Here is a 461373-nt window from a genome sequence, read left to right on the forward strand (position 1 = left end):
CCATGAGTGAAGTCGTACTCTCTGTTGAAAGACTGATGATGCATTTCGGTGGCATCAAGGCTTTGAGCGATGTCAGCCTGAAGGTCAAACGCAATTCGATTTTCGCCCTGATCGGTCCCAATGGCGCCGGCAAGACCACGGTGTTCAACTGCCTGACCGGTTTCTACAAGGCCACGGGCGGCAAGATCGAACTCAATGTGCGCGGCCAGCAGACCAATGTCATCCAGTTGCTGGGCGAGTCGTTCAAACCGACCGATTTCGTTTCGCCGAAATCTTTCCTCAGCCGCATGTACTACAAGATGTTCGGCGGTACTCACCTGGTCAACCGTGCAGGTCTCGCCCGTACGTTCCAGAACATTCGCCTGTTCAAGGAAATGTCGGTGCTGGAAAACCTGCTGGTGGCGCAGCACATGTGGGTCAACCGCAACATGCTCGCCGGTATTCTCAACACCAAGGGCTATCGCAAGGCCGAGAGCGATGCGCTGGATGTCGCGTTCTACTGGCTCGAAGTGGTCGATCTGGTCGACTGCGCCAACCGTCTCGCCGGTGAACTCTCGTACGGCCAACAACGCCGTCTGGAGATCGCTCGGGCCATGTGCACGCGGCCGCAGATCATCTGTCTCGACGAACCGGCCGCCGGCCTCAATCCTCAGGAAACCGAAGCGCTCAGCGCGATGATCCGGCTGCTGCGCGACGAGCACGATCTGACCGTGGTGCTGATCGAACACGACATGGGCATGGTCATGAGCATTTCCGATCACATCGTGGTTCTCGACCACGGCATCGTCATCGCCGAAGGCGGGCCGGAAGCGATCCGCAACGATCCGAAAGTGATCGCGGCCTATCTGGGCGCCGACGAAGAGGAGCTGGTATGAGTCAACCGATCCTCGAACTGCGTAATCTGGACGTGTTCTACGGCCCGATCCAGGCGCTCAAAGGCGTATCCCTGCAGATCAACGAAGGCGAGACCGTCAGCCTGATCGGCTCCAACGGTGCCGGCAAGTCGACCTTGCTGATGTCGATCTTCGGCCAGCCGAGAGCGGCGGGCGGGCAGATTCTCTATCAGGGCGTCGACATCACGCAGAAGTCCTCGCACTACATCGCCTCCAACGGCATCGCGCAGTCACCGGAAGGGCGGCGGGTTTTCCCCGACATGACCGTCGAGGAAAACCTGCTGATGGGCACAATCCCGATTGGCGACAAGTACGCCAAAGAGGACATGCAGCGCATGTTCGAGCTGTTTCCACGGCTTGAAGAGCGACGCAATCAGCGGGCGATGACCATGTCTGGCGGTGAACAGCAGATGCTCGCCATCGCCCGTGCGCTGATGAGCCGGCCGAAGCTGTTGCTGCTCGATGAACCGAGCCTGGGCCTGGCACCGATCGTGGTGAAGCAGATCTTCGCCACGCTGCGCGAGCTGGCGAAAACCGGCATGACCATCTTTCTCGTCGAGCAGAACGCCAACCATGCGCTGAAGCTGTCGGATCGGGCGTATGTGATGGTCAACGGCGAGATTCGCCTGAGCGGCACCGGTAAAGAGTTGTTGGTGAATGAGGAGGTGCGTAACGCCTATCTGGGCGGGCACTGATTTTCTCGACGGTTGTATACAGCCCCGGCGACGAGAGTCCCGGGGCTTTTTTATCCTTCAAACTCACTGTGTAGGAGCTGCCGAAGGCTGCGATCTTTTGATCTTAAAAAAATCGGAAAATCGCAGCCTTCGGCAGCTCCTACATGGAATCAAGGCAAGACATCAAGCGTAATTCGGAATTGTGGAAAACAAATTCCCCAAGCTGCCAAAGCGCGACATATAGACGCTGCAAATGGCTGTTTTTGCACAGTTTTGACTTGTCCCCGGTTACTGTGGAACTGGCTGTGAATAACGTGGGTGTATATGGTTGCAGGCCTTGTAAAGCGTGGCCTCCAGGCTTGTGATTGTTTTTTGATCAGTCAATTTCAGGCAGGCGTGAGGCGCCATTGTCAACCTTTTTATAGCGCATCCAGGTCGGTTAGTTTCGTGTGTAAAAGCCTGTGGATAAGTCTGTGACTAAACTCTGGAAAGACCTCGCGGAGCGCCGTAATTGCTGGCCTCGCGCAATCACCCGGTTGCACCGTCCGTCGTGCAAAATGCCCTGTGCCGCACATCCCCTGCCTCACGGTCAAGCAAAAAACTTTCCATTTCGCCCGCAAAGCCTTGTGTGGCGCGGCTTTGCGCGTTTGCACTTGCCCCCGGAAACTGTGGAGCAGACTGTGGATAACATGCGTGCACATGGCTACAGGCCACGCTGGCTATGGCCTAGGCAGGTCTGGTTGATTTTTGTACAGCTGGCAAGTGTTGCCCGTATCCGCGAGGGCGGGCATGCTGCCTGCTGATTTTCTATTCCAAGGGCTGCCGTGGCGGCCGAAGCAAGGAGAACACGATGTCCGACACCCTGTTTATCACCGGCGCGACGTCCGGTTTTGGTGAAGCCTGTGCCCGGCGTTTTGCCGAGGCTGGCTGGAAGCTGGTCCTGACCGGCCGTCGTGAAGAACGCCTCAATGCCCTGTGCGCCGAGCTGTCGAAGCAAACCGAAGTGCACGGTCTGGTTCTCGATGTGCGTGATCGCAAAGCGATGGAAGAGGCAATCGCCAACCTGCCGCCGTCGTTCGCCAAACTCCGTGGCCTGATCAACAACGCCGGCCTGGCGCTCGGCGTCGACCCGGCGCCGAAGTGCGATCTGGATGACTGGGACACCATGGTCGACACCAACGTCAAAGGCCTGATGTACGCCACCCGCCTGCTGCTGCCTCGGCTGATCGCCCACGGCCGTGGTGCCGGTATCGTCAACCTCGGTTCCATCGCCGGCAACTACCCGTACCCGGGCAGCCACGTGTACGGCGCGAGCAAAGCCTTCGTCAAACAGTTCTCGCTGAACCTGCGTTGCGACCTGCAGGGCACTGGTGTGCGGGTCAGCAACATCGAACCCGGCCTGTGCGAAAGCGAGTTCTCGCTGGTGCGTTTTGCCGGTGACCAGGAACGCTACAACGCCACTTACGCTGGCGCCGAGCCGATCCAGCCACAGGACATCGCCGAGACGATTTTCTGGGTGATGAACACCCCGGCGCACATCAACATCAACAGCCTGGAGCTGATGCCGGTGAGCCAGACCTGGGCCGGGTTTGCCATCGAGCGTAACAAGGCTTGATACCGCGCTGAGGCCATTCGCGAGCAGGCTCGCTCCCACAGGAGAATGCATTTCAAACTGTGGGAGCGAGCCTGCTCGCGAAAAGGCCGGCACAGGCAAAACAGGACGATAAGCTAAACTCCGCACTCAACCAGCCCACTGCATTCGGCGGTGTGCAAGGTTTCATGAGGAGTTCAAGTGAGTAACCGAGGTGAGCAGGCACTGCTCAAACAGTCGACGCTGCTGATGCTGGCGGTGTCGATTGCCGGGATCGTCACCGGTTTTGTTTCAGGTTCGCAATCCATCCTGTTCGATGGCTTTTTTTCGCTGATCGCGACGTTCATCAAAATCCTGATGCTGATCACCGCCCGGCTGATTGCCAAGCAAAGCAATCAGCGTTTCCAGTTCGGCTTCTGGCATCTGGAACCGATGGTGCTGCTGATCGAGGGCAGCTTCCTGCTGTTGATCGCCATCTACGCCTTTCTCAACGGCGTGTTCGGCATCATCAATGGTGGCCGCGATATCGAGCTGGGTCTGGTGATCGTCTACGCGGCGGTATTCACCGTCGTCGAGTTCGCGTACTTCTTCTACGTGCGTCAGCGCAATCGCACGCTCAAATCCAGCCTGATCCAGTTCGACAACATCAGTTGGCTGGTCGACGCGATGCTGTCTGTGGGCCTGTTGATCAGTTTCCTCGCCGCGCTGCTGCTCAAGTCCCAGGGCTATGGCGAGTGGGCGGTGTATGTCGACCCGCTGATCCTCATCGTCCTGGCGCTGACCATGCTGCCCCCGGCGTTCAAAATCCTCGGCCCGGCGTTGCGTGATGTACTGGGTATTGCCCCGGACACTCTGGATGAGCAGGTCAGGCAGGTCATGGAGGTGGCGAAGGTCGAGCATGGTTTCGACGATTACGTGTCCTACGTGCAAAAGCACGGCCGGGCGAGGTTCATCGAAATTCATGTGGTGTTGCCGGCGGATTATCCGCTGCGCAATGTCGCGCAGCTGGACGCGCTACGTGAGCAGATATCGGCGCAGTTGGGTGAACCGGATGCGGCGAGGTGGCTGACGATCAGCTTCACCGGGGACAAGAAGTGGATTGCCTGATGACCGCGTAACGGCATTCGCGAGCAGGCTCGCTCCCACAGGGGAATGCATTTCAAACTGTGGGAGCGAGCCTGCTCGCGAAAGCAATTGTTCAGTCAGCGAAGATATTCAGCCAGCCCGTGATAGCAAGTCGCCAAATGATAAGGCGTAGTCGAAGGCATGTCCTTGCGGCTGACCTCCCCATTTTCATCCCGACACTCATGCCAGCCGCCGGCATGCAGAAACCGCTGCTGCAACGCCTGCAACTGGCGCAGTACTACCGCTTCGCTGTCCGCCCGCAAGGTCAGCGCGCGCAGATATTCGGCCTGAGCCCAGATCCGCTGGGTCGAATCCCTTGGCCGTCCATTGCCATCCAGATCGAGCATCGCCCGCACCGCGCCGCAGGACTCCAGCACGCCGTACTGCTCGGTAAAGGCAAATGCCCGATCCAGCGCCCGGTGCAGTTTCGAATCGCGCAACAGCGCCGACGATTCGAGCAGGAAATACCATTCGAACTGGTGCCCCGGTTCGTACCAGTTATCCACAGCCCCCAGTGGCTTCTCCATCAATACGCCATATTGCGGATCGACGAATTGCTTGTGCATGGCTGTGCATAACTCAAGCAGGGCCTTCTGCGTCTGCGGGTCTTCGCGCACCGCCAGAGTGGCGAGGAAGGCTTCGGCCAAGTGCATCAGTGGATTTTGCAGTGGGCCGGTTTGCAGGGTGAGCCAATCACGCTCAAGGCAGGCTTCGTACAAACCGTCGCCGGTGGCGAATCGGCGGCCAATGATTTCCAGCGCGGCGTTCAATGTCGACTCGGCCAGCGAATCCCGGGACTTGTCCCAGTAATGCGCGCAGGCGAACAGGATGAAGGCGTGGGTGTAGAGATCCTTGCGCTGGTCCAGCGGCTTGCCCTGTGCGTCGATGCTGTAAAACCAGCCGCCATGCTCGGCATCATGGAAGTGCCGTTGCAGGGAACGGAACAGCGCGGCGGCGCGGACTTCGGCGTTATCCACAACCCCGATCAGGCTGGAGAACAGATACAGCTGCCGTGCGCAGGCCATCGCCCGATAGCGTTGCGCTGGCAGCGGTCGATGCGCGGCGTCCAGCGCCTCGTACGGCAACGCCATGTCGGCATTCCAGCCCGGGCCTTGCCACAGCGGCACGATCACGTCGAGGAAGTGCTGCTGCACTTGGCCAAACAGGGCGGTCAATTCGGGCAGGGCGGTGGAGCGGGAAGCGTGGGGCATGGGCGGGCGTCACGGGCTGGGGCGATTGCGCGACATGGTAGCAGAGAGCACCGCTTGAGAGAGGCGGTGTCTGTCAGGCCGTCTTCGCGAGCAGGCTCACTCCCACAGTGGATTTGCAGCGTACACAAAACCTGTGGGAGCGAGCCTGCTCGCGAAGAGGCCGGTTCAGGCAATAAAAAATCAGCCTGCGAGCAACCACACGCCGGTCGCCGCCGAAGCCGCACCCGCCAACCGCACCAGCGGCGCCGCTGCCTGCGGAAGAACTCGCACCACGCCATAACCGAGCGCATGCAAAACCGCTGTCGCCGCGACGAACCCGGCCGCATACGCCCACGGACTGCTCATGTCCGGTAACTCCAGCCCATGCGCCACGCCATGGAACAGCGCAAACAGCGCCGTCGCTGCCACTGCCATCACCAGTGGCGGACGTACCGCCAGTGCCACGGCCAGGCCCAGCGCCAATACCGAGGCGGCAATTCCGCTTTCCAGCGCCGGCAACTCCAGCCCTTCAAAACCGAGCAGGCCGCCCAGCAGCATGGTGCCGACGAAGGTGCACGGCAGCGCCCAGCGCGCCGCGCCTTGTTGCTGCGCCGCCCACAAACCGACGGCGAGCATTGCCAGCAAGTGGTCGAGCCCGCCGATCGGGTGGCTGATGCCGGCGACCAGACCGCTGTCGCCATGCCCCGGGTGAGCGAAAGCCAGTGCCGGTGTCAGCAGCAACGCCAGAGCGCCAAGAATGCGTTTGAGTGTCATGGATAAGCTTCCTTGTGGATAAGTGGATCAGGCGGCGGTCAGCAGGCCCTGACGTTCGATGAAGGCGATGATTTCTTCGAGGCCCTGACCGGTTTTCTGGTTGCTGAACACGAACGGCTTGCCGTTGCGCATGCGTTTGGTGTCGCTGTCCATCATTTCCAGCGAGGCGCCCACCAGTGGCGCCAGGTCGATCTTGTTGATCACCAGCAGGTCGGACTTGCAGATCCCCGGGCCGCCCTTGCGCGGCAGCTTGTCGCCGGCGGAGACGTCGATCACGTAGATGGTCAGGTCGGACAGCTCCGGGCTGAAGGTCGCCGAGAGGTTATCGCCGCCGGACTCCACCAGAATCAGATCCAGCCCGGGAAAACGCCGGTTCAGTTGATCGACCGCTTCGAGGTTGATCGAGGCGTCTTCGCGGATCGCCGTGTGCGGGCAGCCGCCGGTTTCCACGCCGATGATCCGCTCCGGCGCGAGGGCTTCGTTGCGCACGAGGAAATCGGCGTCTTCGCGGGTGTAGATGTCATTGGTGACCACGGCGAGGTTGTAGCGCTCGCGCAGGGCCAGGCACAGGGCCAGGGTCAACGCGGTCTTGCCGGAACCGACCGGGCCGCCGATGCCGACGCGCAGAGGTTGTGTATCCATTTCATTCTCCAAAATAAACAGCCCTAAGAGCGGAAGAGACGGCTGTACTGGCGCTCGTGGGCCATGCACGCCAGAGACAGGCCAAAGGCGGCGCTGCCGATGTGTTCGGGGTTGAGGTGGGTCGCGTCGTGCTGCGCCTGTTGCAGCAGCGGCAGCAGTTCGCTGGTCAGGCGCTGGGCGGCTTGCTGGCCCAGCGGCAGGGTTTTCATCAACACGGCGAGCTGGTTTTCCAGCCAGCTCCACAGCCACGCGGCGAGGGCGTCCTGCGGGCTGATGCCCCAGGCCCGTGCTGCCAGTGCCCAGCACAAGGCCAGGTGCGGTTCTGGGGTCTGGTCAAGAAAGTCGCGGGCAGGCGCGTCGAGTTCCGGCAAACCGTTCAACAACTGCTGCAAGGAGTAACCCATCTGCCGGCTCTCCAGATGCAACTCACGGGTTTCGCGACTGGCGCGGTGGCTCTCGCAGAGTTGTCGTAGCTCGGCCCAGTTTTCATCTGCTGCGGCTTGGCAATGCGCCAACAGCAGCGGCGCTTCGAAGCGGGCGAGATTGAGCAGCAGTTGATCGCTGATCCAGCGGCGGGCGGCGTCCGGGTTGTGGACCCGGCCGTTATCCACCGCCATTTCCAGACCCTGGGAATAGCTGTAGCCGCCAATCGGCAATTGCGGACTGGCCAGACGCAGCAGCGCCCAGGCCGGATTCACAGGCGCACGCCGAACTGGTGAAGTTTTGGCGCGTAGTTGAAGTCTTCGTCACCGTGGCGGGAATGATGATGGCCGCCGCCGTAAGCGCCGTGTTCCGGCTGGAACGGCGCTTCGATAGCCTCGACCCGGGCGCCGAGCTGTTCGAGCATCGCCTTGAGCACGTAATCGTCGAGCAGGCGTAGCCAGCCATCGCCGACTTGCAGGGCGACGTGGCGGTTGCCGAGGTGATAGGCCGCGCGCGTCAGTTCGAACGCATTGGCGCACGTGACGTGGAGCAGTTGTTCGGGACGGGCGCAGACGCGCACGACACGGCCGTCTTCGGCCTGCAGACATTCGCCGTCATACAGCGGTGGCTGGCCGCGCTCCAAAAACAACCCGACGTCTTCGCCTTCGGCACTGAAACAGCGCAAACGGCTTTTGCTGCGCGCTTCGAAGGTCAGGTGCAGCTCGGCGGCCCAGGCGGGTTGAGGGTCGATTCTGCGATGAATCACCAGCATCGGAAAGCTTCCAGCAATGAACGTTGATTGGGCTAGAGCAAGCGCCGCGCCAATCGGGCGATCTGTAGGAAATAGCTGTCGGCGCGTGCCTGATCTTTCAACAGGCGCGGTGATTCTGGAAGGTTTTGGTGCATGAAGGATTTGTCATGCACCAAAGCGAGGCCATGACGGATGTTCAATGTGGGAGCGAGCCTGCTCGCGAATGCGCCGTGTCAGACAGATGTATTCAGCTGACTCAGCGCTTTCGCGAGCAGGCTCGCTCCCACGGGGGCTTTGCGCTGTGTCAGATAGAGAAGGGATTACTCGGTACTGCCCAGCCCTTGCCAGTGCTTGAGGCCGATGAAGATGAAGCGCAGTTGCTGGGTGATCTTCGCCTGCGGGGTCAGGTGCTCCGGCAAGGCCTCGGCGGGTGGGTCGATGATGTCGGGGAGGGTGGCGAACACCGATTTGACGATCAGGTCGGCCATCACGCTGAGGCCGGCCAGATCCAGATGTTGCAGCTTGGGCATCAGCGCCAGGTCCGCCGCGAGGTCGGCGCTGATGTTCTCCCGCAGGCGTCCGATCGCCTGGCGCACCGGCAGCGAGCCGCCGTATTGTTCGCGGGCGAGAAACAGGAATTGCGAGCGGTTGGCGTTGACCACATCAAGGAAGATGCGCACCGAAGCGTCGATGATGCCGCCCATGACGAATTCATTGTGCCGCACCAGGCGGATGGTCTCGCGGAAGGTCTGGCCGACTTCGCTGACCAGTACCAGACCCAACTCGTCCATATCGGCAAAGTGCCGGTAGAAACCGGTGGGCACGATGCCGGCGGTCTTGCTCACTTCGCGCAGGCTCAGGCTGCCGAATCCTCGGCCGCTTTCCATCAGGTGGCGGGCAGCGTCCATCAGGGCGTTGCGGGTCTGTTGTTTCTGTTCGGCGCGGGGCAGCATCGCAGGGTGTGTTCTTCGGCAGGACAAGCGCCGCACTCTAGCAAATCGGCTTTGTCGGCGTCGAACGGGGAGTCATGCAGCGAGGGATTCACAGAAGCTGAAAAGTCAAAAGCCCAATCCGCTGATTGGGCTTTTTCGCTGGGCCGTCATAGGCTCAGCTCACGGCGCTGTTGCGTTCGATCACACGGTCACCACCACCTTCGGCGAGGGCTTGACCTTGTGGAGTCTTGTCGTAGCCGTCTTCCACCAGGCCTTTTTCTTCGAGACGATTGCGGCCGTTTTCGGCTACAGCCTGGCCTTGTGGCGTCTTGTCATAGCCATCTTCAACCAGACCTTTTTCCTGGAGGCGGTTGCGACCGTTTTCAGCCAGAGTCTGACCTTGTGGGGTTTTGTCATAGCCGTCTTCAGCAAGGGTCTGGCCTTGTGGAGTTTTGTCGTAGCCGTCTTCAGCGAGAGTCTGGCTGAACACCGAGTGGCTGTCTTTGACTTGCGGAGTAGCCTGATCGGCAGCGGGCAGGGCGAAAGCAGTGCTGGCTAGCATCGACAGGGTAAGGCTGAGCAGTAATTGGCGTTTCATGATAGTGGCTCCTTGGGAGGGCGATAAAGTGGGTACGAGGGCAATGCTACTCTCGATAAGTCGATATAAAAGTTCATAAACGCAATGGTAATAATCAACAGAATTGATTGTTCGGCGCGAAGGCTCTAGATCGGGCCTTTGCGGGCGACGGTTTTGCACCGTCGTGGGTATTTTCGACTCACTCGCGCCTCGTAAAAGTGCGGATCGCGGTAACACTGCTCGACCGATCGGTCAGTTTTGCCGGGCTTTTTATGGCTTAAACTGCCTTTCAATTAAACCTGCGGGCCTTTCGCCAGTCACAGACTGCATAGGGGCCGCTTCGGTCTGCCGTTTCAGCTGTGCGTCGGGATGTTCGGCGTGCGGTCGTGATCAGGAGCTTTGTGCATGACGCGCACTGGAAAAATCTTCAGCTGGACCTTCGCCATCCTCGCGCTGCTGCTGGCAGCCTTGATTCTGATCATCGTGTTTTTCGACTGGAACCGGATCAAACCCACGATCAACGCCAAAGTTTCGGAAGAACTGCACCGGGCGTTTGCCATCAATGGCAACCTCGCGGTGATCTGGCAGCGCGAGCCGGAAGAAGGCGGCTGGCGCTCTTGGGTGCCGTGGCCGCATGTGGTCGCCGAGGACTTGAGCCTGGGCAACCCGGACTGGTCGAAACAGCCGCAGATGGTCACGCTCAAACGCGTCGAGCTGCGCATTTCGCCGCTGGCCCTGCTGGCCCAGCGCGTGGTGATTCCGCGCATCGACCTGACCGAGCCGAATGCCGAACTGCAACGTCTGGCCGATGGCCGCGCCAACTGGACCTTCAAATTCGATCCCAAGGACCCGAACGCCGAGCCGTCGAGCTGGGTGGTCGATATCGGCGCGATCGGTTTCGACAAGGGCCACGTGACCCTCGACGACCAGACCCTGAAGACCAACCTCGATGTGCTGATCGACCCGCTCGGCAAGCCGATTCCCTTCAGCGAGATTGTTGGCGACAAAGCGGCGAAAACCGCTCAGGACAAGGGCGGCGCACCGCAGGACTATGCCTTTGCACTCAAGGTCAAAGGCCAATACCACGCGCAGAACCTCACCGGGCAGGGCAAGATCGGCGGGTTGCTGGCCTTGCAGGACGCGAGCAAGCCGTTCCCGTTGCAGGCCCAGGCGAAGATCGGCGATACCCGTATCGAACTGGCCGGCACCCTGACTGACCCGCTGAATCTCGGCGCCCTCGACCTGCGCTTGAAACTCGCTGGCGACAGTCTCGGCAATCTCTACCCACTGACCGGCGTGACGCTGCCGGACACCCCACCGTATTCCACCGACGGCCACCTGATCGCCAAGCTGCATGACGAGGCCGGGGCAAAATTCACTTATGAGAAATTCAACGGCAAGATCGGCGACAGCGACATCCACGGCGACCTGACCTACGTGGCCAGCCAGCCACGGCCGAAACTCACGGGTGCGTTGCTCTCCAATCAACTGCTGTTCGCCGACCTTGCACCGTTGATCGGTGCCGATTCCAACACCGAGCAAAAGGCCCGTGGCGGCGCGAGCAAGCAGCCGGCAGACAAAGTCCTGCCGGTCGAAGAGTTTAAGACTGATCGCTGGCGCGCCATGGACGCGGATGTCGAGTTCACCGGCAAGCGCATCGTTCACAGCGAGAAGCTGCCGTTCAACGACCTCTATACCCATCTGAAACTCAACGACGGCGAACTCAGCCTGGAACCGCTGCGCTTTGGCGTCGCCGGCGGCACCCTGGATGCGCTGATCCGCCTCAATGGCCGCACCGAGCCGTTGGAAGGCCGGGCGCGGTTGACCGCACGCAAATTCAAACTCAAAGAGCTGTTCCCCACTTTCGAGCCGATGAAAACCAGTTTCGGTGAGCTCAATGGCGATGCCGACATCAGTGGCCGGGGCAACTCCGTGGCCAAGCTCCTCGGTGGCGCCAACGGCAATCTGAAGATGCTGATCAACGACGGTGCGATCAGCCGCGAGCTGATGGAACTGGCCGGGCTCAACGTCGGCAACTACGTGGTCGGCAAGATCTTTGGCGACAAGGAAGTGAAGATCAATTGCGCGGCCGCGGACTTCGACATCAAGACCGGCCTGGCCACGACACGGCTGTTTGTCTTCGATACCGAGAACGCAATCATCTACATCGATGGCACGGCGAACATGGCCACCGAGCAACTCGATCTGACCGTGACCCCTGAGTCGAAAGGCTGGCGACTGATCTCCCTGCGCTCGCCGCTGTATGTGCGCGGCAAATTCATCAAACCGGATGCCGGCGTCAAAGCCGTACCGTTGATGCTGCGCGGGGCGGGGATGGTTGCGCTGGGCGTGATAGCCGCACCGGCGGCGGGATTGCTGGCGCTGGTGGCGCCGAGCGGTGGCGAGCCGAATCAGTGCGCGCCGTTGCTCGAGCAGATGAAGCAGGGCAAGGCGCCGGTGACCGTTAAACCCAGCAAGTAATGCGGCGTCTCTGAGGGCGCCTTCGCGAGCAGGCTCGCTCCCACATTCGAACGCATTCCTTCAATTGGAATACGTTCCAGTGTGGGAGCGAGCCTGCTCGCGAAAGCGGTGTGACGGGATTACAGATCGTTGAGGATATCCGCCATGTCGTCGGCGTGTTCTTCTTCCTGGGCAAGGATGTCTTCGAAGATGCGGCGGGTGGTCGGGTCCTTGTCACCGATGTACTGAATGATTTCGCGGTAGCTGTCGATGGCGATGCGCTCGGCCACCAGATCTTCGTAAACCATTTCCTTGAGTGTGTTGCCGGCCACGTATTGCGCGTGGGACATCTTGCTCAGCAGGTCAGGGTTGAACTCCGGTTCGCCGCCCAGTTGCACGATGCGTTCGGCGAGGCGATCGGCGTGCTCGGCTTCCTGGTTGGCGTGCTCGAGAAATTCGTCGGCGGCGACGTTGGCTTTCAAGCCGTTGGCCATGAAGTAGTGGCGCTTGTAGCGCAAGGTGCACACCAGCTCGGTGGCCAGCGACTCATTGAGCAAACGCAGTATTTCTTCACGGTTGGCGTTGTAGCCCTCGGTGACCGCGCCGTTTTCCACGTGTTGCCGCGCGCGTTCACGCAGGGTTTGAACATCAGACAAATGCACGTCACTCATTTCATTCTCCTGGAGGCTAATCCGATAGGCGCCACGTTCTGAAGACGCGGTCGCTACTCAGGGTGTGAGTCTTGAGCGAAGCGAAAAGTTTTATGCGATTTACGCCGGACTCCGTGCAGCAACTGCTGAAGACTGCGATGTCGGGAGGCTCAGAACTGGAATAGGCTTATCGTTGAGTTGTCATCGTCGAGGTGGATGCTTGGCGAGCGTCTTGCACGTCTGGCCTCCACCCACCGCGCACAAGGATGTACCCCATGTCGACACGTTATCCACTGGTGCTGGTGCCGGGCATGCTCGGCTTTGTCCGGCTGCTGCTTTACCCGTATTGGTTCGGCATCATCAAGGCCTTGCGCCGTGGTGGTGCGACGGTGGTCGCGGTGCAGGTTTCGCCACTCAATTCCACGGAAGTGCGCGGCGAGCAGTTGCTGACGCGGATCGAGGAAATTCTCCGCGAGACAGGGGCGCCGAAGGTCAATCTGTTCGGTCACAGTCAGGGCGCGTTGACCGCGCGGTATGCGGCGGCGAAGCGTCCGGATCTGGTGGCCTCGGTGACTTCGGTCGCCGGGCCTAATCACGGCTCCGAACTGGCCGATTATCTGGAAAAGCACTATCCCGCCAACAGCGCCAAGGGGCGCGTGCTCGAAGCGTTGCTGCGCCTGATCGGCTGGATCATGGCACTGCTCGACACGGGTTATCACGGGCCGAAACTGCCGGTGGATATCCACGCTTCCCACCAATCGCTGACCACGGCGGGCGTTGCATTATTCAATCAACGTTATCCACAAGGACTGCCGCAAACGTGGGGCGGGCAGGGGCCGGAAGAGGTCAATGGTGTGCGTTACTACTCCTGGTCAGGGACGCTGCAACCGGGCAAGACCGATCGTGGCGGCAATCTTTTCGACGGCACCAACCGCAGTTGTCGCTTGTTCGCCCGGACCTTCGTTCGCGAGCCGGGGCAGTGCGACGGCATGGTCGGCCGTTACAGCTCGCATCTGGGCACGGTGATCGGTGATGACTATCCGCTGGATCATTTCGACATCGTCAATCAGTCGCTGGGGCTGGTGGGCAAGGGCGCAGATCCGGTAAGGCTGTTTGTCGAGCATGCGGCGCGGCTGGAGGCTGCAGGGTTATAGCCAACAGACCGCGTCATCGTTCTTCGCGAGCAGGCTCGCTCCCACAGGTGTCTGCATTTCAACGTGGGAGCGAGCCTGCTCGCGAAGGGGCCTTATCAGGCAACGCCGACCCGCCGGCCCAGAACCGTGGTCCAGCGCTCCGACAAAACCACCCCGCCCAAGGTCAGCAACCCTCCCACCAGGTGATACATCGCCAACTGTTCCTTCAGCACCACTGCTGCAATCAGCGCGGTAATCAATGGCAGCAGATTGAAGAACAACGTCGTCCGGCTCGGTCCCAGTCGCTGCACCGCCTGCATCCACGCCAGCGGCGCGACCATCGAGGCCAGCAGACACGCATACAGCACCAGTGGCACGTTCTGCAGGTTCAGCCCGGTCTTCGGCGACATCGCGAACAGCGGAAACAACACCACAATCGCCACCAGCACCTGCAAGTACAGCAGCACCAATGGCGGCAGGCGCAGTTGCCACTTTTTCAGCAGCGTGCTGTAAACCGCATAGGCCAGCGTGGCGATCAGCATCATCGCATCGCCCAGATTGACCCCGTGTTGCAGCAGCGCTCCGAGGCTGCCGGATGACACCACTACCAGCACGCCAGCGAACGACAGCACCGCACCGACCAGCGCACCAGCCGTCAGGCGCTGGCCGAGGCTGATGATCGCCATGGCCAGCGACATCAATGGCATCAACGACAGGATGATGCCCATGTTGGTCGCGGTGGTCAGTGTTGCGGCGAAATAGGCGAGGCTCTGATACACCGCCATGCCGAGCACGCCGAGGACGAAAATCCGCCTCAGGTTCGGCCGAATCTGCGGCCAGTGGGCGATGACTTTCTTCAGCATGAATGGCGTGAACAGCACGCCGGCCAGCAGCCAGCGATAGAAACCGATCTCGGCGGGGAAGATCGCGCCGACCGCCAGTTTGTTGATCACGGTGTTGCCGGCCCAGATGAAAATCGCCAGCAGGGGAAACGCGTATTGCATGGGACAAAACCAGAACGTTGATGAAGGGCGATTATCGCCTGTCTGGATGCAGGCCTATACTGCGAACCGGACAACCTGCCTTTGCATCCGGACAGCATGAACAGCAAACACATCGATCTGCTCGATTTCAACGAATTGCCATCAGCGGTGTACTTCCGCTACGCCGATTTCAATGCCCACGAATATGCTGCGCCGCACCGGCACCCTTGGGGCACGCTGGAATATGCGGCCCATGGCGTGTTGCACATGGATGTCGACGGCAGCCGCTTCATGTCGCCGCCGCAGTACGCGGTGTGGGTGCCGCCCGAGGTCGAGCACAGTTTCTACAGCCATCAGCCGGTCAACTATCGCGCGGTGTGTCTTGATCCAAGTGTTTGCACACGGTTGCCGGCGCGGGCCTGCACCTTGGCGATCAGTGACATCCTCAAGGCGATTCTCAAAGACTTCGCTGCCCGCGACGTGAAGATTCCGGAGCATGAGGCCGATCAGCGTCTGGCCCAGGTATTGGTCGATCAACTGCAACAGGCACCGGTGCAGGAATGTTACCTGCCGTATGCGAGCAGTCCTGGCTTGCTGGCGATTCTCGACAACCTGCAGGCCGCCCCGGGCGACAACCAACCGTTGGCGCATTGGGCCGCGCAGGTGCATGTCAGCGAGCGCACCCTGGCCCGGCAGTTTGTCCGCGAGCTGGGCATGAGCTTTGGCGAATGGCGTCAGCGCTTGCGTTATCTGGCGGCGATCGAGGCGCTGGAAACCTCGCGTTCGGTGCAGGAAATCGCTTTCGACCTCGGCTACAGCAGCGGCTCGGCCTTCATCGCCATGTTCGCTCGCCAGGCCGGTTGCACGCCGGAGCAGTATCGGCGCAGCCACCTCGAGGGCAGGAAGGTGTAACGAGCTTTGACTACACTGCGACAGAGGCCGCATCCATCGGTGCGGCAACAAGGAGAAAACTCCATGAAGATGTTGCGTGTGCCGTTGTTGATGATCGGGCTGCTTGTGTGTTCCCAGGGTTTCGCCGCCACGGCGCAACAGAACAAGATGACCACCTGCAATGCCGATGCGACCGCCAAAAGCCTGAAGGGCGATGAGCGCAAGGCGTTCATGAGTACCTGCCTGAAAGCGGCGCCAGCGGCCAACGATGGCAAGGAGCTGACCCCGCAGCAGCAGAAGATGACCACCTGCAATGCCGATGCGAAAACCAAGGCGCTGGCCGGCGATGCGCGCAAGGCGTTCATGAGTGAGTGTCTGAAAAAAAAGTGAAACGGTAAATAATGTGGTGAGCTTGCCGGCCTCTTCGCGAGCAGGCTCGCTCCCACATTTGAAATGCATTCCCCTGTGGGAGCGAGCCTGCTCGCGAAAGCGTCGGTGAATGCACCGCCATTCCCACGCCCCGCATATCCCTAGTGCTAACCCCGGATCGCTGGCAGACTGCCCATCCTTTCACGCCGTTCGTTTTGAGGCTGTATGCCAACGTTTTCTCAGCGTCATGTTGTGTTCTGGGTCAGTTGCATCATCATTTTTGGCGGTTTGCTGTTGGTGCTGCCGCTGCGCCTGTTGCCGAGCCTGCTGGCCGGGTTGCTGGTGTTCGAGCTGGTCAACATGCTCACCCCGCAACTGCAACGGCTGATCGAAGGGCGGCGTGCGCGCTGGCTGGCGGTGGCGCTGCTCGGCACGCTGGTGGTGAGTGCGCTGGCGCTGATCTTCGCCGGCGCCATCAGTTTCCTCCTGCATGAAGCGGAAAACCCCGGCGCCTCGCTCGATAAATTCATGGGCGTGGTCGATCGCGCGCGCGGGCAGTTGCCGCCGTTCATCGATGCTTATCTGCCGGCCAGCGCGGCGGAATTTCGCGTGGCGATCGGCGAGTGGGCGAGCAAGCATCTGGCCGACCTGCAACTGGTCGGCAAGGACGCTGCGCACATGTTCGTCACCCTGCTGATCGGCATGGTCCTCGGCGCGATCATCGCCCTGCAGCGCATCCCCGACGTGACCAAGCGCAAGCCGCTGGCCGCCGCTTTGTTCGACCGTTTGCATCTGCTGGTGCAGGCGTTTCGCAATATCGTCTTCGCGCAGATCAAGATTTCCCTGCTCAACACCGTGTTCACCGGGATCTTCCTCGCGGTCATCCTGCCGATGTTCGGCATCAAGCTGCCGCTGACCAAAACCCTGATCGTGCTGACCTTCCTGCTCGGCCTGCTGCCGGTGATCGGCAACCTGATGTCGAACACGCTGATCACCATCGTCGGTCTGTCGCTGTCGATCTGGGTAGCGATCGCCGCGCTGGGCTACCTGATCGTGATCCACAAGCTCGAATACTTCCTCAACGCACGCATCGTCGGCGGGCAGATCAGTGCCAAGTCGTGGGAGTTGCTTCTGGCGATGCTGGTGTTCGAAGCCGCGTTCGGTTTGCCGGGGGTGGTGGCGGGGCCGATTTATTACGCGTATCTGAAGAGTGAGTTGAAGCTCGGAGGAATGGTCTAGAAAAGCAGCTTCGAGCTTCAAGCTTCAAGCTGCAAGTAAAAAGCAGAAGCAAGAGCCGCAGTGGCTTTTGCTCTAGCTTGCAGCTTGCAGCTTGCAGCTTGCAGCTTGTAGCTTAAAACTTGCAGCTGCCCCTAAACGCCATAGCGTTTGCGGGCTTCAATCGCCAAACCGCTACCAATGCTGCCAAAGATGTTGCCTTCGACATGCCGCGCGTTCGGCAGCATCGCCGAGACGCTGTTGCGCAGGGCCGGGATGCCGCTCGAACCACCAGTGAAGAACACCGTGTCGACCTGATCGACCGCCACGCCGGCATCATTGAGCAATTGCGTAACGCTGCCGCGCACACGCTCCAGCAAGGCCTCGATCGCCGATTCGAACAGCGCGCGGCTCAGCTCGACGCTCAGCCCGGCTTCGATGCGGTCAAGCGGCACGTGGCGGCTGTCGGCGTGGGTCAGCTGAATCTTGGTTTCTTCCACTTCCATCGCCAGCCAGTGGCCGGCGCGCTGTTCGATCAGCTTGAACAGGCGATCGATGCCGCCGGTGTCTTCGATGTCGTAGCGCATGCTGCCCAGCGCCAGCGTGGACTTCTGCGAGTACACCGAGTTGATCGTGTGCCAGGTCGCCAGGTTCATGTGGTGGCTGGTTGGCATGTAGGCGCCGCTCTTCATCCGGCTGCCGTAGCCGAACAGCGGCATCAGGCCTTGCAGGCTGAGCTGTTTGTCGAAGTCGGTCCCGCCGATGTGCACGCCGCCAGTGGCGAGGATGTCGTCATGACGGTTGTCGACACCGCGACGCTCGGGCGAAAGACGTACCAGCGAGAAGTCAGAGGTACCACCGCCGATGTCGACGATCAGCACCAGCTCTTCTTTCTCGATGGTCGACTCGTAGTCGAATGCCGCCGCGATCGGCTCGTACTGGAACGACACCTCTTTGAAGCCGATCTTGCGAGCCACTTCGACCAAAGTGTCTTCGGCTTCCTGGTCGGCGAGCGGATCGTCGTCGACGAAGAACACCGGGCGGCCCAGCACCACTTGCTCGAATTCCCGACCGGCGGCGGTTTCGGCGCGACTCTTGAGCTGGCCGATGAACAGCCCGAGCAGATCCTTGAACGGCATCGCCGTGCCGAGGACGCTGGTGTCGTGCTTGATCAGCTTGGAGCCGAGCAGGCTTTTCAACGAGCGCATCAGCCGGCCTTCGTAGCCTTCCAGATACTCGTGCAAGGCCAGGCGACCGTAGACCGGGCGACGTTCCTCGATGTTGAAGAAGATCACCGACGGCAGGGTGATCTTGTCGTCTTCCAGCGCGATCATGGTGTCCATGCCGGGGCGCAGCCAGCCGACGGTGGAGTTGGACGTGCCGAAGTCGATGCCGCAGGCACGGGCTGGAGAGGCGTCTTTCATGTCTTTCGGATTCCGGTGAAAAAACGGCCGCGCAGTGTATGCCAGTGCGCGGCAGATTCGAAGGCCGGTCATCCGCTATTTCGCCGGCAGACAGCTTGAAAAGCGCCGCTTCGCCCCAAACTTGCTGGCATGGGCCGGCAGACACACCGGCGGTCGCAAGAACCGTCGTCCACTGCCGATAAACTTCTGCGGCGCCACCCGGTCACAAACTTGAGATCGGTCAACCCGGCACGTGCCAATCGGCGCATGCTGGTCTCGGCGCGAAATCGATAACGGATGGTGATCCTTCCATGGACTTCAAAGACTATTACAAGATACTCGGCGTGGAGCCGACAGCCGACGACAAGGCCATCAAGGCGGCCTATCGCAAGCTGGCGCGCAAATACCACCCCGATGTCAGCAAGGAAAAAGACGCCGAGGCCAAGTTCAAGGACGCCTCGGAAGCCTATGAAGCGCTGAAAAGCGCCGACAAACGCGCCGAATATGACGAACTGCGCCGTTATGGCCAGCACGGTCAGCCGTTCCAGGGCCCGCCGGGCTGGCAGAGCCGTGGCGGCTTCGGCGGTGGCGGTGGCGACACGGGCGACTTCTCGGACTTCTTCAGTTCGATCTTCGGCAATCGCGGCCCCGGTTTCGGTGGCGCCGAGAGCCGCCAATCACGCGGACGCCGAGGGCAAGACGTGGAAATGGAACTGCCGGTCTTCCTCGAAGAAACCCTGTCGAACGAATCGAAGAAAGTCACCTTTCAGGTGCCGCAATACAACGCGCACGGCCAGCATGTCAGCAACACCAGCAAGAGCCTGAACGTGAAGATTCCGGCCGGCGTGACCGATGGCGAGCGAATTCGCCTGAAGGGCCAGGGCGCACCGGGAATCGGTGGCGGGGCGAATGGCGATCTGTACCTGACCATTCGGTTCGCGCCGCACCCGAAATTCGATGTCGAAGGCGAAAACCTGATCATCACCTTGCCCCTGGCTCCGTGGGAATTGGCATTGGGCACCGAAGTGGCCGTGCCGACCCTGACCGGCAAGATCAACCTCAAGGTGCCGGCCGGCAGCCAGAATGGCCAGCGCATGCGCGCCAAGGGCCACGGCCTGCTGAACAAGGCCGGCGAACGCGGTTATCTGTTCGTGCAGCTCAAGGCCGTGATGCCCAAAGCCTCCGACGATGAGGTCAAGGCGCTGTGGCAGGAACTGGCGAAGAAAGCCGCCTTCAATCCGCGAGAGAACTTCTGAACCCGACGACGGAGTAGCCCATCATGAGCAGCCCCCTGATCGTTCAACTGGACCTGGCAGAATTCTGTGAGGCGGCCGATTTGTCGGACGTCTACGTGATCGAAATCGTCGAGCACGGCATCCTCGAACCTCAGGGCGCGCAGCCCCGGGAATGGCGCTTCACCGATTACGAATTGGCCTTGGCCAAGCGTGCGGCGAAGCTGCGCCGTGATCTGGAACTGGAGTGGGAAGGCGTCGCGCTGGCGCTGGATCTGCTGGAAGAGGTGCGCGAATTGCGCGCCGAGAACCGCATGCTGCGCCAGCGCTTGGGGCGGTTGGTGGTGGAATAGGTTGCCTGAAGGTTTTTCCGGGGCGGACCTGGCCTCACGGCGGGCCAGCCTGCTCCCACCGGGTTAGTGTTTGCGGGTGTGTCATTCGGTGTTAACCGGCAGCATGGTCTGATAGTTTTCCGGGCACAGGTCGGCAATGGATGCCGACTATCGCAGCGCTGGCCATCCCGGTCAGCACTACGCAAATTTTGCAAGGAAGCCTGTCCATGCCAGTCAAACCCAAGCCGCCCAAGCCGGGCACAGTCGATGTAAACACCCCAGCGCACACACCTGTTGATGCAACCGCACATGGCCTTGAAACGCTGCGGATCACGCCCGATCCGTTCATTCGCCAGACGGCGCACGATACGCCCGGATCCGGTGGCGGCACGCGGCAAGTCGAGACAACAGCCGCAACGCCGACCGTGCAGGTTCATCCCTCATCGTCCAGCGCTACGAGAACCTCGACGGCCGAAAGCATTTCTCTGCAGCACTATCTGGTTCCATCCACGACGGCCTTGCCAGATGCCGATGCACAGGGATTTCGTGTTTTCAAGGGGCGCCAATACGCCGACCTGCACAATGGCGGTACCGTGCTGCTCGGCGTCGATGGCGAAACGGGCCTGTACCGGGCCAGACTCCCCAGCGAGGCGCGAGCGTCCGGGCCCGTTCTGGCGTTCGATCCGCTGAACAATCACTGGTATCCGCTGCAGGATTTCACAGCGTCTGCGCACGGGGCCGCACCCATGCCGCGAAAAAGCCGCGGGGTAAACCGGCAGAGCGATGAGGAGTTCGAGTCGGCACTCGAAGAGCTGCCCCATGATTCCGATGGCGCCAATGAGGTGTTTTATCTGGCCTCTGAATCCATGCCGGTCAAACCCTGGACGGCAGATGAACTGTGGGCGATGCGCAGCGAAACCCGTTATTCATTCCTGGCCAATCAACTGGGCACCTACAACCGCGCCAACAACGGCAAGTACCCGCTCAGAGACACCGCTGGCAGGCCGATTCGCATCAGTAAACTGCAAACCAAAGTGCGTTTCGAAAACGGTGACCTTTACACGTCTGAGCAGATCAAGCCCTACATCAAGTTCGAAGGTTTCGAAGATGTCGCGCGGCTGTATGAAGAAAAGCTGCAATGGCGAGTGTTCACCGAAGCTGACGTCAAAGTCCCTGGCGAGCGGGCTTTGGTCGGTCAGTCCATGGTGGTAGCCAACCGGCGTATTGCCAAAGGCGAGGCGCTGGGGGTCTACGGTGGTGCGATAACGCCGGCACGCTTCGTCCAGCCCCATGAGCAGACTTTCACCATGCTGGCAGGCATGCGCTTGAAGTATGGCGCCGGAGAATTCATCCCCGACCCGCTGGCAATACTGGGGGACAACATCATGTCCCGAATCAACTCCAACTTCGAATATGACGCGACGGGCAAACCTGTCCGCCAGGCGAAGGAGGGGTACAACGTCGAACTCGTGCCGTTCGATGTCGAGGCGCAACAGTGGATAGGCAAACAACTGGTGACCAAGGACTTTATCCTCAATGCCGTGTTCGCCTCCCAGGACATACCGGCAGGAACCGAGCTGCGTCTGGACTACAACTACAGCGAACAACAGATGTCGTGGGCGTTTCCTTGATCAACTGATGACGGCAGCTGAATACGGATATGCACATCCGTATTCAGCCTGCCGCGATCATCAAAACAGAAAATAGCGCTGCGCCATCGGCAACGTTTCCGCCGGCTCGCACCACAGCAACACGCCATCGGCCTTGACCTGATAGGTCTGCGGATCAACATCGATATCCGGCAGATAGTCGTTGTGGATCAGGTCGGTTTTCTGCACGTCGCGACAGCCTTTGACCACGCCGATTTTCTTCTTCAACCCCAACGCTTGCGGCAATCCCGCTTCGTGCGCCGCCTGGCTGATAAAGGTCAGGCTGGTGGCGTGCAGCGAGCCGCCGTAGCTGGCGAACATCGGGCGGTAGTGCACCGGTTGCGGCGTGGGAATCGAGGCGTTGGCGTCGCCCATCAGGCTCGCGGCAATCGCGCCGCCCTTGAGAATCAGCGTCGGCTTCACACCAAAGAACGCCGGGCGCCACAGCACCAGATCGGCCCACTTGCCGACTTCGATCGAGCCGACTTCATGGCTGATGCCGTGGGTAATCGCCGGGTTGATCGTGTACTTGGCGATGTAACGCTTGGCGCGGAAGTTGTCGTTGCCCTCACCGTCCTGGGGCAGTGGGCCGCGCTGTTTTTTCATCTTGTCGGCGGTCTGCCAGGTGCGCGTGATGACTTCACCGACGCGGCCCATGGCCTGACTGTCGGAGCTGATCATCGAGAACGCGCCGAGGTCGTGGAGGATGTCTTCGGCGGCGATCGTTTCGCGGCGGATACGGCTTTCGGCAAACGCGACGTCTTCGGCGATGCTCGGGTCGAGGTGGTGGCAGACCATCAGCATGTCGAGGTGTTCGTCGATGGTGTTACGAGTGAACGGCCGGGTCGGGTTGGTCGAGCTCGGCAGCACGTTGGGGAAGCCGCAGGCCTTGATGATGTCCGGCGCGTGGCCGCCACCGGCGCCTTCCGTGTGATAAGTGTGGATGGTGCGGCCCTTGAATGCGCCGAGGGTGGTTTCGACAAAACCGGATTCGTTGAGGGTGTCGGTGTGGATCGCCACCTGCACGTCGTACTGGTCGGCGACGTTGAGGCAGTTGTCGATGCTCGCCGGGGTGGTGCCCCAGTCCTCGTGCAGTTTGAGGCCGATGGCGCCGGCCTTGACCTGTTCGATCAACGGCTCCGGCAGGCTGGCGTTACCCTTGCCGGTCAGACCGATGTTCATCGGGAAAGCATCGGCGGCCTGGAGCATGCGCGCCAGATGCCACGGGCCGGAGGTGCAGGTGGTGGCGTTGGTGCCGGTGGCCGGCCCGGTGCCGCCGCCGATCATGGTGGTGACGCCGCTCATCAGCGCTTCTTCGATCTGCTGCGGGCAGATGAAGTGGATATGCGTGTCGATGCCGCCAGCGGTGAGGATCATGCCTTCGCCGGCAATCACTTCGGTGCCGGCGCCGATGGCGATGGTCACGTTGGGCTGCACATCGGGGTTGCCGGCCTTGCCGATCGCGGCGATGCGCCCGTCCTTGAGGCCGACGTCGGCCTTGACGATGCCCCAGTGGTCGATGATCAGCGCGTTGGTGATCAGCGTGTCGACGACTTCGGCGGCGAGCAACTGGCTCTGACCCTGGCCATCGCGGATGACTTTGCCGCCACCGAACTTCACTTCCTCGCCGTAGGTGGTGAAGTCCTTCTCGACTTCGATCCACAGCTCGGTATCGGCCAGGCGCACCTTGTCGCCGACGGTGGGGCCGAACATGTCGGCGTAGGCTTGTCTGGAGATTTTCATGGGCATGCCTTGAGATTCAATTGGGTCTGAAATCGCTCGCATTACTCGCTTTCGCGAGCAGGCTCGCTCCCACATTTGATTGCGTTCTCATGTGGGAGCGAGCCTGCTCGCGAAGGGGCCAGAGCGGGCACCGTGTTGTTTAGAGATCACCCATGATGCGTCCGGCAAAGCCGAACACCCGGCGATGTCCGGCGTAATCGACCAGCTCGACTTCACGGCTTTGCCCAGGCTCAAAGCGCACCGCCGTGCCCGCCGGAATATTCAGGCGCATGCCGCGACTGGCGGCACGGTCGAAGGTCAGCGCGTCGTTGGTTTCGAAAAAGTGAAAGTGCGAACCGACCTGGATCGGCCGGTCACCACTGTTGGCGACTTTCAGGCTCACGGTGCGGCGGCCGACGTTGAGTTCGATGTCGCCGGGCTGGATCTGGTATTGGCCAGGAATCATCGCTGGGCTCCTTGCAGGACTTTGTAATAGAGAGCGGTCGGGCGATAGGTGCCGTTGGGATCGCAGGCGTAATCGGGAATTTCGCCGGCGCGCACGTAGCCCAGCGCCTTGTAGAAATCTTCCGCCGGCGAGCCGGCCTCGGTGTCGAGATAGAGCATGCCGCGCTTGTGCTTGGGCGCTTCGAGTTCCAGCGCCTGCATCAGTTGCTGGCCGAGGCCACGGCGCCGCGCGTGTTCGCGCACCAGCAGTTTCTGCACTTCGGCGCGGTTCAGACCATTGGCCTTCTGGCACAGGCCCAGTTGCACGCTGGCCAGCACCTGCTCGTCCTTCACCACCACCCAGAGCAGCGTGCTGCCCTTGTTGATGTTGTCCTGCACCTCATCGAAATACGCGCGCGCCTGCGCGGCATCGAGGTCGGCCATGAAGCCGACGCTGGCGCCGTAACCGACGGCGTCGAGCAGCAGATCGATCAGGCCCTGGCGATAGTGGGCAAAGCTCTCAGCGTTGACGCGGCGCAACTGGGCGGCGTTCATCGACATCACTCCTTGTGAGCACCCGGCGGCTGTGCGCCGGGATTGAGGGTCAACTGCATGAAGGTCAGATCGAGCCAGCGGCCGAACTTGGTGCCCACTTGCGGCATCTGCCCGGTGACGCTGAAACCGGCGCGCTCGTGCAGGCGGATCGAGGCAGCGTTGCCGCTTTCGATGGCGGCGACCATGACGTGTTTGCCGCAGGCTCTGGCGCGTTCGATCAGGGCAGTCATCAGTTGCGGGCCGAGGCCGTTGCCGCGTTGATCGCTGCGCACGTACACCGAGTGCTCGACGGTGTGGCGGAAGCCATCGAACGGGCGCCAGTCGCCGAACGAGGCGTAACCCAGCACTGCGTTTTCACGGTCGACGATCACCAGAATCGGATACGCCTGCAACTGCCGCGCGTCGAACCATGCCTGGCGATTGCCGAGGTCGACCGCTTGTTCATTCCAGATCGCCGTGGTGTTGAGCACGGCGTCGTTGTAGATGTCGCGAATCGCCGGCAGGTCGGCCCGGCTCGCATCGCGAATGCTGTAAGTCATGGCGCGGCCTCAGACGATCGGCTGGTGAACGGTGACCAGTTTGGTGCCGTCGGGGAACGTCGCCTCGACCTGGATTTCCGGGATCATTTCCGCGATGCCTTCCATCACTTGCTCGCGGCTGAGCAGGGTGGTGCCGTAGTGCATCAGCTCGGCCACGGTCTGGCCGTCGCGGGCGCCCTCGAGCAGGGCGGCGGAGATGTAGGCCATGGCTTCCGGGTAATTGAGTTTCACGCCACGGGCCAGCCGCCGCTCGGCGACGAGGCCGGCGGTGAAGATCAGCAGCTTGTCTTTTTCGCGTGGGGTCAGGTCCATGGTTCGGGTTCCATCAGGGCAGATTCGGGTGGCTCTCGAGAAGTGTGGGGTGCCAGTTGGAGCAGCCCCTCACCCTAGCCCTCTCCCGAGGGAGAGGGGACTGATCTTGGTTGTTTTCAATGGCCAATTCAGTCAGCAATATTCGTTCAGGCAGATAAATTCATTTCAGACGACTCGGTCAGGCTCCCTCTCCCTCCGGGAGAGGGCGGGGGGTGAGGGTCGGGGTTTCAGGTGCTCCATATTCTTGGCGCGATAGCTTCGCGGCCCAGCAGCACAGGCCTTAGCAGTCGCCATAAATCAATCAGCCAGGCGCGAGCGAGCAACGCCTCACTGGCCAGACACCGCGCCACCAGCAACCCCGGCAGTTGGGTCAAATCCCCGCGTACCTCATGCCCCAGCGAGCGGCAGCGCTCCAGCAACTCGGCCTCAATCTCACCGGTGACCAGCATCGTTGCGAACACCGGATTGCCATCCAGGCCGATCGGCGAGTCGAGTAAACCGTCCGCACCGACAATGCGCTGCCGTTCGTGCCAGAGCAACTGACCATCGCGGCGGATGTCCAGGTGCGCCTGAAAATGCCCGAGGTCAAAACGCTCGCCGCTGGCCGGACGACCGAGCGCCACCACGTCCCAGTAGAACAGCCGCGCATCGCCTTCGAGCTCGATCGTTGTGCTCAACTCAGCCTGCGCGGCGCTGTAGACGATGGTTTCCTGCGGCAGCCATTCCAGAGTCGCACCGGCAGCGACTTGCAAGTCGAGCTGCTGATACGCCGGCCCACCGGCGCGATACCACTTGGCAGCGCCGGGGCTGGTAATTTGCGCCCAGGCGTTGTGTTCGACGCGCGCGCTGATATCGAGCCGATCACCACCGGCAATTCCGCCCGGTGGGTGGACGATGATGTGCTGGCAGACCTCGGGGCCTTCGGCGTACAGATGCTTTTGCACGCGCAGCGGGCCGAGGTGACGACGCATGACCGGGCGCGTGCAATCGCCGAAGCGCGCGTAGGCCAGTTCCAGCTCGGCGTGCCAGCTCGGGGTAAACAGGGCAGGTGCAACAATCGAATTCATGGTTTTGTGATTATCGTTAGGAAGCTACAGATTAGACCGGCGCGTTAGATCGTGACCAGCCCGCGTACACCCTCGGCCTCCATATTTTCACCGCGACCCTGCTGAACGATCTCGCCCCGTGACATCACCAGGTATTGATCGGCCAGCTCGGCGGCGAAATCGTAGAACTGCTCGACCAGCAGAATCGCCATGTCACCGCGCGCCGCGAGCTGCTTGATCACCGCGCCGATTTCTTTGATCACCGACGGTTGAATGCCTTCGGTCGGCTCATCAAGAATCAGCAGGCGCGGGCGGCTGGCCAATGCGCGGCCGATCGCCAGTTGCTGTTGCTGACCACCGGACAGATCGCCGCCACGGCGCTGCTTCATTTGTAGCAGCACCGGGAATAGTTCGTAGATGAAACCTGGAACTTCTTTGGCTTCTGAGCCTGGAAAGCGCGACAGGCCCATCAGCAGATTTTCTTCTACCGTCAGGCGCCCGAAGATCTCACGGCCCTGCGGCACGTAGGCGATACCGGCATGCACACGCTGATGCGGTTTGAACGTGGTGATCGGTTTGCCTTCCCAGTTCACCGCACCTTCCTTGGCCGGCAGCAGGCCCATCAGGCACTTGAGCAGGGTGGTCTTGCCCACGCCGTTACGGCCGAGCAGGCAGGTGACTTCACCGACCTTCACGTCAAAGCTCAGGCCGCGCAGGATGTGGCTACCGCCGTAGTACTGATGCAGCTTGTCGACTTGCAGCATGTCCAAATTCTCCCCCGGTGATCGTTCCCACGCTCTGCGTGGGAACGCATCCCGTGACGCTCCGCGTCACATAACGGCGGACGCAGAGCGTCCATGGCGGCATTCCCACGCAGAGCGTGGGAACGATCTAGGTCTTCAGCGGCCGAGGTAGACCTCGATCACCCGCTCGTTTTCCTGCACTTGCTCCAGCGAGCCCTCGGCCAGAACGCTGCCCTGATGCAGCACCGTGACGTGGTCGGCAATCGAGCCGACAAAGCCCATGTCGTGCTCGACCACCATCAGCGAATGCTTGCCCGCCAGCGATTTGAACAGCTCGGCGGTGAACTCGGTTTCGGCGTCGGTCATGCCGGCTACCGGTTCGTCGAGCAGGAGCAATTGCGGGTCCTGCATCAGCAACATGCCGATCTCGAGAAACTGCTTCTGGCCGTGGGACAACAGCCCGGCCTGGCGATTGACCGAGGTGGTCAGGCGAATCGTCTCGAGCACTTCGCTGATGCGATCCTTCTGCTCGCCACTCAAGCGCGCACGCAAACTGGCCCACACCGACTTGTCGGTCTTCTGCGCCAGCTCCAGGTTTTCAAACACGCTCAAAGCTTCGAATACCGTCGGTTTCTGAAACTTGCGGCCGATGCCGTACTGGGCAATCTGCACTTCGCTCATCTGCGTCAGATCCAGGGTTTCACCGAACCAGGCCTTGCCGTGGCTGGGCCGGGTCTTGCCGGTGATCACGTCCATCAGCGTGGTTTTACCCGCACCGTTGGGGCCGATGATGCAGCGCAGTTCGCCGACGCCGATGTACAGGTTGAGATTGTTCAGCGCACGGAAGCCGTCGAAGCTGACGCTGATGTCTTCCAGCGTCAGGATGGTGCCGTGGCGCGTATCTAGGCCGGGACCGACGCGCTGGCCGAGGCCGATCGAGTCGCGGCTGGTGCCTTCGTCCTTGTTCGGTTCCACGGGGAAAAACGCCGGCTCCAGCATGAATTCAGCACTCGCTGTGACTCTCATTGTTCACCTCGTTTCTTCAGCAGACCGATCACGCCCTTGGGCAGGTACAACGTCACGACGATGAACAGCGCGCCGAGGAAGAACAGCCAGTATTCCGGGAAGGCCACGGTGAACCAGCTCTTCATGCCGTTGACCACGCCGGCGCCGAGCAGCGGACCGATCAGCGTGCCGCGCCCGCCGAGGGCGACCCACACCGCCGCTTCGATCGAGTTGGTCGGCGACATTTCGCTGGGGTTGATGATGCCGACTTGCGGCACGTACAGCGCTCCGGCGAGGCCGCACAGCACCGCACTCAGCACCCAGACGAACAGCTTGAAACCGCGCGGGTCGTAGCCGCAGAACATCAAACGGTTTTCTGCATCGCGCAGCGCCGTCAGCACGCGGCCGAACTTGCTCTGCGCCAGGCGCCAGCCGATGAACAGGCTCGCCACCAGCAACAACACCGTGGCCAGAAACAGCACCGCGCGGGTGCCCGCTTCGGTGATGCCGAAACCGAGAATCGTGCGGAAATTGGTGAAACCGTTGTTGCCGCCAAACCCGGTCTCGTTGCGGAAAAACAGGAGCATGCCGGCGAAGGTCAGCGCCTGGGTCATGATCGAGAAATACACGCCCTTGATCCGCGAACGGAAGGCGAAAAAGCCGAACACCAGCGCCAGCAGACCCGGCGCCAGCACCACCAGGCACATGGCCCAGATAAAGCTGCTGGTGCCGGTCCAGTACCACGGCAATTCGCTCCACGACAGGAAAGTCATGAACGCTGGCAAGCCATCGCCGGCCGCCTGCCGCATCAGGTACATGCCCATCGCGTACCCGCCGAGGGCGAAGAACAAACCGTGGCCCAGCGACAGCAGGCCGGCATAGCCCCAGACCAGATCCAGCGCCAGGGCGACGATGGCGTAGCAGAGGATTTTGCCGACCAGGGTCAGCGTGTAGGCCGAGACGTGCAGGGCATTGTCTGGCGCGAGCAGTGACAGCAGCGGCAGAACGATCAGCAGCGCGAGGATCACCCCGCCGACCGCGAGCGTGACTTTCGGCCCGGCCTTTTGTGTGGCCGTGACTAACAGAGGCTGGTTCATCAGTCGATCACCCGTCCTTTCAGTGCGAAGAGGCCTTGCGGACGTTTCTGAATGAACAGAATGATCAGCGCGAGGATCAGGATCTTGCCGAGCACCGCACCGATCTGCGGTTCGAGAATCTTGTTGGCGATGCCCAGGCCGAACGCGGCTAGCACGCTACCGGCCAGTTGGCCGACGCCGCCGAGCACCACCACCAGGAACGAGTCGATGATGTAGCTCTGGCCAAGGTCGGGACCGACGTTGCCGATCTGGCTCAGCGCCACGCCGCCCAGCCCGGCGATGCCCGAGCCGAGGCCGAAGGCGAGCATGTCCACGCGCCCGGTCGGCACGCCGCAGCAGGCGGCCATGTTGCGGTTCTGGGTGACGGCGCGAACGTTGAGGCCGAGGCGGGTCTTGTTCAGCAGCAGCCAGGTCAGCACCACCACGAACAATGCGAAAGCGATGATGACGATGCGGTTGTACGGCAGCACCAGATTGGGCAGCACTTGGATGCCGCCGGACAGCCATGCCGGGTTGGCCACTTCAACGTTCTGCGCGCCGAACACCAGCCGCACCAGTTGGATCAGCATCAGGCTGATGCCCCAGGTCGCGAGCAGAGTTTCCAGCGGTCGACCATAGAGATGGCGAATCACCGTGCGCTCCAGCGCCATGCCGATGGCGGCGGTGACGAAAAACGCTACCGGCAGCGCGATCAGCGGATAGAACTCGATGGCTTGCGGTGCGTAGCGCTGGAACATCAACTGCACGACGTAGGTCGAGTAGGCGCCGAGCATGAGCATCTCGCCGTGGGCCATGTTGATCACGCCGAGCAGGCCGAAGGTGATCGCCAGACCGAGGGCGGCGAGCAGCAGAATCGAGCCCAGCGACATGCCGCTGAAGGCCTGGCCGAGCACTTCGCCGATCAGCAGTTTGCGCTTGACCTGAGCGAGGCTGGTTTCAGCGGCGGTGCGCACGCCGGCATCGCTTTCCACGCCCGGTTCGAGCAGACCTTCAAGGCGCGTGCGTGCTAGCGGGTCGCCGGTTTCACCGAGCAGACGTACCGCCGCGAGGCGCACCGCCGGGTCGCTGTCGACCAGTTGCAGATTGGCCAGCGCGAGGCTCAGGGCCGCGTGGACGCTTTGGTCTTTTTCCCCAGCGAGCTGCCGGTCGAGAAATTTCAGCTGCGCGGGTTTCGCGCTTTTCTGCAATTGCTGCGCGGCGCTCAGCCGGATTTTGCTGTCAGCGGCGAGCAATTGATGGCTGGCCATTGCGGTGTCGATCAGACCCCGCAGGCGATTGTTCAGGCGCAGGGTTTTCGCTTGGCCGTCGATCGTCAGCTCGCCTTGCTGCAGGGTGTTGAGCAATTCGATACGGGCCGGATCGGGCTGCGCGGCCCAGGCTTCCAGCAGTTTGGCCTGTTGCATCGGATTGGCCGCGACGAAGTCTTCGGCATCGCCGGCGTGAGCGAGCATCGGCAGCAACAGTGCGATGGCGAGAAGCAAGCGGTGTATGGCAGTGGGCATTGGTGGTGTCCTGTTCAACCGCCCCCTCACCCTAACCCTCTCCCGGAGGGAGAGGGGACTGACCGAGGTGTCTGGACGATGTGCTGCGACCTGCGAATTCGAGTCGAACTCAGGGTTTGAAGAGCATGAAGATCGGCTCCCTTTCCCCCTCTCCCTGAGGGAGAGGGCTGGGGTGAGGGGGAAGTCTTATGCTCGCCTCAAAAACTGAATTCGCCTCAGTTGCTCTTCACCGCATAATCCGGCTTCTTGTCGTTGCCCTGAATGTACGGGCTCCATGGTTGCGCGCGGATCGGGCCTTCGGTCTGCCACACGACGTTGAACTGCCCGTCGCTCTGGATCTCGCCGATCATCACGGGCTTGTGCAGGTGGTGATTGGTCTTGTCCATGGTCAACGTGTAACCGGACGGCGCAGCGAAGGTCTGCCCGGCCAGTGCTTCGCGCACTTTGTCGACGTCAGTGGATTTGGCTTTCTCGACCGCCTGCGCCCACATGTGGATGCCGACGTAGGTGGCTTCCATCGGGTCGTTGGTCACGGCTTTATCGGCGCCCGGCAGATTGTGTTTCTTCGCATAGGCTTTCCAGTCTGCGACGAATTTCTTGTTCGCAGGATTCTCCACCGACTCGAAGTAGTTCCACGCCGCGAGGTTGCCCACCAGCGGATTGGTGTCGATGCCGCGCAGTTCTTCTTCACCGACCGAGAACGCCACCACCGGTACATCGGTAGCCTTCAGGCCCTGGTTGGCCAGCTCTTTGTAGAACGGCACGTTGGAGTCGCCGTTGACGGTGGAAATGACGGCAGTCTTGCCGCCGGCGGAGAATTTTTTGATGTTGGCAACGATGGTCTGGTAATCGCTGTGACCGAACGGCGTGTAGACCTCTTCGATGTCCTTGTCGGCCACGCCTTTGGAGTGCAGGAACGCGCGCAGGATCTTGTTGGTGGTGCGCGGGTAGACGTAGTCGGTGCCGAGCAGGAAGTAGCGCTTGGCGCTGCCGCCTTCTTCGCTCATCAGGTATTCAACGGCGGGGATCGCTTGCTGGTTCGGCGCGGCGCCGGTGTAGAAGACGTTCGGCGACATCTCTTCGCCTTCGTACTGCACCGGGTAGAACAGCAGACCGTTGAGCTCTTCGAACACCGGCAATACCGATTTACGCGATACCGAGGTCCAGCAGCCGAACACCACCGCGACCTTGTCCTGAGTCAGCAACTGCCGGCCCTTTTCGGCGAACAGCGGCCAGTTGGAAGCGGGGTCGACCACCACCGGCTCGAGCATCTTGCCGTTCACGCCGCCCTTGGCATTGATCTCGTCGATGGTCATCAGCGCCATGTCCTTGAGCGACGTTTCGGAGATCGCCATGGTCCCGGACAACGAATGCAGAATCCCGACCTTGATGGTCTCGGCGGCCTGGACAGTCCAGGTCATGCCCATCGCGGCAATGGATGCCGTGAGTGTGAAAGCCTTGATCAAACTGCGACGCTTCATTGTGCGATCTCCATGAACATTCTGATTTTTCTGGTTGGCAGATGCGGACGACTGAAGGTGTGTTTTGCAAAGGCTGTGCCCGGTCGCGTTCAGGCAAGGAAATGTCGTGTTAGAGGGGTTATACGCAGTGATGGCGCACCAGGAAGGAACGCGCAGTGGGGCGTGGTGCGATCAGGTGCTTCATTGTGGTGCTACCGCAACGCGGCAGCGGCTTTAAGCAGGACTCAGTCCACGCCGGGGAAGGAGTCGACATACTTGATAGTGAAATCGGGGAAGGAGTCAACGATCTGGATTTTGTAATCCGGGAAGCTGTCGACGGTTTTCCACTTGCCTGCGGAATCCGGGAATGAGTCGACTTTCTTCACCTTCAGGTCGGGAAACGAATCCACCACTTTCACTTTGTAATCAGGAAAGCTGTCGACGAACTTGATCTTGCCGTAAATCCGCGAGACATCGACCGTCGTATCGGCTTGCACTGAACCACAAGCCAACACCAACAACGACAGGGCAACTGTTTTGCGCATGACACTTATCCCGAGACTTGAAAAGGCACGTAGTCTAGATCAGCACTCGGGACGGGATACATCAACTTCTGCAGGAGCTGCCGCAGGCTGCCCCTGCAGAAGTTGATTCATGATGAAGCCGAGGCGGATTCGGTTTGCTTACGCAGCCGCGACAGCAGCAGTCGATCCAGTAACCACACCATCACCAGCGAAGACCCCACCAGTGGAAACACCACCGCCAGCACCAGCATGATCGCCACGCCGGTTTTCCACTTCGGCAGGTCATGGCGCAACGGCGGCACGCCGACCTTGCCTTCGGGGCGGCGTTTCCACCAGATCACTACACCACTGACGGCGCTGAGCAGAATCATCAGGCAGATCAACAGCACGACGATCTGGTTGACGGTGCCGAACATCTTGCCTTCGTGGAGCATCACGCCGATTTCCGTGGCGCGTGCGACGGCACCGTAGTGCTCGAAACGCACATCGGCGAGGACCTTGCCGGTGTACTGATCGATATGCAGGGTGGCGTCGTTGCGCGGGTCATCGGCGAATACGGCAATGGTGAACACGCCGGTGGCGGTGGTCGGCAGGGTGATGCTGTAGCCGGGCTCGACCTTGCGCTCACTGGCGATGTTCTGCACATCCTGCAGGCTGACTTCGGGTGCAGCGGGGCCGGCATGGGCATTGCCGTGATTCATGTGTTCGGCGTGGTCGCCGGACATCGGCATCGGTGTGTTCTCCATCGCCCATGGCACGGTCTGGCGGGTCGCGCTGTTGAGGCTGCGTGCCTCGATGTCGGAGGTCGGCACGTTGTCCCACATTGCGGCTGGAAACACGTTCCACACTTGCGCGTATTGCTTGCCCCAGAAACCGGTCCAGGTCATGCCGCTGAGCAACATCACCAACAGCAATGTCGCGCCCCAGAAACCGGTGACCGCATGCAGATCGCGCCACAACACTCGACCGCGGCTGTTCAAACGCGGCCACAGGATGCCCGCCGCCTGACCGCGCGGCCACCACAGAAACAGCCCCGAGACCACCAGCACCACGCCCCAGCCAGCGGCCATTTCGATCAGGCGATCGCCGACCGTGCCGATCATCAATTCACCGTGGATCGCGCGGGCGATGGCTTGCAGGTTCTGCTTGGCATCCTGCTCGCCGAGGATGTCGCCGTGATACGGATCGACGAATACGTTGAGTTCGTGACCAGCGTTTTTCACCACGAATTGTGCGCTGCGCTCGGCATTCACCGGCGGCAGGTACTGAGTGACCTGGCCTTGCGGATAGGCAGCTTTCACCCGTTGCAGCAAGTCATCGGCCGGTACCGTGTGGTGCCCGACCGGTACTTCGAGCAGGCTGCTGTACATCAGCGAATCGAGCTGCGGTTTGAACAGATAAATGATCCCGGTCAGGGCCAGCATCACCATGAACGGCGCGACGAACAGCCCGGCATAGAAATGCCAGCGCCAGGCCAGGTTGTAGAAATTGGGTTGAGGCTTTTGCATCACGTGTGCTCCGCTTGGCTTGGTTCTTTTCGTTGTCTGTTTACCCGTGGGAGCGAGCCTGCTCGCGAAGGCGTCATGCCAGACGACATCAATGTTGAATGCGCCGGCCTCTTCGCGAGCAGGCTCGCTCCCACATGGGTAGGTGTTGGTGTCAGAAACTCATATCCACTTTGGTCCAGAGCGTGCGCCCCGGTTCATTAATTGCCTGTGGGTCATTGGCCGGGTAACCGAACCCGGCGTTGCCAGCCAGATTCAAATGCTCGGCGTAGGCTTTGCCGAACAGGTTGTCGACGCCGCTGCTGACCTTCCAGTGCTGGTTGATGCGGTACGCGCCGTTGAGCGAGAACACGCCGAAGCCCGAGCTCTGGGCGTAATCCTTGCCGACCACGTTGCCCTTGTTCGCGTCGATGCGGTGCTGCGCGGCGACCACTCGCCAGAGTGCGCCGGCGCTCCAGTTGTCTTGGCTGTAGGTCAGTCCGAAACGCGCATCCAGCGGCGGCATCTGCGGTAATGCCGAGCCGTCACTGCTGTTCTTGCCCCAGGCATAGGCCAGGGTCGCATCGGCTTTCCAGTTGTCGGTGAGGTTGTAGGCAGCACCGAGTTCGCCCCCCATGATCCGCGCGTCGATGTTTTCGGCGCGCGAAGTGCTCATGCCCATCATTCCCGGCGTGTAGTCGAACAGGATGTAATCGCGTACCACACCGATGTAACCCGAGGCCCAGGCTTCGAGGTCGGCGCTCCTGTAGTTCACGCCAAAGTCGAGCTGCGTGGTCTTTTCCGGTTTGATCGAGTCGAACGCATTGACCGATCCTGCCGGGCCGGACTTGGGTGAAAACAACTCCCAGTAATCCGGGAAGCGTTGCGCGTGACCGAGGCCGGCGTAGAGCGTGGTCGGGCTGTCGGCGAGGTCATGCTCGTAACGGATGAAGCCGCTGGGCAGGGTGTCGGCGCGGGTGTCGTCGGCGGTCGGGTTGGGCCGAGACGTCATCCCCGACCCGATGGTTTGCCGATAATCCTTCGCCGAAGCACGGTCGACACGGGCGCCAGTGATCAGGCGATCACGCTCGGCGGCGTACCAGGTCATTTCGCTGAACACGCCGTAGTTATGGAAATCGGCGTCCTTGCTGTACGGCAGGTCCTTATAGATGTCGATGCCCATTGCACTGCGCTGACGGTGCTCGTTGGTCTGTGCGTCGAGGCCGGTGATCAGCTGAACATCAGCCCAGCGCCAGGTCGCCTTGAGCCGCGCGCCGAGGGTACGGCGGTCGACGTTGGACGCCATGGGCCCTGCCATCATGCCGGTGCCGGACGGGGTGCGCAGGGTGTAGTTATCCATCACATGGTCGGCGTAGTTGTAGTAGACCTGCACCTCGAGTTTTTCCAGCACCTCGCTGATGTTGGATTTTTCCAGGCGCAGGCCAAGGCTTTCACGCAGGAACTGCGAACCGTCCATGCCGCGCCCGGCATACCGCGCCTCGCCGTCGCCCTTGCCGGCGGTGAGTTCGATCAGGGTGTCGGCATCCGGCGTCCAGCCCAGTGCGACATCGCCGTTCCACTTGTCGTAACGCGAGGCGACGATGTCGTTGTTGCCGTCGCGATAGTCATCGGAATGCGCGGTGTTGCCGATCACCCGCACGTAACCCTGAGGGCCGCCGGCAGCGGCATCGATGACCTTGTCGAAACGGCCGTGCGAGCCAGCCAGGATGCTGGCGTTGACGCGAGTGCCGAGTTCGCCGAAGTTCTCCGGCTCACGGTCGAACAGCACCGTACCGGCCGATGCGCCCGGCCCCCAGATGACGGTCTGCGGGCCTTTGATCACCGTGAGTTTGTCGTAGGTTTCCGGCGAGATGTACGAGGTCGGCGCGTCCATCCGGCCAGGGCAGGCGCCGAGCATCATGCTGCCGTTGGTGAGGATATTCAGGCGCGAGCCGAACATGCCGCGCAGCACCGGATCGCCGTTGGTGCCGCCATTGCGCACCAGAGCGAAGCCGGGAATGGTCTTCAGGTAATCGCCACCGTCACTGGCCGGCACCGGTTGGCGCGGATCCTTGGGGTTGGTGACGATCGTCAGTGGTGAGCTCGGGGCGATGGCAGTGATCACCGTCGGGCTCAATTCACTTTCGTGGCTCGCGTGATCATCAGCCAACGCCAGCGGTGTCAGCAGCAGGCCGCAAAGGACGGCAATAGCGTGCCTGCAACGAATCCGCGATTCATTCAGGGCAAAGTGCGCGCGGGCAGATTCCGCGCAGGGGACAGCAGTAAACCTGGACATGACAATTTCCATCGAACAGTCGTAAACACCACGGCCGGCAGCCTGGAGCTGTCTTCTCAACCGTGTGCAATCAGAGGTGCGTGTTTACGTGGCGATGGGCGGGGCGCGGGTGCGGGCGCCGGGGAAGAAGGGGTGGCGGGCATGGCCCAGACGCGGGGAGGGTGGGGTGAAGGTGTTCGGTGGCGGGATGTTGAAAGCGACGAAATCGCCGCCGCCGGCCAGTGCCGGGCAATTGAACAGCAGGCTGCAATAGCCGCATTTTTCCCACAGCACGTGGTGCGAAGATTGCGGCGGGCAATGCTCGGCCGCAGGCTGGGCTGCATGGCCGCTGTGATCCATGCCGGGCATGTCCATCGACATGTCCATGCTCATTGGCATCGACGTCGAGGCGTGTTGATCCATCGGCATCGACTGAGAAATCAGTGGACCGATGAAGATCATCAGCATGGCGAACAGGGCGATCCAACTGCCACGCGTCAGCGCTTGAGTCTGACGGTGATGCGGGACGGGCCTGGCGCGCAACGAGCGCATGGGCGAAGTCAGCCGGGTCGGTTACTGAGCGTGGACGTGGCCCTGAGCGGATTCCGGCGCTTTCTTCTGCACGGCTACTTCAACGCTGACGTCACCGGCCTTTTCGAAATGCAGGGTCATCGGGAAACGCTTGCCGTCGCTGAGCAGGCTGCGATCGCTCGGGTTGAGCAGCATCACGTGGTAAGCCATCGGCGCGAAGGTCACGGTGCCGCCGGCGGGGATTTCCACGCTTGGCACTTGCTGCATCTTCATCAGATCGCCCTGCATCACGTGCTCGTGCAACTGCGCTTGTGCAGCGATGGGCGAGTCGACGCTGAGCAGGCGATCGGCGCCTTTGCCGGTGTTGTGGATGATGAAGTAGGCGGCGACGGTCGGCGCATTCGGCGGCAGTTCCTGCGACCACGGATGGGCGATTTCCAGCGCACCCGCCTTGTATTCATGGGCATGGGCGAAGCACGCCGGCAACAACAGCGCAGCGAGGACGAAGAGTTTCTTCAACATGGCAGTTCTCCAGAACGATTTGAAACGCGGATTTGTGGCGCGAACAAATCAGACCAGAGGGGAAGCACGGGGATTGAGACTCGGCCATTGCTGGCGCGGCGTCGGGGTTTGCAGGGAGACGGGCGCAACGCTGCGGTTGCTTTCAAATTGCGCGAAATACAGCTGCGGCGAATGCCCCGGCAGCGCCAGCAATGGCGCCCCACCTGAGCAACACCAGCAGTGCTGCATGTTTGAATGGCTGTCGTTCTGCGGGGCCTGCTGATCCGTGGCACCGATGTCGATCGCCACCATCTTCATGCCGTTGCCGGTGCAGAAACTGCTCCAGAGTATCTGTTCGCCCGATGAACTGGCCGCCTGCGCCATCGCACCGCTCAGCGGCATGGCGAGCATGTTGAACAGCACTGCAAAGCAGGCGATCCAGGCAAATGCTAACCGGCGTCGGTTCATGGGGCAGGTCCGTTGGGTGGGCGATCAGGCGCGGCCCATTTAGCCTGATCAGGGCCGATAAGTAAAAAAGCGTCGTGCGGTTTGGTGTCGCAGTCCATTCACAGCGTTACGGCATGCAATCTCAAACCCAGAGCCTTCATGACTTTCATGATAGTTGCGAATTCGGGATTGCCAGTGCTACTCAGGGCTTTATAAAGACTTTCGCGGCCCAAACCTGCATCCCGCGCCACTTGTGTCATGCCTTGAGCCCGGGCGATGTCATTGAGCGCTGCACGGATAAGGACGCCGTCGCCTTCGTCATCGTCAAAACAGGCATCTAGATATGCCGCCATGTCCTCGGGAGTTTTGAGGTACTCGGCGGCGTCAAAACGGGCGAATTCTTCGGTCATGATTTACTCCTCATTTCCGATGCTATGAGCCATCTGCACGGCGCGTTTGATATCTCTTTTTTGTGTCGATTTATCGCCCCCGATCAGCAGCAGATAAATCACTTCGCCTTTGCGTGTGAAGTACATCCTGTAACCAGGGCCGTAATGAACACGCATTTCATAAACAGTGTCACCGACGAACCCGCAATCGCCGAAGTTGCCATTTTCGGCTGTTTTAATTCTGGAGATGATTCGGCCTTTCCCTTTGATGTCTTTCAAGGAGTCGAGCCATTCGGAAAATATGCGGGATCGTTCAAAAGCGATCATGTTGGGATCGTATTCCTTGGGATACAAGCTGGCAAGCCGCTTTTCTGGCTGTCTGCTTGTTTTGATTAAAGGAACCGAAGTATTGGATTCAGGAGGTAGGGAGGAACAGTCGGCTGCGTCTGTAAAATATGCAGGCCAATTCGCACATAAATTCAATTTTAGGAAATGTCTGACGTCGTCAGGGCTTCAAGGACTTCAGACGCTGATCCAAACTCCCGATCAACCCCCGGCAAACCAGGTCGCTTCAACACCAGCACCGGCACGCCACGCTCACGCGCCGCTTCGAGCTTCGGCTCAGTCGCGCTGCTGCCGCTGTTCTTACTGATCAGCACATCGATCTGCCTGCGCTCGAACAGCGCTCGCTCGTCTTCCAGCAGAAACGGCCCACGGGCGCCGATCACTTCGCAGCGTGGGTTGCCGGGATAGACGTCGAGGGCGCGCAGGGTCCAGAACTGGTGGGCGGGGATTTTGTCGAGGTGTTGCAGCGGTTCACGGCCGAGGGTGAACAGCGGGCGGTTGAACGGTTCCAGCGCTGTGATCAGTTCGGCCCAGTCAGCCACCTCACGCCAGTCATCGGCCGCTTGCGGTTGCCACGCCGGGCGACGCAAGGCCCAGCAGGGGATGCAAGCGAGCTGTGCTGCGCGGGCGGCGTTGGCGCTGATTTGTGCGGCGTACGGGTGTGTAGCGTCGAGCAGCAGATCGACGCCTTCATCGGCTATGAACTGCGCCAGACCTTCAGCGCCGCCATAGCCGCCGACCCGAACCTGGCAGCGCAAATCGCTCGGCACCCGGCCAACGCCGGCGAGGCTGTAGATATGTTGCGGGCCGAGCGTGCGGGCAATCGCCAGCGCTTCAGTCACACCGCCGAGCAGCAGGATCCGTTTCATGCAAAACCTCCGGCGTGGCCGACAATCCCGCCTTGACGATCAATGGCAAACACCTCGACCTGGACCTGCGCCGGCACTACGCTGCGAGCGAAATTCAGCGCATGGCGACAAACTTCATCTCCCAAAGCAATGCCCGCCGCACTGGCCATGGCCAAGGCTTGTTGGCTGGTATTGGCTTCGCGAATGCCTTGCTGCAACGCCGGCTCCGCGCCAATCGCCGCCGCCCATTCGGCCAGTTGCGGCAAATCGATGCTCGAATGCCGCGAATGCAGATCCATATGCCCGGCGGCGAGTTTGCTGATCTTGCCGAAGCCGCCGCACAGGCTGAGTTTATCCACAGGCACTTTGCGCAGATGCTTGAGCACCGCACCGACGAAATCACCCATCTCGATCAGGGCGATTTCCGGCAGGTCATAGACCCGGCGCATGGTGTCTTCGCTGGCGTTGCCGGTGCACGCGGCGATGTGCAGATAACCGTTGGTTTTCGCTACGTCGATGCCCTGATGGATCGAGGCGATGTAGGCGGCGCAGGAAAACGGTCGGACGATGCCGCTGGTACCGAGGATCGACAGGCCGCCAAGAATGCCCAGCCGTGGATTCATGGTTTTCAGCGCCAATTCTGCGCCGCCCTCGACATTGACCGTGACCTCGAAGCCGCCACCGTAGCCGGTTTCGGCGGCGAGCAAGGTCAGGTGATCGCTGATCATTTTGCGTGGCACCGGATTGATCGCCGGCTCGCCGACGGCCAATACCAGGCCGGGTCGGGTCACCGTGCCGACGCCGACACCGGCGTTGAAGCGAATTCCCGGTTCGGCGCACAGTCGCACCTGTGAATAGAGCAGGGCGCCGTGGGTGACATCAGGGTCATCGCCGGCATCCTTGATCGTCCCGGCTTCGGCGCCGTCCTCGCTCAGGCGGCAGAACTCCAGGCGCATCTGCACCTGCTTGCCCTTGGGCAAAGTGATGTGCACTGCGTCGGCAGCGATGTCGGTGAGCAACAGGCGCGCGGCGGCGAGGCTGGTGGCGGTGGCGCAGCTGCCGGTGGTGAGGCCGCTGCGCAGGGGCGCGGGTTGTTCGGCGGTTTCGTCACGCATCGAGGGCTTTGACCAGTTCCAGCAGGGTGATCGGCAATGCCTGACGCCACGTGTCGAACTCGCCGAGCGGTTGCGCCTGGGCGACATGAATGCGCGTCAGTTCGCCGCCGTATTGTTCGCGCCAATGCATCAGGGTGACTTCGCTTTGCAGGGTCACGGCGTTGGCCACCAGACGGCCGCCGGGCTTGAGCTGATCCCAGGAGGTTTCGAATACACCCTCGCGGGTGACGCCGCCGCCGATGAAAACAGCGTCGGGCCGTTCGAGGTTATCCAGTGCTTGCGGCGCCTTGCCGCGAATCAGTTGCAGGCCGGGCACGCCCAGCGCATCGCGGTTGTGTTCGATCAGTTGCTGACGACCCTCGTCGGCCTCTATCGCGATGGCGCGGCAACTCGGATGGGTGCGCATCCACTCGATGCCGATCGAGCCGCTGCCGGCGCCGACATCCCAGAGCAGTTCACCGGGCTTCGGCGCAAGGCGGGCGAGGGTGATGGCGCGCACGTCGCGCTTGGTCAACTGGCCGTCGTGACGGAACGCCGAATCGGGCAAACCGGCGAGGCGTGACAGGCCGGCAACACCGGGGTCGGCCAGACACTCGACAGCGATTACATTGAGATCGGCAACGGGAGCGTCGTGCCATTCACTGGCGCGGCCGTCGATACGTCGCTCGGCGTCGCCGCCCAAGTGCTCTAGAACACTCATGCGACTGGCGCCGAAACCACGCTCGCGCAGCAATTGCGCAACGGCCGCCGGGCTGGTGCCGTCATTGCTCAGCAGCAACAGACGCACACCGCTGAACACATGCACATTGAGCGCCGCCAGCGGACGCGCCACCAGCGACACAACCGTCACCTCTTGCAACGGCCAGCCCAGGCGCGCCGCCGCCAATGCGCAGGACGAAGGCGCGGGAATGATCGCCATCTCGGCGCTCGGCACATGACGCGCCAAGCTGGCACCGACGCCGTAGAACATCGGATCACCGCTGGCCAGCACGCAGACCGGCTCGCCACGCGACGCCAGCAGCGGCGTCAGGGAAAACGGACTCGGCCACAATTGCCGCTCGCCGCCAATGCACGGCGGCAGCAGATCCAGCTGACGCTGGCCGCCGACGATCCGCGAAGCGCCCAGCAGAGCACGCCGGGCGTTCTTGCCCAGGCCCTTGAAGCCGTCTTCACCGATTCCCACGATCGTCAGCCAGGGTGACATCTATATTCCTCAAAACGTGGCGTTCCGACGGGCAGACTTTTCATGCCGCCGGACAAAGCAGGCATAATACCGCGCCTTCGCCCGCGAAGCGCCTCTGCCACGCAACCGGTCAGCCCCTTGAACGAACGCCCGATGTCCACCGCCTTACGCCCCTCGGCCTGCCCGGGGTTGCTGCGTATCGTCCAGGCACTGGACGGCGGTATCTGCCGGATCAAGCTTGATGGTGGTTCGATCAGCGCGGATCAGGCCGATGCGGTGGCCGCTGCCGCCGAAGCGTTTGCGAGCGGTGCGATCGAAGCGACCAATCGCGGCAACCTGCAGATTCGCGGCATCGGTGCGCAATCGGCGGCGCTGATCGAGCGCTTGCTGGCCGCTGGCCTTGGGCCGAAGAACGCTGCCGGCGACGATGTGCGCAATCTGATGCTCAGCCCGGCCGCCGGTATCGATCGGCAGATGCTGATCGACACGCGCCCGCTCGCAGGGCAAATCCTCGACACCTTGCAAAGCCATCCGCGCTTCCATGAGTTGAGCGCCAAGTTCGCCGTGCAGCTCGACGGCGGCGAAGCGCTGGCGATGCTCGAACATCCGCATGATCTGTGGTTGTCGGCATTCGAGCGTGACGGCGAACTCCTCTGGGCATTCGGTCTGGCCGGTTGCCCGACCGATCGCCCTCTCGGCGCTGTGACTCAGGACAACGCTCACGCGCTGGTGGTCGCCGTGCTGGAACTGTTCCTCGACCTGGCCCAACCTGAGCAAACACGGATGCGCCATCTGCTCGACGAGGTGCCCAGGCTCGCGCTTCTTGAATCGTTGCGCGAGCGCGTATCGCTCAAAGCGATCAGCAACTGGCAGCGCCCGACGTCGGCAGACGCGCTGCACATCGGCGCTCATCAGCAAAACACGCAAGGTCGTTGCTACGTCGGCGCGGTGCCGCCACTGGGCCGACTTGATCCGGCGATGCTGCGTGGCGCGGCGCAACTGGCCCGACAGTCTGGCGATGGCAGTCTGCGCTTCACGCCGTGGCAGAGCCTGCTGTTGCCGAACGTGCAAGCGACGGATACCGACAACGTGCTTGAGCAGTTGCGGGCGTTGGGTCTGTTGACGACCGAGGCCGAACCACTGGCTCGCCTGATTGCCTGCACCGGCGCCGATGGCTGCGGCAAAGGCCTTGCCGACACCAAACAGGATGCCCGGCAACTGGCACCTTTGCTGCCCGCAGGGCTCAGCGTGCACCTGTCGGGTTGCTCGCGCTCCTGCGCCGCCGCCCACTGCGCGCCAGCGACGCTGCTGGCCGTTGCCCCCGGTCATTACGACCTCTATTTTCGCGATGCAGCACAGCCCGGATTCGGCACGCTGCACGCCTGCAACCTTACTATTGAAGCGGCCGCGACCCTGCTCGACGCCCGCTCCCGGAGCCCCCTTGATGCTTGATTACATCCGCGACGGTCAGGAGATCTATCGCAACTCCTTCGCGATCATTCGCCGCGAGGCCAATCTGGCGCGCATTCCCGCCGATCTGGAAAAACTTGCGGTGCGGGTGATCCACGCCTGCGGCATGGTCGAGGCCGTCGACGGTCTGCAATTTTCCAAGGGCGCGGGCAAGGCCGGGCGCGATGCACTGGCGGCCGGTGCGCCGATTCTCTGCGACGCGCGGATGGTTTCCGAAGGCGTGACCCGCGCGCGCCTGCCGGCCAATAACCAAGTGATCTGCACTTTGCGCGACGACAGCGTGCCGGAGCTCGCCCGTGAGCTGGGCAACACCCGCTCGGCCGCCGCGCTGGAGCTGTGGCGCCCGCACCTCGAAGGCAGTGTGGTGGTGATCGGCAACGCACCGACCGCGCTGTTCTACTTGCTGGAAATGCTCGACGCCGGCGCGCCAAAACCGGCACTGATCCTCGGCTTCCCGGTCGGCTTCGTCGGCGCTGCCGAATCGAAAGCGGCGCTGGCGGCCGACAGTCGCGGCGTGCCGTTCGTGATCATGCAAGGCCGCTTGGGCGGCAGCGCCATGGCCGCCGCCGCCGTCAATGCCCTCGCCACGGAGATCGAATGATGCAGGCCAAAGGACGTCTGATCGGCCTCGGTGTCGGCCCCGGTGATCCGGAACTGATCACCGTCAAAGCCTTGCGCCTGCTGCGCGAATCGCCGGTGGTCGCGTATTTCGTGGCCAAGGGCAAGAAGGGCAATGCGTTCGGCATCATCGAGGCGCATCTGGTCGAGGCGCAGAATCTGCTGCCGCTGGTCTATCCGGTGACCACCGAGGCGTTGCCGGCGCCGCTGTCCTATGAACAGGTCATCAGCGATTTCTACGACGAAGCCGCTGTGGCGGTCGCCGAACATCTGGATGCCGGCCGCGATGTGGCGGTGATCTGCGAAGGCGATCCGTTTTTCTATGGCTCCTACATGTACCTGCACGACCGCCTCGCCAGCCGTTATGAGGCCGAAGTCGTGCCGGGCGTGTGCTCGATGCTCGGCGGCGCTTCGGTGCTCGGCGCGCCGCTGGTGTATCGCAATCAGAGCCTGTCGGTGCTTTCCGGCGTGCTGCCCCAGGAAGAATTGAAGCGGCGTCTGGCCGATGCCGATGCGGCGGTGATCATGAAACTGGGGCGCAACTTTCCCAAGGTGCGTCAGGTGCTGGAAGAACTCGGCCTGGCAGAGCGTGCGTTGTATGTCGAGCGCGCGACCATGGCCAATCAGAAGATCGTGCCGATGGATCAGGTCGAGCCGATGTCCTCGCCGTACTTCTCGCTGATCATCGTCCCGGGCGAACGGTGGCAAGGTTGATGAGCCAAGCGACTCCCGCCATCGTCATTCTCGGCCAGGGCAGCCTCGCAACGGCGCGGCGCATTCAGCAGGTCTATCCGGCGGCGCAGATCCACGGCCTCGCCGGACGGGTTGAAGGCGCCGACAGCCGCTATGAGGAATTCGGCGCGACCCTGCGCGCGTTGTATCAACAGGACACGCCGATCATTGCCCTGTGTGCAGCCGGCATTGTCATTCGCACGCTGGCGCCGCTGTTGCTGGAGAAAGGCGCCGAACCCGCCGTGCTGGCGGTGGCCGAAGACGGCAGCGCGGTGGTGCCGTTGCTCGGTGGCCTCGGCGGGGTCAACGTCATGGCCCGGGAGATTGCGGCGGCGCTGCAAGTGGCGCCGGCGATCACCACCAGCGGCGAATTGCGCTTTGGCACCTGCCTGCTCAATCCGCCGAGCGGCTATGCACTGGCGGATCTGGAATCGGGCAAACGCTTCGTTTCCGATCTCCTCGCCGGGCACAGCGTGCGCATCGAAGGCGCGGCGCCATGGCTGGATCAGGCGCAGTTGCCGCAGGATCCGCAGGCGCAGCGTTCGATTCATGTGAGCAGTGCGCAGCGAGAAGTGCGCGCTGATGAGTTGCTGATTTATCCGCGCAGTGTGGCGGTGGCGGTCAGTACCGAAGTGGCCGACCTGCCGGACGCCGTTCGCGCGGCGTTGCAGCAGGCGAATGTTGCCGTGCAAGCGTTGGCTTGTCTGATGGCAGCCGACTCTGAAATGGCCTCTGCGAATCTGCGCGAGGCCGCACTTGAATTAGGCGTGCCGCTGCGCTTCGTCGCAGCGCAAAGCGATCTTCAGGCGCTTGCTCGCGTCGCATTGCCTGAGGCGAACGTGATCAGCGCTGAAAAACTTGCGGTGGCGATTGCCGAGCAACCGCTGGATATTGAAAACATCGGCCGTCCACGCGGTCGTCTCGCGGTCATCGGCCTAGGCCCCGGCGCCGCCGAACTGATGGTACCTGCGGTGAAAGCCGAACTGGCCCGCGCCACCGATGTACTGGGCTACGAAACCTACGTGCGCATGGCCGGCCCGTTCCGCGATGATCAGGTGCAGCACTGCACCGACAATCGCGAAGAAATGCAGCGTGCCCGCCATGCCTTCAGGCTCGCCGCCGAAGGCCGCTCGGTGATCGTGGTTTCCTCGGGCGACCCGGGGGTATTCGCCATGGCCGCTGCGGTGCTCGAAGCCCTGCACGAATCGGACGATCCGGCATGGCACAGCGTCGATCTGGAAATCCTCCCGGGCGTTTCCGCCTCGCTGGCCACTGCGGCTCAGGCCGGTGCGCCGCTGGGCCACGACTTCTGCGTGATGTCGCTGTCGGACAACCTCAAGCCGTGGTCGATCATCGAAAAGCGTCTGGATCTGGCCGCCGAAGCGGATCTGGCCCTGGCGTTCTATAACCCGATTTCCCGTGCGCGCCCGTGGCAGTTGGGCCGGGCGCTGGAGATCGTTGCGCAGCACCGCTCGCCTGAAACACCGGTGGTGCTCGGTCGAGACATTGGCCGGCCGGGGCAGACGCTGCGGACCACGACCCTGAGCGCATTGACACCGGAACAGGTGGACATGCGCACCATGGTGTTGATCGGCTCTTCGGCCACCTGCACCTTCGCCCGTGCCGGGGGCGGTGAATGGGTATACACGCCGCGTTGGTATGGTGAGAAACCGCTTTCCTGACAGGAGCGCCAGGCAAGTTGTAAGCAAGTTAACGTGATGGAATATCCGGTCGAATTTTTGTTTCAACGGTTTAATTAATATCGGTGCCGCGATCCCGTCCGGGACGCGGCTTCTGCGTTTTTCCGGTAAGCCTGCCGGCGCTGATGAGTTGCAGGATCATACATAGAATCAGAGCAGTTGTTTTAACATATTTCCCGTGTAATCAAATGCGGTGTTTACTGTTTGAAGTGTCATCTTAGGCGCAATAACTTCGCCCGGATTAAGTTTTTAATCAAGGGCTAAGTTTATGCGTGTGGATAAAGTGAATATTCAAGCAGACCCGTTTATTTCGAGAAAGGATTACGCGACCCTGAAAGAAACATTCAAGGAGTTTTCCAAGACTCGTGAATACGCGGCGCTGACCGCGCTGTATGAAAGTTCGTTGGCGTCATTAACCGTGTCGGATGAACTCCAGGTGATCAGCCTGTTGCGCGAAAATATCGAGGCACTTGCAACGCGCAAAACGTCGCCGTTGCCGGCAGCAATCGAAACAGTGCGAAGCGAACTGCAGGACACCGCTGCCCGGTTGTCCGCGACGCTGGACATCCTTGGCGGCACGGCGCGGCCGGTGCCGAAAATCATGCATTTTGTTTGGGTCGGCGGCAGTCAGGTGGGGGCAAACCAGCGCGATTACATGAACATCTGGCGCCAAGTGCTTGAACCTCAGGGTTACCGGTTCAACCTCTGGTATGACAGCGATGCATTGTTGGCTTTCGAGATGAACAGGGTTATTCATGACAGCGCGCGCGCTCATGCGATGGAGTCGGGTGGCGATAAGGTCACCAAGGCCTCCCGGCTTTCGCAAATGATCGAAGACCGTGCGCGTGTACTGAAGCAGCAAATGTTCGCTTATCTGGCGCAGCCGCGCTGGCAGGGCAAAGAGGATGCCGCGCGGATTGACTTGATGGTGCGCGCGTATGGCAAAGATCGGGCGACCCTCGATGCCCTCCTCAAGCAATGCATGCTGACCCACGAGGCAATGGTCGGCAGCGACTTGCAGTTGCGCGATGTTCGCCACGAGTTTTCCGGGCACTTTTTGCGGGACGTTTATCAACGCGAAGTAGCCATGCGCGGTAACTTCGCAGCCGCAAGTGATGTCGTGCGATTACAGGCCGAGCACCTGGAGGGCGGTCGTTACAGCGACATGGACTATTTGCCGCCGCTCGCAGAGAAACCGGGCGGTGTTGATATCAGTCAATATGACGACCAACAGCGGCTGGGGTTGTTGCAGCTTTTCCTCAATCATGATGAAGCGTTGATGCCGGGTCGTGATCGTTTGCGCTATGCAGACTCCACCGAAACCTTGCCTGCTGGGGACAAAACTGCGTTGCTTGCGTTTGCAGAGAGTAGGCCAGGCATCGAACGTATATTTACCGCGCCAGTCGACTTCTTTAGTTCTGCACACGGTTTGCGCATGGGCACGCAAATTGGCAGAGAGATGAACGCTCATATGTTGGCGCAGCCACAAAGCGGTATGACGCTCGCAGTCATGCAACTGATTCGGTTCAACTATGACTTTCTCTACTCTGTGGAGAGTCGGGCTATGGCGTCAGGAATTGATTGGTCGCAGCCGAGCAGATTGCTGGATGTCATAGAGAACGCGTGGCGCGAAAAATTTGGCGACGCGCAACTTACGCATACATTTCGGGACTTCCTCGGCAAATTGAGCGAGGCGGTTAACGGATATTACAGCGACGGTATTCGTGTCGCCGCCCGCGGCACTATTAATCTAACGGGACCGGGCGCTGCGATTACCGGCGTAAAAAACTATATAGAAACCCATCTTCTACAGCGCGATCAAAACGCGATTCAAGAGCACTTGAAGCTGGCCGAGGGATATAACTTTCACACTGAAGAGGAGACGATTTCTGGCTGGACCGTCAATGACGACGAAGATCTTTGGCTGGCCCGGGAGCAGGACAAGTGGCGAACCGGCAAGCTCAAGTCGCGCTATGCCGGTGAGTTGAACGACTTGCTGAAACCACAGACCCTGACCTTCAAACAAGGCTGGCCCGTTATCGAGGGAAAACCGGTTCTGCTGACGTCGGTCCTGCAGCAGTTGATGGATGATCTGGGTGAGCCGTTCATTCAGGCCATGCGCGACAAGAGTGATGACATTGCCTTCGACAAGGCGTTTACCATCGACTTCGACAGCCGCCAGCGCATCATCGCGCAACCGGAGACCCAGTTGCCGACATCCCTCGGCGCCGACTCTACCGGGCACCTCAACGAACTGTTCAGCCGCATCGCCCACGGCTCGCTGCTGCTGGAGCAACTGAGCCCTTCGACGCGGGTCATGCTCGGTGGCATTTTCGGCGCGACGAGTCTGGACGATGCCGGGTTCGCCGATACCTGGCAGAACGTGCGCAAACTCGCCATTGAAACGGACAACGACGGCACGTTCGCCCGCTACGATGCGATCGAAAAAGCCGTGCGCCAACGTCTGTCGCTGGTATCCGAGAGCGGGCCTGCGCGCCATCTGCCGTCGTCGACGCAGGCGGCGCGCGAGCTCAAGGTTCGAGCGCTGGCCGAACCATTGACGTTGCGCCAGTGGGGTGAACGTATCGAACAGATCAACCGCACCGCGCAACTGGAATTTCGCACGCAGATTCTCCAGCGCAGCGGGCAGGTGCGTGATGCGTTCTTCAAGGCCGGTGCGGTCTCGGCCCGGCAGTTGCCGCAGGACCTGCTGATGCGCAACGCGGGCGAGCCGGGCCGGCGTTGCTATCCGCTGGCGCTCCTGATGGGCGCGGCGCTGGCTGCTGGCGAAACGGCCGAGCGAGCGTTGGTGGGACATGTCGCTACCGCCAACGCGAGTCCGGAAGACGTCAGCTCGCGGGCATTACTCAGCGCATTGGATGAACTGCGCGCCTTGCCCTCCCGCGATGTCGGCACCGCTCGAGGCGCGCACGATTTTGACGGCGCACTGCGTGTGCTCGACGCTAGCGCGGTGCCCGCGGTCCTGCTGCTCGATACCGGTGATCATGCGTTGCTGTTGGCTAAAGTGCAGGTGGCGGAACAAACCGTCTATCGCTTTTACGATCCAAACTTTGCGCTCTACGGGTTCGCCGATGGTGAGCACATGAAGCAGGGCGTGGAGCATTATCTGAGTGCGGGCGACAATGCGCTGGCCAGGCTTTACGGCTTGGGCGATATGGCCACGGCGCGATTCAATGTAGTCGAACTGGATACCGCGATGATCGCCGCACGCATGCTGTCGTCGGATTTACGCGTGGATGGTTTCTGGCACAAAGCGGCGGGGGCGGATCACCACGTTGCGGCGATCTGGGCGAAGCAAGCGGTGGCTCGCTCGCGTTCGCTGACGGAAAACGCGCGGATGGGCGCCGGCCTGGCTCAATTGGATGCGCGCTTCTGGGCCGGGGAACTCGAGCAGGCGAGCCAGCGGTTACGCAGCGAACACAAGCTCGGGCGCGAGTATTCGCCGGTACTCGATAGCCTCAGCGACAGCGCCGATGACGGCTACCGCATGACCTTGGTCGATTCGCGCCATCCGCAAAGAACCGTGGAGGTCATTACCCAGGACTCTCGTTTCGCCAAGGTTAAAAAATACGTCGATCAACTGGTCCGTGCCGGGGCCGGCAAGCCAGGCCCGGCCGCTGAATCCGATGGCGGCAGTCGTCTGAGTTTCGCCTTTGCGATCCAGACGCTCATCAGCGAAATGCGCCGGCGCGATTACCAGGCCGACGAGCAACTTCCGGGGCTGACCATCGCCCTGCAGGTGCAGGTCTATGTCAGCTATGCACAGTTGGGTTTTGGTGTTGTCAGCGATGTCGTACAGATCGCCCGTCTGGTCAGACAGGTAGCAGCGAGCGAACAGGCAATTCGTCAGGCATCGCTGTCCGGTCGCCTTGCAGGTCAAGCCGCAACCGGGCTCGGCATCGCCTTTTCCGTGGCCAATATCGGCTTTGATATCTACAACCTGTCGCTGGCGGAAAACGCTGAACAGCGTTCGCGGTTTTCCACGTCACTGGCGTTCAACGTCGCAGCGCTGGGTCTGGATCTGGTTGCCCTGACCGTGGGCGGCGGGGTCGGCGTCGTGGCAGCAGCGCTGTCTGTGCCACTGCTGGGGATCGGCATAGGTGTTACCGCAATTGCCAGCAATCTGGGGCAGATCATGGACAAGGCTGCGGCGGTCGGGATGCATCTGTCCGAGCTGCATGATGCCTATCAGAAAACTTACGAGGCCAAAGCTGGAGTACTGCAGTTTCCGCCGATGGCGGTGATTACCGAAGTGAATTTGCAGAGCAGAAGGATCGGGTTCGAGGGGCAGAAATTCTACCCCTGGACGGGCAGTGATCTGGAGTTGCCGCAGTACGATGATGATCCGCGTAATCGACACAAATCGATCAACATCCCGAGAGCATTCGAGCGTCCTGCCGCCGCCAGTGTCTGGGGTTCTCTGCCCGAGACTGTCGTGTTGCCGTGTTCGCCAATCTGCCATTACGGCTACGAATATCAGTTGGGCAGTGCCGGGGCCGTGCCGTTTTCCACCACCCGCTATCCGCAGTTGCATGATCGCCTGGCGCATGGGTTGGAATATGACGCTGACGGCAATCGGACCTTCTATCTGTTCAGCACGCCTTTTCTGCCGCACATCCTGTTCAAACTTCACCCGGTCTATACCGCCACATCGGTCAAGGTGCAATTGACCGTGCAGGTGCGCCAGTTGGTCGTCCCGGATCTACCCCAGGCGTGGAAGAAGAAAATCAGTTACCGGATCACGGCGCCCCAGGGGCAGTATCAGATTCGGCTCGCGCCAGGTCTGTTGGCAGTGAACTTCGAACAAGCGAAGGGCTGGGAAAAGGTCGTCTGGACGGTGCATGCGGCGTGGGCAGATTTTGCCCAAGTGAGCTTTCGCGAAAGCATCGACAGCGCGCCTGAAATGCTCGTCGATGGCATCACCTTGAACAAGTTCGACGGTGTTATCGAACTGGCCGAAGGGCTGTTCCGGATTGACTGGTCGAGCCGCAGTCTGCATTTGGTGGCTATCACCCTCGATTATGAAAAGGATGCCGGCGCGCAGAGCAGTGCGATCCCGTCGCGGGTTCTGAGCTACCTGCGCAAAGAGGTCAAAGACAAGCAATTAACGGCGGCCTTTGTGCCGTTGCGCAAGTTCCGTGTGCCGTTCAGCTCAGGGAGCGAGCCGGTCTTTACCACAGGCTATTACGATACCGCACGCGATCGCGTTCTATATGCGCGCAATGTTCCGCATGAGGTCAACGACGGCCTGATACTCGGTGGCGTCAGTGCTCGCCACGCATGGTTCTACCACCCCGATCATGCAACGCTGTGGCGGGTCGATATCCTCACCGGCAGCGTTATGCATCGCTACCGTTTGAAGAATCCCCGGATCGGTTCAACCATCATCGAATGCCGGCAACAAAGCGATGGCTCTCTGCGCGTATCGCAGAGGCTGGCTGAGGAGCAGTCCTTTGGCGTGACCACCATCGAATACCGGATAACCGATCAGACCGTGGAACTGACCCGCTGCAGAATCACCTTTTCCGCTGAGGATTACCGGTTTCAGCCGGATGAAGCCTTGCGACAAATCGATGTCCCTTTTCAGGACGACACGCCGGACATGGCCGCTGGTATCAGCGAGTTCGCCTTTGCTCCGTTCATCGTCGTCGAAGGTTATGCGGGGCTGCGCTTGCAAGATCGCGCCTGGATCAACAAGAAGACGGGCAAACGCTGCCAGGCAGCGCAGAATCTGTCCTGGCCTGAGGACCTGTTGCTGCTGATGCCGCCCGCTGCTGACAACAATGCGGTGCTGTTCTACAGCCAGCAGGAGCAGACCATCAGTCGCGGCATCGAGCCGAGCATCGGTCATTTTGAAAATATAGTGATCGAGCGCGACGTGGTTGACGTTACCCAGACCGACAAGCAGTGCATTGCGACCAAAAGTGATGGTCGACTGTATGAAGTCGCGATCATCGACGTGCCTCCCCTGACTAACAGAAGCGATGAGCAATGGCGTAATCAGAAGGACAAACCCGGGATTCTCGGTTTTGCCGGCCTCGGTGAGCACTGGCTACGGCAAAACCCTGATTGGCTCAGTGCTTTGCCTGCGCTGGCGAAAGATTCCAAAGGATTGCCGTTCCCGATCATTGGTCTGCGCGGTCTGGCCGGTCATGCATTGCTGGCAGCGTGGTGCGTGGATGAGAAAGTCGTGCTGACCGATATCGGTCCCGGGAAAGAGCTGGCGCTGCTCGGGCTGACCCCTGACAAGCAAGCCGTCTGGTTGCTCGATGTCGCAGCGGGGCAGCTTTATCGTCAGCCGCTCATTGAGCTCGATACGCTGCGCGGGGCCTTTGCATCGGGGCATCGGTTAATCAGCCCTGAGCCGTTGGCCAGTACCGAAAAGGTCTGGTCGCAATGGGCCTTCGCTCAAGTGCATCGGCAAGGCGAAGCGCTGGTGGGGCAAACTCGCGAAGGTGTGAATATGCTGCTGGAGGATCGCCAGCCGGCAAAGATAATGGGTGTGGAAAACCGCTGGTCTTATCTTTATGGTCAGACTGAGGAGCAACTACGGACACGCTTGAAAACGCTGTTGAGCGGGCAGGCCCATGCCCCGGTTCTGCATGTCGAAAGCCTCCCGAATCGCTACAAATATTACCTGCCGGAGCTGGATCGGCTGTTTGATCTGTCAGGGCGCAGCGATGGTCAGTGGGCGGTCTTTCTTGGCACTCGCGAGGCAAGCCAACCGCTGCTGTTCGATCCGGTTGATCAATTGATTTTCAGTGCCGGGCCGATTAACGGCGTCTGGCTGCCCGCAAGCTACGCCAGCCGCGACGAGGAAGTCATGGCGCTGGAGGTGCGCGATGACATGACTGATATCTCGGCATTGTTGCCCGATGGCGTCGCTAGGCTGCTGCTGACCTACGGGCCGCAAACCTCGGGATATCGCGTATCGCAAGAAGCCTGGCAGCGCCTGGATTGCATTGTGGTCGATGTGCGTCGCAGCTTTGATACTGAGGCAGCCGAACCCTGGCTGCTTGATCTGGACGTCGATGAATGTGGACACTGGTTGATGTCGCAGGTCGCTGCAGATGTGGTGCTGAGCGATTCGGACACAGGTCGCAGTCTGGTCGTGCGCAATTTTAACGAGCAATGTTTGCTGGAGCTGACGGTTGGCATTGCAAGTGGGAAATCCACCTTCGCACTTGCTGCCGGACTGCACGCTTTTGCCAGAGTGCGGGATGGCGAATCGATTGTCAGCCTTGCCGCCGTGATTGAAGCGCTGCGCTGAATTCTAACTTTCTGCACAACAAAACGCCGCGGACGTTGCCGTCCGCGGCGTTTTTTGCGCTGGCTTTCACTATCGTTCAGGGCACCAGGTATCCTTTCACGCCGGTAAAGATAATCTGCGCCGCGAGCGCGCAGACAAACAATCCCATCAAGCGGCTGACAATCTGCAAGCCCTGATCGCCAAGAATCCGCTCGATGCGATTCGACAGATACAGCACCACGCCGACAGTGAAACTGGCGAGCGCAATACTCATGATTGCGGTGAGCTTGTCGTCCCAGTGCGGCTGGCTGACGCCCATTACCAGCAAGGCGCCGATGGTGCCGGGGCCGACCGTCAGCGGGATGGTCAGCGGCACGATGGTCACGTCCTGCTGCACGTTATCGGCCTGCACCGCCGGTTTGCCCTGAGCCATGCCCAGCGCGGAAATGAACAACACGCTGCCGGCACCGATACGGAAGGCGTCCACGGTGATGCCGAAGACATCGAAAATCACCCGCCCGAACAAATACAGCAGAACACTGGAAATCAGTGTGGCGAGGGCGACCTTCCACGCCAGACGCCGCTGTTCCTTGCGCGAATAGCCACGGGTCAGGCTGATAAAGCAGGACAACACGAAGAACGGGCTGTAGAGCACCAGCATCTTCAGATAAACGCTGAACAACACATGGAGCATGATGCAAGCTCACTGGCGATGGAGTCGGGGGGAGTCTATCAGGCACCGAACAATCTGTCGGTTTACGACGGCTGGGTCGTGGCCCGGTTCTGCTGATCCCGTTGCGCAACCCAATGCTCGATCAATTCGCGCAGCTGTGAAAGCTCGACTGGTTTGGACATGTGTCCGTCCATGCCGGCCTGGCGGGCGCGTTCTTTATGTTCGGCGAGAATGTGCGCGGTGAGGGCGACGATCGGTGTGCGGATGCGCTGATTGCTGACTTCCCAGGCGCGCAGTTGCTGTGTCGCGGAGAAGCCATCGAGGATCGGCATTTCGCAGTCCATCAGCACCAGGTCGTAACGCTGGGCCTTCATCGCTTGCAGTGCTTCTTCGCCGTTGCTCGCGGTGTCCGGCTGCAGGTTCAGCTTGCCGAGCATGCCGCGAATCACTTTGGTCGAGATGGTGTTGTCTTCGGCGACGAGGATGCGGAAGTCGCTCGGCACTTTCGCAGCAGTGGCCGCCGTAACGACTTGCGGCTGGAACACCACCTGGCCCTTGTTGCGCTGGTTGAGCTCGTCCGCCAGGGTGGTCTTGAGCGTATAACCGGCCACCGGTTTGGCCAGAATCCGTTTGATCCCGGAATTGCGCGCAATGATCTTGCTCGGCGCGTTGCTGATGCCGGTGAGCATGATCAGCAGAATGTCGTGGTTCAAGCTCGGGTCTTCCTTGATCTTCGCGGCCAGTTGCATGCCGGTCATGCCGGGCATGTTCTGGTCGAGCAGGACCACGTCGAAGTAATCGCGCAGGTGCGCCTTGGTGCGCAGCAGTGCCAACGCTTCCTTGCCCGACGGCACGGCGCTGACATTCAGGCCCCAGGCGCTGCATTGCTGTACCAGCACTTTGCGACAGGTGTCGTTGTCATCGACTACCAGCACCCGCGCGCCTTGCAGCGGGCTGTCCAGGTCGGACGTCGGATGTTCGAGGCGATCCGGGTCCAGCGGCAAGGTCAGCCACAAAGTGCTGCCCTGGGTGGCGCCGCTCTTGATGCCGAACTCGCCTTGCATCAGACGAATCAGTTGGCGCGCGATCACCAGGCCGAGATTGCCGCCCAGGCGATTGGCCGAGAGGAAGTGCTTGCTGTGCAATTCGGCGTGCAGAAGCGCCTCGCGCTCTTCCGGCTCCATCGGCACGCCGCTGTCCTGCACGGCAATGCGCAGGCGCGGTTTGCTGCTGCGCTCGTCCAGTGCAACGACGATCAGCACTTCGCCTTCTTCGGTTTTCTTCAGGGCGTTTTCCAGCAGGCTCAGCAAGGTCTGGCGCAGGCGCGTCGGATCGCCGCTGATCACCCGTGGCACTTGCGGCTGGATGAAACTGATCAGCTCGACGTTCTGTTGCTCGGCCTTGGCCCGGTAGATGCTCAGACAATCATCGATCAGGGCGTTGAGGTCGAACTGCACGTCATCGAGTTCGATCTGCCCGGATTCGAGCTTGGAGATGTCGAGGATCTCGTTGATCAGCGTCAGCAGTTCGTTGCCGGCGCTGTGGATGGTCTGCACATAATCGCGTTGCTTGACCGACAGCGGCGTGCCCAGCAGCAGCTCGGTCATGCCCAGTACACCGTTCATCGGTGTGCGGATTTCGTGGCTGATCTTGGCGAGGAATTCGGCTTTGGCGTTGATTTCGGCGTTGCTTGCCGCGAGGTCGCGGCTGATGCTGAAACGGCTTTCGGTGATGCTGCGCTGTCGCTCGCCCAAGGCAATGCTCATCAGCAGGCCACTGATGCAGATGAACACCATCAGCGTCATGATCAGGCCTTGCGGCGTGACCAGTGTCAGCCCCAGCAGCGCCGGCAGGATAACCAGCGTGCCGATGTTGAACACGACCATGGCGGCGACGAACAGACGCGCCGGGCGATAGCCTTTTTGCCAGTGATAGAAGCCCACCAGCAACATGCTCAGACCGGCCAGTGCGACCAGTGCGTAGGTGATGATGTTCAGCGGCAAGGTGTTGACGAACAGCAGCAACAGGCTGCACGTGACGATCAACAGAATGTCGCCCCACAGCAGTTTGTTCAGCGCGTGCTGGCCCAGTGGCGCAAAGAAGCGCAGGGCGAACATCAACCCGGCTGGGGCGGTCAGCAGCAGTGCCAGATAAGCGCCCGGCGTCTGAATGGCTTGCCAGTTCGGCAGCCACGGACCGGCGAGATTGAGCAACAGGAACAGACTCAGCCCCAGCAGGCCTTCACAGATCGCCAGCCACAGACTGCTGCGCGAGCGCGAGTAAGCGTAGCGCACCAGGTTGTGCAGCAGGAGCATGGCGAGGCAGCCGAACAGCAGGCCGAAAATCAGCGTCTGCTTCTGATCGGCGGCGCCTTCGATTGCCGCTTGCAGGGTGATGTGCGGGCGCAGCTGATGGCCGGAAACCATGCGTACGTAGACGTCCAGCGGCTTGTCAGCCTGGGGCAGCGGCAGCATGAAATCGCTGCTCGGCAACGGATGTTCGGCCTGCGGCCGTTCGTTGCCGGTATTGCGTTGCTCGATCAGCCGGTCGCCGTCGAGCACGTAGAGATTGAGTTGGGACAGGTCGGGGGCAAAGATGCGCAGCACTTGTTCGTGCTTGCCCGGCGCCAGTTTGAAGCGCAGCCACAGGGCGCCTTCGGGTTCGGCCGCGGTCAGGCGGTCAAGCTCGATGGGACTGAATTGATTGGTGTAGCGAGCGGAGCGGATGTCGCTCAGTTGCAGGATGCCCTGATCGTCAAGCAATACCGACCAGCCACTGCCTTGCGCGGCCTGGGCCGGGAGCATGCAGAGCAAGGTCATCAGCGTGACGGTGAAGCTTATGGCAATCCTGAGCCAGCGCACGGCGAAATCCCTTCGTAGGTTGATGCCAGAATATAACGATGCGCGACGACCGAACAGCCCGGCGAGGAATGGCATCCCGCGCCGGGCCTGATGGATCGCTTACTCCTGGGTTTCGCCGCATTCACGGGCAATGGCGCGGTAGCCGATGTCCTTGCGGTAGAAGCAGCCTTCCCAGTCGATGGCAGCGGCCAGTTTGTAGGCTTGCTGCTGAGCTTCACCGACGGTGGCGCCCATGGCCGTTGCACACAGTACACGACCACCGGCAGTAACGACCTGTCCGTCTTTCAGCGCGGTGCCGGCGTGGAAGACTTTGCCTTCCAGAGCTGCCGCCGCGTCCAGACCGTTGATCGCTGCGCCTTTGGCGTAGTCGCCCGGGTAGCCGCCAGCGGCCAGCACGATGCCAACGCTCGGACGCGGATCCCATTGCGCTTCAATCTTGTCCAGCGCTTGCGCCAATGCGGCTTCAACCAGCAACACCAGGCTCGATTGCAGACGCAGCATCACCGGTTGGGTTTCCGGATCGCCGAAGCGGCAGTTGAACTCGATGACTTTCGGGTTACCGGCCTTGTCGATCATCAGACCGGCATAGAGGAAACCAGTGTAGACGTTACCTTCGTCGGCCATGCCGCGCACGGTCGGCCAGATCACCTGATCCATCACGCGTTGATGCACCTCGGCGGTGACCACCGGGGCAGGGGAGTAGGCACCCATGCCACCGGTGTTCGGGCCGCTGTCGCCGTCGCCGACGCGTTTGTGGTCCTGGCTGGTGGCCATCGGCAGCACGTTCTTGCCGTCGACCATGACGATGAACGAAGCTTCTTCGCCGTCGAGGAATTCTTCGATCACTACGCGCGAACCGGCGTCGCCAAACGAGTTGCCGGCGAGCATGTCACGCACGGCGTCTTCGGCTTCGGCCAGGGTCATGGCGACGATCACGCCTTTGCCGGCAGCCAGGCCATCGGCCTTGATCACGATCGGCGCGCCTTTTTCACGCAGATAAGCCAGGGCCGGCTCGATCTCGGTGAAGTTCTGGTAATCGGCGGTCGGGATCTTGTGGCGCGCGAGGAAGTCCTTGGTGAAGGCTTTCGAACCTTCCAGTTGCGCAGCACCGGCAGTCGGACCGAAGCAGTCCAGGCCACGGGAGCGGAACAGATCGACGACGCCAGCCACCAGCGGCACTTCCGGGCCGACGATGGTCAGGGAAACATTCTTTTCCGCGAAATCGGCCAGTTGCTCCAGCGCCAGCACGTCGATGGCGACGTTTTCGCACTTGGCTTCAATGGCGGTGCCAGCGTTGCCCGGTGCAACGAAAACCTTCTGCACACGCGGATCCTGAGCCACTTTCCACGCCAGAGCGTGTTCACGGCCACCGCTGCCAATGATCAAAACATTCATTTCAAAAACCTCAAATTCTGTAGACGCCGCAAAAGCGTTTCATGTGGGAGCGAGCCTGCTCGCGAAGACGGTGTCTCAGTCAACATCAATGTCGCTGACAGATCGCATTCGCGAGCAGGCTCGCTCCCACATTCCGATCGGGTTGGATCAGTGACGGAAGTGGCGCATGCCGGTGAATACCATTGCGATGCCGGCTTCATCAGCAGCAGCAATCACTTCGTTGTCACGCATCGAACCGCCGGGCTGGATCACCGCAGTGATACCGACCTTGGCCGCGTTGTCGAGGCCGTCGCGGAACGGGAAGAACGCGTCGGACGCCATGACCGAACCGGCCACCTGCAAACCGGCGTGCTCAGCCTTGATCGCGGCGATGCGGGCCGAGTTGACGCGGCTCATCTGGCCGGCGCCGACACCGATGGTCTGGCGGTTCTTGGCGTAGACGATAGCGTTGGATTTGACGTACTTGGCGACTTTCCAGGCGAAGATCAGGTCGTGGATTTCCTGTTCGGTCGGTGCGCGTTTGGTCACCACTTTCAGGTCGTCGGCGCTGATCATGCCGATATCGCGGCTCTGCACCAGCAGGCCACCGTTGACGCGTTTGTAATCCCAGGCAGCGGCGCGCTCAGCCGACCACTCGCCGCAGGCCAGCAGGCGTACGTTGGCTTTCGCGGCAACAATGGCGCGGGCTTCTTCGCTGACCGATGGGGCAATGATCACTTCAACGAACTGGCGCTCGACGATCGCCTTGGCGGTCTCGGCATCCAGTTCACGGTTGAAGGCGATGATGCCGCCGAACGCCGATTCGGTGTCGGTGGCGTAGGCCAGTTCGTAAGCCTGACGAATGCCGCCCTCAGCGTCCGGGCTGACCGCCACGCCGCACGGGTTGGCGTGCTTGACGATCACGCAGGCTGGCTTGACGAAGCTCTTCACGCATTCCAGCGCAGCGTCGGTGTCGGCGACGTTGTTGTACGACAGTTCTTTGCCTTGCAGCTGGGTCGCGGTGGCGATGCCGACTTCGGCGGGCTTGGCTTCCACGTAGAACGCCGCGCTCTGGTGCGGGTTCTCGCCGTAGCGCATTTCCTGAGCCTTGATGAACTGGCTGTTGAAGGTGCGCGGGAATTCGCTGCGACCTTCAGTGCTCAAAGTTTCAGCGGCCTGGTTCACGGTGCCCATGTAGTTGGCGATCATGCCGTCGTAGGCGGCGGTGTGTTCGAAAGCCTTGAGCATCAGGTCGAAACGCTGGGCGTAAGTCAGGCCGCCGGCCTTGAGGCTTTCCAGGACGTTGGCGTAATCGCTGGCATTTACCACGATCGCTACGTCTTTGTGATTTTTCGCTGCCGAACGGACCATGGTCGGCCCGCCGATGTCGATGTTCTCGATGGCGGTCGGCAGGTCGCAGCCTGGCTTGTTGATGGTCGCTTCGAACGGGTACAGGTTGACCGCTACCAGATCGATCGGCTTGATGCCGTGCTCGGTCATGATCGCATCGTCAGTACCGCGACGACCGAGGATGCCGCCGTGGATTTTCGGGTGCAGGGTTTTCACCCGACCGTCCATCATTTCGGCGAAACCGGTGTAATCCGCGACTTCCACTGCGGCAACGCCGTTGTCACGCAGCAGCTTGAACGTTCCGCCGGTGGAGAGGATCTCGACGCCCAGCGCTTCGAGCTCCTTGGCGAATTCGAGGATCCCGGTCTTGTCGGAAACGCTGATCAAGGCGCGGCGGATCGGCAGGCGGGTAGTCTGGTCGGTCATCTCAATTTCCATCAAAAGCAAAGGAAGTCAGCAAAAAAGGCGACCGTTTTTTACGCGGGCGCCTTTCTGGTTTGATTGAATGCTTACAGCAGATCGTACTGCTTGAGTTTCTTGCGCAGCGTGCCGCGGTTCAGTCCCAGCAGCTCACTGGCCTTGGTCTGGTTGCCCTTGACGTAGTTCATCACGCTTTCGAGCAGGGGCGCCTCGACTTCGGACAGCACCAGGTTGTACACATCCGTGACGGACGCGCCCTCAAGGTGGGCGAAATAATTGTGCAGCGCCTTCTCGACACTCCCGCGAAGGGTCTGGCCTTCTTCGCTCGGCGTGTTGAGGTGCTGTTTCAAATTCACGTTGTCGCTCACGGGTGTTGTTCCACTCACTAAAGTCTCGGTCATCATCGTCATGCGGCCACCCCTTCTTCGTCCCCTGTCAGGCTCTTGTAACGCTCGGCGAAGAACTCCCGAACGTCGGCGCATTGTGTTTCCGTACCATCCAAACGATTGAAACGGGCGCGAAACTCCCTGGCGCCCGGCAAGGTTGCGAGATACCAGCCCACATGCTTGCGGGCAATGCGCACGCCCATCACGTCGCCATAGAAGGCGTGAAGGGCAGCCAGATGCTCCAGCAGGATGCGTTCCACTTCGCTCAGTTCCGGCGCGGGCAATTTCTCGCCGGTACGCAGGAAATGATCGATCTCGCGAAAAATCCATGGCCGCCCTTGAGCGGCACGACCTATCAGCAGGCCATCGGCACCGGTCGCATCAAGCACGTATCGGGCCTTTTCCGGCGAAACGATATCGCCATTGGCAAACACCGGGATCGACACCGCCTGCTTGATCGCGGCAATCGTGTCGTACTCGGCTTCCCCTGTGTACAGATCGGCGCGCGTACGGCCATGCACGGCCAGCGCAGTGATCCCGGCCTGTTCGGCGATCTTCGCCACGTTCAGGCCATTCTTGTTTTCGCGATCCCAGCCGGTGCGGATCTTCAGGGTGACCGGCACATCAACCGCGCCCACAACGGCCTGCAGGATCTCGGTCACCAGTGCTTCGTCTTTCAGCAACGCGGAGCCGGCGGCCTTGTTGCAGACCTTCTTGGCCGGGCAACCCATGTTGATATCGATAATCTGTGCGCCCAGTTCGACGTTGGCCCGTGCCGCATCGGCCAGCATCTGCGCGTCGCCACCGGCGATCTGCACCGAGCGCGGCTCGGGATCGCCTTCGTGGATCATGCGCATGCGCGACTTGCGGGTATTCCACAGGCTCATGTCGCTGGTGACCATTTCCGAGACTACAAGCCCTGCGCCCAGACGCTTGCACAGCTGACGAAAGGGCTGGTCGGTGACGCCCGCCATCGGGGCGAGAATCAAACCGTTCTGCAATGTATATGGGCCGATGCGTACCGCCGACATAGGACTTCCCTGAAGTGGGGCCGGATCATGAGAGTTCGAAAAAGGGTGGGCATGATACCCGCTCTCGATGACTGGTTAAAGGCTGAATTGAACAAAATCTGAACAGTTATTCTGTTATCGCCAACGGTTTGGTCGGCCGCGATCAGTCAGAAAAATGCCGTCAATCGGGAAACGCTGAAGCGGTTCATTCCGGCGAGTGGAAGTTCAGGCTGTAATTCACCGCTTTCGGCCCCGGATCGAGAATATCCAGGGCGATGTGGATCGGCGTCTGCGGCGGCATTTCCGCCAGGCCCTCGAGATCGCCGCTCAGGTACTCGCCGGGTTTGAAGCGACGACTGGCGATCAGATGACCGTTGAGGTCGGCAAAACGCAGCTCGAGCAAGGGGAACGGCTGGGAAAACGTCGCCCGGTTGTAAATGATCGCATCGACCACCAGTGCCCCGCTGAAGTCGGGATGGCTGCGCACCACCAGGTTGCTGCTCTTGATTTTGCCGATATCGACCTTGGACGGCACGGTGCAGCCGATCTGCGGGCAGATCTGCTGGAACCACGGTCGGTATTGATCCTGCCGCGCCAGTTCCTCGAAGTGATAGGCAACGTACTGAGCGGCAAGACCGCCGGCCGCCAACACCACCAGCGCCAGCCACAGCAGGCGCCGGCCCCAGGGCGAGCGGCGTTGCTGCCAGTCCAGTTGCAGCGGGTCGTCGGTCAGATCCTGCAGGACCTCGGCGCGCACGCCGGGCTCGGCCCGTTCGCGTTTTTTGCGTGGCGAAGTGATCAATGGCAGATCGTCGTCATCGCTGTCGTCGCTGGCCGAGAAGCGTTCGCGACGGGTGGCCGGGTCAATCGGATCGTGCAGGCGCAGTTGTGGGATCGGCGGCTCGTCATCCAGATCCACCGGTTCCAGTGATAACGAGGGTTCGGTGCGCTCGGGTTCGAGGGTTTCGACGCCCTCGATATACGGTTCGATATCTGGTTTGACATCCGGCGCTGCGCTGCGCTCATCGGCAGGTTCGCTGAACAGGCTGTCGGGCCATGTGCCTTCGTCCGGTTCCGGGCTGTCGCGCCGGGCGCTCAAGGATTCTTCGCGGGTACGGCCGAATTCGGCGGCCGGCTGGATTTCGCGCTGTTCGAGGCGGGCGAGTTCTTCGTCCAGATCGAGGCTGTCCAGATCCAGTTCCGACGCGCTCCATTGCTTCTGGCTGATGGCGCGCGGTGCGGGGATCTGTTCGACGACCGCAGAATCGCTGACAGGCGCAGGCGCTTCAGGCAGCGTTGGTGCGAGCGGCGTCACCGTGTCCTTGCCAGAATGTTGCTCGAGCAGCTGCCTGGCGGCATTGAACACTTGCAGGCAGGAGCCGCAACGAACCACGCCGCGCGCCACGCTCAACTGAGCATGGTTGACGCGGAAACTGGTCTGGCAATGCGGGCATTGGGTGACGAAACTGTCGGTCATGCGGCGATCCGGTTCAGGCAAGCGGTCATTTTAGCGCCGACGCCCGGTGATGCGCACCCAGCCGTCGCGATTGGCGATCGGGTCGAGCTCGAAGTCCTGCGCATAAGCTGCCGCTACTTCTTCGCCCTGCTCGGCGAGGATGCCCGACAGCGCCAGGCGCCCACCGCTCTTGACCAGGCTGGACAGTTGCGGTGCCAGCGACACCAGCGGGCCGGCGAGAATATTGGCCACCAGTACGTCGGCCGGAACCTGCGGCAGATCCTCGGGCAGGTACAGCGGGAACAGCTCATCGGCAATGTTGTTGCGCCCGGCGTTGTCGCGCGAGGCTTCCAGTGCCTGTACGTCGATGTCGGTGCCCACGGCTTCCTTGGCGCCGAGCAGCAGGGCGGCAATCGCCAGAATCCCCGAGCCACAGCCGAAGTCGAGCACGTGGCAGCCTTTCAGATCCTGACCGTCGAGCCATTCCAGGCACAGCGCGGTGGTCGGGTGGGTGCCGGTGCCGAACGCCAGGCCCGGGTCCAGCAGCAGATTGACTGCCTCAGGCTCGGGTGCGGCGTGCCAGCTCGGCACGATCCACAGGCGCTGGCCGAAACGCATCGGCTCGAAACCGTCCATCCAGCTGCGTTCCCAGTCCTGGTCCTCGATCACTTCGCTGTGATGTTCGGGCAACGGGCTGCCGGTCAGCAGCTCCAGATGAGCCAGCACCGGTTCCGGTTCGGTACCGCCCTCGAACAGGGCCAGCAAATGAGTGTGCGACCACAGCGGCGTGGTGTTGAGTTCCGGTTCGAAGATCGGCTGGTCTTCGGCGTCCATGAAAGTCACCGACACGGCGCCGACTTCGAGGAATGCGTCCTCGTAGGTTTCGGCTTGTTCCGGGGTGATGGCGAGACGGACTTGCAGCCAAGGCATGGCGGGCACCTTTGAAAATCTGTGGGGCAGCCCGAAGCTGCAAAAGCGCGCAGTTTACGCCAGGTCGCCGGCAAAGTGGACACGCCGCTTTGCTGTTACACATTCGAGCCCGCGATATACATATGTATGGCCTGAGCACTTTTGTCGGCAAATAGAGTGAGCGCTCATCTCTACGCAACAAAAGGCTGGACGACATGGCGGATCAACAAGGAACTGTAGAAGAAAAACCACCAATAGCCGCTGCGTCTACGGGGTCGGTGCAGGAGATCCTCCTGCGCATCACGCGCTGGCAGGTGATGATCGACAAGCGCTTGAACAGCCAGATGACGTTGCTCGAGGCGCTGGAGCACTTCGCATTGACTGAACTGCGCAGGCATTACCCGGACGGTCATTTCGCCCCGGGCTTTGTGGTTGCCCTGCTTGACGCCATTCTGCAAAAGCTTCTCGACGGCAGGCCCGTCATGTTCCTGGCGATCCAGGACGCTCCATTTCGCTGGCCTGGGGGGGCCGACCCCGGATTGCCTTCCAGCCGTCATGAGCATGTTATCCGGACGGTGGATACCGTTTCGCTGCACTTCCTTGACCAGTACCAAAAATACCTGCGAGAGCACTGGGCGACAAAAGGACAGGAGGCGTTGTTCGATCGCCTGATCAAACGCAAGCTGCGGCGCTATATCAAGGACATCGAGTTGCTGTTGCGCCGTGACCAACTGGCGGGCCTGACACTGAATCAATTGCGCAGAAAAATCGACAGAGTTCAGGCCCGAAGCACTCGTCGGTACCGGTTGACCGCATTGGCGACCGGTGCAGAGAAAAAGATTCTCGAGGCGCATTCCTTCGCGCAACTGCCGTCATGGATGAAAGCGCTGAAGGAGCCGGATCGCGCCTTGTTGCGTGATTATCAGGAGCAGACGTCACTGGCCCAGACAGCGCTCGATGATCTGCTGCAGGGCTACGGCTCATTGCGCGACTTTGCCCGCCAGCAGGCCATCGAATACATTCAGCTCAAGCTCGACATGACGGTTGAACCGGACAGGATCGACGTGCGGCTCAGATGGCGCTCGGCGGTCGGAGAGCCGACACAAAGTCGACGCCTGAGCGACCTGCTCGCATGCGGGCCGATCGGTCAGGACTTCGCAGCGGTACTGGAGATCACCAGTACGGCGCCATTGCGCAACCAGTCACTCAAGCCGACATTCGTTGCCGATATGTTGGCGGGACAGGATTATCCGGCAGATTACCTGCGAGTCCTCGCCGAGCAATACGAGCGCACAGAAGTGCAAGAGGCGCTCATCGACTGGTTCACCGCGCGGCTCAGGCAGAGTGCATTCGTCGCGCGCTGCGCAGCTCATCTGTCGGATTCCGACCATGCGCGTCTCGAGCAGACGTGGTCTGGGCAAGTCACAAAGAAACCGTTGCAAGTGGCCGCACTGACGCTGCCCAACGGCATGCAATGCGCCGATCTTCTGGTGTTCTACCATGCAGAGACTGAGCAGGCGGTGAATAACCTGGTCCTGTACGCACCGAACAAGCCGGACGGTCAGGAGTGGGTCCGGTTGACTTCGATTGCGGCGTTGACCGGCGAAGTATGGAGCTGGACGCAAAACGAATCCGGTCGCGAGTATCTGTTGCAACAGCTTTCACCCACTGCACATCACGCTGCACGTGACTATCTTTTGGCCGCGGCGGCCAGCCCCGCTCTCTGGGGCATGAAAAGCGACATTCGACGTGCGGCCCTGCCGTTCGCCGAGTGCGTCGAAGCAGCTGTGATGATGGGCCTGGCAAAAAACCTGCAGCGGGTCGAGCTGGATAACTCGCTGCGCTGGTACACGACGCTCGGTCTGGATGCCCGCCGGCGCATCAGCAGTCTGAATCAGGAACTGATGGTTCATCAGCAGGTTTTCAACGAGCAGATGGGCGGTTTCGAGGTTTTTGTCGATTTCGCCCGGCGCACGGTTGCCGCAGCGATCACGCCCTACATGCGCAGCAAGAACGTGCTGGAACCGGTCGATCCGGCCACTGTGTTGATCGATTACAACCCCGGCGTTGCCGACCGCAGGAAGCAGCAGGTAGCCACACTGCTTGACTTGGCGATTCACGGCTACGATGACAACTCCGGCATCGAGCACCCGAAAAAAGGCGTGCGCTCGTCGGTCGGGCAGGATTTGAGCCTTGTGCGCAGCGCGGATCTGGCGCTGTATCTGCGCCGGGCGTGGCTGGGTGAAAAATACGCCAGCGAGATCCGTGGCAAATATCTCGACCCGCGTGATGCTGCCTACGAACCGCGTCGCTTTGCCTACCGCAACGTGCTGCTGTCAAAGATGGACCGTGATTTACGCGTGGCCAGAATTCAGGCGCGATTGAGCGACGCGGTGTATTCAGCGCTGGTCCGTCAGGTTTCTCTGTTGAGCCAGGTGCCAGCGCCGGATACGCATTTTCCCGGCGCGAGCATGGTTGAAAGTGACGGCGTGTTCAGGTTCGCCGTGCGCCATCACGTCGTGCTCGGGGTTTATGTCCTGACCTCGTTCAACCCCGAGCCGTCCTGGTGGCTGTACACGCCTGATGCGCCCGACGGCATTGTGGTGCGTGCTTATCAGTCACTGTTCGGCGACATCGCCGGCGCTTTGCATGACTACTTGATGGCGCGTACGCCGGTCGCCGCGCGCAGCATCGTGTCGCGCACCCTGTATGCGATTGCGGCAAAAAAACAACGCGTCGATACGCTGTACGAAGCGCAGCGCCTGATTGACGCGCGCAGCGAGTTCAATGCGTACATTGAGCGCGCGGTCACGGATGTGCAGGACATCACCACCAGCCGCGCGCAAATGATCGAACGCCAAGTGGTCAAGGGGCTGATGTTTGCAGCTGCACCGTTCTGCATGGTGGTCCCTCCGTTTGCCTTGCTGCTCGATGTCGTGTTCATCGCCGTCAGCGCCGGTCAGGCGGTCGCTGCGCATCTGGAGGGTGACGTCGATGGCGCGCTCGGCCACTGGCTGGAGGCGTCGTGGGGCGCGTTGTTCGCTATGGTCGGCGCCGGCAGTGCGATCAAGTGGCTGGGCGGTGCGGCCAGAAGTCTGAAGCACACCATGCGGCCGGCCTCGTTGTTGTCAGAGCGTCTGAACACCGTGGCTCCGCTGCGCAAGGAAGCGCTGCCGGCGATCCGGGAAGTCCGCTTCCATGTCAGGCAGGCGGTCAGCAAGGCGCCCGATCGTTTGCAAAGGGTGACCGAAGAAGGCGTCTTTTTCGGCACCTGGCGCAGTCCGCCCAGCACCGCACAGCCGCAACCGGCCTATTACATTCGCGAAAAGGGCAAGTATTATCTGGTCAGGGAAAATCCGCATTTCGGTGGGCTGAGCCTGGTCGATGCCCGTCGCCCGACCGCCATCTATCAGCAACCGATACGCCTTGCTCCGAACGGTAAGTGGACACACGACAGGGTCGGGCTCAGAGGTGGCAACGTGCGCAACCTTGGGCGCGTGAACAATCTGAATGACGCTTTTCCCAGAGGTGTCGAACCAGTGTTGAACCGCGGCGCGATGCAGGGCGAAGCGGTGGTGGCGGCTTTCCGTTCCGGATCGCCAGATAATTACCTGTTTTCGTTGAATGCGCAGAGTTGCGTCATCGCCTCGCTGTATAACCCGACGACGAGAATGGGGGCGGTCATTCATTTTGATCACAATATTCGCCCGTTGATCGAACGAAGTGTCACGCAGGTACTGGAGCGTCTGGGGGGCGAACCTGCGAACATTCGCGCCACGCTGGTGGGTGGCGACTGGCTGTCAGCGGGCGCTGACATCGGCGGTCCGCTCAGGCGGGTGCTGCGGGAACAGGGCCTGCAGCCGACCTGGGATTACTGGTCATACTCGTCGTGCCTGGGCAACAGCTACGGAGTCGTGCTGAATCTGAACAACGGCGTCTCGAGAGTGTTCAAGCATTCCTCTCGTCAGCTTGGCGGGTTGTACAACCCACTTTTCGACGGATCGGGCAACGTCTCCGCCGCGCTGTTGACACGTGCCGAAACCTTCAAGAGGCGTTTCCGCAGCCCGCCGCTACATGAAAACGCAGCAGGCGTGGTGGTCAATGCTGATGGTGTGTGGGCATCTGCCGAAAAGATCGCGCAGCAGGCTCTCTCCACCATCCTGGTCTGATGTGTCTGTTGCAGACATAAAAAAACCCGATCCGCAGGGATCGGGTTTTCCATGCCGCTTCAGCCTTACGACTGTTTGGCCAGCTTGTGCTCGAGGTAGTGAATGTTCACACCGCCCTTGCAGAAGCCTTCGTCACGAACCAGGTCACGGTGCAGCGGGATGTTGGTCTTGATCCCGTCGACCACGATTTCGTCCAGGGCATTGCGCATGCGGGCCATGGCTTCGTCGCGGGTTGCGCCGTAAGTGATCAGCTTGCCGATCAGCGAGTCGTAGTTCGGTGGCACGGCATAACCGCTGTACAGGTGCGAATCGACGCGAACGCCGTTGCCGCCTGGAGCGTGGAAATGCTTGACCGTGCCCGGGCTCGGCATGAAGGTCTTCGGATCTTCAGCGTTGATCCGGCATTCCAGCGAGTGACCGCGGATGACCACGTCATCCTGAGTGAACGACAGCTTGTTGCCAGCGGCGATGCTGAGCATCTCCTTGACGATGTCGATACCGGTGACCATCTCCGAAACCGGGTGCTCCACCTGAACACGGGTGTTCATTTCGATGAAGTAGAAACGGCCGTTCTCGTAGAGGAACTCGAAAGTCCCGGCGCCACGGTAGCCGATGTCGATGCATGCCTTGACGCAGCGAGCCAATACTTCCTGGCGCGCCTTCTCGTCGATGCCCGGTGCCGGCGCTTCTTCGAGAACCTTCTGGTGACGACGCTGCAGCGAGCAGTCGCGGTCGCCCAGGTGGATGGCGTGGCCCTGGCCGTCGGACAGAACCTGCACTTCGACGTGGCGCGGGTTGGTGAGGAATTTTTCCAGATAGACCATCGGGTTGCCGAACGCCGCGCCTGCTTCGGAGCGGGTCAGTTTCGCCGAGGCGATCAGGTCTTCTTCCTTGTGCACCACACGCATGCCGCGACCACCACCGCCACCGGCGGCCTTGATGATCACCGGGTAGCCGACTTCACGACCGATGCGCAGCGCCGTTTCTTCGTCTTCCGGCAGCGGGCCGTCAGAACCTGGAACGGTCGGTACGCCTGCTTCGATCATCGCGTGCTTGGCCGATACCTTGTCGCCCATCAGGCGGATGGTGTCGGCTTTCGGGCCGATGAAGGCGAAGCCGGAGTTCTCGACCTGCTCGGCAAAATCGGCGTTTTCCGCGAGGAAACCGTAGCCTGGGTGAATGGCGGTAGCGCCGGTCACTTCAGCGGCAGCGATGATGGCCGGGATGTGCAGGTAAGACTGAGCGGCGGACGCCGGGCCGATGCAGACGGATTCGTCTGCCAGACCCAGGTGCATCAGCTCTTTGTCGGCCTTGGAGTAAACGGCGACGGTCTTGATGCCCATCTCTTTGCAGGCACGCAGAATCCGCAGGGCGATCTCACCGCGGTTAGCGATCAGAACTTTTTCCAACTTCGCAGTCATCAAAGGCTCTCCGCGGTTCAAACGATGGTGAACAGCGGTTGGTCGTACTCAACCGGCTGGCCGTCTTCGACGAGGATGGATTCGATCACACCGCTGGTTTCAGCTTCGATGTGGTTCATCATCTTCATGGCTTCGACGATGCACAGGGTGTCGCCTTTCTTCACGGTCTGGCCGACTTCAACGAAGGCTGGCGAGGTTGGCGAAGATTTGCGGTAGAAGGTGCCGACCATCGGCGAACGGGCCACGGTGCCGTTCAGCGCAGGTGCAGCAGCGGCAGCCGGAGCAGCGGCAGCGACTGGCGCGGCAGCAGGGGCAGCGGCCGGAGCCTGCATCGGGGCTGGCGCGTAGTACTGCTGCGCCGGGGTCTTGCTGTGACGGCTGATGCGTACGGACTCTTCGCCTTCCTTGATCTCGAGCTCGTCGATGCCGGACTCTTCCAGCAATTCGATCAGTTTCTTAACTTTACGGATATCCATGAATCATCAACTCCCAAGGGTCGGTCAGGGGCGTATAGCTTGGTGTTCAAGCTGCTCTAGTGCGGCCTCCAGGGCCAGTCGGTAACCGCTGGCGCCAAGGCCGCAGATCACTCCTACCGCTACATCGGAGAAGTAGGAGTGATGGCGGAAAGGTTCGCGCTTGTGCACGTTGGACAAATGCACTTCGATGAATGGGATGCTCACTCCCAGCAGCGCGTCACGTAATGCGACACTTGTGTGCGTAAAAGCCGCCGGATTGATCAGAATGAAGTCCACGCCTTCACCGCGCGCAGCGTGGATGCGATCGATCAATTCGTACTCGGCGTTGCTTTGCAGATGCAGCAGATGATGGCCGGCTTCGCGGGCTCGCCGCTCCAGATCCTGATTGATCTGCGCCAGGGTCGTCGACCCGTAGGTCCCCGGTTCCCGGGTGCCGAGCAGGTTCAGGTTGGGGCCGTGCAGCACCAATAGCGTTGCCATCTGCGTTGTCCTTGTTATCAATGAGCAGTCGTCAGAACCCGGCGACTATGCCGCAAAGCCTTTGTGACTGTCCAGTTCCATGCAATAGGCGGCACGATGGGCGATGTTTGCGCGAAATTTGTGACCGAGGATCAGGATCCGGTCACTTGTAATGACAGGGCCGCTGCCTTCGCGAGCAGGCTCGCTCCCACAGGGGTATGCATTCCCAAGTGGGAGCGAGCCTGCTGGCGAAGGTGGTATGTCAGACTCGGAAGGCCTGAACGGCCGTATGCAATTGGCCGCCGAGAACCAACAGATTCTCGCCCTGTTCACGCCCTTGACCGATGCGTAGCAGGTTATCCCCACCCAATTGATGAATGCGCTCGCTGTGATCGCGGATCTCGCTGACCGCGCCACTTTGCTGCGCAGTGACATCGGCGATGCGCACGGCGGTGTCGGCGATGGTCTGGATCGCGCCAACGATTTTGTCCAATGCACCGTCGGCCGCTTGCGCCTGACTGGCCGTGGCTTCGGCGTGTTCGACCTGCGCGCGCATGCCTTCGACCGATTGCCGCGCGGCGGTCTGCAGGCCGGCGATCAGCGTCTGGATTTCCGCCGTGGCCCCAGCGGTGCGTTGTGCCAGCGAGCGCACTTCCTCGGCGACTACGGCGAAACCACGGCCCATCTCCCCGGCGCGGGCCGCCTCGATCGCGGCGTTCAGGGCGAGCAGATTGGTCTGATCCGCAATCGAACGAATCACCGTCAGCACGCCGCCAATGGTTGCCGACTCTTCGGCCAGATGTTCGATCATCTGCGCATTGCCTTGAACTTCACCGACCAGCGCATGCAGCCCGGTCAGGCTCTGGCCGATCACCGTCTGGCCATGCTCGACGGCCAGTCCGGCATGACGGCTGGCGTCCGCAGCCTGCCGGGCATCGCCGGCCACTTGCTGAATGGTCGCCTCGAGTTCCCCCAGCGAGTCGCGAATCAGTGCGGTATCGCCCGCCTGATGCTCTGCGCCGCTGTGCAGGTCATTGCTCAGTTCGGCGAGGGTGCGGCTGCTGCCGGCGACTTGCTCGGCGTTGCCGCGAATCGTGCCGACCAGGTCCACCAGATAGGCGCGCAAGCGATTGAGCGACGCTTCTATGTCGCGCAGTTCACGATTGGTCTTGCCCAGTTGGATGTCGCGACTGAAATCGCCCTCGGCCCAGGTCGACAGCGCCGGGGCGAGGTTGGTCAGGGTGCGGGCGAGGCGCCGCTGCAAGGTGTCGATGAGCAGGGCGATCAGCAGAATCAGGCCGATCATCACGCCTTGCATCAGGCGCACTTCGCCCTGGATCTGCCCGTGTTGCGCGCGTACCACCGGTTCGAGACCGGCGATGGCGTGTTGCACGCTGGCGATTTTTTCGTGGGTGGCGGCGCTGAGATCGGCGCGTTTCTGGATCTGTTCGCGGGTGCGCGCCAGTTCCGCCGGATAGCGGCCAAGCAAACTGTTCAGTTCACGTTTAAGGGCGACACCGGCATCTTCGGCGGCAGCTTTGTCGGTGTTTTCGATGCCCATCAACGCGGCGAAATCGTCACTGCTCGATTCGTTGCTGGCGACCACACCAAGCAAGGGCAGGGCATCGATGGCCTCGGCCTGGGCGCGCATGTTGCTCACTTCACGCTCGACATCGGCAGCCAGTTCACTGCGCCCGCTGCTGACCAGTTTGTCCCGCGCCAGCGACAGTCTGCCCAGATGCTGCGATGCGGCGAGCAGTGGTGCGAGATAGGCCGCGTTGCCATTGGCGTAGGTATTGAGCTGGTCGAGGCTGGCGCTGAGTTCGCGCTCGGCCTGCAACAGTAGCGCCTGCGGATCGCCGGCCAGTTTGCCGGCGGCGAGCAGGTCGGTTTTGCTGAATTCATCAAGGCTCGACAGGCTTGGCTGCACGCTGTCGGCCAGCGTCGGGGGCAGTTCATCCAGTTGCTTGTGCACGCTGTCGATGGCTTGAGCGGCGCTGCTCAGACGCAGCGCGTCACCGCTGGCGAGGTAATCCTCGACGTTGCGCGCTACTTCATTCTGAAATTGTTGCGACAGCCCGAGGTAACGCTCCATCAAAAGATAGGGGCGTTCGAGGGCTTTTTGCGACCACCACAGCGTGGCGCCAAGGGCCACGCAGACGGCGACCAGCAGCAGAGTGTTGAGATTGGTGAGCAACTTCAGGCGCATGACGGCTACCAACGGCAGAAATGGTAAGCGCCTGAATTTATTGCGGATCCATTACAAGGTTATGACCGAATCAGTGGATTCCGATGAAAAAGTGGCACTTTGCTTTGACTGCCGCGCGGTCTGCACCCGATTGCGTCCGGCACCTTTGGCGCGGTACAGCGCCTCGTCGGCCTGGCTGGCCATCATCAGGCTGTCGGAGTCATCGCACATTTCCACCACGCCGGCGCTGAACGTGCACCACAGATCCTGCGGCTGCGCCGGGTAATGAATCTCGGCGAAGCGCTGACGAATTTCGTCGAGGACTTTGTGCGCCGCGTCGATATCGGTGTCGGGCATGACGATGGCGAACTCTTCGCCGCCGTATCGGCCAATAAAATCGGTCTTGCGCAACCGCTGCTTGAGAAACAGCGCCAGGCTCTTGATCACCCGGTCACCCATCGGGTGGCCATGGCTGTCGTTGACGCGTTTAAAGTGGTCGATGTCGAGCATGGCAAAGCTCAGCGGTTTGTTCTCGCGGCGGGCGCGGAACGAGCAGTCTTCGAGCAATTGCAGGATGTGCGTGTGGTTGTACAGGCCGGTGAGGCTGTCGCGAACCATCCGCGCTTTCAGATTGCGTGCCCGCGCGGCGCGGTTGCGCACGGTGGTGATCAGGTGTCGCGGTTTGATCGGCTTGGTCAGGAAGTCATCGCCGCCCTCGCTCATGGCGTCGAGCTGCTTGTCCAGATCGTCCTCGGCCGACAGGTAAATGATCGGCACGCTGACGTAGCGGTCGTTGTGACGGATGACTTTGGCCAGCTCGGTGCCGGTGCAGGCCGGCATGTACATGTCGAGGATGATCAGGTCCGGCTGGAAATCCGCCAGCTCGGCCATTGCCTGAATCGGTTCGATCAGGGTGCGGGTGACAATCCCGGCGCTGTTGAGCAGGCGCTCGGTGTGCAAGGCCTGGGCGCGCGAGTCGTCGATGATCAGCACTTTATAAGGCTCGTACTGGGCGACGCAGGTCAGCACTTCGATTTTTTCCAGCAGGCTCGAGGCTTCAAGGGTGCCGGTGAGGAATTCCTGGCCACCGGCGCGCACGGCGGCGAGGCGGGTCGGAGTGTCGGTTTCGTGCAGGCTGAAGAACAGCAGCGGCAGCGGTTCTTCGAGGCCGACCTGAGCTTCGGCGGCGAGTTTCAGGCCGATGCCGGGGCCACTGAAATCCACGTCCATGACAATCGCCGCGGGTAAGCGCTCGACCATCGACGAGCGAAACGCGGCGACACTGTCCAGTGCCTGCGCGCTGAGGCCAAAGAATTCGAGCTGCTTGGCCAGGCGTTCGGCGCGGTCGTGATCCTGCAACATTACGTAGATCGGCTTGCGCAGCGGCGGCAGGAACGTCTGGTCGAGCTGATCACCATGGCGCAGGCCGGTGCGCGACAGGCGCTGCATCAAGCGATTCAGATCAGTGATCAGGCCGCTGCTGAGGCGCCCACGGTTGGCATCCACCGCTTGCAACGATTGGCTGATGTGGTGCGCCAACTGAGTGTGTTCCGGCTGTTCGAAACGCTCGGCAAAACGCAGCAGACGCAGATTCGCCTCGCTCAGTTCGGCGAGATCGACGGTGGACCACTCGCTACGTTGCAGGCGCTGCCATATCTCAAGAATCTGACGTGCCTGATGAATTACCCGCTGGGCAAAGTGGTGCTTGAGACGCTCACGGCTGGGGTCTTCTGGCTCGGTCATATCCTGACTACTAGTTAGGGTGCATGCTGAGATCGACTGGTGGCTCTATGCTAGCACCTCTTTTCCCTTAGACGAGTGTCGTACGTCAATAATCTGCTGGACGACACGATTCAGTTTCTGACCGGGTGGTTTTCTCATGCACTTGCAGGTCAGTCAGATGCCCGAAATCCGGACGCTTGCCTTGAAGGGCAGGGCAGAACAGTCGGGAATTTGTACATCGCTGCTCGGGCCGAACCCGGATCAGAGTTCACTACGTTGCTGGCGTTGCCCTATCAGGGAATCCCTTAGTGTGTCGCGAAGCGTCATCGGGCCGCACCATTTGCGGCTTATCGTTAGCGACGGGTGCCCGGCCTTGGCACGTTGTTGTATGGTTGTGGTCGAACCGTTGAACCCAAGTGATTGAAAGGATATCGCCATGCTGGACTGGAAAAACCGCGCGGGCAGCGCGCCTGAACGTGCCGCCGAGCCCAAGTCGGCCACCCGCAGCTATGTCGGCGGGCTGCTGTTCAGCCGGGCGCTGGCCACAGTGGTCGGTCTGTATTTGCTGGTCACCATCGCGCTGGGCTGGTACTGGAGCCAGGAACCGGAGCTGTTTCCGGTGGCGCAGAACGCCCAGGTCGCTGCCGAGAAAGAAGGCAAGCAAATGGTGGTCGGCTACACCACGGTCGAGACCCTGAAGACCGTTGCCGGCACCTTGCTCAACAAGCCGGGCGGTTACATTTCCAATGACCGTTTCCCGCCGGGTCTGTGGATGGACAACACGCCGAGCTGGGAATATGGCGTGCTGGTGCAGGTGCGTGACCTGACCCGCGCCCTGCGCAAGGATTTTGCCCGTTCGCAATCGCAGTCGGCCGAAGACGCCGATCTGGCCAAGGCCGAACCACGCTTCAACTTCGACAACAAGAGCTGGGTGCTGCCGTCCAGCGAGTCGGAATACCAGGAAGGCATCAACTCCCTGAGCCGTTATCAGTCGCGCTTGTCGGATCCGAATCAGAAAAACGCGCTGTTCTATGCGCGCGCCGACAACCTCAACAACTGGCTGGGCGATGTCGGCACCCGTCTCGGTTCGTTGTCGCAACGCCTGTCGGCCAGTGTCGGCCGGGTCAAGCTCAATACTGCGCTGAAGACCGAAGTTCCGGCGGTCGGCGAAGTGCCGCAGGTTGACGAAGAAGTTGTGGAAACCCCGTGGATGCAGATTGACAACGTGTTCTACGAAGCACGCGGTCAGGCTTGGGCGCTGTCGCATTTGCTGCGCGCCATCGAAGTCGACTTCGCCGATGTGCTGGCAAAGAAGAACGCCACCGTCAGCGTGCGTCAGATCATCCGTGAACTGGAGGCTTCGCAGGAGCCGGTGTGGAGCCCGATGATCCTCAATGGCAGCGGTTTCGGCGTATTGGCCAACCACTCGCTGGTCATGGCCAACTACATTTCCCGGGCCAACGCTGCGGTGATCGATTTGCGTCAACTGCTCAATCAGGGCTGATACGTGAGCCAGAGCACAAGAGAGGCGGCCCATCGCGCCGCCTCGGACGCCGAACAGATCGCCTGGGTCGACGAGCAGGACAACTTGCTCGGCGCGCTGGTGCGCTCCGATTTGCGCGAGCGCGGGCTGATTGGCCGTGGCACCTACATTATGCTGTTCAATTCCGCCGGTGAGCTGTGCGTGCACCGGCGCACGTTGAGCAAGGCGATTTACCCCGGTTACTGGGATGTTGCCGCAGGCGGCATGGTCCAGGCTGACGAAAGCTACGCCGAGTCGGCGGCGCGCGAGCTTGCAGAAGAGCTGGGCGTCAGCGGCGTCGAACTCACCGCTCACGATCACTTCTACTTCGAAGACACCGGCAACCGTCTGTGGTGTTCGGCGTTTTCCGCCGTGTGGGACGGGCCGCTGAAATTGCAGCCGGAAGAAGTCCTCGAAGCGCGATTCATCCCCGTCGAACAGGTCATGCGCGAAATCAGCGAAAAGCCTTATTGCCCGGACTCTCTGGCCGCGCTGAAGCGCTATCTCAAGGCGCAGCAAAGCAACGTCGCAAAGAACACATGAATTGGCGCCGATTGGCACTTAGCAATCGCGATTTTTGCCGTTACACTGCGCGACCTTTTCAAACTGCACCGAACGCTTCCCAAAAAGCGCCGATGCAGTAGCGCTGCCCCTGCCTGAGTGGGGCTTCGCGGTCGCTGACCTTGCCCAAGGTTGCGATCAGTCTTTGTCCTCCCGAGAGGATTGCCGGTGGCCAAGAAAGCCGCATCCTTCGCCGCCCTGGGCGGCCTGGTATTTTCCACCGACGCAGGTCGTCATTGCCCGGAATGCAGCAAGCCGGTGGACGCCTGTATCTGCAAACAAACCGTGATCCCGGCCGGTGACGGCATTGCCCGCGTGCGTCGCGAAAGCAAGGGCCGTGGCGGCAAGACGGTGACCACCATCACCGGCGTGCCTCTGGCCGAAGACGCGCTCAAGGAGCTGGCGACGACGTTGAAGAAACGTTGTGGCACCGGCGGGGCGTTGAAGGACGGCATCATCGAAATCCAGGGCGATCACGTCGAGCTACTCTTGGCAGAGCTGATCAAGCACGGTTTCAAAGCGAAGAAATCCGGCGGCTAGCAGCCTCTGTGAAACCCTCCGGCGGCTTGATCCGGCTTCGAGTGTTCTCGGATCCGGCGTCGTCGCCATGGTTTTCACAGAGCCTGTTCATGACCGGTTTCTAAACTCCACGCAGTCAGTGCGGTCTACCGCCGCACTGACGAACCGTCATTTTCATTCTTTAGACTGCGCCGGCCTGAACGTCAGGCGACGCACTCTGACTTCTTTATAGGGGACTTCGATGTCCGTACGACGCACACGTAAAGACGATGGCAGCCAATGGACAGTTGCGGACAGCCGCAGCGTTTACGGGATTCGCCATTGGGGGGCCGGGTATTTCGCGATCAATGAAGCCGGTCGCGTCGAAGTACGTCCGAACGGCCCGAGCAGCTCGCCTATCGACCTGTTCGAACAAGTCGACCAACTGCGCAAGAGCGGTTTGTCCTTGCCGCTGCTGGTGCGGTTCCCCGACATCCTGCAAGACCGTGTCCGTCAGTTGACCGGCGCTTTCGATTCCAACATCGAGCGCCTGGAATACCAGAGCAAATACACCGCGCTGTACCCGATCAAGGTCAACCAGCAAGAAGCGGTGATCGAGAACATCATCGCCACCCAGAACGTTTCCATCGGTCTGGAAGCCGGCTCCAAGCCTGAGCTGCTGGCGGTGCTGGCGCTGGCGCCGAAGGGCGGCACCATCGTCTGCAACGGTTACAAGGACCGCGAGTTCATCCGTCTGGCGCTGATGGGCCAGAAGCTCGGCCACAACGTGTTCATCGTCATCGAAAAAGAATCCGAAGTCGGCCTGGTGATCGAAGAAGCCGCCTCGCTGAAGGTCAAGCCGCAGGTGGGTCTGCGCGTGCGCCTGTCCTCGCTGGCCTCGTCGAAGTGGGCGGACACCGGTGGCGAGAAATCCAAATTCGGTCTGTCGGCGGCGCAACTGCTGTCGGTGGTCGAGCGCTTCCGTGGCGCCGGCCTCGATCAGGGCATCCGCCTGCTGCACTTCCACATGGGTTCGCAGATCGCCAACCTCGCTGACTACCAGCACGGCTTCAAGGAAGCGATCCGTTACTACGGCGAATTGCGCAACCTCGGTCTGCCGGTGGATCACATCGACGTCGGCGGCGGCCTCGGTGTCGACTACGACGGTACCCACTCGCGCAACGCCAGTTCGATCAACTACGACATGGACGATTACGCCGGTGTCGTGGTCGGCATGCTCAAGGAATTCTGCGACGCGCAGAGCCTGCCTCATCCGCACATCTTCTCCGAGAGTGGCCGTTCGCTGACCGCGCACCACGCAATGCTGGTGGTGCAGGTCACCGACGTCGAGAAACACAACGACGAAATCCCGCTGATCGAGAACAAAGAGAGCCTGCCGGAAACCGTGCAGTGGCTGGTCGATCTGCTCGGCCCGACCGACATCGAAATGGTCACCGAAACCTACTGGCGCGCCACCCACTACATGAGCGACGTGGCCGCGCAGTATGCCGATGGCAAGCTGACCCTGGCGGAAAAAGCCCTCGCCGAGCAGTGCTACTTCGCCGTGTGCCGTCGCCTGCACAACTCGCTGAAGGCGCGTCAGCGTTCGCACCGCCAGGTGCTCGACGAACTCAACGACAAGCTGGCCGACAAGTACATCTGCAACTTCTCGGTGTTCCAGAGCCTGCCGGACACCTGGGCGATCGATCAGGTGTTGCCGATCATCCCGCTGCATCGCCTCGACGAAGAGCCGCTGCGCCGCGCGGTGCTGCAGGATCTGACCTGCGACTCCGACGGCAAGATCAACCAGTACGTCGACGAGCAGAGCATCGAAACCAGCCTGCCGGTGCACGCGTTGAATGAAGGCGAAGATTACCTGCTGGGCGTGTTCCTGGTCGGCGCCTATCAGGAAATCCTCGGTGACATGCACAACCTGTTCGGTGACACCGACTCGGTGAACATCTACCAGAACGCCGATGGCAGCGTGTACCACGCCGGTATCGAGACCCACGACACCATCGAAGACATGCTGCGTTACGTGCACTTGTCGCCGGAAGAACTGATGACTCACTACCGCGACAAGTGCGCCAGTGCCCGCATCAGTGCCAGCGAGCGCACGCAGTTCCTCGATGCCTTGCGTCTGGGCCTGACCCGCTCCTCCTATCTGTCTTCCTGAGACCCGATAGCGCTCCGGCCGGGTTGTCTGATTTTTTTCCGCAAGCTGTGGAAAAGTCGGACAACCCGGTGGGACATCTCCTGATTTTTTCTCGAAAACCTGTGCTATCACGGTCAGCAAACTCATCTGGTCTGCTTTTCGCGTAGGTCATTTCCTAAGTTGTACTTCGCCTCTCTACTCGGCCATGCCTCTCGGCGAGAATCCCCGGCCGCCCCTCCTGTAGAGATCCGCCCATGTTCGATCCAGTCAACGAGCCGTCGTTTCGTCTCGATGTAGCGGGCCTGTCCGACCCCTTCGAAGTTCTCGCCTTTACCGGAAGGGAAGCGCTCAGCGAACCCTTCGCCTTCGAGATCGATGTGGTGATCGACGATCCGCATCTGGATCTCGCCGGCCTGCTGCACCGTTCCGCGTTCCTGTGTTTCGGCGCGCCCGACCAGGGTGTGCACGGGCAATTGCACAGCCTTGTCCAGCACGAGCACGGCCATGGCTTGCGTTTGTGCCGAGTACGTCTCGGGCCGAGGCTCGACTGCCTCGACCTGCGTTTGAGCCAGCGCATCTTCAGCGGCCGCTGCGTGCCGCAGATCATCGAACAGGTGCTGCGCGAACATGGCATCGTCGGCCTGCAACGACGTTACGAGTTGCACAGCGACTACCCGGCCCGCACCTTCTGCACGCAATACCGCGAATCCGATCTGCAACTGCTTCAGCGTCTGTGCGCAGAGGCGCGCATTCACTACTACTTCGAACATCACCGCGACAGGCACTGCCTGGTGTTCGGCGACGATCCGACGCAGATGCCCCATGCAGACGTCGCGCACTATCAGGGCGAGCATGACCAGCATGGCGTCGCTCCAGCCGTCCGCCAATGGCGACTGCGCGAAGACTCGCAGGCCAGCCAGCGAGGCCCCGATGCCGAAGGCCACAGTGATCTGCCGGCCTTGCGCAGTGGTCAGTGGTTGCCGCTGGACGGCCATCCTTTCCTCGAATGCAACCGCCCATGGCTGCTGACCCGCATCGAGCACCGTGCCGATCAATCTCTCGAATCGCCCTATTGCAATCGCCTGTTCGCGGCCGCGCGGGTACCCGTCTGTGTGCCCGCCGCTGCGCAGTCCAAGCAGCGCATGCACAGCTTGCAGCGTGCCTGGGTGGTCAGCGTCGATGAGCCGCAGCCGGATCGCGCGCGGCCGGTGGCGGTGCAATTCGACTGGCTGTATCAGGGCGAAGGCGCAGCGCCGAGCCATTGCTGGCTGCCCCTCGCGCCTGACCTGAACGAGCTGCCCTCGGCGGCACTCGCCGATGGCGTGGAAGTGGTGGTGAGTTTTCTAGAGGGCGATCCCGATCAGCCGGTGGTCAGTGGCGTGCTCCAGCCCTCGGTGTTGCCAGAGGCTGCGGTCGAGGACGATGAACCGGTATCGCTCCCCGAACTGCTGGTGAGCGATGGGTTGCAGCAATCGTTGCAGTCTGGCGAGCCGTTGCTGTTGCTGTGCCTGATGCCGGGCGGTGGCAGCTTCAACCACTGCGCCGAGTCCGTGTGCAGTTGCCGGCTGCTCACCGCGCTCGATCAGAGCAGCGCACGATGAGCGGCGCGGCGCTTGAGCCCATGGCGCAATGGCTGTTGCTCGACACCCCGGACGCGGCACGCGCCCTGCTGACCTTGCGCCAGGGCTTTGCCGATGTGCAGCGGCACCGGTTGTTCGACGGCACCGAATTTCAGCCGGTCAGTGAGCACGGTCCGGTCCTCGTCGATTTGCGCGAGAGCCCGGCATTGACCGCCCTGTGCCTGCGCGACCCGGACACCTGGCGCGGCCTGTTGCTGAGCTGCGAAATACCGGCGCAGCAGCTGCTCAGCCACTTGCAGCGCATGCTTACCGTCTCGTTCGGTTTGAATCATCGGGCCTTGCTCAGCTATTACAACCGCCAGACCGCCAGCTATTTCTTCGACGCCTGTGACGCCACGCAGCTGAGTCGCTGGCTCGGGCCGATTCGCCAGTTGCGCTGGTTTGGTGGTACCTGGGCGGACCGCGCCATCGGCAGTCAGGGCTGGCAACAGCTGCGCAATCCCGGCCTGCTCGTCGAACCTTTGGGCATCGAAGAAAGCCTGACCCGGCGCCAGCGCGAACGCTTGCAAACCTGTCTGCTGGAGCAGCACATCTGGCGCTGGTGCCAGTCTCTGAGGGTTGATTACCAGACGATTGCTGTGCATGTGCAACAAGGTCTGGCGCTGGGTTTCAGTGACCGTGCCGTGCTGGATGGCTGGCTGTGGCTGCGCCTGCTCAATCCGCGCGCCGTGCTGGTCGTGCCGCCGGCCGGACTGACCCAGCCGGAACGGCTCGATTTTTTGCGTCGGCAGTGGGGCGCGGCGGACTGACTTTTCTGATCAGTGAGCCTTGCCGCTGAACCAGCCATCGCTGCGCTTGAGCCACAAGGCTTGCGCGCCAAGGGTCACGCTGCGCAAGACCATGAACAGCAGAAAAGATATCCACAGGCCGTGATTGCCCAAGGCCTGCAAAAACCAGGCGAACGGCAGCAACAGCAGCACCGTCAGCAGCATGCCGTTGCGCATTTCCCGCGCACGGGTGGCGCCGATGAACAGGCCGTCGAGCAGGTAACTCCACACCGCAATCAGCGGCAGCACGGCGAGGTAGGGCAGATAGATGAACGCCGTGTCGCGCACGCTCTGAATATCGGTCTGCATCTCGATGAACAGGTGCCCGGCCAGCAGAAACAGCACGGCAAACCCGAGGCTGGCAATCAGCGACCAGCCGCCGGCCACCACCAGCGATCGACGCAAGGCCAAGCGATCCCGCGCGCCAATGGCATGGCCGCACAAGGCTTCGACTGCGTGGGCCAGTCCGTCCAGTGCATGGGCTGTCAGCAGCAGGCCGTTGAGCAGCAGCGCGTTGGCCGCTACGGTCGCATCGCCGAGCCGCGCGCCTTGCACGGTGATCAGGAAAAACACCGATTGCAGGGCGAGGCTGCGGATGAAAATGTCACGGTTGACTGCCAGCAGCGGGCGCCAACTCTGCCAGACTTTCAGCGCCGACCAGATGATCTGCCCCGGATAGGCGCGCAACGCCGTGCGCGTCAGCCACAGGCCGAGCAGGGCGCCGCTCCATTCGGCGATTACCGAAGCGCGCGCCGAGCCGACCACGCCCCAGTCCAGGCCGATGACAAACCACAGATTGAGGACGATGTTTATCAGATTGGTGCTCAGCAGAATCGCCAGCGGCGCCCGCGCGTTCTGCGTGCCGAGGAACCAGCCGACCAGCGCATACGTCGCCAGCGCTGCGGGCAGGCCAAACAGACGCGTGTGGAAAAACTCCCGGGTCAGTTGATCCAGCTCCGCCGACGGCTGCATGAAGTGCAGGGCAACGCCGCTGAGCGGCACGCCAAGAGTGCCGAGCACGACGGCCAGCCCCATCGCCAGCAGCAGGCCCTGCAAGAGAATCTGCCGCAACGCCGCGCCATCGCTGCGCCCGGCAGCCTGCGCGGCAAAACCGGTGGTGCCCATGCGTAGAAAACCCATCGCCCAGGCGAGAAAGGTGTACAGACTGGCGCCGACCGCCACCGCGCCGAGTTGATGGGCATGCGGCAGGTGACCGATGACAGTGCTGTCGACCAGCGCCACCAGCGGCACGGAAATATTGGAAAGAATCATCGGCGCGGCGAGTGCCCAGACCTTGCGGTGAGTCGGGCGATCGCGCCAGTCGGTAATCAGAGAGGACATGCAGGCTCCTTGGGGGAGCGGGGATTGTAGCGGCAGAAACACCCTCATCGGAACGCCGCCCGCCCAGCCCTCTCCCAGAGGGAGAGGGGGCCGATCTTCGTCGCTCTCAAGCGTGAGTTCGTCTCGATATTCCAGGTCGGTGGAGAATTTCAAAGCAACGCGGTCAGCTCCCTCTCCCTCTGGGAGAGGGATGGGCGGGCGGCGTTCCGATGAGGGGCTTTTGAAGCGCTAGTGAATAATCCAGCTCAACAACCACAACCCCAGCAGCAACCAGATGATCCCGGCAATGATCGACGCGTTCATGAACGCCCGGATCGCCGACCACAGCAGCATCAGGCCAACGATCAGGGCGATGATGCTGATGATCGAAGTATCCATCCCCAGCGTTTGCGCCAGGCCGTCGACAAAGTTGCTGCCGGCATTGCTGAGCATATTGAACAGGCCGCTGAGGCCATCGACGATAAAGCGGATGACCGAACCGAGTGCCTGGCCGAGCCATTCGAAAAAGCTTTCTACGCGCATGTGTGCATCCCGATGAAAGAGCTGAGCCTTGGGCCACGCCGAGGGCGGCCGAGTTCCCTGCATGATAGAAGGTTTGCCCGGATCATGTTTGGGAGCGAGCCTGCTCGCGAAGGGGGCGTGTCAGGCAAATCCGGTCTGGATGATCCACCGCCTTCGCGAGCAGGCTCGCTCCACAATTGATCATCTGCGCTGCTTGCCTTCAGCCCGCATCCCCCCGAAGCTATGCGTCTTCAGGAGAGCCCGATGAACCTTGTAGAACTGACCGAACGCCTGCACGCCATTCGCGACCGCAATGACTGGCGGCAATTTCACAGCCCGAAAAACCTCGCCATGGCCGCCAGCGTGGAAATGGCCGAGCTGGTGGAAATCTTCCAGTGGCTGACAGAAGACCAGTCGCGCCAGTTGTCGGCTGAAAAACTCGCGCATGCCGGGCAGGAAGTCGGCGATATCGTCTTGTACTTGTTGCTGCTGTGCAGCGAGCTGGGTCTGGACATGAATGAAGTGGTGCGCGCCAAGCTCGCCGACAGCGAACGGCGGTTCAGCTGATGAGCGACCGTCATTTCGATCAGTTGGCCACGCGCTTCGCCGAAAAAATCTACGGCGGCGCCAAAGGCGCGATTCGCCTCGCGGTATTACAGGCCGATCTGACCGAGGCCTTGCCGGATCGTCCGCTGCGCGTGCTGGATATCGGCGGGGGCCTGGGGCATATGTCGCTGTGGCTGGCCGAGCGCGGCCATGACGTCACCTTCACCGAGCCGGCCGAACCGATGCTCGAGGGTGCGCGCCAGCGTTTTGCCGAAGCCGGACACACCGCGACATTCATACAGGCGCCGTGGCAGGAACTGCCCGGTCAGCTCACCGAGCCCTACGATCTGGTGATCTGCCACGCCGTGCTGGAATGGCTCGCCGAGCCCCACGCGATCCTGCCGGTGCTGCACCAGTTGACCAAGCCCGGCGGCTGGCTGTCGCTGGCGTTCTACAACCGTGATGCGCTGATTTATCGCAATCTGCTCAAGGGCCATTTCAAGAAAATGCGCAAGAACGTCATGGCCGGCGAGAAGCAGAGCCTGACCCCGCAGCAACCTCTCGACCCACGGGAATTGGCAACGCAACTCGCCGGTATGTGGCAGGTCGAAAGTCAGAGCGGCGTACGGGTATTTCACGATTACATGCCGGTGGAATTCCAGGCCCGCGCCGAACTGGCGGATTTGCTGGAAATGGAACTCGCACACCGTCGTCACCCAGGCTTCGCCGGGCTTGGGCGTTACTTGCACTGGATCTGCCGGCCGATCTGAGCGGAGCGCGACATGAAAGCTCAATGCGGGTTATTGCTGATAAGTCTGGGGTTGGCCGCTTGCCAAGGCAGCAACCCCTACGTGGCCCAGTCACGGCCGTTGCCGCCGGCACCGCCGCAAGCCGCCACCACCTTCGACCGCAGCGCCTACCCGGCGCCGCCGCGGGATTACGGACGCTACCGCAATTGGGCCTGGCGCGACGGGCAGTTGCCGCCGGGCACGGCGTGGGCCGATTCGGCGCAAGTGGCCGAGGCGGTCAGCAACGCCCTCGACCAACGCGGCTTGCGGCCGATGCGCGACAACCGCCCGGCCGACCTGCTGGTCAGCGCCGACCTGCGTCTGGAAACCCGTTTGCGTCAGGTGCGCGACGACTACGGCTACTACGGCGGATACGGCGGCTATGATCGTTATGGTCGCGGTTACGGCATGTACAACAGCGTGCCGGTCATGCGCACTTATCAGGAGCAGGTCGTGGTGGTGCGGGTCGATCTGTTCGATGCCGGCAATGGTCAGCCAGTGTGGAGCGCCAGCGCCGAGACCGGCACCCAGGGCAATCAGATCGAACGCGCCGATGCGATCCGCGAGGCTGTGGAAAAAGCCATGGCGGCGTATCCTCCCAGCTGACGTCGTGTCAGCAGGTTCATGTCTTCACCCGGAGAAAAATCATGTTCCGCCGTCTCGCTCTACTCGCTGTTGCCGCGCTGCTCAGTGCCTGCGCTGCCAACCAGGTCAATCACGATTTCGACGCCAGCCGCGATTTTGCCGCTTATCGCAGCTGGAGCTGGAAAGACCCGGCCCTGCAATATCGCCCCGATGATCCGCGCATCAAAAGCGACCTCACCGAACAGCGCATCCGCCAGGCGGTGGCCGATCAACTCGATCAGCGCGGTTTGCGTCCGGCTGCCGGCGGCGGCAAAGGTGATCTGAGCGTGCAGACCTACCTGATCGTCGAGGACCGTCAGCAGCAGGTGACGACCAATTACGGCGGCGGTTGGGGCGGCCCGTGGAACGGCTACTGGGGCGCACCGATGTACAACGAAACGCGCAACATCACCTACAAGGTCGCGACCATTCAGATCGACCTGCTCGACGGCAAGGACGGCAAACTGGTCTGGCGCGGCAGCGATGAGCAAATGCTCAGCAACCGCCCGAATCCGGCCGATCGAAGCAATGCCATTCGCGAGACCGTCGCGCGGATCCTGGCCAACTATCCACCGCGCTGATTATTTATTCATCCCCCAGCACAAATCCCTGTGGGAGTGAGCTTGCTCACGAAGGCGGCGATACATTCAACATCCTGATCGCTTGACCCGACGCCTTCGCGAGCAAGCTCGCTCCCACAGTAGGCGGTGGCGCCCTAAGTGGCGCAACGCCAGCGCGCTTGCTCCACCGCGTCTACACTCACTCTCACCAACGCAGGTAGCTCGGCACTGCGCCGGCAAAGGAGTGCGCCATGTCGCCAGGATCGCAAGGCAACGGCCCGGCCCGGCAACGCGGGGCGATCGGCTTGATGGCGGCTGCCACCCTGAGTCTGGCGCTGGTGATGATGTTGCTGGTGGTCGATAGCGGTCGCTTGTACATGGAACAGCGCAAATTGCAGCGGGTGGTGGATACCGCCGCCCTCGAAGCGGTCAGTCGCGGTGGCAATTGCCTGCCCGGGCTGACCGCCGCCAGTTATGCCGGGCAAAGTGCGCTGCGCAATGGCTACGTGGTGGATGCCGCCAATACGCTCGCGACCACCTGCGGCACCCTGGCCACCGCTGCCAGCGGTGTGCGCAGTTTCACTGTCGATGCCACGCAATCAAGCGCAGTCAAAGTCGCTGCCAGTCGTACGGTCACCAGCAGTTTTGCTGGTGGTGTGCAGGCGCTGTTCAGCGCCACGCCGGTCAGCCTCAATACCACACTCAATGCGTCGGCAGTTGCCGCGAAACCGCAGCCGACCGTCGCCCAACTGAATATTCGCAGCACCCTCGCCAGCATCGACACGGCGCAGTCGAACATCCTCAATCCGCTGTTTTCCGGGTTGCTCGGCGGCAACGTCAACCTCTCGGCGGTGGGCTGGGACGGTTTGCTGCACACCGATATCAACCTGCTCAAATACCTCGATCAACTGGCCATCGACCTCAACGTCGGCGCCGGCAACTACACGCAATTGCTCAACACCCAGGCGACCGTGACGCAGTTGATTCAGGCCGCCGCGACGGTAGTGCAACTCAACGGTGCGACCGCGCAAGTGGTCACCGCGCTGGGCCAGTTGCAGGCCGCCGCCATCAATGCGGCGCCGGTCAGACTCGGCGAGATCCTGCAGCTGCAAACCGGCACCACGGCGGCGGGGCTGGATGCCAATCTGCAATTGCTGCAACTGGTGCAGGGCGTGGTGCAACTGGCCAACAGCAAGAGCGCGGTGGCGGCGACCTTGCCGGTCAACGTGCTGGGGCTGGCCGGTGTCACGGTGCGGGTGAAGGTGATCGAACCGCCGCAGTTCTCGGCGATTGGCGACCCGGCGCGGGCCAAGGCCGATCCGTTGGGACCGGACCGGATTTATGTGCGCACTGCGCAGGTGCGCACGCTGCTGTCGGTGAATCTGCCGGTGCTCACGGGGGTGACGGGGCTGACCAATGCGGTGCTGGGCCTGGTCGGTACGCTGACGCCGACGCTCAATGCGCTGTTGAGCCTGAATCTGGTGGACACAATCAATTCAGTGTTCTGCCTGTTGGGCGCCGGCTGCCAACAGCTCGATCCGAAGCTGCTGCCCTCACCGCAGATCGACATCGCGCTGGATGCCGGCGGGGCGAAAAGCTATGTCACCGATTACCGCTGCCCGACCGACGACAGCGGCAGCAAAAGCCTGACTGCCGCCACAACAACCTCTCTGGCAGATCTCAAACTCGGCAAGATCGATCCTGTCGCGGCGTTCTCTTCAGTCGCCGAACCAACGGTGGCGCCGCTGCCGCTGGTCGATCTCGGCATCATCACCTGCCACAGGATTCTCGGCATCGGCAGTTGCGATGCCGCCTCCCACGTGCAATACGGCGCCGGCGGCATCGCCATCAAACTCGACACCAGCGTCGCGCAGACCACGCAGAATCTGCTGTTCTCCAGCACCACACCCTTCGCCACCCCGGCCAATCTGAAACTGCCGCCGAGCGTGCTGCCGGCCGCGCCGACCAGCAACATCGTCGGCAGCCTGGCAAACACGCTGTCCGGCATCAACCTGATCGTCTACAAACCCGTGGGTAGCAATCCGCTGGGCGCCATCGTCACCGGTGTGGCTTCGTTGATCAGCGACGTCAGCAACCGCTTGTTGCCGGTGGTCACCGGTTTGATCAGTCCCTTGCTCGACCCGTTGTTGAACAATTTGCTCAAAGGCCTGGGCATCAATCTGATGAACACCGAGGTGGGCGCCAACATGACCTGCGGGCAGACCGGCAAGGCTTATCTAGTGATCTGATCATCCGTGGCAATCGGCAATTCGATGCAGAACCGTGCGCCCTCCGTGGAGTTGCGCACGCTCAATTGCCCGCCCATGTTGGCGATGATGCCGTAGCTCACCGACAGGCCCAGGCCGGTGCCGACGCCGATCGGCTTGGTGGTGAAGAACGGCTCGAAGATCCGCTCCAGCAAACGCGGATCGATACCGCCGCCATTGTCCTCGACCCACAGCCGCACGCTTTCCTCGTCGCGCTCGGCGTAGATCGAAATCCACGGTTTGAACGCTGTGTCGTTATCGCGTTTGCCAAGCAGGGCGTCGCGGGCGTTGACCATCAGGTTGATCAGCACCTGCTCCAACTGATCGACGTAGCCGCGCACCTGCGCCTCGAAACCGGTCTCGCTGATGCGCAGATCGACACCTTTGCCGCGCATGCCTTCGGCCAGTAGCGACAGGGTGCCTTCGATGGCTTGGGCCGGATTGAACAACTGTTGTTCGATTTCCGAGCGCCGGCCGAACACACGCATGTGGTCGACCACCTTAGCCGCGCGTTGAACCTGAGCGTCGATGCGGTTGAGTTTGTCGGTCAGGTAATCGACCTGCACATCACCGTTGCCGAGGCGCTTGAGCACGTTGACGATGGCCATGCGCATGACGTTCAGCGGTTGATTGATCTCGTGGGCAAGGCCGGTGGCCATTTCGCCGAGGGTGGCCATTTTCGCGCTTTGGGTGAGTTGCTGTTGCGAGCGGCGCACCTCGGTGTTGTCGCGGCCCACCGCTTGCACTTCGATCAACTGTCCCTGCTCATCGAACACGCCGCGATCCGACCAGACCCACCAAGCGTGTTCGCGTCCGGGCAGTTGCAGGCTGATTTCGGTGGTGCTCACCGGTTGTTCCGGGGTCAGTTGGCTCAAGCGCTGAACGAACGCTGCGCGCTGTTCATCGGACATCCAGCCACCCAGATCAACCCCGGGCAGTTGTTGCGGGGTGCATTCCAGATAAGTCGCCAAAGGTCGGTTGCCAAAGATCAGCGTCAGGTCCGGGCGATAGCGGCAGATCATCGCCGGCGAATCCTCGACCAGAATCCGATAGCGCTCCTCGCTCTGCCGCACCTGCTCGGCGGCAAGCGTCGCGTCGGTGACATCCAGCCACAAGCCCACCGCCTCGACCGGCAGGCCGAGATCGTTGCGCAGCAGTTTTGCCTCATCGAGCAGCCAGTGATAGTCGCCACCGCTGTCGCGCAGACGATAACGCGCGCGCACCGAGCCTTCGCGCAACAACTGGCGGTTGCGCTGGAAATACAGTTCGCGGTCGTCGGGATGGACGCGCTCGACCAGTGTTGCTGCATCGCAATCTTCCAGCGTCCAGCCCAGCAAGGGTTGCAGGCTGGCGCTGAAAAACGCCGGGATCAGCGCGCCTTCTGCATAGCGCTGCACGTAGATCACCGCCGGTGAACTGGCAATCAGATTATCCAGCCGCGCATGGGCGGCAGCGGCGCGCTGTTGTTGATTCTGGATGTCGCTGATGTCGAGCATGAACCCGACCAGACGCCGATGCTCACCGGTGCCGCTGACCTGGCCCTGAATCCGATACCACGTCGCTGCTGCGCCGACCTCCGCGCGGTGCAGACGCACGCTCAGGGTCAGCGCTTCTCCTTGCAGTTGCAGGGCGCGCAGGCGGCTGCGCAACTCGGCGCGATCGGCGGGATGAAACAGCGACAGCCAGTCTTCTACCGGCAGCAGGCGATCGCTGAGATTCAGTGCCGAGGCCAGCGTCGGCGCCAGCGCAATCTGCTCTTCGGCAGTGATTTCCCACCAGCCGGTGCCGAGCAGGTTTTGCAGCGAGTCCAGGCGCTCCATCGATTGCACATGGCGCTGCTCGCGCAAGCGGCTGAGCAGCGGCCCGGCCAGCGCGCCGGCCAGGGTCAGCCAGTCGCGATCGGTCAGCCATGGCGCCACGTTGTCGACCGTATAAAACCCGCAGAGCAGCCACGCGACCACGCCCTGGTCATTGCTGTAGGGCACGGCGAAACCGTTGGCGTTGCCGAACGTGGCCTGCAATCGCGAGTGCTCATAGCGGCCCTGCGGGCCGACGAGGCGTTGCGGCGCGCTGCCGTTGAGGCTGTCCAGCGGCGTGCCCAGCGGCTGGCCGTCCTCCCACAGTTGCGGGGCATCGTGGCCGCGAAACTGTTGATGAATCTGCCAGCCCTGGGCCTGTTCATCCAGCAACGCCACGGCGAGGCAGGGGATATGCCAGCGCTGGGCGATGGCCTGCAATTGTTCGCCAAGCACCGTCGGCAGACGCGTCAGGCTGCACGTGCGCAGACGATCGCTGACCTGCGCGGCGAGGGTCTGGCAGGCGTCGCGGTCGCGCGCTTGCTGACGTTCGAGCAACAGGTCGGCGATGTCGAGCATCTGCAATCGCCAGCCATCCTCCAGCGGCTGCACCCAGCCGCGCAGGTGCAGCGGCTGATCATTCAGGCCGCTGAAATCCAGATCGAGCAATTGCCCTTGCCAGTCTCGCGGCTGACCTTCGACGCTCAACAGGCTATGCGGCAGCAGATAGGCGCGGAGCGGCAGCGGCTGACCCTGAGGTTTGTGCTGGGCGAGCAAATGCCGCAGCGGGCCGGCGATCTGCAACACGGCGCCGTTGCCATCCAGATAAAAATGCAGGCCGATGGGCGGCGCGCCGAGATGGTCCGGCAGGTCGTGGGCTGCGGTGGGGGCGCGCATGAGCAAGCGCCCGAAAAACTTATCGCCGGCGGTCAAAATTGCAGGCTCGAGCGGGCGGTGAGGTGCGTGGGCAGATTGGGCACCGTGCCGATCCCGGGCAGCACCAGAAACGGCATGATCTGATTGAGCTTGCTGACCGGGTAATTGACGCTGACGGTCAGGGTGCCAGTCCCCGCATCGTACGCCGCACTGGTGTCGGTGCCGACCACCAGATTCAAGGCCGAGGGCAGCCATTGCAGTTGTTGGGTCAGCGCGGCATTGGCGGTGTTGACCACCACCGTCGAATAGTTCGGCGTGGTCGGGTCCACCGCAACGCTGCGGCGCACCGCCTCAGCGGTGGCCTGGTTGAACGATTGCATCATCACGAAGGGCAGGCCGTAGCTGACCAGCCCGTAAAACACTGCGAAAAAGATGATGAACACCAAGGCGAATTCGATCGCCACCGCACCTTTTTGCGACCTGCGAAAGCCGTTTTTCATGCGTGCGTCTACCCTGACAGTCACTGCGTAGTATCAGCATAGAATCAATCAGGCAAAACGGACGGCTTTCAGCGGATGCAGATTTCCCTTGTTCTGATCTGGCTGGCGATCTGCGCCGCGCAAGATGCCCGGCAGCGGCGCATTTCCAACATGTTGACCTTGGGCGCAGGTGCGCTGGCGCTGGTCTGGTTGTTGGCGACTGGCACTACTTGGCTGGGCGCCAACGCGGCGCAAGGCGGCTGGGCCTGCCTGATCGCTCTGCTACTGACGCTGCCGGGGTATTTCTTGGGCCGCATGGGCGCTGGTGATGTGAAATTAATGACAGCCCTGGGTCTTGCGACGAACGGCATATTCGTTCTTGGCGCGTTTATCGGCGCGGGCGTGGCCAGCGTGCTGTGGCTGCTGCTCGCGCCAAAAGTCTGGCCTCATATGGCTCAAGGAGTTAGAGAGCATGTGCGTCATCTGGCCCCGGACAAGTCAAAAAAGCTGCCATTTGCGCCGTTCGTGTGGGTAGGTGTATTGCTTTCGCTGTACTGGATCACCTGATCGCGGGGTGCCACTAGTTCTATGTACATAGTCGGAAAGTGGGTCTACTTTCAATTCAGGCGAATACGCCACCAAAGTGCAGGAATCGTCAGCGTTGGCCGAGCAAATGGAGTGGTTCGTGAACAAGCCTAATTCGGTAAAAATCCTCGTGGTCGATGATCAGCCGCTGATCGTCGAAGAACTCTGTGAGTTTCTCGAGAGCAGTGGCTACCGTTGCGTGCCGTGCGACTCGAGTCTTGAAGCCATCGAGCTGTTCAGGGCGGACCCGGACATCGGTCTGGTGCTGAGTGATTTGCACATGCCGGACATGGACGGCATCGAGTTGATCCAGGCGTTGCAGCGGCTGGCCGGCAAGCAGCGGGTGTTCGAGGCGATCATGCTCACCGGCCGCGCTGACAAGCAGGATGTGATCAAGGCGTTGCGCGCGGGGATTGCCGATTACTATCAGAAGCCGATCGATCTGGCAGAGTTGCTTGAGGGTGTGCAGCGCCAGGAACTGGCTTTGCAGGAGCGGCAGAAGAATCTGCATCTGGGGCATTTGAATCAGAAGTTGCAGTTTTTGTCCGAGTCGATTGATGACCTTTATCAGGATCTGGACAAGGTGCGGCGCTCGCCCGTGCCGGTGGTGAGTGATGGTGAGCCTGAGTCCGTGGAGATGCCGGCGGTGTTCAGTCAGTTGTCGCCCCGGCAGTTGGATGTGGCGCGGTTGGTGGGCAAGGGGCAGACCAATTATCAGATTGCCTGTGAGTTGGGGATTACCGAGAACACGGTGAAGTTGTATGTGTCGCAGGTGTTGCGGTTGACGCATATGCATAATCGGACGCAGTTGGCTTTGGCGCTTTCTCCTGGTAGTTCGGCGGGGCGGCAGCGGGTTACTGCGCATTGACTTGGCGGCCTTTGGGCCGACCATGCTTTGGGTGGTTGGGGTGAATATCCGTTTCTTCGGGTGTTGCGGCTGGCGGTTTCGCCCTTACGGCGAGTCACTTTTTCAAACGCCGGAATGCCGGCCCAGCAAAAAGTAACCAAAAGGCTGTGCCCTGACGTTCGGCCCCTCGCTGGGGCTCGGGGTTCCTTCGCTCCGGGATCGATCCTGGCGCAGCGGCTACGGTTTGCTTCGCTGCACCTCCTTCCGCTGTGTCTGGCTGCGCCAGACGGTCGCTGCGCTCCCACGCCCGGATCAATCCCTCCACTCAGCCTGCCGACGGGCTCCCAGATCAAGATCAAAAGCTACTCGAGCTTGCGCTCATTGTTGAGTGGTGAAAAGCATGCGGTGTCTGGCTTTTGTTATGCGCTGGATTCGCCCCTCACCCCAGCCCTCTCCCGAGGGAGAGGGAGCCGATTTGCGGGTTGTTCAAAATTTGTGTTCGACTCGGTATTTCAGGTCGGTGTACTTCGCCCAAACAACTCGGTCGGTCCCCTCTCCCCTGGGAGAGGGCTAGGGTGAGGGTGCTTTTGATCTGCTTCAAAATCTGTGTTCGACTCGGTATTTCAGGTCGGTGTACTTCGCCCAAACAACTCGGTCGGTCCCCTCTCCTCTGGGAGAGGGCTAGGGTGAGGGTGCTTTTGATCTGCTTCAAAATCTGTATTCGACTCGGTATTTCAGGTCGGTGTACTTCGCCCAAACAACTCGGTCGGTCCCCTCTCCCTCTGGGAGAGGGCTAGGGTGAGGGTGCTTTTGATTTTGATTGTTTAAATCTGTGTCTGATTTGCCAGAACCTTCCCACAAGGTTTTCAGGTTGTCCGTCGGACGTCGGGTCACTAGTCTCTGGCTGTCGCTGACAACTCAGCGGCCAGGTGTGGAAACCTGAAATTCAAGTAGTTGCTGTGCATTGCTACCGTAATCGTTGTCGGCGTGTTCGTTCGTCTGCAAACTGTGTCGCGGCGGCTGTGCGTGGGCAGACTTTGGTCTGGCCGGTTGCCTACTTATCGGTTTTCCACCCTGCGTACAGCTGCCACCTTTTGTCGTGTGGAAACGACAGAAGAGGGCGTCATAGCCAAGTAGGAGTTCTCATGGACAAACTGATCCCAGACCCACCCCCATCCCCTACCACCCCGCTCGAAGACGCCATGCGCGCCGACGATCTTGTGAAAAACCGCGAAGCGATAAAACGCGCGCTCGATTTCTATCTCTGCCCCGAACCCGCAAAACCGCACCCGCCCAGCACGCTGTTCATGGTGGTGCCCAATGTCGATACCGAAAGCCTGTTGGCGCATGCCTGTGAGTCGCTGGCGTCAGCGAGTGCGATGGCGAGTAATTTCGCTGGCGAGTTGAGCGGGTTTCAGCGCAGCACGGCGTTGGCGATTCAGCAGATTGTCATGCTGGCCGAGCTGGCGGTGAATCGGGCGCTGGATCGGGTTGATCCGCAGCGTTGAAACCGCGTTATCGTTCTTCGCGAGCAGGCTCGCTCCCACAGGGGAAATGCATTGCAAACTGTGGGAGCGAGCCTGCTCGCGAAGGGGCCTTCAAGAACACCACCAGACTAGTTCTTGCTCTCGATCTTCCCGCCCGCATCCGGATCGTAAAAATCCGGGATCTCGTACTGGTATTTCTTCAGCCAGCGCTGCATCGCCAGTTCGCGTTCGGTGGCTGTTGCACTCTGAGGTTTCGGCGAGGCGGCTTTGTTGCGGCTTTGCAGGACCAGCCAGCCTTCGGTTTCCTGTTGTTGCGCCGAGGCCGGGCCGGTGTCGATGGCTTGGGCGCCGAGGGGTAGGGTGAGCAGGGTCAGGTAGCACAGGCCTTTGCGGATGGTCATGGCTGTCTCCTATTCGAGCGTCGGCGGTAGCGGGTCGATGAAGGCGGCGACGCGGTCGCCGGGTGTGGCTTTGGCGTGGGTCGGGGCTTTGAGCTTTTCTGCGCGTTGCTGCGCTTCGGTGAATTGTTCCGGGGTCAGTTTCGAGCGGCTGACGATTTCCGCAGCTTGCGGCCAGTCGTTCTGGTAGAGCAGCAGGGTGACCATGTTCAGCGTCGCCAGTTGATTGTTCTGGCTCAGCTCGATGGCGGTGAGGAATTCGAATTTCGCTTCGTTGAGGCGCAGTTGGTTGAGGTAGACCACGCCGAGGTCATTGCGAATTTTTTCGTCGGTGGGCGCCAGGCGCGCGGCGCGTTGCAGGTGGGCCTGGGCCTGGCCGTTGTCGCCACGGGCGGCGTAGACCTGGCCCAGGCCATGTTCGGCCTGGGCGGTGAGGCAGCCGCCAAGCAGGCTGCGGTAGAGCGGCTCGGCTTCGCTGCGACCGAGCAGGCGATAGACCTTGGCTTTGCGCAGGCGCACTTCGCTGAGGTTGTCCGGCAGGCTTTGCAGGTTGGCGAGGCTGGCGTGGAGCTTGCCGTCGCTGGCCAGATCATCGGCGAGGTTCAGCGACAGCTCCTGCTCCGACGTGAGTTTGCTGCAGCTGGACGGCGACAGCAGCGAGGTCCACGGCGCCTGGCCATCCGTGGCGCAGCCGCTGAGCAGCAACAGACTTGCCATGACTATCAGTACTTTCATCAAACGCTCTCCATGAGCCAAGGTCAGTTTGCGAACGCGCGAGCAATGGCGGTGAAGCCCGGGCCGGCCAGTACGATCAGCAGGGCAGGAAACAGAAACAGCATCATCACCACCGACATCTTCGCCGACATTTTCGAGATGTATTCCTGCAGCCGGGTCAGGCGTCGGTCGTCCAGTAATTGCTTGAGCGCCAGCAGTGATTTCATCGCACCGCCGCCCTGGTGGATCAGTTGCTGGAGGATCACGCAGGTGTCGGTGAATTCGTCCACCGCGAGCATCACTGCGGTCTTGTTCAGCTCCTGCCCCAGCTCCAGACCGGAGTCGACGCGGCTGAGGATCAGGCGCAGTTCGCTGGTCAGTTCCGGCAGCAGTTTCTGCGCTTCGACGCTGAGCACGCGCAACGCTTGTTCCACGGCCATGCCGGATTCGAAGAGGATGCGCAGCAGCGGTATGAACGTGGAAATTTCCACGGCGATGGTTTTCTGTCGGCGGGCGGCGGCGTAGGCGAGCAGGCGTTTGGGCAGCAGATAACCGCCGCCCGCAGCGAACATCGGCGCCATCCAGCGGTGACTGGTCTGCGGGAAAAACACTTCCTGCAAAAAGATCGCCAGCCCCAGAGCGAGCAGCGGCGTGCCGATCTGGCAGGCGGCGAAGAGCGCGCGTTCGTTGGCGCGGCGCCAGCCGAGGCGGCCGAGCAGGGTCTGGGTTTCGCTGTCGATGCTCACCGAGCCCCGGCCGAAACGGCTGTTGCCCAGCGCGCGCAGCCAGTGGCCGAAACGGTTCTCCCGGACCAATTGGCCGTGCAAGCGCTGATGCACCTGACGCACGCGGCGGCGCTCGGTGAGCAGGTGATTGCCCAGCAATAACAGCGCACCGAGGAGCAACAGCAACGCCGCGAGCCAGACCATCTCAAACGCTCCGCAACATGCGCCACAGCGCCAGACTGCCGAGCACCTGCAACGCGGCGGCGCTGAGCAGCATGGTCTGGCCGCTTTCGTCGTGCCACATGTCGAGCATGTAGCCGGGGTTGGTCAGCATGAAATAGCTCACCAGAATCAGCGGCAGCAAACCCAAGACCCAAGCGGTCATGCGTGTTTCCCCGGTAAGGGCGCGCAACTGCCGCGCGCCCTGGTCGCGCTCGCGGATAAGTTTGATCAGATTCTCCAGCAGCTCACTGGCGTTGCCGCCGTAGCGGTGATTGACCTTCAGGCCGAGGGCGAACATGCGCAGTTCGTCCTGCTCGTAGAGTTCGGCAAAATCGCTGACCGCATCGGGCAGGTTCACCCCCAATTGCACGTTGCGCTGCACCCGGCCCATGGCCGCTTTCAACGGATCTTCACTGGCTTCGATGCCGCCCAGCACCGCATCGCTGAGCGTGCGCCCGGACTTGAGACTGCGCACGGTGTGGTCGAGCAATTGCGGCAGTTGTTCGATCATGCGGCGGATCCGCCGTCGGTAGCGAATGGCGATGTACAGCCGCAACGCCACGGGCGGGACGAGCAACATGATCAGCAAACCAACCCAGCTCCCGAGCAGAAATCCCAGGCCCATGGCCGCCGCCCACCGGCTCAGCCACAGGCCGAAGCGCTCGCTCGGCTGACCGAGGCCGGCACGCAGAAACATGCGCTCCAATCCCACCCATTTCGTCTGTTCCACGGCCAATTGCGGTTGCCCCGCAGCGAGTCGATTGAGGACTTTTTCCGTCGCGGTCTTGCGCAGCCCTTGCAGGAACAGATAGATCGACAGCCCCAGCAGCATCAGGCAAATGGCGATGAGAATGATCGGTCCCAGCATCTGCGTGCTCCTCGCCGTCAGCCCAGGTGAGCGTCGTGGCGCAGCTTGTCGCCGGCCGGGTTGACCGCTTCGCGCACAAAGCCGAACCCCGTGCGGCGGTCGAGGCGGAACAGGGTGTTGGTGACGTAGACGTCCTCGCGGATGCCGACCACTTCCACCACTTCACTGACGCAGCGCCGGCCATCGGGCATGCGCGTCAGTTGAATGATCACGTCGAGGGCGGCGCAGATCATCTGGCGCAAGGTGCGTTCGGCGATCGAGCGCCCGGTCAGGCCGACCAGCGTCTCCAGACGCAGCAACGCGTCCTGGGCATTGTTGGCATGCACGGTGCTCATCGAACCGTCGTGGCCGGTGTTCATCGCGGTGAGCACGTCGACCACTTCGACGCCACGGATCTCGCCAAGAATGATCCGGTCGGGACGCATGCGCAGGGCGTTGCGAATCAGGTCGCTGGCCTTGACCTCGCCATGACCCTCGGCATTCGGCGGACGGGTTTCCAGACGCACCACATGCGGATGGCCGAGCTGCAGTTCGGCGACGTCTTCGATGGTCACCAGCCGTTCGTGCGGGTTGATCAACTGGCTGAGGATGTTCAGCAGCGTGGTCTTGCCGGTGCCGGTGCCGCCGCTGATCAGGATGTTGCAGCGCTTGCCCACGGCGTTCTGCAGGAATTCGAAAATCGCCAGATCAATGGTCTGCATCGCCATCAGGTCGGTGCTCTTGAGCATGTCCTTGCGGAACTTGCGGATCGACAGGCACGGGCCGTCGAGGGCAATCGGCGGGATGATCGCGTTGACCCGGCTGCCATCGGGCAGGCGCGCATCGACCATCGGCGAGGACTCATCGAGGCGGCGCCCGAGCGGCGCAAGAATGCGCTGCATGACCCGCTCGACGTGATGCGCATCGATAAAACGCAGATCGCTCTGATGCAGTACGCCGTCGCGCTCGATGAACACCCGGTGCGGGCCGTTGACCAGAATCTCCGTCACCGACGGATCGCGCAGCAGGACTTCCAGCGGGCCGAAACCGGTGAGTTCGTCGACGATTTCCTCGCCCAGGCGCTCCATCTCGTAGCGCGAGATCGCCAGGTGCAAACGCGCGATGTATTCGGCAACCTTGTCGGTGACGAACTGCGCCAGTTGCTGGCGCGAACCTTCCAGCAGGTTTTTCCCTGACTCCTCGATGGCGTCGATGATGTAGCGGTGCAGCACCAGTTTCAGGCCTTCGTGATCGCTGTTGCCGATCGCTCCACGTGGCGTCGCGCCAAAGAGTTTTTCTGCGCTCATGAGTGGCCTCGCAGACGATCGAACCAGGTGACTTTCGGTTTGCTCATCAGGCCTTCGGAACGCTTGGCCAGCCGCTCGCCGAGGGCGCGCAGGCTCTGGGTGAGTTTCTCCCGGGGCGCCAGTTCGAACAGACTCACGCCCTGGTTTTTCGCGTTCAGGCGCACGTCGGGACTGAACGCCAGCACGGCGATGACTTCCAGATTGAAAGTCTTGCCCAGGGTCTCGGCATCCGGCGCGACGTTGCTCAGGTAGCGATCGATCAGCAAGCGCCCGTGCTCGAGTTTCATGCCTTTCTCGCGCCACTGGTTGAGCACGGCGAGGTTGCGTCTGCAGTTGAGGACGTTCTGGTCGGTGTACCAGAGCAGTTTGTCGCAATGGCTGACGAAGGTGCGCAACGCCTCACTGTCGGCCTGCCCGGTGAGGTTCACGACAATGTGCTGAAAGTGCTGGCGCAGGGCGCTGAGGAGCATGTACAGCTCGGCGGCGCTGGTGGTTTCCAGCGGCTCGTCAGTGTTGGCGTAGGCAAGAATGCGCAGGCCGTGGTCGGCGCTGGTGAATGCGCTGTCGATCAGCGTCGCGTCGAGCCGGCGCAAATGACGCAGGGCATCGCCGAAGTGAAACGAACTCTCCAGACCCAACAGCGCCAGACTATCGCCACGCGGCAGACCGAGGTCGAGCAGCAGGGTTTGCTGGCCGCTTTTCTGCACGACCATGGCCATGTGATTGGCGATCAAGGCGCCGTCCGACGCGCCTTGCACACCGTACAGAACGGTGAGGCCGCCGAGCTGCGTGCTCGGGGTGACGGTGGGCAGGCGTTTGCTCAGGCGCCGCACCAGCCCAGCAACTTCGCTGGAGCGCGAGCCATAGGCGACAAAATCCCGCGCACCGGCGCGCATCGCATTGAGCACAAGCTGATTGTCCATGCCGTCGCCGAGAGCAACGATCGCCAGCATCGGCTTGGCTTCCAGCGCACCTTCGATCAGCGCGCTCTGCGCGACGACGTGCTCGCGGTCGAGACCGACGAAGACCAGATTGGCGAACGTTACATCGACCAGTGCGAGCAATTCGTCGAGGCTGCCGGCACCGGCGCTGATGACCTGGCCGAGTGGCGCGAGGGCGCTTTGCAGCCATTCCAGATCGGTGCTGTTGCGGGTGATGGCGAGGAAGGTCTGACTGAGATTCTGGTTCATTGCGACAACCCGCTGCGCTTGTCGAAGTTGCCGTTCTCGAGGAAGAACATGCGATAGAAATTCGGGTCGTAATTGCGCAGTTTCTCTCCCGGCAACGACGGCAGTCGCGCGTCCGCCGCCAATGGCTGGACCAGGTGCGGGGTGACGATCATCAGCAGCTCGCGCTCTTCGCGTTTGATCTGCGAACCCTTGAAAAAGGCCCCGAGTATGGGAATGTCGCCCAGGCCGGGAAACTTGTTCACTTGCGAGCTGTTGGTGGTGCTGATCAAACCGCTGATGACAAAACTTTCGCCATCACCCAGCGACACGCTGGTGTCGGTACGGCGGATGGTCAGCGCCGGAACGGTGGTGCCGGCGATGTTCACCGCGTTGGCAAAATCCAGTTCGCTGACCTCCGGGGCGACCTTCAGCGCGATGCGGTCGCGGCCGATGATGGTTGGCGTCAGGGTCAGGCGGATGCCGAATTCCTTGTACTCGATCGACACGCTGTCGCTGCCGGAACTGGGCACCGGAATCGGGATTTCCCCGCCGGCCAGGAAGCTCGCACTTTGCCCGTTCAGTGCCACCAGACTTGGTCGCGCCAGGGTGTAGGCGAAGCCGCTGGTTTCCAGGGCGTTGATGATCGCCATGGTTTTGCCGCCGACCCAGGAGAAGTTGAACAGCGAGTTATCCACCGGCAGGCGCGGCTGCGGTACGCCGTCAATCGGTGGCAGCGTGCCGGGCGAGCCGAACAGAAAATTACCGCGCGTGCCGATCAGCGACGCGGTGGCTTCCTTGAGTTTGGTGCGGCTGACTTCGACGAAGCGGATGTCGGTCTGCACCTGCGACGGCAGGGTCGGATCGTCCGATGGCACGCTGCTGGTCAGCGCCGTGGTCGCCGCACCCTGGACGAAGACCATGGCTTGCTGCGGCTGCGCCGAACACGCAGTCCAGACCATCAGGCTGGTCGCGCCGGGGCCGACGCCCGTGAGCAAAAAGGACGAACCGCCATTGGCATGCACGTCGGCAATTTTTGGGTCGCCCACTGCCAGCCGAGTGATTGCCACCGGTGACTGCATGTCCTGCTGGAAGCCTTCACCGATCTCGATCACCGAGGGCAGGCGCGGCAGTGCCGAGCAATTGCCCACCGCCGCGAGGGCGGTATCCATCGTCAATGCCAACAACAGCAAGGCCCGGAGCGCCGGTTTCAATGTCGGTCTGAGTCGACTCTGCATGCACGTGAATCCTTGCGCAGTCATGGGGTTTGTTGGCTGATCTGGTTGCCGCGAATGATTTCCACCGCAGGCCTGGGCGCCGCGCTGGCACTGGCGGTGGCAGGTGTTTTTTGGGCGCTGCCCAGGGCGAGTTGAGTGAACTGGAAGAGCTGGCTGTTGGCGCGATCCAGATGCGCGGGCGATTGCGCTTCGCCGGCCCAGTATTTGGCCAGCCGCTGTTCTTCGCTGCTGCGCACCGCGAGACGCAACGTGCCGACCTGGGTGGCGAGCATCAGGCGGCTGAGCAGTTGTTCCGGCACCGCCAGCACCGCAGTCCGCGCGGCGATGCGGCGCTGGTCCTGTTTGAGTTTTTCTTCGGCGCTGAGGCTCGGCGATGCCGGTTGGCCGTCGTTGGTCAGGCCGTACTGATCACCGATCCCGAGCACGCGCAGGGCGGGAACGGCGATCTGCGCCGACTGCTGCAGGTTACTGGCGTCCTCGCGCAGATACAGCAGCACATCAACGTAATCGCCCGGCAGCAACTGCCCGGCGGCACCGATCACTTCATCGACGGCCACGGTCAGTGCGCGCTCGTCGCGGCGAATCATCCGCGCCAGCGCACCGCCAGCCTGGAAGCTTTCGTCATTCAGCCAGGTGCCGGCGCTGAGGTGGCGCCAAGGTGTGCGGCCGACTGCTTGTTCAATGCTGGTCAGGCTGCCGGCCGGCGCGCTGCGCAGTTTTTCCACGGTCACATCGGCGGCGGTCAACGGCGTGAACGGCGCTACATCGTGGAGCAGCACCACCACCGGTTGGCGGGTCTGGTCTTCGGCAATCGCGACAGTCTGTTCAATGCTGACCGCTGGGGCGACGGGCGCCTCGGCGACCGGGGCCGGCTGACGACTGAGCACCAGCCCCCAGTAACCGACAAAAACCGCGCCGAGCAACAGCAGCGCGGCAAGGCCCATGGTGACGCGACTGTTCATGACGGCTCTCCCTTTCCTGCTGCACAACCGACTGCATTTGCTTGCGAAAGGCGGACTGAATCGGCAGCTATGAACATGCAACTATTTCGCTATTTCCAAGCTAGCTGATCCAAGCAAAAGCGCCATTAGTGACAGGCAAATAACCCACCAAAAGTATGAGTCCTGGCCAATTTACGGCAGGAAGTGGCCGAGACACATTGGCATTAATGCTTTGTGATTAATGCGTTCTTACAGTTGTTGGGTGGGGGTTTGTTGACAATGCTCAAGTGGCCCGGTGGAACCTTGCCGCGGTGGTGATGTCGGCGCCAGAGGCGCGAAGGAGTGGAGCTATGTTTGGTATGACTTTTGATTATCTGATGGCCAAGGCTCGCGCATTTGCCCGCAGTGAAGAGGGTGCTTCGGCGATCGAGTATGCGATTGTGGTGGCGATGGTGGCGGTGGTGGTTGTGGCGTTCGTCACTCCGCTTGGAGACAGGGTCTTGGCGATCTTCAACAATATTCTGACCTCGCTCGATGGTACGGCTGTGACTCGGCCAACGCCTTGATCTTGTGAACACTGCATCTGGCTGATATCGCACTACACTGGATTTACCTTTCAGTATTCAGGTATTGCCTATGAACGCGTCTTCGTCGTCCCGCCAACAACTGCTTCTGGTTGATGATGAAGAAGACGCGTTGCTGGAGTTGGCGGAGTTGCTGGAGGGAGAGGGGTTTACCTGTCATACCGCGACGTCGGTGAAGCTGGCGTTGCATCTGTTGACCCGGCATCCGGATATTGCTTTGGTGATTACTGATCTGCGTATGCCCGAGGAGTCGGGCATGTCGCTGATCAGGCGATTGCGCGAGCATACGTCGCGGGCGCATTTGCCGGTGATTGTGATGTCGGCACATGCGGATATGGAGGATGTCAGCGATATGTTGCGGTTGCAGGTGCTGGATCTTTTTCGCAAGCCGATTTATCACGTCAGGTTGTTGGAGACTCTCGATAATTTGTTTCCCAAGCCTCGGGTTGAGGCTGGGTGAACTCGGCGGCCTTTGGGCCGACCGTGTTCTTGGGGGGGGGGTGAATATCCGTTGCTGCGGGTGTTGCGGCTGGCGGTTTCGCCCTTACGGCGACTTACTTTTTTACAAGCGCCTAAAAAAGTAAGCAAAAAACGCTTGCTCCTACGTTCGGCCCTCGCAGGCTCGGGTTCCTTCGCTCCGGGATCGATCCGGGCGCAGCGGCTACGGTTTGCTTCGCTGCACCTCCTTCCGCTGTGTCTGGCTGCGCCAGACGGTCGCTGCGCTCCCACGCCCGGATCAATCCCTCCACTCAGCCTTCCGACGTCGCCGGTGGATCAAAAGCACTCGAGCTTGCGCTCATTGTTGAGTGGTGCGGCTTCGCCGCGGGCAGCTGCGCTGCTTTGATGTTGATGTTGCTGTTGCTTTTGTGGGAGCGAGCCTGCTCGCGAAAGCGGCCTGCCAGCCGACCAATTTCTTCCTGATGTACATCAATCCTGTGGAAGCTGGCTTGCCAGCGAAGGCGGCCTGCCAGCCGACCTGTTTCTCGCTGATGTACTCGATTCAAACTGTGGGAGCGAGCCTGCTCGCGAAGGCGGCCTGCCAGCCAACCATTTTCTTCCTGATGTACATCAGTCCTGTGGGAGCTGGCTTGCCAGCGAAGGCGGCCTGCCAGCCGACCAATTTCTTCCTGATGTACATCAATCCTGTGGGAGCTGGCTTGCCAGCGAAGGCGGCCAGTCAGCCAACAACGCTCTGCCTGACTCACCACCTGCGCAATCAACCTCTTGCTCTTGTCACTCCGGCACAAGCCTGTCCAGTACGCGGTTGACTGCCAGTTCGCCCAGCATGATCACCTGTTGTATTCCCAACAGGGAGCTGCGCTGTGGTCCATCGATAAATCCGGCGAGGTCGCTGGCCATGATGCTTGCCGAGGCCAGTGATTCGCAGGCATGGACCAACAGGGTTTCGTTGTCCGCAGCCGGGTCGACGATGAACAGGGTGCTGGGTTTGCGCGGTGCGCCGGGGTCTTTGATGAGGCGGGGGTTGAGGTAGTAATCGATGGCGCGGTCGGCGGCTTCCTTGAGTTTTTGCGCTTCGAGGAGCGGGTCGGCGAAAGTCGGATCGGCAAGGGGTGGATCGGGCGTTATCTTTTTCACGGGCTCAGTCTCCTGATGGAGTAGGGCCGCAACCCGTTCGCGACTAAACGAAAGGGAGGCAGCTGCACGCAGGTTAGTCGACCGATGAGCCACGAAATCGGCGCGCCCGGAGGCGCCCTGCGCACAGCCACCATCAAGTGCAGGTATGCAATACCTGGCTGACAGGAACCTGTGCGTCGTGGACAAGCGGGCGACTAAACCCGACCACTGATGAGCAGTGGCAGGCAAACGATAGAACCCGCGCCCCAGGCGCACAAGCCGGCGGATTCTGGCGTAGCCGTAGGCAACGGCGCAAGGATTTGTGGGCTGTTGCGAGGTAACGGGGCGTGTGTTTAAACGGCTGGTTTAAAGCGCTGCGATAAATCGGTTGAATAGCCGAACGCTTTCGCGAGCAGGCTCGCTCACACAGCGACGGCGGTTGTACTGAGGAACCGTGAACACCGCCGAATCTGTGGGAGCGAGCCTGCTCGCGAAGGCGGTGCGTCAGTCAAAAAATCCTGACTGACACACCGCTCGGCCATCACAACTGATAACTGAAACTGATGCTGTACCGAGGCTTGCGGTTCAACGTATCCAGCGCTTCATCCGACATGGCCTTCGCCACTTCCAGGGCGACGTTGTAGTACTTGGCATCGCCGAACCTCAGTCCGAGCGCGGTGGATGACAGGTTGTTGGCCTGCACCGGCAGTTGGTTGAACCAGCTGCGCGAGCGGTCGACGACGACGTAGGGTTGCAGGATGCGCACCCAGTTGCCGTCGCGGTTGAAGCTGTAGTTGACCTCGTAGGCCACCCCCCAACCCTTGTCGCCCGAGGCCTGGTCGTCGGGGTAGCCACGGCCGAAGTTCTGCCCGCCGAACACCGCGCGTTCGCTGTCGGGCAAGGTGTCGTCGCTCCAGTACAGCGCCGCCGAGAGCACGCCTTGCCAGTTGTCGAGGAACTTGTCGCTCTGCACGCCGGACAGTCTGACGCGGAAGAAATCCAGGTCGATGTCGTCGTAGTTGGTGTGCGCGCCGAGGCTGTCGAAGCCCTGGTAGACGCCGGCACTGAGGATGCGCAGTTGGCGGGCGTCGGCCTTGCGCCAGTCGCCTTCGAAAGCCAGGGCGCGGACGTCGGTGCGCAGTTCGGTGCTGAAGGGAAAGTTGATGCCGTCATAGCGCGTCTTGTCGTCGACCGCATACAGGCGCGAGCCGGCGGTCAGCAGTTCGTTGGCGGAGGCGATCAGGGGCGCGCTGAAGCCGATCGAGTAGCGATCGTTCTCGCGGTGGGTACTCAGGCGTCCGCCACCGCCGACCAGCACTTCGGTGTCCGGGTCGGCGCGGTAACGCGAGGCCGAGACGTTGAGTTGCGTGCCTTCGGTATCGAGGAACTGGCTGTAGTCGAGACGGTAGTAATGCTCTTTGTCGTCGCCCGGTGGGAACAGGCCGCTGAGGCTCAACTGTTCGCCCATCGACGTCTGCGAATTGCTGCTGACACCGAGCAACGCCTGCGGGCCGTTACGGTTGTCTTCGGTGGTGCTCAGGGTGCTGGTGAACGGTTTGCGACTGGCCTGGGCGACCAGAGTGGTCGCGCCATCGGTGGTGCCCGGCGGTGGCACTTGCGCTTGAATGGTTACGCCGGGAATGCGGCTCATAAGCGTGGTGTAACGCTCGAAGGTCTTGCGCGTCAGCGGGCGTTCGGCCTGGATTTTCGCGGCGAGTTTGTCGAGCAGACTTTTGACCCGGCCGATGTCGCCCTGCATCAGGATATCGCGCACGTAGCCCTCGACCAGCACCACCCGCGCCACGCCGTCATCGAAGTTCTGTTGCGGCAGGAACGCGTAGGACAACAGATAGCCGTCCTGCTGATAGCGACGGGTGATGTTGCGCGTGGCTTCGATCAGTTCGGCAAGGCTGGCCTGGCGGCCGATCAGGGGCTTGTAGATTTCCGCGAGTTCGTTGAGCGGGTAGATCGTACCGCCTTCGATCTGCACGGTCTTCAGGTTGACCTTGGTTTCCATCAGCAATGGCTGCGCGGCGGTCGCACCCGGGTCCGGTACCTGCAGCGGTGCCGCGCTCGGGCGATAGGCGTCGGCGGGCAGGTTGGGTACGGGGAGGTTGCGGATGGTTTCGTTACTGTTGAGAAAGCTGGGCAAGGTGTCGGCGAGGGCAGCGGAACTGAGGCTCAGGCACAGCAGGGATGCCAGTACGCGCATAGGACACTCCATGGTCAGAACACAGCACAGGGCAAGTTTTTCCTTAGAAAAAAGGCGGAAGACTCGTGGGAATCTTCCGCCCTCAACCAAGCGTAGGCGCTGTAGGTAAGGCCGTCGAATCGGCCAGGTGCAATTTAGCGTTTGTTGCCGCCCAGCGCGCCGGTCAGGCCGCCGAGTACCCCGCCCAGACCGCCAGTTGTGCCGCCAGTGGCAGTGCCGCTGTTGACCAGACCACCGACCGCTGCCACGGTGCCGCCGACGTTGGTAACCAGACCGCCGACAGCAGTGGTGACCGGGTTGTTGGTGGCGGCAATCGCTCCGCCGAGATTGCCGACGGCGGCGCCCACCTGATTTGTAAGACCAGCGACCGGAGTGCCGAGACCGGTAGCGGCGCCGACTTGTTGAGTGACAGTGGTGACCGCGCTGGTGACCGGATTGAGGCCCGCACCGACTGCGGCGCCGACACTGGCCAGCGGCGACGTGGTTGCAGTGATCGGTGTGCCCGAGCCGCCAAGTACGGTGTTGATCGACGCAATCGTGGTGCCCAGCCCGCCAGCGGTGACGCCGCCCGCACTGACCACGCCGCTGGTGCTGCCGGCATTCAGACCGCTGCCGACGTTGACCACGGCGCCGCCCACGGTTTGCAGCAGACCGGTGCCGCCCAGCCCGCCACCGATGCCGCCAGTACCCGAGCCAGTGCCATTGGACACCAGGCCGCCCGCTTTGCCGACCGCCGTGCCGGTGTTGCTCAGGGCGCCGCCAAGGGTGTTGGTCAGGGCATTGCCGCTGCCTGCGTCGGTAACTTTGCCGCCGAGGCTGTTCACCGTGCCGCCCACTTTCGAGATCACCCCTTTGAGCGGATCACCCAGGCCGGTGGCATCGCCGAGCTTGTCGGTGGTGCTCTCGACCATGGCGATCACCGGCACCAGGCCGCTGCCGACCTTGTTGGTCAACTGGCTGGTCGGGCCGCTGGTCAGTGAGGTGTTGAGGGTGTCGCCAAGCATGGTGACTTTTTCACCGATGCCATCGACCAGCGGCGCCACCCGGGTGACTACACCGCCAACGACGGGAACGCTACGGGTCGCGGTGTTCAGTTTGACGCTGAGGTCCGACACGCCGTCGCCAACATCGGAAACCACGCCGCCAACCGAAGCGACGGTGGTGGTCAGGCCATTGGGGTCAGTGGCCAGTTTGCCGATGCCATCAGTGACGCCATCGCCCAGGGTGCTGACCACGTTGCCGGTGGTGTTGGCCACGCTTTGCACGATGCCGCCAGCGACCGGAACAGTGCTCAGCGAATCGCCGATCTGGCCGACGCCATCGCCGACACCGCTGACGGTTTTGCCGACATCCTGAACAAGTGTTGTGGTCACCAGCGAAGGTGCAGCGGGATTGGTCGGGTTGGTGGGATCGGTCGGGTCTGTCGGATTGCTTGGGTTGGTCGGATCGGTGCCGCCGCCGGTACCGCCAGTGCCACCGGTTCCGCCGCCAGTGCCGCCAGTGCCGGCAGTATCGCCGCCGGTTCCGCCGCCCGCGCCACCGCTGCCATCGGTGCCCGCCGTGCCGTCCGCCGTCGAGCTGCCCGAACTGCTGCGATGGCCGCCACCGCCGCTGCTGCAGCCGACGAGGCCGACCGAAAGAATCAGTGCCAGAGCGATTGCCGATTTGGACCACATCACTTGAGTTTTCATGATTGAGATTCCTGCACCTGTCACAACGTTACGTTGCCTTCGATGGCTCGCCGATCTGTCGTCGGCGATGCCTCGTCCGTGGCTGTAATCTCAGTCGAGGGCAGGTTTTTCACCATTCTCAAGTTGGTATTAACCCCTTTATATAGAGGGCTCGGCGCTACGCCGAAGGACTAATGCCCAGGTAATAAACGGGCAAAAAAAAGCCTTGAAATTCAAGGCTCGGTTTTTTCCAAAGCGGCGGGCAGGGCGCGGAAAAACTTAAGTGATATATACACAATTAACGGGTTTTTCCGCCCCGCCAGATCAGGCGATCGGTTGCCACTGACCGACCATATGTTCCAGGTCGCCGGCACCGACCAGGCCCAGTTCACCGCTGGAGCCCGCTGCACTGGCCAGTAACGTCACCTCGCTGGGCAGACGCACCGGTTTGCGAAAGTGCACGGCGATTTCCAGGTTGGCTTTGGGCAGGTGATCGGAGAGTGCCGCCAGTGTCCGCGCCTTGTTCCACAGTCCATGGGCAATCGCGGTGGGAAAACCGAACATTTTGGCGCTCGCCGCACTGAGGTGAATCGGGTTGTAGTCGCCGGAGACTTTCGCATACTGGCGACCGATATCGGCCGGCGCAGTCCAGCGCGTCACCTCAAGCAAATCCTGCGACGGCTGCCAGTCCTGTGCCAGCGCCTCGCCCTCGAGTTTTACCCCGCGACAGAGCATCTGGCTTTCGGCTTCCCACAGCGGCCCGAGCTGATCGTCGAGGGTGGTCAACAGATCGAACGTCGCGCCCTTGGCATGTGGTTGCAGGTTGTGCACGCGCACGCTGACTTGCGCGCGACTGATCGCGCCCATCGGCCGCAGCACGCGGATGCGGTTTCTCAGGTGAATCAGCCCCAGCAGCGGGAACGGAAAATCCCTGGCCGTGAGCAATTGCATCTGCAAGGCGAAGGCGAGGATGTGTGGATAGGTCGGCGGCAGCAGGCCGTCATCGACGAAACCGCAGACCTTGCGATAGGCTGCCAGCCGTTTGTTGTCGATATCGACCCAGCAACGCAGGCCGCTATCGGGCAGTTGCGTACCGGTGATTTTGCGTCGCGTCGCTGCGCGCGAATAAAGCCCCGGCAGACTCGGTTCGCGATCCAGCGTGTGCCATTCGATGCTCATGCTCAAGCCCCCAGAACACTTTGCCCACAGACCCGCAACGCCTGCCCGGTGAACGCGCCCGTGCCCGGTTGCGCCAGCCACGCCACGGCTTCGGCGACGTCTTGCGGCAAGCCGCCCTGGCCCAGCGAACTCATGCGCCGCCCGGCTTCGCGCAGGCCGAATGGAATGTGCGCAGTCATTTGCGTTTCGATGAAACCCGGGGCGACGGCGTTGATGCTGATGCCGCGTTCCAGCAGCGTCGGCGCCCAGGCCTGGGCCAGACCGATCAGGCCAGCCTTGCTCGCCGCGTAGTTGGTTTGCCCGCGATTGCCGGCGATGCCGCTGATCGAGGCGAGCAGGACCACCCGTGCGTTGTCGCGCAGGGTGCCGCTGTCGAGCAGCGCCTTGGTCAGCACTTGCGGCGCGTTGAGGTTGACGGCCAGCACCGCGTCCCAGAATTCCGGGGTCATATTGGCCAGGGTTTTGTCACGGGTGATGCCGGCGTTGTGCACGAGGATGTCGAGGCCGTCGGGCAGCTGTTCGATCAAGTGCGCGGCGGCGTCATCGGCGCAGATATCGAGTGTGATCGCCCGGCCACCGAGGCGCGCGGCGAGGGCCTCGAGGTCGGTCTTGGCCGGCGGTACATCGAGCAGAATCACCTCTGCGCCATCGCGGGCGAGGGTTTCGGCAATCGACGCGCCAATGCCGCGCGCGGCACCGGTGACCAGCGCCTTGCGCCCGGCCAGCGGTCGGGTCCAGTCGGTCACTGGCGTGGCGCACGCGGTCAGGCGAATCACCTGGCCGGAAACGAATGCGCTTTTCGGCGAGAGGAAGAATCGCAGCGGGCCTTCCAGTTGATCTTCGGCACCTTCGCCGACGTAGATCAACTGCAACGTACCACCGCCGCGCAGCTCCTTGGCCAGCGAGCGCGAAAAGCCTTCAAGTGCTCGCTGCGCGCTGGAGGCGAACGGGTCGCCCAGGCTTTCCGGCGCGCGGCCGAGAATCACCAGATGCGCGCTATGGTCGAGATTCTTCATCAATGGCTGGAAGAATTCGCGCAACTGCTTGAGCTGGTCGGTGTGTTGCAGAGCGCTGGCGTCGAACACCACCGCTTTGATTTTCGGCCCGTGGCCGGGGATCCACGCGGTGGCCAGCGAGGGCTCGGTGCCGTAGCTGTAGATTGCATCGGTCAAGCGGTTGGCAAACACGCCGATCCGTTCGGCCAGCGGCCCGCCACCGAGCAACAGGGCGCCCTCGATCGGCCGCAGACGCCCCGCCTGCCAGCGTTCCAGCCGCACCGGCGACGGCAGGCCCAAGGCCCCGACCAGACGATGGCCGAAGGATGAGTTGGCGAAGTCGATATAGCGGTCAGACATGGAACGCTCTCCAGAAGTTGGGGTTCAAAGTGTGGACTGTCTACGGCAATCAATCGTTCGATCGGCGCAATAAGGCCTACGCTTGAACACTCAGGTTTAGCAGGTCTTGCAGATAAATGCGGTTCATGTGGGAGCGAGCCTGCTCGCGAAGGCGCTGTATCAGGCGCTGAAGAGGCTGAATGTGCCGGCCTCTTCGCGAGCAGGCTCGCTTCCACAGGGATTGGGCAAATTTCGACCATTTGGAACAGGAGCTTTTCATGACCCAGCTGCGCCGCGTCGCGATCATTGGCGGTAACCGCATCCCTTTCGCCCGCTCCAACGGGCCGTACGCCACCGCAAGCAATCAGGCGATGCTCACCGCCGCGCTGGAAGGCCTGATCGAACGCTACAACCTGCATGGCCAGCGCATCGGCGAAGTGGTGGCGGGCGCGGTGCTTAAATTGTCACGGGATATGAACCTGACCCGCGAATGCGTGCTCGGCTCGCGCTTGTCTCCGATGACGCCGGCCTATGACATCCAGCAAGCCTGCGGCACCGGTCTGGAAGCGGCGCTGCTGGTGGCGAATAAAATCGCCCTCGGCCAGATCGACTGCGGCATTGCCGGCGGCGTCGACACCACTTCCGATGCGCCGATCAGCGTCAGCGAAGGCCTGCGCAGGATTCTTCTGCAGGCCAACCGCGCCAAGAGCACCGGCGACAAACTGAAAACCCTTTTGCAGTTGCGGCCCCAGCATCTTATTCCCGAATTCCCGCGCAACGGCGAGCCGCGCACCGGCCTGTCGATGGGCGAGCACTGTGAGCTGATGGCGCAGACTTGGAATATCCCCCGCGAAGAACAGGATCAACTTGCCCTCGAAAGCCATCACAAACTCGCCGCTTCCTACAGCGAAGGCTGGCACAACGATCTGATGACGCCGTTTCTTGGCCTGACCCGCGACAACAATCTGCGCCCGGACCTGACCCTGGAAAAACTCGCCACGCTGAAACCGGCCTTCGAGAAAAGCGCCAAGGGCACGCTGACGGCCGGCAATTCCACGCCGCTCACCGATGGCGCGTCGGTGGTGTTGCTGGGAAGTGAGGAATGGGCCAAAGCGCGCGGCTTGCCGATCCTCGCTTATCTGCGCGACGGCGAAGCGGCGGCGGTGGATTTCGTCAACGGTGCCGAGGGCCTGCTGATGGCGCCGGTGTACGCCGTGCCACGCTTGCTGGCGCGCAACGGCCTGACCTTGCAGGATTTTGATTACTACGAAATCCACGAAGCCTTCGCCGCGCAGGTCTTGTGCACGCTCAAGGCCTGGGAAGATCCGGAATATTGCAAAACCCGCTTGGGGCTCGATGCACCGTTGGGTTCGATTGATCGCAGTCGGCTCAATGTAAAAGGCAGTTCGCTGGCGGCGGGGCATCCGTTCGCCGCGACGGGCGGGCGCATTGTCGCGAACCTGGCCAAACTGCTGGATGCGGCGGGCAAGGGCCGAGGCTTGATTTCGATCTGTGCGGCGGGCGGGCAGGGTGTCACCGCGATCATTGAACGCTGAAAAAGCCCCTCACCCTAACCCTCTCCCAAAGGGAGAGGGGACTGATGGGGGGATGCTCGAAATCGACGCCTGCAGTGGTCAACTAATTCCGGACACCTCGATAGGTGGTTTTGACGCCATCGCCCGCTCATAGACGGTCGGTGGCAGATAGCCCAGTTTCGAGTGCAGCCGTTCGTTGTTGTAAAACCCAACGATGTACTCGGTGATGTCGCGGATCGCTTCAGCATGGTTCGCGTAGTCACGTCGCCATACCCGTTCCATTTTCAAACTCAGGAAGAAGCGCTCCATCACGGCATTGTCCCAGCAATTACCTTTACGGCTCATGCTCTGCTGCATGTCGTTTCTTGCCAATAACTCTCTGTAAGTTGCGCTCGCGTATTGGCTGCCACGATCCGAGTGGGCAATCAGTCCTGGCGGTGGTTGACGTTGCGCGATGGCCAGCTGCATTGCGGTGCACACCAGCTCTGCCGGCATGTTGGGAGCCATCGACCAGCCCACGATCTTGCGTGAAAACAAGTCCAATACCACGGCCAGGTACAGCCAGCCACTGCGGGTGCGGATGTAGGTGATGTCAGCCACCCATGCCTTGTTTGGTGCCGCTGGATCAAATTTTCGGTTCAGCACATTCCCAGCAATCGGCAGGTCATGATTGCTATCGGTCGTGTGTACAAACTTGCGCTTCCATGCCGAGCGTAGGCCGTTGGCACGCATCAGACGGCGGATTTTATACAGCCCAACAGACAAGCCTTTGCCACGCAAAGCGTCGCGCAATGGGCGGCTGCCGTAGCAGCCACCACTCTCGGCAAAAGAAGCCTTGAGCTGCACAACGACAGGGCAACTCTGCCGAACGGGCGCATCAACCCGCTTCTGAGACTCATAGAAGCCCGAACGGCTAATGCTCAGTAGTCGACAGACATGTGCCACTGAGTAAGCCTTCTCTTGCAGCTGCCGAACCAGTCGATACCTTACTTCAGCTCGCGGGCAAAGAAGGCGGTAGCCTTTTTTAGGATGTCGTTATCCACTTTGAGCTGCCGATTTTCCTGCTCCAATTGCCGGATGCGCTGTTGCTCCGCCGTTAATGGTTTACCGATTCCGGCCTGCCCCAATTGCTCTGCCTCGTATTGCTGAAGCCAGCGTCGAACGGCTGTCTCACCAATGTTCAGATCCTGGCAAACCTGCGAAACGGTTAGCCCCTGATCCTTGACCATCTTCACGACTTGCAGCTTGAAGCTGTCGTCGAATGCCCTGCGTTTTTTGGTCATGAATAACTCCTCGATAGATGTATTTTCCACCTATCGGGGTGTCCGGGGAAATTAGACCACTGCAGCCGACCTGAGCGCCCTTCACCGAATCCAAAGCTGCGATTCAAACCAGAAGCGCTGCGGTCTCTCAGGTCGATGCATTACGGGAGACACCGCAGTCGGCCCCCTCTCCCTCTGGGAGAGGGCTGGGGTGAGGGCAACAGAAGTTCACCGACCATGTCAGATTCTGTCGCAAATGCCCTTGCCGGCCGATACCAATCAATGCCACGGTCTCGGCTATGATTCGCCCGGGTCGCTGCGATTGATCCGGCACAGTGTGTGCATCCTCAAGGTTCACAGGTCGGCAACCCCTCCCCGTCGGGCGAGGATTGCCGTATAACGAGTGACATTCGCGTGTTTGGTAATAAAGGACCCACAATAAAAGCTGATGAAGACTCCAAAACGCATTGAACCCCTGATCGAGGACGGTCTGGTCGACGAAGTGCTGCGCCCACTGATGAGTGGCAAAGAGGCAGCTGTTTATGTAGTGCGCTGCGGCAATCAGTTACGTTGCGCCAAGGTCTACAAGGAGGCGAATAAACGCAGTTTCCGCCAGGCAGCCGAGTATCAGGAAGGCCGCAAGGTTCGTAACAGCCGTCAGGCGCGGGCCATGGCGAAGGGGTCCAAGTTCGGTCGCAAAGAGACCGAAGACGCCTGGCAGAACGCCGAAGTGGCGGCGCTGTTCCGTCTCGCCGGCGCCGGTGTGCGAGTGCCCAAACCCTATGACTTCCTCGACGGCGTGCTGTTGATGGAGCTGGTGGCCGACGAATTCGGCGACGCCGCGCCGCGTCTGAATGACGTGGTGCTGGAGCCGGATCAGGCGCGCGAATATCACGCGTTCCTGATTTCGCAGATCGTGCTGATGTTGTGTACTGGTCTGGTGCACGGTGACCTCTCCGAGTTCAACGTGCTGCTGACCCCGACCGGCCCGGTCATCATCGACCTGCCCCAGGCAGTCGACGCTGCGGGCAACAACCACGCGTTCAGCATGCTCGAGCGTGACGTTGGCAACATGGCTTCGTACTTCGGCCGTTTCGCGCCGGAATTGAAGAAGACCAAGTACGCCAAGGAAATGTGGGCGTTGTACGAAGCCGGCACCTTGCACCCGAACAGTGTGCTGACCGGCGAGTTCGACGATCCGGAGGACCTGGCGGATGTCGGCGGGGTGCTGCGCGAAATCGAAGCGGCGCGCCTCGACGAGGAACGCAAGCAGGCCATTCGCGCGGCGGACGACGCGCCGAAAGGCAAACCCGAAGAACCGCCTCCACCGCCGTGGATGCAGTGATCGCGTGATGAAAAAGCCCGGCTTCGGCCGGGTTTTTTGTTTGAGTCAAAAAGCACCCTCACCCCAGCCCTCTCCCGGAGGGAGAGGGGGCCGACCGAGGTGTCTTTAGCCATACATCGACCTGAAAAAACCGAGTCGATTATGGATTCAAAGAAAAACGTTCAGGTCGGTGTATCTCCCAAATATCCCCCAATCGGTCCCCTCTCCCTTTGGGAGTGTATGTACCGGAGACATGGTGGACAGGTGTTCGGAGACATGGTGGACACATTTTAATAGACACATTGCTCATCGCGAAGGAGATGGCCTGTGTCTTGGCAAGAGGTGTCCACCGTGCAGCTTCGTTCGGAATTCGTGCTGTTGGCTCGGCAAGAAGGGGCCAATGTTCGGCAGCTTTGCCGTCGATTCAATATCAGCCCAAGCACTGCCTACAAATGGCTCAGCAGGTATGAAAATCTCGGTGCGCAAGGGTTGATCGATCAGTCTCGACGACCAAAGACGTCACCCAAACGCTGCGCTGAAGAGGTTGAGCAGCAGATTTTGACCATGAGTCAGGAGTACGCCGCTTGGGGCGCTCGCAAGCTCAAGCGCGTGTTGGAAGACGACGGCAAGGTGATGCCCTCTGTCAGCACCGTGCATGCGGTTTTACAGCGTCATTCGCGCGTTGATCCAAAGGCTGCCGAGGTCAAACCGTTTATCCGGTTCGAGCACGAGGCGCCCAACGATCTTTGGCAGATCGACTTCAAGGGCCATATCAGCCTGAGCCACGGACGTTGCCATCCGCTGACGATACTGGACGATCACTCACGGTTCTCACTGTGCATCGCTGCGTGCGCCAATGAGCAGCGCCGAACCGTCCAGGATCATCTAATGCGGGCCTTTCGGCTCTACGGTCTGCCTCTGCGCATGACGATGGACAACGGTTCGCCATGGGGTGACCAGACCGGCGTTTATACCGCGCTGGAGGTCTGGCTGATGAGCCAGGGCATCAAGGTCGGCCACTCCCGACCTTATCACCCGCAAACCCAAGGAAAGCTGGAGCGCTTCCACCGCAGCCTGAAAAATGAAGTCCTGCAAGGCCGGTATTTCACCGATCTCGACGATGCGCAACAGGCGTTTGATATCTGGCGTGAAATCTACAATCAGAAGCGTCCGCATCAAGCGTTGAACATGCAGGTTCCTGCTACTCGCTACAGCAGCAGCCCACGGGAATACCAGGAGCAACCAGCGGCACCGGAGTACGACGATGGGAATGTGGTCAGGAAGGTTCAGGTAAAAGGAGAGATCTACTGGAGGAACCGTGAATACACAGTCGGAAAGGCTTTTCACGGGAGGTCAGTAGCTATCCGGGAAACGACGGAGGACGGCATCTACGATGTCTACTGGAGTAGACATCGTATCGCCCGAATCGACTTGAACTTGCAGACCGTTACGGCAGGTAAGAAGATCTAAAACCGTCCACCATGTCTCCGAACATGTGTCCACCATGTCTCCGGTACATACAGGGAGAGGGCTAGGGTGAGGGGGCTTTCGGATCCTGGCTTATTCGCGTCTACTGTCCAGCGCTCCAACCACACTCAAGGACTGAATGTGACCACCCCACGCAACACCCACCTGATCGTAACCGCCCGGCTGATCTCCGATTTCGGCGCCTTCCTCAACATGGTCGCGCTGGCCACCTACGTCTACCTGCTGAGCAACAGCGCCATGAGCGTCGGCATTTTCCTTGCCAGCCGTGTCGGTGGCGGAATCTTCGCCAGTCTGATCGGCACACGCTTCTACCGACGCTGGCAGGGCCGCGCGCCGCTGATTGCGTTCGATCTGTTGCGCGCCGCACTGCTGGGGCTGCTGTTGATCACACCGGCGAGTCAGCAGGCATGGCTGTTGCCGTTGATTGCCTTCGGCCTCGGCCTGGGCAATTCGATGTTCGCCATCGGCCTCAACAGCCAGTTGCCGCGTTTGATCGCGCCGGCGCAATTGCTCAAGGCCAATGCCTGGATCACTTCAGCTTCTTCTGCGGCGATGGTTGGCGGCAGTCTGGTGTCGGGGTTGCTGGTGGCTGCTTTCGGTTTTGAAACGGTCTTCGCCCTCAACGCGCTGACCTATTTGCTCGCCGCGCTGCTGATCGTGCCGCTGCGTTTCGAAAAAACCGATGTCAGCGAACAGCCGCAACGCGGTGAATGGTTTGCGCTGCGGCAGGGCCTGCGTTCGGCGCCTGTGGTCGCGGCCATGCTCGCGGTGACCATGGCCGACACCTTGGGCAGTGCCGCGCATAACGTCGGCTTCCCGATCATTTCGAAACTGCTCACGCCCGAGGCGGCGAGTACGACCTTGGGCCTGGCGCTTGCGGTATGGGCCAGCGGCAAACTGCTCGGCGCACGCATCGCCAGTCACCTCAAGGGCTCGGAGAACAGCCACCTTGAAAGACGATTTTTCTGCGGTGTGGCGCTGATGTCCTGCGGGTTCATTCTGATGTTCCAGCAGCACAGCCTCTACGGTCTGCTGCTGTTCGCCTTGCCGGCCGGGCTTGGCGACGGGGTTTCCGAAGTCAGCTTGATGTCACGGCTGCAAAGGGAACCTGCGGCGTTGCGCCTGCCGATTTTCAGTGTGCTGACCTTGCTGCAGATGAGCGGTTTCGGCATCGGCATGTTGGTCGCCGCACCGTTCTATGCGTGGTGGACGCCGGGGGCCGTGGTCATGCTGTTCCACGGCATTCCCCTGGGTACGTTGTGCGTGGTGACGCTGTTGCGGATCAGGCGCGGGCGGGTTGCGCGCAGCAGCCCGACGCCAATTCCTTGAGGATCGGGCAGTCCGGGCGATGGTCGCCGCTGCAATGCTCGACCAGATCCTGCAGGGTGTCCCGCAACTCGCCGAGCTCGCGGATCTTCTGGTTCAGCTCGTCGATGTGCTGGCGCGCCAGTGCTTTCACATCAGCGCTGGCACGCTGGCGATCCTGCCAGAGGGTCAGCAGCTTGCCGACCTCCTCCAGAGAAAAGCCCAGATCCCGCGAGCGCTTGATAAACGCCAGCGTGTGCAGGTCATCGCTGCCGTACACGCGGTAACCGCTGTCGGTGCGATTGGCCGCTTTGAGCAGGCCGATCGATTCGTAATAACGGATCATTTTTGCACTCAGGCCACTCTGCCGGGCCGCTTGGCCGATGTTCATCGGTGTTCCTCCAGGTCCTTGGGCTTCCAGGTTTTCAACAGTAGCGCATTGCTCACCACGCTGACGCTCGACAGCGCCATCGCCGCGCCGGCCAGCACCGGATTGAGGAAGCCGAACACCGCCAGCGGAATGCCGATCAGGTTGTAGACAAAGGCCCAGAACAGGTTCTGGCGAATCTTTGCGTAGGTCTTGCGGCTGATCTCCAGCGCTGCCGGCACCAGTCGCGGATCGCCGCGCATCAAGGTGATGCCGGCCGCGTGCATGGCGACGTCGGTGCCGCCGCCCATGGCGATGCCGATGTCTGCGGCGGCGAGGGCCGGGGCGTCGTTGATGCCATCGCCGACCATGGCGACCACGCCGGTTTTCTTCAGCTGGGCCACCGTCGCGGCTTTGTCGGCAGGCAGCACTTCGGCGTGGACATTTTGGATGCCCAGAGCCTCGGCCACCACCCGTGCGCTGCCACGATTGTCGCCGGTCAGCAGGTGGCTCTGGATATCCCGCGCGGCGAGTTGTTGCACCGCTTGCAGAGCGCCTGATTTCAGCGTGTCACCGAAGGCGAACAGGCCCAGCACCTTCGGCTGAGGACTTTGTTCGATCAGCCACGACAATGTGCGGCCTTCGCGTTCCCACGCTTCGGCGGATGTGCTCAATTCACCGGCACTCAAGGCGCTTTCGTCGAGCATCCGCCGATTGCCCAGCGCCAGGCGCCGGCCATCCAGCGTGCCGGCGATGCCGCGTCCGGTCAGCGACTGGCTGTCGCTGACATCGGGCACGTTCAAGCCGCGTTCAGCGGCTGCATCCAGTACCGCTTTGGCCAAAGGATGCTCGCTGCCACGCTGCAACGCACCGGCCAAGGTCAGCAGATTATTTTCGTCACCATCGACCGCGCTGAAGTGCGCGATTCGCGGCGTGCCAGAGGTCAGCGTGCCGGTCTTGTCGAACACCACGCTGCTGACTTCATGGGCGCGCTCCAGCGCTTCGGCGTCCTTGATCAGAATGCCGTGGCGCGCGGCGACGCCGGTGCCGGCCATGATCGCCGTCGGAGTGGCGAGGCCGAGGGCGCACGGGCAGGCGATCACCAGCACGGCGACGGCATTGATCACCGCAATTTCCAGCGGTGCGCCGTACAGCCACCAGCCGATCAGCGTGGCCAGGGCGATCAGCAATACGGTAGGCACGAAGATCTGGCTGACCTTGTCCACCAGTTTCTGGATCGGCGCTTTCGCTGCTTGCGCGTCTTCGACCAGACGAATGATGCGCGCCAGCACGGTTTCCGCGCCGAGCGCCTGGGTGCGCACCAGCAAACGACCTTCACCATTGATCGCGCCGCCGGTGACCTTGTCGCCCGGTTGTTTCGGCACCGGCAGGCTTTCGCCGCTGATCAGCGCTTCGTCGGCGTGGCTCTGGCCTTCGACGACTTCGCCATCCACCGGGAAGCGTTCGCCGGGTTTGACCAGCACCAGATCGTCGAGGCGCAGGGCGCTGATCGCAACGTCCTGCTCACGCCCGTCGATGACTTGAATCGCCCGCTCCGGCCGCAACGCTTCAAGAGCGCGAATGGCGCTGGCGGTCTGACGTTTGGCGCGGCTTTCGAGATATTTGCCGAGCAATACCAAAGCGATGACCACCGCCGAGGCCTCGAAATACAGATGCGGCATGCGTCCGGCGGCGCTGGCCCATTCATAGACACTCAGGCCATAACCGGCGCTGGTGCCGAGGGCGACGAGCAGGTCCATGTTGCCGGCACCGGCGCGCACGGCTTTCCACGCCGCCACATAAAAGCGTGCGCCGAAGATGAATTGCACGGGGGTGGCGAGGGCGAATTGCGCCCAGGCCGGGAGCATCCAGTGAATGCCGAACGGCTGCAGTAACATCGGCAGCACCAGCGGCAGAGCGAGGGCGATCGCACAGATCAATGCCCACCGCTCGCGATGCAGGCGTTTTTGCTGGTCATCGGACTGTGGCCGTTCAGCTTGCCAGACGCTGGCCGAGTAACCGGCCTTGCTCACCGCGTCGAGCAGGGTTTGCGTATCGACCTGGCCGAGCAATTCGATGTGCGCACGTTCATTGGCCAGATTGACGCTGACGCTGCTCACGCCTGGGACTTTGTTCAGGGCGCGTTCGACGCGACCGACGCAGGACGCGCAGGTCATGCCGTCGATGCTCAATTCGACGGTTTGCCGGGGCACGCTGTAACCGGCGCGCTCCACGGCTTGCATCAGCGCCGGCAGGCTGTCGCCGGGCGCCTGTACCCGGGCCTGTTCGGTGGCGAGGTTGACGCTGACGGCACTGGCGCCGCTGACCTTGCGCAGCGCCCGCTCGACACGCCCGGCGCAACTGGCGCAGGTCATGCCGGCAATCGGCAGATCGAAAGTGGTGGATTCGGACATCGGTCGCGCTCCCTGTAGTGGATGTCTACAGGATCAACCTTGCCATGCGGGCAAGGTCAAGCACCATTCCGCAAGATGTTGATCGTTCCCACGCTCAGCGTGGGAATGCCTCCTGTGACGCTCCGCGTCACGCTTCGGGACGCAGAGCGTCCATGGCTGCATTCCCACGCAGAGCGTGGGAACGATCGGCGATTCTTGTGGGAGCGAGCAGGCTCGCTCCCACAGGTTAGGAATTTGCTCAATAACCGAGATCGGCGCGCTTCAGATACATGCCGTCCTGCGTCATCGCTATCCGGTACTTCTGGATCTCACCAGCTTGCAGTTTAATTTCCTGCGAGCCCGGTGCGAGCATGCCGGGATTGCAACCCGGTGCCTGGCCCGGCAGCAGTTTCAAGCGCAGCGATACCTTGCCCGGCGGCAAGTTGAACGAAGTGCTCTGCTCCTGGAACAGGCGCGCCGAGAGCTGGTCCTGGATGTACACGCCGATTTCGCACGAGGTCGCCACTTCGAGGCGCTCGCGGGAAATGATCAGTACCGCGTAATCCTCGCCGGCGGCTTGCACCTGCGGGACGGCGGCGAAAAGGCTGAGCAAGCCAAACAGGCCCAAAGCTGACCAGCGCATGGCTGAATCTCCTGAATTCCAGTCATAGATGCATGCAGCTTGGCCGAGCGCGGCGCCGAATGCCAGCCCGGCAGTTTTTCGCAGAACTTGACCTTGCCATCGTGGCAAGCTCGAGACTGCCGGCAACCTCACTCAAAGGAGTCTTCCCATGCAAGTGTTCAATGTTCAAGGAATGTCCTGCGGTCATTGCGTCAAAGCCATTACCACTGCGGTGCAGGCGCTGGATACGGCAGCCAGCGTGCGGGTCGATCTGGCGGCCAAGGAAGTCGGCGTCGAAAGCGCGCTGAGTGCCGATCAGGTCATCGCAGCGATTCGCGAAGAGGGTTATGAGGTGAAGCTCGTCTGAAATTGATCGTTAGCGAGCTATCGGAATGTTCAAGGCGTCCGGGCGCGGCTAGACTGTCGGGCTGCGACTTGCCCACCTGGATGCCTGATGAATTTCCGCACGATTTTGATACTCGGCGCCTTGAGCGCCTTCGGTCCTTTGGCGATCGACTTCTATTTGCCTGCCTTCCCGGCCATGGCGCTGGCGTTCGGCACCGATGAGCAGCATGTCCAGCTGACGCTGGCGGCGTACTTCCTCGGTCTGTCTCTGGGCCAACTGGCTTACGGGCCGATTTCCGATCGTTTCGGCCGGCGGCTTCCGCTGCTCAGCGGTGTCGCCCTGTTCACCCTGGCGTCATTGGCCTGCGCCTACGCGCCGAGCCTGGAATGGCTGATCGGCGCGCGCTTCGTCCAGGCACTCGGTGGTTGCGCGGGCATGGTGATTTCCCGTGCGGTGGTCGCCGACAAGTGCGACGCGGTTGGCTCGGCGAAGGTGTTTTCCCAGTTGATGCTGGTAATGGGCCTGGCGCCGATTCTGGCGCCGATGCTCGGCGGTCTGCTGGTCAATACCACGGGGTGGCAGTCGATCTTTCTGGTCCTCACCGGGTTCAGTGCGGCGGCGGGTCTGGCGGTGGCGTTGGGTCTGCCGGAAAGCATGCCGGCCCACGTGCCGCGCCAGCCGTTGTCCGGTGCATTGCGCCAGTACGCGCGCCTGGTCAAGGATTCGGTCTACCTCGGCCACGCCCTGACCGGCGGCATCGCCATCGCCGGCATGTTCGCTTACATCGCCGGTTCACCGTTTGTGTTCATCAAGCTCTACGGTGTACCCGCCGAGCATTTTGGCTGGTTGTTCGGCACCAACGCGGCGGGGTTCATTCTGGTGGCGCAGGTCAATGCTCGTTTGCTGGCCAAGCGTGGTCCGGCGTTTTTGCTGGTGCGCGCGGTGTGGGTGTACTTCCTCGCCGGGCTGACGTTGCTGGCGGTGAGCGCGATGCGTCCAGAGGCATTGTGGCCGTTGCTGATTCCGCTGTTCATCTGCATTGCCAGCCTCGGCTGCATCATTCCCAACGCCTCGGCTTGCGCAATGAACGGTCAGGGCGCCCGCGCCGGCAGTGCTTCGGCAATGCTCGGTTGCTTGCAATTCAGCATCGCCGCCGGTGCCGCCGCATTGGTGGGTGTGTTGCACGATGGCAGCGCCGTGCCGATGGCCATGGTCATCAGCCTGTGCGGTTTGCTGGTGGTGAGCGTCGCGCTGCTCACCCGGCGCTTGCAGAATGCCCGGGCGCTGGCGCAAGCCCAGGTCTGAACGCTCGACTTTGGAACTCAGCCGGCGGCGCGCTGCTGGCTGGGTTCGGGAATCCGGTGGGGCGCGCAGAGTCGCGCTTCGAGGGTGCGAGTGAAGGCCAGAGCCTCGGCTTCACTGCGAAAGGTCACGACGTGCTGGTCCAGACGCACCTGCCATTGGGACTTTGCCACTTCTTTTATCAGGATCTTCATTGCTGACCTCCCTTGCGTAAAAGATGTATCGCAGAGGCTTCGATTGTAGACCCCGATACCCGCGCAATTATGACAAGGGTCAAGCAACCGACTGACGGCAAAAAGCCCCGTAACCGCTCTGGCATCACGAGCGGTTGCGGGGCTTTATTTTTTTAGAAACCTTCTAAAACAATTTTCCCCTTGGCCTTGCCGCTTTCCAGCAGCTCATGGGCACGGCGCAAGTTGGCCGCATTGATTACGCCGAAGTGCTCGCCCAAAGTCGTCTTCAAAGTGCCGGCGTCAATCAGCTCGGCAACGCGGTTGAGCAGCTTGTGCTGTTCGATCATGTCCGGCGTTTCGAACAGCGAGCGGGTGTACATGAACTCCCAGTGCAGCGACAGGCTCTTGCGCTTGAGCAGGCTGATGTCGAGGGACTTCGGATCGTCGATCAGCGCCAGTTTGCCTTGCGGCGCGAGGGCTTCGACCAGTTGCGCCAGATGCTGATCGGTCTGGGTCAGGCTCGCGACGTGGGTCACGCTGGCGATGCCGGCGCGCTTCAATTCTTCGCTCAGCGGCTGGCTGTGATCGATGACCAGATCGGCACCGAGTGCGCTGACCCAGTCACGGGTTTGCGCACGGGAGGCAGTGCCGATGACTTTCAGGCCGGTCAATTGCTTGGCCAATTGAGTGAGGATCGAACCCACGCCGCCCGCCGCACCAACGATCAGCAGGCTCTGGCCTTGATCATTGCGGCCTTCGCTGATTTGCAGGCGCTCGAAAAGCAATTCCCACGCAGTGATGGCGGTCAGCGGCAGCGCAGCGGCTTCGGCAAAACCGAGGGACTTGGGCATGTGACCGACGATGCGCTCATCGACCACGTGCAACTCGCTGTTGCCACCGGCCCGGGCAATCGAACCGGCGTAGAACACCTTGTCACCGGCCTTGAACAGGGTGACGTCGCTGCCGACCGACTTGACCACACCGGCAACGTCCCAGCCCAGCACTTTCGCCGCGCCGTTTTCCGGCGCCACGTTCTGCCGCACTTTGGTGTCGACCGGGTTGACCGAGATGGCCTTGACTTCCACCAAGAGGTCGCGCGGGCCGGCGACCGGTTCTGGCAGTTCGATGTCTTGCAGGGACTTGGCGTCGCTGATCGGCAGGGAAGCGTAATAGGCAATGGCTTTCATAAGTGGCTCCGTACAGTTGATAGAAGGAGGAATCAGGCAATTTTGCCGAGGCGTTTGAGCTGGAAGTGTTCGATGGTGTGGCCGGCGCTGGCCTGAAACTTCTGAAAATGCGCGCTGGCGTTGTGCGTCTCAAGAATCTCGTCACTGGCCCACTGTTCGATGACATAAAAAACCTGCGGATCGGCAAGGTCGCGGTGCAGGTCGTACTGGCCACAACCGGGCTCGGCGCGGCTCGGTTCGACAAGGGCACGCAGGGCCTGTTCGAGAACGTCCTGCTGGCCGGATTTAGCGGTCAGGGTGGCGATAGCGGTAAAGGGCTGGGACATGCGCGGACTCCTGAATCGGGGTGAATTCGATGGAGGCCATCATTGGCTATTTCTCTGCGCGATAAAACCGGCTAAAAGAGCAGTCTCTTTCAATATTTTTTTGATAATCGAGGCTGCGCATGCTGCGTTTTGATGACTTGCAGTTGTTTGTTCGCGCGGCGGATCTGGGCAGCCTGTCGGCGGCGGCACGGGTGATGGACATGTCTGCGGCGGTGGCCAGCGCGGCGTTGAAGCGCATTGAGCAACAACTCGGTGCAAGGCTGCTGGCGCGGTCGACCCGCAGCCTGCGCCTGACCGCCGAGGGCGAAGGCTTTCTCGAATATGCCCGCGCCGCCCTGAGCAATCTCGACGAAGGCCGTCGACTGCTCGCCAGCGGTCAGGATCAGGTCAGCGGGATTTTGCAGCTTTCGGCGCCCTCGGACTTCGGCCGCAATCTGCTGCTGCCGTGGCTCGACGCGTTCCAGCGTGAACATCCGAAACTGACGGTGCGCCTGCTGCTTGGCGACCGCATCGCCGACCTGTTCCGGCAACCGGTGGACATCGCCCTGCGCTACGGCGAGCCGGAAGATTCCAGCCTGATCGCCTTGCCCATCGCGCCACACAATCGCCGCGTGTTGTGCGCATCTCCGGACTATCTGGCCCGGCATGGCGAACCGCGCCAGCTTGAGCAACTGGCCCAGCACAACTGCCTTTTGTACATGCTCGGCAGCCGCGTCCACGACCACTGGAGTTTTCACGATGGCAAGCGCGAAGTCGGCCTGACCGTCAGCGGCGACCGCTTCAGCGATGACGCCGACGTCGTGCGGCTATGGGCGTTGGCCGGTGCCGGTATCGCCTACAAATCCTGGCTCGACGTCGGCGCCGATGTGCTCGCCGGACGCCTCAAAGTGCTGATGCCGGAACTGCTGTGTGAGCGCGCACCGCTGAATCTGTTGTGCGCCCATCGCGCACAGTTGAGTAAGCCGGTGAACCTGTTGAGGGAGATGCTCGCCAGCCGATGCGCCGAATTGAGTAGCCAATTTCCCGGTTTCCTCAAAGTTGATCATTAGTCGCAGGCAATTAGAGAAATTTCTGTCAGGAACAATCGCCACCTGCCCAGGCCCAGGCGCAGGACGTCTGGCTTAACCCGCTTATACTAGCGCCCGCCTCATGCCTGCACTGACACCCGGCGCGCAGACCCCGTAACGCGTTGCCGGCTTTTGGTGACGGTTGCTATTTCTGCTTCCAGGTTGTGTGCCGGAGCAGCTGGTGTGGTGGCATCCCTTGCCACCGATCCAGGGCGATTTTCGCGTGTTGGCCGATGCCCCATAACCGGCCAGGATGTCTCCGAGCGGTAGACGATACGATTCAACAGGGAGTGAACATATGGAACATGCACCGTGCATCAGCCAGATCGCGACATTGCTGGCCGACCCCAAGCGCAGCGCGATGATGTGGGCGTTGATGGATGGCTCGGCCCGGCAAGCCGAAGAGCTGGCGCTGCTGGCCGGGCTCTCGCCGTCGTCGGCCAGTGCGCATCTGGGACGCCTGTCCGCAGGGGGGCTGTTGAACATCGAAATGCGTGGGCGCAAACGCTTCTTTCGCCTGGCGGCACCGGAAATCGGCGCGGCGATCGAAGCACTGGCCAGCGCCACCATTGCCAGCGCGCCACGGCAAATCCCTGATGCGCTGAAACGCACGACTCCCATGGTCAGGCCGCAGGCGGCGCCGTCTTCGCTGTTGCGCGCGCGGTTCTGCGACGATCATCTGGGCGGTACCCTGGCGGCCGACCTGTATCAGCGCCTGCTCGATGCCGGCTGGATCGAACAGCTTGAGCAGCGGGTGGTGGTGACGCACAAGGGCTCCACCCGACTGGCCCAGCGCGGTGTGTTCATCCAGGCCCTGGCCCACCGCAACGTGCAGGTCGCCTGCGCCTGCCCGGACTGGAGCGAGCGCCGTCCGCACATGGGCGGCTCACTGGGCGCGGCGCTGTTGCAGTTGTTCATGCAGTCCGGCTGGCTGACCTTGCCCAACGATTCCCGCGCCTTGCAGTTGACCGCCACCGGCCAGCGCGAAATCCATCGCTTTGCCAAGGAAACCGAGCTGGAAACAGCGTTCTAGAGCGTTGCTCGGCGATGAGCTGAAGGCTGACGTCGTCCACGGCTGTGAACAGGTCGCATCCAGTACGACCTCTGAATGACCATCGCGCACACTCGATCCGGGGATTTTCCGGATGGGGAGCACAACATGAATACACAACGCTCTAGTGCGGCTGAGCGCCTGGAACGGCTGCCGCTCAGCGGTTATCACCGCGTCATTTTCATCATCATCGCCTTGGCGTTTTTCTTCGACTCCATGGATCTGGCGATGATGACTTTCCTGCTCGGCTCGATCAAAGCCGAGTTCGGCCTGAGCAGTGCGCAAGCAGGGTTGCTGGCCAGTTCGAGCTTCTTCGGCATGGTGCTCGGGGCGTCGTTGTCAGGGATGCTCGCCGACCGCTTCGGGCGCAAACCGGTGTTTCAGTGGAGCATCGTGTTGTGGGGTGTGGCCAGTTACCTGTGTTCGACGGCGCAGACGGTGGAGACGCTGACGCTGTTTCGCATCCTGCTCGGAATCGGCATGGGCATGGAGTTTCCCATCGCACAGTCGATGCTGTCGGAGCTGATTCCAGCACAACGGCGCGGGCGCTACATCGCCCTGATGGACGGCTTCTGGCCGCTGGGGTTTGTCGCGGCGGGCGTGCTCTCGTACTTCCTGCTGCCGCTGATTGGCTGGCGCGATATCTTCCTGGTACTGGCGGTGCCTGCGGTATTTGTCCTGGCGATCCGCTTTTTCATCCCTGAGTCGCCGCGCTGGCTGGAACAGGCCGGGCGCGAAGCCGACGCGGACAAAGTGTTGAACGGCATTGAAGCGCGGGTGCGTGCTTCGCTGGGCGGTGCGGCGTTACCGGAACCGGTTCGTTTGCCACGCACGGTGACGCCACCGGGCAATTTCTTCTCGGCGCTCAAGCAGATCTGGTCGCCGCAATATCGCCAGCGCACGACGATGATCTGGAGCCTGTGGTTCTTCGCATTGCTGGGTTTCTACGGGCTGACTTCCTGGCTCAGCGCATTGCTGCAGCAGTCGGGTTTCGCCGTGACGCAATCGGTGTATTACACCGTGCTGATCTCGCTCGGCGGGATTCCCGGCTTCCTCATGGCGGCGTGGCTGGTCGAGCGTTGGGGGCGTAAACCGGTGTGCATCGTCACCCTGCTCGGCGGCGGGGTGATGGCGTTTCTGTATGGGCAGAGCGCGGTGTTCGGCGGCAACGTGGCGCTGCTGATCGGTACCGGATTGTTGATGCAGTTTTTCCTGTTCGGCATGTGGGCGGTGCTCTACACCTACACGCCGGAGCTGTACCCGACTTCGGCACGGGCAACCGGCTCGGGATTCGCTTCGGCGATCGGCCGCGTCGGCTCGCTGCTCGGGCCACTGGTGACCGGGCTGGTGTTCCCGATTACCGGGCAGGGCGGGGTGTTCGCGCTGGGCGCGGCGTGCTTTGCGATTGCGGCGGGCGTGGTGTGGCTGTTCGGGATGGAGACGCGGGGCAAGACCCTGGAAGAGCTGACCGAAGCGCAGCTATTCAAATAAACGCAGTACCCTGTGGGAGCGGGCTTGCCCGCGATGGGGCCAGCAAATTCAACATCTATGTTGACTGACAATCCGCTATCGCGGGCAAGCCCGCTCCCACAGGTATTGATGTGATTTTGCAGTTGCTTACGGTTTTACCAACCGCGCATCCAGGCTGTTCTGCGCCAGGCGCTTGGCCTGATCCTGGGTCATGCCCAGATGTTCATGCAGCGCATGGAAGTTCTCGGTCACGTACCCGCCGAAATACGCCGGGTCATCGGAGTTCACCGTGACCTTCACGCCGCGCTCGAGCATGTCGAGGATATTGTGCTGCGACATGTGATCGAACACGCAGAGCTTGGTGTTCGACAGCGGGCACACGGTCAGCGGGATCTGCTCGTCGATGATCCGCTGCATCAGACGCTCGTCTTCGATGGCGCGCACGCCATGGTCGATGCGCTGGATTTTCAGCAGGTCGATGGCTTCCCAGATGTACTCCGGCGGGCCTTCTTCACCGGCGTGGGCGACGGTGAGGAAGCCTTCGTCGCGGGCGCGATCGAAGACGCGTTTGAATTTGCTCGGCGGGTGGCCCATCTCGGAACTGTCGAGCCCGACCGCGACAAACGCATCACGAAACGGCAGCGCCTGATCGAGGGTTTTCTGCGCTTCGTCTTCGCTGAGGTGGCGCAGGAAGCTGAGGATCAAACCGCTGCTGATGCCCAGTTGCGTCTCGCCATCCTTGAGGGCGGCGGCGATGCCGTTGAGCACCACTTCGAACGGGATGCCCCGGTCGGTGTGGGTCTGCGGGTCGAAGAACGGTTCGGTATGAATCACGTTCTGTGCTTTGCAGCGCAGCAGGTAGGCCCAGGTCAGGTCGTAGAAATCCTGCGAGGTGCGCAGCACATCGGCGCCCTGGTAATACAGGTCGAGAAATTCCTGCAGGTTGTTGAAGGCGTAGGCCTTGCGCAGGTTTTCGACGTCGCTCCACGGCAGGGCGATCTTGTTGCGTTCGGCCAGGGCGAACAGCAGTTCAGGCTCCAGCGAACCTTCCAGATGCAGGTGCAGTTCGGCTTTGGGCAGGGCGTTGAGCCAGTCGTACATAGTCTTTTCTCATCAGGTGCAATGCCGGCATTCTACAGAGGCTGGCCGCAACAATTGGCAAAACCTGACCAGGTGATCGATCAAACCGCCTCTTGCTCGCGACGATAGGCATAGGTATCGGCGAAGCGCGACAGCAGGAATTGCGCACAGGTGGTGGTCGGATATTTCGCCGGATGCTGTGCGTCCTGGCAACCGGGCAGGCATTCGATTCGCGTGTCCGGGTGCGGTTCGGCGAAGAACGGCATCGAATAGCGATCCACGCCCAGCGGGCTGATCACCCGGTGCGGCGTCGAGCGATAACGGTCGTTGCTCCAGCGCGCCATCATGTCGCCGAGGTTGACCACGAACGTGCCGTCAATCGGTGGCGCGTCGATCCATTCGCCATTGACGTTCTTCACCTGCAAACCGCCGGCGCTGTCCTGATAGAGCAGGGTGATGCAGCCGTAATCGGTATGGGCGCCGGCACCTTGTTGCTCGGCGGAGCTGGCGGTGTGACGCGGCGGATAATGGATCATGCGCAACACGCTGACCGGGTCGACAAAGCGCGAATCGAAGAAGTCGCGCTCGATGCCCAGCGCAATGGTCATCGCCCGCAACAGGGTTTGCGCCAGCGCCTGCATGTCGAGGTAATGCTGCTCCATCAGCGTTTCCCAGCCGGGTTGCGCCGGATGCCGATTGGGGCCGCGCAAGGGTTTTTCCGCGAGCACCTCGGGATGTTCGTTCGGCAGGTGCAGGCCCATGTCGAAGGTTTCTTTGAGGTCACTGGGTTTGTCCGGGTCCAGTTGCTCTGTGGCAATCGCGCCGTAGCCGCGATGGTGGCGGGTCTGAGTAATGTCGATCTTCAGTTTTTCTGCGGCTGGCAATGCAAAGAAGCGCTGGGCGTGATCGAGCAGGGCGTCGATGCGCTGCGCCGAGATCGGATGGCCCTTGATGTAGAAAAAGCCCCACTCGCGACAGGCTTGGTCGATTTGTTCGGCCACCGCAGGCCAGGCGTTTTCGTCGTCGCTATAGAGTGGGCTGATATCAATGATCGGAAGCTGATCCATACACAATCCTTGAATACGCTGTGTTTCCAATGTGGGAGCGAGCCTGCTCGCGAAGAGGGAGTGTCAGACAGCATTTTTGTTTAATGACACACCGCTTTCGCGAGCAGGCTCGCTCCCACAGGGTTTTGTGTGGTGAATCGGGGGACTACTTCGGCATCTCGGCCTTCATGCCCTCAACGTAATAATTCATCGAAGCCAGTTCCGCATTGGTCGCGCTCACGCCCGCCGGGATTTTTTCCACACCGGCCTGATCCTTGATCGGCCCGGTAAACGGCTGCAATGCGCCGCTCTTGATGTCGGCAATCAACTGCTCGGCTTCGGCTTTCACCGGCGCTGGCACCAGATCGCTGATCGGCAGCTCCACTGTGCCTTCCTTCAACCCGCCCCAGTAATCCTGGGATTTCCAGGTGTGATCGATCACGCTCTGCGTCGCCTGAATGTAGTGTGGCGCCCAGTCGTTGACGATCGAGGTCAGCACCGCTTTCGGGCCGAAGTGGGCCATGTCCGAGGCGTAGCCCACGGCATACACGCCACGCCGTTCGGCAGCCTGGATCGGCGCCGGGCTGTCGGTGTGCTGGAACACCACGTCGACGCCCTGATCGATCAGCGCGTTGGCGGCGTCGGCTTCCTTGCCCGGATCGAACCAGGAGTTGACCCACACCACTTTGATTTCGGTGCCAGGGTTGTACTTGTTCAAAGCCAGCTGGATGGCGTTGATGTCGCGGATCACTTCCGGAATCGGGAACGAGGCGACGTAGCCGATCTTCTTGGTCTTGGTCATCTTCGCCGCGAGGAAACCGCCGACGTAACGGCCCTCGTAAGTGCGCGCCAGGTAGGTGCCGAGGTTTTTGTCCTGCTTGTAACCGGTGGCGTGTTCGAAAGTGACCTTGGGGAATTGCCTGGCGACTTTCACTGTCGGGTTCATGTAGCCGAAAGACGTGGTGAAGATCAGGTCATATTTGTCCTTGGCCATGTTGCGGATCACCCGCTCGGCGTCGGCGCCCTCGGCGACGTTTTCCACGTAGTTGGTGGTGATCTGCGTGCCGAGTTTTTCCGCCAGGGCCTTGCGCCCCTGTTCGTGCTGATACGTCCAGCCGTGGTCACCGATCGGGCCGATGTAGACGAAACCGACCTTCAGCGGATCGGCAGCGCTGGCGCTCAGGCTGATTCCCAGACCGATGGCGGCGTACAGCAGTTTGTGCAGCGGACGTATTGGCATGAACCCGAACTCCATTTTGTTGTGTGTGCTCAGGGCCAATGCAAATTGCTGACCAACAGGACAATAAATAATCCACAACCGCAGTGCGGCCTTCGCGCGCAGGCTCGCTCCCACAGGGGGATCGCAGTTCAATGTGGGAGCGAGCCTGTTCGCGAAGAGGCCGGTATGGCCAATAAATGTGCATGCCTGAAATCAGTCGCCATGGTTTGGTGCGCAAAGATGTAACGAAACGTTAGCGGCGCGCGGCAGTCAGTAGCTTCATCAGCTCTTTTCGGCAAAAGGCCCGTCATGCTCTCGATTCTCAAGCAAGAAAGCTTCCTGCTGCTGGCAGTCCTTGCCGCGTGCGTCGCTTATCCACTGGAACACTGGCTGCTGCACAGCGGCCAGATCGTCGCGCTGGGCGGCGGTCTGCTGCTGATCGCCTTTATCGTCGCCGCTTCGATGCGCGTCGCTCATCACGCCGAACTGCTGGCGGAAAAGGTCGGCGACCCCTACGGCACGATGATCCTCACGCTCTCGGCGGTGCTTGTCGAAGTGGTCATCCTGGCTATCATGATGAGCAACGAAGCCTCGGCAACGCTGGTGCGCGACACGATTTATTCAGCGGTCATGCTCGACATCAACGGCATCCTCGGCCTCGCCGCTTTGATGGGCGGGATCAAACACGGCGAGCAGTCCTACAACGACGACTCGGCGCGCAGCTACAGCGTGATGATCCTCACTGCGATGGGCGTGTCGATGGTGGTCCCGGAGTTTATTCCCGAGGCCAACTGGAAGATGTATTCGGCGTTCACCATTGGCGCGATGATGGTGCTCTACGCGCTGTTCCTGCGCATGCAGGTCGGCCCGCACAGTTACTTTTTCAGCTACAGCTATCCGGACAAACGGCGCAAGAAGGAGCCGGTCGAGCAGGAGCCGAAGCCGGTAAGCCTGGCGCTGTCGATCGGCATTCTGGTGTCGGGGGTAGTGATCATCGGCGCACTGGCCGAGGTGATGTCCAAGACTCTCGATCTGGGCCTGGAAGGCACGGGCGCGCCGCCGGTGATCACGGCGATTCTGGTGGCAGCGATTTCCGCCGCGCCGGAGATTCTCACCGCACTGCGTGCGGCACTGGCCAATCGCATGCAGTCGGTGGTCAACATTGCGATGGGCGCGTCACTGTCGACGGTGATTCTGACCGTACCGGTGATGGAAGCGATGGCGCTGTACACCGGCCAGCCGTTTCAAATGGCGATGACCCCAGTGCAAACGGTGATGATCTTCATCACCCTGATCGTCAGCGCGATCAACCTCAATGACGGCGAGACCAACGCCATTGAGGGCATGACGCACTTTGTGCTGTTTGCCACGTTCATCATGCTGTCGCTACTGGGCCTTTAGGGCTGGCAGATACCCATGTGGGAGCGAGCCTGCTCGCGAAAACGATGTGTCATCCAACAAACATGTTGTCTGACACTCCCTCTTCGCGAGCAGGCTCGCTCCCACAGTTTTCAACGGCGGTTAGTCAGGTACCGGCAATCAACTGCCGGGCCGCCTGGCTGTGATCGGCAATCAGCCCTTTCAGATCCAACCCTTCAACCTGACCACCAACCACACGCCACTTGCCGCCAATCATCACTCGATCCGCCCGATCCGCGCCGCACAACAACAGCGCCGAAATCGGATCATGGCTACCGGAGAAACGCAGTTCATCGAGCTTGAACAACGCGAGATCCGCCTGTTTGCCGACGGCGATTTCGCCGATGTCAGTGCGACCGAGCAGGCTCGCCGAACCTTTGGTCGCCCAGCCCAGCACGCGCTCCGGGGTGATCTTTTCGGCGCCGTAACGCAGGCGCTGGATGTACAGAGCCTGACGCGCTTCGAGGATCATGTTCGAGGCATCGTTGGACGCCGAACCGTCGACGCCAAGGCCGAACAGCGCGCCGGCGTCGGTCAGCTCGATGCTCGGGCAGATGCCGGACGCCAGGCGCATGTTCGAGCTTGGGCAGTGGCAGATGCCGGTACCGGCCTGGCCGAGGCGGGCGATTTCGTCGGGGTTGAAATGGATGCCGTGGGCCAGCCAGGTACGTGGGCCGAGCCAGCCGACGCTGTCCAGATAATCGACGGTGCGCAGACCGAAACGTTGCAGGCAGAAGTCTTCTTCATCAAGGGTTTCAGCGAGATGGGTGTGCAGACGCACATCGAGTTTGTTCGCCAGATCAGCGCTGGCCGACATGATTTCCGGGGTCACCGAAAATGGCGAACATGGCGCCAGGGCGATCTGGATCTGCGCGCCGTCGCCACGCTCGTGATACTCGTGAATCAGCCGCTGGCTGTCGTCGAGAATCACCTGACCTTCCTGCACCGTTTGTTGCGGAGGCAGGCCGCCGTCCTTCTCGCCAAGGCTCATCGAGCCGCGCGTGAGCATGGCGCGCATACCCAGTTCACGCACCGTTTCGACCTGCACGTCGATGGCATTTTCCAGACCATCCGGGAACAGATAGTGATGGTCGGCAGCGGTGGTGCAACCCGAGAGCAGCAATTCGGCCAGCGCCACTTTGGTGGCGAGGGCGAGTTTTTCCGGGGTCAGCCGCGCCCATACCGGGTACAGGGTTTTCAGCCACGGGAACAGCGGCTGATTGACCACCGGCGCCCAGGCGCGGGTCAGGGTTTGATAGAAGTGATGGTGGGTGTTGATCAGGCCCGGCAGGATCACATGCTCGCGGGCATCGAACACTTCATTGCACGGCGCCGACGGCTGCTGACCGGCAGCGAGGACTTCGACGATGACACCGTCTTGCACGACTAAACCGCCACGGGCATCAAGCTCGTTGGAGGTGAAAATGGCGAGGGGATTTTTTAACCAGGTACGGGTCGCAGGCATTGTGGCCGGCTCCTCTGAAAGTTGGGTTCAGGGTTGCCAGCTCAGTGTTGCCCTGTCTGCTGATCCAGGGTCGCCGCGAACGACGAGGCGCGCAGTTTCAAACAAATCGCCGCGCCGGGCAAGCGCCACCCGACCATTCACCATCATCCCCCTGTGGGAGCGAGCCTGCTCGCGAAGGCGTCCTGTCAGTCGATACAGATTTACCTGACAGATCGTATTCGCGAGCAGGCTCGCTCCCACATCGGGATTTTCAGTGCTTACCAGGGAATGGTTTCACCCTTGTAATTGACGAAGTGATGCCCGCCCTTGCCGGTGAATGCATTGACCTGGTCAATCAGCCCGCGAGTGCTGGTCTCTACATCCAAGTCAGCACCTTCGCCGCCCATGTCGGTCTTCACCCAGCCCGGGTGCAACGACAGTACGGTGAGTTTCTGTTCACCCAGTTGCGTGACAAAACTGTTGGTCATCGAATTCAGCGCCGCCTTGCTCGCCTTGTACAACGCCAGCTCCGGCGCGTCGGGCATGGTCACGCTGCCGAGCACCGAACTCATGAACGCCAGCACGCCGCTGCCGTCGCGGATCTGCCCGACGAAACGCTGGGCCAGATTGATCGGCGCCACCGCGTTGGTGAAAAACAGTTGCCCGACCTCGGCCAGGGTCGCGCCGCCCGGCGTCTGCACGTCCGGGCCTTTGACCCCGGCGTTGACGAACAACAGATCGAAGGTTTCGCCCTTGAGTTTCTGGCTCAGAGCGATCACCGCTTGCTGATCATCCATGTCGAGCTTCTCGATGCGCACGTCACCCAGCGCTTGCAGCGCCTCGGCCTTCTGCGGATTGCGCACCGTCGCGGTGACCTGCCAGCCATCGCCCAGCAGGGTCTTCACCAGACCGAGGCCCAAGCCGCGGGAGGCGCCGATGATCAGTGCGTTTTTTGCCTGAGACATGATGGGTTTCCTTGAAAGTCAGCATTCAGGATTCAATGGACACGCCTGACCGCGCCACAGTTGCAGCGCTTGGCGAAAACAGGCTTTGACCCCGGAGCATACTCCAGGCCTTGCCGTGCTTGCTTGCTGAATTGCTCAAGATAGTTTTGCTCGGAAATAGGCATGGGTCACAGTCCTGATGTTGCCTTTTTGGGCCTCATCGCTGGCAAGCCAGCTCCCACAGGGTTAGCGCTGATCACAAATGTTGTAGATGACCCGGACCTTGTGGGAGCTGGCTTGCCAGCGATGGGGACATTGAGGTCAATGCATCAATGTCCCGATTGCCACGGCTGCCCCAACGAAACCGGCGCATACAACCGAGTGCGCACGGCATCGCGGGACAGCAGCACCAGCACCAAAATCGTCGCCACATACGGCAGCATCGCCAGCAGGCTCGAAGGAATCGCCAGTCCCAATCCCTGTGCCACCAAGTGCAGGATGCTGGCGAGGCCGAACAGATACGCCCCAAGCAACAACCGCCACACCCGCCAACTGGCAAACACCACCAGCGCCAGGGCAATCCAGCCGCGCCCGGCGGTCATGTTTTCCGCCCACATCGGCGTGTAGGCCAGCGACAGATACGCCCCGGCCAGTCCGGCCATTGCTCCGCCGAACAACACCGCCAAGGTGCGTACGGTCAGCACCGGCAAGCCCATGGCGCTGGCCGCATCCGGGTTTTCACCGACCGCTTGAATGATCAGGCCGACACGACTTTTGATGATCACCCACGCCACCAGCGCAAACAGGGCGAACGACAGATACACCAGCAGATCCTGGGCAAACAGCATCCGCCCGATCAGCGGGATCTCACTCAGATACGGAGTCGCCAGAGGCTCGAAACCTGCCAGCGGCTTACCCACCCAGGCCGCGCCGACAAATGTCGACAGGCCCACGCCGAAGATCGTCAGGGCCAAACCGGTGGCCACCTGATTGGCGTTGAACACCAGCGCGACCAGGGCGAACAGTGACGACAACAACATCCCGGCCAGCATCGCCAGCAGCACACCCAGCCACAGGTTGCCGCTGTTCAGCGCGACGATAAAACCGATCACCGCACCGAACAGCATCATGCCTTCCTGGCCGAGGTTGAGGACGCCGCTTTTCTCGCAGATCAACTCACCCAATGCCACCAGCAGCAGCGGCGTGCCGCAGCGGACCATCGCGTAGAAAATATTGCTCAACAGATCGATATCCATCACAGCGCTCCGGCGGTTACGACAGGGGGCGAGGCGCGCCGGGTCCAGCGCAGTTTCAGGCGTGGCCGATAGACAATCAGCACGTCACAGGCGAGCAGGAAAAACAGCATCATGCCCTGGAACAATTGGGTGATCGCTTGCGGCAGATTGAGCGACATCTGCGCGCTCTCGCCGCCGATGTACAGCAGCGCCATCAGCAGACTGGAGAACAGAATGCCAAGCGGATTCAGCCGTCCGAGGAACGCCACGGTGATCGCTGCGTAGCCATAGCCCGGCGACACTTGGGGCACCAATTGGCCGATCGGCCCGGTCACTTCGCAGACCCCGGCGAGCCCGGCCAGACCACCGCTGATCAACAGCGCCAGCCAGATCAGGCGCTTCTCGCGAAAGCCGACGAAACCTGCCGCACGCTTGTCCAGCCCGAGCACTTTGATCTGGAAGCCGATGAAGCTTTTCTGCAACAACACCCACACCGCAACCAGCGCGAGCAGGGCGAAATACACGCCGGCATGCACGCGGCCGTCCTCCAGCAGCAGCGGCAAACGACTGGCGTCGCCGAACATGGCCGACTCGGGGAAATTGAAGCCCGCCGGATCCTTCAACGGCCCGTGCACGCAGAACAGCAGCAGGTTCAGCGCGATGTAATTGAGCATGATGCTGGTAAGGATTTCGTTGGCGTTGAAGCGCGTGCGCAGCCATGCGGTGAGTCCGGCCCATGCGGCGCCCGCCAGCGTCCCGGTCAGCAGAATCAGCACCAGCGCCCAGCGACTTTGCATACCAATAATGTTCACCGCCAGAGCACTGCCGGCCAGGGCGCCAAGTAGAAGTTGGCCTTCGGCGCCGATATTCCAGATTCGCGCCTGATAGGCCACGGCCAGGCCGAGTGCGCAGAGCAGAATCGGCAGCGCCTTGACCAGCAATTCAGATACGCCATACAGATCGCTGACCGGTGCGATCAGCAGCGTGTGCAAGGTTTGCAGTGGGTCGTGGCCCAGTGCGATGAACAACAGCGAGCCGCAGCCGAGGGTCAGCGCCGCCGCCAATAACGGCGAGCACCACAGCATCAGGCGCGATTGCTGGCCACGGGGTTCGAGGAAAAGCAGCATGTTGAAACTCCGTTAAACCGAGGCGGTGCGAGGTGAGTGATCGAACTGGCCGGCCATCCACGCGCCGACATCGCTCAGTTGTGTAGCGCCAGTATCTTGCAGCGCCGACAGACGCCCGCCGCACAGCGCGCCGAGGCGATCGCTGATCTGGAACAGCTCATCGAGGTCTTCGGAAATCACCAGAATCGCCGCGCCGGCATCGCGCAGGGCGATCAAGGCGCGATGGATGGTCGCGGCGGCACCGACGTCGACACCCCAGGTCGGGTGCGCGGCGATCAGCAGTTTCGGTTGCTGAAGAATTTCCCGGCCGAGGATGAATTTCTGCAAGTTGCCGCCGGACAGGCTGCGCGCAGCGGTTTGCGTGTCCGGGGTCTTCACGCCGAAACGCTGAATGATCTGTTGCGCGAGGGCTTCGACTTTGCCGCGTTGAATCAACCCGTGGCTGACCAGTCCTTGCTGAAAAGCACTGAGCAGGGCGTTATCGGCCAGACTCAACTCCGGCACCGCGCCGTGGCCGAGGCGTTCGGCCGGCACGAAGGCCAAACCCAGTTTGCGCCGCGCATCCGGGCGCAGGTCAGCGACGTTCCTATCTGCGAAGCGCAGGGTCGCCGCTTGCGCACGAGGCAAGGGCTGCTCGCCGCTGAGCAGGGCGAGCAATTCATCCTGACCATTGCCCGCGACCCCGGCGATGCCGACGATTTCACCACTGCGCACTTGCAGGTCGATGTCTGTCAGCGAGCGGCCGAACGGGTCCGGGTTGTGCCAGCTCAAACCCTGCACTTGCAGAAACGCCGTGCCACCACTGACTTTCGGATACTCGCCAATCAATGCCGCCGCTTCACCGACCATCATTTGCGCCAGTTGCTGGTCCGAACATTCGGCGGGCACGCAATGCCCGGCAACCCGGCCGCCGCGCAGCACCGTGGCGCTATGGCACAAGGCGCGCACTTCACCGAGCTTGTGGCTGATAAACAGAATGCTGCAGCCCTCATCGGCGAGGCGACGCAGGGTGATGAACAATTCGTCCGCCTCTTGCGGCGTCAGTACTGAGGTCGGCTCGTCGAGAATCAGCAGGCGGATGTCCTGCATCAGGCAACGAATGATTTCCACCCGCTGGCGCTCGCCGATCGACAGGCTGTGGACAAGTCGCTCCGGCTCCAGCGCCATGCCGTAACGCCGCGAGACTTCGCGAATCTTCGGCTCCAGTTGCTTTGGCGTGCCGGCCGCCGCGCCCATCGCCAGGGCAATGTTCTGCGCCACGCTGAGGGTTTCGAACAGGGAGAAATGCTGGAACACCATGCCAATGCCCAACTGCCGCGCCTGCGCCGGATTGCGCATCTGCACGCGCTGCCCCTCCCAGAGCATTTCACCGCTGTCGCACTGGGTGACCCCGTAAATGATCTTCATCAACGTACTTTTGCCCGCGCCGTTTTCACCGAGCAGGGCATGGATCTCACCCGGCGCGATGCTCAGGTCGATGGCGTCGTTGGCCAGACAACCGGGGTAGCGTTTGCTGATCTGGCGCAGTTGCAGGCGCGGCGGGGAAGGGGCGATGGACATGACAGGCTCGACTGACTTGGAGTTGTGCCTGTGGATAAAGCAATTTCCTGGCCATTGAGTCAGGAACGCTTGCGGAGCCAGTCCGCAAGTGCCGACAGCAGCGCATCGGCGGGCATTTTGTCTTTCTCTCGAGCACCAATTCAGCGCAAAGCCATTGAACAGGCTCCAGTTTTGCCCGCTTGCAGTTGGTTAAAAAACGAGCAACTGCCTGGGAGCCAGACAGATCCAGCGGCTGCGGCGGTCATGAACGGCTTATCCACAGGTTGCTCCACAGTAATTGTGCGCAAGCGCCGAGGCCGGGCATAAGCACTGCGATGCTTTGTTCTAATGGTGATAAACGAAGGTAACTGTTTGTTTTTTCGCTGGATTTCCCTTTCATCGGGTCATTTGAACGAAAATTGAACAAATCGCGCAAAGCCGCATGACAGAAGGGTTACAGCGGTGTGTGCTCAGGTTATCCACAGTCGGGTGCACAGCAGGTGTGGGCAAGTCGGCGGAAACTGGAATGCACGGAGTGCCCCAAAAAGATCGCAGCGTTCCGCAGCTCCTACAATTGGAATGTGATCCCCCTGTAGGAGCTGCCGAAGGCTGCGATCTTTTGATCTTCCACTCTCAACGCTGCAACAAAATCCGCCCACGGCTCAGATCCGCCAACTGACTCTGCAACACGTCGATCTGCGCTTCCCCCACCGCCAGCTTCAACTCAACGCCATTGGCCGTGAAGTTCTCCTCCACCACCAATCCACCGAGATCGGCCACGCGCAACTTCACCAGCGCCAACTCGGCAAATCCACAGGCGCAACTCAGCGGTACGCGGCTGATCAGCTCGATTTTGTCCGCCGCTTGCAGGCACTTGTTGGCGCCACCGCCATAGGCTCGGGCCAAACCGCCGGTGCCCAGTTGAATGCCGCCGTACCAGCGAATCACCAGCACCGCGACCTGATCGCAGTCCTGCGCCTCGATCGCCGCCAGGATAGGGCGCCCGGCCGTGCCGCCCGGCTCGCCGTCGTCAGTGCTGCGGTATTGCGCGCCGAGTTTCCACGCCCAGCAATTGTGCGTGGCATTCAAATCGCTGTGCTGCTCGAAAAACGCCTGCGCATCGGCAGGGCTGCTGATCGGCGTCGCCAGAGTGATGAAGCGGCTTTTGCGAATCTCTTCGCGGTACTCGCAAAAACCGCTGAGGGTGAAAGGCATAAACGTCTTATAGAGAAGGAGTGAGGCCGCAGCCTTTGAGAATGATGCGGATCAGGTTGTTGCCGGCGTCTTCCATGTCTTGCTTGGTCAACTTGCTGCGCCCGGTGACGCGGCAGATCTGCGTGGCGAAGTCGGCGTAATGCTGGGTGCTGCCCCACAGCAGGAAAATCAGGTGCACCGGATCGACCGGGTCCATTTTGCCCGCATCGATCCACGCCTGAAACACCGCCGCGCGCCCGGTGAACCAGGTGCGGTAATCCTGATTGAAATATTCGCTCAGGCATTCGCCGCCGCTGATCACTTCCATGGCGAAGATCCGCGAAGCCTGTGGCTGGCGTCGGGAGAATTCCATCTTCGCGCGGATGTAGCGGGTCAGCGCTTCGGCCGGGTCATCCTCGGCAGTGAGGGTGTTGAAGGTGCTGTCCCACAACTCGATGATGTTGCTCAGCACCGCCACATACAAACCGAGCTTGTTGGTGAAGTAGTAATGCAGGTTGGCCTTGGGCAGCCCGGCATTCTGCGCGATGGTGTTCATGCTGGTGCCTTTGAACCCGTGACGGGCGAACTCGTCTTCGGCGGCTTTGAGAATGGTCTCTTCGTTCTTCTGACGAATGCGGCTGGCGGGTTTGCCGCCGTGGGCTGGGACTTCAAAGGTCATAGGCACTTCCGGGATTGTCTGTGGGTGCAACCAGTTGCGTTGATAGCGCACCCACAGGCATCCGACAAGTCCTGGCGCGGAAAAACAGTTACGCCTGTTCGATCTTGTTCAATGACGCGGGGCTTTTTGTCTCGGCGGTTTTGCCTTCCGGCAACAACAGACACAGGACGATTGCCGTCAGCCCGCCGCTGGTGATCGCCGAGTCGAACAGGTTCTGCACCAGTTTCGGCAGCAGGTGCAGCAGGTTCGGTTGCGCGGCGATACCGAGGCCGACGCCGAACGAAGTGGCGATGATCAACATGCTGCGCCGGTCCAGCGGCGACTGCGCGAGAATGCGCACGCCCGCCGCCGCCACAGCGCCGAACATCACCAGCGTTGCGCCGCCCAGCACCGGTTTCGGAATCTGTTGCAGCACCGCACCGATCATCGGGAACAGGCCGAGGCAGAACAGGATCGCGCCGATGTACAGGCCGACGTAGCGGCTGGCAACGCCGGTCAATTGGATCACGCCGTTGTTCTGCGCGAACGTTGTGTTGGGGAAGGCGCTGAAGGTCGCCGCGATCATGCAGCTCACGCCATCACCGAGCACGCCACCGCGCAAGCGGCTTATATAAGAAGGGCCGCTGATCGGTTGGCGGGCAAGCATGCAATTGGCGGTGAGGTCGCCGACGGTTTCGATGGTGCTGATCAGGTAAATCAGCGCGACCGGCAGGAAAGCGGTCCAGTCGAAGTTGAATCCGAACTTGAACGGCGTAGGAAAACTCACCAGCGGCAAGTCAGGCAACGGCTGCGGGACCAGTTTCCCGCTGAACCACGCCGCGAGGCTGCCGAGCACCAGTCCGATGATGATCGCCGACAGTCGCACCCACGGCGTATTCGAGCGGTTGAGCAGAATGATTGTCAGCAGCACGAACACGCCCAAGGCCAGATTGCCCGGCGCGCCGAAGTCCGGGGCATTGAAGCCGCCACCCAGATCGGTGATGCCGACCTTGATCAGGCTGATGCCGATCAGCGTGATGACGATGCCGGTCACCAGCGGTGTCACCACGCGGCGCAACTGACCGATGAAACGGCTGAGCACGATCTGCACGATTGCGCCGAAAAAGCACACGCCGAAAATCATCGCCAGAATATCTTCCGGGCTGCCGCCGCGCTGCTTGACCAGAAACCCGGCCGACAGCACCGCACCGAGAAACGCGAAACTGGTGCCTTGCAGACAGATCATCCCCGCGCCAATGCCGAACGGTCGCCGCGCCTGGATAAAAGTACCGACGCCCGAGACCATCAGCGCCATGCTGATCAGGTACGGTAGATGCGCGGTCAGCCCGAGCGCGGAACCGATCACCAGTGGCGGGGTGATGATGCCGACGAAACTGGCGAGCACGTGTTGCAGCGCGGCGAGAATGGCGGCGAGTGGTTTGGGGCGGTCGTTGAGGCCGTAGATCAGTTCACTGGACGAGTCGGAATCTGGCTGCATGGCTTTGGCTTCTTGAAGGAGAGTTATCCCTTCTCTGCAAAAACCTGTCCACTTGCTCAGGTTATTCCTGGGTTCTTTCGATGAGGCCCAGCCGGGCTGGGCTCTGCGCGCTTATCTATCGCGTCGCGGCCAGACTCTCCAGGAAACTTTCCAGCACCAAATGAGGGCGCCGCCCCTTGCGCGTGACCGATGCCAGACTCAAATCGTAAAAACGCGTGCCGGCCTTGAGCGCACGCAAGCGCCCCTGCTGTACCCAAAGGTTGGCGTAGTGATCCGGCAGGTAACCGATGTAGCGCCCGGTCAGAATCAGAAACGCCATGCCTTCACGGTCAGAGGCACTGGCGGTGCAATTGAGCGCCTGATAATGCGCCTGAATCTCCGCCGGCAAACGAAAGGTTGGCGCAATCGCGTCCTGACTGTCGAGGCGTTGATCATCGAGTTGCTTGTCGTCGACATAAAACAGCGGATGACCCACCGCGCAATACAGCAGCGAACGCTCGCTGTACAACGGCTGATATTCCAGTCCCGACAATGCGCTGGCCTGCGGCACCACGCCGACATGCAGACGCCCGTCGAGCACGCCTTGCTCGACTTCATTCGGCGCAATCATGCGGATCTGAATCTGCACATCCGGCCCGCGTTCTTTTAACTGCGCGAGGGCGTGGGTGATGCGCATGTGCGGCAGGGTGACGAGGTTATCGGTCAGGCCGATGATCAGCTCGCCGCGCAGGTGTTGGTGCAGACCGTTGACCTCGGTGCGAAAACTCTCCAATGCACTCAACAGCTGTAGTGCCGACTGATACACCTCACGACCTTCCTCGGTCAGGGAAAAACCGGCCCGGCCACGCTGACACAAGCGCAAGCCGAGGCGCTGCTCCAGATCGCTCATCTGCTGGCTGATCGCCGAGCGCCCGATGCCAAGCACGGTTTCCGCTGCGGAGAAGCCGCCACATTCCACGACACTGCGAAAAATCCGCAGCAGGCGAATATCAAAATCACTGACCTGGGCTAATGGATCGGCGCGGCGGCTGCTCATTTTTTGTTCTCTTTGTTTAGCAATGATCTAACTGAAGGTTAGAAGAGTTGAATTTCACCGACTTTATCGCCGTGGCAATTTAGCTGCAACAACGCTTTTTATCTCCCTGACGCTTATGCCCTGCGAGGTTTTGCCCGATGAACATGCCTGAAAACGCGCCGTCGCCACTGGCCAGCCAACTGAAGCTGGACGCGCACTGGATGCCGTACACCGCCAACCGCAACTTTCAGCGCGACCCGCGTCTGATCGTCGGCGCTGAAGGCAGCTGGCTGTTCGATGACAAGGGCCGCAAGATCTACGACTCGCTGTCCGGTCTGTGGACCTGCGGCGCCGGGCACACCCGCAAGGAAATTCAGGAAGCCGTTGCGAAACAGCTGGGCACCCTCGATTACTCGCCGGGCTTCCAGTACGGCCATCCGTTGTCGTTCCAGTTGGCTGAGAAAATCACCGAATTGACCCCGGGCAATCTGAACCATGTGTTCTTCACCGACTCCGGTTCCGAGTGCGCTGACACCGCGGTGAAAATGGTCCGTGCCTACTGGCGCCTGAAAGGCCAGGCGACCAAGACCAAAATGATCGGCCGTGCCCGTGGCTACCACGGCGTGAACATCGCCGGCACCAGCCTCGGCGGCGTCAACGGCAACCGCAAGCTGTTCGGCCAGGCGATGATGGACGTCGATCACCTGCCGCACACACTGCTGGCGAGCAATGCCTTTTCCCGTGGCATGCCGGAGCAGGGCGGTATTGCTTTGGCCGATGAACTGCTCAAGTTGATCGAACTGCACGACGCTTCCAACATCGCTGCGGTGTTCGTTGAACCGATGGCCGGCTCTGCCGGGGTACTGGTTCCGCCGCAGGGTTACCTCAAGCGTCTGCGCGAGATCTGCGATCAGCACAACATCCTGCTGGTGTTTGACGAAGTGATCACTGGCTTCGGTCGCACCGGTTCGATGTTCGGCGCCGAGAGCTTCGGCGTGACCCCGGACCTGATGTGCATCGCCAAGCAAGTCACCAACGGCGCCATCCCGATGGGCGCGGTGATTGCCAGCTCCGAGATCTACCAGACCTTCATGAACCAGCCGACGCCGGAATATGCCGTGGAATTCCCTCACGGCTACACCTATTCGGCGCACCCGGTAGCCTGTGCCGCCGGCCTCGCAGCACTCGATCTGCTGCAAAAGGAAAACCTGGTGCAGAGCGTCGCCGAAGTCGCGCCGCATTTTGAAAACGCGCTGCACGGCCTGAAAGGCTCGAAGAACGTGATCGACATCCGCAACTACGGCTTGGCCGGCGCGATCCAGATTGCCGGGCGTGACGGTGATGCCATCGTGCGTCCTTTCGAAGCGGGCATGGCCTTGTGGAAAGCCGGGTTCTACGTGCGCTTCGGCGGCGACACCCTGCAGTTCGGCCCAACCTTCAACAGCAAGCCGCAAGACCTCGATCGTCTGTTCGACGCGGTCGGCGAAGTGCTGAACAAGCTCGACTGATTTTTCCTTCTATATAGCTATGTAATTAGCAGGCGTCTGTAGTGGGCGTCTGCGCACAAGAATTCAGGAGTGTTCGATGAGCGTTATCCCGCATTTGATCAATGGCGAACTGGTAACCGAAACCGGTCGCGCGGTAGATGTGTTCAACCCGTCTACCGGCCAGGCAATTCACAAACTGCCATTGGCCAGCCAGGCCACCATTCAGAAAGCCATCGATGCCGCCAAGGCTGCGTTTCCTGCGTGGCGTAATACGCCACCGGCCAAACGCGCCCAGGTGATGTTCCGTTTCAAGCAATTGCTGGAGCAGAACGAAGCGCGCATCTCGCAGCTGATCAGCGAAGAGCACGGCAAGACCCTGGAAGACGCTGCCGGTGAATTGAAGCGCGGTATCGAGAACGTCGAGTTCGCCTGCGCCGCCCCGGAAATCCTCAAGGGCGAGTACAGCCGCAACGTCGGCCCGAACATCGACGCCTGGTCGGACTTCCAGCCGTTGGGGATTGTGGCCGGTATCACCCCGTTCAACTTCCCGGCCATGGTGCCGCTGTGGATGTACCCGCTGGCGATCGTCTGCGGCAATTGCTTCATCCTCAAGCCATCCGAGCGCGATCCAAGCTCGACGCTGCTGATCGCTCAACTGCTGCTGGAAGCCGGGCTGCCGAAAGGCGTGATGAGTGTGGTCCATGGTGACAAGACGGCGGTGGACGCGTTGATCGAAGCGCCGGAAGTCAAAGCGCTGAGCTTCGTCGGTTCGACGCCGATTGCCGAATACATTTACGCCGAAGGCACCAAGCGCGGCAAACGCGTTCAGGCACTGGGCGGCGCGAAGAACCACGCGGTACTGATGCCGGATGCCGATCTGGACAATGCGGTCAGTGCACTGATGGGCGCGGCCTATGGTTCCTGCGGCGAACGCTGCATGGCCATCTCGGTGGCCGTGTGTGTTGGCGACCAGGTCGCGGACGCGCTGGTGGCGAAACTGGTTCCACAGATCAAGGCGCTGAAAATCGGCGCGGGTACCTCGTGCGGTCTGGACATGGGGCCGTTGGTTACCGGTCAGGCGCGTGACAAGGTCAGCGGTTATGTAGACGACGGTGTGGCGGCGGGCGCGACCCTGGTGGTCGATGGTCGTGGTTTGAGCGTTGCCGGGCATGAAGAAGGCTTCTTCCTCGGTGGCTGCCTGTTCGACAACGTCACTCCAGAGATGCGCATCTATAAAGAAGAGATCTTCGGGCCGGTGCTGTGCGTGGTGCGGGTGAACAGCCTGGAAGAGGCGATGCAACTGATCAATGATCACGAATACGGCAACGGCACCTGCATCTTCACCCGTGACGGCGAAGCGGCGCGGCTGTTCTGTGACGAGATCGAAGTCGGCATGGTCGGCGTCAACGTGCCGTTGCCGGTGCCGGTGGCTTATCACAGCTTCGGCGGCTGGAAGCGTTCGCTGTTTGGCGACCTGCATGCGTATGGCCCGGATGGCGTGCGCTTCTATACTCGTCGCAAGGCGATCACCCAGCGCTGGCCGCAGCGTGCAAGCCATGAAGCTTCGCAGTTCGCATTCCCTAGCTTATAAGTAGCTGGATGTGCAGAAGGCCGACCTTCCAGGTCGGCCTTCGCATTTTCGGGGCTTTTTGACCGATATGACAGAAATATGAAAATAGGTGTTGACGGCAGATTCCAGAGGTCTATAATTCGCCCCACTTCCGGCGCAGTCGAAACGGAAAACTCCTTGAGATTCAAAGAGTTGCGCAGTTTTCGACAGCGACTTGCTTCAGATCATCGAAGCCTGGAAGGAGTTGAAAGAGCAGTGATGCGTGGCTCTTTTAACGGTTCGATCTTCTCGGTCGAAAGCGGAGAAAAAGAGGTGTTGACAGCAGCGATTAACGCTGTAGAATTCGCCTCCCGCTAACGAGAGATCGGAAGCGCAAGTGGTTGAAGTTGTTGAAGAATTCTTCGAAAACTTCTGAAAATAATCACTTGACAGCAAATGAGGCTGCTGTAGAATGCGCGCCTCGGTTGAGACGAAAGATCTTAACCAACCGCTCTTTAACAACTGAATCAAGCAATTCGTGTGGGTGCTTGTGCAGTCAGACTGATAGTCAACAAGATTATCAGCATCACAAGTTACTCCGCGAGAAATCAAAGATGTAACCAACGATTGCTGAGCCAAGTTTAGGGTTTCTTAAAAACCCAAAGATGTTTGAACTGAAGAGTTTGATCATGGCTCAGATTGAACGCTGGCGGCAGGCCTAACACATGCAAGTCGAGCGGATGAAAGGAGCTTGCTCCTGGATTCAGCGGCGGACGGGTGAGTAATGCCTAGGAATCTGCCTGGTAGTGGGGGACAACGTTTCGAAAGGAACGCTAATACCGCATACGTCCTACGGGAGAAAGCAGGGGACCTTCGGGCCTTGCGCTATCAGATGAGCCTAGGTCGGATTAGCTAGTTGGTGAGGTAATGGCTCACCAAGGCGACGATCCGTAACTGGTCTGAGAGGATGATCAGTCACACTGGAACTGAGACACGGTCCAGACTCCTACGGGAGGCAGCAGTGGGGAATATTGGACAATGGGCGAAAGCCTGATCCAGCCATGCCGCGTGTGTGAAGAAGGTCTTCGGATTGTAAAGCACTTTAAGTTGGGAGGAAGGGTTGTAGATTAATACTCTGCAATTTTGACGTTACCGACAGAATAAGCACCGGCTAACTCTGTGCCAGCAGCCGCGGTAATACAGAGGGTGCAAGCGTTAATCGGAATTACTGGGCGTAAAGCGCGCGTAGGTGGTTTGTTAAGTTGGATGTGAAATCCCCGGGCTCAACCTGGGAACTGCATCCAAAACTGGCAAGCTAGAGTATGGTAGAGGGTGGTGGAATTTCCTGTGTAGCGGTGAAATGCGTAGATATAGGAAGGAACACCAGTGGCGAAGGCGACCACCTGGACTGATACTGACACTGAGGTGCGAAAGCGTGGGGAGCAAACAGGATTAGATACCCTGGTAGTCCACGCCGTAAACGATGTCAACTAGCCGTTGGGAGCCTTGAGCTCTTAGTGGCGCAGCTAACGCATTAAGTTGACCGCCTGGGGAGTACGGCCGCAAGGTTAAAACTCAAATGAATTGACGGGGGCCCGCACAAGCGGTGGAGCATGTGGTTTAATTCGAAGCAACGCGAAGAACCTTACCAGGCCTTGACATCCAATGAACTTTCCAGAGATGGATTGGTGCCTTCGGGAACATTGAGACAGGTGCTGCATGGCTGTCGTCAGCTCGTGTCGTGAGATGTTGGGTTAAGTCCCGTAACGAGCGCAACCCTTGTCCTTAGTTACCAGCACGTAATGGTGGGCACTCTAAGGAGACTGCCGGTGACAAACCGGAGGAAGGTGGGGATGACGTCAAGTCATCATGGCCCTTACGGCCTGGGCTACACACGTGCTACAATGGTCGGTACAAAGGGTTGCCAAGCCGCGAGGTGGAGCTAATCCCATAAAACCGATCGTAGTCCGGATCGCAGTCTGCAACTCGACTGCGTGAAGTCGGAATCGCTAGTAATCGCGAATCAGAATGTCGCGGTGAATACGTTCCCGGGCCTTGTACACACCGCCCGTCACACCATGGGAGTGGGTTGCACCAGAAGTAGCTAGTCTAACCTTCGGGAGGACGGTTACCACGGTGTGATTCATGACTGGGGTGAAGTCGTAACAAGGTAGCCGTAGGGGAACCTGCGGCTGGATCACCTCCTTAATCGACGACATCAGCTGCTGCATGAGCTCCCACACGAATTGCTTGATTCATTGAAGAAGACGATAGAAGCAGCTTTAAGCTCCAAGCTGATAGCTCTGAGCTAACAGTTACAAGCTCGAAATTGGGTCTGTAGCTCAGTTGGTTAGAGCGCACCCCTGATAAGGGTGAGGTCGGCAGTTCGAATCTGCCCAGACCCACCAATTTTGTTATGGGGCCATAGCTCAGCTGGGAGAGCGCCTGCCTTGCACGCAGGAGGTCAGCGGTTCGATCCCGCTTGGCTCCACCATAAACTGCTTCGAAGTTTGAGAGTTTAGAAATGAATATTCGCACTGAATATTGATTTCTAGTCTTTTGATTAGATCGTTCTTTAAAAATTTGGGTATGTGATAGAAAGATAGACTGAACGTTACTTTCACTGGTAACGGATCAGGCTAAGGTAAAATTTGTGAGTTCTCTTAGTTGAGAAATTCGAATTTTCGGCGAATGTCGTCTTCACAGTATAACCAGATTGCTTGGGGTTATATGGTCAAGTGAAGAAGCGCATACGGTGGATGCCTTGGCAGTCAGAGGCGATGAAAGACGTGGTAGCCTGCGAAAAGCTTCGGGGAGTCGGCAAACAGACTTTGATCCGGAGATGTCTGAATGGGGGAACCCAGCCATCATAAGATGGTTATCTTGTACTGAATACATAGGTGCAAGAGGCGAACCAGGGGAACTGAAACATCTAAGTACCCTGAGGAAAAGAAATCAACCGAGATTCCCTTAGTAGTGGCGAGCGAACGGGGACTAGCCCTTAAGTTGATTTGAGATTAGCGGAACGCTCTGGAAAGTGCGGCCATAGTGGGTGATAGCCCTGTACGCGAAAATCTCTTATCAATGAAATCGAGTAGGACGGAGCACGAGAAACTTTGTCTGAATATGGGGGGACCATCCTCCAAGGCTAAATACTACTGACTGACCGATAGTGAACTAGTACCGTGAGGGAAAGGCGAAAAGAACCCCGGAGAGGGGAGTGAAATAGATCCTGAAACCGTATGCGTACAAGCAGTGGGAGCAGACTTTGTTCTGTGACTGCGTACCTTTTGTATAATGGGTCAGCGACTTATTTTCAGTGGCGAGCTTAACCGAATAGGGGAGGCGTAGCGAAAGCGAGTCTTAATAGGGCGTCTAGTCGCTGGGAATAGACCCGAAACCGGGCGATCTATCCATGGGCAGGTTGAAGGTTAGGTAACACTGACTGGAGGACCGAACCGACTACCGTTGAAAAGTTAGCGGATGACCTGTGGATCGGAGTGAAAGGCTAATCAAGCTCGGAGATAGCTGGTTCTCCTCGAAAGCTATTTAGGTAGCGCCTCATGTATCACTGTAGGGGGTAGAGCACTGTTTCGGCTAGGGGGTCATCCCGACTTACCAAACCGATGCAAACTCCGAATACCTACAAGTGCCGAGCATGGGAGACACACGGCGGGTGCTAACGTCCGTCGTGAAAAGGGAAACAACCCAGACCGTCAGCTAAGGTCCCAAAGTTATGGTTAAGTGGGAAACGATGTGGGAAGGCTTAGACAGCTAGGAGGTTGGCTTAGAAGCAGCCACCCTTTAAAGAAAGCGTAATAGCTCACTAGTCGAGTCGGCCTGCGCGGAAGATGTAACGGGGCTCAAACCATACACCGAAGCTACGGGTATCACCTTCGGGTGATGCGGTAGAGGAGCGTTCTGTAAGCCTGTGAAGGTGAGTTGAGAAGCTTGCTGGAGGTATCAGAAGTGCGAATGCTGACATGAGTAACGACAATGGGTGTGAAAAACACCCACGCCGAAAGACCAAGGTTTCCTGCGCAACGTTAATCGACGCAGGGTTAGTCGGTCCCTAAGGCGAGGCTGAAAAGCGTAGTCGATGGAAAACAGGTTAATATTCCTGTACTTCTGGTTATTGCGATGGAGGGACGGAGAAGGCTAGGCCAGCTTGGCGTTGGTTGTCCAAGTTTAAGGTGGTAGGCTGAGATCTTAGGTAAATCCGGGATCTTAAGGCCGAGAGCTGATGACGAGTTACCCTTTGGGTGACGAAGTGGTTGATGCCATGCTTCCAAGAAAAGCTTCTAAGCTTCAGGTAACCAGGAACCGTACCCCAAACCGACACAGGTGGTTGGGTAGAGAATACCAAGGCGCTTGAGAGAACTCGGGTGAAGGAACTAGGCAAAATGGCACCGTAACTTCGGGAGAAGGTGCGCCGGTGAGGGTGAAGGACTTGCTCCGTAAGCTCATGCCGGTCGAAGATACCAGGCCGCTGCGACTGTTTATTAAAAACACAGCACTCTGCAAACACGAAAGTGGACGTATAGGGTGTGACGCCTGCCCGGTGCCGGAAGGTTAATTGATGGGGTTAGCTAACGCGAAGCTCTTGATCGAAGCCCCGGTAAACGGCGGCCGTAACTATAACGGTCCTAAGGTAGCGAAATTCCTTGTCGGGTAAGTTCCGACCTGCACGAATGGCGTAACGATGGCGGCGCTGTCTCCACCCGAGACTCAGTGAAATTGAAATCGCTGTGAAGATGCAGTGTATCCGCGGCTAGACGGAAAGACCCCGTGAACCTTTACTATAGCTTTGCACTGGACTTTGAATTTGCTTGTGTAGGATAGGTGGGAGGCTTTGAAGCGTGGACGCCAGTTCGCGTGGAGCCATCCTTGAAATACCACCCTGGCAACTTTGAGGTTCTAACTCAGGTCCGTTATCCGGATCGAGGACAGTGTATGGTGGGTAGTTTGACTGGGGCGGTCTCCTCCTAAAGAGTAACGGAGGAGTACGAAGGTGCGCTCAGACCGGTCGGAAATCGGTCGTAGAGTATAAAGGCAAAAGCGCGCTTGACTGCGAGACAGACACGTCGAGCAGGTACGAAAGTAGGTCTTAGTGATCCGGTGGTTCTGTATGGAAGGGCCATCGCTCAACGGATAAAAGGTACTCCGGGGATAACAGGCTGATACCGCCCAAGAGTTCATATCGACGGCGGTGTTTGGCACCTCGATGTCGGCTCATCACATCCTGGGGCTGAAGCCGGTCCCAAGGGTATGGCTGTTCGCCATTTAAAGTGGTACGCGAGCTGGGTTTAGAACGTCGTGAGACAGTTCGGTCCCTATCTGCCGTGGACGTTTGAGATTTGAGAGGGGCTGCTCCTAGTACGAGAGGACCGGAGTGGACGAACCTCTGGTGTTCCGGTTGTCACGCCAGTGGCATTGCCGGGTAGCTATGTTCGGGAAAGATAACCGCTGAAAGCATCTAAGCGGGAAACTTGCCTCAAGATGAGATCTCACTGGAACCTTGAGTTCCCTGAAGGGCCGTCGAAGACTACGACGTTGATAGGTTGGGTGTGTAAGCGCTGTGAGGCGTTGAGCTAACCAATACTAATTGCCCGTGAGGCTTGACCATATAACACCCAAGCAATTTGCGTCGAAAGGCCAGATTGCGGTGTGTGAAGACGAAACGAACCGAAAGTTCGAAACGCACAAACACCAGCTGTCACATACCCAATTTGCTGAAGCGAGGCCATCTGGTCACGAGTCAGTACCCGAATTTCTTGACGACCATAGAGCGTTGGAACCACCTGATCCCATCCCGAACTCAGCAGTGAAACGATGCATCGCCGATGGTAGTGTGGGGTTTCCCCATGTGAGAGTAGGTCATCGTCAAGATTAAATTCCGAAACCCCAATTGCGAAAGCAGTTGGGGTTTTGTTTTGCCTGCGAGAAAGTTCTTACAGCCTTCGCAGACATCGTCCGGCTGTCACAGCCGGCCGACAATGCTAAGGTTCTGCCTCGGCTTCAGCGATTTTCCAAGGAATCCATATGTCGGACGCCCAGTCCCTCAACGCTGCATTCATGGTGGTTCAGAGCAACAGTCTCGATGAGCTGCGCAGCCTTGTGGTCAGCATCATGCGGCGCTATCCACTCGCACCCTTGGAAAATGAAATCGCTTTGGTGCAAAGCAACGGCATCGCCCAATGGCTCAAACTGGCATTGGCGGAGGATCCCGAAGACGACGACCTTGGCGGTTGCGGAATCGCTGCGGCGATTGACGTTCAACTACCCGGCAGTTTCATGTGGCAGCTCTATCGCATGGTATTGGGACGAGAAGAGATTCCGGCGAAATCCCTGCTCGATAAGGCTCCGCTGACCTGGCGCCTGATGCGCCTCTTGCCACAGGTAATCGATCGCCCCCACTTCGAGCCGCTGCAACGCTTCCTTACCCATGACAGCGATTTGCGCAAGCGCTATCAATTGTCAGAGCGTCTGGCCGACCTGTTTGACCAATATCAGGTCTACCGGGCCGACTGGCTGGAAGATTGGGCGGAAGGCCGCCACCAACTGCGCAATGTGCGAGGTGAAATCAAACCTCTGCCACCGACCAGTTGCTGGCAGGCCGAGTTGTGGCGAGCGCTGCTGGATGACGTCGGCGAACAAGGCATGGCGCAGAGTCGTGCCGGCGTCCATCAACGCTTCATGGAACGCATCAACACTCTTGATGAGGCTCCGGCTTCACTGCCACCGCGTGTGATCGTTTTTGGTATTTCTTCGCTACCCGCGCAGGTACTTGAAGCGCTCGCCGGTCTGGCACGTTTCAGCCAGGTGCTGCTTTGCGTACACAACCCCTGTCGCCATCACTGGGCCGATATCGTCGCCGACAAGGATCTGCTGCGACATCAATACAAGCGGCAACAACGCAAAAGCGGGATGCCAGTGGTACTTGATGCCGAGACCCTGCATCAGCACGCGCATCCGTTGCTGGCCGCTTGGGGCAAACAAGGTCGCGACTATATCAACCTGCTCGACAGCTACGACGATCCCAATAGCTACCGAGCAGCCTTTCGTGACGGACGCATCGACCTGTTCAGCGAAACCCAGCCCTGCAACATGCTCAACCAGCTGCAGGACGACATTCTGGAGTTACGTCCACTTAACGAGACACGCGAACTCTGGCCTGCGGTCGATTCAACCCAAGACCATTCAATACGTTTTCACATCGCCCACAGCGCCCAGCGTGAAGTCGAGATCCTGCACGATCAACTGCTGGCGCGTTTCAGTGCCGACCCGGACTTGCGCCCCCGCGACGTAATCGTCATGGTCCCGGATATCGACAGCTATGCACCGCATATCCGCGCGGTTTTCGGTCAGCTCGATCGATTCGACACGCGCTTCATTCCGTTCACTTTGGCGGATCAGGGCCAGCGTGGCCGCGATCCGTTACTAATCGCAGTCGAGCACCTGCTCAAACTCCCGGATAGCCGTTTCCCGGTCAGCGAAATTCTCGACCTGCTCGATGTCCCGGCCCTGCGTGCTCGCTTTGGTGTAGAGGAACGTGACCTGCCAACCCTGCACCGCTGGATCGAGGGTGCCGGCGTGCGTTGGGGCATGAGCGCGGAGCAACGGGCCGGTCTAGGATTGCCCGAGCAACTGGAGCAGAACAGCTGGCATTTCGGCCTGCGCCGAATGCTGCTGGGCTACGCCGTCGGCAGTGCCGATGCATGTGCAGGTATCGAGCCTTACGACGAAATTGGTGGGCTTGATGCTGCTCTGATCGGACCACTGGTAGCGCTGCTGGATGCCTTGGAAATCGCTCATCGGCAACTCACGCAACCGGCTCAACCGAAAGAGTGGGGGCTGCGCTTGCAGGCGCTGATGCAGGTTTTTTTCCAAGCGAGCAACGAGCATGACGATTATCTGCTGGCCCAGTTGGAGGAGCTTCGCGAGACTTGGCTGGAAACCTGCGAGGCGGTCGGGCTGACTGACGAACTGCCGCTGACTGTCGTGCGCGAAGCCTGGCTTGCCGGGCTGGATCAGGGCCGGTTGTCGCAACGATTCCTCGCCGGTGCGGTGAATTTCTGCACCTTGATGCCGATGCGTGCCATTCCTTTCAAACTGGTATGTCTGCTGGGCATGAACGACGGCGATTATCCGCGCGCGCAGCCGCCGCTGGACTTCGATCTGATGGGCAGCGATTACCGACCTGGGGATCGCTCACGACGTGAAGACGACCGCTACCTGTTACTTGAAGCGCTGTTGTCCGCACGCTCTCAGCTCTATATCAGTTGGGTCGGTCGCAGCATCCGTGACAACAGCGAACGACCTGCCTCGGTGCTCATCGGCCAGTTGCGCGATCACCTCGCCAGCGGCTGGCGTTCAATCGACCCAAGCCAGGATCTGTTAGACGCGCTGACCGAAGAACATCCCCTGCAACCTTTCAGCGCCCGCTATTTCCACGAAGGCGAGCAACTGTTCAGCTACGCCAGCGAGTGGCAGGTGTTGCATCAAGAAAAAGCGCAGCAAAGTGAAGCACCCTTACTCGCGCCATATGTTCAAGAGGAACCGCTGACGCTGGCATTGCTCCAGGACTTTCTGCGCAACCCGGTTCGACATTTTTTCACCCAACGTCTCAAAGTGTATTTCGAGGCCGCGCAAGCGCCGTTGGCCGATGAAGAACCTTTCGTACTGGACGCGCTGCAGCGCTACACGCTCAGCGACAGCTTGCTGGAAGCCGCGCTCAGCCAGCCGGACAATATCGATCGGGCGCTGCAAGCCCGGGCGCTGCGCCTGCAAAACAGTGGTCTGCTGCCTATGGCTGGTTTTGGCGAATGCCTACAGCGTGAACTGATCGAACCGCTGCCGGATCTTCTGCAGCGTTATCAACTGTTGCTGACGTTATGGCCGACGCCGTTGACCAGTGCGATCCCGGTCAGTCTCGATCTGCAAGGTTTGCGGCTGGAGGGCTGGCTCGCAAACCTGCATCAACGCGCCGATGGAGGTCTGCTGTCGGTCACGACCATTCCCAATAGCATCGGCTCGATCAAAACTCGCAAGTGGCATCGGCTGACCAAATCGTGGGTTACCCATCTGGTCGCCTGCGCCAGCGAGCATGCGTTGACCACGGCATTGGTCGCCAGTGACGACACATTGTTGCTGGAGCCAATGGAGCGAGACCGAGCGTTGCGTTTGCTCGGTGACCTGCTTCTCGCCTGGCAATCCGGCATGCGTCAACCCTTGCCGATTGCGATAAAAACCGCGTTCGCCTGGTTGTCTCAAACTGAGCCGGTCAAAGCCGAAGCCTCTGCACGAAAAGCCTATGAAGGTGACGGCCAGACCAGCGAGGGCGAGCGGCGTGAAAGCCCGGCACTGCTCCGGCAATATCCCGATTTCGATGCACTGTTGGCAGACGAAACCTTCACCGGCTGGTGCGACGCCTTATACCGCCCATTATTCGAAGCGCCTTGGCGTTCCTTGTCCGGCGAAGGTGCGCGCGCATGAGTACCAAAACACCGTTGGCACTGGCCTTCCCGCTGCGCGGCAGTCAGTTGATCGAAGCAAGCGCAGGCACCGGCAAAACCTTCACGATTTCGGCACTTTATCTGCGGCTGATTCTCGGTCATGGCGGCGAGGCAAGCGGTTTCGCACGCGAACTGCTGCCGCCGCAGATCCTCGTAGTGACGTTTACCGACGCTGCCACCAAAGAGCTGCGTGAACGGATTCGGACACGCTTGGCTGAGGCCGCGCGATTCTTCCGCGATGAAATCACCGCCCCCGACGGACTGATTGCCGAGTTGCGCGAACAGTTCGATCCGCAGCAATGGCCGGGCTGCGCCAACCGCCTCGATATTGCCGCGCAGTGGATGGACGAAGCCGCCGTCTCGACCATTCACAGCTGGTGTCAGCGCATGCTGCGCGAGCATGCGTTCGACAGCGGCAGCCTGTTCACGCAATCCCTGGAAACCGATCACAGCGATTTGCTTGGCGAAGTGTTGCGCGATTACTGGCGACTGTTCTGCTACCCGATGCAGGGCGATGCGCTGAACTGGGTGCGCAGCAATTGGGGTGGCCCCGCAGCATTGTTGCCTCGGGTACGAGGCTTGTTCGCCAGCGAGCGTGACACCGATGAAGGCAAGGTGCCTGCGGAGCTGATCGCCGAGTGTTTACTGGAGCGGCGAGCAGCATTGGTCGAACTGAAAGCGCCTTGGCGTGATTGGGCAGACGAACTGCTCGCGCTCTGCCATGAAGGCGTCGCCAGCAAAACCGTCGATGGCCGCAAGATGCAGGCGCGTTATTTCGAACCCTGGTTCGAGAAACTCAAGACCTGGGCCGAAGACGAGGCGCTTGAGCAACTGGACATTGGCACCGGCTTCACCCGTCTGACACCCGAAGGCATGGCCGAGGCCTGGAAAGGCCAGGCCCCGAGTCATCCGGGGCTGGACGCCATGTCCGCACTCAAATCGAGCCTCGACGCATTGCCGACGCCCGATGCCGCTGTTCTGCAACACGCTGCCAAGTGGGTCGGTGCACGCTTCGAAGAAGAGAAGCGTCGCCGCGCAGAAATGGGATTCGACGACATGCTGTTGCGTCTGGATGCCGCGCTGCAATCGGAGGGCGGCGAGCGTCTGGCGACGCTAATTCGCGAGCAGTTCCCGGTCGCGCTGATCGACGAATTCCAGGACACCGATCCGGTGCAATACCGCATCTTCGAAAGCATCTACCGCATCGAAGACAATCACCCTGACACCGGCCTGTTCCTGATCGGCGATCCCAAACAGGCGATCTACGCCTTTCGCGGTGCCGACATCTACACCTACCTGCGCGCACGTCAGGCCACCACCGGCCGTTTGCATACGCTCGGCACCAACTTCCGCTCCAGCCACGGTATGGTGACAGCGGTCAATCACGTATTCGAACGCGCCGAGTCTCGAGAACAGGGACGCGGCGCGTTTTTGTTTCGCGAGAAAACCGGCGAAAACCCGGTACCGTTCCTTCCGGTCGAGTCTCAGGGACGCAAGGAAACGCTGCGGATTGCCGGGCAAGACGTCGCGGCACTGAATGTCTGGCTACTGCCCAGCGATCAGCCACTGTCCGGCGCGATCTATCGTCAGCAAATGGCCGCCGCCTGCGCGAGCCAGATCACCGCACTGCTCAATGGCGGGCAAACCGGTAGCGCTGGTTTCGTTCAGGCGGACGACTTCCGAGGTTTGCGTCCTTCGGATATCGCGATCCTCGTCCGCGACGGTAAAGAGGCCCAGGCCGTACGCGCCGAACTCGCCGCCAGAGGGGTGCGCAGTGTTTATCTGTCGGACAAGGATTCGGTGTTCGCCGCGCAAGAGGCGCACGACCTGCTGGCGTGGCTAAAGGCTTGCGCCGAACCCGATGTCGAACGCTCGCTCAAGGCTGCGCTGGCCTGCACCACCCTTAACCTGCCGCTGATCGAGCTGGAGCGCCTGAACCAGGATGAAATGGTCTGGGAAGCCCGGGTCATGCAGTTCCGCGGCTATCGCGAGCTCTGGCGCAAACAGGGCGTGTTACCGATGTTGCGCCGCCTGCTTCACGATTTCCATTTGCCGCAGACGCTGATGCAGCGCAGTGACGGCGAGCGCGTGCTGACCAACCTTTTGCACCTCTCGGAACTGATGCAGCAAGCCGCCGCTGAACTGGACGGCGAGCAAGCATTGATCCGCCATCTGGCCGAGCTGCTGGCACTGTCCGGTCAGGCCGGTGAAGAGCAGATTCTGCGTCTGGAAAGCGACGAGCAACTGGTCAAAGTGGTGACCATCCACAAATCCAAGGGTCTGGAATATCCGCTGGTGTTCCTGCCATTCATTTGCTCGGCGAAACCGGTGGATGGCAGCCGTTTGCCGCTGCATTACCACGACGCTGCGGGCAAGGCGCAGATCAGCCTCAAGCCGACCCCCGAGTTGATCGCCCTGGCTGACGATGAGCGTCTGGCCGAAGATCTGCGTCTTCTGTATGTCGCATTAACGCGCGCGCAGCATGCCTGCTGGCTGGGCGTCACCGATCTCAAGCGCGGCAATAACAACAGCTCGGTGTTGCACCTGTCTGCGCTGGGTTACTTACTCGGTGGCGGTGCCGCTTTGGGCGAGTCCAGCGAATTGAATCGCTGGCTGCGCGATCTGCAGCAAGACTGCGCGGCGATTGGCATCGGCGAAATGCCTCAGCCCACTGATGAGCATTACCAGCCGCCGCGCAATGAAGCGGTGCTACGAGCGACGCTACGGCCCAAGCGCAAAGCCAGTGAAAACTGGTGGATCGCGTCGTACAGCGCCCTGCGCATCAGCGACATAATGAGCATCGGCAGCGATGAAGCACCGGACAGTCCGCAGGCACAAAAGCTCTTCGACGACGAGCGCCTCGACCCCGACGCACCCCGCGAAATCATCAGCGGTGGCGCCGATATCCACCGTTTTCCCCGTGGCCCCAATCCCGGCACCTTTCTGCATGGCTTGCTCGAATGGGCGGGCGCTGAAGGTTTTTCGGTTGCCCGCGAAGCATTGGAAGATGCGATTGCCCGGCGTTGCAACCTGCGCGGCTGGCAAGGCTGGATTACCACGCTGACTGACTGGCTGCAGCATTCGCTCAAGTCGCCGTTGCCGATCGCGGGCGGGCAACCGCCGGTGGTTCTTGAGCAACTGAAGCAATACCGCGTCGAGATGGAGTTCTGGTTCGCCAGCCACAAAGTCGACGTGCTCAAGCTCGATGAACAGGTGCGCCAGCACACCCACAATGGCGTCGCTCGTGTTGCGGCAGAACCGGTGCAACTCAACGGCATGTTCAAGGGCTTTATCGACCTGACCTTCGAGCACGCTGGCCGTTATTACGTCGCCGATTACAAATCCAACTGGCTCGGCGTGGATGATCAGGCCTACACCGTGCAGGCCATGGAGCAGTCGATCCTCGATAACCGTTACGACCTGCAATACGTGCTGTATCTGCTGGCACTGCATCGCCAGTTGAAGGCGCGGCTGGCGGATTACGATTACGACCGCCATGTCGGCGGGGCGCTTTATCTGTTTCTGCGCGGAACGCGTGCGGAAAGTCGCGGCGTGTACTTCGTGCGGCCACCACGGGAATTGATCGAACGCCTCGACCGGATGTTCCAGGGCAAACCCGAACCCAAGTCCGAGCCCGCCTGGGAACAGGGAGTCCTGCTATGAGCCGCACATTCGCCGATCTGCTGCCGACACCGCTGGAAGCGGACAGCCTGTCGAAACTCTCGCCGCTGACCCGCGCCGATGATTTGCTGTTGTTGCTGAGCCGTTGGGTCGAGCGCGGCTGGCTGCGCGCGCTGGACCGCGCCTTTGTCGCTTTCCTGCATGAACTCGAGCCCGAGACCGATCCGCTGGTGCTGCTGGCGGCGGCGTTGACCAGTCACCAGCTCGGCCATGGTCACGTGTGTCTGGATTTGTTTGAAACCCTCAAGGCGCCGGATTTTGCCCTGTCATTGCCGCCCGAAGGCGATGTGCAGGGCGGTGTGTTGTTGCTGCCCTCGCAATTGCTCGAAACGCTCGATGGAGCCCATTGGTGCAAAGTGCTGGCAAGCAGCTCGCTGGTCGCGCTGGCCGCCGATGCCAGTGAACCAGCGCAGACACGTCCGTTGGTGCTGTCCTCGAAACGCCTGTACTTGCGCCGCTACTGGACCTACGAACGCCGCATCGATGCAGCGTTGCGCCAACGCTTGATGCAACAGGAGCCGACGCCGGATGATCTGCCGCCGCGTCTGAACGAATTGTTCGGCGGCGCGGAATCCGCAGATGTCATCGATTGGCAAAAACTCGCCTGCGCCATCGCTACGCGCAGCGCCTTCAGCATCATCACTGGCGGCCCGGGCACCGGGAAAACCACCACGGTGGTGCGCTTGCTCGCGTTGCTGCAGGCACCGGCCGTCGAGGCTGGCCATCCGCTGCGCATTCGTCTGGCGGCACCGACCGGCAAGGCCGCTGCACGTTTGACCGAGTCGATCAGCCAGCAAGTGCAATCACTGCAAGTCGCCGAAGCTGTGCGCGCGGCGATCCCCAGCGATGTGACCACCGTGCACCGTCTGCTCGGCAGTCGACCGGGCACCCGGCATTTCCGTCACCATGCCGGCAACCGCCTGCCGCTGGATGTGCTGGTGGTCGACGAAGCTTCGATGATCGACCTGGAAATGATGGCCAACTTGCTCGACGCCATGCCGGCCCATGCGCGGCTGGTACTGTTGGGCGACAAGGATCAACTGGCCTCGGTCGAGGCCGGTGCGGTGTTGGGCGATCTGTGCCGTGACGCCGAGGGCGGTTGGTACAGCCCGCAGACGCGGCAATGGCTGGAGTCGGTCAGTGGCGAGTCGTTGCAGGGCAGCGGTATGCATGAGGACCGCGACGGCACCCATCCGCTGGCGCAGCAAGTGGTGATGCTGCGGCACTCGCGCCGTTTCGGCGAGGGCAGTGGCATTGGTCAGCTCGCGCGCCGGGTCAATCAGCAATTGGCCGATGAAGCGCGGCAGTTGCTCGCGGCCGGCAGCTACGGCGACGTGTATTCGCTGCCGCTCAAAGGCGAACATGATCAGAAGCTCGAACGCCTGTTGCTCGAAGGTCACGGCAACGGCCCGCAAGGTTATCGCCATTACTTGCGCGTACTGCGCGATCAGCGTCCACCGTCGACGCGGCCTCTTGAGCATGCGGACTGGACGGATTGGGCGCGGGAAGTCTTGCAGGCGTTCGATACGTTCCAGTTGTTGTGTGCCGTGCGCAAAGGGCCGTGGGGCGTTGAAGGTCTGAACCAGCGCATCACCGCTGCGTTGCTCAAGGCGCGTCTGATCGAGAGCGATCAGCAGTGGTATGAAGGTCGGCCGGTGCTGATGACTCGTAACGACTATGGTCTGGGCCTGATGAACGGCGACATCGGCATCGCCCTGAAACTGCCCGAGCGTGAAGGCGCAGAGATCGGCAAAACCGTTCTGCGTGTGGCCTTCCCGCGTAACGATGGAGAGGGCGGCGTGCGCTTCGTGTTGCCGAGTCGGCTCAATGATGTCGAAACCGTGTACGCCATGACGGTGCACAAGTCCCAGGGTTCTGAGTTCGCCCATACGGCGCTGATCCTGCCGGATGCGTTGAACCCCGTGCTGACCAAAGAACTGATCTACACCGGAATTACTCGCGCCCGGCACTGGTTCACCTTGATCGAGCCACGTGCCGGCGTGTTTGAGGAAGCGGTGCAGCGCAAGGTCAAGCGTCTGAGCGGGCTGATGCTGGAACTGGAAGAGGGCACCGAGCCTCAGGGATGAAGCGCTGAATGACCGACAACGAATACTGACCAACCGGTCAGAGGCAGGCGCCTCGCTGGTGTTCTGGCGCTGTGCTATCGTTGCGGCATCATTTCGTTACGCTCCAAGAGAATCCCTCCATGAAGGTGGCCGTCTGGGCGACACAGCGTGTGGTGGCCTGCCAGCACGCATTGCTGATCGTTTTGCTCTGGTTGTTCACGGGCAGCGCCATCGCCCAAGCGCAAACCGGGCCGGCCGAGCAACGGGCCAAAGCGGTCACGCAAGTGGTGCTTGGCATCCTCAGTTATGCACGCTGGCCGGTGGAACCGGCGCAATTGCGCCTGTGCATCGTCGGCCCCACCGAATACACCGATGACCTGGTCAAAGGCACCACCCAAGCCACGGGTCGGCCGGTGGCTGTGCGGCGTCTGCTAGCGGACAACCCGGGCATCGTCAGCGAATGCGATGCGGTGTACATCGGCAAGCTCACCGCCGATGAACGCAGTCGTCTGTTTGCATCGTTGATCGGGCACCCGGTGCTGAGCATCAGCGAAGCGGACGATCAATGCACCGTCGGCAGTCTGTTCTGCCTGCGCGTTGGCGATGAACAAGTGTCGTTCGAGGTCAATCTCGACTCCGTGGCTCGCAGTGGTGTGCGCATACACCCCAGCGTGTTGCAGTTGTCCCGTCGCAAAGCGGCGGCGCCATGAAGCTGTTCAGTTGGAAGGCTCGTCCCACCCTGGGCTCGGTTATCGGCCGTGGGCATTTGATTGTCGCGCTGGTGGCGGTGGCAATGGCCAGTGTTTCGCTGACCTTGCTGGGCGTGCTCGCGCTGCGGGTGTATGCCGACCACAACCTGCACTTGATCGCCCGTTCGATCAGCTACACCGTCGAAGCAGCGGTGGTGTTCAACGACAAAGCGGCGGCAACCGAGGCGTTGGCGATCATCGCTTCCACCGAGGAAGTGGCAGATGCCCGAGTGCTCGACGCGCAGGGCCAATTGATCGCGCAATGGCAGCGCGTCGAGACCGGCTTGTTCTACGAGCTGGAAATACAGATCACCCGCGCTCTTCTGGAAAAACCGGTCAGCCTGCCGATCGAGCATCAGGACCGCGAAATCGGTCGGGTCCTGCTCATCGGTCACGGCGGCAGCCTGATGCGCTTCCTGCTCAGCGGCCTGGCCGGGATTGTGCTCTGCACCGCGATCAGCGCCTGGGTCGCGCTTTATCTGGCGCGACGGCAACTGCGCGCGATCATCGGCCCGCTGCACAGCCTCGCCGCCGTCGCCCACGCCGCCCGTAGCGAACGAGCGCTGGATCGGCGCGTGCCGCCGGCGCAAATCGCTGAACTGGATAATCTGGGCAACGACTTCAATGCCTTGCTCGGCGAACTCGAGTCGTGGCAAACCCACCTGCAAAACGAAAACGAAACTCTCGCTCACCAAGCGACCCACGACAGCCTCACCGGGTTGCCCAACCGCGCGTTTTTCGAAGGCCGCTTGATGCGCGCCTTGCGCAACGGCAAAAAACACGATGAGCGGGTCGCCGTGCTGTTTCTCGACAGCGACCGCTTCAAAGGCATCAACGATAACTTCGGCCACGCCTCGGGCGACGCAGTGCTGGTGGCGATCGCCAATCGCGTGCGAGCGCAATTGCGCGAGGATGATCTGGTCGCGCGGCTGGGCGGCGACGAGTTCGCCGTGCTGCTCGCGCCGCTGCACACGCTCGAAGATGCTGAGCTCATCGCTGACAAGATTCTCGCAAGCATGGACATGCCGATCACCCTGCCCGGCGACAGCAGTGTAGTGACCTCGCTGAGTATCGGCATCGCCGTTTACCCCGATCATGGCGCCACGCCGGGTGCCTTGCTCAATGCAGCCGACGCGGCGATGTATCAGGCCAAGCGCCTGTCGCGTGGCGCGCAATTCACCGCCGGGTCGGAGCGCCCGGTCGATTCCGTTCACACCAGGAGCTGATGCCGTGTTCACACTTGCCGTTCGACTGTTTTCCGCATTGCTGCTGATGGCCGCGCTGACCCTGAGCGGTTGCCAGACCGCCCCGCAAAAAGGCCTGACACCGGCGCAGGTTGCCGTGCTCAAACAGCAGGGTTTCGAATTGACCGACGACGGTTGGGAGTTCGGCCTGTCGGGCAAAGTGTTGTTTGGCAGCGATGTTGAAAGCCTGAACGCAGCCAGCACGGAAATCGTCGAACGCATCGGCAAGGCGCTGCTCGGCGTGGGCATCGAGCGGGTGCGGGTCGATGGCCACACCGATGCATCGGGCAAGGAAACCTACAATCGGCAACTGTCGCTGCGCCGGGCCAAGAGCGTCGCCAACGTCCTCGGCACGGTCGGCATGAAGCAGGAGAACATCCAGCTGCAAGGCCTCGGCAGCAGCGAACCGGTGGCCTCCAACGACACCGTGGCAGGGCGCACGGAAAATCGCCGGGTGTCGATAGTGGTCAGCGCCGACTAATCGGCAAAGCGCATCTCCCGCGTTTCCCCCATCAACAACGCCTGATTACGCTCAGTCACCTCACGAATGTAATCCCACAACAAGGTAATCCGCTTCAACTTGCGCAAATCCTCGCGGCAGTACATCCAGAACTTCAAGGAAAACAGGTTAACCCAATGAATACGGGGGCTAACCGCCATGAGTACCCTTGAAGCTCGATCTGCTGTATCAACCACTGTTACAAGTTTTACGTTTCCCTTGAAGCCGACCACAAGGTTGGCTAAGCCGTATTACTACCGTCGCAACGGTATTTACTACATGCGTCTCAGGGGTACAGGTAGCACCACTGACCTCGCTTCGGTTTCCCTGAAGACCAGCAACAGAAGGGTGGCTATGGATGCCGCAGAGCAGCTCTCGGGCTTTGTCAGGGCTTTTCACTTGGAGAACCCAGACGCCGCTTGGAACGAGCTGAAGGAACATTTCCGTGTTGTCTCGTCTGAGCTGTTTGCGGCTGGACGTGATGGTGACGTTACGCAGGTGTGGGGCGGATTGCATGATAGCCACTCTGGCTTTGTGGGCGGTTCTACACGACTCATGAAGTCTGTAGCGGACGCTCCGGTATCTCTATCAGTATTGGCCCCAGCTATAACCTTTGAGACTCTCTCGGGGCTCTACTTGGCCGACCGTGGGCAAGATCAGAAAGCATCGACCTTGAAGGAAACCAAGATTTGCCATGGGACAATCTCTGCGGCTCTCGGTGCTTTGGACATGCGGACGCATTCAAGAGCTGACCTCGTTACTCTGCGTGATCGTCTTGCAGATGGTCGCATGCCTTCAACGGTCAATAAGCTGCTTATTAAGCTGTCAGCAGTCCTCGCATGGTCAGTTGAAAATGGTCACATCTCAAAGTCTTACGACAAGAAGCTGAAGCTCACCAAAGGTCTTGAGTCGAAGCGTAAGGCGTTCACACAGGATCAGGTAGGTATTCTTGTGGCTTACTCCAACACGCTGCCTGAGACCTCATGGAAACGCTGGCTGTTGAGCCTCGGGGCTATCACTGGTGGGCGTCTGAATGAAATCTCACAGTTGGCGGTCGGCGATGTTCAAACTCTTGCATCAGGTATCACAGCCATTCACATCAACGAAGCAGGCGAAGGGAAGTCAATCAAGAACAAGCGTAGTGAGCGTCTGGTGCCACTGACTGATGGTGCCTACGGATTCGACCTTGCAGCATTTCTACGTTATGTCGAATCCCGCAAAACTGACCAAGGTGAGCCATCACATTCCGTGAAGCTTGCACAGATTGGGTACAAGACAGCGGGAGATTGGGCTAACCGTCAGGCTATCCCAGAGTCTCTGGGAAACGATCATAAGGCGGGGCTGACATTCCACTCTCTGCGTCACTCATTGGCCACTCTTATGCAGGTGAGGGGTGTTCCTACAACCCACGCTCAGGCTGTCATGGGACATGCCTCGGGCACTGTTACCTATGATACATATGGGGCCGGGGTTCCTGTCGAAGTCATTGCGAGTATGTTGAAATCGCTACTGTGTCCAGTGCACTCACATTGATGACAACGCCTCTACCTCTGGTATCTTCGGTGACTGATATTCATTTGATCATAAGCAGGAAGCAATCCATTACCTCAACTTTGGGCTTGGAAAATAGTTTAGGGAAGTGGTTGACAAACCAGTCCAACGTATTGACAAATGAGAATCATTCGTGTATAGTGGTGCGTATAGGCGAGGGAAACGACACCGCCCATACCAGTACCCTCAATACTATCTGAGCAACATTTACCAAGCTTAGCCATTTCCTTCTCCCCTAATTCAAAAGGTCTTACTTCACGGTTAGACCTTTTTTAATGTCTCGAATACAAACTGTTTAACAAACACCAAAGCTTAATCACCACCAATCAAATGGAGGACTCATTATGTCCGAAACAAAACAATGTTCCAGTTGTGGAACAAAGCTAGTCAACAAAAGGAGTCACGCATTGACTTGTTCAAATACTTGCCGCTGGCGGGTATGGCAAGCAAAACAATCAGCAATGATTTCAGTGAAATTAATGTTCAGCATCACCAGCTATGAATTAATTAAACTCAATGCCGAAGCAATTGGTGTTTCGATAAGTGACTACATACATGGTCGAGCAACTGCGGAGTGCAAGCAATGAAAGTGCCATTGAATGATGAAGCGGTTTCCCAACTTGAGTTCATTATGGGGCGTACGGGTTACACAAATAAACAACACGCGATCCAAGTAATGCTTTCGACGATTGCTAACAATCTAAGACGTTCTGGTCAGAAACTAAATAACAAGGTTGATCACCATGAGTAATCTGGATTACTTCAGTCGTGGACTCATCAAAGCATTTGAACGACAACGTGCAATGCAACAACAAGTAAATGTGGTCAGCGATGATCGTGATTCAACCATCACACCAATACTATTATCAAGACCACCACCGACACCTCGATCACTAAGTTTAGTGATCGACTGAACCAAACCATAATCGTTAAAGAAATGATTTCACTAATCAAACAGAGGAAAATGAAATGACAGAAAAGTTGATAACCATCCAAGGCACAGCCCCGAAATATGATGAAGCAGTATTGAAGCAACACCAAGCTGAGCGCCACGCGGAATACCGCACTAGCCGAGAAAGCTACAGACACGTATTCGGTGAACTTCCATACGACTTTTTAACCAAAATAATCGAGCTTTCTAATGAAGGCTATGAATTGAGCAGCAAGTATCCGATCACCTTTGCCACAATGGCGTATCATGCATACATGCTGAAACCAGCACAACAAATCACCGCTGACTTGGAAGCACTAAATGTTCAAGTGAAGCAGTCTTATGTTGCATGGCTTGAAAGCGAACGTGACCGTTATCGTAAACTTCTTACCGCCCAGTTATTGCAGGCAGCAGAGTTGAAGGAAGCTGAGAAGGTTGAGAAAGCCAAAGCGAAGCTGCTTGCTGACATCCAGAAAGAAGTGGATGCAACCTTTTCTGATCTAGTGATCCCAGGGTAAACGAACGATCCCGTGGCCGACGGCGACGGCGATACCATCCTCTGAATCTCCATAGCGCGTTTTGAGACCGTTTACCATGCGACCGACCCAATGATGGCCCCGGCAGATTCCCCAATCTGTACGGGGCTTTTGGGTTGCTGAAATTTGCCACCGATGGCGAAAATCAAGAAAAAATGTTTAGAGAAGTCTGACTTGTCAAGCTTTTTCTTGATGAGTGGTGCTTTTTCCTGTATAAAACTGCCCTCAACAGACACGCTCAAACCCTCGATATGATCATTAGTCGATCCCGGCTTATGCATCATGCGGAGTTTGTACGCGTGCGTTTTACCCAAACCAACTGGCATTACCCGAGAGGAACTGCCTATGAACTGAACTAAAAAAGGAGAACCGCCCATGTCGTACCCGCTCGCCTCTAATTCGCCTACCTCCAATAAGCTCAATACTCTTTCCGAACTGCTGTCATCAGCAGGATTGGAAGCATTGAATGCACGTATTTCAGCAAATACTGATGCATTGATTGCAAGCAAGATGAAAGAGAGCAACTTCCATCGAGAACCAAAAGGGGCAAGTGGTCCTAAGCCAAAGGTTGTGGGCAACCCATTCGTTGGTAATATGTGGTCTGTAAATGATAATGGCGGTCAAGCATACCCTAAGTTTGCTATGGAAATCATTGGAGGTGTTTGTCGTCTTGATTGGCATGACCGACCTATTGGTGTTGGTGGTATTTCCAAACCACTGAGTGTGAAGAAACTCATCAACATTCTTGAGTGGTTGCCTGAGATTACTAATGAGAAAGTTGAAGACTTCCTCAGTCTTAAAGAACGACATGCACGACGTTATATGAAAGCTGTTAAGCTTATAATTCCTCGTATGATGAAATGTCGTCCGGCTCACCTTAGTATGGTGATGGATGATGTGCCTGCGTCTCTTGAGCCAAGTGTAGTGAATGTGATGGATGATGTACGTATGCCAACTGCGGAAGAGATGGCTAAGCTGCATCACGACATGCGTACATTCGCTGAGTACGCTGCTGAGGAATATGAGAAAGAGAGTTCCGTTGAGTTGACCGGCAAACGTACTGATAACGTGGTTATGTTTCCTACTCGCAAGCAACATCCGAAGAAAGCCGAAGCATTGATTTTGATTGAACAAGGGTTGAGCCTCCGGGCAATCTCAAGGGAACTCGGAATTTCTGTGAACACTGTCCGTTCGTGGCAGAAGCCATCCACCGAGAAGCAAGCGGCATGAACAAGGTGTATCAGTAATACGGCCGCATGTATAATAGAGTGAAGCGAAGCGAAACGACGCTTCTTTCTTCTTTGGAGATTGTCCAAAGGACAGGGTGTTAAAGAAGTTCTTTTTAAGGGGAATCCCCCTTAAATATTCTCTTAGAGAGAGCAAAGAGAAGAGAGGGACAAGTTCCCTCAAAACAAAGAGCATGATCTTAGAGAATAACTATTCTGTCGTATACGACAGTAAGTACATACTCTGTGCTCACAGAAGAACATCAAAAGCTGGTGGGCTTCGCTACTCCACCTCCTTAAAAGCATTCGCCTATCGGCTCACTGCTATCATGTCTTTGTATTGTAGAGTTAACAAACTTCTATAGAACCATTCCTGATTGAAAATCAGATGTCAGCAATCTCTGTGTAAATTTACACAGAATACAACTGGTGAACATTCAGGAAGAGACGAACGGAAGTGAAGCCAAACACCAAACATTCTCTTCACACCGTTCAGCGGTGAAATACAATTCTTAAATCAACCCTTGATACTTTAACGAGTGTCGAGGGTTTTTTGTGGACAATGGTATTTCAATGATCATTCAGTTATCAGGAACGTATCAGGATCACCGCTATACCATCAAACTTGAATTTGCGCACCCGATACCCGTACGGGTGGCATTCCGTATAGGGTGTAACCATATTGGGGTTAAGCACAATTGGTATTCCCTCCAATTCCCTACACGCTGACTGCAATTCCACCAAATTCTGGAATAAATCAGTGGAAACCCAGCAACAAGCCAGAACCAGCACAAACGCCGTACAAATGTCGTCACACAGTTGACCTAGAGCGAACGTGGTCAGTATTCCAATCTTGCGACAGGTTCCACTACAGCATCATCCTGCAACGTCTGAGCTACGATCCCTGTTCACTCATCAAGGATGACCACCATGTCAGACAACCATGCCGCCATCGCCACCGCCGATGTACTCACACTGTTGCTGCACAACCAACACGCTTTGGCTGCTGCAATTGAAGAGGTTTCTTTATGGGCAAAGTCAACAGGTTTGCCCGACGTGCATGACAACGTGATCGCAGCACTGGAAACCATCGACAGAAATGCATCTGCCATCACCACTGCCATTCTTCGGATACGCGAGTAACCACTATCAATTGACTCTAGTTGTTCGATAGCTTGATAGACCTGTGATAGCTGCTATCAGATATCTATTGCAGATAGCTAACTGATCGTATTATCATAGGTCTATCAAATAAATAGATAAAGGATACCCTGCGATGAATGCCCACCTGTACCTGAGAGCATCGACCAAAGACCAAGATGCAAACCGTGCTCGTAACGCACTGGAATCTTTCGCTGGTGACAAGGGATTGAACATCGTTGACATGTACGCCGAGAACATCAGTGGTACGAAACTCCACCGACCTGAGTTGATGCGACTGTTGAACACTGCGCAACGTGGTGACGTGTTGTTGGTTGAGTCGGTAGACCGTCTGAGTCGTTTGTCACAGGTTGACTGGGAGAAGCTCAAGACAATGATCAAGGAGAAAGGATTGCGTCTGGTGATTGCTGACCTGCCCACCAGTCACATGATGGTTGAAGACAAAGGCATCACTGGCCAAATCATGGAAGTTATCAACAACATGTTGTTGGACCTGATGTCCACCATGGCACGTCTTGATCAAGACAAGCGTGTGGAACGAATCAATCAAGGTCTTGCTAACAAACGTGTTGCTGAGCCCGATTGGAAGCCAGCAGGTAAAGGGAAGAATGCCGCGTTGTGGGAACAGGTAAAGTCACTGATGGCGAAGCATCCAACAATGTCTGCTGACCAGATTGCCAAGCTGGCTGATTGTGGTGTTGCAACTGTATACAGAATTAAACGCGAAACCGCATAAGCTCACAGAGCAACGATAATCGGCAAGGCTTTGGCGTGTAATCACATCACGTTGAAACAGCCTGTACGCGATCCTGCGCAGCCTAAGACCATCTCCTGGCCGTTGCTAGGGATTCGGCGATTTCAAGACACCTAGCCGGTTTTAATAACTGTACGGTGTCGAACCCACGTGACAAACTTTTAACCCCCACAACGCCCGCAGGGATTCTGGTCACCTGATCATACGGATTCGACTGGAAAACCAGATTCTGAAATACAGGGGGTTGGATTTTCTCAATAGAAAGGAGTCTGCGTGAAAATGAATTAGGACGCAACGATCCATGCTGGTACGGATCAAAACTTAAATATAAGAAATGCCATCTTGATCGTGCAAAACAGCCCGCCGCAAGTCTTGCTGATGCTTACAAAACCTTGAAAAAGTTCAACGTGTCGAAAACGTGCAGCGTGCCGCCAACTTTACATTCAGAGTGCACCAACAAAATAATAAACGCACATACAGTATCCAAAAGCTCCTCTCTAAAAGAAATATCAGTTGATGGTCATGTACTATCATTTTGTTCTAATGCACAGGAAAACATAAAAACAGGAAAGCTTAGTCCGATCAAAATAGGAATCAATAAGGCTTCGACCCTTACTGGCTTTTGCTCTCACCACGATAAAACATTGTTTTCTCCCATTGAAGACAGTCCTTTTGGTATTAACTCTGAACACTGTTTTCTCGTGTTTTCTCGTGTTTTCTCGTGTTTTCTCGTGGCTTATCGTGCAGTTTCGAGTGAGGTGTATGTTAAAAATGCCGCTTCGAAGATCTACCTAGATGTTAAAGGCTTTGATAAAGGACTACCATTAAATCAGCAAATAGCCATCCAGCAGTTTGCGGGAGGTGCCTACAAAGGTAATGATCTGACAAAAAGAGACCTTGCTTATATCAAAGGCAAGCTAGACATGATGGTCACGAAAAAGACAACCTCTCAACTTAAACATGTGGTATTCGAACTTGAAAAACCACCATCTGTAATGGGGAGCGCTATCGTAGCCCTTTGATTCGGGTTCGATGGGAAACCGATACAGAATTTCTCTCAAAATATTCAGGATATTCCAGGCTATATAATCATCAATTCTTTTTCGAGTTCAGAGAAAGGCTATATGTTCTTTCATGGTTACAAGAACACGCCACTACCGCACATAAGCTTATTAGGCAAATTGCAGAAAACAACCTTACCTCCGATCACCTCGCAGTGTTAATGATCAGCTTGATTGAAAATATATATATCGCTCCTGCTTGGTGTGATACTTTTGAAAGCAAACTACAAAATTATGTTTGTGGATTGTTTTCTGTCGGAATTACTACTCATTATACCGGCCATTCGATAGTCAATGTACCCATCCTAAATATTGCAAGAATCACGAGTGTGGATAGATCGTTAATGCTCTGACCTGATTATAACCCTTAGCATTGTGAAAACCTTGCTTGCTACGAACGCAGGTTTTCACGAGATAATTGTGGTGTCATTGATTTTGGCCAAACATAAATCTAATAACTTTTCCGCCTTGCGATGGAGGGAGTTGCAAGACACGATCGTATAAAACAATTGTCATATCACAAACCTTGGCTTTATCTACACCGAGGGCTTCAGCATTTTCTAAAATACTTACGATGTCTCCGTACTTCCCTATTAGCTCGATAAGTATAGGCTGCAACAGAGGCAAAACATCTCTTTCCGTCGGAATGGATTGTGGTGCGACTGAAGAAGACTTAATAACTTCTACCAGTGCCTTTTGATCTGCCTGGGAAGTGCTTGTTGATATGTATTTACTCATATCGAAAGCCTCTCTACGCTGAGGGAACAAAAAGCCGTAGCAAAGCTTGTTCCCGGCTCGCTGAAGTTCTTTAAGCTCCTGTACCATTACTTTCATGTATGTTGCGACGGCTTCGTCCGAGGCGTACGGAATTCTTTTTTGAATGAGCGCAACTATACTAGCATGCACCAATGCCACAGCTTCATCTTGGCTTTTGCCTTCCTTGGTTGCTAAGTCAAGCTGGCTTAATATGTTGTTGTAAGTCGTTGGGTCATATTGTTTTATTGCAGAGTAGGCTGGGTTTTTTAATAGTGAATCTTCTAGATGGGCACTGTTATAATAGTCATTTATGTGAGGGGTAATAAATTGGCGAGATAGCGCGAATAGTGCGGCCATTATTATTAGTGTTATTACTGAGTAATTTCTTTTGGTTTTTAATTTTCTCGTAAATACATGTACAATTCCGCTAGCGACTGCACCGCAAACGGCACCCACAGCAATATTAATCCATACCATACCAACCTCCTTGTGAGATTTTAGGATTTAAGAAGCTGAGCGTAGTCAATATTAAGCAATACTGCACGTAGCTTGCGAATTGGAGCAGCAAAGAATCTGGTCTGACTCAGGTCGATTGCTCAAAGGCACTTGGGCGACCTCAGTCCTTTATGAGCGACATTGAAACTGGATCGCGGCGCTTGGACGTCGTGCAGCTCCGTGACCTGTGCAGGGTCGTCGGAATTGGACTTGGTGAGTTGGTAGAAGAGCTTGAGAGGTCGCTTGTTGAAGAATAACGTACAGCTCACTCCTTGTGATTACACACTTTGCGACGTTGCTCGCACATGCTTTTAAAGCGCCAGGATCGAAAATGCTCTTGGCGTTCAGATATTAAAGTTACCATTGGTGAGCAGGGTAAAAACCTTAAAGAACTCAAGTGTTCTCGACAGATGACGATGCTCTCGACGCTAGGCGGGGCCGCATCTTGAAGATGTTGTACGCACTTTTTAGATTAGCCTATAGGTAATTGGGCTGATATGTTATCAAATAGTTAAGCACCGCAATTGCAGTGCTATAAAGACTTGAGGCGACTAAAAATTAGGAGATGTCCATAAAGTCACTATCAATCTCGTGTTTTTCGACTTTAACTTTCATCCTGCTTTGATCGATAAGAAAATTTTTGAATAGTGACTCAACATGCAGAATCAATTCGCGTTGAAACTTTTCACCCCTATCTGCTGAAATTTCTAAATATGTACGTCTATCACTGCTCGGATTGTTTATGAAGCCAATATTCCAATTTGGCGTACCGACAAATACAGAAAACATCTTTGAAAAAAGCTGGGTATCAAGCGTATTCAGATGATAAAAAACTTCGTCGCTAGCTCTTAATTTCTCTACCACAAATCTATGGTCAGAGGTATGGGAGGAAGCCTTCTTAGCGACAGTTAACTTCCTTAAATAATTTAATATTGTCTCTTGTGTGACGCTGGACTCGCCATCCAATAAGTAAGTTTGCGTTCTCTCACTATCAGGAATATAAAAATATTTAATTGCTCTATGAGAGTCAATCTGTCGGAGGAAATTCAACTCTTCAAGCCAGTATTGCCATTTTTGCTCAAGAACTTGAGCATAAAATCTACGTGCAACCTTATCGGTCCGGGTTTTAATATGTCTTGCCGCAAAGAACTCTTGAACACTTGCGTGGACAAAGGAAATTTTCTTACCTTCCTCAATTAATAAGCAGGTAATTTTTTTTATGTCATCCAAGAAAGCTTGTGGCTCTGCGTCAAACCCAACTTCTTCTATGCTGCTAACCGTTAAATTATATGCTGCTTCAAAATCAACAGAAGCTAACTGTCGCCTTCTCGTTGAGAAACAAAAAGCTTCAAATATTTGTTGGATTTGCCTGTCATCAAGTTTGGATTTTCGATGTCTTCGCCACCCTAGCTTTGATGCGTCATGTCGAATAAGCAGTATTTGAAATAAATCGTTATAGAACTCTGAAAACCCCAGCGGAATTTTTTGTGCGCTTCTGTAAGAAATTGCAAGCAAGGTTGCAAGTAGAGGGGTTGTAATAAGTTCTCTTATTTTTGTCGGCGATGACTTTATTGCAGAATGAATGCGAGCGGAAAAAGCTACATCTTTAGTTATCTTCTTATAAAATCCAAGCAAGTCCTCTAAGGTTAGCGGTTGGATTCTATATGAATGGAAGTTTGTCAGATGCTTACAGTCTGAATCTGGACGTGATGTAAGAATTATCTTGCTCTCGGGAAAGCTGTAAGACAATTCCTCAATTTCCTGCATCAACCGGCTGACACTCCCGGGATCAACCTCGTCAAACCCGTCCAAGAGAATGGAGAGCTTCCCCTCAGTTGCAAAAACAGTAAAAAGCTCGTCATCATTATTGATGCCCATCAAGGCCGAAAACTTAGCGGCAAGATAACCTCGCAGCGAGTTTTCTTCGATATTTCTGAGTTCCACAAACATCGGAATTCGTGTGCCAGATCGAATTTCGCCACCAAGTAGGTAACGCATCAGTATCGACTTACCCTGGCCCACTGTTCCAAATATTATATTGTGATTAAATTTAAACGGGTCTAGATTTTTAAGTCTAATTGGTTTGGGTGGAGTGGGATCGTTTCTAACAATTTGTACCGGAAAAAAGAAAGAAGTCAGACTTAGTGGTCTATCAGTGTGCCAGATTGTTTTTACACGCTGAGTTTCATAAAGCTTCTTATGAAGTACCTTTACTTTAGTAGCTGTTCTAATGATGGAAATCTTTTGTTTGATTTCACCTTCATAAGTATTATAAAGTTCATCAATAGGTTTTTTGAGAAGCGATATCGCTAACGAAAAGTCTGGCATTTCATCACCATAGACAATTGATCACATTCCTCTAAATTCCTCGGAAGCGCAGCTAGCGAGGCGTGGAGGATTAGATGGCCACCATTTGGCCTCTACAGAACCACAATAGCTTGGGAAGTGCAAGCCGCAATCCGAAAATCTGAATGGTGGAACTGTGCAAGTGAGCAAAGTCGAGTCGTTGCTCTCCCGCTCGCCGCATTTCATGGCGTAGCAAACCTGTCGAGATTTACAATAACAGGACGAACAAACTATATTAATGCACATGCATTTTATTGCCCCAAACGGCTAGCCAAAATTTTGGGTGCACACTAGGAGGGCAAGATGAGTCGGAGCGTAATATTTACAATTTTAGCGTTAGCGTCTGCATTGCTAATATCTCTATTAGCCGTATATTTGAATACTTTTGGCTTTCAGCGCTCCACGGACCAAGCAGTATGGGGCGCCTTTGGAGACTACTTTGGAGGGATTTTAAATCCTATCTTTGCATTATTTGCTTTTCTTGCTGTCTTGTGGTCTCTCCACTTACAAGTAAAACAGCTGGGGCAAATGGCCTTCGATAAACAAGGAGAAGAAATTTTACACGTCATAAAAGATATTGATTCGCGGCTTTCTGAGCTGGCTAGGACCCAAACAGAGAGTTTCGATATGCTACAAATAGCTTCAGAAGCTGAACGAAACGTTAAAATCGCTGATAGGCCAGAACTTTACAAGAAGTTTCTACGCCATGCGAAAGAGCCCGGCACAGATGTCGAGCCTATAATTCGAAATATGAGTATCCAAGTTGAATCTATGTATGGTTTTTTACGGCGTCACCCGAAGAATCAGAACGGTGGACTCTCTCCAGTGATTGAGTACTATGTTGTGAAAACAGCACGTCTAGTTCCGATGCTTGATGCCGTGGGCACTGTATCGGTAGATGCTATCGATTATTTTAAAACCACAGCTAAAATTCTATAATGAAAATATTGTCAATCAGCCTGTAGACACAGTCAGAAGATACAATAAGAAAAGACCTCCTTCTGGCGGTGGTCTTGTTCTTCTACAATCTGAATGGTCTTAGGAACAGATATCGTGAGCATGATTAAAAATCCAAATTTCAGAAATTCACTCACTTCACCTTGAGTTGATCAAACTGACTAAGAAAATGACTAACTTCATTCGTCTTCTTCAGTCGTTCAGCTTCCAAAATCTTTTGATCTAAAATAAGTTCAATGCTCATCTTCAGCAGCGGAAAAAAATCTAGACACTGAGATTCAGACAGCTCATGCACTCCGTTGCTAAGAACGGCATAAATTCTGTGATTATCGACCAAGAAACTCGGTAGGTGATTTTTCAGTAACTTAACTCTATCTTGCATGCGTGCATTATGGTAAGCGATCTCATCCCAATCTGAGTCTTGAATAGCTGTAGCGTGCGCCTCCTTTATGAGCGATTCAAATATGCGCCTCAGGTACACCAGCGCTCCTGCTCCAATACCATGAGCTGCCAAACCAATGGATTTCGTAAGCCCTCTGAAATCCTCCACATTTAGAATCTTCGAATATTTTTTTGCGTCATAAAGATTTGAGTCGGCAGTAGATGGATACTGGCCAATCTTCTGGATTCCAGAAGTCTTATTCAGTCTGAAGAGATATATGCTTAGATGATTTTTATCTCGTGAGCAATTAGCAGTGAGAGTGAGGTATGGCTGATAATACCAATTGCCGCTGTCAATCCAACTTTCCCTTGTGTCATTCTTGCAGTTAAATACTGTTTGTGATTGGCATTGAGAGCAATAAGTGTCCAGATGTCCATCATATTTTAGCAAGAGTCTAACGCTACTTATATTATCCTCATTAACCTGATATTCCTTGTATAGTGGAACTGTAAGACAAAATTCTTCAGGTGTTGGAAAAGTTTCGTTCGTCATATCCCAGCTCCAATAAGCCTCAACAACTCAACGTAAATATACAAAATACAAACTTCTAAATCCTACTATTTTAAATAGGAAGTATTAACTTCCGCTCGCTAAATTCATACGAAGGCGCGTTTGACTGGCATCCATTAAGCTCCCCACAGATCGCCGTTGCTGCATACTAACAGTACTGACTACCCCAATGGCAATTACCCCCTGACGGCGTTCGACGCTCACTTCTTCCGTGATCGCTGTAGGCATACATATTCACGGTGTCTCCTGCTCCGTACCATTCAACACCAGTCACTCAGCATCCAACGTAAGCTCACCTGATTTAGCTAAATCGCCGCCTATGCCACATCGCTGTCGCGCTCTATGTCGATCACACAAGCGAGGTCCCTGGGATATGCGGATGGTTATTCCGCGTCACGTCCATTCAAAGTACATTGATGCCTGAGCATTTTTCGCGTGAAGAAAGACCTAGATCAACCCCGTCTGGAGGATCAACCGCTATGCAGGGGCGCACTCCGACCAGCATCGACACTGAAAATTAGAAAGTCGGCTGGGCTGCTGGGGATTTTCCGGTGTCCTTATGATGGCCTTTGCCTTGAAACCAAGTGGCACCCAAGGATGTGTCACAAGTGCTGTCACAACCCTTGTCACAAGTCATTGCAATGGTGTGTCCCGCATCGTTACGATGACGCCACCTGATTCCTTGAAGATCATCAGTCGGCAAAGCGCATCTCCCGCGTTTCCCCCATCAACAACGCCTGATTACGCTCAGTCACCTCACGAATGTAATCCCACAACAGGGTGATCCGCTTGAGCTTGCGCAGATCCTCCCGGCAGTACATCCAGAACTGCCGGGTGATGTCGATTTCCTCCGGCAACACCGGCAGCAATCGTGGATCCTGCGCGGCGAGGAAGCACGGCAGGATTGCCAGCGAGCGGCCCTGCTGCGCGGCGACGTATTGCGCGATCACGCTGGTGCTGCGCAAATGCGCGCTGGCGCCGGGCAGCACGTTGGCCAGGTAGAGCAGTTCCGAGCTGAACGCCAGGTCATCCACATAACTGATGAATTGATGCTTGCTCAAGTCGGCCGGGCGGCGGATCGGTGGGTGTTTGTCCAGATAGTCCTGGGTTGCGTACAGCTGCAAGCGGTAGTCACACAGTTTGCAGCAGACGTACGGCCCGTGCTCCGGCCGCTCGAGGGCAATGACGATGTCGGCCTCGCGCTTGGACAGGCTGATGAAGTGCGGCAGCGGCAGGATGTCCACCGAGATTGCCGGGTAGGCGTCGACGAAGTGGCTCAACTGCGGGGTGATGAAGAAGCTGCCGAAGCCTTCAGTACAGCCCATGCGCACGTGTCCGGACAGGGCAACGCCCGAGCCCGAGACTTGCTCGCAGGCCATGTGCAACGTGCTTTCGATCGACTCGGCATAACCGAGCAAGCGCTGGCCTTCGGTAGTCAGGACGAAACCGCTGGTGCGGGATTTTTCGAACAGTAATGTGCCGAGCGCCGCTTCCAGCGAACTGATCCGTCGCGACACCGTGGTGTAGTCGACAGCCAGGCGTTTGGCGGCGGTGCTGGCCTTGCGGGTGCGGGCGACTTCGAGGAAAAACTTCAGGTCGTCCCAGTTCAGCGAGCCTAGCGAGGTGATGTTTTTTTGCATGATGGTCGGGCTTATATGTGCTTTCTTATTAGAAGTTTGCACATCTATACTCCAAAAACAGTCCGACAACCAATTCGTGACACACGCCTCATCTCAAGGCGAACCTTTCGCCTTGGCTCCTACGATAAAAACAAGTTCTGGAGACCAGCATGAACGCATCGCTTACGCCCAACGACACCACGCTGCAAAAGGTCAAACTGCTGATCGACGGCGAATGGGTCGAGTCGCAGACCACCGAGTGGCACGACATCGTCAACCCGGCCACCCAGCAAGTGCTGGCCAAGGTTCCGTTCGCCACCGCCGCTGAGGTCGATGCCGCTGTCAGCGCCGCCCAGCGTGCCTTCCAGACCTGGAAACTGACCCCGATCGGCGCACGGATGCGCATCATGCTCAAGCTGCAAGCGCTGATCCGCGAGCACTCCAAACGCATCGCCGCGGTCCTCAGCGCCGAGCAGGGCAAGACCATTGCTGACGCCGAGGGCGATATTTTCCGTGGCCTGGAAGTGGTCGAGCACGCGTGCTCGATCGGCACTCTGCAAATGGGCGAGTTCGCCGAGAACGTCGCCGGCGGCGTCGACACTTACACCCTGCGCCAGCCGATCGGCGTCTGCGCCGGCATCACGCCGTTCAACTTCCCGGCGATGATTCCGCTGTGGATGTTCCCGATGGCGATCGCGTGCGGCAACACCTTCGTGCTCAAGCCGTCGGAACAGGATCCGCTGTCGACCATGCTGCTGGTGGAACTGGCCATTGAGGCTGGCGTTCCGGCGGGCGTGCTCAACGTCGTTCATGGTGGCAAGGATGTGGTCGATGGCCTGTGCACGCACAAGGACATCAAAGCCGTGTCGTTCGTCGGTTCGACCGCTGTCGGCACCCACGTTTATGACCTGGCCGGCAAACACGGCAAACGCGTGCAGTCGATGATGGGCGCGAAAAACCACGCTGTGGTACTGCCGGACGCCAATCGCGAGCAAGCGCTGAATGCCTTGGTCGGTGCCGGTTTCGGTGCCGCCGGGCAACGTTGCATGGCCACGTCGGTGGTGGTGCTGGTCGGTGCCGCAAAACAGTGGCTGCCAGACCTGAAAGCGCTGGCGCAAAAGCTCAAGGTCAACGCCGGCAGCGAGCCGGGTACCGATGTCGGCCCGGTGATTTCGAAAAAAGCCAAGGCGCGGATCCTCGAACTGATCGAAAGCGGCATCAAGGAAGGTGCCAAGCTTGAACTGGACGGTCGCGACATCAGCGTGCCGGGCTACGAGCAAGGCAACTTTGTCGGCCCGACCCTGTTCTCCGGGGTGACCACCGACATGCAGATTTACACCCAGGAAATCTTCGGCCCGGTGCTGGTGGTGCTGGAAGTCGACACCCTCGATCAGGCGATCGCGCTGGTCAACGCCAACCCGTTCGGCAACGGCACCGGCCTGTTCACCCAGAGCGGTGCGGCGGCGCGTAAATTCCAGACTGAAATCGACGTCGGTCAGGTCGGTATCAACATCCCGATTCCGGTGCCGGTACCGTTCTTCAGCTTCACCGGCTCGCGCGGTTCGAAACTCGGCGACCTCGGCCCGTACGGCAAGCAAGTGGTGCAGTTCTACACGCAGACCAAAACGGTCACGGCGCGCTGGTTCGATGACGACAGCGTCAACGACGGCGTGAACACCACCATCAACCTGCGCTGAGGATTCGATCATGAAAATCGCATTTATCGGGCTGGGCAACATGGGCGCGCCGATGGCGCGCAACCTGATCAAGGCCGGCCACTCGCTGAATCTGGTCGACCTGAACAAAACCGTGCTGGCGGAACTCGAGCAACTGGGCGGCACCATCCGCGCTTCGGCCCGCGAGGCGGCGGAAGATGCCGAACTGGTGATCACCATGCTCCCGGCCGCGGTGCATGTGCGCAGTGTCTGGCTGGGTGAGGAGGGCGTGCTCGCCGGCATTCGCCAAGGCGTGCCGGCGGTGGATTGCAGCACCATCGATCCGCAGACCGCCCGCGACGTCGCAGCGGCCGCCGTCAAACAAGGCGTGGCCATGGCCGATGCGCCGGTCTCCGGCGGCACTGGCGGCGCGACCGCCGGCACGCTGACCTTCATGGTCGGCGCCACCCCGGAACTGTTCGCCACCCTGCAACCGGTGCTGGCGCAGATGGGCCGCAACATCGTGCATTGCGGTGAAGTCGGCACCGGCCAGATCGCCAAGATCTGCAACAACCTGCTGCTGGCGATTTCGATGGTCGGCGTCAGTGAGGCGATGGCGTTGGGCGATGCGCTGGGGATCGACACCGGTGTGCTGGCCGGAATCATCAACAGCTCGACCGGCCGTTGCTGGAGTTCGGAGATGTACAACCCGTGGCCGGGCATCGTCGAAACGGCGCCGGCCTCGCGCGGTTATACCGGTGGTTTCGGCGCGGAGCTGATGCTCAAGGATCTTGGGCTGGCGACGGAAGCGGCACGGCAGGCGCACCAGCCGGTGGTGCTCGGCGCGGTGGCGCAGCAGTTGTATCAGGCGATGAGCCAGCGCGGTGACGGCGGGAAGGATTTCTCGGCGATCATCAACAGCTATCGCAAGCCGCAGTAATCGCGGTCAGCCCTTGTGGTGAGGGGATTTATCCCCGTTGGGTTGCGCAGCAGCCCCTGGATTGTGTCAGGTAAACGGGGTGCTCAGGGTTTGCGACTGCTGCGCAGTCGAGCGGGGATAAATCCCCTCGCCACAGGTTTTAGCAACGCCGGGACATTTGCCGGGAAATCACGTCGGGTGATTTCCCGGCTTTTTTGCATCAGGCGAAGACGAAGTATTTGCGCACGGTCTCGACCACTTCCCACGTGCCCTTCATGCCCGGCTCAACGACGAAGATATCGCCGGCGCGCAGGTGGATCGGCGCCATGCCGTCCGGGGTGATCACGCAGTAGCCTTCCTGGAAATGGCAGTACTCCCACTTCACATAATCGACGCGCCACTTGCCCGGTGTGCAGATCCAGGTGCCCATGATCTTGCTGCCGTCTTCGCTGGTGTAGGCGTTGAGGTTGACGGTGTGCGGGTCGCCTTCGAGTTTTTCCCATTTGCAGGCGTCGAGCACTGGCAGCGGGTGGGTGTCGCGCAGAACGGTGATTGGGGCGGTCGCGGTCATGAGGGACTCCGGGCAAGTGGACTTGAGAATTGAAGTCGCACCCTATAGCGCCCGGATGTCGCTCAGTTGTCTGGGGTCGACATCGGAGTGCTCAGAAACGCGCGCAGCGCTGAGCGCTTGTAACAACGCGGTGGCATAACCCGGCAGCGCGGCGAAGTCTCTCGCGCAGAGCATCAATGTGCGGCGCGCCCATGGCTCATTCAGAGTCACGCACTTGAACTGCTCGAGCATCGCGCGTTGGACCGCGGCCAACGGCACGATGGCCAGTCCGGCACCACGGGCGACCATGCGCATTGCTCCATCAAAGCCATCGGCGCGAATGCGCACCTGCATCCGCGCGCCGCTGTGCAGCGCCTGTTCTTCCAGATAAATCGCCAGTGCGCTGTCGGCGCTGAGTCCGACAAAGTCGTGCTGCAACGCCTCGCTGAAACTGACCTCGGCGGCGTCAGACAACGGGTGATCGAGCGGCAGAATCAGCAGCAGCGGATCGTCGCGAAACGCCTGAGTCTGTAAGCCGTTGGTGTCGACCGCGTCGGACACAATCCCCAGATCCGCCGCGCCTTCCCTCAACGCATGGGTGATCCGCGCGCTGGGCAGTTCCTGTAGATCGATATCGAGGTTGGGATGGCTGCGCAGGAAGTCCGCGAGCACTTCCGGCAGGTACTCGGTGATCGCCGTGGTGTTGCACAACAGCCGCACCTGGCCTTTGACGCCTTGCGCATAATCGGCAAGGTCCTGCTGCATGCGTTCGGCCTGTTGCAAAAGGATACGCGCATGTCGGGCGAGGGCTTTGCCGGCCGGTGTCGGGGTGACGCCACGGCGGCCGCGCTCGAGGAATTCGGCGCCCAGCGAGGCTTCCATCGCGCGGATTCGGGCGCTGGCGGCGGCTAGGGACAAATGGCTGCGGGCGGCGCCGGCGGTGATGTTGCCGGTGTCGAGGATGTGCAGGTAGAGGCGCAGGTCGGTGAGGTCGAAGTGCATGAGGGTTGCCTGTGGTTTTGCGGTGGCTGGGCTGGCCCTTTCGCGAGCAGGCTCGCTCCCACAGGGACTTATCTACAGCGCAGATCCCGTGTGGGAGCGAGCCTGCTCGCGAAGAGGCCAGATGCCTCAACGCCGATGTCAGCCTCTTGCAAAGGAAGAGGCTGCCTCAGTATATGGCAGATTTTCCCCCAGCCCGGATCAGTGCACATTAACCCAATGCACACACTAACCGACTTCTACCAAACCCTCGGCCTGACCCTGTCCCTGGTGGTCATCGCCACCTTCTTGCTCGCCGGTACGGTCAAAGGCGTGATCGGCCTCGGCTTGCCCACCGTCGCCATGGGCCTGCTCGGTCTGGCTATGGTGCCGGCGCAGGCAGCCGCGCTGTTGATCATTCCGGCGACCCTGACCAACCTCTGGCAACTGGCCTTCGGCGGTCATCTGCAAGGATTGATCAAACGCCTCTGGCCCATGCTGCTGATGATCTTCCTCGGCACCGGCATCGGCACCCTGTGGATCGGCATGGCCGGCGGCCATTGGGTGGTGCGCGGACTTGGCGCGGCGCTGTTGCTGTATGCATTGAGCGGACTGCTTCTGCCGACTTTGCACGTCAACCCGCGACATGAACGCTGGCTCGGCCCGCTGTGTGGCCTGATCACCGGCGTCATCACCTCCGCCACCGGCGTCTTCGTGATTCCAGCGGTGCCGTACCTGCAAGCGCTGGGGCTGAGCCGCGATGAGCTGGTGCAGGCGCTCGGCCTGTCTTTCACGGTTTCGACCCTGGCGCTGGCGCTCGGGCTGCTCTGGCACGGCGCACTCGGCGGTGGCGAATTGAGCGCCTCGCTGCTGGCGCTGATTCCGGCCATGCTCGGCATGTGGCTTGGTCAGTGGCTGCGTCAGCGCATCAGTGCGGTGCTGTTCAAGCGCGTGTTCTTTATCGGGCTGGGCGCGCTCGGCGCCCATTTGCTGATCAGCGGCTAGCCGAGGATTCGCTGAGCATGTCGATCGCGCGGATATCGAAATCACGCTCCAGATAGTCCATGCGTTTGGCGAAAAACGCTTTCATGTGCGGCAACGCCGAGTGCTCATCCAGATGCGCCTGGCTGGCCCAGATCTCGTAGAAGATAAACAGTGTCGGATCCCGCTGGTCGCGCAGCATGTGGTACTCGATGCAGCCCGGTTCGGCGCGGCTCGGCGCCACGTAAGCGCGGAACAGCGCTTCGAATTCGGCGGCTTTTTCCGGGCGGGTCTTGGCGTGCAGGATGAAACCCTGGCGTTCACTCATCACAACTTCCTCAAAAGCAGAAAGCGGCGATGCTACGGCAACAATGGGAAGGCGATTCGTGCGTTTTGATCAAATGTATTTTGCGTCGATGTGGCTGTTTCCGCGCGAGATCGATGGTTAATCTGCCGCCATTCCAATTCCTGTTTCAATCCAGCCTTGAAGGCTGCGCCGAGGTTTTCCGATGAAGAAAGTGCTGTTGCTCAATGGCGGTAAAAAATTCGCCCACTCCGATGGCCGCTACAACACCACCTTGCACGAAACCGCGCTGAGCGTGCTCGATCGCGGCGGTGTCGACGTCAAGACCACGTTTATCGACGAGGGCTATGACGTTGCCGAAGAAGTGGCGAAATTCCTCTGGGCCGACGTGATCATTTATCAGATGCCGGGCTGGTGGATGGGCGCGCCGTGGACGGTGAAAAAGTACATCGACGAAGTCTTCACCGAAGGCCACGGCAGCCTCTACGCCAGCGACGGTCGCACCCGTTCCGATGCTTCGCAGAAGTACGGCAGTGGCGGTCTGATTCAGGGCAAGCAATACATGCTGTCGCTGACCTGGAACGCGCCGCAGCAAGCCTTCGATGACCCGACGGATTTCTTCGAAGCCAAAGGCGTGGATGCGGTTTACTTCCCGTTCCACAAGGCCAACGAATTCCTCGGCATGACTGCGCTGCCGACCTTCCTCTGCGTTGACGTAATGAAGCGTCCGAACATCGACAATGATGTTGTGCGCTATGAGCAGCATCTGACTGAGGTGTTTGGCCTCAAGGCTTGATGGGTTTCGGGCTACTATCCGGGTACAGCGAAAGATCGCAGCCTTCGGCAGCTCCTGCAGGGGGCATGGCGACGGGCTGCGATCGGCGATTCCAGCGAGGACACCCGTGAAAGCCAGATCCGATGAGTTGCAGATTTTCGTCTGCGTGATCGAGTGCGGTTCGATATCCGCCGCCGCCGAGCAGGTCGGCCAGACGCCGTCGGCCGTCAGTCGCACGCTGTCGAAGCTCGAAGCCAAGCTCGACACCACGCTGATCAACCGCACCACGCGACGCATGGACCTGACCGAGGAGGGCAAGTATTTCTTCGAACAGGCCAAGCTGATTCTCGATCAGATGGATCAACTCGAAGAGCGCTTGTCTTCGCGCCAGCAGACCCCATCCGGGCGCCTGCGCATCAACGCCGCCTCGCCGTTCATGCTCCACGCCATCGTTCCCTACATCGACGAATTCCGGCAGCTGTACCCGGACATTCAGCTCGAACTCAACAGCAATGACCTGATCATTGACCTGCTGGAACAAAGCACCGACGTCGCCATCCGCATCGGCACCCTCGCCGATTCGACGCTGCATGCGCGTTCGCTCGGTTGCAGCCCATTAATGATCGTCGCCAGCCCCGCCTATTTGAAAAAGCACGGCGCGCCACGACAAGTGGCGGATTTGAGCGAACACACGTTGCTCGGCTTCACCCAAAACGAAGGCCTCAACCAATGGCCGCTGCGCTATGTGCATGGCGACCGCTGGCCGATCAACCCGGCGATCAGCGCTTCCAGCGGCGAGACCGTGCGTCATCTGGCGCTGGAGGGGCAAGGCATCGCCTGCCTGTCGCACTTCATGACCATCGACGACATCCGCGCCGGACGCCTGAAAGTCCTGCTCGGCGAATTCAACAGCGGCTACCGCCAGCCGATCAACGCCGTGTACTACCGCAACTCGCAACTGGCGTTGCGCATCCAGTGCTTCCTCGACTTTATCCAGAGCAAACTCGCCGCCTACGCCAGCGCCGAATTCAAAGACTGATTCGTGATCCCTGCGCAAGAGTGAATTGGCCGAGAGCGGGTTTTTCGCCGGGGATCATCGGCCGATACTCGCTGCATCACTTATTCACGCAGGGAGTTTCTCCATGAACGTATTCGTCACCGGCGCGGCCGGTTTTATCGGCGGTTCCATCGCCACCGGCCTGGTGCAGGCCGGGCACAACGTCACCGGCCTGGTGCGCAGCGCGGAGCAGGCTGATGAGCTGAAAGCATTGGGCATGAACGCGGTAATCGGCACCCTCGATGACAGCCAATTGCTGGCGCAACAGGCGCGTGCTGCCGATGCCGTCATCAACGCTGCCAGCAGCGACCATCGGGGTGCGGTGGAAGCGTTACTCGACGCTTTGCGCGGCTCGAACAAGGTCTTTCTGCACACCAGCGGTTCGAGCATTGTCGGCGATGCCTCCGGCGGCAAATCCAGCGATGACATTTACTACGAGGACAACCTGCCGGAGCCGACTGTCGACAAGGCCGATCGCGTAGCCATCGACAACCTCGTGCTCGCGGCGGCGCAGGATGGCGTGAACTCGGCGGTGATCTGCAACACGCTGATCTACGGCCACAGCCTGGGCGTCAACCGCGACAGCGTGCAACTGCCGCGACTGCTGAAACAGGCGCGCAAAAGCGGCGTCGTTCGCCACGTCGGAACAGGGCAGAACATCTGGTCCAACGTGCACATCGAAGACGTCGTCGCCCTGTATCAGCTGGCGCTGACCAAAAACGTGCCCGGCACTTTCTACTTCGTCGAGAGCGGTGAAGCCTCGTTCATCGACATGACCAACGCCATGGCCGAGGCTCTCGATCTGGGCCAGCCGCAAGACTGGCCACTGCAAGACGCCGAAGCCGAATGGGGCTATGAAATGGCCAACTACGGCCTCGGCTCCAACAGCCGCGTACGCGGCAAACACGCCCGCGAACTGCTGGGCTGGACGCCGAAGCGCACCTCGGTGGTGGAATGGATTCGTAACGAAATGGTGTGATGGGTCATTGAGCCCCGTCGGGCTTTGCTATCGATCAAATGAACGGCCGTCTTTGGGTGGCCGTTTGTATTTCTGCCTTTGCGCTCGCATGTCACCCGGCTTAAGGTGCCTTGAATAATCGACAGGTCGGCAGGTTCGGGAATGGTTGATCGTTACGAGGCAGAGGGGGCACAGGGCAGTTTTCAGGCCGGCTCGGATGAGCAGGTACTGAGCAACAAGCTGGGAATCAGTGATCCTGAAGAGATGGATGATGCCGAGCTGACTCTGCTGGAAAAACTTTACCAGCAGGTTCTGATCGAGCGTTTACCGGCACGGTCAATTACTGTTCAGGACTTGAGGGATTGGCATCGGTACTGGCTGGGCAATATCTATCCTTGGGCGGGTGAAATACGGGCGGTCAACCTTGGCAAAGATGGTTTTTTCTTTGCTGCGGCCCCACAGATTCCGCGCTTGTTAGAGGGGTTTGAGAAGGAATGCCTTGCTGAATTCACCCCGTGCAAAGCTGATCTTGATGAGAACCTCATTCACGCCATCGCCGTAACGCATGTGGAATTCATTTTGATTCATCCATTCCGGGAGGGTAATGGACGGTTGTCCAGATTACTTGCAGACGTGATGGCGGTGCAGGCGGGCTATGTTCCGCTGGATTACAGCTGTTGGGAGCGAAACAAAGAGGCTTACTTCGCTGCGATAAATCAAGGCCTCAACTGCAACTACCAGCCAATGGAATATTGGGTCCGGCGAGCGCTGTGGGCTTGAGAGAAGCCTACCTGGCCAATGCGAGGTGTTGGAATTTGCCGGATTTGGCCTTGAGCTTGCGTTCGATCATATCGACACTTTGGCCGGTCTCGATCGCTGTGGAGCTGGCGATTGAGCGGATCAGGGCGTCCTGGGTCAATTTTTTTCGGTTGCGACGTACGATGGCCATGGCGTAATCCCGGGTAATTACCTTGAGCGAGTATAGCGCTCGTTCGAAGCGTCGACATACTCGGTTCAAGAGGTCGACAGCGTTCTGCCTGGAAGGGTGCGATCAAAACTGTGGGAGCGAGCCTGCTCGCGAAAGCGGTGGGTCAGTCAATGAAGATGGTGAATGTGAAGCGGTCTTCGCGAGCAGGCTCGCTCCCACAGAGTTAAGTGGAGATTTGAAATGCCATGAAAATCCCGCCCCCCGATTTTCATTAATCACGACACCCCATACCCACCAGCGACACCTCTTGTCTCTCCACGAAAATTACTTTCATGTGGTTTGAAATCTCGATCTCGAAATGATTTATGAGTTTCACAACCCATTCGAACGTGACCCTTTCGAGGAGTACCGCATGACGCCTTCCCTCGGCCATTGGCTGCTGGTCTACGCCGCTGTGGCCATCATCGCGCTGATCGTGTTGATCGCCCGTTACCGGCTCAATCCGTTCATTGTCATCACCCTGATTTCACTGGGCCTGGCGCTGGTGGCCGGGATGCCGCCGTCGGCTGTGGTCGGTGCGTATGAGGCGGGTGTCGGCAAGACGTTGGGGCATATTGCGCTGGTGGTGGCGTTGGGGACGATGCTCGGCAAGATGATGGCCGAGTCCGGCGGTGCCGAGCAGATGGCGCGCACGCTGATCGAGAAATTCGGTGAGAAGAACGCGCATTGGGCGATGGTCTGCATCGCGTTTCTGGTCGGCTTGCCGCTGTTCTTTGAAGTCGGTTTCGTCTTGCTGGTGCCGATCGCTTTCACCGTGGCGCGCCGCGTTGGTGTGTCGATTCTGATGGTCGGGCTGCCGATGGTCGCCGGCCTTTCGGTGGTGCATGCGCTGGTGCCGCCGCACCCGGCGGCGATGCTCGCGGTGCAGGCCTATCAGGCCTCGGTCGGGCAGACCTTGCTGTACGCGATCGCGATCGGCATTCCGACCGCAATCATCGCCGGCCCGCTGTACGCGAAATTCATCGTGCCGCGCATTCAATTGCCGGCGGACAATCCGCTGGAAAAGCAATTTCTCGAGCGCGAGCCGCGCGACAAATTGCCGGGTTTCGGCATTACGATGGCGACCATTCTGCTGCCGGTGGTGCTGATGTTGATCGGCGGCTGGGCTAACCTGATTTCCACCCCCGGCAGCGCGTTCAACCAGTTCCTGCTGTTCATTGGCAACTCGGTGATCGCGCTGTTGCTGGCGACTTTGCTGAGCTTCTGGACGCTAGGGATTGCCCAAGGCTTCAACCGCGAATCGATCCTCAAGTTCACCAACGAATGCCTCGCGCCCACCGCCAGCATCACCTTGCTGGTCGGCGCGGGTGGCGGCTTGAACCGGATTCTGGTGGATGCCGGCGTCACCGATCAGATCGTCAGCCTCGCCCATGAATTTCATTTGTCGCCACTGATCATGGGCTGGTTGTTCGCCGCGCTGATGCGTGTCGCCACCGGTTCGGCGACGGTGGCGATGACCACTGCATCAGGCGTTGTCGCGCCGGTGGCCATCGGTCTGGGTTATCCACACCCTGAGCTTTTGGTGCTGGCGACCGGCGCAGGCTCGGTTATCTTTTCCCACGTCAACGACGGCGGCTTCTGGTTGATCAAGGAATACTTCAACATGACGGTCGCGCAGACGTTCAAGACCTGGACCGTGCTCGAGACGCTGATCTCGCTGGTCGCTTTCGCGCTGACCGTCGGCCTTTCCTACCTGCTGTAACCGGAGCCCGCCGCCCATGGACATCCTCTACCAGATCCGCGCCCGCCAGGATTCCTTCAGCGCCGGCGAGGGGCGCATTGCGCGGTTGATGCTCGACGATGTCGGCTTTGCCGCCAGCGCCAGCCTCGAAGACCTCGCACAACGCGCCGAGGTCAGCACCGCCACGCTGTCGCGCTTTGCCCGCACGGTCGGCTGCCGCGACTTGCGCGATCTACGTCTGCAACTGGCCCAGGCCAGCGGCGTTGGCAGCCGGTTTCTCGACCCGGCGCGCACGCCTGAGCAGTCGGCGTTCTACGGGCAGATCGTCGGCGACATCGAAGCCACGCTGCGCCAGCATCTGGCCGGTTTCGACGAATCGCGCTTCGCCGACGCAGTGAAATTGCTCAGCCAGGCGCGAATGATTCACGCGTTCGGTATGGGCGGTTGCTCGACCCTGTGCAGCGATGAATTGCAGGTGCGTCTGGTGCGCCTCGGTTATCCGATCGCGGTGTGCCACGACGCGGTGATGATGCGCGTCACCGCTGCCAGTTTGAACGCCGAGCAAGTGCTGATCGTCTGCTCGCTGACCGGCATCACCCCGGAGCTTTTGGAAACCGTGGAGCTGGCGCGCAATTACGGCGCGCGCATTCTCGTCATCACTCGCGGCGATTCACCGTTGGCCGAGCTGGCCGACGTCGTCCTGCCGCTGCAAGGCGCGGAAACCTCGTTCATCTACAAACCGACGGCGGCGCGCTACGGCATGCTGCTGGCCATCGACGTGCTCGCCACCGAGCTGGCGCTGGCCAGCCCTGAAGACAATCAAGAACGTCTGCGGCGCATCAAACTCGCCCTCGACGAATACCGTGGCGGCGACGATCACCTGCCGCTGGGAGACTGACATGCAGTACGACACCCTGATCCGCAACGCGCTGGTCATCGACGGCAGCAACACGCCGGGCTACCGCGCAGACGTGGCGATTCTCAATGGCCGCATCGAGCGCATCGGCGATTTGCCTGACGCCCGCGCCAGCGAAGAAATCGACGCCGCCGGCCGGGTGCTGGCGCCGGGTTTCATCGACGTGCACACCCACGACGACACCGTGGTCATCCGCCAACCCGAGATGCTGCCCAAGCTCAGCCAGGGCGTGACCACGGTGATTGTTGGCAACTGCGGCATCAGCGCTTCGCCGGTCACTTTGAAGGGCAATCCACCCGATCCGATGAACCTGCTCGGCAGCGCAGCGGCGTTCGTCTATCCGCGCTTCAGCGACTACCGCGCCGCCGTCGAAGCGGCCAACCCCACGTTGAACGTCGCCGCACTGGTCGGCCACACCGCGCTGCGCAGCAATCACCTCGACGACTTGTTCCGCACTGCAACGCCCGGCGAAATCGCCGCCATGCGCGAGCAGTTGCGCGACAGTCTCGAGGCTGGCGCGTTGGGTTTATCCACAGGCCTGGCCTACGCCAGCGCCTTCAACGCGTCCACCGATGAAGTCATGCAACTGACCGAAGAACTGACGGCGTTCGGCGCGGTGTACACCACCCATTTGCGCAGCGAATTCGCCCCGGTGTTGGAGGCGATGGACGAAGCCTTTCAGATCGGCCGCCACGCGCAATCACCGGTGATCATTTCCCACCTCAAATGCGCCGGCGTGGGTAATTGGGGGCGCAGTCCGCAATTACTCGCAGCGTTGGAGGAAGCAGCGAAAACCCATCCGGTCGGCTGCGATTGCTACCCGTACGCGGCGAGTTCCTCGACGCTGGATTTGAAGCAGGTCACCGATGCCCACCGCATCACCATCACCTGGTCGACGCCGCATCCGGAAGTCAGCGGGCGCGACCTGATCGACATCGCTGGCGAATGGAACCTGTCGCTGGAAGAAACCGCGAAACGTCTGCAACCGGCCGGCGCGGTGTACTACGGCATGGACGAGGCCGATGTCAGAAGAATCCTCGCTCATCCGCTTTCGATGGTCGGTTCTGACGGACTGCCCGAAGACCCGTTCCCGCATCCGCGCCTGTGGGGCGCTTTCCCACGGGTGCTGGGCCATTTCAGTCGCGACGTCGGGTTGTTTCCACTGCACACCGCCGTGCACAAGATGACCGGCCTGTCGGCGGCGCGTTTTGGCTTGCAGGAAAGGGGCGAGATTCGTGAAGGACATTGGGCGGATCTGGTGTTGTTCGATCCGGCGACCGTGCGTGACGTGGCCGATTTCAACGATCCGCAGCGGGCGGCGCAGGGGATTCACGGGGTTTGGGTCAACGGCGTGTTGAGTTATTGCGACGGACAGGCGAATGGGGGCAGGGCAGGGCGGTTTCTGGCACGCGAAGGTGATTTGCGCGAAGGATTTCATTGATGGTGATGGCGCCAAAAGATCGCAGCCTGCGGCAGCTCCTACAGGAGATCGCATTCCAATGTAGGAGCTGCCGAAGGCTGCGATCTTTTGATTTTCTATAGTGATGGCACTATGAGATTAAAGAAAGCCATCCACAAGCCGATTTGCTGACATCCTCCCCGTCTACACTGTGGGGCCAATCAGTCAGGGAGTACCCCATGAGCTTCGGCAAAACCACCCCGATCCTGCGGATCTTCGATGAGGCCAAGGCTGTCGAGTTCTACGTCGATTTTCTCGGCTTCAAGATCGACTGGCAGCATCGCTTCGAAGCGAATTTTCCGCTGTATCTGCAGGTGTCGCGCGGTGAGTGTGTGCTGCATCTGTCCGAGCATCACGGCGATGCGTGCCCAGGCTCGGCGCTGCGTATCGAGACCGATGAGCTGGAGGCGTTTCAGCAGCAGTTGATGGCCAAGGATTACACGTTCTCGCACCCGCAGATTCAGGCGATGCCGTGGGGCAGCCAGGACATGACCATTGCCGATCCGTTTGGCAATCGGTTGGTGTTTACCAATGCGATCAGTCTTTGAGCTTGGCGCCTGAGATCAAAAGCCCCTCACCCTAACCCTCTCCCTGGGGGAGAGGGGACCGATTGGGGGATGCTCGGGAGTTACGCCGACCTGAATGTGCTGTGCTGAATCCATAATCGAATTGAATGCATGGCGTCGAATCCATAATCGACTTGGTCTTTCAGGTCGACGGACAGCGCAAGCCAACCGGGTCGGCCCCCTCTCCCTCTGGGAGAGGGGACCGATTGGGGGATGCTCGGTAGTTACGCCGACCTGAATGGGCTGTGCTGAATCCATAATCGAATTGAATGCATGGCGTCGAATCCATGATCGACTCGGTCTTTCAGGTCGACGGACAGCGCAAGACAACCGGGTCGGCTCCCTCTCCCTTGGGAGAGGGCTGGGGTGAGGGGCAACCCCTGCCCCCCCACAAAACCAGCCCACACCAAATTCCTCAAAAACCCTCAATCAGTCGGCACCAACCGATCCAGCACCCGATTCACCGCCATCTCCGCGACCATCACAATCTGCGCAATGCCCTGCAACGTCTTGCGCTGCGAGCCGTTCACCAGCCCCGCCTGATCGTTGAGCATCACCGTCGCCGACCCCAACGTTTCGCAGGCGTCGGCCAGTAGCGATTCGTTGTCGGCGTCGGGATTGGCCATGTACAGCGTGTTGGATTTGTAGGGCGGGGCCATGAATTCGGCGCTGGATGGGCCGAGGTAATGGTCGAGGGCGCGATCGGCGGCTTCGTGGAATTTCTTCGAGTCGGCGGATTCGTAGGGGGATGCCGGGTCTGTGGGTGGCGGGTTTGGGGTTACTTTGAACATGAATGCTTGCCTCTTATGAAGCTGCATCCGTTTCGCCGCTAAGCAAAGGGAGGCAGCTGTGCGCAAGTTAGCGGACCGGTAAGCATTCAACCCGGTGCATCCGAAGATGCCATGCGCACAGCCACCATCGAGTGCAGGCGTGAGCCTGACCGGATTGGACTTGTACAACCGGAATGCTGTCCGAGCCGCTAAGCTCGATCACTGAGAAATCAGTGACCGAATCAAGTTACCGGCAGGCCCCAAGGCGCACAAGCCGGCGGATTCTGGCGCAGGCGTAGGCAGCGGCGCAAGGAATTGTGGGTGGTTTCGCGGAATGTCTGGCGGTTTTAAACAGTTGAAGGGCGTCGTGTTTATTGCGCGAATTATCAGGCGGACATTTACGGCGCTGCCGATGACGCCATCGCTGGCAAGCCAGCTCCCACAGTGTCCGAGTTGATCACTATATCTGTGGCTTGCACCGAACCTGTGGGAGCTGGCTTGCCAGCGATAGGGCCATCAGCATCACCGCCGATTCCGCAACCGAAACTCCCCCGGCGGCATCCCGCGCCAGCTCTTGAAGGTGCGATGAAACGAGCGCGGTTCGGTGAAGCCCAGATACTGCGCAATGTCCTGAATCGGCAACGTACTGTTGAGCAAATAATGCTCGGCCAGTTCCTGACGCAGCTCATCAAGAATCTGCTGATACGACGTCCCAACCTGCTGCAACTGCCGCTGCAACGTGCGCACCGAAACGCCGAGCTGCTCCGCCACTTGCTCCTTGCGCGGCAAGCCCTCCTTGAGCAAACCGCGCAGGATGTTTTTCACCTGCTCCCCGAGTGACGCATCCCCCAGCGTCGCCAGCAAACCCATCGCGTGTTCTTCCAGGGTTCGCAGCAATTGCGCATCGGCCTGGCGCAGCGGCAACTGCAAATATGTCAGCGGCACCACCAGCGCCGAATACGCCTGATCGAACCGCACCGGGCAACCGAAGAATGCCTCGTACGCGGACTGCGTGACCTCATCCGGCCGCGCATGCTCCAGCCACACGCAGGCCGGTGACAGCTGCGTGTCGGCGATCCAGCGCGCGTAGTGCAGCCACGAACCGAGCACGTTTTCCACCAGATGCCGACGAATCCGTGGCCGCTGGTAGCGGCAGGTCCAGATCAGATGCACGTGCTCGCCCTGCACCTCAGCGCGGCTGACGCCCATGTCGCCGACGAGTTTTTCGAACGGCATGATCCGGCTCATGGCATCGCCCAGCGTCGCGCAATTCATGGTGATGTAACCGAGCACGCTCCACGAATTGGGCAGGACGAAATTCGCCGCATGCAGCCCGAACAACCCATCGCCCGAGTGCTCGCAGAAATAATCCAGCAAGCGCTCGTGAACCTCACCCGGCAGGCGCAAGGTGTTGTCGCTCAACTGCTGCGCCTGCAACCCGGCCGCCGCCAACGCAGGCTCGATGGCCATGCCCAACTGTTCGGCGTGACGCAGGTATTTGAGCAGCGGCGGAACGGAAGTGAAGCCGAGCGATGGCATGGTCGCGGTCCTTTGATCGACGGCGCGTGAGCGAATGAATGGCGCAAGGTAAGTGGATTGCCCGGCGAAAGTAAATGCCCGGACGTTTGGCGCCATTCGCTACAGGTTCTGGCCGGATGCGACCGTGACAGATCTCCAGCGCTGACTAGTATGCAAGCTTGATCCAACGGCAGAAAAAGGACACACGCATGCGACGCTGGAACGGCTGGGGAGAGGCAGGCACGGTGGTTGAACTGCCGGCCCAGGGCACGACATTTCTCCACGAACGCTTGGGCGCTGGCCGGGCATTGCCCGATGCGACATTGGCAGCGGCGTTGGCGCAAGTGCCGACCTCGCGCCTGGTGCCGCATCGCTTGTACAGCGTCGATACTCACGATCGCTTGCTGCATGCGCGCGGCCAGAGCCTGCCGGACTGGCTGGCGTTGCGAGAAGGCGCGTTGGGGACTTATCCCGATGCCGTGGCGTTTCCTGAAACGGCCGAACAGATCCGCCAATTGCTGGCGCTCGCCCATGATCAGGACCTCTGTCTGATTCCCTATGGCGGCGGCACATCGGTGGCCGGGCACATCAATCCGCCAAACTCCGCGCGCCCGGTGCTGACGGTGTCGCTGGCGCGGATGAATCGCCTGACCGACCTCGACGAACAGAGCCTGTTGGCGACATTCGGCCCCGGCGCCAGCGGGCCGCAAGTGGAAAGCCAATTGCGCGCGCGCGGCTACACGCTGGGGCATTTTCCGCAGTCGTGGGAGCTGTCGACCCTGGGCGGATGGGTTGCGAGCCGATCCAGTGGGCAGCAGTCGTTGCGCTACGGGCGGATCGAGCAATTGTTTGCCGGCGGCACCCTGGAAACATTCGCCGGGCCTCTGCAGATTCCAACCTTTCCCGCGTCGGCGGCAGGTCCCGATCTGCGTGAAATGGTGCTCGGTTGCGAGGGCCGTTTCGGGATCATTTCCGAAGTCAAAGTGCGGGTCAGTGCGTTGCCGGCGGACGAGCGTTTCTACGGCGTGTTTCTGCCCGACTGGCCGCAGGCGCTGCAAGCGATCCGGCAACTGGCGCAGGCGCGCGTACCGCTGTCGATGCTGCGCCTGTCCAACGCGGTGGAAACCGAAACGCAACTGGCGCTGGCCGGCCATCCGCAACAGATCGCCTGGCTGGAAAAGTACCTCAAGCTGCGCGGCGCCGGCGACGGCAAATGCCTGTTGACCTTCGGTGTCACCGGCAATCGCCAGCAAAACGCACTGTCACTGAAACACGCGCGCCAGCATCTGAAAGCCTTCGGCGGCGTGTTCACCGGCACCCTGCTGGGCAAGAAGTGGGCGCAGAACCGCTTCCGCTTTCCCTACCTGCGCGAGAACCTGTGGAACGCCGGTTACGTGGTCGACACCCTCGAAACCGCCACCGACTGGAGCAACGTCGATCACTTGCTCAGCCTCATCGAAAACAGCCTGCGCGACGCCTTGGCCGCCGAGGGCGAGCGGGTGCATGTGTTCACTCATCTCTCGCACGTTTACGGCGAAGGCTCGAGCATTTACACCACCTACGTGTTTCGCCCGGCAGCGGACTACGCCGCGACGCTGGCGCGCTGGCGGATGCTCAAACACGCGGCCAGCCAGACCATCGTCGACAATCACGGCACCATCAGTCATCAGCATGGCGTCGGCAAGGATCACGCGCCGTATCTGCTGCGGGAAAAAGGCCCGCTGGCGATGCAGACGTTGCAGGCGCTGAGCGAACATTTCGACCCGGAAGGGCGCCTCAATCCGGGCACGTTATTGCCAGAGTCGCGGCCATGACGGCGAACTGGAATGCGCAGTGGCGCGAGCAGATTCTGCCGACGCTGGCGGATGAAACCTGGGACCTGATCGTCATCGGCGGCGGCATCAGCGGCGCCGGGATCGTCCGCGAAGCGGCGCGGCGGGGCTGGCGCTGTCTGCTGCTGGAGCAGCGCGATTTCGCCTGGGGCACCTCCAGCCGATCATCGAAAATGGTCCACGGCGGTTTGCGGTACATCGCCAAGGGCCAGTGGCGCCTGACCCGCGATTCGGTGCGCGAGCGTCAGCGCCTGCTCGACGAGGCGCCGGGGCTGGTCGAGCCGATGAGTTTCATGATGCCGCACTATCGCGGCGGCTTTCCCGGGCCGCGCGTCATGGGCGGCCTGCTCTCGGTGTACGACGCGCTGGCGGGGCGGCGCAACCATGCTTTTCATGACGCCGAGCAACTGCGTTTTCTTGCGCCGGGGGTGAAGGAAAACGGCCTGCTCGGCGGCAGCTGTTTTGTCGATGCGCTGACTGATGACGCGCGGCTGGTGATGCGCGTACTGCGCGAGGCCCGGGCTGACGGCGCGGTGATTGTCAGCGGTGTGCGCGTCACGCAACTGCTGCGTGAAGGCGGGCGGATGTGCGGGGTTCAGGTCGAAGATGGCGAGGGCGGCGCGACGTTGCAATTGCGCTCCGCTGTGTTGGCTGTGGCCACAGGCGCGTGGGCTGAGCGCTTGCGTCCCGCTGAAGCTGTCAAACAATTGCGCCCGTTGCGCGGCAGTCATCTGTTACTGCCGGGCTGGCGCTTGCCGGTGGCGCAGGCGTTCACCTTTCTGCATGCGCATGATCGGCGCCCAGTGTTTGTCTTTCCGTGGGAAGGCGCGACGGTGGTCGGCACCACGGACCTCGATCACCGCGAAGACCTCGACCACAGTGCGCGCATTTCCAGCGACGAACTCGACTATCTGCTCGCCGCGTGCCAGCAGCAATTTCCCGGCGCCGAAGTGGGCGTCGACGACGTGCTGTCGACCTGGTCAGGCGTGCGTCCGGTGGTGGGCCGCGCGACGGGTGCGCAGCAGGACAAACCGTCCAACGAAACCCGCGAACATGTGCTGTGGCAGGAGCCCGGTTGCGTGACGTTGGCCGGCGGCAAACTGACCACGTTTCGCCCGCAAGCGATCGAAGTGCTCAAGGCGTGTGCGGCGATGCTCGGGCGCTCTTTTGTCGATGACGGCGCGCCCGTGTTTGCCGCTGTGCCGCCGCTGACAATTGCGGGACTGAGCGCCAGTCAATGGCGACGCTTGGCCGGACGTCACGGTCGAGACCTGCCTAGGCTGGCGCAATTGCTCGGCGAACTCGGTCTGGAAACGGTTGGCGCCAGCGATACGTTGTGGGCAGAACTGGCGTTCGCCTGCGAGGCGGAAATGATTCTGCGCCTGGATGATTTGCTGCTGCGCCGCACCCGTTTGGGCCTGTTGCTGCCGCGCGGTGGTGAAGATTATCTGCCTGCAATTCGCACGCTCTGCCAGCTACGATTGGCCTGGGACGATGAGCGCTGGCTAGCGGAAATCCAGCGTTACCGTTTGCTGTGGCTGCGCGATCACGGCTTGCCGGAGATCACGCCATGAAATACCTGTTAGCGATCGACAACGGCACCCAGAGCGTGCGCGCGTTGCTCTTCGATCAGCAGGGCAATCTGCTCGGCAAAGGCAAAGTCGATCTGCAGGCGTACTACTCGACGCAACCCGGTTGGGCTGAGCAGGAACCGGAGTATTACTGGGCGAAACTCGGCGAGGCCTGCCAGCAACTCTGGCAGCAAACCGGCATCGACCGTGCGCAGATTGCCGGCGTGTCGCTGACTACCCAGCGCGGCACCGTGATCAATGTCGACGCCAAGGGCAAACCGCTGCGCCCGGCGATTGTCTGGCTCGATCAACGTCAGGCCGAGGTCGAGGGCGGCATCAAAGGGCCGTGGGGCTGGCTGTTCAAACTGGTCGGCGCCCAAGCGACGGTGGATTATTTCCGCGCCCAGGCCGAGGCCAACTGGATCGCACGGCATCAGCCCGAAGTATGGGCGGCGACCGACAAGTTTTTGCTGCTCTCGGGCTTTCTGACTCATCGCTTGTGCGGGCGCTTCGTCGACTCCATCGGCTGTTGCGTCGGCTATCTGCCCTTCGACTTCAAACGGCTGAAATGGGCGGCGCCGCGCGACTGGAAATGGCAGGCACTGGCAGTGCGCCCCGAGCAGTTGCCGACCCTGCACAAACCCGGCGAAACCCTCGGCTACATCAGCGCCGAAGCCGCTCGGCACACAGGCATTCCCGAAGGCCTGCCGCTGATCGCGGCGGGCGCGGACAAGGCCTGCGAAGTGATCGGCTCCGGCGTGGTCGATGCGCGCACCGTGTGCCTGTCCTACGGCACCACCGCGACCATCACCAGCACCCGCTCGCGCTACCTGGAAATCGTCCCGCTGATCCCGCCGTACCCCTCGGCCGTGCCCGATCAGTACAACTGCGAAGTGATGATCTATCGCGGCTACTGGATGGTCAGCTGGTTCAAGAACGAATTCGGCCTGCGAGAGATGCAGCAGGCAAAAGAGCAGGGCATCGAGCCGGAGCAACTGTTCGATGCACTGGTCAACGAAGTGCCCCCGGGTTCGATGGGTTTGATGCTGCAACCCTACTGGTCACCGGGCATCCGCGAACCGGGCGTGGAAGCCAAGGGCGCGATGATCGGCTTCGGCGACGTACACACCCGCGCGCACATCTACCGGGCGATTCTCGAAGGCCTGGCCTACGCGCTGCGCCAGGGCATGGAGAACATCGAACGGCGCTCAAAAGTGTCGATCCAGCGCCTGCGCGTCGCCGGCGGCGGCTCACAAAGCGACGCCGCCATGCAACTGACCGCCAACATCTTCGGCCTGCCGGCAGAACGCCCGCATGTGTATGAAGCGTCCGGGTTGGGGGCGGCGATTTGCTGTGCGGTGGGGTTGGGGTTGCACAGGGATTTCCCATCGGCCATTGCGGCGATGACTCGGGTTGGAGCGGTTTTCACACCGCAGCCTGAGGCGCAGAAGGTTTATGAGCAGTTGTACAGAGAGGTGTATTTGCGTATGTACCGGCAGCTCAAACCGCTGTATCAAAGCATCCGCAGGATCACCGGGTATCCCGAATAGTCCGACACCATAGACCCCTGTGGGAGCGAGCCTGCTCGCGAAGGCGGAGTGTCAGTCAATGATGATCTGAATGATCCACCGCTTTCGCGAGCAGGCTCGCTCCCACAGGGGTATTGCGGTGTGCCAGTGCCGACGATGCCGCTCGGCGGGCCTGACTCCAATCAAACCTGAATATGCTAGTCTGCAATCAATGATTTCATTGATTGCAGGAGGGCGACATGGCTAGCATCACCATTCGAAACCTTGACGAGAAGCTCAAGGAGCAGTTGCGCATTACCGCTGCACACAACGGACATTCCATGGAAGAAGAGGCTCGGCTGATTCTGGGCCGAGCGCTCACCACGGTTGATCGTGCCGGAGGGCTCGGCAGTCGGATTCACCAGCGTTTCAGCGCCGAGGGCGGAGCCGAGCTTGATCTGCCTGCGCGTGCAGAAAAACCGCTCGGGGTGGATTTTTCTGAATGATAGTGCTCGATACCAACGTTCTATCCGAATTCATGCGCATCGAACCCGAGGCTCAAGTGTTGGCTTGGGTGGATGCGCAACCAGCCATGGACCTGGCCATCAGCGCAATCACCGTGGCGGAGATACTGCACGGCATCGCTCGATTACCTTCCGGCAAGCGCAAACAAAAACTCCAGGCCCACGCTTTGGCAATGTTTGAAGAGGATTTTGTCGGGCGGATTTTGCCGTTTGATGCCCACGCAGCCGTCGAGTACGCGACGCTGGTAGCCGATGCAGAGGCGAAGGGGCGGGGGATTGCGATGGCCGATGCGCAAATCGCAGCGATCAGCCGAAATCGTGGAGCCGCGATTGCTACACGTAATGTCCGGGATTTCGAGTTTTCCGGGATTGAAGTGATCGATCCGTGGCAGGTCTGAAAATCTGCTCTGTCATTCAAACCGCATTCGCGAGCAGGCTCGCTCCCACAAGGTTTTGCGGTGTGCTCAAAATCCGGTGAGTCACACAAATCCAAATGTGGGAGCGAGCTTGCTCGCGAAGGCGCAGTGTCAGGCAACTTTGATTTGATTGACCCACCGCCATCGCGGGCAAGCCCGCTCCCACAGGGGTATTGCGGTGTGCTCAAAATCCAGCGAGCCACACAAATCCAAATGTGGGAGCGAGCCTGCTCGCGAATGCGCAGTGTCAGGCAATGTTGATTTGACTGACCCACCGCAATCGCGAGCAGGCCCGCTCCCACAGGGGTATTGCGGTGTGCTCAAAATCCAGCGAGCCACACAAATCCAATGTGGGAGCGAGCCAACTCGCGAAGGCGCAGTGTCAGGCAATGTTGATTTGACTGACCCACCGCCATCGCGGGCAAGCCCGCTCCCACAGGGGTATTGCGGTGTGCTCAAAATCCAGCGAGCCACACAAATCCAATGTGGGAGCGAGCCTGCTCGCGAAGGCGCAGTGTCAGGCGACGTTGGTTAGGCTGACCTGACCCACCGCCATCGCGGGCAAGCCCGCTCCCACAGTTATCGAGGTGAACACATCAACAGTGCTCGACCACGAAAACCTGTGGGAGCGGGCTTGCCCGCGATTCGGTTTCAGCCTCAGCGCAAAACGAACGTCATACGCGGAAGTGGCTGACCATCTGCTGCAACTGACCACCCAACCGCGCCAGTTCAACACTCGACGCTGCCGTCTCATCACTCGCTGCGGCCGTCTGTTCGGACACGTCACGGACGTTGATGATGCTGCGGCTGATCTCTTCGGCCACGGCGCTTTGCTGTTCGGCAGCGGCGGCGATCTGCTGGTTCATCGACTGGATGTTCGACACCGTGCGGGTGATGTTTTCCAGCGAGGCGCCGGCCTTGCGCGTCAGGGCGACGCTGCTGTCGGTTAGCGCGCGGCTGTTGTTCATCACTGCAGAAACCTGCTGGGTGCCGTTCTGCAGACCGGCGACCAGACCTTCGATTTCCTCGGTGGATTTCTGCGTGCGTTGAGCCAAACCGCGCACCTCATCGGCCACCACGGCAAAACCACGCCCGGCTTCACCGGCACGTGCCGCCTCGATCGCGGCGTTGAGCGCGAGCAGGTTGGTCTGTTCGGCAACAGCCTTGATCACGTCCATCACGCTGCCAATCTTGTCGCTTTCCTGTTGCAGCACGCTCATCGCTTCGGTCGAGCGCACCACTTCGCTGGCCAGACGCTCGATCTGCGCAATCGCTTCATTCACAACCTTGTCGCCTTCACGGGCTTCGCCGTCCGCAGCGGCAGCGGCTTGCGACGCTTCCTCGGCATTGCGCGCAACTTCCTGCACCGTGGCAGTCATTTCGTGCATGGCCGTGGCGACCTGATCGGTCTCGACTTTCTGGCTGTTCACACCGGCGCTGGTCTGCTCGGTCACGGCCGACAACTCTTCAGCGGCGCTGGCGATCTGAGTGACGCCGTCGCGGATGCCACTGATCAAATCACGCAGGGTCACGCCCATGCGCGCAATGCCTTGCTGCAACACGCCGAGTTCATCGCGACGGGTAACGGTGACATTCTGGGTCAGGTCGCCGCTGGCGATGCGCTCAACCACGGCCAGGGTTTCCTGCAACGGCCGGGTGATCTGACGGGTGATGATTACGGCAGCAATCACGCCAACCAGCAGCGCCAGCAACGTGCTGATCAACTGAAAGGTGCGCGCCTGAGCGCTTTCAGCATCACGGCGATCGAGCTGGATCTGGTACAGCTGCTCGCTCAGGGCGACGATGGTGGTGCCCTGATCGGTCATTTCCTTACGCGCCTGCACGGCCTCGGTGTTGGCGTTCTTGTACGCCATCAACGCGCTGCGATAGCTGGTCAGCGCGGTTTCCAATTGGCGCAAGGCATCCTGCTGAGTCGCGGCAAATTGCGCATTCAGCGGTTTGAGGCTGGCGATGGCCGCGTCGATCTGGCCGACGGCTTTCTGCTCGGTCTCGGCGTTGCTGGTCGCGGTGTAACCACGCACTTCATAGCGCGCGAGGATGAACGCTTCCTTGGCCGCAGTAACCGCCTGGAACTGCTCGAAACGCTGATCGCTCAACTCCGACTGCTGCACGCGCTGGCTGATCGATTCGATCAGGTTGTAGGCGTTCTGGGCGTTGACGCTCATGGTGTCGCGCGCGCTGTTGCCGGTGCGATAGGCGTTGCGCATTTTGTTCAGCGAGGTCTGGTATTCAGCGATGGTCGCGGCTTGCTGCTTGAGCAGTTTGACGTTCTCCGGACTCTTGAATTTGCTGATCAACGCCTGCTGCTGAGCGGCGAAACTTTCCAGGGTGGTCTGCACATTCTGCGCGGCGGTTTCGTCGCCATTGGTCAGCATGTACTGCAGGCGCACCACGCGCAGTTTGGTCAGGCCAGCGTTGAGCTGGGTAATGTCGCTCATCCAGTTGCTGCGGTCGATCAGGCCGCCGAGGCTGGTCCAGCCGGTCAGCGCCAGAATGCAGGTCAGGGCCAGCACCAGGCCGAAGCCCAGGCCGAGTTTCATGTTCACGCTGATGTTACCGAACCAGCTATTCATGCAAATCCTCCAGAAACGTTGGGTTTCTTGGTCGTCAGTTAAGCTGGAAGATTGTTGTTCTTTTGAGCCAGCAAGGGTGTTAGCAGGTCTGTATCGGCCGCAAACCCGAGAGCTGAAAGGATTTTTGTCTGACAGGTTTCGTGCGCTCAACCCAGGCGCCGCGACCAACGCTGATCCGGCGCCTCGAACCCGGGATTGACCAACGCCGTCAGCACATGGTCCTGCCAACGCCCGGCGATATTCAGATACGCCTTCGCATACCCCTCCCGCTCAAAACCCAAGCGCTCAAGCAAACGCGCACTGCACTCATTGCCCGGAATGTAATTGGCCATGATCCGATGCAGATTCTGCACATCGAACATATAACCAATCCCCGCCTCCAGCCCCTCCTTCATCAAACCTTGCCCCTGATGCGCCTCATCAATGTGATAACCCAAATAACACGCCTGAAACGCCCCACGAATAATCCCGCTGAAATTGCACGCCCCAATCATCTGCTGACCGTCCGGCGACAGCAGCGCGAAATGCATGGCTAACCCAGCTTCGAAGGCACTGGCCTGGATCTCCAAGCGACGGCGGATGTTGGCGGTGGAGAAATAGTCGGTGGTGCGGATGGGTGACCACGGGGCCAGGTGGCGGAGGTTGCGCTGGTAGAACGCGCTTTCGAGCTCGGCTTGATCGGGGGAGAGGATGGCCAGCGTGAGGCGCGGGCAGGGCAGGGATAACAGCGGCATCGAGCGCTCCTTGGCGAGGGATCTGCTGGCAGAGTCGCGCATATGCTGGGGAGCGGCAAGATATGGAGAAGCCGATGCGAAAAAAAGCCCGCTAGGAGCGCGGGCGAACCGTAGTTTCTTGAATGAGCGGGGGGATTTTATCGGTTTGAGGGGCGGGGGGCGGTGAAGAAAAATTCATCGTGCTGGGCGGTGGGCTCGACGTGTTTGTTGACGGGAATATACCAATCACCAGATGCGATGAAGCCCGCATTGGGCGGGCTCTGTCGTTGAGGGTCGATGGGCCTCGAACCGTTGGTTCGGACTCGTAACTGAAGGCCGTCGCCGCCGGTCAATATGTATTCCGAAATTTATCAGTCAGTGGGCTTGGAATACGCCTTGGAATACATTTCAAAATGGATCTGCCTGAAACGCTGTGGAGCCCAATAGCCCTGAAACCCCCGTATTTACTGGATTTCAGGCACAAAAAAAGACGTCCGTGGACGTCTTTAGATGATGAAGTGGTGGAGCCGGGGGGATTTGAACCCCCGTCCGCCAGTACTCCGCTGTCGGTACTACATGCGTAGCCGTGTCTATTAAGTTAACCCTCAGCGACCCGACGGGCAGGGTGCTTTGGGCGAGTTGTGTAAGTTTTAGCCGCTTCGTCCACAACGTACTGCACGGCGATTCTGTTCTATATGACAATCATTTCGGGTTTACAGACATCCCCTGATGATTGCTGGACCCGAAGGTACCAGGAGCATTGTCAGCTGCAATTAAGCAGCGAGAGCAACACCGTATTGGTCGTCATTGGCAACTATAAGTAGTTGCAACAGTGGATTTACGACTTCTGTTACCAAGTCGGCATGCACCTAGAGTTTCGCAACCGGCGTCGAATCCTAAACGGCCCCGAACTCATTGCCCGGTGAATCTGTTCGGGCAACAAGCGTGCACAGTGTACGTCAAAACGCTTGGCAGGCCAACCCGAAGGTTGGCCTGCGCGACATCAGTTACGCGTCGGGTTACGGATCTGCATCTTGCTGATGATGCCGTTGGTAACCTCGATGCATTCCTTGTCGTTGCCGGACGCCTGGGCCGCAGTGGCTTTTTCCTGTGCTTCCTTGATGTTATTCATGGAGCTTTCAGGAAGGGACGGCTGGCTGGTGACGAAGTCTTTGATGCTTTGAAGATTCCCGGCACAAAGGTCTTTGTCGGCCGCGAACACCGGCGAGGCCAGAAGTGCACCAGTGATAAACAATCCAGCAATTGCAGAATGCTTCATGGGTATCTCCTTGAACGATGGGGGCTCGGTGCTGCCGGACGGTCTGGCCGCGATGCCGAGGTCAAGACAAGCGAGGTCAGTATAGGACCTGTCTGGTTGACCGCTTCGCTGCGCAGGAATTCGGTTTTATTTGCAACGAATGTCAAATGGCCAGATCGGTCGACCAGGTGCCGATGCAGCCGACCTGTAAGAGGTCGGCGCATGAATCATTTTTTGGTGTCACCGGTAGCGTTTTGAATGTCCAGCAGGGTTTGCTGGGTTTCAGCGAGGCAGTCGTCAATCTTGCCTTGTGCTTTCAGGGCGCGGGCTTTGCTGACACTGGCCGAGACGCGCGCATTCAGATCCGGTGACGTCTGGTATTGAGTCTTGGCGCTATCGATTCTCTGCAGATTGGCATCGCACAAATCGGCGGGTTTTTCAGCGGCGAACGAAGTGGACGCCATCATCGAGGCAGTGACAAACAGACCTAACATTACAGAGCGGTTCATGTGTATCTCCTTGAACTGAGGGTTCAGACTTCGCTGACCGTTGAACAGGCCCCGAATGGTCCGGGGCATGTGCAGTGGACTACCGCCTCGCTCAAGGGTTCTGATTTTTGTTCAGCAGACTTTGGCCTGTGTCACCCGATCCACCAGATAAACCAGCCCGTGGTAGTCGATGCCACCGTGCTGGGTCAGGCCGATTTCGCAGGTGCGGCTGGTGGAAATGCCCTCGCTGCAGTGCTGCACGGCGTCCTTGAGCGTACGCAGCGAATGGCTGTTCAGCTCCGGTGTGGTGAAGCCTTTGTCGCCGGCAAATCCGCAGCAATGTATGCCTTCAGGAATCACCACGGTGTTGCTGCATTTGCGCGCCAGATCGATCAGCGCCTGGCTTTCGCCCAAGTGTTGAGTGCTGCAGGTCACGTGCACGGCAATCGGCGCTTCCTGGGGTGTGAAGTCCAGACGATCCAGCAGATGCGTACGGATGAAGCGCACCGGATCGTACAGATCCAGTCGTGTTTCGCCGATGTCCTGAACCAGCCGTAACGTACACGGGCTGGTGTCGCAATAGATCGGGTCAAGGCCGCCGCGACTGGCGTGGAGCAGGGCGCTGATCAGCTCCTGACGTTTGTGCTCGGCCTGTTCGGCGTAGCCCTTGGAGGCGAACGGCTGACCGCAGCAGAGGTTGTCCTGATTGTCGGGAAAGACGACCTGGTAACCGGCCTTTTCCAGCAGACCACGCGTTTTGTCGTACAGCGACATCTGTTCTTTGTCACCCGCCGCCGGGCCCATCACCCGCGACACGCAAGCCGCCAGATAAACCACGCGCGGGCGCTCGTCGGCCACGCTCGGGCTGAAGCGAATGGCTTTTTCCGGTTGTGGCATGGCGTTGGTCCACAGCGGCACCTGGCCTTTGGACAAGCGCGTCAGCGTCGCCGACAACTTCGCCAGACGCGGTGCGCCGAGCATCATTCGCGCGCCGTTGGCGACATGCAGGGTGAAGCGCGCGCCTTGCAGGGTCTTGGCGAAATTTCCTTCGATCCAGTCAGCGGTTTTCTGATGCGTGGCGTGTCGGCCACGGAGCTTTTTCACCAGTTCGCCGGTGTTGATGCCTACAGGGCAGCGTTGCGCGCACAGACCGGTCGCGGCGCAGGTGTCGATGCCTTGGTACTCGTAGGCTTTTTCCAGTTCGGTGGTGTCGACGCCGGCGCGTTTTTTCGCCTGGATATCGCGCCAGATGACGATGCGCTGGCGCGGGCTCAAGGTCAGGCCTTTCGATGGGCAGACCGGTTCGCAGAAACCGCACTCGATGCACTTATCCACAATCTCGTCAGCGGCCGGCAGCGGTTTCAGACGCTTGAGGTGGATCTGCGGATCTTCGCTGAGCACCACGTCCGGATTGAGAATGCCGTTGGGGTCGAGCAGGCGTTTGAGCTGCCACATCAGTTGATAGGCGTCGCTGCCCCATTCCAGTTCCACGAACGGCGCCATGTTGCGGCCGGTGCCGTGTTCGGCTTTCAGCGAGCCGCCGAATTCCACCGCGACCAGTTGCGCGACGTCGTCCATGAACGCTTGGTAGCGTGCGATTTCTTCCGGGCTGTTGAAGCCTTGGGTGAAGACGAAGTGCAGATTGCCTTCCAGTGCGTGTCCGAAGAGGATCGCTTCGTCGTAGGCATGTTTGTCGAACAGCTCGATCAGGCGATTGACGCCGATCGCCAGTTGTTCGACCGGGAAGGTCACGTCTTCGATGATTACCGTGGTGCCGGTTTTGCGCACGGCGCCGACGGCGGGGAAGGTGTCTTTGCGGATGGCCCAGAGGCGGGCATTTTCCACCGGGTCTTCGGTGAAGTCGACCTGCTTCTCCATGGGGAAATCGCGCAGGGACGCCATGATTTGCGCCAGTTGTTCCTGCAGCAGTGTCGACGAAGCGGCGCGGGATTCGATGAGCAGCGCGCAGGCATTTTCCGACAGCAGCTGTACGAAAGCGGGCATGCCTTTTTTGTCTTGCACCGAGCGCAGACTGCGTCGGTCGAGCAGTTCCACGGCGGATACCGGTTGGCTTTTCAGCACGGTCACCGCGTTGCAGCAGGTCTCGACATCGGGGAACACGATCAGCGCCGAGGCCTTGTTCGGGTGATCGATGACGGTGTCGTAAGTCACCGCGCTGATGAAGCCGAGCGTGCCTTCGGAGCCGACCAGCAGGTGGCTCAGGATATCCACAGGCTCGTCGAAATCCACCAGGGCGTTGAGCGACAGGCCGGTGGTATTTTTCAGACGGTATTTGTGGCGGATTCTTGCGGCCAGTGCAGCGTTGGCGCGGGTCTCGCGGCCTAATGTCGCCAAGCGTTCGAGCAGGTCGCCGTGGCTGGAGCGAAATGCCGCGACGCTGGCAGGGTCTTCGCTGTCGAGGCGCGTGCCGTCGGCCAGCACCAAGCGAATCCCGGCCAGGGTGTGATAGGTATTCTGCGCGGTGCCGCAGCACATGCCGCTGGCGTTGTTGGCGACGATGCCGCCGATCTTGCAGGCATTGATCGACGCCGGGTCCGGGCCGATCTTGCGCCCGAACGGTGCCAGCCAGGCGTTGGCCTGCGCGCCGATCACGCCCGGTTGCAGGCGGATCTGCGTGCCCTGGCCGCGAATCTCGCGGGCGTTCCAGTTATCCCCAAGCACGATCAGCACGGAGTCGCTGATCGCCTGCCCGGACAGGCTGGTGCCGGCAGCGCGGAAGGTCACCGGCACCTTGTCGCGCTGGGCCAGTTGCAGCAGCGCCACGACTTCGTCTTCAGACTCGACGCGGACCACCAGTTTCGGAATCAGTCGATAGAAACTGGCGTCGGTGCCAAAGGCCAGAGTCGACAGCGGGTCGTCGAAACGCCGGTCTGCTGGAATCAGTTGCTCGGCATCACGCAGGAAAGCAGCAGGAAGACTCATTGATCCTCCAGAATCAGCACGACCAGATCTTTCGGGCCATGCGCGCCATACGCCAGGACCTGTTCAATATCGGCGGTTTTCGACGGGCCGGAGACCAGCAGCGCGTTGGTCGGCATGCCTTGCGCCCATTCGAATTCCTCTTGCACTTGATAGAAGTTGTCGCGGATTTCGCTGGCCTTGAGCAGGGCGAAATGCACCGGCGGCACCAGGCTCATCAAGCGCGGTTCCTCACGGGTAGGCCAGATGATCAGGCTGCCGGTTGCGGCGATGGCACCGAGGGTGCCAGTGAGGCTGGCCGGGGTGTCGTTGAACAGCTCGGCTTTCCACGCTTCCATTGGCCGGTCGTAGAATTTCAGTGCAGGCAGCTCGGGATTGTTCGCCCAGTGCTGTGCGATGCGTTGCCCGTGCGGTGTGGTCGGTGCGATCAGCAGGCTCGGCAACTGGCGGTCACGCAGCAGTTGCGCCAGTAATGCCGGCCACTCGGCGCCCGAGGTCAGGTGGATTTCGGTGTGCACCGCCTCCATCAGTTTGCGCAGTTGCGGGATGCGTTGCTCGGCGCTGTAGGTGTAGGGCTGGGTGACCAGATCGACATCGAAGTTGTCGGCAATTGGCGTGGTGCCGGTCAGACTTTTCCGCAGTTTGCCGAGGATATTTTGCTTGGCGCTCATCGACGCTCTCCCTGTTTGGCCAGATGCTCGCGGGCCATGTCATGCAACGAACGCGCGGCCGGTTTTGGCGCGCTGTGGTTTTGCGTCCATGGGCCGACATTGCTCGGCGTAAGGGCGCGCAGGCGCGTGGCGAAAAAAGCGAACAAGCGGTACAGCGTCGGCGAGCTGTTGAGTCTGGCCCAGGCGTTCCAGATGAAGCGCTCCTTGCGCGAATACTTGCTGCCCTGGCCACGCATCACCTGATTCGGTGCGTCCGGGGCTTTGACGTTTTCCTCGCGCAGACGGCGCAGGATCGCCGGGATCGGAATTTTCACCGGGCAGACTTCACCGCAGGCGCCGCACAGTGAGGACGCGCTCGGGTGGTCCGGAACCTTGGCCAGGCCGACCATGTGCGGGGTGATGATCTTGCCGATCGGGCCTGGGTAGACCTCGCCATAGGTGTGGCCGCCGACGCGGGTGTAAACCGGGCAATGATTCATGCAGGCGCCGCAGCGGATGCAGTTCAGGGTCTGGCGCAATTCACTGTCGGCGAAGGCCTGGCTGCGACCGTTGTCGAGCAGCACCAGATGCACTTCCTGTGGGCCATCGAGTTCGTGTTCCTTGCGCGGGCCGGAGATCATGTTGACGTAAGTGGTGATCGGAATGCCCAGCGCCGAGCGCGTCAGCAGTGAAAGCAGCGGCACCACGTCGCGCAGGTTTTCCACGACTTTTTCGATGCCGGTCACGGCGATATGCACCGGCGGCACGGTGGTGGTCATGCGGCCGTTGCCTTCGTTTTCCACCAGCAGCAGGGTACCGGTTTCGGCCACGGCGAAGTTGACGCCGGAGACGCCGATGTCGGCTTCGAAGAATTTCTGCCGCAGGACCCTGCGACCGATCTGAATGAGTTGGTCAACGTCCTTGGTGTATTCCACGCCAAGTTTGTCGTGGAACAAGGACGCGACCTGACCGGCATTCTTGTGGATCGCCGGCATAATGATGTGTGAAGGCTTCTCGTGGTCGAGCTGGACGATGTACTCCCCCATGTCGGACTCCAGACATTCAATGTCCCGAGCCTCGAGGAAATGGTTCATCTCCATCTCTTCGCTGACCATCGATTTGCCCTTGATCACTTGCCGCGCCTCGTGAGCGCGGATGATCGACAGGACGATGCCATTGGCCTCGTCCACCGTTTCCGCCCAGTGCACTGTCACACCGTTGCGGGTCAGGTTCTGTTCCAGTTGCTCGAGCAGGTCGGGCAACTTGGACAGCGCGCGGGCCTTGATCGAATTGCCCAGTGCGCGCAAGTGTTCTCTTTCGTGGGCATCGCTGAAAGCCGCTGCCCGCTTGGTCATCAGTGAATCCATGGCAGTGCGGAAGTTGTTCCGCAGCTGCTGATCACCCAAGGCATTGTGTGCCCGGGTGCGGAAATCTTCTTCTACGGCGACCGTAGGAATAATCGTTGAGGTGCTCATTGCGCACCTCCGGTTCGCTGCCAGAGGAAGCTCGCCAGATGCTGCCCGCGTAACGCTTGCTGCTGTTTCTCCAGCGCGCCGTTGATGTTCATCAAACAGCCGCAGTCGGCACTCAGTACCTTGTGCGCGCCGGACTCCTTCAGTGCGCGGGTCTTGTCAGCGACCATCGCGCCGGAAATGTCTGGCATACGGACGCTGAATGTCCCACCGAAGCCACAGCATTCGCTTTCGTGGTCGTGATTGACCCGTTCCACATTGCTCAACTGCGCCAACAACTCGCGCCCGTGCAGGTGGGTGTTCATTTCGCGGCGTGCCGAACACGATGTGTGCAGCGCGACTTTCACCGGTTCGCCGCTGTCCTTGAGCTGCACCTTGCAGACGAACAGCAGAAATTCGGCCAGTTCATAAGTGCGAGCCGCAAGGGCCTGCACTTGTTTCAACGTTTCTGGCTCGTCCTTGAACAAGTCGGCGTAATGCTCGCGCAGCATGCCGGCGCAGGAACCCGACGGCACCACCACCGGATAATCTCCGGCAAACAACGCCAATTGCGAGCGCGCTACCGTCCGCGCCTGCTCGGTGTAACCCGAGGTGTAGGCCGGTTGGCCGCAGCAGCTCTGCCCTTGCGGGTACTCGACCCGAATCCCTTCGCGCTCCAGCAGATGGATCGCGTCCATCCCGGCTTCGGGGTAGAACAGGTCGACTACACACGTGCCGAACAGGTAGACCCGCGACGGTTTTTCGCTGGGGTATTGCCGAGGTTCGGGCAGTGGCGGTGCCACGCGGGTCGCGTTCGGCACGGCGTTGTAAAAAAGCTCGCTCATCAGGCGTGTCTCCGGGTGGGCCCGGTTATCCGTCTGCTGCGGCTGCCGAATATAAAGCGCATTGCTTTCAGCAGCCTTACAGACCCGGTGGTGAATTGCTGACGCCGGATCACGGGCCGGCGTCGGTTATTTCCGTCTTTCTTGTAGGTTTAGTGCACCAGCATGCCAGTGAACCAGTAGGCCTGAGCCAAGGTGATCAAACCGACGATGGTTGCAAAGAATAGGCTGTGCTTGAGAGTGAAGCGGAACAGATCCGATTCCTTGCCGACCAGACCGGTCGCGGCGCAGGCCACGGCGATCGATTGCGGCGAGATCATTTTGCCGGTCACGCCGCCGCTGGTATTGGCCGCCACCAGCAAGGTGTCGTTGACGCCGATCTGGTGGGCGGTGGTCGCTTGCAAGGAACTGAACAGCGCGTTCGACGACGTATCCGAACCGGTGAGGAACACGCCCAGCCAACCGAGGAATGGCGAGAAGAACGGGAACGCGGCGCCAGTACCCGCCAGCACCAGGGCCATGGTCGACGACATGCCGGAGTAGTTGGTGACAAAGGCGAACGCCAGCACCATGCCGATCGATAGGATTGGCCAGCGCAGTTCGTAGAAGGTCTCTTTCAAAGTGGTAAGACCAGTTTTGAAATTGATCTTCAGTACCAGCATCGAAATCAGCGCGGAGAAGAAAATCGCCGTTCCGGTGGCGGAAATCGGGTCAAGTTTGAACACCGCTGGAATGGCAGTCGGATTGGCCACGATCGGCGCAGTCTTGATCACCAGTTGATCAAGGTGCGGAATCGCGAAGTTGAACACCCAGCTGTACATCGAGCCGCCGGCAGCGAACATGGCTTTGAAAGGCTTCAGCGTCCAGATCGTCACCAGCACAGTGAGGATCAGGAACGGCGACCACGCCTTGAAAATTTCCCCGAGGCTGTAGGGCGAAGCCACGGTGGTGCGCTTCTGGCCGAAACCGCCGACGCTGGCGCTGACCACTGAAGCGGATACAGCGCCAACGATGTGCTGGCCGGCGGCGCGACGTGGTTGCCAGACCTTGAGGAACAGGGTCAGGGAAATCAGGCTGGCCAGTGCCGAGGTGATGTCCGGCAGTTCCGGGCCGATGAAGTTGGAGGTGAAGTATTGGGTGATGGCGAAACTCAGACCTGCCACCAGCGCGGCCGGCCAGGTTTCGCGCACACCGCGCAGGCCGTCCATCATGAACACCAGCCAGAACGGCACGAACAGCGACAGCAGTGGCAGCTGGCGACCGGTCATGGCGCCGATCTTGAAGGCGTCGATGCCAGTGACCTGGCCCGCCACGATGATCGGAATCCCCAGCGCGCCGAACGCTACCGGCGCAGTGTTGGCAATCAGGCACAAGCCGGCGGCGTACAGCGGGTTGAAGCCCAGTCCTACAAGGAGTGCGGCAGTAATCGCGACCGGCGCGCCGAAACCGGCGGCACCTTCCAGAAAGGCGCCGAAGCAGAAACCGATCAGCAACACCTGCAAGCGCTGGTCATCGGTGATCGACAGGACCGAGCTGCGGATGACCTCGAACTGACCGCTTTTCACCGTCAGTTTGTAGAGGAACACCGCTGCGACAATGATCCAGGCAATCGGCCACAGACCATAAGCGAAACCGTAACCAGCGGCGGCGAAGGCCATGTCCACTGGCATTTGAAAGGCGAAAATCGCCACGGCAATCGAAAGCGCGAGGGTGATGCTGCCGGCCACATGGCCTTTGAGGCGGAACACCGCCAGGGCGAGAAAGAAGAACACGATGGGAATGACGGCCGCGAGAGCGGAGACGCCAAGACTGCCGAGCGGGCTGTAGAGCTGTTGCCAGGTTTGCATAGTGGGGTGGCCCCTAATTGTTGTTGGTCAGGCACTGTAAGCAATCTTGGATAATTGGTAAGACCAATTTACAAGCGCTGTCGGCTAGGGTAAAAGCCTTGGTGGCGGTGTGTCAATTTGCCGCTCTGAAACTTTCGTCGAAGATGCGGTGCAGAGGGCAACTGATCCGCTTTGGCGGAGTGGTGTCTGGCAGGTGTCGGCGGCGCGCGGATAGGCCAGAATAGACACCCCGGCGAGCGGTCGGGATCGTGGAGAAATGAGTTATGGGCTTTGATCAGATACGTCAGCGCCGTTTGTCTGACGATATTGTCGAGCGCCTCGAAGGGATGATCCTTGAGGGCACGCTGAAGTCGGGCGAGCGGCTGCCGGCCGAGCGCACGCTGGCCGAACAATTTGGCGTATCACGCCCGTCGTTGCGCGAGGCGATTCAGAAACTGGCGGCCAAAGGTTTGCTGGTCAGTCGCCAGGGCGGCGGCAATTATGTGGTGGAGGGTCTCGGATCGACGTTCAGCGATCCGCTGCTGCAATTGCTTGAAAGCAATCCCGAAGCGCAACGTGATTTGCTTGAGTTTAGGCACACTCTGGAGGCATCGTGCGCCTACTACGCCGCATTGCGCGCCACCGATGTTGATCGCGAGCGCCTGACCGCTGCGTTCGAAGAGCTGCAGGATTGCTACTCGCGTCACGAAGAAGTCAGCCGGGCGGAAGAGGGCGCGGCGGATGCGAAGTTTCATCTGGCGATTGCCGAAGCCAGCCACAACGCGGTGTTGCTGCATACGATTCGCGGCTTGTTCGATCTGCTCAAGCGCAACGTCGTGACCAACATCGGCGGCATGTACAAACAGCGCACGGAAACCCGCGACATGCTGATCTCGCAGCATCGGGAATTGTATCTGGCGATTATCGAAGGGCGTGCCGAGCAGGCGCGGGAAGTGTCCAGCCGCCATATTCTGTATGTGCAGGAAGTGCTGGAAGAGGTACGTCAGGAAGTGCAGCGCATGGCTCGGGCGGAGCGGCGCAAGGGGATGTAGTCAGTTAGTTCTGCAAACGATCGTTCCCACGCTCTGCGTGGGAATACAGCAATGGACGCTCTGCGTCCGCATTGTGACGCGGAGCGTCACGGGATGCATTCCCACGCAGAGCGTGGGAACGATCAGGGTGGAAAACTAATCTTCCTTGCCCTTGTTGCGCACCGCACGCTGCAATTCACGACCGGCGTCGCGCTCGCGCTCGGTGTCGCGCTTGTCGTATTCCTTCTTGCCCTTGCCCAGAGCGATTTCGCACTTGACCATGTGCTTGCTCCAGTACCAGGACAGGCAGACGCAGGCGTAACCCTTTTGCTGCACGGCGGCGGCAAGCTTGTCCAGCTCGCGGCGGTTGAGCAGCAGTTTGCGTGTGCGCACCGGGTCGGCGATGACGTGGGTGCTTGCGGTCATCAACGGCGTGATGTGACTGCCGAGCAACCATGCTTCGCCGTCCTTGAGCAGCACATAGCTGTCGACCAGCTGCAACTTGCTCGCCCGCAGACTTTTTACTTCCCAGCCGGCCAGGACCAGACCAGCCTCGAACTTGTGCTCGATGAAGTAATCGTGTCGCGCCTTTTTGTTCTGCGCGATGGTCCCTGTTGGGTGTTTCTTCTGTTTAGCCATAGGGGCGGCATTATATGGAGTTGTTCGGCTGTCGGCTACGGTGTTGCTGCGTGCTTGAGCAGGTTGAGTGAATCCCGGACAATGCGGCCTCTTTTTCTAACGCTTGGGCGTGATAAACGATGTCGACAGACAAGGTTTCTGTCCACGGCAGTTGGGCTAGCCGCTGGGTATTCATACTCGCCGCGACCGGTTCGGCCGTGGGACTGGGTAGTATCTGGAAGTTCCCCTACATGGTCGGGGTCTACGGCGGCGGCGCTTTCGTGCTGATGTTCCTGGCGTGCATCGCGCTCATCGGTGTCCCGGTCATGCTCGCGGAAACCCTGATCGGCCGGCGCGCCCGGCAAAGTCCGGCGAATGCCCTGAAGGTGCTGGCACAGGAAGCCGGACACTCGGCGAAATGGTCGTGGGGCGCGTTCGCCGGGATGATCACGGCCCTGCTGATTCTGTCTTTCTACAGTGTGGTCGGCGGCTGGTCGCTGGATTACATCGTCGACATGGGCCGTGGTGATTTCCAGGGCGCGACGGCCGATCAGGTCGGCGCCTATTTCGGCAATGTCATCTCCAATCCATGGCGCCTGACACTTTGGCACACGATTTTCATGCTGCTGTCGGCCTTCGTGATCGCCAAAGGCGTGGTCGCCGGGCTTGAACGCAGCCTGCGAATCATGATGCCGCTGCTGTTCGTGATGATTCTGGTGCTGCTGGGCTACAGCATGACCACCGGGCATTTCATGGAAGGCGTGCATTTCATGTTCGACTTCCACCCGGAAAAAGTCCTCGACGGCCTGCTGCCAGCGATGGGGCACGCGTTCTTCTCGCTGAGCGTCGGCGTTGGTTCGATCATGATCTACGGCGCCTACATGCCGAAGAACACCTCGCTGTCGGGCACGGTGGTCGGCGTTGCGCTGCTGGATACTTTCGTATCGCTGGTCGCCGGTCTGGCGCTGTTTCCGATTGTGTTCGCTGCTGGCCTGAACCCAAGCGAAGGCCCGGGGCTGATGTTCGTCAGCCTGCCATTTGCTTTTGGTAATGTATTTTTCGGCCAGTTGATGGGCGTGGTGTTCTTCGTGCTGGTCGCGGTGGCTGCCTGGAGTTCGGCTATTTCGCTACTCGAACCGATGGTGGCTTACTTGGTTGAACGCACTAAAATCAGCCGCATCTGGGTGACGTTCTGGCTTGCGTTCACCTGCTGGTTCGTTGGTCTGGGCACCGTGTTTTCTTTCAATATCTGGAAGGAAGCCAAGTTTTTCGTGAACGAAGGCGGGGCGTTCAGCCTCTATCAATGGGGTGCGCAGAGCGGTCTCGACTTCTTCGGCGTGATCGATTTCTTCACCTCGCGGATCATGTTGCCCCTCGGTGGCTTGTGTTTCGTGCTGTTCGCGGGATGGGTGATGGGGCGTGAAGCGGTGCGGGATGAATTGTCCATCCGTAACCCGGTTCTATTTGCCCTGTCCCTGTTCTTGATGCGCTACGTGGCGCCTATCGGCATTCTTGTAGTCTTTGCCGCTCAGCTCTGGAAGTAACGCTTACATGACGACACATATCCAACGATCCGCGCTCCTGCCGTACCCGGCGCAATTTCTCTACGACCTGGTCAACGACGTCGCGCGGTACCCGGAGTTTCTGCCGTGGTGCTCGGAGGCTGAAGTGCTGGAAAGCTCCCCGGAACACATGCGCGCCAGTGTCGGCGTGGCCAAAGGCGGCCTCAGTCAGCATTTCGTCACGCGCAATACGCTGGTGTCGGGGCAGTCGATCGAGATGAATCTTGAAGAAGGCCCGTTCACTCAGTTGCACGGCATCTGGGTATTCAAGGCGCTGAACGAAAAGGCCTGCAAGATCAGTCTGGATCTGTCGTTCGATTATGCCGGGCCGCTGGTGCGCGCTACGTTGGGCCCGCTGTTCAATCAGGCGGCTAACCAGCTGGTGGATGCTTTCTGCCAGCGCGCCAAGCAGATGCATGGTTAAGCCGGTGATCGAGATAGAAGTCGTGTACGCGGCGGTTGATCGCCAGGTTCTGCGTGCGATCAGCGTCGCTGAAGGAGTCAGCGTTCGGGCGGCGGTGCACGCATCGGGCATCGCGGCCGAGTTTCCTGAGCTGAATCTGGCGCAGTGCCCGCTGGGGATTTTTGGCAAGGTCGTGGCTGACGCGGATTCTCGCCCTGTTCAGGCGGGCGACCGGATCGAAATTTATCGACCGCTGCTGGCTGATCCCAAAGAAGTTCGACGTTTGCGTGCGGCCAAGGCTGCCGAGGCCAAAGCGCGCAATTCTTGATCAGACCAAACGGCAGGCAATAAAAAACCCGGAATGTCCGGGTTTTTTATTGCCTCGCCTATTACTGCGGCGAGGTGTCCAGCGGCTCTGGTGTCGGAACCGGTACGGTTTCCACACCATCGACATCCTTCTGGATCTGATCCAGCAAGGAGCCTGGTTTGGCTGGTTTTTCAGCTTCTGGCTTGTCGGCGTTTTCAGCCGGCGCGGTCACGGTAGTACCGCTGTCCTTGCCGAGAATGGCTTCGTCACGGCTCACGCCGGGCATGAAGTCACCGGACAGGCTGACGAGCTGGTCGTTGGAATTGAAGATAACGCTGATTCGTTCCTGCTGGCGTTCACCGCCACCCGGTTGCAGGCTGTACAGATAATCCCAGCGATCGGCATGGAACGTGTCGGCAAGCAGAGGGTTGCCCATGATAAACCGTACTTGCGGCCGGGTCATTCCCGGGCGTAACTGGTCTATCATGTCCTGCGTGACGACATTGCCCTGCTGGATGTCGATTTTGTAAACCCCGGGGAATGAACAACCGGCGAGTGCGAGCAGTCCCACAAAGGTGAAACTGGTTAGCAAGAGCTTGGTGTTTTGCATCGGTGGGCGACTTCCACTATCTTGGCTGGGACAACGTAAACGCCGATCATACCCGCATTAAGAGAAGCTGCGAAGCAGCATCGCGAGAAAGCTGACCATGGTTGAAAATAGCGAACTACGCAAAGCCGGCCTCAAAGTGACCCTGCCACGGGTCAAGATCCTGCAAATGCTCGACTCTACCGAGCAGCGTCACATGAGTGCCGAGGACGTCTACAAGGCGTTGATGGAAGCTGGTGAGGACGTCGGTCTGGCCACGGTTTACCGTGTACTGACCCAGTTCGAAGCGGCCGGCCTCGTGGTCCGCCACAACTTCGACGGCGGCCACGCGGTCTTCGAACTGGCTGACGGTGGCCACCACGACCATATGGTCAACGTGGAATCGGGTGAAGTGATCGAATTCTTCGACGAAGAAATCGAAAAGCTTCAGAAATCGATCGTCGAGAAGCATGGCTTCGAGATGGTTGATCACAACCTGGTGCTGTACGTACGCAAGAAAAAGTAAGCATGTCGCGCGAATTTCACATTCGCGAAACGAACGAAGGCGACCCAAGGGTCGCCTTCGTGCTTTCTACTATTTGTTACGCCTTGGCGGTCACCACCATTTTTTTCGCGTGAGCCAGGGATTCCTTGGTCAGATCGATACCGCCGAGCATGCGCGCGACTTCTTCGATGCGCTCGTTCTTTGTGAGCTTGGCGACGGCGGTGTGAGTCGCCTTCTCGTCGCGAACCTTGTGCACGAACAGATGCTGATGCCCTTGCGCCGCCACTTGCGGCAAGTGCGTCACGGTCAGGACCTGGCCGCGATCACCGAGACGGCGCAGTAACTGGCCGACAATCTCGGCAGTCGGGCCGCCAATACCTACGTCCACTTCGTCGAACACCAGGGTCGGCACGCGGGAGGTCTGGGCGGTAATGACCTGAATCGCCAGACTGATCCGCGACAGCTCACCACCGGAGGCAACTTTTGCCAGCGCCTTGAGCGGTTGACCGGGGTTGGCGCTGACCAGCAGTTCGACCTGCTCCAGCCCGTTTGGCAGCAACTCGTCGCTGCTGTTGGCCTTCAGTTCGATGGTAAAGCGGCCACCAGGCATGCCCAGGCGCTGGATTTCCTGCTCCACAGCACTGGCGAGGCTGCCGGCCGCCTGATGACGAAGGTCGCTCAGCTCGCGCGCTTTCTCTTGATAGTGGCGGGCGTAGGACGCCAGTTCTTCGCCCAGGCGTTCAATGGATTCATCGTTGGCGTTGAGGGTTTCGATTTCATCGAGCAGCTTCTGCTGCATCTCGCCGACTTCGGTCGGCTGAATCCGGTGTTTGCGCGCCAAGGTGTAGATCGCGTCGAGGCGCTCTTCCAGGTATTGCAGGCGAGCCGGGTCGGCATCGAAATTGTCGAGGAAGCGATTGAGCTCGCCCACTGCTTCTTCTACCTGAATCTGTGCGCTGGTCAGCAGACTGCTGGCTTCACCCAGCGCACCCACCGAACTATTCACGCTGGAAAGTCGATTGAGGCTGGCGGTCAGCGCATTCAGCACATTCCCGGAATCGCTTTCGCTGCATTGCTCGACCACTTGCCGGCAAATGCCCAGCAAGGTTTCGGCGTTGGTCAGGTTCTTGTGTTCCTGCTCAAGCTGCTCAAGTTCGTTTTCGCCGAGACCGAGGTTTTCCAGTTCTTCTAGCTGGTAGCTGAGCAGTTGATGACGTGCGCGCTGTTCGTCGCCGGAGTTGGCGAGGCGCTCCAGTTCCTGGCGAGTCTGGCGCCAGCGCTGCGCGGCCAGTTGCACCTGACGCGCCAGGTCGGTGGCGCCGGCGTATTCGTCGAGCAGGCGACGATGGGTGTCGGTTTTCAGCAGCGATTGATGTTCGTGCTGGCTGTGGATATCGATCAGCAGCTCGCCGAGGGCTTTGAGGTCGCCAAGCGGGCAGGGTGTGCCGTTGATATAACCGCGCGAACGACCTTCCGAGGTGATGACCCGGCGCAGAATGCACGGCCCGTCGTTTTCCAGATCGCGCTCGGCCAGCCAGGCGCTGGCTTCAGGAATATCAGCCAGGTCGAACGTTGCGAGAATGTCGGCCTTGTCGGCGCCCGGGCGAACCACGCCGCTGTCGGCGCGATCACCCAGGGTGAGACCCAGGGCATCAAGCATGATCGACTTGCCGGCGCCGGTTTCCCCTGTGATCACGCTCATCCCGCGATCAAGTTCGAGATCGAGATGTTCAACGATGGCGTAGTTGTGTACGGACAGGTGCACCAGCATAAAGGCAGCTCCCAGGCTTGAGGTCTGGTTATTTATACAGTGTTTCGTTCAGGCCTGACAATGCCCTCGCTTAGCTCGATTTGCTTGATCAGAAAGTTTTCTTAGCGCGTTCAAGAATGATTAATCAGCACTTTTTTGTAGGGACAATTGTTTTCAGCCCTTGAAGCCTGATTTTGCGGCCCCATATATCGGGGCAGAAGCGCGAGTCAGGCTCGCGGACGAAATTGAAAGGAGAATTCTATGGCTGACGAACAGACAGTAGATACGCAAAACCCAGATGCCAATCAGGCGCCCGAAGGTTCGGGTGACGACCTGGCGACCCGTGTGCAAGTGCTCGAAGAGCAATTGGCCGCCGCGCAGGATCAGTCTCTGCGTGTTGCTGCCGATCTGCAGAACGTTCGCCGCCGTGCCGAGCAGGACGTCGAGAAAGCGCACAAGTTTGCTCTGGAAAAATTTGCCAGCGACCTGTTGCCGATCGTCGACAGCCTGGAGCGCGGCCTCGAGCTGTCGAGTCCGGACGACGAAAGCATCCGTCCGATGCGCGAAGGCATCGAGCTGACCCTGAAAATGTTCCACGACACCCTCAAGCGCTACCAGCTTGAAGCGATCGATCCGCATGGCGAACCGTTCAACGCCGTTCACCATCAGGCGATGGCCATGCAGGAAAGTGCCGACGTCGAGCCGAACAGCGTGTTGAAGGTTTTCCAGAAGGGCTACCAGCTCAATGGTCGCCTGCTGCGCCCGGCGATGGTCGTGGTCAGCAAGGCGCCGGCACCGGTTTCGCCTTCGATTGACGAGCAGGCTTGAAATTAGCCGCAAGGCCCCCATTTAGAAGTCAAGCGTTTAAGTGCTACCGCAGTCAGCCACCACTGCTGCAGCAACAAAATCCAAAGTTTCGGGAGAGTGAACATGGGCAAAATTATCGGTATCGACCTGGGGACTACCAACTCCTGCGTCTCCGTGCTGGAAAACGGCAAAGCCAAAGTTATTGAAAACGCTGAAGGCGCGCGTACCACGCCGTCGATCATCGCTTACGCCAACGATGGCGAAATTCTGGTAGGTCAGTCGGCCAAGCGTCAGGCTGTAACCAACCCGCACAACACCCTGTACGCGGTAAAGCGTCTGATCGGTCGTCGTTTCGACGAAGAAGTTGTGCAGAAAGACATCCAGATGGTCCCTTACAAGATCGTCAAGGCTGACAACAACGACGCCTGGGTAGAAGTGAACGGCCAGAAAATGGCACCGCCACAAATCTCGGCTGAAATTCTGAAGAAGATGAAGAAGACCGCCGAAGACTACCTCGGCGAGGCAGTGACCGAAGCGGTGATCACCGTTCCGGCCTACTTCAACGACAGCCAGCGTCAGGCCACCAAAGACGCCGGCCGCATCGCTGGTCTGGACGTAAAACGTATCATCAACGAGCCAACCGCAGCTGCTCTGGCTTACGGTATGGACAAGGCCAAGGGCGATCACACCGTGATCGTTTATGACCTGGGTGGCGGTACCTTCGACGTGTCCGTTATCGAAATCGCTGAAGTTGACGGCGAGCACCAGTTCGAAGTGTTGGCCACCAACGGTGACACCTTCCTCGGCGGTGAAGACTTCGACATTCGTCTGATCGACTACCTCGTTGACGAATTCAAGAAAGAAAGCGGCATGAACCTCAAAGGTGATCCGCTGGCGATGCAGCGTCTGAAAGAAGCCGCTGAGAAAGCCAAGATCGAGCTGTCGTCCGCTCAGTCGACCGACGTCAACCTGCCGTACATCACTGCAGACGCGACCGGTCCTAAGCACCTGAACGTGAAGATCTCGCGTGCCAAGCTCGAAGCACTGGTTGAAGACCTGGTTCAGCGCACCATCGAACCTTGCCGCATTGCCATGAAAGACGCCGGTATCGACGTCAGCGCGATCAACGATGTGATTCTGGTCGGTGGTCAGACTCGTATGCCGCTGGTGCAGAAGCTGGTTACCGATTTCTTCGGTAAAGAAGCACGTAAAGACGTCAACCCGGACGAAGCTGTTGCCATGGGTGCTGCGATTCAGGGCGCTGTTCTGGCCGGTGACGTGAAAGACGTGCTGCTGCTCGACGTCAGCCCGCTGACCCTGGGTATCGAAACCATGGGTGGCGTGATGACCGCGCTGATCGAGAAAAACACCACGATTCCTACCAAGAAATCGCAAGTGTTCTCGACTGCCGACGACAACCAGGGCGCTGTGACCATTCACGTTCTGCAAGGTGAGCGCAAGCAAGCCGCACAGAACAAATCGCTGGGCAAGTTCGACCTGGCCGACATTCCACCAGCTCCACGTGGCGTGCCGCAGATCGAAGTGACCTTCGACATCGACGCCAACGGCATCTTGCACGTCGGCGCGAAAGACAAGGCTACCGGCAAGACCCAGTCGATCGTGATCAAGGCCAACTCCGGTCTGTCCGACGAAGAAATCGAGCGCATGGTGCGTGACGCCGAGGCGAATGCCGAGGAAGACCGCAAGTTCGAAGAGCTGGCCGCTGCCCGTAACCAGGGTGATGCGCTGGTGCACTCGACTCGCAAGATGGTCGCTGACGCGGGCGACAAGGTCACCGCCGAAGAGAAGACTGCAATCGAAGCTGCTGTGGTTGCGCTGGAAGCCGCCGTCAAAGGCGACGACAAGGCTGCCATCGAAGCCAAGGTTGAAGAGCTGTCGAAAGTCTCCGCTCCGGTTGCTCAGAAGATGTACGCCGAACAGGCTCAGCCAGCTGATGGCGCAGCCCCGCAAGGCGAATCGGCTGAGAAGGCTGACGACGTTGTCGACGCCGAGTTCGAAGAAGTCAAAGACCACAAGTAAGTTGTTGGTCGCCCGGTTGACTGCCTTGCGGCGGTGACTGGTAGGATGTCGCCGCGCGGGAGCTTGCCTCCCGCGTTGGCGTATCTGGAATACGTGAATTTTTACAGCATGCGACACCGTTCGGATGTTGGCGGTATGGCCGGGAATGCTCCTGCTTTTCGCGCCGCAGATACCGCATCAATCAAGACCAGGATCGTTGAATTGACGTGAGTTGGGTCCGGGCCTTAATGGGGGCTCAACGAGTTTGGCGAGGCTCAGGAGGGGTTTGCCGAACGTCCTTAAGAGTGCAAAGAACTTATGGCAAAGCGTGACTATTACGAAGTATTGGGTGTCGAGCGGGGCACGAGCGAAGCGGACCTGAAGAAGGCCTATCGCCGTCTGGCCATGAAGCACCACCCCGACCGTAATCCCGGCGACAAGGCTTCGGAAGAAGCATTCAAAGAGGCCAACGAGGCCTATGAAGTGTTGTCCGACGCCAGCAAGCGCGCGGCATACGACCAATACGGTCATGCCGGCGTCGATCCGAGCATGGGCGGCGGCGGTGCCGGTTTCGGTGGTCAGAACTTCTCGGACATCTTCGGCGATGTCTTCAGCGATTTCTTTGGTGGCGGTCGCGGCGGTGCCCGTGGCGGCGCTCAGCGTGGCAGCGATCTGCGCTACACCTTGGAGCTGAATCTGGAAGAAGCGGTGCGCGGTACGTCGGTGAATATCCGCGTTCCGACACTGGTCAACTGCAAACCGTGCGATGGTTCCGGCGCCAAGAAAGGCTCGTCGCCGACGACGTGCCCGACCTGCGGCGGCATCGGTCAGGTGCGCATGCAGCAGGGCTTTTTCTCGGTGCAGCAGACCTGCCCGCGCTGCCATGGCCAGGGCAAGATCATTTCCGATCCGTGCGACTCCTGCCACGGCGACGGTCGTGTCGAAGAGTACAAAACCCTGTCGGTCAAAGTGCCTGCCGGTGTTGATACTGGCGACCGCATTCGTCTGTCCGGCGAAGGCGAGGCGGGTACCCAGGGCGGGCCGACTGGCGACCTGTACGTTGTGATCAACGTGCGTGAACACGACATCTTCCAGCGTGACGGCAAGCACCTGTTCTGCGAAGTGCCGATCAGCTTCGTCGACGCTGCACTGGGCGGCGAGCTGGAAATTCCGACCCTCGACGGTCGGGTCAAACTGAAAATCCCTGAAGGCACGCAGACCGGCAAGCAGTTCCGCGTACGCGGTAAAGGCGTGGCGCCAGTGCGTGGCGGCGGTGCCGGCGACCTGATGTGCCGTGTCGCTGTGGAAACGCCGGTCAACCTCAACCGTCGTCAGCGTGAACTGCTGGAAGAATTCCGCAGCTCCCTGGCCGACGACAACAGCCACTCGCCGAAAACCACTGGTTGGTTCGATGGTGTGAAGCGTTTCTTCGGCGATTTGTAAGGAGTCGGCATGCGACGTATTGCAGTGATGGGCGCCGCCGGGCGCATGGGCAAGACCCTGATTGAAGCGGTGCAGCAGACACCGGGCGCCGGTCTGACGGCGGCGGTCGATCGTCCCGACAGCACGCTGGTCGGCGCGGATGCCGGTGAGCTGGCAGCGCTGGGCCGTATCGGCGTGCCGCTGTCCGGTGACCTGGATCGTGTGGTTGAAGAGTTCGATGTGTTGATCGACTTCACTCACCCGACCGTGACCCTGAAGAATCTCGCGTTCTGCCGCAAACACGGCAAAGCGATGATCATCGGCACCACCGGTTTCAGTGTTGAAGAGAAGCAATTGCTGGCCGAGGCGGGCAAGGACATTCCGATCGTCTTCGCCGCCAACTTCAGCGTCGGCGTCAACCTCTGCCTGAAGTTGCTCGACACCGCTGCGCGCGTGCTGGGCGACGATGTCGATATCGAGATCATGGAAGCCCATCACCGCCACAAGGTCGATGCTCCGTCCGGTACGGCGGTGCGCATGGGTGAAGTGATTGCTGATGCCCTGGGGCGTGATCTGAAGAAGGTCGCGGTCTACGGTCGCGAAGGCCAGACCGGTGCGCGTGAGCGTGAAACCATTGGTTTCGCCACCGTGCGTGCTGGCGATATCGTCGGTGATCACACCGTGCTGTTCGCTGCCGATGGCGAGCGCGTCGAGATCACCCACAAGGCATCGAGCCGCATGACCTTCGCCAAGGGCGCGGTGCGTGCGGCGCTGTGGCTGGACGGTCGCGAGCCGGGCCTGTACGACATGCAAGACGTACTCGACCTGCGTTGAGTCGTTGCTGAACCCGGCGCAAACGTCCCGTTTTGCGCCGGTTTTTACCGCTTGGCGACGACCTGTCGCATTCTCCGGCCTTTAAGGCTCTTTAGCGGTGGACCAAAAACGCCCTTTTCTGTAAGCTACAGCTTTAGTGTGTCCACTAAAAGCGCGCAGAATAATTTCAGTGAAGAAGCGGGGTGACGTGTCCATACGTCACTCCGCTTTTTTACAACCTGCGATTGCCCTTTCATGCGTTATTTACGGGAGGTCTTCTTGACTAAGCCAGCCATACTCGCCCTTGCTGATGGCAGCATTTTTCGCGGCGAAGCCATTGGAGCCGACGGTCAGACCGTTGGTGAGGTGGTGTTCAACACCGCAATGACCGGCTATCAGGAAATCCTTACCGATCCTTCCTACGCCCAGCAGATCGTTACCCTGACTTACCCGCACATCGGCAACACCGGCACCACGCCGGAAGATGCCGAGTCCGACCGCGTCTGGTCCGCTGGCCTGGTCATCCGTGACCTGCCGCTGGTAGCGAGCAACTGGCGTAACACGATGTCCCTGTCCGATTACCTGAAAGCCAACAACGTGGTGGCAATCGCCGGTATCGACACCCGTCGCCTGACCCGCATCCTGCGTGAAAAAGGCGCTCAGAACGGCTGCATCATGGCCGGCGACAACATTTCCGAAGAAGCGGCCATCGCCGCTGCGCAAGGCTTCCCGGGCCTGAAGGGCATGGACCTGGCGAAAGTCGTCAGCACCAAGACCCAGTACGAATGGCGCTCGACTGTCTGGGATCTGAAAACCGACAGCCACGCGACCATCGAAGCTTCCGAGCTGCCATATCACGTGGTCGCCTACGACTACGGCGTCAAGGTCAACATCCTGCGCATGCTGGTCGAGCGCGGCTGCCGCGTCACCGTAGTGCCTGCGCAGACTCCAGCCGCCGATGTGCTGGCGCTGAAGCCGGACGGCGTGTTCCTGTCCAACGGCCCTGGTGACCCGGAGCCATGCGACTACGCGATCCAGGCGATCAAGGATGTGCTGGAAACCGAAATTCCGGTCTTCGGCATCTGTCTCGGTCACCAGCTGCTGGCTCTGGCCTCCGGCGCCAAGACCCTGAAAATGGGCCACGGCCACCACGGTGCCAACCACCCGGTGCAGGATCTGGACACTGGCGTGGTGATGATCACCAGCCAGAACCACGGTTTTGCGGTAGACGAAGCCACCCTGCCAGCCAACGTGCGCGCGATCCACAAATCGCTGTTCGACGGCACCCTGCAAGGCATCGAACGCACCGACAAGAGCGCGTTCAGCTTCCAGGGTCACCCTGAAGCGAGCCCGGGCCCGAACGATGTTGCGCCACTGTTCGACCGCTTCATCAACGAGATGGCCAAGCGACGCTAAGCGTTCGCCTTGAGACTGTAGAGAGAAGCCCGCGAGGGCGGCCCCGGTTCCGGCGGCCCCCTCGGGACTTCAGAAATCGATCAAGACGGCTTGCCGACTGACCTGCGGATTTGAGTGACAAACCATGCCAAAACGTACAGACATTAAAAGCATCCTGATTCTCGGCGCTGGCCCGATCGTGATCGGCCAGGCCTGCGAATTCGACTACTCCGGCGCCCAGGCCTGCAAAGCCCTGCGCGAAGAGGGTTACCGCGTCATTCTGGTGAACTCCAACCCGGCCACCATCATGACCGACCCGGACATGGCCGACGCCACCTATATCGAACCGATCAAATGGCAGACCGTGGCCAAGATCATCGAAAAAGAGCGTCCGGACGCCGTCCTGCCAACCATGGGCGGCCAGACCGCTCTGAACTGCGCCCTGGATCTGGAGCGCGAAGGCGTTCTGGAGAAGTTCGGCGTAGAGATGATCGGTGCCAATGCCGACACCATCGACAAGGCTGAAGACCGTTCGCGTTTCGACAAGGCGATGAAATCCATCGGTCTGGCGTGCCCGCGTTCCGGCATCGCCCACAGCATGGAAGAGGCCAACGCGGTTCTCGAAACCCTCGGTTTCCCGTGCATCATCCGTCCGTCCTTCACCATGGGCGGCACCGGTGGCGGTATCGCTTACAACCGTGAAGAGTTCGAAGAAATCTGCGCCCGTGGTCTGGACCTGTCGCCGACCAAAGAGCTGCTGATCGACGAATCGCTGATAGGCTGGAAAGAATATGAGATGGAAGTTGTCCGCGACAAAAAGGACAACTGCATCATTGTCTGCTCGATCGAAAACTTCGACCCGATGGGCGTGCACACTGGCGACTCGATCACCGTAGCTCCAGCCCAGACCCTGACCGACAAGGAATACCAGATCCTGCGTAACGCCTCGCTGGCGGTACTGCGCGAGATCGGCGTCGAGACCGGCGGTTCCAACGTGCAGTTCGGTATCTGCCCGAACACTGGCCGTATGGTCGTGATCGAGATGAACCCGCGTGTTTCGCGCTCCTCGGCACTGGCTTCGAAAGCCACCGGTTTCCCGATTGCCAAGGTCGCGGCCAAACTGGCTGTGGGTTACACCCTTGATGAGCTGTCGAACGACATCACCGGCGGCAAGACTCCGGCGTCCTTCGAACCGTCGATCGACTACGTCGTCACCAAGCTGCCACGCTTCGCCTTCGAGAAATTCGCCAAGGCTGACGCGCGCCTGACCACGCAAATGAAGTCGGTCGGCGAAGTCATGGCCATCGGCCGGACCTTCCAGGAATCCCTGCAGAAAGCTCTGCGCGGTCTGGAAGTAGGCGTTTGCGGTCTGGACGAGAAGCTCGATCTGAGCAACCCGGACAGCATGAGCGTGCTCAAGCGCGAACTGACCGTGCCGGGCGCCGAGCGTATCTGGTACGTGGCTGACGCCTTCCGCGCCGGCCTGTCGGTCGAAGACATCTTCGGCATGAACATGATCGATCCGTGGTTCCTGGTGCAGATCGAAGACCTGATCAAGGACGAAGAGAAGGTCAAGACCCTCGGTCTGTCCTCGATCGACCGCGACCTGATGTTCAAGCTCAAGCGCAAAGGCTTCTCCGATCAGCGTCTGGCCAAGCTGCTGGGCGTGACTGAGAAAAACCTGCGTACGCACCGTCAGAAGCTGGAAGTGTTCCCGGTCTACAAGCGCGTTGACACCTGCGCCGCCGAGTTCGCTACCGACACCGCTTACCTGTACTCGACCTACGAGGAAGAGTGCGAAGCCGCGCCGTCGGGTCGCGACAAGATCATGATCCTGGGTGGCGGTCCGAACCGTATCGGCCAGGGTATCGAGTTCGACTACTGCTGCGTTCACGCTGCTCTCGCCCTGCGCGAAGACGGCTACGAAACCATCATGGTCAACTGCAACCCGGAAACCGTTTCCACCGACTACGACACTTCCGACCGTCTGTACTTCGAGCCGGTAACCCTGGAAGACGTACTGGAAATCTGCCGCGTCGAGAAGCCGAAAGGCGTGATCGTCCAGTACGGCGGCCAGACTCCGCTGAAACTGGCTCGTGCTCTGGAAGCTGCTGGCGTGCCGATCATCGGCACCAGTCCTGACGCCATCGACCGCGCGGAAGACCGTGAGCGCTTCCAGCAAATGGTCGAGCGCCTGAACCTGCGTCAGCCGCCAAACGCCACTGTGCGCAGCGAAGATGAAGCTGTTCGCGCTGCGGCGAAGATCGGTTATCCGCTGGTGGTGCGCCCGTCCTACGTGCTGGGCGGCCGTGCGATGGAAATCGTTTACAAGGAAGACGAACTCAAGCGCTATCTGCGTGACGCGGTGCAAGTGTCCAACGACAGCCCGGTGCTGCTCGACCACTTCCTCAACTGCGCCATCGAAATGGACGTGGATGCGGTCTGCGACGGCAAAGATGTAGTGATCGGCGCGATCATGCAGCACATCGAACAGGCGGGCGTTCACTCCGGTGACTCTGCGTGCTCGCTGCCGCCGTACTCGCTGCCGGCGCACATCCAGGACGAGATGCGCGAACAGGTCAAGAAAATGGCTCTGGAACTGGGCGTTGTCGGCCTGATGAACGTGCAGTTGGCTTTGCAGGGCGAAGACATCTACGTCATCGAAGTCAACCCGCGCGCCTCGCGTACCGTACCGTTCGTTTCCAAGTGCATCGGTGTTTCCCTGGCCATGATCGCTGCGCGCGTGATGGCGGGTAAGACCCTGAAGGAAATCGGCTTCACCAAGGAAATCATCCCGAACTTCTACAGTGTGAAAGAGGCGGTATTCCCGTTCGCCAAATTCCCTGGCGTTGACCCGATCCTCGGCCCGGAGATGAAGTCGACCGGTGAAGTGATGGGCGTCGGCGACACCTTCGGTGAAGCATTCGCCAAGGCGCAGATGGGCGCCAGTGAAGTGCTGCCGACCGGCGGTACCGCGTTCATCAGCGTGCGCGATGACGACAAGCCACTGGTTGCAGGCGTGGCCCGTGATCTGATCAACTTGGGCTTCGAAGTGGTCGCCACTGCCGGCACTGCCAAGCTGATCGAAGCCGCAGGCCTGAAAGTGCGCCGCGTGAACAAGGTGACCGAGGGTCGTCCGCACGTGGTCGACATGATCAAGAATGACGAAGTCACGCTGATCATCAACACCACCGAAGGTCGCCAGTCGATCGCCGATTCGTACTCCATTCGTCGCAATGCCCTGCAGCACAAGATCTACTGCACCACCACTATCGCTGCGGGCGAAGCGATCTGCGAAGCGCTGAAGTTCGGTCCGGAAAAGACCGTGCGCCGCTTGCAGGATCTACACGCAGGATTGAAGGCATGAGCATAACCAAGTACCCAATGACTGTTCAGGGCGCTCGCGCCCTGGAAGAGGAGCATGCTCACCTGACCAAGGTCGTCCGTCCGAAGCTCAGCCAGGACATCGGTACGGCCCGCGAGTTGGGTGACTTGAAGGAAAACGCTGAATACCATGCTGCCCGCGAACAGCAAGGCATGGTCGAAGCGCGTATTCGTGACATCGAGGGCCGGATTCAGAATCAGGTCATCATCGATGTCACGACCATTCCTCATACCGGCAAAGTGATTTTCGGCACCACCGTCGAGATCGCCAACGTCGAGACTGATGAAAGCGTCACTTACCACATCGTGGGTGAGGATGAGGCTGACTTCAAACTCGGCAAGATCTCCGTCGGTTCGCCGCTGGCCCGCGCCTTGATTGGCAAGGAAGAGGGTGACGTGGTCGCCGTCAAAACGCCAAGCGGCGTGATCGAGTACGAGATTGTCGAAGTTCGTCACATCTGAAAGAAGGCGCCCGCTGCATGCGGGCGCCATGCTTTGGCAACTGACCCAGATGCTTTGGGTCGGTGGCCTATGGTTGATTCATATCGGTTTGCAGCCGGCGTTGGGTCAGATAGGCCTGGCGCCGCTGTTGATCGACGAAGTCGCCAGTGCATTCGAAGTGCTGGTGGTGGGGTTCGCCGCTCTGTGCGTGATCTTTCAGGCTTTGGTGCTGGTACAGGCCGAGGGCCTTGGCAGTCTATGGCGGGATTTTCGCGGGCAGGTGCTGTTGATGGCGTTGTACGCGTGCGCGATGTATGTAGCCGTGCGTGTCGGCTGGCCGGATGCGCAGCGCTGGCAGGTATTCAGTTATCTGGTGCTGGGATTTTCCGGGCTGGTGCTGGTCATGCAGCCGGTGCCGGGATGGAGTGGCAGGGTGCGCGAAGCACACCCTTGACCCTGCACATCACTTGAAGCGATGAACGTTCGACAGCTGCTTGTTGGCGCTGAAGTTCTTGCGGTAGACCAGAGCCATCTTGCCGATCACCTGAACCAGGTCCGCTTTGCCGACCTTGCACAGTTCGGCGATGTGCGCCAGGCGCGACTCGCGATCGAGGATATTGAGCTTGATCTTGATCAGCTCGTGATCCGCCAGGGCGCGTTCAAGTTCGGCTAAAACACCTTCAGTCAAACCGTTGTCCGCTACCGTCAACACTGGTTTGAGGTGGTGGCCGATGGATTTGTACTGTTTCTTCTGCTCTGGAGTGAGCGGCATAATCTGACCCTTTCGTCTGGATTCTGTAAAATGGCGGCCATTTTACCCGAGGGTTCGTGGATCCGCCCAACTAATCACGACCCTAATCATCGAGGTGCCCAATGGCGCGTTCCAAGACAAGCCTTGGTTGGCTGAAAAGACATGTCAACGATCCTTATGTGAAGCAGGCGCAGAAGGATGGCTACCGCTCGCGTGCAAGTTACAAGCTTCTGGAGATCCAGGAAAAATACAAACTCATCCGTCCGGGCATGAGCGTGGTCGACCTCGGCGCCGCGCCGGGTGGCTGGTCGCAGGTCACGAGTCGACTGATCGGTGGGCAGGGGCGTCTGATCGCCTCGGACATCCTGGAAATGGACAGCATCCCTGACGTGCAGTTTATTCAGGGCGACTTCACGGAGGACTCGGTGCTCGCTGAAATCCTGGAGGCTGTGGGTAATTCGCAGGTGGACCTTGTGATTTCCGATATGGCCCCCAATATGAGTGGTACGCCCGAAGTGGACATGCCCAAGGCCATGTTCCTCTGTGAGCTGGCTCTGGACCTGGCGGAACGGATCCTCAAGCCCGGTGGCAACTTCGTCATCAAGATTTTCCAGGGCGAGGGCTTCGACGTTTATCTGAAGGATGCTCGGAAGAAATTCGACAAGATCCAGATGATCAAGCCAGACTCTTCCCGTGGCAGCTCCCGTGAGCAGTACATGCTGGCCTGGGGTTATCGCGGCGGTGATGCGTAAAACAAGGTTTTTCGGCGGGGCGATAGGTTTTTCATATTTCGCTCTGCAGGCATAAGCGAATATTGTGTAGAAAGTGTTTCACAAAGGGTTACAGACGGCGCCTGCCAGAGTTGTAGGTAATGTAGTAAGTTAGGCCGGTGAATATCATGCGAAGCGCGCGCCAGTAGCGGAGCTTGCTTCAGAGGGTAGTTAATTGAACGATATGGCAAAGAATCTGATCCTGTGGTTGATCATTGCGGCAGTCCTGGTGACGGTGATGAACAACTTCTCCAGCCCTAACGAGCCGCAGACCCTCAACTATTCCGACTTCATCCAGCAGGTCAAGGATGGCAAGGTCGAGCGCGTAGCTGTTGACGGCTATGTGATTACCGGCAAGCGCACCGATGGCGACAGCTTCAAGACCATTCGTCCGGCGATTCAGGACAATGGCCTGATCGGCGATCTGGTCGACAATCACGTTGTGGTTGAAGGCAAGCAGCCTGAACAGCAAAGCATCTGGACTCAGCTCCTGGTGGCCAGCTTCCCGATCCTGGTGATCATCGCGGTGTTCATGTTCTTCATGCGCCAGATGCAGGGCGGCGCAGGCGGCAAGGGCGGGCCGATGAGCTTCGGCAAGAGCAAGGCACGCCTGCTCTCCGAAGATCAGGTGAAAACCACTTTGGCTGACGTTGCCGGTTGCGACGAAGCCAAGGAAGAAGTCGGCGAGCTGGTTGAGTTCCTGCGTGATCCGGGCAAATTCCAGCGTCTGGGCGGTCGTATCCCGCGCGGCGTGCTGATGGTCGGCCCGCCGGGTACCGGTAAAACCTTGCTGGCCAAGGCGATTGCCGGCGAAGCGAAAGTGCCGTTCTTCACCATTTCCGGTTCCGACTTTGTCGAAATGTTCGTCGGTGTCGGCGCCAGCCGCGTCCGCGACATGTTCGAGCAGGCCAAGAAGCACGCCCCTTGCATCATCTTCATCGACGAAATCGATGCCGTGGGTCGCCATCGTGGCGCCGGCATGGGTGGCGGTCATGACGAGCGTGAGCAGACTCTCAACCAGTTGCTGGTAGAGATGGACGGCTTTGAAATGAATGACGGCATCATTGTTATTGCTGCGACCAACCGTCCGGACGTACTCGACCCTGCGCTGCTGCGTCCGGGCCGTTTCGACCGTCAGGTGGTCGTGGGCTTGCCGGATATTCGTGGTCGCGAGCAGATTCTGAAAGTGCACATGCGCAAAGTGCCAATGGGCGACGACGTTGCTCCGGCAGTGATCGCGCGCGGTACTCCGGGCTTCTCCGGTGCTGACCTGGCCAACCTGGTCAACGAAGCGTCGTTGTTCGCTGCTCGTAGCGGCAAACGCATCGTCGAGATGAAAGAGTTCGAACTGGCGAAAGACAAGATCATGATGGGCGCCGAGCGCAAATCCATGGTCATGTCCGAGAAAGAAAAGCAGAACACTGCTTACCACGAAGCCGGCCACGCCATCGTTGGTCGCGTCGTGCCTGAGCATGATCCGGTCTACAAGGTGTCGATCATCCCGCGCGGTCGTGCGCTGGGTGTGACCATGTTCCTGCCGGAAGAAGATCGTTACAGCCTGTCCAAGCGTGCGCTGATCAGCCAGATCTGCTCGTTGTACGGTGGCCGTATCGCAGAAGAAATGACCCTGGGCTTTGACGGTGTAACCACCGGTGCGTCCAACGACATCATGCGTGCAAGTCAGATTGCCCGGAACATGGTGACGAAATGGGGCCTGTCGGAAAAACTCGGTCCGCTGATGTATGCCGAAGAAGAGGGCGAAGTGTTCCTCGGTCGCGGCGGTGGCGGCCAGGCTGCCAGCTTCTCCGGTGAGACAGCCAAGCTGATCGACTCGGAAGTGCGCAGCATCATTGATCAGTGCTACGGCACCGCCAAGCAGATCCTCACGGATAACCGTGACAAGCTCGATGCCATGGCTGATGCGCTGATGAAGTACGAAACCATCGATGCCGAGCAGATTGACGACATCATGGCCGGCCGCACACCTCGCGAACCTCGCGACTGGTCGGGTGGCACCGGTACGCCTCCGCCGCCTGTCGTGCAGGACGAGCGTCCGGAAAAACCGATTGGCGGTCCGGCTGCTGACGTTTAAGGCTTGAAATGACTTCTGTACAGTCCCTGACCCGGTTGCCTTGCGGCAACCGGGTTCTTGATTTGGCCCAGACGCATGTCATGGGCATTCTCAATGTCACTCCTGATTCTTTCTCCGATGGTGGTCGCTATAGCCAGCTCGATGCGGCTTTGCGCCACGCAGAAGCCATGGTGCTGGCTGGCGCGACGCTGATTGATATCGGCGGCGAATCGACCCGGCCGGGGGCGCGAGCGGTTTCTCCTCTTGAGGAGCTAGAGCGCGTCGCGCCGATTGTCGAGCTGATCAATCGCGACCTGGATGTCATCATCTCGGTCGATACTTCCACCCCGGCAGTCATGCGCGAAACCGCCCGGCTCGGTGCCGGACTGATCAATGATGTGCGTTCGTTGCGTCGCGATGGCGCGCTGGATGCGGCGGCGGCGACCGGATTGCCGGTTTGTCTCATGCACATGCTCGGCGAGCCGGGCGATATGCAGGACAATCCGCAGTATCAGGATGTCACCCGCGAGGTCGGTGAGTTTCTCGTCGAACGCATGGATCAATGTGCCCAGGCGGGCATTCCCGCTGAGCGAATCATTCTTGATCCCGGCTTCGGCTTCGCCAAAACCCTGCAGCACAATCTAAGCTTGTTCAAGCACATGGAGGCCCTGCATGCACTGGGTCGACCACTGCTGGTAGGTGTTTCGCGCAAGAGTATGATTGGCCACGCTTTGAATCGTCCCGTGGGCGAGCGTCTGCATGGCGGACTGGCACTGGCGGCGCTGGCGTCAGTTAAAGGCGCACGTATATTGCGGGTCCACGATGTGGCGGAAACCGTCGATGTCGTGCGAATGATCGCGGCCGTAGAATCAGCCGAATAAGAATGATGGAGCGCTTATGAGCAAGAAATATTTTGGTACCGACGGCATTCGCGGTCGCGTTGGTGAATACCCGATCACGCCTGACTTCATGCTCAAGCTCGGCTGGGCTGCTGGTATGGCTTTTCGCAAGATGGGTGCCTGCAAGGTGCTGGTCGGCAAGGACACGCGGATCTCCGGCTATATGTTCGAGTCGGCACTCGAGGCCGGGCTGACCTCGGCGGGTGCCGATGTGATGCTGCTCGGCCCGATGCCGACGCCGGCCATCGCCTATTTGTCGCGTACGTTCCAGGCTGAAGCCGGCATCGTGATCAGTGCTTCGCACAACCCGCATGATGACAACGGCATCAAGTTCTTCTCCGGCAAAGGCACCAAGCTGCCCGATGAATTGGAGCTGATGATCGAAGAGTTGCTGGATACGCCGATGACCGTCGTCGAGTCGAGCAAGATCGGTAAAGTGTCGCGAATCAATGATGCATCGGGCCGCTACATCGAGTTCTGCAAGAGCAGCGTGCCTACCGGGACCAATTTCGCCGGCCTGAAGATCGTTATCGACTGCGCGCATGGTGCGACCTATAAGGTAGCGCCGAGCGTCTTCCGTGAATTGGGTGCCGAAGTCGTCGTGCTTTCCGCTCAGCCGAACGGGCTGAACATCAACGATAACTGCGGTTCCACGCATATGGGGCCGTTGCAGGCCGCCGTTCTGGCCGAGCATGCGGACCTGGGTATCGCCTTCGATGGCGATGGCGATCGGGTATTGATGGTCGATCACACCGGCGCCATTGTTGATGGTGACGACCTGCTGTTTATCATTGCCCGCGATCTGCATGAGCGTGGCAAGTTGCAGGGTGGCGTCGTCGGTACTTTGATGAGCAATCTTGGTCTCGAACTGGCCCTTGCGGATCTGTCGATCCCGTTCGTTCGCGCCAATGTCGGTGACCGCTACGTGATTGCCGAGCTGCAAGAGCGCAACTGGCTCGTAGGCGGGGAAAATTCCGGGCATGTGGTCTGCTTCAACCACGCCACCACGGGCGACGCCATCATTGCGGCCTTGCAGGTGTTGATGGCTCTGAAATCCCGCAATGAAGGTCTGGCACAAACGCGCCAGGCGTTGCGCAAGTGCCCTCAGGTGCTGATCAACGTTCGCTTTGGCGGCGGTGAAAGCCCACTGGAGCATCCTGCTGTCAAGGAAGCCAGTGCCCGTGTCACTCAGGCGATGGCGGGACGCGGTCGCGTGCTTCTGCGCAAGTCCGGCACAGAGCCTCTGGTGCGCGTAATGGTCGAAGGCGAGGACGAAAACCAGGTTCGCGGCTATGCCGAAGAGCTGGCAAAACTGGTAACCGAAGTTTCTGCCTGATACGGCTTGCAAGCCATGATTGTGTTGGGTAACATCTGCGCCCACTTTGACCGACGAGGTACAGCATGCGTCGCCCTATGGTAGCTGGTAACTGGAAGATGCACGGTACCCGCGCCAGCGTCGCTGAGCTGATCAACGGCCTTCGTCATCTGGCCTTGCCAAGCGGTGTTGATGTCGCGGTGTTCCCGCCTTGCTTGTACATCAATCAAGTGATTGATGGCTTGAAAGGCAAGTCGATTTCGGTCGGCGCGCAGAATTCTGCGGTGGAAGCCATGCAAGGTGCGTTGACTGGTGAGATTGCTCCCAGCCAACTGGTGGATGCAGGTTGTTCCCTGGTGCTTGTCGGGCACTCCGAACGCCGTCAGATTATGGGCGAGCGAGACGGGATGCTGAATCGCAAGTTCGCAGCGGCACAGGCATGTGGCTTGATTCCGGTGTTGTGTGTAGGGGAAACCCTCGAGCAGCGCGAAGCCGGAAAAACTCTTGAAGTTGTCGGGCGTCAGCTGGGCAGCATCATCGAGGAGCTGGGTGTCGGTGCCTTTACCAAGGCAGTGATTGCATACGAGCCGGTCTGGGCCATTGGTACCGGGCTGACTGCAACGCCGCAACAGGCTCAGGATGTGCATAAAGCCATTCGCGAGCAGTTGGCGGCAGAGAATTCTGAAGTCGCACGAGGTGTGCGGCTTCTATACGGCGGCAGCGTGAAGGCGGCCAATGCGGTCGAACTGTTCGGCATGCCGGATATCGATGGGGGGCTCATTGGTGGAGCTTCCCTGAATGCAGATGAGTTCGGTGCGATCTGTCGCGCCGCGGGAAACTGAAAAAATGCTGGAAACAGTCGTAGTCGTTTTTCATCTGCTGGGTGCATTGGGCGTAGTTGCTCTGGTTTTGCTGCAGCAGGGTAAGGGTGCGGACGCTGGCGCGTCTTTCGGAGCAGGTGCTTCAAATACTGTGTTCGGAAGCCAAGGTTCCTCTACCTTTCTTAGTAAGTTTACTGCTATACTTGCCGCCGGTTTCTTCATAACCAGCTTGGGGTTAGGTTACTTTGCTAAAGAGAAAGCTCATCAGCTGACTCAAGCAGGTCTTCCAGATCCAGCAGTGTTGGAAGTACCTAAGCAACAACCGGCTTCTGATGATGTCCCGGTGCTTCAAGAGCAAAAGTCGGCTACTCCAGCGACTGACGTGCCTCCAGCTCAAGAGCAGAAGTAAGAAGAGTTCCAAACGTAGTATTGCCGAGGTGGTGGAATTGGTAGACACGCAACCTTGAGGTGGTTGTGCCCATAGGGTGTAGGGGTTCGAGTCCCCTTCTCGGTACCAATTAGTCAGGAGAGCCCGCTGTTGCGGGCTTTCTTGCAGGTGGAAGGTTACATTGACCCTAAAAGGGATCGGTCGTATACTTCCGCCCCAGCTTTGTCGCGGGGTGGAGCAGTCTGGTAGCTCGTCGGGCTCATAACCCGAAGGTCGTCGGTTCAAATCCGGCCCCCGCAACCAGTTTAAGGAGCCCCTTTTAAGGGGCTTTTTGTTAGCTGGATACTTTCAACGCCGCTGTTCGACGGCGTTTCAAGGATGGGCGTTATGCCCATTTTTTTATTTTGCAAAGCATGCACATATCATGCACTAGGGGGTTCAGGTGTCGAGCAAGCTAGAAGAGTTGCAGGCCTTGCTGGCCCCGGTGGTCGTGGCCCTGGGCTATGAATGCTGGGGTATCGAGTTTTCGGCTCAGGGTCGTCACTCGATGTTGCGCGTTTATATCGATAAAGAGGGTGGCGTGCTGGTGGACGATTGCGCCATTGTCAGCCGTCAGATCAGCGGTGTTCTGGATGTTGAAGATCCTATCTCCGTTGAATACACCCTTGAAGTTTCCTCGCCTGGCATGGAGCGCCCGCTGTTCACTCTTGAGCAGTTTGCCAAATTTGCCGGTGAACAAGTGAAGATCAAGCTGCGCTCGCCTTTCGAAGGTCGACGCAACTTTCAGGGCCTTCTGCGCGGTGTAGAAGAGCAGGACGTCGTGGTGCAGGTAGAAGACCACGAGTTCCTGTTGCCGATCGATATGATCGACAAGGCCAACATTATTCCCAGTTTTGACTGAGACGCGGATCCCGCGGATCCAATGGCTTGCGAAAGGCGAGGCGTACGATGAGCAAAGAAGTACTGCTGGTTGTTGAGTCGGTATCCAATGAAAAGGGTGTACCGGCAAGCGTAATTTTTGAAGCGCTGGAGCTGGCTCTGGCCACTGCTACCAAAAAGCGTTTTGAAGACGAAGTGGACCTGCGTGTGGAAATCAACCGCCACACTGGTTCCTACGAAACCTTCCGTCGCTGGACGGTCGTCGAAGAGAATGATCTCGACGATCCGGCCATCGAGACCTGGCCAAGCAAGGTTGCCGAAACGCATCCTGGTGCCAAGGTCGGTGACGTCGTCGAAGAGAAAATCGAATCCATCGAGTTCGGCCGCATCGCTGCACAGACTGCCAAGCAGGTCATTGTGCAGAAAGTTCGCGAAGCCGAGCGCGCTCAAGTGGTCGACGCCTATCGCGAGCGCCTGGGAGAAATCATCTCTGGCACCGTGAAAAAAGTCACCCGCGACAACGTGATCGTCGATCTGGGCAACAATGCTGAAGCGTTGCTGGCCCGTGAAGACATCATTTCTCGCGAAACCTTCCGTGTCGGCGTGCGTCTGCGTGCGCTGCTCAAGGAAATCCGCACCGAGAACCGCGGCCCGCAGCTGATCCTGTCGCGTACCGCGCCGGAAATGCTGATCGAGCTGTTCCGTATCGAAGTGCCGGAAATCGCCGAAGGCCTCATCGAGGTCATGGCCGCCTCCCGTGATCCGGGTTCGCGTGCCAAGATCGCCGTCCGCTCCAAGGACAAGCGCATCGACCCGCAAGGTGCCTGCATCGGTATGCGCGGTTCGCGCGTCCAGGCGGTATCGGGTGAGTTGGGCGGTGAGCGTGTTGATATCGTGCTGTGGGACGACAACCCGGCCCAGTTCGTGATCAACGCCATGTCCCCGGCCGAGGTTGCGGCAATTATCGTTGACGAAGATGCCCATGCCATGGATATCGCCGTTGGCGCAGACAATCTGGCTCAGGCCATCGGTCGCGGTGGTCAGAACGTGCGTCTGGCCAGCCAGTTGACTGGCTGGACCCTGAACGTGATGACCGAATCGGACATCCAGGCTAAGCAGCAAGCAGAAACCGGCGACATCCTGCGCAACTTCATCGATGAGCTGGAAGTCGACGAAGAACTGGCTCAGGTGCTGGTAGATGAAGGCTTCACCAGCCTGGAAGAGATTGCCTACGTACCGGTGGAGGAAATGCTCAACATCGACGGCTTTGACGAGGACATCGTCAACGAGCTTCGTGCTCGCGCCAAGGATCGCTTGTTGACCAAAGCCATCGCTACTGAGGAAAAGCTGGCAGACGCCCATCCGGCCGAAGACCTGCTCTCGCTTGAGGGTATGGACAAGGATTTGGCGATGGAACTGGCGGTGCGCGGCGTAATTACCCGCGAAGACCTGGCCGAGCAGTCTATTGACGACCTGCTCGACATCGACGGCATTGACGATGATCGTGCCGGCAAGTTGATCATGGCCGCCCGAGCCCACTGGTTCGAGTAATTAGGCGCGGCCTGAGGAGAGAAGTGCATGACGCAAGTCACGGTGAAACAACTGGCCGATGAGGTCAAAACACCGGTAGAGCGCCTGTTGCAGCAGATGCGTGAGGCAGGTCTGCCGCACACCGCCGCCGACGAAAATGTGACTGACAGTGAGAAGCAATCCCTGCTGACTCACTTGAAGAGCAGTCACAAGGCGAAAGTGGAAGAACCACGCAAGATCACGCTGCAGCGTAAAACCACCAGCACCCTGCGTGTGGCTGGTAGCAAGAGCATCAGCGTTGAAGTTCGCAAGAAGAAAGTTTTCGTACAGCGCAGCCCGGAAGAAATCGAAGCCGAGCGCAAGCGTGAACTGGATGAGCGTCGCGCAGTAGAAAATGCTGCCCGTCAGAAGGCTGAAGAAGAAGCCAAGCAACGCGCCGAAGAAGAAGCGCGTCGCCAGCCTGCTGCTGCGCAAACCGCTGCCAGCGACGCCGTTGCGGCGCCGGCTGCCGCTGCCGAACCTGTTCGCGAAAGCGCACCGGTGGCCGCTGCTCCTGCTCCATCGGCTGACGTTCGCAACAAGCAGAACGAACAGCGCCGTCCGGACAAGCCACGTGCCGACGACAACAATCGTCGCAGCGGTGGTGGTGATGGCGAGCGCAAAAACGCTCCGCATCGCGCATCGGTCAAAGAAAAAGCCCCGGCGCCACGTGTGGCACCACGCACTACCGACGAAGAAAGCGATGGCTTCCGTCGTGGTGGTCGCGGCAAGGCCAAGCTGAAGAAGCGCAACGCCCACGGTTTCCAGAGCCCGACCGGCCCTGTCGTGCGTGACGTGCAGATCGGCGAGACCATCACGGTTGGCGATCTGGCCAACCAGATGTCGGTCAAAGCGGCTGAAATCATCAAGTTCATGTTCAAACTGGGTACCCCAGCGACCATCAACCAGGTGCTTGATCAGGAAACTGCTCAACTGGTAGCCGAAGAACTGGGCCACAAAGTGACCCTGGTCAGCGACACCGCTCTGGAAGATTCCCTGGCCGAGTCCCTGAAGTTTGAAGGTGAGTCGTTCTCCCGTGCACCAGTCGTGACCGTAATGGGCCACGTTGACCACGGTAAGACTTCGCTGCTCGACTACATCCGTCGTGCCAAGGTAGCTGCTGGCGAAGCTGGCGGTATCACCCAGCACATCGGTGCATACCACGTTGAGACTGATCGCGGCATGGTCACTTTCCTCGACACCCCGGGTCACGCTGCGTTTACCGCAATGCGTGCCCGTGGTGCCAAGGCGACCGACATCGTGATCCTCGTGGTTGCAGCGGACGACGGTGTGATGCCGCAAACCATCGAAGCGGTTCAGCATGCGCAGGCAGCTGGCGTGCCGCTGGTGGTAGCAGTGAACAAGATCGACAAGCCGGGCGCCGATCTCGATCGCATCCGCAGCGAGCTGTCGGTTCACGGCGTGACTTCCGAAGACTGGGGTGGCGACACACCATTCGTTCCGGTTTCGGCGAAGATGGGTACTGGCGTGGACGAGCTGCTTGAAGCCGTTCTGCTGCAGGCCGAAGTTCTCGAACTGAAAGCTACTCCGTCGGCTCCTGGCCGTGGTGTGGTGGTTGAATCGCGTCTCGACAAGGGTCGTGGCCCAGTGGCAACCGTGCTGGTTCAGGACGGTACGCTGCGTCAAGGCGACATGGTCCTGGTCGGTTCGAACTACGGCCGTGTACGTGCCATGCTCGACGAGAACGGCAAGCCAATCAAGGAAGCCGGTCCATCCATCCCTGTCGAGATCCTCGGCCTGGACGGTACCCCGGACGCTGGCGACGAGATGAGCGTGGTTGCCGACGAGAAGAAAGCCCGTGAAGTGGCTCTGTTCCGTCAAGGCAAGTTCCGCGAAGTCAAACTGGCTCGCGCTCACGCCGGCAAGCTGGAAAACATCTTCGAAAACATGGGTCAGGCCGAGAAGAAGACGCTCAACATCGTCCTCAAGTCCGACGTCCGTGGTTCGCTGGAAGCGTTGAACGGTGCCTTGAATGGCCTGGGCAACGATGAAGTACAAGTGCGCGTAGTGGGTGGCGGTGTCGGTGGTATCACCGAATCCGACGCCAACCTGGCACTGGCTTCCAACGCTGTACTGTTCGGCTTCAACGTGCGTGCCGATGCCGGCGCTCGCAAGATCGTCGAGCAGGAAGGTCTGGATATGCGTTACTACAACGTGATCTACGACATCATCGAAGACGTCAAGAAAGCCCTGACCGGCATGCTCGGCAGCGATGTTCGCGAGAACATCCTGGGTGTGGCCGAAGTGCGTGACGTGTTCCGTTCGCCGAAGTTTGGCGCGATCGCCGGTTGCATGGTGATCGAAGGTGTCGTGCACCGTAACCGTCCGATCCGTGTACTGCGTGAAGACATCGTTATCTTCGAAGGCGAGCTGGAATCCCTGCGCCGCTTCAAGGATGACGCTTCCGAAGTGCGTGCCGGCATGGAATGCGGTATCGGCGTGAAGAGCTACAACGACGTCAAAGTCGGCGACAAGATCGAAGTCTTCGAGAAGGTTCAGGTTGCTCGCAGCCTCTGACTCGCGCACTTCAAGGGCCACGATGGGCCGTAGCATGCAAATGCACGGCACAGCGTCCGGACTCTAAACGCAACGCCCGGTCTGGCTTTTGTCAGGCCGGGCGTTTGCCGCTTTCAGACCTTGCGGGTTTCACCGCTGGGCAGTAACAGGTAACAAATCATGGCAAAAGAATACAGCCGTACCCAACGTATCGGCGATCAGATGCAGCGCGAGCTGGCGCAACTGATCCGTCGCGAAGTCAAAGACCCGCGCGTCGGCCTGGTCACCATCACTGCTGTGGAAGTGTCCCGTGACGTTGGTCACGCGAAGATTTTCATCACCGTGATGGGCCAGGACAACGCTGAAGACATCGCGCAAAGCATCAAGGTGCTCAATGCCGCCGCAGGCTTCCTGCGTATGCAGCTGGCTCGCGAAATGAAGCTGCGCAGCGTGCCGCAATTGCACTTCCACTACGACGAATCCGTCGTGCGTGGCGCGCATCTGTCGGCGCTGATCGAGCGCGCCGTCGCTGAAGACAATCAGCACGTTGCCGCTCCAGCACCTGAAGACACCAAGGAGTAATTCGGTGGCTCAGGTCAAACGTATCCGTCGTAACGTCAGCGGCATCATCCTGCTCGACAAGCCATTGGGGTTCACCTCCAACGCTGCCTTGCAGAAGGTGCGCTGGCTGCTCAATGCCGAGAAGGCCGGGCACACCGGCAGCCTCGACCCGTTGGCCACCGGCGTGTTGCCGCTGTGCTTCGGCGAGGCGACCAAGTTCTCGCAATACCTGCTCGATTCCGACAAGGGCTACGAGACCCTGGCGCAACTGGGCAAGACCACCACCACGGCCGATGCCGAAGGCGAGGTTTTGCAGGAGCGTCCGGTGACCGTTGGTCGCGCCGATGTCGAAGCGGTTCTGCCGAAATTTCGCGGGCAAATCAGTCAGATACCGCCGATGTACTCGGCACTCAAGCGTGATGGCCAGCCGCTGTACAAACTGGCACGTGCAGGCGAAGTAGTGGAGCGCGAACCGCGTTCTGTTACTATTGCGCGCTTGGAATTGCTGGCCTTCGAAGGCGATACTGCGCGGCTTGCGGTGGACTGCAGCAAAGGCACCTATATTCGCACCCTGGTGGAGGATATCGGTGAGCAACTCGGTTGTGGTGCGTACGTCGCAGAACTGCGTCGGACCCAGGCCGGGCCTTTCACCCTGGCGCAGACCGTGACCCTCGAAGAGCTGGAAGCGGTACATGCCGAAGGCGGCAACGAAGCGGTCGATCGCTTCCTGATGCCATCGGATAGTGGCCTGCAAGATTGGCCGCTGCTGCACTTCTCGGAAGCGAGCGCGTTCTACTGGCTCAACGGCCAGCCGGTACGTGCCCCGGATGCGCCGAAGTTCGGCATGGTGCGAGTACAGGATCACAATGGTCGCTTCATCGGTATCGGTGAAGTGAGCGAAGACGGGCGCATCGCGCCGCGTCGCTTGATTCGGTCAGAATGACCGGAACCGGTCTGCGTTAAGCGGGCCGGCGAGTGTGGCTGTTAACAGGCATGGTCACTACTCATTTATAGATACAGGGATTTGTCCCTGGCCTGTTGAAGCTGTTTCCCTGAAACAGTTTCTTGATAAGGAAGGATTGCCTCATGGCTCTCGACGTTCAAGAAAAAGCTCAAATCGTTGCTGACTACCAGCAAGCTGTTGGTGACACTGGTTCGCCAGAAGTGCAGGTTGCACTGCTGACCGCCAACATCAACAAACTGCAAGGTCACTTCAAGGCCAACGGTAAAGATCACCACTCCCGTCGTGGTCTGATCCGCATGGTTAACCAGCGTCGCAAGCTGCTGGACTACCTGAAAGGCAAGGACGTAAGCCGGTACGCCGCGCTGATCGCTCGCCTGGGTCTGCGTCGCTAATCAGCGATTGCGCTATGAGGTTGGTGGTCTGTCGGGCGTCAGCGGTTTTCCGCTGGCGCCTTGCAGGCTCCCAGCCTCAAGTTTTATCTGCAGCATGGCTTTACCTGTAGCACCCGGACAATTGCCATCGGGCCGATTCCCGAGATTGCCCAAGAATTCGCAAGAAACCGTTTCCCCCAAGAGCCACAAAGAAGGTAGGACACCGTGAACCCGGTAATCAAAAAATTCCAGTTCGGTCAATCGACCGTTACCCTCGAGACAGGCCGTATCGCCCGTCAGGCCTCCGGCGCAGTATTGGTCACCGTTGACGACGACGTCAGCGTGTTGGTGACTGTTGTCGGTGCAAAGCAAGCCGATCCGGGCAAGGGCTTCTTCCCTCTGTCCGTTCATTACCAGGAAAAGACTTACGCTGCCGGTAAGATTCCTGGCGGTTTCTTCAAGCGTGAAGGCCGTCCTTCCGAGAAAGAAACCCTGACTTCCCGACTGATCGACCGTCCGATCCGTCCGCTGTTCCCAGAAGGCTTCATGAACGAAGTGCAGGTTGTCTGCACCGTCGTTTCCACCAGCAAGAAGACCGATCCGGACATCGCTGCGATGATCGGTACCTCGGCTGCCCTGGCCATTTCCGGCATTCCGTTCGACGGCCCGATCGGCGCCGCTCGCGTGGCTTTCCACGAAAGCACCGGCTACCTGCTGAACCCGACTTACGAGCAGCAGGCCGCTTCGAGCCTGGACATGGTCGTTGCCGGTACTTCCGACGCCGTGCTGATGGTTGAATCGGAAGCCAAAGAGCTGACCGAAGACCAGATGCTGGGCGCGGTATTGTTCGCTCACGACGAATTCCAGGTTGTGATCAACGCTGTTAAAGAACTGGCTGCCGAAGCCGCCAAGCCAACCTGGAACTGGGCTCCTGCGCCAGAAGCCACCGAACTGCTGGGCGCTATCCGTGCCGAGTTCGGCGAAGCGATCTCCCAGGCTTACACCATCACCATCAAAGCCGACCGTTACGCTCGCCTGGGTGAGCTGAAGGACCAGGTGGTTGCCAAGCTGTCCGGTGAAGAAGGCCAGCCAAGCGCTGCTGAAGTCAAAGCCGCCTTCGGCGAAATCGAATACCGCACCGTTCGCGAAAACATCGTTAACGGCAAGCCACGTATCGACGGTCGCGACACCAAGACTGTACGTCCGCTGAACATCGAAGTCGGCGTTCTGCCAAAGACTCACGGTTCGGCACTGTTCACCCGTGGCGAAACCCAGGCGCTGGTTGTGGCAACACTGGGCACCGCCCGTGACGCGCAACTGCTGGACACCCTGGAAGGCGAAAAGAAAGACCCGTTCATGCTGCACTACAACTTCCCGCCGTTCTCGGTAGGCGAGTGTGGTCGCATGGGTGGCGCCGGTCGTCGCGAAATCGGTCACGGCCGTCTGGCCCGTCGTTCGGTTTCGGCCATGCTGCCAGCCGCTGACGTGTTCCCGTACACCATCCGCGTGGTGTCGGAAATCACCGAATCCAACGGTTCGAGCTCGATGGCTTCCGTGTGCGGTGCTTCCCTGGCACTGATGGACGCTGGTGTACCGATGAAAGCACCGGTGGCCGGTATCGCCATGGGTCTGGTTAAAGAAGGCGAGAAGTTCGCCGTCCTGACCGACATCCTCGGCGACGAAGATCACCTCGGCGACATGGACTTTAAGGTAGCCGGTACCGCCAAAGGCGTTACCGCACTGCAGATGGACATCAAGATCAAGGGCATCACCGAAGAGATCATGGAAATCGCTCTGGGCCAGGCCCTTGAGGCGCGCCTGAACATCCTCGGTCAGATGAACCAGATCATTGGCCAGTCGCGTACCGAACTGTCGGCCAACGCTCCGACCATGATCGCGATGAAGATCGACACCGACAAGATCCGTGACGTTATCGGTAAAGGTGGCGCGACCATCCGTGCGATCTGCGAAGAAACCAAAGCTTCGATCGACATCGAAGACGACGGCTCGATCAAGATCTTCGGCGAAACCAAGGATGCCGCAGAAGCTGCTCGTCAGCGCGTTCTGAGCATCACTGCAGAAGCCGAGATCGGCAAGATCTACGTCGGCAAGGTTGAGCGCATCGTTGACTTCGGCGCATTCGTAAACATCCTGCCGGGCAAGGACGGTCTGGTGCACATCTCGATGCTGAGCGACGCTCGCGTAGAGAAAGTCACCGACATTCTGAAAGAAGGTCAGGAAGTGGAAGTGCTGGTACTGGACGTGGACAACCGCGGCCGTATCAAGCTGTCCATCAAAGACGTGGCAGCTGCCAAGGCTTCGGGCGTTTAATCACCCCAACGCTTTAGCGCAATGAAGATGCCCCCGCCGTGCAAACGGCGGGGGTATTTTTTTATCTGAAATGAAAAAATTGTGGCGAGGGGATTCATCCCCGTTCGGCTGCGAAGCAGTCGTAAAACCAGACACTGCGGACCGCCTGAAACATTGAGGTGCCAGATTCACGGCCGCTTCGCAGCCGAACGGGGATGAATCCCCTCGCCACAAATGTGGTTCTCAAAAGAAAACCATCAGACAACCCACAAATTTGCCGCAGCTCGAGACCGGTGCTAGGTTTAGCCCACCGCCCGTGTAGCTCAGCCGGTAGAGCAGCGCACTCGTAACGCGAAGGTCGCAGGTTCGATTCCTGTCTCGGGCAAAAAATTTTCGCCGTCGGTTTTATGCGTGGTGTTGGAGGTATTCGTTCAGTGCTTGACGTGTCAGATCATTCAACGACACATTTTGACGGGTTGCCGCCAGAGCCGCTGCTAAATGCAGATCGTGACCGATGCGAACATTGAACGATCCTTTGCATGGGATTTCAGGCTTCTGCCCGAGCTGCTCACAGGTTTGTAAATAGTCATCTACCGCCTCGCGAAAGGCTGCTTCCAGTTCAGCCACCGTTTGTCCTTCATAATTAACCAGCGCCCTGATGAAAAGGAGTTTTCCGAACAGGCACTTGTCTTCCGTGCTCGCCTCGATAGAGCCAACATAGCCTTTGTAGTGCAGCTGGGAACTCATGGAATCAGGCCTCCTGTTTTCAGTTGCTCGATAATCTGGCGTCTTGCGTATGTTTTGATTTCATTTCCGGGATGTGGCTTGTGCAGGTTGATCAATGCGCTCGGATTCCCGTTGTCGAATTTGATCCTGCTACCGGATCCTTCCAGCTGAGAGTAACCAAGACGCGCCAACAGAGTGACAAGCTCGGACCATGTGAATGCGCTTCGGCCGTTGACTAGTTTGGCGAGAAGTTTTTCAGTCTTTGACATGCTGGCCTATGATTGCAACTGAATATAGTTGCCTGTTTTTGGGCGGTCAATGTGAAGGTTTCGTTCGCCTTGACCATCAAAGGCGACGGCGAGGATTTATACGCAGTGAATTTCGCGCATGGAAACAGGAAACTGTAACCAAGCGCATACCACCCTTCATTTCATTCCCCCGGTTGCACTGGCTTGCGTCTCTGTTAGGATTCCTTCGTACCAGACAAGCAAGCACCGTTGTTTTCAGATGATCCACGAATGGTCCTGAAGGCCAGGAAAAACCGAGCTTCCAATGGCTTCCTGCGTCAGAGAGATCCTTGATGATCCAGATCCATCCTCCATTCCTAAGATCAGCGAGAACCCCATGACTGAATTGACCCAAGAGCAACGCCACGAACAAGCGCTGGAAAAATACCTTCTGGATGTGCCGGACCTGAAGGATGAGATCAAGGACCTGAGTGCCGATGATCAGAAAGACCAGATCCAGTGGGCCTTCGAAGACGAAGCCGAAGCGCAGGGCTTGCAGCCGTGGGAGCTGACCCTCAAGTACACGAGCACGCCGGAGGAATTCGAGGCGCAGCGCCTCGTGCTGCACAAGGAAGCGGCGGAAGTATTGGGTGTTGAGTGGGAAGAGTACTGCGAGATGAATAATCTCGTCGTATAAGAGCAGCTGCGAGCTTCTAGCTACAAGCTGCAAGTCAAAGCAGAGTCGCTTGGCTTGTAGCTTGTAGCTTGTAGCTTGTAGCTTGTAGCTTGCCGCTGCGTTTAGAGGCTCAGTCGCATCGACAGGTCCACCGCTTTGACATCCTTGGTCATCGCACCAATCGAAATGTAATCCACGCCCGTTTCGGCGATCGGCAGCAGCGTGCTTTCGTTGATGCCGCCGCTGGCTTCCAGTTTCGCTTTGCCGGCGGTCAGGCGTACCGCTTCGCGCATGTCGTCCAGGCTCAGTTCGTCGAGCATGATGATGTCGGCGCCGGCTTCCAGCGCCTGCTTCAGCTCTTCAAGACTTTCCACCTCGATCTCAACCGGTTTGCCCGGGGCGATCTTGTGCGCGGCGGCCACGGCTTCGGCGATGCCACCACTGGCGGCGATGTGGTTTTCCTTGATCAGGAAGGCGTCGTAAAGACCGATGCGATGGTTGTGGCAGCCGCCGCAGGTTACGGCGTATTTCTGTGCCAGACGCAGGCCGGGCAGGGTTTTGCGGGTGTCGAGCAACTTGACCTGCGTCTCGCCGACGAAGTCTGCCAGGTACTGCGCGCGCGTCGCCACGCCGGACAGCAACTGCAGGAAGTTCAATGCGCTGCGTTCACCGGTCAGCAGTGAGCGCGCCGGGCCTTCCAGATGAAACAGCGGCTGATTGGCTTTGACCCGCTGGCCGTCGACCACTTGCCAATGCACCGCTACACGCGGATCGAGCTGGCGAAACACCGCATCGACCCATGCGGTGCCGCAGATGACGGCGTCGTCACGGGTGATGATGGTGGCTTTGGCCAGGCGTTCGGCCGGGATCAGTTGCGCGGTGATGTCGCCGCTGCCGACGTCTTCGAGCAACGCGCGGCGCACGTTGTTTTCGATTTCGGCGGTCAGATCGGCGAGACGTAGATTCGGCATAACGGACTCCACAAACAAAGTGGTTCGATTATAGGGGCAGGGCGCGAGCCAACCCAAGGCGAGAACGTGCGTGGCTGGCGCATCTGGTCGATTTTCCTGCGCTGAGTGCGAGGTGTATGGCGTATAGGGGAAACCCTGAGGCCTATAGCATCGCCGGCCTCTTTTGCCAGATAATCCGCCTTGTATTTGACGTCATGGCTTTGACGAACGAGTCCAGTTGGGCAGTGTCAAAGTGACGAACCGAATCACCGTTCCAGGAGGCTTGGATGCGCAACGACGGGAAAGTGGTGCCTTTGCACCGGGCGACTGCCGATCTGGCGGACCACTCGCCGCTTGCCCGCTTGCCGGTGATTCTGCTGCAGGTTCGCGACAAGGCTGCGCAGCAGCTGCGCCACGATTTGCAGGAGCTGTTCGATAACGCCGACGACACGCTGTTCGAAATGGCCGACCGGGCGCGCAACGACGTCGATCAGAACATCTTTTTCGAAGCCATGCGCGACCTGCGCCTCAAACGCAAGAACATCGAGCGCGGCTTTCTGGAACTGTTCTTTGAAGCCTTCGCCGGCCTTACCCAATACGACCCCGTCGCCAACACCCTGCCACGCACGCCGGTGGTCGAAGAATCGGCGCCGCGCACCGATGCCATGGAGCGTACCGTCGCCGTGCAGACCATGGTCAGTCGCGTGCTCAAGCGCGACGGCTTCGCTCTCGACCAACTGACCGCACGCTTCAGCTCCATGCTCGGCAAGCGTCTGGACGATCAGCACAACCCGCTGAGTCCGGCGATGCTCTGCGAATATTTCCTGCAGGCCGGGCGTAACCTCGGCGTCGAGATCAAGGTCAAGCTGATCCTGCTCAAGCTGTTCGAACGTTACGTGCTGGCTGACACCGAGCAGCTGTATGGCGAGGCCAATCAGCTGTTGCTCGCCACCGGCGTGTTGCCACATCTGAAGCCCGCCGTGGCTCGTCGCATGGTCGAGCCTGCGGACAGCGACACATTGATTGAAGATCTCGACGAGCCGCCAGCGGACGAAGGCATCGAGCAAGTGTTCGCCGCGATGCAGCAATTGCTCGCCCAGGTGCGCGGTCGCGTCACACCGACCCTGGAGCCCGGCGCCCCGGCGCATCCGATCAACACCCGCGACCTGCTGCGGTTGTTGTCGCACTTGCAGCAATACGTACCGGCGCTTGAGGCTCAGGAGGATTTCGATCTGCGCCATCAGCTCGAACAACTGCTGACCCGGGTCAGCGTCAGAAGTGGCCGCTCCCGCGTCGTCGCGACTGCTGACGAAGATGTGATCAACCTGATCGCCATGGTCTTCGACTGCATCCTCGACGATCGCAACGTGCCTGACGCGCTCAAGGCGCTGATCGGCCGATTGCAGATTCCGATGCTCAAGGTCGCCGTGCTGGACAAGAGTTTCTTCAGCCGCAGCACGCACCCGGCGCGGCGCCTGCTCAACGAAATCGCCGAGGCCGCAATGGGCTGGAGCGATTGCGACGGCGCTGAGCGCGACAGCCTCTACGTGCGCATCGAGCAAGTGGTGCAACGCTTGCTGAGCGAGTTTGTCGACGACCCGGCGATCTTCTCCGAACTGCTCGCCGACTTCCTCGCCTTCACTCAGGAAGAACGCCGTCGCACTGAACTGCTGGAACAACGCTTGCGGGACGCCGAGGAAGGCCGGGCGAGGGCCGAGCTGGCTCAGCGGCGTGTCGCGCAGGCGTTGCAACAGGCGCTACTGGGCAAAGTGCTGCCGGCGACGGTGGTGAGCTTCGTCCAGCAGGCCTGGAGCAAAGTGCTGTTGCTGACCTGCCTCAAGCACGGTGATCAGTCCGCCGAATGGCACGCCGACGTGCAGACCATGGAACAGTTGGTCTGGAGCGTGCAGCGCCATGACGACGGCGAATCCAGCCTGCGCCTGCTGGCACTGGTCCCGGGTTTGCTCAAGTCACTGCGCGATGGCCTGAGCAGCACCGCGTTCGACCCGTTTGCCACCAGCGAATTTTTCAGTGAGCTGGAGGCTCTGCACGTACGCGTGCTGGAGCGTTCCGACGATGCCGAGCACAGCGTTACGCCGCTGATCGAAGTCACGCCCGAGGTCTTGCAGCACAGCGCCGGCCAGGCAGCAGCTACCCCGGCGCCGCGCCTGGCGCAAGACGATGCCGGCCTGTCTCAGGTCGAGCAGTTGCGTGTGGGCCACTGGGTGGTGTTCGACGCAGACGACGAACAGACCTTGCGTTGCAAACTCGCCGCGATCATCGAAGAGACCGGCAAATATGTCTTCGTCGACCGCACCGGGACGAAAGTGCTGGAGCACAGCCGCACCGACCTCGCCTTGGCTTTCAGCCGTGGCGCCGCGCGTGCGCTGGATGACACCTTGCTGTTCGACCGCGCACTGGAATCGGTGCTGGGCGACTTGCGGCGACTCAATCGCGGCAAGTGATCGCGCGGTGAGGGCGGATCGCGGCATACTGGGCGCCCACATGGTCGGCGTTGAAGGAATCGGTATGCAGTTGGATCCCGCGAGCGGGTGGTGTCATGGCGTGCAGATCTGCCCGTCGCCCAACTTCAATGAGCGCCCGGCGGGCGAAGTGTCCCTGTTGGTCATCCACAACATCAGCTTGCCGCCGGCGCAATTTGCCACGGGCAAGGTGCAGGAATTTTTCCAGAATCGTCTGGATGTCACCGAACATCCCTACTTTGCAGGCATCGCTGACCTGCGCGTATCGGCGCATTTTCTGATCGAACGTGACGGCAAGGTCACCCAGTTTGTCTCCTGTCTTGCGCGGGCGTGGCACGCAGGCGTTTCAGTGTTCGAAGGCCGTGAAACCTGTAACGATTTTTCCGTCGGCATCGAGCTGGAAGGCACCGATGATCTGCCGTTCACCGACGAGCAATATCGCGCGTTGACTGCGCTGACCCGGCAGTTGCAGAAACGTTTTCCGGCGATCACCGCTCAGCGCATCTGTGGCCACAGCGATATAGCTCCGGGGCGCAAGACCGATCCGGGACCGGCATTCGACTGGGCACGCTACCGCGCAGCCCTGGCAAAAGAGGAAGGACAATGAGTTTTCTGGTGTTACTGCTGGCGGTGTGGATCGAGAAGTTTTCGGCCCTGCGCCATCGGCTTCAACGCGACGGCGGATGGATCCGCGAACTGCACAAACTCGAAAACAGCAAACGGCTGGCCAGGCAACCGTGGCTGGTGCTGACGATTCTGGTGCTGTTCCCGGTGGCGTTGCTGGCGCTGTTGCTGCTGGTGCTGGAACCTGTGGCTTACGGTTTGCTGGCGCTGCCGGTGCATTTGCTGGTGGTGATTTACAGCCTCGGGCGTGGCGACCTGCTCGGCGGCCTCGGGCCGTTCCGCGACGCCTGGCGCCGTGAGGATCTGCAAGCGGCGGCCCACGTGGCCAAGCGCGACCTGGACATCTGCGCCGACAGCGGTGAGCAATTGCTTGAGCGAGTGCAGGGGCATCTGCTGTGGCAGGCCTATCAGAGTTTCTTTGCGGTGATCTTCTGGTACTTCCTCCTCGGTCCGGTGGCGGCATTGGCCTATCGCCTGTTGGCGCTGGCCGAAGAGCACGGCAGCAATCCGGCGCTGGTGGAGCGTGCTGCGCAATTGCGTCACGCTTTCGATTGGGTGCCGGTGCGTTTGCTGGCGGCGAGTCTGGCATTGGTTGGCAACTTCGTCGCGGTCAGCCGGGTGATGCTGCATGAGCTGCTGAACTGGAACATCAGCGCTGCGCAGTTGATCAACAAGGTCGGCCTGGCAGCCGGGGAAGTTCCACCGCCAGTGGTCGGCCCGGACGGCATCAACACCCTCGATTGCCTGTGGGAACTGCTGCTGCGCGCGGCGGTGCTGTGGTATGCCGGGTTTGCCTTGTGGACGGTTCTGGTTCACTGATAAGCCAAAGTGAAACTCATTGTGGCGAGGGGATTTATCCCCGATGGGCTGCGCCGCAGCCCTGAAAACCCTGTTCCACCATTCATCAGTAACCATAAGTTACAAAACCTCACGCCGATTTACGCTATACAGAGATAGCGCCCGATAGTGGCTATCTGCTGTCGTCCCGCGCCTGCCAATAAAAACAAGAAAAACCAAGGGAGACTTCCAGTGAAGAGCTTGCTCTATCCCGCCGTCTCGCTGATGAACCGTCTGAGCTTCGGCATGAAGTTCAGCCTGATCAGCGTGCTGTTCCTGGTGCCGATGCTGGTGACCAATTTCTATCTGGTGCGCGATTCCTATCGCGAATTTCAGGGCACCCGCGTCGAACTGCAAAGCCTCGACCTGTTGGGCAGCAGCCTGAGCCTGCGCCGGGATCTGGAAACCCTGAACAATCTGGTGCAGATCGACGTTACCCTCGGCCAGTCCGGCAAGGCCGGCAATGTCGAAGCGCAGATCCAGACGCTGGAGCAGGCTGTGCTCGCGCGCCTCGAAGGGCTGATGGCGATGACCGAAGATCCCGAGCAGATCAGGCAGTTCGAGGCCAAGCGCGATGAAATGATCGCCGCGTTCAAGGCCCAGCAGGCGGAGAGCTCGCTGCAAAGCAAAAGCGCGTTGATCGGCAAGTTGCTGGCCAGTGCGCAGATTTTCAGCCAGATCATCACCAGTCAGGCCGGGTTGAGCCGCGACAACCAGAGCGACATTCGTCAGCTCAGCGAACTGGTCACGCTGATCACCCCCAGCGTGACGCAAACCCTCGGCGAAGGCCGGGCGATGGGTTCGTATTCGTTGGGCCAGGGCTTTCTCAACAGTTCCTCCAGCACGCGTTTTGACGAGTTGCTGGTGCAGATCGAAAAACTCCAGGCCGAGTACGCCTTGAAACTGCAAGACGCCCTCGGTTCCAGCAGCGCCGCACGCGAATCGCTCAGTGCTCAGGCTGACAGCAGCAAGGCCTCGCTCAAGCAGGCCAGCGAGCTGTTCGAAGAGCAAGTGGTGATGGCCGATACCCTCGATGCGCCGTGGCAGGCATTCTACGATCAGGTCACCGGGCTGATGGAACACACCTACCAGCTCAATCAGACCACGCTGAAATTCCTCGACAACCAGTTGCAGCAGCGACTGGCGCAGAACCGCACGCACATGATTCTGCAAGCCTCGGCGCTGTCGGTGGTCTTTGTGCTGATTTTCTATCTTTATGGCGGTTTCTACGCCTCGACCCGCACCACCCTGAAAAGCCTGGGCGCGATGATGGACAAGGTCGCGGCCGGCGACATGACGGTCAACTTCAAGGCCAGCAGCCGCGATGAACTGGGCGAGTTGGGCGAGGTGTTCAACGGCACGGTGAAGAAGATTCACGACCTGATCGAACGTGTCGGTCACACCGTCGGCGAGGTCGAGCGTCAGGCCGGGCAGGTCGAAAGCGTGTCGGCGCAGAGCAATCAGGCTGTCGCTGGGCAGCGCTCGCAAATCGAACAAGTGGCGACGGCGATGAACCAGATGTCGGCGACTTCAATGGAAGTCGCGCGCAGTGCTGCTGCGGCGGTGAGCAGCGCCCACAGCGTCAACGACGAAACCCTCAGCGGTCGCGGTCTGGTGGAATCGCAGCAGGGCAGCATTGCCGCGCTGGCCAGCGAAATCGATCAGTCGGTGCTGGTGATCAATCAACTGGCCAGCGACAGCCAGTCGATCAGCCGTGTGCTTGAGGTGATCAAGAGCATCGCCGAACAGACCAATCTGCTGGCGCTCAACGCCGCTATCGAAGCCGCGCGGGCCGGCGAGCAGGGGCGCGGTTTTGCCGTGGTCGCCGACGAAGTACGCACCTTGGCCAAGCGCACCCAACAATCGACCGAAGAAATCGAGCAGATGATCGCCAAGCTGCACGGTGGCGTCGGCGCGGCGGTGAAGGCCATGGGCGTCAGCCATCAGATGGCAAATGGCACGGTGGGGCAGTCGGAGAAGGTCCAGCAGGCGCTGGAAAATATTCTTGGCGCGGTGGGCATGATCGTCGACCAGAACCAGCAGATCGCCGCTGCCGTGGAACAGCAGACCGCCGTGGCCCATGACATCGACCAGAACATCGTCGAGATCAACCGCGCCGGCGAACGCACGGCGCAAGGTGCACACCAGACCGAAGATGCCAGCCGCGCGCTGTCGGCGCAGGTGGTTGAGCTCAAACAACTGATCAGCGCGTTTCGTGTTTGAGAGGCTGGAACCGGATCAAAAATGTGGGAGCGAGCCTGCTCGCGAAGTCGGTGGGTCAGGCATTGACGAAGTCACTGACAGATTGCTTTCGCGAGCAGGCTCGCTCCCACAGGGGATGGCGGTGTTACCAGCCGAAGACTTCGCAGCAGTTGGCGGTGCTGGCGTTGGCCAGTTGTTCAGGCGTGATATTCATCAGCTCGGCCAACGCTGCACAGATTGCCGGCAAATGCGCCGGGCTGTTGCGCTGGCCGGGGAACATGGCGGGGGCCATGTCTGGTGAGTCGGTTTCCAGTACCACCGATTGCAGCGGCAGTTCCGGCAGCACCCGATGCATGCGCAGCGCCTGCGGCCAGGTCGGTGCGCCGCCAAGACCCAGTTTGAAACCGAGCTTGAGGTATTCCCGCGCTTCTTCGCGGCTGCCGGCGAAGGCGTGGATGATGCCGGCGCGTTTGAGTTTGAAGCGCTTGAGCGTGGCGATCACCGCTGCGTGGCTGCGGCGTACGTGGATCAGCGCCGGCAACCCGAAGTCTGCGGCCAGTTGCAGCTGCGCTTCGAACAACCCTTGTTGTCGCTCGCGATTGAGGTTTTCGATGAAGTAATCCAGGCCTATCTCGCCCACCGCACACAGCTGACGATGTCCGCGCAAGCGCGTCAGCCAGTCCCCCAGCGCATGCAAATCTTCGGGGCGATGCTGATCGAGAAACACCGGGTGCAATCCGAACGCCGCGTACAGGCCGGCATCGCTCTGCACCAGATCCCAGACCCGTTGCCAGTTGCCCTGATGCACGCCCAGCACGACGATGCGCCGCACGCCGAGAGCGCGGCTTTCGGCCAGCAACTCGGCGCGATCGGCGTCGAAGTCGGGGAAGTCGAGGTGGGTGTGGCTGTCGATCAGCTCCACGCTTCAGTCCCGATGAATACGCTGCTTGAAGGTCCGCGCGATGGCTTGCACGCCCGGTTGGTAGTCATCCTGCTCGACCGCGGCCAAGGCCAGTTCCAAGGCCTTGTCGGCGATCAACTGGTGTTGCTGGGACATGGCGTTGACCGGCAGCGGCAGGAAATCCAGCAACTGCGTGTCGCCGAAGGTGCCGAGGCGCAGCGGCCGCGATTTCAGCGGGAAATCATGCAGGGCATCGAACACGCCTTGCAGCAGCACGTAGGAGGTGGTCACCAGTGCGTCAGGCAAATGCCCCAGACGCTGCAGGAGTTCTTCCATCAATTGCTTGCCGCACTCGCGGCTGAACGACTCGGCGTGCTCGACCAGCACCTCGCCTTTGAAGTCGTTGAGCGCCGCGCGGAAACCGGCGGCACGTTCCTGGCTGATGCTCAGCTCCGGGCGGGCGCCGAGCAGCACGATCTGCTTTGGCTGCGGATCGAGCAGACTTTGGGTCAGATGCAGGCTGGCCTCGCGGTCGTCGCTGATCACCGAGCAGAAATGCTCCGGCTCCATGACCCGGTCGATGGCGATGATCGGCAGACCCTTGGCCTGCAACTGGCGGTAGCTGTCATCACCGGCCGGCAGGCAACTGGCGACGATCAGCGCATCGCAACGGCGGGCGCGGAACAGTTGCAGCAACTGGCGCTCGCTGTCCGGCGCATCGTCGGAACTGGCGATCAGCAATTGATAACCGCGCGCCCGCGCGCCTTGTTCGAGCAACTTGGCGATCCGCGCGTAACTGGGGTTTTCCAGATCCGGCAGGATAAAGCCCAGGGTGCGCGTGTGCCGACTGCGCAGGCCGGCCGCTTGCGGATTGGGCGTGAAGCCGTGCAGATCGACCACCGCGCGCACGCGCTCGACGGTCGCGTTGCTGATGCGTTGCTGTTCGGCCTTGCCGTTGATGACGTAGCTGGCGGTGGTGACGGAGACGCCGGCCAACCGCGCGATATCACTGAGTTTCAACCCGGTATTTCCTTGTTTTTTCGAGCATGCCGCGACATTTTCGCCAATCCTACCCGATAAGGGCAGTCGACTTATTGCCTGGGCAGATCCGACCAGTTGGACTTCAAGGATGAGACATTATCGAGTAACGTGCCGATCAATCTAGATTAAACGTTTCAGCAAGCGTATTTTCTACGTTTTAGACGCCTTTGGCCGGTCCTGCCGTGAAACCGCCAAAACTGCCGCTGAAAAGCGCGGCAGAGCGCCTAAGCTGTGAACCATTCAAAACAATACCTGGCGTTGAACTGCGCCAAAAAGGAGATCGCATGCTCGAGCTCACTATAGAGCAGATATCCATGGGCCAGTCGGCCGTGGATAAACCCGCTGCCCTGCAATTGCTGGCCAGTCATCTGGTCGCCGACGGTCTGGTTGCCGACGGCTACCTCGCCGGCCTGCAGGCCCGGGAAGCCCAGGGCTCGACCTTTCTCGGTCAAGGCATCGCCATTCCCCACGGTACGCCGGAAACCCGCGATCAGGTATTCGCCACCGGCGTGCGCCTGATGCAGTTTCCTGATGGTGTCGATTGGGGCGATGGCCAGATCGTTTATCTGGCCATCGGCATCGCGGCGAAATCCGATGAACACCTGCGCCTGCTGCAACTGCTGACCCGCGCCCTCGGCGAGACCGATCTGGGCCAGGCCTTGCGTCGCGCCAGCTCCCCCGAAGCGCTGCTTAAACTGTTGCAAGGCGCGCCGCAGGAACTGGCGCTGGATGCGCAGATGATCGGCCTCGGCGTGTCGGCCGACGATTTCGAAGAACTGGTCTGGCGCGGCGCACGTCTGCTGCGTCAGGCCGATTGTGTGAGCAACGGCTTTGCCGGCGTGTTGCAGCAAGTCGAAGCGCTGCCACTGGGCGATGGCCTGTGGTGGCTGCACAGCGAGCAGACCGTGAAGCGTCCGGGACTGGCGTTCGTCACCCCGGACAAACCGATGCGCTACCTCGGCCAGCCGCTCAGCGGACTGTTCTGCCTCGCCAGTCTGGGCGAAGCGCATCAGGCGTTGCTCGAGCGTTTGTGCGCGTTGCTGATCGAAGGTCGCGGCCACGAACTGGGCCGCGCCACCAGCAGCCGCAAAGTTCTCGAAGTGCTCGGCGGTGAACTGCCGGCCGACTGGCCGAGTGCACGTATTGCCCTGGCCAATGCCCATGGTTTGCACGCACGACCAGCGAAGATTCTTGCGCAACTGGCGAAGAGTTTTGATGGCGAAATCCGCGTGCGCATCGTCGACAGCCAGGACAGCGCCGTGTCGGTGAAGAGCCTGAGCAAACTGCTCAGTCTCGGCGCCCGCCGCGGTCAGGTGCTGGAGCTGATCGCCGAGCCGAGCATCGCCGCCGATGCCTTGCCGGCCCTGCTCGCGGCGATTGAAGAAGGCCTCGGTGAGGAAGTCGAGCCGCTGCCGGCCGTGAGTCAGCAGCGCGAAGTGATCGCCGACATCGCCGAAGTATTGATCGCGCCGGCCTCCGGCAGCCTGTTGCAGGCGATTCCTGCCGCACCGGGCATCGCCATCGGCCCTGCGCACATTCAGGTGCTGCAAGCCATCGATTACCCGTTGCGCGGCGAATCTGCCGCGATCGAGCGCGAGCGCCTCAAGCAAGCGCTGAGCGACGTGCGCCGCGACATCCAAGGCTTGATCGAACGCAGCAAGGCCAAGGCGATTCGCGAGATTTTCATCACTCACCAGGAAATGCTCGACGACCCGGATCTGACCGACGAAGTCGACACCCGCCTCAAGCAAGGTGAAAGCGCCGAAGCGGCGTGGATGGCGGTGATCGAAGCCGCCGCCAAACAGCAGGAATCGCTGCAGGACGCTTTGCTCGCCGAGCGTGCCGCCGATCTGCGTGACATCGGTCGCCGGGTGCTGGCGCAGCTGTGTGGCGTGCAAACCGCGAACGAACCTGAGCAACCGTACATTCTGGTGATGGACGAAGTCGGCCCGTCCGATGTCGCGCGCCTGGATCCTGCGCGAGTGGCAGGGATTCTCACCGCGCGCGGCGGTGCTACCGCGCACAGCGCCATCGTCGCCCGCGCGCTCGGTATTCCAGCACTGGTCGGCGCGGGTGCAGCGGTGCTGTTGCTCGAGCCGGGCACGCCGCTATTGCTCGACGGTCAGCGTGGCCGTCTGCATGTCGACGCCGATGCCGCGACCCTCAAGCGTGCCGCTGAAGAGCGCGACACCCGCGAGCAACGCCTGAAGATCGCCGCCGAACAACGCCATCAACCGGCACACACCACCGACGGCCACGCCGTCGAAGTGTTCGCCAACATCGGCGAAAGCGCAGGCGTGACCAGCGCGGTGGAGCAGGGCGCCGAAGGCATTGGTCTGCTGCGCACCGAACTGATTTTCATGGCCCACCCACAGGCACCGGATGAGGCGACCCAGGAAGCCGAATACCGTCGCGTGCTCGATGGTCTGGCCGGGCGGCCGCTGGTGGTGCGCACGCTCGACGTCGGCGGCGACAAACCGTTGCCGTATTGGCCGATCGCCAAGGAAGAAAACCCGTTCCTCGGCGTGCGCGGCATTCGCCTGACTCTGCAGCGGCCGCAGATCATGGAAGCGCAACTGCGCGCCTTGCTGCGCTCGGCTGACAACCGTCCGCTGCGGATCATGTTCCCGATGGTCGGCAGCGTCGAAGAGTGGCGCCAGGCCCGTGACATGACCGAGCGTCTGCGCTTGGAAATTCCAGTCGCCGATCTTCAGCTGGGGATCATGATCGAGGTGCCGTCGGCCGCGTTGCTTGCGCCGGTTCTGGCCAAGGAAGTCGACTTTTTCAGCGTCGGCACCAACGACCTGACCCAATACACCCTGGCCATCGACCGTGGTCACCCGACGCTGTCTGCACAAGCGGATGGCTTGCACCCGGCGGTGCTGCAACTGATCGACATCACCGTGCGCGCCGCCCATGCCCATGGCAAATGGGTGGGCGTCTGCGGCGAACTGGCGGCTGATCCGCTGGCGGTGCCGGTGCTGGTTGGCCTCGGTGTCGACGAGCTTAGCGTGTCCGGGCGCAGCATTGCCGAAGTCAAGGCGCGCATCCGTGAACTCAGCCTGCCCCAGGCGCAAACCCTCGCCCAACAGGCCCTGGCCGTGGGCAGCGCGAATGAAGTGCGCGCATTAGTGGAGGCCCTGTAATGGCCAAGATTCTTACCCTGACCCTCAACCCGGCACTCGACCTCACCGTCGAGCTGTCACGGCTGGATGCCGGTCAGGTCAATCGCAGCGAGGAGATGCACACCCACGCTGCGGGCAAAGGCGTCAATGTCGCCCAGGTGCTGGCGGATCTCGGCCATCAGGTCACCGTCAGCGGCTTTCTCGGCGAAGACAATCAGCAAGCGTTCGAAACCCTGTTCGCCAAGCGTGGTTTTGTCGACGCGTTCATCCGCGTGCCGGGCGAGACGCGCAGCAACATCAAAGTCGCCGAACAGGACGGGCGCATCACCGACATCAACGGGCCTGGCCCGGTGGTTGATGCAACGGCGCAGCAAGCCTTGCTTGATCGCTTGCTGCAGATCGCACCGGGGCACGATGCGGTGGTGGTCGCCGGCAGTCTGCCGCGTGGCGTCACCGCGCAATGGTTGCGCGAGCTGATTGAAAGCTTGAACGCGCTCGGCTTGAAAGTCGCCCTCGACTCCAGCGGCGAAGCCTTGCGCGCCGCGTTGCAGGCCAGCCCCTGGCTGATCAAACCGAACACCGAAGAACTGGCCCACGCCCTCGGCTGCGAAGTGGTCTCGCCAATCGCTGAAGCGCAAGCCGCCGCACGCTTGCACGGCCAAGGCATCGAGCACGTGGTGATCTCCCACGGCGCCGACGGGGTCAACTGGTTCAGTGTCGGCTCGGCACTGCATGCCTCGCCGCCGAAGGTCAGCGTGGCCAGCACGGTTGGTGCCGGCGATTCATTGCTGGCCGGCATGCTCCACGGTCTGCTTAGCGCCGACACCCCAGAGCAAACCCTGCGCACCGCCACCGCGATTGCGGCGATGGCGGTGACCCAGATCGGTTTTGGCATCAACGACGCTGCGCAACTGGCGCAGCTCGAACAGGGCGTGCGCGTGCGCCCCCTGACAGAACAATAAGAGGGTTTGTCATGAAGTTAGCCATTGTTACGGCTTGCCCGAACGGCATGGTCACCAGTGTGCTGTGCGCGCGCCTGCTCGATGCAGCGGCGCAGCGTCAGGGCTGGAGCACCAGCGTTGAAGTGGTCGATCCGGCACACCCGGAACGCGAGTTGTCGGCGGCAACCATCGAAGCCGCCGAGTGGGTCTTGCTGGTCACCACCGGCGCGGTGGACATGAGTCGCTTCGTCGGCAAGCGCGTGTTCCAGATCGCTCCGGCGCAAGCCTTGCAGGATGTCGAAGCGGTGCTGCGTCGCGGTGCCGAAGAGGCCGCAGTCTACGTCGCCAGCGCAGTCGAACCGGCGATCGATGCGCCCCGTGCGCCGCGCATCGTCGCCATCACGGCCTGCCCGACCGGCGTCGCCCACACCTTCATGGCCGCCGAAGCGTTGCAGCAGACTGCCAAGCGTCTGGGTTATGAATTGCAGGTCGAAACCCAAGGCTCGGTGGGCGCGAAAACCCCGCTCAGCGCAACGGCCATCGCCGAGGCTGACGTGGTGTTGCTGGCGGCGGATATCGACGTCGCCACCGAGCGTTTCGCCGGCAAGAAAATCTATCGCTGCGGCACTGGCGTTGCCCTGAAGCAATCCGAAGCGACCCTGAAAAAAGCCCTGGCCGAAGGCGCAGTGGAAAGCGCGGCAAGCGACGGCAAGGCTGCGGCCAAGTCGGAAAAAACCGGCGTCTACAAACACCTGCTCACGGGTGTTTCGTACATGCTGCCGATGGTGGTGGCGGGTGGTTTGCTGATCGCGTTGTCCTTCGTGTTCGGCATCACCGCTTACAAGGAAGAAGGCACGCTGGCGGCGGCACTGATGCAGATCGGCGGCGAAACCGCGTTCAAGCTGATGGTGCCGCTGTTGGCCGGTTACATCGCCTACTCGATTGCCGACCGCCCGGGCCTTGCGCCGGGAATGATCGGCGGCTTGCTCGCAGGCACTCTGGGCGCCGGATTCATCGGCGGGATCATTGCCGGTTTCATCGCCGGTTACGCCGCCAAAGCCATCGCCCGCTATGTGAAATTGCCGCAGAGCCTGGAAGCGCTGAAGCCGATTCTGATCATCCCGTTGCTGGCCAGTCTGGTGACCGGCCTGGTGATGATTTACGTGGTCGGCAAACCGGTCGCCGGCATGCTCGCCGCGCTTACCCAATTCCTCGACAGCATGGGCACTACCAACGCGATTCTGCTCGGCGTGTTGCTCGGCGGCATGATGTGCGTCGACCTCGGCGGGCCGATCAACAAGGCTGCCTATGCGTTTTCGGTGGGGCTGCTGGCCTCGCAGAGTTACGCACCGATGGCCGCGACCATGGCCGCCGGCATGGTGCCGCCGATTGGTCTGGGCATCGCCACCTTCATTGCCCGGCGCAAGTTCGCGCAGAGCGAGCGCGAGGCCGGTAAAGCGGCGTTCGTGCTCGGCCTGTGCTTTATCTCGGAAGGGGCGATTCCGTTTGCCGCGAAAGACCCGCTGCGGGTGATCCCGGCGAGCATCGCCGGTGGCGCGCTGACCGGCGCCTTGTCGATGTACTTCGGCTGCAAACTGATGGCGCCGCACGGCGGCTTGTTCGTGCTGGCGATCCCCAATGCGATCAACCATGCGCTGCTGTATCTGCTGGCGATCGTCGCGGGGAGCCTGGTTACGGCGGTGGTGTATGCGCTGCTCAAACGGCCTGAGGCTGTCGAACTACCGCTGGAGCCCGCCAAGGCTTAGCTGACGTCGCAAAACCTGTGGGAGCGAGCTTGCTCGCGAAAGCGGTGTGTCAGCGAAAAAAATTTCGACTGATAGGTACCCTTCGCGAGCAAGCTCGCTCCCACATGGTTAAGGGTGTCATGGCGAGTTCATATAGGCATGCTTAAGTTTTCCCTTTTACAGGGAGAACACCATGAGCGATTTCAATCTCGGTCGGCGTCGCGTCATGCAAGCGGTGGGTGCCGGGCTGTTGTTGCCGGGGCTGGCGCCGGCGGTGATTGCCTCGGTCAAGGATCGTCCGCAGCTCACCGACGGCGTGCAGTCCGGCGACCTGCTCGGCGACCGCGCGATGATCTGGAGCCGCAGCGATCGCCCGGCGCGTATGGTGGTCGAGTGGGACACCGGCAGCCTGTTCGGCAACCCGCGCAAATTCGTCTCGCCACTGGCCGATGCGCGCAGCGATTTCACCGCCCGCGTCGAACTCACCGGCCTGCCGGCCAACCAGGCAATTTTCTATCGCGTGCACTTCGAAGACGCCCAGAGCGGCGTCGCCAGCGAACCGTGGTTCGGCCATCTGCGCAGCGTGCCGACGGCCAGGCGCGACATTCGTTTTGTCTGGAGCGGTGACACCGTCGGCCAGGGCTTCGGGATCAACCCGGACATCGGCGGCATGCGCATCTACGAAGCCATGCGCCTGCGCCTGCCAGACTTCTTTATCCACAGCGGCGACACCATCTACGCCGACGGCCCGGTGCCCGCGCAACTGACCACCGAAAGCGGGCGCATCTGGCGCAATATCACCACCGAAGCCAAGAGCAAAGTCGCGCAGACCCTCGACGATTATCGCGGCAACTATCGCTACAACCTGATGGACGAAAACATCCGCCGCTTCAACGCCGAAGTGCCGCAGATCTGGCAGTGGGACGATCACGAAGTGGTCAACAACTGGTCACCGGGCAAGCAGCTGGATGAGCGTTATCAGGAGAAAGATATCCACAAGCTGGTCGGCCGCGCGCGGCAGGCGTGGCTGGAATATGCGCCGATGCGTTTGCAAGCGGCGGACGGCGGCGGGCGCATTTATCGCAAGCTCAGCTACGGGCCGATGCTCGACGTGTTCGTGCTGGATATGCGCAGCTATCGCGAAGCCAACGACGACAACCTCGGCGCGGCAAAACCGTTTCTCGGCCGCGAACAGCTGGACTGGCTCAAGCGTGAATTGAAGGCGTCGACCGCGCAGTGGAAAGTCATCGCCGCCGACATGCCCATCGGCCTGGGCGTCCCGGACGGCGAGGTCAGCCCGGGCGTCGCGCGTTGGGAAGCCGTGGCCAACGGCGACCCCGGCCCGGCGCAGGGGCGTGAACTGGAAATTGCCGAATTGCTCGGATTTTTACGTGCGCAGCAGGTGCGTAATTTCGTGTTTCTGACGGCGGACGTGCATTACTGCGCAGCGCATCACTACCACCCGGACCGCGCCGCGTTTCAGGATTTCGAACCGTTCTGGGAATTTGTCGCCGGGCCGTTGAACGCCGGCAGTTTCGGGCCGAATCCACTGGACAAGACGTTTGGCCCAGAGGTGGTGTTCGAGAAAGCACCGCCCGCACAGAACACCTCGCCGTTTGCCGGGTTTCAGTTTTTTGGTGAGGTGAATATTGAAGGGCAGAGCGGGGAGATGAGTGTGGTGTTGCGGGATCTGGATGGGGTGGCGGTGTTTGAGCAGAAGTTGCAGCCTGTTTAATCCCGCTGGATCAAAAACCCCTCACCCCAGCCCTCTCCCTGAGGGAGAGGGAGCCGACCGAGGTGTCTTGCGTCATGCATCGACCTGAAAGACCGAGGTGATTGTGGATGCAGCGACTTTCGTCGTCTCAGTTCAGGATCGGGCACGCGGGCGTGTCGGATTTGGATTCGGCGAAAGACGTTCAGGTCGACATATAGCGTGAATGATTCGCGGTCGGTCCCCTCTCCCTCTGGGAGAGGGCTAGGGTGAGGGCATTTTCCGCTCTGCCGCAATTCTGATGATCTGCTCCAATACATCATCCATCTGCTGAAGCACCTCAAGATTGCTGAATCGCACGACTTCAATGCCTTGTTGAGACAGGAAGTTCGACCGGCGCCGATCGTGAAGCACCCCGGCCGTCTCATAGTGCTGGCCACCATCCAGCTCAATCGCCAACCTCAACTTCACACAATAGAAATCCAGCACAAACGGCGGACATGGAAACTGTCGGCGAAACTTCAGGTTGGCGATCTGCCGGGAACGCAGGCGCTGCCAGAGCAGGTGTTCGCAATCTGTCTGGTTGGTGCGCAAGTGGCGGGCGAATTGGGCGAGGGTAGGGCGGCTTGGCATGGCTTCACGGTCCTTGTGAAGTTGAGTGGAGATTTAACAGTAGCCCATTTCCCTCATCGGAACGCGGCCCGCCCAGCCCTCACCCAGAGGGAGCCGACCGAGGTGATTATGGCTATGGATTCAGTGAAGAACGCTCAGGTCGGCGTCGATCTCGAGCATCCCTCAATCGGTCCCCTCTCCATTGGGAGAGGGCTAGGGTGAGGGGCTTTTCGCAGGCGTTAGTAAACGTCCCGGCGATAGCGGCCCTGTTCGATCAGGCGTTCGACTTCGGCGCTGCCGAGGATATCGTTGAGGGCCTGGTCTACGCCTGAGGCCATACCTTGAAGGCTGCCGCAGATATAGATGACGGCACCATCTGCCAACCATTTCTTCAATTCATCCGCAGACTCACGCAAGCGATCCTGCACATAAATCTTCTCGGCCTGATCGCGGGAAAACGCCAGATCCAGCCGCGCCAGATCACCATTGACCAGCCACTCTTCCAGCTCGGCGCGGCAGAGAAAATCGTGTTCGCGTTTACGCTCGCCGAACAGCAGCCACTGCCGTTGCTGACCATCGGCAATGCGTGCCTTGAGCAGGCTGCGCAGGCCGGCCAGGCCGGTGCCGTTGCCCAGCAGGATCATCGGCACGGGTTCGTTCGGCAGATGGAAACCGCTGTTGCGCCGCACGCGCAGGCTGATGCTGCCGCCCACTGGAGCGTGTTCGGTGAGCCAGCCGGAGCCGATGCCGAGGCTGCCGTCGTTGTGCTGTTCCTGGCGCACGATCAGTTCCAGCACGCCGTCAGCGGCAATCGAGGCGATCGAGTATTCGCGCATCGCCAGCGGCACCATCGCGTCGACCAGCGACTGCGCATGCAAACCGACCAGATGCGCGCGGTGTTCGGGCAACTGGCGTGAGGCGAGGGCCACTTCCAGTGGTTCGTCGATCCCATTGACCTTCACCTGAGTTTCGCCACGAATGCCAAGGCCGTCGAGGAAATGCTCGATGGCCCACGGGCAGTTGCGCGGCAGCACTTCGACCAGGTCACCGGCCAGCCAGCTGCGCGTGTCGGGGGCTTTGAGGCCGAGCAGGTAGACCGGCGCGCCGCTGCTGTCGGGGTTCATCAATTCGCGACGGACCAGCGTCCAGTTGTCATAGCTCGGTGCTTGCCAGGTTTCGCTCGGCGCCTGTCCGGTGAGCTGGCCGAGTTGGGTTTGCCAGTGACGCAGCGCGTAAGGATCGCCGCTGTCGACCTCCACCGGGGCGAACAGGGTTTTGCCGCCGTGTTCGCCGAGCCATTGATGCAAGCGCTTGGCGAAGCCGCAGAAGTGCGCGTACTGCCGATCGCCGAGGCCGAGCACGGCGTAGTTGAGGCTGTCGAGTGTCGAAGCCTTGGCCAGCACTTTGCGTTCGAAACCACGGGCGCTGTCCGGCGCTTCGCCGTCGCCGAAGGTGCTGACCACGAACAATGCGTTGTTCGACTCACGCAGATCCTGTTCGCTCAGATTGGCCAGCGGCTGCACGTTGACCGGCAATCCGGCGGCCTGCAATTGTCCGGCGGTCTGCCACGCCAGTTGTTCGGCGAAACCGCTCTGGCTGGCGAAACCGATCAGCCATGCCGAAGCATCGGCGGACGGTTGTGCGAGACCTTGGCGGGCATCCTTGATCTGCTTTTTCTTGCGTCGACGGTCCAGATACAGCAGCCAGCCAGTGATGAAAAACAGCGGCATGCACACCGCCGCAATCGTCACGATGATGCGCCCCACAAGGCCGAAATAACTTCCGACGTGCAGCGCATAAATGCTGGTCAGCAATTGGGCCTTGAAGCTTTTGTCGGCATAGCGGTCGACGCGTTTGACCACTCCGGTGGCCGGGTCGAGGGTGATCTGATTCATCGCGCGGTCATGAGGCGAGCTGTCGAGCAGGTAGAACACCGTCGCCGGCTGGCCGGCCACCGCCGGCATGCGAATGTTGTACGCGGCCAGACCCGGGCCGGCAGCGCTGTAGATGCTGCTCCATATCGCCGCGTAGTCGGCGGTCGGTGGCGGACCTTCCGGCGCCGGGCCGCGACCGCCGCGTACGCGTTCGTTTTGCGGCGCGTCGGAAAGCAGTCGGGTCAGGCCTTTGTTGTACCACTCGTACGACCATGACAAACCGGTCAACGCCAGCAGCAAATAGACCAAAAGGCACCAGGTGCCGGCCACCGAGTGCAGATCCCAATTGAACGCGCGGCCCTTCTTTTTCCAGTCCAGGGTCAACCACACGCGCCAGCTGTTCCATTGGCGCGGCCAACGCAAATACAGGCCAGAAAGGCAGAAGAACAACAGCATCAAGGTGCAGGCGCCGGTGATGTTGCGCCCGGTGTCGCCCATGGCGAGGAAGCGGTGCAGTTGCAGCATCAGGCCGAAGAAATCCTGACCGGTGGCATCGCCCTTGAACTCGGCGGTGTACGGATCGAAGTAGCGCATCTCGCCACGCCGTTCGCCCTTGGGCGGGGTGAAGAATACCCGTGCGGCGTGACCGCTGTCGGTCTCGACCCAGAGCATTGCGACTTTCTTGCCGGACGCGGCTTCAATGCGCTCCACCAGTTCAACTGGTGGCAGCACGCCGGCGACCTGTTTTTCCACCTGCAGAACGGACGGATTCAGCGCGCGCAGGATCTCGTCCTGAAACGAATAGGCCGCGCCGGTGATGCCCATCAGCGCCAGCACCAGCCCTGCGGTGATGCCAAAAAACCAGTGCAACTGGAACAGGGTTTTCTTCAACACGTCACTCGCCGTCCGTTCGGAAATTTTCATCACGGCGCGCATTATGCCGTGGGTTATCAAGAAGCGTTTTGCGTTACACACAAAAGCCCCGTTCAACTGAATGAACGGGGCCGAGCCTCGCGGCACATTCCCTGTGGGAGCGAGCCTGCTCGCGAAAGCGGTGTGTCAGTCAGCATCGATGTTGCTGAAAGATTGCCTTCGCGAGCAAGCTCGCTCCCACAGGTTTTCACATTGGTCAGAAGTGGAAATTGGTGCTCAACAGCGCCGTCCGTCCCGCCGCCTGATTGGCAAAGTGGGTCGAGAAGGCTTTGTCGTAATAGGTTTCGTCGGTCAGGTTCTGCACGTTGAGTTGCAGGTCGACGTTCTTGGTCAGCTTGTAGGCCGCCATCGCGTCGTAACGCACGTACGAATCGACCATCGTTGTGTTGGCGACACTGCCGTAGACGTCGTCGACGTAGAACGCGCCACCACCGATCGTCAGCTTCGGCGTGACCTGATACGTGGTCCACAGGCTGGCGCTGTTTTTTGGTGTGTTCGGCAGATCGTTGCCGTCGTTGGCGCGACCCAGCGGGCCGCCATCTATCTGCTCGCTGTCCATGAAAGCGTAACCGGCGAACACCTGCCACTTGTCGGTGATCTTGCCGCTGGCCGACAGTTCGAAGCCTTGCACGCGGGTCTTGCCGGCGTTTTCGTAGGAGCTGGTATCGACTTGCACGCGAGCGTTTTCCTTCTCGGTGCGGAAGATGTCGGCGGTCAGCGACAGGCGATCATTGAGCAGATCCCACTTGGTGCCGATCTCGTAGTTCTTGGTGGTTTCCGGCTCCATGTCGCTGCTCAGCAGGTTGCCGCTGCGATCCGGTGTGCCGCCCAGCGGGTTGCCTTCCTGACCTTCGCCCAAGGTGTTGCCCGGCGGTGTCGCCGAGGTTGCATAGGAGGCGTAGATGCTGCCGTTTTCCGCCGGCTTGTAGACCACGCCGAACTGACCGGTGACGAATTCGCTGGTGTCATCGCCCTTCGAGGTGGTGGTGCCTGCGGCGTTGTAGGTTTTGTAGTCGGTGTCGAAGTGGTCGTAGCGCAGGCCCATGTTCACCAGCCACTGCTCGGACAACTCCAGCGTGTCGAATACGTACAGTGCGTAGGTGTCGGCCTGGGTGTCGGTACCGGCGTAGTTGCGCGAGATCGCACCGTTCCACGGATCGTTCGGGTTCGGGTTCGACAGCGAGGTGCAGTTGTAACCGCTGGCAGCGCCGATCAGGCCCGGGTTGCAGTTGGTGGTGACGGCGCTGGTGCGCGGCGTGGTGTCGGTGTTGACGTTGTACGAGGATTTCTCGCTCTGCTCACGGGTGTATTCGACACCGGTGGAGAAGCTGTTCTTGAAACCGGCCACGTAGAAGGTGCCGAACAGGTCGGTCTGGTTGGTGGTGGTTTCAGTATTGCTCACCCGCGTGTTGGCCCGACGCCAGACGCTGCCGTTGTTGACGTTGCCCTTGCTGTCGTCCGGCTGGGTGAGGATGTAATCCTGCATGCTGCTGCCGTGGCGCAGGGTGTTCTTGATGGTCAGCGCATCGTTCAGGTCGTGCTCGATGGCGAAGGTCGCAGTGTCGGTGCGGCCCTTGCGGAAGTCGCGATCCAGACCATAGAAATTGTCGTGATCGCCACCGGCGTACGGCTTGTCCGGGTTGGACTTGGTGCGTGCGGCCGAACCACCGGTAGGGATGGTGTACGGAATGCCCGAGTCCGGGGTGTCGTTGCTTTCCAGATGGTAGTAGTCGAGGTTGACGCGGGTATCGGTGCCCAGGCCGAAGGCCAGCGACGGTGCGATACCCCAGCGGTCGTAATCGACCTTGTCGCGACCGGCGACGTTGCTCTCGTGGCTCATCAGGTTGAGACGGCCGGCGGCGCTGTCGCTGAACTGATAGTTGCCGTCGAGGGTGTAGCGCTGGGTCTGGTCGGAGCCGTAGGTGAAGCCGCCGTCGAACGAGTTGCCCAAGTGCGCTTTCTTGCTCACCAGGTTGATGCTGCCGCCGGCGGCGCCGCGACCGCCAATCGCCGAGTTCGGGCCTTTGCTGACCTCGATGTTTTCCACGGCGAAGATTTCACGGCTCTGCGAACCGGTGTCGCGCACGCCGTCCAGATAGGTGTCGCCCTGGGCGTCGAAGCCGCGAATGAACGGACGATCGCCCTGCGGGTTGCCACCTTCACCGGCGCCGAAGGTAATGCCCGGCACGGTACGCAAGGCGTCCTGCATGTTCAGCGCGCCGGTGTCCTTGAGCACTTGTTGCGGGATGACGGTGACCGAGCGCGGGGTGTCGACCAGCGGCGCGGTGTACTTGGGCGAGGAGGCTTTTTCGACCTGATAGGAGGTCGAGTCCTGGGCTTCGCCGGTGATGGCGGTGGCGTCCAGGGCGATGGCGTTGCCGGACGCTTTGCTGTCGGTTTTTTCCGCCGCGAAGACCATCTGCCCAGCGGAGCCGGCGGTGATTGCGACACCGATTGCCGAGGCGAGCAGACGTGGTGAACTGACCGGTAATTGTGCGTGTTGACGTGCCATTTTTATTCCCCTCCCCAAGGATTTGAGGCGGCGGAATATAGGGTAAACAGGTATTCGTATCAATTGCGAAACATTGTTATTCGCATTGAATTTACATTCTTTACAATTTGCCCTTACGGTTTCTGCCTGTTCGTTCGTCTTGGGGGTTTTACACAGTCAATAAGAATCAATACCATTGCCGCCTTCTTGCCATCAGGTGACATCGCCATGCTGCTGCACATTCCCGGGCTGTTCGCAAAAGACGAAGTGCAGCGCATCCGCCAGGCCCTGGAGCAAGCGGATTGGGCCGATGGCAAGATCACCGCCGGCTTCCAGTCGGCCAAGGCCAAGCACAATCTGCAATTGCCCGAAGGCCACCCGCTGGCCAAGGAAATCGGCGCGGCGATGCTGGAGCGGTTGTGGAAAAATCCGCTGTTCATGTCTGCCGCACTGCCGCACAAAGTCTTCCCACCGTTAGTGAACTGTTACACGGCCGGCGGCAGTTTCGATTTCCACATCGACAACGCCGTGCGCCAGCCCAAGGGCAGCATCGAGCGGGTGCGCACCGATCTGTCGGCGACACTGTTTTTCAGCGAGCCGGAAGATTACGACGGCGGCGAACTGGAGATTCAGGACACCTACGGCACCCAGCGCGTGAAGCTGCCGGCCGGCGACATGGTGTTGTATCCGGGCACCAGTTTGCACAAGGTCAATGCGGTTACACGTGGTGTGCGTTATGCGTCATTTTTCTGGACGCAGAGCCTGGTGCGCGAAGACAGCCAGCGCGCGTTGCTGTTCGAAATGGACGGGGCGATTCAGCAGCTGACCCGGGACGTCCCCGATCACCCTTCGCTGATCCGCCTCACCGGTACTTATCACAACTTGCTGCGGCGTTGGGTCGAGGTATGAGTTTCCAGTTGCGCCGCGAGGAAGTTCTCGATGCGGCCGGGTTGGCGGCAATGCTTGAAGAAAGCCCGGCCCGCGCTGCGCAAGCGATTTTGCTGGCAGCGGGCGAGGGCGAGGTTGAAGCGCAGGCGTTGCTTGGGCAGATCCTGCTGGATGGCCAAGGCATCGCCCAGGATCAACCGCTTGCATTGCGCTGGTTCGGCATCGCTGCCGGGCGTGGACACCTGATGGCACGCAACATGCTCGGGCGTTGTCAAGAGCATGGTTGGGGGTGCGCGGCGGATGCCTCGGTCGCGGCGCAGCATTATCGAATCGCTGCCGAGGCCGGTCTGGATTGGGCGATGTACAACCTGGCCAATCTGCTGGCCACCGGGCGCGGGGTGACGGTTGATCATCAGCAAGCGTTGGCGTTGTATCGCCGCGCGGCTGAGTTGGGTCACGCGAAATCGATGAACCTGCTGGGGCGTTATCTGGAGGAAGGCCAGGTGTGCCCGCCGGATCCGCTGGCGGCGCGCGAGTGGTATCGGCGTTCGGCCGAGGCAGGGGATTTTCGTGGGCAGTTCAGTTTTGCTGCAGTTTTAGCGGATGAGGGGCGGATTGATGAGGCGGTCGATTGGCTTGAGAAAGCTTTGGCCGGCGGAAATCTGAATTTCCTGCGGGTGGCGAGTCAGACGCTGGCTGATGCCGCAGATCCGAGGGTTCAGGCAATGGCGGCTCGGTACTCGGCTCGGTACGCAGAATTGCAGCGCGGCTGAAACCGCAAAGCCCTCACCCTAGCCCTCTCCCAAGGGGAGAGGGAACCGACCGCGCCGTTCTCGCGCTGTACATCGACCTGAAATATCCATTCGAACTCAATTTTTGAAAAGCATACACATCGGCTCCCTCTCCCTTTGGAGAGGGCTGGGCGGGCGGCGTTCCGATGAGGGGCCTCGGTTTCAAGTACAACGAAGATTCCCTGCCGAACACGAAAAAAAAGCCCACATCATCGTGGGCTTTTTCACTTGCAGCTTGCAGCTCAAAACTTGCAGCTGCTCCTTAAACGTAAAACGACTTCAGCGGCGGAAATCCGTTGAACTCGACCGCGCTGTAACTGGTGGTATATGCACCGGTCGACAGCCAGTACAGACGATCACCAATCGCCAGGTTCAGCGGCAAGCCATACTTGTAGTTCTCGTACATGATGTCGGCGCTGTCGCAGGTCGGGCCGGCGATCACGACTTCTTCCATCTCGCCTTTCTTCTCGGTCCAGATCGGGAACTTGATCGCTTCGTCCATGGTTTCGATCAGGCCGGAGAACTTGCCCACATCGGTGTAAACCCAACGCTCGACAGCAGTGCGCGATTTGCGCGCAACCAGTACCACTTCGCTGACCAGGATACCGGCGTTGGCAATCAGCGAACGGCCCGGCTCGAGGATGATTTCCGGCAGGTCATCACCGAAATCTTCTTTCAGGAAGCGGATGATTTCTTCGGCGTAGGTTTCCAGGCTGTTGGTGCGGGTGATGTAGTTGGCCGGGAAGCCACCGCCCATGTTGATCAGCTTCAGGTGGATGCCGTCTTCTTCTTTCAGGCGCTCGAAGATCACTTTGACCTTGGCGATCGCCGCGTCCCAGACGCTGATGTCGCGCTGTTGCGAGCCGACGTGGAACGAGATGCCGTATGGCACCAGGCCGAGGTCGCGGGCGAGGATCAGCAGGTCCATGGCCATGTCGGTCTGGCAGCCGAACTTGCGCGACAGCGGCCAGTCAGCGGTGGTCGAGCCTTCAGTGAGGATGCGCACATAGACTTTCGAACCCGGAGCAGCCTTGGCGATGTTGCGCAGGTCGGCTTCGGAGTCGGTGGAGAACAGACGCACGCCCTTCTCATAGAAGTAGCGGATGTCCTTGGATTTCTTGATAGTGTTGCCGTAGCTGATACGGTCCGGGCTGACGCCGCGATCCATGACTTTGTCCAGCTCGTAGATCGAGGCGATATCGAAGCTCGAGCCCTTGTCTTTGAGCAGGTCGATGATCTCGACGGCCGGGTTGGCCTTGACCGCGTAGTAGACCTTGGCGAATTCGAAACCGGCGCGCAGGTCATCGTAGGCCTGGGCGATCATCGCGGTGTCGATCACCACGAACGGGGTTTCCTGTTTGTCGGCGAACGCCTTCATTTTGTCGAATGTAGCGCGCGCGAAATAGTCTTCGACCTGGATCGACATGCTGGGTGCTCCTATGGGCAAACTCGTAAAAACAATGGGTGCATGAACGCCCTCCGTATCCCCACTTTGGTTCGCCTACTTCCCAAGGCATTGCCGCCGAAAGCAAAAAGGCCATCCAGATCGCTTGAGAGCTACTGCGCTAGACAATCCTGCGTTGGGAAGAGGCTCGGAATGCTCATTTACAACCAGTAAACTCCGCTTCCTCGCCTCTTCCCGCCTTGTCTTGTCTGCGCTCGCTACGCTCTCAAACGATCTGGACCAAATGTCCCTTGGCCTCGCTGTCTCGTCGTCAGTACTTGAGCCGGATGGATCGTTTCCAGCATGGACGTTCGGCGCGAACTTTAGGGCGTGAGGGGCGCGAGATCAACTAAAAATGTCGCGTTTTTGCACGCTTCTGACGTGCGTCGCGTTCATCACTCCTTCTACCCGACCGAGATGACGGACAGATGTTCCCGGCGAATTTTCGAGTGTTAAACATATCTGCACGTTCGTGGCTTTTGTCGGCTAGATCGCTGGTAAGTGTGATGGGGACAACTTCGGCGACGTTTGCAGCGAGGGAGGTTAGTGAGGGGGATTTTGAGCCCGGAAGAAGTTAGATGGGCAACACTTTTTCATGCGGGACTGTTGAGATTCTTTGTCACCTTGTGAAGATCAACAAAATCACGCAGATCCTGTGGGAGCGAGCCTGCTCGCGAAGGCATTTTCACAGCCGCCGTCAGCGTCGACTGATATTGCGCTTTCGCGAGCAGGCTCGCTCCCACAGGGATCGGGTTTCAACCGCGCAGATGGTTTATGCGACCACCGTCTCAGCCGGCGAGACGATACTGGTCTTCATCCCCCGCGAACGTCCCGAGCTCAGGTACGCCGCGATCGATTCCTGCGTCACCTCGCCCAAGAACACCCGTTCGGCATCCATCACCGGCAGCCAGGCGCGGTTGAACTCGTACATGCGCGACAACAGGATGCGCAGGTGCTCGTCGTACGCTGCGGTGGCGTTGAACTCACGGAGGAATTGCGCGCAGGTGCCGGTCTGGCGATGCAGGTCGCGACGGCGCACGTAACCCAGCGCCTTGTTCTCGGCGCAGGTGACCACCACGTAGCGACGGTCATGTTCGTCCATCAACTCCAGCGCATCGGCCACCGGGGTTTCCGGGCTGACCGACGGCGCGTTGTCCGCCGCGTCTTCGGCCTTCACCAACAGCAGGCGTTTGAGCGTGCTGTCCTGGCCGACGAAGTTGCTGACGAAATCATCCGCCGGATGCGCCAGCAGGGTGTCCGGGTGGTCGATCTGCAGCAGCTTGCCGGCGCGGAAAATGGCGATCTTGTCGCCCAGTTTGATCGCTTCGTCGATGTCGTGGCTGACCATGATCACGGTCTTGTTCAGCGCGCGCTGCATCTCGAAGAATTCGTTCTGGATCATCTCGCGGTTGATCGGGTCGACCGCACCGAACGGCTCGTCCATCAACAGCAGCGGGGCGTCAGCTGCAAGCGCACGAATCACGCCGATACGCTGTTGCTGACCACCGGACAATTCACGCGGATACCGATGCAGATACTGCTTGGGCTCGAGCTTGATCATGCTCATCAGTTCGCGGGCGCGGTCGTGGCATTTCTGTTTGTCCCAGCCGAGCAGTTTCGGCACCACGACGATGTTCTCTTCGATGGTCATGTTCGGGAACAGACCGATCTGCTGGATCACATAGCCGATGTTGCGGCGCAGCGTCACTTCGTCGAGATCGGTGGTGTCTTCGCCGTTGATGAGGATCTTGCCCGAGGTCGGTTTGATCAGGCGGTTGATCATTTTCAGCGTGGTGCTTTTGCCGCAACCCGATGGCCCGAGGAACACGCAGATCTCGCCTTCATTGACGGTCAGGCTTACCGAGTCCACGGCTTTGACATCTTTGCCGTTGCTTTGGAAAGTTTTGCTGAGGTTTTGAAGTTCGATCATTTCAGGAGTCCTTTTGGAGTCAGCGAGCGTTGCAGCCACTGCAAAACGAGGTCGGCGAAAATCGCCAGAAGACTGACCAGCAGCGCGCCGACGATAAGCATCGACATGTCACTGCGGCTGATGGAGGCGAGGATCAACACACCGAGGCCGCCGGCGCCGATGGTTGCGGCGATGGTCATCACGCCGATGTTCATCACCACCGCAGTGCGAACGCCGGCAAGAATCACCGGCACCGCAATCGGCAACTCGACCATGCGCAGGCGCTGGCCAAAGGTCATGCCGATGCCGCGTGCGGCTTCGCGGATGCCCGGCTCGACGCCGGTGAGGGCAAGGTAGGTGTTGCGCATGATCGGCAGCAGCGAATAAAGGAACACGGCGGTGATCGCCGGCAGCGGCCCCAGGCCCTGGCCGAACTTGGAGTAGAACGGCAGCAGCAGGCCGAACAGGGCGATCGACGGCACGGTCAGCAGCACTGTGGCGCTGGCCTGCAACGGGCCGGCGAGGGTGGGGAAGCGCGTCATCAGGATGCCCAGTGGCACGCCGATGACGATCGCCAGGGTCACGGCGATGCCGACCAGAGTGATGTGCTGCCAGGTCAGGTGCATCACCTGCTGCCAGTCGAGATGGGAAAAGGCGTTCAGGAATTCCATGACTTCTCCTCTCTTAATTCAATGGGTGCTGGCGCAGGAAATCGGCGGCAACGGACGATGGGCTTTCGTGGTCGACGTCGACCCGCGCGTTGAGCTGGCGCATGGTTTCGTCGTCGAACAGTTCGGCCAGCGGCTTGAGTTGTTCGGCCAGTTTCGGGTTGGCGTCCAGCGTGGCCTGACGCACCACGGGAGCGGCGGTGTAGTCGGGGAAGTAATGCTTGTCGTCTTCCAGCAATTTCAGGCCGAAGGCATTGAGACGGCCATCGGTGGTGTAGACCAGACCGGCAAACACCTGACCGTTACGCAGCGCGGTGTAGACCAGGCCGGCGTCCATCTGCCGGATGTTCTTGCGGGTCAGGTTCATGTCGTAGAGCTTGACCATGCCGTCGAGACCGTCGGAGCGGTTGGCGAACTCGGTATCCAGCGCCACCAGGTGGTTGGTCTTGGCCTCGGCGCGCAGCACTTCGTTGAGCTGGCTGATATTGCCGATCTGCGGGTATTGCTCGGCAACCTTTTTCGGCAGGGCGAGGGCATAGGTGTTGCTGAACTTCGAAGGCGTCAGCCAGACCAGGCCTTTTTTCGCGTCGAGTTCTTTGACCCGGGCGTAGGACTGCGCGCTGTCGAGTTTCTCGGTGACATGGTTGTAGGCCACCAGCGACACGCCGGTGTATTCCCAGAGCAGGTCCAATTGGCCGCTTTCGTGGGCGCTGCGCGCTAGGTTGCTGCCCAGACCGCCGGTGATCTGCGCGTCGTAGCCTTTGCTGCGCAGGTATTGCGCGGTGATTTCGGCGAGCAGGGTCTGCTCTGTGAAGACCCGGGCGCCGAGGCGAATCACTGGTTTTTCAGCGGCTTGCGCGATTCCTGCGAACAGCAGGACGCAGCCTAAGATCAAGCTAAGTCGTTTCATAAATATTCCTTCGCAAAGCCTTAAGACGGGCGCAAACCGCGTTCCAGCCAGAGGCGGCTGGCGAGGGTGACCACGCCATCGAGCAACAGCGCCAACAGCGCGGTGCACGCGGCGCCGAGCAGCAGTTGCGGCTGATTGTTCAGGGCGATGCCGGGGAAGATCAGGCTGCCGAGGCTGTTGGCGCCGATCAGGAACGCCAGCGGCGCGGTACCGACGTTGATCGCCAGTGCGACCCGCACGCCACCGACGATGATCGGCACGGCGTTGGGCAATTCGACTTTCCACAACACCTGGCGCGGCGTCATGCCGATGCCGACAGCGGCTTCCTTCAGCGAGCCCTGGACATTTTTCAGGCCTTCATAGGTGTTGCGCACGATCGGCAACAGCGAGGCGAGGAACAGGGCGAAGATCGCCGGTCCACTGCCGATGCCGAGGATGCCCAGCGCAATCGCGAGCACGGCCAGCGGTGGCACGGTGTTGCCGATATTGAAGATCTGCATGAAGCGTTCGGCGCGGCCGACCATGCTCGGGCGGCTGAGGAAGATACCGGCGGGGATGCCCACGACAAGGGCGGCCAGCATGGAGGCGAGGACGAGAATCAGATGAGCTTGCAGGTAAAACAACAAATCGTCGCGGTAGTGTTCGATCGTGTTGATGCCGATCCAGTGGACCAGCAGGGCCAGGAGCGCGATCACCACCGCACCTCCCATCAGCCCTTTGCCATAGCGGATAGCCACAGGCGGACTCCTTTTTTTGTAGTCGGCGAGCGCTGCTCCGCGTGGCAAGCCATTCCTGGCTGCCGGAGTCAGCGTTCGCGAAAAGTAGCCGTTTTCCAGCACCGGCCAAGCGGTGCGAAAGCGAGCCATGAGCGCAGCCTCGTCAGGCTAACTTGCTGATTTTTCAGCCCCTGACGAAAGTTCGTAACAGGGGATGGACGTCTCCGTGCTTTAAAAGGTTCCCATCTGAGGCAGCATTTGGCCACCCTTAATGTGCTCAACGGTTCGGTTATTGTGCTGAGTTGGGCTATAATCGCGGCCCTTTTTTGAATCACCGCCAGGCGATTTCCCATGACCCAACAGGCCGCCGAAGTCGCGAAACGCCGCACTTTCGCCATTATTTCCCACCCCGATGCCGGTAAAACCACGATCACCGAAAAGCTCCTGTTGATGGGCAAGGCGATTGCAGTGGCCGGTACGGTGAAATCCCGCAAATCCGATCGCCATGCGACATCCGACTGGATGGAGATGGAGAAGCAGCGGGGTATTTCCATTACCACGTCGGTCATGCAGTTCCCCTATCGCGAACACATGATCAACCTGCTCGACACCCCGGGCCACGAAGACTTCTCCGAAGACACCTACCGCACCCTGACAGCGGTTGACTCGGCGCTGATGGTGCTCGACGGCGGTAAGGGTGTAGAGCCACGGACCATTGCGCTGATGGACGTCTGCCGTCTGCGTGACACGCCGATCGTCAGCTTCATCAACAAACTCGACCGTGACATCCGCGACCCGATCGAACTGCTCGACGAGATCGAAGCCGTTCTGAAGATCAAGGCTGCGCCGATCACCTGGCCGATCGGTTGCTACCGCGATTTCAAGGGCGTGTATCACCTGGCCGACGACTACATCATCGTCTACACCGCCGGTCACGGTCACGAGCGCACCGAAACCAAGATCATCGAGAAACTCGACTCCGACGAGGCGCGCGCGCATCTGGGCGACGAGTACGAGCGCTTCATTGAGCAACTGGAACTGGTGCAGGGCGCCTGCCACGAATTCAACCAGCAGGAATTCCTCGACGGCCAGTTGACCCCGGTGTTCTTCGGTACGGCGCTGGGCAACTTCGGTGTCGACCATGTGCTCGATGCGGTCGTTGACTGGGCGCCGCGCCCGCTGGCTCGTGTGGCCAATGAGCGCACTGTCGAGCCGGTCGAAGAGAAGTTCACGGGCTTCATCTTCAAGATCCAGGCGAACATGGACCCGAAACACCGCGACCGCATCGCCTTCATGCGTATCTGCTCCGGCAAATACGAAAAAGGCATGAAGATGCGCCACGTGCGTACCGGCAAGGACGTGCGCATCGGCGACGCCCTGACGTTCTTCTCCTCCGAGCGTGAACAGCTGGAAGAGGCCTACGCCGGCGACATCATCGGTCTGCACAACCACGGCACGATCCAGATCGGCGACACCTTCAGCGAAGGCGAAGTCCTCGGTTTCACCGGTATTCCGCACTTCGCCCCGGAACTGTTCCGTCGCGTGCGTCTGCGTGATCCGCTGAAATCCAAACAGTTGCGTCAGGGCTTGCAGCAGTTGGCGGAAGAGGGCGCGACGCAGGTGTTCTTCCCCGAGCGCAGCAACGACATCATTCTCGGCGCCGTGGGTGTGCTGCAGTTCGATGTGGTCGCCAGCCGTTTGAAAGAGGAATACAAGGTCGAGTGCTCGTATGAGCCGATCACTGTGTATTCGGCGCGCTGGATCGAGTGTGACGACAAGAAGAAGCTTGAGGAATTCTCCAACAAAGCGGTGGAGAACCTCGCGCTGGATGGCGGTGGTCACCTGACTTACCTGGCGCCGACGCGGGTGAATCTGGCGCTGATGGAAGAGCGCTGGCCTGATGTGAAATTCCGCGCGACGCGGGAGCATCATTAAGGTTTGAGGTGTTTTTCTGAAAGCCCCTGAGGTGTAGGCCTTGGGGGCTTTTTTATGGGCTGCCGGTTTTGCTCTTGGCGGCCGTTGGGCCGACCAGGCTGTTGGGGTTTTGGGTGAATATCCGTTGCTGCGGGTGCTGCGGCTGGCGGTTTCGCCCTTACGGCGAGTCACCTTTTTCAAACGCCAAAAAGGTAACCGAAAAGGCTTGCTCCTACGTTCGTCCCTCGCAGGCTCGGGTTCCTTCGCTCCGGGATCGATCCGGGCGCAGCGGCTACGGTTTGCTTCGCTGCACCTCCTTCCGCTGTGTTCGACTGCGTCGAACGGTCGCTACGCTCCCACCCCCGGATCAATCCCTACACTCAGCCTTCCGACGTCGCCAGTGGATCAACAGCAAGATCAAAAGCACTCGAGCTTGCGCTCATTGTTGAGTGGGGCGGCTTCGCCGCGAGCAGCTGCGCTGCTTTGCTTTTCTGTGGGAGCGAGCCTGCTCGCGATGGCGGCCTGACAGCCGGCCTGTTTCTTGAGGTCGTCCCCAATCCAATTGTGGGAGCGAGCTTGCTCGCGAAAGCGGCCTGACTGCCGGCCTGTTTCTGAGGAGGTACGCGGTCAAATTGTAGGAGTGAGCCTGCTCGCGATGGCAGCCTGACAGCCGGCCTGTTTCTTGAGGTCGTCCCCAATCCAATTGTGGGAGCGAGCCTGCTCGCGAAGGCGATCTGCGAGCCGACGATTTTCTGTTTGATGCAATCAATCCAGCTCGGCTGTTGGAGAATGCGAGCTTGAAAATCAAGGTCAAGAGTTCTCGGCCTGCGGCATGTCCTACAGCAAGTTGTAGGGCGAATCCTTTTTTTCCTGGTTTTGGTGTGCAGGTATGCGACAACCGCCATGTTGACCGGTAGTGTTCCAGTCCCTGCAAGTCGTTCGAAGAGGTCAATGGAGTGACAAGTCGGCTGAATCCCCTGTTGCTTCTTAAAGGCTATTTCACCCCCATGGCCTGGGTCCTCGCGGCGCTGTTGTTCATCAACCGCCTCAGCGCCATGGTCAAGCTGTTCATGGCGCTGTACCTGCGTCAGGAGCTGGGCCTGGCGATTGAAACCGTGGGCTGGTTGCTTTCGGCCTATGGCGCAGGATTGCTGGTCGGTTCGATGCTCGGTGGATGGCTCAGTGATCATGTGCGCACGGCGCGGCTGACAGCGGCGTTGTTTTTCGTTTCGGTGTGGGTGCTGATGCTGTTGGGGCTGGTGACGCAGGTGCCGTGGCTGGCCGCTTTGTTGTTGCTCAGCGGTGTCATCGACGGCGCGATTCGGACGTTGCATCAGCGGCTGATCATGGAGTATTGCGAAGTCGCGCAACGTTCCCGTGCGCAAGCGCTGAGCCGGGTGGCGCGTAATCTGGGCATGGCCGCTGCCGGGGTGGCGGGCGGAGTGTTGGCGCAGGCGGATTTTCGTTGGATGTTTTTTGTCAGTGCGGCAATGACGATGCTGGCGTTGCTGTGGTTCGTGCGCACGACGTGGCGGCGGCCGGTGCTCGTGGTTGAGGACGAATCGAAGGATGGCTCAAGCCTGCCGTATCGCGACAAGCCGTTCCTCTGGCTGCTGGCGGCGACGGCCGTATTGGGCATCGCGTTCGACACCGTGTACAGCACGCTGGGCAATTATCTGCGTGATTACTACCACCTGAGCACCGAAGCGATCGGCTGGCAGTTCGGGCTCAATGCGCTGTTGGTGATCGCGCTGCAGATTCCGCTGTCGCACTCGGTCGAGCGTTGGGGCTCGCGTTGGCAAATGCTCGTCGGCAGTGTGCTGTTGGCCTGCGGATTGGGCATGTTGCCGTTCGGTTCCGGACTGGCTTTTGTCTGTCTGTCGACACTGATCTGGACTTTGGGCGAGGCGCTGTTCATGCCGCCACTAAATGTACTGGCGATGCAGTTTGCCCAGAGCGGCAAGAGCGGTCAGTACTTCGGGCTGTTCTTCATGAGCTGGAGCGCCAGCGCGTTGTTGTCGCCGGTGCTCAGCGGTCAGCTCTACGGCCAATTTGGCGGGCACAGTGTGTGGCTGATGAGCGCGCTGCTGGTGCTGATCTCCATTCCACTGACCTGGCAGGCCACGCGGGCTTAGCTGATTCGGTTATCAGGGTTATTCGAAAGCAATCTGGCGGTGGATGGCATTTCTGCCTGCGCGGTCGCGTCCTAAGTGGTGAGCCGGTCGGATCGCAACTAGATTTCACATCGAGCCAGTCCGGCAAGCATGTCTTAGCGCAACAGGATGGAGTCGGCCATGAAAAGCAGATTGCTACGGGTTTTGATGTTGTTGAAAGTGATGGTAATGCTGTCCCTCGGCACCGCAACGGCGTGGGCCGAGTGCGAGGATCACGAATCTCAGGCGTTCAACGGCCAGGTCGGGCATAGCGGGCTGATGCTCGCCAAGTCCGAGTCGGAACCGGGGGATATGAATCAGGGCGGCAGCGCCGATGACGACGACTCGACCACGGACGATCCGGATACCGATGACCCGGATGACGAAGGCGATAGCCAGACATAAATCGCCGGGCAAAGAAAAACCCCTTCGGCCTCGACTGATGCGCAATCGAGGTGGAAGGGGTTTTGTTGTCGCATGAATTCCTGAATCAACACGAACTCCCTGTGGGAGCGAGCCTGCTCGCGAAAGCGGTTAATCAGTCACCGATGATGTTGACCGGGATGACGCCTTCGCGAGCAGGCTCGCTCCCACATGAGATATTCCTTGGGCCTTATGCCGCGCCGTCGAGAAACTGCTCGGCGTAGTGGCAAGCCACCTGCCGATTATCCAGTTCACGCAACAGCGGCTCTTCCGTGGTGCAACGTTCGGTCGCGTACGGGCAGCGCTTGTGGAAAGCACAGCCCGGTGGCGGGTTCAGCGGGTTGGGCAGCTCGCCGACGATCTTGATTTTCGGCTTGTTCGGGTCCGGGTGAATCGTCGGGGTCGCCGACAGCAGCGCTTGGGTGTACGGATGCAGTGGGCGTTCGTAGATGTCGTTCTTCGGACCCAGTTCCACCGGACGGCCGAGGTACATCACCATCACGTCATCGGCCACGTGCTGCACCACCGCCAGGTTGTGCGAGATGAACACGTAGGCGGTGTTGAACTCCTGCTGCAAATCCATGAACAGGTTCAGCACCTGGGCCTGAATCGACACGTCCAGCGCCGAAGTCGGTTCGTCCGCGACCAGCACTTTCGGTTGCAGCATCATTGCCCGCGCCAGAGCGATACGCTGGCGCTGACCGCCGGAGAACATGTGCGGATAGCGCTGGTAATGCTCAGGGCGCAAGCCGACCTGCTTCATCATCGCCTGGACTTTCTCGCGACGTTCGGTGGCCGACAGCTTGGTGTTGATCAGCAGCGGCTCGGCCAGTTGATCACCGATTTTCTGCCGTGGGTTCAACGACGCGTACGGGCTCTGAAACACCATCTGCACGTCTTTGCGCAGTTGCTTGCGCTCGGCCTTGTCGGCGCCGGCAACTTCCTGACCGGCGATCTGCAGCGAGCCCGACGACGGCTCTTCGATCAGCGTCAGGGCGCGGGCGAGGGTGGATTTGCCGCAGCCCGATTCGCCTACCACGGCAAGGGTCTTGCCGGCTTCCAGTTCGAACGACACGCCGTTGAGCGCGCGCACGGTGGCGTGGCCCTTGAACAGGCCACGGGAGACTTCGTAGTGACGGGTCAGGTCGCGGGCGGTAAGTACGACGGCCATTACGCCACCTCCTGGTTCAGCGGGTAGAAGCAGCGGGCGAGGCTGTTGGCTTTCGGATCAAGGCCCGGACGCTGGGTGCGGCAGTTGTCCTGCACGTACGGGCAGCGCGGCGACAGCAGGCAACCCTGCGGTCGGTCGTAACGGCCCGGGACGATGCCCGGCAGAGTCGACAGACGTGAGGCGCCGAGGCTGTGCTCGGGAATCGCCTTGAGCAGCGCTTCGCTGTACGGGTGCGCCGGGATGTCGAACAGTTGCGGCACCTGACCGACTTCCACCGCCTGGCCGGCATACATCACGCAGACACGCTGGGCGGTTTCCGCCACGACCGCGAGGTCGTGAGTGATCAGCACCAGGCCCATGTTCTGCTCTTTCTGCAACGCCAGCAGCAGATCCATGATCTGCGCCTGAATCGTCACGTCCAGCGCGGTGGTCGGTTCGTCGGCGATCAACAGTTTCGGCTCGCCGGCAATCGCCATGGCGATCGCGACACGCTGGCTCATACCGCCAGACAGTTGATGCGGGTAGGCGTCCATACGACTGGCGGCGCCCGGGATCTCGACTTTTTCCAGCAGTTCGATGGCACGCTTGCGCGCTTGCTTGCCGGACATTTTCAGGTGCAGGCGCAGCACTTCCTCGATCTGGAAACCGACGGTGTAGCTCGGGTTCAGCGCGGTCATCGGGTCCTGGAACACCATCGACAGGTCTTTGCCGACGATCTGCCGACGCTGGCGGTTGCTCAGTTTGAGCATGTCCTTGCCGTCGAAGCTGAGCGAGTCAGCGGTGACAATGCCGGGATGCTCGATCAGGCCCATCAGCGCCATCATGGTCACGGATTTACCTGAACCCGACTCGCCAACGATGGCCAGCACTTCGCCCTTGTCGACTTTCAGGTCGAGGCCGTCAACCACCGGGGTGGCGGTCTTGTCGCCGAAGCGGACGTTGAGATTCTTGATTTCTAGCAATGACATTTGAATCTCCTCAGGCGGCGTTCTTGAGTTTCGGGTCCAGCGCATCGCGCAGACCGTCGCCCATCAAGTTGATTGCCAGCACGCTGAGCAAAATGGTCAGACCAGGCAGACTTACCACCCACCAGGCGCGTTCGATGTAGTCGCGGGCCGAGGCCAGCATGGTGCCCCACTCAGGGGTTGGCGGTTGTACGCCGAGGCCGAGGAAGCCCAGTGCGGCGGCATCGAGAATCGCCGAAGAAAAGCTCAGGGTCGCCTGCACGATCAGCGGCGCCATGCAGTTGGGCAGCACGGTGATGAACATCAGACGCGGCAGACCGGCACCGGCCAGACGTGCGGCGGTGACGTAGTCGCGGTTCAGTTCGCCCATGACGGCAGCACGGGTCAGACGCACGTAGGACGGCAGCGAAACCACGGCAATCGCGATCACGGTGTTGATCAGGCCAGGGCCGAGGATGGCGACGATCGCCACGGCCAGCAGCAGCGATGGCAGGGCGAGCATGATGTCCATCAGACGCATGATGGTCGGGCCGACCACTTTCGGGAAGAAACCGGCGAACAGACCCAGCAGGATCCCCGGAATCAGCGACATCACCACCGACGACAAGCCGATCAGCAGCGACAGGCGCGAACCCTGGATCAGACGCGACAGCAGGTCACGGCCGAGTTCATCGGTGCCGAGCAGGAACTGCATCTGCCCGCCTTCGAGCCACGCCGGTGGCGTCAGCAGGAAGTCACGGTATTGCTCGCTCGGATTATGCGGCGCGACCCACGGCGCGAAGATCGCGCAGAAGATGATCAGCAGCATGAACAGCAGGCCGGCAACCGCGCCCTTGTTCTTCGAGAACGCTTGCCAGAATTCTTTGTACGGCGACGGGTACAGCAGGCTTTGATCCACGGCGGACGTGGCGGTGGCTACTGAGGATGTTGGAGTGCTCATGGGTATTGACCTCAGCGCTGATGACGGATGCGTGGGTTGGCAAAGCCGTAGAGGATGTCCACCACGAAGTTGACCAGAATCACCAGGCAGGCGATTAACAGGATGCCGTTTTGCACCACCGGATAGTCCCGGGCGCCGATGGCTTCGATCAGCCATTTACCGATGCCGGGCCAGGAGAAGATGGTTTCGGTCAGGACCGCACCGGCCAGCAGCGTGCCGACTTGCAGACCTACAACCGTCAGCACAGGAATCAGTGCGTTGCGCAGACCATGCACGAACACCACGCGCGACGGCGACAGGCCTTTGGCCTTGGCGGTGCGGATGTAGTCTTCGCGCAGTACTTCGAGCATCGACGAACGGGTCATCCGCGCGATTACCGCCAGCGGAATGGTGCCGAGCACGATCGCCGGCAGGATCAGGTGATGCAGGGCGTCGAAGAACGCGCCGACGTCATCGGCCAGCAGCGTGTCGATCAGCATGAAGCCGGTCTTCGGCTCGATGTCATACAGCAGGTCGATGCGCCCGGAAACCGGAGTCCAGCCCAGGCTCACCGAGAAGAACATGATCAGGATCAGGCCCCACCAGAAGATCGGCATCGAATAGCCCGCGAGGGAGATGCCCATCACCCCGTGGTCAAACAGCGATCCTCGTTTGAGTGCCGCGATCACCCCGGCCAGAAGCCCGAGGATGCCAGCGAACAGCAGGGCGGCCATGGACAGTTCCAGGGTCGCCGGGAAAAGAGAGGTGAACTCGGTCCACACGCTTTCACGGGTACGCAACGACTCACCGAGATCGCCCTGGGCCAGTTTGCCGATGTAGTCCAGATACTGGGCATACAGCGGCTTGTTCAGCCCCAGGCGTTCCATTGCCTGAGCGTGCATTTCGGGGTCGACCCGACGTTCGCCCATCATCACTTCCACGGGGTCGCCCGGAATCATGCGAATCAACGCGAAAGTCAGCAAGGTGATGCCGAAAAACGTGGGGATCAACAACCCCAGTCGGCGGGCAATAAAACTAAACATCTTGTGTGGTACCTCATCAGCCGGTTAGGCGTGTCCGGCGTCCCTCAGGTAAGGGACGCCGGGCGTTTCTTATCTACTTCACCTGGGTGGTGGCGAAGTTATTAGTGGTGAGAGGGCTGATGTGGTAGCCCTCTACATTGTTGCGCATTGCAGTGAACATCCGAGTATGGGCCATGCTGATCCATGGCTGGTCCTGGTTAAACAGCACTTGAGCCTGTTCGTAGAGCGCGGCGCGTTCGGCCGGATCTACTTTAGCCCGCGCTTCATCCAGCAGTGCCTGGAATTTCTCGTTGCACCAGCGTGCGTAGTTTTCGCCGTTCTTGGCGGCCTCGCAACTGAGCATAGGCGTCAGGAAGTTATCCGGGTCGCCGTTGTCGCCCGCCCATCCGGCCGAGACCATGTCGTGCTCGCCGGCCTTGGCGCGCTTGAGCATCTCGCCCCATTCCATCACGCGGATGTCGATCTTGATCCCGACTTTCGCCAGGTCAGCCTGCATCATTTGCGCGCCGAGCATCGGGTTGGGGTTGGTCGGACCGCCGCCGTTACGGGTGAACAGGGTGAAGGTGGTGCCTTCCGGAACCCCGGCTTCCTTGAGCAGGGCGCGTGCCTTGTCCAGGTCCCGTGGCGGGTTCTTCAGGTCATGGTTGTAGCCGAGCAGGGTCGGCGGGTACGGGTTGACCGCCACCGACGCGTTACCCTTGCCGAACAGCGCGTTGACGTAGGCTTCCTTGTCGAACGCGATGTCGATGGCTTTGCGCACGCGTACGTCGCTCATGTACTTGTGCTGAGTGTTCATGGCGATGTACGAAACGGTCATCGCGTCCAGCTCGTCGACTTTCAGCTTGCTGTCTTTCTTGATGCTCGGGATGTCATCCGGTTTCGGATACAGCGCAACCTGGCACTCGTTGGCCTTGAGCTTTTGCAGGCGCACGTTGTTGTCGGTGGCGATCGCCAGGATCAACGCGTCGGCCGGTGGCTTGCCACGGAAGTAATCCGGGTTGGCCTTGAAACGCACCTGCGCATCCTTGGCGTAACGCTGGAAGATGAACGGGCCGGTACCGATCGGCTTGTTGTTCAGATCGCCGGTCTTGTTGGCCTTGAGCAACTGGTCGGCGTATTCGGCCGGGTAGATCGACGAGAACGCCATGGCGATGTCGGCCAGGAACGGCGCTTCGCGACGGGTCAGGGTGAACCTGACCGTGTTGTCGTCGACTTTTTCTACGCTTTTGAGCAGTTCCTTGAAGCCCATGCTTTCAAAGTACGGGAAGCCCACGCTCGACAGTTTGTGCCACGGGTGATTCGGGTCCAGCTGACGCTGGAAGCTCCAGACCACGTCATCGGCATTCATGTCGCGGGTCGGCTTGAAGTATTCGGTGGTGTGAAACTTGACGCCTTTGCGCAGGTGGAACGTGTAGGTCAGGCCGTCTTCGCTGATGTCCCAGGACTCGGCGAGCGCCGGGATCACTTCTGTGGTGCCGGGCTTGAAATCGGCCAGGCGATTGAAGATGGTTTCGGCCACAGCGTCCGCCGTGACTGCAGTTGTGTACTGGACCATATCGAAGCCTTCCGGGCTGGCTTCGGTGCAGACCACCAAGGGTTTGGCCGAGGCGCCGACAGCGACACTCAGCAACGCAGCCGCGATGGCCGCACGTAGGGGAAGCATTTTCATCGATAACCCTCTGCAATCGGTTGAAGACAGAAAACCGAACGGCCGACTCATCATGAGTCAGCCGTTGGTTGGCGTTTTTACAGAATGTTGAACGGGATGGTGGTTACGAGGCGGAACTCGTTGATGTTGCCGTCAGCCTGATGCTCGCTGGCGCGGTGCGTGGTGTACGTCGCGCGAATCGCAGTGGCTTTGAGCGGGCCGCTTTGCACAGCGTAGGAAGCCCCGACACCGTATTCATAGTGAGACTCGCCATCCATCAGGCTCAGGTCGCCGCGCTTGGCGCCCGGATCGGTGTAGGCGGTGCCGCGGTAGTGAGTACCGTCGATGCCCCAACCGCGTGCCTGGTAGATGTTGAACTTCAGGCCTGGCACACCGTACTCGGCCATGTTGATGCCGTAAGCGATCTGGAACGACTTCTCGTTCGGGCCGTTGAAGTCCGACAGCAGGGAGTTGGCCAGGTAGATGCCGTTGGTTTCGTGCAGGTAGTCGAAGTACTCGTTACCGTTAACTTCCTGATACGAGAACGTCAGGCTGTGGGCCTGGTGAGTCAGACCCAGCGACAGCGAGTAGGTATCGTTATCGATGTTGCCCATCAGCTTTTTGCCTTCGTCGACGGTCTTGTAGTAGTTCAGACCGGTGGTCAGGCTCAGCACCTGGCTGTCACCCAGTTCGTGGGTGCCACCGAAGTAGTACTGGTTCCAGAAATCTTCGACGTTGGCCACATAGAGACTGGTTTTCAGGCTTTTCAGCGGCTGGTAGTTCACGCCTGCGGTGTAGACCTTGTCGGTTTCCACGCCCGTTTGCGAATACTCGGTGCGGAATTTCGACAGGCTCTGCTCGGTACGCGGCGATACTCGGTCGAAACCGCCCAGGTCGAACGACAGGTTGTTGAATTCCTCGCTGTGCAGGCTGATACCTTCAAAGCTCGAAGGCAGCGGACGGTTGCCGATGACATCAACGATCGGCGTGCTGAAGTTCTGGCGGCCGGCAGTCAGGGTCGTGTTCGACACGCGGAACTTGACGTTGGCCAGACCCAGTTTGCTCCATTGGTCAACGGCGTCGCCGTCGGAATCCGCCAGAGTACGGTTGGAGCCGCCAGCGATGTCCTTGCGATCACGGTCGAGCACGATGGCGTTGTAAGCGGCGACTTCGGTGCTCACGCCCACGGTGCCCTGGGTGAAGCCCGAGGTGTAGTTGACGATGGTGCCTTGCACCCAGTTGATGCGACGCGCCGTCGGCGTTTTGACCAATGGCGAAGTGTTTTTGTCGCTGTTTTTCACGTAGCTGAAACGGTCATCGCGACGCTTCAGTTCGTTGGCGTACCAGTTACGGGTTGTACCGCCCAGGCTCTGTCCATCGATAAAGCCTTTGGCCTCGCTTTGGGCGCTGCTGCCGGCCAATGTGGTAGGGACGAACTCCTGACTTGCAGGTTCGGCGTACGCGGTAGCAGTGATGCTGCTGATGGCCAGGGCCAGTATCGCGGTGCTGCTCAGTTTCATGGGTGAAGCTCCTTTACTTTCTTTTTATCCCGGCTTTTTTTGGTATGCCGGTTATTGGTTTAGAACTCGTTCACACATCGCAAACGTTTGCAAAAGGCCGGATTGGCGAATTTCGGCAAAGCGCTTGCGTGAGGGGAGTAGACGGCTCCCCTCAGCATTGCGGCTAGTCGGTTGGTTTAATCGATACTGACACCCGAGAACACGTTGCGGCCGAACGGGCTGACTTTGAACCCTTCGACCCGGGTGCTTAACGGCTGGTTGACCGTCGAGTGGGCGACAGGCGTGATCGGCACTTGCTGTTTAAGCAATTGCTGGGCCTGTTTATAAAGCACGGTGCGCTGGTCGCGGTCGGTGACGACCTTGGCCTGTTTGATCAGCTTGTCGTACGCCGGATCGCACCACATGGAGTAGTTGTTGCCGCCGATGGCATCACAGCTGTACAGCGTGCCCAGCCAGTTATCCGGATCCCCATTGTCACCGGTCCAGCCGATCAGGCTGATGTCATGCTCGCCGTTCTTGGTGCGCTTGATGTACTCGCCCCATTCGTAGCTGACGATCTTCACTTTCAGACCGATTTTCGCCCAGTCGGACTGGAGCATTTCGGCCATCAGTTTGGCGTTCGGGTTGTATGGACGCTGCACCGGCATTGCCCACAGGGTGATCTCGGTGCCTTCTTTCACGCCTGCGGCCTTGAGCAGTTCCTTGGCTTTTTCCGGGTTGTAGGCGGCGTCCTTGATGGTGTCGTCGTAGGACCACTGGGTTGGTGGCATGGCGTTGACGGCCAGTTGGCCGGCGCCTTGGTAAACAGCGTTGAGAATGCCCTGTTTATTCACCGCCATGTCCAGCGCCTGACGCACTTCCAGTTGATCGAACGGCTTGTGGCGCACGTTGTAGGCGATGTAGCCGAGGTTGAAGCCCGGCTTGGAAATCAGTTGCAGTTTCGGGTCGGCCTTCAGCGCTTCAACATCGGCCGGACGCGGATGCAGGGTGATCTGGCATTCGCCAGCCTTGAGCTTCTGCACGCGCACCGAGGCATCGGTGTTGATCGCGAAGATCAGGTTCTTCAGCTTGACCCGGCTCGGATCCCAGTACTGCGGGTTGCCGGTGTAGCGGATGTTGGAGTCTTTCTGGTAGCTCTTGAACACGAACGGCCCGGTGCCGATCGGCTTCTGGTTGATGTCGCTCGGCTTGCCGTCGGCCAGCAGCTTGTCGGCGTATTCGGCAGACAGAATCGAAGCGAAGCTCATGGCGATGTTCTGGATGAACGCGGCGTCAACGCTGTTGAGCGTGAACTCCACGGTCAGCGGCCCGGTCTTCTCGACCCTGGCGATGTTCTTGTTCAGGCTCATCCCGTTGAAGTACGGAAATTCGGTGGGGTAAGCCTTGCGGAACGGCTGTTGCGCATCGAGCATGCGAGTGAACGTGAACACGACATCGTCCGCGTTGAAATCGCGGCTCGGCTTGAAGTAAGGGGTTGTATGAAATTTCACGCCTTCACGCAGGTGAAAGGTGTATTTCAGGCCATCTTCGGAAATGTCCCACTTGGTCGCCAGGCCCGGTACGACATTGGTCGCGCCTTTTTCGAACTCGACGAGGCGGTTGTACAGCGGCTCGGCGGCGTCGTTGTCGGTGGCCGTCGTGTATTGCGCGGTATCGAAACCCGCCGGGCTGCCTTCCGAGCAGAACACCAGGCTGTCGCTGGCGGCGTAGCTTGAAGACGTGGCGGCCAACAGGCCGGCGCCCAACAGTGCGGAAAAAATCAAGGTATGGCGCATGACGCTCCCTCTTTTTAGTGTTGTGCAATGCGTCAGGGTCCCTATCCCGGGACTTTCTGGTCGCATTGAGCTCAATCCAATACGTACGGCAAAACCGGTGGCCCACGCAGACACTGGTCAGTACGCGACGGTAGGCACCGTGCCTCTGGCAGTAAATACGTAATTGCCTTAATGCTCGTAGGAAAAGTCGACGCGCCTATACCGAAGCAATCATCTGCGGCGGATTTGGGTGTAGGCCTTTTCCTTTTTTCCCGGTAGATAAAGCAACGGCGACGTCAGAAACGCCGCCGTTGCAATGTCTTACTTGCTGACGCTGACGCCGTAGAAGGAATTCAGGCCAAATGGGCTGATCTTGAAATCCTGCACGTTGGCGCGCATGGGTTGATACACCGTCGAGTGAGCGATAGGTGTCATTGGAACTGCATCTTTGAGGACGTGTTGCGCCTGTTTGTACAGCTCGGTGCGCTTGCCCTGGTCGGTAGTGCGTTTGGCTTCTTTCACCAGGCCGTCGAACTTCTTGTCGCACCACTTGGAGAAGTTGTTGCCGCTCAGCGAGTCGCAGCCGAACAGAACGTTGAGCCAGTTGTCCGGATCACCATTGTCACCGCTCCAGCCAATGATCATGGCCTGGTTCTCGCCACCTTTGGAACGCTTGATGTACTCGCCCCACTCGTAGCTGGTGATCTTCACTTTCAAGCCGATCTTGGCCCAGTCGGACTGGAGCATTTCAGCCATCAGTTTGGCGTTCGGGTTGTACGGACGCTGCACCGGCATCGCCCACAGGACGATCTCGGTACCTTCCTTGACGCCGGCTTCCTTGAGCAGCTGTTTGGCTTTCTCAGGATCGTACTTGGCATCCTTGATGGTGGTGTCGTAGGACCACTGGGTCGGCGGCATGGCGTTGACCGCCAGTTGGCCCGCACCCTGGTAAACCGAATCGATGATCTGTGGCTTGTTCACGGCCATGTCCAGCGCCTGCCGCACGCGCAGGTCAGCCAATGGGTTGGCCTCGTTGCTGCCCTTGACCTTGTCCATCACGTTGTAGGCGATGTAGCCCAGGTTGAAGCCGGCCTGATCCGGCATCTTCAGCGACTTGTCTTCTTTCAGCGCTTTCAGATCCGCCGGACGCGGGAACAGGGTGACCTGGCACTCGTTCTTCTTCAACTTCTGGATACGCACCGACGGGTCGGTGGTGATGGCGAAGATCAGGTTGTCGATCTTTACGTCTTCAGGTTTCCAGTAATCCTTGTTGCCGGTGTAACGGATGTTCGAGTCTTTCTGATAGCTCTTGAACACGAACGGGCCGGTGCCGATCGGCTTCTGGTTGATGTCGGCGGCTTTGCCATCCTTGAGCAGTTGGGCCGCATATTCGGCGGACTGCACGGAAGCGAAGCTCATGGCCATGTTCTGGATGAACGCGGCGTCGACTTCTTTCAGGGTGAACTTGACGGTGTGGTCGTCGACTTTATCGATCTTGGTGATGTTGGTGTCCATCCCCATGTCGGTGAAGTACGGGAATTCGGTCGGGTACGCCTTACGGAACGGGTCGTCCTTGTTGATCATGCGGTTGAACGTAAACAGCACGTCGTCGGCGTTGAATTCACGAGTCGGCTTGAAATACGGGGTGGTGTGGAACTTGACGCCTTCACGCAGGTGGAAGGTGTAGGTCAGGCCATCGTCGGAAATGTCCCACTTGGTCGCCAGGCCAGGAATCACGGCGGTGCCGCCGCGCTCGAACTGGGTCAGGCGGTTGAACATGGTTTCGGCTGAGGCGTCGAAGTCGGTTCCGGTGGTGTACTGGCCTGGATCAAAACCGGCCGGGCTCCCTTCGGAGCAGAACACCAGGTTAGTCGCAGCGGTGGCGAAAGGTGCGGAGGCTAACAAGCCTGCGCCGACTAGAAACGGAATGACCGCGTGTTTAAGCATGTTGGCCTCATGATTTGTTGTCATTTTTTAGTTGTGAGGTACGACCTCGTGAGTCGTGCCTGCGGATACTTATGCAGGCCCCATACCCAATGCAAGATCCAGAGCGGTCGGCGGCGTTAAACGGTGGCACGAACGTACCTTAATGTCGCATCCGTATAACTTTTGACGCATTTGACCGTTTGCGGGTGGTTTTTGCGGTGCATTCGCTGCACTGAAATGGTGCGCTGGAGGTGTCGGGTGCGCTTGGGTGGGGCTTGGTGTTACTTATTTATACCCTTGGTGATGGGCGGGGTTGAGGGGTTTTTGGGGTGGGCTTGGGTGGGGTGGATTGGGGCAGGGATTGGGGAGTTTTACTTGGTGCAACTGGGTGTTTCGATTGGTGGCACCTTGGCGGCCTTTGGGCCGACCAGGGTGTTGGTTGGTTTGGGTGAATATCCGTTTTTTGCGGTGTGGCGGCTGGCGGTTTCGCCCTTACGGCGAGTCACCTTTTTCAAACGCCAAAAAGGTAACCCAAAACGCTTGCTCCTGCGTTCGGCCCTCGCAGGCTCGGGTTCCTTCGCTCCGGGACTGATCCGGGCGCAGCGGCTACGGTTTGCTTCGCTGCACCTCCTTCCGCTGTGTTCGACTTCGTCGAACGGTCGCTGCGCTCCCACGCCCGGATCAATCCCTCCACTCAGCCTTCCGACGTCGCCGGTGGATCAAGATCAAGAGCAGGCGAGCTGACACTCGGCCTATTGAGTGGTGAAGAGCGGGTGTTCGGCGTTATTTTTGTGGTGGATTTGCCCCTCACCCCAGCCCTCTCCCCGAGGAGAGGGGGCTGATTTGTGTGCTTTTCAAATCCTGAGTTCACTCGGAATTTCACGTTGGCGTATCTCCCCCAAACACCTCGTTCAGTCCCCTCTCCCTCTGGGAGAGGGTTAGGGTGAGGGTTTGCTTTTTGGCTGTTTAAATTCGATGCGAAACAGCCAGAACCTTCCCACAAGGTTTTCAGGTTGTCCGTCGGACGTCCGCTCTCTAGGCTTGGGTCGTCGCTGGTTGTTCAGCGATCGGGTGTGAGAACCCGGAAAATTAGTGATTCAGTGCGCATGTCCGCATAATTGCCGCCAGCTCTTCAGTTGTCTGCAATAGCGATATGGCGACTGTGTGCGGGCAGACTTCGGTCTGGCCGGTTTTCCTATTTTTCCGGTTTCTCACCCCGCACATAGTTGCCACCCACTTCGCCGCGTGAGAAACGGCAGGTGATGGCGTTCATTTAGCAAAGTAGGGCTATTTAATGACCAAACCAGTCCCCGACCCACCCGAAGAAACCTCAACCCCCCTCGAAGCCGCGTTGCGTGCCGACGATCTCGCGAAGAACCGCGAAGCCATCAAGCGTGCCCTCGATTTCTATCTCTGCCCGCCACCCGGCAAACCCCATCCGCCCAGCACGATGTTTCTGATCCGGCCCGACATCGACACCGAAAGCCTGCTTGCCCACGCCTGTGAATCCCTTGCTTCAGCCAATACGCTGGCCAGCGATTTCGCCGATCAGCTCGGTCGTCCGCAGCGCAATACGGCGCTGGCGATTCAGCAGATCATCATGCTGGCGGAGCTGGCGGTGAACCGGGCGCTGGATCGGGTTGATCCGCACGCTTGAAACCGCGCTATCGTTCTTCGCGAGCAGGCTCGCTCCCACATTCAAATGCGTTCAACCTGTGGGAGCTGGCTTGCCAGCGATAGCGGTGGATCATTCACTACAAAACCCAGGCACAAAAAAACCGGCAACCATTTACTGATTGCCGGTCTTTCATTCAGCCAAGCTCAAATCACTGCATCAACACTTCAATCGAGCCATCAGCGGTCATGCTGACCTGGCTGGTGCCTCCTTCGACTTCAGGCGTCACCGGCGCGGAATCCATGGCTGCGGCTTTCATCATCATGGGCGCGCGCAGGTACGGTTGTGGGTATCCGTTGCTGTTGAGGTTCAGGTTGACGATTTTATAACCCTTGCCGCCCAGGGCGTCGGTGGCCAGTTGGGCGCGGGTCTTGAAGGCGGTGACCGCTTCTTTGAGCAACTGGTCTTCGCTGGCCTTGCGGGTCGGGTCGGCGATGGCGAAGTCCATGCCGCCCATTTTCAGCTCGGTCAGCAACTCGCCGGTGAGTTTGGACAGGGCGGCGAAGTCGGTGCTTTCCAGGCGCAGTTCGGCGCGTTCGCGCCAGCCGGTGATTTTCTGGCCTTTGGTGTCGTAGATCGGATAGCTGTTGCGGCTGCCCGTGCGCAAGGTGATGTCTTTGACTTGTTTGGCCTGGGCGGTGGCCTTGTTCATGGTGGTGCTGATGGCGGCGGCGAGTTTGGCCGGGTCGGTGTTCTGCTCTTCGGTGTAGAGCGTCACGATCATCTGGTCGCGGGCCACTTCCTGGCTGACTTCGGCGCGCAGGGAAATCTGGTTGTAGTGCAGCTCATCGGCGGCCAGCGCCGGGAGGCTGGCGACGCTGCCGACGGTCAGGGCGAGGAGGGCGGCGCTGCGGCGAAATGTGTGCATGAAGGCTCCTTGAATGAGGCGCAGGTGATGGGTCGCGGCCTGCGTGAACCATCAGACTCTAACTTCTATGATCCGGTTCGCCCAGTTACAACTTCTATACAGATGCCTGCGCGCAGTGGGGAGTGCTTCTGTGGCGAGGGGATTTATCCCCGTTCGGCTGCGCAGCAGTCGCAAATCCGGCTGATGCGGTATGTCTGGTTAAATGAGGTCGCATGATTTGGGGGCGGCTCCGCCACCCATCGGGGATAAATCCCCTCGCCACAATTGATCTCCAATAGCCCTCGGAATCTTCTTCAACTCAGATGAATTCTCCATCGTCGCCATGTGGTCGTTTGCCGCACTTTCGCCTCTGAACCCCGCGCCTTGGTTATACTCCGTGCGATCCGCCTGGAGCGCTCATCAGGAGAGCTCATGCTCGCCCCCGTACAACTGACTTCCGCCACTCGCCAGAACCTCTGGCGGCTGACTTTCATCCGCACCCTGGTGCTCGCCGCGCAGGCCGGGTCCGTGGGCCTGGCCTACTGGCTGCAATTGTTGCCTTTGCCGTGGGTGCAATTGGCGATGACCCTGGGCTGTTCGATTCTGCTCTGCGTGTTCACTGCCGTGCGCCTGCGCACATCGTGGCCGGTGACCGAGCTTGAGTACGCGCTGCAACTGGCCTGCGATCTGGTGATTCACAGTGCGCTGCTGTATTTCTCCGGCGGCTCGACCAACCCCTTCGTTTCCTATTATCTGGTGCCGCTGACCATCGCGGCGGTGACGTTGCCGTGGCGTTATTCGGTGATTCTGTCCGGTATCGCGCTGGCGCTGTACACGCTGATGCTGACGCGTTTCTATCCGCTGGAAACCCTGCCGGTCGCCCGTGAGAATCTGCAGATCTACGGCATGTGGCTGAGCTTTGCCCTGGCTGCTGCGGTCATCACGTTCTTCGCCGCGCGGATGGCTGAAGAGCTGCGCCGGCAGGAAGAATTGCGCGCGATTCGCCGCGAAGAAGGCCTGCGCGATCAGCAGTTGCTCGCGGTTGCGACCCAGGCCGCCGGTGCGGCGCATGAATTGGGCACACCGCTGGCGACCATGAGCGTGCTGCTCAAGGAAATGCAGCAGGATCACCCCGATGCGTTGCTGCAGGACGATCTGAAGGTGCTGCAGGATCAAGTCAAACTGTGCAAGGAAACCTTGCAGCAACTGGTCCGCGCCGCTGAGGCCAATCGGCGTCTGGCGGTGGAGATGCAGGACGTTACCGACTGGCTCGACGAGGCGTTGAACCGTTGGCACCTGATGCGCCCGGAAGCCAGTTATCGCTTCCAGCGTCTTGGCCAGGGTGCGGTGCCGCGCATGGCGCCGCCGCCGGATCTGACCCAGGCTTTGCTGAATCTGCTCAACAATGCAGCCGACGCCTGCCCGGAAAATCTCCAGGTGACGCTGGACTGGGACGCAGAGACTTTGACCATCAGCATTCGCGATCACGGCGCCGGTGTGCCGCTGGCCATCGCCGAGCAGATCGGCAAACCGTTTTTTACCACCAAGGGCAAAGGTTTCGGCCTGGGCCTGTTTTTGAGCAAGGCCAGCGTGACACGCGCCGGTGGCTCAGTGAAACTCTATAGTCATGAGGAAGGCGGCACGCTCACCGAGCTGCGCCTGCCCCACGGCGCCCGAGGAGACCAACATGAGTGACGAAATCCAAGTCGAAGGCGAAGAACTGCCGCATCTGCTGCTGGTCGACGACGACGCGACCTTCACCCGCGTCATGGCCCGCGCCATGGCCCGCCGCGGCTTTCGCGTCAGCACTGCCGGTTCTGCGGAAGAAGGCCTGACCATCGCCCAGGCCGATCTGCCTGATTACGCCGCGCTGGACCTGAAAATGGACGGCGACTCCGGTCTGGTTCTGCTGCCCAAGCTGCTGGAACTCGATCCGGAAATGCGCGTGGTGATCCTCACCGGTTATTCGAGCATTGCCACGGCAGTCGAGGCGATCAAGCGTGGCGCCTGCAACTACCTGTGCAAACCCGCCGATGCCGACGACGTTCTGGCCGCGCTGCTGTCCGAGCATGCCGACCTCGACAGTCTGGTGCCGGAAAACCCGATGTCGGTCGATCGCCTGCAATGGGAGCACATCCAGCGCGTGCTCACCGAGCACGAAGGCAACATTTCCGCCACGGCCCGCGCGTTGGGCATGCACCGCCGCACCCTGCAACGCAAACTGCAGAAGCGTCCGGTTCGTCGCTGAACCTGCGCTGAACGACTATCGCCAGCCCTCGCGATAAATCGCGCCGATCATCTATGATCGGCGCGTGTCCGTTCTTTTTACTATCGAGCCTTATCCATGAATCAGAACGCTGAATATTCCGCGGTCAACGATGCTGTGCGCGGGCAGTTTTTTCGCAAAGTCTGGGCGATGACCACGCCTTACTGGCGCAGCGAAGAGAAGGGCAAGGCCTGGACGTTGCTGATTGCCGTAATTGCGCTGACGCTGTTCAGCGTAGCGATCTCGGTGTGGATCAACAGTTGGTACAAGGATTTCTACAACGCTTTGCAGAGAAAGGATGAAGCCGCGTTCTGGCAGTTGATCCTGTATTTCTGCGGCATCGCGACGGTGGCGATTCTCGGCGCGGTGTATCGGTTGTATCTGACGCAGATGCTGACGATCCGCTGGCGGGCTTGGCTGACCGAAAAGCACTTCAAGCGCTGGCTAGACCACAAGAATTACTATCAGCTGGAGCAGGGCGGTTATACCGATAACCCCGACCAGCGGATTTCCGAAGACCTCAACACTTACACCGCCAACACCCTGAGCCTGGGCCTCGGGCTGCTGCGCACGATTGTCAGTCTGGTGTCGTTCTCGATCATTTTGTGGGGCGTGTCGGGCAGTATCGAAGTGTTCGGCATCGAGATTCCCGGCTACATGTTCTGGTGTGCGCTGTTGTATGCAGCGGTCGGCAGTTGGCTGACGCATTTGATCGGTCGCCGTCTGATCGGTCTGAACAACAAGCAACAACGCTTCGAAGCAGACCTGCGTTTTTCCATGGTGCGCGTGCGTGAGAACGCGGAAAGCATCGCCTTGTACAACGGCGAACCGAATGAGAACCGCCGCCTGAGCAACCGCTTCGGGCTGGTCTGGCACAATTTCTGGGACATCATGCGCGTGTCCAAGCGCCTGACGTTCTTCACCTCCGGTTACGGTCAGATCGCAATCATTTTCCCGTTTGTCGTCGCCGCGCCGCGCTATCTGTCCGGCAAGATCGAACTGGGCGAGCTGATGCAAATCAACTCGGCGTTCGGCAACGTGCAGGAGAATTTCAGCTGGTTCATCACTGCTTACTCGGATCTCGCCGCGTGGCGCGCCACCTGTGATCGTTTGCTGAGTTTCCGTCAGGCCATGAGCGACAACGAACAGCGCACCCCGGCCATCGACGTGCAGAATCAGGGCAGTGAGTTGCAGGTGCACAACCTCGGCCTGGATCTGGCCGATGGTCGTCACCTGCTGACCGACGCTGACATGACCGTTGAGCCGGGTGAGCGCGTGATGCTCAGCGGCCGTTCCGGCAGCGGCAAGTCCACATTGCTGCGGGCGATGGGGCATTTGTGGCCGGCGGGGCACGGCAATATTCGTTTGCCGGCGGCGCGTTATCTGTTCTTGCCGCAGAAGCCTTATCTGCCGATCGGCACATTGCGTGAAGCGTTGAGTTATCCACAACCGGGCGACACCTACGCGCCGGAGCGTTATGCACAGGTGCTGGAAACCTGCCGTCTGCCGCATTTGATTGGGCGGCTGGATGAAGCCAATCACTGGCAGCGCATGCTTTCACCGGGCGAGCAACAACGCCTGGCCTTCGCCCGCGCACTCCTTTATTCACCGCAATGGCTGTACATGGACGAGGCTACATCGGCGATGGATGAAGAGGACGAGGCGACCTTGTATCAGGCGTTGATCGACGAGATTCCGGGTCTGAGCATCGTCAGCGTCGGTCACCGAAGCAGTTTGAAACGATTCCATCCGCGGCATGTGCGGATCGACAGCGGGCATTTGGTGGAGCAACCCGTAACTGCCTGAATAGTGCAATACCTCTGTGGGAGCTGGCTTGCCAGCGATGGCGGCGCAACAGGCGACATCTATGTCGCCTGATATGGCCTCATCGCTGGCAAGCCAGCTCCCACAGGATTTGTGTGGAACGGAAAGTGATCGTACAACTCGCTTGAGCTATGATGGCGCCAAGCCGAACTTTCGAGACAAGATGCAGACCATGGAAAAGCTGATCGACACCCCGCGCCTCCCCCGCAAGCGCCGCAGCCTCGCCCAGGAATTGGTGACGGTGTTGAGCGAGCAGATCCGTGATGGCCTGCTCAAGCGTGGCGACAAATTGCCCACCGAGTCGGCAATCATGGAAGCCCATGGCGTCAGCCGCACTGTGGTGCGCGAGGCGATTTCCCGTCTGCAGGCCGCCGGTCAGGTGGAAACCCGCCACGGCATCGGCACCTTTGTTCTCGACACGCCAAGCCCGAGCGGTTTCCGTATCGATCCGGCCACCGTCGTCACCCTGCGTGACGTGCTGGCGATTCTCGAATTGCGCATCAGCCTCGAAGTCGAATCCGCCGGCCTCGCCGCGCAGCGCCGCAGCCCCGAGCAACTGGCAACCATGCGCGCCGCCCTCGACGCCTTGAACGAAAGCGCTTCCCATGCCAGCGATGCGGTGTCGTCGGACTTCGCTTTCCACTTGGAAATCGCCCTGTCCACCGGCAACCGCTACTTCACCGACATCATGACGCACCTGGGCACCAGCATCATTCCACGTACGCGGCTGAACTCGGCGCGCTTGGCCCACGATGATCAACAGCACTACATGGGCCGCCTGAGCCGCGAGCACGAGGAAATCTACGACGCGATTGCCCGTCAGGATTCCGATGCTGCGCGCGCCGCAATGCGGTTGCATCTGACCAACAGCCGCGAAAGACTGCGCCAGGCCCATGAAGAGGCGCAGGCGCAGGGATAAGGTTACGAGTTAAGGTTCCAGACCGACGTCTATTTCAGCCGAAGGTCCAATATTGCCGCTCTGTTTGGTGACCTCATACTTCAGAAACGCGCGGTCGCCCGCCACTGCAAGTAGGGCAAGATGGTCCTTCGGGATTTGGAATAGAAAGGCGGCGTCACCAGGGGGGGGCGATACACTGAGGGTATAGGTGTGCTCACCCCCGTGAGTGGTCCTGAGCAAAAGCCTGATGGAGTCTCCGACCTCCGACCCTGTATATACCGGGACCACGGCTTCGGTCGACTCCTGGATTTCGCTGAGCTTGAGTACGCCGTTCACCGCTTGTGAAAATTGGGGGGCGGGTAACGAGCTTGTTTTAGCTGTCATCTTCAAGATCCTTTTGGTCAGCAATGAATAGTTAAGGCACGGGCGCCCAACAGCATCCATGCGCAACCATTTAAGAACTGACGAATACGTGGCCGCACCTGTAAGAAATACCAGTCCCGACCAACGGTCAGGCCTCAAACGCGGAAATGCTTACGCCTCAACCCGCAACCTCAACGCCCGCGAATACGGCTCCATACTCGATTCATCGCGAAACTTGTACCTCAGCTCCACCTCGCGGCCCAGGTACGGTTGCAGCGCTTCTTTGGGCAGCTGCACCTCGATGTCGAAGAGCTTTTCCATTTCATCCTCGGCGTCATCCCAGGCGCCAGTGTCCACTTCATCACCTTCCCATTCAGGTTCTTCTCCATCGCTGCCGAGAATCGCGTAGACGCTCCAGTTTGCTGCGAAATCGCTGGAATCCGGCACCTGCACGGTGAGGATGTCCGGCAGTTGCGAGAGCTGAAGTGTCACGCAGTCGTCTTGCGCAGGGGCGACGTGGGTGAGGGTGGGGGCGGCAAAATGCATCGACATAGCGGCTTCCTTTGAGTGGTCCGCCACGATCCTTCGTGGCAGTCGACGTACTTTACGAGCCGCTGGTCCTCTCAGAATTAAACGAATCCAGACGAGATATTTCCGCGAGAAAATGCTTCAAGGACGGGCCTTCCAGCGATTTCCAGAAGCATAGACAGCGATTTTGTCGGACAAAAAAGCCCTGCCAACGATGAAATGCAGTTGACGGTTATTATTTAAGTTGTACGATGACCTACAACTTCGGCGAAGGCTGAACGGTCCACTCACAATAAAACGTTGCTACCAGGGTGTTCGAATAATGAATCCACAAGAACTGAAGTCCATCCTCTCTGCCGGCCTGCTGTCTTTCCCGGTGACCGATTTCAACGCGCAAGGCGATTTCAACCGCGCGGGCTACATCAAACGCCTGGAATGGCTGGCTCCGTATGGCGCTTCGGCTCTGTTCGCCGCCGGCGGCACCGGTGAGTTCTTCTCCCTGGCCGCCAGCGAATACTCGGAAATCATCAAGACTGCCGTCGACACCTGCGCAACCAGCGTGCCGATCCTCGCCGGCGTCGGTGGTTCGACCCGCCAGGCCATCGAATACGCTCAGGAAGCCGAGCGTCTGGGCGCCAAAGGCCTGCTGCTGCTGCCGCACTACCTGACCGAAGCGAGCCAGGACGGTGTTGCCGCCCACGTCGAAGCCGTGTGCAAATCGGTGAAGATCGGCGTGGTCGTCTACAACCGCAACGTTTGCCGCCTCAACGCGCCGCTGCTGGAACGTCTGGCCGAGCGCTGCCCGAACCTGATCGGCTACAAGGATGGCCTGGGCGATATCGAGTTGATGGTGTCGATCCGTCGCCGCCTCGGTGATCGCTTCAGCTACCTGGGTGGTCTGCCGACCGCCGAAGTCTACGCCGCTGCCTACAAGGCGTTAGGCGTGCCGGTCTACTCCTCGGCGGTGTTCAACTTCATCCCGAAAACCGCGATGGACTTCTACCACGCTATCGCTCGCGAAGATCACGCCACCGTTGGCAAGATCATCGACGACTTCTTCCTGCCGTACCTGGACATCCGCAACCGCAAGGCCGGTTATGCCGTGAGCATCGTCAAGGCAGGTGCAAAAATCGCCGGCTATGACGCAGGTCCGGTGCGTGCGCCGCTGACCGACCTGACCGGCGAAGAGTACGAAATGCTCGCCGCGCTGATCGACAAGCAAGGCGCGCAATAAACCAGAAAAGCGAGGCCGCTGAGCAATCAGCGGCTTTTTGCGTGAAGGCTTTTAGAGTTGAGGGCTGCCCTGTGACAACTGCAAAACGCTACGACAACTACATCAATGGCGAATGGGTCGCCGGTGCCGATTACTCGGCCAACATCAACCCGTCCGAACTCAGCGACACCATCGGCGATTACGCCAAGGCTGACCTGACCCAGGTCAACGCCGCCATCGACGCCGCCCGCGCTGCGTTCCCGGCGTATTCCACTTCGGGCATTCAGGCCCGTCACGATTCGCTGGATAAAGTCGGCAGCGAGATCCTCGCCCGTCGCGAAGAGCTCGGCACGCTGTTGGCCCGTGAAGAGGGCAAGACCCTGCCGGAAGCGATCGGTGAAGTGACCCGCGCCGGCAATATTTTCAAGTTCTTCGCCGGCGAATGCCTGCGCCTGTCCGGTGACTACGTGCCGTCGGTGCGCCCGGGCGTCAACGTCGAAGTCACCCGCGAAGCGCTGGGCGTGGTCGGTCTGATCACCCCGTGGAACTTCCCGATTGCGATCCCGGCGTGGAAGATTGCTCCGGCCCTGGCCTACGGCAACTGCGTCGTGCTCAAGCCTGCCGATCTGGTGCCGGGCTGCGCCTGGGCGCTGGCGGAAATCATTTCCCGCGCGGGCTTCCCGGCCGGTGTGTTCAACCTGGTAATGGGCAGCGGTCGCGTGGTTGGCGAGGCGTTGGTCAACAGCCCGAAAGTCGATGGCATCAGTTTCACCGGTTCGGTGGGCGTGGGTCGTCAGATCGCAGTCAACTGCGTTTCGCGCCAGGCCAAGGTGCAGCTGGAAATGGGCGGCAAGAACCCGCAGATCATTCTCGACGACGCCGACCTCAAGCAAGCGGTCGAGCTGTCGGTGCAGAGCGCGTTCTACTCCACTGGCCAGCGCTGCACGGCTTCGAGCCGTCTGATCGTCACCGCCGGCATCCACGACAAGTTCGTTGAGGCGATGGCCGAGCGCATGAAGTCGATCAAGGTCGGCCACGCGCTGAAAGCCGGCACCGACATCGGTCCGGTGGTTTCCCAGGCGCAGCTTGAACAGGACATGAAGTACATCGACATCGGCCAGTCCGAAGGTGCGCGTCTGGTCAGCGGCGGCGGTGTGGTGACTTGCGACACCGAGGGCTACTTCCTCGCACCAACCCTGTTTGCCGACAGTGAAGCGTCGATGCGCATCAGCCGCGAAGAGATCTTCGGCCCGGTTGCCAACATCGTTCGCGTGGCCGATTACGAAGCTGCGCTGGCCATGGCCAACGACACCGAATTCGGCTTGTCGGCTGGCATCGCCACCACCTCGCTGAAGTACGCCAACCACTTCAAGCGCCACTCCCAGGCCGGGATGGTGATGGTCAATCTGCCGACCGCCGGTGTGGATTACCACGTACCGTTCGGCGGGCGTAAAGGCTCGTCCTACGGCTCCCGTGAGCAGGGCCGCTATGCACAAGAGTTCTACACGGTCGTGAAGACCAGTTACATCGGATCGTAACCCCGCTGCACCCGCGCCGGGCCATCGCCTGAGGCCCTGCGCGGCACAAGACCAAAGAATGTTTTACCCGCATAAAAATAATCAGTGGGAGTACATCTGCATGCAATCCTCCAAGCCGACTCACGTCCGCTATTTGATCCTGCTCATGCTGTTTCTGGTGACCACGATCAACTACGCCGACCGTGCCACGATCGCCATTGCCGGCTCCAGCCTGCAAAAGGACCTTGGCATCGACGCCGTTACCCTCGGCTACATCTTCTCCGCATTCGGTTGGGCCTACGTCGCCGGGCAAATTCCCGGTGGCTGGCTGCTCGATCGCTTCGGCTCGAAAAAAGTCTATGCCCTGAGCATTTTCACCTGGTCGCTGTTCACCGTACTGCAAGGCTTTGTCGGTGAATTCGGCATGTCCACGGCAGTGGTTGCGCTGTTCATGCTGCGCTTTCTGGTGGGCCTGGCCGAAGCGCCATCGTTCCCCGGCAACGCGCGCATCGTGGCGGCGTGGTTCCCGACCGCTGAACGCGGCACCGCTTCGGCGATCTTCAACTCGGCGCAATACTTTGCCACCGTGCTGTTCGCGCCGTTGATGGGCTGGATCGTCTACAGCTTCGGCTGGGAGCACGTGTTCATCGTCATGGGTATCCTCGGTATCGTGTTCTCGCTGGTGTGGCTGAAAGTCATCTACAGCCCGCGCGAGCACCCACGGGTCAACGAGGCCGAGTTCAAGCACATCGCTGAAAACGGCGGCATGGTCGACATGGACCAGAAGGGCAAGAAGTCCGACGGTCCGAAGTGGGATTACATCCGTCAGCTGCTGACCAATCGCATGATGCTTGGCGTGTATCTGGGCCAGTACTGCATCAACGGCATCACTTATTTCTTCCTGACCTGGTTCCCGGTGTATCTGGTGCAAGAGCGTGGCATGACCATTCTCAAGGCTGGTTTCATCGCTTCGTTGCCGGCGATCTGCGGCTTTATCGGCGGCGTGCTCGGTGGGGTGATTTCCGATTACCTGCTGCGCAAGGGCCATTCACTGACCTTCGCCCGCAAGGCGCCGATCATCGCCGGCCTGCTGGTGTCGAGCAGCATCGTCGCGTGCAACTATGTTGAAGTGGAATGGATGGTCGTGGGCTTCATGGCTCTGGCATTCTTCGGCAAAGGCGTTGGCGCACTGGGCTGGGCGGTGGTTTCCGACACTTCGCCGAAACAGATCGCCGGTCTGAGCGGTGGCCTGTTCAACACCTTCGGCAACATCGCTTCGATCACCACGCCGATCGTGATCGGCTACATCATCAGCTCCACCGGCTCGTTCAAGTGGGCGCTGGTGTTTGTCGGCGCCAACGCACTGGTCGCGGTGTTCAGCTATCTGGTTATCGTCGGCCCGATCAAGCGTGTGGTCTTGAAAGAGCCGCCAACCAGCGGCGGCGTTGAAGCCACCGGCAATTTGTCTCAAGCGCATTCCTGAGGAGCGGCGTCATGCAGTTGATTGAACATTCCGACTCGCCGCGCTACATCCGCCTGCACGAGCGGGACAACGTTGTAGTGGTGGTCAACGATCAGGGCGTACCGGCCGGTACCGAGTTCGCCGACGGCCTGGTCACCTTGGATTTCGTACCGCAGAGCCACAAGGTCACCCTGGAGGATATTCCCGAAGGCGGCCCGGTGATTCGTTACGGGCAGATCATTGGTTACGCGTTGCAGCCAATCCGACGCGGCAGTTGGGTCAAGGAAGATCAACTGCGCATGCCGACCGCGCCGCCGCTGGACAGCTTGCCGCTGTCCACCGATGTGCCGGATGCGCAGGCACCGCTGGAAGGCTTCACGTTCGAGGGGTATCGCAACGCCGACGGCACCGTCGGCACGCGCAACATTCTCGGCATCACCACCACCGTGCAGTGCGTCACCGGCGTGCTTGATCATGCGGTCAAGCGCATCAAGGAAGAGCTGCTGCCGAAGTACCCGCACGTCGATGACGTGGTGGCGCTGACCCACAGCTATGGCTGCGGTGTGGCGATTACCGCCACCGACGCCTACATCCCGATTCGTACCGTGCGCAATCTGGCGCGCAACCCGAACCTGGGTGGCGAGGCGCTGGTGATCGGTCTGGGCTGCGAGAAATTGCAGGCCGGGCAAGTGATGCACGAGGACGATGCCTCTGTGGATCTCAGCGATCCGTGGCTGTACCGCTTGCAGGATTCCAGTCATGGCTTTACCGAAATGATCGAACAGATCATGGAACTGGCCGAAGTGCGCTTGAAGAAACTCGACCAGCGCCGCCGCGAAACCGTGCCGGCCTCCGAGCTGATTCTCGGTATGCAGTGCGGCGGCAGCGATGCGTTCTCCGGCATCACCGCCAACCCGGCGCTGGGTTATGCCTCGGACTTGCTGCTGCGAGCGGGGGCGACGGTGATGTTTTCCGAAGTCACCGAAGTGCGCGATGCGATCTACCTGCTGACCTCACGGGCGCAAACGCAAACCGTCGCCGAAGAGCTGGTGCGCGAGATGGACTGGTACGACCGTTACCTGGCCAAGGGCGAAGCCGATCGCAGCGCCAACACCACGCCGGGCAACAAGAAGGGCGGGTTGTCGAACATTGTCGAGAAGTCCTTGGGCTCGATCGTCAAGTCCGGCAGCAGCGCGATCAATGGCGTGCTCGGCCCGGGCGAGCGTTTCAAGCACAAGGGCCTGATTTTCTGCGCGACGCCGGCGAGTGATTTTGTCTGCGGTACGCTGCAACTGGCGGCGGGGATGAACCTGCACGTGTTCACCACCGGTCGCGGCACGCCTTACGGGCTGGCCATGGCGCCGGTGGTCAAGGTATCGACGCGGACTGAACTGGCGCAGCGCTGGCCGGACCTGATCGACATCGATGCCGGACGCATTGCCACCGGGCGCGCGACCATCGAAGAACTGGGCTGGGAGTTGTTTCACTATTACCTGGATGTTGCCAGTGGCAAGCAACAGACCTGGGCGGAGAAGCACAAGCTGCATAACGACATCACCTTGTTCAACCCGGCGCCGATTACCTGAGACCGCGTCATCGTTCTTCGCGAGCAGGCTCGCTCCCACAGGGATATGCATTGCAAATGTGGGAGCGAGCCTGCTCGCGAAAGCGATCTGCCAGACGCCTAAGAACTTGCGGTGCCTGTGATCGTTCCCACGCTCTGCGTGGGAATGCCTCATGTGCCGCTCCGCGTCACGCTTTGGGACGCAGAGCGTCCCGGGGCTGCATTCCCACGCAGAGCGTGGGAACGATCAGGGTGAAAGTGGCTTATCATTAGCCCCCTATCGACGCTCACCCAAGGCTCTCCGGCATGCTGGCAATCTTTCTTGAAACCCTGAACATCACCGCGCCGGTGTTTGCCATGCTGTTTCTCGGTGTGCTGCTCAAGCGCATCGACTGGATCAACGACAACTTCATCCACACCGCCTCGTCGCTGGTGTTCAACGTGACCATGCCGGCGCTGCTGTTCCTCGGCATTCTCCACGCTGACCTGCACGCCGCGCTGCAACCTTCGCTCCTCATCTACTTTTCCCTTGCCACCCTGGTGAGTTTCGCCGTGGCCTGGGGCTGGGCGATTTTCAAATGTCCGCGGGAAGATCGCGGCATCTACACCCAGGGCGCGTTTCGCGGCAACAACGGCGTGATCGGCCTGGCACTCGCGGCAAGCATGTACGGCGATTACGGCATTTCCCTCGGGGCAATTCTCGCGGCGCTGGTGATCCTGTTCTACAACACGCTGTCGACCATCGTGCTGGCGGTGTACAGCCCGGTGATCAAGTCCGATCCGTGGAGCATCTGCAAAAGCGTGTTCAGCAACCCGCTGATCATCAGCGTGATTTCGGCAGCGCCGTTCGCCTATTTCAAGATCGGTTTGCCGGGCTGGCTGGAGACCTCCGGCCAGTATCTGGCGCAGACCACTTTGCCGCTGGCGCTGATTTGTATCGGCGGCACGTTGTCACTCGCAGCGTTACGCAAGAGCGGCAAGATGGCGCTCAGCTCCAGCCTGGTGAAGATGGTCGGTCTGCCGTTACTGGCAACCGTGGGCGCGTGGTTGTGGGGCTTTCGCGGGGCGGAACTGGGGATTCTGTTTCTCTACTTTGGCAGCCCGACGGCGGCGGCAAGTTTCGTCATGGCCCGGGCAGCGCAGGGCAATCATGAGCTGGCAGCGGCGATTATCGTGATGACCACGTTGATGGCGGCGATCACCACCAATGTCGGAATCTTCGTGTTGCAGTGGGGTGGGTGGATCTGACAAGGATTTGTGGTGTCTGCCAGGGCCTCTTCGCGAGCAGGCTCGCTCCCACAGGGAAACGCATTGCAAATGTGGGAGCGAGCCTGCTCGCGAAGGCGGTCACTGCGGTTTCTGGTAGCTGTCGATCACTTCCTGCGCCGCGCGAAACGCATCGATCGCCGCCGGCACGCCGGCATACACCGCGCAATGCAGCAGCGCTTCGCGAATCTCTTCCACCGTGCAGCCGTTGTTCAGCGCACCGCGCACGTGGCCTTTCAACTCCTGCGGACACTTCAACGCGGTCAGTGCGGCGAGGGTGATCAGGCTGCGGGTTTTCAGCGATAAACCTTCGCGATTCCACACCCCGCCCCAGGCGTGTTCATTGACGAAATCCTGCAACGGCTGGGTGAACTCGGTGGCGTTGCCCAGGGCGCGATCAACGAACGCATCGCCCATGACCTGACGACGGATTTCAACCCCGGACTGCTTCGACTCGCTCATGGCACATCTCTCTTGTGGTGTTGGCGACGCCAGGCGCGGATCGACGTGAACAGCAGAAACGTCAGCAGCGCCGGCAGGACATAAAACAGCATCAAGCGCTCGAGTTTTCCGGCCAGCGGCATGCCGGTGGTGAACGACACCACATGCAGCCCGTAGACCAGATACAAACCGAGCAGCAGCAAGCCTTCGGCCCGGGTCACGCGGTAGCCGGAATAGAACACCGGCAGGCACAGCGCAGCGACGCCGAGCATCACCGGCAAGTCGAAATCCAGCGCATTCGGGGAAACGGAAAGCGGCGTCGGTGCGAGCAGCGCCGTCAGGCCGAGCACCCCGAGCAGGTTGAACAGATTGGCGCCGATCACGTTGCCCACGGCAATGTCACGCTGCCCGCGCAGGGCGGCGATCAGCGAGGTTGCCAGTTCCGGCAGCGAAGTGCCGACCGCGACCACGGTCAGACCGATGACCCGTTCCGACAGGCCCAAGTCGGTGGCCACGACCACGGCGGCGCCGAGCAGCAAACGCCCGGCGAACACCAGCATGGTCAGGCCAGCGAGAATCATCAGCCCACTGATCAGCCAGGATTGCTGCGTCTCGGTTGGTCGTTCTGTATGAGGTCGCGTGGAGTGTCGCGACTGGCGGAACAACAAGCCAAGGTACAGCGCCAACGCCCCGAGCAGCAGGACGCCGTCGAAACGCCCGAGGTCTTTATTCCAGGCGAGGATGAATACCAGCAGGCTGGCGCCGATCATCAGCGGGATATCCAGGCGCACCAGTTGCCGCGACACGCGCAGCGGAATGATCAGTGCCGACAGGCCAAGGGTTACGAGGATGTTGAAGATGCCGCTGCCGACCACGCTGCCGACGGCGATGTCCGGGTTGTCGGTCAGCGCCGCTTGCAGGCTCACTGTCATCTGCGGCGCGCTGCTGCCGAGGGCGACGATGGTCAGGCCGATGATCAACGGACGCACATGCAGGCGCTCGGCCAGACGCACGGCGGCGCGCACCATCAGCTCGGCGCCGATGAGCAAAAGAACCAGGCCGCTGAGCAGTTCGATGACGTTGATCAGCGGCAGATCGGCTAGTCCGAAAATGGTCGGCGCTCCATCAGTCCAGGGCCTGCACGCGAACCCGTGCGGTGCCGCTGCGCAGCATGCCGATTTCATCGGCGGCCTCGCGCGACAGATCGATCAGCCGGCCACGGGTGTGCGGGCCACGGTCATTGATGCGGACCACGACTGATTCGTCATTTTTCAGATTGGTGACCTTCACCCGCGTACCGAACGGCAACTGGCGGTGGGCGGCGGTCAGGGAATGCTGGTTGAACGCTTCGCCGCTGGCGGTGCGTTTACCGTGATGTTTGGCTCCATAGTAGGAGGCGACGCCGGTCTGGTCGTAACCGTGCGGGTCGATGGTGTCGGTACTGGCGCAACCGGCCAGCAGAGAGAGCAGGGCGCTGCTCAGCAACAGACGCTTCATTCAAAGGTATCCCGGATCAAATGTAGGAGTGACCTGTGGCGAGGGGATTTATCCCCGTTGGACTGCGCAGCAGTCCCAAAACTGAGAACTCGGTTTATCTGGTGCAAATCAAGCTCAGCAATAGGGGCCGCTTCGCGGCCCAACGGGGATAAATCCCCTCGCCACAGGTCCCTTCCACAGGGGATGGAGCCAGGCTTTGGATCTGGCTCCATTGGTGGTCAGCCTTCGAGCCTGCTTTTCAGCAATTCGTTCACCTGCTGCGGGTTGGCCTTGCCTTTGGAGGCTTTCATGGCCTGGCCGACGAAGAAGCCGAACATCTTGCCGCGTTTGGCTTCGTCTGCCGCGCGGTACTGTTCGACCTGTTCGGCGTTGGCCGCGAGCATTTCGTCGAGCACAGCCGAGATCGCGCCGGTGTCGGTGACTTGCTTGAGGCCGCGCTTCTCGATGATCTCGTCAGCACTGCCTTCGCCGTTGGCCATCGCTTCGAACACCACCTTGGCGATCTTGCCGGAGATGGTGTTGTCCTTGATGCGCTGCAGCATGCCGCCCAGTTGCTCGGCGGAGACTGGCGAGTCTTCGATGTCCAGGCCCTGCTTGTTGAGCAGGCTGCCCAACTCGACCATCACCCAGTTCGCCGCCAGTTTCGCGTCGCCACCGATGGCCGCGACTTTCTCGAAGTAATCCGCCTGTTCACGGCTGGTGGCCAGCACGTTGGCGTCGTAGGCCGACAGACCGAACTGGCTCTGAAAGCGTTCGCGCTTTTGCGGTGGCAGTTCCGGCAGGGTCGCTCGCACTTCACCGAGGAACGACTCTTCGATGACCACCGGCAGCAGATCCGGATCGGGGAAGTAACGGTAGTCGTTGGCTTCCTCTTTCGAACGCATCGGACGGGTCTCGTCCTTGTTCGGGTCGTACAGGCGAGTCTGCTGGATGACCTTGCCGCCGTCTTCGATCAGCTCGATCTGGCGCTGGATCTCGGAGTTGATCGCCTTCTCGATGAAACGGAACGAGTTGACGTTCTTGATCTCGCAGCGAGTGCCGAACTCGACCTGGCCTTTCGGGCGCACCGAGACGTTGCAGTCGCAACGCAGCGAGCCTTCGGCCATGTTGCCGTCGCAGATGCCCAGGTAGCGCACCAGCGCATGGATCGCCTTGACGTAAGCCACGGCTTCCTTGGCGCTGCGCATGTCCGGCTCGGAGACGATTTCCAGCAGCGGCGTGCCGGCACGGTTCAGGTCGATGCCCGTGGCACCGTTGAATTCTTCGTGCAGGCTCTTGCCGGCGTCTTCTTCAAGGTGCGCGCGGGTGATGCCGACGCGTTTGACCGTGCCATCTTCCAGGGCGATGTCCAGGTGGCCTTTGCCAACGATCGGCAATTCCATCTGGCTGATCTGGTAGCCCTTCGGCAGGTCCGGGTAGAAGTAGTTCTTGCGGGCGAATACGTTGTGCTGGCCGATCTCGGCGTCAATCGCCAGACCGAACATCACCGCCATGCGCACCGCTTCCTGGTTGAGCACCGGCAGCACACCGGGCATGCCAAGGTCGATCAGGCTGGCCTGGGTGTTCGGCTCGGAACCGAAGGTGGTGGAACTACCGGAAAAGATTTTCGACCGGGTGGTGAGCTGAGTGTGAATCTCCAGCCCGATCACGACTTCCCATTGCATGTGTGTCTCCTCAGAAGCCGGTTGGGGTGCGGGTGTGCCAGTCAGTGTTGAGCTGATACTGGTGCGCAACATTGAGCAAACGGCCTTCCTGGAAATACGGCGCGAGCAACTGCACGCCCACCGGCAGACCATCGACAAAACCGGCCGGCATCGACAGGCCCGGCAGGCCGGCGAGGTTGGCGGTGATGGTGTAGACGTCTTCCAGATAGGCAGCGACCGGGTCGCTGTTCTTCGCGCCGAGTTTCCACGCCGGGTTCGGCGTGGTCGGGCCGAGGATGATGTCGACTTCATTGAAGGCAGCCATGAAATCGTTCTTCACCAGACGACGAATCTTCTGCGCTTTCAGGTAGTAGGCGTCGTAGTAACCGGCGGACAGCGCGTAGGCGCCGACCATGATCCGGCGCTGCACTTCCGCGCCGAAGCCTTCGCCACGGGAACGCTTGTACAGGTCGATGAGGTTTTCCGGGTTCTCGCAGCGATGGCCGAAACGCACGCCGTCGAAACGCGACAGGTTCGAGGAGGCCTCTGCCGGGGCGATCACGTAGTACGCAGGAATGGCGTGCTGCATGTTCGGCAGGCTGATTTCCTTGATCACGGCACCGAGCTTCTGCAGCTGCTGGATGCTGTTCTGGATCAGCTCGGCGATGCGCGGGTCGAGACCGGCGCTGAAGTATTCCTTCGGCACGCCGATGCGCAGGCCTTGCAGCGACTCGCCGAGGCTGGCGGAGTAATCCGGAACCGGCTCATCGATGCTGGTGGAATCGTTCGGGTCGAAGCCGGCCATGCCTTGCAGCAGAATCGCGCAGTCTTCGGCCGTGCGCGCCAACGGGCCGCCCTGATCGAGGCTGGAAGCGTAGGCAATCATGCCCCAGCGCGAAACGCGACCGTAGGTCGGCTTCAGGCCGGTGAGGTTGGTGAACGCCGCCGGCTGACGGATCGAACCGCCGGTGTCAGTGGCCGTGGCGGCTGGCAACAAACGAGCGGCAACCGCCGCCGCCGAGCCGCCGGACGAACCGCCCGGCACGTGTTCCAGGTTCCACGGGTTTTTCACCGCGCCGTACCAGCTCGACTCGTTGGCCGAACCCATGGCGAATTCGTCCATGTTGGTCTTGCCCAGGGTCACGGCGCCGGCAGCGGCCAGTTTCGCGACTACGGTGGCGTCGTATGGAGCCTTGAAGTTGTCGAGCATCTTCGAGCCGCAGCTGGTGCGGATGCCCTGGGTGCAGAACAGATCCTTGTGGGCGATCGGCGCGCCGAGCAGGGCGCCGCTCTCACCGTTGGCCCGGCGTGCATCGGCGGCTTTCGCCTGCTCGATGGCCAGATCCTCGGTGAGGCTGATGAAACTGTTGAGCTGCGGATCGAGCTGGGTAATACGCGCCAGCAGGACTTTGGTCAGCTCTTCGGAGGAAAACTTTTTATCGGCGAGACCGCGGGCGATCTCGGCCAGAGTCATTTGATGCATTGCAGGCTCTTTCCCTTTAGTCGATGACTTTCGGAACCAGATACAGGCCGTTTTCGACCGCTGGTGCGATGGACTGGTAGGCCTCGCGATTATTCGTCTCGGTCACCACGTCGGCGCGCAGGCGCTGACTGGCTTCCAGGGGGTGGGCCAGCGGCTCGATACCGTCGGTATCAACGGCCTGCATTTCGTCGACCAGCCCGAGAATGCTGTTGAGGGCGGAAGTAATGTGCGGAAGATCGGCATCGTTGAGGCCAAGGCAGGCCAGATGCGCGATTTTTTCCACGTCGGAGCGTTCTAGCGCCATCGGGATTCTCCAGTGGAAAACAGAACGGACGGCGTCCGTGTGTTAGATTGTCGGAACACTACCGCACTTCTACGGTCATAAGGCCGCGATTGTGGGGCTTGGTGCACAGAAAAGCGGCCAATTTAACATATTGGCGCCTTGCCCAAAATCCCTGTCGTTGTTAGAGTTTGCCGCACTTTTTTACCCACGCGTTGCCTAGGGTCCCTTTCCCATGTTCAAGAAACTGCGTGGCATGTTTTCCAGCGATCTTTCCATTGACCTGGGCACTGCCAACACCCTTATTTACGTGCGCGAGCGCGGTATCGTCCTGAATGAGCCATCGGTTGTGGCCATTCGGACACACGGTAACCAGAAAAGTGTCGTCGCTGTCGGCACCGAGGCCAAGCGCATGCTCGGCCGTACGCCGGGCAACATTGCCGCCATTCGTCCGATGAAGGACGGCGTGATCGCCGACTTCAGCGTCTGCGAAAAGATGCTGCAGTACTTTATCAACAAGGTTCACGAAAACAGTTTCCTGCAGCCCAGCCCTCGTGTGCTGATCTGCGTTCCATGCAAGTCCACCCAGGTTGAGCGTCGCGCCATCCGTGAATCGGCCCTTGGCGCCGGTGCCCGTGAAGTGTTCCTGATCGAAGAGCCGATGGCTGCTGCGATCGGTGCCGGCCTGCCGGTTGAAGAAGCGCGCGGTTCGATGGTCGTGGACATCGGTGGTGGTACCACCGAGATCGCCCTGATCTCCCTGAACGGTGTGGTCTACGCCGAATCCGTACGTGTCGGCGGCGACCGTTTCGACGAAGCGATCATCACCTACGTGCGCCGCAACTACGGCAGCCTGATCGGTGAATCCACCGCTGAGCGCATCAAGCAGGAAATCGGGACGGCCTACCCGGGCGGCGAAGTGCGCGAAGTCGATGTTCGCGGTCGCAACCTGGCCGAAGGCGTTCCACGCGCATTCACCCTGAACTCCAACGAAGTGCTTGAGGCTCTGCAAGAGTCGCTGGCAACCATCGTTCAGGCCGTGAAAAGCGCGCTGGAGCAATCGCCGCCGGAACTGGCTTCCGACATCGCCGAGCGTGGCCTGGTGCTGACCGGTGGTGGCGCGCTGCTGCGTGACCTCGACAAGTTGCTGGCTCAGGAAACCGGTCTGCCGGTGATCGTTGCCGAAGATCCGCTGACTTGCGTTGCTCGCGGCGGTGGCCGTGCGCTGGAAATGATGGATAAGCACACCATGGATCTGCTTTCGAGCGAATAAGCTTCGAATGCAATACGTGGGTGAACGCACAGGCAGCACTTTGCAGTGCTGCCTGTTGGCGTTTATCTTCTGTCAGTCTTCATCCAGGCCGGTTTGATGCCGTATGAATAAACAGAACATTTGCCTGGGAGGAGCGGCTTATTAAACCGCTTTTCACCAAAGGCCCTTCGTTGGGCGTGCGCCTGTTGGTGCTGGCCGTGCTCGCGGTCGCACTGATGGTGGTCGATGCACGTTTCGACCTGCTCAAGCCCGCGCGCAAGCAAGCGTCGCTGGTGCTCATGGATGCCTACTGGATCACTGACCTGCCCGGCCGCTTGTGGGAAGGGGTCGCCAGTCAGTTCGGCAGCCGCACCGAGCTCGTCGCCGAAAACGAAAAACTCAAGACCGAAAACCTGCTGTTGCAGGGGCGCATGCAAAAGCTCGCGGCCCTGACCGAGCAGAACGTTCGGCTGCGCGAGTTGCTCAATTCCTCTGCATTGGTCAATGAAAAGGTCGAAGTGGCCGAGCTGATCGGCATGGACCCCAACCCCTTCACCCATCGCATCATCATCAACAAAGGTGAGCGCGACGGCGTGGTGCTCGGTCAACCGGTGCTCGATGCACGCGGGCTGATGGGCCAGGTGGTTGAATTGATGCCGTACACCTCGCGCGTTCTGCTGCTGACCGACACCACTCACAGCATTCCGGTGCAGGTGAATCGTAACGGTCTGCGCGCGATTGCCAGCGGCACCGGCAACCCGGAACGGCTGGAACTGCGTCATGTCGCCGACACGGCAGACATCAAAGAGGGCGACCTGCTGGTCAGCTCCGGCCTCGGCCAGCGATTCCCGGCCGGTTATCCGGTGGCCACGGTCAAGGAAGTCATCCACGATTCCGGCCAACCGTTTGCCATTGTCCGCGCCGTACCGACTGCCGCCCTGAACCGCAGCCGCTACCTGCTGCTGGTGTTCAGCGACAGCCGCACCGCCGAGGAACGCGCCAATGACGCGGCCCAGGCGCAGGAACAGCTCGATGCCCACGGCGGCGGCCCGATGTTGCCGGCCAGCGTGCCGAAACCGTTGATCATGCCTGCCACGCCGTCGACCGCTACCGCAGCGCCGGCCACTGAAGCCGCAGCGCCTGCCGCCACGCCTGCCAAGCCTGCCGCGAGCAAACCGCCCGCTGCCGCTCCGGCCGCTGCCAAACCGCCGGCCGCGAGCAAACCACCGGCGAAACCGCCAGCGACTACCGGGGGACGAGAATAATGGTCGGCGCGAAAAAATCCGGAAACGGCTGGATGATCTGGCTGACATTCTTCGTCGGCATCCTGCTCAGCGTATCGCCGTTGCCAATCTTCATGGAAATCCTCCGCCCGCTGTGGCTGGCCTTGCTCGTGACGTTTTGGGCGCTGTACATGCCGCACACGGTCGGCATGGTCACGGCGTTCTGTCTGGGGCTGGCCGAAGATGTCCTGCAGGGCGACCTGCTCGGGCAGAACGCGCTGATCCTGACCCTGATTACTTTCCTCGTGTTGTCGTTGCAGCAGCGCCTGCGCATGTTCCCGATGTGGCAGCAGTGCCTGGTGATCCTGGTGATCTTCGGCCTCGCACAATTGGCGCAACTGTGGCTCAGCGCTCTGACCGGCAACCGTCAGCCAACCCTGGCGCTGGTCTTGCCGGCGCTGGTCAGTGCCTTGCTCTGGCCGTGGGTCAGTTTCGCCCTTCGCGGGATGTGCCGACGCTACAGAATCTATTGAGCCGGTGAAGCAGGGCACTGAACAGGGAGATGTTTTGATGAAACTGCTTTACCTCGCCTCCGGCTCACCGCGCCGCCGTGAATTGCTCACGCAGATCGGCGTGCGGTTCTCCGCCATCAGCGCGGACATCGACGAAACCCCGCTTCCTGAAGAATCCCCTTCGGCCTATGTCGAGCGCCTCGCGCGTGGCAAGGCTGAGGCCGGGCGCCGCTCGGTCGTCTCTGACCAGCCGTTCTGCGTGCTTGGCGCCGACACCGCTGTGGTACTCGACGGCAAAATACTTGGCAAACCGGTGGACGAAGCCGACGCATGCGCCATGCTGATGATGTTGTCCGGCAGCGAACACGAAGTGCTGACCGCCATCGCCGTGCTTGAAGGTGAGCGCTGCGAGTCGCGGGTGGTGCGCAGTCGCGTGCGTTTCCGCAGCATCAGCCGCGAAGAGGCCGGCGCCTACTGGGCCAGTGGCGAACCGCGCGACAAGGCCGGCGGCTATGGCATTCAAGGCCTGGGTGCGGTGTTTGTCGCCGGGCTCGACGGCAGCTATTCGGCGGTGGTCGGCCTGCCGCTGTGCGAAACCTGCGAGGTGTTGGGCCATTTCGGCATACCCTGTTGGCAAAACCTGAACACGCCCTGAGCGTCGTACGAATCCAGATGCGGCCACTATCGTGAACATGCCTGAACGAGATCCTGCCATGAGTGAAGAGATTCTGATCAACATCACGCCGATGGAATCGCGCGTGGCGGTGGTCGAAAACGGTGTGCTGCAAGAAGTCCACGTCGAGCGCACGCAGAAACGCGGGATCGTCGGCAACATCTATAAAGGCAAGATCGTTCGCGTACTGCCGGGCATGCAGGCGGCATTTGTTGACATCGGCCTCGATCGTGCGGCTTTCATTCACGCCGCCGAAATCTCCCTGCGTGAAGGCCCGGCGGTGGAAAGCATCAGTTCGCTGGTGCACGAAGGCCAAAGTCTGGTGGTGCAAGTCACCAAAGACCCGATCGGCTCCAAAGGCGCACGCCTGACCACACAACTGTCGATTCCTTCGCGTTATCTGGTGTACATGCCGCGCACTGCCCACGTTGGCATTTCCCTGAAGATCGAAGACGAAGCCGAGCGCGAGCGTCTCAAGCAGGTGGTCAGCGATTGCGTGGCCAAAGAAGGCATCAAGGAGGCCGGCGGCTTCATTCTGCGCACGGCTGCTGAAGGTGCCGGCGCTGATGAAATCCTCATGGACATCCGCTACCTGCGGCGCCTCTGGGACCAGATCAACGAACAGATCAAGACCATCGCCGCGCCGAGCGTGATCTACGAGGACCTCGGCCTGGCCCTGCGCACCCTGCGTGATCTGGTCAATCCGAAAATCGAGAAGATCCGCATCGACTCGCGGGAAACCTTCCAGAAAACCACGCAATTCGTCGCCGAACTGATGCCGGAAATCGCCGATCGTCTGGAACACTATCCGGGCGAGCGGCCGATCTTCGATCTGTACGGTGTCGAAGACGAAATCCAGCGCGCGCTCGAGCGCAAGGTGCCGCTGAAGTCCGGCGGCTATCTGGTGATCGATCCGGCGGAAGCCATGACCACCATCGACGTCAACACCGGGGCGTTCGTCGGTCATCGCAATCTCGAAGAAACCATTTTCAAGACCAATCTCGAAGCGGCCACGGCGATTGCCCGGCAGATGCGCCTGCGCAACCTCGGCGGGATCATCATCATCGACTTCATCGACATGGAAGATGAAGAGCACCAGCGTCAGGTCCTGCGCACTCTGGAGAAACAGCTGGAGCGCGATCACGCCAAGACCAACATCATCGGCATCACCGAGCTGGGCCTGGTGCAGATGACCCGCAAGCGCACCCGTGAAAGTCTCGAACAGGTGCTGTGCGAACCGTGCAGCAGTTGCCAGGGACGCGGCAAGCTGAAAACCGCTGAAACCATCTGTTACGAGATCTTCCGTGAGATTCTGCGCGAGGCGCGGGCCTATCAGGCCGAGGGTTATCGGGTACTGGCCAACCAGAAAGTGGTCGATCGCTTGCTTGACGAAGAATCCGGTAACGTCGCCGAGCTTGAAGGCTTTATCGGTCGCACCATACGTTTTCAGGTGGAAACCATGTATTCCCAGGAACAATATGACGTGGTGCTGCTCTGAAGCCCTGCATCACCACTCATTCAACGCGGCTGGCCTCAGCTTTTCGCAGTATTTTTGCCATGGGAGCCAACTGACATGGAGCGTCTGACACGCATTCTGGCCGCACTCACCCGCTGGGGGCTGGGCCTGTGCGCGTTGGTTCTGGTGTTGATGGCGTTGTACGTCAGCCTCGGCCGCGAGCTGACGCCACTGGTGGCGGAATACCGCGCCGACATCGAAGACAAGGCCAGCGCGGCCCTCGGCATGCCCTTGCAGATCGGTGAGCTGGAGGGCAACTGGAGCGGTTTCGCACCGATCCTGCTGGCCCATGACGTGATGGTCGGCGACGGCGCCAACGCGCTGCGCCTCGACCGCGTACGGGTAGTCCCGGATATGTGGGGCAGCTTGCTCGCCCGCGAAGTGCGCCTCGCGCATATCGAACTCAACGGTTTGAAGATCAGCCTCAAGGAAGCCGACGACGGTACCTGGGCGCTGGAAGGCCTGCCGGTGCAGAAGGACCAGCCGTTCGATGCAGCGCAACTTTTTCAGCGCTCGCAGATGATCAAGCAACTGTCGGTGCTCGATAGCCAGGTGACCTTGCAACCGCTCGACCACGCGCCCATGACGCTCACCTATGTCGGTCTGAATCTGCGCACCGGCGCCAGCCGCCAGCGTCTCGACGCGCGTCTGACCTTGCCCGACGGCCAACCTGTCGCGCTGAGCCTGCGCAGCCAGTTGCGTCCTGATCAGTGGCAGAACAGCGTCATCGAGGGTTATGCCAGCCTGCCGCAGAGCGACTGGGCGAAATGGCTGCCCGAGCGCCTGACCCAGCAATGGAATTTTTCCGAGATCAAGGCCGGCGGTGAACTCTGGGTCGATTGGGCCGAAGGCGCGTTGCAAAGCGCCGCGTTGCGCCTGAATGCGCCGCAAGTGACCGGCGCCTACGCCGAGCGCAAGCCGATCCAGATCAACAATCTGGCGCTCAACGCCTATTACCGCAACACCGCCGAGGGCGCGAAGGTCACTCTTGATTCACTGGCGATGAGCTTCGGCGACACCCGCTGGGAATCCCATGTGCAGGTGCAGCAGACTCGCGCCAGCGCCAAGGCTGAAGAGCTCTGGCATTTGCAGGCCGATCGCCTCGATCTGACCCCGATCACGCCGCTGCTCAATGCGTTGGGGCCGTTGCCGCAAAGCTTCGCCACAGTGGTCGAGCGGTTGAAGGTAACCGGCGGCCTGCGCAACGTCCTGCTGGATTTCCGTCCGACCGCCACCGATGGCAACAAATTCGGCTTTGCCGCCAACCTCGATAATGTCGGTTTCGATGCCTACCACGGCGCCCCAGCGGCGCGAAATGTCAGCGGCAGCCTCAGCGGCAATCTGGACGGCGGCGAGTTGCGCCTCGACAGCAAGGACTTCGTCCTGCACCTCGATCCGATTTTCGCCAAGCCATGGCAATACCTGCAGGCCAATGCGCGGCTGACCTGGAAGCTCGACAAGGATGGCTTCACCCTGATTGCGCCGTACCTGAAGGTGCTGGGCGAAGAAGGCAAGATTGCCGGCGACTTCCTCATCCGCCTGCACTTCGACCATAGCCAGGAAGACTACATGGACCTGCGCGTCGGCCTGGTCGATGGCGACGGTCGCTATACCGCAAAATATCTGCCGGCGGTGTTGAGCCCGGCGCTGGATGAGTGGCTGCGCACGGCGATCCTCAAAGGCGCGGTGGACCAGGGCTTCTTCCAGTATCAGGGCTCGCTGAGCAAGAACGCCGGCGAGGCTGATCGCAGCATCAGTTTGTTCTTCAAAGTGCACGACGCCGAACTGGCCTTTCAGCCGGGCTGGCCGCACGTGAGCAAGGTCAGCGGCGACGTGTTCATCGAGGACAGCGGCGTGCGCATCTGGGCCAGCAAAGGCCAATTGCTCGATACGCAAGTCAGCGATGTCTTCGTCAATATTCCTCACGTACCGGCCGGACAGAACTCGCATTTGTTCCTTGATGGCGCATTTGCCGGTGGCCTGGGCGATGGCTTGAAGATTCTTCAGGACGCGCCGATTGGCACTGGCGAGACCTTTGCCGGTTGGGAGGGCGCCGGTGATCTGAATGGCAAGCTCAAGCTGGATATTCCGCTGGCCAAGGGCGAACAGCCGAAAATCCTCGTCGATTTCAAAACCGCCAACGCGCGGCTGAAGCTGGCCGAACCTAAGCTCGAACTGAGCCAGCTCAAGGGCGATTTCCGTTTCGACAGCAATAAAGGCCTCAGCGGCCAGAACATCTCTGCACGGGCCTTCGACAAACCGGTCACTGCGCAGATCTTCGCGGATGGCAGCCCCAACCAGATCAAGACTCGGGTGGCCGCATCCGGACAGGTTGAAGTGAAAAAGCTCACTGACTGGCTGGGCGTGACCCAGCCGTTGCCGGTGTCCGGGACGATTCCTTATCAGTTGCAGCTGAATCTTTCCGGGGCCGATAGCCAGTTGCTGGTCAGCTCCAGCCTCAAAGGCGTGGCAGTGGATTTGCCGGCGCCGTTCGGCATGGCCGCCGATGTCGGACGTGACACGGTATTCCGCATGACCTTGCAAGGGCAGGAGCGGCGTTACTGGGTCAATTACGATCAACTGGCCAATTTCACCTTTGCCGCGCCGCCGAGTAATTTTGCCGACGGCCGTGGCGAACTGTTTCTCGGCGCTGGCGAAGCGGTGTTGCCGGGCGCCAAGGGTCTGCGCATTCGTGGGGTGCTATCAGAGCTGGACGTTGCGCCGTGGCAGGATCTGGCCAACAAATACGCCGGCGGGGATCCGGGCGGCAGCGCCAAGCAACTGCTCAGCAGCGCTGACGTCAAAGTCGGCAAGTTGACCGCGCTCGGCACCACACTGGATCAGGCCTCGGTGCAGATCAATCGCAAGCCCGGCGCATGGAATCTCGCTCTCGATAGTCAGCAGGCCAAGGGCACGGCCAGCCTGCCGGACGCCAAGGGCGTGCCGATTGCGGTGAATCTGCAATACGTGAAACTGCCAGCGCCGGACCCGGCGGTGCAGGCTGACGAGAACGCGCCGGATCCACTGGCGTCGGTCGACCCGACGAAAATCCCGGCGCTGGATATCACCCTCAATCAATTGTTCCTCGGCCCCGATCTGGTCGGTGGCTGGTCGCTGAAAGTGCGGCCGACCGCCAAGGGCATCGCACTGAACAACCTCGATATGGGCCTCAAGGGAATCCTGCTGCAAGGCAACGGTGGCTGGGAAGGCGCGCCGGGGGCGACCAGCAGTTGGTACAAGGGTCGTATTGGCGGTAAGAATCTGGCTGACGTGCTCAAAGGCTGGGGCTTCGCGCCAAGCGTCACCAGTGAAGAATTCCACATGGATGTCGATGGCCGTTGGCCGGGCTCGCCGGCGTGGCTGGCGACCAAGCGCTTCTCCGGCACCCTCGACGCCTCGCTGAACAAGGGCCAGTTCGTTGAAGTGGAAGGCGGTGCTCAGGCGCTGCGGGTGTTCGGCCTGCTCAACTTCAACTCGATCGGCCGGCGCCTGCGTCTGGACTTCTCCGACCTGTTCGGCAAAGGCTTGAGCTACGACCGGGTCAAAGGTTTGCTGGTGGCGAACAACGGTGTCTACGTGACACGTGAGCCGATTCGCCTGACCGGGCCTTCGAGCAACCTGGAATTGGACGGCACGCTGGATCTGGTCGGTGACAAGGTCGATGCGAAATTGCTGGTGACCTTGCCGGTGACCAACAACCTGCCGATCGCCGCGCTGCTCGTCGGCGCACCGGCGGTCGGCGGCGCGCTGTTCCTCATCGACAAGCTGATCGGCGACCGCGTGGCGCGCTTCGCCAGCGTCAAGTACACCGTCAAAGGCCCATGGAAAGAGCCGAAAATCACCTTCGACAAGCCTTTTTGAACGGCCCGGCCTTGAAGCGATGGAGTAGCATGGCCAAACACCTCTTTGGGAGTTCGCCATGTCTTTAGCGGTGATTCAAATGGTCAGCCAGAGCGACGTGCTGGCCAATCTGGCCCAAGCCCGACGCCTGCTTGAACAGGCCGCCGCCGGCGGGGCGAAACTTGCGGTGCTGCCGGAAAACTTCGCCGCCATGGGCCGTCGTGACGTCGCCGATATCGGCCGCGCCGAGGCCTTGGGCGAAGGGCCGATCCTGCCCTGGTTGAAACAGACCGCCCGCGACCTCACCTTATGGATAGTCGCCGGCACTTTGCCGTTGCCACCGTTGGGTCAACCCACGGCCAAAGCCAATGCCTGCTCGTTGTTGATCAATGAATACGGCGAGGTCGTCGCGCGCTATGACAAGCTGCATCTGTTCGATGTCGATGTCGCCGACAATCGCGGCCAATACCGTGAATCCGATGACTATGCTTATGGCGGTAATGTGGTGGTAGCGGATACGCCGGTGGGGCGCGTCGGTCTGAGCGTGTGTTACGACTTGCGTTTCCCGGAGCTGTACAGTGAATTGCGTGCCGCCGGTGCCGAGTTGATTACCGCACCGTCGGCGTTTACGGCCGTAACCGGCGCCGCGCATTGGGATGTACTGATCCGCGCGCGGGCCATCGAAACACAGTGTTATATCCTCGCGGCCGCCCAGGGCGGCAGTCATCCGGGGCCACGCGAGACCTTCGGGCATGCGGCGATTGTCGATCCGTGGGGGCGTGTGCTGGCCCAGCAGGATCAAGGCGAGGCGGTGTTGCTGGCCGCCCGCGACAGCGATGAACAAGCGTCCATCCGGGCGCGCATGCCGGTGACGCGTCATCGGCGGTTTTTCTCGCAGGGCGCCCAGCGGCCTGCTTCAGAACACGAATTTAAGGCGTAAACCTATGAGCGAGTTGTTGTCCTCAGTCAGTGATCACCTGTTGGCACCCGGCGGTGTCACGATCGAGAGCCTGCAAGGCGTGCTCGGCGATCTGGCCGGGCCGGGCATCGATGCCGCCGACCTGTATTTCCAGGGCCAGATCTCCGAGTCGTGGGCGCTGGAAGACGGCATCGTCAAGGAAGGCAGCTTCAACCTCGATCAGGGTGTCGGCGTGCGCGCGCAGTCCGGTGAGAAAACCGGTTTTGCCTACAGCAACGCGATCACCCTCGAGGCCCTCGGTGCAGCGGCGCGTGCGGCGCGTTCGATCTCCCGCGCCGGGCAGAACGGCACCGTGCAGGCGTTCACCAGCCAGGACGTCGCGCAACTGTACGCGCCCGATAACCCGCTGGAAGTGCTCAGCCGCGCGGAAAAAGTCGAGTTGCTCAAACGCATCGACGTTGCCACCCGCGCACTCGACCCACGGATTCAACAGGTCAGCGTGAGCATGGCCGGGGTCTGGGAGCGAATCCTGGTGGCCTCCACCGACGGTGGCCTGGCCGCCGACGTGCGTCCACTGGTGCGTTTCAACGTAAGCGTCATCGTCGAACAGAATGGCCGTCGCGAACGCGGCGGGCACGGCGGCGGTGGGCGTACCGATTACCGCTACTTCCTCGCCGAAGACCGCGCCATGGGTTATGCCCGCGAAGCGCTGCGCCAGGCTCTGGTCAATCTGGAAGCGATTCCGGCGCCGGCCGGTACCTTGCCGGTGGTGCTGGGTTCCGGCTGGTCCGGCGTGCTGCTGCACGAAGCGGTCGGTCACGGTCTGGAAGGCGACTTCAACCGCAAGGGCAGCTCGGCCTACAGCGGGCGCATGGGTGAAATGGTTGCCTCCAAGTTATGCACCATCGTCGATGACGGCACCTTGAGCGGCCGTCGCGGTTCGCTGAGCGTCGATGACGAAGGCACGCCGACCGAGTGCACCACGCTGATCGAAAACGGCGTACTCAAGGGCTATATGCAAGACAAGCTCAACGCGCGGCTGATGGGCGTGGCGCGCACCGGTAACGGTCGCCGCGAATCCTACGCGCACCTGCCGATGCCACGGATGACCAACACCTACATGCTCGGTGGCGAAAGCGATCCGGCAGAAATCATCGCCTCGGTGAAGAAGGGCATCTACTGCGCCAACCTCGGTGGCGGTCAGGTCGATATCACCAGCGGCAAGTTCGTGTTCTCGACCAGCGAGGCCTACCTGATCGAAGACGGCAAGATCACCGCACCGGTCAAAGGCGCGACGTTGATCGGCAACGGCCCCGAGGCGATGAGCCGGGTGTCGATGGTCGGTAACGATCTGGCGCTGGACAGCGGTGTGGGTACGTGTGGCAAGGATGGGCAGTCGGTGCCGGTGGGTGTCGGCCAGCCAACGCTGAAAATCGATGCGATTACCGTGGGTGGCACGGGCGCATAAGAGAGGCGGGGCTTTCGGGTGGCGCGCAGGACGGCCACCCGGTGGCGATTTTCAACGCAGGCCGCGTTGAGTCTCGTCCAGCTCCCGAATGTATTTGAAGATCTTGCGGCTCGACGCAGGTGGTTTGTTTTGCGCAACCTCATGCTGGGCCTGACGGATCAGGGAACGCAATTGCTGGCGATCGGCGTCCGGATACTCGATGACGAATTTCTCCAGCACGGCGTCATCGCCCGCGATCAGGCGGTCACGCCAGCGTTCCAGATTATGGAAACGCTCGTTGTACTGGCGAGTGGAGGCATCGAGTTGATCGAGCAGAGTCAGAATCGCGTCAGTGTCCTGGTCGCGCATCAGTTTGCCGATGAACTGCAAATGCCGTTTACGCGCGATGTTCGCGGTGTGCTTGGGCGCATCGGCCAATGCCCGGCGCAAAGCGTCGGTCAACGGCAGTTTGGCGACCAGATCAGGCTTGAGTGTGGTCAGGCGCTCGCCGAGGTCAACCAGCGCATGCAACTCGCGTTTGACCTGAGATTTGCTTTTTTCTCCCGTATCGAGGGAGTCGTCGTAAGAATCAACCATGGTGGCAGTCCGCAAAGAAACGCCGCCATGATAACCAGTCGGGGGCCGCTTGTCCGGCCCGGTCGCTCGATGACCCCAGCCGAAAGCAGAATTTGAGTGGAGATGAGCATGAGTGCAGTTCAAAGCGTCGGCCCGCAGGCATTGCCGGCACTGCAAGAACAGGTCGAGCAGATCATCGCCGAAGCCAAGCGCCAGGGCGCCAGCGCCTGTGAAGTCGCGGTGTCGCTGGAGCAAGGCCTGTCGACTTCGGTGCGTCAGCGCGAGGTCGAAACCGTTGAATTCAACCGTGATCAGGGTTTTGGCATCACTCTGTATGTAGGTCAGCGCAAAGGCTCGGCCAGCACCTCGGCCACCGGGCCGGAGGCGATTCGTGAAACCGTCGCAGCAGCACTGGCCATCGCCAAACACACCTCCGAGGACGAAGCCTCGGGTCTGGCCGATGCGGCGCTGATGGCCAGGGATGTGCAGGATTTCGACCTGTTCCACGAATGGGACATCACCCCGGAGCAGGCCATCGAGAAGGCTTTGCTCTGTGAGGCCGCGGCGTTCGATGCTGATGCGCGGATCAAGAACGCCGACGGCACCACCCTCAGCACCCATCAGGGCTGCCGGGTTTACGGCAACAGCCACGGTTTCATCGGCGGCTACGCATCGACCCGGCACAGCCTGAGTTGCGTGATGATCGCTGAAGCCGATGGCCAGATGCAGCGTGATTACTGGTATGACGTCAATCGCCAGGGCAGTTTGCTCGCCGATCCGGTGAGCATCGGCCAGCGTGCCGCGCAACGGGCAGCGAGCCGTCTGGGCGCGCGGCCGGTGCCGACCTGCGAAGTGCCGGTGCTGTTTTCCGCCGAACTGGCGGGTGGTCTGTTCGGCAGTTTCCTCTCGGCCGTGTCGGGCGGCAGCCTGTATCGTAAATCGTCGTTTCTGGAAGGCACACTCGGGCAAAAGCTGTTCCCGGAATGGCTGACCATTGATGAGCGTCCGCATCTGATGCGTGCCATGGGCAGTGCTTCCTACGACGGTGATGGCCTGGCGACTTACGCGAAACCGTTCGTCGAGAAGGGCGAGTTGGTCTCCTACATCCTCGGTACCTACTCCGGGCGCAAACTGGGCATGCCGAGCACCGCCAATGCGGGCGGCGTGCACAACCTGTTCGTCACCCATGGCGACGAGGATCAGGCAGCGCTGTTGAAGCGCATGGGCCGAGGACTGTTGGTCACCGAATTGATGGGCCACGGCCTGAACATGGTCACCGGCGACTATTCGCGCGGTGCGGCGGGCTTCTGGGTGGAAAACGGCGAAATCCAGTTCGCTGTGCAGGAAGTGACCATCGCCGGCAACATGCGCGACATGTTCAAGCAGATTGTCGCGGTGGGTAATGATCTGGAGCTGCGCAGCAACATCCGCACCGGGTCTGTGTTGATCGAGCGGATGACTGTCGCCGGCAGCTAAGCCGCAAATCCGCCAACAAAAAAAGGCGCGCCATCCGTTCTGGATGGCGCGCCTTTTTTATTCGCTTCGTACAAACCCCTGTGGGAGCGAGCCTGCTCGCGAAAGCGGTGGATCAGTTGTAAATGTGCTGACTGACACAGCGCATTTCGCGAGCAGGCTCGCTCCCACAAGTGAGCAGCGCAAACTCGAGTGCTTGTGTTGGTTCTCATTATCATCTAATAATAAATCTCATCTCCGAACGAGTCCCGGATCATGAGTTCTGCCTTGCACGAGCAGCCTTACCTCGAAAGCTGGCGCTGGATGAGCCGCCAGATCCGTTGCGCGCTGGATCCTGACGAACCGCGCCTGATCGAACACTACCTCGCCGAAGGACGCTATCTGTCCTGTTGCACAGCCACTTCGCCCTGGGCTGTCGCCGAAACGTCTTTCCGCCTGCTGCTCGATACCGCCACCGACATCGCGTTGCCGTGGCACTGGCGCAGCGTCTGTCTCGATCAAGCCTGGCGTCCCTTGCGTGAAATGGAGCGCCTGTCGCTATGCCAATGCCGCTTGCGGCGCTGGCAACGCTACACCTGGCAGCTCGCCACTTGCGAGTTGCAACCGTCGATTCCTCTCATTGATTTGCTGCAAGGACATTCGCATGACCAAGACACGTATTGAGCGCGACAGCATGGGCGAACTGCAGGTGCCGGTCGATGCGCTCTATGGCGCGCAGACCCAGCGCGCCGTGGACAACTTCCCGATCAGCGGCAAGCCGATGCCGACGCAGTTCATCCGCGCGCTTATCCTCGCCAAAGCCGCCGCTGCCCGGGCCAACGTTGAGCTGAGCCAGATCAGCGCGGCCCAGGGCAAAGCCATCAGTGATGCCGCGCAAGGTCTGCTCGAAGGCGATTTCATGCAGCATTTCCCGGTGGATATCTTCCAGACCGGGTCCGGCACCAGCTCGAACATGAACGCCAACGAAGTGATCGCGACGCTGGCCAGTCGCATGCTCGGCGAGCCGGTCAACGCCAACGATCATGTCAACTGCGGGCAAAGCAGCAACGACATCATCCCGACCACCATCCACGTCAGCGCCGCGCTGGCGCTGCATGAACAATTGCTGCCGGCGCTGTTGCATCTGGTCCAGGTGATCGAGCGCAAGGCCGAGCAAGTGCATCACCATGTGAAGACCGGGCGCACTCACCTGATGGACGCGATGCCGGTGCGCATGAGCCAGGTGCTCAACGGTTGGGCGCAGCAGCTCAAGGCCAACATCGCGCATCTGCAGGACCTGCTGCCGAGCCTGCAAGCGCTGGCGCAGGGCGGCACTGCGGTCGGTACCGGGATCAATGCGCATCCGGAGTTCGCCGCGCGATTCAGTCGGCATCTGAGCCAACTGACCGACGTGCAGTTCACCCCGGGCAAGGACCTGTTCGCGCTGATTGGCTCGCAGGACACTGCGGTCTCTGTCTCCGGCCAGCTCAAAGCTACTGCGGTGTCGCTGATGAAAATCGCCAACGACGTGCGCTGGATGAACTCAGGTCCCCTGGCCGGCCTCGGCGAAATTGAACTGCAAGCGCTGCAACCGGGTTCATCGATCATGCCCGGCAAGGTCAACCCGGTGATCCCGGAAGCCACCGCGATGGTCGCTGCGCAAGTGATCGGCAATGACTCGGTGATCACCGTGGCCGGCCAATCCGGCAATTTCGAACTGAACGTGATGTTGCCGATCATCGCGCAGAACCTGCTGAGCAGCATCGAACTGCTGGCCAATGCCAGTCGCCTGCTCGGTGACAAGGCAATCGCTACTTTCAAGGTCAACGAATCGCGCTTGCAAGAAGCGTTGTCGCGCAACCCGATTCTGGTCACCGCGCTCAACCCCATCATCGGTTACCAGAAAGCCGCCGAAATCGCCAAGCAGGCCTACAAGGAAGGCCGCGCGGTGATCGACGTCGCCCTGGAACACACCGACCTGTCGCGCAGCCAGCTGGAAGAGTTGCTCAACCCCGAGAAGCTCACCGCCGGCGGCGTGTAAACCCCGTAACCGCTTTGGAGGCTCACCATGGAGCACTGGAAACGCACGATCGAACGGGCCAATCGCTGCTTCATGCTGGGCGAACTGATCGACGCCCGCGAGGCTTACCTGCAAGCCCTGGCCCTGGCGCAAGTGTTGTTCGAACGCTGGGCGGATGCCGACGAAGCGGTGGCGGCCTGCGTCGTCTCTCATCACAACCTCGCCGACCTGCATTTGCGCCTGAACCAACCGGAGGAGAGCGCCGAATACCTGTGCGCTATCCATCAACGTTTGTTGCAGACCATGCAGGACGAACGCCTGCGCCCGGCCCTGCGTGAGGCGGCGTTGCGCCAGAGCAGCAAGACCTACGTCGAACTGTTGAATTTCATCAGCGAGCACGGCGAGTACCCGCGCACCCAGCGCCTGCTGCATCCGGACACCGGCAATGCCCGCCGCGCCTCAAATCCCCATCAGTATGGAGTCCACTGAAATGGCTTTTACCTTGCCTGCCTTGCCCTACGCCTACGATGCCCTCGAGCCGCACATCGATGCGCAGACCATGGAAATCCATTACACCAAGCACCACCAGACCTATATCAACAACCTCAACGCTGCCGTGGAAGGCACCGAATTCGCCGAGTGGCCGGTGGAAAAACTCGTCGCCAGCGTCCAGCAACTGCCGGAAAAGCTTCGCGCGGCGGTGATCAATCAGGGCGGCGGTCACGCCAATCACTCGCTGTTCTGGGAAGTGATGGTGCCCAACGGAGGCGGCAAGCCCGACGGCGCGCTGGCCACGGCTATTGATGAGCAACTGGGCGGACTCGACAGTTTCAAGGAAGCCTTCACCAAAGCCGCGCTGACCCGTTTTGGCAGCGGCTGGGCCTGGCTGAGCGTCACCCCGGAGAAAATACTGATCGTAGAAAGCAGCGGCAATCAGGACAGCCCGTTGATGAACGGCAATACCCCAATCCTCGGTCTCGACGTCTGGGAGCACGCCTACTACCTGCGCTACCAGAACCGTCGCCCGGAATACATCAACGCGTTCTACAACGTGATCAACTGGCCGGAAGTTGCTGCGCGCTATCAGGCCGCACTGGTTTAAGCCTTCCATAAAAACAATCAGGGCTGACTATGGGCACGGAAACACTGGCGATTGGCAGCGGGCGCATGTTTCGTTACGCGGTGGGCTCGCTGTTGCTGCTGGCGGGGATGACCTTGCTGGTCGCCCACGGTTTGCAGTGGCTGAATCTGGAACCGAGGCTGTTGCGCGCCTTGCAGGGCGGTGCCATCTGCGCGTTGGGGACGGCGCTTGGCGCAGTGCCGGTGCTGGTGATCCGGCGCATGCCGCAGGCACTCAGCGACACCTTGCTGGGATTTGGTGCCGGGGTGATGCTGGCGGCGACGGCGTTTTCGCTGATCATACCGGGCATTGCTGCGGCGGAGAGTCTTGGTCTTACGCCGTGGGCCGCCAGTGGCCTGATCTGCTTCGGCATCCTGCTCGGCGCGTTCGGTCTGTATCTGGTGGATCGGCGCGTTTCCGGTGCCTCGCCGCAGATGCTCGTCGGCACGCTGGAGCATCCGGTGATTCCACCACGAATCTGGCTGTTCGTGTTCGCCATCATCGCGCACAACATTCCGGAAGGCATGGCGGTCGGCGTGTCTGCCGGCGGCGGGATGGCGGACGCCGACAGTCTGGCGATGGGCATTGCGTTGCAGGATGTGCCGGAAGGGCTGGTGATTGCGTTGGTGCTGGCCGGGGCGGGAATGTCGCGGGTCAGGGCATTTTTGATTGGCGCGGCGTCTGGGCTGGTCGAACCGGTATTTGCACTGTTATGCGCATGGCTGGTGAGTCTGGCTCAAGTGCTGTTGCCGCTGGGGCTGGCATTGGCGGCCGGGGCGATGTTGCTGGTGGTGACCCACGAAGTGATTCCGGAGTCGCGTCGTCATGGGCATGACAAGCTGGCGAGCCTCGGTTTGCTGATCGGGTTTTGTCTGATGATGGTGATGGATACGGCGTTGGGGTGAAAGAGGATCAAAAGATCGCAGCCTTCGGCAGCTCCTACATGAGAACGCATTCCAATGTAGGAGCTGCCGAAGGCTGCGATCTTTTTGCTTTTGACTTTCAACCACCTTCATCGAAGTAATTGTTGATCAGCTGCACCAAAGCGTCCATGGCTTCCTGAGCCTGTTCGCCTTCGGTACTCAAATAAATTTTGGTGCCCTTGCCGGCGGCGAGCATCATCATCGCCATGATGCTCTTGCCGTCGACAGTCGTTTCAGGGCTGCGTCCCACCCGGATCGTGCAGTCTGGATACTGACCGGCCACGCCGACGAATTTGGCCGATGCCCGAGCATGCAGACCCAGCTTATTGATGATTTCGATTTCACGAGCAGGCATCGCGGTGTGAATCCTTTAGGTGAGGTCGCGGTGGCGAACCTGGACGTTCTTCAGGGTTTTCTGCAGGGCCTGGCCCAGACGTTCGGTCAGGTAGACGGAGCGGTGGTGCCCGCCGGTGCAGCCGATGGCAATGGTCACGTAGGCGCGGTTGCTGGCGGCGAAACGTGGCAGCCACTTGTTCAGGTAGGCGTAGATGTCCTGATACATTTCTTCGACATCCGGCTGCTGCGCCAGATACTCGGCCACCGGTGCATCAAGGCCCGATTGCGCGCGCAGCTCCGGTTTCCAGTACGGATTGGGCAGGCAGCGCACATCGAAGACCAGATCGGCATCGACCGGCATGCCGCGCTTGAAGCCAAATGACTCAACCAGAAACGCCGTGCCGGGCTCAGGCTGATTCAACAGGCGCAACTTCAGGGTATCGCGCAGTTGATACAGATTCAGGCTGGTGGTGTTGATTTTCAGGTCAGCCAGATCGGCGATCGGGCCGAGCAGGGCGGTTTCATCGTGAATCGCCTCGGCCAGCGAGCGATTGGCGTTGCTCAGCGGGTGACGACGACGGGTCTCGGAAAAACGCTTGAGCAAGGTTTCTTCGTCGGCGTCCAGGTACAACACATCGCACTTGATATGCTTGGCACGCACGTCTTCGAGCAATTCGGGAAAGCGTGACAGATGGCTGGGCAGGTTGCGTGCATCGATCGACACGGCGACCAGCGGCTGCGCCAGCTCCGTGTGAATCAGCGCACGCTCGGCCAGTTCCGGCAGCAAACCGGCCGGCAGATTGTCGATGCAGTAGTAGCCGTTGTCCTCAAGGACATTCAGGGCGGTACTTTTACCCGAGCCCGAACGGCCACTGACAATGATCAAACGCATGATTAGTGCCCGTTCTGCTCGTCCACTACAACCTGGTACAAGGCTTCGTTGCTCGGAGCGCTGCGCAGTTTTTCGCGCACTTCCTTGCGGTCGAGCATGCTGGCGATCTGGCGCAGTAATTCCAGATGCGCATCGGTCGCGGCTTCCGGGACCAGCAGCACGAACAGCAGGTCCACCGGGGCGCCGTCGATGGCGTCGAAATCGATCGGGGCTTCGAGGTGCAACAGGGCACTCACTGGCCCCGCGCAGCCCTTGAGGCGGCAGTGGGGAATGGCGATGCCGTTGCCAAAACCGGTGGAACCGAGTTTTTCACGGGCGATCAGCGCCTCGAAGACATCCTGCATCGCCAGATCCGGTACTTCGCGGTGGATCAGGTTGGCAATCTGTTCGAGGGCTTTTTTCTTGCTGCCGCCCGGCGCGTTCACTTGGGAACGGCCGGGGGTCAGGATGGTTTCAAGTCGGATCATGGGATAGGGGTGTTAACGACCGGTCGCGCCCTGGAGGAGGCTCTGGGTCTTTTCCTTATGCTTTTTGAGTTGGCGATCCAGCTTGTCGGTGAGTGAGTCGATCGCAGCATACATGTCGGTATCTTCTGCGTTGGCGACCACTTCGCTGCCGGGGATATGCAAGGTGGCTTCGATCTTCTGCTTCAGCTTTTCGACGCACATCGTGACCTGCACGTTGGTGATCTTGTCGAAATGTCGCTCCAGTCGTTGGAGTTTTTCCTCGATGTAGGAACGCAGAGGTTGGGTCACTTCCAGTTGGTGTCCACTGATGTTGACTTGCATACAGCTTCTCCTTCGTTGCCAGTGCATAAAGCGGCAGGCCGAAAAGCCTGCCACTGGAACGCTGTAACGTGGCTTACATCAACCGCTTGCGTTCGCTCGAAGGCGCGATTCCGAGGGATTCGCGGTACTTGGCGACGGTGCGGCGAGCCACCTGAATGCCTTGTGCCTCCAGTAAACCAGCGATCTTGCTGTCACTCAACGGCTTTTTCTGATTTTCCGCAGCGACCAGTTTTTTGATGATCGCGCGGATCGCCGTGGACGAGCATTCGCCGCCTTCGGCGGTGCTGACGTGGCTGGAGAAAAAGTATTTCAGCTCATAAATACCGCGCGGGGTATGCATGAATTTTTGCGTGGTCACCCGGGAAATCGTCGATTCGTGCATGCCGACCGCTTCGGCGATGTCATGCAATACCAACGGCTTCATCGCTTCGTCGCCGTATTCGAGGAAACCGCGCTGATGTTCGACGATCTGCGTGGCCACTTTCATCAGGGTTTCGTTGCGGCTCTGCAGGCTCTTGATGAACCAGCGGGCTTCCTGCAATTGATTACGCATGAAGGTGTTGTCGGCGCTGGTGTCGGCACGCTTCACAAAACCGGCGTATTGGGCGTTGACGCGAAGGCGGGGCACCGATTCCTGGTTCAGCTCGACCAGCCAGCGCTCGTTGTCCTTGCGCACGATCACATCGGGAATGACGTATTCGGCTTCGGTCGACTCGATCTGCGAGCCCGGACGCGGATTGAGACTCTGCACCAGTTCGATGACCTGGCGCAGCTCGTCTTCCTTGAGCTTCATCCGGCGCATCAACTGGCTGTAATCGCGGCTGCCGAGCAGGTCGATGTAATCGGCGACGAGGCGCTTGGCCTCGGCCAACCACGGTGTTTTGGCTGGCAACTGGCGAAGTTGCAGCAGCAGGCATTCGCTGAGGTTGCGGGCGCCGATACCGGCGGGCTCGAATTGCTGGATGCGATGCAGGACGGCTTCGATCTCGTCGAGCTCGATGTCCAGTTCAGGATCGAACGCTTCAAGAATTTCTTCGAGTGTTTCGTCCAGATAGCCCTGATTGTTGATGCAGTCGATCAGGGTGACGGCGATCAGGCGATCGGTGTCGGACATCGGCGCCAGGTTCAGTTGCCAGAGCAGATGGCTCTGCAGGCTCTCGCCGGCGGACGTGCGGGTGGTGAAATCCCACTCATCGTCATCGCTGCTCGGCAGGCTACTGGCGCTGGTCTGGTAGACGTCTTCCCAGGCGGTATCTACTGGCAGTTCGTTGGGGATGCGCTCGTTCCATTCGCCATCCTCGAGGTTGTCCACCGTCGGGGCGGTTTCCTGGTAGGAGGGTTCCTGGATTTCGGCGGGCTTCTGTTCGGCGTTGTCGGCCAGAGGATCGGCGTTGTCGAAGTCGTCGCCTTCTTCCTGGCGCTCGAGCATCGGATTGGATTCCAGAGCCTCCTGGATCTCCTGTTGCAGGTCCAGGGTCGACAATTGGAGCAGGCGGATGGCCTGTTGCAGCTGCGGTGTCATCGTCAGCTGCTGGCCCATTCTCAAGACTAGCGATGGTTTCATGGCAGGGGCTTAACACCTTATTCGCCGGCGCTTTGCGCCATCCACTACAGGGCGCCGAAGCGCCAAACTTAAGCAAATTATATGCCTGAAACTGAAGTGTTTGCCTAGAGCGCTGTAACAATTAAAGCGGATAAATGCGCCTTGAATCGATACAGCGCTGTCGCGCTTACAGGCGGAACTCGTGACCCAGATACACTTCCTTGACCAGATCGTTGGCCAGGATGGTTTCGGCATCACCTTCGGCGATCAGTTGACCGTCGTTGACGATGTAAGCGGTTTCGCAGATATCCAGGGTTTCACGGACGTTGTGGTCGGTGATCAGCACACCGATGCCCTTGGCCTTGAGGTGATGGATGATCTGCTTGATGTCGCCGACCGAGATCGGGTCGACACCGGCGAACGGTTCGTCGAGCAGGATGAATTTCGGCGCAGTGGCCAGGGCACGAGCGATTTCCACCCGGCGGCGCTCACCACCGGACAGGCTCATGCCGAGGTTGTCGCGGATGTGGCTGATGTGGAATTCCTGCAGCAGGCTTTCCAGCTCCTTGCGACGACCGGCCTTGTCGAGCTCCGGGCGTGTCTCGAGGATCGCCATGATGTTGTCGGCGACCGACAGTTTGCGGAAGATCGACGCTTCTTGCGGCAGATAGCCGATACCGGCCTTGGCGCGGCCGTGCATAGGCTGATGGCTGACGTCCAGATCATCGATCAGCACGCGGCCCTGATCCGCCTGCACCAGGCCGACGATCATGTAGAAGCACGTGGTCTTGCCGGCGCCGTTCGGGCCGAGCAAGCCGACGATCTGCCCGCTGTCGATCGACAGGCTGACGTCACGCACGACCTGGCGGCTTTTATAGGCCTTGGCCAGGTGCTGAGCTTTCAGAGTTGCCATTACTGGGATTTCTCTTCGGTTTTCTTCTTCGGCTGGATCACCATGTCGATGCGCGGACGCGATTCGGTGACCTTGCTGCCCGTGGCGCGACCGGCGCTGGCCAGTTTCTTCACGGTGTCGTAGACGATTTTTTCGCCCTGGGTGACGTTGTTATCCTTGTCGATAACCTTGGCCTTGTCGATCAGCACTACCCGGTTCTGCTGGGCGTGGTATTGAATCGTCACGCCGTAGCCCTTGACCGGGTTGGCGTCGCCCTGGGTCTGCAGCTGCTCGAAGTAAGCAAGGTTGCCCACCGAGGTCACCACGTCGATGTCGCCATTGGGCGCGCGCGTCATGGTCACGGTATTGCCTTTGACGATCATCGAACCCTGGGTAATGATCACGTCACCTTTATAGGTGGCGATGCCATTCTTGTCGTCCAGTTGCGCGTCGTCGGCCTGAATGCGGATAGGCTGCTGCTGATCGTTCGGCAGGGACCAGGCGCTCGCGCTTCCCAGTGCTGCGCCCAGACTGAGCAAAATAGGGAGGGTTTTAACGAGCCTCATACTGTCCTCTTACGTTCGATTGCAGGTGTATCCTGCTGTCCTTCAGGTACGCTTTCATTCCGACGCCAGTCGATACACCGCCAGCGCCCTCGATTCTAACGGGTTGCGCAGTCTGCGCATATTCCTGCTGCGGGAACACGGTCATGCGGGTGCTGGTGATCAGGGTGCCGCGCTGTTTCTCGTCGGTGCGCTGTACGCGTACCGAGTCGATCAATTCCACTTCGGTACCGCCGGAATTCACTTCGCCGCGCTCACTGGTCACGTGCCACGGGAAGTCGGTGCCGCGATACATGTTCAAATCAGGCTTGGTCACCAGGGTGACATCGGTAGCCTTGACGTGCTCGGCCTTGTCGGAAGTCATCTCGTACTGCACCTTGCCGTCCGGCAGGTACTGAATGGTATGCGTGTTGGTCGCGTACCAGTCGATCGGATTCTCGGCAGCCGAAACCGGTGGCTTGTCGAGGAAGCGTTCCGGGCTGATGTTCCAATAGCCGACCGCAGCGAAAATCGCCGCGATGCAGCCGAACAGCAGGAAGTTGCGAAACTTTTTGCTAAACATGGTCAGGCTCACAGGTACGCGGCGTTGGCCGCTTCGAGGCGGCCCTGGGCGCGCAGGATCAATTCGCAGAATTCACGGGCGGCACCTTCGCCGCCACGGGCGCGGGTAACGCCGTGGGCGTGTTCGCGGACGAAATCGGCAGCGTTGGCCACCGCCATGCCCAGCCCTACACGGCGGATCACCGGCAAGTCTGGCAGATCGTCACCCAGATAGGCGACTTCTTCATAGCTTAGGCCCAGTTGCGCGAGCAGGCCGTCGAGCACCACCAGTTTGTCTTCGCGCCCCTGAAACAGATGCGGGATGCCGAGGTTCTTCGCGCGGCGCTCGACCACCGGGGTCTTGCGACCACTGATGATCGCCGTCTGCACGCCGGCATTCATCAGCATCTTGATGCCTTGGCCGTCGAGGGTGTTGAAGGTCTTGAACTCGCTGCCGTCTTCGAGGAAGTACAGGCGCCCGTCGGTGAGCACACCGTCGACGTCGAATACTGCCAGTTTGATCGCTTTGCCGCGTTGCAGCAGATCGTTGCTCATTACATGACTCCTGCGCGTAGCAGGTCGGAGAGGTTGAAGGCGCCGATCGGGCGATCCTCCTCGTCGACGACTACCAGGGCGTTGATTCGATGGTCTTCCATGATTTTCAGGGCTTCGGCGGCGAGCATGTCGGGCCGGGCGGTCTTGCCGTGTGCGGTCATCACCTGATCGATGGTGGCGCTGCGGATGTCGATGGCGCGATCCAGGGTGCGGCGCAAATCACCGTCAGTGAAGATCCCGGCGAGCTTGCCGTCGGCTTCAAGGATAGCGGTCATGCCCAGCCCCTTGCGGGTCATTTCCATCAGCGCGTCTTTGAGCAGGGTGCCGCGTTGTACTTGCGGCAGCTCCTGCCCGGCGTGCATGACGTTTTCCACTTTCAGCAGCAGGCGACGGCCAAGGGCGCCACCCGGATGCGAGAAGGCAAAGTCTTCAGCGGTGAAACCACGCGCTTCCAGCAGGGCCACGGCCAGGGCATCGCCCATTACCAGCGCTGCAGTAGTAGAAGAAGTCGGCGCCAGATTCAACGGGCAGGCTTCATGCTCGACATGCACATTGAGATTGACTTCCGCAGCCTTCGCCAGTGGCGACTGTGGATTGCCGGTGACGCTGATCAGCTGGATGCCCAGGCGTTTGATCAACGGCAGCAGAGTCACGATTTCATTGGTCGAGCCAGAGTTCGACAGGGCCAGGATCACGTCGTCGCGGGTGATCATGCCCATGTCGCCGTGGCTGGCTTCGGCCGGATGCACGAAAAACGCCGGGGTGCCGGTGCTGGCCAGGGTGGCGGCGATCTTGTTTCCGATGTGCCCGGATTTGCCCATGCCGACCACGACCACGCGGCCCTTGCTGGCCAGAATCATCTCGCAGGCGCGTACGAAATCGGCGTCGATATGGGCCATCAAGCCTTGGACGGCTTCCACTTCGAGGCGGATGGTGCGTTGTGCCGATTGAATCAGGTCGCGGGTTTTGCTCATGTCAGAATCGTATGGGCCGATGAAAAGGCGGCGATTATAGCGGTTATGTGGCAAAGCCTCACGCAAGTTCGACGTGCTTTGTCATTACTGGTTACCAAAACCCTCTGAAACTCGCTCGGGCCCTCTTCAGTCGGCGATCTTGGCCGGGTTCTCGCTTGGGCGCTCAGCCTTTGCAGTGATATAGTTCGCCGCCAGTTCGGCCTGCCCGGGATGCAGGTGTTTCCGAGGAAAGTCTGGCATCCCAGTGAGAGGCTGCATCGCAAGGAGTTTAGATGAGTGCCGATAACGCCTACGCGGTCGAGCTGAAGGGAGTCTCCTTCAAGCGCGGTGCGCGGAGCATTTTCAATAACGTCGATATCCGCATCCCGCGCGGCAAGGTCACCGGCATCATGGGGCCTTCCGGCTGCGGCAAGACCACGCTGCTGCGCCTGATGGGCGCGCAGTTGCGGCCGTCCGGCGGCGAAGTCTGGGTCAACGGGCAGAACCTGCCGACGCTGTCGCGCAGCGATCTGTTCGATGCGCGCAAGCACATGGGCGTGCTGTTTCAGAGCGGTGCGCTGTTTACCGATCTCGATGTGTTCGAGAACGTGGCCTTTCCGCTGCGGGTGCACACGCAACTGCCGGAAGACATGATTCGCGACATCGTCCTGCTGAAATTACAGGCCGTGGGGCTGCGTGGCGCCATCGAGCTGATGCCGGACGAACTGTCCGGCGGCATGAAGCGCCGCGTGGCGCTGGCCCGGGCGATTGCCCTCGATCCGCAGATTCTCATGTACGACGAGCCCTTCGTGGGCCAGGACCCGATCGCCATGGGCGTTTTGGTGCGTCTGATCCGCCTGCTCAACGATGCTCTGGGCATCACCAGCATCGTGGTTTCGCACGATCTGGCGGAAACCGCGAGCATTGCCGACTACATCTATGTAGTGGGCGATGGTCAGGTGCTGGGCCAAGGCACGCCGGATGAGCTGATGAATTCGGATGAGCCGCGTATCCGCCAGTTCATGACCGGTGATCCTGATGGTCCGGTGCCGTATCACTTTCCAGCGACGGATTACCGCGCAGATCTTCTGGGGAAGCGTTGATGCGCAGAATTTCATTGATGGAACGCGTGCGTCGGTTCGGCGAATCGGCGATCGACGCGGTCGCGGTGTTTGGTCGAGCAACCCTGTTCCTCTTTCACGCCCTGCTGGGCCGTGGCGGTATCAGCGGTGGTTTCGGCCTGCTGGTCAAGCAGCTGCATTCGGTCGGCGTCATGTCGCTGGTGATTATCGTGGTCTCCGGCATTTTCATCGGCATGGTTCTCGCGCTGCAGGGCTTCAGCATTCTTTCCAGCTACGGTTCAGAGCAGGCGGTGGGGCAGATGGTCGCCCTCACGCTGCTGCGTGAACTGGGGCCGGTGGTCACCGCGTTGCTGTTTGCCGGGCGGGCCGGTTCGGCGCTGACCGCCGAAATCGGCAACATGAAATCCACCGAGCAGTTGTCCAGCCTGGAAATGATCGGTGTCGATCCGCTCAAGTACATTATTGCCCCGCGCCTCTGGGCCGGCTTCATTTCCCTGCCGGTGCTGGCGATGATCTTCAGCGTCGTCGGCATCTGGGGCGGTTCGTGGGTTGCGGTCGACTGGCTGGGCGTCTACGAAGGCTCGTACTGGGCGAACATGCAGAACAGCGTGACCTTCACCAGCGATGTGCTCAATGGCGTTATCAAGAGTGTTGTTTTCGCCTTTGTGGTGACCTGGATCGCCGTATTCCAAGGCTATGACTGTGAGCCCACTTCCGAGGGGATCAGTCGTGCCACCACCAAGACCGTGGTGTTTGCCTCGCTGGCAGTGCTCGGCCTGGACTTTATTCTGACCGCTTTGATGTTTGGAGATTTCTGATGCAAAACCGCACCCTGGAAATCGGTGTCGGCCTGTTCCTGCTGGCAGGGATCCTGGCTTTGCTGCTGCTCGCCTTGCGCGTCAGCGGCCTGTCTCCGACTTCGTCCACCGACACTTACAAGTTGTATGCGTATTTCGACAATATCGCCGGTCTGACGGTCAGAGCCAAAGTGACCATGGCCGGTGTGACCATCGGCAAGGTCACCGCTATCGATCTGGATCGCGACAGCTTCACCGGTCGGGTCACGCTGCAAGTGGATAAAAAGGTCGACAACCTGCCGGTCGATTCCACAGCGTCTATCCTGACCGCGGGTCTGCTGGGCGAGAAATACATCGGTATCAGCGTCGGCGGCGAAGACACCCAGTTGAAAGACGGTGGAACCATCCACGACACGCAGTCGTCACTGGTACTGGAAGACCTGATCGGTAAATTCCTGCTCAATACCGTTAGCAAAGACGCCAAATGAGGAGCTTTTGAATGATCTCTATCTTGCGACGTGGCCTGTTGGTGTTGCTCGCGGCCCTGCCGTTGATGGCTAACGCTGCACCGGGGCAATCGGCTCATGACCTGATTCAGGACACCACGAACCGGATGCTTGCCGATTTGCAGGCGAACAAAGAGAAGTACAAGCAGGATCCGCAGGATTTCTATGCGGCGCTGAACAACATTGTCGGTCCGGTGGTGGATGCCGAGGGCATCTCCAAAAGCATCATGACCGTGAAGTATTCGCGCAAGGCCACGCCTGAGCAGATGCAGCGCTTTCAGGAAAACTTCAAGCGCGGTCTGTTCCAGTTCTACGGCAACGCGCTGCTGGAATACAACAACCAGGGCATCACCGTTGACCCGGCCAAAGACGAATCGGGCGAGCGCACCAGTGTCAACATGACCGTCAAGGGCAGCAACGGCGCGATCTATCCGGTGCAGTACACGCTTGAGAAGATCAGCGGCGAGTGGAAGCTGCGCAACGTGATCATCAATGGCATCAACATTGGCAAGCTGTTCCGTGACCAGTTCGCCGACGCCATGCAGCGCAATGGCAACGATCTGGACAAGACCATCGATGGCTGGGCCGGTGAAGTCGCCAAGGCCAAGCAGGAAACCGACAAAGCCGCCGCGAAGCCAGCGCAATGAGTGAGGCGGCAGTGCGTATGAGTGATGTTGACGAGCTGCTGCTCAGTGGCGTGCTGGATTACCGCACCGGGCCCGACCTGCGCAAGGAAGGGCAGGCGCTGATCAAGTCGAGCAAGGCGTCGGCGCTGGTCATCGATTGTTCGGCGGTGCAGAAGTCCAGCAGCGTCGGCCTGTCGTTGCTGCTGTGCTTCATGCGTGATGCGCAGGCGGCCGGCAAGGCCGTCAGCATTCGCGCGATGCCTGACGACATGCGCGAAATCGCTCAGGTCAGTGAACTGACCGAGTTGTTGGCGCAACCCTGAACCATCATCTATAAAGAAGCCCCCCGTCAGAGTCCTGCGTTGCGGGGTTCGCAGGCGCGGGGCTTTTTTGTATGATGTCCGACCCGTGCGCACAGGGCGCCGATTGAGGTTGAGCATGCAGGCCGTAGAAGTGAAGAGCTTCCTTGAAGGAAAGCTGCCAGGAACGCTGGTAGAAGTTGAAGGCGAAGGCTGCAACTTCCAGCTGAACGTGATCAGCGATGAACTGGCGGCGTTGAGCCCGGTGAAGCGTCAGCAGCAGGTCTATGCCCATTTGAACCCATGGATCACCGATGGCAGCATCCATGCGGTCACTATGAAATTTTTCAGCCGCGCGGCCTGGGCCGAGCGCACCTGAGCCCTAGGGCGTCGAGATACTAATGGATAAATTGATTATTACCGGTGGCGCTCGTCTTGATGGCGAGATCCGCATTTCCGGCGCGAAGAACTCCGCCCTGCCGATTCTGGCCGCGACCTTGCTGTGCGATGGCCCGGTCACCGTTGGCAATCTGCCGCACCTGCACGACATCACCACCATGATCGAGCTGTTCGGGCGCATGGGCATCGAGCCGGTGATCGACGAGAAGCTCAGCGTTGAAATCGATCCGCGCACCATCAAGACCCTGATCGCGCCGTACGAACTGGTGAAAACCATGCGTGCGTCGATCCTTGTGCTCGGCCCGATGGTCGCGCGTTTCGGTGAAGCCGAAGTCGCGCTGCCTGGCGGCTGCGCCATCGGTTCGCGTCCGGTCGACCTGCACATCCGTGGTCTGGAAGCCATGGGCGCGGTCATCGACGTCGAAGGCGGCTACATCAAGGCCAAGGCGCCTGAAGGCGGCCTGCGCGGCGCGCACTTCTTCTTCGACACCGTCAGCGTGACCGGTACCGAGAACATCATGATGGCCGCTGCTCTGGCCAAAGGTCGCAGCGTGTTGCAGAACGCCGCCCGCGAACCTGAAGTGGTCGACCTGGCGAACTTCCTCAATGCCATGGGCGCCAAGGTTTCCGGTGCTGGCACCGACACCATCACCATCGATGGCGTCGAGCGTCTGGGTTCGGCTTTCTACAAAGTCATGCCTGACCGTATCGAAACCGGCACCTATCTGGTCGCTGCTGCGGTGACCGGTGGCCGCGTCAAGGTCAAGGACACCGATCCGACCATCCTCGAAGCGGTACTGGAAAAGCTGCGTGAGGCCGGTGCGGAAATCACCTGCGGTGAAGACTGGATCGAGCTGAACATGCACGGCAAGCGCCCGAAAGCGGTCAACGTGCGCACTGCGCCGTACCCGGCGTTCCCGACCGACATGCAGGCTCAGTTCATCTCGCTCAACGCCATTGCCGAAGGCACTGGTGCGGTGATCGAGACGATCTTCGAAAACCGTTTCATGCACGTGTACGAGCTGCACCGCATGGGCGCGCATATCCAGGTTGAAGGCAACACCGCGATCGTCACCGGTATCGAGAAGCTCAAGGGCGCGCCAGTCATGGCCACCGACCTGCGCGCATCGGCCAGTCTGGTGATCTCGGCACTGGTTGCCGAAGGCGACACGCTGATCGACCGCATCTACCACATCGACCGTGGTTACGAGTGCATCGAAGAAAAACTGCAAATGCTGGGTGCCAAGATCCGCCGCGTTCCGGGCTGATCGCTGCATCGGGACACAGGGACGTGTCCACTGAATTCGTTTCGAGTCGAGGGTGTACGCACCCTCGATGTGTGTCCGGCGCCGATTGCGACCGGGCATGAGTACCTTGATAAGGACTGACGTTTCCCATGTTGACCATCGCACTGTCCAAGGGCCGCATCCTTGACGACACTTTGCCGCTTCTCGCTGAAGCGGGCATCGTGCCGACCGAGAATCCGGACAAGAGCCGCAAGCTGATCATTCCCACGACCCAGGACGACGTGCGTCTGCTGATCGTGCGTGCCACCGACGTGCCGACCTATGTCGAGCATGGCGCGGCCGACCTCGGCGTCGCCGGTAAGGACGTGCTGATGGAATACAGCGGCCAGGGCCTGTACGAGCCGCTGGACCTGCAGATCGCCCAGTGCAAGCTGATGACCGCCGGCAAGATCGGCGCGGCCGAGCCCAAGGGCCGTCTGCGCGTGGCGACCAAGTTCGTCAACGTTGCCAAGCGTTATTACGCCGAGCAGGGCCGTCAGGTCGACATCATCAAGCTGTACGGCTCGATGGAGCTGGCGCCGCTGATCGGGCTGGCCGACAAGATCATCGACGTGGTCGACACCGGTAACACCCTGCGCGCCAACGGCCTGGAGCCACAGGAACTGATCGCCACGATCAGCTCGCGTCTGGTCGTCAACAAGGCTTCAATGAAAATGCAGCACGCCCGAATCCAGGCGTTGATCGATACCCTGCGCAACGCAGTGGAATCGCGACACCGCGGCTGATCTACCTGCGCGGCCCGAGGCCGCGCCGTCTATCCGCCTCATAGCCAGAATTCTCAGGTGCCCAAGCGGATCGAATGCTAGTTTCGGGCGCCTGAGTTATTTGCCATTCCTATGAGGCTCTCGCTATGACCGCAACCACTGCAATTCGCCGACTCAACGCTGCTGACCCGGATTTCGCGCATCATCTGGATCATCTGCTGAGCTGGGAAAGTGTGTCTGACGACTCGGTCAATCAGCGCGTGCTGGACATCATCAAGGCTGTGCGCGAGCGCGGTGACGCGGCGCTGGTCGAGTTCACCCAGAAATTCGACGGCCTCGAAGTCGCCTCGATGGCCGACCTGATCCTGCCGCGCGAGCGTCTCGAACTGGCCTTGACCCGCATCACGGTGCCGCAACGCGAGGCTCTGGAAAAAGCCGCCGCCCGCGTGCGCAGCTATCACGAAAAACAGAAGCAGGATTCCTGGAGCTACACCGAGGCTGACGGCACCGTGCTTGGTCAGAAAGTCACGCCACTGGATCGCGCAGGCCTGTACGTGCCGGGCGGCAAGGCCTCGTATCCATCGTCGGTATTGATGAACGCGATTCCGGCGAAGGTGGCCGGCGTGACCGAAGTGGTCATGGTCGTGCCGACCCCGCGCGGTGAAATCAACGAGCTGGTGCTGGCCGCTGCCTGCATCGCCGGTGTCGACCGCGTGTTCACCATCGGCGGCGCGCAAGCGGTTGCCGCACTGGCCTATGGCACCGAAAGCGTGCCGCGTGTCGACAAGGTTGTCGGCCCAGGCAACATCTATGTGGCCACGGCCAAGCGCCACGTGTTCGGCCAGGTCGGCATCGACATGATCGCCGGCCCTTCGGAAATTCTTGTGGTCTGCGACGGCCAGACCGATCCGGACTGGATCGCCATGGACCTGTTCTCTCAGGCTGAGCACGACGAAGACGCGCAAGCGATTCTGGTCAGCCCCGACGCCGAGTTCCTCGACAAGGTGGCTGCGAGCATCGACAAACTGCTGCCGACCATGGACCGCGCTACCATCATCGAAACTTCGATCAATGGCCGTGGTGCGCTGATTCAGGTGAGCGACATGGCCCAAGCCATCGAAGTCGCCAACCGCATTGCCCCGGAACACCTGGAATTGTCGGTCGCCGATCCACAAGCCTGGCTGCCGCAAATTCGCCACGCTGGTGCGATCTTCATGGGCCGCCACACTTCCGAAGCGCTGGGCGATTACTGCGCCGGTCCGAACCACGTGTTGCCGACTTCCGGCACCGCGCGCTTCTCCTCGCCACTGGGCGTCTATGACTTCCAGAAGCGCTCGTCGATCATTTTCTGCTCCGAGGCCGGAGCTTCCGAGCTGGGCAAAACAGCATCGGTACTGGCCCGTGGTGAATCGCTGAGCGCCCACGCACGCAGCGCCGAATACCGCATCAAAGACCAAGACTTTCTGAAAGGGCAGGGGAACTGAGCGATGAGTAAATTCTGGAGCCCGTTCGTCAAGGATCTGGTGCCCTACGTGCCGGGCGAACAGCCGAAGCTGACCAAACTGGTCAAGCTCAATACCAATGAAAATCCGTATGGCCCGTCGCCAAAAGCGCTGGCGGCGATGCAAGCCGAGCTCAACGAAAACCTGCGCCTGTATCCGGACCCGAACAGTGATCTGCTGAAAAACGCCGTGGCCGAATACTACGGCGTGCAAACCAGTCAGGTGTTCCTCGGCAACGGTTCGGACGAGGTGCTTGCGCACATCTTCCACGGTCTGCTGCAACACGATCAGCCGCTGCTGTTCCCGGACATCAGCTACAGCTTCTATCCGGTCTACTGCGGTCTGTACGGCATTGAATTCGACGCTGTTCCATTGGATGCGCAGTTCCAGATCAACCCGGCCGACTACGCCAAACCGAATGGCGGGATCATTTTTCCCAACCCGAACGCCCCGACCGGGTGCCTGCTGGCGCTGGACGCGGTCGAGCAAATCCTCAAGGCCAGTCCTGATTCGGTCGTAGTCGTGGATGAGGCGTACATCGACTTCGGCGGCGAGACGGCGATCAGTCTGGTGGACCGCTATCCGAATCTGCTGGTGACGCAGACGCTGTCCAAGTCACGCTCGCTGGCCGGCCTGCGTGTCGGTCTGGCAGTAGGGCATCCGGATCTGATCGAAGCGCTGGAGCGGATCAAGAACAGCTTCAACTCCTATCCACTGGATCGTCTGGCGATTGTCGGCGCGGCGGCGGCGTTTGCCGATCGCGAGTATTTCGACAAGACCTGTCGTCAGGTGATCGAAAGTCGCGAGTGGGTGGTGGCGCAGTTGCAGGCTAAAGGCTTTGAAGTGCTGCCGTCGGCGGCCAACTTCATCTTCGCTCGCCACCCGCAGCATGACGCGGCGGGCCTGGCGGCCAAGCTGCGCGAGCAGGGCGTGATCGTGCGGCACTTCAAGCAGGAGCGGATTGCGCAGTTCTTGCGGATCTCGGTGGGTACGCCGGAGCAGAATCAGGCGTTGATCGACGGCCTTGGCGACCTCTAAAAGCAAAAGCCCCTCACCCTAGCCCTCTCCCAGAGGGAGAGGGGACTGAATGGGGAATATTGCAGAATTTCACCGACCTGAATTTGGTTTACCGAATCCATAATCGACTCGGTCTTTCAGGTCGATGTATCCCGCAAGACAACTCGGTCGGCTCCCTCTCCCTCTGGGAGAGGGCTGGGGTGAGGGTGTGCTTTTATTCGTGATGCGGCTCGCCAAGGAATGTCAGCGAACTGAACAACCCACGACTGTCCACATCCGCGCTGTCCCTCACCGGCACCTCGACCTGCGCCGCAATCACATTCAACCCTTCATTACGCACCAGCACCTGCGCACGCCCATCCTTGTCGGTCTCGGTGCTCAGGGTGTTTGGCGCGCTGCGATAGTCGCCATACAACTTCACCCCCGCCGCCGGTTTGCCATCGAGCAGCACCCGCACCGGTAACGATTTACCCGGCCCGACCGTCAGCGGATCAACCTCCGGCAGGATCAGCAGTTTGATCTGCTCCAGTTTCGGCAACTTCGCCCCCGGCTGATAGATCGCCAGGCTGTACTTGAACGTCTGCGTGGCCTCGGTGGCGCCGGGCACTTTGCTGCGTCCTTCGTTGACCCACTTCTTGTCTGCCGTCTGCGACCACATGCCGTTGTTCAGCGCCACGGCCATCACCGCCGGCGGCTTCAATGGTTTCAAACGGGCATGATCGGCCAGGCGCTCGACGCTGACCGGGATCATTTTGCCGCTTGCGTCATAAGCCCAGGCACCGCTGATTTTCTGCGCCTTGAAGGCGTTGTCTTCGGCGCCGTGGCCGTAGATCACTTCGATGTTGCCGCGTCGTTCCTCTGTCCACAGGCCGTGCGCCGACACCTGACCGGTGAACAGCGCAGCGATGAGCAGAAGGGATTTGCCGTAGTGCATGGTGACGTCCTTTTACAGGTTGAGTGTCAGGCTGACGGTGAAATTGCGTGGCTCGCCGGGATTGACCCAGTAGTTGCTGTAGGAGCGCTCGTAGTATTTCTCGTCGAAGATGTTGTTCAGGTTCAGGCCGACCGTGACGTTGTCGCTGGCCTTGTAATGCGCGAGCAAGTCGACGGTCTGGTAGGCCGGCAATTCGAAGTCGCTGCCGGATTCGCCCGAGCGATCGCCGACGTAGGTGAACGCTGCACCGACGTCTGAACCGCGCAGTCGGCCATCCTGAAATTCATAAACACCCAGCAGACTGCCGCTGCGTTTGGCCACGCCGAGGATGCGGCTGCCGGTGGGAATGGTCGCGTCGCCCTTGGTCACCTCGGCATCGATGTAGGCGAAGGCGCCGATGACCCGCACTGCGTCGGTTACCTGACCGCTCACTTGCCAATCGAAACCCTGACTGCGCGCCTTGCCCATGGCGCGGCTGGTGTCGGTGCCCGGATCGAGGGCGAGAACGTTTTCCTTGTCGATGTGGAAGAAGGCGAGGGTGCTGCTCACGCGCTCATCGAACAGTTCGTTTTTGATCCCCACTTCGTAACCGACACCTTCTTCCGGGTCGAAGGATTTGCCGGAGGCATCCAGGCCGTTGTTCGGTTTGAACGAGGTCGAGGCGTTGGCGAACAGGCCGGTGTTCGGCGTGAGCTGATAGAGCAGGCCGGCGCGTTGAGTCAGCGCGTCGTGGCGCTGCTGGCTTTTGGCGTTGCGGCTGTGATCGTCGATGCGTTGATCGAAGTGCTCGAAGCGCGCGCCAACCATGCCGCGCAGCTTGTCGGTGAAGATGATCTGGTCCTGCAGGTTCAGTGCATGACTTTCGACGTGTTCGAAGAAATCGGTGCCCGAGCGTACGCCATTGGGTTTTGGCTGGCCGTAGACCGGCTTATAGATGTCGATGGCGTAGGGGCCGCCAGCAATGGTGGTGACGCGTTCGTCCTTGCGGTAATTCTCGTACTCGGTGCCGATCAGCAATTCATGCTGCCACGGCCCGAGGTCGAACAGACCGCGCAGTTCCAGTTGGGTGATGCTGTCGTGCCAACTCGTGTCGCGTTCGCGCAAGCGGCGGTTGACCGTGTGGCCGTCGGCGTTCAGCGGTCGTGCTTCGGAAGCGTCGCCCCAGAGCTTGCCTTCCTTGTAGTGACTGGCGAGGCGCAGCTTCCAGCTGTCGTTCAGATGGTGCTCAAGGGTGGCCTGGAGCAGGTTGTTGTGGTTGTCGATGTTGCCGTCGTCGGGCTCGCCGAGGAAGGTCGAGCGCGATACGCCGCTCCACTTGTTGTTCGGCGCCACTACGCCACGATCGAACGTCGAGTTGTGACGGACGATTTCGCTTTCCACCAGCAGCGAGGTGTCCGGGTTCAACTGCCAACTGATCGAAGGCGCGACGAATACCCGCTGGCTGTCGACGTGGTCGCGAAAGCTTTTGTTGTCTTCTACGGCGAGGTTGATACGCGAGAGCACATTGCCCTGATCATCAAGAGGCGTGTTGACGTCCAGCGCGGTGCGGTAGCGATCCCAACTGCCGGCGCTGGTTTGCACAGTGGTGAACGCTTCGGGCTGCGGCTTCTTGGTGACGATGTTCACCGTACCGCCGGGATCGCCCCGGCCGTACAGGCTGGCGGCCGGGCCTTTGAGCACTTCGATGCGTTCTATGTTGGCCGCATCCGGCGTGCTCGGGTAACCGCGATTGGCGCTGAAACCATCCTTGTAGAACTCCGAGGTGGTGAAGCCGCGCACGCTGTATTCGTACAGGGTCAGGCCGCCGAAGTTGTTCTGCTTCGACACGCCGCCGGCAAAATCCAGCGCGCGTTCAACGCTGGTGCTGCCCAGATCCGAGAGCACACTGGCCGGAACGACGCTGATGGCTTGTGGGATATCGCGAATCGCCGTGTCGGTTTTGGTCGCACTGGCCGAGCGAGTCGCGCGATAACCGCTGACCGGGCCGGTGGGGGATTCATAGTCGGAAGTGACGCTGATGGCTTCCAGTTCAACGGGCTGCGGCTCATCGGCGAAGGCGGGGTCGCAGAGCAAACCCAGAGTCAGGCCCAACAGCGAGGCCTTTTTGCGAGACGACATGTTATGTTGTTCCATTTGCTAGAATTGAAACAATATAACATGCCTGTTGAGAATGTCTGTTATTCGCGCCGCTGGTGCGAAAAAATTTTTACTCTTCTTTTTCTTTCACTGGTGCCGGCGGTGGACGCAGGCCGATTTCAGCGGTCAGCTTCAGTTCCTTGCCGTTGCGCATGACCTGGATCGTCACCTTATCGGTCGGTTTGATCCGCGCCACCTGGTTCATCGAGCGGCGACCATCGCCGGCGGGCTCGCCATCGATGCTCAAAATCACATCGCCCAGTTGCAGGCCGGCTTTCTGCGCCGGGCCGTCACGGAAGATTCCGGCGACGACAATCCCCGGGCGCCCGGACAAGCCAAACGACTCCGCGAGTTCCTGTGTCAGCGGTTGCACTTCGATGCCCAGCCAGCCACGAATCACCTGGCCGTGCTCGATAATCGATTTCATCACTTCCATCGCCAGTTTCACCGGAATGGCAAAGCCGATGCCTTGCGAGCCGCCGGATTTGGAAAAGATCGCCGTGTTGATGCCGGTGAGGTTGCCGTTGGCGTCGACCAGCGCACCGCCGGAGTTGCCCGGGTTGATCGCCGCATCGGTCTGGATGAAGTCTTCGTAGTTGTTCAGGCCCAACTGATTACGGCCGGTGGCGCTGATGATGCCCATGGTTACAGTCTGGCCGACGCCGAACGGGTTGCCGATGGCCAGCGCGACGTCGCCGATGCGAATGCTGTCGGAGCGGCCGACGGTGATTGCCGGGAGGTTTTTCAGGTCGATTTTCAGAACCGCAAGGTCGGTTTCCGGATCGCTGCCAATCACCCGTGCGAGTGTTTCGCGACCATCCTTCAATGCCACGACAATCTGGTCGGCGCCGCTGGTGACGTGGTTGTTGGTGAGGATGTAGCCTTCCGGGCTCATGATCACCCCGGAACCGAGGCTCGATTCCATGCGCTTCTGTTTCGGCGAATTGTCACCGAAGAAGCGGCGGAACTGCGGATCCTCGAACAAGGGATGCGCCGGTTTGTTGATGACCTTGGTGGTGTACAGGTTGACCACCGACGGCGCGGCGATGCCCACTGCATCCGCATAGGACACCGGCCCCTGCTGCACGATCGTGGTCTGAGGGGCCTGTTGCAGATTGACGTCGAGGCTCGGCAGCCCGACCCACTCGGGGTAACGCTGAATAATCAACAGAGCGATAAGCACACCGGCCAACAGCGGCCAGCCAAAAAAACGCAGCGCCTTGAGCATTAAGCACGTTCCTGGAAAGGTTGCAGGCGAGGTCAGACCGCCCATAATGTCGCGCATTATACGAGGCCGCGCGTGCCTCTGAACGGGATATTTAGGAGTCTTTCATGGCCGTTGCCCTCAGCACCCTCGTCGAAGAAGCCGACCGTTACCTGGGCAGTGCGAAAATTGCCGATTATTGCCCCAACGGATTACAGGTCGAAGGCCGCCCGCAAGTGATGCGCATCGTCAGTGGCGTCACCGCCAGCCAGGCGTTGCTCGATGCCGCCGTCGAAGCCGAGGCCGACCTGATCCTGGTCCACCACGGTTATTTCTGGAAAGGCGAAAACCCTTGCGTCACCGGCATGAAACAGCGCCGCTTGAAAACCTTGCTCAAGCACGACATCAGTCTGCTCGCCTATCACCTGCCGCTGGATCTGCACCCGGACGTCGGCAACAACGTGCAACTGGCGCGTCAGCTGGACATCACTGTCGAAGCGCCGCTCGACCCGAGCAATCCGAAAGTCGTCGGGCTGGTCGGCTCGCTGAATGAGCCAATGACTGCGCGGGATTTCGCGCGCAAGGTGCAGGAAGTCATGGGGCGCGAGCCGCTGCTGATCGAAGGCAGCGGCATGATCCGCCGCGTCGGTTGGTGCACCGGCGGTGGCCAGGGTTATATCGATCAGGGCGTGGCGGCGGGTGTCGACCTGTTCATTAGCGGCGAGGCCTCCGAGCAGACTTTCCACAGCGCGCGGGAAAACGACATCAGCTTCATCGCCGCTGGACACCACGCCACCGAACGCTACGGCGTGCAGGCGCTGGGTGAGTATCTGGCGAAGCGCTTTGCCCTTGAGCACATCTTCATCGATTGCCCCAATCCGATCTGAGCTCACCGCAAACTCTTGTGGGAGCGAGCCTGCTCGCGAAGGCGTCAGACCTTCAATACAAAGGTGCCTGACACTCCGCTTTCGCGAGCAGGCTCGCTCCCACATTCGGCCCTGACGGGCCGAACTGGCAGGCATATTCATATACCCTTTCGATCTAGTTGGCGTCCTGATTAGAAGAGGTCGCTGTGCTAGGATTCCTCGCTCGAACACGGCCCGCTGGCCGTTCATAAGAAAGCTTTCGTGAGTAGCCATGGTCGACAAACTGACGCATCTGAAACAGCTGGAGGCGGAAAGCATCCACATCATCCGCGAGGTGGCCGCCGAGTTCGATAACCCGGTGATGCTGTACTCCATCGGTAAAGACTCCGCCGTGATGCTGCACCTGGCACGCAAGGCGTTCTTCCCGGGCAAACTGCCGTTTCCGGTGATGCACGTCGACACCCGCTGGAAATTCCAGGAAATGTACAAGTTCCGCGACAAGATGGTCGAAGACTTGGGCCTGGACCTGATCACCCACATCAACCCCGATGGCGTGGCGCAGAACATCAACCCGTTCACCCACGGCAGCGCCAAGCACACCGACATCATGAAAACCGAAGGCCTGAAACAGGCACTCGACAAGCATGGTTTCGATGCAGCGTTCGGCGGCGCCCGTCGCGATGAAGAGAAATCCCGCGCCAAAGAGCGCGTGTACTCGTTCCGTGACAGCAAGCACCGCTGGGACCCGAAAAACCAGCGTCCAGAGCTCTGGAATGTCTACAATGGCAAGGTCAACAAGGGCGAATCCATCCGTGTGTTCCCGTTGTCGAACTGGACCGAGCTGGACATCTGGCAGTACATCTATCTCGAAGGCATTCCGATTGTGCCGCTGTACTTTGCCGCCGAACGCGAAGTGATCGAGAAGAACGGCACGCTGATCATGATCGACGACGAGCGCATCCTCGAGCACCTGTCCGATGAAGACAAAGCGCGCATCGTGAAAAAGAAAGTGCGGTTCCGCACCCTTGGCTGCTACCCGTTGACGGGCGCGGTGGAGTCCGAGGCCGAAAGCCTGACGGACATCATTCAGGAAATGCTCCTGACGCGAACTTCCGAGCGCCAGGGCCGGGTCATCGACCACGATGGCGCAGGCTCGATGGAAGACAAAAAACGTCAAGGCTATTTCTAAGGGGCTGTCATGTCGCACGCATCTGATTTGATCAGCGAGGACATCCTCGCCTACCTGGGCCAGCACGAACGTAAAGAGCTGCTGCGCTTTTTGACCTGCGGTAACGTCGATGACGGCAAGAGCACCCTGATCGGGCGCCTGCTGCACGACTCGAAAATGATCTATGAAGATCACCTCGAAGCGATCACCCGCGATTCGAAGAAAGTCGGCACCACCGGTGACGACATCGACCTGGCATTGCTGGTCGACGGTCTGCAGGCCGAGCGTGAGCAGGGCATCACCATTGATGTCGCTTACCGCTATTTCTCCACCGCCAAGCGCAAATTCATCATCGCCGACACCCCCGGCCATGAGCAGTACACCCGCAACATGGCCACCGGTGCGTCCACCTGTGACCTGGCGATCATTCTGGTCGACGCCCGTTACGGCGTGCAGACCCAGACCCGTCGCCACAGCTTCATCGCTTCTTTGCTGGGTATCAAACACATCGTCGTCGCCATCAACAAGATGGACTTGAAGGACTTCGACGAAGGCGTGTTCGAATCGATCAAGGCTGACTACCTGAAGTTCGCCGAAGGCTTGAAGATGAAGCCGACCAGCATGCACTTCGTGCCGATGTCTGCCCTTAAAGGCGACAACGTGGTGAACAAGTCCGAGCGCTCGCCGTGGTACACCGGCCAGTCGCTGATGGAAATCCTCGAGACTGTGGAAGTGGCGGGCGATCGCAACTTCACCGATCTGCGTTTCCCGGTGCAGTACGTCAACCGTCCGAACCTGAACTTCCGTGGTTTCGCCGGCACCCTGGCCAGCGGCATCGTGCACAAGGGCGACGAAGTCGTGGTGCTGCCGTCGGGCAAGAGCAGCCGGGTGAAGTCCATCGTCACTTTTGAAGGTGAGCTGGAACACGCCGGTCCCGGTCAGGCGGTAACGCTGACCATGGAAGACGAAATCGATATCTCCCGTGGCGACCTGTTGGTGCATGCCGACAACGTGCCGCCGGTCACCGACAGCTTCGAAGCGATGCTGGTGTGGATGGCTGAAGAGCCGATGCTGCCGGGCAAGAAATACGACATCAAACGCGCCACCAGTTACGTGCCGGGCTCGATCGCCAGCATCGTCAACAAGGTCGACGTCAACACGTTGGAAGAAGGCCCGGCGAGCGCGTTGCAGCTCAACGAAATCGGCAAGGTGAAGATCGCGCTCGACGCGCCGATCGCCCTCGACGGTTACGAAAGCAACCGCACCACCGGCGCATTCATCGTCATCGATCGCCTGACCAACGGCACCGTTGGCGCCGGCATGATCGTCGCTCAGCCAGTGACGCACGGCACCGCCACGCATCACGGCAAACTGGCGCACGTGGCGACTGAAGAACGCGCCCAGCGCTTCGGCCAGCAACCAGCCACCGTGCTGTTCAGCGGCCTGTCCGGTGCGGGCAAAAGCACCCTGGCATACGCGGTCGAGCGCAAGCTGTTCGACATGGGGCGCGCGGTGTTTGTACTCGATGGCCAGAACTTGCGTCAGGACCTGAACAAAGGTCTGCCACAGGATCGCGCCGGGCGTACCGAGAACTGGCGTCGTGCCGCGCATGTTGCGCGTCAATTCAACGAAGCCGGTTTGCTAACCCTGGCGGCGTTCGTTGCGCCAAGTGCCGAAGGTCGCGAGCAGGCCAAGGAACTGATCGGCAAGGATCGCTTGCTGACGGTCTATGTGCAGGCCTCGCCAACCGTGTGCGCCGAGCGTGATCCGCAAGGTCTGTACGCCGCTGGCGGCGACAACATCCCGGGCGAATCCTTCCCGTACGATGTGCCGCTCAATGCCGACCTGGTGATCGACACGCAGTCGCTGAGCCTGGAAGAAAGCGTCAAGCAAGTGCTGGAGCTGTTGCGTCAGCGTGGCGCAATCTAAGGTAGAAGCAGCGACAGGCCTCTAGCTGCAGGCGGCAAGAAAAAGCCCGCCGGTGAGTGATCATCGGCGGGCTTTTTATTTCAGAGCGCTGCAATTAAAACTGTGGGAGCGAGCCTGCTCGCGAAAGCTTTATCTCATTCAACATCTTTGTATGCTGATCCACCGCTTTCGCGAGCAGGCTCGCTCCCACAGGGGGTTATTGGTGACCTGGATATTCGCGGTGCATCTGCTCCAGCAACGCATCCTTGTCCAGCCACAGCTGATTGATCCAGCCCTGGAACTGCAAACGGTACTCGCCGTCCTGGTCGTAGTTCTTGCCGATGAAGGCCGGCGGAATCTTGATTTCTTCAAAGTGCACGACCACATCGCGCACATTGCCGCAGAGCAAATCCCAGAACCCCGGACGCCCGGCCGGATAATGAATCGTCACGTTGACGATCGACTCCAGCTGTTCGCCCATCGCATCGAGCACAAAGGCGATCCCGCCGGCCTTGGGCTTGAGCAGGTACTTGAACGGTGACTGCTGCTGCGCATGCTTGCCTTCGGTGAAGCGTGTGCCTTCGACGAAGTTGAAAATTCCCACCGGGTTATGCCGGAATTTCGCGCAGGTCTTGCGCGTGGTTTCCAGGTCCTTGCCTTTCTTCTCCGGGTGTTTTTCCAGATACGCCTTGGAGTAGCGCTTCATGAACGGAAAGCCCAGCGCCCACCAGGCCAGGCCAATCACCGGCACCCAGATCAGCTCCTGCTTGAGGAAAAACTTCAGCGGTTGGATCTTGCGGTTGAGCACGTATTGCAGCACCAGAATATCCACCCAGCTCTGGTGGTTGCTGGTGATCAGGTACGAGTGCTGATAGTCGAGGCCTTGCAGACCGCTGAGGTGCCAGCGGGTGCGCCGTACCAGATTCATCCAGCCTTTGTTATTGCTGATCCACGCCTCGTGGGTGTGGCTCATCAGCCAACCGGCGATGCGCTGGGTAAAGGCAAACGGCAAAGCCTTGACCAACGCCACGCAGAACAGGAACGAGCACAGCAGAACCGTGTTGAGCGCCAACAGCAGCGAGGCGATCACGCCGCGCACGGGTGCGGGTAGAAAATCCAGCATTTACACATCCATAGGTCGGTTGGCGGCTTGAATCGCGGTGAGCGCGATGGTGTAGACGATGTCATCGACTTGCGCGCCGCGCGGCAGGTCGTTCACCGGTTTGCGCAGGCCTTGCAGCATCGGCCCGAGGCTGACGCAATCGGCGCTGCGTTGTACGGCTTTGTGCGTGGTGTTGCCGGTGTTCAGATCGGGGAACACAAACACCGTGGCGCGCCCGGCGACCTGACTGTTCGGCGCCAGTTGCCGGGCGACGTCGGCGTTGGCGGCGGCGTCGTATTGCAACGGGCCGTCGATCAACAGCGAGTTTTGTTGCTCATGGGCGAGCAGAGTTGCCTCGCGGACTTTCTCGACTTCTTCACCGCGCGCCGATTCGCCGCTGGAATAGCTGATCATCGCCACCCGTGGGGTGATGCCGAATGCGGCCGCCGAGTCAGCGCTTTGCAGGGCGATTTCGGCCAATTCCGTGGCGCTCGGGTGCGGGTTCATCACGCAGTCGCCGTAGACCAGCACTTCTTCCGGGAACAGCATGAAGAATACCGACGACACCAGCGTGCAGCCCGGTGCGGTTTTAATCAGTTGCAGGGCGGGGCGGATGGTGTTGGCGGTGGTGTTGATCACCCCCGAAACCAGGCCGTCGACCTCGTCCAGCGCAAGCATCATGGTGCCGATCACCACGGTGTCTTCCAGTTGTTGCTCGGCCATCGGTGCGTTGAGGCTTTTGCTCTTGCGCAGGGCGACCATCGGCTCGACGTAACGCTCGCGGATGTGGTCCGGGTCAAGGATTTCCAGACCCGGCGGCAGCACGATGCCTTGGGCGCGGGCGACCGCTTCGACGTCTTCGGGTTTGGCCAGCAATACGCAGCGGGCGATCCCGCGTTCCTGACAGATCGCCGCTGCTTGCACGGTGAACGGCTCGCTGCCTTCGGGCAACACGATGCGCTTGTTCGCCGCTTGCGCGCGCTGGATCAATTGGTAGCGGAACACCGCTGGCGACAGGCGCATCTCCCGAGGCGTGCCGCAGCGCTGGTGCAGCCAGTTGGCGTCGAGGTGGCTGGCGACGAAATCGGTGATGATCTCCGCGCGCTCGCGGTCATCGATCGGGATTTCCTTGTTCAGGCCATTGAGCAGATTGGCGGTGTCGTACGAGCCGGTGCTCACCGACAACACCGGCAAACCGGCCTGCAACGCGCCCCGGCACAGGTCCATGATGCGCGGGTCGGGCAGGGTGTCGCTGGTCAGCAGCAGGCCGGCCAGCGGCACACCGTTGATCGCCGCGAGGCTGACGGCGAGGATGATGTCGTCGCGATCGCCCGGGGTCACCACCAGCACGCCGGGCTTGAGCAGCTCGACGGTGTTGCGCATGGTTCGTGCGCAAATGATGATTTTGCTCATGCGCCGGGTTTCGTAGTCTCCCGCGTTGAGCACTTGCGCACCCATCAGGTCGGCGACGTCGCGGGTGCGCGGCGCATTGAGTTCCGGCTGAAACGGGATGCAGCCAAGCAAGCGGAAATCACCGCTGCGCAGCAACGGCGAATGCTCTTTCAGGCGCGTGGCGAAGGCGTCCATGCTCTCGTCGGTCTTGACCTTGTTGAGGATCACCCCGAGGACCTTCGGGTCTTTCGGGCCGCCGAACAATTGCGCTTGAAGCTCGACGCGGCCAGAAAGCTCGGCGAGCACTTCGTTTTCCGGCGCCGAGACCAGAATCACCTCGGCATCCAGACTCTTGGCCAGATGCAGATTGACCCGCGCGGCGTAACTGGCGCTGCGGGTCGGCACCATGCCTTCTACCACCAGCACGTCTTTGCCGACCGCCGCTTGCTGATACAGGGCGATGATTTCTTCGAGCAATTCGTCGAGCTGACCGTCGCCGAGCATGCGTTCGACGTGCGCCAGCCCCAACGGTTGTGGCGGTTTCAGGCCATGGGTGCGCGCCACCAGTTCGGTGGAACGCTCAGGGCCAGTGTCGCCCGGATGTGGCTGGGCGATCGGTTTGAAGAAGCCGACTTTGAGGCCGGCGCGTTCAAGCGTGCGCACCAGCCCGAGGCTGATGGAGGTCAGACCCACGCCAAAATCGGTGGGGGCGATAAAAAAAGTTTGCATGGGAATTCTCTATGCAAGGGTGTCAGCCTATGTCTGGCCGACTACCGAAATTCAGTCGCCAAGGTTAGCGCTAACCGAGCCTTGTGCACACCAACCGCAGGCAAAGGGTTGACCTGTTTTTTCAATACGTTGCGCCGGATCGAGGACCCAGGCGCGGGTTTGCCACGGCGGCTGGTGGCGCAGGTGCTGGGTGTGGCCACAGGAAAGCTCGACCACCCAATGGCCATCTTCGTCCTGATGGAAGCCGGTGATGGTCGAAACCCGTTTGTCCGGGTTGTGGTCGCTTTCACGCGATTGCTTCGCTAAACTTGGCCTTTCTATATTCTTATGCAAAAGGTCTCGCCCCATGCTGATCGCCGCCAATAAGGCTGTCTCCATCGACTATACCCTGACCAACGACGCTGGTGAGGTCATCGACAGCTCCGCCGGCGGCGCTCCGCTGGTTTACCTGCAAGGCGCAGGCAACATCATCCCGGGCCTGGAAAAAGCCCTTGAAGGCAAAGCTGTCGGCGACGAGCTGAAAGTAGCCGTTGAGCCGGAAGATGCTTACGGTGAATACGCCGCTGAACTGGTCAGCACCCTGAGCCGCAGCATGTTCGAAGGCGTTGACGAGCTGGAAGTAGGCATGCAGTTCCACGCTTCGGCGCCGGACGGCCAGATGCAGATCGTCACCATCCGTGATCTGGACGGCGACGACGTCACCGTTGATGGCAACCACCCTCTGGCCGGTCAGCGCCTGAACTTCGAAGTGAAGATCGTTGATATCCGTGACGCCAGCCAGGAAGAAATCGCTCATGGTCACGTCCATGGCGAAGGTGGCCATCACCACTGATTTTCTGCGCTAAGCTTCGAGTACTGGAGAGGCGCCTGTGGGCGCCTTTTTAGTCCGCGGCTGTCCTTGGTGGCCTCGCCAAGTGGCTGTTTCGAGTAGAACACGAGAATCCTGGAGTTCGGCATGAGTGCTTTTCACGACCTTAAGTTGACAGCCCTGGATGGTCAGGAGCTACCGCTGGCGCCGTTCAAGGGCCAAGTCGTGCTGGTGGTCAACGTGGCCTCCAAATGCGGCTTGACCCCTCAGTACGCGGCACTGGAAAACCTCTACCAGCAATACAAAGATAAAGGCTTTGCTGTGCTGGGCCTGCCGTGCAACCAGTTTGCCGGTCAGGAGCCAGGCTCGGAGAAAGAAATCCAGGAGTTCTGCAGCCTCAACTATGGCGTGACCTTTCCGTTGTCGAGCAAGCTCGAAGTCAACGGCCACGAGCGGCATCAGTTGTATCGCCTGCTGGCGGGCGAGGGCGCCGAGTTTCCCGGTGACATCACCTGGAACTTCGAAAAATTTCTGCTCGGCAAGGACGGCCGGGTGCTGGCGCGGTTCTCGCCGCGCACCGCGCCGGATGATCCGACAGTGATTGCCGCGATCGAAAAAGCCTTAGCCTGAATCAGAAAATCGCAGCATTGAGCTGCGATTTTTTTTGCCTGCCTTTTGACCCTTAATCATTCAGATCAATAGTGCTGTCACGCAAAGGATGTGGCGGATATTATCGCCGTCATATCGATTCATGCCTGTCGCCAACGTTTTCGTGGAGCCTCTCGATGCCCGTTCAAGCCCTGTTCAAACCGTTCCATCTCGGTGCCCTCGAACTGCCGACCCGCGTGGTCATGGCGCCAATGACCCGCTCGTTTTCGCCGGGCGGTGTGCCGAATTCCAAAGTCATTGAGTACTATCGCCGTCGTGCGGCCGCCGGGGTTGGTCTGATCATCACCGAAGGCACCACCGTCGGCCACATCGCGGCCAACGGCTATCCTAACGTGCCGCAATTTTTCGGTGACGCGCCGCTCGCCGGCTGGAAAAAAGTTGTCGACGCCGTGCACGCCGAGGGCGGCAAGATCGTTCCGCAACTGTGGCATGTCGGCAGCGTACGCCGCCTCGGCACCGAGCCGGACGCCAGCGTGCCGGGCTACGGTCCGTCGGAAAAACTCAAGGACGGTCAGGTCGTGGTGCACGGCATGACTAAGCAGGACATCCAGGACGTGATCGCTGCGTTTGCCCAGGCTGCCAAAGATGCGCAAAGCATCGGCATGGATGGCGTGGAAATCCACGGCGCCCACGGCTATCTGATCGACCAGTTCTTCTGGGAAGGCAGCAATCAGCGCAGCGACGAATACGGTGGCAGCCTGGCCAACCGTTCGCGTTTTGCCATCGAATTGATTCAAGCAGTGCGCGCGGCTGTCGGTGAGGGTTTCCCGATCATCTTCCGCTTCTCGCAATGGAAGCAGCAGGATTACACCGCGCGTCTGGTGCAAACCCCCGAAGCGCTGGGCGAGTTTCTCAAGCCGCTGTCTGACGCTGGCGTGGACATTTTCCATTGCTCGACCCGACGCTTCTGGGAGCCGGAGTTCGACGGCTCGGATCTGAACCTCGCTGGCTGGACCCGCAAGCTGACCGGCAAACCGACCATCACCGTGGGCAGCGTCGGCCTGGACGGCGAGTTCTTGCAGTTCATGGTCAACACCGATAAAGTTGCGCAACCGGCCAGTCTGGAAAACCTGCTGGAGCGTCTGAACAAAGAAGAGTTTGACCTGGTAGCAGTGGGCCGCGCGCTGCTGGTCGATCCGGACTGGGCGCAGAAAGTCCGTGAAGGGCGTGAGCAGGACATTCTGCCGTTCAGTCGTGAGGCGTTGATGACCCTGGTCTAAGCGTCGCCAGTTCGAACCATTCGCGAGCAGGCTCGCTCCCACCTTCGACCGCATTCCATCTGAAAGAATGCAGTACCCATGTGGGAGCGAGCCTGCTCGCGAAAGCTGTTTCTAAGTCGCCGAAAATCTAAGGTTGTGTCTGCGCCCCAGGCACCACCAGCTCCCCCACACAAGCCCCACGCAAATACCCCTCGAACTGCTCGATAATCGCTGCCCAGCCCTGGCGACTGCCATGCTGCCGCGCATTCAGCCGCACACAGCGCAACCGCTCATCCTCCTCCAGTAACCACGCCGCCGCTTCGCAAAACGCCTGCTCATCGCCGGGCATGGCTGACACGCCGTTGTAGCCGTGGCGAATATGCTGCGCCGCGGCTGCCTGATCATAGGCAACGACGCCGAGTCCCGAAGCCAGGGCTTCCAGCACCACATTGCCGAAGGTTTCGGTCAGGCTGGGAAATACGAACAGATCCCCTGAGGCGTAGTGCGCCGCCAATGCTTCTCCCCGCTGCGCGCCGCAGAAGATCGCCTCCGGCAGTTCTTTTTCCAGCGCTGAACGCTGCGGGCCATCTCCGACCACGATCAGCTTCAGATGGCGCTGTGGATAAGTTTCGCGCAGACCTTCAAAGCAGCGTTTGAGCAGGCCCAGATTTTTCTCCGGGGCGAGTCTTCCTACGTGGATGACCGCGATATCTTTATCAGAGAGTCCCCATTGCTCACGCAACGCGCTCTGACGTTTGCTCGGATGAAACAACTGGCTGTCCACGCCCCGCGACAACAACGCCAGCCGCTCGAAATGCCGCCGCTCCAGTTCCAGGCGCTGACTGACGCTCGGCACCAGAGTCATTGCCGAACGATTGTGAAACCAGCGCAGGTAATGAGTGAGCATCCGCGTCAGCAGGCCGAGGCCGTACTGGCTGGTGTATTGCTGGAAGTTGGTGTGAAAACCGCTCACCACCGCAATCCCCAGGCGCCGTGCGGCGCGCAGTGCCGACAACCCGAGTGGGCCTTCCGTGGCGATGTACAGCACATCCGGCCGCTGACGTTTCCAGCGCCGCAGCAGTTTATGCATCGACGACTGGCCCCATTGCAGCCCCGGATAGCCCGGTAATGGCCATCCGCGACACAGCAACAGCGCATCGTCTTCGCTGCGTTGCGGATCGGTGGCCTGGCGCGGGCGTACAAGCTCCACCTGATGCCCACGTGCGCGCAAACCCTCGCACAAGCGGCCAAGGGTATTGGCCACGCCGTTGATTTCCGGTGGGAAGGTTTCGCTGATGAGGGTGATATGTAGAGCTGTCGTCATGACCTCAGTGTCGGCTGAGGCCATGTCGAGCTTGTTACGGTCGGATGATGGATTTGTGACGCGGTCAGTGCTGGATCACCAGATTTTCGGCACCACGTTCACGCACCCAGAACAACGTCGCCCCGGCTACCGCCGCCGGCATCATCAGGATGTTGACCACCGGAATCAGCAACACCAGATAGACGATCCCGCCAAAACTCATGCTCTGCCAGCGCTTCTGCCGCAGCCAGGCGAGCATCTCGTTCCAGCCGAGTTTGTGGTTGTCCGCCGGGTAGTCGATGTACTGGATGGCCATCATCCACACGCCGAACAGCAGCCATAACGGCGCGGCGACGATATTCACCACTGGGATGAACGACAGGATGAACAGGCCGATGGCGCGCGGCAGGAAGTAGCCGAGCTTGCGCATTTCCCGGGATAGGGTGCGCGGGATCATCGCGATCAGTTCGCCCCAACTGAACGCCGGGAAATCATCGGTGCCGCGCACCACCACTTCGACTTTCTCCGCGAGGAAGCCGTTGAACGGTGCGGCAATGATGTTGGCGAGCATGGTGAAGGTGAAAAACACCATCAAGGCCACCAGGACCACGAACAGCGGCCAGAGGATATAGCTGAGGAAACTCAGCCATTCAGGCAACGACGGCATCAGCGTGTCGACCCACAGGCTGAACTGGTGGCCGGCCAGATAGATCAATCCGACGAACAGCACCAGGTTGATCGCCAGCGGCAACAACACGAACAGGCGCAGGCCAGGGCTCAGGACCAGTTTGAGGCCTTCGCGCAGGTATTGCGGGCCGGACAGAACAGGGGCGGGCATAAGGTGCTCCGAAGCAAGGGAAAACGCGCCGACGTTACCGGCTTTGCCACAGCGGCGAAAGCGCGGCAGAGCAATCGACATTCACTGTAACAAAGAGGTCTATGCCGTCAGCGTCTCGGCATAGAGACCACCTATGAGCTGGATTGTTAAACCGTATTTCCTTAATCTTGCCCCCCTCGATACGCTGCACCCAACTTTTTACAGGACTGTCGAGTTCAAGCCTTCCCCAAGGTGTCCACGGTCCTTTTTTATTCCGCCGGCCGTCCGGCGTCCGCGCCAGATTTTTCATGGCCGGCCAACAGGAGCAGATTCATGTCTGAAGTCCGTCATTCGCGAGTGATCATTCTCGGTTCCGGCCCCGCCGGCTACAGCGCTGCGGTCTACGCGGCCCGCGCCAACCTCAAGCCACTTCTGATCACCGGCATGCAGGCCGGCGGTCAACTGACTACCACCACCGAAGTCGACAACTGGCCGGGTGATGTTCATGGTCTGACCGGCCCGGTGCTGATGGAGCGCATGCGCGAGCACGCCGAGCGTTTTGAGACCGAGATCGTTTTCGATCATATCAACGCCGTGGACTTCGCTGCCAAGCCGTACACCCTGACCGGCGACAGCGCGGTTTACACCTGTGATGCGCTGATCATCGCTACCGGTGCCAGCGCCCGTTACCTGGGCCTGCCGTCGGAAGAAGCGTTCATGGGCAAAGGCGTGTCGGCCTGCGCGACCTGCGACGGTTTCTTCTACCGCAACAAGCCGGTCGCTGTGGTTGGCGGTGGCAACACCGCTGTCGAAGAAGCGCTGTACCTGGCCAATATCGCCAGCACCGTGACTCTGATTCACCGTCGCGAAACCTTCCGCGCCGAGAAGATCCTGATCGACAAGCTCAACGCCCGTGTGGCTGAAGGCAAGATTATCCTCAAGTTGAACGCCAACCTGGACGAAGTCCTCGGCGACAACATGGGCGTCACCGGTGCGCGTCTGCGCAATAACGATGGCAGCTTCGACGAAATCAAAGTCGACGGCGTGTTCATCGCCATCGGCCACACCCCGAACACTTCGCTGTTCGAAGGCCAGTTGACCCTGAAAGACGGTTACCTGGTTGTGCAGGGCGGCCGCGAAGGCAATGCGACGGCCACCAGCGTCGAAGGCATCTTCGCTGCCGGTGACGTGGCTGACCACGTTTACCGTCAGGCCATCACCTCGGCCGGCGCCGGTTGCATGGCGGCACTGGATACCGAGCGCTACCTGGACGGCCTGCAGAACGCCACGTTCTAAGACCGCAGGGCACAAAAAAAACCGGCCAGAGATTGGCCGGTTTTTTTGTGCACGCTCTTCCTGCTCCAACGCAATTCGATCGTTCCCACGCTCTGCGTGGGAATGCAGCCCGAGACGCTCTGCGTCCCAAAGCGGACGCAGAGCGTCCAATGAGGCATTCCCACGCGGAGCGTGGGAACGATCCGAATCCCGTTGTTAGCGGCGGGTCAGGGGTTGTGCGGTGAATTTCACCCCGGCCAGGCCGTGCTTGATCAACGCGCGAATATTACCGTGATCGCTGCCCTCAGGCGTCGCCAGCACCGAACGGTAATGCTCGCCGAACGCCAGCAGCGCTTCTTCATCGCTCAGACCTTCCAGCAGTGCCAGACCCAGGGTCTTGCAGGAGCCTTCGTTCTGCCCTTCAGCGTTTTCCACGCCGCCGTTGTTGAATGCTTGCGGCTGGTAGTCGTAACCGGCGGCGATGAACGCCAGGGTGTCGGCGAAAGCATGCTCGCCACTCTTGAGGCTGGCGCGCAGGGTGTTCAGATCAGTCATTGGGTTTTCCTTTGGCAAACGCCGCTTGCTGTTCGGCGCTGGCTTCTTGCTGGTATTGGGCTTTCCACTCGGCGTAGGGCATGCCGTACACCACTTCGCGGGCGTCATCGAGGCTGACCTCGATCTGGCGTTGGTCGGCTTCGGCCTTGTACCACTTCGACAGGCAGTTGCGGCAGAACCCGGCAAGGTTCATCAGGTCGATGTTCTGCACGTCCTTGCGGCTGTCGAGGTGGGCGACCAGTCGGCGAAAGGCGGCGGCTTCGAGTTCCAGGCGTTGTTGATCAGTCATGGGGGGTCTCTTCGAGACAGCTTTGAGCGGCAAGCTTCAAGCTGCAAGATGGGTGTCTGTGAGCAAAGTTTACAGCTTGCGGCTTGAGGCTTGAAGCTAGCGGCTCGCCGCGAGCGTAATCGATACCGACTCGGCGAAGCGCAGGGCGTGCGGTTTGTCGACTTCGACTTCGGCGTACAGCACCGATGCATTGGTCATCACCAGGTCGAGCAATTCCTGGGTCAGGCGTTCGAGCAGCGCGAAGCGGTTACCTTCGACGTGGGCGATGATCGCTTTGGTGATGGTGCGGTAATTCAGCGCGTGGTCGATGTCGTTGTCACGCACCGCCTCCTGCGCTGCGTACAGAATGGTCAGGTTGATCAGCACATCCTGCTTGTTGAGGATTTCGTCCTCGTTGATGCCGATAAAGGTGCGCAGGCGCAGATCCTTGACCCGGATGCGCGCCATTCCCGGTTGAAGTTGTGGCATTGATTTGCTCCGTCCAGTCTATTGCAGGCGTTCTGGTGGATCTTACTCGACTCGCGGCCGAAGCGGGACGGCCTATTTGACGTGCCGTCCGCCGTTGACGGTGAGGGTCGTGCCGGTGACATAGGGATTGTCGAGCAGATAGCGCAGGCTCTGGTAGATCACCTCGCTGCCGGGCTCGATACCCAAGGCGGACTTGGCCAGTGCCTTGGCGCGGTACGCCGCGTCATCGTCGGGGTTGAACAATAACAGCGCCGGAGCGATGCCGTTGACCTTGATGGCCGGCGCAAAGCGCGCGGCAAACGACAGGGTCAGACTGTCGAGCCCGGCCTTGCTGGCGCAATAACCGATGTGTTTGCTGCTGCCTTTGCGGGTGACGTCGTCACTGATGTGGATGATGTCGGCTGGCGTTGAATGCTGCAGCAACTCGGCGCAGTGCAGGTTGATCAGGTAAGGCGCGAGCATGTGAATGTTGAACATGCGATTGAAGGCTTGTGCTTCGCTGCCCTGGGTTTCTGCCAGCCATTCGGAGGCGTTGTGCACGACGGCGCGCAAGCTGTCGGTGTGGGCTTTCAGCGCGTCGATGAAGGCAAGAATCCCGGCCTCGCTGGAAAAGTCCGCGAACAGCGCTGTCGCGCCAAGATCGCGAAGTGCCTGCACGCCCGGTCGCTCGGTGCGGTAGGTGAAAATCAGCGGGTGGCCGTCCTCGATCAAGCGCTGCGCGCAGTGCAAACCGACACGCTGGCCGGCGCCGGTGATGAGGATCGGGGCTGCGGAATCTGGCATGGGCGGCTCGCATCGCGGTTGAAGCGAAAACTATAACAGGCTCGCCGTCCGCTGCAGATCAGCGATTCTGCGCCGACGGTGCGCCAGCCAATGGCCGCGTCGGCGTGCTGTTCAACCAGTTCGCCAGCAGGCGCGTCGACAACGGGATGAAGAAATACACCATCAGCGGCGTCAGGCACGCCGTGCCGATCAATATCCGCGGCAACAGGCTCAACTCAGCCAGCAGCGGGCCGAGGATAAAGTTGAAAATCAGCGACACCGGGAAAAACGCCAGCCAGATCGCCACGGCCTGTTTCCAGCGCGGTGGACGTTGTCCGGTCGCACCAAACCAGCCTTCAATGCCGCTGACCCGGTGCTCTTTGGGATGTTCGAACAAATCGCTGCCGCGGTTAAGCCAGGCGGTACGCGACGCCGAGTATTCCCACGCATGCAGGGTCTGCTCATCGACAAATCGGAAGATAATCTGGAATTCGTTGTCACCGGGCGGTGGCGCAAGGACGCCGGAGCCCAGGTAGCCGGGGAAGTCGGTGGCCAGTTGCTCGCCTTCGCGCAACCATGCAATGAGATCGTGATAGCGGCCATCAGCGACGCGACGCGCTACCATCAACGTAACGGGGGAAGTAGACATTTTGTATCTCCGTATTTCGAGCGCGTCGTTCCGGGTAGGAACTTCGCCTGACGCAGGCCGGGGTAGAGGCCTGCGCTTTACAACAAGCAAGGATTATTCCTGATTTTGTCGATTAAACCAGCCATATTCGTCGCAGATCACTACTTGAAGGTTTCCAGTCCATCATGTTTAAAATGGGATCCAATAAACCGACATGGAAGTTGACCGCCAGATGCCTGTAATCACGGATACTCGCCCGGCCTCAACAGCACCCGGCACGCTCGAACGCGAAGAGCTGTTCCCCATCCGCGAAGTGGCGCGCCTCACCGGCGTCAATCCGGTGACCCTGCGGGCCTGGGAGCGTCGCTACGGATTGATCCAGCCGACCCGCACCGAAAGCGGGCATCGTTTGTATTCCATGAACGATATCGAGCGTGTTCGCAGCATCGTCGACTGGATCGATCGCGGCGTGGCCGTGAGCAAAGTCGGCAAGATCCTGGCGAAAACAGAGCCTCTGAAGGTGCTGGCAAACTTTATCCCCGATGATCATGTGCAGGCCGATTACAAGCAATGGCAGGAGCAGGTTCAGCAGGCGGTCAGTGAGTTCGACGATCAGCAGCTGGATCGCGTCTACGGACAGATTTTCTCGTCGTACACGCTGCCAGTGGTGTTCGAAGCCATCATCATGCCGTTGTGGCGGCAATTGCTGCAGCGCCAGGACGCTTTCGGGCAAACCAGCGAATGGTTGTTTCTCGACGGATTTCTCAGGGCGCGCGTGCTGCAGCGCATCATCATGCTGCGGGGGGCTCAACCGCGCCGGGTGGTCGTCAGTGCGCTTGCGGGGCAATGCAGAGAGCTTGAGTTGCTGGTCGCGGCGCTGTTTCTCAGCGGCAACGATTCTGGCGTGCGGGTGCTGACCACGGGCCAGCCTTTCGATGAATTGACGCTGGTCTGCGAAAAGGTCAAGCCTGACGCACTTGTGCTGTTTTCCAATCATGCCCCCGGCACAGAGCTGCCCCGACGCCTGAATCGTCTGGCACTGAGCCTCGACTGTCAGTTGATGCTGGCCGGCGATGCCTCGGAACTGGCCGAAGACAGCCTGGCCGGTTCTTCGGTGGCCTGCCTCGGTAACGAGGGCGCGACAATGCGCCAGCGCATGAAACAATTCATGGCAGGCAAACTGGATACCTGAAACTCAGGCGTGCAGGGCGGGGTGGGTCAGGCGATGCTGTTGCAGGATGAACTGGCGCAAGCGCTCGGTTTCGTCTGCATCGGTCTGGCTCAGTTCGTAAGCGAAGAAACCTTGCTCGGTTTCACGCTCGAAATGGCCGCGCAACGAGATGCGCTCATAACCGGAAGGGCTGAACCACAGGGCGAAATGTTTCGGTGGTTTGGTCTTGTTGCGCACTTCCAGCAACACGCCTTTGTGCGACACCTCGTGCACCCACAGCGTGCCGGGCTGGCCTTTGGCGTTTTCAAGCGCCACCGGCTCTTCAAGAACCAGACGCCATGGGCGCACCATCGGGCCGTCTTCGTAGATGCTCGGCACACCGAGACGCAGATGCAGCGCGTGGAACTCGTCTTCCACCAGATGCAGCGGGAAAGTCATCTGCTGATTTTCGAAGTTGGCCTGGATCGTCACCTGCTCGTGAGCAGCCAGACGTGTGAGCAGGTCACGGATCTGCGAACCACCATTAACCAGCAGACTCGACGTTGCATCCCGCACGTTAAGTTGCGGGTTGTGCTGCATGGTCTGGATGAAATCCAGCTCGTCCTGGGTGAGGAGGGCGTCGCGCTGCATGGCTAACTCGAAGTGAATAGTTACAAAGTCATTGGTGATTGTAGTTAATGACCATCAGTTCGCGGTTTTGTTTGCGCCGTTCGTCGCTTTCAACGTCGCTAGCTCGCTTTGCAGCGCTGCCACTTGTGCTTCCAGCTGCGCAACCCGCTGCTGCGCCTTGACCTGAAGCGTTACATCTTTTTGCACGCCGATGAAATAAGTCTGCCCGTCATCGGCGTTTTTTATCGTCGACAATGACAATTCGTTCCAGAACGGCGTGCCATCCTTGCGATAGTTGCGCAGGATTTCCCGGCAGGAACCGCCTTCACGCAATGTCTCGCGAATCAGCTGCAGGCTTGGTTGATCACGGTCTCCCGCCTGCAAAAAACGACAGTCCTGGTAGAGGATTTCCTCACTGCTGTAACCGGTCATGCGCTCGAAGGCAGGGTTGACGTAAATAAGGATGTTGTCCTGCTCGCCTTCTTTTTCAGCGACCACGATTCCGTCATTCGACGCGTTGATCACCATTTGCAGCAGGCTGGCGTTGATCATCCGAGAATCCCTTCCATTGTGTCAGTGGCAGGCATTCTAGAAGAAAGCCGCGGACTGTCTATAGGCCAGCAGCTTGCATTGAGAGCCAATCGCAACTTCGCGGCATGGGCTGTTACTATCGCGGCTCTTTTTTTCAGTTCCAGGATCAGATTGATGAAAGTCGCCATCCTCTCAGGTTCAGTCTACGGCACCGCCGAAGAAGTCGCCCGCCACGCCCAGAACCTGCTGAAAGCCGCCGGCTTTGAAACCTTCTACAACTCGCGCGCCGCGTTGGCCGATATTCAGGCGTTCGGTCCCGAGGCCCTTCTGGCTGTGACTTCGACCACTGGCATGGGCGAGCTGCCGGACAACCTGCAACCGTTGTATTCGACCCTGCGCGACCAGTTGCCTGCTTCGTTGCGCGGCCTGCCCGGCGCGGTGATCGCCCTCGGTGATGCCAGCTATGGCGACACCTTCTGCGGCGGTGGCGAGCAGATGCGCGAACTGTTTGCCGAACTGGGGGTAAACGAGGTTCAGGAAATGCTGCGCATCGACGCCAGCGAAAGCGTCACGCCGGAAACCGATGCCGAGCCGTGGCTGGCGCAGTTGATTGAAGCGCTCAAGGGCTGATCGCGGGCAATAATCGCTGCACCTTCTAAGCGTTGTTGCGTTGAAACGGGTCAAGGCTGTTTGCCCGGCTGACTCGTTCAGTCATCAAGCTGGCTGCCAATGCAACTACGCGATGCCCTGCGCCTGACTAGACTGCTGACACGAGCAGAACAAGAAGAACGCAGAGGTGCATACAGTGAGCGTAGCCCCCGTCCAATCGTCGCCGAACGTCAAAGATCAGGTCAGCGCTGCCGAGTGGCAGACCCGTGTCGATCTGGCCGCCTGTTATCGCCTGGTCGCGCTGCACGGCTGGGACGATCTGATCTTCACGCATATCTCGGCCAAGGTGCCCGGCACCGAAGATTTCCTGATCAATCCGTTTGGCCTGATGTTCCACGAGATCACCGCGTCAAGCCTGGTGAAAGTCGATCAGGCTGGCAACAAACTCATGGACAGTCCCTACGAAATAAACCCCGCCGGTTACACCATCCACAGTGCCGTTCACGAAGTGCGCCACGATGTAGTTTGCGTGCTGCATACACACACCGCGTCAGGCGTTGCGGTGTCGGCGCAAAAGCAGGGGGTGTTGCCGATCAGTCAGCAATCACTGTTCGTGTTGTCGAGCCTGGCCTATCACGCCTACGAGGGCGTGGCCCTGAATCATGAAGAAAAGGCGCGCCTGCAGGCCGACCTCGGCGACAACAGTTTCCTCATGCTGCACAACCACGGTCTGCTCACCTGCGGCGGCACGATCGCCGACACTTTTCTGATGATGTTCACCTTCCAGCGTGCCTGCGACATTCAGGTCATGGCGCAGACTGGAGGGGCCGAACTGATCGCCATCGAACCGCAGATTCTCGCCGGCGCCAAGGCAATGATTGCCGGCGTCACCAAGAGCGCTCAAGGCATGGGCGGCGCGCTGGCGTGGCCGGCGCTGCTGCGCAAACTCGACCTGCAGGATCCGGGGTATAAATTCTAATGCCGCTCGCCGAGATTCCTCTGAGTGTCTGGCGCAAGCGCAGCCGGACATTCGTTTTTCATGGCCAGTCGATCCGCTACTGGACAGTCGGGCAGGGTGAACCGTTGCTGTTGATTCACGGTTTCCCCACTGCCAGTTGGGATTGGCATTACCTGTGGCAGCCGCTGGCGCAGCGTTATCAGGTGATTGCCTGCGACATGCTCGGTTTCGGCGATTCGGCAAAACCGCGCAATCACACCTATAGCCTGCTGGAACAGGCCGATCTGCAACAGGCGCTGCTCGCCCATCTGCAGGTTGAACAAGCGGTGCATATTCTTGCCCACGACTATGGCGACAGCGTCGCTCAGGAACTGCTCGCGCGGCATTACGAAAAACGCATCGAAGTTGCCAGTTGCGTGTTCCTCAATGGCGGTCTGTTTCCGGAAACCCATCGTCCGCTGCTGATGCAGAAACTGCTGCTCAGTCCGATTGGCTGGCTGCTTGGCCGCGCATTCAGCCGTGAGGCGCTGGTCAAAGGTTTCCGGCAGATCTTCGGCGCGCAGACCCAGCCGACCGAAAGCGAACTGGATGATTACTGGAGTCTGGTCGACAGCAACCATGGCCCGCGCATTCTGCATAAATTGATCACTTACATCCCCGAGCGCCGGGTGCAGCGTGAGCGCTGGGTGACGGCCATGCAGCAGGGTGACATTCCCTTGCGGGTGATCGACGGCGCATTTGACCCGATTTCCGGGGTGCACATGGTCGAGCGATATCGCGAATTGATCCCTGATGCAGACACCGTGCTGTTGCCAGGCATCGGCCACTATCCGCAAACCGAGGCGCCGGCGCTGGTGCTCAAGCATTATCTGGCGTTTCGCGATCGTCTGGTATTGCCTCCACGCAAAGTGGCGTACTCCTGATTCTCGCCGAGAGCACAGGCTCTCGGCGACCGGACACTCGATCATCCCTCAGCCTTATCGCGCACCATTCAGCCGCAGCCGTGTTCGTTGTGACCCAAAGCGTCGTGCCTGACACTCAGGTTCATTACCTCTTGGCCTGCTGGAGTTGCCGCGATGAATGAACCTGTGCGTTTCGAAGATAAAGTCGTGATAGTGACCGGCGCCGGTGGCGGCCTCGGTCGTGCGCATGCGCTGCTGTTCGCCAGACAGGGCGCCAAAGTGCTGGTCAACGATCTCGGTGGCTCGACGCAGGGCGAGGGCGCCAACGCTTCGGCTGCCGACCGCGTAGTGGCGGAAATCCGCGAGGCTGGCGGTATTGCCGAAGCCAACCACGACTCGGTGACTGACGGCGACAAACTGGTACAGAACGCCCTCGATGCCTTCGGCCGCGTCGACGTCATAGTCAACAATGCCGGGATCCTGCGCGACAAGTCATTTCACAAGATGGACGACGCCGACTGGGATCTGGTCTATCGCGTCCACGTTGAAGGCGCCTACAAAGTTACCCGTGCTGCCTGGCCGCATCTGCGCGAGCAAAACTACGGTCGTGTGATTTTCACTGCGTCGACTTCTGGCATTTACGGCAATTTCGGTCAGTCCAACTACGGCATGGCCAAACTCGGGCTTTACGGGTTGACCCGAACGCTGGCGATCGAAGGGCGCAAGAACAACATTCTGGTCAACGCCATCGCCCCGACCGGCGGCACGCGCATGACCGAGGGCCTGATCCCGCCGCAAGTATTCGAGCAACTGAAGCCGGAACTGGTCAGCCCGCTGGTGGTGTATCTGGCCAGCGAGCAATGCCAGGAAACGTCCGGCCTGTTCGAAGTCGGCGGCGGCTGGATGGGCAAGGTGCGCTGGGAACGCAGCCTCGGTGCCGGCTTCGATCCGCGCGAGGGGTTCTCGCCAGAGGATGTGGCGGCGCACTGGCAGCAGATTTGCGATTTCGAAGGCGCGGCGCACCCGAAGGACAATATCGAAGCGTTGAAGGAAATGATGGCGAATTTGCAGAAGTATTCGATTTGAAATTAACGGAGCCACCAACCCTCGCGGCGGGTGGCTCCAGTTTTCAAATGTATCTTTTTTCTGTCATGAACTTGGGCGGCTTCCAGTTAGGTCCTTTGATAGCTAGGCCCTTTTCTCCCTCCAGCAAAATCCCGGCAGCGAAGAGCCGAGCGTACGATGCTTCCAGGGTCCCATACTCGTCGATCAGGTCTCGATTGTGGCGTCTGATCATCATGTCCAGATGTGGCGTTGCCTGAAGTAACGCGAACACAGTGACTATGTCATCCAGAGGTTCATTTTTAACAATCATCTCAACGGTGCTCATTGCCACATCTCCTTCAGCAATTTCTGGTAATCACGTTCTTCCTGCTCCATTGCTGCAGCCAGTGCTTCGGGCGTGTAGAGAAGTGCGGGATCGTCTTTCAACTGGAAATCTTCCAACGTTGCCGTATGCACGTTATTCCAGATCGGTGACCCGATCTCTGGCATCTCGGTATCACCAAAGCCTAAAGCTCTGAATCTTTCGAACTCCCTTATCTCGTGAGTGTAGAAACGTTTGTCAGTGTCGGAAGCTTCGAGTTCTCCACGAGCGATTCGCTCCAGGCGATCAAGCATTACGTCATTGGCAGCTGATTGCGGAAACTTTGAAATGTGTAACTTCACGATGTCCGTTCCTTCCGATGAAACAGCGGCTGTTGCCCACTGCAAATCTGATATTTCATCTCCAATCTCGTCAGGGTTGAAACTACGCCCGCTGTGCTTCCCCTCTTCGGTCGCCCCTTCATAAGGACTGCTGAACACCACATAAAGCGGCTCAATCCCCGAATCAACCGGAAACACGATGATGAATCGATCCCAGCCTTCAATCAGGATCGGGTTCAGATCCAGCCGCCCTTCAACCGGAACAACGGAAGCGCCGGAATAGGCGGGCGAACCGGTATCCACTATTGGCAAAGCGGTCGATTGGTCGCCCGGCGAGATTGCCGGCGTCCAGGTCAGGAAGTCGGTAGGCGAGTCCGATAGTGCGACCTCGTATACGTCGTTGAGCAAATCGTATGCGGCATTGAGGACCAGCACACTTGAGCGAATATGGAAGTCATCACTCGTAGCGACGAACACTTGCGTGCCAGCCCCGAGTCGCCTGACGCCTAGCCCGACCTGCATTTCCAAACTACCCTGCCGGTCCGCGATTTCATGTAGCGTCTCGGCCGGTTCGGACGACAACTCGGCCAGTGGAACGCTCATGGCGAAGCGTTCGCCGTTGCCCAGAGGTGACGGCATCAACAGTGCTGCGAACCCCATCAATACTGGACTGCCGAACAGCGCCGTGCCCGTCGCTGTCAGGGTCGCTTTTGCGGTACGTAGCGCATTGAGTATTCCCGCCGAGGTAGCCGGGCTGAGCGGGACGGCTGTCGAAGCGAAAGAAACGGCCGGGCCGTTGCTGGCCATTGCTCCAGAGGACGGAAAGACATGCTTCCTGTCCTCCTGTAACCGAGGCTGTTCTGCCGCATGGGCCAGCGCCGTTGGTTCCGCTTTGGCTTGTGCCTCGGCCTGGGCGATTTTCAACGCAGCCAGCCGCTCTTTCTCCCGAGCTTCAACCTCAGCATTCAGGCGCGCGGTCTCAGCCGCCGATCGAGCCTGTTCGGCATCCCGACGCTGTTTCTCCGCCAACGCGGCCAGACGCGCCTGTTCGCGTGCGCGGATTTCTTCCTGCTCCCGGCGCACCGCTTCGGCAATGTCACGCTGGCGCTGTTGCTCAGCGGCAATGTGGGCACGTTCTGCAGCTTGGCGTTGCGCCTCTGCCGCTGCCGCCTGTGCCTGATCCTGGGCTTGTACGGTGGCCAGCCAATTGAGTACGCCAGCCTGTTGCTGGTTGAGCAGCGCCAATGTCTGGCCCAGCAGCCGCGCTTCGTGGGCGGCCCGAAACGACTCGCTCCACAACGCTCTGCTGCGGACCGCTGCGCCATGCGCGCGCCGATTGGCCGATGCCTGATTCAGGTAATCCTTGAAGGTTTTTCCCAGTGGATCGCTGCCATAAAAGCGGTTGGCGATGGCAGTCTGCCGTTGAAACTCGGCGCTCTTGCGTTGAATCAACGTGTTCCTGACGCCCACTTCGCGGGCCAGTGCTGCGGCAGGTGGCAGAGGATTGGTCGGTCCTTCCAGCCTGCTCGCCGCCAGTTCGACCTCAATGGTTTGGGGAATAGAGGCGGTTCTTGCGTTGAATTCCTGTTCCACGGCGACTTGCGTTTCATGCATCGATTCACGCGTCTGCGGATTGGCGCCGGCAGGGCCGAACATGCCGCTGTAGGAGTAATTCATGTCGCGATCTTTGAATGGTTCGAAGTCATCAGGACCGAACTCCCTGATATGTACTGGATCCAGTTCCAACGGTGGAGGCTTTGGCATATTCATGTCCTTTTGAATGTGCGTTTTCACTCGCTCGAAAAGTGCGCACGGGTGGCGATGACATCCGTGTCACCAGCGAATGGTTGAGGTGTTTCAAGTTACCTCAGAGTGGCGGTAATCAAATCCGAGAAGCCCGTCAGTAACAGGGCGTTATGTCGAAAGGGTTTTCGCGGGTTTTCATCGATGCAGAGGGAATTCGTCCGAGCTTCGAAGAAATGTCTGACGCGCTGATGGGAAGCGTTACCGAACCGCATTCCAGCCTTTTTAAACGCCCATAAAAAAGGCCGCTGCAAACGCAGCGGCCAAGGTAAGACGTTGGATCAAGGAGCTACAAATCAACGTCAGTGAACAGCGGGGCGGTAAACCGAAAACATCGATTTATCCAGAATCTGTAGCCAGTCGCTCGCGATTCAGCGTAGCGGGCTTCGCGCTTTGCGGCGTGTGCCGGGAAAGCGCGCTCAGAATACGGGCTTGAGTGTGTAGGAAAAATACCGATTCCAGACATGCACTGTTACGGGGCGCGCAACAGTGGCGTGCCCATGCATGGCGCTGATGATGCGCCATCCAGCCAGCCCATGAACCGCTCAAGGCCCCGCCGTGCAAGGCCATTCATCCTTTCGAGCGACAACGCAAATACCTCCTTGGTGCGCTTATCGACCGCAGCGCCCGGCAGTAGGGTGGGGCCTTCTGTCACTCACTGGGGAAGACGCATGACAAAAACAACAATGCGCGCCATCTTCACACCGCAGGCGCTGGCCGCTGCGGTGGCTCTGGGTTGCGGCGCCCAGGCGCACGCGGTCGCCTTCAACATCGGCGAAATCGAAGGCACCTTCGACTCGTCTCTTTCGGTCGGCGCGAGCTGGGGCCTGCGCGATGCCGACAGTTCGCTGGTCGGCACGGTCAATGGCGGCAGCGGACAATCGTCCACCGGTGATGACGGGCGCCTGAATTTCAAGAAGGGCGAAACCTTCTCGAAAATCTTCAAGGGTATCCACGACCTCGAACTGAAGTACGGCGATACCGGCGTGTTCGTGCGGGGCAAATACTGGTACGACTTCGAACTCAAGGACGAAGACCGCGAGTTCAAACAGATCAGCGACAGCGGCCGCAAGGAAGGCGCCAAGTCTTCCGGCGCGCAGATCCTCGATGCCTTCGTTTATCACAACTACGCCATCGCTGATTTGCCCGGCACCGTGCGGGCCGGCAAGCAGGTGGTGAGCTGGGGCGAAAGTACCTTCATCGGCAACTCGATCAACAGCATCAACCCGGTCGACGTCTCGGCATTCCGCCGTCCCGGTGCGGAGATCAAGGAAGGCCTGATTCCGGTAAACATGCTGTTTGGTTCGCAGAGCCTGACCGACAAACTTTCGGTCGAAGGCTTCTACCAACTGGAGTGGGACCAGACCGTTCTCGACAACTGCGGCACGTTCTTTGGCGTCGACGTGGCGGCGGACGGCTGCAACAACGGCTACACCGTCGGCAGCCCAGCGGTGGCGCCACTGGTGCCGCTGACCACCGCGTTCGGCCAAGGCATTCAGGTCACCCGCGAGGGCGTGGTGATCCCCCGTGGCGGCGATCGCGATGCGCGCGATTCGGGGCAGTGGGGCACGGCGCTGCGCTGGCTCGGCGAAGACACCGAATACGGTCTCTACTTCATGAACTACCACAGCCGTACGCCGACGGTCGGCACCACCACGGCGGGGCTGTCGACACTGGCGGCGTTGCCAGGCATGGTCGGCATCGCCAACGGTCTCGCGCCTGGCAGCGGTGCGGGGCTGGCGCAGAGCGTGATGCTCGGGCGCGGTCAGTATTACCTCGAATATCCGGAAGACATTCGCCTGTACGGCGCCAGTTTCTCCACCACGCTGCCCACCGGCACCGCGTGGACCGGCGAGGTCAGCTACCGGCCGAACGCGCCGGTGCAGGTCAACACCAACGACCTGACGCTGGCGCTGGTCAACCCGATTGCCGGCGGCACCGCATCGCCACTCGCGACTTCGCCGGGTGCGGACAACAAAGGCTACCGGCGCAAGGAAGTCACGCAGATCCAGAGCACCCTCACACACTTCTTCGATCAGGTGCTCGGCGCCGAACGCTTGACCGTGGTCGGCGAAGCAGCGGTGGTGCATGTCGGTGGTCTGGAGTCCCGCAGTGAGCTGCGTTATGGCCGTGATTCGGTCTACGGCCAGTACGGATTCGGCGGCGATACCGACGGCTTCGTCACCTCGACTTCGTGGGGCTATCGCGCCCGGGCGATTCTCGATTACGCCAACGTCATCGGCGGGATCAACCTCAAGCCCAACCTGTCGTGGTCCCATGACGTCGCCGGTTACGGCCCCAACGGTCTGTTCAACGAAGGTGCGAAAGCCATCAGCTTCGGCGTCGATGCCGACTACCGCAACACCTACACCGCAAGCCTGAGTTACACCGACTTTTTCGGTGGCGACTACAACGTCCTCGAAGACCGTGACTTCGTGGCCCTGAGCTTCGGCGTGAACTTCTGATCTGCCCGAGAAGGATGACTGCAATGCGCAAAACGATTCTGCAATGTGGCGTGCTGGCCTTGAGTCTGCTGGCCGCCAACGTGATGGCGGCGGTGTCGCCGGACGAAGCGAACAAACTCGGTACCAGCCTGACCCCGCTCGGCGCCGAGAAGGCCGGCAATGCGGACGGATCGATTCCGGCCTGGACCGGCGGCATCCCGAAAAACGCCGGCGCGGTGGACAGCAAGGGCTTCCTCGCCGACCCGTTTGCCAACGAAAAACCGCTGTTCACCATCACCGCCGCGAACGTCGAGCAGTACAAAAGCAAGCTCTCCGATGGCCAGGTGGCGATGTTCAAACGCTACCCGGAAACCTACAAGATTCCGGTCTACCCGACCCACCGCACCGTGGGTGCGCCAGCGGAAATCTATGAGTCGGCCAAGCGCAGCGCGCTGAACGTCAACGCGATCAACGACGGCAACGGCCTGGCCAATTTCACCGGCAACCGCTACTACGCCTTCCCGATTCCGAAGAATGGCGTCGAGGTGCTGTGGAACCACATCACCCGCTACCACGGTGGCAATCTGCGGCGGATCATCACCCAGGTCACGCCGCAGACCAACGGCAGCTACACGCCGATCCGCTTCGAAGAAGAGATCGCCGTGCCGCAACTGATGAAAGACATCGACCCGGAAAAAGCCGCCAACGTGCTGACCTTCTTCAAGCAATCGGTGACCGCCCCGGCGCGGTTGGCCGGTAACGTGCTGCTGGTGCACGAAACCCTCGATCAGGTGAAGGAACCGCGTCTGGCGTGGATCTACAACGCCGGTCAACGCCGCGTACGTCGGGCGCCGCAAGTGGCCTATGACGGTCCGGGTACAGCGGCCGATGGCCTGAGGACTTCCGACAACTTCGACATGTTCTCCGGAGCGCCGGATCGCTATGACTGGAAACTGGTTGGCAAGAAGGAAATGTACATTCCCTACAACAGCTACAAGCTCGACTCGCCGAAGCTCAAGTACGACGACATCGTCAAGGCCGGGCACATCAATCAGGACCTGACCCGTTACGAACTGCACCGCGTCTGGGAAGTGATCGGCACGGTGAAACCGAACGAGCGGCACATCTACGCCAAGCGTCACATGTACATCGACGAGGACAGCTGGCAAGTGGCACTGGCCGATCACTACGACGGTCGCGGGCAACTGTGGCGCGTCGCCGAAGGTCACGCGCAGTACTACTACGATCATCAGGCCCAGGCATACACGCTGGAAGCGCTCTACGACATCATCGCCGGCCGCTACATTGCGTTGGGCATGAAGAACGAAGAGAAGCACAGCTTCGAATTCGGCTTCGAAGCCAAGGCCGCCGATTACACCCCGTCGGCTCTGCGCGCCGAGGGCGTACGGTAACGGGTCTGCTGTACCGGTGGACAAAAGGCGACCGCACGGTCGCCTTTTTTATGGCCATCAATCAGCGTGCTGAATACTCGTCAACAAGGGCGCGGGAGAGGGCTAGGGTGAGCGCACAACGATAAGAAGGCTCACCCGATGACCGCCATGACCCCGTGCCTGGATCGACCCGGATTTTTGCCCAGGCTTTCTTCGCATCATCAACCTCGCAGCCGTTTGAGCGCACCTTTGCTGGCATCCAGCGCGCGGGTGAAGCTGTTGTGCGCGCCCGCGGGCAGTGGCAAAACCGCACTGCTCACCGAATGTCTTCTTCAGGCGCGTGCAGAGTGCGAGGCCATCTGGCTGCCGCTGGCGGGAGCGGCGCTCAGCACTGAAGAATTCTGCCTGCGTCTGACGCGGGCGCTCGGGCTGGTCGAAGGCCTTGACGATACGCAACTGATGGCGGAGCTGGCCCATTGGTCGAGGCCGACTTCGCTGTTTATCGACGATTACAGTCGTCTGCCGGATCCGGCTGTGGATGCGCTGCTGGATCGCCTGCTGGCGGTCAGCAGCCCGGCGCTCACCTGGTGGGTCAGCACTCGGCGCCGGCCGCAGTGCAACTGGCCGCGGCTGTTGCTCGATGACGAACTCTACGAATTCGAAAGCGCCAGCCTGGCGCTGACTCACGATGAAGTGGTATCGGTGTTGCACCATTTGCCGCCAGACCAGGCCGAGCGTGTCGCTGCCCGTATCATCCAGCGTACCGGCGGCTGGTGCGCGGGGGCGCGCATGGCGCTCCTGCAAAAGTGCGACTGGTCGCAAAACCTGCAGCCGCAGCAGCGTGTCGACACTCTGCTCGATTATCTGCAGCACGAACTCTTCAGCAACCTGACCCCGGAGCAGGACGAGGCATGGCGTGTGCTGGCTCATCTGCCACGGTTCAACGCGCCGTTATGCGAGCATTTGTTCGGCCCTGGCGAAGGCGCTCAGTTGCTGCGTGATCTGCAAGTGCTGGGCTGCTTCATCGAGCCTTGGCAAGCGTCCGCTGACTGGCTCCAGGTGTTCCGCCCGCTGTCGCGAATCATCCAGGAATCGCATTGGCCGTGTGCGCGTTCCTGGCACCGGCGCGCCTGTCAGTGGTTCAGCGCGACGCAGGATTGGCGAGCGGCGTTCGAACAAGCGTTGTTGGCCGAGGAATACGAAACTGCCGTCAGCCTGTTGCAGCATTTCAGCTTCGAAGACTTGTTCGAAGACCAGACGGTCGTCCTGCTGTTGCGTTTGCACGAGCAGCAAAGCCAGCAGCTGACTCTGATGACACCCCAGCTGATCGTGCTGGTCACGGGCGCCTTATTGTTTGCCGGCCGGTTCGAACAGGCCGGGCAATGCCTGGCTCATCTCGGCCGCTTCATGCCACAACCGACAGCGCAACTGGAGCAGCAGCTGCTGGCCCGCTGGCAGGCGCAACAGGGATGGCTGTTTCACCTGCAAGGGCAGATGGAGCCGGCACGCGCCTGCTTTCAGGAGGCGTTGTCCGCACTGGCTGACGATGCCTGGCAGGCCCGTGTGATGTGCTTGTCGGGACTGACCCAGCAGGCGTTACTGTGCGGTGAACTCGATCAGGCCCACGCCCTCAACCGTGAAGCGCTGTGCCTGGCGCGGGCTCACGGCTCTTTGCTGTTCGAAGGGTTGCTTGAGCTTGATCATGCGCAATGGCTCGAGCAGCGAGGCGCGCCTTTGCGTGCGGAAAGCCTGCTGGTGGAGATCGAGCACTTGCTGCGTCAGCGCAGCATGGTGCCCACGCCGCTGCTCGGCCGTATCGCCCTGCGACGCGGACGACTGGCGCTGTGCATGGGACTTGAAGAGCAGGCTGCGCAGCTGTTCAGCCAAGGTCTCGGAGACTGCTTGCGCAGCCAGGACAAGCGGGTCCTGTATGGTTATCTGGGGCAGGCGCAGCTGGCCGGCAATCGCGGTGATTATGCCTGCGCTTTCGAACGCCTGCGCGAGGCCGAAAGGGTCATGCAGCAGCGGCAGATTCCCGATACGGTCTATCGCGGTGTTGTGTTGCAGGTCAGCAGCCAGTTCTGGTTGCAGCAGGGCCGACCGCATCTTGTCCAAGAAGCGTTGAGCCGACTGTTACGGCATTACCGGGGACCTTCTGCATTGCAGGCGCCACCCGCGACGTTCGAACTGATTATTCGCATCGAATACCTGCTGGCCTGCGCGAATGCGCAATCGGTCCCTGACGAAACCGCTCTGCCCACCATTGAACGATTGCTGAAACGCGCTCAGGCCAAGGGCATGTTGGCGGCAGAAACGGAGTTGCTGCTGGCCATCGCCCAGTTGGCCGAATTGCACGGAGACACGGTGGCGGCGCAGCAAGCTTTCCAGCGAGCCGCAATGCTGGCGGAGCGCTGCCGGTTGCAGCAAGCCATGCGCGAGTGGGAATTACGCCGAGGCAGCGCCGGCACTGGGTCTGGCAAGAAGGTTTCTGCCTGGCCACGGGATAACGATGATCAGGCGCCAGGCCTCAGTCGGCGCGAACGCGAAGTGCTGATGTTGATTGCTCAAGGGGCTTCTAATCAGCAAGTTGCCGAGCAACTGTTTATTTCATTACATACAGTAAAAACCCATGCGAGGAGGATTAACGGTAAGTTGGGTGTAGAGCGCAGAACTCAGGCTGTGGCGAAAGCCAAGTTGATGGGGATACTGGTTTAGTTTGCTGGGATGGAGTGGCTATAAATTATTTTCATTATATGTTGGCATGTTTTGTAATTTGTTCGCGCTTCATGTTGGCTGGAAAAGAAACTACCTTGCAATTATCAGCAGTGGCTGCACTTGCAGCTCTGGATAATCAAGTAAGGAAGGTTTGTGGTCAAGTTATATAAAAGTTTGATGCGTGGTTTTTTCGGTGAGCAGGTTACCTGGCCCGAAGAGTGGGAAAAGGCAACGCAGGCAAAAACAGATTTGTTCAAGATCATTGATTCCATGCCGAGCGTGCTGGATATTCTGCGCAACATCCTTGAAGGTGAATTGAAGCGTCTGGGCAAAACAGTTGATATCGACAAGGTCTATATCAATACGAATCCTGCTTTTCCTGCCGATGAAAATCGGCCCTCGGGCACTCTTTGGGATGTCACGGTCCATTGTCTGAATAACAATGTCAGCCCCGCTTACATCATGGGCGGTGATGGAGTGTTTTTTCTGCCGGATACGTTCAGTGAGCAATTCAGAGTCCAGGCGCTCAATACCATTGTTGTCGAAGATCTGATCGCTGCTGTAACTGCCGGACTGGACAAAACACTGCGAGCCGAGATCGCAAAGTTCTGGGCTGCGCCAGCGAAACCCGTCCATGCCGACAATGCACCGCTGTCGAACAAACAGGCTTTTATAGAAGCCTATGCGGTGGTCACCGGTGCAGAGTTGTCGCTGTCGGTCATGGCCAACAATTTTGACGCTTGGTTGGGCGAGCGATTCGCTCATCTGCTCGACGCAGATGGCGGTCGCGCAGCGTTTGAAGTCAGGCTGCAACCTGAACAGGATTACCAGCTGTCCCGTCAGCCTTGTTTCGTTCTGGACAACGCCGAGCGTGCGGATGCAGAAATGCCGCTGGTGAATGAGTCAACCTCTTATCTCCTGCATACGCCGGAAAACGGCTTTGAATTTTTTGAAAAAAATATCGATCTGCATAGCAAACTTCAGCAGCGACTGTCCCTGGGTGGAGACCAGATCCGGTATCTGAAAGCCGCGCAAAGTCCTCACGTCTTTTGTGTCGAGACTCACCTCAAGGGTCAGCTTGAAAGTGTTTCAGTCTTGATCGGTGGCCAGGAACAACTGGCCAAACCGCTGACTTCCATGCTGCAGGACAATCAAGGCCTGCACGTGCTGCGTTACGGCATCGAAACCCGCTTCTATCTGCTTTGGGCTGCATTGAAACGCACCGATTGGCCGCTATGGCTGCATGCCGCAGGTAGCGATATGCAACAACGCTATAGCGAGCTTGAAGAGTCGCGGGATCAATACCAGGCTGTCTACTCAAACACGTTCGATGAATGTTTTTCATTCAAGGATTATGTAGTGCGCACATTCGCCGAATGGGCGGACAGGGTACTTGGTGAACAACTGGATCCGGAATCAATCAGTGTCCATAGCTCGTATAGTCTGCAAATTGCCGGACGGACCATCGAACAGGAAGAAACCCGGACGCTGACGGAATTTCTTGTTTTCGGTCTGCACGACACGGGTTACAAAGCGACTCTGACTATCATCGGCGCTCCCGCCGGAAGTCGGCTGACGGCAGTAGCGCTTGAGCAGTGGCTGGAAAATCGTAACCTGCGGCTGGAATTTACCGGCAGTCTTGCATACTCGCCCTCGGTGGCTTATCAAGAGGCTTATCGCAACTATCTCTTCAGTCAGATGGAGTTCGCGGCTTTTGTTGCTCGCCACTCCGGGAAACTGGATTCCACTGATGCGAATATCATCGCGCGGGCCATGGCCAATGATCCTGCGGTGACCGTTCAGGGAATGCGAATCCGATCCCAGGTGCCGGCGTTGAAAGAGGTTCTGATCATTTCGGCCCGAGAATATGTACCGTCGCTGATGTTGATCAAAACGCCTGCCGGTGAATTCGAGCTGCATAAATTTGCCGATATCTATGCGGCAAACCGCTGGCTGGAGTCGGCGTTGTCCGCCGATCGTGAGTACGCTGCATTGCTGATCCATCCGGACTATCTGCACGAAGCGGGTGAGTTGCTCGGCAGCGCTCGCACACAACTGAGCTATCGCTATACGCTCGATAGCCGACCGGTTGATCTCGGTCTGAATCCCAAAGCACAGCTGGCTGATTACGCAAATGCCGCTTACCGCGCCGAAGTTGCCTTGCACAAGGCCATTGCACCGGCCGGTTATCGGGCGCTTGGCTTCGAGGGCCGCAAACGCTATTCGCGTTTGAGCACCGAATTCAAGGCACTGTCCATGGTTGATGCGCGAGACAATGGTTTTCCGACATTCGAGCAATTCACTTATGACTCGGTGAAAGCTCAGATCGAAGACATTTTGCGTTCGCGTGGCAGTAACGTTTCGGTCAATCCCGACCAGATCATTGTGCAAACCGAAGACTTTCGTAAGAGCGTTACCGACGTTTTGCTTGAAGGACTCGCTTTTGAAGCGGCGCATCCGTCCTATGAAACGAAATTCAGCCCGAAATACTATTTGGTCAATGGCCATCCCATCGTTGAAAAACTGGATATCCGCGACCTGTCCTCGCTGTCGAAAACGTTCCGTCCCGGCGACAGATATACCGCGATGCTCAAAGAGCAATATCAGAACAAGGCGCATCCTGATTACTCATTCAAACGCGCTGTACACGCCCGGAAAATCCGCTGTGAGATGTACCGCAATGCGTTTGCCGACTTTACCAACGGCAGATTATCGACGGAGTCTTTCTCTGCTGTCCAAAGGGTTATCGATAACCTGAAAGAAAGTGGCGGTTATCAGTCGGTAGGGACCAGCACCGGCGAAGGCGACATCGGGCTGTATAAATTCAACATCGGCACGCTGGGTCTGACAGCTGCCGGGGACCGTACAGTTGGCGGCGTTTATATTTTTCGATTGAGGTTATCGTCAGGTTTCTTTGACTTGCTCTATACGCCTGACGCGCCGGATCAAGTCAGCTTCCGGCCGATCGCTGAGTTCATTCCTTCGATTCGTTTTCGAGAAGGCCCGTTCAGGACCTACTACAGCGATCGGATACTGCTGATTGACCAGAAAGTGATCAATGATTACTTCGATAATCTGGTTGCAACGGTTGATGCTCGACCGGTCATTCGCACGCAGCAGCGTTCGTTACTGCCCGATCTGTTCACTTTCCACGACGAGCGAGTGCGCCGTGTATTGAGTGACATCGACGAACGGACCACCAGTCTCAACGAAATAATCGCCGGTGTGGTTTATGAAAACCTGTTGAAGGCCGCAAACATTGTCAGCCTGCTGGTGCCCCCCGTAGGCACTGTGGTGGTGGCTGTGCAGGTGATGAAAAGCATTTACGACGCGTCGCAGTCGCACCGACGGGGTGATTATTCCGCCGCGCTGGGGCATGTGCAGGATGTATTGAGCGGACTGCTGACATTGGGTCAGGCTGCAGCGGCGGGGGCGCCGGCTAAAGAACTTACCCGTGCGCAACGCTCCTTTCTAAGTCTGTTTGAAGACGCCCGCACGGTCGCGGAACTCGTAACGTATTACACCGGCCATGAAGACCCCGCCGATGAGCTGATCGGGTTCTTCAAGTCACTGATGCAAGAGGGTGACAGCGCATTGAGCAAGACCACGGTGCGGTGAGTCGTTTCGAGCGCACATAAGCATGACTTAACTTTCGTAACCCATGCGCCAACTCACGGCCCGCGTCGCAGCCAACAACCGCTGCGCCGCCGGGCCGTTTTCGTCGGCGTGGAACAGCGAGGTCGGGCCGACGATGGTCAGCACCGCAGCGATCTGTCCGACCGCGTTGAACACTGGCGCAGAAAGCGCATCCACACCCGGCATCAACAAACCATGCACGTGATGCAGACCGCGTTCGCGGATCTGTTCACACAGCGCTGCATAGGCTGTTTCATCCTTGAGCGGATGCCCCGCGACAGCGATTTCCTGCTCACGCAAGTCGTCGGTTTCCCGATGCGGCAGGTAAGCGCTGAACACCAGCCCGGTGGACGAACTGAGCAGCGGCAGCACCGAACCCAATTGCGTCACCACCGTCACCGCGCGCACCGCTGGTTCGATGTGCACCACGGTTGCGCCCTGATTGCCCCACACTGCGAGGAAGCAGGTTTCGTTGAGTTCGTCGCGCAACTCGGACAGCGGCAGGGCGGCGACTTTCAGCACGTCCATGCTGTTGAGTGCGGCCAGGCCCACCCGCAGCGCTTCGCGACCGAGGCCGTAATGATTGGTGGCGGCGTTCTGTTCGGCAAATCCCGAAGCAATCAACGCCTGCAGATAGCGATGCACCTTGCTCGCCGGCATCTGCACGTGTTCGGCCAGACGCGACAGCGAAGTCGACGGTGACAACTCGGCCAAAGCCTTGAGGATGTCGGTGCCGACCTCGGCGGAGCGGACTTTCTGTTTGCCGTTGCTGTCGCTGGTTTTTTCCATGGGGCTGGCGGTTCCGGTTCGAATGGGCGTCTTTATAGCTTGACGCTGGATAGCGAGCAAATTACGTTATGCGTAATCAGATTACGATAATAACAACCCCGGCGTGCCGAGACCTCTGAGCCAGAGTGATGGGCCATTGCCGACTCCCTGTTCAGGAGGCTCCATGAACCTCGATTCAACCGCGCAGGACCTGGTTTACCAGTCCGGCTTCGGCAACGAATTCAGCACTGAAGCGTTGCCCGGCGCGCTGCCCGTTGGCCAGAATTCCCCGCAAAAAGCCCCGTACGGCCTGTATACCGAATTGTTCTCCGGCACCGCGTTCACCATGCCGCGCAGCGAAGCGCGCCGCACCTGGATGTACCGGATTCAGCCATCGGCCAACCACCCGGCGTTCGTCAAACTGGAACGGCAACTGGCCGGCGGACCGTTGGGTGAAGTGACGCCCAATCGCCTGCGCTGGAATCCACTGGAGCTGCCGACCGAACCGACGGATTTCATTGATGGCCTGGTCAGCATGGCCGCCAACGCCGGCGCCGAGAAACCGTCCGGCATCAGCATTTATAACTACACCGCCAACCGTTCGATGGAACGGGTGTTCTTCAACGCTGACGGTGAAATGTTGCTGGTGCCGCAACTCGGTCGCCTGCGTATCGCCACCGAACTGGGCGTACTCGAAGTGGCGCCGCTGGAAATCGTCGTGCTGCCGCGTGGCCTGAAATTCCGCGTCGAATTGCTCGACCCGCAGGCACGCGGTTACCTCGCCGAGAACCATGGCGCGCCGCTGCGCCTGCCGGATCTGGGACCGATCGGCAGCAACGGTCTGGCCAATCCCCGGGATTTCCTTACCCCGGTCGCCGCCTACGAAAACCTGCAGCAACCGACGACTCTGGTGCAGAAATTCCTTGGCCAGTTGTGGGCCACCGAACTCAATCACTCACCGCTCAATGTGGTCGCCTGGCACGGCAACAACGTGCCGTACAAATACGACCTGCGCCGTTTCAATACAATCGGCACGGTGAGTTTCGATCATCCCGATCCTTCGATCTTCACCGTACTGACCTCGCCGACCAGCGTGCACGGTCTGGCCAACCTCGATTTCGTGATCTTCCCGCCGCGCTGGATGGTCGCCGAAAACACCTTCCGGCCACCTTGGTTCCACCGCAACCTGATGAACGAATTCATGGGCCTGATCCAGGGCGAATACGACGCCAAGGCTGAAGGCTTCGTGCCCGGCGGCGCTTCGTTGCACAGCTGCATGAGCGCCCATGGCCCGGACGGCGAGACCTGCACCCGGGCGATCAACGCCGAGCTTGCACCTGCAAAAATCGATAACACCATGGCCTTCATGTTCGAGACCAGCCAGGTGCTGCGCCCAAGCCGTTTCGCCCTCGACTGCCCTCAATTGCAATCCAGTTATGACGCTTGCTGGGCCTCGCTGCCCGCCACGTTCGACCCGACCCGGAGATAACCCATGACACAGAATTCCATCCCCCGCAGTTGGGTCGCTTCGGCCAACGGTCACAGCGATTTCCCCTTGCAGAATCTGCCGCTGGGCGTGTTCAGTCTCAACGATTGCAGCCCGCGCGCAGGCGTGGCGATCGGCGCGCACATCTTCGATTTGCAGGTGGCGCTTGAGGCTGGTCTGTTTGACGGCGTCGCACGCAGTGCGGTGGAAGCCATGCATGGCGGACAGTTGAACGCGTTCTTCGAACTTGGCCGTGAGGCGCGGGTGGCCCTGCGCGAACGCCTGATCGAACTGTTCAGTGAAGGCAGTACCCTGCGCGGCAGCATCGAAGCGCAAGGCGCGAAAGTCTTGCCACTGGCTGCCGATTGCCAGATGCACCTGCCGGCGCGAATCAGCGATTACACCGACTTCTACGTCGGCATCGAGCACGCGCAGAACGTCGGCAAACTGTTCCGTCCGGATAACCCGCTGTTGCCGAACTACAAGCACGTGCCGATCGGTTACCACGGTCGCGCTTCCACAGTGCGAGCGTCCGGCACCGACGTGCGCCGGCCGAAAGGCCAGACGCTGCCGGCCGGCCAGACCGAACCGGTCTTCGGCCCTTGCGCACGTCTGGATTACGAACTGGAACTGGGCATCTGGATCGGCCAGGGCAATGAGATGGGCGAGCCGATTGCCATCGGTGACGCTGCCGAGCACATCGCCGGTTTCTGCCTGCTCAACGACTGGTCGGCGCGGGATATCCAAGCCTGGGAATACCAGCCACTCGGCCCATTTCTGTCGAAAAGCTTCATCACCAGTGTTTCGCCCTGGGTGGTGACAGCCGAAGCGCTCGAGCCGTTCCGCACGGCACAACCGGCGCGTCCTGAAGGTGATCCGCAGCCGTTGCCCTATCTGCTCGACAAGCGTGATCAGGACGGCGGCGCCTTCGACATCGAACTGGAAGTGCTGCTGCGTACCGAAGCCATGCGCGAGCAGAACCTTCCGGCCCATCGCCTGACCCTGAGCAACACCCGCTACATGTACTGGACCGTCGCGCAAATGGTCGCGCACCACAGCGTCAACGGTTGCCAGTTGCAGGCCGGTGACTTGTTCGGTTCGGGCACTTTGTCCGGCCCGGAAAACGGCCAGTTCGGCAGCCTGCTGGAGATCACTGAGGGCGGTAAGAAACCGATCGAACTGGCCTCCGGCGAGGTACGCAAGTTCCTTGAGGACGGTGACGAAATCATCCTGCGCGCTCGCTGCGCCCGCGAAGGTTTTGCCTCGATCGGCTTCGGCGAATGTCGCGGCACCGTGATCGCTGCGCGCTGACAGGAGCGGCTTATGGATCTCTATGGCTATTACCGTTCCACTTCGTCGTACCGGGTGCGGATTGCGCTGGCGTTGAAGGGCCTCGATTACCAGGCGCTGCCGGTCAATCTGATCGCACCGTCGGGTGGTGAACATCGGCAGCCGGCGTATCTGGCGCTCAATCCCCAGGGCCGGGTGCCGACATTGCGCACCGATGACGGCGCGCTGCTGATTCAGTCGCCGGCGATCATCGAATATCTGGAGGAGCGTTATCCACAGGTGCCGTTGCTGCCGGATGATCTGCTGGCGCGCGCGCGGGTGCGCGGTGTGGCGGCGGTGATCGGCTGCGACGTGCACCCGCTGCACAACGTCAGCGTGCTCAATCGCCTGCGCCAGTCGGGGCAGGATGAGGCGCAAGTGGTGGAGTGGATCAGCCATTGGATCAGCCAAGGGCTGGCGACGGTGGAGCGGTTGATCGGTGACAGCGGTTTCTGTTTTGGCGAATGGCCGTGCGTGGCAGATGTGTATCTGATTCCGCAGCTGTATGCCGCAGAGCGGTTCAACGTCAGCCTGGAGGCTTATCCAAAGATTTGCCGTGTGGCTGCGTTGGCGGCTGAACATCTGGCGTTTATCAAGGCGCATCCAGCCAATCAACCGGACACCCCTTAACCCCCTGTGGGAGCGAGCCTGCTCGCGAAGACGGCGTGTCAGTGGCCTTTCATTCAGCTGACACAGCGCCTTCGCGAGCAGGCTTGCTCCCACACAGCTTTGTGTGGCCTCAAGGATGTGAGCAAGCCTGCGGAAGGTGGTCAATGCACGACGGAGTTCGGCGGCAGATGGCCGAGGCGTTCGGTCAGGCGCAGGCGCTGGATCGGGTCTTCGCTGAGCAATAACGCATGCTCCAGATCGAAGCGTTCAGCGTTCGGGCAATCCAGCCGTTGATACAGACTGGCCCGGGCCATGTAATCAGAGGCCTTCGCATCACCCAGTTCGAGCACTCGTTCTGCGTCGATCAGCGCGGCGATGTGATCGTCGTGGGTCAGATGCAATTGGCGCAGGTTGCGTGACAGACGCTGCAGCATCTGCACTGGCGTGGCCGTCAGCAGATGCTCGGCGCTGAGCTGCATGTTCGGCCCGTATTGGCGTTGCAACAGTTCGCGACAGTCGTTGGGATACAAGCGTCGCCCGCCGCAAGGGTCGAGCAAGTGGTCGGCGCCGGGTACCCGCAACAGGAAATGCCCGGGGAAGTTGACCCCGACCAAAGGAATCTCGAGGCCATGCGCCAGTTCCAGTGCGATCAACGCCAATGCCAGCGGCTGACCGCGCTGGGTGTGCAACACGCGGTGCAGCAGCGCCGCCTGCGGGCGCAGCGGCAGGAAATCATCCTGTGCGAAACCGAGATCGACCATGCGCCGCAACAACGGTTGCGCCAGTTCGCTGACCGGCAGCATCGGCAAGCCATAGCTGACGCGTAGTTGCAGATCCTTGAAGGTACGCAACCATGCCTCGGGCTCGAGGGCTTTGTCGTGCTCGGCACTTATCCACAGCGCAGCTTCCAGCAGGGCCGGCGGTGAACGATGCAGGCATTCGAAAAAGCGTTGGCGCGCACTCATCTGAATCTCCCTCCAATGCCTCGTTTTAGCCCCGTCCGGGTTGTTCGTCCAGTGCCGGGCGCGTTGAGCGCGACTTATAGCGGCGCAACATTGTCCGCTCGGCGGCTCATGCCGGTGCGCGCCAGCAATTTTCAGGGGCAAGCCTATACTGGCGTTCTACAAGAAGTGATTCGGGAGCCTGTCGATGTTCGCTCTCATGCAAAGCACTCGCCTGGAATCGCTGCACCTGAGCGTGGACCCGGTCACCGGGTTGAAGGCGGTCATTGCCATTCATGACAGTCGCCTGGGGCCAGCCCTGGGCGGGTGCCGTTACCTTGCCTATCCCAACGACGAATCTGCGGTCGAGGACGCCATTCGCCTGGCGCAAAACATGAGCTACAAAGCGGCGCTCGCCGGCCTTGCGCAGGGCGGCGGGGTGGCAGTGATCGTGCGCCCGGCCCATGTCGAGAATCGCGCCGCGTTGTTCGAGGCTTTCGGCCGTTGCATCGAGCAGCTCGACGGTCGATACATCACCGCCATCGACAGCGGTACTTCAGTGGCGGATATGGACTGCATTGCCCAACAGACGCGGCATGTCACCAGCACCACCTCGGCAGGCGACCCGGCACCGCATGCGGCCATGGGCGTGTTCACCGGCATTCGCGCTACGGCGATGGCGCGTCTGGGCAGCGACAACCTCGAAGGCCTGCGCATCGCGATTCAAGGGCTTGGCAATGTCGGTTATGCACTGGCCGAGCAACTGCACGCTGCCGGCGCCGAGTTGCTGGTCAGTGACATCGACCACGGCAAGGTGCAACTGGCGATGGAGCAGCTCAATGCTCACCCGATCGCCAACGACGCATTGCTCAGCACGCCTTGCGACATTCTTGCGCCTTGTGGGTTGGGCGGTGTGCTCAACAGTCACTCTGTGTCGCAACTGCGCTGTTCTGCTGTGGCCGGTTCGGCGAACAATCAACTTTCCCATCTGGATGTGGCGGATCAACTGGAACGGCGCGGGATTCTTTATGCGCCGGACTATGTGATCAATGCCGGCGGGCTTATTTACGTTTCGCTTAAACATCGTGGCGAGGAGTTGCCGACGATTACGGCGCATCTGTCGAAAATCAGTTCGCGGCTGACCGAAGTCTTTGCCCATGCTCAGGCGGAAAAACGTTCGCCGGCGCGGGTGGCGGATGAGTTGGCGGAAAAGGTTTTGTATCGCTGAAAGCAAAAGATCGCAGCCTTCGGCAGCTCCTACACTCGGAATGCAGGAGCTGCCGAAGGCTCGGGCCGCGATCGGACGATCTTTCTGATTACTTCGGCGCTTTCGCTGCTTTGGCGGGCTTCGCCGGCGCCTCGTCAGGTTCTGCCGCTTCAGCTTTTTCGACAGGCTCGGCCGGCGCATTGATCAGCTCCGACAGCGCATCGGGCTGGCTCTTGAATGCCCGGGCGAACACATCGCGATTCTTCGCCATGTAGATCCCGGCTTCTTCCACTTGCTGTTCGGTCAGGGACGGAACGGCTTTTTGCAGCACATCGGCCAGATATTCGGCCAGTTCGAGCATTTTGTCATGACGATCAGCTTCGGCTTTATCCATGAACAAGCGCTCCAGATCTCGGCTGCTGCGGTATACCACTTCGACGGCCATTCACCACCTCACATGCCTTCACGTTAAGTTGTCTTGACGACTACTGTATCCATATACAGCGAAAAGGATAAGCGAATCCCTGCGCCATGGGTAGTGGCTTTTCAATGTAGACCGGATTTGGCGTTTGTCAGGAGACGGGGTGGCTGCTATTCGCGAGCAGGCTCGCTCCCACAGAAACTCCAGCGGTGCGACCAAACGCCACGGCGCGGGATTTGCGGCGGATCGCCATGATGCGTGGCCCTGAACCTGCATGAAAACCGTTGCAACAAGGCGCGCGCGCAAAACCGTCACGTGCGATACGCATCATCCGCCCGAAACGGGCTAAGGAAACTCATCGTGAAAATAAACTGGGCCGAGAAACTGCGGCGTAACGTGCATCAACTGGCCGAGTCCCTGGGCAACCTGTTTGTCGAAACCTTCCACTATCTGGCGCTGTTCGCCATCGGTGCGGTGACGGCGTGGGCGGCGGTGATGGAGTTTCTCGGCATGCTCGAAGTCGGGCACATCAAGATTGATGACATTCTGTTGCTGTTCATCTATCTGGAATTGGGCGCGATGGTCGGGATTTATTTCAAGACCAACCACATGCCGGTGCGCTTCCTGATCTACGTGGCGATCACTGCACTGACGCGCCTGCTGATCTCCAACGTCTCGCACCACAACCCGCCGGACATGGGCATCATCTACCTGTGCGGCGGCATTCTGCTGCTGGCGTTTGCGATCCTGGTGGTGCGTTACGCTTCGTCGCAGTTCCCTTCGGTGAAGATCGAGAACCCGCAGCGCAAGATCGGCACGGGTTCCAGCGAACATCCTGAAGTGGAGAAGGGCGAACTCTAAAGGCCCGCCGCCTGGCCGGGCTGGCCTTTGACCCGTGGCGGTGGCGGGGTGAGCCCGGCGCCGCTGGTCATGGCTTCGAGAATCGACATGGCGCTGTGGCCCTGTTCGATGGCGATGCCGAACTGGATGCTTTGTACCAGCCGTTTCAAACGCTCGGGATCGTTGCGCTGTTCGGCACTGATCATGCGCTTGGCCACGATGCGGCCGGCGTTGGACAGGGTCAGCATGATGCTGCCGTCCAGGCCCTGAATGCTCAGATTGATCTGATAGTCCGGCGCGAAGGCATCGGTAATGATTTGAAATGGGTTGTCCATGATGCGTCACCGCCTGATTGAACGTGCAGTTGTTGACCGGCCATGATCTGATTTGGTTCGCAACACCAGACCACTGGCATCTCGTTCGCTGAGGTTTGCAATGTCCGTTTGCCTCAAGGGTGATATAGCAAGGGGCATGCCGGAAAAATTGTCGAACAATAAACACGGCAAAAAAAACGGCGAGCCTCGGGGCTCGCCGTTTTTTGTGGCGCGTTTTCAGGGCAGGAATGAGCCGATGATCGCTGACAGTGCAGTCAGGCCGATCAGCACTCCACCCAGTTCACCGCCAGCCCGCCCCGCGAGGTTTCCTTGTATTTGTCGTGCATGTCGGCGCCGGTGTCGCGCATGGTGCGGATCACCCGGTCGAGGGAAATGAAGTGATTGCCGTCGCCGCGCAAGGCCATTTGCGTGGCGTTGATCGCCTTCACCGCCGCGATGGCATTGCGCTCGATGCACGGCACTTGCACCAGACCACCGACCGGATCGCAGGTCAGGCCGAGGTTGTGTTCCAGGCCGATTTCGGCAGCGTTCTCCAGTTGCTCCGGTGTCGCACCAAGGACGTCGGCCAGGCCGGCGGCGGCCATGGCGCAAGCCGAACCGACTTCGCCCTGACAGCCGACCTCGGCACCGGAGATGGAGGCGTTTTTCTTGCACAAAATCCCGACAGCGGCTGCGCCGAGAAAGAACGCGACGACATCATCGTCAGACGCATCCGGATTGAATTTCATGTAGTAGTGCAGAACCGCCGGAATGATCCCGGCGGCACCATTGGTCGGCGCGGTGACCATACGCCCGCCGGCCGCGTTTTCTTCGTTGACGGCGAGGGCGAACAGGTTGACCCATTCCATCGCCGACAGGGTCGAGCTGATCACATTCGGTTTGCCGATTTCCAACAGGCTGCGATGCAGTTTTGCCGCGCGCCGCGGTACTTTCAGACCGCCGGGCAGGATGCCTTCGTGGCGCAAACCTTGTTCGACGCACTCGCGCATCACTGACCAGATGTGCAACAGGCCCTGACGGATTTCGGCATCGCTGCGCCACGCGCGCTCGTTGGCCATCATCAGTTCGGACACGCGCAGCTTGTGTTGTTTGCACAGGGCGAGCAGTTCGGCGGCGCTGGAAAAATCGTAGGGCAACACCACGTCGCTGGTTGGCGCCACGCCAGATTCGGCTTCAGCCGCTTCGACGATGAAGCCGCCGCCCACCGAGTAATAGGTTTGCGCGCACAGCTCGGCGCTTTCGCCAAATGCGCTCAGCGACATGGCGTTGGGGTGGTAGGGCAGGCTCTCGTCGAGCAGCAGCAGATCGTGCTGCCAATCGAAAGCAATTGAACGTTGACCGGCGAGGGACAGTTGCCCGGTTTCGCGCAGTTGCTGGATGCGTGGATCGATGGTCGAAGGATCGATGCTGTCCGGCCACTCGCCCATCAGGCCCATGACCGTTGCGCGGTCAGTGGCGTGGCCAACGCCGGTGGCCGAGAGCGAACCGTACAGGCGGATCTGCACACGTCGCACATCATTGAGCAGATGCTGATCGACCAGAGCCTGGGCAAAGGTCGCCGCTGCACGCATCGGACCGACGGTATGGGAACTGGACGGGCCGATGCCCACTTTGAATAGATCGAAAACACTGATAGCCATGCTAAACCCTTACAAGCAGTGGAGTAGGAATCGCTGCCATTTTTTGTCGGACAAGCGCAATGTCGGCGATACTGCCTGCCACGGTTCGAGGTGACCAACGAAACCTCCTAAGACAGCCTTTAGCAGGACTAAACAATGAGTCGTCAATTGCATGCCCAGACCTATGTCTGGCTGCAGGTGTTTGCCTGTGCCGCGCGGCACCTGTCGTTCACCCGTTGTGCCGAAGAACTGCACATCACCCCGGGCGCGGTCAGCCAGCAGATTCGCCAATTGGAAGAGCGCCTGGGCTTTCGCCTGTTTCATCGGCGCGCGCGTGGCGTTGAGTTGAGTGCACAGGGGCAGCGGCTGGCGATTACCGTCAATGAAGCGTACGGCAGCATCGATGCGGAATTGCGCCGGCTGGACGCCGGGATGATCAGCGGGACGTTGCGGTTGCGTTCGATCCCGTCGTTTCTTGGCAAGTGGCTGACCCCACGCCTGCCGCGTCTGCAGCAACGCTTTCCGGATATCCAGTTGCGCCTGGTGGCCGAGGACAGCAGCGTGCCATTGCATGAGGGTGATTTCGATCTGGCCATCGACCTTAACGACGGCAGCTATCCCGGATTGTTATCCACAGCCTTGCTCGACGAGCAGATATTTCCGGTGTGCGCGCCGAGCCTGCTGCGTGGGCGCCCGCCGTTGCACGGGCCGGCGGATCTGGTGCATTTCCCGTTGCTGCACGACATCACCGCCTGGCGTGGCAGTTACGAGTATGCGGAATGGGAGTTCTATTTGAATGCGATCGGCTTCGAAGGCGCCGATGTGCGACGCGGCCACACGTTCAACCGCAATCACCTGACCATCGAAGCGGCGATTGCCGGCATGGGTGTGGCGATTGCCCGGCGCACGTTGCTTAACGATGAGCTGGAGCGCGGCACGTTGATCGTGCCGTTCGGCTTGTCAGTGCCCAACCATAAACGCTATGTGCTGCTGTATGCGCCGGGGGCGTTGAGCCATCCGGGCGTGCGTGCTGTGCATGATTGGCTGGTGGAGGAGGCGGGGATTTTTCGCAGTTTGCACCCGCTGAACGAGCAGCAGATGTGAGTAGATTTTTCTGCGGAGCGGGTCGACCCAACTCCCGACATTAACAGCGCCTCGCTCGGTTGTCCGGCTTTTTTTGCGAATGAATATTTTTCTTTTTTCAGGGGTTGAAATGTTCGCCGCTCGGGCCGATTGTTGTAACCAGGAGGTCAGGAAATTCACTTCAAGGCCTCCAGCGAGCTAGCTGAAATAAGGGATGAACTATGCAAATCCAAGTCAACAGCGATAACCATATTCAAAGCAGTAAGCGACTGGAGGAGTGGGTACGTACAACTATTGAGAGCACGCTCGACCGTTATGAAGAAGACCTGACCCGTGTCGAAGTCCACCTGAGCGACGAGAACGGCGAGAAACCAGGTCCCCATGACTTGCGCTGCCAACTGGAAGCGCGGCCAAAAGGCCACCAACCGATTTCCGTGACCCACAAAGCCGATTCGCTGGAACAGGCGATCGACGGTGCCGCCGAGAAACTCGAGCACAAACTGGATCATCTGTTCGGCAAACTGCGAGGTAAACCACGCGCCGCTGTAGTGCCATTTACCGGCAAGGCCAACGACAAGCTGTTGGCGGAAGAATTTGACGAGAATGAACAGGCAGCGATCAACAGTTGATGCGCTGATTTCACAAGTGACTAAGGAGAACGGGCCTGCTGATGCAGGCCCGTTTTTTTGTTTGTGGTGTTGGTGATTGCTCGCAGGGTTTAAGACCGTAGCCCCTCACCCCATCCCTCTCCCGAGGGAGAGGGAGTCGATCCGGTTGTTTTCGAGTCCAGCGTTCGGCTCGATATTGCAGGCGAGCGTAAATCGTAAATACACCTCGGTCAGTCCCTCACCCTCTGGGAGAGGGGGCCGATTCCGGTTGTTTTCAAGTCCAGCGTTCGGCTCGATATTGCAGGCGAGCGTAAATCGTAAATACACCTCGGTCAGTCCCCTCTCCCTCTGGGAGAGGGTTAGGGTGAGGGGCTTTTGATCTTCAATGGGTTGCGGTCAGAACGCCACCGACGTCTGCACATAAACCGTCCGCGGCTCCCCCACGTACTTGCCCTTGTTGTTGTCATCGAACGAGCGTGTGAAGTACTGCGTGTTGAAGATGTTCTTCACCCCCACCGCCACATTCAAATCCGACAGTTGCGGTCCGAAGTCATACCCGGCGCGGCTGCTGAACAGCATGTAGCCGGGGATCTTGCCAGTGCTGCCATCGGCGCTTTCCTTCGAAGTGTTGGCGTTGTCGGCGAACTGGTCGCTCTGGAAGCTGCTGTCCAGATTCAGCTTCCATGGCCCTTCGGTATAACCGACGCCAATCGTGCCTTTGTGTTTGGAGGAAAATGGCACGCGATTGCCTTTGTTCGGCCCGTCTTCGCGAATGGTCGCATCGACATAGGCATAACTGGCGTACACATCGAAACCGGCCAGCGCCGGGCTCAAGTCGTCGAGCGCGTAATTGACGCTGGTCTCGATGCCCTGATGGCGGGTTTCGCCGCGAGCGATCACCGAGTCGTTGGTCTGGTTGCTTTCGTACTGGTTGTCGAAGTTGATCAGGAACGCGCCGATTTCCGCGCGCAGGGCACCGTTGTCATAGCGCGTGCCGAGTTCCCAGGTGCGGGCCTTTTCCGGTTTCACTTCGCCGCTGCTCACGCGGTTGGGCATCTGGCTGTATTGCACGCTGCCGAACGAGCCTTCGGTGTTGGCATACAGGTTCCAGCTGTCGGTGAGGTGATAAAGCACGTTCAGCGCCGGCAGCGCGGTGTTGTAGTCGCCCTTGTATTTGACGTTGGTCAGGTTGTTGTTCTGTTGCGACTCGATCATCTCGTAGCGCATACCCGGGGTGATGGTCCATTTGCCGATGTCGATGCGGTCATCGACGAAGAATGCGTTGGCCTCGGTACCACCGCGAGTGTCGCGGTCGTTGCGGCTGCTGGTGGTCGGGTATTCGTTGGCGCTGATCGGCGTGCGATAACGCAGTTCGTGGCCGGCCTCGTTGATGTAGCGATAGCCGACGCCGACTTCGTGGCTGCTCGGACCGAGGTCGAAGCCTTGGGCGAAACGGGTTTCCAGGCCACGTACCCAGTACTCGCGCGGCGACAGCGAAAGGAATGTGCCCTGATCCAGATAACCGCTGCGCAGGGTTTTGGTGAAGAAGGTGTTGGCGGTGAATTCGCGGCGATCTTCCTGATAGCGATAGCCGAAGTTGAACATCGTGCGGCGCCCCCAGAACTGATCTTTCGGCCGCGTCGATTGATACGGATCGGCATCGTAATCGGCGACGTTGAGACCGCCGGGCATGTCGGCCTTGCCTTCGTAATACTGGGCCATGGCGTTGAAGCTGTTGGCCTCGTCGAGCTGATATTTGCCCTTGAGGATCAGGTCGTCGATCTCGGTATCGCTGTGTTCGCGCCAGTCACCGCCACGGGTGCCGGAGTACAACAGCGCACCACCAAGGCCGTTGGCGTTGGTGCCGCCGGCCAGCAGATTGGCGCTGGTCTTGAAACCGTCGTGGCTCGACGATGGGCTGGTTTCGGTCTGGAAACCACCCTTGACCGTTGGCTCGTCCGGAATCGCCCGGGTCACGAAGTTGACCACGCCGCCGACGTTCTGCGGGCCGTAACGTACCGCACCGCCGCCACGCACCACGTCCACCGCATCCATGTTGCCCATGCTGATCGGCGCGAACGACAACTGCGGCTGACCATACGGCGCGAACGGTACCGGGATGCCGTCCATCAATACTGTCGAGCGCGCGGCCAGGCGTGGATTCAAACCACGAATGCCGAAGTTCAGTGCCATGTCGTGGCTGCCGGTGCCGTTGTTCTCCGGCGCATTCACACCGGGGATGCGGTTGAGCACATCGCGGGCCTGGGTCGCGCCCTGGCGTTCGAATTCTTCGCGGCGGATCACATCACGCGCCCCGGGGTGTTCGAAGACATTGATCTGCGCCGCATCGCCGAGCCAGTCGCCGACTACGGTCGAGGTGCCCAGCTCCAGCGCCGCGTCAGCCAGCGGTTGCAGGCTGAAGGCATTGTCGCCTTCGGCGCGGGCTTGCAGGCCGGTGCCTTCGAGCAGGGCATCGAGGCCTTGTTGCGTCGTGTAATTGCCCTCCAGACCACGGCTCTGCACACCGCTGGTGACTTGCGAGCCAAAGGAAATCAGCACGCCGGCTTCACGGCCAAACTGGTTCAGCGCGGTTTCCAGCGACGCCGGGGCGATGTGATAAACCTTGGTCTCGGCGCCCAGCGCAGCGGGCAGGGCGGTGAAACTCAGGCTGGCGCCGAGCAGAAGATTGCGCAGGCTGCGGGCCAGTGGCGTAAGACGGGTGGGCTGCATGTGGATGATCCTGAGAAGGTGGAATCAAGGGGGCTTTCCTTCTCTGTCACGCCAGATCTGAAAAACGGCTCATGGTTTTGGCGTTTTTTTACACCCGTGCTTCGACGCTCACCCAATAACGGGTAAAGCGCTTCACTCTGACCGGCAGACTGATCTGCAACAGGTCGAGAATCCGCTCGCTGTCATCCAGTGGATACGTCCCGGAAATCAGCAAATCGGCAACCTGGCTGTCGCACCGCAGCTGCCCGCGCCGGTAGCGGCCAAGCTCCTCGAGGAAGTCGCCGAGGCGCATATGGGCGGCGACCAGCATGCCGTCAGTCCACGCACCGCTGTTGGCGTCCAGGGGTTTGGGTTCGCTGACGGAGCTGGCAGTGAAACTCAACTGCCGCGCGACCGGCAGCAGCAGGGGCGCGCGCTGGCTGGCGATGAGTTCGACTCGTCCTTCGAACAGGGCGATCTGTGTGCGATCAACAAACTGCCGCACATTGAAGCGCGCACCTTGGCTTTTCAGCACGCCGTGTGCCGTGCGGATCTCGAACGGATTTGCGGCGCTCAACAGCATTTCGCCCTCGAGCAGACGAATCAACCGCTGCGCACCATCAACATCGACCGAGCTGGCGGTATTGAGCTGCAACGAATCGGCATCGCCCAAGCCGATCTTGCGCCGCTGGCCGACCGGTGTGCGGTAATCGGCGAGCAGCGACGGCAACGGCGTGTGCTCGCGCATGCCCCAGGTCGCCGCTGAGCCGGCACCGAGAATCAGCAACATTTTCAGCGCCTGACGGCGGCTGCCGGACTTCGGTCCGTTCAACGCCGCGTGGGCCAACGGCGACGAAACGCCGCGCAAATGCTGATTGACTCGTTGCATGTGTTCCCACGCCCGGCGGTGTTCGCTGTGTGCATCCAGCCATTGTTGCCAGGCCTGTTGCTGGCGCGGGGTCAGCGTGCCCTGCTGCATTTCCAGCAGCCAGTGCACCGCCTGTTCGGCGACCTGCGCGGAGAAGTCCGGGGTGCGATTCATAAAGCGAAATAGCAGCGCATGGCCGCTTTGTTCAAATGGCGTTTGACCGTGGCCACCGAAATATCCAGTTCTGCGGCGATCTGTGGATAAGTCAGACCATCGACCTGAGCGAGCAGGAAAGCGCGTTTGATCTGGCGCGGCAAGCCGTCGAGCAGTTCATCGAGTTCGACCAGTGTCTGCAGGATGATCGCTTTGTGCTCTTCCGACGGCGCGACCATCTCAGGCATCTGCGCCAGTGTCTCGAGGTAGGCGCGTTCCACATCCTGGCGCCGGTAATGGTTGAACAGCACGCGCTTTGCCAAAGTGGTGAGAAAGGCGCGCGGTTCGATGATCAGCGGTGGCTCGCGGGCGGTCAGCACTTTTATGAACGTGTCCTGAGCCAGATCCGCCGCGCTGTCGGGGCAGCCGAGCTTGCGCCGCAACCAGCCAGTGAGCCAGCTGTGATGAGCATGGTAGAGCGATTCGACGGGATGGGCGGGCGGCAACGAAATGACTCCGGACGCAAAACTTGCGTAGAGAACGTGCATTAGAGAACAAGAACGGTTCGCATTGTAGAGGCTGGCGACAGTGTCCGGCAATCAGATGCTTTTGCGTATGAGAATATTTATCATTAATATTGCTCGCCTGTAGATTCGGCTTGTCGGCCGAACGTTTTTCGTTTCAGGGTCGAAACATGAAAGGCAAACTCGCCACCCTTCCCATGTCCTATCGTCTGGCCGTCACTTCGCGAGTGCTGGCGGCGATTTTCGGCGGCTATCTGGTGGCGGCGCTGGCCAGTGTCACCCTGACGTTGTGGCTGCCGCTGAACCGCGCCGAAGCGGTGGTCACTGGCATGACCGTGTCCTTTCTGGTCTATCTGGTCGCAGTGCTCTGGTGCTTTGCCTGCCGCAGCGCGTGGTCGGCGTGGGTCGGCCTGTTGGTGCCGAGCGTGATTCTCGCCACCGTTTCCGGTGCCGCGCGCGGTCTGGGGCTGGCATGAAAGAGGGCTTCCGGCAGGCGATGGCATGGCTGCACACCTGGGCCGGGCTTGTGTTCGGCTGGTTGCTGTTCGCGATTTTTCTCACGGGAACGCTTGCTTACTTCAAAGACGAAATCAGCCACTGGATGCAGCCGGAAATTGCGGCGCATTCGCTTGATAGCGAAGCGAGCCTGGCGCTGGCGCAAGATTATCTGCAGCAACACGCCGCCGGTGCCTCGCGCTGGCTGATCGATTTGCCCGATGCCCGCGACCCCGGTCTGACGGTGCGCTGGCAACAGGCGCCGGGCAACCCCGGCGAGCGCGGCCGCTTCGAATCCAGAACCCTCGACGCTCAGACCGGGGCCGAGGTACAGGGCCGCGAAAGCATGGGCGGCGAGTTCTTTTACCGCTTTCACTTCCAGTTGCAGATGCCTTACCCGTGGGGCCGCTGGCTGGCGACCATCGCCGCAATGGTGATGTTCGTTGCACTGATCAGCGGCATCATCACCCACAAGAAAATCTTCAAGGACTTCTTCACCTTCCGCCCGCGCAAGGGCCAGCGTTCCTGGCTCGACGGGCATAACGCCGTGGGTGTGCTGGTGCTGCCGTTTCACTTGATGATCACTTACAGCAGCCTGGTGATTTTCATGTCGATGGTCATGCCGGCGAGCATCGTTGCCTCTTACGGCAGCGACGTGCGCAAGTTCTACGACGAAGTCTTTCCCGCCTCGAAGACGCCCGAGCGCGCCGATGTCGCCGCACCGCTGACCGCCATGGCGCCGCTACTGGCCAAGGCCAGCGAGCAGTGGTCGGGCGGCCACACCGCGCGCCTGTCGGTGAGCAATCCGGGCGATGCCAGCGCCACGGTGGTGCTGTCCCGCGCGGGCGATCGGGTGGTGCATGATTTCGGCCGGGCGGTGACGTTCAACGGCGTCACCGGACAGCTTCTGAGCAGCCCCCCCGATCAACCCATGGCGATGGCGGTGGGTGGCGCGTTTTACGGTTTGCACATGGGCCATTTCGCCGGGCCGCTGTTGCGCTGGCTGTATTTCATCTGCGGACTGGCTGGCACGGCAATGATCGGCACCGGGCTGGTGATCTGGCTCGGCAAGCGGCAGCTCAAGCACGCTAAAAGTGCGGCGCTGCCTCTCGAATTGCGCTTGGTCGAGGTGCTGAATATCGCCAGCATGGCCGGGCTGGTGTCAGCGGTGGCGGTGTTCTTTTTGGCCAATCGACTGCTGCCGGTGAGTCTGGCGGGGCGGGCCGACTGGGAAGTGAATGCGTTCTTCATAGCCTGGGGCTTGAGCGTGGTGCACGCGGTTTTCCGTCCGGGGCGCAAGGCGTGGATCGAACAGCTGACGCTCGGCGCTGCGCTGTTTATCGCGGTGCCGCTGATCAATGCGCTGACCACACCGTGGAATCTTGGCGCGACCCTGATGCAGCGCGACTGGGCACTGGCCGGATTTGATCTGACGTGTCTGGCGACGGGGCTTTTTCTCGGCTGGGCTGCGCGCAAGATGCAGCGTACGGGCGACTCCGTCAGCGTTCGCAAAGCAAGTCCTTCGCCTCGCTCGATCACAGTCGAACAGGGGGCCAACTGATGCTGCTGGTCCTGTTGCTCACCTATGCCGGCTTCACCGCGTTGTGCCTGTCGATGCCACGTCATCACGCCGAATTGCTCGGCGCCAAACCGTCGACGCGCCGCCGTCAGGGGCTGGCGTTGGCGGGATGGCTGTTGCTGGCGCTTTCGCTGTGGGCAGCGGTCGCAGCCAGTGGCTGGAGTTTCGGTCTGGTCGACTGGTTCGCGGTGCTGATGCTCAGCGCTTTGGCATTGGTGCTGTTACTGCCGTATCGCCCGCGTCTGGCCATGGCCCTGGCCGGGTTGAGCCTGTTGGCCAGCCCGGCCGCCGCCTGGGCGCAGTGCTGAAGTGCTGATCGGTCTGCCGCCGGAATCGCGTGACGATGAAGCGCGTGGCGCGCGTGCGCATTTTCTCCAGGTGTTTCTGTCCCAGCGTGCGCAAATGGAGGCGCTGGTGAACCGGCGCGTCGGTTGTCGGGCGACGGCGGCAGATCTGGTCCAGGACCTTTTTTTGCGCTTCTGGCGGCGGCCGCTGGTCCAGGTCGAAGAGCTCAGCACCTATCTGCTGCGCTGCGCCGGCAACATCGCCATCGATCATTTGCGCAGTGAAGGCACGCGCACGCGCGTCAACGAAGGCTGGCAGCCAGACGAACCCGACAGCCATGGCAGCGAACCCCAGGCCGCACTCGAAGCCGGCAATGATCTGCGCCACGTCGAAGCAGCATTGCGCGCCTTGCCCGAACGCACGCGGCAGATCTTTCTGCTCAATCGCATTCACGGGCGCAAGTACGCCGACATCGCCAAGGCCATGGGCCTGTCCCAAAGTGCCGTGGAAAAACATATGATGCGCGCCCTCGAGGCCTGCAAGGCCAGCCTGCGCGATCCCGCGCCACGTCTGCCAGGGAAAGCACCGTGAAGCCATCCGATCCGATCACACCGACGCCGACCCAGGAACAGGCCGCGCTGGCCTGGCTGAGCCTGTTGCATGACCGCCCGAGCACTGGCGATCAACTCACCTTCAGCCAATGGCTGCGCGCCGATCCGGCCCATGCCGAAGCGTATGCGCAGGCGCAGGTGATCTGGGAACTCAGCGAAAGCCCCGCGCGCACGCTGGCCGATGAAGATGCGCTCGCGCTGCAAGGTTATCTGCGGGCGATGGATGCCCCGCGTCGTTCGCCGATGTTGCGTTGGTCAGGCGCGCTGGCGCTGGCCGCGTGTCTGCTGTTGATGGTCAGTCTCGGCACGGGGTGGCAGGCGCAGCGTTGGCTCGACGATCTGCGCGCCGATCACGTCTCGGCGCCTGGGGAAATTCGCACGGTGACACTGGCCGATCAGTCGCGAGTGACGCTGGATGCCGATAGCGCGATTGCCGTGGATTTCAGCCACGGTCAGCGCCGCGTGCAGTTGATTCGCGGCGCTGCTTTCTTCAGCGTCACTCACACTGGCGATCCGTTTGTGGTGGCGGCGGAGCAGGGCGAGGCGCGGGTGCTCGGCACCCAGTTCGAAGTGCGCCGGCAACCTCATGGCGCGCAAGTGACGGTATTGTCCGGACGTGTCGCGGTGACGGCGGATGAGCATGGCCAACAACAGATTCTCACGGCCGGCCAGCAAGTTGCCTACGCCGACGGCAGTGCGGAAAAACTGCATGCCGTGGACAGTGAAGCGCAACTGGCCTGGCGTCAGGGTTGGCTGACCTACTACAAGACCACGCTGGCCGATGTCGTCGAGGATCTGCGCCGCTATTACCCGGGGCGGATTGTGCTGCTCAACGATGAGCTGGCGGCGCGCAAGGTCAGCGGCAGCTTTCCGAGCAAGGACCCGCAGGCGGTGCTCAATTCGTTGCAGGGGGTGTTGGGGTTTGAGCAGCATCGGGTGTTGGGGCAGCTGATTATTTTGCGCTGAGGCTGCCGGCCTCTTCGCGAGCAGGCTCGCTCCCACAGGGAACGCATTCCAAAGGTGGGAGCGAGCCTGCCCGCGAAGGCGTCAGCCCAGGCAACAAATTCCCCGAAAAATATTTTCAAATTAAAGGTGAGGTAACCCCCAGTGCCATCCGTGTAGTGACTGAAACTGCGAGCCATTCGCATCCGTTGCGGTTCTACACAGGTCATTGAGCAATGAAGTCCAGGGCAAAATCCGGTTCGGTCAAACAGTGGTTGGGCATGTCGGCGCTGAGTTTTTCCGCGTTGGCATTGCTGCCGATGAGTATCGCGCTGGCGGCAGAAGCGGTGAGCAATCAGGCGCAACAGCAATTCAATTTTGCCCTCGCCGCCAAACCACTGCCGCAAGCCCTGAGCGACTTCAGCCGTGTGACCGGGCAAAGCGTGGTCTACACCGACGAAGCGCCGTACGGCCTCAATGCTCCGGCAGTCAACGGCCAGATGAGCGCCGAACAGGCCCTGCAACGCCTGCTCGGCAACTCCGGCCTGAGCTTTCGCCGCACCGACAGTCACACGTTGGCGCTGGAGCCGATGCCGACCGCAGGCGCGCTCAACCTCGGCGCAACCACCATCACGTCCACGCGCGACGAATCGATGAGTTATCAGCCGCCGGAATCCAGCTCTGTGATGCGCTCATCGGCGTCGCTGCAAGAAATTCCGCAGACGGTCAATGTCATCCCGGCGCAGGTCATTCGCGATCAGGCGCCGCGCAATCTCGACGACGCGCTGGCCAATGTCAGCGGCATCACCCAGGGCAACACCTTGGGCAGTACCCAGGACTCGGTGATGACTCGCGGCTTCGGCGACAACCGCAACGGCTCGATCATGCGCGACGGCATGCCGCTGGTGCAGGGCCGTGGCATGAACGCGACCGTGGATCGCGTCGAAGTGCTCAAGGGCCCGGCCTCGTTGCTCTATGGGATTCAGGATCCGGGTGGCGTGGTCAACCTGGTCAGCAAGAAGCCGGAACTGACCCAGTACAACGCCGTGACCGTACGCGGTTCGACCTACGGTGACGGCAAGAATGGCAGCGGTGGCGCCTTCGACAGCACCGGCGCGCTGGGCGATTCCGGCTTCGCCTATCGCATGGTTGTCGATCATGAAGACGAAGATTACTGGCGCAACTTCGGCACCCATCGCGAGACGCTGATCGCACCGTCGCTGGCCTGGTACGGCGAGCGCACCAAGCTGCTGTTCGCCTACGAGCACCGCGAGTTTCTCACACCGTTCGACCGTGGCACCTTGATCGATCCGCGCACCAATCATCCGCTGGATATCTCGCGCAAGCAGCGTCTCGATGAGCCGTTCAACGACATGGAAGGGCGCTCGGACCTCTACCATTTCGAAGCCGACCATGAACTCAACGACGACTGGAAAGCCCACTTCGGCTACAGCTGGAACCGCGAAACCTACGACGCCAGCCAGGTGCGCGTGACGTCGATCGACACCAACAAAGGCACACTGACGCGGAGCATGGACGGCACGCAAAACGCAATCAGCACTGACCGTTTCACCACCGCCAGCCTCGAAGGCAAGGTGAATGTACTGGGCATGCAGCATGATCTGGTGTTCGGCGTCGACGACGAATATCGCAAGATCTACCGCGAGGATCTGATCCGGCAGAAAAGCCTGACCACGTTCAGCTATCTCAACCCGGTGTATGGTCGCGAAGTGATGGGCACTACGGTGAGTGCGCCCGACAGCGCGCAGACTGACAAACTGCGCAGCGACTCGCTGTTCCTGCAGGATTCGATTCACCTCAACGAGCAATGGATTCTGGTCGCCGGCGGACGTTTTCAAGAGTACGACCAGTACGCCGGCAAAGGCGTGCCGTTCAAGGCCAATACCGACAGCAATGGGCAGAAGTGGGTGCCGCGCGCAGGGCTGGTGTATCGCTACACAGACGCCTTGTCGTTCTACGGCAGCTACACCGAATCGTTCAAACCCAACTCGACCATCGCCCCCCTGAGCGGCAGCAGTACCGTGCTCGACGGCAGCATCGCGCCAGAGGAAGCCAAGTCGTGGGAGCTGGGTGCGCGGCTGGATATGCCCGGCAGCATCACCGGCAATATCGCGTTGTTCGACATCAAGAAACGCAACGTGCTGGTGGCCAACTCCGAAGGCCCGACAACGATTTACAGTGCGGCAGGCGAGGTGCGTTCACGCGGGCTTGAAGTTGACCTGAGCGGGCAACTCAGCGAGCACTGGAACCTGATCGGCAGCTATGCCTACACCGATGCCGAAGTCACCGAAGACCCGGAATACAAAGGCAAGCGCCTGCAAAACGTAGCGAAGAATTCCGGCTCGCTGTCGGCGGTGTATGACTTCGGCAATGTGTTTGGCGGCGATCAGTTGCGTGTCGGTGCCGGTGCGCGGTACGTCGGCGAGCGTGCCGGCAACGCGGTGAATGATTTTGACCTGCCGAGCTACACCGTGGCGGATGCGTTTGCCACTTACGACACGACGGTTGAGGGGCAGAAGGTCAAGTTTCAGTTGAACGTGAAGAACCTGTTTGATCGCACCTATTACACCTCGTCGGCGAGCCGCTTCTTTGTGTCGATGGGGGATTCGCGGCAGGTTTCGCTTTCCAGCACTCTGGAGTTTTGAGGCAAGATCAAGAGCCCCTCACCCTAGCCCTCTCCCGGAGGGAGAGGGGACTGACCGTGGGATATTCGAGAGCTACACCGACCTGAAAGTAATGCTTGGAATCCATAATCGATGCGATTTTTCAGGTCGATGTACACCGCAAGACACCTCGGTCGGCCCCCTCTCCCTCCGGGAGGGTGAGGGGACAAGGGCTCAACGCAAAAATGCCTGCCGATACTCGCCGGGCGTCCCGCCCAAAACCTGCCTGAACCGATTGGTAAAATGGCTCGCACTGGCAAACCCGCATGCCAGCGCGATCTCGCCCAGCGGCAGCGCCGTGCCGCGCAACAATTCCCGCGCCCGGCTCAAGCGCCGCGCGAGTACATATTGATGCGGCGGTAGGCCGAAACTGATGCGGAACATGCGCGCGAAGTGGTATTCCGACAACGCACATAATCCCGCCAGTTGCCCGAGGCTGATCGGCTCGACCAACTGATTGTCGATGAACTCCACCAACTGCCGCCGCTGATGCGGCGCCAGTCCGCCCTTCAAGCGCAAGCCCTGACGCGCACCTACCTGGCTGAGCAGCGTGTGGCTGATCAGTTCATGGGCGAGGCTGCTGGTCAGCAAGCGCTCGGCCGGCTCTTGCCAGTTCAGATTCAGCAATTGCCGGAAGCGTTGCGCCTGCTGCGGATCTTCGAGAAAAGTCTGCTCGCGCAACTGCATCTCGCGCGGTTCGCGATCGAGCAAAGTCACGCAACCGAGGGCGAATTGTTCGGCGCTGAAATACAGGTGCGCCAAGCGGATGTCGCCATTGATCACCCAGCCCGATTCGTGATCGGCCGGCAGGATGCACAACTTGTCCGGCCCGCCTTTGCGGCCCGGCTGGCCACGACGGAATGTGCCGGTGCCGCCGGCGACGTAGCACGACAGCGTGTGATGACTTGGCGCTTCGTATTCCTGGGCATCGTGGTGGTTGGTCCACAAGGCCGCAGACATGCCGTCACCGAGCTCGGCGCTGTGCACAAGGCGTGCATTCGGCGAGCGGTTGAGGGCTTGAAAGACTTGCAGGGTATCGATAGCGGCCATGTTCGGTTCTCTCCAACGCCTTGCATCCTACTCCGTAGACGCCGCCCTGCCAGCCTGCCGCCAGACAAAAGCGCAAGATTCTGCAAGTTTCAAGCGTTTTGATATTGTCAATCGTGCGCTTATTACCTTTTATTATTGATTACTGTCAGGTCTGACAGGTGTGACTGTTTTTTTGAAAGGTTATGTTTGTATCTCATTAAATGAAATCAGGAGAGCGTGATGACGGAACAAACGGTGAATGAAATTATATTGCTTTGGACGGAGAATTTTCAGACGGTAGAACATGGATATTACTATTCGAAAGATCTGGATAATTTTAAAATCCAGGCGACGCCTACTCGTGATAGTTATATTGAGCCATTTGACTGCAGAGGGGCTAAAGTTGATGAAACTGTGCCAGGGTGGTTTGAGAATAATGTTTTTGAGATCTCCGCTTCAGGTGCTACTGAAGGTCTTTCTTCGGAAATGCGGCTCAGCTTGTTTCACCAGCGTATACTACGAGTGCGTTTCTATATTTCACAAAGTGCGGTGGTGCAGTTTTTCGACAGGGAACATGACCGATTTTTAGGGGAAATCGAAACCGCAGGTGGTGTAGTGGATTACACGGTGCCAGATATTACTACACAGAAAATCGGTCGTGTTTCTATTTATCACGATATCAGGTTTGGTGGGCCAGCTATCGATACTGTACAGGGTTATGGTTGGCATAGGGATACGTAGTCCGACGCACAGGGTTTGAGTGTTTATGCGGTCTGATCAAAATTCTCTACTTGTTGGGGCTGGTAGCGCCGTCATATGCGTTGGCATCCTTTTGGTTGTTCCGTCAAGCAGAGATTTTATTGAGTGATCCCCCCAGTTTAAAGCGCAAGTTTATGCAATTAATTTTACGTTAACTGCAGGAGACTGAGCTCCTACTAAGGAGTGTCTGCCATGAACCTGTCGTTGTACCTGATGACCGTGCTGATCTGGGGCACCACCTGGATTGCCTTGAAATGGCAATTGGGCGTGGTCGAAATCCCGGTGTCGATTGTCTATCGCTTCGGCCTCGCCGCGTTGGTGTTGTTTGCGTTGTTGCTGCTCAGCCGACGCCTGCAACCGATGAACCGCCGTGGGCATTTGATTTGTGTGGCTCAAGGGTTATGTCTGTTCTGCGTGAACTTCATGTGTTTTCTGACCGCCAGTCAGTGGATTCCAAGCGGTCTGGTGGCGGTGGTGTTTTCTACGGCAACGTTGTGGAACGCCTTGAATGCGCGGGTGTTCTTCGGCCAGCGCATTGCGCGCAATGTGTTGCTGGGCGGTGCGTTGGGGCTGTCGGGTCTGGGGCTGTTGTTCTGGCCGGAACTGGCCGGGCATGAGGCCAGCCCGCAAACCCTGCTCGGCCTTGGATTGGCGTTATGCGGCACATTGTGTTTTTCCGCCGGCAATATGCTCTCGAGTCTGCAACAGAAAGCGGGATTGCGACCGCTGACCACCAACGCCTGGGGCATGGCCTACGGCGCGGCGATGCTGACGGTGTGGTGTCTGATCAAGGGCATACCCTTCGACATGGATTGGTCGCCGCGTTATGTCGGGGCACTGTTGTATCTGGTGATTCCCGGCTCGGTGATCGGCTTCACCGCGTACCTGACGCTGGTCGGGCGCATGGGCCCGGAGCGGGCGGCTTACTGCACGGTGCTGTTCCCGGTGGTGGCCCTGAACGTGTCGGCGTTTGCCGAAGGTTATCAATGGACCGCACCGGCGCTGGTCGGGCTGGTGTTGGTGATGCTGGGCAACGTGCTGGTGTTTCGTAAACCGAAAGTGCTGTTGTCTGCGGGTCAAGGGAAGTTGGCTTGATAAAGCGAGCGCTGGGTTTCAGCGCTCAACTTTCAAAGTGATGTAGATCATCACCGGGAAGATGAAGTCGACAATATGCCTTGCCCAGTCCTTGGCATTCCATGATAGCGAAGTGTCCATGTCGAACCACTCGACACCTACAGTTTGTAGACAAACGTAATAAATGAAAATGGCGACCAATATGCCCATGATCGAAAACTTCTTGGCTTCATGGAATGCCGCTGGCGATGCATCGATGTAGCGATACAACTGGTAAGTACCGATCAGGCAAAGCACGGTATAGGTGACTTCCATGGTGATGATGAACCAGTAGATCCGGTGATGGATCATCGGCGAATCGATCGCGCGGTACATGATGTTTTCACTGGCGTTGGTGGTGTCCATGCTCAGGATATGTGCAACGTAAGTGTAGTTGGACTCATAGTCAGTGAAGTTATGAATCATCACCAGCAAGCCAAAGAAACTTATATAAGCCATCAAGATGACTTTGCTGTAACGAATGAGTTTGGCGGTGGTCAGGGTGTTCACGGGATTGGCTCTCCATGGCAATTAATCAATAAGTTGATAAGTTGCGAGAGCTTATATTGCTGTTGCTGGGTCCGGCGTTTTTGTTCGGTTGCAAGTTATGTAAGGTGAAGGCCGGCGCAATGTTGCGCCGGCCTTTTTTTCAGCCGCGCCAGACTTGCGGGTTGACCAGATCCTGCGGCCGTTCGCCGAGCAGGGCGCTGCGCAGGTTGGCCAGTGCGCGGTTGGCCATGGCTTCACGGGTCTCGGTGGTGGCCGAGCCGATGTGCGGCAGGGTCACGGCGTTTTTCAACTGGAACAGCGGCGATTCGGCCAGCGGTTCTTTTTCATAGACGTCCAGCCCGGCGCCACGGATGCGGTTGTTTTGCAGGGCTTCGATCAGTGCCGGTTCGTCGACCACCGGGCCGCGCGAGATGTTGACCAGAATAGCGCTCGGCTTCATCAGCGCCAGTTCACGATGGCTGATCAGGTGGCGGGTCTTGTCGCTCAACGGCACTACCAGGCAGACAAAATCGGCTTCGGCCAGCAGCTCATCGAGGCTGCGGAACTGTGCGCCGAGTTCCTGTTCCAGTTCGGTCTTGCGGCTGTTGCCGCTGTAGATGATCGGCATGTTGAAGCCGAAGCGACCACGGCGGGCGACGGCGGCGCCGATGTTGCCCATACCGACGATGCCGAGGGTCTTGCCGTGCACATCAGTGCCGAACAGCGGGGCGCCGACGCTGGCTTGCCATTGGCCGGCCTTGGTCCAGGCGTCGAGTTCGGCAACGCGGCGGGCGCTGCTCATGATCAGGGCGAAGGCGAGGTCGGCGGTGCTTTCGGTGAGCACGTCAGGGGTGTTGGTGAGCATGATCCCGCGTTCGTAGAAGTACTCGAGGTCGTAGTTGTCGTAGCCGACCGAGACGCTGGAGACCACTTCGAGTTTTGTCGCGCTTTCCAGTTGTGCGCGGCCGAGTTTGCGGCCGACGCCGATGAGGCCGTGGGCGTGGGGCAGGGCTTCGTTGAACTGGGCGTTGATGTCACCGGTCTTGGGGTTGGGGACGATGACGTCGAATTCTTCTTGCAGGCGTTCGATCATGGGCGGGGTGATGCGGCTGAAGGCCAGGACTGTTTTTTTCATTGGGGTTGGGCTCGTCGGGGCTTGATTGCAAGCACGCTAACATTTTCTCGCTCGGGTTGTCTTGGCGGCCTCTGGGCCGACCAGGTTCTTGGGGTTTTGGGTGAATATCCGTTTCTTCGGGTGTTGCGGCTGGCGGTTTCGCCCTTACGGCGACTCACTTTTTTTACAAACGCCTAAAAAAAGTAAGCAAAAAAACGCTTGCTCCTACGTTCGGCCCTCGCAGGCTCGGGTCCCTTCGCTCCGGGATCGATCCGGGCGCAGCGGCTACGGTTTGCTTCGCTGCACCTCCTTCCGCTGTGTCTGGCTGCGCCAGACGGTCGCTGCGCTCCCACGCCCGGATCAATCCCTCCACTCAGCCTTCCGACGTCGCCGGTGGATCAAAAGCAAGATCAAGAGCACTCGAGCTTGCGCTCATTGTTGAGTGGGGCGGCTTCGCCGCGGGCAGCTGCGCTGCTTTGCCTTTGCTTTTGTAGGAGCGAGCCTGCTCGCGAAAGCGTCTCCACTGCCAACCTCTCTCTGCCAGATTCACCCCGCCCCTGTGGGAGCTGGCTTGCCAGCGAAGGCGGCCTGACAGCCGACCTGTTTCTCGCTGATGTACTCGATTCAAACTGTGGGAGCGAGTCTGCTCGCGAAAGCGGTATATCTGACACCCGAATGTTGAATGTGCCGAAGCCTTCGCGGTCGGGCTCGCTCCCGGGAGGTCAGCTGCGTGACGGGGTCTGGTGGATTTCGTAATTATCCAGCACGCGGTTCACCGCCAGTTCCGCCAGCATGATCACCTGCTGGATGGCCAGTATGGTGTGCCGCTGTGGGCTGTCGACGTGGGCGGCGATGTCGCTGCTCATGATGCTCGCCGAGGCGAGGGATTCGCAGGCGTGGGCCAGCAGGCTTTCGTTGTCCTGGTCCGGGGCGACCTGGAACATGGTGCTGGGTTTGTGGCTTTGCTGCGCGGTGGTGGCCGGTTTGAGGTAGTGATCCAGTGCGCGTTCGGCGGCGTCGTGGAGTTTCGTTGAGTCGGGGGATTGGTAGGGTGAGGTGCTTTCGGATTCGGGGGGATTGGGTGTGGGTTTGAACATGGCAAAGATCCTTTTGGATTAATGGAGCTGCCATTTTTCGTTTTCCAGGCGAAAGGGGTGGCAGCTGTACGCGGACTGGAAAAACCGGCAAAGGATCAAACCCGGCAGACCCGAAGGTCTCCCACGTACAGCCGCCATAACTGAATACCGGCGCTGAAAGAGCGCGGCATTATGTCATGCGCTGTGATCCTGCGGGTTTTCCAGACCCGGTCGCTGATTCGTCAGCAACCGCCAGATCCTAGCCAGCGCACGTCCGACGGACAACCTGCAAACTCTGTCTGAAAGTACCTTGAAAACACCGCGATGTAGGAGTTGTCGTAGGCTGCGATCTTTTGATTTTTAAACAGCAAAATCAAAAGATCGCAGCCTCGTTGCACTCGTCAGCTCCTGCACGAAACCTGCGAGTGTTTAAAACTCAGTTCGCAACGCGGACGCCCGCCAGGCTCCCGGTCAATTCATAAGCAACCAGTTCCGCCTGATGCGCCGCCAATATTTCCGGCAACGATCCGCGCAAATATTCCACCCAGGTTTTGATCTTGGCATCCAGGTACTGCCGCGACGGGTAGATGGCGTAGAGGTTGAGTTCCTGCGAGCGGTAGTTCGGCATCACGCGCACCAGGGTGCCGTTGCGCAGGCCTTCGATGGCGGCGTAGACCGGCAGCACGCCGACGCCCATGCCGCTGGTGATGGCGGTTTTCATGGCGTCGGCGGAGTTGACCAGGAACGGTGAGCTGTTGATGGTGACTGTTTCCTGGCCGTCCGGGCCGTCGAAGGCCCATTTCTCCAAGGGGATCACCGGGCTGACCAGGCGCAGGCAGGCGTGGTTGAGCAGGTCGCTGGGTTTCTGTGCGGCGCCGTTGGCTTTCACGTACGCCGGCGAGGCGCAGACGATGCTGTAGGTGATGCCCAGGCGTTGCGAAACGAAGCCCGAGTCGGGCAGTTCGCTGGCGAGCACGATGGACACGTCGTAGCCCTCGTCGAGCAGGTCCGGCACGCGGTTGGCCAGGGTCAGGTCGAAGGTCACGTCGGGGTGGGTCTTGCGGTAGCGGGCGATGGCGTCGATGACGAAGTGCTGACCGATGCCGGTCATGGTGTGAACTTTCAGCTGTCCCGCCGGGCGCGCGTGGGCGTCGCTGGCTTCCGCTTCGGCTTCTTCGACGTAGGCGAGGATCTGTTCGCAGCGCAGCAGGTAGCGTTTGCCGGCCTCGGTCAGGGCGATGCGCCGGGTCGTGCGATTGAGCAGGCGTGTTTGCAGGTGGGCTTCCAGATTGGAGACCGCGCGCGAGACGTTGGCGGTGGTGGTGTCCAGTTGCACGGCGGCGGCGGTGAAGCTGCCCGCTTCGGCAACACAACTGAAGGCGCGCATGTTTTGCAAAGTGTCCATGGGGTGCTCTCAAGGGAGATGGCAAATTGTGACACGAAGTTTCAGGGGCTGAGACCCCCGACCAAGGGATTATCTCGTTAACCGTAACAAAGATTCACAGAAATCCCAGCTTATCGCCGCAGAGGCAGCTCCATAGAATTGCGCCGATCCTGTGCCGGCGCTGCCGAAGGCTGCGGTCTTTTGATTTTGTTTTAAGGGAAGCAAGATCAAAAAATCGCAGCCTGCGGCAGCTCCTGCACGGTCCTCGATCTGTCCCTCTCTCAGGAATTCGCAGCTGTGCCGCGTCGCATCAACAGAGCGCTTTTGCCGCTCAGTGTTCTGGCTTTAACCCTGGCTCTCGGCGGCTGCATCTCAACTCAAGGCATTGCCCCTCACGGCGAAACGCTTGCCGCCGATTCACTGGCCACCGATGCAGCCATTGCCGACGCAGCCAAAGACGCCCATTGGCCCACTGCGCATTGGTGGCAAGCATTTGGCGACCCGCAACTCAATCGCTGGATCGACCTCGCCATGCAAGGCAGCCCGAGCATGGCCATGGCCGCCGCGCGGGTGCGTCAGGCCAAGGCCATGGCCGGTGTAGCCGAGGCTGCCGAATCGTTGCAAGTAAGCGGCGAATCGACGCTCAAGCGCCACAACTGGCCGACCGATCCGTTCTACGGCCCCGGCGATCTGGCCAACACCACCACGTGGGACAACAACGCCGCGCTCGGCTTCAGCTACGCCCTCGACCTCTGGGGCCGCGAGCGCAATGCCAGTGAACGGGCGGTGGATCTGGCCCATGTGAGTGTGGCCGAGGCGCGCCTGGCGCAGCTGGAACTGCAGAGCAACATCGTCCGCGCCTACATCGAACTGTCGCTGCATTACGCCCAACGCGACATCGTCGCCGCGACGCTCCAGCAGCAACAGCAGATTCTCAATCTGGCGCAGAAGCGCCTGAGCGGTGGCATCGGCACGCATTTCGAAGTCAGCCAGGCCGAAACGCCGTTGCCGGAAACCCATCGCCAACTCGATGCGCTGGACGAGGAAATTGCCCTGAGCCGCAACCAGATTGCTGCGCTGGCCGGTAAAGGCCCGGGCGCCGCTGCGCAACTGCAACGGCCGACGCTGTCCCTCGCGGCGCCGTTGAAGTTGCCCTCGGCATTGCCCGCCGAACTGCTCGGCCAGCGTCCGGACGTGGTCGCCAGTCGCTGGCAAGTGGCGGCGCAGGCGCGTGGCATCGATGTCGCCCATGGCGGCTTTTACCCCAATGTCGATCTGGTCGGCACCCTCGGCTACATGGCCACTGGCGGCGGTGCGCTGGAGTTTCTGACCGGCAAGAAACTCAACTACAACGTCGGCCCGGCGATCTCGTTGCCGATCTTCGACGGCGGGCGCTTGCGTGGCGAGCTGGGTGAAGCGGCGGCCGGATATGACATTGCTGTGGCGCACTACAACCAGACCCTGATCAACGCGCTGAAGAACATTTCCGATCAGTTGATCCGCCGCGAGTCGATGGACAAGCAGCAGGACTTCGCCGCCGAATCCGTGGCCGCAGCGCAGAAGACTTACGACATCGCGATGATCGCCTATCAACGTGGCCTCACCGATTACCTCAATGTGCTGAATGCGCAGACCTTGCTGTTCAAACAGCAGCAAGTGCAGCAGCAGGTCCAGGCGGCGCGGTTGAGTGCGCATGCCGAGCTGGTGACTGCCTTGGGGGGCGGCCTCGGTGCCGGTGATGACGTGCCGACAGCCGAGCAGACCCAAGCCCCGAAGACCCCGGTTCTCTTACGTTGAACACAGCATCCATTGTGGGAGCGAGCCTGCTCGCGAAGAGGGCGTATCAGTTAATGAACATGTTGCCTGACACGCCGCTTTCGCGAGCAGGCTCGCTCCCACAGGTTTCGAGTCCGCATTGCATGCCGGAGTATTTTCAATGACCTCATTGCCCGCACCCCTGCGCTGGCTCCACTCCCTGGAATGGCGTCGCGGTTTTTTCGACTGGGCACGCAGCGATGGCGTGACCTGGGTGTATATCTTCAAGGTGTTGCTCGCCGCGTTTCTCACCTTGTGGCTGGCGATGCGTCTGGAATTGCCGCAACCGCGCACGGCGATGATCACCGTGTTTATCGTCATGCAGCCGCAGAGCGGCCAGGTTTTCGCCAAGAGTTTCTATCGCTTCCTCGGCACGCTGGCCGGGTCGGCGATGATGGTCACGCTGATCGCTTTGTTTGCGCAGAACACGGAGCTGTTTCTCGGCTCGCTGGCGATCTGGGTCGGCATCTGCTCGGCCGGTGCCGCACGTTGCCGTAACTTTCGCGCCTACGGTTTTGTCCTCGCCGGTTACACCGCAGCGATGGTCGGTCTGCCGGCGTTGGCGCATCCCGACGGCGCCTTCATGGCCGCGGTGTGGCGGGTGCTGGAGATCTCGCTGGGGATTCTCTGCTCAACCCTGATCAGCGCTGGGATCCTGCCGCAGACCGCCAGCGCGGCGATGCGCAACGCTTTGTATCAGCGCTTCGGTGTGTTCGCGCTCTTCGTCACCGATGGCTTGCGCGGGCGCAGCAAAGCCGAGGCGTTCGAAGCCAGCAACGTGCGCTTCATTGCCGAAGCCGTCGGCCTGGAAGGCTTGCGCAGCGTGACCGTGTTCGAGGACCCGCACATGCGCCGGCGCAACGGTCGTCTGAGCCGATTGAACAGCGAGTTCATGGGCATCACCACGCGCTTTAACGCCTTGCATCAATTGCTTGAACGCCTGCGCGGCAATGGCGAAGAGCATGTCGTGGCGGCGATCAAACCGGGCTTGCAGGACCTTGCCGAAGTGCTCGACGGCTTCAGCGGTCGCGCCCTGACCAGCCCCGATGCTGCCCGTTTGGCGACCGCGTTGGCCACCTACAAGGAAGGTCTGCCGGCACGTGTCCGAACCCTGCGCGGGATCTTTCAGGACACTGCTCCGAGCGAAGCCGAACAACTGGATTTCCACACCGCCTACGAATTGCTCTACCGCTTCGTCGATGACCTGCACAGCTATGCGCAGACCCACGCGTCCCTGGCTGAGCACCGCCACGAACGCGAGCGCTGGGACGAGCCCTTCACCCCGCAAACCAACTGGTGGGCCGCAGCCGCGTCGGGAATTCGTGCCTCATTCATCCTGATTGTGCTGGGCAGTTACTGGGTGGCCACCGCGTGGCCGAGCGGGGCGACCATGACCCTGATCGCTGCCGCCACCGTCGGCCTTTCCGCCGCCACACCGAACCCCAAACGCATGGCCTTTCAAATGGCCTGCGGGACTTTTCTCGGCGCACTGATCGGCTTCGTCGAGATGTTTTTCATCTTCCCGTTGATCGACGGTTTCCCCTTGCTCTGCGTGATGCTCGCGCCGGTGATCGTGCTCGGTTCGTTCCTCGCCTCACGACCGCAATACGCCGGTGTCGGCCTCGGGTTGTTGATCTTTTTCAGCACCGGTTCAGTGCCGGACAACCTGACGATTTACAACCCCTACACCTTCATCAACGACTACATCGCCATGGTCATGGGCATGCTCGTCTGTGCCGCAGCGGGAGCGATTATTCTGCCGCCGAACAGTCGCTGGCTGTGGCAGCGCCTGGAGCAGGATCTGCGCGGGCAAGTGGTCTATGCGATCAGCGGCAAACTCAAGGGCCTGGCCTCGCGTTTCGAGAGCCGCACCCGCGATCTGCTGCATCAGGCCTATGGCCTCGCGGCAGGACAACCGAAGGTGCAGAAGAGTCTGCTGCGCTGGATGTTCGTGGTGCTCGAAGTCGGCCACGCGATCATCGAGTTGCGCAAGGAACAGGCGATCCTGCCGGTGCACCCGGCGTATGCCGAATCGCAGCCGTGGCGCCAGGCAATCCGCGTGATGGGGCGCGCGTTGGTGCGCCTGTTTTTGCAGCCGAACGCGAGCAATCTCGAGCGCGCACTGGTGGCGGTCGATCACGCGATCAGCCGCGTCGCCGCCACCGACGAGCCGTTCGCGCCGCACTTCGATACCTCGGCGTTGCGCCGGGTGAAAAGCTACCTGCACTTCATCCGCACCTCGCTGCTCGACCCGCAATCACCTCTCGCCGAATTCGCTACTGCCAGGCCCGAAGGACTCGCCCATGCCTCGTGAAATCGCCTTCCACGGCGTGTACATGCCGACCATGACCCTGATGTTTTTCATTGCTGCGGGACTGGCCTGGGCAGTTGACCGCTTCCTCTCGGGGTTCGACCTGTACCGTTTTTTCTGGCACCCGGCGCTGCTGCGTCTGAGCCTTTTTACCTGTCTGTTCGGCGCCATGGCGCTGACTGTCTACCGTTGAGAACATCTTGATGAAAAAGTTTTTCAGCCTGCTCGCGACCCTGCTGGTGTTGGCCCTGGCGCTGTGGATTGGCCGCACGTTGTGGGAGCACTACATGAACACGCCGTGGACCCGCGATGGTCGCGTGCGTGCCGACATCATCAACGTCGCTGCCGACGTCACCGGCGAAGTGATCGAAGTGCCGGTGCGCGACAACCAGTTGGTGAAGAAGGGCGATCTGCTGATGCGCATCGACCCCGAGCACTACCGCATCGCGGTCAAGCAGGCGCAGTCACTGGTGGCTTCGCGCAAGTCGACCTGGGAAATGCGCAAGGTCAACGCGCACCGCCGCGCCGATCTCGACAACCTGGTGATCTCCAAGGAAAACCGCGACGACGCCAGCAACATCGCCGACGCCGCGCTGGCCGATTACCAACACGCCCAGGCGCAGCTTGAAGCCGCCGAACTCAACCTCAAACGCACCGAAGTACGCGCCGCGGTCGACGGTTACGTGACCAACCTCAATGTGCATCGTGGCGACTACGCACGAATCGGCGAGGCGAAAATGGCCGTTGTCGACATGAATTCTTTCTGGGTCTACGGCTTCTTCGAAGAAACCAAACTGCCGCACGTCAAAGTGGGTGACAAAGCCGACATGCAATTGATGAGCGGCGAAGTGCTCAAGGGACATGTCGAAAGCATTTCTCGCGGGATCTACGATCGCGACAACCCTGAAAGCCGCGAGCTCATCGCGGATGTGAACCCGACGTTCAACTGGGTACGCCTGGCGCAGCGCGTGCCGGTGCGGATTCATATTGATGAGGTGCCGGAGGGCGTGTTGCTGGCGGCGGGAATTACTTGCACGGTCGTCGTAAAGCAGGACGACATCAAATAGCGAGTATCAACAAGGGTAGTGTGGCGAGGGGCGCTTGCTCCCGCTTGAGTGCGCAGCGCTCACCTTTTGCGGGCCGCCGCGCCGCCCGGCGGAACAAGCTCCCTCGCCACAGCTGGGTATGTATCAGTAGAACTTGCTGACCACCCGTAATCCGGATTCGATGGTTTCGTCGACCGACAGCTCTTGATCTTCCATCAGCGAGACGATTCGGTTGTCATTCGCGATGTTCGCGTCAGGTAATTTCAGCTGAGCGGCGCGATTGATCACGATGTAGCTCATTACGTCGCCACGGCTTTTGGTGAACGGCTGTTTGATAGCCGTCAGCATGGTTTGCTTCACATAGTCGTAACGCTCGACTGACGACATTCCTTTGAAGGTATCCGGATAGTTCTGATAGATATCGGCGGAGTATCGTCCGACGTCTTCTTCACGCGCTTCTTCGATCAATGCTTTCTTGCTGGTGACCTGGGTCAGGAGCTCGCTGTAGAGCTTGTCGCCTTCTGCGATCTGAGCGGCGTTCATCTTGGCCTTCAGGTCATCGCCAGCCGCGGTGTCTTCGGCATTGGCCATGATTCTGGTCCAGGCGTAGGCGGCGCTCAGATTGCCCTGCTCCTCATATTGCTCGATCAATATCTGCTGGGATTCGGCATATCCGTGCAGCGAGGAGCGCTCGAGCCAACGAGTGGCGAGCGCCACATCTTTCTTGGCCCCGACTGTGCCGAATTTGTAGCTCTCGTACATACCGTACTCAGCGCACCAGTCGTTCTGCATCGCCGCATAAGCCATGTAGTTGAAGGCTTCAGTGTTACGTTGGTCGGCGCTGAGGGTGCTGTCGTAACGGGTAGTCATCGACAGGTAGCAGAACGCGCGAGTGTGCTTTGGGGCGGCCATGACCATGCAGGTTTTGGCATCCTTGTACTCGCCGTTTTCGTATAGCTGGTAGCCCACGCCGTACAGAATGTCGCTGTCCATCTGCGCATTGCAGTGCTCGTTGGCGGCAACGACCGGTAGCACGTTTTGCAGGGTCAGTTTGGGCAGTGTGTCATTGAGGGAAGGTTCTTTGGTCGCGCAGCCAGCCAGCAAGGTGAGCAGTGCCAGTGGCAATACGTGGAGGAGTTTCAAAAGCTGTTTCCTGATCTGAGTTGAAGCGTGTATGCAGGGCTCGCGTCAGGCAGGTCAACAAAGCAGCGACTGTTCCGGGCGGGAACAGTCGCGAGAGGAGAGGATCAGCAATTCCCTTGCTTCGATGTTTGCCCGAGCGACTCCTTGCGCTATTGGGGTTACTTCAAGCATTGGAGGCTTCAAGTGACGCGCATTCTACGTGTACTGATCCGCTTGGCAATTTGATCGGTTGTAATCAAAGATTTCCACGCAACCCGAACCGCTTCATCAACGTCGATTCCAGCAATCCCTTCGGCAGCAACGCCGCCAACAACGGCAACGCGCGGCTGCCATTGCCGATGCGCACCAACCGTGGCGGTTGGCTCTGCTGCACAGCCTTGAGCAACTCGGCGGCAAACTCATTGGCAGGCGTCGGCTTGTCCTGCGATGCCTTGGCCCGTGCGCGAATGCCTTCACGCAATGGAAACCACGGCGATTGCTCGTTGATCAACTGCTCGGCTTCATGTCCGGCATTCTTCGCAAAGCTCGATTCAATTGCGCCTGGCTGAACTTCCATTACGCGGATACCGAACGGCGCCAGTTCCATGCGCAGCGCATCACTCAGCGCATGCACCGCCGCTTTGGACGCGCAGTAGGCGCCGGCAAACGGCGTGACCAAAACACCCGACACACTGCCGATATTCACCACCAGCCCCTTGGCCGGACGCAGCAGCGGAAACAACGCGCGGGTGACGCCGACAATCGAAAATACATTGGTTTCGAACTGGCGCTGCATCGCCTGCACGCCGCCATCGAGCAGCGGCCCCATCGCGCCGTAACCGGCGTTGTTGATCAACACATCGAGGCCGCCGTGTTGCTGGTTCAGGCGCTCGGCGAGTTGCTCCAGCGCGGCGCCATCGTTGACGTCCAGCTCGATAGCGGTGAAACCGGCAGCGCCCAGCGCGCTGACATCTTCAGCCTTGCGCGCACTGGCCCAGACTTCGTAGCCGGCCGCTTTGAACGCGTCGGCCAAGGCGCGGCCGATGCCGCTGGAACAACCGGTAATCAACGCAACGGGCATGGCGCATTCCTTGTGCAAAAAAGTCGGGGGAGGGGATCAGTCAGAGAAACTACCCTGCAAATGCTCGGCGCGAAACTCCAGGGTTTGCGGGCGATAGCCGGGACGCAGCGGCGGCAAGGGCAAACAATCTTCCCAGGTCGCGCCGGCCTGCAATTCGCCGGGGCCGCGATAGCGCGGGGCGGTGTATTGATTATCGGCCAGGTTGACCGTATCGCCCGGCGCATAAGCGGCGATGCGCCAACGCAGTTCGGTCAGCGGCACGTCGTTGCCATTGTTCATTTTCAATTGCAGCGGACGGTCGGCCGGGCATTGTTCGGGAGCGTAGGCAATGCGCAGTTCCAGACGCGCCAGTTGCTTGATCTCGCGGTTGTCCAGCCACACCACCCACATGGCCACGAAGCCGAGGCCGATGGCAGCGGCCACCGACACCGGCAAGGCCTTGGCCGGGTAGCGCAGCAGCAGGATCAGCCAGGTGATGACCAGCAGGATGCCGATGAACATGCTTGAACGCTCCTTGGAGGAATGCGCTCCATCCTACCGAAGGCCTCGCACGATGGGTATTGGTGACGAAGGCGATCATACCGTCGGTCGAGACTGTAATTTCTGACAGTAGCCCTATCGGCGGGCGTTTGTTTTGATGGTTAGAGGCACTCAGGAGCGTTGACGCACTATGGGCATCCACAGCAAAACGCCGATGCTTGCCGTGAACGATCCGCGCGGCTTGGCCATCCTGGCAGTGAATTACTGGCGGGCAGATGAAGCCCGCGAGGCTGAATCGCGGATCGAGCGGACGTTGCGCGACGCCGCCGGGCGCGCGGTCAAACAATGGGATGCGCGATTGTGGGCGCTGCAAGCGATTGATCCGCAGGCGCCCGCCAGTGTCCCCAGCGTCTACGCCCTCAACGATACCCCGCTGCGCTCGGACAGCAGTGATGCCGGCATTGAAGTGCAGTTACCCGGTTTGGCTGGCGAAATTCTGTTCAGTTGGGACAGCCGCGGCACATGCCGCCATATTGAATACGATGATTTGCTGCGCCCGCTCGCGGTGTTCGAAGAAGGCGCTGGCGTACCTCGGCGCAGTGCCGAGCGTTTCGCCTACGGCCGTCCCGGTGCGGGTGATCCGTTGCGCAATCAGCTCGGTCAGTTGATCCGCCATGACGATCCGGGCGGCAGTGTTCTGTTCACGCAATTTGCAATCACCGGGCAGTGCAGTGAAAACACCCGTCACTTCACGCTTAAACCGGTTGCCGCGGATTGGCCCGAGGCCATCGTCGATCGACAGCAATTGCTCGAGCCCGAAGGGGCAACCACGCAATGGCGCTATGCGCCGCTGGGACCTGTACTCGAACAGTTCGATGCCGGTGGCAATCGGCAGGCCTTCGCACTGACTTTCCACGGCCATTTACGCTCGGCTGACGTACGGCTCAAGCTTCAAACTCAGGACTATTCGGTCGTCAGTGATATTCGCTACGACGCTTACGGACAAGTCACTCATGAACTGGCAGGCAACGGCGTATTGACAGCGCTGAGCTACCGACCCGAAGACGGCCGCCTGCTCACGCGTCACGCTGAGGATGAGCAGGGCAATGTGCTGCAGCATCTGCTCTATGCCTACGACCCGATGGGCAATGTAACGAGCATCCACGACCAGGCATTACCCGTGCGCTGGTTCGCCAACCAGCGCATCGAGCCGGTCAGTCGTTATCGCTACGACAGTCTTTACCAGTTGATCCACGCCACTGGCTGGGAGGCCGGCGCTGCCGGTGGCGGGCCGACAGCGGTGGCCAATTACACGCAGGACTATCACTACGATACTGGCGGCAATCTGCTCAAGCTGACTCACGTTGGCGCACAAAGTCCTGGGCATCAACTACAGGCCGCGCGCTACAGCAATCGTTGCCTGCCGTGGCGCAATGGCGTGCCGCCCGACGAGGCAGAGATCGGCGCAGCATTCGATGCTCGAGGCAATTTGCTGTTGCTGGATCAGGGACGCCAGTTGCAATGGAATCTGCGCAATCAGCTGGATTCAGTAGCGGCCGTGCAACGCGGATCAGGCGTTGATGATTGCGAAAGGTATCTTTATGACGGCGCCGGTCAGCGTGTGCGTAAATCGGGGTCATCCCGGACCAACGCGCGCAACCTGCTCACGGACGTCCGTTATCTGCCGGCGCTGGAGTTGCGCACCGACATGGGTACGGGCGAGAACCTGCAAGTCATCACCGTGCAGACCGGCCTCAACAACGTCCGCGTTCTGCACTGGGAAAGCCCGCCCCCGATGGGTATCAACGACCTCTACCGATACAGTTTCAGCGATCATCTGGGCTCGATCAGTCTTGAGCTGGACGCTGACGCACAACTGATCAGCCGCGAGTATTTCTATCTGTTCGGTGCGACTGCGTGGGTCGATGAGCCCGATGTCAGTTATAAAACCGTGCGTTATTCAGGCAAGGAGCGCGACGCGACCGGGCCCTATTACTACGGCTATCGCTATTACATGCCGTGGCGCCAGCGCTGGTTGAATCCCGATCCGGCTGGGCCCGTTGACGGCCATAACCGCTACCGGGCCATGCGCAACAACCCGGCGGTCTATCGAGACAGTGACGGTCTTGACCCGGACAAGGCGCAAAGCGCGCCAAAGGATCGGCGCTATCACGATATGGCGGATCAGGGACTGGTGAATACGGTCCAGGCTGCTGGCATGCAGCCTGTCCGACTTTACTTCGAGAACGATCCGAACCCCGGTGTTCAGGCCTATCGCAACGAAATACCCATAGTGCTGGCTGAGTTGGGTGCAAAGGACAAGTCTGTGCTCAACACCCATCAGGCGCACGTTATTGCTGCCGCCCGGACGAACACGGCATCGCCGTCCGGTGCCGTGCTGTATCACTCCGGCGAGCTGGTTTCGTCAGCAATGAATCGAGTGGTGGGTGAGCAGATTACCAGTCGAGTAATGGGTCCCTTGTCTGTTGCTTTCAATAGCCCTGTGGAAGATCCCGACGTATTGGCTGCTCGACGCGGGGCTGTAGCCAACTTGTTCAAGGGCGGTGGGAAGCTATTGATGCACACCTCCAATCCTGCCGCGCAGTTGGTTGGGGGCAATGGGTGTAGCCATGGGCAATGCGATGCATATTTCAGAGGCGCAGACGCGCATTCAACATAGAGTGCTCAGCAGCCCCGTCAATGCGCCCTTGTCAGCGCCTTTGAGTACGCCCGCAATAGACTTTCAATCGTTGAACCAGCCATCGTCTGCGCGGCATCAAGCGCAGCTCCCAGAGCAGCGCACAGCCCCAAGCTTGTGGACGCAACAACTATTGGCTGCCGGTTTTACCGCGCCGTTGGAGGGTGTTCATGCGATTGATGGCGCAACTGCCGAAGACAAGTGGATGAACAGATCTCGCCGAAACTCGGGCTTCGGCTAGACGAAAAAAAGCCCCCGCCCAGCCCGCTGCGGATAGGGAACGCAACGGGCTGGACGAGGGCTTCTCGTTTTAGTGATCGATCACTGCGCGATGGTCTTCACCGACACGCCGCGTTCGATCGGGGTGGAGCGACCATAGATATCTTCGAAACGCTCGATATCGTCTTCACCCAAATACGAACCTGACTGCACTTCAATGATTTCCAGCGGGATCTTGCCCGGGTTGCGCAGGCGATGCACCGAGGCGATCGGGATGTAGGTCGACTGGTTTTCGGTAAGCAGGAACACGTTCTCGTCGCAGGTCACTTCGGCGGTGCCGCTGACCACGATCCAGTGTTCGGCGCGGTGGTGGTGCATCTGCAGCGACAGGCACGCGCCCGGCTTGACCGAGATGTGCTTGACCTGGAAACGCCCGCCCATGTCCACCGAGTCGTACGAGCCCCACGGACGATAGACTTCGCAGTGGTTCTGGGTTTCGCTGCGGCCCTGGGCATTGAGGGTGTTGACCATCTGCTTGACGCCCTGGACCTTGTCCTTGTGGGCAATCATCATCGCGTCCTTGGTTTCGACCACGACGATGTTTTCCAGACCGATCACCGAGACCAGTTTGCCGTTGCCGTGGATCATGCAGTTCTTGCTGTCCTGGATGACCACGTCGCCTTTGCTGACGTTGCCGTTGGCGTCTTTCTCGTTGACTTCCCACAGCGACGACCAGCAACCGACATCGCTCCAGCCGGCGCTCAGTGGCACCACGCAGGCGCGCTGGGTTTTTTCCATCACCGAGTAGTCGATCGAATTGTCCGGGCAGCAGGCGAAAGTGGCTTCGTCCAGGGTCACGGTGTCGGCGTCCTGCTGGCTGCGCTCGAGAGTCAGCAGGCAGGTGTCGTAGATGTCCGGATCGTGTTTTTTCAGCTCTTCGAGGAAGCGGCTGGCGCGGAACAGAAACATGCCGCTGTTCCAGTAGTAACCGCCGGATTCAACGTATTCGGTGGCACGTTTGACGTCCGGTTTTTCGACGAAGTGCGAGACGCGGCTGACGCCTTCCGGCAGCAGCGAGTCGGCGGTGGACTTGATGTAGCCGTAGCCGGTTTCCGGCTTGGTCGCTGGCACGCCGAACAGGACCATCTCGCCGTTCTCGGCTGCGACGGTGGCCAGGGCCAGCGCGCGTTGCAGGGCTTTCTGGTCTTCCAGCACGTGGTCGGCCGGCAGCACCAGCATCAATTCGTCACGGCCTTCATTGACCAGCATCATCGCGGTCAGGGCCACGGCCGGCGACGTGTTGCGGCCGAACGGTTCCATCAGGATGCGCTGGCATTCCAGATTGCGCGCGGCCAGTTGCTCGTTGACGATGAAACGGTGTTCCTTGTTGCAGACCACGATCGGCGTGTCCATACCTTCGAACACCAGGCGCTCGAGGGTTTGCTGAAACAGTGTGTGTTCGCCGGTCAGGGCGAGAAATTGCTTGGGGAATTGCTTGCGCGAAAGAGGCCACAGACGCGAACCGCTACCACCTGACAAGATCACCGGAATCATAATGTTTACTCCATAAAATCAATTTGGTTAGAGCCCTGTGGGAGCGAGCCTGCTCGCGATGGCGATGGCTCAGTCGACATTGATGTTGCATGTCAGACCGTATTCGCGAGCAGGCTCGCTCCCACAAGGGGTACTGCGTCAGTTCACAAAAGGATTAGCGAGTCGACACCGGGCGTTTCACCCAGACTGGCGACAGGTTGCTGCCGTTGCCGGTGACGTACAGCACCGCTGCCTCACCACGCTCCAGGGCGACTGGTTTCACGTCGCCGACTTTCTTGTCGCCTTCGTACAGTGCCAGGCTGACTTTCACCGGGTTGATTTCACGTTCGCCACGGCCCTTGGCTGCCACGTTCGGCACCACTTCGGTCTTGCCGTCGGCGGTTTTCAGGGTCAGCGATTTGTCGCTGAGGTTCTGTACACGCACCAGGGACTTCTGCTTGTTCTTGAACGGCGGCTCTTCGATCAGTTGCGGCGCGCCGGAAGCGTTGTTGACCAGGGTGTAGTAGTGGTCACCGGCGAGTTTCACCGGCAGGGTCTGGCTGCCGACTTTGGCGCTGTAGTCGCCGCCCGGCATGAAGCTGAAGTCGCTGCTGGCCAGTGGCGCGATGTCGCTCAGGTTGGTGCTGCCGACAGTCGCGCTGACTTCAGCGTTGCTGGCGTTGTAGACACGCACGAAGGTCGAACCTTTCGGTGCGGTCGGGCCGTACAGGGCGGCGTCGCCACCGGCGAAGGCTGGGACGGAAAGTACGCTGAGGCCAGCAACCAGTGCGAAGCTTTTAGCGAGACGACGAGGAGTTGTAGTGAAAGTCATGGTGTACCTCTCTTTCAGTTTTGCGCCCGATCGGGCGTCTCGGATTTAGTGTTGATGGCTACGTTTTGTTGGCGGGCGCCGGCTTGTTTGAGCTCTGCGACCCACTGCGGGTCGGCGTCGCCGATTTCGTTGTTCACAGGCAGATATCGTTCAGGAAACTCCCAGATCAGCACTTGTGGCGGGCTGTTCTTGAAGTCATCGCTTTTCAGGTAGCTGAGCATCGGCAGAATCGGGCCATGGCCGTCTTCGGCGTAGTTGACGACGTCGCTGTGCAGCGCTTGTTTGAGCGCACCGACGAAGTTCCAGTTGGGGTTGGCGCTGTAGCTGGTGCCGATCAGCGCGACCGGTACTTCGCTGTTGGCGAACAGGGCGTCGTCACCGGCAGGCTGCTCGGCGGCAACGGTGTTGCGTTTGAGCAGTGGCTCAGGCGCCGGCATCATGTTTTCGAACAGCGGATCGAGCGGCAGGAACAGACGCAGGTCGCCCTTGTGCGTGACCTTCTCTGCTGGCGTGGTAACGAAGCGCTGTGGCTCGCCGCTCAGCGGGAATTTCTCGGCAATGGTTTTCGCCAGAGTGTTGGCTGCGATCTCGGCACCTTCCGGGGTCCAGTGAGTGTCGGTGCGCAGGAACACTTGCTGACCGTTCTGCTTGGCCTGTTGCAGCGGGCCGAGCAGGTCAGGGGCGAGGATCTTGTCGGCCGCGACACGGGCGTGGAAATCCTGATACAGGTTCTGGTGAATGCTCGAAGGCTTCACTTCATCCAGATGCTCCGGATACAGACGCACCTTGGCCGGGACGATCGCCATCACCAGTTTCACGCCTTTCTCTTTCAGGGTCTGGCGCACGCCTTCGACCAGCGCGTAGTTGCCTTGCAGGTTCTGCTGTTCGTTGACGATCGGGTTGAATTCTTCATCGCTGTACAACCACTGGTCGCGGCCGAGCACGACGCCCGGACGACCTTCGTTGAACAGTTTGAAATCCAGCGCGGCCCAGAGGTTGGTGCCCAGACGCTTGATCGGGAATTCATCGTCGTAGTGGGTTTCCACCGCCTTGGTCCAGCGGCCATTGAGCACCGTCGCGTCGGCGTTGGTGCTGAAGCCGAAGAAGCTGCGAATCGACCACAGACCGAGGACCAACAGCGTCACCAGGAACAGGGCGATGTAGAAGATGCGTAATGAGCGGGTCATGTCAGATCCCTCAGAACTGGAAGTAAAGGAACGGCGAGAAGCTTTGCGCCGAGAGTTTGAGAATCGAGGCGATGAACAGCAGCAGGATCAGCCCGCGCATCACGTAGCGCGACCAGTCGGCGGTCCAGTAGGCCGGTTGCACCTGGGCTTCGACGCCGACGGTGTAGCCAGGTTCGTGGATGCTCGCCGGATTTTCCCCAGGCGCTGCCTTGATCATTCCCGGCGTCGCGGTCGCAGGGCCATCGGCCTCGACGTTGACTTCCGGTTTGGTCTTGGCTGGCGGCTGATTGGTGTACAGGTCACGCAGGCCGAAGAAGGCCAGGGTCACGTAAGCCACCACCAGGGTTGCCACTTGCAGACCGGTCAGGCTGGCCTGATTGAGTTCCGACAGCGACCAGTCGCCGAAGCTGAACATCGCGCCGTACATGCGCCCGGCAACGTGCAGGTTCTCGGCACGGAAGATCACCCAGCCCATCACTACCAGCAGGAAGGTCAGTGCCCAACGGATCGGGTTGAGGCTGCGCGGCGAAGTGTTCAGACCGAGCATTTTTTCGATCGCCAGCCACATGCCGTGCCAGGCGCCCCAGATGATGTAAGTGATGTTCGCGCCGTGCCACAGACCACCGAGCAGCATGGTCAGGAACAGGTTGCGATAGGTCATCAGCGTGCCTTTACGGTTACCGCCGAGGGTGATGTACAGGTAGTCACGCAGCCAGGTGGAGAGGCTGATGTGCCAGCGGCGCCAGAACTCGGTGATCGACTGGCTGATGTACGGCTGCTTGAAGTTTTCCATGAAGCGGAAACCCATCATCAAGCCCAGGCCGATGGCCATGTCGCTGTAGCCGGAGAAGTCGAAATACAGCTGCGCGGTGTACGCCAGCGCACCGAGCCAGGCGTCACCCGTGGTCGGGTTCTGCAGGGCGAAGCAATGGTCGGCGACCACAGCGAGGGTGTCGGCGATGAAGACCTTCTTGATGAAACCCTGCATGAACCGCGTGCAGCCCTCGGAGAACTTGTCGAGGGTGTGCGTGCGGTTGTTGAACTGGTCGGCCAGATCGCGGAAACGCAGGACCGGGCCGGCAATCAGGTGCGGGAAGATCGCCACGAATGCTGCGAAGTCGATCAGGTTGCGCGTCGCCGGAGTGTCGCCACGGTACACGTCGATGATGTAGCTGATCGATTCGAAGATGTAGAACGAAATACCGATCGGCAGCAGCACGTGGGTGAGGATGAACGGCTCGAGACCGAACGAAGTCATGATCTCGTTGATGCTGTCGACACCGAAGTTGGCGTACTTGAAGTAGCCGAGGATGCACAGGTCGACGGCCACGCCGAGCAGCAGCCAGCGCTGCGCCGGTTTGGTTCGCACGCCGGCAGCACCGACCTTGAGGCCGATCCAGTAGTTCCACAGCGTGACCGCTGCGAACAGCGCGAGGAAGTCCACTCGCCACCAGGCGTAGAACACGTAGCTGGCGATCAGCAGCAGCAGGTTGCGATAGCGTTGCCCGCTCAGGTAGTACAAGCCGAGAAAGATCGGCAAGAACAGAAACAGGAACACGTTGGATGAAAATACCATCCCGATCTCTCCATGTTTGAACCAACAGTCAAGGGCCAAAGCCCCCCCAAACCCCCCGTGATAGTGGAGGGGTGACACAGTGTTCGCTTGAGGTCGGAGCTGGCCTTCAGACCGCGCCCCTCACCCCCCGCCCTCTCCCGGAGGGAGAGGGAGCCTGATCTCCATGGTTTTCAAAAATGGAGATCGACTCGGTATTTCATTTCGGCGTAACTCGCACAGCCACCTCGGTCAGTCCCCTCTCCCTCCGGGAGAGGGTTAGGGTGAGGGGCTTTTAGCCCTTTTCATGCGACGGGTCGTAGACCTTGGTCAGGTCGCCGCCAAGACGGAAAGTCTTGAACGGTTGCATGTCGCGCTTCTTCTCGATCACATCCGGCGCACAGGTGTAGAGCGTGCAGAACGGTTCGAGCCAGGCGAATTTCATGTCCTCTTTCAGGTCGGTCATGTCCTGCTTTTTGCCGTTCTTTTCTTCGAACTCGTCAGGGTCCTTGACGCCGGCCAACACGCGGTCACCCAGACGCTTCAGTGCGCCATTGTTTTCCTGACGCAGATCGACACCATTGACTTGGGCGAAACTGGCGATCATCGCCAGCGGCGGCAGGGCGTAGTTGTGATAGGCGAGGGCGCGTTGCTGGCGCTTGAGTTCGTTGGGCAGGAAGCCATCGGCATCGACTTGATTGACGCCGACCTTGTATTCCTTCACCGCCCAATCAAACAGGTCGCGGCGGTTGGTGGCGACGGCGGTGGCCATCACCGACCAGGCGGCCCAGTACGAGTGGTTGTTGGTTTTTTCCAGCGGCAGGTTGTCCCAGTCGCTGACCACCTGATCAGCCATTTTGCTGAACCAGGCTTCGATCACCTGCGCTTCCTGCTGGTGCTGGGCCAGTGGATGCGAGTCGGAAAATTTCAGGCGAATGTACGACGAGGCCATGCTGCCCAGCGCCCATTTGCGCATCGACTTGCCGGTGTGGTTGAAGTCTTTGGACATCAACGCGTCAGCCTTGGCCCACGCGGTCAGCCAGTCGAGCGTGCATTCGAGCTGTTCCGGGCGACCGTCGCGCATGAACTGCATGACGCGCTTGGCGGTGCCGCGTTCCAGCGTGGTGATGTCTTTGGTGGTGTCGCGAAAGGCTTTTTCCGACTGCACGTTCAGCGTCGCGCGGGCCTTGTCCGAACCTTCGTATTTGCTGCGAAATTGCAGCGGACCGGTGTACGGCGCCGGCATCGCGTCGCAGCCATCGCTCTTGTCGCCGGTCTTGAATTTATCCACCGGGGCGAAGTAGCCCTGCGGTGGACGCAATGGCGCGGCAGCCTGAGTTGCCCCGGCGAACATCGCCAGGCTCAGAAGTGTCGGTGCCAACAGGTTTTTCAGTTTCGGATTTCGCATAGCAGACCTCATTGCCCGAGCTGCGCGGTCTGTTGACCGACGCCCGGGAATACGTTGCGTTTGCAGATTTTCGCTTCGACTTTTTGTGGCGCGGCGTCAGGTCCGGCTTCAGGACCCTGGACTTCGACCGCCAGCAGGTTTTGCGAGGCCCAGTCTTCGTCCGTGCGCAGCTCAAAGGCGAAACGACCGTCGGTGTCGGAGGTTTCCGGTTTCTCGATCTTGATGTCCTCGTGGCGACCGTTCATGTACCAGAGGGTGGCTTGCAGGGTTTTCACCGACGTGTCGGCGAAGCGGATGTCGACCTGATGGTTGGCGTTCTGCAGGTTCAGGTTCTTGCTGTTGACCAGCAGTTCTTGCTTGCTGCCCGGCTTCAGCGTGGCACTGGCGGACATCTGCGCGTCCTTGCCTTCGCAACCGTTATCGAGCAGGGCCATCATCTGGCGATAGATGGTTTCCTGGTCGAGGCGATACAGCGGCGAGAATTCCCAGATGAGAATCTTCGGCGGGGTCTTCTGGAATTCCTCGCTGCCCAGGTACTGCAGCATCGAACCTTCGAAGCCGCCGCCGGGGAAGGCCACGTTGAGGATGTCGGCGCCGATGGCTTCTTCGAGGAAACCGGCAAAGTTGTAGTTCTTGCCGCTGTGCGATGTACCGACCAGGGTGATCTGCGGATTGCCGGAATCGCCGAACAGGTCGCCGTCACCAGCCTCGCCTTTCGGCTCGGTGGTGAACTGGTCCATGTACTGGATCGCGTAGCTGGTGCCGCACAGTTGCCCGGCCATGTTGTGCAGAGTGCCGGTCTTGCCCATGCGTCCGGAGCGCTTGGTCTCGAATTCACGCTTGGGAATGTCGGCGAAGGCCGGGATCTGCTTGACCTTTTCGGCGACGATTTTTGCCGTGCGCTGGGCACCGTAAGGTGTCCAGTGTTGGTCGCCACGGAAGTAGAAATCGTGGGCGGGCAGGGTGTCCGGCAGCGATTCGTTGGTCAGTGGCGACAGGTCCGGCACCACGTAGCCCATCTTGGCGAAACGGCCGAGCATGGTCTTGTAGTTGCCCAGGGCTTTCTCGTAATCGAACGCGGCTTTTTCCTGCGGGTTGAGCTTGTTGCGGTTCACCAGGCCACGGGTCGGCTGGTAGACGATCACCAACTCGACGCCTTTGCTCTTGAACGCATCGTGCAACTGTTGCAGGCGCTTGTAGCCGGCCGGCGTGGTGTTGAACTCGGTGCGCAGGTCTTCCTGGGTACGGAACAGCCAGTCGCCCTGAGCCTGTACCAGGGTGGTGAAGTTCTGCTGATAACGCGTGGTGTAGTTCTTCGCGTCATGGGCCGCCGGGCACAGGTTGCAGCACGGCTCGGCGGTGAACTTCGGTGGCGTGACGCTTGCGCCGTCAGCGTCGGCGCGGGCGTTGCCGGCAGCGAGAATGCCGAGGGTCAGGGCCGAGAGGCTGAGCAGTTTGATCATGTGTGGGTGCATAAAAATTATCCTCAGTCCTGCAATTCGGTCTGGCGTTCGACAGGGTCGATCAGCACGGCTTTCTGCTGGCGCACCAACAGATCGAGAATTTCATCCTGGCGCTCGCCGAGGATGCCGTTGAAGCTGATCCCGCTGGACTTGGTCGGCGCCAGCATCGACACGCGATACAGCTCGACACTCAGCGGCGAGTCGATCGACAGCGGGCCGCTGCCATTGGCCGCCAGCTCGCCGCCGACGACGATCAGCGAGACCTGCGCGTCGAACGGGTCGAGCTTGATGTCACGGTCGGTGTCGGTCAGGTCCTTGATGTGGCCGTAGATACCGGTCAGGCCGTTGGTCATGGCAACATTTTCGTAGAGGCGGATGTTCACGCTGTTACGGATACGAATGCCGTGACGGGTATTGCTGATGACCTTGTTGCCCCACAGCAGGTTGTCGGCAGACTCGTAGAGCGTGATGCCGTCGGTGTGGTTCTTGTAGATCTCGTTGTAGGCAATGATGTTGTTGACGCTGTTACGGTCGATCACCAGGCCCGACAACTTGTTGTCGAAACTCTTGTTGTTGAAGATGAAGCTGTCGTTGACCTCACGGGAAATAATGATCCCGTGCTTCTTCTTCGTGCCGTGAACGGTGTTCTCGGCAATGATCAGACGGTGCGAGCGGTCATGCGGGTCGATGCCGTAGACGATGTTGTCTTTGTAGGTGTTGCCCTTGACCACAAAGTCGCTGGTTTCGTAGCAGTAGAAGCCGTACCACATGTCCGAGAACTCGGAGCCGACGATCCAGCCGGTCGGTTCCGGGCGCTTGAGGACCTTGGCCATGTTCGGCGTGTACTGGGAAATACTCACCCCGTACGACTTACTGTTGGCGTAACCGAAACTGGCCATCTTGCTGTTGACGATGTAGGTCTCGGTGCCGCCCCAGGCGAGCAGGAACGGACGGAATTCCTTCGGCGAACGGAAGGTCGCCGGGCCGTTGTCCTTCTCGCGCCAGCCGGTGACTTTGGTGTCACGCACGAACAGTTTGCCGTCGTTGACCAGGAACGAACCGGCCTCTTGGGACAGGCGCAGTTCCTGGGTCTGGCCATCGATTTCGAGGATGCCTTTCTCGCCGACCACGATCGGCAATTTGGCCAGGTACACGCCCGGGGACGTCTCGCTGAAATACTGCTTGGGCAGTTTTTTCGCCAGATCCTTGAGGTTCATGTAGCCGTCGTCGATGAAGATCGCCTGCGGGATGCCGTGCTGACGCACCACCCATTCGGCCATCTTGTTATCGCCGCCGATGAAGTCCTTCAGGGCGTTTTCCTGCATCATCCGGCGCACGCTGATCTTGCCCGGCTTGCTGCGCACGATCTTCGCGGCTGCGGCTTCGGCGGTGAAGCCGGAGAGGTCGGGCAGTGTCGGCTTGGCCAGTTTCAGCGCGTCGGTCGGCGCGCTGCTGACGGTGTAGGTCTTGGCCTGTTGCAGTTCTTTGGCCACGGTCGCAGGTTTCGCCGGTTCAACATTGGCGAAGGCGCCGGCGCTGGCCAGCAGCATCGCGCCGGCCAGCAGGCTGAGTGAGCCTGTTCTGGTGCTGATCATGTCGGGCACTCCCTTGGCGGTTTGCATCAGAAGCGCCAGATCACGTCAATGAATGCGCGGTGCATGTAGGAATCAACCTGGCTGCCGTAGGCATCGCCCGGTTTGAATACACCGCCACGGAAACGCACCAGTGCCGAAGGCTCGTCGATCGACTGGCTCAACGCCGCCGGCAACAGGCCTTGCTTGAAGTACTTGGTGACGACCAGGTCCATTTCCTGACCCAGGTCCTTGTTGCCATCTTCAAGCGGCAAGGATGTGCTGGAGAGGATTGCGCCGGTGACGTCGTCGGTGTTGTTTTCCACCGCGTTGATGCCGTTGCTGCCGACCGGCTTGTTGCCGTCGACACGCCAGAATTTGTGGTAGATCAGGCTGGCGTCGTACTCGTCGTTGACCATCCACGAACCGAACAGGGTGGCGGTCTGCATGTTGTTCATTTCGCCACGGAACGCTTCGCCGAAACGGTGCACGCGCGAGCGGGTACCGGTGTAGTTGGAGCGGTTGCTCTCCAAACCGTTCTGTTCGTAATCGGCACTGGCGCGGGCGTAGGCACCGCCGACTTGCCACTGCGGATCGAGGCGCAGACGCACGCCGACATCGGCTGCCCAGCCGCTGATGTCATCGCTGCGCTTGGCTTGGGTCGGGCGCGTGCCGTCGGCGTTCAGCGCGTTGACCGTGTCGCGGTCGCCGCTCATGCCGGTGATGCTGCCCCAGTAGTTGACGGTGTTGGTGTTGCGCCAGTTGTAGGCGTCGCTGTCGGCGGTCAGGCCGATCCAGCTGATGTCGCCGTTCTCGGTCTTGTCCAGCGAGTCGCGCGGGACGCCCGGCTCGGCGTAATCGAGTTTGCCGTCATCGTGGGTATGGTGACCGCGAATGCCGACCCACTGGCCCGGCGTCCACTGGTAAGCGGCGTCGGCGTAGGCGTGCAGGCGATCCTTGTCTTTCGGCGCCAGCTCTTTCAAGTCGGTGCGGTACTCGCTGAAACGCTCGGCAACACCGGCGTTGGCGCGCAGCAGTGTGGTGTCGAAGGTCCAGTTCAGCGCTTCGATGTTGGTGTCGCGCCATTGGCCGTCGTCATTGCGCAGACGCTGACGACCGAACTTGAGGATCTCGCCAGGGTAGGGCGTGAAGCCGCTGTAGCCGACCCAGAACTCGCGCATCGCCAGGTAGTTTTTCTTGGTTTCGCGATCACCGCTGTCGGTGGCCTGTTCGCCGTCCGATTGTTGCAGGGTGTCGGTCTCGATGATGTCGGTCGAGGTCACGGCCTGACCCATCGCGTAGGCGCTCCACGCGCCGCTTTCGCCGTAGATCCACGGACGCAGGTCGAGGCCCACGCCGTTGACGTCGCCGCCGCCGGCGGTGCCGAGGTCACGGTCGTCTTCGGACTGGCCGGTGAGTTTCACTTCCAGACCGAAGTTCTTGCTTTCAGTCATCGCAGCCAGTGTCGGGCAAGACCAGAGCAGCGCGAAGGTGAGGCCAATACCGGCCTTCACGAATGGGTTCAGCTTCATAGTTTTTCCTCGCCGTCTTCTTCTTGCAGGGCGTGCAGTTGCAGCGTGTTCGAGTTCAGGGCGCCACGGCTGGCCTGTTCCTGTTGCAACAGGCGGCGGGCTTCGGGCAGGCGCTCGGGCGGCAGTTGCGCCTCGAGGGTCGCTGCCAGTTCATCGGCTTGCGGGGTGTTCTGCGCCTTGGCCAGTTGGCTGAACACGTAGGCGTTCAGCGGGTCGGGCTTGGTGCCCTTGCCTTGCGAGAACAGCTGGGCGATGGCGAAGTCGGCACTGTTCTGGCCATTGCGCGCAGCGGTCAGCAGGTGGTCGAGAGCCTTCTGTGGATAGACCTTGCCCAGGTAGCCACGGCGGTAGATCTGGCCGAGGTAGTAATCGGCGGCGACTTCGCGGCCAACGGCTTTCTGGAAGTGTTCCTCGGCAACTTTCGCGTCAGCCGGAACCAGTTTGCCTTCGTAGTAGACCTTGCCCAGCAGCAGTTCGGCGCGCGGCTGGTCGGCGGCGCGGCCGTTGTCCAGGTACTTCATCATCTGGTCGACGTCGCCCAGTTCGGGGAAGTCGTAAAGCAATTGCGCGAGGGTGACCCACGACGCCGGGTAGCCCGGAGCGATCGGCTCGAGCAGCGCCTGCGCGGTTTTTTCGTCGGTCTTGCCCAGGGTCGAATCGGCCAGCACGCGGGCCACGGAATCGACACGCTGCGCGGTGACGGTGCCACGGCTGTAACCGGCCTGCATCTGCTTGATCAGCTCGGCCTGTTGCTCCGGCTGGCCACGTTTCTGGTAGACGGTGGCCAGTTCGACGTAGCAGATGTCGGTGGTGTTGAGCGCGGCCTTGCAGATTTTTTCCACGTCATCCAGGTGCTGGTCGTAGGTGCCTTGGGTGCGATACAGCAGCACCTGCGCCAGACCGGCTTCCGGGTAACCGGATTTGCGCCACTGATCGATCTGCTGCTGGGCGTTGATGTTCGGGAAGCTGTGCGGGTATTGCAGATACAGCATCGCCAGCGGGATCAACGTGTTGCCTTCGCCATTGGCGGCGGCTTTTTTCAGCAGGGTTTCGGCTTCGTGGTGCTCGGCTTCGGTGGAGCCCGGCTTGGCCACCAGCAGACGACCGAGACGTGCCTGGGCACGCGGCGACACGCTGGCCGCTGCGCGGTAAGTCGCTTCGGCCTGTTTCATCTGCGCCGGGTCGCGGCTGTCGACCTGGATATCAGCCAGGCCGACTTGCGCCTCGCTGTAACCCAGATCGGCCAGTTGCTGGTAATTCTGCGCAGCGGTGGCGGTGTCGCCACGCTTGAGCGCTTCGTTGGCCAGACGCTGATCGGGCAGCCCGGCGCAACCGGCCAGAGAAACTGCCAGTGCCAGCGAGCACACCATCAATCCCATGTGGGAGCGACGGTGCGGCGATCCGACCTGCTCGCGAAGCAGTCGACTCGGTACTTCAGACAAACCGCGCTGGCCCTTTCGCGAGCAGGCTCGCTCCCACAGGGTCGGCGGTGTGTTCAAGTTATGCGTAGTCACAGGCATGTCCTCGACTTAAAGACCGGCAGCCATGGCTTTGTCGATCAGCCAGTTCAGGTTCGGGCCACGGTCGCTGTTCACTTCCACCGGGCGGCCGGCCAGGCTGCTGTCGAGCGGCTCGTCAGGCTGGATCTGTACGCGAATGTCGGAGGACAGGTCGGCGCTCTTCAGGCTGGTGCTGCTGACGATCTTGCCGGTGCGGGTCTTGTCTTCGCCGGCGATCTGGAAGCTCACCGGAGTGCCTGGACGCACGTCACCGAACTGGCGATAGGAGAAGCGTGCTTCAACGTTGGCCTGGGTGTTGCGCGGCACCAACTGGAAGATCACGTCGCCCTTGCTCGCGTACTGACCGTCAGCCACCAGTTGCTGGGCCACGGTGCAGTCGCACGGCGAGGTCAGGGTGCCGGTCATTTGCTTGCCGAACAGTTCTTCAACCTTGGCCGGGGCCAGTTGGTCTTCGGCCAGATGGCCCTTGAGTACGTCGAGCATGCTGGTGCTGAAGGTCGCCAGCGGTGCGCCTTTGGCGGCAACACCGTCGGACTTGACCAGGCTTTGTACGGTGCCGTCGCGCGGCATGGTGATGTTCATCCCCGGCACGCTGACCAGACCGGCCTGGGCGTGGCTGACGAAGTACATGCCGTATACCGACTTGAAGATGAAACCGGCAGCGACCAGGCCAACGGCGAAAATACCGGCGCTGAAGGTCACGGCTTTCAGGCGGCCGAACGGGGTCATGCCGGTGTCGTTGGTCTTGTTCTTGCGCGCCTTGGTGAAGTTGTCGCGCTGCAGGGTCGCCAGCACTTCGCCGATGCTGACGATGTCGCCGGCCAGGTGCGAAGTGATCAGGTGGCGCAGGGTGGAAATGTCCTGCGGCTCGAGGTTCTGGAACTGGCAGCCGGCGCGGCCGGTGGCGCGATCGAAGGAACGCACCTGCAGTTCAACGTCCATGGCCAGGCCGAGATTGTCGATGACAAATTGCAGACGCGCCTTGTACACCTCGCCGATGGTCAGCGGCATCTGCCCGGCGTTGAACGCCAGACCGCCAGCCGACAGATCGAGGACCCGCGCTTCGAGCGGAGTCCGGTCAGGGCCGAAGAAACGCAGCTTGGCCGGGATTTTCACGCGAGCGTGCTGGCGCTGGGCTTCGGATTCATGCACTACGTTGACGTTGACGGCGGTATTCATAGGGGCGATTTCCTTGTTAATTCAATAGGAGCGGGTCAGACCATCATCAGCAGCACGGCGACAAAAATGCTGCCGGCGGAGAAGGTCATGGTCCGAGACGACCAGGTGTTGAACCAACGTTGAAAGCTGGCGAGATCACGGGTCAGGGATGTGGGCTGGCGAGTCCAGGATTGTTGGTCGAGGCGGAAGAAAACGTAGATCTTCACCAGGGCGCCAACGATCTGGTTGTAATACAGAATCGCCGGGTAAGCAGGGCCGATGCGGTGACCGGAACACGACAGCAACAGCGTCAGGATCAGGCGGGTGATGCCGATCCACAGCAGGTACACGAGGATGAACGCGGTGCCGTACTTGAAGCTGGCGATCAGCGCAACGGTCAGGCCGAACAGCGAAGTCCACATCGATACGCGCTGGTCGAACAGCACCACCGACGTGAACGCGCCCAAGCGGCGGATACCCAGGCCCAGTGCGCGCGAGTTCTGGCGCAGGTTGTTGCCGTACCAGCGGAACATCAGCTTGCGGCTGGCCTTGATGAAGCTCTTTTCCGGCGGATGCTCAACGGTGTTGATCGCGGCGTCCGGCACGTAGAAGGTGTCGTAACCCAGGCGCATCAGGCTGAACCAGCTCGACTTGTCGTCACCGGTCAGGAACTTGAAGCGGCCCAGACGCCAGTGTTGCAGCGAGTCGCTTTCAACGTCGGCGATGAATTCCGGATTGGTCACCACGGAGGCTTTGAATACCGACATCCGCCCGGTCATGGTCAGTACGCGCTTGGACAGGGCCATCGAGCACATGTTGATGTGGCGCTGGGCGAAACGCAGCTTGTGCCATTCGCTCATGATGTAGCCGCCGCGCACTTCGCAAAACTCGTTGGTGGTCAGGCCGCCGACATTGCCGAACAGCTGGAACCACGGCACGGTCTTGCGCACGACGCCTTCGCCGAGCACGGTGTCGCCGTCGATCACGGCCACCACGGCACGGTCGTCCGGCAGGTGACGGGAGATCGCGCGGAAACCGAAGGCCAGACCATCGCGCTTGCCGGTACCGGGGATACGCACGAAGTCGAGCTTGACCCGCTCCGGCGGATTCATCCGCGCCCACAACGCCTTGACCAGCAGCTCGTCGGACATTTCCACGATCGAGCAGACAATGGTGGTCGGCAGTTCGCAGTCGATGGCTTCGCGGATCACCGAGCTGTAGACCTGCGCGGTGGTCAGCGCGTCAATACGAAAGCTGGTGACCATCAGAAACACATGCGACGGGTCGGCCGCTTTACCCAGCTTGCGTACTTTGCGACGCAGGTGCGGGTAAACGATGTAGAGAAAAATCATGCCGCGCACAAAGTGCGTTGCACCCATCGAGTAGCGCCAGATACCTACGGCGCCAATCAGGAAAATGAAGTCCTTCGACTCGGAGTCGAATGTGGACGTGGGCAGCATCAAGGCCAGGCCCATCAGCAGACTGAGATAAAAAAGCCAGCCGGCTGATTGCAGAAAAAAATGTTTGAGCTTGGTCATAACCGTCATCCGAAGGTAAGGGAAGCTGCAAGTTGCAAGCTTCAAGCTGCAAGCCAATCGCGTTGACTTGCAGCTCGACGCTTGTCGCTTGGGGCTGCGTTACCAGCAAATGCCTTCGGTGCGGCTACCGGCGCTGGTGGGCTTGGACATGAAGCCCACCAGGTCGATGACTTGCTTGCCCTGCGGCGCTTCCTGGGCCAGCGAACGGAATTTCTCGTCGCGGTTGCCGAGGATGATCACGTCGGAGTTGTCGATCACCGAGTCGAAGTCGGAGTTGAGCAGGGACGATACGTGCGGAATCTTCGATTCGATGTAGTCCTTGTTCGCACCATGGACACGGGCGTATTCGACGTTGCTGTCGTAGATACTCAGGTCGTAACCCTTGCCGATCAGCATTTCCGCCAGTTCGACCAGCGGGCTTTCGCGCAGGTCATCGGTGCCGGCCTTGAAGCTCAGACCGAGCAGGGCGACTTTGCGTTTTTCATGGCTTTCAACGATGTCGAAAGCGTTCTGCACTTGCGATTCGTTACTGCGCATCAGCGAGTTGAGCAGCGGCGCTTCGACGTCCAGGGAACCGGCGCGGTAGGTCAGCGCACGCACGTCTTTGGGCAGGCACGAACCGCCGAAGGCGAAGCCCGGGCGCATGTAGTACTGGGACAGGTTCAGAGTCTTGTCCTGGCAAACCACTTCCATCACTTCACGACCATCGACGCCGACGGCTTTAGCGATGTTGCCGATCTCGTTGGCGAAGGTCACTTTGGTCGCGTGCCAGACGTTGCAGGTGTACTTGATCATCTCGGCAACGGCGATGTCCTTGCGGATGATCGGTGCGTCGAGTTCTTCGTACAGCGATTGCAGAACGTCGCCCGAGGCGGTATCGAACTCGCCGATAACGGTCATCGGTGGCTGATCGTAGTCAGCGATGGCGGTGGATTCGCGGAGGAATTCCGGGTTGACCGCTACGCCAAAATCGACGCCAGCCTTCTTGCCCGAGCAGTCTTCCAGAATCGGGATGACCACGTTGGCCACGGTGCCTGGCAACACGGTGCTGCGCACGACGATGGTGTGACGGGTGGTTTTTTCACGCAGGACAAAACCGATCTCGCGGCACACGGCCTCGATGTAGTTCAGTTCCAGGTCGCCGTTCTTCTTGCTTGGCGTGCCGACGCAGATCATCGACAGGTCGGTATCACGAATCGCCTCGGCGAAGTTGGTCGTGCCGCGCAGACGACCGGTCTGGATACCCTGCTGCAGCAGTTCGCCCAGGCCTGGTTCTACAATCGGCGATTTGCCGGCGTTAATCATGTCGATCTTGTCTTTGGCAACATCGACGCCAACTACGTCATGGCCCCGTGCAGACAGGCAACCGGCACATACTGCGCCAACGTAACCCAAACCAAATATGCTGATGCGCATCGCAATTACCTCTGTATATATCAGGCCTTAGAAGGCCGGAGTTAATGGTGTTCAGCGGTCACTAGTGCACTCGGAAGTGCGGCTTACAGGCGCCACAATGCCGTGTGCAGGCATACAAAGTTCCGAGTGTCTAATAAGTGCACTCAAGATGTGCGCAACTAGGCCTTGTTGTTATGACTTGCCCTGTTATGCAGCCGATCTTCCGTGCGGGAAGACTCTAGTGCAGTCGTGTAGCCTGCTCGACGTCCGGTAGGGAGCCGGTAAATCAAGCAGTTAGGTGCTCAGGCGAGCACGTTTATAGGGGCGCGGCCTTGGCCTTTGTAGGGGATATTAATGGTGCGTATCTCCTGTCCTTCGATTGTTTTGAGACTCGTTAGTCACTCAGGCAAGTTGCTGTGACAACTTGGTTACATGGCTATCAGCTCTGCGTAAGTTATCTCGTACAAACTCGGTGAGAATCGTTACCGGTGGTATGAGCAACGCATTTGGACATAGTTCCAGCCCGCTCATCGTGCCAGCCGAAATTTTTTGAAATATTGATGAAGATGGCACTGGGTGCAAATTGATAGCACTAACGATTTCGCCCTTTAGTTATCGGGGCGGAACCGGGGCCGATAGTTTTGTGCCACTACGGGTAAAAAATTTAGGTGCCACTACTGAAAAAAAACTTCAGTGTCGAGTGAAACTAAAATTAGAAAATTGAGTGTGGTTTTATTGGCGCCATGAATTTGGCGATATGTCGCGGGGGGATTTTGACTTCGGGCGGACTGCACGACTCCTGAGGAAAAGAGTCGTGCAAAGGGCATGCTTTATTCCGGGGCGTGGTCGCGCAAAAACACCAGATTGTCGGGTTTCGACTGCTCGGCGCTGTAGCGATAACCCTGTACATCGAATTGCTTGAGCTGAGCCGGGTCGTTGATGCGTTCCTGGATCACAAAACGGCTCATCAGGCCGCGCGCTTTCTTCGCGTAGAAACTGATGATCTTGTACTGGCCGTTCTTCTGATCCTTGAACTCGGTATTGATGATCCGCGCCTTCAACGCGCTGCGCTTGACCGCAGAAAAGTATTCGTTGGAAGCAAGGTTGAGCAGTACGTCATCGCCCTGATCGGCCAGCGCTTCATTCAGCCACTCGCTGATGCGCGTGCCCCAGAACGCATACAGATCCTTGCCACGGGCGTTGGCCAGTTTGGTGCCCATTTCCAGGCGATAGGGTTGCATCAGATCCAGTGGGCGCAGCAGGCCATAAAGGCCGGAGAGCATGCGCAGGTGTTTTTGCGCGTAATCGAATTGCGCTTCGCTGAAGGACTGAGCATCCAGGCCGGTGTACACATCGCCCTTGAAGGCAAGCAGCGCCTGTTTGGCGTTGTCCGGGGTGAAGGCGGGTGTCCAACTGCCGAAACGCGCGGCGTTGAGGCCACCGATCTTGTCGGACACGTGCATCAACTCGCTGATCTGCGCCGGACTCAGCTCGCGCAACTGCTGGATCAATTCCTGGGAATGATCGAGGTACTGCGGCTGGGTAAAGCGCTGGGTCGCCGGCGGTGTTTCGTAGTCGAGGGTCTTGGCGGGGGAAATCACCATCAGCATGAAGTCGTCTCCTTTAATCGTGGGGGCGATTCTAGGGGGTTGTTCTTGTTGACTCCAGCTATGGGGGTTATAGGTCGGTGCAAGTGCCGGGATTTGCGACGGTTGGTGGATTTTACCCTCACCCCAGCCCTCTCCCAGAGGGAGAGGGGGCCGATGTTCGCTGGATGCAGTGGTCTAATTTCCCCGGACACCCCGATAGGTGGAAAATACATCTATCGAGGAGTTATTCATGACCAAAAAACGCAGGGCATTCGACGACAGCTTCAAGCTGCAAGTCGTGAAGATGGTCAAGGATCAGGGGCTAACCGTTTCGCAGGTTTGCCAGGATCTGAACATTGGTGAGACAGCCGTTCGACGCTGGCTTCAGCAATACGAGGCAGAGCAATTGGGGCAGGCCGGAATCGGTAAACCATTAACGGCGGAGCAACAGCGCATCCGGCAATTGGAGCAGGAAAATCGGCAGCTCAAAGTGGATAACGACATCCTAAAAAAGGCTACCGCCTTCTTTGCCCGCGAGCTGAAGTAAGGTATCGACTGGTTCGGCAGCTGCAAGAGAAGGCTTACTCAGTGGCACATGTCTGTCGACTACTGAGCATTAGCCGTTCGGGCTTCTATGAGTCTCAGAAGCGGGTTGATGCGCCCGTTCGGCAGAGTTGCCCTGTCGTTGTGCAGCTCAAGGCTTCTTTTGCCGAGAGTGGTGGCTGCTACGGCAGCCGCCCATTGCGCGACGCTTTGCGTGGCAAAGGCTTGTCTGTTGGGCTGTATAAAATCCGCCGTCTGATGCGTGCCAACGGCCTACGCTCGGCATGGAAGCGCAAGTTTGTACACACGACCGATAGCAATCATGACCTGCCGATTGCTGGGAATGTGCTGAACCGAAAATTTGATCCAGCGGCACCAAACAAGGCATGGGTGGCTGACATCACCTACATCCGCACCCGCAGTGGCTGGCTGTACCTGGCCGTGGTATTGGACTTGTTTTCACGCAAGATCGTGGGCTGGTCGATGGCTCCCAACATGCCGGCAGAGCTGGTGTGCACCGCAATGCAGCTGGCCATCGCGCAACGTCAACCACCGCCAGGACTGATTGCCCACTCGGATCGTGGCAGCCAATACGCGAGCGCAACTTACAGAGAGTTATTGGCAAGAAACGACATGCAGCAGAGCATGAGCCGTAAAGGTAATTGCTGGGACAATGCCGTGATGGAGCGCTTCTTCCTGAGTTTGAAAATGGAACGGGTATGGCGACGTGACTACGCGAACCATGCTGAAGCGATCCGCGACATCACCGAGTACATCGTTGGGTTTTACAACAACGAACGGCTGCACTCGAAACTGGGCTATCTGCCACCGACCGTCTATGAGCGGGCGATGGCGTCAAAACCACCTATCGAGGTGTCCGGAATTAGTTGACCACTGCAGGATTCAAATTTGAGTTCGACTCGATAGCTCAGGTAGACGGATATCGAAAGAACCGCTCGGTCAGCTCCCTCTCCCTCTGGGAGAGGGCTGGGGTGAGGGTGACGACCTTGAATCTTGCACATCAGCTATAGTGCCGCGCGGGTTTTGTTATGGAGACATCCCTTTGCGCATTGTTCTTATATTCACCGCGTGGCTGCTGAGCTTCGGCGCCATGGCGGCGCCCGGTGACGCGGCGACGCTGGATCGCACGACCTGGCCGGAGCAGCTCAGCAATCCGACCCTGTTCGACGTCGCGTCGCGGGCGGAAATCCTCATGTTCGCTCGCGGCCTGCTCGGCACCGAGTCCATCGACGAGGCAGCACTGGCCCAGCGCCTGGGCCTGCGCACGGTCAATATCGATGCGGTCAATCAGCTGCGCCAGCGCCTCTGGCAACGCTTGCTCGCCAACTACAACCACGCCCAGCAAAGCTGCGATCAGGACGCCTCGTTCTGCTTCCTCGTCGAAGACCTGCCGACCCTGCGCGAGCAGGCGGCCAAGTTCGTCGTCAGCGACGACAGTTATTACACCAAATGGGCCGAGCCGAGCCGGATCTTCCATTTGCAGTACCTCGACGAGTTGATGCGCAAGGCCGCGCTGTCGCCGCAAACCAGTAACGAATTCGATCGTTTCGGCGACTACGAGCGCAACGGCGACGACATGCACGACCGGCTGTTTCTGCTGACCTTCGACAGCGCCGCCAACGCGCAACCGGACAACACCGACTGGCTGACCGAGTACTTGCGCAAGTCCAATCTGAGCGGGACATTCTTTGTCCTGGGCAAGGATATTCAGGCGCGACTCACCGGCCGTTCGGTCAGCAGCCTGCAGGCGAGTTTCTCCCGGCAGTGCGTGGGCGTGCAGGGCTGGGAGTTCCGCTCCCACAGCCATTGGCAGGACTGGCAGGATTCGGTACGGCGCAGCGCCGATCTGGTGAAAAACAAACTGCCGGAAAACTACGTGCCGCTGTTCCGTCCGCCGGATGGCCAGCGCCGCAGTGACGCGCAAGGTTTTTTCAATAGCCAGGGCCTGCAAGTGGCGCTGTGGGAAATTGATGCTCAGGACGGTGCCGGCAAGCTCAAGGGCCCGGCGAGCGCGCAGCGAGTGTTGACCCTGATGCTGCTGTGGCGTCATGGAGTGATCAATTTCAACATGAAACAGGATGCGGTGAAGACGTCCTTGCCGTGGCTGATCACCCAGACTGCGCAGAGCGGCATTGGCTGGGAAGACTGTCAGGACGCGTTTCGTTGAGAAACGACAAAAAGCCCGGAAACATTGGGCTTGGGGTAATTTTCAGGAAGAATGCGATGCAGGCGGACTTCCGACTTTAGCGGGGTACGGGGAGTCCGCCAAGGGCTTTTCGTCACTCTGCAAAATAAACTTAAAAAAACCGTCAAAGTGCTTTTTTATGTCATCGGTTTTGGAGTATTACGAAGACAGACCGCCGAAACCTGCAACACAGGTGGCGTCTTCCCAGACTCCTATTGTGTGCAGTTCATCCAGGCCCTCGTGGATGAATTCGGCAGTCACCTCGAGGCGCAGCACTGTCAAGGTATTGCGTCGAATGGCTCCCACAAAGGTGACCGAGTATGGATGATCACGGACGCAGCCCTTCCTCCAACCAGCCAATCCTGTATGTACTCGATACCAACGTATTGATTCACGATCCAAATGCCCTGCTGAATTTCGAAGAACACCACGTCGCCATCCCGATGACCGTGCTGGAAGAGCTGGACAAGCTCAAGAGCGGCCATCACAGCGTGGCCGCCGAATGCCGTCAGGCGATCCGCCTGATCGACAAAACCCTGGGCGATGCGTCCCCCGAGGACGTCGAACTGGGTGTGCCGATCCAGCGCGGCAAGGGCGGGCCGAAAGGCTTGCTGTCAATTCTGATGAGCAAGCAGGCCGAGTCGAACCTGATTCTGCCCGAGCATCTGAACGACAACAAAATCATCAACCAACTGATTGATCTGCACACCCGCGATCCGCAGAAACCGGTGGTGCTGGTCACCAAAGACATCAACATGCGCCTCAAGGCGCGCGCCTGTGGCATCGATGCCGAGGACTACAGCACCGACCAGTTGGTCGATGACGTGTCCCTGCTGCCCAACGGCTACCACAACATGACCGGCTCCTTCTGGGACCGCGTGAGCAAGGTCGAAACCCGTCAGGACCACGGCCGCACCTGGCATCAGGTGCAACTGATCGACAACCTGCCGGCCGTGCACATCAACGAGTTCATCATCGACGAGCAGGGCTTTGTCGGCTGGATCAAGGAAATCCAGGAAGACCGCCTGCTGATCCTCGACCTGCACCAGGAACCGCTGCTGCATCAGGAGGCGTGGGGCCTGAAGCCGCGCGACATCTATCAGAGTCTGGCCCTGTATGCGTTGCTTGACCCGGACATTCATCTGGTCAACCTGTCTGGCGCCGCCGGTTCCGGTAAGACCATTCTGGCGCTGGCCGCTGCGATCGAGCAGACCATGGTCAGCAAACGTTATCGCCGCATCATCGCCACCCGCAGCGTGCAGGGCCTGGACCAGGAAATCGGTTTCCTGCCCGGCACCGAAGCGGAGAAAATGGAGCCTTGGCTGGGCGCCATCACCGACAACCTCGAAGCCTTGCACATGGATGACGAAAACACCCATGGCAGCGTCGACTACATCCTCAGCAAAGTGCCGTTGCAGTTCAAATCGCTCAACTACATTCGTGGTCGCAGCTTCCAGCAGAGCCTGATCCTGATCGACGAATGCCAGAACCTCACGCCGCACCAGATGAAAACCATCATCACCCGTGCCGGTGCCGGTTCCAAAGTGGTGTGCCTGGGCAACCTGGCGCAGATCGACACCCCTTACCTGTCCGCGACCAGCTCCGGGCTGACCTACCTGACCGAACGCTTCAAGGACTTCCCCAACGGTGTGCACATCACCCTGCAAGGGGTGCCTCGCTCGATCCTGGCCGAATACGCCGAATCGCATCTGTAACCCTTCCCACAAGACCGGGCGGCCCTTAAAGCCGCCCGGTTTTTTTATGGATGAATGCATATCTCCTGTGGGAGCGAGCCTGCTCGCGAATGCGGTGTATCAGTCGACATCTATAGTGAATCTGAATCCGCTTTCGCGAGCAGGCTCGCTCCCACAGGGGGCAACGGTGATTTCATAATCAGTGATGCGGATATCTGACCCACAGGTTTACAATCCACGCTCCTGATCAGGAGTAATCCCGTGCTGACTCATCTCGATTCCCAAGGTCGCGCCAACATGGTCGACGTCACTGAAAAAGCCGTGACGTTCCGTGAAGCGACCGCTCAAGCGCTGGTGCGCATGCTCCCTGAAACCCTGCAGATGATCGTCAGTGGCGGCCACCCCAAGGGCGATGTGTTCGCCGTGGCGCGCATCGCCGGGATTCAGGCGGCGAAGAAGACCAGCGATCTGATTCCCCTGTGCCATCCGCTGATGCTGACCGGCGTCAAAGTCGAACTCAGCGCCGAGGGTGAGGACAGCGTGCGCATTGTCGCTCGCTGCAAGCTGTCCGGGCAGACCGGTGTCGAGATGGAAGCGCTGACCGCCGCCAGCGTCGCCGCCCTGACCATTTACGACATGTGCAAAGCCGTGGATCGTGGCATGACCATCGAGAGCGTGCGGCTGCTGGAGAAGGTCGGCGGCAAGAGCGGCCACTTCCAGGCGGAGCAGCCATGAAACTGACCGTGAAGTTTTTTGCCCGTTACCGTGAAGCGTTGGGCGTGGATTCGGTTGCGGTTGAAGGCGATTTCGCCACCGTCGATGACGTTCGCGCACTGTTGGCGCAACGTGATGGCGCCGAAGTGCTGAGCGAGCAGAACCTGATGTGCGCACGTAACGAAGACCTCTGCCAGCTCGACGAGCCGGTGGTCGATGGCGACGAAGTGGCGTTTTTCCCCACCGTGACCGGAGGCTGAACATGGCGATTCGCGTGCAGGCCACGCCGTTCGATCCGGGCGCTGAAGTCAATGCGATGCACGCGGCCAATGTCGGCGTTGGCGCGGTGGTGAGCTTTGTCGGTTACGTGCGCGACTTCAACGACGGTCTCGACGTGGCCGGGATGTTCCTCGAACACTATCCGGGCATGACCGAAAAAGCCCTCGGCAAGATCGCTGTCGAAGCCGAGCAGCGCTGGCCGCTGCTCAAGCTGGAAGTGCTGCACCGCATTGGCGCGCTGGAGCCGGGCGAGCCGATCGTCTTCGTCGGCGCCGCCAGCGCCCACCGCCAGGCCGCTTTCGATGCCTGCGCCTTCGTCATGGACTACCTGAAAACCCGCGCGCCGTTCTGGAAGAAAGAAAACACCAGCGATGGACCACGTTGGGTCGAAGGGCGGGACAGTGATCATGCCGCCGCCGATCGCTGGAAGAAGTAATTCCTGTAGCGCCCTCCAGTCAGTCTTCGCGAGCAGGCTCGCTCCCACATTTGAAATGCGTTCCCCTGTGGGAGCGAGCCTGCTCGCGAAGGCGTCATCTGCGACACCGAAAGTCCTTCCCTTTCTACCCGATTGACGATTTGTACCTGAGAGTCCAGTATGGATTTCCAAGTACAAAAAAGCTTCTGTCTTGCAGCTATCAGCTTGCCGCTTGTAGCTGCTCTTCTTCGCCAAACCAACAACAACCCGCGAGAGAACGAACATGAAGAAACTCCCCCTCATCACCGGCCTTGCCTTCAGCCTGCTGGCCTGTGCCAGCACCTTTGCCGCCGAGACGACCTTGCGCATCGGCATCGAAGCGGCTTACCCACCGTTCGCTTCGAAAACCGACAAAGGTGAAATCGTCGGTTTCGACTACGACATCGGCAATGCCCTGTGTGCGCAGATGAAGGTCAAGTGCGTGTGGGTTGAAGGTGAGTTCGACGGGCTGATTCCTTCGCTGAAAGTGAAGAAGATCGACATGGCGCTGTCGTCGATGACCATCAACGAAGATCGCAAGAAGTCGGTGGATTTCAGCCACAAGTATTACTTCACTTCTTCGCGTCTGGTGATGAAGGAAGGCGCTACGGTGGATGATCAGTACGCCAGCCTCAAAGGCAAGAACGTCGGCGTGCAGCGCGCGACCACCACTGATCGTTACGCCACCGAGGTGTTCGAACCCAAGGGCATCAACGTCAAGCGCTACAGCAACAACGAAGAAATCTACATGGACCTGGCGGCGGGGCGCCTTGATGCGATTTTTGCCGACACCATTCCGCTCAATGACTTCCTGTCGATGCCGCGTGGCAAAGGTTATGCGTTTGTCGGGCCGGAGCTGAAGGATCCGAAGTACGTCGGCGAGGGCGCGGGGATTGCCGTGCGCAAGGGCAACGGTGAACTGGTCAGCCAGTTGAACCGCGCCATCGACGGGATTCGCGCGAATGGCGAGTACCAGAAGATTTCCGAGAAGTATTTCAAAGCTGATATCTACGGCGATTGATCAAGCGCTTTCGCGAGCAGGCTCGCTCCCACAGGGGTAACGCATTCCAAATGTGGGAGCGAGCCTGCTCGCGAAGAGGCCAGCGCTAGCGATGCAAATCTTCAGCCCTTCAGTTCCTTCAAATGCTTGTACACCGTCGCCCGTCCCATGCTCAGCACATTGGCCACGTAGTTCGAAGCGCTCTTGCCCTTGAACGCGCCCTCGGCGTGCAGCGCCAGCACCAGCTCGCGTTTGTGGTCACGGGTCAGCAGATTCAGGCTCAACTGCCGCTCGCGCAACCAGGCGTGGAGGAAGGTGTTGATGCGCTCCTGCCAGTCATCACGGAACAGCGAGTCCGGCTGCGGAATCAGTTTGCTCGGTGACAGGAACAGATCCAGCGCCGCCTTGGCGTTCTCGAACAGCGAGATATTCAGATTGATGCACAGCACCGCCAGCGGACGACTTTCGCTGTCGCGCAGCACAGTGCTCAGGCTGCGAATTTTCTGACCGTCCCAGTTGAGCTTTTCGTACGGGCCGATGTTCCTGTCGCTGACATCCTCGCTGAGCATGTCTTCCAGCGACGAGTCGTCGCCGATTTCGCGCTTGGACAAGTTATTGGCGATGTAGTCGACCTTCTGCGTGCGCAGGTCGTGCAGCACCACCTCGGCGTGGGGAAAGAACAGCGTGGCGATGGCGTCGGCGATGGCGCGGAAGTTATCCAGCGCCGGATCGAATTCGGGGGCAGTCATGACAGTGGAGCTCCAGGCAGCGTCAGCGCCCCTTGTGCCGGGGCGCTGCGAGTGTGCCGCAATCTTTTCGACGAGTCGATGCGATCAAGCCAGTCGGGCCGGGGAGAGCATGGCGCTGTCCAGACCGAATTGATGCAGGTGCTCGGGAAACGGCTCGCCGCGGACCAGCGCCGCGCTGGCCTGGCCCATCGCTGGCGACGTCTGGATGCCGTAACCGCCCTGCGCGGCGACCCAGAACAGCCCCGGAACTTGCGGATCGAAGCCGCTGAGCAGATCACCGTCGGCAACGAAACTGCGCAGGCCTGCCCACGTGCGGGTCGGGCGGCGGATGGTCAGCGTGGTGGCCTCTTCGATCTGATAGATGCCCATTGCAATGTCGAGTTCTTCCGGCTGCACGTCGTGTGGTTCGACCGGATCGGCGTTGGCCGGCGAGCCGAGAAACATGCCGGCGTCGGGCTTCATGTAGAAGGATTCGTCGAGGCTGACCAGCATTGGCCAGTGATGAGTGTCCACGCCTTCCGGGCCGGCAAAGATAAATGCGGCGCGGCGCTTCGGTTGCAGCCCCAGCGGCTGCGCTCCGGCCAGGGCAGCGATCTTCTCGGCCCAGGCACCGGCAGCGTTGATGAGCACCGGTGCGCTGAATGTCTCGCCGTTGGTCTGCACGATCCACAGGCCATCGGCATCGCGGCTCAAGCCGAGCACCTCGCAATCGGTGCGGACTTCGCCGTGATTGCGCCGAATGCCGCGCAGGTAGCCTTGATGCAGCGCGTCGGTGTCGATGTCGCAGGCCGATGGATCGTAGATCGCACCGTGGACTTTTTCCCGGCGCAGGATCGGCAGGCGCGCGCAGGCTTCGTCGGCGCTGAGCAGTTGCATCTGCGGCACGGTGGCTTTGGCGCTGAGGTATTGGTTGTTCAGTTCGGCGGGATCACCGATGAAGTCGACGGTCATTTCGCCGCGTGGGGTCAGCAGCGGGTGCTCGCAGAAGCCGCTTGGAGGGCTGTCGAAAAACGCGCGGCTGGCCTGAGTCAGTGCGCGGACCTGTGCGGTGCCGTAGGCGGCGGTGTACAGCGCGGCGGAGCGACCGGTGGAGTGATAGCCCGGATGGGTTTCACGCTCGAGCACGATCACTTTGCCGTGCGGCGCCAGCCAGAACCCGGTAGAAGCGCCGGCAATCCCGCCGCCGATGATGATGAAATCTGCGTGGCTCATGTAGGTCTCCAGTGGGTACGCAATATCAAGGCGTTCGCTAGTCCCTTGTGGGAGCGAGCCTGCTCGCGAAAGCGGTGTATCAATCGACATCTTCGGTGAATGTCAGACCGCATTCGCGAGCAGGCTCGCTCCCACAGGGATTTTTGGCGTTAATGGGTTAAGTGATAAACCGCATTGGCGAGGGCAATGTCTTCCAGGCCCAAGCCGATTGAACGGAAGAACACGTGACGGTCGTAACCCGGGCGCTGCACTTTTTCGCTGAGCAAGTCGGCGAGGTCGCCGACAATCGAATCCTTGTCCCAGCCATGCTGTTCGGCGGCAATCAGCATCTCACCTGCCGAACCGGGCGTGGTCAGACGATAGTCGCAGAACACCTGCATGTCGTTGAGGCTTTGCGGCGGTACTTCATGAGCGCGCGGGGCGTTGGTGCTGATCGAGGTGATCAGCGCCGGTTTGTGCAGTTGCGCCGGATCAATCACCGGCCCGGCCGACGAGGTGCAGAGCATGATCACGTCAGCATCGGAGATGGCGGTCTCGCGGCTGTCGGCAATCTTCAGTGACGGCGCGATGGACTTCAACACAGTCTGTGTTTCCACATCTTCCAGCAGCGATGGCGAATACAGGCTGATGCTCTGCCAGTCGCGCAGCGCCTTGGCGTAATGCAGATGCGCCTGAGCGACCTTGCCACTGCCTATGATTGCCAGTCGCTGGGCGTCCAACGGCGCGAGGGCGTCGACCGCCACTGCCGTGGTCGCGGCGGTGCGCGCGATGGTCAGTTCGCCGGCATCACAGAGCAGCAGCGGCTGGCCGGTTTTCATCGACATCAACAATGTCCATGCCGTCACCAGCGCACCCTGCTCACGGACGATGTACGGTGAAGTCTTCACTCCGTACACGCCATCCTCGGCCAGCACGCCCAGATAATTGATGAAGTCGCCGGCGCTTTTGGGGAATTCGACCAATTGCTGCGCCGGCTGTACGGCGTTACCGGCCGCCAGATCGCGGAACAGCTTGCGCAGGATTTGCGGAACATCGATACGCGCCAATAGCTCATGGGCCTGGGCTTGATCGATCACATAAGGCGTACTGGACATTTCGCGCTCCGAAACTAAACTTATTTTTCCATTATGGACTTTTAGTTCTGGCTAGCAACCATCGAGCATAAAAAAAGCGCAGTCCGTTTCCGGCTGCGCTTTCTCATATAGCGGAGCTTACTGCGGACGCTTTCGCTCAACCGCACGCAGCAGATGCGTCGGCGGGGTTTCGCAGCTGATCTTGCGACCAAGTTTTTCTTCGATGGACGGCAACTGGTAGGAGTCGTCCTCGCCGGCAAAGCTGATCGACACACCGTCAGCGCCGGCACGACCGGTACGGCCAATGCGGTGCACGTAGTCGTCCGGCACTTCCGGCAGGGTGAAGTTGATCACGTGGCTGATGCCGTCGATGTGGATGCCGCGACCGGCGACATCGGTGGCCACCAGCACGCGAATCTTGCCTTCGCGGAAGCCTTCCAGAGTCTTGATGCGCTTGTGCTGCGGTACGTCACCGGACAGTTGCGCAGCGTTCACACCGTCGCGCACCAGACGTTCTTCGATGCGGCGCACTTCGTCCTTGCGGTTGGCGAACACCATCACGCGCTCCCAACCGTTGTCGTTGATCAGGTTGAAGAGCAGCTTGTACTTGTCGGCACCGGCCACGGCGTAGATGTGTTGCTCGACGTTGTCGCTGGCGACGTTGAGTGATTCGATCTCGACAATGGACGGGTCGGTGGTCCATTGCTTGGCCAGATTCATCACGTCTTCGGTGAAGGTCGCGGAGAACAGCAAAGTCTGGCGTTCGGACTTCGGCGGGGTCTGGCGAATGATCTGCCGCACTTGCGGGATGAAACCCATGTCGAGCATGCGGTCGGCTTCGTCCAGCACCATCACTTCGACCATGTCCAAATGCACGTCGCCGCGCTGGTTGAAGTCGAGCAGGCGCCCCGGTGTTGCAACGAGAATGTCGCAGTGGCGCGCTTCGAGGTGTTTGAGCTGTTTGTCGAAGTCCATGCCACCGACGAAGGTCATTACGTTGAGGCCGGTGTACTTGGTCAGGTCAGCGGCGTCCTTGGCGATCTGCACCACCAGCTCGCGGGTCGGCGCGATGATCAGTGCGCGCGGTTCGCCCATGTAGCGCTCTTTCGGCGGCGGCGTCTGCAGCAACTGGGTGATGATCGAGATCAGGAACGCGGCGGTCTTGCCGGTGCCGGTCTGCGCGCGGCCAATGGCGTCTTTGCCGGCGAGGGTGAAACCCAGCACCTGCGCCTGGATCGGCGTGCAGTACGGAAAGCCCAGGTCCTGGATGGCGTGCATCAGTTCCGGGGCAAGGTTGAAATCGTGAAAGCGGGTTTTGCCTTCCTGCGGCTCGACGACGAAGTCTTCGAGTTTCCATGGAATGACCGGTGCCTTGGGCTTCGGTTCGCGACGTGGCCTGGCCGGTTTCGGCGCTTCGCTGGGTGCAGGCTCTACGGCAATTGGCGCTGGCGCAGCGGGTATTTCTTCTGGCTTCGGTGCGGCTGCGGGAGCGGGGCGGTCGGCCTGCGGGGCATCGGTGTGATGACCGGGGGCGTGCGACGGCGCACTGGGAACTGGCGCGAGCTGCTCAGCCTCGCTTTTACCGAACATCTTCTTGAGTGCTTTGAGCACGGTCATCTCATCAGTTGGTTAAGGAATGTACGCCGGCCAGTGTAATGCAAGAATCGGGCGCGGCGTAGTAGGAGGGATCAATGGGCGGACATTGCTCGCGAATCAGCGCAGGCGTTCGCTCAGCCAGACGCCGACGTCGCGAATCTCTTCAGGTAACACTTCGTGCTCCATTGGGTATTCCTGCCATGTCACGGTGACACCATGCTTCTTCAGATGCTCGTAAGCGCTGCGACCCATCGAGTTCTGCACCACACCATCGAACTGCCCGTGCAGACACAGCACCGGAATACGCTGCTGACTGGCGGATAACTCCAGTTCGTCGCTGAATGTCGGTGCGTACGTCGACAACGCCAGCACCCCGCCCAACGGTCCCTGCCATTTCAGAAAAGCGGTGTGCAGCACCACTGCGCCGCCTTGGGAGAACCCGGCAAGAAAAATCCGCGAGGCGTCTATTCCGCTGGCGCGCTCGTTTTCGATCAGTTCGATGATGCGCTCTGCCGACGCTTGCAGCTGGTCACGGTCGATCGCCCGCGCTGGACTCATGGCCTTGATGTCGTACCAGCTGGGCATGGCATATCCGCCATTTATCGTCACTGGACGGGTCGGTGCCTGCGGCAGCACAAAGCGTGTGCTCAACAGACTTTCCTGCAACGCCTCGGCCACCGGCAGGAAGTCGTAACGGTCGGCGCCGAGGCCGTGCAGCCAGATCACGCAGGCATCCGCGGGCTTAACAGGCTGAAGAATCAAGGGCTCGGTCATGTCTGCTCCAAAAATGTGCGGGCGCTCTCATTGAGTGCGTGATTGAAGTGCGCGCCCGGTTGATCCGTTAACAAGATGTCGCAAGGTTACAAGTTTAGCTATTGACGTGTCGCGCAATCACTTCGGCAAGCGGTGTGGTACGGCGTTTGCTATGGAGGTTTCCGTACGAAGCGTCCTACGCGTGGCGGTAACACTATCAGTCTACGTCGCGCGATGGGACAGCAACGAATCCGGTGATGGATGTTCGCCAATGGCCGCAACGGGCTTAGCGAACGTGAAAGGGCTACAGCCCGTTCGGCCGATTGGTGAGAAGTGAGTGATCCATGATGTGGATTTTCTCCTACTAGACTCATAGCGAAGGTCCTACGTCGGTTGACCCCAAAAAAAGCCAACACGGGTCAACAACGCCTCAAAAGGGTGCGACAGGACTCAAGCTCCGACACAACAAGAGCAAAACTGGAGGTTTGAATGAAGATGTTGAAATCCACTCTGGCGGTCGTGAGTGCTGCAGCAGTACTCGGCGTCAGCGGGTTCGCTCAGGCGGGTGCAACCCTGGATGCGGTACAGAAAAAAGGTTTCGTGCAGTGTGGCGTGAGCGACGGTCTGCCGGGCTTCTCGGTACCGGATGCGACCGGCAAGATCCTCGGCATCGACGCCGACGTCTGCCGCGCTGTGGCCGCAGCCGTTTTCGGCGACGCCAACAAGGTCAAGTTCAGCCAGTTGAACGCCAAGGAGCGCTTCACCGCGCTGCAATCCGGCGAGATCGACATCCTGTCGCGCAACACCACCATGACCAGTTCCCGTGACGCGGGCATGGGCCTGAAATTCCCGGGCTTCATTACCTACTACGACGGCATCGGCTTTTTGGTGAACAACAAGCTGGGCGTGAAAAGTGCCAAAGAGCTCGACGGCGCGACCATCTGCATCCAGGCCGGTACCACCACCGAACTGAACGTTTCCGACTACTTCCGTGGCAACGGTCTGAAATACACCCCGATCACCTTCGACACCTCCGATGAAAGCGCCAAGTCGCTGGAATCCGGTCGTTGCGACGTGCTGACCTCCGACAAGTCCCAGCTGTTCGCCCAGCGCAGCAAGCTGGCTTCGCCGAAGGACTACGTGGTGTTGCCGGAAACTATTTCCAAAGAACCACTGGGCCCGGTCGTACGTAACGGCGACGACGAGTGGCTGGCGATCGTGCGTTGGGTCGGCTACGCGCTGCTCAATGCCGAAGAAGCCGGCATCACTTCGAAGAACGTCGAAGCTGAAGCCAAGTCCACCAAGAACCCGGACGTGGCCCGTATGCTCGGCGCTGACGGCGAGTACGGCAAAGACCTGAAGCTGCCGAAAGACTGGGTTGTGCAGATCGTCAAGCAGGTCGGCAACTACGGCGAAATCTTCGAGAAAAACCTCGGCAAGAGCACTCCGCTGGAAATCGACCGTGGCCTGAACGCCCTGTGGAACAACGGCGGCATTCAGTACGCACCACCAGTGCGCTAATGGTTCTGTCGCCCGGCGGGCCAACCGCCGGGTGATGTTCTTGTTCCATTTCTTCCGGGGCACTTCATGCAAAATTCAATCGGCGCACCAAAGCAGAGGCTCAGCCTCAGCGATCCACGAGTGCGTGCGTGGCTATTCCAGATCATCACGGTTGTGGCGGTGGTCTCGCTTGGCTGGTACCTGTTCGACAATACGCAAACCAACCTTCAGCACCGGGGCATCACCTCCGGTTTCAGCTTTCTGGAGCGCAGTGCCGGATTCGGCATCGCTCAAACCCTGATCGACTACACCGAAGCGGACAGTTACGCGCGGGTGTTTGTCATCGGCCTGCTCAACACCCTGTTGGTGACCTTTATCGGCGTGATCCTGGCGACGATTCTCGGTTTCATCGTCGGCGTGGCGCGGCTGTCGCAGAACTGGATCATCGCCAAACTGGCGACGGTGTATGTGGAAGTATTCCGCAACATTCCGCCGCTGCTGCAGATCCTGTTCTGGTACTTCGCGGTGTTCCTGACCATGCCGGGGCCGCGTAACAGCCACAACTTCGGTGACACCTTCTTCGTCAGCAGCCGTGGCCTGAACATGCCGGCCGCACTCGCTGCCGACGGCTTCTGGGCGTTCGTGATCAGCATCGTCCTGGCCTTTGTCGGCATCGTGCTGATGTGCCGCTGGGCCAACAAGCGCTTCGAAGAAACCGGCGTACCGTTCCACAAGTTCTGGACCGGCCTGGCAATTGCGCTGGTGATCCCGACCCTGTGCGCGCTGATCTTCGGCGCTCCGCTGCACTGGGAAATGCCCGAGCTCAAGGGCTTCAACTTTGTCGGTGGCTGGGTGCTGATCCCGGAACTGCTGGCATTGACCCTGGCGCTCACCGTGTACACCGCAGCGTTCATCGCCGAGATCGTACGTTCCGGGATCAAGTCGGTCAGCCACGGCCAGACCGAAGCAGCGCGTTCGCTTGGCCTGCGCAACGGCCCGACCCTGCGCAAGGTGATCATTCCGCAAGCCCTGCGCGTGATCATTCCGCCGCTGACCAGCCAATACCTGAACCTTGCGAAGAACTCCTCGCTGGCCGCCGGTATCGGTTACCCGGAAATGGTTTCGCTGTTCGCCGGCACCGTGCTCAACCAGACCGGGCAGGCTATCGAAGTGATTGCCATCACCATGAGCGTGTACCTGGCGATCAGTATCAGCATTTCCCTGCTGATGAACTGGTACAACAAGCGCATTGCGCTGATCGAGCGGTAAGGAAAAGCGCATGAGTACTCATACTTTCAAACCCGACATGCCCCCACCCAACAGCAGCATCGGCGTGGTGGCGTGGATGCGCGCGAACATGTTCTCCAGCTGGCTCAACACCCTGCTGACGCTGTTTGCGTTCTACCTGATCTACCTGGTCGTGCCACCGATCCTCAGTTGGGCGATCGTCGATGCCAACTGGGTCGGCACCACCCGCGCCGACTGCACCAAGGAAGGCGCCTGCTGGGTGTTCATTCAGCAGCGTTTCGGCCAGTTCATGTACGGCTACTACCCGACCGAACTGCGCTGGCGCGTCGACCTGACCGTGTGGCTGGCGGTCATTGGCGCAGCACCGCTGTTCATCTCGCGCATGCCGCGTAAAGCGGTGTACGGCCTGAGCTTCCTGGTGCTGTACCCGATCATCGCCTTCATCTTATTGCACGGCGGTTTCGGTCTGACCACCGTGCCGACCAGCCAGTGGGGCGGCCTGATGCTGACCCTGGTGATCGCCACCGTCGGCATCGCCGGAGCATTGCCGCTGGGCATCGTGCTGGCGCTGGGACGGCGCTCCAATATGCCGGCGATTCGTGTGGTCTGCGTGACCTTCATCGAGTTCTGGCGCGGCGTGCCGTTGATTACAGTGTTGTTCATGTCCTCGGTGATGCTGCCGCTGTTCCTGCCCGAAGGCATGAACTTCGACAAGCTGCTGCGGGCGCTGATCGGCGTGATCCTGTTCCAGTCGGCCTACGTCGCCGAAGTGGTGCGCGGTGGTCTGCAAGCGATTCCCAAAGGGCAGTACGAAGCGGCTGCGGCGATGGGCCTCGGTTACTGGCGTTCGATGGGCCTGGTGATTCTGCCGCAAGCTCTGAAGCTGGTGATTCCCGGCATCGTCAACACGTTCATTGCGCTGTTCAAGGACACCAGCCTGGTGATCATCATCGGCCTCTTTGACCTGCTCAACAGTGTCAAGCAAGCCGCCGCCGACCCGAAATGGCTGGGCATGGCCACCGAAGGCTACGTGTTCGCCGCCCTGGTGTTCTGGATTTTCTGTTTTGGTATGTCGCGCTATTCCATGCATCTGGAACGCAAGCTCGACACTGGCCACAAGCGTTAGGAGTTCTCTGTAAATGAGCGAAGCAATCAAAAAGCCTGTGGGTCCGGAAGGCATCATCCAGATGCAGGGCGTGAACAAGTGGTACGGCCAGTTCCACGTACTCAAGGACATCAACCTCAACGTCAAGCAGGGCGAGCGCATCGTCCTGTGCGGCCCGTCGGGTTCCGGTAAATCGACCACGATCCGTTGCCTGAATCGTCTGGAAGAACACCAGCAGGGGCGCATCGTCGTCGATGGCGTGGAACTGACCAACGACCTCAAGCAAATCGAAGCGATCCGCCGCGAAGTCGGCATGGTGTTCCAGCACTTCAACCTGTTCCCGCACCTGACCATCCTGCAGAACTGCACCCTGGCGCCGATGTGGGTGCGCAAGATGCCCAAGCGCAAGGCCGAAGAAATCGCCATGCATTACCTGGAACGCGTACGCATTCCGGAGCAGGCGCACAAGTATCCGGGGCAACTGTCCGGCGGCCAGCAACAGCGTGTGGCGATCGCCCGCGCCCTGTGCATGAAGCCGAAAATCATGCTGTTCGACGAGCCGACTTCAGCGCTCGATCCGGAAATGGTGAAAGAGGTTCTCGACACCATGATCGGTCTGGCCGAAGACGGCATGACCATGCTCTGCGTGACCCACGAAATGGGCTTCGCCCGCACCGTGGCCAACCGCGTGATCTTCATGGACAAGGGCGAAATCGTTGAACAGGCGGCGCCGAACGACTTCTTTGATAATCCGCAGAATGATCGGACCAAGTTGTTCTTGAGTCAGATTTTGCATTGATGCCAGTCAGGCACTGAAAAAAACCCGGACTCAGTTCCGGGTTTGTTTTATCTGGGCTCATCTGGCCAGAACAGGTTCCGGCTCCGGGTAACGAGTTTCCAGAAGCTGTTTGAGACCGTCGTCTGTGTGAAGTGCCTGAATTTCCTCTAGCAGATCGGGATGACGATCCAGAAGCCGCATCAGTGTGAACAACGGCTGCGGCGGAGCCAGTTCGCCGCGTTCATATCGTGAAAACGCATTATGCCCACCTCCTGACAGCCACTTCACCGCACTTCTTTGAGTGAGATGGAGCTTTCGGCGTATACGCTTCATTTCGGTACCGATCAGCCCAAGTACGTCTTCGAGTAATTGATCGCCGGCATCTACGTAGCGCTCGGCACTGTCGGTACCACTGTCAAAAATGATTTCGCCACAGACCCTGCACTCCCAGCCGGCGAGAAGGTGTACGGGCCGCGAAAACTGTTTGTAATTGACGTCGAGACTGCGATCTTGAAAGTGGTGCATTGCGTGTTCGGTGCCGCAACTCAGGCATTGCCTCTTGCTCATGTGTTTTTCTCCTTGAAGGAGATCACCGGAGAACCACCGCTGGTGCAGTAGGTCACTTTGATGTAGATCTCCCGATTTCGAAACGATACGTGATAGACGTCGTGCCAGTTCCGATGGTTGGAATAAGAGGTCATGGATTTGTAGAGCATCCGCCGCTCAAGCGTTGCCACAACCTGCATCATCACTTTCCAGGACATGCCCATGTCCCGACCTGTCTCAAGTGCATAACGTGTAAAGGCTTCTTTGCCTCGTCTAATTACTTCGGCCTTCACGACTGCCAAGTCGTAATGGGGTGTGTTCTTTTCCATAAGAAGCCAAAACCCTGTCCCTGAAACTACCCTTAAAGGGTAATTTTGACCAATCGAAAATGCCGCTCCATGTGTCTCCGATTGACCCTAGGTGGTTGCCGTCCTACATGGGTCTGACTAACATGTCGGAAAAT

General features: G+C 60.0%; 398 protein-coding genes, 5 tRNA genes, 3 rRNA genes, 1 other RNA gene and 6 pseudogenes (1 of these 413 running past the window's edge). 211 read left to right on the plus strand and 202 right to left on the minus strand.

Annotated elements, in window-relative coordinates:
• From livM to HU724_RS03735, 5 genes are all read left to right on the plus strand, one after another.
• Nucleotides 1-6: the 3' portion of a high-affinity branched-chain amino acid ABC transporter permease LivM gene (gene livM, locus HU724_RS03715; protein ID WP_186567353.1), read on the plus strand. Its footprint begins 1296 nt before the window's first position; only the last 6 of its 1302 coding nucleotides appear in the window; the start codon falls outside the window, past its left edge; its stop codon occupies nt 4-6.
• Nucleotides 3-875, plus strand: a complete 873-nt coding sequence (locus tag HU724_RS03720) for an ABC transporter ATP-binding protein (protein ID WP_186567351.1) — start codon at nt 3-5, stop codon at nt 873-875. The genes livM and HU724_RS03720 overlap by 4 nt, the downstream gene beginning before the upstream one ends.
• Entirely contained in the window at nt 872-1588 is a 717-nt protein-coding gene (locus HU724_RS03725; RefSeq protein ID WP_133337148.1) for an ABC transporter ATP-binding protein, read from the plus strand. The genes HU724_RS03720 and HU724_RS03725 overlap by 4 nt, the downstream gene beginning before the upstream one ends.
• Before the next feature lie 829 nt (nt 1589-2417).
• Nucleotides 2418-3182 carry an SDR family oxidoreductase gene (locus HU724_RS03730; protein ID WP_016771914.1) on the plus strand — a complete coding sequence of 255 codons (765 nt, stop codon included), beginning with the start codon at nt 2418-2420 and terminating at the stop codon, nt 3180-3182.
• A gap of 177 nt (nt 3183-3359) precedes the next feature.
• Entirely contained in the window at nt 3360-4265 is a 906-nt protein-coding gene (locus HU724_RS03735; RefSeq protein WP_186567349.1) for a cation diffusion facilitator family transporter, read from the plus strand.
• A gap of 95 nt (nt 4266-4360) precedes the next feature.
• On the opposite strand, the gene HU724_RS03740 is transcribed toward HU724_RS03735, so the two are convergent.
• The 7 genes from HU724_RS03740 to HU724_RS03770 all read right to left on the minus strand — a co-directional run bounded on the left by HU724_RS03740 (nt 4361) and on the right by HU724_RS03770 (nt 9593).
• The gene (locus HU724_RS03740) at nt 4361-5494 is read right to left on the minus strand and encodes an AGE family epimerase/isomerase (protein WP_186567347.1); all 1134 of its coding nucleotides are present in this window, start codon (nt 5492-5494) and stop codon (nt 4361-4363) included.
• A gap of 180 nt (nt 5495-5674) precedes the next feature.
• Nucleotides 5675-6247, minus strand: a complete 573-nt coding sequence (locus tag HU724_RS03745) for a HupE/UreJ family protein (RefSeq protein WP_016771911.1) — start codon at nt 6245-6247, stop codon at nt 5675-5677.
• 27 nt (nt 6248-6274) lie between these two features.
• A complete protein-coding gene (gene ureG / locus HU724_RS03750; RefSeq protein WP_016771910.1) occupies nt 6275-6889 on the minus strand; it encodes an urease accessory protein UreG in 615 nt (204 codons plus the stop codon).
• A gap of 23 nt (nt 6890-6912) precedes the next feature.
• The gene (locus HU724_RS03755; RefSeq protein ID WP_186567345.1) at nt 6913-7587 is read right to left on the minus strand and encodes an urease accessory protein UreF; all 675 of its coding nucleotides are present in this window, start codon (nt 7585-7587) and stop codon (nt 6913-6915) included.
• A complete protein-coding gene (gene ureE, locus HU724_RS03760; RefSeq protein WP_122699778.1) occupies nt 7584-8084 on the minus strand; it encodes an urease accessory protein UreE in 501 nt (166 codons plus the stop codon). The genes HU724_RS03755 and ureE overlap by 4 nt, the downstream gene beginning before the upstream one ends.
• A 299-nt stretch (nt 8085-8383) precedes the next feature.
• Nucleotides 8384-9016 (minus strand): TetR family transcriptional regulator, encoded by a 633-nt coding sequence (locus HU724_RS03765; protein WP_016771906.1) that lies wholly within the window; start codon nt 9014-9016, stop codon nt 8384-8386.
• Nucleotides 9017-9170: 154 nt separating this feature from the next.
• Nucleotides 9171-9593, minus strand: a complete 423-nt coding sequence (locus tag HU724_RS03770; protein ID WP_016771905.1) for a DUF2790 domain-containing protein — start codon at nt 9591-9593, stop codon at nt 9171-9173.
• A 384-nt stretch (nt 9594-9977) separates the two neighbouring features.
• On the opposite strand from HU724_RS03770, the gene HU724_RS03775 reads away from it, so the two are divergent.
• Complete coding sequence (locus HU724_RS03775; protein ID WP_076565469.1) at nt 9978-12053, plus strand: AsmA family protein; 2076 nt, start codon at nt 9978-9980, stop codon at nt 12051-12053.
• Nucleotides 12054-12172: 119 nt separating this feature from the next.
• On the opposite strand, the gene HU724_RS03780 is transcribed toward HU724_RS03775, so the two are convergent.
• Nucleotides 12173-12703, minus strand: coding sequence for a ferritin-like domain-containing protein (locus tag HU724_RS03780; RefSeq protein WP_016771904.1), 531 nt, complete (start codon nt 12701-12703; stop codon nt 12173-12175).
• Between the two features lie 254 nt (nt 12704-12957).
• Between HU724_RS03780 and HU724_RS03785 the strand changes: the two genes are divergently transcribed.
• Nucleotides 12958-13836, plus strand: a complete 879-nt coding sequence (locus HU724_RS03785; RefSeq protein ID WP_186567343.1) for an esterase/lipase family protein — start codon at nt 12958-12960, stop codon at nt 13834-13836.
• A 95-nt stretch (nt 13837-13931) separates the two neighbouring features.
• Here HU724_RS03785 and HU724_RS03790 read toward each other — a convergent pair whose 3' ends face one another.
• Complete coding sequence (locus HU724_RS03790; protein WP_186567341.1) at nt 13932-14819, minus strand: DMT family transporter; 888 nt, start codon at nt 14817-14819, stop codon at nt 13932-13934.
• Nucleotides 14820-14915: 96 nt separating this feature from the next.
• On the opposite strand from HU724_RS03790, the gene HU724_RS03795 reads away from it, so the two are divergent.
• The 3 genes from HU724_RS03795 (at nt 14916) to HU724_RS03805 (ending at nt 17297) form a co-directional block, all read left to right on the plus strand.
• On the plus strand, nt 14916-15710 hold the full coding sequence (locus tag HU724_RS03795) for an AraC family transcriptional regulator (RefSeq protein WP_186567339.1): 795 nt from the start codon (nt 14916-14918) through the stop codon (nt 15708-15710).
• 63 nt (nt 15711-15773) lie between these two features.
• Nucleotides 15774-16079, plus strand: a complete 306-nt coding sequence (locus HU724_RS03800; RefSeq protein WP_122881171.1) for a PsiF family protein — start codon at nt 15774-15776, stop codon at nt 16077-16079.
• Nucleotides 16080-16283: 204 nt separating this feature from the next.
• A complete protein-coding gene (locus HU724_RS03805) occupies nt 16284-17297 on the plus strand; it encodes an AI-2E family transporter (RefSeq protein ID WP_016771899.1) in 1014 nt (337 codons plus the stop codon).
• 131 nt (nt 17298-17428) lie between these two features.
• Here the strand turns inward: HU724_RS03805 and HU724_RS03810 are convergent, their stop codons facing one another.
• Nucleotides 17429-18697 (minus strand): Hsp70 family protein, encoded by a 1269-nt coding sequence (locus tag HU724_RS03810; RefSeq protein WP_186567337.1) that lies wholly within the window; start codon nt 18695-18697, stop codon nt 17429-17431.
• A 290-nt stretch (nt 18698-18987) separates the two neighbouring features.
• Between HU724_RS03810 and HU724_RS03815 the strand changes: the two genes are divergently transcribed.
• The 3 genes from HU724_RS03815 (at nt 18988) to HU724_RS03825 (ending at nt 21871) form a co-directional block, all read left to right on the plus strand.
• Entirely contained in the window at nt 18988-19932 is a 945-nt protein-coding gene (locus HU724_RS03815; RefSeq protein WP_024011397.1) for a DnaJ C-terminal domain-containing protein, read from the plus strand.
• A gap of 23 nt (nt 19933-19955) precedes the next feature.
• Nucleotides 19956-20261: a chaperone modulator CbpM gene (locus tag HU724_RS03820; RefSeq protein ID WP_016984795.1), complete on the plus strand. Its 306-nt coding sequence runs from the start codon at nt 19956-19958 to the stop codon at nt 20259-20261.
• Between the two features lie 140 nt (nt 20262-20401).
• Entirely contained in the window at nt 20402-21871 is a 1470-nt protein-coding gene (locus HU724_RS03825) for an SET domain-containing protein (RefSeq protein WP_225927664.1), read from the plus strand.
• Nucleotides 21872-21931: 60 nt separating this feature from the next.
• Here the strand turns inward: HU724_RS03825 and ureC are convergent, their stop codons facing one another.
• The 22 genes from ureC to cbiE all read right to left on the minus strand — a co-directional run bounded on the left by ureC (nt 21932) and on the right by cbiE (nt 41977).
• Entirely contained in the window at nt 21932-23632 is a 1701-nt protein-coding gene (ureC, locus tag HU724_RS03830; RefSeq protein ID WP_186567335.1) for an urease subunit alpha, read from the minus strand.
• A 139-nt stretch (nt 23633-23771) separates the two neighbouring features.
• Nucleotides 23772-24077, minus strand: a complete 306-nt coding sequence (locus HU724_RS03835) for an urease subunit beta (RefSeq protein WP_024011400.1) — start codon at nt 24075-24077, stop codon at nt 23772-23774.
• A complete protein-coding gene (locus HU724_RS03840; protein WP_073471741.1) occupies nt 24074-24610 on the minus strand; it encodes a GNAT family N-acetyltransferase in 537 nt (178 codons plus the stop codon). Before HU724_RS03840 ends, HU724_RS03835 begins: the two co-directional genes overlap by 4 nt.
• Nucleotides 24611-24615: 5 nt before the next feature.
• Nucleotides 24616-25149, minus strand: coding sequence for a GNAT family N-acetyltransferase (locus HU724_RS03845; protein WP_133337112.1), 534 nt, complete (start codon nt 25147-25149; stop codon nt 24616-24618).
• A 9-nt stretch (nt 25150-25158) separates the two neighbouring features.
• Complete coding sequence (gene ureA / locus HU724_RS03850) at nt 25159-25461, minus strand: urease subunit gamma (protein ID WP_042608931.1); 303 nt, start codon at nt 25459-25461, stop codon at nt 25159-25161.
• 227 nt (nt 25462-25688) lie between these two features.
• On the minus strand, nt 25689-26528 hold the full coding sequence (locus HU724_RS03855) for an urease accessory protein UreD (RefSeq protein WP_186567333.1): 840 nt from the start codon (nt 26526-26528) through the stop codon (nt 25689-25691).
• A 44-nt stretch (nt 26529-26572) separates the two neighbouring features.
• Nucleotides 26573-27271, minus strand: coding sequence for an urea ABC transporter ATP-binding subunit UrtE (gene urtE, locus HU724_RS03860; RefSeq protein ID WP_016771889.1), 699 nt, complete (start codon nt 27269-27271; stop codon nt 26573-26575).
• A gap of 135 nt (nt 27272-27406) precedes the next feature.
• On the minus strand, nt 27407-28276 hold the full coding sequence (urtD, locus tag HU724_RS03865; RefSeq protein WP_437180346.1) for an urea ABC transporter ATP-binding protein UrtD: 870 nt from the start codon (nt 28274-28276) through the stop codon (nt 27407-27409).
• Nucleotides 28273-29352, minus strand: coding sequence for an urea ABC transporter permease subunit UrtC (urtC, locus tag HU724_RS03870; RefSeq protein ID WP_186567331.1), 1080 nt, complete (start codon nt 29350-29352; stop codon nt 28273-28275). Before urtC ends, urtD begins: the two co-directional genes overlap by 4 nt.
• Complete coding sequence (gene urtB, locus HU724_RS03875) at nt 29352-30854, minus strand: urea ABC transporter permease subunit UrtB (protein WP_186567329.1); 1503 nt, start codon at nt 30852-30854, stop codon at nt 29352-29354. Before urtB ends, urtC begins: the two co-directional genes overlap by 1 nt.
• A 215-nt stretch (nt 30855-31069) precedes the next feature.
• The gene (urtA, locus tag HU724_RS03880; RefSeq protein ID WP_186567327.1) at nt 31070-32335 is read right to left on the minus strand and encodes an urea ABC transporter substrate-binding protein; all 1266 of its coding nucleotides are present in this window, start codon (nt 32333-32335) and stop codon (nt 31070-31072) included.
• A gap of 224 nt (nt 32336-32559) precedes the next feature.
• On the minus strand, nt 32560-32859 hold the full coding sequence (locus tag HU724_RS03885; protein WP_186567325.1) for a 7(1) septoil knot domain-containing protein: 300 nt from the start codon (nt 32857-32859) through the stop codon (nt 32560-32562).
• Between the two features lie 107 nt (nt 32860-32966).
• On the minus strand, nt 32967-34346 hold the full coding sequence (locus tag HU724_RS03890; RefSeq protein WP_186567322.1) for a PepSY-associated TM helix domain-containing protein: 1380 nt from the start codon (nt 34344-34346) through the stop codon (nt 32967-32969).
• Between the two features lie 151 nt (nt 34347-34497).
• Entirely contained in the window at nt 34498-36618 is a 2121-nt protein-coding gene (locus tag HU724_RS03895; RefSeq protein ID WP_186567320.1) for a TonB-dependent copper receptor, read from the minus strand.
• Nucleotides 36619-36702: 84 nt separating this feature from the next.
• Nucleotides 36703-37149, minus strand: coding sequence for a DUF2946 domain-containing protein (locus tag HU724_RS03900; RefSeq protein WP_133337097.1), 447 nt, complete (start codon nt 37147-37149; stop codon nt 36703-36705).
• 21 nt (nt 37150-37170) lie between these two features.
• Nucleotides 37171-37650, minus strand: coding sequence for a copper chaperone PCu(A)C (locus HU724_RS03905; RefSeq protein WP_186567318.1), 480 nt, complete (start codon nt 37648-37650; stop codon nt 37171-37173).
• Nucleotides 37651-37698: 48 nt separating this feature from the next.
• Entirely contained in the window at nt 37699-38097 is a 399-nt protein-coding gene (locus tag HU724_RS03910) for a DUF2946 domain-containing protein (RefSeq protein ID WP_186567316.1), read from the minus strand.
• 98 nt (nt 38098-38195) lie between these two features.
• Nucleotides 38196-38486 carry an addiction module antidote protein gene (locus tag HU724_RS03915; RefSeq protein ID WP_007914567.1) on the minus strand — a complete coding sequence of 97 codons (291 nt, stop codon included), beginning with the start codon at nt 38484-38486 and terminating at the stop codon, nt 38196-38198.
• A 3-nt stretch (nt 38487-38489) separates the two neighbouring features.
• Nucleotides 38490-38792, minus strand: coding sequence for a type II toxin-antitoxin system RelE/ParE family toxin (locus tag HU724_RS03920; protein ID WP_186567314.1), 303 nt, complete (start codon nt 38790-38792; stop codon nt 38490-38492).
• Between the two features lie 158 nt (nt 38793-38950).
• On the minus strand, nt 38951-39679 hold the full coding sequence (locus HU724_RS03925) for a cobalt-precorrin-6A reductase (RefSeq protein WP_186567312.1): 729 nt from the start codon (nt 39677-39679) through the stop codon (nt 38951-38953).
• Nucleotides 39676-40773 (minus strand): cobalt-precorrin-5B (C(1))-methyltransferase, encoded by a 1098-nt coding sequence (locus HU724_RS03930; RefSeq protein ID WP_186567310.1) that lies wholly within the window; start codon nt 40771-40773, stop codon nt 39676-39678. Before HU724_RS03930 ends, HU724_RS03925 begins: the two co-directional genes overlap by 4 nt.
• Entirely contained in the window at nt 40766-41977 is a 1212-nt protein-coding gene (gene cbiE / locus HU724_RS03935) for a precorrin-6y C5,15-methyltransferase (decarboxylating) subunit CbiE (protein ID WP_186567308.1), read from the minus strand. Before cbiE ends, HU724_RS03930 begins: the two co-directional genes overlap by 8 nt.
• Nucleotides 41978-42109: 132 nt before the next feature.
• Here cbiE and cobG point away from each other — a divergent pair, with 132 nt between their 5' ends.
• The 5 genes from cobG to HU724_RS03960 all read left to right on the plus strand — a co-directional run bounded on the left by cobG (nt 42110) and on the right by HU724_RS03960 (nt 53767).
• Nucleotides 42110-43408, plus strand: a complete 1299-nt coding sequence (cobG, locus tag HU724_RS03940) for a precorrin-3B synthase (RefSeq protein ID WP_275970775.1) — start codon at nt 42110-42112, stop codon at nt 43406-43408.
• The gene (locus tag HU724_RS03945) at nt 43401-44027 is read left to right on the plus strand and encodes a precorrin-8X methylmutase (protein ID WP_186567304.1); all 627 of its coding nucleotides are present in this window, start codon (nt 43401-43403) and stop codon (nt 44025-44027) included. The genes cobG and HU724_RS03945 overlap by 8 nt, the downstream gene beginning before the upstream one ends.
• Nucleotides 44024-44758, plus strand: a complete 735-nt coding sequence (locus tag HU724_RS03950) for a precorrin-2 C(20)-methyltransferase (protein ID WP_373877941.1) — start codon at nt 44024-44026, stop codon at nt 44756-44758. Before HU724_RS03945 ends, HU724_RS03950 begins: the two co-directional genes overlap by 4 nt.
• Nucleotides 44758-46458, plus strand: coding sequence for a precorrin-3B C(17)-methyltransferase (cobJ, locus tag HU724_RS03955; RefSeq protein WP_186567302.1), 1701 nt, complete (start codon nt 44758-44760; stop codon nt 46456-46458). Before HU724_RS03950 ends, cobJ begins: the two co-directional genes overlap by 1 nt.
• 286 nt (nt 46459-46744) lie before the next feature.
• Nucleotides 46745-53767, plus strand: a complete 7023-nt coding sequence (locus tag HU724_RS03960) for a TcdA/TcdB pore-forming domain-containing protein (RefSeq protein ID WP_186567300.1) — start codon at nt 46745-46747, stop codon at nt 53765-53767.
• Nucleotides 53768-53843: 76 nt separating this feature from the next.
• On the opposite strand, the gene HU724_RS03965 is transcribed toward HU724_RS03960, so the two are convergent.
• The 8 genes from HU724_RS03965 to prmA form a co-directional block, all read right to left on the minus strand.
• The gene (locus HU724_RS03965) at nt 53844-54440 is read right to left on the minus strand and encodes a MarC family protein (RefSeq protein WP_016771870.1); all 597 of its coding nucleotides are present in this window, start codon (nt 54438-54440) and stop codon (nt 53844-53846) included.
• A 62-nt stretch (nt 54441-54502) separates the two neighbouring features.
• Entirely contained in the window at nt 54503-57280 is a 2778-nt protein-coding gene (locus HU724_RS03970; RefSeq protein WP_186567298.1) for a hybrid sensor histidine kinase/response regulator, read from the minus strand.
• 99 nt (nt 57281-57379) lie between these two features.
• Complete coding sequence (gene purD, locus HU724_RS03975) at nt 57380-58675, minus strand: phosphoribosylamine--glycine ligase (protein ID WP_186567296.1); 1296 nt, start codon at nt 58673-58675, stop codon at nt 57380-57382.
• A gap of 147 nt (nt 58676-58822) precedes the next feature.
• Nucleotides 58823-60430 (minus strand): bifunctional phosphoribosylaminoimidazolecarboxamide formyltransferase/IMP cyclohydrolase, encoded by a 1608-nt coding sequence (purH, locus tag HU724_RS03980; protein WP_186567294.1) that lies wholly within the window; start codon nt 60428-60430, stop codon nt 58823-58825.
• An 83-nt stretch (nt 60431-60513) separates the two neighbouring features.
• On the minus strand, nt 60514-60834 hold the full coding sequence (gene fis / locus HU724_RS03985; RefSeq protein ID WP_002555375.1) for a DNA-binding transcriptional regulator Fis: 321 nt from the start codon (nt 60832-60834) through the stop codon (nt 60514-60516).
• A complete protein-coding gene (gene dusB / locus HU724_RS03990) occupies nt 60831-61841 on the minus strand; it encodes a tRNA dihydrouridine synthase DusB (protein WP_186567292.1) in 1011 nt (336 codons plus the stop codon). The genes fis and dusB overlap by 4 nt, the downstream gene beginning before the upstream one ends.
• A 184-nt stretch (nt 61842-62025) precedes the next feature.
• On the minus strand, nt 62026-63297 hold the full coding sequence (locus HU724_RS03995; RefSeq protein ID WP_186567290.1) for a DUF3426 domain-containing protein: 1272 nt from the start codon (nt 63295-63297) through the stop codon (nt 62026-62028).
• 30 nt (nt 63298-63327) lie between these two features.
• Complete coding sequence (gene prmA / locus HU724_RS04000; protein ID WP_186567288.1) at nt 63328-64206, minus strand: 50S ribosomal protein L11 methyltransferase; 879 nt, start codon at nt 64204-64206, stop codon at nt 63328-63330.
• A 194-nt stretch (nt 64207-64400) separates the two neighbouring features.
• On the opposite strand from prmA, the gene HU724_RS04005 reads away from it, so the two are divergent.
• Nucleotides 64401-68354, plus strand: coding sequence for a type III effector 1 (locus tag HU724_RS04005; protein ID WP_186567286.1), 3954 nt, complete (start codon nt 64401-64403; stop codon nt 68352-68354).
• Between the two features lie 65 nt (nt 68355-68419).
• Here HU724_RS04005 and accC read toward each other — a convergent pair whose 3' ends face one another.
• From accC to gcbA, 5 genes and pseudogenes are all read right to left on the minus strand, one after another.
• A complete protein-coding gene (accC, locus tag HU724_RS04010; protein ID WP_024011424.1) occupies nt 68420-69775 on the minus strand; it encodes an acetyl-CoA carboxylase biotin carboxylase subunit in 1356 nt (451 codons plus the stop codon).
• Nucleotides 69776-69792: 17 nt separating this feature from the next.
• Complete coding sequence (accB, locus tag HU724_RS04015; protein WP_016771862.1) at nt 69793-70251, minus strand: acetyl-CoA carboxylase biotin carboxyl carrier protein; 459 nt, start codon at nt 70249-70251, stop codon at nt 69793-69795.
• A 24-nt stretch (nt 70252-70275) separates the two neighbouring features.
• Nucleotides 70276-70731 (minus strand): type II 3-dehydroquinate dehydratase, encoded by a 456-nt coding sequence (gene aroQ, locus HU724_RS04020; protein ID WP_016771861.1) that lies wholly within the window; start codon nt 70729-70731, stop codon nt 70276-70278.
• Nucleotides 70732-70972: 241 nt separating this feature from the next.
• Nucleotides 70973-71479 (minus strand): annotated as a pseudogene (locus tag HU724_RS27905) (methyl-accepting chemotaxis protein); the annotation flags it as partial.
• A 1491-nt stretch (nt 71480-72970) separates the two neighbouring features.
• On the minus strand, nt 72971-74641 hold the full coding sequence (gene gcbA, locus HU724_RS04030; protein ID WP_016771860.1) for a diguanylate cyclase GcbA: 1671 nt from the start codon (nt 74639-74641) through the stop codon (nt 72971-72973).
• Between the two features lie 415 nt (nt 74642-75056).
• Here gcbA and HU724_RS04035 point away from each other — a divergent pair, with 415 nt between their 5' ends.
• The 6 genes from HU724_RS04035 (at nt 75057) to HU724_RS04060 (ending at nt 81745) form a co-directional block, all read left to right on the plus strand.
• Entirely contained in the window at nt 75057-76124 is a 1068-nt protein-coding gene (locus tag HU724_RS04035; protein WP_016771859.1) for a DUF2333 family protein, read from the plus strand.
• Nucleotides 76125-76127: 3 nt separating this feature from the next.
• A complete protein-coding gene (locus HU724_RS04040; protein WP_125926231.1) occupies nt 76128-76685 on the plus strand; it encodes an NUDIX hydrolase in 558 nt (185 codons plus the stop codon).
• A 186-nt stretch (nt 76686-76871) separates the two neighbouring features.
• Nucleotides 76872-77243, plus strand: coding sequence for a translation initiation factor Sui1 (locus HU724_RS04045; RefSeq protein ID WP_007914613.1), 372 nt, complete (start codon nt 76872-76874; stop codon nt 77241-77243).
• 220 nt (nt 77244-77463) lie between these two features.
• Entirely contained in the window at nt 77464-79377 is a 1914-nt protein-coding gene (speA, locus tag HU724_RS04050) for an arginine decarboxylase (RefSeq protein WP_016771856.1), read from the plus strand.
• A 233-nt stretch (nt 79378-79610) separates the two neighbouring features.
• The gene (locus HU724_RS04055; RefSeq protein ID WP_186567282.1) at nt 79611-80957 is read left to right on the plus strand and encodes a type VI secretion system Vgr family protein; all 1347 of its coding nucleotides are present in this window, start codon (nt 79611-79613) and stop codon (nt 80955-80957) included.
• The gene (locus HU724_RS04060) at nt 80954-81745 is read left to right on the plus strand and encodes a DUF4123 domain-containing protein (RefSeq protein ID WP_016771855.1); all 792 of its coding nucleotides are present in this window, start codon (nt 80954-80956) and stop codon (nt 81743-81745) included. Before HU724_RS04055 ends, HU724_RS04060 begins: the two co-directional genes overlap by 4 nt.
• A gap of 9 nt (nt 81746-81754) precedes the next feature.
• On the opposite strand, the gene HU724_RS04065 is transcribed toward HU724_RS04060, so the two are convergent.
• Nucleotides 81755-83104, minus strand: coding sequence for an MATE family efflux transporter (locus HU724_RS04065; protein WP_151552856.1), 1350 nt, complete (start codon nt 83102-83104; stop codon nt 81755-81757).
• A gap of 228 nt (nt 83105-83332) precedes the next feature.
• Nucleotides 83333-83626: a hypothetical protein gene (locus tag HU724_RS04070; protein ID WP_016771853.1), complete on the minus strand. Its 294-nt coding sequence runs from the start codon at nt 83624-83626 to the stop codon at nt 83333-83335.
• 243 nt (nt 83627-83869) lie between these two features.
• Here HU724_RS04070 and HU724_RS04075 point away from each other — a divergent pair, with 243 nt between their 5' ends.
• The 5 genes from HU724_RS04075 (at nt 83870) to HU724_RS04095 (ending at nt 88372) form a co-directional block, all read left to right on the plus strand.
• Nucleotides 83870-84172: a MazG-like family protein gene (locus HU724_RS04075; RefSeq protein ID WP_186567280.1), complete on the plus strand. Its 303-nt coding sequence runs from the start codon at nt 83870-83872 to the stop codon at nt 84170-84172.
• Entirely contained in the window at nt 84172-84921 is a 750-nt protein-coding gene (locus tag HU724_RS04080) for a methyltransferase domain-containing protein (RefSeq protein ID WP_024011431.1), read from the plus strand. Before HU724_RS04075 ends, HU724_RS04080 begins: the two co-directional genes overlap by 1 nt.
• Before the next feature lie 12 nt (nt 84922-84933).
• Nucleotides 84934-85545: a DUF4136 domain-containing protein gene (locus tag HU724_RS04085; RefSeq protein WP_186567278.1), complete on the plus strand. Its 612-nt coding sequence runs from the start codon at nt 84934-84936 to the stop codon at nt 85543-85545.
• Nucleotides 85546-85586: 41 nt separating this feature from the next.
• Nucleotides 85587-86144 (plus strand): DUF4136 domain-containing protein, encoded by a 558-nt coding sequence (locus HU724_RS04090; RefSeq protein ID WP_016771849.1) that lies wholly within the window; start codon nt 85587-85589, stop codon nt 86142-86144.
• 230 nt (nt 86145-86374) lie between these two features.
• Nucleotides 86375-88372: a pilus assembly protein TadG-related protein gene (locus HU724_RS04095; RefSeq protein WP_186567276.1), complete on the plus strand. Its 1998-nt coding sequence runs from the start codon at nt 86375-86377 to the stop codon at nt 88370-88372.
• On the opposite strand, the gene HU724_RS04100 is transcribed toward HU724_RS04095, so the two are convergent.
• A complete protein-coding gene (locus tag HU724_RS04100) occupies nt 88357-91119 on the minus strand; it encodes a PAS domain-containing sensor histidine kinase (RefSeq protein WP_186567274.1) in 2763 nt (920 codons plus the stop codon). The genes HU724_RS04095 and HU724_RS04100 overlap by 16 nt on opposite strands.
• The gene (locus tag HU724_RS04105; protein WP_024011435.1) at nt 91116-91562 is read right to left on the minus strand and encodes a TadE/TadG family type IV pilus assembly protein; all 447 of its coding nucleotides are present in this window, start codon (nt 91560-91562) and stop codon (nt 91116-91118) included. The genes HU724_RS04100 and HU724_RS04105 overlap by 4 nt, the downstream gene beginning before the upstream one ends.
• A 75-nt stretch (nt 91563-91637) precedes the next feature.
• Between HU724_RS04105 and HU724_RS04110 the strand changes: the two genes are divergently transcribed.
• The 3 genes from HU724_RS04110 to HU724_RS04120 all read left to right on the plus strand — a co-directional run bounded on the left by HU724_RS04110 (nt 91638) and on the right by HU724_RS04120 (nt 94481).
• Nucleotides 91638-92108 carry an A24 family peptidase gene (locus tag HU724_RS04110; RefSeq protein ID WP_186567272.1) on the plus strand — a complete coding sequence of 157 codons (471 nt, stop codon included), beginning with the start codon at nt 91638-91640 and terminating at the stop codon, nt 92106-92108.
• 106 nt (nt 92109-92214) lie between these two features.
• Nucleotides 92215-92994 (plus strand): response regulator, encoded by a 780-nt coding sequence (locus HU724_RS04115; RefSeq protein ID WP_166554736.1) that lies wholly within the window; start codon nt 92215-92217, stop codon nt 92992-92994.
• 1124 nt (nt 92995-94118) lie between these two features.
• The gene (locus tag HU724_RS04120; RefSeq protein WP_041480653.1) at nt 94119-94481 is read left to right on the plus strand and encodes a DUF6124 family protein; all 363 of its coding nucleotides are present in this window, start codon (nt 94119-94121) and stop codon (nt 94479-94481) included.
• Between the two features lie 107 nt (nt 94482-94588).
• Here HU724_RS04120 and HU724_RS04125 read toward each other — a convergent pair whose 3' ends face one another.
• Genes HU724_RS04125 through cpaB form a run of 8 tightly spaced genes read right to left on the minus strand, consistent with a single transcriptional unit; the run spans nt 94589 to nt 102039 of the window.
• Nucleotides 94589-94861, minus strand: coding sequence for a DUF3613 domain-containing protein (locus tag HU724_RS04125; RefSeq protein ID WP_186567270.1), 273 nt, complete (start codon nt 94859-94861; stop codon nt 94589-94591).
• A gap of 9 nt (nt 94862-94870) precedes the next feature.
• Entirely contained in the window at nt 94871-95593 is a 723-nt protein-coding gene (locus HU724_RS04130; protein WP_186567268.1) for a tetratricopeptide repeat protein, read from the minus strand.
• A gap of 23 nt (nt 95594-95616) precedes the next feature.
• Nucleotides 95617-96501, minus strand: a complete 885-nt coding sequence (locus HU724_RS04135) for a type II secretion system F family protein (RefSeq protein ID WP_186567266.1) — start codon at nt 96499-96501, stop codon at nt 95617-95619.
• A 1-nt stretch (nt 96502) separates the two neighbouring features.
• Nucleotides 96503-97387, minus strand: coding sequence for a type II secretion system F family protein (locus tag HU724_RS04140; protein ID WP_186567264.1), 885 nt, complete (start codon nt 97385-97387; stop codon nt 96503-96505).
• Nucleotides 97388-97404: 17 nt separating this feature from the next.
• Complete coding sequence (locus tag HU724_RS04145; protein ID WP_186567262.1) at nt 97405-98673, minus strand: TadA family conjugal transfer-associated ATPase; 1269 nt, start codon at nt 98671-98673, stop codon at nt 97405-97407.
• A complete protein-coding gene (locus HU724_RS04150) occupies nt 98670-99863 on the minus strand; it encodes a CpaE/TadZ family protein (RefSeq protein WP_186567260.1) in 1194 nt (397 codons plus the stop codon). The genes HU724_RS04145 and HU724_RS04150 overlap by 4 nt, the downstream gene beginning before the upstream one ends.
• Nucleotides 99860-101077: a type II and III secretion system protein family protein gene (locus HU724_RS04155; RefSeq protein WP_186567258.1), complete on the minus strand. Its 1218-nt coding sequence runs from the start codon at nt 101075-101077 to the stop codon at nt 99860-99862. Before HU724_RS04155 ends, HU724_RS04150 begins: the two co-directional genes overlap by 4 nt.
• Before the next feature lie 20 nt (nt 101078-101097).
• A complete protein-coding gene (gene cpaB, locus HU724_RS04160) occupies nt 101098-102039 on the minus strand; it encodes a Flp pilus assembly protein CpaB (RefSeq protein ID WP_130927032.1) in 942 nt (313 codons plus the stop codon).
• A 338-nt stretch (nt 102040-102377) separates the two neighbouring features.
• On the opposite strand from cpaB, the gene HU724_RS04165 reads away from it, so the two are divergent.
• From HU724_RS04165 to HU724_RS04175, 3 genes are all read left to right on the plus strand, one after another.
• Nucleotides 102378-102584 carry a Flp family type IVb pilin gene (locus HU724_RS04165; RefSeq protein ID WP_038861137.1) on the plus strand — a complete coding sequence of 69 codons (207 nt, stop codon included), beginning with the start codon at nt 102378-102380 and terminating at the stop codon, nt 102582-102584.
• A gap of 70 nt (nt 102585-102654) precedes the next feature.
• A complete protein-coding gene (locus HU724_RS04170) occupies nt 102655-103062 on the plus strand; it encodes a response regulator (RefSeq protein WP_186567256.1) in 408 nt (135 codons plus the stop codon).
• 349 nt (nt 103063-103411) lie between these two features.
• A complete protein-coding gene (locus HU724_RS04175) occupies nt 103412-103870 on the plus strand; it encodes a hypothetical protein (RefSeq protein ID WP_186567254.1) in 459 nt (152 codons plus the stop codon).
• Here the strand turns inward: HU724_RS04175 and HU724_RS04180 are convergent.
• The 5 genes from HU724_RS04180 to HU724_RS04200 form a co-directional block, all read right to left on the minus strand.
• Complete coding sequence (locus HU724_RS04180) at nt 103836-104198, minus strand: DUF6124 family protein (protein WP_186567253.1); 363 nt, start codon at nt 104196-104198, stop codon at nt 103836-103838. The genes HU724_RS04175 and HU724_RS04180 overlap by 35 nt on opposite strands.
• A gap of 520 nt (nt 104199-104718) precedes the next feature.
• Nucleotides 104719-106389 (minus strand): ShlB/FhaC/HecB family hemolysin secretion/activation protein, encoded by a 1671-nt coding sequence (locus tag HU724_RS04185; protein ID WP_186567251.1) that lies wholly within the window; start codon nt 106387-106389, stop codon nt 104719-104721.
• Nucleotides 106390-106523: 134 nt separating this feature from the next.
• The gene (locus HU724_RS04190; RefSeq protein WP_186567249.1) at nt 106524-108080 is read right to left on the minus strand and encodes a collagen-like triple helix repeat-containing protein; all 1557 of its coding nucleotides are present in this window, start codon (nt 108078-108080) and stop codon (nt 106524-106526) included.
• A 303-nt stretch (nt 108081-108383) separates the two neighbouring features.
• A complete protein-coding gene (locus tag HU724_RS04195; protein WP_186567247.1) occupies nt 108384-109238 on the minus strand; it encodes a MaoC family dehydratase in 855 nt (284 codons plus the stop codon).
• A gap of 2 nt (nt 109239-109240) precedes the next feature.
• Complete coding sequence (locus tag HU724_RS04200) at nt 109241-110593, minus strand: 3-oxoacyl-ACP reductase (RefSeq protein WP_186567245.1); 1353 nt, start codon at nt 110591-110593, stop codon at nt 109241-109243.
• Between the two features lie 257 nt (nt 110594-110850).
• On the opposite strand from HU724_RS04200, the gene HU724_RS04205 reads away from it, so the two are divergent.
• On the plus strand, nt 110851-112128 hold the full coding sequence (locus tag HU724_RS04205) for an acetyl-CoA C-acetyltransferase (RefSeq protein WP_186567243.1): 1278 nt from the start codon (nt 110851-110853) through the stop codon (nt 112126-112128).
• A gap of 78 nt (nt 112129-112206) precedes the next feature.
• On the opposite strand, the gene HU724_RS04210 is transcribed toward HU724_RS04205, so the two are convergent.
• Nucleotides 112207-113390 (minus strand): IS3 family transposase gene (locus tag HU724_RS04210; protein WP_217847178.1). Its coding sequence is split into 2 segments (ribosomal slippage): nt 112207-113126 and nt 113126-113390, totalling 1185 coding nucleotides; the frame shifts between segments, so codons are not numbered across the junction.
• A 427-nt stretch (nt 113391-113817) separates the two neighbouring features.
• On the opposite strand from HU724_RS04210, the gene HU724_RS04215 reads away from it, so the two are divergent.
• From HU724_RS04215 to HU724_RS04225, 3 genes are all read left to right on the plus strand, one after another.
• Nucleotides 113818-114714 (plus strand): PA4780 family RIO1-like protein kinase, encoded by an 897-nt coding sequence (locus HU724_RS04215; RefSeq protein ID WP_016771829.1) that lies wholly within the window; start codon nt 113818-113820, stop codon nt 114712-114714.
• Between the two features lie 306 nt (nt 114715-115020).
• Nucleotides 115021-116163 carry an IS481 family transposase gene (locus HU724_RS04220; protein ID WP_186569813.1) on the plus strand — a complete coding sequence of 381 codons (1143 nt, stop codon included), beginning with the start codon at nt 115021-115023 and terminating at the stop codon, nt 116161-116163.
• A 138-nt stretch (nt 116164-116301) separates the two neighbouring features.
• On the plus strand, nt 116302-117510 hold the full coding sequence (locus tag HU724_RS04225; RefSeq protein ID WP_186569814.1) for an MFS transporter: 1209 nt from the start codon (nt 116302-116304) through the stop codon (nt 117508-117510).
• Here HU724_RS04225 and cueR read toward each other — a convergent pair.
• The 3 genes from cueR to HU724_RS04240 form a co-directional block, all read right to left on the minus strand.
• Nucleotides 117464-117877, minus strand: coding sequence for a Cu(I)-responsive transcriptional regulator (cueR, locus tag HU724_RS04230; RefSeq protein ID WP_016771827.1), 414 nt, complete (start codon nt 117875-117877; stop codon nt 117464-117466). The two genes, HU724_RS04225 and cueR, sit on opposite strands and share 47 nt — an antisense overlap.
• The gene (gene cueA, locus HU724_RS04235; protein WP_186569815.1) at nt 117874-120267 is read right to left on the minus strand and encodes a copper resistance metal-translocating P1-type ATPase CueA; all 2394 of its coding nucleotides are present in this window, start codon (nt 120265-120267) and stop codon (nt 117874-117876) included. Before cueA ends, cueR begins: the two co-directional genes overlap by 4 nt.
• Before the next feature lie 238 nt (nt 120268-120505).
• On the minus strand, nt 120506-120889 hold the full coding sequence (locus tag HU724_RS04240) for a hypothetical protein (RefSeq protein WP_122611286.1): 384 nt from the start codon (nt 120887-120889) through the stop codon (nt 120506-120508).
• Between the two features lie 148 nt (nt 120890-121037).
• On the opposite strand from HU724_RS04240, the gene HU724_RS04245 reads away from it, so the two are divergent.
• Both HU724_RS04245 and HU724_RS04250 read left to right on the plus strand, forming a co-directional pair.
• The gene (locus HU724_RS04245; protein ID WP_186569816.1) at nt 121038-121235 is read left to right on the plus strand and encodes a cation transporter; all 198 of its coding nucleotides are present in this window, start codon (nt 121038-121040) and stop codon (nt 121233-121235) included.
• Between the two features lie 87 nt (nt 121236-121322).
• Nucleotides 121323-122519, plus strand: coding sequence for a multidrug effflux MFS transporter (locus HU724_RS04250; RefSeq protein ID WP_024011460.1), 1197 nt, complete (start codon nt 121323-121325; stop codon nt 122517-122519).
• 17 nt (nt 122520-122536) lie between these two features.
• Here the strand turns inward: HU724_RS04250 and HU724_RS04255 are convergent, their stop codons facing one another.
• The 3 genes from HU724_RS04255 to HU724_RS04265 all read right to left on the minus strand — a co-directional run bounded on the left by HU724_RS04255 (nt 122537) and on the right by HU724_RS04265 (nt 124202).
• Entirely contained in the window at nt 122537-122710 is a 174-nt protein-coding gene (locus tag HU724_RS04255) for a hypothetical protein (RefSeq protein WP_016771823.1), read from the minus strand.
• Between the two features lie 152 nt (nt 122711-122862).
• Nucleotides 122863-123876, minus strand: coding sequence for a zinc-binding alcohol dehydrogenase family protein (locus HU724_RS04260; protein ID WP_186569817.1), 1014 nt, complete (start codon nt 123874-123876; stop codon nt 122863-122865).
• Between the two features lie 32 nt (nt 123877-123908).
• Nucleotides 123909-124202, minus strand: coding sequence for a putative quinol monooxygenase (locus tag HU724_RS04265; protein ID WP_122601535.1), 294 nt, complete (start codon nt 124200-124202; stop codon nt 123909-123911).
• A 119-nt stretch (nt 124203-124321) separates the two neighbouring features.
• Here HU724_RS04265 and vimR point away from each other — a divergent pair, with 119 nt between their 5' ends.
• From vimR to HU724_RS04280, 3 genes are all read left to right on the plus strand, one after another.
• Nucleotides 124322-125251, plus strand: coding sequence for a transcription regulator VimR (vimR, locus tag HU724_RS04270; protein WP_016771820.1), 930 nt, complete (start codon nt 124322-124324; stop codon nt 125249-125251).
• Between the two features lie 316 nt (nt 125252-125567).
• Nucleotides 125568-126302, plus strand: a complete 735-nt coding sequence (locus HU724_RS04275; protein WP_041479646.1) for an ArsR/SmtB family transcription factor — start codon at nt 125568-125570, stop codon at nt 126300-126302.
• 126 nt (nt 126303-126428) lie between these two features.
• The gene (locus HU724_RS04280; protein ID WP_186569818.1) at nt 126429-127811 is read left to right on the plus strand and encodes an MFS transporter; all 1383 of its coding nucleotides are present in this window, start codon (nt 126429-126431) and stop codon (nt 127809-127811) included.
• A 126-nt stretch (nt 127812-127937) separates the two neighbouring features.
• Here the strand turns inward: HU724_RS04280 and HU724_RS04285 are convergent, their stop codons facing one another.
• The 3 genes from HU724_RS04285 to HU724_RS04295 form a co-directional block, all read right to left on the minus strand.
• Entirely contained in the window at nt 127938-128891 is a 954-nt protein-coding gene (locus HU724_RS04285) for an adenosine deaminase (RefSeq protein WP_186569819.1), read from the minus strand.
• Between the two features lie 80 nt (nt 128892-128971).
• Nucleotides 128972-129937 (minus strand): 2-oxoglutarate and iron-dependent oxygenase domain-containing protein, encoded by a 966-nt coding sequence (locus HU724_RS04290; protein ID WP_186569820.1) that lies wholly within the window; start codon nt 129935-129937, stop codon nt 128972-128974.
• Nucleotides 129938-130082: 145 nt separating this feature from the next.
• Nucleotides 130083-131156: a BMP family ABC transporter substrate-binding protein gene (locus tag HU724_RS04295; RefSeq protein WP_186569821.1), complete on the minus strand. Its 1074-nt coding sequence runs from the start codon at nt 131154-131156 to the stop codon at nt 130083-130085.
• Between the two features lie 288 nt (nt 131157-131444).
• On the opposite strand from HU724_RS04295, the gene HU724_RS04300 reads away from it, so the two are divergent.
• On the plus strand, nt 131445-132536 hold the full coding sequence (locus tag HU724_RS04300) for a calcium:cation antiporter (RefSeq protein ID WP_056787779.1): 1092 nt from the start codon (nt 131445-131447) through the stop codon (nt 132534-132536).
• 124 nt (nt 132537-132660) lie between these two features.
• Here HU724_RS04300 and HU724_RS04305 read toward each other — a convergent pair whose 3' ends face one another.
• The 9 genes from HU724_RS04305 to HU724_RS04345 all read right to left on the minus strand — a co-directional run bounded on the left by HU724_RS04305 (nt 132661) and on the right by HU724_RS04345 (nt 143229).
• Nucleotides 132661-134019 (minus strand): 8-oxoguanine deaminase, encoded by a 1359-nt coding sequence (locus HU724_RS04305; RefSeq protein ID WP_186569822.1) that lies wholly within the window; start codon nt 134017-134019, stop codon nt 132661-132663.
• 257 nt (nt 134020-134276) lie between these two features.
• Nucleotides 134277-134963, minus strand: a complete 687-nt coding sequence (locus tag HU724_RS04310) for an SDR family oxidoreductase (RefSeq protein WP_016771812.1) — start codon at nt 134961-134963, stop codon at nt 134277-134279.
• A gap of 308 nt (nt 134964-135271) precedes the next feature.
• Nucleotides 135272-136198 carry an ABC transporter permease gene (locus HU724_RS04315; RefSeq protein ID WP_186569823.1) on the minus strand — a complete coding sequence of 309 codons (927 nt, stop codon included), beginning with the start codon at nt 136196-136198 and terminating at the stop codon, nt 135272-135274.
• Complete coding sequence (locus HU724_RS04320) at nt 136198-137304, minus strand: ABC transporter permease (RefSeq protein ID WP_186569824.1); 1107 nt, start codon at nt 137302-137304, stop codon at nt 136198-136200. Before HU724_RS04320 ends, HU724_RS04315 begins: the two co-directional genes overlap by 1 nt.
• Before the next feature lie 12 nt (nt 137305-137316).
• Complete coding sequence (locus tag HU724_RS04325) at nt 137317-138864, minus strand: ABC transporter ATP-binding protein (RefSeq protein WP_186569825.1); 1548 nt, start codon at nt 138862-138864, stop codon at nt 137317-137319.
• Nucleotides 138865-139476: 612 nt separating this feature from the next.
• On the minus strand, nt 139477-140058 hold the full coding sequence (locus tag HU724_RS04330; RefSeq protein ID WP_071174321.1) for an IMPACT family protein: 582 nt from the start codon (nt 140056-140058) through the stop codon (nt 139477-139479).
• 7 nt (nt 140059-140065) lie between these two features.
• On the minus strand, nt 140066-140716 hold the full coding sequence (locus tag HU724_RS04335) for a TetR/AcrR family transcriptional regulator (protein ID WP_016771809.1): 651 nt from the start codon (nt 140714-140716) through the stop codon (nt 140066-140068).
• Nucleotides 140717-140804: 88 nt separating this feature from the next.
• The gene (locus HU724_RS04340; protein ID WP_041479656.1) at nt 140805-142193 is read right to left on the minus strand and encodes a uracil-xanthine permease family protein; all 1389 of its coding nucleotides are present in this window, start codon (nt 142191-142193) and stop codon (nt 140805-140807) included.
• 115 nt (nt 142194-142308) lie between these two features.
• On the minus strand, nt 142309-143229 hold the full coding sequence (locus HU724_RS04345) for a LysR family transcriptional regulator (RefSeq protein WP_016771807.1): 921 nt from the start codon (nt 143227-143229) through the stop codon (nt 142309-142311).
• Nucleotides 143230-143366: 137 nt separating this feature from the next.
• On the opposite strand from HU724_RS04345, the gene aptA reads away from it, so the two are divergent.
• The 13 genes from aptA (at nt 143367) to yfiB (ending at nt 163980) form a co-directional block, all read left to right on the plus strand.
• Nucleotides 143367-144716 carry an omega-aminotransferase AptA gene (aptA, locus tag HU724_RS04350; protein WP_016771806.1) on the plus strand — a complete coding sequence of 450 codons (1350 nt, stop codon included), beginning with the start codon at nt 143367-143369 and terminating at the stop codon, nt 144714-144716.
• Between the two features lie 76 nt (nt 144717-144792).
• On the plus strand, nt 144793-146286 hold the full coding sequence (locus HU724_RS04355; RefSeq protein ID WP_024011478.1) for a CoA-acylating methylmalonate-semialdehyde dehydrogenase: 1494 nt from the start codon (nt 144793-144795) through the stop codon (nt 146284-146286).
• A gap of 629 nt (nt 146287-146915) precedes the next feature.
• Nucleotides 146916-148452 (plus strand): 16S ribosomal RNA (locus tag HU724_RS04360).
• 123 nt (nt 148453-148575) lie between these two features.
• Nucleotides 148576-148652: transfer RNA gene (locus HU724_RS04365), tRNA-Ile, on the plus strand.
• A 10-nt stretch (nt 148653-148662) separates the two neighbouring features.
• A tRNA-Ala gene (locus tag HU724_RS04370) sits at nt 148663-148738 on the plus strand.
• 238 nt (nt 148739-148976) lie between these two features.
• Nucleotides 148977-151870, plus strand: a 23S ribosomal RNA gene (locus HU724_RS04375).
• 147 nt (nt 151871-152017) lie between these two features.
• A 5S ribosomal RNA gene (gene rrf, locus HU724_RS04380) occupies nt 152018-152133 on the plus strand.
• Together the 16S, 23S and 5S rRNA genes with 2 tRNA genes alongside form the textbook arrangement of a ribosomal RNA operon.
• Before the next feature lie 153 nt (nt 152134-152286).
• Nucleotides 152287-155739 (plus strand): exodeoxyribonuclease V subunit gamma, encoded by a 3453-nt coding sequence (gene recC / locus HU724_RS04385; RefSeq protein ID WP_186567945.1) that lies wholly within the window; start codon nt 152287-152289, stop codon nt 155737-155739.
• Nucleotides 155736-159422 carry an exodeoxyribonuclease V subunit beta gene (gene recB, locus HU724_RS04390; protein ID WP_186567947.1) on the plus strand — a complete coding sequence of 1229 codons (3687 nt, stop codon included), beginning with the start codon at nt 155736-155738 and terminating at the stop codon, nt 159420-159422. The genes recC and recB overlap by 4 nt, the downstream gene beginning before the upstream one ends.
• Entirely contained in the window at nt 159419-161527 is a 2109-nt protein-coding gene (gene recD / locus HU724_RS04395; protein WP_186567949.1) for an exodeoxyribonuclease V subunit alpha, read from the plus strand. Before recB ends, recD begins: the two co-directional genes overlap by 4 nt.
• A gap of 119 nt (nt 161528-161646) precedes the next feature.
• Nucleotides 161647-162216, plus strand: a complete 570-nt coding sequence (gene yfiR / locus HU724_RS04400) for a regulatory sequestration protein YfiR (RefSeq protein WP_024011482.1) — start codon at nt 161647-161649, stop codon at nt 162214-162216.
• Nucleotides 162213-163481, plus strand: a complete 1269-nt coding sequence (dgcN, locus tag HU724_RS04405) for a diguanylate cyclase DgcN/YfiN (protein ID WP_186567951.1) — start codon at nt 162213-162215, stop codon at nt 163479-163481. Before yfiR ends, dgcN begins: the two co-directional genes overlap by 4 nt.
• Before the next feature lie 4 nt (nt 163482-163485).
• Complete coding sequence (gene yfiB / locus HU724_RS04410; protein ID WP_186567953.1) at nt 163486-163980, plus strand: outer membrane lipoprotein YfiB; 495 nt, start codon at nt 163486-163488, stop codon at nt 163978-163980.
• On the opposite strand, the pseudogene HU724_RS04415 reads toward yfiB, so the two are convergent.
• Nucleotides 163977-164114: pseudogene (locus HU724_RS04415) on the minus strand (LysR family transcriptional regulator); the annotation flags it as partial. The gene yfiB and the pseudogene HU724_RS04415 overlap by 4 nt on opposite strands.
• Nucleotides 164115-164157: 43 nt before the next feature.
• Here HU724_RS04415 and HU724_RS04420 point away from each other — a divergent pair.
• The 5 genes from HU724_RS04420 to HU724_RS04440 all read left to right on the plus strand — a co-directional run bounded on the left by HU724_RS04420 (nt 164158) and on the right by HU724_RS04440 (nt 166998).
• Nucleotides 164158-165531 (plus strand): tyrosine-type recombinase/integrase, encoded by a 1374-nt coding sequence (locus HU724_RS04420; protein ID WP_225927665.1) that lies wholly within the window; start codon nt 164158-164160, stop codon nt 165529-165531.
• Nucleotides 165532-165893: 362 nt separating this feature from the next.
• Nucleotides 165894-166136 carry a hypothetical protein gene (locus tag HU724_RS04425; RefSeq protein ID WP_186567955.1) on the plus strand — a complete coding sequence of 81 codons (243 nt, stop codon included), beginning with the start codon at nt 165894-165896 and terminating at the stop codon, nt 166134-166136.
• On the plus strand, nt 166133-166300 hold the full coding sequence (locus HU724_RS04430) for a hypothetical protein (RefSeq protein WP_186567957.1): 168 nt from the start codon (nt 166133-166135) through the stop codon (nt 166298-166300). The genes HU724_RS04425 and HU724_RS04430 overlap by 4 nt, the downstream gene beginning before the upstream one ends.
• Nucleotides 166293-166463: a hypothetical protein gene (locus HU724_RS04435; protein ID WP_186567959.1), complete on the plus strand. Its 171-nt coding sequence runs from the start codon at nt 166293-166295 to the stop codon at nt 166461-166463. The genes HU724_RS04430 and HU724_RS04435 overlap by 8 nt, the downstream gene beginning before the upstream one ends.
• Before the next feature lie 55 nt (nt 166464-166518).
• Nucleotides 166519-166998, plus strand: a complete 480-nt coding sequence (locus HU724_RS04440; protein WP_186567961.1) for a hypothetical protein — start codon at nt 166519-166521, stop codon at nt 166996-166998.
• A gap of 71 nt (nt 166999-167069) precedes the next feature.
• On the opposite strand, the gene HU724_RS04445 is transcribed toward HU724_RS04440, so the two are convergent.
• Nucleotides 167070-167393, minus strand: a complete 324-nt coding sequence (locus HU724_RS04445) for a hypothetical protein (RefSeq protein ID WP_186567963.1) — start codon at nt 167391-167393, stop codon at nt 167070-167072.
• Between HU724_RS04445 and HU724_RS04450 the strand changes: the two genes are divergently transcribed.
• From HU724_RS04450 to HU724_RS04465, 5 genes and pseudogenes are all read left to right on the plus strand, one after another.
• Nucleotides 167392-168246 carry a helix-turn-helix domain-containing protein gene (locus HU724_RS04450; RefSeq protein ID WP_186567965.1) on the plus strand — a complete coding sequence of 285 codons (855 nt, stop codon included), beginning with the start codon at nt 167392-167394 and terminating at the stop codon, nt 168244-168246. The genes HU724_RS04445 and HU724_RS04450 overlap by 2 nt on opposite strands.
• A gap of 926 nt (nt 168247-169172) precedes the next feature.
• Nucleotides 169173-169385: a hypothetical protein gene (locus HU724_RS04455; protein WP_186567967.1), complete on the plus strand. Its 213-nt coding sequence runs from the start codon at nt 169173-169175 to the stop codon at nt 169383-169385.
• A 133-nt stretch (nt 169386-169518) separates the two neighbouring features.
• A complete protein-coding gene (locus HU724_RS04460) occupies nt 169519-170139 on the plus strand; it encodes a recombinase family protein (RefSeq protein WP_186567969.1) in 621 nt (206 codons plus the stop codon).
• A 287-nt stretch (nt 170140-170426) separates the two neighbouring features.
• Nucleotides 170427-170501: pseudogene (locus HU724_RS27805) on the plus strand (SEC-C metal-binding domain-containing protein); the annotation flags it as partial.
• 48 nt (nt 170502-170549) lie between these two features.
• On the plus strand, nt 170550-171179 hold the full coding sequence (locus tag HU724_RS04465; RefSeq protein ID WP_225927666.1) for a hypothetical protein: 630 nt from the start codon (nt 170550-170552) through the stop codon (nt 171177-171179).
• A 465-nt stretch (nt 171180-171644) separates the two neighbouring features.
• Here the strand turns inward: HU724_RS04465 and HU724_RS04470 are convergent, their stop codons facing one another.
• Nucleotides 171645-172451, minus strand: coding sequence for a hypothetical protein (locus tag HU724_RS04470; protein ID WP_186567971.1), 807 nt, complete (start codon nt 172449-172451; stop codon nt 171645-171647).
• Nucleotides 172452-172543: 92 nt separating this feature from the next.
• Between HU724_RS04470 and HU724_RS04475 the strand changes: the two are divergent.
• A pseudogene (locus HU724_RS04475) lies at nt 172544-172726 on the plus strand (helix-turn-helix domain-containing protein); the annotation flags it as partial.
• 301 nt (nt 172727-173027) lie between these two features.
• Here the strand turns inward: HU724_RS04475 and HU724_RS04480 are convergent.
• Nucleotides 173028-174797 (minus strand): NACHT domain-containing protein, encoded by a 1770-nt coding sequence (locus HU724_RS04480; RefSeq protein WP_186567973.1) that lies wholly within the window; start codon nt 174795-174797, stop codon nt 173028-173030.
• Nucleotides 174798-175118: 321 nt separating this feature from the next.
• On the opposite strand from HU724_RS04480, the gene HU724_RS04485 reads away from it, so the two are divergent.
• Complete coding sequence (locus HU724_RS04485) at nt 175119-175754, plus strand: hypothetical protein (RefSeq protein WP_186567975.1); 636 nt, start codon at nt 175119-175121, stop codon at nt 175752-175754.
• Nucleotides 175755-175905: 151 nt separating this feature from the next.
• Here the strand turns inward: HU724_RS04485 and HU724_RS04490 are convergent, their stop codons facing one another.
• Together HU724_RS04490 and HU724_RS04495 are read right to left on the minus strand one after the other, a co-directional pair.
• On the minus strand, nt 175906-176706 hold the full coding sequence (locus HU724_RS04490; RefSeq protein WP_186567977.1) for a short-chain dehydrogenase: 801 nt from the start codon (nt 176704-176706) through the stop codon (nt 175906-175908).
• Nucleotides 176707-177416: 710 nt separating this feature from the next.
• Nucleotides 177417-178364 carry a LysR family transcriptional regulator gene (locus tag HU724_RS04495; RefSeq protein WP_076565624.1) on the minus strand — a complete coding sequence of 316 codons (948 nt, stop codon included), beginning with the start codon at nt 178362-178364 and terminating at the stop codon, nt 177417-177419.
• A 149-nt stretch (nt 178365-178513) separates the two neighbouring features.
• On the opposite strand from HU724_RS04495, the gene HU724_RS04500 reads away from it, so the two are divergent.
• Together HU724_RS04500 and mmsB are read left to right on the plus strand one after the other, a co-directional pair.
• Nucleotides 178514-180040, plus strand: a complete 1527-nt coding sequence (locus tag HU724_RS04500; protein ID WP_186567979.1) for a CoA-acylating methylmalonate-semialdehyde dehydrogenase — start codon at nt 178514-178516, stop codon at nt 180038-180040.
• 10 nt (nt 180041-180050) lie between these two features.
• Nucleotides 180051-180938, plus strand: a complete 888-nt coding sequence (mmsB, locus tag HU724_RS04505; protein ID WP_130902807.1) for a 3-hydroxyisobutyrate dehydrogenase — start codon at nt 180051-180053, stop codon at nt 180936-180938.
• Between the two features lie 199 nt (nt 180939-181137).
• On the opposite strand, the gene HU724_RS04510 is transcribed toward mmsB, so the two are convergent.
• Nucleotides 181138-181488 carry a cupin domain-containing protein gene (locus HU724_RS04510; protein ID WP_016770579.1) on the minus strand — a complete coding sequence of 117 codons (351 nt, stop codon included), beginning with the start codon at nt 181486-181488 and terminating at the stop codon, nt 181138-181140.
• A 42-nt stretch (nt 181489-181530) separates the two neighbouring features.
• Entirely contained in the window at nt 181531-182469 is a 939-nt protein-coding gene (locus HU724_RS04515; RefSeq protein WP_186567981.1) for a LysR substrate-binding domain-containing protein, read from the minus strand.
• A 216-nt stretch (nt 182470-182685) separates the two neighbouring features.
• Here HU724_RS04515 and HU724_RS04520 point away from each other — a divergent pair, with 216 nt between their 5' ends.
• Entirely contained in the window at nt 182686-183450 is a 765-nt protein-coding gene (locus HU724_RS04520; protein WP_186567983.1) for a sulfite exporter TauE/SafE family protein, read from the plus strand.
• Here the strand turns inward: HU724_RS04520 and HU724_RS04525 are convergent.
• Entirely contained in the window at nt 183440-183754 is a 315-nt protein-coding gene (locus HU724_RS04525) for a putative quinol monooxygenase (RefSeq protein WP_186567985.1), read from the minus strand. The two genes, HU724_RS04520 and HU724_RS04525, sit on opposite strands and share 11 nt — an antisense overlap.
• Nucleotides 183755-183935: 181 nt before the next feature.
• Here HU724_RS04525 and mdaB point away from each other — a divergent pair, with 181 nt between their 5' ends.
• From mdaB to HU724_RS04545, 4 genes are all read left to right on the plus strand, one after another.
• Nucleotides 183936-184526 carry an NADPH:quinone oxidoreductase MdaB gene (gene mdaB, locus HU724_RS04530; RefSeq protein ID WP_016771795.1) on the plus strand — a complete coding sequence of 197 codons (591 nt, stop codon included), beginning with the start codon at nt 183936-183938 and terminating at the stop codon, nt 184524-184526.
• Nucleotides 184527-184632: 106 nt separating this feature from the next.
• The gene (locus tag HU724_RS04535) at nt 184633-185544 is read left to right on the plus strand and encodes a LysR family transcriptional regulator (RefSeq protein ID WP_186567987.1); all 912 of its coding nucleotides are present in this window, start codon (nt 184633-184635) and stop codon (nt 185542-185544) included.
• A 103-nt stretch (nt 185545-185647) separates the two neighbouring features.
• Nucleotides 185648-186541 carry an NAD-dependent epimerase/dehydratase family protein gene (locus tag HU724_RS04540; protein WP_186567989.1) on the plus strand — a complete coding sequence of 298 codons (894 nt, stop codon included), beginning with the start codon at nt 185648-185650 and terminating at the stop codon, nt 186539-186541.
• A 141-nt stretch (nt 186542-186682) separates the two neighbouring features.
• Nucleotides 186683-187300 (plus strand): Fic/DOC family protein, encoded by a 618-nt coding sequence (locus tag HU724_RS04545; RefSeq protein ID WP_186567991.1) that lies wholly within the window; start codon nt 186683-186685, stop codon nt 187298-187300.
• Nucleotides 187301-187307: 7 nt separating this feature from the next.
• Here the strand turns inward: HU724_RS04545 and HU724_RS04550 are convergent, their stop codons facing one another.
• Nucleotides 187308-187469: a hypothetical protein gene (locus tag HU724_RS04550; protein ID WP_016771791.1), complete on the minus strand. Its 162-nt coding sequence runs from the start codon at nt 187467-187469 to the stop codon at nt 187308-187310.
• Between the two features lie 391 nt (nt 187470-187860).
• Between HU724_RS04550 and HU724_RS04555 the strand changes: the two genes are divergently transcribed.
• The 4 genes from HU724_RS04555 (at nt 187861) to HU724_RS04570 (ending at nt 192112) form a co-directional block, all read left to right on the plus strand.
• Nucleotides 187861-189210: a GntP family permease gene (locus tag HU724_RS04555; protein ID WP_186567993.1), complete on the plus strand. Its 1350-nt coding sequence runs from the start codon at nt 187861-187863 to the stop codon at nt 189208-189210.
• Between the two features lie 16 nt (nt 189211-189226).
• Nucleotides 189227-190087: a MurR/RpiR family transcriptional regulator gene (locus HU724_RS04560; protein WP_186567995.1), complete on the plus strand. Its 861-nt coding sequence runs from the start codon at nt 189227-189229 to the stop codon at nt 190085-190087.
• Nucleotide 190088: 1 nt separating this feature from the next.
• Nucleotides 190089-191546 carry an N-acyl-D-amino-acid deacylase family protein gene (locus tag HU724_RS04565; protein ID WP_186567997.1) on the plus strand — a complete coding sequence of 486 codons (1458 nt, stop codon included), beginning with the start codon at nt 190089-190091 and terminating at the stop codon, nt 191544-191546.
• Between the two features lie 197 nt (nt 191547-191743).
• Nucleotides 191744-192112: a glyoxalase superfamily protein gene (locus tag HU724_RS04570; RefSeq protein ID WP_042608820.1), complete on the plus strand. Its 369-nt coding sequence runs from the start codon at nt 191744-191746 to the stop codon at nt 192110-192112.
• Between the two features lie 443 nt (nt 192113-192555).
• On the opposite strand, the gene HU724_RS04575 is transcribed toward HU724_RS04570, so the two are convergent.
• A complete protein-coding gene (locus HU724_RS04575) occupies nt 192556-192921 on the minus strand; it encodes a DUF6124 family protein (protein ID WP_122602659.1) in 366 nt (121 codons plus the stop codon).
• Nucleotides 192922-193422: 501 nt separating this feature from the next.
• The gene (gliR, locus tag HU724_RS04580; RefSeq protein WP_186567999.1) at nt 193423-194439 is read right to left on the minus strand and encodes an AraC family transcriptional regulator GliR; all 1017 of its coding nucleotides are present in this window, start codon (nt 194437-194439) and stop codon (nt 193423-193425) included.
• Between the two features lie 188 nt (nt 194440-194627).
• On the opposite strand from gliR, the gene HU724_RS04585 reads away from it, so the two are divergent.
• The 5 genes from HU724_RS04585 to HU724_RS04605 all read left to right on the plus strand — a co-directional run bounded on the left by HU724_RS04585 (nt 194628) and on the right by HU724_RS04605 (nt 200251).
• Nucleotides 194628-196232 carry an FAD-binding oxidoreductase gene (locus tag HU724_RS04585; RefSeq protein WP_186568001.1) on the plus strand — a complete coding sequence of 535 codons (1605 nt, stop codon included), beginning with the start codon at nt 194628-194630 and terminating at the stop codon, nt 196230-196232.
• A complete protein-coding gene (locus HU724_RS04590) occupies nt 196229-197824 on the plus strand; it encodes a glycerol-3-phosphate dehydrogenase/oxidase (RefSeq protein ID WP_186568003.1) in 1596 nt (531 codons plus the stop codon). The genes HU724_RS04585 and HU724_RS04590 overlap by 4 nt, the downstream gene beginning before the upstream one ends.
• Complete coding sequence (locus HU724_RS04595; protein ID WP_186568005.1) at nt 197821-199371, plus strand: FGGY-family carbohydrate kinase; 1551 nt, start codon at nt 197821-197823, stop codon at nt 199369-199371. The genes HU724_RS04590 and HU724_RS04595 overlap by 4 nt, the downstream gene beginning before the upstream one ends.
• Nucleotides 199372-199589: 218 nt before the next feature.
• The gene (locus HU724_RS04600) at nt 199590-199835 is read left to right on the plus strand and encodes a FitA-like ribbon-helix-helix domain-containing protein (RefSeq protein ID WP_076565651.1); all 246 of its coding nucleotides are present in this window, start codon (nt 199590-199592) and stop codon (nt 199833-199835) included.
• A complete protein-coding gene (locus tag HU724_RS04605) occupies nt 199832-200251 on the plus strand; it encodes a type II toxin-antitoxin system VapC family toxin (RefSeq protein WP_186568006.1) in 420 nt (139 codons plus the stop codon). The genes HU724_RS04600 and HU724_RS04605 overlap by 4 nt, the downstream gene beginning before the upstream one ends.
• Nucleotides 200252-200943: 692 nt before the next feature.
• On the opposite strand, the gene HU724_RS27910 is transcribed toward HU724_RS04605, so the two are convergent.
• From HU724_RS27910 to HU724_RS04655, 11 genes and pseudogenes are all read right to left on the minus strand, one after another.
• Nucleotides 200944-201807 (minus strand): methyl-accepting chemotaxis protein, encoded by an 864-nt coding sequence (locus HU724_RS27910; RefSeq protein ID WP_370593494.1) that lies wholly within the window; start codon nt 201805-201807, stop codon nt 200944-200946.
• Nucleotides 201802-202863 (minus strand): annotated as a pseudogene (locus HU724_RS27915) (methyl-accepting chemotaxis protein); the annotation flags it as partial. The pseudogene HU724_RS27915 and the gene HU724_RS27910, both read right to left, overlap by 6 nt.
• A 146-nt stretch (nt 202864-203009) precedes the next feature.
• Nucleotides 203010-203597, minus strand: coding sequence for a GNAT family N-acetyltransferase (locus tag HU724_RS04615; RefSeq protein ID WP_186568010.1), 588 nt, complete (start codon nt 203595-203597; stop codon nt 203010-203012).
• Between the two features lie 498 nt (nt 203598-204095).
• Nucleotides 204096-204484: a transfer-messenger RNA gene (gene ssrA / locus HU724_RS04620) on the minus strand.
• Between the two features lie 95 nt (nt 204485-204579).
• Nucleotides 204580-204855 (minus strand): PA2433 domain-containing protein, encoded by a 276-nt coding sequence (locus HU724_RS04625; RefSeq protein WP_016771781.1) that lies wholly within the window; start codon nt 204853-204855, stop codon nt 204580-204582.
• A 206-nt stretch (nt 204856-205061) separates the two neighbouring features.
• Nucleotides 205062-205343 carry a PA2433 domain-containing protein gene (locus HU724_RS04630; RefSeq protein WP_016771780.1) on the minus strand — a complete coding sequence of 94 codons (282 nt, stop codon included), beginning with the start codon at nt 205341-205343 and terminating at the stop codon, nt 205062-205064.
• Between the two features lie 111 nt (nt 205344-205454).
• Entirely contained in the window at nt 205455-208265 is a 2811-nt protein-coding gene (locus HU724_RS04635; protein WP_186568012.1) for an FAD-binding and (Fe-S)-binding domain-containing protein, read from the minus strand.
• A complete protein-coding gene (locus HU724_RS04640; protein WP_186568014.1) occupies nt 208262-208933 on the minus strand; it encodes a LutC/YkgG family protein in 672 nt (223 codons plus the stop codon). Before HU724_RS04640 ends, HU724_RS04635 begins: the two co-directional genes overlap by 4 nt.
• Nucleotides 208930-210387, minus strand: a complete 1458-nt coding sequence (locus HU724_RS04645; protein ID WP_041477924.1) for a LutB/LldF family L-lactate oxidation iron-sulfur protein — start codon at nt 210385-210387, stop codon at nt 208930-208932. The genes HU724_RS04640 and HU724_RS04645 overlap by 4 nt, the downstream gene beginning before the upstream one ends.
• Nucleotides 210384-211208 (minus strand): (Fe-S)-binding protein, encoded by an 825-nt coding sequence (locus HU724_RS04650; RefSeq protein WP_016771777.1) that lies wholly within the window; start codon nt 211206-211208, stop codon nt 210384-210386. The genes HU724_RS04645 and HU724_RS04650 overlap by 4 nt, the downstream gene beginning before the upstream one ends.
• 149 nt (nt 211209-211357) lie before the next feature.
• A complete protein-coding gene (locus HU724_RS04655) occupies nt 211358-213052 on the minus strand; it encodes a lactate permease LctP family transporter (RefSeq protein ID WP_016771776.1) in 1695 nt (564 codons plus the stop codon).
• Between the two features lie 263 nt (nt 213053-213315).
• Here HU724_RS04655 and HU724_RS04660 point away from each other — a divergent pair, with 263 nt between their 5' ends.
• Nucleotides 213316-214083 (plus strand): FCD domain-containing protein, encoded by a 768-nt coding sequence (locus tag HU724_RS04660; RefSeq protein WP_016771775.1) that lies wholly within the window; start codon nt 213316-213318, stop codon nt 214081-214083.
• 135 nt (nt 214084-214218) lie between these two features.
• On the opposite strand, the gene smpB is transcribed toward HU724_RS04660, so the two are convergent.
• Entirely contained in the window at nt 214219-214701 is a 483-nt protein-coding gene (gene smpB / locus HU724_RS04665) for an SsrA-binding protein SmpB (RefSeq protein WP_007953781.1), read from the minus strand.
• 119 nt (nt 214702-214820) lie between these two features.
• Between smpB and HU724_RS04670 the strand changes: the two genes are divergently transcribed.
• From HU724_RS04670 to HU724_RS04680, 3 genes are read left to right on the plus strand one after another with little or no spacing between them, the layout of a single operon-like run.
• Nucleotides 214821-216224: a sodium-dependent transporter gene (locus HU724_RS04670; protein WP_186568016.1), complete on the plus strand. Its 1404-nt coding sequence runs from the start codon at nt 214821-214823 to the stop codon at nt 216222-216224.
• Between the two features lie 7 nt (nt 216225-216231).
• Entirely contained in the window at nt 216232-216666 is a 435-nt protein-coding gene (locus HU724_RS04675; RefSeq protein ID WP_056782859.1) for a type II toxin-antitoxin system RatA family toxin, read from the plus strand.
• Complete coding sequence (locus tag HU724_RS04680; RefSeq protein WP_016771772.1) at nt 216659-216973, plus strand: RnfH family protein; 315 nt, start codon at nt 216659-216661, stop codon at nt 216971-216973. The genes HU724_RS04675 and HU724_RS04680 overlap by 8 nt, the downstream gene beginning before the upstream one ends.
• 61 nt (nt 216974-217034) lie before the next feature.
• Here the strand turns inward: HU724_RS04680 and HU724_RS04685 are convergent, their stop codons facing one another.
• A complete protein-coding gene (locus HU724_RS04685; RefSeq protein WP_016771771.1) occupies nt 217035-217562 on the minus strand; it encodes an outer membrane protein assembly factor BamE in 528 nt (175 codons plus the stop codon).
• A 97-nt stretch (nt 217563-217659) separates the two neighbouring features.
• On the opposite strand from HU724_RS04685, the gene fur reads away from it, so the two are divergent.
• Nucleotides 217660-218064 carry a ferric iron uptake transcriptional regulator gene (gene fur, locus HU724_RS04690; protein WP_016771770.1) on the plus strand — a complete coding sequence of 135 codons (405 nt, stop codon included), beginning with the start codon at nt 217660-217662 and terminating at the stop codon, nt 218062-218064.
• A 76-nt stretch (nt 218065-218140) separates the two neighbouring features.
• On the opposite strand, the gene recN is transcribed toward fur, so the two are convergent.
• A complete protein-coding gene (recN, locus tag HU724_RS04695; RefSeq protein WP_186568018.1) occupies nt 218141-219814 on the minus strand; it encodes a DNA repair protein RecN in 1674 nt (557 codons plus the stop codon).
• A 240-nt stretch (nt 219815-220054) separates the two neighbouring features.
• On the opposite strand from recN, the gene grpE reads away from it, so the two are divergent.
• The 8 genes from grpE (at nt 220055) to HU724_RS04735 (ending at nt 230528) form a co-directional block, all read left to right on the plus strand.
• Nucleotides 220055-220621, plus strand: coding sequence for a nucleotide exchange factor GrpE (gene grpE / locus HU724_RS04700; RefSeq protein ID WP_039759570.1), 567 nt, complete (start codon nt 220055-220057; stop codon nt 220619-220621).
• Nucleotides 220622-220723: 102 nt separating this feature from the next.
• Complete coding sequence (gene dnaK / locus HU724_RS04705; RefSeq protein WP_024011565.1) at nt 220724-222640, plus strand: molecular chaperone DnaK; 1917 nt, start codon at nt 220724-220726, stop codon at nt 222638-222640.
• Between the two features lie 297 nt (nt 222641-222937).
• Nucleotides 222938-224062, plus strand: a complete 1125-nt coding sequence (gene dnaJ, locus HU724_RS04710; protein WP_016771767.1) for a molecular chaperone DnaJ — start codon at nt 222938-222940, stop codon at nt 224060-224062.
• Nucleotides 224063-224071: 9 nt separating this feature from the next.
• Nucleotides 224072-224875 (plus strand): 4-hydroxy-tetrahydrodipicolinate reductase, encoded by an 804-nt coding sequence (dapB, locus tag HU724_RS04715; protein WP_016771766.1) that lies wholly within the window; start codon nt 224072-224074, stop codon nt 224873-224875.
• Between the two features lie 258 nt (nt 224876-225133).
• Complete coding sequence (carA, locus tag HU724_RS04720; RefSeq protein WP_186568020.1) at nt 225134-226270, plus strand: glutamine-hydrolyzing carbamoyl-phosphate synthase small subunit; 1137 nt, start codon at nt 225134-225136, stop codon at nt 226268-226270.
• 124 nt (nt 226271-226394) lie between these two features.
• The gene (gene carB / locus HU724_RS04725; RefSeq protein WP_016771764.1) at nt 226395-229616 is read left to right on the plus strand and encodes a carbamoyl-phosphate synthase large subunit; all 3222 of its coding nucleotides are present in this window, start codon (nt 226395-226397) and stop codon (nt 229614-229616) included.
• A gap of 2 nt (nt 229617-229618) precedes the next feature.
• Complete coding sequence (gene greA, locus HU724_RS04730; RefSeq protein ID WP_038861135.1) at nt 229619-230095, plus strand: transcription elongation factor GreA; 477 nt, start codon at nt 229619-229621, stop codon at nt 230093-230095.
• Nucleotides 230096-230123: 28 nt separating this feature from the next.
• Complete coding sequence (locus tag HU724_RS04735) at nt 230124-230528, plus strand: hypothetical protein (RefSeq protein WP_016771762.1); 405 nt, start codon at nt 230124-230126, stop codon at nt 230526-230528.
• Nucleotides 230529-230537: 9 nt separating this feature from the next.
• On the opposite strand, the gene HU724_RS04740 is transcribed toward HU724_RS04735, so the two are convergent.
• The gene (locus HU724_RS04740) at nt 230538-230846 is read right to left on the minus strand and encodes a YhbY family RNA-binding protein (RefSeq protein ID WP_016771761.1); all 309 of its coding nucleotides are present in this window, start codon (nt 230844-230846) and stop codon (nt 230538-230540) included.
• Nucleotides 230847-230947: 101 nt separating this feature from the next.
• Between HU724_RS04740 and rlmE the strand changes: the two genes are divergently transcribed.
• From rlmE to HU724_RS04820, 16 genes are all read left to right on the plus strand, one after another.
• Nucleotides 230948-231577: a 23S rRNA (uridine(2552)-2'-O)-methyltransferase RlmE gene (rlmE, locus tag HU724_RS04745; protein ID WP_186568022.1), complete on the plus strand. Its 630-nt coding sequence runs from the start codon at nt 230948-230950 to the stop codon at nt 231575-231577.
• Nucleotides 231578-231779: 202 nt separating this feature from the next.
• Nucleotides 231780-233687, plus strand: coding sequence for an ATP-dependent zinc metalloprotease FtsH (gene ftsH, locus HU724_RS04750; RefSeq protein WP_016771759.1), 1908 nt, complete (start codon nt 231780-231782; stop codon nt 233685-233687).
• 8 nt (nt 233688-233695) lie between these two features.
• The gene (folP, locus tag HU724_RS04755) at nt 233696-234547 is read left to right on the plus strand and encodes a dihydropteroate synthase (protein ID WP_186568024.1); all 852 of its coding nucleotides are present in this window, start codon (nt 233696-233698) and stop codon (nt 234545-234547) included.
• A gap of 16 nt (nt 234548-234563) precedes the next feature.
• Nucleotides 234564-235901 (plus strand): phosphoglucosamine mutase, encoded by a 1338-nt coding sequence (gene glmM, locus HU724_RS04760; RefSeq protein WP_186568026.1) that lies wholly within the window; start codon nt 234564-234566, stop codon nt 235899-235901.
• A 65-nt stretch (nt 235902-235966) separates the two neighbouring features.
• Entirely contained in the window at nt 235967-236722 is a 756-nt protein-coding gene (gene tpiA / locus HU724_RS04765; protein ID WP_186568028.1) for a triose-phosphate isomerase, read from the plus strand.
• 4 nt (nt 236723-236726) lie between these two features.
• Nucleotides 236727-237110 (plus strand): preprotein translocase subunit SecG, encoded by a 384-nt coding sequence (gene secG, locus HU724_RS04770; protein WP_016771756.1) that lies wholly within the window; start codon nt 236727-236729, stop codon nt 237108-237110.
• A 22-nt stretch (nt 237111-237132) separates the two neighbouring features.
• Nucleotides 237133-237218: transfer RNA gene (locus HU724_RS04775), tRNA-Leu, on the plus strand.
• A 97-nt stretch (nt 237219-237315) separates the two neighbouring features.
• A tRNA-Met gene (locus tag HU724_RS04780) sits at nt 237316-237392 on the plus strand.
• 139 nt (nt 237393-237531) lie between these two features.
• The gene (gene rimP, locus HU724_RS04785; protein WP_007973115.1) at nt 237532-237990 is read left to right on the plus strand and encodes a ribosome maturation factor RimP; all 459 of its coding nucleotides are present in this window, start codon (nt 237532-237534) and stop codon (nt 237988-237990) included.
• 47 nt (nt 237991-238037) lie between these two features.
• Nucleotides 238038-239519: a transcription termination factor NusA gene (gene nusA / locus HU724_RS04790; protein ID WP_024011569.1), complete on the plus strand. Its 1482-nt coding sequence runs from the start codon at nt 238038-238040 to the stop codon at nt 239517-239519.
• 27 nt (nt 239520-239546) lie between these two features.
• Nucleotides 239547-242075 (plus strand): translation initiation factor IF-2, encoded by a 2529-nt coding sequence (gene infB / locus HU724_RS04795; RefSeq protein WP_024011570.1) that lies wholly within the window; start codon nt 239547-239549, stop codon nt 242073-242075.
• A gap of 159 nt (nt 242076-242234) precedes the next feature.
• On the plus strand, nt 242235-242636 hold the full coding sequence (rbfA, locus tag HU724_RS04800; RefSeq protein ID WP_016771753.1) for a 30S ribosome-binding factor RbfA: 402 nt from the start codon (nt 242235-242237) through the stop codon (nt 242634-242636).
• Between the two features lie 4 nt (nt 242637-242640).
• Nucleotides 242641-243558: a tRNA pseudouridine(55) synthase TruB gene (gene truB / locus HU724_RS04805; protein ID WP_024011571.1), complete on the plus strand. Its 918-nt coding sequence runs from the start codon at nt 242641-242643 to the stop codon at nt 243556-243558.
• 143 nt (nt 243559-243701) lie between these two features.
• Nucleotides 243702-243971 carry a 30S ribosomal protein S15 gene (rpsO, locus tag HU724_RS04810; RefSeq protein ID WP_016771751.1) on the plus strand — a complete coding sequence of 90 codons (270 nt, stop codon included), beginning with the start codon at nt 243702-243704 and terminating at the stop codon, nt 243969-243971.
• Nucleotides 243972-244175: 204 nt separating this feature from the next.
• Entirely contained in the window at nt 244176-246281 is a 2106-nt protein-coding gene (gene pnp / locus HU724_RS04815; RefSeq protein WP_024011572.1) for a polyribonucleotide nucleotidyltransferase, read from the plus strand.
• Between the two features lie 291 nt (nt 246282-246572).
• Nucleotides 246573-246645, plus strand: a tRNA-Thr gene (locus HU724_RS04820).
• A 20-nt stretch (nt 246646-246665) separates the two neighbouring features.
• Here the strand turns inward: HU724_RS04820 and HU724_RS04825 are convergent.
• A complete protein-coding gene (locus tag HU724_RS04825) occupies nt 246666-247007 on the minus strand; it encodes a type II toxin-antitoxin system HicB family antitoxin (RefSeq protein WP_016771749.1) in 342 nt (113 codons plus the stop codon).
• Nucleotides 247004-247255, minus strand: a complete 252-nt coding sequence (locus HU724_RS04830; RefSeq protein WP_081489836.1) for a type II toxin-antitoxin system HicA family toxin — start codon at nt 247253-247255, stop codon at nt 247004-247006. Before HU724_RS04830 ends, HU724_RS04825 begins: the two co-directional genes overlap by 4 nt.
• Before the next feature lie 355 nt (nt 247256-247610).
• Here HU724_RS04830 and HU724_RS04835 point away from each other — a divergent pair, with 355 nt between their 5' ends.
• Nucleotides 247611-247910: a DUF6388 family protein gene (locus tag HU724_RS04835; protein ID WP_186568030.1), complete on the plus strand. Its 300-nt coding sequence runs from the start codon at nt 247611-247613 to the stop codon at nt 247908-247910.
• Nucleotides 247911-248011: 101 nt separating this feature from the next.
• Here HU724_RS04835 and nadC read toward each other — a convergent pair whose 3' ends face one another.
• A complete protein-coding gene (gene nadC / locus HU724_RS04840) occupies nt 248012-248860 on the minus strand; it encodes a carboxylating nicotinate-nucleotide diphosphorylase (protein WP_016771747.1) in 849 nt (282 codons plus the stop codon).
• Between the two features lie 266 nt (nt 248861-249126).
• Here nadC and HU724_RS04845 point away from each other — a divergent pair, with 266 nt between their 5' ends.
• The 4 genes from HU724_RS04845 (at nt 249127) to HU724_RS27920 (ending at nt 255006) form a co-directional block, all read left to right on the plus strand.
• The gene (locus HU724_RS04845; protein WP_186568032.1) at nt 249127-251304 is read left to right on the plus strand and encodes a DUF1631 domain-containing protein; all 2178 of its coding nucleotides are present in this window, start codon (nt 249127-249129) and stop codon (nt 251302-251304) included.
• Nucleotides 251305-251368: 64 nt separating this feature from the next.
• A complete protein-coding gene (gene ampD / locus HU724_RS04850) occupies nt 251369-251929 on the plus strand; it encodes a 1,6-anhydro-N-acetylmuramyl-L-alanine amidase AmpD (RefSeq protein WP_125927175.1) in 561 nt (186 codons plus the stop codon).
• Nucleotides 251926-252765 (plus strand): regulatory signaling modulator protein AmpE, encoded by an 840-nt coding sequence (gene ampE / locus HU724_RS04855; RefSeq protein ID WP_186568034.1) that lies wholly within the window; start codon nt 251926-251928, stop codon nt 252763-252765. Before ampD ends, ampE begins: the two co-directional genes overlap by 4 nt.
• A 1551-nt stretch (nt 252766-254316) precedes the next feature.
• The gene (locus tag HU724_RS27920; RefSeq protein WP_370695133.1) at nt 254317-255006 is read left to right on the plus strand and encodes a methyl-accepting chemotaxis protein; all 690 of its coding nucleotides are present in this window, start codon (nt 254317-254319) and stop codon (nt 255004-255006) included.
• A gap of 124 nt (nt 255007-255130) precedes the next feature.
• Here the strand turns inward: HU724_RS27920 and HU724_RS04865 are convergent, their stop codons facing one another.
• Together HU724_RS04865 and cra are read right to left on the minus strand one after the other, a co-directional pair.
• Complete coding sequence (locus tag HU724_RS04865; RefSeq protein WP_186568038.1) at nt 255131-255907, minus strand: TatD family hydrolase; 777 nt, start codon at nt 255905-255907, stop codon at nt 255131-255133.
• 3 nt (nt 255908-255910) lie between these two features.
• Entirely contained in the window at nt 255911-256906 is a 996-nt protein-coding gene (gene cra / locus HU724_RS04870; RefSeq protein WP_024011578.1) for a catabolite repressor/activator, read from the minus strand.
• Between the two features lie 305 nt (nt 256907-257211).
• Between cra and ptsP the strand changes: the two genes are divergently transcribed.
• The 4 genes from ptsP (at nt 257212) to HU724_RS04890 (ending at nt 264473) form a co-directional block, all read left to right on the plus strand.
• Nucleotides 257212-260073: a phosphoenolpyruvate--protein phosphotransferase gene (gene ptsP, locus HU724_RS04875; RefSeq protein ID WP_122610853.1), complete on the plus strand. Its 2862-nt coding sequence runs from the start codon at nt 257212-257214 to the stop codon at nt 260071-260073.
• Nucleotides 260073-261014, plus strand: a complete 942-nt coding sequence (gene pfkB / locus HU724_RS04880; protein ID WP_186568040.1) for a 1-phosphofructokinase — start codon at nt 260073-260075, stop codon at nt 261012-261014. The genes ptsP and pfkB overlap by 1 nt, the downstream gene beginning before the upstream one ends.
• Before the next feature lie 11 nt (nt 261015-261025).
• On the plus strand, nt 261026-262759 hold the full coding sequence (locus HU724_RS04885) for a PTS fructose-like transporter subunit IIB (protein ID WP_186568042.1): 1734 nt from the start codon (nt 261026-261028) through the stop codon (nt 262757-262759).
• A 172-nt stretch (nt 262760-262931) separates the two neighbouring features.
• The gene (locus tag HU724_RS04890; RefSeq protein ID WP_186568044.1) at nt 262932-264473 is read left to right on the plus strand and encodes an alkaline phosphatase D family protein; all 1542 of its coding nucleotides are present in this window, start codon (nt 262932-262934) and stop codon (nt 264471-264473) included.
• Nucleotides 264474-264713: 240 nt separating this feature from the next.
• Here the strand turns inward: HU724_RS04890 and HU724_RS04895 are convergent, their stop codons facing one another.
• The 3 genes from HU724_RS04895 to HU724_RS04905 all read right to left on the minus strand — a co-directional run bounded on the left by HU724_RS04895 (nt 264714) and on the right by HU724_RS04905 (nt 270380).
• Entirely contained in the window at nt 264714-265082 is a 369-nt protein-coding gene (locus HU724_RS04895; protein ID WP_186568046.1) for an endonuclease domain-containing protein, read from the minus strand.
• A gap of 218 nt (nt 265083-265300) precedes the next feature.
• Entirely contained in the window at nt 265301-267829 is a 2529-nt protein-coding gene (locus HU724_RS04900) for a PepSY domain-containing protein (protein ID WP_186568180.1), read from the minus strand.
• A gap of 235 nt (nt 267830-268064) precedes the next feature.
• The gene (locus HU724_RS04905; RefSeq protein ID WP_186568048.1) at nt 268065-270380 is read right to left on the minus strand and encodes a TonB-dependent receptor; all 2316 of its coding nucleotides are present in this window, start codon (nt 270378-270380) and stop codon (nt 268065-268067) included.
• Nucleotides 270381-270587: 207 nt separating this feature from the next.
• Here HU724_RS04905 and HU724_RS04910 point away from each other — a divergent pair, with 207 nt between their 5' ends.
• Nucleotides 270588-271268 (plus strand): Fe2+-dependent dioxygenase, encoded by a 681-nt coding sequence (locus HU724_RS04910; protein WP_186568050.1) that lies wholly within the window; start codon nt 270588-270590, stop codon nt 271266-271268.
• Nucleotides 271265-272020 carry a tetratricopeptide repeat protein gene (locus tag HU724_RS04915; protein WP_186568052.1) on the plus strand — a complete coding sequence of 252 codons (756 nt, stop codon included), beginning with the start codon at nt 271265-271267 and terminating at the stop codon, nt 272018-272020. The genes HU724_RS04910 and HU724_RS04915 overlap by 4 nt, the downstream gene beginning before the upstream one ends.
• Before the next feature lie 280 nt (nt 272021-272300).
• Here the strand turns inward: HU724_RS04915 and HU724_RS04920 are convergent, their stop codons facing one another.
• The 5 genes from HU724_RS04920 to HU724_RS04940 all read right to left on the minus strand — a co-directional run bounded on the left by HU724_RS04920 (nt 272301) and on the right by HU724_RS04940 (nt 277679).
• The gene (locus HU724_RS04920) at nt 272301-273464 is read right to left on the minus strand and encodes a type III PLP-dependent enzyme (RefSeq protein WP_016771733.1); all 1164 of its coding nucleotides are present in this window, start codon (nt 273462-273464) and stop codon (nt 272301-272303) included.
• 790 nt (nt 273465-274254) lie between these two features.
• A complete protein-coding gene (locus tag HU724_RS04925; protein ID WP_016771732.1) occupies nt 274255-275412 on the minus strand; it encodes an osmoprotectant ABC transporter ATP-binding protein OsmV in 1158 nt (385 codons plus the stop codon).
• Nucleotides 275409-276062, minus strand: coding sequence for an ABC transporter permease (locus HU724_RS04930; protein ID WP_024011588.1), 654 nt, complete (start codon nt 276060-276062; stop codon nt 275409-275411). Before HU724_RS04930 ends, HU724_RS04925 begins: the two co-directional genes overlap by 4 nt.
• Before the next feature lie 13 nt (nt 276063-276075).
• On the minus strand, nt 276076-276969 hold the full coding sequence (locus tag HU724_RS04935; RefSeq protein WP_016771730.1) for a glycine betaine ABC transporter substrate-binding protein: 894 nt from the start codon (nt 276967-276969) through the stop codon (nt 276076-276078).
• A gap of 20 nt (nt 276970-276989) precedes the next feature.
• Complete coding sequence (locus HU724_RS04940) at nt 276990-277679, minus strand: ABC transporter permease (RefSeq protein WP_166554532.1); 690 nt, start codon at nt 277677-277679, stop codon at nt 276990-276992.
• 357 nt (nt 277680-278036) lie between these two features.
• Here HU724_RS04940 and HU724_RS04945 point away from each other — a divergent pair, with 357 nt between their 5' ends.
• From HU724_RS04945 to HU724_RS04955, 3 genes are all read left to right on the plus strand, one after another.
• Entirely contained in the window at nt 278037-279620 is a 1584-nt protein-coding gene (locus tag HU724_RS04945; protein ID WP_186568054.1) for a peptide chain release factor 3, read from the plus strand.
• Between the two features lie 986 nt (nt 279621-280606).
• Nucleotides 280607-281734, plus strand: coding sequence for an MFS transporter (locus HU724_RS04950; protein WP_189691439.1), 1128 nt, complete (start codon nt 280607-280609; stop codon nt 281732-281734).
• 159 nt (nt 281735-281893) lie between these two features.
• Entirely contained in the window at nt 281894-282157 is a 264-nt protein-coding gene (locus HU724_RS04955) for a hypothetical protein (protein ID WP_071174375.1), read from the plus strand.
• Between the two features lie 208 nt (nt 282158-282365).
• Here HU724_RS04955 and HU724_RS04960 read toward each other — a convergent pair whose 3' ends face one another.
• From HU724_RS04960 to HU724_RS04995, 8 genes are all read right to left on the minus strand, one after another.
• Complete coding sequence (locus HU724_RS04960) at nt 282366-283346, minus strand: peptide ABC transporter ATP-binding protein (RefSeq protein ID WP_016771723.1); 981 nt, start codon at nt 283344-283346, stop codon at nt 282366-282368.
• Complete coding sequence (locus tag HU724_RS04965) at nt 283346-284314, minus strand: ABC transporter ATP-binding protein (RefSeq protein WP_016771722.1); 969 nt, start codon at nt 284312-284314, stop codon at nt 283346-283348. The genes HU724_RS04960 and HU724_RS04965 overlap by 1 nt, the downstream gene beginning before the upstream one ends.
• Nucleotides 284315-284324: 10 nt before the next feature.
• Nucleotides 284325-285251, minus strand: a complete 927-nt coding sequence (locus HU724_RS04970; protein ID WP_016771721.1) for an ABC transporter permease subunit — start codon at nt 285249-285251, stop codon at nt 284325-284327.
• 11 nt (nt 285252-285262) lie between these two features.
• Complete coding sequence (locus HU724_RS04975) at nt 285263-286273, minus strand: ABC transporter permease subunit (RefSeq protein ID WP_016771720.1); 1011 nt, start codon at nt 286271-286273, stop codon at nt 285263-285265.
• 73 nt (nt 286274-286346) lie between these two features.
• Nucleotides 286347-287942: an ABC transporter substrate-binding protein gene (locus HU724_RS04980; protein ID WP_130902197.1), complete on the minus strand. Its 1596-nt coding sequence runs from the start codon at nt 287940-287942 to the stop codon at nt 286347-286349.
• 77 nt (nt 287943-288019) lie between these two features.
• Nucleotides 288020-289441, minus strand: a complete 1422-nt coding sequence (locus tag HU724_RS04985) for an OprD family porin (protein ID WP_122699944.1) — start codon at nt 289439-289441, stop codon at nt 288020-288022.
• A 176-nt stretch (nt 289442-289617) separates the two neighbouring features.
• Complete coding sequence (locus HU724_RS04990; RefSeq protein WP_186568058.1) at nt 289618-291216, minus strand: ABC transporter substrate-binding protein; 1599 nt, start codon at nt 291214-291216, stop codon at nt 289618-289620.
• Between the two features lie 300 nt (nt 291217-291516).
• Nucleotides 291517-293142, minus strand: a complete 1626-nt coding sequence (locus HU724_RS04995; RefSeq protein WP_016771716.1) for an ABC transporter substrate-binding protein — start codon at nt 293140-293142, stop codon at nt 291517-291519.
• Nucleotides 293143-294415: 1273 nt separating this feature from the next.
• Here HU724_RS04995 and HU724_RS05000 point away from each other — a divergent pair.
• Nucleotides 294416-294778, plus strand: a complete 363-nt coding sequence (locus HU724_RS05000) for a DUF6124 family protein (RefSeq protein WP_122508213.1) — start codon at nt 294416-294418, stop codon at nt 294776-294778.
• Nucleotides 294779-294947: 169 nt separating this feature from the next.
• On the opposite strand, the gene HU724_RS05005 is transcribed toward HU724_RS05000, so the two are convergent.
• Complete coding sequence (locus HU724_RS05005; protein ID WP_186568060.1) at nt 294948-295664, minus strand: SIMPL domain-containing protein; 717 nt, start codon at nt 295662-295664, stop codon at nt 294948-294950.
• Between the two features lie 411 nt (nt 295665-296075).
• Between HU724_RS05005 and HU724_RS05010 the strand changes: the two genes are divergently transcribed.
• The 4 genes from HU724_RS05010 (at nt 296076) to HU724_RS05025 (ending at nt 300652) form a co-directional block, all read left to right on the plus strand.
• Entirely contained in the window at nt 296076-297338 is a 1263-nt protein-coding gene (locus tag HU724_RS05010; RefSeq protein ID WP_016771713.1) for an ATP-binding protein, read from the plus strand.
• Nucleotides 297331-297891: a response regulator transcription factor gene (locus tag HU724_RS05015; RefSeq protein WP_003221630.1), complete on the plus strand. Its 561-nt coding sequence runs from the start codon at nt 297331-297333 to the stop codon at nt 297889-297891. Before HU724_RS05010 ends, HU724_RS05015 begins: the two co-directional genes overlap by 8 nt.
• 96 nt (nt 297892-297987) lie before the next feature.
• Nucleotides 297988-299715, plus strand: a complete 1728-nt coding sequence (locus HU724_RS05020; protein WP_186568062.1) for an ABC transporter ATP-binding protein/permease — start codon at nt 297988-297990, stop codon at nt 299713-299715.
• Between the two features lie 190 nt (nt 299716-299905).
• Nucleotides 299906-300652 carry a FadR/GntR family transcriptional regulator gene (locus HU724_RS05025; protein WP_024011597.1) on the plus strand — a complete coding sequence of 249 codons (747 nt, stop codon included), beginning with the start codon at nt 299906-299908 and terminating at the stop codon, nt 300650-300652.
• Nucleotides 300653-300661: 9 nt separating this feature from the next.
• Here HU724_RS05025 and HU724_RS05030 read toward each other — a convergent pair whose 3' ends face one another.
• Together HU724_RS05030 and HU724_RS05035 are read right to left on the minus strand one after the other, a co-directional pair.
• A complete protein-coding gene (locus HU724_RS05030; protein ID WP_186568064.1) occupies nt 300662-301015 on the minus strand; it encodes a hypothetical protein in 354 nt (117 codons plus the stop codon).
• Nucleotides 301016-301165: 150 nt separating this feature from the next.
• Nucleotides 301166-301546, minus strand: a complete 381-nt coding sequence (locus HU724_RS05035; protein WP_186568066.1) for a hypothetical protein — start codon at nt 301544-301546, stop codon at nt 301166-301168.
• A 298-nt stretch (nt 301547-301844) separates the two neighbouring features.
• Between HU724_RS05035 and kdgD the strand changes: the two genes are divergently transcribed.
• The 5 genes from kdgD (at nt 301845) to HU724_RS05060 (ending at nt 308526) form a co-directional block, all read left to right on the plus strand.
• Nucleotides 301845-302756 carry a 5-dehydro-4-deoxyglucarate dehydratase gene (gene kdgD / locus HU724_RS05040; RefSeq protein WP_016771708.1) on the plus strand — a complete coding sequence of 304 codons (912 nt, stop codon included), beginning with the start codon at nt 301845-301847 and terminating at the stop codon, nt 302754-302756.
• Nucleotides 302757-302827: 71 nt separating this feature from the next.
• On the plus strand, nt 302828-304273 hold the full coding sequence (locus HU724_RS05045) for an aldehyde dehydrogenase family protein (protein ID WP_071174379.1): 1446 nt from the start codon (nt 302828-302830) through the stop codon (nt 304271-304273).
• A gap of 100 nt (nt 304274-304373) precedes the next feature.
• Nucleotides 304374-305735 carry an MFS transporter gene (locus HU724_RS05050; protein WP_186568068.1) on the plus strand — a complete coding sequence of 454 codons (1362 nt, stop codon included), beginning with the start codon at nt 304374-304376 and terminating at the stop codon, nt 305733-305735.
• 11 nt (nt 305736-305746) lie between these two features.
• Complete coding sequence (gene garD, locus HU724_RS05055) at nt 305747-307300, plus strand: galactarate dehydratase (RefSeq protein ID WP_016771706.1); 1554 nt, start codon at nt 305747-305749, stop codon at nt 307298-307300.
• Nucleotides 307301-307584: 284 nt separating this feature from the next.
• Complete coding sequence (locus tag HU724_RS05060; RefSeq protein WP_016770674.1) at nt 307585-308526, plus strand: AEC family transporter; 942 nt, start codon at nt 307585-307587, stop codon at nt 308524-308526.
• Nucleotides 308527-308625: 99 nt separating this feature from the next.
• On the opposite strand, the gene HU724_RS05065 is transcribed toward HU724_RS05060, so the two are convergent.
• From HU724_RS05065 to gatC, 6 genes are all read right to left on the minus strand, one after another.
• On the minus strand, nt 308626-309006 hold the full coding sequence (locus HU724_RS05065) for a carboxymuconolactone decarboxylase family protein (protein ID WP_123443389.1): 381 nt from the start codon (nt 309004-309006) through the stop codon (nt 308626-308628).
• The gene (locus HU724_RS05070) at nt 309003-310013 is read right to left on the minus strand and encodes a calcium/sodium antiporter (protein WP_437180355.1); all 1011 of its coding nucleotides are present in this window, start codon (nt 310011-310013) and stop codon (nt 309003-309005) included. Before HU724_RS05070 ends, HU724_RS05065 begins: the two co-directional genes overlap by 4 nt.
• 97 nt (nt 310014-310110) lie before the next feature.
• A complete protein-coding gene (locus HU724_RS05075; protein WP_024011604.1) occupies nt 310111-310482 on the minus strand; it encodes a septal ring lytic transglycosylase RlpA family protein in 372 nt (123 codons plus the stop codon).
• Nucleotides 310483-310700: 218 nt separating this feature from the next.
• Entirely contained in the window at nt 310701-312146 is a 1446-nt protein-coding gene (gatB, locus tag HU724_RS05080) for an Asp-tRNA(Asn)/Glu-tRNA(Gln) amidotransferase subunit GatB (RefSeq protein ID WP_186568070.1), read from the minus strand.
• Nucleotides 312147-312156: 10 nt separating this feature from the next.
• Complete coding sequence (gatA, locus tag HU724_RS05085; protein ID WP_024011605.1) at nt 312157-313608, minus strand: Asp-tRNA(Asn)/Glu-tRNA(Gln) amidotransferase subunit GatA; 1452 nt, start codon at nt 313606-313608, stop codon at nt 312157-312159.
• 16 nt (nt 313609-313624) lie between these two features.
• Complete coding sequence (gene gatC / locus HU724_RS05090; RefSeq protein WP_024011606.1) at nt 313625-313912, minus strand: Asp-tRNA(Asn)/Glu-tRNA(Gln) amidotransferase subunit GatC; 288 nt, start codon at nt 313910-313912, stop codon at nt 313625-313627.
• Between the two features lie 211 nt (nt 313913-314123).
• Between gatC and mreB the strand changes: the two genes are divergently transcribed.
• The 8 genes from mreB to tldD all read left to right on the plus strand — a co-directional run bounded on the left by mreB (nt 314124) and on the right by tldD (nt 325291).
• On the plus strand, nt 314124-315161 hold the full coding sequence (gene mreB, locus HU724_RS05095; RefSeq protein ID WP_002555108.1) for a rod shape-determining protein MreB: 1038 nt from the start codon (nt 314124-314126) through the stop codon (nt 315159-315161).
• Between the two features lie 140 nt (nt 315162-315301).
• The gene (gene mreC, locus HU724_RS05100) at nt 315302-316405 is read left to right on the plus strand and encodes a rod shape-determining protein MreC (RefSeq protein WP_083387093.1); all 1104 of its coding nucleotides are present in this window, start codon (nt 315302-315304) and stop codon (nt 316403-316405) included.
• Nucleotides 316405-316896, plus strand: coding sequence for a rod shape-determining protein MreD (gene mreD, locus HU724_RS05105; RefSeq protein ID WP_024011608.1), 492 nt, complete (start codon nt 316405-316407; stop codon nt 316894-316896). Before mreC ends, mreD begins: the two co-directional genes overlap by 1 nt.
• Before the next feature lie 37 nt (nt 316897-316933).
• Nucleotides 316934-317530 carry a Maf family protein gene (locus tag HU724_RS05110; RefSeq protein WP_186568072.1) on the plus strand — a complete coding sequence of 199 codons (597 nt, stop codon included), beginning with the start codon at nt 316934-316936 and terminating at the stop codon, nt 317528-317530.
• Nucleotides 317531-317588: 58 nt separating this feature from the next.
• The gene (rng, locus tag HU724_RS05115) at nt 317589-319046 is read left to right on the plus strand and encodes a ribonuclease G (RefSeq protein WP_016771696.1); all 1458 of its coding nucleotides are present in this window, start codon (nt 317589-317591) and stop codon (nt 319044-319046) included.
• A 75-nt stretch (nt 319047-319121) separates the two neighbouring features.
• Nucleotides 319122-322925, plus strand: a complete 3804-nt coding sequence (locus HU724_RS05120) for a YhdP family protein (RefSeq protein WP_186568073.1) — start codon at nt 319122-319124, stop codon at nt 322923-322925.
• Nucleotides 322926-322983: 58 nt separating this feature from the next.
• Complete coding sequence (locus tag HU724_RS05125; RefSeq protein WP_186568074.1) at nt 322984-323844, plus strand: carbon-nitrogen hydrolase family protein; 861 nt, start codon at nt 322984-322986, stop codon at nt 323842-323844.
• A 4-nt stretch (nt 323845-323848) separates the two neighbouring features.
• Complete coding sequence (tldD, locus tag HU724_RS05130) at nt 323849-325291, plus strand: metalloprotease TldD (RefSeq protein ID WP_016771693.1); 1443 nt, start codon at nt 323849-323851, stop codon at nt 325289-325291.
• A gap of 51 nt (nt 325292-325342) precedes the next feature.
• Here the strand turns inward: tldD and yjgA are convergent, their stop codons facing one another.
• Nucleotides 325343-325867: a ribosome biogenesis factor YjgA gene (gene yjgA, locus HU724_RS05135; RefSeq protein WP_016771692.1), complete on the minus strand. Its 525-nt coding sequence runs from the start codon at nt 325865-325867 to the stop codon at nt 325343-325345.
• Between the two features lie 108 nt (nt 325868-325975).
• On the opposite strand from yjgA, the gene pmbA reads away from it, so the two are divergent.
• The 6 genes from pmbA (at nt 325976) to HU724_RS05165 (ending at nt 331343) form a co-directional block, all read left to right on the plus strand.
• Nucleotides 325976-327322, plus strand: coding sequence for a metalloprotease PmbA (pmbA, locus tag HU724_RS05140; protein WP_024011613.1), 1347 nt, complete (start codon nt 325976-325978; stop codon nt 327320-327322).
• A gap of 252 nt (nt 327323-327574) precedes the next feature.
• The gene (locus tag HU724_RS05145) at nt 327575-327982 is read left to right on the plus strand and encodes a FagA protein (RefSeq protein WP_186568076.1); all 408 of its coding nucleotides are present in this window, start codon (nt 327575-327577) and stop codon (nt 327980-327982) included.
• Nucleotides 327963-329339 carry a class II fumarate hydratase gene (locus tag HU724_RS05150; protein WP_186568078.1) on the plus strand — a complete coding sequence of 459 codons (1377 nt, stop codon included), beginning with the start codon at nt 327963-327965 and terminating at the stop codon, nt 329337-329339. The genes HU724_RS05145 and HU724_RS05150 overlap by 20 nt, the downstream gene beginning before the upstream one ends.
• Before the next feature lie 27 nt (nt 329340-329366).
• Nucleotides 329367-329807 carry a DUF2753 family protein gene (locus HU724_RS05155; RefSeq protein ID WP_016771688.1) on the plus strand — a complete coding sequence of 147 codons (441 nt, stop codon included), beginning with the start codon at nt 329367-329369 and terminating at the stop codon, nt 329805-329807.
• A gap of 1 nt (nt 329808) precedes the next feature.
• Entirely contained in the window at nt 329809-330420 is a 612-nt protein-coding gene (locus tag HU724_RS05160) for a superoxide dismutase (RefSeq protein ID WP_186568080.1), read from the plus strand.
• Nucleotides 330421-330449: 29 nt separating this feature from the next.
• The gene (locus HU724_RS05165) at nt 330450-331343 is read left to right on the plus strand and encodes a ZIP family metal transporter (RefSeq protein ID WP_186568082.1); all 894 of its coding nucleotides are present in this window, start codon (nt 330450-330452) and stop codon (nt 331341-331343) included.
• Between the two features lie 97 nt (nt 331344-331440).
• Here HU724_RS05165 and HU724_RS05170 read toward each other — a convergent pair whose 3' ends face one another.
• The 10 genes from HU724_RS05170 to HU724_RS05215 form a co-directional block, all read right to left on the minus strand.
• On the minus strand, nt 331441-331716 hold the full coding sequence (locus HU724_RS05170) for an HPr family phosphocarrier protein (RefSeq protein ID WP_186568084.1): 276 nt from the start codon (nt 331714-331716) through the stop codon (nt 331441-331443).
• 15 nt (nt 331717-331731) lie between these two features.
• A complete protein-coding gene (gene rapZ, locus HU724_RS05175; protein ID WP_016771684.1) occupies nt 331732-332589 on the minus strand; it encodes an RNase adapter RapZ in 858 nt (285 codons plus the stop codon).
• 2 nt (nt 332590-332591) lie between these two features.
• Complete coding sequence (gene ptsN / locus HU724_RS05180) at nt 332592-333056, minus strand: PTS IIA-like nitrogen regulatory protein PtsN (protein WP_133334730.1); 465 nt, start codon at nt 333054-333056, stop codon at nt 332592-332594.
• Between the two features lie 12 nt (nt 333057-333068).
• Complete coding sequence (hpf, locus tag HU724_RS05185) at nt 333069-333377, minus strand: ribosome hibernation-promoting factor, HPF/YfiA family (RefSeq protein WP_007912419.1); 309 nt, start codon at nt 333375-333377, stop codon at nt 333069-333071.
• 73 nt (nt 333378-333450) lie between these two features.
• Nucleotides 333451-334941, minus strand: coding sequence for an RNA polymerase factor sigma-54 (locus HU724_RS05190; protein WP_186568086.1), 1491 nt, complete (start codon nt 334939-334941; stop codon nt 333451-333453).
• A 166-nt stretch (nt 334942-335107) separates the two neighbouring features.
• Nucleotides 335108-335833 (minus strand): LPS export ABC transporter ATP-binding protein, encoded by a 726-nt coding sequence (lptB, locus tag HU724_RS05195; RefSeq protein WP_024011621.1) that lies wholly within the window; start codon nt 335831-335833, stop codon nt 335108-335110.
• Nucleotides 335833-336378, minus strand: a complete 546-nt coding sequence (gene lptA / locus HU724_RS05200; RefSeq protein WP_016771679.1) for a lipopolysaccharide transport periplasmic protein LptA — start codon at nt 336376-336378, stop codon at nt 335833-335835. Before lptA ends, lptB begins: the two co-directional genes overlap by 1 nt.
• A complete protein-coding gene (lptC, locus tag HU724_RS05205) occupies nt 336365-336937 on the minus strand; it encodes an LPS export ABC transporter periplasmic protein LptC (protein WP_024011622.1) in 573 nt (190 codons plus the stop codon). Before lptC ends, lptA begins: the two co-directional genes overlap by 14 nt.
• An 8-nt stretch (nt 336938-336945) precedes the next feature.
• Complete coding sequence (locus tag HU724_RS05210) at nt 336946-337470, minus strand: KdsC family phosphatase (protein ID WP_016771677.1); 525 nt, start codon at nt 337468-337470, stop codon at nt 336946-336948.
• Nucleotides 337470-338444 (minus strand): KpsF/GutQ family sugar-phosphate isomerase, encoded by a 975-nt coding sequence (locus tag HU724_RS05215; protein WP_039759372.1) that lies wholly within the window; start codon nt 338442-338444, stop codon nt 337470-337472. Before HU724_RS05215 ends, HU724_RS05210 begins: the two co-directional genes overlap by 1 nt.
• A 272-nt stretch (nt 338445-338716) precedes the next feature.
• Here HU724_RS05215 and HU724_RS05220 point away from each other — a divergent pair, with 272 nt between their 5' ends.
• From HU724_RS05220 to hisC, 10 genes are all read left to right on the plus strand, one after another.
• Entirely contained in the window at nt 338717-339526 is an 810-nt protein-coding gene (locus tag HU724_RS05220) for an ATP-binding cassette domain-containing protein (protein ID WP_122508228.1), read from the plus strand.
• Nucleotides 339526-340323: a lipid asymmetry maintenance ABC transporter permease subunit MlaE gene (gene mlaE, locus HU724_RS05225; RefSeq protein ID WP_042608753.1), complete on the plus strand. Its 798-nt coding sequence runs from the start codon at nt 339526-339528 to the stop codon at nt 340321-340323. Before HU724_RS05220 ends, mlaE begins: the two co-directional genes overlap by 1 nt.
• On the plus strand, nt 340323-340790 hold the full coding sequence (gene mlaD, locus HU724_RS05230) for an outer membrane lipid asymmetry maintenance protein MlaD (protein ID WP_016771673.1): 468 nt from the start codon (nt 340323-340325) through the stop codon (nt 340788-340790). The genes mlaE and mlaD overlap by 1 nt, the downstream gene beginning before the upstream one ends.
• Nucleotides 340791-340801: 11 nt before the next feature.
• A complete protein-coding gene (locus HU724_RS05235; RefSeq protein WP_110603726.1) occupies nt 340802-341455 on the plus strand; it encodes an MlaC/ttg2D family ABC transporter substrate-binding protein in 654 nt (217 codons plus the stop codon).
• Nucleotides 341452-341757: an STAS domain-containing protein gene (locus tag HU724_RS05240; protein ID WP_186568088.1), complete on the plus strand. Its 306-nt coding sequence runs from the start codon at nt 341452-341454 to the stop codon at nt 341755-341757. The genes HU724_RS05235 and HU724_RS05240 overlap by 4 nt, the downstream gene beginning before the upstream one ends.
• Before the next feature lie 115 nt (nt 341758-341872).
• Complete coding sequence (locus HU724_RS05245; protein ID WP_016771670.1) at nt 341873-342112, plus strand: BolA family protein; 240 nt, start codon at nt 341873-341875, stop codon at nt 342110-342112.
• 22 nt (nt 342113-342134) lie between these two features.
• Entirely contained in the window at nt 342135-343400 is a 1266-nt protein-coding gene (gene murA / locus HU724_RS05250) for a UDP-N-acetylglucosamine 1-carboxyvinyltransferase (protein WP_016771669.1), read from the plus strand.
• A 128-nt stretch (nt 343401-343528) separates the two neighbouring features.
• On the plus strand, nt 343529-344164 hold the full coding sequence (gene hisG, locus HU724_RS05255; protein WP_016771668.1) for an ATP phosphoribosyltransferase: 636 nt from the start codon (nt 343529-343531) through the stop codon (nt 344162-344164).
• 125 nt (nt 344165-344289) lie between these two features.
• Entirely contained in the window at nt 344290-345627 is a 1338-nt protein-coding gene (hisD, locus tag HU724_RS05260) for a histidinol dehydrogenase (protein ID WP_016771667.1), read from the plus strand.
• A gap of 3 nt (nt 345628-345630) precedes the next feature.
• On the plus strand, nt 345631-346683 hold the full coding sequence (hisC, locus tag HU724_RS05265; protein ID WP_186568090.1) for a histidinol-phosphate transaminase: 1053 nt from the start codon (nt 345631-345633) through the stop codon (nt 346681-346683).
• Between the two features lie 193 nt (nt 346684-346876).
• Here hisC and HU724_RS05270 read toward each other — a convergent pair whose 3' ends face one another.
• From HU724_RS05270 to algW, 3 genes are all read right to left on the minus strand, one after another.
• Nucleotides 346877-347596, minus strand: coding sequence for a DUF4198 domain-containing protein (locus HU724_RS05270; RefSeq protein WP_186568091.1), 720 nt, complete (start codon nt 347594-347596; stop codon nt 346877-346879).
• A 12-nt stretch (nt 347597-347608) separates the two neighbouring features.
• Nucleotides 347609-349714, minus strand: coding sequence for a TonB-dependent siderophore receptor (locus HU724_RS05275; RefSeq protein WP_186568093.1), 2106 nt, complete (start codon nt 349712-349714; stop codon nt 347609-347611).
• 88 nt (nt 349715-349802) lie between these two features.
• Nucleotides 349803-350960 carry a Do family serine endopeptidase AlgW gene (gene algW / locus HU724_RS05280; RefSeq protein WP_016770590.1) on the minus strand — a complete coding sequence of 386 codons (1158 nt, stop codon included), beginning with the start codon at nt 350958-350960 and terminating at the stop codon, nt 349803-349805.
• A 104-nt stretch (nt 350961-351064) separates the two neighbouring features.
• Here algW and HU724_RS05285 point away from each other — a divergent pair, with 104 nt between their 5' ends.
• The 3 genes from HU724_RS05285 to cysN all read left to right on the plus strand — a co-directional run bounded on the left by HU724_RS05285 (nt 351065) and on the right by cysN (nt 354899).
• The gene (locus HU724_RS05285) at nt 351065-351823 is read left to right on the plus strand and encodes a Nif3-like dinuclear metal center hexameric protein (RefSeq protein WP_125917945.1); all 759 of its coding nucleotides are present in this window, start codon (nt 351065-351067) and stop codon (nt 351821-351823) included.
• Nucleotides 351824-352073: 250 nt separating this feature from the next.
• Entirely contained in the window at nt 352074-352991 is a 918-nt protein-coding gene (cysD, locus tag HU724_RS05290; protein ID WP_016771664.1) for a sulfate adenylyltransferase subunit CysD, read from the plus strand.
• 9 nt (nt 352992-353000) lie between these two features.
• The gene (cysN, locus tag HU724_RS05295) at nt 353001-354899 is read left to right on the plus strand and encodes a sulfate adenylyltransferase subunit CysN (RefSeq protein WP_123443399.1); all 1899 of its coding nucleotides are present in this window, start codon (nt 353001-353003) and stop codon (nt 354897-354899) included.
• A 196-nt stretch (nt 354900-355095) separates the two neighbouring features.
• Here cysN and yihG read toward each other — a convergent pair whose 3' ends face one another.
• Genes yihG through HU724_RS05310 form a run of 3 tightly spaced genes read right to left on the minus strand, consistent with a single transcriptional unit; the run spans nt 355096 to nt 358479 of the window.
• Nucleotides 355096-356001, minus strand: coding sequence for a 1-acylglycerol-3-phosphate O-acyltransferase, YihG family (gene yihG / locus HU724_RS05300; RefSeq protein ID WP_186568095.1), 906 nt, complete (start codon nt 355999-356001; stop codon nt 355096-355098).
• Nucleotides 356002-358101, minus strand: a complete 2100-nt coding sequence (pta, locus tag HU724_RS05305) for a phosphate acetyltransferase (RefSeq protein ID WP_186568096.1) — start codon at nt 358099-358101, stop codon at nt 356002-356004. It lies immediately after the preceding gene.
• Nucleotides 358102-358152: 51 nt separating this feature from the next.
• Nucleotides 358153-358479: a DUF3565 domain-containing protein gene (locus tag HU724_RS05310; RefSeq protein ID WP_073473919.1), complete on the minus strand. Its 327-nt coding sequence runs from the start codon at nt 358477-358479 to the stop codon at nt 358153-358155.
• Between HU724_RS05310 and HU724_RS05315 the strand changes: the two genes are divergently transcribed.
• The 3 genes from HU724_RS05315 to HU724_RS05325 all read left to right on the plus strand — a co-directional run bounded on the left by HU724_RS05315 (nt 358448) and on the right by HU724_RS05325 (nt 360798).
• Entirely contained in the window at nt 358448-358933 is a 486-nt protein-coding gene (locus HU724_RS05315; RefSeq protein WP_016771661.1) for an FKBP-type peptidyl-prolyl cis-trans isomerase, read from the plus strand. The two genes, HU724_RS05310 and HU724_RS05315, sit on opposite strands and share 32 nt — an antisense overlap.
• Nucleotides 358934-359056: 123 nt before the next feature.
• Nucleotides 359057-359539 carry a glutathione peroxidase gene (locus HU724_RS05320; RefSeq protein WP_016771660.1) on the plus strand — a complete coding sequence of 161 codons (483 nt, stop codon included), beginning with the start codon at nt 359057-359059 and terminating at the stop codon, nt 359537-359539.
• Nucleotides 359540-359694: 155 nt separating this feature from the next.
• Nucleotides 359695-360798: an NADH:flavin oxidoreductase gene (locus HU724_RS05325; RefSeq protein WP_186568098.1), complete on the plus strand. Its 1104-nt coding sequence runs from the start codon at nt 359695-359697 to the stop codon at nt 360796-360798.
• Nucleotides 360799-360925: 127 nt separating this feature from the next.
• Here HU724_RS05325 and HU724_RS05330 read toward each other — a convergent pair whose 3' ends face one another.
• Entirely contained in the window at nt 360926-362125 is a 1200-nt protein-coding gene (locus HU724_RS05330) for a glycosyltransferase family 4 protein (RefSeq protein WP_186568100.1), read from the minus strand.
• A 40-nt stretch (nt 362126-362165) separates the two neighbouring features.
• Complete coding sequence (gene cysZ, locus HU724_RS05335) at nt 362166-362918, minus strand: sulfate transporter CysZ (RefSeq protein WP_038861129.1); 753 nt, start codon at nt 362916-362918, stop codon at nt 362166-362168.
• A 312-nt stretch (nt 362919-363230) separates the two neighbouring features.
• Here cysZ and trxB point away from each other — a divergent pair, with 312 nt between their 5' ends.
• Nucleotides 363231-364193 carry a thioredoxin-disulfide reductase gene (gene trxB, locus HU724_RS05340; protein WP_016771656.1) on the plus strand — a complete coding sequence of 321 codons (963 nt, stop codon included), beginning with the start codon at nt 363231-363233 and terminating at the stop codon, nt 364191-364193.
• Nucleotides 364194-364388: 195 nt separating this feature from the next.
• On the opposite strand, the gene HU724_RS05345 is transcribed toward trxB, so the two are convergent.
• From HU724_RS05345 to HU724_RS05365, 5 genes are all read right to left on the minus strand, one after another.
• Entirely contained in the window at nt 364389-364727 is a 339-nt protein-coding gene (locus tag HU724_RS05345) for a HopJ type III effector protein (RefSeq protein WP_110646373.1), read from the minus strand.
• Entirely contained in the window at nt 364720-365016 is a 297-nt protein-coding gene (locus HU724_RS05350; protein WP_056782977.1) for a DUF1244 domain-containing protein, read from the minus strand. Before HU724_RS05350 ends, HU724_RS05345 begins: the two co-directional genes overlap by 8 nt.
• A gap of 96 nt (nt 365017-365112) precedes the next feature.
• Nucleotides 365113-365484, minus strand: a complete 372-nt coding sequence (folX, locus tag HU724_RS05355) for a dihydroneopterin triphosphate 2'-epimerase (protein ID WP_016771653.1) — start codon at nt 365482-365484, stop codon at nt 365113-365115.
• Between the two features lie 72 nt (nt 365485-365556).
• Complete coding sequence (gene folM, locus HU724_RS05360; protein ID WP_186568102.1) at nt 365557-366267, minus strand: dihydromonapterin reductase; 711 nt, start codon at nt 366265-366267, stop codon at nt 365557-365559.
• Between the two features lie 58 nt (nt 366268-366325).
• Nucleotides 366326-366895, minus strand: coding sequence for a putative antibiotic biosynthesis monooxygenase (locus tag HU724_RS05365; protein WP_186568104.1), 570 nt, complete (start codon nt 366893-366895; stop codon nt 366326-366328).
• 211 nt (nt 366896-367106) lie between these two features.
• Between HU724_RS05365 and HU724_RS05370 the strand changes: the two genes are divergently transcribed.
• Entirely contained in the window at nt 367107-368066 is a 960-nt protein-coding gene (locus HU724_RS05370; protein WP_186568106.1) for a MerR family transcriptional regulator, read from the plus strand.
• Between the two features lie 3 nt (nt 368067-368069).
• Here HU724_RS05370 and HU724_RS05375 read toward each other — a convergent pair whose 3' ends face one another.
• Both HU724_RS05375 and HU724_RS05380 read right to left on the minus strand, forming a co-directional pair.
• The gene (locus tag HU724_RS05375; RefSeq protein ID WP_024011639.1) at nt 368070-368675 is read right to left on the minus strand and encodes a hypothetical protein; all 606 of its coding nucleotides are present in this window, start codon (nt 368673-368675) and stop codon (nt 368070-368072) included.
• A gap of 54 nt (nt 368676-368729) precedes the next feature.
• Nucleotides 368730-369206 carry a PAS domain-containing protein gene (locus HU724_RS05380; protein WP_186568108.1) on the minus strand — a complete coding sequence of 159 codons (477 nt, stop codon included), beginning with the start codon at nt 369204-369206 and terminating at the stop codon, nt 368730-368732.
• A 153-nt stretch (nt 369207-369359) separates the two neighbouring features.
• Here HU724_RS05380 and HU724_RS05385 point away from each other — a divergent pair, with 153 nt between their 5' ends.
• The 4 genes from HU724_RS05385 to HU724_RS05400 all read left to right on the plus strand — a co-directional run bounded on the left by HU724_RS05385 (nt 369360) and on the right by HU724_RS05400 (nt 372740).
• Nucleotides 369360-369815: a flavodoxin gene (locus HU724_RS05385; protein ID WP_110646375.1), complete on the plus strand. Its 456-nt coding sequence runs from the start codon at nt 369360-369362 to the stop codon at nt 369813-369815.
• A gap of 175 nt (nt 369816-369990) precedes the next feature.
• Nucleotides 369991-370773 carry a class II aldolase/adducin family protein gene (locus tag HU724_RS05390; RefSeq protein ID WP_186568110.1) on the plus strand — a complete coding sequence of 261 codons (783 nt, stop codon included), beginning with the start codon at nt 369991-369993 and terminating at the stop codon, nt 370771-370773.
• Nucleotides 370773-371675, plus strand: coding sequence for an alpha/beta fold hydrolase (locus HU724_RS05395; protein WP_186568112.1), 903 nt, complete (start codon nt 370773-370775; stop codon nt 371673-371675). Before HU724_RS05390 ends, HU724_RS05395 begins: the two co-directional genes overlap by 1 nt.
• A gap of 153 nt (nt 371676-371828) precedes the next feature.
• Nucleotides 371829-372740, plus strand: coding sequence for an SDR family oxidoreductase (locus HU724_RS05400; RefSeq protein WP_186568114.1), 912 nt, complete (start codon nt 371829-371831; stop codon nt 372738-372740).
• A 43-nt stretch (nt 372741-372783) separates the two neighbouring features.
• Here the strand turns inward: HU724_RS05400 and HU724_RS05405 are convergent, their stop codons facing one another.
• A complete protein-coding gene (locus tag HU724_RS05405; RefSeq protein ID WP_016771644.1) occupies nt 372784-373044 on the minus strand; it encodes a hypothetical protein in 261 nt (86 codons plus the stop codon).
• Complete coding sequence (locus HU724_RS05410) at nt 373041-375038, minus strand: S-type pyocin domain-containing protein (RefSeq protein ID WP_225927667.1); 1998 nt, start codon at nt 375036-375038, stop codon at nt 373041-373043. The genes HU724_RS05405 and HU724_RS05410 overlap by 4 nt, the downstream gene beginning before the upstream one ends.
• 797 nt (nt 375039-375835) lie before the next feature.
• Between HU724_RS05410 and HU724_RS05415 the strand changes: the two genes are divergently transcribed.
• From HU724_RS05415 to HU724_RS05430, 4 genes are all read left to right on the plus strand, one after another.
• Nucleotides 375836-377629, plus strand: a complete 1794-nt coding sequence (locus tag HU724_RS05415; protein WP_038860649.1) for a DUF1302 domain-containing protein — start codon at nt 375836-375838, stop codon at nt 377627-377629.
• Nucleotides 377630-377652: 23 nt separating this feature from the next.
• Nucleotides 377653-379020 (plus strand): DUF1329 domain-containing protein, encoded by a 1368-nt coding sequence (locus HU724_RS05420; protein ID WP_039759308.1) that lies wholly within the window; start codon nt 377653-377655, stop codon nt 379018-379020.
• Between the two features lie 138 nt (nt 379021-379158).
• Nucleotides 379159-381714: a LuxR C-terminal-related transcriptional regulator gene (locus tag HU724_RS05425; protein WP_186568118.1), complete on the plus strand. Its 2556-nt coding sequence runs from the start codon at nt 379159-379161 to the stop codon at nt 381712-381714.
• Between the two features lie 153 nt (nt 381715-381867).
• On the plus strand, nt 381868-385332 hold the full coding sequence (locus tag HU724_RS05430) for a dermonecrotic toxin domain-containing protein (protein WP_186568120.1): 3465 nt from the start codon (nt 381868-381870) through the stop codon (nt 385330-385332).
• 27 nt (nt 385333-385359) lie between these two features.
• Here the strand turns inward: HU724_RS05430 and HU724_RS05435 are convergent, their stop codons facing one another.
• On the minus strand, nt 385360-386139 hold the full coding sequence (locus HU724_RS05435) for an IclR family transcriptional regulator (RefSeq protein WP_186568122.1): 780 nt from the start codon (nt 386137-386139) through the stop codon (nt 385360-385362).
• 163 nt (nt 386140-386302) lie between these two features.
• Here HU724_RS05435 and hmgA point away from each other — a divergent pair, with 163 nt between their 5' ends.
• From hmgA to maiA, 3 genes are read left to right on the plus strand one after another with little or no spacing between them, the layout of a single operon-like run.
• On the plus strand, nt 386303-387607 hold the full coding sequence (hmgA, locus tag HU724_RS05440) for a homogentisate 1,2-dioxygenase (protein WP_122750886.1): 1305 nt from the start codon (nt 386303-386305) through the stop codon (nt 387605-387607).
• A gap of 3 nt (nt 387608-387610) precedes the next feature.
• Entirely contained in the window at nt 387611-388915 is a 1305-nt protein-coding gene (gene fahA / locus HU724_RS05445) for a fumarylacetoacetase (RefSeq protein ID WP_186568124.1), read from the plus strand.
• A gap of 12 nt (nt 388916-388927) precedes the next feature.
• Nucleotides 388928-389563 carry a maleylacetoacetate isomerase gene (maiA, locus tag HU724_RS05450; RefSeq protein WP_186568126.1) on the plus strand — a complete coding sequence of 212 codons (636 nt, stop codon included), beginning with the start codon at nt 388928-388930 and terminating at the stop codon, nt 389561-389563.
• 140 nt (nt 389564-389703) lie between these two features.
• Here maiA and HU724_RS05455 read toward each other — a convergent pair whose 3' ends face one another.
• On the minus strand, nt 389704-390507 hold the full coding sequence (locus HU724_RS05455) for a SirB1 family protein (RefSeq protein ID WP_186568128.1): 804 nt from the start codon (nt 390505-390507) through the stop codon (nt 389704-389706).
• A 184-nt stretch (nt 390508-390691) separates the two neighbouring features.
• Between HU724_RS05455 and HU724_RS05460 the strand changes: the two genes are divergently transcribed.
• Entirely contained in the window at nt 390692-391711 is a 1020-nt protein-coding gene (locus tag HU724_RS05460; protein WP_016771635.1) for a Glu/Leu/Phe/Val dehydrogenase family protein, read from the plus strand.
• Nucleotides 391712-391880: 169 nt separating this feature from the next.
• On the opposite strand, the pseudogene HU724_RS05465 reads toward HU724_RS05460, so the two are convergent.
• Nucleotides 391881-392135: pseudogene (locus HU724_RS05465) on the minus strand (YebG family protein); the annotation flags it as partial.
• Between the two features lie 336 nt (nt 392136-392471).
• Between HU724_RS05465 and HU724_RS05470 the strand changes: the two are divergent.
• On the plus strand, nt 392472-392972 hold the full coding sequence (locus tag HU724_RS05470) for a phosphate-starvation-inducible protein PsiE (protein WP_016771633.1): 501 nt from the start codon (nt 392472-392474) through the stop codon (nt 392970-392972).
• Here HU724_RS05470 and HU724_RS05475 read toward each other — a convergent pair.
• Both HU724_RS05475 and HU724_RS05480 read right to left on the minus strand, forming a co-directional pair.
• Nucleotides 392969-393286, minus strand: coding sequence for a DUF3509 domain-containing protein (locus HU724_RS05475; RefSeq protein WP_016771632.1), 318 nt, complete (start codon nt 393284-393286; stop codon nt 392969-392971). The genes HU724_RS05470 and HU724_RS05475 overlap by 4 nt on opposite strands.
• A 263-nt stretch (nt 393287-393549) precedes the next feature.
• Nucleotides 393550-394926: an L-serine ammonia-lyase gene (locus HU724_RS05480; RefSeq protein ID WP_186568129.1), complete on the minus strand. Its 1377-nt coding sequence runs from the start codon at nt 394924-394926 to the stop codon at nt 393550-393552.
• A gap of 135 nt (nt 394927-395061) precedes the next feature.
• Here HU724_RS05480 and HU724_RS05485 point away from each other — a divergent pair, with 135 nt between their 5' ends.
• Nucleotides 395062-396009 carry a LysR substrate-binding domain-containing protein gene (locus tag HU724_RS05485; protein ID WP_016771630.1) on the plus strand — a complete coding sequence of 316 codons (948 nt, stop codon included), beginning with the start codon at nt 395062-395064 and terminating at the stop codon, nt 396007-396009.
• 200 nt (nt 396010-396209) lie between these two features.
• On the plus strand, nt 396210-396617 hold the full coding sequence (locus HU724_RS05490; protein ID WP_016771629.1) for an HPF/RaiA family ribosome-associated protein: 408 nt from the start codon (nt 396210-396212) through the stop codon (nt 396615-396617).
• Nucleotides 396618-396992: 375 nt separating this feature from the next.
• Here HU724_RS05490 and fecA read toward each other — a convergent pair whose 3' ends face one another.
• From fecA to HU724_RS05505, 3 genes are all read right to left on the minus strand, one after another.
• The gene (gene fecA / locus HU724_RS05495) at nt 396993-399326 is read right to left on the minus strand and encodes a TonB-dependent Fe(3+) dicitrate receptor FecA (RefSeq protein ID WP_186568130.1); all 2334 of its coding nucleotides are present in this window, start codon (nt 399324-399326) and stop codon (nt 396993-396995) included.
• 88 nt (nt 399327-399414) lie between these two features.
• On the minus strand, nt 399415-400347 hold the full coding sequence (locus HU724_RS05500) for a FecR domain-containing protein (protein ID WP_186568132.1): 933 nt from the start codon (nt 400345-400347) through the stop codon (nt 399415-399417).
• Nucleotides 400344-400874, minus strand: coding sequence for a sigma-70 family RNA polymerase sigma factor (locus tag HU724_RS05505; protein WP_225927668.1), 531 nt, complete (start codon nt 400872-400874; stop codon nt 400344-400346). Before HU724_RS05505 ends, HU724_RS05500 begins: the two co-directional genes overlap by 4 nt.
• A 146-nt stretch (nt 400875-401020) precedes the next feature.
• Here HU724_RS05505 and HU724_RS05510 point away from each other — a divergent pair, with 146 nt between their 5' ends.
• The 6 genes from HU724_RS05510 to HU724_RS05535 all read left to right on the plus strand — a co-directional run bounded on the left by HU724_RS05510 (nt 401021) and on the right by HU724_RS05535 (nt 407428).
• The gene (locus tag HU724_RS05510; protein ID WP_041479671.1) at nt 401021-401326 is read left to right on the plus strand and encodes a DUF3649 domain-containing protein; all 306 of its coding nucleotides are present in this window, start codon (nt 401021-401023) and stop codon (nt 401324-401326) included.
• The gene (locus tag HU724_RS05515; protein WP_186568136.1) at nt 401323-402906 is read left to right on the plus strand and encodes a PepSY-associated TM helix domain-containing protein; all 1584 of its coding nucleotides are present in this window, start codon (nt 401323-401325) and stop codon (nt 402904-402906) included. Before HU724_RS05510 ends, HU724_RS05515 begins: the two co-directional genes overlap by 4 nt.
• Complete coding sequence (locus HU724_RS05520; protein ID WP_186568138.1) at nt 402906-403232, plus strand: DUF3325 domain-containing protein; 327 nt, start codon at nt 402906-402908, stop codon at nt 403230-403232. Before HU724_RS05515 ends, HU724_RS05520 begins: the two co-directional genes overlap by 1 nt.
• Nucleotide 403233: 1 nt before the next feature.
• Nucleotides 403234-403800, plus strand: a complete 567-nt coding sequence (locus HU724_RS05525) for an RNA polymerase sigma factor (RefSeq protein WP_071174434.1) — start codon at nt 403234-403236, stop codon at nt 403798-403800.
• A complete protein-coding gene (locus tag HU724_RS05530; RefSeq protein WP_186568140.1) occupies nt 403797-404786 on the plus strand; it encodes a FecR family protein in 990 nt (329 codons plus the stop codon). The genes HU724_RS05525 and HU724_RS05530 overlap by 4 nt, the downstream gene beginning before the upstream one ends.
• Nucleotides 404787-404998: 212 nt before the next feature.
• Complete coding sequence (locus HU724_RS05535; protein WP_186568142.1) at nt 404999-407428, plus strand: TonB-dependent siderophore receptor; 2430 nt, start codon at nt 404999-405001, stop codon at nt 407426-407428.
• A gap of 192 nt (nt 407429-407620) precedes the next feature.
• Here HU724_RS05535 and HU724_RS05540 read toward each other — a convergent pair whose 3' ends face one another.
• The gene (locus tag HU724_RS05540; RefSeq protein WP_186568144.1) at nt 407621-408496 is read right to left on the minus strand and encodes a helix-turn-helix domain-containing protein; all 876 of its coding nucleotides are present in this window, start codon (nt 408494-408496) and stop codon (nt 407621-407623) included.
• Between the two features lie 219 nt (nt 408497-408715).
• Here HU724_RS05540 and HU724_RS05545 point away from each other — a divergent pair, with 219 nt between their 5' ends.
• The gene (locus HU724_RS05545; RefSeq protein ID WP_186568146.1) at nt 408716-409216 is read left to right on the plus strand and encodes a hypothetical protein; all 501 of its coding nucleotides are present in this window, start codon (nt 408716-408718) and stop codon (nt 409214-409216) included.
• Nucleotides 409217-409426: 210 nt separating this feature from the next.
• Complete coding sequence (locus HU724_RS05550; RefSeq protein ID WP_186568148.1) at nt 409427-410329, plus strand: DMT family transporter; 903 nt, start codon at nt 409427-409429, stop codon at nt 410327-410329.
• Between the two features lie 18 nt (nt 410330-410347).
• On the opposite strand, the gene HU724_RS05555 is transcribed toward HU724_RS05550, so the two are convergent.
• From HU724_RS05555 to HU724_RS05570, 4 genes are all read right to left on the minus strand, one after another.
• Nucleotides 410348-410857, minus strand: coding sequence for a DUF2165 domain-containing protein (locus HU724_RS05555; RefSeq protein WP_186568150.1), 510 nt, complete (start codon nt 410855-410857; stop codon nt 410348-410350).
• Nucleotides 410858-410996: 139 nt separating this feature from the next.
• Entirely contained in the window at nt 410997-411971 is a 975-nt protein-coding gene (locus tag HU724_RS05560; protein ID WP_186568152.1) for a 2-hydroxyacid dehydrogenase, read from the minus strand.
• 701 nt (nt 411972-412672) lie between these two features.
• Entirely contained in the window at nt 412673-413047 is a 375-nt protein-coding gene (locus tag HU724_RS05565) for a DUF6124 family protein (RefSeq protein WP_186568154.1), read from the minus strand.
• A 415-nt stretch (nt 413048-413462) separates the two neighbouring features.
• Nucleotides 413463-414431: a LysR family transcriptional regulator gene (locus tag HU724_RS05570; protein ID WP_137215459.1), complete on the minus strand. Its 969-nt coding sequence runs from the start codon at nt 414429-414431 to the stop codon at nt 413463-413465.
• Nucleotides 414432-414707: 276 nt separating this feature from the next.
• Between HU724_RS05570 and HU724_RS05575 the strand changes: the two genes are divergently transcribed.
• From HU724_RS05575 to HU724_RS05590, 4 genes are all read left to right on the plus strand, one after another.
• Nucleotides 414708-416207, plus strand: coding sequence for an efflux transporter outer membrane subunit (locus HU724_RS05575; protein WP_186568156.1), 1500 nt, complete (start codon nt 414708-414710; stop codon nt 416205-416207).
• Between the two features lie 139 nt (nt 416208-416346).
• Nucleotides 416347-418539 (plus strand): FUSC family protein, encoded by a 2193-nt coding sequence (locus tag HU724_RS05580; protein WP_186568158.1) that lies wholly within the window; start codon nt 416347-416349, stop codon nt 418537-418539.
• Nucleotides 418529-418729 carry a DUF1656 domain-containing protein gene (locus tag HU724_RS05585; protein WP_016771611.1) on the plus strand — a complete coding sequence of 67 codons (201 nt, stop codon included), beginning with the start codon at nt 418529-418531 and terminating at the stop codon, nt 418727-418729. Before HU724_RS05580 ends, HU724_RS05585 begins: the two co-directional genes overlap by 11 nt.
• A 10-nt stretch (nt 418730-418739) precedes the next feature.
• Nucleotides 418740-419603 carry an efflux RND transporter periplasmic adaptor subunit gene (locus HU724_RS05590; protein WP_186568160.1) on the plus strand — a complete coding sequence of 288 codons (864 nt, stop codon included), beginning with the start codon at nt 418740-418742 and terminating at the stop codon, nt 419601-419603.
• A 123-nt stretch (nt 419604-419726) separates the two neighbouring features.
• On the opposite strand, the gene HU724_RS05595 is transcribed toward HU724_RS05590, so the two are convergent.
• From HU724_RS05595 to HU724_RS05605, 3 genes are all read right to left on the minus strand, one after another.
• Entirely contained in the window at nt 419727-420725 is a 999-nt protein-coding gene (locus HU724_RS05595; RefSeq protein ID WP_186568161.1) for an SEL1-like repeat protein, read from the minus strand.
• 235 nt (nt 420726-420960) lie between these two features.
• Nucleotides 420961-421785 (minus strand): SDR family oxidoreductase, encoded by an 825-nt coding sequence (locus tag HU724_RS05600; protein WP_133334821.1) that lies wholly within the window; start codon nt 421783-421785, stop codon nt 420961-420963.
• A gap of 36 nt (nt 421786-421821) precedes the next feature.
• A complete protein-coding gene (locus HU724_RS05605; protein WP_133334823.1) occupies nt 421822-422286 on the minus strand; it encodes a multidrug transporter in 465 nt (154 codons plus the stop codon).
• Nucleotides 422287-422455: 169 nt separating this feature from the next.
• Here HU724_RS05605 and HU724_RS05610 point away from each other — a divergent pair, with 169 nt between their 5' ends.
• Complete coding sequence (locus HU724_RS05610) at nt 422456-424945, plus strand: RHS repeat domain-containing protein (protein WP_186568163.1); 2490 nt, start codon at nt 422456-422458, stop codon at nt 424943-424945.
• Nucleotides 424946-425284: 339 nt separating this feature from the next.
• Here HU724_RS05610 and HU724_RS05615 read toward each other — a convergent pair whose 3' ends face one another.
• From HU724_RS05615 to yaaA, 13 genes are all read right to left on the minus strand, one after another.
• On the minus strand, nt 425285-426736 hold the full coding sequence (locus tag HU724_RS05615) for a mannose-1-phosphate guanylyltransferase/mannose-6-phosphate isomerase (RefSeq protein ID WP_186568165.1): 1452 nt from the start codon (nt 426734-426736) through the stop codon (nt 425285-425287).
• A 154-nt stretch (nt 426737-426890) separates the two neighbouring features.
• Nucleotides 426891-427547, minus strand: coding sequence for an alginate O-acetyltransferase AlgF (locus tag HU724_RS05620; protein WP_095180418.1), 657 nt, complete (start codon nt 427545-427547; stop codon nt 426891-426893).
• Between the two features lie 14 nt (nt 427548-427561).
• On the minus strand, nt 427562-428734 hold the full coding sequence (locus HU724_RS05625) for an alginate O-acetyltransferase (RefSeq protein ID WP_016771604.1): 1173 nt from the start codon (nt 428732-428734) through the stop codon (nt 427562-427564).
• A 10-nt stretch (nt 428735-428744) separates the two neighbouring features.
• Nucleotides 428745-430310, minus strand: coding sequence for an MBOAT family O-acyltransferase (locus HU724_RS05630; RefSeq protein WP_024011674.1), 1566 nt, complete (start codon nt 430308-430310; stop codon nt 428745-428747).
• 271 nt (nt 430311-430581) lie between these two features.
• On the minus strand, nt 430582-431694 hold the full coding sequence (locus HU724_RS05635; protein ID WP_186568166.1) for a mannuronate-specific alginate lyase: 1113 nt from the start codon (nt 431692-431694) through the stop codon (nt 430582-430584).
• Between the two features lie 8 nt (nt 431695-431702).
• Entirely contained in the window at nt 431703-433169 is a 1467-nt protein-coding gene (locus tag HU724_RS05640) for an alginate O-acetyltransferase (protein WP_122751910.1), read from the minus strand.
• A gap of 11 nt (nt 433170-433180) precedes the next feature.
• Nucleotides 433181-434752: a mannuronan 5-epimerase AlgG gene (gene algG / locus HU724_RS05645; RefSeq protein WP_051600606.1), complete on the minus strand. Its 1572-nt coding sequence runs from the start codon at nt 434750-434752 to the stop codon at nt 433181-433183.
• Nucleotides 434753-434778: 26 nt separating this feature from the next.
• Nucleotides 434779-436260 (minus strand): alginate export family protein, encoded by a 1482-nt coding sequence (locus tag HU724_RS05650; RefSeq protein WP_024011678.1) that lies wholly within the window; start codon nt 436258-436260, stop codon nt 434779-434781.
• Entirely contained in the window at nt 436257-437774 is a 1518-nt protein-coding gene (gene algK, locus HU724_RS05655) for an alginate biosynthesis TPR repeat lipoprotein AlgK (RefSeq protein ID WP_437180347.1), read from the minus strand. Before algK ends, HU724_RS05650 begins: the two co-directional genes overlap by 4 nt.
• Before the next feature lie 15 nt (nt 437775-437789).
• A complete protein-coding gene (locus HU724_RS05660; RefSeq protein WP_024011680.1) occupies nt 437790-438959 on the minus strand; it encodes an alginate biosynthesis protein Alg44 in 1170 nt (389 codons plus the stop codon).
• A 35-nt stretch (nt 438960-438994) separates the two neighbouring features.
• A complete protein-coding gene (gene alg8, locus HU724_RS05665) occupies nt 438995-440476 on the minus strand; it encodes a mannuronan synthase (RefSeq protein ID WP_186568170.1) in 1482 nt (493 codons plus the stop codon).
• A gap of 99 nt (nt 440477-440575) precedes the next feature.
• On the minus strand, nt 440576-441892 hold the full coding sequence (locus HU724_RS05670; RefSeq protein WP_130900379.1) for a nucleotide sugar dehydrogenase: 1317 nt from the start codon (nt 441890-441892) through the stop codon (nt 440576-440578).
• Between the two features lie 809 nt (nt 441893-442701).
• A complete protein-coding gene (yaaA, locus tag HU724_RS05675; RefSeq protein WP_186568172.1) occupies nt 442702-443481 on the minus strand; it encodes a peroxide stress protein YaaA in 780 nt (259 codons plus the stop codon).
• A gap of 229 nt (nt 443482-443710) precedes the next feature.
• Here yaaA and HU724_RS05680 point away from each other — a divergent pair.
• The 7 genes from HU724_RS05680 (at nt 443711) to HU724_RS05710 (ending at nt 450371) form a co-directional block, all read left to right on the plus strand.
• Nucleotides 443711-444894 (plus strand): IS3 family transposase gene (locus HU724_RS05680; protein WP_217847178.1). Its coding sequence is split into 2 segments (ribosomal slippage): nt 443711-443975 and nt 443975-444894, totalling 1185 coding nucleotides; the frame shifts between segments, so codons are not numbered across the junction.
• Between the two features lie 220 nt (nt 444895-445114).
• A complete protein-coding gene (locus HU724_RS05685) occupies nt 445115-446191 on the plus strand; it encodes a polysaccharide deacetylase family protein (RefSeq protein ID WP_437180356.1) in 1077 nt (358 codons plus the stop codon).
• A 338-nt stretch (nt 446192-446529) separates the two neighbouring features.
• The gene (locus HU724_RS05690; protein ID WP_024011685.1) at nt 446530-447924 is read left to right on the plus strand and encodes a PhoH family protein; all 1395 of its coding nucleotides are present in this window, start codon (nt 446530-446532) and stop codon (nt 447922-447924) included.
• Nucleotides 447925-448164: 240 nt separating this feature from the next.
• The gene (gene moaC / locus HU724_RS05695) at nt 448165-448638 is read left to right on the plus strand and encodes a cyclic pyranopterin monophosphate synthase MoaC (protein ID WP_008080206.1); all 474 of its coding nucleotides are present in this window, start codon (nt 448165-448167) and stop codon (nt 448636-448638) included.
• Complete coding sequence (locus tag HU724_RS05700; protein ID WP_016771591.1) at nt 448635-448877, plus strand: MoaD/ThiS family protein; 243 nt, start codon at nt 448635-448637, stop codon at nt 448875-448877. Before moaC ends, HU724_RS05700 begins: the two co-directional genes overlap by 4 nt.
• Nucleotides 448878-448879: 2 nt before the next feature.
• Nucleotides 448880-449332 (plus strand): molybdopterin synthase catalytic subunit MoaE, encoded by a 453-nt coding sequence (gene moaE / locus HU724_RS05705; RefSeq protein WP_016771590.1) that lies wholly within the window; start codon nt 448880-448882, stop codon nt 449330-449332.
• Between the two features lie 262 nt (nt 449333-449594).
• Nucleotides 449595-450371 (plus strand): ABC transporter substrate-binding protein, encoded by a 777-nt coding sequence (locus HU724_RS05710; protein ID WP_186569403.1) that lies wholly within the window; start codon nt 449595-449597, stop codon nt 450369-450371.
• 101 nt (nt 450372-450472) lie between these two features.
• On the opposite strand, the gene HU724_RS05715 is transcribed toward HU724_RS05710, so the two are convergent.
• The 5 genes from HU724_RS05715 to HU724_RS05735 all read right to left on the minus strand — a co-directional run bounded on the left by HU724_RS05715 (nt 450473) and on the right by HU724_RS05735 (nt 455754).
• Nucleotides 450473-451099 carry a helix-turn-helix transcriptional regulator gene (locus HU724_RS05715; RefSeq protein WP_186569404.1) on the minus strand — a complete coding sequence of 209 codons (627 nt, stop codon included), beginning with the start codon at nt 451097-451099 and terminating at the stop codon, nt 450473-450475.
• Nucleotides 451100-451183: 84 nt separating this feature from the next.
• The gene (locus HU724_RS05720) at nt 451184-452311 is read right to left on the minus strand and encodes an NAD(P)/FAD-dependent oxidoreductase (RefSeq protein WP_186569405.1); all 1128 of its coding nucleotides are present in this window, start codon (nt 452309-452311) and stop codon (nt 451184-451186) included.
• A gap of 149 nt (nt 452312-452460) precedes the next feature.
• Nucleotides 452461-453405: an ornithine cyclodeaminase family protein gene (locus HU724_RS05725; protein ID WP_186569406.1), complete on the minus strand. Its 945-nt coding sequence runs from the start codon at nt 453403-453405 to the stop codon at nt 452461-452463.
• Nucleotides 453406-453522: 117 nt separating this feature from the next.
• A complete protein-coding gene (gene rhlB, locus HU724_RS05730; RefSeq protein WP_186569407.1) occupies nt 453523-455001 on the minus strand; it encodes an ATP-dependent RNA helicase RhlB in 1479 nt (492 codons plus the stop codon).
• Nucleotides 455002-455097: 96 nt separating this feature from the next.
• Nucleotides 455098-455754, minus strand: coding sequence for an alpha/beta hydrolase (locus HU724_RS05735; RefSeq protein WP_186569408.1), 657 nt, complete (start codon nt 455752-455754; stop codon nt 455098-455100).
• Nucleotides 455755-456222: 468 nt separating this feature from the next.
• On the opposite strand from HU724_RS05735, the gene HU724_RS05740 reads away from it, so the two are divergent.
• The 4 genes from HU724_RS05740 to HU724_RS05755 all read left to right on the plus strand — a co-directional run bounded on the left by HU724_RS05740 (nt 456223) and on the right by HU724_RS05755 (nt 460385).
• A complete protein-coding gene (locus tag HU724_RS05740) occupies nt 456223-457254 on the plus strand; it encodes an amino acid ABC transporter substrate-binding protein (protein ID WP_186569409.1) in 1032 nt (343 codons plus the stop codon).
• A 66-nt stretch (nt 457255-457320) separates the two neighbouring features.
• Complete coding sequence (locus HU724_RS05745) at nt 457321-458502, plus strand: amino acid ABC transporter permease (protein WP_186569410.1); 1182 nt, start codon at nt 457321-457323, stop codon at nt 458500-458502.
• A 10-nt stretch (nt 458503-458512) separates the two neighbouring features.
• Nucleotides 458513-459607 carry an amino acid ABC transporter permease gene (locus HU724_RS05750; RefSeq protein ID WP_186569411.1) on the plus strand — a complete coding sequence of 365 codons (1095 nt, stop codon included), beginning with the start codon at nt 458513-458515 and terminating at the stop codon, nt 459605-459607.
• Between the two features lie 13 nt (nt 459608-459620).
• Nucleotides 459621-460385, plus strand: a complete 765-nt coding sequence (locus HU724_RS05755) for an amino acid ABC transporter ATP-binding protein (protein WP_016771581.1) — start codon at nt 459621-459623, stop codon at nt 460383-460385.
• Between the two features lie 57 nt (nt 460386-460442).
• Here the strand turns inward: HU724_RS05755 and HU724_RS05760 are convergent, their stop codons facing one another.
• Nucleotides 460443-460931: a type II toxin-antitoxin system MqsA family antitoxin gene (locus tag HU724_RS05760; RefSeq protein ID WP_186569412.1), complete on the minus strand. Its 489-nt coding sequence runs from the start codon at nt 460929-460931 to the stop codon at nt 460443-460445.
• Nucleotides 460928-461239 (minus strand): type II toxin-antitoxin system MqsR family toxin, encoded by a 312-nt coding sequence (locus tag HU724_RS05765; RefSeq protein WP_071174464.1) that lies wholly within the window; start codon nt 461237-461239, stop codon nt 460928-460930. The genes HU724_RS05760 and HU724_RS05765 overlap by 4 nt, the downstream gene beginning before the upstream one ends.
• Between the last annotated feature and the right edge of the window lie 134 nt (nt 461240-461373).

The sequence above is a fragment of the Pseudomonas iranensis genome, assembly GCF_014268585.2.
GTDB classification, from domain to species: domain Bacteria; phylum Pseudomonadota; class Gammaproteobacteria; order Pseudomonadales; family Pseudomonadaceae; genus Aquipseudomonas; species Aquipseudomonas iranensis.

Excerpts from the sequence above, each read along its gene's own strand:
- HU724_RS05560 (WP_186568152.1), bottom strand. The coding sequence starts at position 411,971 with ATGAAAAAAACAGTCCTGGCCTTCAGCCGCATCACCCCGCCCATGATC.
- HU724_RS04275 (WP_041479646.1), top strand. The coding sequence starts at position 125,568 with ATGGAACATGCACCGTGCATCAGCCAGATCGCGACATTGCTGGCCGAC.
- HU724_RS05750 (WP_186569411.1), top strand. The coding sequence starts at position 458,513 with ATGAGTACTCATACTTTCAAACCCGACATGCCCCCACCCAACAGCAGC.
- HU724_RS04985 (WP_122699944.1), bottom strand. The coding sequence starts at position 289,441 with ATGAAACTGAGCAGCACCGCGATACTGGCCCTGGCCATCAGCAGCATC.
- prmA (WP_186567288.1), bottom strand. The coding sequence starts at position 64,206 with ATGCCTTGGCTGCAAGTCCGTCTCGCCATCACCCCGGAACAAGCCGAA.
- HU724_RS04075 (WP_186567280.1), top strand. The coding sequence starts at position 83,870 with ATGAACCTTGTAGAACTGACCGAACGCCTGCACGCCATTCGCGACCGC.
- HU724_RS03855 (WP_186567333.1), bottom strand. The coding sequence starts at position 26,528 with ATGAATTCGATTGTTGCACCTGCCCTGTTTACCCCGAGCTGGCACGCC.
- rhlB (WP_186569407.1), bottom strand. The coding sequence starts at position 455,001 with ATGACCGTGCTCAAAGCACTCAAGAAGATGTTCGGTAAAAGCGAGGCT.
- urtA (WP_186567327.1), bottom strand. The coding sequence starts at position 32,335 with ATGAAGCGTCGCAGTTTGATCAAGGCTTTCACACTCACGGCATCCATT.
- HU724_RS04550 (WP_016771791.1), bottom strand. The coding sequence starts at position 187,469 with ATGGCCATCGTACGTCGCAACCGAAAAAAATTGACCCAGGACGCCCTG.
- nadC (WP_016771747.1), bottom strand. The coding sequence starts at position 248,860 with ATGCCGAATCTACGTCTCGCCGATCTGACCGCCGAAATCGAAAACAAC.
- HU724_RS05660 (WP_024011680.1), bottom strand. The coding sequence starts at position 438,959 with ATGAATACCGCCGTCAACGTCAACGTAGTGCATGAATCCGAAGCCCAG.
- HU724_RS04150 (WP_186567260.1), bottom strand. The coding sequence starts at position 99,863 with ATGAACCAGAATCTCAGTCAGACCTTCCTCGCCATCACCCGCAACAGC.
- HU724_RS04255 (WP_016771823.1), bottom strand. The coding sequence starts at position 122,710 with ATGAAGATCCTGATAAAAGAAGTGGCAAAGTCCCAATGGCAGGTGCGT.
- tpiA (WP_186568028.1), top strand. The coding sequence starts at position 235,967 with ATGCGTCGCCCTATGGTAGCTGGTAACTGGAAGATGCACGGTACCCGC.
- HU724_RS04560 (WP_186567995.1), top strand. The coding sequence starts at position 189,227 with ATGGACATCCTCTACCAGATCCGCGCCCGCCAGGATTCCTTCAGCGCC.
- HU724_RS05010 (WP_016771713.1), top strand. The coding sequence starts at position 296,076 with ATGCTCGCCCCCGTACAACTGACTTCCGCCACTCGCCAGAACCTCTGG.
- HU724_RS04420 (WP_225927665.1), top strand. The coding sequence starts at position 164,158 with ATGAGTACCCTTGAAGCTCGATCTGCTGTATCAACCACTGTTACAAGT.
- HU724_RS05060 (WP_016770674.1), top strand. The coding sequence starts at position 307,585 with ATGCTGGCAATCTTTCTTGAAACCCTGAACATCACCGCGCCGGTGTTT.
- HU724_RS05245 (WP_016771670.1), top strand. The coding sequence starts at position 341,873 with ATGCAGGCCGTAGAAGTGAAGAGCTTCCTTGAAGGAAAGCTGCCAGGA.
- ureA (WP_042608931.1), bottom strand. The coding sequence starts at position 25,461 with ATGGACCTGACCCCACGCGAAAAAGACAAGCTGCTGATCTTCACCGCC.
- HU724_RS04300 (WP_056787779.1), top strand. The coding sequence starts at position 131,445 with ATGCTCTCGATTCTCAAGCAAGAAAGCTTCCTGCTGCTGGCAGTCCTT.
- HU724_RS04240 (WP_122611286.1), bottom strand. The coding sequence starts at position 120,889 with ATGCGCTGGTCAGCTTTGGGCCTGTTTGGCTTGCTCAGCCTTTTCGCC.
- maiA (WP_186568126.1), top strand. The coding sequence starts at position 388,928 with ATGGATCTCTATGGCTATTACCGTTCCACTTCGTCGTACCGGGTGCGG.
- HU724_RS04605 (WP_186568006.1), top strand. The coding sequence starts at position 199,832 with ATGATAGTGCTCGATACCAACGTTCTATCCGAATTCATGCGCATCGAA.
- ureC (WP_186567335.1), bottom strand. The coding sequence starts at position 23,632 with ATGAAAATCTCCAGACAAGCCTACGCCGACATGTTCGGCCCCACCGTC.
- urtB (WP_186567329.1), bottom strand. The coding sequence starts at position 30,854 with ATGCCCACTGCCATACACCGCTTGCTTCTCGCCATCGCACTGTTGCTG.
- HU724_RS03930 (WP_186567310.1), bottom strand. The coding sequence starts at position 40,773 with ATGCGTGACGAAACCGCCGAACAACCCGCGCCCCTGCGCAGCGGCCTC.
- rapZ (WP_016771684.1), bottom strand. The coding sequence starts at position 332,589 with ATGCGTTTGATCATTGTCAGTGGCCGTTCGGGCTCGGGTAAAAGTACC.
- HU724_RS04260 (WP_186569817.1), bottom strand. The coding sequence starts at position 123,876 with ATGAAAGCCATTGCCTATTACGCTTCCCTGCCGATCAGCGACGCCAAG.
- HU724_RS04905 (WP_186568048.1), bottom strand. The coding sequence starts at position 270,380 with ATGGCACGTCAACACGCACAATTACCGGTCAGTTCACCACGTCTGCTC.
- HU724_RS05370 (WP_186568106.1), top strand. The coding sequence starts at position 367,107 with ATGCCTGTAATCACGGATACTCGCCCGGCCTCAACAGCACCCGGCACG.
- alg8 (WP_186568170.1), bottom strand. The coding sequence starts at position 440,476 with ATGACCAAGCTCAAACATTTTTTTCTGCAATCAGCCGGCTGGCTTTTT.
- HU724_RS04510 (WP_016770579.1), bottom strand. The coding sequence starts at position 181,488 with ATGACCGCGACCGCCCCAATCACCGTTCTGCGCGACACCCACCCGCTG.
- infB (WP_024011570.1), top strand. The coding sequence starts at position 239,547 with ATGACGCAAGTCACGGTGAAACAACTGGCCGATGAGGTCAAAACACCG.
- HU724_RS05190 (WP_186568086.1), bottom strand. The coding sequence starts at position 334,941 with ATGAAACCATCGCTAGTCTTGAGAATGGGCCAGCAGCTGACGATGACA.
- HU724_RS27920 (WP_370695133.1), top strand. The coding sequence starts at position 254,317 with ATGGAAGTCGCGCGCAGTGCTGCTGCGGCGGTGAGCAGCGCCCACAGC.
- nusA (WP_024011569.1), top strand. The coding sequence starts at position 238,038 with ATGAGCAAAGAAGTACTGCTGGTTGTTGAGTCGGTATCCAATGAAAAG.
- HU724_RS03800 (WP_122881171.1), top strand. The coding sequence starts at position 15,774 with ATGAAGATGTTGCGTGTGCCGTTGTTGATGATCGGGCTGCTTGTGTGT.
- HU724_RS05125 (WP_186568074.1), top strand. The coding sequence starts at position 322,984 with ATGTCTTTAGCGGTGATTCAAATGGTCAGCCAGAGCGACGTGCTGGCC.
- HU724_RS04625 (WP_016771781.1), bottom strand. The coding sequence starts at position 204,855 with ATGAAGCATTCTGCAATTGCTGGATTGTTTATCACTGGTGCACTTCTG.
- HU724_RS05330 (WP_186568100.1), bottom strand. The coding sequence starts at position 362,125 with ATGGCCTCAGCCGACACTGAGGTCATGACGACAGCTCTACATATCACC.
- HU724_RS05120 (WP_186568073.1), top strand. The coding sequence starts at position 319,122 with ATGGAGCGTCTGACACGCATTCTGGCCGCACTCACCCGCTGGGGGCTG.
- HU724_RS04565 (WP_186567997.1), top strand. The coding sequence starts at position 190,089 with ATGCAGTACGACACCCTGATCCGCAACGCGCTGGTCATCGACGGCAGC.
- HU724_RS03785 (WP_186567343.1), top strand. The coding sequence starts at position 12,958 with ATGTCGACACGTTATCCACTGGTGCTGGTGCCGGGCATGCTCGGCTTT.
- purH (WP_186567294.1), bottom strand. The coding sequence starts at position 60,430 with ATGACCGACCAGACTACCCGCCTGCCGATCCGCCGCGCCTTGATCAGC.
- HU724_RS05500 (WP_186568132.1), bottom strand. The coding sequence starts at position 400,347 with ATGAATCGCACCCCGGACTTCTCCGCGCAGGTCGCCGAACAGGCGGTG.
- HU724_RS04470 (WP_186567971.1), bottom strand. The coding sequence starts at position 172,451 with ATGGTATGGATTAATATTGCTGTGGGTGCCGTTTGCGGTGCAGTCGCT.
- HU724_RS04640 (WP_186568014.1), bottom strand. The coding sequence starts at position 208,933 with ATGAGCGCCAAGCAAAATATCCTCGGCAAACTGCGGAAAAGTCTGACC.
- HU724_RS03745 (WP_016771911.1), bottom strand. The coding sequence starts at position 6,247 with ATGACACTCAAACGCATTCTTGGCGCTCTGGCGTTGCTGCTGACACCG.
- HU724_RS04345 (WP_016771807.1), bottom strand. The coding sequence starts at position 143,229 with ATGAGCAGCCGCCGCGCCGATCCATTAGCCCAGGTCAGTGATTTTGAT.
- HU724_RS04290 (WP_186569820.1), bottom strand. The coding sequence starts at position 129,937 with ATGGATCAGCTTCCGATCATTGATATCAGCCCACTCTATAGCGACGAC.
- HU724_RS03835 (WP_024011400.1), bottom strand. The coding sequence starts at position 24,077 with ATGATTCCTGGCCAATACCAGATCCAGCCCGGCGACATCGAACTCAAC.
- mreD (WP_024011608.1), top strand. The coding sequence starts at position 316,405 with ATGGTCGGCGCGAAAAAATCCGGAAACGGCTGGATGATCTGGCTGACA.
- mlaD (WP_016771673.1), top strand. The coding sequence starts at position 340,323 with ATGCAAAACCGCACCCTGGAAATCGGTGTCGGCCTGTTCCTGCTGGCA.
- fecA (WP_186568130.1), bottom strand. The coding sequence starts at position 399,326 with ATGCAGCCCACCCGTCTTACGCCACTGGCCCGCAGCCTGCGCAATCTT.
- dapB (WP_016771766.1), top strand. The coding sequence starts at position 224,072 with ATGCGACGTATTGCAGTGATGGGCGCCGCCGGGCGCATGGGCAAGACC.
- HU724_RS04980 (WP_130902197.1), bottom strand. The coding sequence starts at position 287,942 with ATGAAAATGCTTCCCCTACGTGCGGCCATCGCGGCTGCGTTGCTGAGT.
- HU724_RS05000 (WP_122508213.1), top strand. The coding sequence starts at position 294,416 with ATGACCAAACCAGTCCCCGACCCACCCGAAGAAACCTCAACCCCCCTC.
- HU724_RS05475 (WP_016771632.1), bottom strand. The coding sequence starts at position 393,286 with ATGGACAACCCATTTCAAATCATTACCGATGCCTTCGCGCCGGACTAT.
- ampE (WP_186568034.1), top strand. The coding sequence starts at position 251,926 with ATGAGTTTTCTGGTGTTACTGCTGGCGGTGTGGATCGAGAAGTTTTCG.
- HU724_RS05310 (WP_073473919.1), bottom strand. The coding sequence starts at position 358,479 with ATGGAGACAGCCTTATTGGCGGCGATCAGCATGGGGCGAGACCTTTTG.
- grpE (WP_039759570.1), top strand. The coding sequence starts at position 220,055 with ATGGCTGACGAACAGACAGTAGATACGCAAAACCCAGATGCCAATCAG.
- HU724_RS04950 (WP_189691439.1), top strand. The coding sequence starts at position 280,607 with ATGGCCTGGGTCCTCGCGGCGCTGTTGTTCATCAACCGCCTCAGCGCC.
- mdaB (WP_016771795.1), top strand. The coding sequence starts at position 183,936 with ATGAAGAAAGTGCTGTTGCTCAATGGCGGTAAAAAATTCGCCCACTCC.
- HU724_RS04540 (WP_186567989.1), top strand. The coding sequence starts at position 185,648 with ATGAACGTATTCGTCACCGGCGCGGCCGGTTTTATCGGCGGTTCCATC.
- HU724_RS05735 (WP_186569408.1), bottom strand. The coding sequence starts at position 455,754 with ATGACCGAGCCCTTGATTCTTCAGCCTGTTAAGCCCGCGGATGCCTGC.
- HU724_RS03840 (WP_073471741.1), bottom strand. The coding sequence starts at position 24,610 with ATGAACGCCGCCCAGTTGCGCCGCGTCAACGCTGAGAGCTTTGCCCAC.
- HU724_RS05585 (WP_016771611.1), top strand. The coding sequence starts at position 418,529 with ATGCCTCGTGAAATCGCCTTCCACGGCGTGTACATGCCGACCATGACC.
- HU724_RS04310 (WP_016771812.1), bottom strand. The coding sequence starts at position 134,963 with ATGTCTCAGGCAAAAAACGCACTGATCATCGGCGCCTCCCGCGGCTTG.
- lptA (WP_016771679.1), bottom strand. The coding sequence starts at position 336,378 with ATGAGGCTCGTTAAAACCCTCCCTATTTTGCTCAGTCTGGGCGCAGCA.
- HU724_RS04615 (WP_186568010.1), bottom strand. The coding sequence starts at position 203,597 with ATGCCGCTGTTATCCCTGCCCTGCCCGCGCCTCACGCTGGCCATCCTC.
- HU724_RS04130 (WP_186567268.1), bottom strand. The coding sequence starts at position 95,593 with ATGAAAGTACTGATAGTCATGGCAAGTCTGTTGCTGCTCAGCGGCTGC.
- HU724_RS05385 (WP_110646375.1), top strand. The coding sequence starts at position 369,360 with ATGAAAGTCGCCATCCTCTCAGGTTCAGTCTACGGCACCGCCGAAGAA.
- HU724_RS04555 (WP_186567993.1), top strand. The coding sequence starts at position 187,861 with ATGACGCCTTCCCTCGGCCATTGGCTGCTGGTCTACGCCGCTGTGGCC.
- aptA (WP_016771806.1), top strand. The coding sequence starts at position 143,367 with ATGAACATGCCTGAAAACGCGCCGTCGCCACTGGCCAGCCAACTGAAG.
- garD (WP_016771706.1), top strand. The coding sequence starts at position 305,747 with ATGCAGTTGATTGAACATTCCGACTCGCCGCGCTACATCCGCCTGCAC.
- HU724_RS05065 (WP_123443389.1), bottom strand. The coding sequence starts at position 309,006 with ATGAGCGAGTCGAAGCAGTCCGGGGTTGAAATCCGTCGTCAGGTCATG.
- HU724_RS04835 (WP_186568030.1), top strand. The coding sequence starts at position 247,611 with ATGACTGAATTGACCCAAGAGCAACGCCACGAACAAGCGCTGGAAAAA.
- HU724_RS04200 (WP_186567245.1), bottom strand. The coding sequence starts at position 110,593 with ATGTCTGACCGCTATATCGACTTCGCCAACTCATCCTTCGGCCATCGT.
- HU724_RS03790 (WP_186567341.1), bottom strand. The coding sequence starts at position 14,819 with ATGCAATACGCGTTTCCCCTGCTGGCGATTTTCATCTGGGCCGGCAAC.
- HU724_RS05650 (WP_024011678.1), bottom strand. The coding sequence starts at position 436,260 with ATGAAGCTGAACCCATTCGTGAAGGCCGGTATTGGCCTCACCTTCGCG.
- HU724_RS03965 (WP_016771870.1), bottom strand. The coding sequence starts at position 54,440 with ATGCTCCATGTGTTGTTCAGCGTTTATCTGAAGATGCTGGTGCTCTAC.
- hpf (WP_007912419.1), bottom strand. The coding sequence starts at position 333,377 with ATGCAAGTCAACATCAGTGGACACCAACTGGAAGTGACCCAACCTCTG.
- hisC (WP_186568090.1), top strand. The coding sequence starts at position 345,631 with ATGAGTAAATTCTGGAGCCCGTTCGTCAAGGATCTGGTGCCCTACGTG.
- HU724_RS03925 (WP_186567312.1), bottom strand. The coding sequence starts at position 39,679 with ATGAAACGGATCCTGCTGCTCGGCGGTGTGACTGAAGCGCTGGCGATT.
- gatB (WP_186568070.1), bottom strand. The coding sequence starts at position 312,146 with ATGCAATGGGAAGTCGTGATCGGGCTGGAGATTCACACTCAGCTCACC.
- HU724_RS04685 (WP_016771771.1), bottom strand. The coding sequence starts at position 217,562 with ATGCAAAACACCAAGCTCTTGCTAACCAGTTTCACCTTTGTGGGACTG.
- HU724_RS05320 (WP_016771660.1), top strand. The coding sequence starts at position 359,057 with ATGAGTGCTTTTCACGACCTTAAGTTGACAGCCCTGGATGGTCAGGAG.
- lptB (WP_024011621.1), bottom strand. The coding sequence starts at position 335,833 with ATGGCAACTCTGAAAGCTCAGCACCTGGCCAAGGCCTATAAAAGCCGC.
- HU724_RS03810 (WP_186567337.1), bottom strand. The coding sequence starts at position 18,697 with ATGAAAGACGCCTCTCCAGCCCGTGCCTGCGGCATCGACTTCGGCACG.
- HU724_RS03770 (WP_016771905.1), bottom strand. The coding sequence starts at position 9,593 with ATGAAACGCCAATTACTGCTCAGCCTTACCCTGTCGATGCTAGCCAGC.
- gatC (WP_024011606.1), bottom strand. The coding sequence starts at position 313,912 with ATGGCGCTAGAACGCTCCGACGTGGAAAAAATCGCGCATCTGGCCTGC.
- HU724_RS03960 (WP_186567300.1), top strand. The coding sequence starts at position 46,745 with ATGCGTGTGGATAAAGTGAATATTCAAGCAGACCCGTTTATTTCGAGA.
- HU724_RS04545 (WP_186567991.1), top strand. The coding sequence starts at position 186,683 with ATGGTTGATCGTTACGAGGCAGAGGGGGCACAGGGCAGTTTTCAGGCC.
- HU724_RS04735 (WP_016771762.1), top strand. The coding sequence starts at position 230,124 with ATGCTTTGGCAACTGACCCAGATGCTTTGGGTCGGTGGCCTATGGTTG.
- HU724_RS04085 (WP_186567278.1), top strand. The coding sequence starts at position 84,934 with ATGAAAGCTCAATGCGGGTTATTGCTGATAAGTCTGGGGTTGGCCGCT.
- murA (WP_016771669.1), top strand. The coding sequence starts at position 342,135 with ATGGATAAATTGATTATTACCGGTGGCGCTCGTCTTGATGGCGAGATC.
- hisD (WP_016771667.1), top strand. The coding sequence starts at position 344,290 with ATGACCGCAACCACTGCAATTCGCCGACTCAACGCTGCTGACCCGGAT.
- HU724_RS03730 (WP_016771914.1), top strand. The coding sequence starts at position 2,418 with ATGTCCGACACCCTGTTTATCACCGGCGCGACGTCCGGTTTTGGTGAA.
- HU724_RS05150 (WP_186568078.1), top strand. The coding sequence starts at position 327,963 with ATGACCAAGACACGTATTGAGCGCGACAGCATGGGCGAACTGCAGGTG.
- HU724_RS05615 (WP_186568165.1), bottom strand. The coding sequence starts at position 426,736 with ATGATTCCGGTGATCTTGTCAGGTGGTAGCGGTTCGCGTCTGTGGCCT.
- HU724_RS05720 (WP_186569405.1), bottom strand. The coding sequence starts at position 452,311 with ATGAGCCACGCAGATTTCATCATCATCGGCGGCGGGATTGCCGGCGCT.
- HU724_RS05035 (WP_186568066.1), bottom strand. The coding sequence starts at position 301,546 with ATGTCGATGCATTTTGCCGCCCCCACCCTCACCCACGTCGCCCCTGCG.
- HU724_RS04285 (WP_186569819.1), bottom strand. The coding sequence starts at position 128,891 with ATGTACGACTGGCTCAACGCCCTGCCCAAAGCCGAACTGCACCTGCAT.
- dgcN (WP_186567951.1), top strand. The coding sequence starts at position 162,213 with ATGAAGCTGTTCAGTTGGAAGGCTCGTCCCACCCTGGGCTCGGTTATC.
- HU724_RS04830 (WP_081489836.1), bottom strand. The coding sequence starts at position 247,255 with ATGTCAAAGACTGAAAAACTTCTCGCCAAACTAGTCAACGGCCGAAGC.
- HU724_RS04280 (WP_186569818.1), top strand. The coding sequence starts at position 126,429 with ATGAATACACAACGCTCTAGTGCGGCTGAGCGCCTGGAACGGCTGCCG.
- HU724_RS04435 (WP_186567959.1), top strand. The coding sequence starts at position 166,293 with ATGAGTAATCTGGATTACTTCAGTCGTGGACTCATCAAAGCATTTGAA.
- HU724_RS04170 (WP_186567256.1), top strand. The coding sequence starts at position 102,655 with ATGAACGCGTCTTCGTCGTCCCGCCAACAACTGCTTCTGGTTGATGAT.
- HU724_RS03795 (WP_186567339.1), top strand. The coding sequence starts at position 14,916 with ATGAACAGCAAACACATCGATCTGCTCGATTTCAACGAATTGCCATCA.
- HU724_RS04460 (WP_186567969.1), top strand. The coding sequence starts at position 169,519 with ATGAATGCCCACCTGTACCTGAGAGCATCGACCAAAGACCAAGATGCA.
- HU724_RS05400 (WP_186568114.1), top strand. The coding sequence starts at position 371,829 with ATGAATGAACCTGTGCGTTTCGAAGATAAAGTCGTGATAGTGACCGGC.
- kdgD (WP_016771708.1), top strand. The coding sequence starts at position 301,845 with ATGAATCCACAAGAACTGAAGTCCATCCTCTCTGCCGGCCTGCTGTCT.
- HU724_RS04635 (WP_186568012.1), bottom strand. The coding sequence starts at position 208,265 with ATGAGTCTTCCTGCTGCTTTCCTGCGTGATGCCGAGCAACTGATTCCA.
- HU724_RS05550 (WP_186568148.1), top strand. The coding sequence starts at position 409,427 with ATGAACCTGTCGTTGTACCTGATGACCGTGCTGATCTGGGGCACCACC.
- HU724_RS05220 (WP_122508228.1), top strand. The coding sequence starts at position 338,717 with ATGAGTGCCGATAACGCCTACGCGGTCGAGCTGAAGGGAGTCTCCTTC.
- HU724_RS05600 (WP_133334821.1), bottom strand. The coding sequence starts at position 421,785 with ATGCCCGTTGCGTTGATTACCGGTTGTTCCAGCGGCATCGGCCGCGCC.
- HU724_RS05030 (WP_186568064.1), bottom strand. The coding sequence starts at position 301,015 with ATGACAGCTAAAACAAGCTCGTTACCCGCCCCCCAATTTTCACAAGCG.
- yihG (WP_186568095.1), bottom strand. The coding sequence starts at position 356,001 with ATGCTGGATTTTCTACCCGCACCCGTGCGCGGCGTGATCGCCTCGCTG.
- HU724_RS04495 (WP_076565624.1), bottom strand. The coding sequence starts at position 178,364 with ATGCAAAAAAACATCACCTCGCTAGGCTCGCTGAACTGGGACGACCTG.
- HU724_RS04205 (WP_186567243.1), top strand. The coding sequence starts at position 110,851 with ATGACCCAGCTGCGCCGCGTCGCGATCATTGGCGGTAACCGCATCCCT.
- HU724_RS05535 (WP_186568142.1), top strand. The coding sequence starts at position 404,999 with ATGAAGTCCAGGGCAAAATCCGGTTCGGTCAAACAGTGGTTGGGCATG.
- HU724_RS04135 (WP_186567266.1), bottom strand. The coding sequence starts at position 96,501 with ATGGTCTGGCTCGCGGCGTTGCTGTTGCTCCTCGGTGCGCTGTTATTG.
- mlaE (WP_042608753.1), top strand. The coding sequence starts at position 339,526 with ATGCGCAGAATTTCATTGATGGAACGCGTGCGTCGGTTCGGCGAATCG.
- HU724_RS04245 (WP_186569816.1), top strand. The coding sequence starts at position 121,038 with ATGCAAGTGTTCAATGTTCAAGGAATGTCCTGCGGTCATTGCGTCAAA.
- cobG (WP_275970775.1), top strand. The coding sequence starts at position 42,110 with ATGTCCACCGCCTTACGCCCCTCGGCCTGCCCGGGGTTGCTGCGTATC.
- HU724_RS05710 (WP_186569403.1), top strand. The coding sequence starts at position 449,595 with ATGAAGAAACTCCCCCTCATCACCGGCCTTGCCTTCAGCCTGCTGGCC.
- HU724_RS04890 (WP_186568044.1), top strand. The coding sequence starts at position 262,932 with ATGAGCGATTTCAATCTCGGTCGGCGTCGCGTCATGCAAGCGGTGGGT.
- HU724_RS05740 (WP_186569409.1), top strand. The coding sequence starts at position 456,223 with ATGAAGATGTTGAAATCCACTCTGGCGGTCGTGAGTGCTGCAGCAGTA.
- HU724_RS04185 (WP_186567251.1), bottom strand. The coding sequence starts at position 106,389 with ATGCGCGTACTGGCATCCCTGCTGTGCCTGAGCCTCAGTTCCGCTGCC.
- HU724_RS03805 (WP_016771899.1), top strand. The coding sequence starts at position 16,284 with ATGCCAACGTTTTCTCAGCGTCATGTTGTGTTCTGGGTCAGTTGCATC.
- moaE (WP_016771590.1), top strand. The coding sequence starts at position 448,880 with ATGGCGATTCGCGTGCAGGCCACGCCGTTCGATCCGGGCGCTGAAGTC.
- yjgA (WP_016771692.1), bottom strand. The coding sequence starts at position 325,867 with ATGGTTGATTCTTACGACGACTCCCTCGATACGGGAGAAAAAAGCAAA.
- HU724_RS04490 (WP_186567977.1), bottom strand. The coding sequence starts at position 176,706 with ATGACGAACGAAACTTTTCCAACACCTGAAGAATTTTGTCTTACAGTT.
- HU724_RS03725 (WP_133337148.1), top strand. The coding sequence starts at position 872 with ATGAGTCAACCGATCCTCGAACTGCGTAATCTGGACGTGTTCTACGGC.
- HU724_RS05145 (WP_186568076.1), top strand. The coding sequence starts at position 327,575 with ATGAGTTCTGCCTTGCACGAGCAGCCTTACCTCGAAAGCTGGCGCTGG.
- HU724_RS04320 (WP_186569824.1), bottom strand. The coding sequence starts at position 137,304 with ATGCTGCTTTTCCTCGAACCCCGTGGCCAGCAATCGCGCCTGATGCTG.
- HU724_RS04445 (WP_186567963.1), bottom strand. The coding sequence starts at position 167,393 with ATGGGCGGTTCTCCTTTTTTAGTTCAGTTCATAGGCAGTTCCTCTCGG.
- HU724_RS04305 (WP_186569822.1), bottom strand. The coding sequence starts at position 134,019 with ATGCCTGCGACCCGTACCTGGTTAAAAAATCCCCTCGCCATTTTCACC.
- rpsO (WP_016771751.1), top strand. The coding sequence starts at position 243,702 with ATGGCTCTCGACGTTCAAGAAAAAGCTCAAATCGTTGCTGACTACCAG.
- HU724_RS04110 (WP_186567272.1), top strand. The coding sequence starts at position 91,638 with ATGCAGATTTCCCTTGTTCTGATCTGGCTGGCGATCTGCGCCGCGCAA.
- HU724_RS04080 (WP_024011431.1), top strand. The coding sequence starts at position 84,172 with ATGAGCGACCGTCATTTCGATCAGTTGGCCACGCGCTTCGCCGAAAAA.
- HU724_RS04575 (WP_122602659.1), bottom strand. The coding sequence starts at position 192,921 with ATGTTCAAAGTAACCCCAAACCCGCCACCCACAGACCCGGCATCCCCC.
- HU724_RS04165 (WP_038861137.1), top strand. The coding sequence starts at position 102,378 with ATGACTTTTGATTATCTGATGGCCAAGGCTCGCGCATTTGCCCGCAGT.
- HU724_RS05020 (WP_186568062.1), top strand. The coding sequence starts at position 297,988 with ATGAATCAGAACGCTGAATATTCCGCGGTCAACGATGCTGTGCGCGGG.
- HU724_RS05415 (WP_038860649.1), top strand. The coding sequence starts at position 375,836 with ATGACAAAAACAACAATGCGCGCCATCTTCACACCGCAGGCGCTGGCC.
- HU724_RS05405 (WP_016771644.1), bottom strand. The coding sequence starts at position 373,044 with ATGAGCACCGTTGAGATGATTGTTAAAAATGAACCTCTGGATGACATA.
- HU724_RS05410 (WP_225927667.1), bottom strand. The coding sequence starts at position 375,038 with ATGAATTACTCCTACAGCGGCATGTTCGGCCCTGCCGGCGCCAATCCG.
- HU724_RS04155 (WP_186567258.1), bottom strand. The coding sequence starts at position 101,077 with ATGCAGAGTCGACTCAGACCGACATTGAAACCGGCGCTCCGGGCCTTG.
- HU724_RS04480 (WP_186567973.1), bottom strand. The coding sequence starts at position 174,797 with ATGCCAGACTTTTCGTTAGCGATATCGCTTCTCAAAAAACCTATTGAT.
- HU724_RS05160 (WP_186568080.1), top strand. The coding sequence starts at position 329,809 with ATGGCTTTTACCTTGCCTGCCTTGCCCTACGCCTACGATGCCCTCGAG.
- HU724_RS04590 (WP_186568003.1), top strand. The coding sequence starts at position 196,229 with ATGACGGCGAACTGGAATGCGCAGTGGCGCGAGCAGATTCTGCCGACG.
- HU724_RS05685 (WP_437180356.1), top strand. The coding sequence starts at position 445,115 with ATGGCGGCGCCCGGTGACGCGGCGACGCTGGATCGCACGACCTGGCCG.
- HU724_RS03885 (WP_186567325.1), bottom strand. The coding sequence starts at position 32,859 with ATGCGCAAAACAGTTGCCCTGTCGTTGTTGGTGTTGGCTTGTGGTTCA.
- aroQ (WP_016771861.1), bottom strand. The coding sequence starts at position 70,731 with ATGGCAACGCTATTGGTGCTGCACGGCCCCAACCTGAACCTGCTCGGC.
- HU724_RS04145 (WP_186567262.1), bottom strand. The coding sequence starts at position 98,673 with ATGAGCGCAGAAAAACTCTTTGGCGCGACGCCACGTGGAGCGATCGGC.
- HU724_RS04960 (WP_016771723.1), bottom strand. The coding sequence starts at position 283,346 with ATGGCCGTCGTACTTACCGCCCGCGACCTGACCCGTCACTACGAAGTC.
- HU724_RS04940 (WP_166554532.1), bottom strand. The coding sequence starts at position 277,679 with ATGGGAGGTGCGGTGGTGATCGCGCTCCTGGCCCTGCTGGTCCACTGG.
- HU724_RS04250 (WP_024011460.1), top strand. The coding sequence starts at position 121,323 with ATGAATTTCCGCACGATTTTGATACTCGGCGCCTTGAGCGCCTTCGGT.
- HU724_RS03915 (WP_007914567.1), bottom strand. The coding sequence starts at position 38,486 with ATGACCGAAGAATTCGCCCGTTTTGACGCCGCCGAGTACCTCAAAACT.
- HU724_RS04195 (WP_186567247.1), bottom strand. The coding sequence starts at position 109,238 with ATGAGCATCGAATGGCACACGCTGGATCGCGAACCGAGTCTGCCGGGG.
- HU724_RS04845 (WP_186568032.1), top strand. The coding sequence starts at position 249,127 with ATGCGCAACGACGGGAAAGTGGTGCCTTTGCACCGGGCGACTGCCGAT.
- HU724_RS04325 (WP_186569825.1), bottom strand. The coding sequence starts at position 138,864 with ATGTCCATCGCCCCTTCCCCGCCGCGCCTGCAACTGCGCCAGATCAGC.
- HU724_RS04995 (WP_016771716.1), bottom strand. The coding sequence starts at position 293,142 with ATGCTTAAACACGCGGTCATTCCGTTTCTAGTCGGCGCAGGCTTGTTA.
- cysD (WP_016771664.1), top strand. The coding sequence starts at position 352,074 with ATGGTCGACAAACTGACGCATCTGAAACAGCTGGAGGCGGAAAGCATC.
- folP (WP_186568024.1), top strand. The coding sequence starts at position 233,696 with ATGACTTCTGTACAGTCCCTGACCCGGTTGCCTTGCGGCAACCGGGTT.
- HU724_RS04035 (WP_016771859.1), top strand. The coding sequence starts at position 75,057 with ATGCTGGACTGGAAAAACCGCGCGGGCAGCGCGCCTGAACGTGCCGCC.
- HU724_RS05110 (WP_186568072.1), top strand. The coding sequence starts at position 316,934 with ATGAAACTGCTTTACCTCGCCTCCGGCTCACCGCGCCGCCGTGAATTG.
- algW (WP_016770590.1), bottom strand. The coding sequence starts at position 350,960 with ATGCTCAAGGCGCTGCGTTTTTTTGGCTGGCCGCTGTTGGCCGGTGTG.
- cbiE (WP_186567308.1), bottom strand. The coding sequence starts at position 41,977 with ATGTCACCCTGGCTGACGATCGTGGGAATCGGTGAAGACGGCTTCAAG.
- rng (WP_016771696.1), top strand. The coding sequence starts at position 317,589 with ATGAGTGAAGAGATTCTGATCAACATCACGCCGATGGAATCGCGCGTG.
- HU724_RS04340 (WP_041479656.1), bottom strand. The coding sequence starts at position 142,193 with ATGCAGCCAGATTCCGACTCGTCCAGTGAACTGATCTACGGCCTCAAC.
- cobJ (WP_186567302.1), top strand. The coding sequence starts at position 44,758 with ATGAGCCAAGCGACTCCCGCCATCGTCATTCTCGGCCAGGGCAGCCTC.
- glmM (WP_186568026.1), top strand. The coding sequence starts at position 234,564 with ATGAGCAAGAAATATTTTGGTACCGACGGCATTCGCGGTCGCGTTGGT.
- cueR (WP_016771827.1), bottom strand. The coding sequence starts at position 117,877 with ATGAACATCGGCCAAGCGGCCCGGCAGAGTGGCCTGAGTGCAAAAATG.
- HU724_RS05490 (WP_016771629.1), top strand. The coding sequence starts at position 396,210 with ATGCAAATCCAAGTCAACAGCGATAACCATATTCAAAGCAGTAAGCGA.
- recD (WP_186567949.1), top strand. The coding sequence starts at position 159,419 with ATGAGCCGCACATTCGCCGATCTGCTGCCGACACCGCTGGAAGCGGAC.
- HU724_RS05620 (WP_095180418.1), bottom strand. The coding sequence starts at position 427,547 with ATGACTTTCACTACAACTCCTCGTCGTCTCGCTAAAAGCTTCGCACTG.
- HU724_RS03890 (WP_186567322.1), bottom strand. The coding sequence starts at position 34,346 with ATGCAAAAGCCTCAACCCAATTTCTACAACCTGGCCTGGCGCTGGCAT.
- HU724_RS05760 (WP_186569412.1), bottom strand. The coding sequence starts at position 460,931 with ATGAGCAAGAGGCAATGCCTGAGTTGCGGCACCGAACACGCAATGCAC.
- trxB (WP_016771656.1), top strand. The coding sequence starts at position 363,231 with ATGTCTGAAGTCCGTCATTCGCGAGTGATCATTCTCGGTTCCGGCCCC.
- gliR (WP_186567999.1), bottom strand. The coding sequence starts at position 194,439 with ATGCCATCGCTCGGCTTCACTTCCGTTCCGCCGCTGCTCAAATACCTG.
- vimR (WP_016771820.1), top strand. The coding sequence starts at position 124,322 with ATGCTGCGTTTTGATGACTTGCAGTTGTTTGTTCGCGCGGCGGATCTG.
- HU724_RS04215 (WP_016771829.1), top strand. The coding sequence starts at position 113,818 with ATGAAGACTCCAAAACGCATTGAACCCCTGATCGAGGACGGTCTGGTC.
- HU724_RS05015 (WP_003221630.1), top strand. The coding sequence starts at position 297,331 with ATGAGTGACGAAATCCAAGTCGAAGGCGAAGAACTGCCGCATCTGCTG.
- HU724_RS04330 (WP_071174321.1), bottom strand. The coding sequence starts at position 140,058 with ATGCCTTTCACCCTCAGCGGTTTTTGCGAGTACCGCGAAGAGATTCGC.
- HU724_RS03720 (WP_186567351.1), top strand. The coding sequence starts at position 3 with ATGAGTGAAGTCGTACTCTCTGTTGAAAGACTGATGATGCATTTCGGT.
- HU724_RS04355 (WP_024011478.1), top strand. The coding sequence starts at position 144,793 with ATGAGCGTTATCCCGCATTTGATCAATGGCGAACTGGTAACCGAAACC.
- HU724_RS05270 (WP_186568091.1), bottom strand. The coding sequence starts at position 347,596 with ATGCACTACGGCAAATCCCTTCTGCTCATCGCTGCGCTGTTCACCGGT.
- HU724_RS05240 (WP_186568088.1), top strand. The coding sequence starts at position 341,452 with ATGAGTGAGGCGGCAGTGCGTATGAGTGATGTTGACGAGCTGCTGCTC.
- HU724_RS04945 (WP_186568054.1), top strand. The coding sequence starts at position 278,037 with ATGACCCAACAGGCCGCCGAAGTCGCGAAACGCCGCACTTTCGCCATT.
- HU724_RS04955 (WP_071174375.1), top strand. The coding sequence starts at position 281,894 with ATGAAAAGCAGATTGCTACGGGTTTTGATGTTGTTGAAAGTGATGGTA.
- ampD (WP_125927175.1), top strand. The coding sequence starts at position 251,369 with ATGCAGTTGGATCCCGCGAGCGGGTGGTGTCATGGCGTGCAGATCTGC.
- HU724_RS05455 (WP_186568128.1), bottom strand. The coding sequence starts at position 390,507 with ATGAGTGCGCGCCAACGCTTTTTCGAATGCCTGCATCGTTCACCGCCG.
- HU724_RS05755 (WP_016771581.1), top strand. The coding sequence starts at position 459,621 with ATGAGCGAAGCAATCAAAAAGCCTGTGGGTCCGGAAGGCATCATCCAG.
- HU724_RS04895 (WP_186568046.1), bottom strand. The coding sequence starts at position 265,082 with ATGCCAAGCCGCCCTACCCTCGCCCAATTCGCCCGCCACTTGCGCACC.
- HU724_RS05380 (WP_186568108.1), bottom strand. The coding sequence starts at position 369,206 with ATGATCAACGCCAGCCTGCTGCAAATGGTGATCAACGCGTCGAATGAC.
- HU724_RS04450 (WP_186567965.1), top strand. The coding sequence starts at position 167,392 with ATGTCGTACCCGCTCGCCTCTAATTCGCCTACCTCCAATAAGCTCAAT.
- HU724_RS05235 (WP_110603726.1), top strand. The coding sequence starts at position 340,802 with ATGATCTCTATCTTGCGACGTGGCCTGTTGGTGTTGCTCGCGGCCCTG.
- HU724_RS05170 (WP_186568084.1), bottom strand. The coding sequence starts at position 331,716 with ATGCCTGCTCGTGAAATCGAAATCATCAATAAGCTGGGTCTGCATGCT.
- HU724_RS04520 (WP_186567983.1), top strand. The coding sequence starts at position 182,686 with ATGCACACACTAACCGACTTCTACCAAACCCTCGGCCTGACCCTGTCC.
- HU724_RS05580 (WP_186568158.1), top strand. The coding sequence starts at position 416,347 with ATGACCTCATTGCCCGCACCCCTGCGCTGGCTCCACTCCCTGGAATGG.
- HU724_RS04515 (WP_186567981.1), bottom strand. The coding sequence starts at position 182,469 with ATGCACTTCGACCTCACCGACCTGCGCCTCTACCTGCACATCCTCGAC.
- HU724_RS05565 (WP_186568154.1), bottom strand. The coding sequence starts at position 413,047 with ATGTTCAAACCCACACCCAATCCCCCCGAATCCGAAAGCACCTCACCC.
- HU724_RS04655 (WP_016771776.1), bottom strand. The coding sequence starts at position 213,052 with ATGCAAACCTGGCAACAGCTCTACAGCCCGCTCGGCAGTCTTGGCGTC.
- HU724_RS05520 (WP_186568138.1), top strand. The coding sequence starts at position 402,906 with ATGCTGCTGGTCCTGTTGCTCACCTATGCCGGCTTCACCGCGTTGTGC.
- yfiR (WP_024011482.1), top strand. The coding sequence starts at position 161,647 with ATGAAGGTGGCCGTCTGGGCGACACAGCGTGTGGTGGCCTGCCAGCAC.
- HU724_RS05425 (WP_186568118.1), top strand. The coding sequence starts at position 379,159 with ATGACCGCCATGACCCCGTGCCTGGATCGACCCGGATTTTTGCCCAGG.
- cueA (WP_186569815.1), bottom strand. The coding sequence starts at position 120,267 with ATGTCCGAATCCACCACTTTCGATCTGCCGATTGCCGGCATGACCTGC.
- HU724_RS05630 (WP_024011674.1), bottom strand. The coding sequence starts at position 430,310 with ATGGTATTTTCATCCAACGTGTTCCTGTTTCTGTTCTTGCCGATCTTT.
- HU724_RS05460 (WP_016771635.1), top strand. The coding sequence starts at position 390,692 with ATGTTCGCTCTCATGCAAAGCACTCGCCTGGAATCGCTGCACCTGAGC.
- HU724_RS03905 (WP_186567318.1), bottom strand. The coding sequence starts at position 37,650 with ATGTTGAAGAAACTCTTCGTCCTCGCTGCGCTGTTGTTGCCGGCGTGC.
- dnaJ (WP_016771767.1), top strand. The coding sequence starts at position 222,938 with ATGGCAAAGCGTGACTATTACGAAGTATTGGGTGTCGAGCGGGGCACG.
- HU724_RS04910 (WP_186568050.1), top strand. The coding sequence starts at position 270,588 with ATGCTGCTGCACATTCCCGGGCTGTTCGCAAAAGACGAAGTGCAGCGC.
- HU724_RS03945 (WP_186567304.1), top strand. The coding sequence starts at position 43,401 with ATGCTTGATTACATCCGCGACGGTCAGGAGATCTATCGCAACTCCTTC.
- HU724_RS04920 (WP_016771733.1), bottom strand. The coding sequence starts at position 273,464 with ATGTCGATCCAGGTCGAAGACTATTTCGCGCGCGCTACATTCGACAAA.
- HU724_RS04055 (WP_186567282.1), top strand. The coding sequence starts at position 79,611 with ATGTTCGATCCAGTCAACGAGCCGTCGTTTCGTCTCGATGTAGCGGGC.
- ureE (WP_122699778.1), bottom strand. The coding sequence starts at position 8,084 with ATGCTGGTGATTCATCGCAGAATCGACCCTCAACCCGCCTGGGCCGCC.
- HU724_RS03950 (WP_373877941.1), top strand. The coding sequence starts at position 44,024 with ATGATGCAGGCCAAAGGACGTCTGATCGGCCTCGGTGTCGGCCCCGGT.
- urtD (WP_437180346.1), bottom strand. The coding sequence starts at position 28,276 with ATGAGAGTCACAGCGAGTGCTGAATTCATGCTGGAGCCGGCGTTTTTC.
- pfkB (WP_186568040.1), top strand. The coding sequence starts at position 260,073 with ATGGCCAAGATTCTTACCCTGACCCTCAACCCGGCACTCGACCTCACC.
- mreB (WP_002555108.1), top strand. The coding sequence starts at position 314,124 with ATGTTCAAGAAACTGCGTGGCATGTTTTCCAGCGATCTTTCCATTGAC.
- HU724_RS03765 (WP_016771906.1), bottom strand. The coding sequence starts at position 9,016 with ATGCTGCCCCGCGCCGAACAGAAACAACAGACCCGCAACGCCCTGATG.
- HU724_RS05485 (WP_016771630.1), top strand. The coding sequence starts at position 395,062 with ATGAGTCGTCAATTGCATGCCCAGACCTATGTCTGGCTGCAGGTGTTT.
- fahA (WP_186568124.1), top strand. The coding sequence starts at position 387,611 with ATGACACAGAATTCCATCCCCCGCAGTTGGGTCGCTTCGGCCAACGGT.
- HU724_RS04500 (WP_186567979.1), top strand. The coding sequence starts at position 178,514 with ATGAACGCATCGCTTACGCCCAACGACACCACGCTGCAAAAGGTCAAA.
- algG (WP_051600606.1), bottom strand. The coding sequence starts at position 434,752 with ATGATCAGCACCAGAACAGGCTCACTCAGCCTGCTGGCCGGCGCGATG.
- HU724_RS04915 (WP_186568052.1), top strand. The coding sequence starts at position 271,265 with ATGAGTTTCCAGTTGCGCCGCGAGGAAGTTCTCGATGCGGCCGGGTTG.
- HU724_RS05480 (WP_186568129.1), bottom strand. The coding sequence starts at position 394,926 with ATGGCTATCAGTGTTTTCGATCTATTCAAAGTGGGCATCGGCCCGTCC.
- HU724_RS05610 (WP_186568163.1), top strand. The coding sequence starts at position 422,456 with ATGGGCATCCACAGCAAAACGCCGATGCTTGCCGTGAACGATCCGCGC.
- HU724_RS04105 (WP_024011435.1), bottom strand. The coding sequence starts at position 91,562 with ATGAAAAACGGCTTTCGCAGGTCGCAAAAAGGTGCGGTGGCGATCGAA.
- HU724_RS05005 (WP_186568060.1), bottom strand. The coding sequence starts at position 295,664 with ATGCACACATTTCGCCGCAGCGCCGCCCTCCTCGCCCTGACCGTCGGC.
- cpaB (WP_130927032.1), bottom strand. The coding sequence starts at position 102,039 with ATGAACAGTCGCGTCACCATGGGCCTTGCCGCGCTGCTGTTGCTCGGC.
- rlmE (WP_186568022.1), top strand. The coding sequence starts at position 230,948 with ATGGCGCGTTCCAAGACAAGCCTTGGTTGGCTGAAAAGACATGTCAAC.
- HU724_RS05700 (WP_016771591.1), top strand. The coding sequence starts at position 448,635 with ATGAAACTGACCGTGAAGTTTTTTGCCCGTTACCGTGAAGCGTTGGGC.
- HU724_RS05515 (WP_186568136.1), top strand. The coding sequence starts at position 401,323 with ATGAAAGAGGGCTTCCGGCAGGCGATGGCATGGCTGCACACCTGGGCC.
- HU724_RS04585 (WP_186568001.1), top strand. The coding sequence starts at position 194,628 with ATGCGACGCTGGAACGGCTGGGGAGAGGCAGGCACGGTGGTTGAACTG.
- HU724_RS04570 (WP_042608820.1), top strand. The coding sequence starts at position 191,744 with ATGAGCTTCGGCAAAACCACCCCGATCCTGCGGATCTTCGATGAGGCC.
- HU724_RS05075 (WP_024011604.1), bottom strand. The coding sequence starts at position 310,482 with ATGAAGCGTCTGTTGCTGAGCAGCGCCCTGCTCTCTCTGCTGGCCGGT.
- HU724_RS05605 (WP_133334823.1), bottom strand. The coding sequence starts at position 422,286 with ATGTTCATCGGCATCCTGCTGGTCATCACCTGGCTGATCCTGCTGCTG.
- HU724_RS04935 (WP_016771730.1), bottom strand. The coding sequence starts at position 276,969 with ATGAAACGACTTAGCTTGATCTTAGGCTGCGTCCTGCTGTTCGCAGGA.
- ftsH (WP_016771759.1), top strand. The coding sequence starts at position 231,780 with ATGGCAAAGAATCTGATCCTGTGGTTGATCATTGCGGCAGTCCTGGTG.
- HU724_RS05315 (WP_016771661.1), top strand. The coding sequence starts at position 358,448 with ATGCTGATCGCCGCCAATAAGGCTGTCTCCATCGACTATACCCTGACC.
- HU724_RS05215 (WP_039759372.1), bottom strand. The coding sequence starts at position 338,444 with ATGAGCAAAACCCGCGACCTGATTCAATCGGCACAACGCACCATCCGC.
- ptsP (WP_122610853.1), top strand. The coding sequence starts at position 257,212 with ATGCTCGAGCTCACTATAGAGCAGATATCCATGGGCCAGTCGGCCGTG.
- HU724_RS04120 (WP_041480653.1), top strand. The coding sequence starts at position 94,119 with ATGGACAAACTGATCCCAGACCCACCCCCATCCCCTACCACCCCGCTC.
- HU724_RS04005 (WP_186567286.1), top strand. The coding sequence starts at position 64,401 with ATGGCGGATCAACAAGGAACTGTAGAAGAAAAACCACCAATAGCCGCT.
- purD (WP_186567296.1), bottom strand. The coding sequence starts at position 58,675 with ATGAATGTTTTGATCATTGGCAGCGGTGGCCGTGAACACGCTCTGGCG.
- HU724_RS03780 (WP_016771904.1), bottom strand. The coding sequence starts at position 12,703 with ATGAGTGACGTGCATTTGTCTGATGTTCAAACCCTGCGTGAACGCGCG.
- HU724_RS05745 (WP_186569410.1), top strand. The coding sequence starts at position 457,321 with ATGCAAAATTCAATCGGCGCACCAAAGCAGAGGCTCAGCCTCAGCGAT.
- HU724_RS05625 (WP_016771604.1), bottom strand. The coding sequence starts at position 428,734 with ATGACCCGCTCATTACGCATCTTCTACATCGCCCTGTTCCTGGTGACG.
- HU724_RS04990 (WP_186568058.1), bottom strand. The coding sequence starts at position 291,216 with ATGCGCCATACCTTGATTTTTTCCGCACTGTTGGGCGCCGGCCTGTTG.
- HU724_RS05350 (WP_056782977.1), bottom strand. The coding sequence starts at position 365,016 with ATGACTGATCAACAACGCCTGGAACTCGAAGCCGCCGCCTTTCGCCGA.
- HU724_RS05325 (WP_186568098.1), top strand. The coding sequence starts at position 359,695 with ATGCCCGTTCAAGCCCTGTTCAAACCGTTCCATCTCGGTGCCCTCGAA.
- HU724_RS03775 (WP_076565469.1), top strand. The coding sequence starts at position 9,978 with ATGACGCGCACTGGAAAAATCTTCAGCTGGACCTTCGCCATCCTCGCG.
- HU724_RS05210 (WP_016771677.1), bottom strand. The coding sequence starts at position 337,470 with ATGAGCAACGATCTGCTGCAACGCGGCAAAGCGATCAAACTGGCAGTA.
- accB (WP_016771862.1), bottom strand. The coding sequence starts at position 70,251 with ATGGATATCCGTAAAGTTAAGAAACTGATCGAATTGCTGGAAGAGTCC.
- HU724_RS04315 (WP_186569823.1), bottom strand. The coding sequence starts at position 136,198 with ATGGATATCGATCTGTTGAGCAATATTTTCTACGCGATGGTCCGCTGC.
- cysN (WP_123443399.1), top strand. The coding sequence starts at position 353,001 with ATGTCGCACGCATCTGATTTGATCAGCGAGGACATCCTCGCCTACCTG.
- HU724_RS04065 (WP_151552856.1), bottom strand. The coding sequence starts at position 83,104 with ATGTCCTCTCTGATTACCGACTGGCGCGATCGCCCGACTCACCGCAAG.
- HU724_RS03845 (WP_133337112.1), bottom strand. The coding sequence starts at position 25,149 with ATGACTTACAGCATTCGCGATGCGAGCCGGGCCGACCTGCCGGCGATT.
- HU724_RS05375 (WP_024011639.1), bottom strand. The coding sequence starts at position 368,675 with ATGCAGCGCGACGCCCTCCTCACCCAGGACGAGCTGGATTTCATCCAG.
- HU724_RS04600 (WP_076565651.1), top strand. The coding sequence starts at position 199,590 with ATGGCTAGCATCACCATTCGAAACCTTGACGAGAAGCTCAAGGAGCAG.
- HU724_RS04095 (WP_186567276.1), top strand. The coding sequence starts at position 86,375 with ATGTCGCCAGGATCGCAAGGCAACGGCCCGGCCCGGCAACGCGGGGCG.
- HU724_RS04645 (WP_041477924.1), bottom strand. The coding sequence starts at position 210,387 with ATGAGCACCTCAACGATTATTCCTACGGTCGCCGTAGAAGAAGATTTC.
- HU724_RS04265 (WP_122601535.1), bottom strand. The coding sequence starts at position 124,202 with ATGTCCCAGCCCTTTACCGCTATCGCCACCCTGACCGCTAAATCCGGC.
- HU724_RS05640 (WP_122751910.1), bottom strand. The coding sequence starts at position 433,169 with ATGCACCCACACATGATCAAACTGCTCAGCCTCTCGGCCCTGACCCTC.
- HU724_RS04740 (WP_016771761.1), bottom strand. The coding sequence starts at position 230,846 with ATGCCGCTCACTCCAGAGCAGAAGAAACAGTACAAATCCATCGGCCAC.
- HU724_RS05420 (WP_039759308.1), top strand. The coding sequence starts at position 377,653 with ATGCGCAAAACGATTCTGCAATGTGGCGTGCTGGCCTTGAGTCTGCTG.
- HU724_RS03900 (WP_133337097.1), bottom strand. The coding sequence starts at position 37,149 with ATGCGCTCGTTGCGCGCCAGGCCCGTCCCGCATCACCGTCAGACTCAA.
- pmbA (WP_024011613.1), top strand. The coding sequence starts at position 325,976 with ATGAGTGCAGTTCAAAGCGTCGGCCCGCAGGCATTGCCGGCACTGCAA.
- tldD (WP_016771693.1), top strand. The coding sequence starts at position 323,849 with ATGAGCGAGTTGTTGTCCTCAGTCAGTGATCACCTGTTGGCACCCGGC.
- cysZ (WP_038861129.1), bottom strand. The coding sequence starts at position 362,918 with ATGCCCGCCCCTGTTCTGTCCGGCCCGCAATACCTGCGCGAAGGCCTC.
- mmsB (WP_130902807.1), top strand. The coding sequence starts at position 180,051 with ATGAAAATCGCATTTATCGGGCTGGGCAACATGGGCGCGCCGATGGCG.
- HU724_RS04115 (WP_166554736.1), top strand. The coding sequence starts at position 92,215 with ATGGAGTGGTTCGTGAACAAGCCTAATTCGGTAAAAATCCTCGTGGTC.
- yaaA (WP_186568172.1), bottom strand. The coding sequence starts at position 443,481 with ATGCTGATGGTGATTTCCCCCGCCAAGACCCTCGACTACGAAACACCG.
- HU724_RS04970 (WP_016771721.1), bottom strand. The coding sequence starts at position 285,251 with ATGAGCACTCCAACATCCTCAGTAGCCACCGCCACGTCCGCCGTGGAT.
- speA (WP_016771856.1), top strand. The coding sequence starts at position 77,464 with ATGTCCGTACGACGCACACGTAAAGACGATGGCAGCCAATGGACAGTT.
- HU724_RS04525 (WP_186567985.1), bottom strand. The coding sequence starts at position 183,754 with ATGAGTGAACGCCAGGGTTTCATCCTGCACGCCAAGACCCGCCCGGAA.
- HU724_RS05690 (WP_024011685.1), top strand. The coding sequence starts at position 446,530 with ATGGATGATCACGGACGCAGCCCTTCCTCCAACCAGCCAATCCTGTAT.
- HU724_RS05365 (WP_186568104.1), bottom strand. The coding sequence starts at position 366,895 with ATGTCTACTTCCCCCGTTACGTTGATGGTAGCGCGTCGCGTCGCTGAT.
- HU724_RS04140 (WP_186567264.1), bottom strand. The coding sequence starts at position 97,387 with ATGCTGGGACCGATCATTCTCATCGCCATTTGCCTGATGCTGCTGGGG.
- HU724_RS03740 (WP_186567347.1), bottom strand. The coding sequence starts at position 5,494 with ATGCCCCACGCTTCCCGCTCCACCGCCCTGCCCGAATTGACCGCCCTG.
- HU724_RS05670 (WP_130900379.1), bottom strand. The coding sequence starts at position 441,892 with ATGCGCATCAGCATATTTGGTTTGGGTTACGTTGGCGCAGTATGTGCC.
- ptsN (WP_133334730.1), bottom strand. The coding sequence starts at position 333,056 with ATGATCCGACTTGAAACCATCCTGACCCCCGGCCGTTCCCAAGTGAAC.
- HU724_RS04965 (WP_016771722.1), bottom strand. The coding sequence starts at position 284,314 with ATGTCATTGCTAGAAATCAAGAATCTCAACGTCCGCTTCGGCGACAAG.
- HU724_RS04825 (WP_016771749.1), bottom strand. The coding sequence starts at position 247,007 with ATGAGTTCCCAGCTGCACTACAAAGGCTATGTTGGCTCTATCGAGGCG.
- lptC (WP_024011622.1), bottom strand. The coding sequence starts at position 336,937 with ATGTTTAGCAAAAAGTTTCGCAACTTCCTGCTGTTCGGCTGCATCGCG.
- HU724_RS03825 (WP_225927664.1), top strand. The coding sequence starts at position 20,402 with ATGCCGACTATCGCAGCGCTGGCCATCCCGGTCAGCACTACGCAAATT.
- HU724_RS05505 (WP_225927668.1), bottom strand. The coding sequence starts at position 400,874 with ATGCACGTTCTCTACGCAAGTTTTGCGTCCGGAGTCATTTCGTTGCCG.
- HU724_RS05025 (WP_024011597.1), top strand. The coding sequence starts at position 299,906 with ATGGAAAAGCTGATCGACACCCCGCGCCTCCCCCGCAAGCGCCGCAGC.
- HU724_RS04630 (WP_016771780.1), bottom strand. The coding sequence starts at position 205,343 with ATGAACCGCTCTGTAATGTTAGGTCTGTTTGTCACTGCCTCGATGATG.
- rbfA (WP_016771753.1), top strand. The coding sequence starts at position 242,235 with ATGGCAAAAGAATACAGCCGTACCCAACGTATCGGCGATCAGATGCAG.
- urtE (WP_016771889.1), bottom strand. The coding sequence starts at position 27,271 with ATGCTGCAAGTCGACAAGCTGCATCAGTACTACGGCGGTAGCCACATC.
- HU724_RS04190 (WP_186567249.1), bottom strand. The coding sequence starts at position 108,080 with ATGAAAACTCAAGTGATGTGGTCCAAATCGGCAATCGCTCTGGCACTG.
- HU724_RS05715 (WP_186569404.1), bottom strand. The coding sequence starts at position 451,099 with ATGACTGCCCCCGAATTCGATCCGGCGCTGGATAACTTCCGCGCCATC.
- HU724_RS05155 (WP_016771688.1), top strand. The coding sequence starts at position 329,367 with ATGGAGCACTGGAAACGCACGATCGAACGGGCCAATCGCTGCTTCATG.
- HU724_RS04670 (WP_186568016.1), top strand. The coding sequence starts at position 214,821 with ATGTCGACAGACAAGGTTTCTGTCCACGGCAGTTGGGCTAGCCGCTGG.
- urtC (WP_186567331.1), bottom strand. The coding sequence starts at position 29,352 with ATGAACCAGCCTCTGTTAGTCACGGCCACACAAAAGGCCGGGCCGAAA.
- recN (WP_186568018.1), bottom strand. The coding sequence starts at position 219,814 with ATGCTGGTGCACCTGTCCGTACACAACTACGCCATCGTTGAACATCTC.
- HU724_RS04295 (WP_186569821.1), bottom strand. The coding sequence starts at position 131,156 with ATGCCAATACGTCCGCTGCACAAACTGCTGTACGCCGCCATCGGTCTG.
- accC (WP_024011424.1), bottom strand. The coding sequence starts at position 69,775 with ATGACTGCGAAGTTGGAAAAAGTTCTGATCGCTAACCGCGGTGAGATC.
- pta (WP_186568096.1), bottom strand. The coding sequence starts at position 358,101 with ATGCAAACTTTTTTTATCGCCCCCACCGATTTTGGCGTGGGTCTGACC.
- HU724_RS04975 (WP_016771720.1), bottom strand. The coding sequence starts at position 286,273 with ATGTTTAGTTTTATTGCCCGCCGACTGGGGTTGTTGATCCCCACGTTT.
- HU724_RS05725 (WP_186569406.1), bottom strand. The coding sequence starts at position 453,405 with ATGTCCAGTACGCCTTATGTGATCGATCAAGCCCAGGCCCATGAGCTA.
- HU724_RS05435 (WP_186568122.1), bottom strand. The coding sequence starts at position 386,139 with ATGGAAAAAACCAGCGACAGCAACGGCAAACAGAAAGTCCGCTCCGCC.
- HU724_RS03995 (WP_186567290.1), bottom strand. The coding sequence starts at position 63,297 with ATGACCGACAGTTTCGTCACCCAATGCCCGCATTGCCAGACCAGTTTC.
- smpB (WP_007953781.1), bottom strand. The coding sequence starts at position 214,701 with ATGGCTAAACAGAAGAAACACCCAACAGGGACCATCGCGCAGAACAAA.
- HU724_RS05765 (WP_071174464.1), bottom strand. The coding sequence starts at position 461,239 with ATGGAAAAGAACACACCCCATTACGACTTGGCAGTCGTGAAGGCCGAA.
- HU724_RS04440 (WP_186567961.1), top strand. The coding sequence starts at position 166,519 with ATGACAGAAAAGTTGATAACCATCCAAGGCACAGCCCCGAAATATGAT.
- HU724_RS04090 (WP_016771849.1), top strand. The coding sequence starts at position 85,587 with ATGTTCCGCCGTCTCGCTCTACTCGCTGTTGCCGCGCTGCTCAGTGCC.
- HU724_RS05590 (WP_186568160.1), top strand. The coding sequence starts at position 418,740 with ATGAAAAAGTTTTTCAGCCTGCTCGCGACCCTGCTGGTGTTGGCCCTG.
- HU724_RS04335 (WP_016771809.1), bottom strand. The coding sequence starts at position 140,716 with ATGACCTTTGAAGTCCCAGCCCACGGCGGCAAACCCGCCAGCCGCATT.
- fur (WP_016771770.1), top strand. The coding sequence starts at position 217,660 with ATGGTTGAAAATAGCGAACTACGCAAAGCCGGCCTCAAAGTGACCCTG.
- folM (WP_186568102.1), bottom strand. The coding sequence starts at position 366,267 with ATGCCAGATTCCGCAGCCCCGATCCTCATCACCGGCGCCGGCCAGCGT.
- dnaK (WP_024011565.1), top strand. The coding sequence starts at position 220,724 with ATGGGCAAAATTATCGGTATCGACCTGGGGACTACCAACTCCTGCGTC.
- ureG (WP_016771910.1), bottom strand. The coding sequence starts at position 6,889 with ATGGATACACAACCTCTGCGCGTCGGCATCGGCGGCCCGGTCGGTTCC.
- HU724_RS03815 (WP_024011397.1), top strand. The coding sequence starts at position 18,988 with ATGGACTTCAAAGACTATTACAAGATACTCGGCGTGGAGCCGACAGCC.
- HU724_RS27910 (WP_370593494.1), bottom strand. The coding sequence starts at position 201,807 with ATGGGCGTGACCCTGCGTGATTTGATCAGTGGCATCCGCGACGGCGTC.
- recB (WP_186567947.1), top strand. The coding sequence starts at position 155,736 with ATGAGTACCAAAACACCGTTGGCACTGGCCTTCCCGCTGCGCGGCAGT.
- HU724_RS04455 (WP_186567967.1), top strand. The coding sequence starts at position 169,173 with ATGTCAGACAACCATGCCGCCATCGCCACCGCCGATGTACTCACACTG.
- HU724_RS04430 (WP_186567957.1), top strand. The coding sequence starts at position 166,133 with ATGAAAGTGCCATTGAATGATGAAGCGGTTTCCCAACTTGAGTTCATT.
- folX (WP_016771653.1), bottom strand. The coding sequence starts at position 365,484 with ATGCCACAACTTCAACCGGGAATGGCGCGCATCCGGGTCAAGGATCTG.
- HU724_RS05345 (WP_110646373.1), bottom strand. The coding sequence starts at position 364,727 with ATGACTGATCTGAACACCCTGCGCGCCAGCCTCAAGAGTGGCGAGCAT.
- gatA (WP_024011605.1), bottom strand. The coding sequence starts at position 313,608 with ATGCATCAAATGACTCTGGCCGAGATCGCCCGCGGTCTCGCCGATAAA.
- HU724_RS05545 (WP_186568146.1), top strand. The coding sequence starts at position 408,716 with ATGACGGAACAAACGGTGAATGAAATTATATTGCTTTGGACGGAGAAT.
- HU724_RS04485 (WP_186567975.1), top strand. The coding sequence starts at position 175,119 with ATGAGTCGGAGCGTAATATTTACAATTTTAGCGTTAGCGTCTGCATTG.
- HU724_RS05050 (WP_186568068.1), top strand. The coding sequence starts at position 304,374 with ATGCAATCCTCCAAGCCGACTCACGTCCGCTATTTGATCCTGCTCATG.
- HU724_RS05570 (WP_137215459.1), bottom strand. The coding sequence starts at position 414,431 with ATGGACACTTTGCAAAACATGCGCGCCTTCAGTTGTGTTGCCGAAGCG.
- HU724_RS05285 (WP_125917945.1), top strand. The coding sequence starts at position 351,065 with ATGGCCGTTGCCCTCAGCACCCTCGTCGAAGAAGCCGACCGTTACCTG.
- HU724_RS03910 (WP_186567316.1), bottom strand. The coding sequence starts at position 38,097 with ATGAACCGACGCCGGTTAGCATTTGCCTGGATCGCCTGCTTTGCAGTG.
- fis (WP_002555375.1), bottom strand. The coding sequence starts at position 60,834 with ATGACGATGATGACCGAGACTTTAGTGAGTGGAACAACACCCGTGAGC.
- recC (WP_186567945.1), top strand. The coding sequence starts at position 152,287 with ATGTCGGACGCCCAGTCCCTCAACGCTGCATTCATGGTGGTTCAGAGC.
- carB (WP_016771764.1), top strand. The coding sequence starts at position 226,395 with ATGCCAAAACGTACAGACATTAAAAGCATCCTGATTCTCGGCGCTGGC.
- HU724_RS05635 (WP_186568166.1), bottom strand. The coding sequence starts at position 431,694 with ATGCGAAATCCGAAACTGAAAAACCTGTTGGCACCGACACTTCTGAGC.
- HU724_RS04070 (WP_016771853.1), bottom strand. The coding sequence starts at position 83,626 with ATGCGCGTAGAAAGCTTTTTCGAATGGCTCGGCCAGGCACTCGGTTCG.
- HU724_RS04675 (WP_056782859.1), top strand. The coding sequence starts at position 216,232 with ATGACGACACATATCCAACGATCCGCGCTCCTGCCGTACCCGGCGCAA.
- HU724_RS04660 (WP_016771775.1), top strand. The coding sequence starts at position 213,316 with ATGGGCTTTGATCAGATACGTCAGCGCCGTTTGTCTGACGATATTGTC.
- dusB (WP_186567292.1), bottom strand. The coding sequence starts at position 61,841 with ATGTCGGCGGTACGCATCGGCCCATATACATTGCAGAACGGTTTGATT.
- secG (WP_016771756.1), top strand. The coding sequence starts at position 236,727 with ATGCTGGAAACAGTCGTAGTCGTTTTTCATCTGCTGGGTGCATTGGGC.
- HU724_RS04060 (WP_016771855.1), top strand. The coding sequence starts at position 80,954 with ATGAGCGGCGCGGCGCTTGAGCCCATGGCGCAATGGCTGTTGCTCGAC.
- HU724_RS04925 (WP_016771732.1), bottom strand. The coding sequence starts at position 275,412 with ATGATCGAACTTCAAAACCTCAGCAAAACTTTCCAAAGCAACGGCAAA.
- HU724_RS04930 (WP_024011588.1), bottom strand. The coding sequence starts at position 276,062 with ATGGAATTCCTGAACGCCTTTTCCCATCTCGACTGGCAGCAGGTGATG.
- HU724_RS05395 (WP_186568112.1), top strand. The coding sequence starts at position 370,773 with ATGCCGCTCGCCGAGATTCCTCTGAGTGTCTGGCGCAAGCGCAGCCGG.
- HU724_RS05275 (WP_186568093.1), bottom strand. The coding sequence starts at position 349,714 with ATGTCGTCTCGCAAAAAGGCCTCGCTGTTGGGCCTGACTCTGGGTTTG.
- HU724_RS04650 (WP_016771777.1), bottom strand. The coding sequence starts at position 211,208 with ATGAGCGAGCTTTTTTACAACGCCGTGCCGAACGCGACCCGCGTGGCA.
- HU724_RS05165 (WP_186568082.1), top strand. The coding sequence starts at position 330,450 with ATGGGCACGGAAACACTGGCGATTGGCAGCGGGCGCATGTTTCGTTAC.
- HU724_RS05510 (WP_041479671.1), top strand. The coding sequence starts at position 401,021 with ATGAAAGGCAAACTCGCCACCCTTCCCATGTCCTATCGTCTGGCCGTC.
- HU724_RS05540 (WP_186568144.1), bottom strand. The coding sequence starts at position 408,496 with ATGGCCGCTATCGATACCCTGCAAGTCTTTCAAGCCCTCAACCGCTCG.
- hisG (WP_016771668.1), top strand. The coding sequence starts at position 343,529 with ATGTTGACCATCGCACTGTCCAAGGGCCGCATCCTTGACGACACTTTG.
- HU724_RS03920 (WP_186567314.1), bottom strand. The coding sequence starts at position 38,792 with ATGATCGCTTTTGAACGATCCCGCATATTTTCCGAATGGCTCGACTCC.
- HU724_RS04425 (WP_186567955.1), top strand. The coding sequence starts at position 165,894 with ATGTCCGAAACAAAACAATGTTCCAGTTGTGGAACAAAGCTAGTCAAC.
- HU724_RS03820 (WP_016984795.1), top strand. The coding sequence starts at position 19,956 with ATGAGCAGCCCCCTGATCGTTCAACTGGACCTGGCAGAATTCTGTGAG.
- gcbA (WP_016771860.1), bottom strand. The coding sequence starts at position 74,641 with ATGACCGAGCCAGAAGACCCCAGCCGTGAGCGTCTCAAGCACCACTTT.
- hmgA (WP_122750886.1), top strand. The coding sequence starts at position 386,303 with ATGAACCTCGATTCAACCGCGCAGGACCTGGTTTACCAGTCCGGCTTC.
- HU724_RS03895 (WP_186567320.1), bottom strand. The coding sequence starts at position 36,618 with ATGTCCAGGTTTACTGCTGTCCCCTGCGCGGAATCTGCCCGCGCGCAC.
- HU724_RS05070 (WP_437180355.1), bottom strand. The coding sequence starts at position 310,013 with ATGGTGCGCGCCGCCGTGCGTCTGGCCGAGCGCCTGCATGTGCGTCCG.
- HU724_RS04595 (WP_186568005.1), top strand. The coding sequence starts at position 197,821 with ATGAAATACCTGTTAGCGATCGACAACGGCACCCAGAGCGTGCGCGCG.
- HU724_RS04125 (WP_186567270.1), bottom strand. The coding sequence starts at position 94,861 with ATGACCATCCGCAAAGGCCTGTGCTACCTGACCCTGCTCACCCTACCC.
- HU724_RS04680 (WP_016771772.1), top strand. The coding sequence starts at position 216,659 with ATGGTTAAGCCGGTGATCGAGATAGAAGTCGTGTACGCGGCGGTTGAT.
- HU724_RS04885 (WP_186568042.1), top strand. The coding sequence starts at position 261,026 with ATGAAGTTAGCCATTGTTACGGCTTGCCCGAACGGCATGGTCACCAGT.